The sequence below is a fragment of the Enterobacter sp. SES19 genome (assembly GCF_011765665.1).
Classification (GTDB): domain Bacteria; phylum Pseudomonadota; class Gammaproteobacteria; order Enterobacterales; family Enterobacteriaceae; genus Enterobacter; species Enterobacter pseudoroggenkampii.
In genome coordinates this window covers 593,464-916,940 of the sequence record NZ_CP050320.1, presented here as the reverse complement: position 1 = coordinate 916,940, position 323,477 = coordinate 593,464, and the positions used below count along the sequence as shown (strand labels likewise).

The 323,477-nt window shown below is 56.2% G+C and carries 298 protein-coding genes, 2 tRNA genes, 1 pseudogene, 1 riboswitch and 1 other annotated feature (1 of these 303 running past the window's edge); of the genes and pseudogenes, 137 read left to right on the top strand and 164 right to left on the bottom strand.

Annotated elements, in window-relative coordinates; all coding sequences use genetic code 11:
- Positions 1-297: 297 nt before the first annotated feature.
- Positions 298-864: a D-glycero-beta-D-manno-heptose 1,7-bisphosphate 7-phosphatase gene (gene gmhB, locus GXP72_RS04240; protein WP_090418968.1), complete on the bottom strand. Its 567-nt coding sequence runs from the start codon at positions 862-864 to the stop codon at positions 298-300.
- Positions 865-1,052: 188 nt separating this feature from the next.
- On the opposite strand from gmhB, the gene metN reads away from it, so the two are divergent.
- From metN to proS, 6 genes are all read left to right on the top strand, one after another.
- The gene (metN, locus tag GXP72_RS04235) at positions 1,053-2,084 is read left to right on the top strand and encodes a methionine ABC transporter ATP-binding protein MetN (protein ID WP_048990396.1); all 1,032 of its coding nucleotides are present in this window, start codon (positions 1,053-1,055) and stop codon (positions 2,082-2,084) included.
- A complete protein-coding gene (locus tag GXP72_RS04230; RefSeq protein ID WP_014168730.1) occupies positions 2,077-2,730 on the top strand; it encodes a methionine ABC transporter permease MetI in 654 nt (217 codons plus the stop codon). Before metN ends, GXP72_RS04230 begins: the two co-directional genes overlap by 8 nt.
- Positions 2,731-2,770: 40 nt before the next feature.
- On the top strand, positions 2,771-3,586 hold the full coding sequence (metQ, locus tag GXP72_RS04225; RefSeq protein WP_014168729.1) for a methionine ABC transporter substrate-binding lipoprotein MetQ: 816 nt from the start codon (positions 2,771-2,773) through the stop codon (positions 3,584-3,586).
- A gap of 106 nt (positions 3,587-3,692) precedes the next feature.
- Complete coding sequence (gene rcsF / locus GXP72_RS04220) at positions 3,693-4,097, top strand: Rcs stress response system protein RcsF (protein ID WP_032649711.1); 405 nt, start codon at positions 3,693-3,695, stop codon at positions 4,095-4,097.
- Positions 4,094-4,801 carry a tRNA (N6-threonylcarbamoyladenosine(37)-N6)-methyltransferase TrmO gene (tsaA, locus tag GXP72_RS04215; RefSeq protein ID WP_090418971.1) on the top strand — a complete coding sequence of 236 codons (708 nt, stop codon included), beginning with the start codon at positions 4,094-4,096 and terminating at the stop codon, positions 4,799-4,801. The genes rcsF and tsaA overlap by 4 nt, the downstream gene beginning before the upstream one ends.
- A 112-nt stretch (positions 4,802-4,913) precedes the next feature.
- The gene (gene proS, locus GXP72_RS04210; RefSeq protein WP_090418973.1) at positions 4,914-6,632 is read left to right on the top strand and encodes a proline--tRNA ligase; all 1,719 of its coding nucleotides are present in this window, start codon (positions 4,914-4,916) and stop codon (positions 6,630-6,632) included.
- A 47-nt stretch (positions 6,633-6,679) separates the two neighbouring features.
- Here the strand turns inward: proS and nlpE are convergent, their stop codons facing one another.
- From nlpE to GXP72_RS04195, 3 genes are read right to left on the bottom strand one after another with little or no spacing between them, the layout of a single operon-like run.
- Positions 6,680-7,378, bottom strand: a complete 699-nt coding sequence (gene nlpE, locus GXP72_RS04205; protein WP_090418976.1) for an envelope stress response activation lipoprotein NlpE — start codon at positions 7,376-7,378, stop codon at positions 6,680-6,682.
- 34 nt (positions 7,379-7,412) lie between these two features.
- Positions 7,413-7,835 carry an alternative ribosome rescue aminoacyl-tRNA hydrolase ArfB gene (gene arfB, locus GXP72_RS04200; RefSeq protein ID WP_024907534.1) on the bottom strand — a complete coding sequence of 141 codons (423 nt, stop codon included), beginning with the start codon at positions 7,833-7,835 and terminating at the stop codon, positions 7,413-7,415.
- Positions 7,832-8,377 carry a YaeQ family protein gene (locus tag GXP72_RS04195; RefSeq protein ID WP_061715939.1) on the bottom strand — a complete coding sequence of 182 codons (546 nt, stop codon included), beginning with the start codon at positions 8,375-8,377 and terminating at the stop codon, positions 7,832-7,834. The genes arfB and GXP72_RS04195 overlap by 4 nt, the downstream gene beginning before the upstream one ends.
- A 196-nt stretch (positions 8,378-8,573) precedes the next feature.
- Between GXP72_RS04195 and GXP72_RS04190 the strand changes: the two genes are divergently transcribed.
- Both GXP72_RS04190 and rof read left to right on the top strand, forming a co-directional pair.
- A complete protein-coding gene (locus GXP72_RS04190) occupies positions 8,574-8,774 on the top strand; it encodes a YaeP family protein (RefSeq protein ID WP_008501889.1) in 201 nt (66 codons plus the stop codon).
- Positions 8,761-9,021 (top strand): Rho-binding antiterminator, encoded by a 261-nt coding sequence (gene rof, locus GXP72_RS04185; RefSeq protein WP_024907532.1) that lies wholly within the window; start codon positions 8,761-8,763, stop codon positions 9,019-9,021. Before GXP72_RS04190 ends, rof begins: the two co-directional genes overlap by 14 nt.
- Before the next feature lie 28 nt (positions 9,022-9,049).
- Here rof and tilS read toward each other — a convergent pair whose 3' ends face one another.
- From tilS to rpsB, 20 genes are all read right to left on the bottom strand, one after another.
- Positions 9,050-10,339, bottom strand: a complete 1,290-nt coding sequence (gene tilS / locus GXP72_RS04180) for a tRNA lysidine(34) synthetase TilS (RefSeq protein WP_090418979.1) — start codon at positions 10,337-10,339, stop codon at positions 9,050-9,052.
- Between the two features lie 58 nt (positions 10,340-10,397).
- A complete protein-coding gene (locus tag GXP72_RS04175; RefSeq protein ID WP_023334583.1) occupies positions 10,398-10,787 on the bottom strand; it encodes a VOC family protein in 390 nt (129 codons plus the stop codon).
- Positions 10,788-10,852: 65 nt separating this feature from the next.
- Positions 10,853-12,985, bottom strand: a complete 2,133-nt coding sequence (locus GXP72_RS04170) for a lysine decarboxylase LdcC (protein WP_208763513.1) — start codon at positions 12,983-12,985, stop codon at positions 10,853-10,855.
- 100 nt (positions 12,986-13,085) lie between these two features.
- Positions 13,086-14,045: an acetyl-CoA carboxylase carboxyl transferase subunit alpha gene (gene accA / locus GXP72_RS04165; RefSeq protein WP_008501895.1), complete on the bottom strand. Its 960-nt coding sequence runs from the start codon at positions 14,043-14,045 to the stop codon at positions 13,086-13,088.
- A 12-nt stretch (positions 14,046-14,057) separates the two neighbouring features.
- Positions 14,058-17,540: a DNA polymerase III subunit alpha gene (gene dnaE, locus GXP72_RS04160; RefSeq protein ID WP_024907529.1), complete on the bottom strand. Its 3,483-nt coding sequence runs from the start codon at positions 17,538-17,540 to the stop codon at positions 14,058-14,060.
- Between the two features lie 38 nt (positions 17,541-17,578).
- Positions 17,579-18,175 (bottom strand): ribonuclease HII, encoded by a 597-nt coding sequence (gene rnhB, locus GXP72_RS04155; RefSeq protein WP_049123388.1) that lies wholly within the window; start codon positions 18,173-18,175, stop codon positions 17,579-17,581.
- Positions 18,172-19,320, bottom strand: a complete 1,149-nt coding sequence (gene lpxB / locus GXP72_RS04150) for a lipid-A-disaccharide synthase (RefSeq protein ID WP_024907527.1) — start codon at positions 19,318-19,320, stop codon at positions 18,172-18,174. Before lpxB ends, rnhB begins: the two co-directional genes overlap by 4 nt.
- Complete coding sequence (gene lpxA / locus GXP72_RS04145; RefSeq protein WP_023310462.1) at positions 19,320-20,108, bottom strand: acyl-ACP--UDP-N-acetylglucosamine O-acyltransferase; 789 nt, start codon at positions 20,106-20,108, stop codon at positions 19,320-19,322. Before lpxA ends, lpxB begins: the two co-directional genes overlap by 1 nt.
- 3 nt (positions 20,109-20,111) lie before the next feature.
- Positions 20,112-20,567 (bottom strand): 3-hydroxyacyl-ACP dehydratase FabZ, encoded by a 456-nt coding sequence (fabZ, locus tag GXP72_RS04140; protein ID WP_010426706.1) that lies wholly within the window; start codon positions 20,565-20,567, stop codon positions 20,112-20,114.
- A gap of 102 nt (positions 20,568-20,669) precedes the next feature.
- Entirely contained in the window at positions 20,670-21,695 is a 1,026-nt protein-coding gene (gene lpxD / locus GXP72_RS04135; RefSeq protein ID WP_032644136.1) for a UDP-3-O-(3-hydroxymyristoyl)glucosamine N-acyltransferase, read from the bottom strand.
- A gap of 3 nt (positions 21,696-21,698) precedes the next feature.
- Positions 21,699-22,193 (bottom strand): molecular chaperone Skp, encoded by a 495-nt coding sequence (gene skp, locus GXP72_RS04130; RefSeq protein WP_008501902.1) that lies wholly within the window; start codon positions 22,191-22,193, stop codon positions 21,699-21,701.
- Positions 22,194-22,315: 122 nt separating this feature from the next.
- Complete coding sequence (bamA, locus tag GXP72_RS04125) at positions 22,316-24,733, bottom strand: outer membrane protein assembly factor BamA (RefSeq protein ID WP_024907525.1); 2,418 nt, start codon at positions 24,731-24,733, stop codon at positions 22,316-22,318.
- 29 nt (positions 24,734-24,762) lie between these two features.
- Complete coding sequence (gene rseP, locus GXP72_RS04120; protein ID WP_024907524.1) at positions 24,763-26,115, bottom strand: sigma E protease regulator RseP; 1,353 nt, start codon at positions 26,113-26,115, stop codon at positions 24,763-24,765.
- An 11-nt stretch (positions 26,116-26,126) separates the two neighbouring features.
- A complete protein-coding gene (cdsA, locus tag GXP72_RS04115) occupies positions 26,127-26,984 on the bottom strand; it encodes a phosphatidate cytidylyltransferase (RefSeq protein ID WP_024907523.1) in 858 nt (285 codons plus the stop codon).
- A 12-nt stretch (positions 26,985-26,996) separates the two neighbouring features.
- Complete coding sequence (ispU, locus tag GXP72_RS04110; protein ID WP_024907522.1) at positions 26,997-27,755, bottom strand: (2E,6E)-farnesyl-diphosphate-specific ditrans,polycis-undecaprenyl-diphosphate synthase; 759 nt, start codon at positions 27,753-27,755, stop codon at positions 26,997-26,999.
- A gap of 186 nt (positions 27,756-27,941) precedes the next feature.
- Complete coding sequence (gene ispC / locus GXP72_RS04105) at positions 27,942-29,141, bottom strand: 1-deoxy-D-xylulose-5-phosphate reductoisomerase (protein ID WP_048990262.1); 1,200 nt, start codon at positions 29,139-29,141, stop codon at positions 27,942-27,944.
- Positions 29,142-29,236: 95 nt separating this feature from the next.
- Positions 29,237-29,794 carry a ribosome recycling factor gene (gene frr, locus GXP72_RS04100; RefSeq protein WP_014882629.1) on the bottom strand — a complete coding sequence of 186 codons (558 nt, stop codon included), beginning with the start codon at positions 29,792-29,794 and terminating at the stop codon, positions 29,237-29,239.
- Positions 29,795-29,961: 167 nt separating this feature from the next.
- Positions 29,962-30,687: a UMP kinase gene (gene pyrH / locus GXP72_RS04095; RefSeq protein WP_008501910.1), complete on the bottom strand. Its 726-nt coding sequence runs from the start codon at positions 30,685-30,687 to the stop codon at positions 29,962-29,964.
- A 150-nt stretch (positions 30,688-30,837) separates the two neighbouring features.
- Entirely contained in the window at positions 30,838-31,689 is an 852-nt protein-coding gene (gene tsf / locus GXP72_RS04090) for a translation elongation factor Ts (RefSeq protein ID WP_014830708.1), read from the bottom strand.
- A gap of 117 nt (positions 31,690-31,806) precedes the next feature.
- Positions 31,807-32,532 carry a 30S ribosomal protein S2 gene (gene rpsB, locus GXP72_RS04085; protein WP_003856207.1) on the bottom strand — a complete coding sequence of 242 codons (726 nt, stop codon included), beginning with the start codon at positions 32,530-32,532 and terminating at the stop codon, positions 31,807-31,809.
- A 321-nt stretch (positions 32,533-32,853) separates the two neighbouring features.
- On the opposite strand from rpsB, the gene map reads away from it, so the two are divergent.
- The 4 genes from map to GXP72_RS04065 all read left to right on the top strand — a co-directional run bounded on the left by map (position 32,854) and on the right by GXP72_RS04065 (position 37,745).
- Positions 32,854-33,648 carry a type I methionyl aminopeptidase gene (gene map / locus GXP72_RS04080; RefSeq protein ID WP_023310454.1) on the top strand — a complete coding sequence of 265 codons (795 nt, stop codon included), beginning with the start codon at positions 32,854-32,856 and terminating at the stop codon, positions 33,646-33,648.
- A gap of 63 nt (positions 33,649-33,711) precedes the next feature.
- Positions 33,712-36,387, top strand: a complete 2,676-nt coding sequence (glnD, locus tag GXP72_RS04075) for a bifunctional uridylyltransferase/uridylyl-removing protein GlnD (RefSeq protein WP_208763512.1) — start codon at positions 33,712-33,714, stop codon at positions 36,385-36,387.
- Positions 36,388-36,419: 32 nt separating this feature from the next.
- A complete protein-coding gene (dapD, locus tag GXP72_RS04070) occupies positions 36,420-37,244 on the top strand; it encodes a 2,3,4,5-tetrahydropyridine-2,6-dicarboxylate N-succinyltransferase (RefSeq protein ID WP_008501915.1) in 825 nt (274 codons plus the stop codon).
- A gap of 111 nt (positions 37,245-37,355) precedes the next feature.
- The gene (locus tag GXP72_RS04065) at positions 37,356-37,745 is read left to right on the top strand and encodes a DUF3461 family protein (protein WP_008501916.1); all 390 of its coding nucleotides are present in this window, start codon (positions 37,356-37,358) and stop codon (positions 37,743-37,745) included.
- A gap of 59 nt (positions 37,746-37,804) precedes the next feature.
- Here the strand turns inward: GXP72_RS04065 and cdaR are convergent, their stop codons facing one another.
- The 3 genes from cdaR to dgt all read right to left on the bottom strand — a co-directional run bounded on the left by cdaR (position 37,805) and on the right by dgt (position 42,191).
- Positions 37,805-38,962: a DNA-binding transcriptional regulator CdaR gene (gene cdaR, locus GXP72_RS04060; RefSeq protein ID WP_045327810.1), complete on the bottom strand. Its 1,158-nt coding sequence runs from the start codon at positions 38,960-38,962 to the stop codon at positions 37,805-37,807.
- 146 nt (positions 38,963-39,108) lie between these two features.
- A complete protein-coding gene (gene degP, locus GXP72_RS04055) occupies positions 39,109-40,545 on the bottom strand; it encodes a serine endoprotease DegP (RefSeq protein ID WP_090418991.1) in 1,437 nt (478 codons plus the stop codon).
- Positions 40,546-40,676: 131 nt separating this feature from the next.
- Complete coding sequence (gene dgt / locus GXP72_RS04050; RefSeq protein ID WP_024907517.1) at positions 40,677-42,191, bottom strand: dGTPase; 1,515 nt, start codon at positions 42,189-42,191, stop codon at positions 40,677-40,679.
- An 82-nt stretch (positions 42,192-42,273) separates the two neighbouring features.
- Here dgt and mtnN point away from each other — a divergent pair, with 82 nt between their 5' ends.
- Genes mtnN through GXP72_RS04035 form a run of 3 tightly spaced genes read left to right on the top strand, consistent with a single transcriptional unit; the run spans position 42,274 to position 44,410 of the window.
- A complete protein-coding gene (mtnN, locus tag GXP72_RS04045; RefSeq protein ID WP_024907516.1) occupies positions 42,274-42,972 on the top strand; it encodes a 5'-methylthioadenosine/S-adenosylhomocysteine nucleosidase in 699 nt (232 codons plus the stop codon).
- Positions 42,965-43,765: a vitamin B12 ABC transporter substrate-binding protein BtuF gene (btuF, locus tag GXP72_RS04040; protein WP_024907515.1), complete on the top strand. Its 801-nt coding sequence runs from the start codon at positions 42,965-42,967 to the stop codon at positions 43,763-43,765. The genes mtnN and btuF overlap by 8 nt, the downstream gene beginning before the upstream one ends.
- 27 nt (positions 43,766-43,792) lie before the next feature.
- Entirely contained in the window at positions 43,793-44,410 is a 618-nt protein-coding gene (locus GXP72_RS04035) for a TRIC cation channel family protein (protein WP_024907514.1), read from the top strand.
- Between the two features lie 93 nt (positions 44,411-44,503).
- Here GXP72_RS04035 and erpA read toward each other — a convergent pair whose 3' ends face one another.
- Both erpA and clcA read right to left on the bottom strand, forming a co-directional pair.
- Positions 44,504-44,848 (bottom strand): iron-sulfur cluster insertion protein ErpA, encoded by a 345-nt coding sequence (gene erpA, locus GXP72_RS04030; protein ID WP_013095643.1) that lies wholly within the window; start codon positions 44,846-44,848, stop codon positions 44,504-44,506.
- 85 nt (positions 44,849-44,933) lie between these two features.
- The gene (gene clcA, locus GXP72_RS04025) at positions 44,934-46,334 is read right to left on the bottom strand and encodes a H(+)/Cl(-) exchange transporter ClcA (protein WP_048990258.1); all 1,401 of its coding nucleotides are present in this window, start codon (positions 46,332-46,334) and stop codon (positions 44,934-44,936) included.
- A 177-nt stretch (positions 46,335-46,511) separates the two neighbouring features.
- On the opposite strand from clcA, the gene hemL reads away from it, so the two are divergent.
- Positions 46,512-47,792, top strand: coding sequence for a glutamate-1-semialdehyde 2,1-aminomutase (gene hemL, locus GXP72_RS04020; RefSeq protein ID WP_032649736.1), 1,281 nt, complete (start codon positions 46,512-46,514; stop codon positions 47,790-47,792).
- A gap of 96 nt (positions 47,793-47,888) precedes the next feature.
- On the opposite strand, the gene fhuB is transcribed toward hemL, so the two are convergent.
- From fhuB to hrpB, 10 genes are all read right to left on the bottom strand, one after another.
- On the bottom strand, positions 47,889-49,871 hold the full coding sequence (fhuB, locus tag GXP72_RS04015; RefSeq protein ID WP_090418994.1) for a Fe(3+)-hydroxamate ABC transporter permease FhuB: 1,983 nt from the start codon (positions 49,869-49,871) through the stop codon (positions 47,889-47,891).
- The gene (gene fhuD, locus GXP72_RS04010; protein ID WP_045907824.1) at positions 49,868-50,758 is read right to left on the bottom strand and encodes a Fe(3+)-hydroxamate ABC transporter substrate-binding protein FhuD; all 891 of its coding nucleotides are present in this window, start codon (positions 50,756-50,758) and stop codon (positions 49,868-49,870) included. Before fhuD ends, fhuB begins: the two co-directional genes overlap by 4 nt.
- Positions 50,758-51,555, bottom strand: a complete 798-nt coding sequence (gene fhuC, locus GXP72_RS04005) for a Fe3+-hydroxamate ABC transporter ATP-binding protein FhuC (RefSeq protein ID WP_090418997.1) — start codon at positions 51,553-51,555, stop codon at positions 50,758-50,760. The genes fhuD and fhuC overlap by 1 nt, the downstream gene beginning before the upstream one ends.
- Positions 51,556-51,605: 50 nt before the next feature.
- The gene (gene fhuA, locus GXP72_RS04000) at positions 51,606-53,816 is read right to left on the bottom strand and encodes a ferrichrome porin FhuA (RefSeq protein WP_048990251.1); all 2,211 of its coding nucleotides are present in this window, start codon (positions 53,814-53,816) and stop codon (positions 51,606-51,608) included.
- Positions 53,817-54,021: 205 nt separating this feature from the next.
- Positions 54,022-55,026 (bottom strand): fimbrial protein, encoded by a 1,005-nt coding sequence (locus GXP72_RS03995; RefSeq protein ID WP_090419000.1) that lies wholly within the window; start codon positions 55,024-55,026, stop codon positions 54,022-54,024.
- Positions 55,027-55,038: 12 nt separating this feature from the next.
- Positions 55,039-57,516 carry a fimbria/pilus outer membrane usher protein gene (locus GXP72_RS03990; protein ID WP_024907506.1) on the bottom strand — a complete coding sequence of 826 codons (2,478 nt, stop codon included), beginning with the start codon at positions 57,514-57,516 and terminating at the stop codon, positions 55,039-55,041.
- Positions 57,517-57,536: 20 nt separating this feature from the next.
- Complete coding sequence (locus tag GXP72_RS03985) at positions 57,537-58,250, bottom strand: molecular chaperone (RefSeq protein WP_090419003.1); 714 nt, start codon at positions 58,248-58,250, stop codon at positions 57,537-57,539.
- A gap of 42 nt (positions 58,251-58,292) precedes the next feature.
- On the bottom strand, positions 58,293-58,865 hold the full coding sequence (locus GXP72_RS03980) for a fimbrial protein (RefSeq protein ID WP_175557801.1): 573 nt from the start codon (positions 58,863-58,865) through the stop codon (positions 58,293-58,295).
- A 346-nt stretch (positions 58,866-59,211) separates the two neighbouring features.
- Positions 59,212-61,737 (bottom strand): bifunctional glycosyl transferase/transpeptidase, encoded by a 2,526-nt coding sequence (gene mrcB / locus GXP72_RS03975; protein WP_024907503.1) that lies wholly within the window; start codon positions 61,735-61,737, stop codon positions 59,212-59,214.
- 144 nt (positions 61,738-61,881) lie between these two features.
- Positions 61,882-64,311 (bottom strand): ATP-dependent helicase HrpB, encoded by a 2,430-nt coding sequence (gene hrpB, locus GXP72_RS03970; protein ID WP_090419008.1) that lies wholly within the window; start codon positions 64,309-64,311, stop codon positions 61,882-61,884.
- A gap of 73 nt (positions 64,312-64,384) precedes the next feature.
- Here hrpB and thpR point away from each other — a divergent pair, with 73 nt between their 5' ends.
- The 16 genes from thpR (at position 64,385) to GXP72_RS03890 (ending at position 78,678) form a co-directional block, all read left to right on the top strand.
- Entirely contained in the window at positions 64,385-64,939 is a 555-nt protein-coding gene (gene thpR / locus GXP72_RS03965) for an RNA 2',3'-cyclic phosphodiesterase (RefSeq protein WP_090419011.1), read from the top strand.
- A complete protein-coding gene (gene sfsA, locus GXP72_RS03960) occupies positions 64,929-65,633 on the top strand; it encodes a DNA/RNA nuclease SfsA (protein ID WP_024907500.1) in 705 nt (234 codons plus the stop codon). Before thpR ends, sfsA begins: the two co-directional genes overlap by 11 nt.
- Positions 65,634-65,809: 176 nt before the next feature.
- Positions 65,810-66,265 carry an RNA polymerase-binding protein DksA gene (gene dksA / locus GXP72_RS03955; protein ID WP_001155232.1) on the top strand — a complete coding sequence of 152 codons (456 nt, stop codon included), beginning with the start codon at positions 65,810-65,812 and terminating at the stop codon, positions 66,263-66,265.
- A gap of 59 nt (positions 66,266-66,324) precedes the next feature.
- Positions 66,325-67,215: a tRNA glutamyl-Q(34) synthetase GluQRS gene (gluQRS, locus tag GXP72_RS03950; RefSeq protein WP_090419014.1), complete on the top strand. Its 891-nt coding sequence runs from the start codon at positions 66,325-66,327 to the stop codon at positions 67,213-67,215.
- 42 nt (positions 67,216-67,257) lie between these two features.
- Positions 67,258-68,655, top strand: a complete 1,398-nt coding sequence (gene pcnB / locus GXP72_RS03945; protein ID WP_073961632.1) for a polynucleotide adenylyltransferase PcnB — start codon at positions 67,258-67,260, stop codon at positions 68,653-68,655.
- Entirely contained in the window at positions 68,652-69,131 is a 480-nt protein-coding gene (gene folK / locus GXP72_RS03940) for a 2-amino-4-hydroxy-6-hydroxymethyldihydropteridine diphosphokinase (RefSeq protein ID WP_090419018.1), read from the top strand. Before pcnB ends, folK begins: the two co-directional genes overlap by 4 nt.
- Before the next feature lie 123 nt (positions 69,132-69,254).
- Positions 69,255-70,046, top strand: coding sequence for a 3-methyl-2-oxobutanoate hydroxymethyltransferase (gene panB / locus GXP72_RS03935; protein WP_008501941.1), 792 nt, complete (start codon positions 69,255-69,257; stop codon positions 70,044-70,046).
- Between the two features lie 11 nt (positions 70,047-70,057).
- Positions 70,058-70,909, top strand: coding sequence for a pantoate--beta-alanine ligase (gene panC, locus GXP72_RS03930; protein ID WP_024907496.1), 852 nt, complete (start codon positions 70,058-70,060; stop codon positions 70,907-70,909).
- A 31-nt stretch (positions 70,910-70,940) separates the two neighbouring features.
- Positions 70,941-71,321, top strand: a complete 381-nt coding sequence (panD, locus tag GXP72_RS03925) for an aspartate 1-decarboxylase (RefSeq protein ID WP_003856284.1) — start codon at positions 70,941-70,943, stop codon at positions 71,319-71,321.
- 401 nt (positions 71,322-71,722) lie between these two features.
- A complete protein-coding gene (locus GXP72_RS03920; RefSeq protein ID WP_048990228.1) occupies positions 71,723-72,307 on the top strand; it encodes a fimbrial protein in 585 nt (194 codons plus the stop codon).
- A gap of 67 nt (positions 72,308-72,374) precedes the next feature.
- Positions 72,375-73,094, top strand: a complete 720-nt coding sequence (locus GXP72_RS03915) for a fimbrial chaperone (RefSeq protein WP_061715954.1) — start codon at positions 72,375-72,377, stop codon at positions 73,092-73,094.
- 54 nt (positions 73,095-73,148) lie between these two features.
- Positions 73,149-75,752: an outer membrane usher protein gene (locus GXP72_RS03910; RefSeq protein WP_061715955.1), complete on the top strand. Its 2,604-nt coding sequence runs from the start codon at positions 73,149-73,151 to the stop codon at positions 75,750-75,752.
- Between the two features lie 27 nt (positions 75,753-75,779).
- A complete protein-coding gene (locus GXP72_RS03905; protein WP_231103404.1) occupies positions 75,780-76,343 on the top strand; it encodes a fimbrial protein in 564 nt (187 codons plus the stop codon).
- Between the two features lie 18 nt (positions 76,344-76,361).
- A complete protein-coding gene (locus GXP72_RS03900) occupies positions 76,362-76,928 on the top strand; it encodes a fimbrial protein (protein ID WP_048990222.1) in 567 nt (188 codons plus the stop codon).
- 23 nt (positions 76,929-76,951) lie between these two features.
- Positions 76,952-77,554, top strand: coding sequence for a fimbrial-like protein (locus GXP72_RS03895; protein ID WP_073961633.1), 603 nt, complete (start codon positions 76,952-76,954; stop codon positions 77,552-77,554).
- Positions 77,555-77,577: 23 nt separating this feature from the next.
- Positions 77,578-78,678, top strand: coding sequence for a fimbrial protein (locus tag GXP72_RS03890; RefSeq protein ID WP_048990218.1), 1,101 nt, complete (start codon positions 77,578-77,580; stop codon positions 78,676-78,678).
- A 1-nt stretch (position 78,679) separates the two neighbouring features.
- Here GXP72_RS03890 and GXP72_RS03885 read toward each other — a convergent pair whose 3' ends face one another.
- The 4 genes from GXP72_RS03885 to GXP72_RS03870 form a co-directional block, all read right to left on the bottom strand.
- Entirely contained in the window at positions 78,680-79,927 is a 1,248-nt protein-coding gene (locus GXP72_RS03885) for a polysaccharide deacetylase family protein (RefSeq protein ID WP_090419023.1), read from the bottom strand.
- Between the two features lie 64 nt (positions 79,928-79,991).
- On the bottom strand, positions 79,992-80,432 hold the full coding sequence (locus tag GXP72_RS03880) for a PTS sugar transporter subunit IIA (protein ID WP_024907487.1): 441 nt from the start codon (positions 80,430-80,432) through the stop codon (positions 79,992-79,994).
- A 104-nt stretch (positions 80,433-80,536) separates the two neighbouring features.
- Positions 80,537-81,307 (bottom strand): ABC transporter permease, encoded by a 771-nt coding sequence (locus tag GXP72_RS03875; protein WP_023334536.1) that lies wholly within the window; start codon positions 81,305-81,307, stop codon positions 80,537-80,539.
- A complete protein-coding gene (locus GXP72_RS03870) occupies positions 81,304-82,230 on the bottom strand; it encodes an ABC transporter ATP-binding protein (protein WP_047071003.1) in 927 nt (308 codons plus the stop codon). The genes GXP72_RS03875 and GXP72_RS03870 overlap by 4 nt, the downstream gene beginning before the upstream one ends.
- 107 nt (positions 82,231-82,337) lie before the next feature.
- Between GXP72_RS03870 and can the strand changes: the two genes are divergently transcribed.
- Positions 82,338-83,000, top strand: a complete 663-nt coding sequence (can, locus tag GXP72_RS03865) for a carbonate dehydratase (protein WP_008501947.1) — start codon at positions 82,338-82,340, stop codon at positions 82,998-83,000.
- A 61-nt stretch (positions 83,001-83,061) separates the two neighbouring features.
- Here the strand turns inward: can and hpt are convergent, their stop codons facing one another.
- On the bottom strand, positions 83,062-83,598 hold the full coding sequence (gene hpt / locus GXP72_RS03860; protein WP_008501948.1) for a hypoxanthine phosphoribosyltransferase: 537 nt from the start codon (positions 83,596-83,598) through the stop codon (positions 83,062-83,064).
- Between the two features lie 208 nt (positions 83,599-83,806).
- Here hpt and GXP72_RS03855 point away from each other — a divergent pair, with 208 nt between their 5' ends.
- Positions 83,807-86,197 carry a glucose/quinate/shikimate family membrane-bound PQQ-dependent dehydrogenase gene (locus tag GXP72_RS03855; RefSeq protein ID WP_090419026.1) on the top strand — a complete coding sequence of 797 codons (2,391 nt, stop codon included), beginning with the start codon at positions 83,807-83,809 and terminating at the stop codon, positions 86,195-86,197.
- Positions 86,198-86,347: 150 nt separating this feature from the next.
- Here GXP72_RS03855 and cueO read toward each other — a convergent pair whose 3' ends face one another.
- Entirely contained in the window at positions 86,348-87,916 is a 1,569-nt protein-coding gene (gene cueO / locus GXP72_RS03850) for a multicopper oxidase CueO (RefSeq protein ID WP_208763511.1), read from the bottom strand.
- Positions 87,917-88,061: 145 nt separating this feature from the next.
- Between cueO and GXP72_RS03845 the strand changes: the two genes are divergently transcribed.
- From GXP72_RS03845 to speD, 3 genes are all read left to right on the top strand, one after another.
- Positions 88,062-88,409, top strand: a complete 348-nt coding sequence (locus GXP72_RS03845) for a YacC family pilotin-like protein (RefSeq protein WP_014882582.1) — start codon at positions 88,062-88,064, stop codon at positions 88,407-88,409.
- 113 nt (positions 88,410-88,522) lie between these two features.
- Entirely contained in the window at positions 88,523-89,392 is an 870-nt protein-coding gene (gene speE, locus GXP72_RS03840) for a polyamine aminopropyltransferase (protein WP_208763510.1), read from the top strand.
- Complete coding sequence (gene speD, locus GXP72_RS03835; protein WP_008501953.1) at positions 89,393-90,187, top strand: adenosylmethionine decarboxylase; 795 nt, start codon at positions 89,393-89,395, stop codon at positions 90,185-90,187.
- Positions 90,188-90,218: 31 nt separating this feature from the next.
- Here speD and yacL read toward each other — a convergent pair whose 3' ends face one another.
- Together yacL and acnB are read right to left on the bottom strand one after the other, a co-directional pair.
- Entirely contained in the window at positions 90,219-90,581 is a 363-nt protein-coding gene (yacL, locus tag GXP72_RS03830) for a protein YacL (RefSeq protein ID WP_032649783.1), read from the bottom strand.
- Positions 90,582-90,771: 190 nt separating this feature from the next.
- Positions 90,772-93,369 carry a bifunctional aconitate hydratase 2/2-methylisocitrate dehydratase gene (gene acnB / locus GXP72_RS03825; RefSeq protein WP_032645211.1) on the bottom strand — a complete coding sequence of 866 codons (2,598 nt, stop codon included), beginning with the start codon at positions 93,367-93,369 and terminating at the stop codon, positions 90,772-90,774.
- An 891-nt stretch (positions 93,370-94,260) separates the two neighbouring features.
- Here acnB and GXP72_RS03820 point away from each other — a divergent pair.
- The gene (locus GXP72_RS03820) at positions 94,261-95,826 is read left to right on the top strand and encodes a DUF3300 domain-containing protein (protein WP_090419039.1); all 1,566 of its coding nucleotides are present in this window, start codon (positions 94,261-94,263) and stop codon (positions 95,824-95,826) included.
- A 10-nt stretch (positions 95,827-95,836) separates the two neighbouring features.
- A complete protein-coding gene (locus GXP72_RS03815) occupies positions 95,837-96,628 on the top strand; it encodes a DUF2950 family protein (RefSeq protein ID WP_090419421.1) in 792 nt (263 codons plus the stop codon).
- A gap of 52 nt (positions 96,629-96,680) precedes the next feature.
- On the opposite strand, the gene lpdA is transcribed toward GXP72_RS03815, so the two are convergent.
- The 4 genes from lpdA to pdhR all read right to left on the bottom strand — a co-directional run bounded on the left by lpdA (position 96,681) and on the right by pdhR (position 103,742).
- Positions 96,681-98,105, bottom strand: coding sequence for a dihydrolipoyl dehydrogenase (gene lpdA / locus GXP72_RS03810; protein WP_003856313.1), 1,425 nt, complete (start codon positions 98,103-98,105; stop codon positions 96,681-96,683).
- Positions 98,106-98,280: 175 nt separating this feature from the next.
- Positions 98,281-100,176, bottom strand: coding sequence for a pyruvate dehydrogenase complex dihydrolipoyllysine-residue acetyltransferase (gene aceF / locus GXP72_RS03805; RefSeq protein WP_090419042.1), 1,896 nt, complete (start codon positions 100,174-100,176; stop codon positions 98,281-98,283).
- A 14-nt stretch (positions 100,177-100,190) separates the two neighbouring features.
- A complete protein-coding gene (gene aceE / locus GXP72_RS03800; RefSeq protein ID WP_048989635.1) occupies positions 100,191-102,854 on the bottom strand; it encodes a pyruvate dehydrogenase (acetyl-transferring), homodimeric type in 2,664 nt (887 codons plus the stop codon).
- 123 nt (positions 102,855-102,977) lie between these two features.
- Complete coding sequence (gene pdhR / locus GXP72_RS03795) at positions 102,978-103,742, bottom strand: pyruvate dehydrogenase complex transcriptional repressor PdhR (protein WP_014882565.1); 765 nt, start codon at positions 103,740-103,742, stop codon at positions 102,978-102,980.
- A gap of 263 nt (positions 103,743-104,005) precedes the next feature.
- Between pdhR and GXP72_RS03790 the strand changes: the two genes are divergently transcribed.
- From GXP72_RS03790 to GXP72_RS03775, 4 genes are all read left to right on the top strand, one after another.
- On the top strand, positions 104,006-104,233 hold the full coding sequence (locus GXP72_RS03790) for a hypothetical protein (protein WP_081112054.1): 228 nt from the start codon (positions 104,006-104,008) through the stop codon (positions 104,231-104,233).
- 46 nt (positions 104,234-104,279) lie between these two features.
- Positions 104,280-105,650 (top strand): aromatic amino acid transporter AroP, encoded by a 1,371-nt coding sequence (aroP, locus tag GXP72_RS03785; RefSeq protein WP_024907477.1) that lies wholly within the window; start codon positions 104,280-104,282, stop codon positions 105,648-105,650.
- A gap of 164 nt (positions 105,651-105,814) precedes the next feature.
- The gene (locus GXP72_RS03780) at positions 105,815-107,212 is read left to right on the top strand and encodes an MFS transporter (RefSeq protein WP_061715960.1); all 1,398 of its coding nucleotides are present in this window, start codon (positions 105,815-105,817) and stop codon (positions 107,210-107,212) included.
- 10 nt (positions 107,213-107,222) lie between these two features.
- The gene (locus GXP72_RS03775) at positions 107,223-108,173 is read left to right on the top strand and encodes a family 43 glycosylhydrolase (protein ID WP_090419046.1); all 951 of its coding nucleotides are present in this window, start codon (positions 107,223-107,225) and stop codon (positions 108,171-108,173) included.
- 18 nt (positions 108,174-108,191) lie between these two features.
- Here GXP72_RS03775 and ampE read toward each other — a convergent pair whose 3' ends face one another.
- Both ampE and ampD read right to left on the bottom strand, forming a co-directional pair.
- Positions 108,192-109,046 carry a beta-lactamase regulator AmpE gene (gene ampE, locus GXP72_RS03770; RefSeq protein ID WP_090419051.1) on the bottom strand — a complete coding sequence of 285 codons (855 nt, stop codon included), beginning with the start codon at positions 109,044-109,046 and terminating at the stop codon, positions 108,192-108,194.
- Positions 109,047-109,055: 9 nt separating this feature from the next.
- Entirely contained in the window at positions 109,056-109,607 is a 552-nt protein-coding gene (gene ampD / locus GXP72_RS03765) for a 1,6-anhydro-N-acetylmuramyl-L-alanine amidase AmpD (RefSeq protein ID WP_024907473.1), read from the bottom strand.
- 87 nt (positions 109,608-109,694) lie between these two features.
- On the opposite strand from ampD, the gene nadC reads away from it, so the two are divergent.
- The 4 genes from nadC (at position 109,695) to hofC (ending at position 113,767) form a co-directional block, all read left to right on the top strand.
- Positions 109,695-110,588 carry a carboxylating nicotinate-nucleotide diphosphorylase gene (gene nadC, locus GXP72_RS03760; protein WP_024907472.1) on the top strand — a complete coding sequence of 298 codons (894 nt, stop codon included), beginning with the start codon at positions 109,695-109,697 and terminating at the stop codon, positions 110,586-110,588.
- A gap of 174 nt (positions 110,589-110,762) precedes the next feature.
- A complete protein-coding gene (gene ppdD, locus GXP72_RS03755; protein ID WP_024907471.1) occupies positions 110,763-111,200 on the top strand; it encodes a prepilin peptidase-dependent pilin in 438 nt (145 codons plus the stop codon).
- Between the two features lie 10 nt (positions 111,201-111,210).
- Positions 111,211-112,593, top strand: coding sequence for a type II secretion system protein GspE (gene gspE / locus GXP72_RS03750; protein WP_208763509.1), 1,383 nt, complete (start codon positions 111,211-111,213; stop codon positions 112,591-112,593).
- The gene (hofC, locus tag GXP72_RS03745; protein WP_090419056.1) at positions 112,583-113,767 is read left to right on the top strand and encodes a protein transport protein HofC; all 1,185 of its coding nucleotides are present in this window, start codon (positions 112,583-112,585) and stop codon (positions 113,765-113,767) included. Before gspE ends, hofC begins: the two co-directional genes overlap by 11 nt.
- Before the next feature lie 41 nt (positions 113,768-113,808).
- Here hofC and GXP72_RS03740 read toward each other — a convergent pair whose 3' ends face one another.
- On the bottom strand, positions 113,809-114,852 hold the full coding sequence (locus GXP72_RS03740) for a GMP reductase (RefSeq protein WP_023310407.1): 1,044 nt from the start codon (positions 114,850-114,852) through the stop codon (positions 113,809-113,811).
- 228 nt (positions 114,853-115,080) lie between these two features.
- On the opposite strand from GXP72_RS03740, the gene coaE reads away from it, so the two are divergent.
- The 3 genes from coaE to yacG are packed head-to-tail and all read left to right on the top strand — an operon-like array spanning position 115,081 to position 116,648.
- Positions 115,081-115,701, top strand: coding sequence for a dephospho-CoA kinase (gene coaE, locus GXP72_RS03735; RefSeq protein WP_024907467.1), 621 nt, complete (start codon positions 115,081-115,083; stop codon positions 115,699-115,701).
- Complete coding sequence (gene zapD / locus GXP72_RS03730; protein ID WP_024907466.1) at positions 115,701-116,444, top strand: cell division protein ZapD; 744 nt, start codon at positions 115,701-115,703, stop codon at positions 116,442-116,444. Before coaE ends, zapD begins: the two co-directional genes overlap by 1 nt.
- A gap of 9 nt (positions 116,445-116,453) precedes the next feature.
- Positions 116,454-116,648, top strand: a complete 195-nt coding sequence (gene yacG, locus GXP72_RS03725) for a DNA gyrase inhibitor YacG (RefSeq protein WP_024907465.1) — start codon at positions 116,454-116,456, stop codon at positions 116,646-116,648.
- A gap of 34 nt (positions 116,649-116,682) precedes the next feature.
- Here yacG and mutT read toward each other — a convergent pair whose 3' ends face one another.
- From mutT to leuO, 23 genes are all read right to left on the bottom strand, one after another.
- Positions 116,683-117,075: an 8-oxo-dGTP diphosphatase MutT gene (gene mutT, locus GXP72_RS03720; protein ID WP_024907464.1), complete on the bottom strand. Its 393-nt coding sequence runs from the start codon at positions 117,073-117,075 to the stop codon at positions 116,683-116,685.
- Positions 117,076-117,131: 56 nt separating this feature from the next.
- Positions 117,132-119,837 (bottom strand): preprotein translocase subunit SecA, encoded by a 2,706-nt coding sequence (gene secA / locus GXP72_RS03715; protein WP_024907463.1) that lies wholly within the window; start codon positions 119,835-119,837, stop codon positions 117,132-117,134.
- 58 nt (positions 119,838-119,895) lie between these two features.
- Positions 119,896-120,399, bottom strand: coding sequence for a secA translation cis-regulator SecM (gene secM, locus GXP72_RS03710; RefSeq protein ID WP_073961640.1), 504 nt, complete (start codon positions 120,397-120,399; stop codon positions 119,896-119,898).
- Positions 120,400-120,678: 279 nt separating this feature from the next.
- A complete protein-coding gene (gene lpxC / locus GXP72_RS03705) occupies positions 120,679-121,596 on the bottom strand; it encodes a UDP-3-O-acyl-N-acetylglucosamine deacetylase (RefSeq protein ID WP_008501977.1) in 918 nt (305 codons plus the stop codon).
- A gap of 101 nt (positions 121,597-121,697) precedes the next feature.
- Positions 121,698-122,849 carry a cell division protein FtsZ gene (gene ftsZ, locus GXP72_RS03700; RefSeq protein WP_008501978.1) on the bottom strand — a complete coding sequence of 384 codons (1,152 nt, stop codon included), beginning with the start codon at positions 122,847-122,849 and terminating at the stop codon, positions 121,698-121,700.
- A gap of 63 nt (positions 122,850-122,912) precedes the next feature.
- Positions 122,913-124,169, bottom strand: a complete 1,257-nt coding sequence (gene ftsA / locus GXP72_RS03695) for a cell division protein FtsA (RefSeq protein WP_023334508.1) — start codon at positions 124,167-124,169, stop codon at positions 122,913-122,915.
- On the bottom strand, positions 124,166-125,008 hold the full coding sequence (gene ftsQ, locus GXP72_RS03690; protein WP_024907461.1) for a cell division protein FtsQ: 843 nt from the start codon (positions 125,006-125,008) through the stop codon (positions 124,166-124,168). The genes ftsA and ftsQ overlap by 4 nt, the downstream gene beginning before the upstream one ends.
- A gap of 1 nt (position 125,009) precedes the next feature.
- Positions 125,010-125,930, bottom strand: a complete 921-nt coding sequence (locus tag GXP72_RS03685; protein WP_032649808.1) for a D-alanine--D-alanine ligase — start codon at positions 125,928-125,930, stop codon at positions 125,010-125,012.
- Positions 125,923-127,398 (bottom strand): UDP-N-acetylmuramate--L-alanine ligase, encoded by a 1,476-nt coding sequence (murC, locus tag GXP72_RS03680; protein ID WP_032649810.1) that lies wholly within the window; start codon positions 127,396-127,398, stop codon positions 125,923-125,925. The genes GXP72_RS03685 and murC overlap by 8 nt, the downstream gene beginning before the upstream one ends.
- A 56-nt stretch (positions 127,399-127,454) precedes the next feature.
- The gene (gene murG, locus GXP72_RS03675; RefSeq protein ID WP_023334504.1) at positions 127,455-128,519 is read right to left on the bottom strand and encodes an undecaprenyldiphospho-muramoylpentapeptide beta-N-acetylglucosaminyltransferase; all 1,065 of its coding nucleotides are present in this window, start codon (positions 128,517-128,519) and stop codon (positions 127,455-127,457) included.
- Complete coding sequence (gene ftsW / locus GXP72_RS03670; protein ID WP_048989648.1) at positions 128,516-129,760, bottom strand: cell division protein FtsW; 1,245 nt, start codon at positions 129,758-129,760, stop codon at positions 128,516-128,518. Before ftsW ends, murG begins: the two co-directional genes overlap by 4 nt.
- Positions 129,760-131,076 carry a UDP-N-acetylmuramoyl-L-alanine--D-glutamate ligase gene (gene murD, locus GXP72_RS03665; protein WP_024907457.1) on the bottom strand — a complete coding sequence of 439 codons (1,317 nt, stop codon included), beginning with the start codon at positions 131,074-131,076 and terminating at the stop codon, positions 129,760-129,762. The genes ftsW and murD overlap by 1 nt, the downstream gene beginning before the upstream one ends.
- Positions 131,077-131,078: 2 nt before the next feature.
- Positions 131,079-132,161: a phospho-N-acetylmuramoyl-pentapeptide-transferase gene (gene mraY / locus GXP72_RS03660; RefSeq protein WP_008501985.1), complete on the bottom strand. Its 1,083-nt coding sequence runs from the start codon at positions 132,159-132,161 to the stop codon at positions 131,079-131,081.
- Positions 132,155-133,513, bottom strand: a complete 1,359-nt coding sequence (gene murF, locus GXP72_RS03655; protein WP_061715971.1) for a UDP-N-acetylmuramoyl-tripeptide--D-alanyl-D-alanine ligase — start codon at positions 133,511-133,513, stop codon at positions 132,155-132,157. Before murF ends, mraY begins: the two co-directional genes overlap by 7 nt.
- On the bottom strand, positions 133,510-134,997 hold the full coding sequence (gene murE / locus GXP72_RS03650; protein WP_032649816.1) for a UDP-N-acetylmuramoyl-L-alanyl-D-glutamate--2,6-diaminopimelate ligase: 1,488 nt from the start codon (positions 134,995-134,997) through the stop codon (positions 133,510-133,512). The genes murF and murE overlap by 4 nt, the downstream gene beginning before the upstream one ends.
- Complete coding sequence (locus GXP72_RS03645; RefSeq protein ID WP_024907454.1) at positions 134,984-136,750, bottom strand: peptidoglycan glycosyltransferase FtsI; 1,767 nt, start codon at positions 136,748-136,750, stop codon at positions 134,984-134,986. The genes murE and GXP72_RS03645 overlap by 14 nt, the downstream gene beginning before the upstream one ends.
- Positions 136,751-136,765: 15 nt before the next feature.
- On the bottom strand, positions 136,766-137,131 hold the full coding sequence (gene ftsL, locus GXP72_RS03640; protein WP_008501989.1) for a cell division protein FtsL: 366 nt from the start codon (positions 137,129-137,131) through the stop codon (positions 136,766-136,768).
- Positions 137,128-138,069, bottom strand: a complete 942-nt coding sequence (gene rsmH / locus GXP72_RS03635) for a 16S rRNA (cytosine(1402)-N(4))-methyltransferase RsmH (protein WP_021240527.1) — start codon at positions 138,067-138,069, stop codon at positions 137,128-137,130. Before rsmH ends, ftsL begins: the two co-directional genes overlap by 4 nt.
- 2 nt (positions 138,070-138,071) lie before the next feature.
- Positions 138,072-138,530: a division/cell wall cluster transcriptional repressor MraZ gene (gene mraZ, locus GXP72_RS03630; protein WP_021240528.1), complete on the bottom strand. Its 459-nt coding sequence runs from the start codon at positions 138,528-138,530 to the stop codon at positions 138,072-138,074.
- Positions 138,531-139,129: 599 nt separating this feature from the next.
- The gene (gene cra, locus GXP72_RS03625) at positions 139,130-140,137 is read right to left on the bottom strand and encodes a catabolite repressor/activator (protein ID WP_008501993.1); all 1,008 of its coding nucleotides are present in this window, start codon (positions 140,135-140,137) and stop codon (positions 139,130-139,132) included.
- Positions 140,138-140,316: 179 nt separating this feature from the next.
- Entirely contained in the window at positions 140,317-140,808 is a 492-nt protein-coding gene (gene ilvN / locus GXP72_RS03620; RefSeq protein WP_008501994.1) for an acetolactate synthase small subunit, read from the bottom strand.
- Position 140,809: 1 nt separating this feature from the next.
- A complete protein-coding gene (ilvI, locus tag GXP72_RS03615; protein ID WP_090419059.1) occupies positions 140,810-142,534 on the bottom strand; it encodes an acetolactate synthase 3 large subunit in 1,725 nt (574 codons plus the stop codon).
- A gap of 380 nt (positions 142,535-142,914) precedes the next feature.
- On the bottom strand, positions 142,915-143,859 hold the full coding sequence (gene leuO / locus GXP72_RS03610) for a transcriptional regulator LeuO (protein WP_050597746.1): 945 nt from the start codon (positions 143,857-143,859) through the stop codon (positions 142,915-142,917).
- 784 nt (positions 143,860-144,643) lie between these two features.
- Here leuO and leuA point away from each other — a divergent pair.
- The 6 genes from leuA to GXP72_RS03575 all read left to right on the top strand — a co-directional run bounded on the left by leuA (position 144,644) and on the right by GXP72_RS03575 (position 151,067).
- Positions 144,644-146,215, top strand: a complete 1,572-nt coding sequence (gene leuA / locus GXP72_RS03600; RefSeq protein ID WP_090419062.1) for a 2-isopropylmalate synthase — start codon at positions 144,644-144,646, stop codon at positions 146,213-146,215.
- On the top strand, positions 146,215-147,306 hold the full coding sequence (gene leuB / locus GXP72_RS03595) for a 3-isopropylmalate dehydrogenase (protein WP_090419065.1): 1,092 nt from the start codon (positions 146,215-146,217) through the stop codon (positions 147,304-147,306). The genes leuA and leuB overlap by 1 nt, the downstream gene beginning before the upstream one ends.
- Before the next feature lie 2 nt (positions 147,307-147,308).
- Positions 147,309-148,709, top strand: a complete 1,401-nt coding sequence (gene leuC, locus GXP72_RS03590; RefSeq protein ID WP_032649821.1) for a 3-isopropylmalate dehydratase large subunit — start codon at positions 147,309-147,311, stop codon at positions 148,707-148,709.
- A gap of 10 nt (positions 148,710-148,719) precedes the next feature.
- On the top strand, positions 148,720-149,325 hold the full coding sequence (gene leuD, locus GXP72_RS03585; protein WP_048989656.1) for a 3-isopropylmalate dehydratase small subunit: 606 nt from the start codon (positions 148,720-148,722) through the stop codon (positions 149,323-149,325).
- 163 nt (positions 149,326-149,488) lie between these two features.
- Positions 149,489-150,379 carry a cation diffusion facilitator family transporter gene (locus GXP72_RS03580; protein WP_090419068.1) on the top strand — a complete coding sequence of 297 codons (891 nt, stop codon included), beginning with the start codon at positions 149,489-149,491 and terminating at the stop codon, positions 150,377-150,379.
- A 106-nt stretch (positions 150,380-150,485) separates the two neighbouring features.
- Complete coding sequence (locus GXP72_RS03575) at positions 150,486-151,067, top strand: cytochrome b/b6 domain-containing protein (RefSeq protein ID WP_090419071.1); 582 nt, start codon at positions 150,486-150,488, stop codon at positions 151,065-151,067.
- A 48-nt stretch (positions 151,068-151,115) separates the two neighbouring features.
- Here the strand turns inward: GXP72_RS03575 and GXP72_RS03570 are convergent, their stop codons facing one another.
- Both GXP72_RS03570 and sgrT read right to left on the bottom strand, forming a co-directional pair.
- Positions 151,116-152,294, bottom strand: a complete 1,179-nt coding sequence (locus GXP72_RS03570) for a sugar efflux transporter (protein ID WP_090419074.1) — start codon at positions 152,292-152,294, stop codon at positions 151,116-151,118.
- A 120-nt stretch (positions 152,295-152,414) separates the two neighbouring features.
- Entirely contained in the window at positions 152,415-152,567 is a 153-nt protein-coding gene (gene sgrT, locus GXP72_RS03565; protein ID WP_032644049.1) for a glucose uptake inhibitor SgrT, read from the bottom strand.
- 88 nt (positions 152,568-152,655) lie between these two features.
- On the opposite strand from sgrT, the gene sgrR reads away from it, so the two are divergent.
- The 4 genes from sgrR to thiQ all read left to right on the top strand — a co-directional run bounded on the left by sgrR (position 152,656) and on the right by thiQ (position 157,734).
- Positions 152,656-154,311, top strand: coding sequence for an HTH-type transcriptional regulator SgrR (gene sgrR, locus GXP72_RS03560; RefSeq protein ID WP_024907445.1), 1,656 nt, complete (start codon positions 152,656-152,658; stop codon positions 154,309-154,311).
- A 36-nt stretch (positions 154,312-154,347) separates the two neighbouring features.
- A riboswitch (TPP riboswitch) is annotated at positions 154,348-154,448 on the top strand.
- Between the two features lie 31 nt (positions 154,449-154,479).
- Positions 154,480-155,463, top strand: coding sequence for a thiamine ABC transporter substrate binding subunit (thiB, locus tag GXP72_RS03555; RefSeq protein ID WP_090419077.1), 984 nt, complete (start codon positions 154,480-154,482; stop codon positions 155,461-155,463).
- Positions 155,439-157,049, top strand: coding sequence for a thiamine/thiamine pyrophosphate ABC transporter permease ThiP (gene thiP, locus GXP72_RS03550; RefSeq protein WP_090419080.1), 1,611 nt, complete (start codon positions 155,439-155,441; stop codon positions 157,047-157,049). The genes thiB and thiP overlap by 25 nt, the downstream gene beginning before the upstream one ends.
- Positions 157,033-157,734, top strand: a complete 702-nt coding sequence (thiQ, locus tag GXP72_RS03545) for a thiamine ABC transporter ATP-binding protein ThiQ (RefSeq protein WP_024907442.1) — start codon at positions 157,033-157,035, stop codon at positions 157,732-157,734. The genes thiP and thiQ overlap by 17 nt, the downstream gene beginning before the upstream one ends.
- A gap of 32 nt (positions 157,735-157,766) precedes the next feature.
- On the opposite strand, the gene GXP72_RS03540 is transcribed toward thiQ, so the two are convergent.
- Positions 157,767-158,534 (bottom strand): DedA family protein, encoded by a 768-nt coding sequence (locus GXP72_RS03540; protein ID WP_024907441.1) that lies wholly within the window; start codon positions 158,532-158,534, stop codon positions 157,767-157,769.
- A 128-nt stretch (positions 158,535-158,662) separates the two neighbouring features.
- Entirely contained in the window at positions 158,663-159,508 is an 846-nt protein-coding gene (gene araC, locus GXP72_RS03535) for an arabinose operon transcriptional regulator AraC (RefSeq protein WP_023310373.1), read from the bottom strand.
- Between the two features lie 337 nt (positions 159,509-159,845).
- On the opposite strand from araC, the gene araB reads away from it, so the two are divergent.
- The 6 genes from araB to rluA all read left to right on the top strand — a co-directional run bounded on the left by araB (position 159,846) and on the right by rluA (position 169,989).
- Positions 159,846-161,555 (top strand): ribulokinase, encoded by a 1,710-nt coding sequence (araB, locus tag GXP72_RS03530; RefSeq protein ID WP_208763508.1) that lies wholly within the window; start codon positions 159,846-159,848, stop codon positions 161,553-161,555.
- A gap of 10 nt (positions 161,556-161,565) precedes the next feature.
- Positions 161,566-163,068: an L-arabinose isomerase gene (gene araA, locus GXP72_RS03525; protein ID WP_032649842.1), complete on the top strand. Its 1,503-nt coding sequence runs from the start codon at positions 161,566-161,568 to the stop codon at positions 163,066-163,068.
- Between the two features lie 86 nt (positions 163,069-163,154).
- The gene (gene araD / locus GXP72_RS03520; RefSeq protein WP_208763507.1) at positions 163,155-163,850 is read left to right on the top strand and encodes an L-ribulose-5-phosphate 4-epimerase; all 696 of its coding nucleotides are present in this window, start codon (positions 163,155-163,157) and stop codon (positions 163,848-163,850) included.
- Positions 163,851-163,924: 74 nt separating this feature from the next.
- Positions 163,925-166,282, top strand: coding sequence for a DNA polymerase II (gene polB / locus GXP72_RS03515; protein ID WP_208763506.1), 2,358 nt, complete (start codon positions 163,925-163,927; stop codon positions 166,280-166,282).
- A 128-nt stretch (positions 166,283-166,410) separates the two neighbouring features.
- Positions 166,411-169,317: an RNA polymerase-associated protein RapA gene (rapA, locus tag GXP72_RS03510; RefSeq protein WP_208763505.1), complete on the top strand. Its 2,907-nt coding sequence runs from the start codon at positions 166,411-166,413 to the stop codon at positions 169,315-169,317.
- A gap of 12 nt (positions 169,318-169,329) precedes the next feature.
- Positions 169,330-169,989 carry a bifunctional tRNA pseudouridine(32) synthase/23S rRNA pseudouridine(746) synthase RluA gene (rluA, locus tag GXP72_RS03505; RefSeq protein ID WP_008502014.1) on the top strand — a complete coding sequence of 220 codons (660 nt, stop codon included), beginning with the start codon at positions 169,330-169,332 and terminating at the stop codon, positions 169,987-169,989.
- 29 nt (positions 169,990-170,018) lie between these two features.
- On the opposite strand, the gene djlA is transcribed toward rluA, so the two are convergent.
- Entirely contained in the window at positions 170,019-170,834 is an 816-nt protein-coding gene (gene djlA, locus GXP72_RS03500) for a co-chaperone DjlA (RefSeq protein WP_008502016.1), read from the bottom strand.
- Between the two features lie 239 nt (positions 170,835-171,073).
- Between djlA and lptD the strand changes: the two genes are divergently transcribed.
- From lptD to apaH, 6 genes are read left to right on the top strand one after another with little or no spacing between them, the layout of a single operon-like run.
- Positions 171,074-173,431, top strand: a complete 2,358-nt coding sequence (lptD, locus tag GXP72_RS03495) for an LPS assembly protein LptD (protein ID WP_024907434.1) — start codon at positions 171,074-171,076, stop codon at positions 173,429-173,431.
- Positions 173,432-173,484: 53 nt separating this feature from the next.
- A complete protein-coding gene (gene surA / locus GXP72_RS03490) occupies positions 173,485-174,771 on the top strand; it encodes a peptidylprolyl isomerase SurA (RefSeq protein ID WP_024907433.1) in 1,287 nt (428 codons plus the stop codon).
- A complete protein-coding gene (pdxA, locus tag GXP72_RS03485) occupies positions 174,771-175,757 on the top strand; it encodes a 4-hydroxythreonine-4-phosphate dehydrogenase PdxA (protein WP_024907432.1) in 987 nt (328 codons plus the stop codon). Before surA ends, pdxA begins: the two co-directional genes overlap by 1 nt.
- A complete protein-coding gene (rsmA, locus tag GXP72_RS03480; RefSeq protein WP_023310362.1) occupies positions 175,754-176,575 on the top strand; it encodes a 16S rRNA (adenine(1518)-N(6)/adenine(1519)-N(6))-dimethyltransferase RsmA in 822 nt (273 codons plus the stop codon). The genes pdxA and rsmA overlap by 4 nt, the downstream gene beginning before the upstream one ends.
- 3 nt (positions 176,576-176,578) lie before the next feature.
- Positions 176,579-176,956 carry a Co2+/Mg2+ efflux protein ApaG gene (gene apaG, locus GXP72_RS03475; RefSeq protein WP_024907431.1) on the top strand — a complete coding sequence of 126 codons (378 nt, stop codon included), beginning with the start codon at positions 176,579-176,581 and terminating at the stop codon, positions 176,954-176,956.
- Positions 176,957-176,960: 4 nt separating this feature from the next.
- Positions 176,961-177,809 (top strand): bis(5'-nucleosyl)-tetraphosphatase (symmetrical) ApaH, encoded by an 849-nt coding sequence (gene apaH, locus GXP72_RS03470; protein ID WP_023310360.1) that lies wholly within the window; start codon positions 176,961-176,963, stop codon positions 177,807-177,809.
- 38 nt (positions 177,810-177,847) lie between these two features.
- Here apaH and folA read toward each other — a convergent pair whose 3' ends face one another.
- From folA to GXP72_RS22540, 13 genes and pseudogenes are all read right to left on the bottom strand, one after another.
- Positions 177,848-178,327, bottom strand: a complete 480-nt coding sequence (folA, locus tag GXP72_RS03465) for a type 3 dihydrofolate reductase (protein WP_008502023.1) — start codon at positions 178,325-178,327, stop codon at positions 177,848-177,850.
- Between the two features lie 114 nt (positions 178,328-178,441).
- On the bottom strand, positions 178,442-180,307 hold the full coding sequence (gene kefC / locus GXP72_RS03460) for a glutathione-regulated potassium-efflux system protein KefC (RefSeq protein WP_090419102.1): 1,866 nt from the start codon (positions 180,305-180,307) through the stop codon (positions 178,442-178,444).
- Entirely contained in the window at positions 180,300-180,830 is a 531-nt protein-coding gene (kefF, locus tag GXP72_RS03455; RefSeq protein ID WP_024907429.1) for a glutathione-regulated potassium-efflux system oxidoreductase KefF, read from the bottom strand. Before kefF ends, kefC begins: the two co-directional genes overlap by 8 nt.
- A gap of 103 nt (positions 180,831-180,933) precedes the next feature.
- Positions 180,934-181,167: a YgdI/YgdR family lipoprotein gene (locus GXP72_RS03450; protein WP_023310357.1), complete on the bottom strand. Its 234-nt coding sequence runs from the start codon at positions 181,165-181,167 to the stop codon at positions 180,934-180,936.
- A 139-nt stretch (positions 181,168-181,306) separates the two neighbouring features.
- A complete protein-coding gene (gene carB, locus GXP72_RS03445; RefSeq protein WP_024907428.1) occupies positions 181,307-184,531 on the bottom strand; it encodes a carbamoyl-phosphate synthase large subunit in 3,225 nt (1,074 codons plus the stop codon).
- Positions 184,532-184,549: 18 nt separating this feature from the next.
- On the bottom strand, positions 184,550-185,698 hold the full coding sequence (carA, locus tag GXP72_RS03440) for a glutamine-hydrolyzing carbamoyl-phosphate synthase small subunit (protein WP_024907427.1): 1,149 nt from the start codon (positions 185,696-185,698) through the stop codon (positions 184,550-184,552).
- Between the two features lie 455 nt (positions 185,699-186,153).
- The gene (gene dapB, locus GXP72_RS03435; protein ID WP_024907426.1) at positions 186,154-186,975 is read right to left on the bottom strand and encodes a 4-hydroxy-tetrahydrodipicolinate reductase; all 822 of its coding nucleotides are present in this window, start codon (positions 186,973-186,975) and stop codon (positions 186,154-186,156) included.
- A 205-nt stretch (positions 186,976-187,180) separates the two neighbouring features.
- The gene (gene ispH / locus GXP72_RS03430; protein ID WP_024907425.1) at positions 187,181-188,131 is read right to left on the bottom strand and encodes a 4-hydroxy-3-methylbut-2-enyl diphosphate reductase; all 951 of its coding nucleotides are present in this window, start codon (positions 188,129-188,131) and stop codon (positions 187,181-187,183) included.
- A 1-nt stretch (position 188,132) separates the two neighbouring features.
- Positions 188,133-188,582 (bottom strand): FKBP-type peptidyl-prolyl cis-trans isomerase, encoded by a 450-nt coding sequence (fkpB, locus tag GXP72_RS03425; RefSeq protein WP_003856450.1) that lies wholly within the window; start codon positions 188,580-188,582, stop codon positions 188,133-188,135.
- Between the two features lie 93 nt (positions 188,583-188,675).
- Positions 188,676-189,176: a signal peptidase II gene (gene lspA / locus GXP72_RS03420; RefSeq protein ID WP_008502034.1), complete on the bottom strand. Its 501-nt coding sequence runs from the start codon at positions 189,174-189,176 to the stop codon at positions 188,676-188,678.
- Entirely contained in the window at positions 189,176-191,992 is a 2,817-nt protein-coding gene (gene ileS / locus GXP72_RS03415; RefSeq protein ID WP_208763504.1) for an isoleucine--tRNA ligase, read from the bottom strand. The genes lspA and ileS overlap by 1 nt, the downstream gene beginning before the upstream one ends.
- Before the next feature lie 45 nt (positions 191,993-192,037).
- Entirely contained in the window at positions 192,038-192,964 is a 927-nt protein-coding gene (ribF, locus tag GXP72_RS03410; RefSeq protein WP_045907763.1) for a bifunctional riboflavin kinase/FAD synthetase, read from the bottom strand.
- A gap of 7 nt (positions 192,965-192,971) precedes the next feature.
- Positions 192,972-193,178: pseudogene (locus GXP72_RS22540) on the bottom strand (DUF2575 domain-containing protein); the annotation flags it as partial.
- A gap of 115 nt (positions 193,179-193,293) precedes the next feature.
- On the opposite strand from GXP72_RS22540, the gene rpsT reads away from it, so the two are divergent.
- The gene (gene rpsT, locus GXP72_RS03405) at positions 193,294-193,557 is read left to right on the top strand and encodes a 30S ribosomal protein S20 (protein ID WP_003856458.1); all 264 of its coding nucleotides are present in this window, start codon (positions 193,294-193,296) and stop codon (positions 193,555-193,557) included.
- A gap of 59 nt (positions 193,558-193,616) precedes the next feature.
- Here the strand turns inward: rpsT and nhaR are convergent, their stop codons facing one another.
- The 4 genes from nhaR to dnaK form a co-directional block, all read right to left on the bottom strand.
- The gene (gene nhaR / locus GXP72_RS03400) at positions 193,617-194,516 is read right to left on the bottom strand and encodes a transcriptional activator NhaR (RefSeq protein WP_048225603.1); all 900 of its coding nucleotides are present in this window, start codon (positions 194,514-194,516) and stop codon (positions 193,617-193,619) included.
- A gap of 58 nt (positions 194,517-194,574) precedes the next feature.
- Positions 194,575-195,750, bottom strand: a complete 1,176-nt coding sequence (nhaA, locus tag GXP72_RS03395; RefSeq protein ID WP_063620739.1) for a Na+/H+ antiporter NhaA — start codon at positions 195,748-195,750, stop codon at positions 194,575-194,577.
- 172 nt (positions 195,751-195,922) lie between these two features.
- Complete coding sequence (gene dnaJ / locus GXP72_RS03390) at positions 195,923-197,068, bottom strand: molecular chaperone DnaJ (RefSeq protein ID WP_014830600.1); 1,146 nt, start codon at positions 197,066-197,068, stop codon at positions 195,923-195,925.
- A gap of 87 nt (positions 197,069-197,155) precedes the next feature.
- Positions 197,156-199,069, bottom strand: a complete 1,914-nt coding sequence (dnaK, locus tag GXP72_RS03385) for a molecular chaperone DnaK (protein ID WP_024907421.1) — start codon at positions 199,067-199,069, stop codon at positions 197,156-197,158.
- Between the two features lie 296 nt (positions 199,070-199,365).
- Here dnaK and satP point away from each other — a divergent pair, with 296 nt between their 5' ends.
- Positions 199,366-199,932 carry an acetate uptake transporter gene (gene satP, locus GXP72_RS03380; protein WP_008502042.1) on the top strand — a complete coding sequence of 189 codons (567 nt, stop codon included), beginning with the start codon at positions 199,366-199,368 and terminating at the stop codon, positions 199,930-199,932.
- On the opposite strand, the gene GXP72_RS03375 is transcribed toward satP, so the two are convergent.
- The 3 genes from GXP72_RS03375 to tal form a co-directional block, all read right to left on the bottom strand.
- Positions 199,909-201,231 carry an MFS transporter gene (locus tag GXP72_RS03375; protein ID WP_024907420.1) on the bottom strand — a complete coding sequence of 441 codons (1,323 nt, stop codon included), beginning with the start codon at positions 201,229-201,231 and terminating at the stop codon, positions 199,909-199,911. The two genes, satP and GXP72_RS03375, sit on opposite strands and share 24 nt — an antisense overlap.
- A 122-nt stretch (positions 201,232-201,353) precedes the next feature.
- The gene (gene mog / locus GXP72_RS03370; RefSeq protein WP_024907419.1) at positions 201,354-201,941 is read right to left on the bottom strand and encodes a molybdopterin adenylyltransferase; all 588 of its coding nucleotides are present in this window, start codon (positions 201,939-201,941) and stop codon (positions 201,354-201,356) included.
- Positions 201,942-202,051: 110 nt separating this feature from the next.
- Positions 202,052-203,005: a transaldolase gene (tal, locus tag GXP72_RS03365; protein ID WP_208763503.1), complete on the bottom strand. Its 954-nt coding sequence runs from the start codon at positions 203,003-203,005 to the stop codon at positions 202,052-202,054.
- Between the two features lie 262 nt (positions 203,006-203,267).
- Between tal and GXP72_RS03360 the strand changes: the two genes are divergently transcribed.
- Together GXP72_RS03360 and yaaA are read left to right on the top strand one after the other, a co-directional pair.
- A complete protein-coding gene (locus GXP72_RS03360) occupies positions 203,268-204,698 on the top strand; it encodes a sodium:alanine symporter family protein (protein WP_208763502.1) in 1,431 nt (476 codons plus the stop codon).
- A gap of 66 nt (positions 204,699-204,764) precedes the next feature.
- Positions 204,765-205,538 (top strand): peroxide stress protein YaaA, encoded by a 774-nt coding sequence (yaaA, locus tag GXP72_RS03355; protein ID WP_008502047.1) that lies wholly within the window; start codon positions 204,765-204,767, stop codon positions 205,536-205,538.
- A 32-nt stretch (positions 205,539-205,570) separates the two neighbouring features.
- On the opposite strand, the gene GXP72_RS03350 is transcribed toward yaaA, so the two are convergent.
- The 7 genes from GXP72_RS03350 to yjjY form a co-directional block, all read right to left on the bottom strand.
- Complete coding sequence (locus GXP72_RS03350) at positions 205,571-205,873, bottom strand: DUF2502 domain-containing protein (RefSeq protein WP_045327616.1); 303 nt, start codon at positions 205,871-205,873, stop codon at positions 205,571-205,573.
- Positions 205,874-206,118: 245 nt separating this feature from the next.
- Positions 206,119-207,405 (bottom strand): threonine synthase, encoded by a 1,287-nt coding sequence (gene thrC / locus GXP72_RS03345; protein WP_208763501.1) that lies wholly within the window; start codon positions 207,403-207,405, stop codon positions 206,119-206,121.
- Between the two features lie 3 nt (positions 207,406-207,408).
- On the bottom strand, positions 207,409-208,338 hold the full coding sequence (gene thrB / locus GXP72_RS03340) for a homoserine kinase (RefSeq protein ID WP_032660770.1): 930 nt from the start codon (positions 208,336-208,338) through the stop codon (positions 207,409-207,411).
- 1 nt (position 208,339) lies between these two features.
- Positions 208,340-210,802 carry a bifunctional aspartate kinase/homoserine dehydrogenase I gene (gene thrA, locus GXP72_RS03335; protein WP_032649870.1) on the bottom strand — a complete coding sequence of 821 codons (2,463 nt, stop codon included), beginning with the start codon at positions 210,800-210,802 and terminating at the stop codon, positions 208,340-208,342.
- Between the two features lie 24 nt (positions 210,803-210,826).
- Positions 210,827-210,944 (bottom strand) — a sequence feature (Thr leader region).
- Positions 210,883-210,951: a thr operon leader peptide gene (gene thrL, locus GXP72_RS03330; RefSeq protein WP_015572623.1), complete on the bottom strand. Its 69-nt coding sequence runs from the start codon at positions 210,949-210,951 to the stop codon at positions 210,883-210,885. It overlaps the preceding feature by 62 nt.
- Before the next feature lie 211 nt (positions 210,952-211,162).
- Positions 211,163-211,849 carry a tRNA/rRNA methyltransferase gene (locus GXP72_RS03325; RefSeq protein WP_024907411.1) on the bottom strand — a complete coding sequence of 229 codons (687 nt, stop codon included), beginning with the start codon at positions 211,847-211,849 and terminating at the stop codon, positions 211,163-211,165.
- A 399-nt stretch (positions 211,850-212,248) separates the two neighbouring features.
- Positions 212,249-212,389 carry a protein YjjY gene (gene yjjY / locus GXP72_RS03320; RefSeq protein ID WP_085928893.1) on the bottom strand — a complete coding sequence of 47 codons (141 nt, stop codon included), beginning with the start codon at positions 212,387-212,389 and terminating at the stop codon, positions 212,249-212,251.
- 95 nt (positions 212,390-212,484) lie between these two features.
- Here yjjY and arcA point away from each other — a divergent pair, with 95 nt between their 5' ends.
- Positions 212,485-213,201 carry a two-component system response regulator ArcA gene (gene arcA, locus GXP72_RS03315; RefSeq protein ID WP_003856501.1) on the top strand — a complete coding sequence of 239 codons (717 nt, stop codon included), beginning with the start codon at positions 212,485-212,487 and terminating at the stop codon, positions 213,199-213,201.
- Between the two features lie 45 nt (positions 213,202-213,246).
- On the opposite strand, the gene creD is transcribed toward arcA, so the two are convergent.
- Genes creD through creA form a run of 4 tightly spaced genes read right to left on the bottom strand, consistent with a single transcriptional unit; the run spans position 213,247 to position 217,254 of the window.
- Positions 213,247-214,599: a cell envelope integrity protein CreD gene (gene creD / locus GXP72_RS03310; protein WP_208763500.1), complete on the bottom strand. Its 1,353-nt coding sequence runs from the start codon at positions 214,597-214,599 to the stop codon at positions 213,247-213,249.
- Between the two features lie 56 nt (positions 214,600-214,655).
- A complete protein-coding gene (creC, locus tag GXP72_RS03305) occupies positions 214,656-216,080 on the bottom strand; it encodes a two-component system sensor histidine kinase CreC (protein ID WP_148769071.1) in 1,425 nt (474 codons plus the stop codon).
- The gene (gene creB, locus GXP72_RS03300; RefSeq protein WP_024907408.1) at positions 216,080-216,769 is read right to left on the bottom strand and encodes a two-component system response regulator CreB; all 690 of its coding nucleotides are present in this window, start codon (positions 216,767-216,769) and stop codon (positions 216,080-216,082) included. Before creB ends, creC begins: the two co-directional genes overlap by 1 nt.
- 14 nt (positions 216,770-216,783) lie before the next feature.
- Positions 216,784-217,254, bottom strand: coding sequence for a protein CreA (creA, locus tag GXP72_RS03295; RefSeq protein ID WP_024907407.1), 471 nt, complete (start codon positions 217,252-217,254; stop codon positions 216,784-216,786).
- A 211-nt stretch (positions 217,255-217,465) separates the two neighbouring features.
- Here creA and robA point away from each other — a divergent pair, with 211 nt between their 5' ends.
- Positions 217,466-218,335 (top strand): MDR efflux pump AcrAB transcriptional activator RobA, encoded by an 870-nt coding sequence (gene robA, locus GXP72_RS03290; protein WP_024907406.1) that lies wholly within the window; start codon positions 217,466-217,468, stop codon positions 218,333-218,335.
- Here robA and gpmB read toward each other — a convergent pair.
- Positions 218,332-218,979: a 2,3-diphosphoglycerate-dependent phosphoglycerate mutase GpmB gene (gene gpmB / locus GXP72_RS03285; RefSeq protein WP_008502057.1), complete on the bottom strand. Its 648-nt coding sequence runs from the start codon at positions 218,977-218,979 to the stop codon at positions 218,332-218,334. The two genes, robA and gpmB, sit on opposite strands and share 4 nt — an antisense overlap.
- Before the next feature lie 50 nt (positions 218,980-219,029).
- On the opposite strand from gpmB, the gene yjjX reads away from it, so the two are divergent.
- Entirely contained in the window at positions 219,030-219,545 is a 516-nt protein-coding gene (gene yjjX / locus GXP72_RS03280) for an inosine/xanthosine triphosphatase (RefSeq protein ID WP_024907405.1), read from the top strand.
- Here yjjX and trpR read toward each other — a convergent pair.
- Together trpR and sltY are read right to left on the bottom strand one after the other, a co-directional pair.
- The gene (trpR, locus tag GXP72_RS03275; protein ID WP_024907404.1) at positions 219,536-219,865 is read right to left on the bottom strand and encodes a trp operon repressor; all 330 of its coding nucleotides are present in this window, start codon (positions 219,863-219,865) and stop codon (positions 219,536-219,538) included. The genes yjjX and trpR overlap by 10 nt on opposite strands.
- A gap of 55 nt (positions 219,866-219,920) precedes the next feature.
- Entirely contained in the window at positions 219,921-221,858 is a 1,938-nt protein-coding gene (sltY, locus tag GXP72_RS03270; RefSeq protein WP_208763499.1) for a murein transglycosylase, read from the bottom strand.
- Positions 221,859-222,085: 227 nt separating this feature from the next.
- Between sltY and ettA the strand changes: the two genes are divergently transcribed.
- Complete coding sequence (ettA, locus tag GXP72_RS03265) at positions 222,086-223,753, top strand: energy-dependent translational throttle protein EttA (RefSeq protein WP_032660788.1); 1,668 nt, start codon at positions 222,086-222,088, stop codon at positions 223,751-223,753.
- Between the two features lie 91 nt (positions 223,754-223,844).
- Here the strand turns inward: ettA and GXP72_RS03260 are convergent, their stop codons facing one another.
- A complete protein-coding gene (locus tag GXP72_RS03260; protein WP_024907402.1) occupies positions 223,845-224,744 on the bottom strand; it encodes a LysR family transcriptional regulator in 900 nt (299 codons plus the stop codon).
- Positions 224,745-224,852: 108 nt separating this feature from the next.
- On the opposite strand from GXP72_RS03260, the gene GXP72_RS03255 reads away from it, so the two are divergent.
- Positions 224,853-225,854, top strand: a complete 1,002-nt coding sequence (locus GXP72_RS03255; RefSeq protein WP_208763498.1) for a zinc-binding alcohol dehydrogenase family protein — start codon at positions 224,853-224,855, stop codon at positions 225,852-225,854.
- A gap of 54 nt (positions 225,855-225,908) precedes the next feature.
- Here GXP72_RS03255 and nadR read toward each other — a convergent pair whose 3' ends face one another.
- The 3 genes from nadR to serB all read right to left on the bottom strand — a co-directional run bounded on the left by nadR (position 225,909) and on the right by serB (position 229,605).
- Entirely contained in the window at positions 225,909-227,141 is a 1,233-nt protein-coding gene (nadR, locus tag GXP72_RS03250; protein ID WP_024907400.1) for a multifunctional transcriptional regulator/nicotinamide-nucleotide adenylyltransferase/ribosylnicotinamide kinase NadR, read from the bottom strand.
- 35 nt (positions 227,142-227,176) lie between these two features.
- On the bottom strand, positions 227,177-228,562 hold the full coding sequence (radA, locus tag GXP72_RS03245) for a DNA repair protein RadA (protein ID WP_014068810.1): 1,386 nt from the start codon (positions 228,560-228,562) through the stop codon (positions 227,177-227,179).
- A 74-nt stretch (positions 228,563-228,636) separates the two neighbouring features.
- Entirely contained in the window at positions 228,637-229,605 is a 969-nt protein-coding gene (serB, locus tag GXP72_RS03240; RefSeq protein ID WP_208763497.1) for a phosphoserine phosphatase, read from the bottom strand.
- 117 nt (positions 229,606-229,722) lie between these two features.
- Here serB and GXP72_RS03235 point away from each other — a divergent pair, with 117 nt between their 5' ends.
- Both GXP72_RS03235 and lplA read left to right on the top strand, forming a co-directional pair.
- Entirely contained in the window at positions 229,723-230,367 is a 645-nt protein-coding gene (locus GXP72_RS03235) for a YtjB family periplasmic protein (RefSeq protein WP_024907398.1), read from the top strand.
- A gap of 39 nt (positions 230,368-230,406) precedes the next feature.
- Positions 230,407-231,423 (top strand): lipoate--protein ligase LplA, encoded by a 1,017-nt coding sequence (lplA, locus tag GXP72_RS03230; RefSeq protein ID WP_061715994.1) that lies wholly within the window; start codon positions 230,407-230,409, stop codon positions 231,421-231,423.
- A 61-nt stretch (positions 231,424-231,484) separates the two neighbouring features.
- Here lplA and deoD read toward each other — a convergent pair whose 3' ends face one another.
- The 4 genes from deoD to deoC form a co-directional block, all read right to left on the bottom strand.
- The gene (deoD, locus tag GXP72_RS03225; RefSeq protein WP_032649888.1) at positions 231,485-232,207 is read right to left on the bottom strand and encodes a purine-nucleoside phosphorylase; all 723 of its coding nucleotides are present in this window, start codon (positions 232,205-232,207) and stop codon (positions 231,485-231,487) included.
- Positions 232,208-232,296: 89 nt separating this feature from the next.
- Complete coding sequence (gene deoB, locus GXP72_RS03220; protein WP_024908262.1) at positions 232,297-233,520, bottom strand: phosphopentomutase; 1,224 nt, start codon at positions 233,518-233,520, stop codon at positions 232,297-232,299.
- 53 nt (positions 233,521-233,573) lie between these two features.
- Positions 233,574-234,896 (bottom strand): thymidine phosphorylase, encoded by a 1,323-nt coding sequence (gene deoA, locus GXP72_RS03215; RefSeq protein WP_024908263.1) that lies wholly within the window; start codon positions 234,894-234,896, stop codon positions 233,574-233,576.
- Between the two features lie 109 nt (positions 234,897-235,005).
- Complete coding sequence (deoC, locus tag GXP72_RS03210; protein ID WP_003856543.1) at positions 235,006-235,785, bottom strand: deoxyribose-phosphate aldolase; 780 nt, start codon at positions 235,783-235,785, stop codon at positions 235,006-235,008.
- Between the two features lie 262 nt (positions 235,786-236,047).
- Here deoC and GXP72_RS03205 point away from each other — a divergent pair, with 262 nt between their 5' ends.
- Entirely contained in the window at positions 236,048-237,595 is a 1,548-nt protein-coding gene (locus tag GXP72_RS03205; protein ID WP_090419149.1) for a YjjI family glycine radical enzyme, read from the top strand.
- Entirely contained in the window at positions 237,570-238,430 is an 861-nt protein-coding gene (locus GXP72_RS03200; RefSeq protein WP_090419153.1) for a YjjW family glycine radical enzyme activase, read from the top strand. The genes GXP72_RS03205 and GXP72_RS03200 overlap by 26 nt, the downstream gene beginning before the upstream one ends.
- Here GXP72_RS03200 and GXP72_RS03195 read toward each other — a convergent pair.
- The 8 genes from GXP72_RS03195 to GXP72_RS03160 form a co-directional block, all read right to left on the bottom strand.
- On the bottom strand, positions 238,425-239,207 hold the full coding sequence (locus tag GXP72_RS03195) for a TatD family hydrolase (RefSeq protein WP_024908267.1): 783 nt from the start codon (positions 239,205-239,207) through the stop codon (positions 238,425-238,427). The genes GXP72_RS03200 and GXP72_RS03195 overlap by 6 nt on opposite strands.
- Positions 239,204-240,256, bottom strand: a complete 1,053-nt coding sequence (locus GXP72_RS03190) for a patatin family protein (protein WP_024908268.1) — start codon at positions 240,254-240,256, stop codon at positions 239,204-239,206. The genes GXP72_RS03195 and GXP72_RS03190 overlap by 4 nt, the downstream gene beginning before the upstream one ends.
- Positions 240,257-240,376: 120 nt before the next feature.
- A complete protein-coding gene (locus tag GXP72_RS03185) occupies positions 240,377-240,538 on the bottom strand; it encodes a DUF1328 domain-containing protein (RefSeq protein ID WP_003856556.1) in 162 nt (53 codons plus the stop codon).
- 127 nt (positions 240,539-240,665) lie between these two features.
- On the bottom strand, positions 240,666-241,283 hold the full coding sequence (gene osmY / locus GXP72_RS03180) for a molecular chaperone OsmY (protein WP_039260909.1): 618 nt from the start codon (positions 241,281-241,283) through the stop codon (positions 240,666-240,668).
- A gap of 299 nt (positions 241,284-241,582) precedes the next feature.
- The gene (prfC, locus tag GXP72_RS03175; RefSeq protein ID WP_024908269.1) at positions 241,583-243,172 is read right to left on the bottom strand and encodes a peptide chain release factor 3; all 1,590 of its coding nucleotides are present in this window, start codon (positions 243,170-243,172) and stop codon (positions 241,583-241,585) included.
- Positions 243,173-243,263: 91 nt separating this feature from the next.
- On the bottom strand, positions 243,264-243,941 hold the full coding sequence (gene yjjG / locus GXP72_RS03170; RefSeq protein ID WP_008502077.1) for a pyrimidine 5'-nucleotidase: 678 nt from the start codon (positions 243,939-243,941) through the stop codon (positions 243,264-243,266).
- Between the two features lie 20 nt (positions 243,942-243,961).
- Complete coding sequence (gene rimI / locus GXP72_RS03165; protein ID WP_023334424.1) at positions 243,962-244,405, bottom strand: ribosomal protein S18-alanine N-acetyltransferase; 444 nt, start codon at positions 244,403-244,405, stop codon at positions 243,962-243,964.
- A complete protein-coding gene (locus tag GXP72_RS03160; protein ID WP_032649897.1) occupies positions 244,374-244,787 on the bottom strand; it encodes a DNA polymerase III subunit psi in 414 nt (137 codons plus the stop codon). Before GXP72_RS03160 ends, rimI begins: the two co-directional genes overlap by 32 nt.
- 102 nt (positions 244,788-244,889) lie before the next feature.
- Between GXP72_RS03160 and rsmC the strand changes: the two genes are divergently transcribed.
- From rsmC to GXP72_RS03145, 3 genes are all read left to right on the top strand, one after another.
- A complete protein-coding gene (gene rsmC / locus GXP72_RS03155; protein WP_024908271.1) occupies positions 244,890-245,918 on the top strand; it encodes a 16S rRNA (guanine(1207)-N(2))-methyltransferase RsmC in 1,029 nt (342 codons plus the stop codon).
- A 171-nt stretch (positions 245,919-246,089) separates the two neighbouring features.
- A tRNA-Leu gene (locus tag GXP72_RS03150) sits at positions 246,090-246,176 on the top strand.
- Positions 246,177-246,223: 47 nt separating this feature from the next.
- Positions 246,224-246,309: transfer RNA gene (locus tag GXP72_RS03145), tRNA-Leu, on the top strand.
- Positions 246,310-246,347: 38 nt separating this feature from the next.
- Here the strand turns inward: GXP72_RS03145 and GXP72_RS03140 are convergent.
- Positions 246,348-246,617, bottom strand: a complete 270-nt coding sequence (locus GXP72_RS03140) for a DUF1435 domain-containing protein (protein WP_048991757.1) — start codon at positions 246,615-246,617, stop codon at positions 246,348-246,350.
- A 215-nt stretch (positions 246,618-246,832) separates the two neighbouring features.
- Between GXP72_RS03140 and GXP72_RS03135 the strand changes: the two genes are divergently transcribed.
- Positions 246,833-247,897 carry a GGDEF domain-containing protein gene (locus tag GXP72_RS03135; RefSeq protein WP_032649902.1) on the top strand — a complete coding sequence of 355 codons (1,065 nt, stop codon included), beginning with the start codon at positions 246,833-246,835 and terminating at the stop codon, positions 247,895-247,897.
- Positions 247,898-247,992: 95 nt separating this feature from the next.
- Positions 247,993-248,781: a siderophore-iron reductase FhuF gene (gene fhuF / locus GXP72_RS03130; protein ID WP_208763496.1), complete on the top strand. Its 789-nt coding sequence runs from the start codon at positions 247,993-247,995 to the stop codon at positions 248,779-248,781.
- Between the two features lie 537 nt (positions 248,782-249,318).
- Here the strand turns inward: fhuF and GXP72_RS03125 are convergent.
- Positions 249,319-250,665, bottom strand: a complete 1,347-nt coding sequence (locus GXP72_RS03125; RefSeq protein ID WP_208763495.1) for a PTS sugar transporter subunit IIC — start codon at positions 250,663-250,665, stop codon at positions 249,319-249,321.
- 328 nt (positions 250,666-250,993) lie between these two features.
- Between GXP72_RS03125 and GXP72_RS03120 the strand changes: the two genes are divergently transcribed.
- Entirely contained in the window at positions 250,994-251,452 is a 459-nt protein-coding gene (locus GXP72_RS03120) for a YbaK/EbsC family protein (RefSeq protein WP_059445755.1), read from the top strand.
- 38 nt (positions 251,453-251,490) lie between these two features.
- Here the strand turns inward: GXP72_RS03120 and bglJ are convergent, their stop codons facing one another.
- Both bglJ and GXP72_RS03110 read right to left on the bottom strand, forming a co-directional pair.
- On the bottom strand, positions 251,491-252,126 hold the full coding sequence (gene bglJ, locus GXP72_RS03115; protein WP_032649905.1) for a DNA-binding transcriptional activator BglJ: 636 nt from the start codon (positions 252,124-252,126) through the stop codon (positions 251,491-251,493).
- Positions 252,123-252,860, bottom strand: a complete 738-nt coding sequence (locus GXP72_RS03110) for a LuxR C-terminal-related transcriptional regulator (protein WP_048991753.1) — start codon at positions 252,858-252,860, stop codon at positions 252,123-252,125. The genes bglJ and GXP72_RS03110 overlap by 4 nt, the downstream gene beginning before the upstream one ends.
- Positions 252,861-253,271: 411 nt before the next feature.
- Here GXP72_RS03110 and GXP72_RS03105 point away from each other — a divergent pair, with 411 nt between their 5' ends.
- The 10 genes from GXP72_RS03105 (at position 253,272) to GXP72_RS03060 (ending at position 261,284) form a co-directional block, all read left to right on the top strand.
- Positions 253,272-254,048, top strand: a complete 777-nt coding sequence (locus GXP72_RS03105) for a threonine/serine exporter ThrE family protein (protein ID WP_024908278.1) — start codon at positions 253,272-253,274, stop codon at positions 254,046-254,048.
- Positions 254,039-254,512, top strand: coding sequence for a threonine/serine exporter (locus tag GXP72_RS03100; protein WP_024908279.1), 474 nt, complete (start codon positions 254,039-254,041; stop codon positions 254,510-254,512). The genes GXP72_RS03105 and GXP72_RS03100 overlap by 10 nt, the downstream gene beginning before the upstream one ends.
- Positions 254,513-254,579: 67 nt before the next feature.
- On the top strand, positions 254,580-255,221 hold the full coding sequence (locus tag GXP72_RS03095; RefSeq protein WP_024908280.1) for a TetR family transcriptional regulator: 642 nt from the start codon (positions 254,580-254,582) through the stop codon (positions 255,219-255,221).
- A 41-nt stretch (positions 255,222-255,262) separates the two neighbouring features.
- The gene (locus GXP72_RS03090; protein ID WP_208763494.1) at positions 255,263-255,715 is read left to right on the top strand and encodes a MarR family transcriptional regulator; all 453 of its coding nucleotides are present in this window, start codon (positions 255,263-255,265) and stop codon (positions 255,713-255,715) included.
- Positions 255,716-255,797: 82 nt separating this feature from the next.
- Complete coding sequence (locus GXP72_RS03085) at positions 255,798-256,226, top strand: organic hydroperoxide resistance protein (protein WP_008502092.1); 429 nt, start codon at positions 255,798-255,800, stop codon at positions 256,224-256,226.
- Positions 256,227-256,361: 135 nt separating this feature from the next.
- A complete protein-coding gene (dnaT, locus tag GXP72_RS03080; RefSeq protein WP_208763493.1) occupies positions 256,362-256,907 on the top strand; it encodes a primosomal protein DnaT in 546 nt (181 codons plus the stop codon).
- The gene (dnaC, locus tag GXP72_RS03075; RefSeq protein WP_013095461.1) at positions 256,904-257,641 is read left to right on the top strand and encodes a DNA replication protein DnaC; all 738 of its coding nucleotides are present in this window, start codon (positions 256,904-256,906) and stop codon (positions 257,639-257,641) included. The genes dnaT and dnaC overlap by 4 nt, the downstream gene beginning before the upstream one ends.
- Positions 257,642-257,724: 83 nt before the next feature.
- Positions 257,725-258,207: a DUF2501 domain-containing protein gene (locus tag GXP72_RS03070; protein WP_081758204.1), complete on the top strand. Its 483-nt coding sequence runs from the start codon at positions 257,725-257,727 to the stop codon at positions 258,205-258,207.
- Between the two features lie 270 nt (positions 258,208-258,477).
- Positions 258,478-260,769 carry a phosphatidylglycerol--membrane-oligosaccharide glycerophosphotransferase gene (gene opgB / locus GXP72_RS03065; RefSeq protein ID WP_208763492.1) on the top strand — a complete coding sequence of 764 codons (2,292 nt, stop codon included), beginning with the start codon at positions 258,478-258,480 and terminating at the stop codon, positions 260,767-260,769.
- Complete coding sequence (locus GXP72_RS03060) at positions 260,769-261,284, top strand: GNAT family N-acetyltransferase (RefSeq protein ID WP_090419156.1); 516 nt, start codon at positions 260,769-260,771, stop codon at positions 261,282-261,284. Before opgB ends, GXP72_RS03060 begins: the two co-directional genes overlap by 1 nt.
- 92 nt (positions 261,285-261,376) lie before the next feature.
- Here GXP72_RS03060 and tsr read toward each other — a convergent pair whose 3' ends face one another.
- Together tsr and hpaR are read right to left on the bottom strand one after the other, a co-directional pair.
- A complete protein-coding gene (gene tsr / locus GXP72_RS03055) occupies positions 261,377-263,041 on the bottom strand; it encodes a methyl-accepting chemotaxis protein (RefSeq protein ID WP_048991744.1) in 1,665 nt (554 codons plus the stop codon).
- Positions 263,042-263,124: 83 nt separating this feature from the next.
- Complete coding sequence (gene hpaR, locus GXP72_RS03050) at positions 263,125-263,565, bottom strand: homoprotocatechuate degradation operon regulator HpaR (RefSeq protein ID WP_023334396.1); 441 nt, start codon at positions 263,563-263,565, stop codon at positions 263,125-263,127.
- Between the two features lie 270 nt (positions 263,566-263,835).
- Here hpaR and hpaG point away from each other — a divergent pair, with 270 nt between their 5' ends.
- The 14 genes from hpaG to yjiA all read left to right on the top strand — a co-directional run bounded on the left by hpaG (position 263,836) and on the right by yjiA (position 278,694).
- Complete coding sequence (gene hpaG, locus GXP72_RS03045; protein WP_208763491.1) at positions 263,836-265,113, top strand: 4-hydroxyphenylacetate degradation bifunctional isomerase/decarboxylase; 1,278 nt, start codon at positions 263,836-263,838, stop codon at positions 265,111-265,113.
- The gene (gene hpaE, locus GXP72_RS03040) at positions 265,110-266,576 is read left to right on the top strand and encodes a 5-carboxymethyl-2-hydroxymuconate semialdehyde dehydrogenase (protein ID WP_061716007.1); all 1,467 of its coding nucleotides are present in this window, start codon (positions 265,110-265,112) and stop codon (positions 266,574-266,576) included. The genes hpaG and hpaE overlap by 4 nt, the downstream gene beginning before the upstream one ends.
- A 2-nt stretch (positions 266,577-266,578) precedes the next feature.
- Entirely contained in the window at positions 266,579-267,430 is an 852-nt protein-coding gene (hpaD, locus tag GXP72_RS03035; protein ID WP_061716008.1) for a 3,4-dihydroxyphenylacetate 2,3-dioxygenase, read from the top strand.
- A 9-nt stretch (positions 267,431-267,439) separates the two neighbouring features.
- A complete protein-coding gene (locus tag GXP72_RS03030) occupies positions 267,440-267,820 on the top strand; it encodes a 5-carboxymethyl-2-hydroxymuconate Delta-isomerase (protein WP_024908289.1) in 381 nt (126 codons plus the stop codon).
- A gap of 64 nt (positions 267,821-267,884) precedes the next feature.
- Complete coding sequence (gene hpaH, locus GXP72_RS03025; protein WP_024908290.1) at positions 267,885-268,688, top strand: 2-oxo-hept-4-ene-1,7-dioate hydratase; 804 nt, start codon at positions 267,885-267,887, stop codon at positions 268,686-268,688.
- 9 nt (positions 268,689-268,697) lie between these two features.
- Positions 268,698-269,495: a 4-hydroxy-2-oxoheptanedioate aldolase gene (hpaI, locus tag GXP72_RS03020; RefSeq protein WP_061716009.1), complete on the top strand. Its 798-nt coding sequence runs from the start codon at positions 268,698-268,700 to the stop codon at positions 269,493-269,495.
- 21 nt (positions 269,496-269,516) lie between these two features.
- Positions 269,517-270,869, top strand: a complete 1,353-nt coding sequence (gene hpaX / locus GXP72_RS03015; RefSeq protein WP_208763490.1) for a 4-hydroxyphenylacetate permease — start codon at positions 269,517-269,519, stop codon at positions 270,867-270,869.
- Positions 270,841-271,731 carry a 4-hydroxyphenylacetate catabolism regulatory protein HpaA gene (hpaA, locus tag GXP72_RS03010; RefSeq protein WP_024908293.1) on the top strand — a complete coding sequence of 297 codons (891 nt, stop codon included), beginning with the start codon at positions 270,841-270,843 and terminating at the stop codon, positions 271,729-271,731. The genes hpaX and hpaA overlap by 29 nt, the downstream gene beginning before the upstream one ends.
- 196 nt (positions 271,732-271,927) lie before the next feature.
- Entirely contained in the window at positions 271,928-273,490 is a 1,563-nt protein-coding gene (gene hpaB / locus GXP72_RS03005) for a 4-hydroxyphenylacetate 3-monooxygenase, oxygenase component (protein ID WP_008501307.1), read from the top strand.
- A 17-nt stretch (positions 273,491-273,507) separates the two neighbouring features.
- On the top strand, positions 273,508-274,020 hold the full coding sequence (locus tag GXP72_RS03000; RefSeq protein ID WP_024908295.1) for a 4-hydroxyphenylacetate 3-monooxygenase reductase subunit: 513 nt from the start codon (positions 273,508-273,510) through the stop codon (positions 274,018-274,020).
- Positions 274,021-274,198: 178 nt separating this feature from the next.
- On the top strand, positions 274,199-275,116 hold the full coding sequence (locus GXP72_RS02995; RefSeq protein WP_024908296.1) for a WYL domain-containing protein: 918 nt from the start codon (positions 274,199-274,201) through the stop codon (positions 275,114-275,116).
- A 191-nt stretch (positions 275,117-275,307) separates the two neighbouring features.
- Entirely contained in the window at positions 275,308-277,461 is a 2,154-nt protein-coding gene (locus GXP72_RS02990) for a carbon starvation CstA family protein (protein ID WP_024908297.1), read from the top strand.
- 65 nt (positions 277,462-277,526) lie between these two features.
- A complete protein-coding gene (locus GXP72_RS02985) occupies positions 277,527-277,730 on the top strand; it encodes a YbdD/YjiX family protein (protein ID WP_003856610.1) in 204 nt (67 codons plus the stop codon).
- Between the two features lie 10 nt (positions 277,731-277,740).
- Positions 277,741-278,694: a GTPase gene (gene yjiA / locus GXP72_RS02980; RefSeq protein ID WP_208763489.1), complete on the top strand. Its 954-nt coding sequence runs from the start codon at positions 277,741-277,743 to the stop codon at positions 278,692-278,694.
- Between the two features lie 68 nt (positions 278,695-278,762).
- Here yjiA and GXP72_RS02975 read toward each other — a convergent pair whose 3' ends face one another.
- Complete coding sequence (locus GXP72_RS02975) at positions 278,763-280,121, bottom strand: esterase-like activity of phytase family protein (RefSeq protein WP_208763488.1); 1,359 nt, start codon at positions 280,119-280,121, stop codon at positions 278,763-278,765.
- Positions 280,122-280,532: 411 nt separating this feature from the next.
- On the opposite strand from GXP72_RS02975, the gene GXP72_RS02970 reads away from it, so the two are divergent.
- Positions 280,533-281,078, top strand: coding sequence for a YfaZ family outer membrane protein (locus GXP72_RS02970; RefSeq protein WP_047746519.1), 546 nt, complete (start codon positions 280,533-280,535; stop codon positions 281,076-281,078).
- On the top strand, positions 281,078-281,398 hold the full coding sequence (locus GXP72_RS02965) for a hypothetical protein (protein WP_048992924.1): 321 nt from the start codon (positions 281,078-281,080) through the stop codon (positions 281,396-281,398). Before GXP72_RS02970 ends, GXP72_RS02965 begins: the two co-directional genes overlap by 1 nt.
- A 45-nt stretch (positions 281,399-281,443) precedes the next feature.
- Here the strand turns inward: GXP72_RS02965 and GXP72_RS02960 are convergent, their stop codons facing one another.
- Positions 281,444-282,814 (bottom strand): NAD-dependent succinate-semialdehyde dehydrogenase, encoded by a 1,371-nt coding sequence (locus tag GXP72_RS02960; protein WP_208763487.1) that lies wholly within the window; start codon positions 282,812-282,814, stop codon positions 281,444-281,446.
- A 151-nt stretch (positions 282,815-282,965) separates the two neighbouring features.
- Here GXP72_RS02960 and GXP72_RS02955 point away from each other — a divergent pair, with 151 nt between their 5' ends.
- Positions 282,966-283,709: an AraC family transcriptional regulator gene (locus GXP72_RS02955; RefSeq protein ID WP_208763486.1), complete on the top strand. Its 744-nt coding sequence runs from the start codon at positions 282,966-282,968 to the stop codon at positions 283,707-283,709.
- 47 nt (positions 283,710-283,756) lie between these two features.
- Positions 283,757-284,383, top strand: coding sequence for a LysE family translocator (locus GXP72_RS02950; protein ID WP_208763485.1), 627 nt, complete (start codon positions 283,757-283,759; stop codon positions 284,381-284,383).
- A gap of 21 nt (positions 284,384-284,404) precedes the next feature.
- Here the strand turns inward: GXP72_RS02950 and tssD (GXP72_RS02945) are convergent, their stop codons facing one another.
- The 3 genes from tssD (GXP72_RS02945) to GXP72_RS02935 are packed head-to-tail and all read right to left on the bottom strand — an operon-like array spanning position 284,405 to position 285,771.
- The gene (gene tssD, locus GXP72_RS02945) at positions 284,405-284,896 is read right to left on the bottom strand and encodes a type VI secretion system tube protein TssD (protein WP_024908304.1); all 492 of its coding nucleotides are present in this window, start codon (positions 284,894-284,896) and stop codon (positions 284,405-284,407) included.
- Positions 284,897-285,409 (bottom strand): hypothetical protein, encoded by a 513-nt coding sequence (locus GXP72_RS02940; protein ID WP_024908305.1) that lies wholly within the window; start codon positions 285,407-285,409, stop codon positions 284,897-284,899.
- Complete coding sequence (locus tag GXP72_RS02935) at positions 285,409-285,771, bottom strand: tlde1 domain-containing protein (RefSeq protein WP_208763484.1); 363 nt, start codon at positions 285,769-285,771, stop codon at positions 285,409-285,411. The genes GXP72_RS02940 and GXP72_RS02935 overlap by 1 nt, the downstream gene beginning before the upstream one ends.
- 242 nt (positions 285,772-286,013) lie before the next feature.
- On the opposite strand from GXP72_RS02935, the gene GXP72_RS02930 reads away from it, so the two are divergent.
- Positions 286,014-287,282, top strand: coding sequence for a DUF445 domain-containing protein (locus GXP72_RS02930; RefSeq protein ID WP_090419192.1), 1,269 nt, complete (start codon positions 286,014-286,016; stop codon positions 287,280-287,282).
- Here GXP72_RS02930 and GXP72_RS02925 read toward each other — a convergent pair.
- Positions 287,272-288,135 (bottom strand): LysR substrate-binding domain-containing protein, encoded by an 864-nt coding sequence (locus GXP72_RS02925; protein WP_208763483.1) that lies wholly within the window; start codon positions 288,133-288,135, stop codon positions 287,272-287,274. The genes GXP72_RS02930 and GXP72_RS02925 overlap by 11 nt on opposite strands.
- 97 nt (positions 288,136-288,232) lie before the next feature.
- Between GXP72_RS02925 and GXP72_RS02920 the strand changes: the two genes are divergently transcribed.
- Both GXP72_RS02920 and GXP72_RS02915 read left to right on the top strand, forming a co-directional pair.
- Positions 288,233-288,541: a carboxymuconolactone decarboxylase family protein gene (locus GXP72_RS02920; protein WP_024908308.1), complete on the top strand. Its 309-nt coding sequence runs from the start codon at positions 288,233-288,235 to the stop codon at positions 288,539-288,541.
- Positions 288,541-288,921 (top strand): tautomerase family protein, encoded by a 381-nt coding sequence (locus GXP72_RS02915; protein WP_148768522.1) that lies wholly within the window; start codon positions 288,541-288,543, stop codon positions 288,919-288,921. Before GXP72_RS02920 ends, GXP72_RS02915 begins: the two co-directional genes overlap by 1 nt.
- Here GXP72_RS02915 and GXP72_RS02910 read toward each other — a convergent pair.
- From GXP72_RS02910 to GXP72_RS02880, 7 genes are all read right to left on the bottom strand, one after another.
- Positions 288,912-289,976 carry a DUF2955 domain-containing protein gene (locus tag GXP72_RS02910; RefSeq protein WP_048992913.1) on the bottom strand — a complete coding sequence of 355 codons (1,065 nt, stop codon included), beginning with the start codon at positions 289,974-289,976 and terminating at the stop codon, positions 288,912-288,914. The genes GXP72_RS02915 and GXP72_RS02910 overlap by 10 nt on opposite strands.
- On the bottom strand, positions 289,966-291,033 hold the full coding sequence (locus GXP72_RS02905; RefSeq protein ID WP_090419205.1) for an HlyD family secretion protein: 1,068 nt from the start codon (positions 291,031-291,033) through the stop codon (positions 289,966-289,968). Before GXP72_RS02905 ends, GXP72_RS02910 begins: the two co-directional genes overlap by 11 nt.
- Positions 291,030-291,500 carry a MarR family transcriptional regulator gene (locus GXP72_RS02900; protein WP_024908312.1) on the bottom strand — a complete coding sequence of 157 codons (471 nt, stop codon included), beginning with the start codon at positions 291,498-291,500 and terminating at the stop codon, positions 291,030-291,032. Before GXP72_RS02900 ends, GXP72_RS02905 begins: the two co-directional genes overlap by 4 nt.
- A gap of 150 nt (positions 291,501-291,650) precedes the next feature.
- Entirely contained in the window at positions 291,651-292,346 is a 696-nt protein-coding gene (locus tag GXP72_RS02895) for a winged helix-turn-helix domain-containing protein (protein ID WP_208763482.1), read from the bottom strand.
- On the bottom strand, positions 292,339-292,716 hold the full coding sequence (locus GXP72_RS02890; RefSeq protein ID WP_208763481.1) for an amino acid-binding protein: 378 nt from the start codon (positions 292,714-292,716) through the stop codon (positions 292,339-292,341). The genes GXP72_RS02895 and GXP72_RS02890 overlap by 8 nt, the downstream gene beginning before the upstream one ends.
- Positions 292,709-293,032, bottom strand: a complete 324-nt coding sequence (locus tag GXP72_RS02885; protein ID WP_023618387.1) for an antibiotic biosynthesis monooxygenase — start codon at positions 293,030-293,032, stop codon at positions 292,709-292,711. Before GXP72_RS02885 ends, GXP72_RS02890 begins: the two co-directional genes overlap by 8 nt.
- A gap of 75 nt (positions 293,033-293,107) precedes the next feature.
- Positions 293,108-294,523 (bottom strand): aldehyde dehydrogenase family protein, encoded by a 1,416-nt coding sequence (locus GXP72_RS02880; protein WP_208763480.1) that lies wholly within the window; start codon positions 294,521-294,523, stop codon positions 293,108-293,110.
- A gap of 100 nt (positions 294,524-294,623) precedes the next feature.
- On the opposite strand from GXP72_RS02880, the gene GXP72_RS02875 reads away from it, so the two are divergent.
- A complete protein-coding gene (locus GXP72_RS02875; RefSeq protein ID WP_048992906.1) occupies positions 294,624-295,526 on the top strand; it encodes a LysR family transcriptional regulator in 903 nt (300 codons plus the stop codon).
- On the opposite strand, the gene GXP72_RS02870 is transcribed toward GXP72_RS02875, so the two are convergent.
- Positions 295,513-295,992, bottom strand: coding sequence for a carboxymuconolactone decarboxylase family protein (locus GXP72_RS02870; RefSeq protein ID WP_208763479.1), 480 nt, complete (start codon positions 295,990-295,992; stop codon positions 295,513-295,515). The genes GXP72_RS02875 and GXP72_RS02870 overlap by 14 nt on opposite strands.
- A gap of 101 nt (positions 295,993-296,093) precedes the next feature.
- Between GXP72_RS02870 and GXP72_RS02865 the strand changes: the two genes are divergently transcribed.
- Positions 296,094-297,482, top strand: a complete 1,389-nt coding sequence (locus tag GXP72_RS02865; protein ID WP_208763478.1) for a PLP-dependent aminotransferase family protein — start codon at positions 296,094-296,096, stop codon at positions 297,480-297,482.
- Positions 297,483-297,522: 40 nt separating this feature from the next.
- Here GXP72_RS02865 and GXP72_RS02860 read toward each other — a convergent pair whose 3' ends face one another.
- Positions 297,523-297,684 (bottom strand): DUF1127 domain-containing protein, encoded by a 162-nt coding sequence (locus tag GXP72_RS02860; protein ID WP_032645487.1) that lies wholly within the window; start codon positions 297,682-297,684, stop codon positions 297,523-297,525.
- A 176-nt stretch (positions 297,685-297,860) separates the two neighbouring features.
- Between GXP72_RS02860 and GXP72_RS02855 the strand changes: the two genes are divergently transcribed.
- Entirely contained in the window at positions 297,861-299,279 is a 1,419-nt protein-coding gene (locus GXP72_RS02855; protein WP_024909502.1) for a PLP-dependent aminotransferase family protein, read from the top strand.
- Positions 299,280-299,340: 61 nt separating this feature from the next.
- On the opposite strand, the gene GXP72_RS02850 is transcribed toward GXP72_RS02855, so the two are convergent.
- On the bottom strand, positions 299,341-300,462 hold the full coding sequence (locus GXP72_RS02850; RefSeq protein ID WP_208763477.1) for a cupin domain-containing protein: 1,122 nt from the start codon (positions 300,460-300,462) through the stop codon (positions 299,341-299,343).
- 135 nt (positions 300,463-300,597) lie between these two features.
- Complete coding sequence (locus GXP72_RS02845; protein ID WP_024909504.1) at positions 300,598-301,200, bottom strand: ATP-dependent Clp protease proteolytic subunit; 603 nt, start codon at positions 301,198-301,200, stop codon at positions 300,598-300,600.
- Between the two features lie 284 nt (positions 301,201-301,484).
- Between GXP72_RS02845 and GXP72_RS02840 the strand changes: the two genes are divergently transcribed.
- Positions 301,485-302,102: a response regulator gene (locus tag GXP72_RS02840; RefSeq protein ID WP_048028672.1), complete on the top strand. Its 618-nt coding sequence runs from the start codon at positions 301,485-301,487 to the stop codon at positions 302,100-302,102.
- 3 nt (positions 302,103-302,105) lie between these two features.
- Here GXP72_RS02840 and GXP72_RS02835 read toward each other — a convergent pair whose 3' ends face one another.
- The 5 genes from GXP72_RS02835 to GXP72_RS02815 form a co-directional block, all read right to left on the bottom strand.
- Positions 302,106-307,688 carry an AAA family ATPase gene (locus GXP72_RS02835; protein ID WP_208763476.1) on the bottom strand — a complete coding sequence of 1,861 codons (5,583 nt, stop codon included), beginning with the start codon at positions 307,686-307,688 and terminating at the stop codon, positions 302,106-302,108.
- Between the two features lie 9 nt (positions 307,689-307,697).
- Positions 307,698-308,078: a response regulator gene (locus GXP72_RS02830; protein ID WP_008501346.1), complete on the bottom strand. Its 381-nt coding sequence runs from the start codon at positions 308,076-308,078 to the stop codon at positions 307,698-307,700.
- A gap of 20 nt (positions 308,079-308,098) precedes the next feature.
- Positions 308,099-308,362 carry a XapX domain-containing protein gene (locus GXP72_RS02825; protein WP_024909507.1) on the bottom strand — a complete coding sequence of 88 codons (264 nt, stop codon included), beginning with the start codon at positions 308,360-308,362 and terminating at the stop codon, positions 308,099-308,101.
- Positions 308,359-308,580, bottom strand: coding sequence for a DUF1427 family protein (locus GXP72_RS02820; protein ID WP_024909508.1), 222 nt, complete (start codon positions 308,578-308,580; stop codon positions 308,359-308,361). Before GXP72_RS02820 ends, GXP72_RS02825 begins: the two co-directional genes overlap by 4 nt.
- Before the next feature lie 61 nt (positions 308,581-308,641).
- Positions 308,642-309,328, bottom strand: a complete 687-nt coding sequence (locus GXP72_RS02815) for a hydrolase (RefSeq protein WP_208763475.1) — start codon at positions 309,326-309,328, stop codon at positions 308,642-308,644.
- A gap of 218 nt (positions 309,329-309,546) precedes the next feature.
- Between GXP72_RS02815 and GXP72_RS02810 the strand changes: the two genes are divergently transcribed.
- Genes GXP72_RS02810 through GXP72_RS02795 form a run of 4 tightly spaced genes read left to right on the top strand, consistent with a single transcriptional unit; the run spans position 309,547 to position 314,293 of the window.
- The gene (locus GXP72_RS02810; RefSeq protein WP_208763474.1) at positions 309,547-311,418 is read left to right on the top strand and encodes an amidohydrolase; all 1,872 of its coding nucleotides are present in this window, start codon (positions 309,547-309,549) and stop codon (positions 311,416-311,418) included.
- A complete protein-coding gene (locus GXP72_RS02805; RefSeq protein ID WP_048990674.1) occupies positions 311,418-311,825 on the top strand; it encodes a DoxX family protein in 408 nt (135 codons plus the stop codon). Before GXP72_RS02810 ends, GXP72_RS02805 begins: the two co-directional genes overlap by 1 nt.
- Positions 311,822-313,441: an MFS transporter gene (locus tag GXP72_RS02800; RefSeq protein WP_024909511.1), complete on the top strand. Its 1,620-nt coding sequence runs from the start codon at positions 311,822-311,824 to the stop codon at positions 313,439-313,441. The genes GXP72_RS02805 and GXP72_RS02800 overlap by 4 nt, the downstream gene beginning before the upstream one ends.
- Before the next feature lie 30 nt (positions 313,442-313,471).
- Positions 313,472-314,293 (top strand): alpha/beta hydrolase, encoded by an 822-nt coding sequence (locus GXP72_RS02795; protein ID WP_181367880.1) that lies wholly within the window; start codon positions 313,472-313,474, stop codon positions 314,291-314,293.
- Here the strand turns inward: GXP72_RS02795 and GXP72_RS02790 are convergent.
- Together GXP72_RS02790 and GXP72_RS02785 are read right to left on the bottom strand one after the other, a co-directional pair.
- A complete protein-coding gene (locus GXP72_RS02790; protein ID WP_208763473.1) occupies positions 314,256-315,677 on the bottom strand; it encodes an MFS transporter in 1,422 nt (473 codons plus the stop codon). The genes GXP72_RS02795 and GXP72_RS02790 overlap by 38 nt on opposite strands.
- Positions 315,678-315,727: 50 nt before the next feature.
- Positions 315,728-316,816 (bottom strand): cellulase family glycosylhydrolase, encoded by a 1,089-nt coding sequence (locus tag GXP72_RS02785; RefSeq protein ID WP_208763472.1) that lies wholly within the window; start codon positions 316,814-316,816, stop codon positions 315,728-315,730.
- Positions 316,817-317,001: 185 nt separating this feature from the next.
- Here GXP72_RS02785 and GXP72_RS02780 point away from each other — a divergent pair, with 185 nt between their 5' ends.
- Positions 317,002-318,009: a LacI family DNA-binding transcriptional regulator gene (locus tag GXP72_RS02780; protein WP_208763471.1), complete on the top strand. Its 1,008-nt coding sequence runs from the start codon at positions 317,002-317,004 to the stop codon at positions 318,007-318,009.
- On the opposite strand, the gene fosA is transcribed toward GXP72_RS02780, so the two are convergent.
- Positions 317,995-318,420, bottom strand: coding sequence for a FosA/FosA2 family fosfomycin resistance glutathione transferase (gene fosA / locus GXP72_RS02775; RefSeq protein WP_208763470.1), 426 nt, complete (start codon positions 318,418-318,420; stop codon positions 317,995-317,997). The two genes, GXP72_RS02780 and fosA, sit on opposite strands and share 15 nt — an antisense overlap.
- Before the next feature lie 199 nt (positions 318,421-318,619).
- Here fosA and trpS point away from each other — a divergent pair, with 199 nt between their 5' ends.
- The 5 genes from trpS to GXP72_RS02750 all read left to right on the top strand — a co-directional run bounded on the left by trpS (position 318,620) and on the right by GXP72_RS02750 (position 321,789).
- Entirely contained in the window at positions 318,620-319,624 is a 1,005-nt protein-coding gene (trpS, locus tag GXP72_RS02770) for a tryptophan--tRNA ligase (protein WP_208763469.1), read from the top strand.
- Between the two features lie 172 nt (positions 319,625-319,796).
- Complete coding sequence (locus tag GXP72_RS02765; RefSeq protein WP_208763468.1) at positions 319,797-320,480, top strand: hypothetical protein; 684 nt, start codon at positions 319,797-319,799, stop codon at positions 320,478-320,480.
- Positions 320,473-320,820, top strand: coding sequence for a hypothetical protein (locus tag GXP72_RS02760; protein WP_047072507.1), 348 nt, complete (start codon positions 320,473-320,475; stop codon positions 320,818-320,820). Before GXP72_RS02765 ends, GXP72_RS02760 begins: the two co-directional genes overlap by 8 nt.
- A 2-nt stretch (positions 320,821-320,822) precedes the next feature.
- Positions 320,823-321,302, top strand: coding sequence for a type VI secretion system tube protein TssD (gene tssD, locus GXP72_RS02755; RefSeq protein ID WP_208763467.1), 480 nt, complete (start codon positions 320,823-320,825; stop codon positions 321,300-321,302).
- Positions 321,303-321,417: 115 nt separating this feature from the next.
- Positions 321,418-321,789, top strand: a complete 372-nt coding sequence (locus GXP72_RS02750) for a hypothetical protein (RefSeq protein ID WP_100397469.1) — start codon at positions 321,418-321,420, stop codon at positions 321,787-321,789.
- Positions 321,790-321,863: 74 nt separating this feature from the next.
- Here GXP72_RS02750 and GXP72_RS02745 read toward each other — a convergent pair whose 3' ends face one another.
- Positions 321,864-322,337, bottom strand: a complete 474-nt coding sequence (locus tag GXP72_RS02745; RefSeq protein ID WP_100397468.1) for a SymE family type I addiction module toxin — start codon at positions 322,335-322,337, stop codon at positions 321,864-321,866.
- Positions 322,338-322,638: 301 nt separating this feature from the next.
- Between GXP72_RS02745 and GXP72_RS02740 the strand changes: the two genes are divergently transcribed.
- Positions 322,639-323,477, top strand: partial view of a phosphorothioated DNA-binding restriction endonuclease gene (locus GXP72_RS02740; RefSeq protein WP_208763466.1) — the 5' portion only. The gene runs 31 nt beyond the window's last position; the window shows 839 of its 870 coding nt (coding positions 1-839); the start codon lies at positions 322,639-322,641; its stop codon lies beyond the right edge, outside the window.

The following is a 323,477-nucleotide window of genomic DNA, read 5'->3' as shown; positions in this document are numbered from 1 at the left end:
TTGTCCGAAGACATTAAGAATCCATGTCACTTTGAGTGCCCACACAGATTGTCTGATAAATTGTTAAAGAGCAGTGCAACGCGGCTTTCGCTCACCGTTGCGAGGTGGCGTATATTACGCTTTCCTCTTTCAGAGTCAACCCGTTATTTCAGGATTTTTTCTCTTCAACCGACCGGGTTGTTTGTGAAGTGATTCACATCCGCCGTGTCGATGGAGGCGCATTATAGGGGGCCGCCGAGGAATGACAAGCGGAAAAATGCATTTTTATTTCAACCGCTCATCTTTTCGCCAAAAAGGCTATTTATGGTGCTTTTTAATCTCTTTTGGCAGATCGGCCAGACTATTAATCACCCAATCCGCTGCATTTTCTGCTTCTGGCGTTACTGGCTTACCGGTGCGGACTAATATTTTGGTCCCTACACCCGCTGCTGCTGCTGCCTGCATATCTTCCAGTTTATCGCCCACCATATAAGAAGCAGACATATCAATGTGCAGGAACTCCTGCGCAGAGATGAACATCCCCGGATGCGGCTTACGGCAGTCGCAGGTCTGGCGATACGCTTCTACCGTTCCCTGCGGGTGGTGCGGACAATAATAGATGCCGTCGAGATCCACGCCGCGGTCGGCCAGCGACCAGTCCATCCATTCCGTCAGCGTCTCGAACTGCGCTTCGGTGAATTTACCGCGTGCAATACCGGACTGGTTCGTTACAACTACCAGCGCATAGCCCATCTCTTTCAGCTGGCGCATGGCATCTATTACGCCCTCGATAAACTCGAACTCATCAATCTCATGGACATAACCGTGATCCACATTAATAGTGCCGTCACGATCGAGAAAAATTGCGGGTACTGATTTTGCCACCGGTTTGCTCCTGAAAAAGGCATGTTCGACTAGTATCTCATGAATCGCAGCGCAATAAAGTGCTCATCATACAGAGTTGGATTGATTTAGACGTCTGGATGCCTTAACATCCGTTTTGTTTACGGTCATCACCCGTATCTGGCAGAAGAAAATGCCACGGCTAACTTACATACGATAAAAATAATCTAATGATTAAACTTTCCAATATCACCAAAGTGTTCCAGCAGGGGAACCGAACCATTCAGGCGCTGAACAACGTCAGTCTGCATGTTCCTGCTGGTCAAATTTATGGCGTCATTGGCGCATCGGGTGCAGGTAAAAGCACGCTGATCCGTTGTGTTAACCTGCTTGAGCGCCCAACCCAGGGCAGCGTAGAAGTTGGCGGCCAGGAACTTACCGCCCTTTCAGAAAAAGAACTCACCAAAGCGCGTCGTCAGATTGGCATGATTTTCCAGCACTTTAACCTGCTGGCCTCCCGCACCGTGTTCGGCAATGTTGCCTTACCGCTTGAGCTGGATAACACGCCGAAAGAAGAAGTGAAGCGTCGCGTCACCGAGCTGCTCGACCTCGTGGGTCTGGGCGATAAACATGATAGCTACCCGGCAAATCTGTCCGGTGGGCAAAAACAGCGTGTGGCCATTGCCCGCGCGCTGGCAAGCAATCCTAAGGTACTGCTGTGTGATGAAGCCACCAGCGCACTGGATCCGGCCACCACGCGTTCGATTCTGGAACTGCTGAAAGACATTAACCGTCGCCTGGGCCTGACGATCCTCCTTATTACGCACGAGATGGACGTGGTGAAACGCATCTGCGACTGCGTGGCGGTCATCAGCAATGGTGAACTGATCGAGCAGGACACAGTAAGTGAAGTGTTCTCGCATCCGAAGACGCCGCTGGCACAGCAGTTCATCCAGTCCACCCTGCATCTCGATATTCCGGAAGACTATCTGGAGCGTTTGAAAACCGAATCCACCGCAGACAGCGTCCCGATGCTGCGCATGGAGTTCACCGGTCAGTCCGTTGACGCTCCCCTGCTTTCCGAAACCGCGCGTCGCTTTAACGTGAACAACAACATCATCAGCGCGCAGATGGATTACGCCGGTGGCGTGAAGTTCGGCATCATGCTGACAGAAATGCACGGCACACAAGAAGAAACCCAGGCCGCGATTGCCTGGCTGCAAGAACACCATGTAAAAGTAGAGGTACTGGGTTATGTCTGAGCCGATGATGTGGCTGCTGGTTCGCGGCGTTTGGGAAACGCTGGCAATGACCTTTGTCTCTGGCTTCTTTGGTTTTGTGATTGGCCTGCCGGTCGGCGTATTGCTGTACGTAACGCGTCCGGGTCAAATCATTGAGAACGCGAAACTGTACCGTACGCTCTCTGCGCTGGTGAACATCTTCCGTTCTATCCCCTTCATTATTCTGCTGGTGTGGATGATTCCGTTTACCCGCGTGATCGTCGGAACGTCTATCGGTCTGCAGGCAGCGATCGTTCCGCTGACCGTAGGGGCTGCGCCGTTTATCGCCCGTATGGTGGAAAACGCCCTGCTGGAAATTCCAACCGGTTTGATCGAAGCTTCCCGCGCGATGGGCGCAACACCGATGCAGATCGTGCGCAAAGTCCTGCTCCCGGAAGCACTGCCAGGCCTGGTGAATGCGGCAACCATCACGCTCATCACCCTGGTCGGTTATTCGGCAATGGGTGGTGCAGTTGGCGCGGGCGGTTTAGGTCAGATTGGTTACCAGTACGGCTATATTGGATATAACGCTACCGTGATGAATACCGTTCTGGTATTGCTGGTTGTTCTGGTTTACTTAATCCAGTTCTCTGGCGATCGCATCGTCCGGACCGTTACTCACAAATAACGTTACACACAACACAAACTCTACGAGTTAAGGATAAAACATGGCGTTTAAATTAAAGACCTTTGCAGCAGTAGGCGCGCTGATCGGCTCTCTGGCACTGGTGGGTTGCGGTCAGGACGAAAAGGATCCAAACCACATTAAAGTGGGCGTTATCGTGGGTGCAGAACAGCAGGTTGCTGAAGTTGCTCAGAAAGTGGCAAAAGAGAAATATGGCCTGGACGTTGAGCTGGTGACCTTCAACGATTACGTTCTGCCGAACGAAGCGCTGAGCAAAGGCGATATCGACGCGAACGCCTTCCAGCATAAGCCATACCTGGACCAGCAGATCAAAGATCGTGGCTATAAACTAGTGGGTGTCGGTAACACCTTCGTTTATCCAATTGCCGGTTACTCTAAGAAAATTAAATCGCTGGACGAACTGCAGCCGGGCTCTCAGGTAGCCGTGCCTAACGACCCAACCAACCTTGGTCGTTCCCTGCTGCTGCTGCAGAAAGTGGGTCTGATCAAACTGAAAGACGGTGTTGGCCTGCTGCCAACCGTTCTGGATGTCACCGAGAACCCGAAAAATCTGAAAATTGTTGAACTGGAAGCGCCTCAGCTGCCACGTTCTCTGGACGATGCCCAAATTGCCCTGGCCGTTATCAACACCACTTACGCCAGCCAGATTGGCCTGACGCCAGCCAAAGACGGTATCTTCGTTGAAGATAAAGATTCCCCGTACGTTAACCTGATCGTGACTCGCGAAGACAATAAAGACGCGGAAAACGTGAAGAAATTCGTTCAGGCTTATCAGTCTGATGAAGTTTACCAGGAAGCCAACAAAGTGTTTAACGGTGGCGCTGTTAAAGGCTGGTAATCTCACCTCAGTGTAATATCATCAGGACGGGCTTATGCCCGTCTTGTCATTTGTGCAGTCAACTGATTCAATATCTGACGTTTTGATTATCCATTGAGGAAATATTATGCGTGCTTTACCGATCTGTCTTTTAGCACTCATGCTGAGCGGCTGTTCAATGCTAAGCAGATCTCCCGTTGAACCCGTTCAAAGCACGGCAACCCCGCCAAAAACAGAGCCTGCGAAACCAAAAGTGGTTCGCCCTGCGCCAGTTCGCATTATCACGAAAGCGGACGAACTCGTCGGTAAACCGTTCCGTGAACTGGGCGAAGTAAGCGGCGATTCCTGTCAGGCGACCAATCAGGACTCACCACCGAATATTCCGACAGCGCGTAAACGCATGCAGATCAATGCCGCAAAAATGAAAGCTAACGCGGTCCTGCTGCACAGCTGCGAAGTCACCAGCGGCACGCCGGGTTGCTACCGTCAGGCGGTTTGCATCGGTTCTGCGTTGAACATCACGGCGAAATGAGTGCATTTCAGTTCGAGCAGATAGGCGTTATCCACTCTCCCTATAAAGAGAAGTTCGCCGTCCCCCGCCAGCCCGGTCTTGTCACCAGCGGACGCGGTGAGCTTCACCTGATTGCGCCTTACAATCTGGCCGATGCGGTACGCGGGCTCGAGGCTTTCAGCCATTTATGGGTGGTGTTCGTGTTTCACCAGACGATGGAAGGCGGCTGGCGTCCTACCGTGCGCCCTCCTCGTCTTGGCGGAAATGCGCGAATGGGCGTGTTTGCAACGCGCTCGACCTTCCGCCCAAATCCGGTTGGCATGTCGCTGGTTGAACTGAAAGGCATACGCTGCCAGAAAGATCGGGTGATACTGGAGTTAGGTAGCCTGGATCTGGTCGACGGCACGCCGGTTATCGACATCAAACCCTATTTGCCCTTCGCCGAAGCCCTCCCGGACGCGCGTGCAAGTTATGCTCAGGACGCACCGCAGGCGGACATGCCTGTTTATTTTACGCCTGAGATAACCGCGCAGCTCGGTCAACTGGAGAAACGCTATCCTCGCTTACGGGATTTCATCACCGAAGTTCTGGCACAGGACCCGCGGCCGGCCTACCGTAAAGAAGAGGAAGCAGGAAAATCATACGCCGTCTGGCTGCTGGATTTTAACGTTCGCTGGCGCGTCACTGGGGCAGGTTTTGAAGTGTTTGCCCTTGAACCCAGGTAATTTTGTTCTCCTCTCTTTTGGCATCTTTGCCACACTGGTAAACTAAACCACTTTTTTTGTGTCAGGCTGGTGTTTCAGCCTGTTCCAATCGTCGAAATGGAACCGTAACAACATGCGTACTAGCCAATATCTGCTCTCCACTCTGAAGGAGACGCCTGCCGACGCCGAAGTGATCAGCCATCAGCTGATGCTGCGCGCCGGGATGATCCGCAAGCTGGCCTCTGGGTTATACACCTGGCTGCCGACCGGCGTGCGCGTCCTGAAAAAAGTCGAAAACATCGTGCGTGAAGAGATGAACAACGCCGGTGCTATCGAGGTGTCCATGCCTGTGGTTCAGCCCGCTGACCTGTGGCAGGAGAGTGGCCGTTGGGAACAATATGGCCCAGAACTGCTGCGCTTCGTCGATCGCGGCGAGCGTCCGTTCGTTCTCGGCCCAACGCATGAAGAAGTCATTACCGACCTGATTCGTAATGAGCTGAGCTCTTACAAACAGCTGCCGCTGAACTTCTTCCAGATCCAGACCAAGTTTCGTGACGAAGTTCGCCCACGCTTCGGCGTCATGCGCTCTCGCGAATTCCTGATGAAAGATGCCTACTCTTTCCATACCTCTCAGGAATCACTGCAAGAGACGTACGACGCAATGTACGCGGCATACAGCAAAATCTTCTCCCGCATGGGCCTGGATTTCCGTGCTGTGCAGGCTGATACCGGCTCCATCGGCGGTAGCGCATCCCATGAGTTCCAGGTACTGGCGCAGAGCGGTGAAGACGATGTGATCTTCTCTGACTCTTCAGACTACGCGGCGAACATCGAATTTGCAGAGGCGCTGGCGCCAAAAGAACCACGTGCTGCTGCAACGCAAGAGATGACGCTGGTTGACACGCCAAACGCGAAAACCATCGCCGAGCTGGTTGAGCAGTTCAACCTGCCAGTTGAAAAAACCGTTAAGACCCTGCTGGTGAAATCCACCGAAGGGAGCGCTTACCCGCTGGTTGCCCTGCTGGTGCGTGGCGATCACGAGCTGAACGAAGTGAAAGCCGAGAAGCTGCCGCAGGTCGCCAGCCCGCTGACATTCGCGACGGAAGCGGAAATCCGCGCCGTGGTGAATGCGGGTCCAGGTTCACTGGGTCCAGTCAATCTGCCGGTTCCGGTTGTTATTGACCGCACGGTAGCCGCGATGAGCGACTTCTCCGCCGGTGCGAACATCGACGGTAAACACTACTTCGGCATCAACTGGGATCGCGATGTGGCGACGCCGGAAGTGGCTGACATCCGCAACGTGGTAGCAGGCGATCCAAGCCCGGACGGCCAGGGTACCCTGATGATCAAGCGCGGTATCGAAGTGGGTCACATCTTCCAGCTGGGCGATAAATACTCGCGCGCGCTGAACGCCGCCGTTCAGGGTGAAGATGGCCGTAACCAGATCCTGACCATGGGTTGCTACGGGATCGGGGTGACGCGCGTGGTAGCTGCCGCCATTGAGCAGAACTACGACGAGCGCGGCATCGTCTGGCCGGACAACATCGCGCCGTTCCAGGTTGCTATTCTGCCAATGAACATGCACAAGTCTTACCGCGTGCAGGAGCTGGCCGAGAAGCTGTATGCCGAGCTGCGCGCTCAGGGTATCGAAGTGCTGATGGATGACCGTAAAGAGCGTCCGGGCGTGATGTTTGCCGATATGGAACTGATCGGTATCCCACACACCGTCGTGATCGGCGACCGTAACCTCGACAGCGACGAGATTGAATACAAATACCGTCGCAGCGGCGAAAAACAGATGATCAAGACCGGCGACATTCTTGATTACCTGGTGAAAGCCATCAAAGGCTAAACAAAAAACCCCGCTCAGGCGGGGTTTTTTAATGGCGCTACGTCAGCTTACTTGCTGTTACAGTCTTTGCCCGCAATAAATTTCGCGTCTTTGTCCGCCACCAGCGTTTTCACCATCTCTCCGCTATCCGGGTTTGGCTCCAGCGTAAAGTGACCGTCCACCGTCAGCAATACCGGCTTGCTGTCATTGCCGCGCGCCACAGCGTAATCGCGTTCAAGCTGGGCATTGTTTGCCACGCTAACCTTCTTGCCGGTTGCGCAGTCGGTAAAGATCGCCGCATCCGCCATATAGAAGTACATCCCCCGCATTGCCATCGGCGTTGCAGGCAGGGCCGCTTTCACCGGCGCCAGCGTGTAGTTTAACTGGGATTGAATAGGGTTACCTTCGCGGTCGAGCATCTCCATGCTGTCACCTTTAGGACGGAACCAGGTTTTCTCACCGGTGGTATCGGTCAGGACCAGCTTCTCCGCCGTACGCGCCCATGTTCCATAAGTCGCAAAAGAAGAAGGCTCTTTCGCCCCCTGATAGCGCTGGTTCATTACCCAGGTGCCGTCTTTTTGCAGGAACAGGGACGTTTCAATGCCTTCACAGTCCGAGCAAGGCAATACGCCACGCCAGCTCTGCTGCATCGGTTTTAATTCTTCCGTTTGCGTGGGTTGTAAAACCTGCGTTTCGGAGCGGTTGTTACACCCGAAAAGCGCAAACAGCGTACTCACTGCCAGCGCTGACCATAATGCTTTTTTCACAATGAATTCCTTATGAAAAGTGTGTTCCCTTTCGTCACTCTGTCGGGCGACGAACTTTACCGCGTAGTGCTTTCACTGTGGATTTTTGGGCCTTCGAGGACAAACGACGCTCTTTCGATGCGCGGGTTGGCCGCGTTGCCCGGCGGCTTTTTTGTACTGCCGTTAACTCTTTGATGACCGCCACCAGCCTGGCTATCGCCGCTTCCCGGTTGAGCTCCTGGCTACGGTACTCCTGGGCTTTAATCACAATCACACCATCGCTGGTGATCAGGTGGTGGCTGGCGGCAAGCAGACTTTCTTTATAATACTCTGGCAGGCTTGAGGCCCGAATGTCAAAACGCAAATGGATAGCCGTCGACGCCTTGTTGACGTGCTGCCCACCGGCCCCCTGTGCACGGATGGCGGTGATCTCCAGCTCGTTGTCAGGAATGCTGACGCTTCGGGACAAGACGATCATGAGGCCGGTTGCCACGCCGTCAAATGAATTTCCAGATTATTCTGAGAATCAGAAAGCCAGATTGCACCGTCCTGAATCGTCGCCTGCAATACCATGGTCCGGCTGGCAAACTCGCTCAGCTGCGCCAGCTGCTCATCATCCAGATACCAGACCGTAAGATTTTTAAACTGTCCGCACTTGCTCTTGTTTTGCTGCCACCAGATCTCCGCAGCGCGCTGATTATACGCGAATAAGGCCACTTCAGCGGACTGGGTGCAGGCCTTCTTAATTCGGCGCTCGTCCGGCAGTCCGAGTTCGATCCACAAATCGATACCCAGATGATCGTTGCGCAGCCAGGCTTCAGGCTCGTCTTCTGCGCTTAACCCACGGGTAAACTGCAGACGCTCGTCGGCATACTTCATCCACGCCAGCAGGCGCAGCATCATACGCTCCTGGGTTTCGGAGGGGTGGCGTGCCAGCGTCAGCGAGGCGTCCAGGAACTGGTTGCGATCCAGATCGGCCACATTGACCACTGCTTTATAAATTGTCGCTTTCAGCGCCATGAGAGAACTCCATTCGAATCAGGCGCCCATTGTAGCGAAAACCGCGGCAAAAGGCTGTTACGGGGTAATAAATACACCGCTATCAAGGCGCTGATATTGCTTAAATGAGTATGGTATAGTCACCTTGCTAAACCGAGTTTATCTTCGTAGGCTTAATGATATCTCACAGTAAGTCAGTGCGCTGGCGGGAGGGGATGTGAATAATTATTGTGAGTTAATTCGCAAACGGTATGCGGAAATCGCCAGCGGAGATCTGGGGTATGTCCCGGACGCGTTGGGCTGTGTATTGAAAGTGCTTAATGAAGTGGCCTCTGATGAGAGCCTTTCGGAGTCGGTCAGGGAAAAAGCAGCGTATGCTGCGGCGAATTTACTGGTGAGCGATTATGTCGATGAATGATACTTATCAACCCATCAATTGTGATGACTATGACAACCTCGAACTCGCCTGCCAGCATCATTTATTACTGACGCTGGAGCTAAAAGATGGCGAAGTGTTGAAGGCGAAAGCCAACGATCTGGTTTCACGTAAGAACGTGGAATACCTGATAGTGGAAGATGCCGGTGCGACGCGTGAGCTGCGTCTGGATAAAATAGCCAGCTTCAGCCACCCGCAAATCGGCACCGTCGTGGTGAGCGAATCCTGATGACACTAACGGGCAGCCTGGCTGCCCGTTACGCTTTCTGCCACTCAAACCTGACCCCGTCTTCCGCCCATCCCGCTTCCGTGACGAAAACCCCTGCCGCAGCAATTAACGTTTCACCATAGAACAGCAGTGGCGTGGTGTCGCGCAGCCACGGCGGTACGTTGCACTCCTGCCATATTTTCTTCAGCTTCCGCCCCCCGTTGCGCCCGACGATGTGCAGCATGCCGCCAGCCTTAAAGCGCACGGTGACCGGTTCACCGGGCTCCGGCAGCCGCACATGACCAGACGGCAGGAGAGAGACGCGTCCTGCCTCACAGGGCAATACCAGCGGTGCGTCAGGTGAAAGCCAGTAGAGCACCACATCGGTCAGTGAGGGCGTGGATTTTATCCACCAGAGTTCCCCTTTATAGCGTCTTACGTCAAAACCGTTCAGGTGGACGCACGGGGAAGCATCATCCCGCGCCAGCGCGACTTCGTCCCAGATGCGGCTCAGCATCGCCCGCGACGGCATCGCAGCGTGATGACAGGCCAGCCAGCGTCGTATCAGTGCGGCGCGACGCACCGGACTCATCGCTGTCAGCGGTGCAATGGCCAGCGCTCCGTCTTTAGAAATCAGTTCAGCCAGCTCGTCGCTCAACAGCTCGTCCAGCAGCGATTCCTGTTCGGCGCACAGCATGGCGCTTCTTGCCGTCGCGTCGGCGAAATGCGGCCAGCGCTCGCTCAATAGCGGGAGGACGCGCAGACGTAGAAAGTTACGGTCATAGCCGTCATCCTGGTTGCTCTCATCTTCAATCCACCTCAGCTGATGTTCTCGCGCCCAGCCCTCAAGCGAGGCACGCGTCTCGCCAAGCAGCGGACGCAGTAACGTTGTGCCGGCAAATGCAGAACGCGCCGGCATGGCTGACAGCCCCGCCGGTCCGCTGCCCCGCTTAAGCGCCAGCAGAAAGGTTTCACACTGATCGTCCAGATGCTGGGCCGTGACCAGCGCTTCTCCAGGACGTAATGCCCCGGCAAACGCGGCATATCGGGCTTTACGCGCCTGCGCCTCGATGCCCAGCCCTTCCTCCGCAAGCGTGACGCGCTCGACGATGAGCGGGATCGCCCACGCCGCACACAAGGCTTCGCAGTGCGCCACCCACTCCTCCGCGTGAGGACTTAATCCGTGGTGAATATGCATCGCCCGAAGCTGGACGTCAGGCTCCCGGTCGCGCCAGCGTTTAAGACGATGGAGCAGAACGGTGGAATCCAGGCCACCGCTAAACCCCACCAGCAGCTGGCGGTACGGTGAAACGGCGTGTGCGATAGCGGGTAAGGTCATAGGGAATTACACATAAAAAATGCCCGAACTGAGCGGGCATTATCACACAGGACGAAGATTACTGCTGATAAAGCTCCAGCGGCAGGCCGTCCGGGTCGTTGAAAAAGGTAAAGCGCTTGTCGGTGAACGGATCGACGCGGATCGCTTCACACGTCACGCCGTGCGCTTCCAGATGTTTTACTGCGCTATCAAGATCATCGACGCTGAAGGCAAGATGGCGCAGGCCACAGGCCTCCGGACGAGACGGACGCGCAGGCGGAAAAGGGAAAGAGAACAGCTCAATCACATACTGCCCGTTTAACGCCAGATCGCCCTTCCAGGAGTCGCGCTCTTCACGGTAGGCCTCGCTCATGAGCGTAAAGCCCAGGATGTCGCAGTAGAAGGCCTTACTTTTCGCGTAATCGGTCGCAATGATCGCAATATGATGAACAGCTTTTAAACCCAGCATAGCTTCTCCTTTTTATGATGCCTGAACGTTACAACCGAAAACCCGCACCTTGCAAGCGGTCACCCTTATTTTAGGACTCGCACCCAGTAAACGCCGTTCTCATCGCGCTTCGCACCGTGAATATCCGTCTCAAAACCGGGATAGTGACGCCCTACTGAACAGAGCATCAGCAGGAAATCGAGCACGGCCCGACTATCCTCGGTAATCATCTCTCCTGGCATCAGGAGCGGAACGCCCGGCGGGTAAGGCAGGATCATATTGGCCGATACGCGCCCAACCAGATTTTCCAGCTCGACGGTTTCGACCTCCCCTTTCACCTGGCGCTGCCAAGCCTTGTGCGGGGTTAATTTCATCTCAGGTAACACATCGAACGCCTGAAGCATCAGACGCGGCAGATCGTGCTGGCGGATCAATCTGTGGATCCCCTGGGCCAGATCCTGAATACGCATATTGCGATAGAAGTCAGGATCTTCCGCGTAGAGATCCGGCAGCATGTTCTTCACCCGCAGGTTAAGATCGTAGGCGCGCTTAAACTCCATCAGACCGCGCAACAACCCCATCGCCCGCGTTTTATCAATACCAATACTGAACAGGAACAGCAGGTTATAGGGGCCGGTTTTTTCCACCACCACGCCACGTTCATCAAGGAATTTCGCCACCAGCGCGGCCGGAATACCTTCTTCACTCATCTTGCCCTGCTCATCCATGCCCGGTGTCAGGATCGTCACTTTTACCGGGTCGAGGAACATATGGTCGCTATCTGCATCCCGGAAGCCATGCCAGTCTTCGCCGGGCGAGACGGGCCAGCACTCCGCCTCATCAATCTCTTCCGGCTGCCAGATATCAAAGAACCAGCCGTCGGCTTCATCTTTCAGCCGCTGAACCTCTTTGCGGAAATGCAGCGCGCGCTCCACCGAACGGTTGATGAGACGTTTGCCCGGGTTGCCGCGCAGCATCGCCGCGGCCGTTTCAATGGAGGCCACCAGCGGATAGCTCGGTGAGGTGGTAGTGTGCATCATAAAGGCTTCGTTGAACGTGTCTTCGTCGTACTCACCTTTGATGTGGATAAGCGAAGCCTGGGAAAATGCTGCCAGCATTTTGTGCGTCGACTGCGTTTCGAAGAATACTTTACCCGGCACGCGTTCACCGCTCATGCCGCTTTTACCCGCGTATATCGGGTGGAAGTTGGTGTATGGCACCCATGCGGAATCGAAGTGGATCGACGGCACGTCCAGCGCCTTTTTGATCCAGTCTGTATTGTACAGCAGACCGTCATAGGTCGAGTTGGTGATCACCGCATGGACAGGCCAGTTCGCGCCTGGCACTGACGCGACCTTGCTTTCAATGGCTTCATGCGTGAACTCCCGGCGCGGAATGCCGCCAAGGATACCGAGCGCGTTACGCGTGGGTGACAGCCAGAGCGGTACGACGTCGCTCATCATCAGCAGGTGCGCCAGCGATTTATGGCAGTTACGGTCAATCAGCAGGGTGCTGCCCGCCGGCGCGGCGTACATACCGACGATTTTGTTCGAAGTCGAGGTGCCGTTGGTCACCATATAGCTCTGCTCTGCACCAAAGGTGCGGGCGATATACTCTTCGGCTTCCAGATGCGGGCCGGTGTGATCCAGCAGAGAGCCTAATTCGGTGACTGAAATCGACACGTCCGCTTTCAGCGTGTTGCCACCAAAGAAATCATAGAACAGGCAGCCCACCGGGCTTTTTTGATAAGCCGTACCCGCCATATGACCCGGCGTACAGAAGGTATATTTCCCCTCCTTTACGTAGGTGAAAAGCGCCCGGGTAAACGGTGGCGTAATGTTATCGAGATATTCATTCGTGTATTGTTGAATGCGGGTCGCAATATCGTCCGCCACGCCGAGGGAATATTCAAAGAACCACAGCGCCATACGCATATCATTGGCGCTGACGTCCATGGTGGAGTGGGTATTAATAAACGCATACAGCGGGAGGTATTCGTTCAGCTTGTTGATGTCGCTGCACAGTTCGAGATCATATTCATCCCAGTCGAAGATCACGCCGCAGATACGCGGGTTATGCTCGATGAACTTCAGCAGGTCGGCGCTGTTGTGCGGCCAGATTAGCTGATACCCGCGCGACTGCAGGGATTGCTCCAGCTCCTTAATCGGCTCATCTTTATAAAAGACGCCGTGCGGCCCCATAATGGCAATGATATTCATGGGCTTCCTCCTTAAAAAACATTAGCTAAGCATAGTCCGGCTAAACCGCAGGTATAAAAAAAGCCGCAACAGTGTGCGGCTTTTCAGATAATTGTGAAGCTTACGCGTAACCGTAGGTCATCAGACGCTGGTAACGGCGGTTGAGCAGATCCTCTTTGCTCAGCACGTCCAGATCCGCCAGGTCAGCCAGCAGCTGCGCTTTCAGAGAAGCCGCCATCACTTCCGGCTTACGATGTGCACCACCCAGCGGTTCCGGGATGATGGAATCGATCAGCTTAAGCTCTTTCAGGCGTGGCGCAATGATGCCCATTGCTTCTGCAGCCAGCGGCGCTTTGTCGGCGCTTTTCCACAGAATGGACGCGCAGCCTTCCGGGGAGATAACGGAATAGGTGCTGTACTGCAGCATATTCACTTTATCGCCCACGCCAATCGCCAGCGCACCGCCGGAACCACCCTCGCCGATAACGGTACAGATGACCGGCACCTTCAGACGAGACATCTCGCGCAGGTTGCGCGCGATGGCTTCAGACTGACCGCGCTCTTCCGCGCCCACGCCAGGGTATGCACCCGGGGTATCGATGAAGGTGATGATTGGCATGTTGAAACGCTCAGCCATCTCCATCAGACGCAGGGCTTTGCGGTAGCCTTCTGGTGCTGGCATACCAAAGTTACGACGGATTTTCTCTTTGGTTTCACGGCCTTTCTGATGACCAATGATCATCACCGGGCGTCCGTCCAGACGCGCGATACCGCCAACGATAGCTTTATCGTCAGCGTATGCGCGATCGCCTGCCAGTTCGTCAAATTCGTCAAACGCCAGGCGGACATAATCCAGGGTGTACGGACGCTGTGGATGGCGAGCCAGCTGGGCCACCTGCCATGCGCCGAGATCGGCAAAGATTTTGCGCGTCAGCTCTACGCTTTTCTCGCGCAGACGATGCACTTCTTCGTCGATGTTAATATCCAGTTTTTCATCCTGACGGCTTACCGCTGTCAGAGAATCGATTTTCGCTTCCAGCTCAGCAATCGGCTGTTCGAAATCAAGGAAATTCAGACTCATAGTATTCCTGTATTAGTCAAACTCCAGTTCCACCTGCTCCGAACCAATGAGGCCACGGAGATCGTTCAGTAAACGATCGCTCGGAGAGACACGCCACGTTGCACCAAAGCGCAACCGCGCACGTGCATCCGCCCTCTGATAGTAGAGATGTACTGGAATTGTCCCCGAGCGGTGGGGTTCCAGAGACTGACGGAGTCGGTTTAAAAGCTGGTCATCAATTTGCCTGTCCGTCAGCGAGATAGCAAGCCCGCGAGCATATTTTTCCCGGGCTTCGTCAATGTCCATCACTTCGCGGGCGGTCATTTTAAGCCCCCCACTGAAGTCATCAAAGCTGACCTGTCCGCTGACGATAAGTATGCGGTCTTTTTCCAGCAATTGCTGGTATTTATCCAGCGCGTCGGTGAACAACATCACCTCCAGACGCCCGGAACGGTCATCCAACGTACAGATGCCGATACGATTGCCGCGCTTGGTGACCATAACCCTTGCAGCAATCACGAGCCCCGCAGCCGTGGTGATTTTACCACGTTCTGTCGGATGCATGTCTTTAAGCCTGTGGCCGCCGACATAGCGCTCAATTTCTTTGATGTACTGGTTGATCGGGTGCCCCGTCAGGTACAAGCCTAACGTCTCACGCTCCCCATCCAGTACCACCTGTTCAGGCCACGGCTGGCAGTTGGAGTAAGATTGCTCGATCTGCTCCGGCTCTTCCGCCAGCACCCCGAACATATCCGCCTGACCAATGGCTTCCGCTTTTGCATGCTGATCCGCCGCTTTCAGCGCATCGCCGAGGGAATTCATCAGCGCGGCGCGGTGCGGCCCCAGCCGGTCAAACGCGCCGGACATGATCAGTTTTTCCAGCACGCGACGGTTCAGTTTTTTGGTATCGGTGCGGGCGCAAAGATCGAACAGCTCGCGGAAATACCCGCCGTTGTTACGCGCTTCGATGATCGCCTCGATCGGACCTTCACCCACGCCTTTGATCGCGCCGATCCCGTAAACGATCTCCCCGTCGTCATTGACGTGGAAGTGGTAGAGCCCTGAGTTAATGTCCGGCGGCAGGATCTTAAGCCCCATGCGCCAGCACTCGTCCACCAGGCCCACCACCTTCTCGGTGTTATCCATATCGGCCGTCATTACCGCCGCCATAAATTCAGCAGGATAGTGCGCTTTCAGCCACAGCGTTTGGTACGACACCAAAGCATAGGCGGCGGAGTGGGATTTGTTAAATCCGTACCCGGCGAATTTCTCAACCAGGTCAAAGATCTTAATCGCCAGTTCACCATCAACGCCGTTTTTTCTCGCGCCTTCTTCGAAAGTGCCTCGCTGCTTGGCCATCTCTTCCGGCTTTTTCTTACCCATCGCACGACGCAGCATGTCCGCGCCGCCGAGGGTATAGCCGGAAAGCACCTGGGCGATCTGCATAACCTGTTCCTGGTACAGGATGATGCCGTAGGTGGGCTCCAGCACCGGCTTCAGGCTTTCATGCTGCCACTGAACGTCCGGGTAGGAAATCTCTTCGCGCCCGTGCTTACGGTCGATAAAGTTATCTACCATCCCTGACTGTAGCGGGCCCGGACGGAACAGGGCTACCAGCGCGATCATATCTTCGAAGCAGTCGGGCTGCAGGCGCTTAATCAGATCTTTCATGCCGCGCGATTCCAGCTGGAAGACGGCGGTGGTCTCCGAGCGCTGGAGCATGTCGAAACTTTTCTTGTCATCCAGCGGGATGGCCGCGATATCCAACGGCGGCTCGCCGTTCTTCTCGCGGCGGGCGTTGATCATCTCCAGCGCCCAGTTAATGATGGTCAACGTACGCAGACCAAGGAAGTCGAACTTCACCAGCCCGGCGTATTCTACGTCGTTCTTATCGAACTGGGTAACCGGGTGCTGACCCGCTTCGTCGCAGTAGAGCGGCGCAAAGTCGGTAATTTTGGTCGGGGCGATAACTACGCCCCCCGCATGCTTACCGGCGTTACGCGTGACGCCTTCCAGCTTGCGCGCCATGTCGATCAGCGCTTTGACTTCTTCGTCCGCTTCGTAGATTTCCGGCAGCTGTGGTTCAGCCTCAAAGGCTTTTGCCAGCGTCATGCCCGGATCGGGCGGTACCAGTTTAGAGATGCGATCGACAAACCCGTACGGGTGGCCCAGCACGCGGCCGACGTCACGGATAACCGCTTTCGCCGCCATCGTACCGAACGTAATAATCTGCGATACCGCATCACGGCCGTACATATCGGCGACGTGCTCGATCACCTGGTCACGTTTCTCCATGCAGAAGTCGACGTCAAAGTCGGGCATGGAAACACGTTCCGGGTTGAGGAAACGTTCGAACAGCAGGTCGAATTCCAGCGGATCGAGGTCGGTAATTTTAAGCGCATAGGCCACAAGCGACCCAGCACCGGAGCCTCGGCCCGGTCCGACCGGTACGCCGTTATCCTTCGACCACTGGATAAACTCCATGACGATCAGGAAGTAGCCCGGGAAGCCCATCTGGTTGATCACCTGGAGTTCAATGTCCAGGCGTTCATCGTACGGCGGCCGCTTCTCTTTGCGAACGGCCTCATCCGGGAACAGGAACTCCAGACGCTCTTCCAGACCTTCTTTTGATTTTGCGACCAGGAAATCTTCCGTGGTCATGTCTCCTGTCGGGAACTGCGGCAGGAAATACTCGCCAAGGCGGACGGTAACGTTACAGCGCTTTGCAATCTCTACGCTGTTTTCCAGCGCTTCCGGGATATCGGAGAAGAGCTCACACATCTCCTCTTCGCTGCGCATGTACTGCTGCGATGAGTAGTTGCGCGGTCGTTTAGGATCGTCCAGCGTGAAGCCATCGTGGATCGCCACGCGAATTTCGTGCGCGTCAAAATCCCCCGGCTCAAGGAACCGCACGTCGTTGGTAGCCACCACGGGCAACCCACGCTCTTCTGCAAGTGCCACAGCGGCATGAAGATAGTTCTCTTCGTCCTGACGGCCGGTGCGGATCAGCTCCAGATAATAACGATCCGGGAAATACTCTTCATAGAACGAGAGGCATTGATCCACCAGCGCGCTATTACCGCGCAGCAGGCATTTGCCGACATCGCCCATACGGCCGCCGGAGATCAGCAGCAGCCCTTCGTTCAGCTCAGCCAGCCAGTCACGGTCGATCCACGGCCCCAGCGCACCGTATCCACGCTGGTAGGCTTTTGAGATAAGCAGAGTGAGGTTTTGATAGCCCGTGTTGTTCATCGCCAGCACGGAGATTTGCGTCATTTCATCGCCGATGAGATCGCTCTGCACATGAAAATCTGCGCCAACGATAGGCTTCATCCCCGCGCCATGCGCCGTTCCGTAGAACTTCACCAGGCCACACAGGTTGGTAAAATCGGTGATCGCCAGCGCGGGCATGCCAAGGGAGGCCGCCTTTTTTACCAGCGGCCCGGTCTTCGCCAGCCCATCGATCATGGAGTAGTCGCTATGCACCCGCAGGTGTACGAAACGTGGTTCAGCCATCTTCAGATTCCGCGTTACTTAATTGCTTGCGTATTGATTCAGGACACCCGTCCCAGGGCGCGTTTCACCGGGCCAAAGCTGCGACGGTGGTGTTCGGTTGCGCCATGTTCAGCCAGCCTTTCCAGATGGAAAGGTGTGGGATACCCCTTATGCTGGGCGAAACCATACTGAGGGTAAGTGAGGTCCAGCGCGGCCATTTCAGCGTCGCGCGTCACTTTGGCAATAATAGAAGCTGCGCTGATTTCTGCGACCCGGCTATCGCCTTTGACGACCGCCATTGAAGGCATGGGTAGTGCCGGACAGCGGTTGCCGTCAATCAGGACATATTCCGGGGAAATGTTAAGACCCGCTACCGCACGCTGCATCGCCAGCATCGTGGCATGCAAAATATTCAGTTCGTCTATTTCATGCGGTTCAGCGCGCCCCAGGCTCCAGGCCAGCGCCTTCTCCTGAATCTCACTAAACAGCGCCAGCCGGCGCTTTTCAGACAATTTTTTTGAGTCGTTCAGCCCGATAATCGGGCGAGCCGGATCGAGGATCACCGCGGCGGTCACCACGGCCCCCACTAGCGGACCACGACCCACTTCGTCCACGCCCGCCACAAGGCGAGTGTGAGGATAAACAAATTCCATCATTTTGCTAGCTCCAGCACCGCATCAGCCGCTTGCTCATCAGCATTACAGCGGATCAGTTGATGCAGTTCGCGGAAGGTGTCGTGCATCTGGTGGCTGGTCTTGCCGTTTGCCAGCAGCGGCAGCAGTGCATCGGCAAGCGCCTGCGGCTGACACTCATCCTGCAACAGCTCTTTCACCAGCTCGCGACCGGCAAGCAGGTTTGGCAGGGAGACATAATCCGTTTTCACCAGACGTTTTGCCAGCCAGAAGGTGAACGGCTTCATGCGGTAACCGACCACCATCGGGCATTTCGCCAGCATACATTCCAGCGCCGCCGTGCCGGAGGCCAACAGCGCGGCATCGCTCGCATACATCGCTTCTCGCCCTTTCCCGTCCAGAAGACGGACGTGGAGATCCGGGGCGACTTCCGCTTTGATGCGCTCAAACTGCTCGCGGCGTTTGGCATTCACCAGCGGAACAACCACTTCAAGGTCGGGATAGCTCTGGCGAAGAATTTGCGCTGTTTTGAGGAAATCGGCGCTCAGCATCTCCACTTCTGCACCACGGCTGCCAGGCAGCAGTGCCAGACAGTGCACATCATGGGGGATGCCCAGCACGTCGCGCGCCGCGTTTTTATCCGGATCCAATGGCATCGCATCCGCCATGGTATGACCGATAAAACGGCACGGAACATTAAATCTGTCGTAAAACGCTTTTTCGAAAGGCAGAAAAGCCAGCACCAGGTTGGTGGACCGTCCAATTTTGAAAACGCGTTTCTGTCGCCACGCCCAGACGGACGGACTGACGTAGTGAATGGTTTTTATGCCCTGCTTTTTCAGATTCCCTTCGAGGGTAATGTTGAAATCAGGTGCATCGATACCGACAAACACATCGGGTTTGAGTTCGGTAAAACGGCGGGTGAGATCGGCACGAATGTGCAGCAAACGGCGGAGCCGTCCCAGCACCTCAACGATGCCCATCACGGCCAGCTCTTCCATTTCATACCAGGCTTCACAGCCTTCGGCCTGCATCAGCGGGCCAGCAACGCCGACAAAGCGAGCGTTGGGTACACGCGCCTTAAGCGCGCGGATGAGACCTGCACCAAGAATATCGCCGGAGGTTTCTCCGGCGACCAGGGCTATCGTAAGCGGACGACTGTCGACCATTAACGAATCAGACCCCTTGTTGAACGGTCAAAGAATTCCATGAACGCGTTCACTTCCGGGTGCTTATTCGCCAGCTCGGCAATTTCCGGCTTCGCCTCTTCCAGCGTTTTACCGCTACGGTACAGCAGTTTGTACGCGTTGCGAATGGCAGTAATCGCTTCGCGGCTAAAACCACGACGCTTGAGGCCTTCGATGTTCACGCCAAACGGCGTGGCATGGTTGCCCTGCGCAATCACATACGGTGGGACGTCCTGCGCCACACCGGAGCAGCCGCCAACCATCACGTGTGCACCAATGATGCAGAACTGATGGACTGCGGTCATGCCGCCAATAATTGCGAAGTCATCAACCGATACGTGTCCTGCCAGCGTTGCGTTGTTGGCAAGAATACAGCGGTCACCCACGGTACAGTCGTGCGCGATATGCGCATTAACCATAAACAGGTTATCGCTGCCCACCTTCGTCAACCCACCACCCTGTACTGTTCCACGATGAATGGTGACGCTTTCGCGAATACGGTTACGATCGCCAATTTCCAGACGGGTCGACTCACCAGCATATTTCAGATCCTGGTTAACTTCGCCGATGGAGGCGAACTGATAGATCTCGTTATTGCAGCCAATGGTCGTATGACCATTCACGACAACGTGAGATTTCAGTACTGTACCCTCACCAATTTCGACATGGGGTCCAACAATACAAAACGGGCCAATGTGGACGTTAGCACCAATGATGGCACCGGTTTCCACAATCGCGGTAGGATGAATAAAGGCGGATTTATCAATCACGTATCAGGACTCCCGGCTACGAGCACACATCATCGTCGCTTCGCAAACAACTTTGCCGTCAACCAGTGCTACGCCTTTGAAGCGAGTCAGGCCACGACGCGTTTTTTCAAAAGTGACTTCCATGATCATCTGATCACCAGGCACGACAGGGCGCTTAAAGCGCGCTTCATCAATACCCGCGAAGTAATACAGCTCACCTGGCTCCAGTTTACCGACGCTTTTAAACGCCAGAATACCGGTAGCCTGAGCCATCGCTTCCAGAATCAACACACCCGGGAAGATAGGCTTACCAGGGAAGTGCCCCTGGAAGAACGGCTCGTTCACGGAAACATTTTTCACTGCGCGCAGAAAACGACCTTCTTCAAAATCCAGCACGCGGTCTACCAGCAGAAACGGGTAGCGGTGCGGCAGAAGTTCTAAAATCTCTTCAATATGCAGAGTATGAGTGTCAGTAGTCAAAATACTCTTCCTGTCAAAATGTACTGATAACAATAATAACACGGCCTGCCGGTTTATTAGAAAGCCGACAGGCCGGGAAAAATAGCGTTAAACGGATGACGCTTAGTCTTGTTGATCGATCTTACGCTCAAGAGACTTGAGGCGCTTGCTCATATCATCAATGTTCATCACCAGAGCTGCTGTTTTACGCCATACCTTGTTGGGCTGTAGCGGAATGCCAGAGGAATAAACGCCAGGTTCAGTGATAGGACGCATTACCATGCCCATTCCCGTCACGGTCACCTTGTCGCAGATTTCCATATGGCCATTAATCACGCTCGCACCGCCAATCATGCAATAACGGCCAATTTTCAGGCTGCCCGCCATGATGACGCCACCCGCAACCGCGGTATTGTCGCCAATCACAACGTTATGCGCAATCTGGCACTGGTTATCGATGATAACACCATTGCCAATGATCGTGTCGTCAAGCGCGCCACGGTCAATGGTGGTACAGGCGCCGATCTCCACGCGATCGCCAATAATAACGCGACCAAGCTGTGGGATCTTCACCCAGTTACCGCGATCGTTAGCGTAACCAAAGCCATCAGAACCAATCACGGTGCTGGACTGGACGAGGCAGTTTTCGCCAATTTCAACGTCATGATAAACGGACACATTGGCCCACAAACGGGTCCCTGCGCCGATTTTCGTATTTTTCCCAACGAAGCAGCCTGGGCCAATGACGACGTTATCGCCCAGCACAACGCCGGATTCGATAACCGCATTCGCCCCAACGGCGACGTTGTTACCCAGCCTGGCCGTCGCATCAATCGCTGCGCTGGCAGCAATGTTCTGGGCCGGTTGCGGCGTGGTATCAAGAATTTGAGCCATGCGTGCATACGTCAGGTAGGGGTTTTTCACTACCAGCGCGCTTACAGTGGCAAATGGAAGATCGTCCTGCGTCAGTACAACAGCTGACGCCTGGCATTGAGCCAGTTGCTCACGGTACTTAGGGCTTACCATGAAGGTAATCGTGCCAGCTTTAGCAGATTGCATGGACGCAACAGCGGTGATGACGATATCGCCATCACCGTGTAATTCTGCATCCAACTGCTGAGCTAAATCAGCCAGTCGAATTGAAGGCATTACTTATTTAACCTGTTTCAGAACATCAGCAGTGATGTCTTTAACATCTTTGCTGTTGAAAGCGACGGCGTTCGCATCAACAACCAGATCGATGCTCTGATCGGCAGCCACTGCTTTAACAGCGGTCTGAATGCGAGTCACCAGCTTGCCGCGTTCTTCGTTAGAACGACGCTGACGATCCTGCTCGAAAGCCTGCGCTTTCTGAGAGAACGCCTGGCGCTGAGCCATTACGTCTTTTTCCAGCTTGCTGCGGTCGCTTGCCTTCATGGTAGAACCATCACGCTGCAGACGCTGCATTTTGGACTGAAGATCGTTTTCCATACCCTGCAGTTCGCTTGCACGGCCTTTGAATTCGTTTTCCAGAGTCGCAGAAACACCTGTTTTCTGTGCAACCTGCTGGAACAAATTACCCATGTTGACGATTGCAATTTTGTCTGCTGCCTGAGCAGAAGTTGCCATCGCTAAACCGAGACCTGCAGCTAATAACCACTTTTTCACAATTAACTCCTTACCATCCCATTGGCACCAGAAGGTACCGTTCTTTGCGTGGCAAGGCGACCGTGTTACCGATCGCCAGTTGTCAGCGCTACACTGCCAACGCATTCCTTTGCAGCGGATTATTACCAGGTTTTACCAATGTTAAACTGGAATTGCTCCGACTTATCTCCATCATATTTCTTAAACGGCTGGGCGTAAGAGAAGACCAACGGTCCCAGCGGTGACATCCATTGTAATGCGATACCGGCAGACATGCGAATATTGCTCGGATCGCTGTAGTCAGGAATGCCTTCTGCGCGCATCTGGGCAGTATTCTGCCAGTTGGTATCCCATACGGTACCGGCATCCCAGAAGAAGGACGTACGGACCGAGTTCGCATATTTATCGCTGATAAACGGCGTTGGCGTGATGAACTCCAGGCTGGCAACGGCCATGGCGTTACCGCCCACCGCATCATTAGAGCTACAGACTTCCGAAGAGGAAGACTTATCACAGTTATCTTTGTCGTTCCCGCCGTAGTAAACCGCTTTCGGACCAATGTTGTTGGACTGGAAGCCACGAACGGTACTGGAACCACCGGCATAGAAGTTTTCATAGAACGGCAGTTCTTTGCCGCCTAAACCGTCGCCGTAGCCCCAGCGGGTACGACCCAGAACCACCCACTTATGATCGTCATCGATCGGGAAGTAGGACGCGGTATCCAGCGTGACCTTATAGAACTCGTTATCGGAGCCCGGCACGGTCACTTTACCGTTCAGGTTGACGCGAGAACCTTCCGTTGGGAAGTAACCACGGTCAAGACGGTTGTAGGTCCAGCCGTAGTTAAAGGTGAAGTCATCCGCAGCGAAGCCATTGTCATGACCAGTTTTGCTGGTTGACTGACCAATGGAGTCCAGGTAACGCCACATCGCCACCTGCGGTTGCATATTGGACAGGTCGTTATGCACGTAACCTAAGCCCGCACGCAGGGTGTTGTATTCGTTAACCGGGAAGCCAAGCGTACCGTCCACACCGTAACTCTTGTTGGTGTAAGAAGACAGATCCGCATCGTCTGCTTTAAAGTCGTTATAGAAGATACGACCGCCCAGGCTCACACCGTCAACGGTGAAGTATGGGTTCGTTACAGAGAACTCAGAGTAGGTCTGGTAGTCGTTTTTGGTGCCGTTAATCCCGACAGAGTAACCCGTACCCAGCCAGTTATCCTGCTGCACGCCGACCTGGAAGCTGACGCCGCTCTCGGTACCGTAGCCCACACCGAAGTTGAAGCTACCGGTGTTGCGCTCTTTCACTTTATAAACGACATCAACCTGATCCGGGCTGCCCGGTACGCGCTGGGTATCGGTATCCACCGTTTCAAAATAGCCCAGACGGTTCAGACGCTCTTTACCCTGATCAACGAGGTCGCTACCCAACCATGCGCCTTCCATCTGACGCATTTCGCGACGCAGAACGGAATCTTTGGAGGTGTCGTTACCGACGAAGCGGATCTTACGCACGTAGAAACGGTTGCCCGCGTCAACATTCACGTGCAGCTTAACGGTTTTATCCGCGTCATTGATTTCAGGCTGAGTCTGTACGCGCGGATAGGCATAACCATAGCGGCCGAGCAGCTTCTTAATGCTGTCTTCCATTTTGGTTACCTTGGAACCGCTATACAGGTCGCCTGGCTGAATTTTGGTCAGCGATTCGATTTCAGCAGAATGCCCGGCCAGGTTACCACTCACCTCAACACCCGAAAGCTTGTACTGCTCGCCTTCAGTGATGTTGACCGTGATGTAGATCCCTTTCTTGTCCGGCGTCAGGCTTACCTGAGTCGAGTCGATGTTGAAACGCGCATAGCCACGATCGAGATAGTAGCTGCGCAGAGTTTCAAGGTCGCCCGCCAGTTTCTGTTTCTGGTATTTGCGATCGCCTACCACGTTCCACCATGGCACTTCATCGCGCAGCTGGAAGGTGGAGATCAGTTCGTCGGTGCTGAACGCGTGGTTGCCGACAATGTTGATCTGCTGGATCTTCGCAGAAACACCTTCCTGGAAGACCAGCTTCAGGTCAACACGGTTGCGCGGCAGCGGAGTGACAACCGCTTTCACGCTGGCACTGTATTTACCGACGCTGTAGTAGAAGTCTTCCAGACCTTTTTCAATATCTGAAAGGGTTGTGCGGTCCAGGGATTCCCCCACACGAACACCGGATGCTTCAAGGTTTTGCTTGAGCATGTCATCTTTCACCGACTTGTTACCGGAGAAAGTGATACTGGCGATCGTTGGACGTTCTTTTACCTGTACCAGCAGCGTATCACCATCGCGCAGGACGCGGACATCCTCAAAGTTGCCGGTGGCAAACAGAGCACGGATGGTGTTACTGATATCATCATCATTAACCGTATCGCCGGGGCGTACAGGCATACTGAGGAGGGCCGCACCAACGGCGACACGCTGGAGGCCTTCGAAATGAATGTCTTTCACTACGAACCCGTCAGCACCGTATACGGTGGCGCTGCTAAACAGCAGCGACGCTATGAGCAACTTTTTCATCGCCATCGTTATTATGCGTTCTTCCTAACACTCTCTTACAACCGAGAGAAATCATTGAAAAGTGCAAGCCCCATTAACAGCACCAGCAAAATCGAGCCAATGCGATAACTAAAGTCTTGAACTCGCTCGGATACCGGTCCGCCTTTTAGCTTTTCAATCGCTAAAAACAGCAGATGACCCCCGTCTAAAACGGGAAGCGGGAACAGGTTGATTATCCCAAGGTTCACGCTAATGAGCGCGAGGAACATGAGATAGTAAATCACCCCGAACTCCGCTGACATCCCAGCCCCCTGAGCAATTGAAATTGGCCCACTGAGGTTGTTCAGTTTCACATCACCGGTTATCAATTTCCCCAACATGTTGACCGTCAGCTTCATCAGTTGCCATGTTTTATCCGTGGCTTCAAGGATGGCGCTGAACGGCCCATACTGGCGTATTGTCTTGTACTCATCTGGCAGCGGGATCACTTTTGGCACAACGCCTGCAAACCCTTCTGCCTTTTTGCCGACCGACTTCGTGTCCGGGATCAGCGTCAGCGAAAGCGGACTGCCTTGCCTTTCAACTTCCAGCGCGAGAGACGTTCCCGGATTATCGCGCACCAGAGTAACAAAGGTCATCCACTCTGTTAATGGTTGACCATCGACTTTAACGATCCTGTCGCCCGCTTGCAAACCCGCTTTGCTCGCCGCCGAATTTGCCTGTACTTCGGCTAATACCGGCTCGATCTGCGCACCGCGTGGACGAATACCCAGCGCAGCGACGGGATCTTCTTTGTCTGGCTCGAAACGCCAGTGACGTAAATCGAGCACTTTGTCCTGACGCGCATCGGAACCAAACGGCGATACGCTGATGGTGGTCTGCGGATCGCCAATTTTGGCAACCAGCTGCAGTCGCACGGCATCCCAATCAGGGGTTTCGATGCCATCAATCGCTTTAAGTTCCATCCCGGATGTAATTTGCGCACTCGCCGCGATGGAGTTGGGAGCAATTTCCCCCACCACCGGACGCACGCCCGGGACGCCGATGATAAACACCAGCCAGTAAGCGAAAATCGCAAAGATGAAGTTGGCTACCGGTCCGGCAGCAATGATGGCGGCGCGTTGTCCAACGGTTTTATTGTTGAAAGCGCTGTGTCGCAGCTCAGGTGCGACAGGCTCGACGCGTTCGTCGAGCATTTTGACGTAGCCGCCCAGCGGGATAAGGGCGATGACAAATTCCGTGCCGTGGCGGTCGGTGCGCGTCCAGAGTGATTTGCCAAAACCGATGGAAAACCGCTCTACGCGCACGCCACAGCGGCGAGCAACCCAGAAATGGCCAAATTCATGCACGGTAATCAGTACACCCAGTGCAACAATGAACGCCGCCAGATTCCAGAGAATGCTCAGCATAAAACCTTCCGTTAAATCGTCCCGAATACCAGTAAAAGCAAACATGCAAACACTGGAACAGCCGCTGTCAGGCTATCAATGCGATCCAGTATACCGCCATGCCCTGGAATCAGGTGTCCGCTGTCCTTAATCCCTGCTTCACGCTTAAACATACTTTCGGTTAAATCACCGAGCACGGAGGCAAGCGCAGCAAAAATCGAGCACACCAGCAGTATTGACGGTGCCACTTCAAGATTCGCCCAGACGCCGTAGCCCCAGGAGATGATCGCTGCCGTAAACAGGCCGCCGATGAATCCTTGCCAGGTTTTACCCGGGGAGACCTTCGGTGCCAGCTTATGTTTGCCAAACAGTTTACCAAACATATAGGCCCCGGAGTCAGCCCCCCAGACCAGAATCATCACATAAAGCAGCCAGATCGCACCGCTGTAGTGGTTTTCGTCGTAGTGCCAGGCGCGCAGCGCAACCATACCCCAGAAAAAAGGAATAATGGTGAGCAAACCAAAAATCAGTCGTAGCACTTTTGAATTACGCCATAATGCCGCGGAACCTGGATAAAAAAGGACCAGCAACAGCGCGGCAACCCACCAGACCAACGATATCCACAAGGAGCCGGCAACCAGGGGCTGATGAATATCATGGTGATATTCAGGCAACGTAAACAGCATTATGGCCAGGATAAAGCCACAAAGTACCGCGAGCCATACCCGCTGAGTGCGCGAGGTAAAGCCGCTAAACTGTCCCCATTCCCACGCGGCGAGCATGCACACCACCAGCGTGACAATAGCGAATCCCACCGGGGGCAGTAAAAACAGCGCCGCAATGACAATGGGTATTAATACAAAAGCGGAAATCAGGCGATACTTCAGCAAAAGCTACCCCCATCAGGCTTTGTCGCCACCAGGCTCGGTGCCGCCGAAACGACGCTCTCGATTGGCAAAGGCATGCAGCGCACCTTCAAAGTCTTGTTCATCAAAATCGGGCCAAAGAACATCCGTAAAGTAAAGTTCGGCATAGGCAATTTGCCATATCAAAAAGTTACTTATGCGATGTTCCCCCCCTGTCCTAATTACCAAATCCACAGGCGCCTGTTCATTCATGCAGATTTGCTTGCTCAGCGCCTCTTCATCAATTTGGTCGGGTCTCAACAGCCCTTCCTGAACCTGTTCGGCCAGATGCCGAACGCCCTGGATAATATCCCAGCGTCCGCCGTAATTCGCCGCAATATTCAGCGTCAGACCGGTATTATTTTCCGTCAGCGCTTCTGCTTTACGAATCCGTTCCTGCAAACGTGAGTTAAAACGACTGGTATCGCCAATGATACGCAGGCGGACGTTGTGGCGGTGCAGGCTTTTTACTTCGCTGTCTAGCGCCCACACAAACAATTCCATCAACGCAGTCACTTCCTGCAGAGGTCGATTCCAGTTTTCACTGCTAAAAGCATAGAGCGTTAACGCATCAATGCCGTTGTTGGCGGCAAAAGAAACGGCGCGACGAACGGATTTCGCCCCCGCTTTATGCCCAAAGGCTCGTATCTTCCCTTGTCTTTTCGCCCAGCGGCCATTGCCATCCATAATGATTGCTACATGACGGCAGCCATGAGCTGGCAAATTTTCGCTTATTGGTTGATTCGCAGACAACATAACGCGTTTTTTGTCCCTGAAAAGGATTTAACGGTACTCAGGAATACTGAAGCCTATACATAAAAAAGCCGTGTCAAACCACGGCTCACCTGACCACATTAAGTCAAATACCTGCGATCAGGTGGCGCAGACTATATCACTGAAGCCCAACGCTAACAAATAGCACGACGACTAGTGGTTGCTTTATCACCAGCTTGCGAGACGTGTCACCTGTTGACGCGCAATATTACGCGCAGCTGCATCCACCGCCAGCACCTCTTCCACGCTTTGTGGTTCGCGCAAATCCATCATCTCCAGTACCGATAAATTTAACGACGCGATATCGGTAAAACGAATTTGCTGATTCAGAAATGCCTCAACGGTAATTTCATTGGCTGCATTAAGTGCCGTCGTCGCCGCCTGCCCCTGGTCAAAGGCAGTCATCGCAAGCTTCAGACAAGGATAGCGGTCATAGTCCGGTTCACTGAACGTCAGGGAACTTAGCTTGCAGAAATCAAGCGGCTTCACGCCGGATTTCACTCGATTTGGCCACGCCATGGAATGGGCAATCGGCGTACGCATGTCCGGCTCGCCCAGCTGTGCCAGCACGCTGCCATCCTGATAACGCACCATCGAGTGAATCACCGATTGCGGGTGAATCAGTACTTCCATCTGTTTCGCTGACGCATTAAACAGCCAGCGCGCTTCAATGTATTCCAGACCTTTGTTCATCATGGTGGCAGAGTCAACGGAGATTTTACGCCCCATCGACCAGTTCGGATGACGGCACGCCTGATCCGGCGTCATGGCGCGCAGTTCAGACAGTGGCGTTTCACGGAACGGGCCACCAGACCCGGTAAGCAGAATAGACACCACGCCATTCTGCTCCAGGTCAGCGTACCCCAGGTTCTGTTGAAAAGGTTGCGGTAAACTCTGAAAAATCGCGTTGTGCTCGCTGTCGACCGGCAAAAGACGCGCGCCGCGCTGCTTCACCGCATCCATAAACAGGCGTCCACAGGTGACCAGCGACTCTTTATTGGCCAGCAGAACATCCTTCCCGGCATCAATCGCGGCAAGCGTGGGCAATAACCCTGCCGCCCCGACGATGGCCGCCATCACCTGATCCACCTCATCCAGCGCCGCCATCTCGCAGGCCGCCTGTTGGCCACTCAGCACCTCGGTTCGACAGCCCTGTTCAAGCAGCTGTGCTTTCAGCAGACGTGCGCTCTCTTCGTCATCCATCACCGCATAGCGGGGCGCAAACTCCAGGCACTGCTCGACCATTCGCTGCACATTCTTACCGGCCACCAGCGCTGTCACGGTGTAGAGTTCAGGATTATGGCGAACGACGTCGAGAGTGCTGCAACCGATAGAGCCGGTTGAGCCAAGGAGTGTTAAATGCTTCATGAGATGCCCGAAAAAAGTTAGACCAGATAAAAGCAAAACGCCGCCAGCAAGACCCGAAGTCCCTCTGAACGGCGTTTATCAGTGTACGACAGAAATCAGAACTGCATCAGTTCCGCTTCTTTATCTGCCAGCGCCGCATCAATTTTCTTGATTGCAGCGTCGGTCATTTTCTGAATGTCGTCCTGAGAACGACGATCGTCATCTTCACTGATCTCTTTTTCTTTCAGCAGCGCTTTTACTTTATCGTTCGCATCGCGACGGACGTTACGCACGGATACACGACCCTGCTCAGCTTCGCCACGAACCACTTTGATCAGATCTTTACGACGCTCTTCCGTCAGTGGAGGCAGTGGAACGCGGATGTCAGAACCCGCAGAGCTTGGGTTCAGTCCGAGGTCAGAGGCCATGATCGCTTTCTCAACGGCCGGGCTCATAGAACGATCGAACACGTTGATTTTCAGCGTACGGGTATCTTCTACCGTGACGCTCGCCAGCTGACGCAGAGGGGTTGGCGTACCGTAGTATTCTACGATGATGCCATCCAGCAGGCTTGGGGAAGCACGGCCAGTACGGATTTTGCTGATTTGGGTTTTGAACGCTTCTACGCATTTTTCCATGCGTACTTCAGCATCTTTTCTGATGTCGTTAATCACGTTACGAATCCTTGAAAACTTGTCTCAGGCAGACTATCCGCCAGCACAGCGCTACAGGTGTGCTAAGTATAGTCGCGTTTAATTCATGACAACGCCAAAGGCGCGCCCGGGTAAGATACCACTACAAAATAAAGCGGAATCTTACCTGTATTTATCGTCAACGGAAATTATTCCGTGATCAAAGTGCCTTCTTTTTCGCCCATGACCACGCGACGCAGTGCGCCAGGCTTGTTCATGTTGAAGACACGGATCGGCAGTTTGTGGTCGCGAGCCAGCGTGAAGGCGGCAAGATCCATCACTTTCAGCTCTTTATCCAGCACTTCGCTGTAGCTCAGCTGATCGTACATGGTGGCAGAAGGATCTTTTGCCGGGTCGGCAGTAAACACGCCGTCTACTTTGGTCGCTTTCAGTACCACATCGGCTTCGATCTCGATACCGCGCAGGCAGGCAGCGGAATCGGTTGTAAAGAACGGGTTACCCGTACCGGCGGAGAGGATCACCACGCGGTTATTGCGCAGCAGGCTGATAGCTTCTGCCCAGCTGTAATTATCGCAAACGCCATTCAGGGGAATCGCGGACATCAGGCGGGCATTCACATAGGCGCGATGGAGCGCATCACGCATTGCCAGGCCATTCATCACGGTTGCCAGCATACCCATGTGGTCGCCCACTACGCGGTTCATCCCCGCTTTCGCCAGACCAGCACCACGGAAAAGGTTGCCACCGCCAATGACCACGCCAACCTGGATACCCAGTTCGACCAGTTCTTTGATTTCCTGTGCCATGCGATCAAGGATGCTTGCGTCAATACCGAAGCCTTCCGATCCCTGCAGCGCTTCGCCACTCAGCTTAAGCAGAATGCGTTTGTACACGGGTTTTGCATTGGTAGCCATGTTTCTTTCCTGAGACTGTCAACGATTAAGATGGGGGTTAATTCTGGCGACATGATATGCCGCAAATCAGCACAGCGATACTGGAGCCTGTCTGATTTCCTGTGACGGGTGACAAAAAGAAGCCGCCCTCAGGCGGCTCCTTTTCAATCATTAAGACTGCTTGGACATTGCAGCAACTTCTGCTGCGAAGTCAGTCTCAACTTTCTCGATGCCTTCGCCCACTTCGAAGCGGATGAAGCCAGTTACGTCAGCGTTGTGCTCTTTCAGCAGCTGCGCAACAGACTTGCTTGGATCCATAACGAATGGCTGGCCAGTCAGAGAAACTTCGCCGGTGAATTTCTTCATGCGGCCTTCAACCATTTTCTCTGCGATTTCTTTTGGTTTACCAGACTGCATCGCGATGTCCAGCTGAACCTGGTACTCTTTTTCTACCACTTCAGCAGACACGTCTTCTGGCTTAACGAATTCTGGTTTGCTTGCAGCGATGTGCATAGCCAGCTGTTTAACCAGCTCTTCGTCAGCGCCTTTAGCCGCAACCAGAACACCGATACGTGCACCGTGCTGGTAAGAGCCCAGAACGTCGCCTTCCAGAGAAGCAACGCGACGGATGTTGATGTTCTCACCGATTTTAGCAACCAGCGCAACACGTTCTTCTTCGAACTGTGCTTTCAGAACTTCAACGTCAGTGATTTTGCCAGCAACAGCTGCGTCCAGAACTTTGTTAGCAAATGCCTGGAAACCACCATCTTTAGCAACGAAGTCAGTCTGGCAGTTAACTTCCAGAATGATGCCGTAGGTGCCGTCGATTTTAGTGATGATCACGCCGTCAGCAGCAACGTTGCCTGCTTTTTTAGCTGCTTTGATCGCACCGGATTTACGCATGTTTTCGATTGCCAGCTCGATGTCGCCGTTCGCTTCAGTCAGCGCTTTTTTGCAATCCATCATGCCTGCGCCAGTACGCTCGCGCAGCTCTTTTACCAGGGATGCGGTAATTTCAGCCATTCTTAAATCCTCGGGAGATGTGAACTGCCCGGCCGGGGGCCAAACAGTGTAAATTGAAAAAAGGGGCCGGTAATGGGCCCCTATTCATACACGGTACTAATAAGGGGTAAAACCTTATTATTCAGCTTCTACGAAGCTTTCTTCCGCCTGAGAAGCCAGATCCTGGGAACGGCCTTCACGAACGGTAGCAGCTACAGCGCTCAGGTACAGGCTAACAGCACGGATTGCGTCGTCGTTACCCGGGATAACGAAGTCAACACCGTCCGGATCGGAGTTGGTATCAACGATAGCGAATACCGGGATACCCAGGTTGTTAGCTTCTTTGATTGCGATGTGCTCGTGGTCTGCATCGATTACGAACAGCGCGTCTGGCAGGCCGCCCATATCTTTGATACCGCCCAGGCTGTTTTCCAGCTTGTCCAGTTCACGAGTGCGCATCAGCGCTTCTTTCTTAGTCAGCTTGTCGAAAGTACCGTCCTGAGACTGGGTTTCCAGATCTTTCAGGCGTTTGATGGACTGACGAACAGTTTTCCAGTTGGTCAGCATGCCGCCCAACCAGCGATGGTTCACGAAGAACTGGTCGCAGCTGTTAGCAGCATCTTTCACAGCTTCGCTTGCAGCGCGCTTAGTACCAACGAACAGAATCTTACCTTTACGGGAAGAGATCTTGTTCAGCTCAGCCAGGGCTTCGTTGAACATTGGTACAGTTTTCTCAAGGTTGATGATGTGAACTTTGTTACGCGCGCCGAAGATGAAAGGCTTCATTTTCGGGTTCCAGTAACGGGTCTGGTGACCAAAGTGAACACCAGCCTTGAGCATGTCGCGCATGGAAACAGTTGCCATGTTTAAAACCTCTATATTGAAAGTTGGGGTTATGCCTCCACGTATCCCATATTACCGACCCCAAAGGGCACCCCGGAATATGTGCCGATACGTGTGTGTTGTTACACAAAGTGAGATTTGTCGCTTCCGTCCAGCCTGTGTATCTGAGATGGATCGGAAGTCCGGCGCGCTTTATACCACAAAACACGACCAGAAACCAACAGTTGTTGGCGGAGTGTGCTGTTAATGATTCTCAATTTGGCACGGGGTGTGCCTGACTGATACCATTGACGACACTTAGACTAGTATTGTCGAAAAAATCGACACCGATGGACAGAATACATGGCTATCTCTATTAAGACACCTGAAGAAATTGAAAAGATGCGCGTCGCCGGTCGTCTGGCCGCGGAAGTGCTGGAAATGATCGAGCCGTTCGTAAAGCCGGGCGTCAGCACCGGTGAACTGGACCGTATCTGTAACGACTATATCGTGAACGAGCAGCACGCGGTTTCGGCCTGCCTCGGCTACCACGGTTTCCCGAAATCCGTCTGCATCTCTATTAATGAAGTGGTGTGTCACGGCATTCCGGACGATGAAAAACTGCTGAAAGATGGCGACATCGTCAACATTGACGTGACCGTCATTAAAGACGAGTACCACGGTGACACCTCAAAAATGTTCATCGTTGGCAAGCCGACTATTCTTGGCGAGCGTCTGTGCAAAGTGACGCAAGAGAGCCTCTACCTGGCGCTGAAAATGGTTAAACCGGGTATTCGCCTGCGTACCATCGGTGCGGCAATCCAGAAGTTTGTGGAAGCAGAAGGTTTCTCCGTGGTGCGCGAGTACTGCGGTCACGGCATTGGTCGCGTCTTCCATGAAGAACCGCAGGTTCTGCACTATGATGCAGATGACGGCGGCGTGGTGCTGCAAAAAGGCATGACCTTTACCATTGAGCCGATGGTCAACGCGGGTGACTACCGCATCCGTACCATGAAAGACGGCTGGACGGTGAAAACCAAAGACAGAAGCTTGTCTGCGCAGTACGAGCATACTATTGTGGTAACAGACAACGGCTGCGAAATTATGACGTTGCGCAAGGATGACACCATCCCGGCGATACTGACGCACGACGAATGATAAAAAAGCCGGCAAATGCCGGCTTTTTTAATGGCTATAGTTTTTTCTTATGGGTGGCGCACGATGAGTAATCTTTTACCCGAACAGTATGCTAACACAGCACTTCCCACCCTTCCCGACCAGCCCGATAACCCGGGCGTCTGGCCGTCGCACGAGCTGACCTGCGCGCATATTAAAGCCCACATGGATGTTTTCCATCGCTGGCTGGGCAGCGCGTTCGACGCAGGCGTGTCGGCCGAGCAGCTCATTGAAGCGCGCACCGAATTTATCGACCAGCTTCTGCAGCGCCTGTGGATCGATTACGGGTTTGGGCAAATCAGTGATGTTGCGCTGGTTGCCGTCGGGGGCTATGGCCGCGGTGAGCTGCATCCGCTTTCCGATATCGATCTCCTGATCTTAAGCCGCAAAAAGCTGCCGGACGAACAGGCGCAAAAAATTGGCGAACTGCTGACGCTCCTCTGGGACGTGAAGCTGGAGGTCGGCCACAGCGTGCGCACCCTGGAAGAGTGTCTGCTGGAAGGGTTATCCGACCTGACCGTCGCCACCAACCTGATTGAAACCCGTCTGCTGATTGGCGACGTCGCGCTGTTTCTGGAGCTGCAAAAGCACATCTTCAGCGACGGCTTCTGGCCGTCAGAAAAGTTCTTCGCCGCGAAGGTCGAGGAGCAAAACCAGCGTCACCAGCGCTACCACGGCACCAGCTATAATCTTGAGCCCGATATTAAAAGCAGCCCCGGCGGCCTGCGCGACATCCATACCCTGCAGTGGGTCGCTCGCCGCCATTTTGGCGCCACCTCGATGGACGAGATGGTCGGCTTCGGCTTCTTAACCGAGGCAGAGCGTAACGAGCTGAACGAGTGCCTGCACCTGCTGTGGCGCATTCGATTTGCCCTGCATCTGGAAGTCACCCGCTACGATAACCGTCTGCTGTTTGACCGCCAGCTCAGCGTGGCGCAGCGCCTGAATTATCAGGGCGAAGGCAACGAGCCGGTTGAGCACATGATGAAGGATTTCTTCCGCGTCACCCGCCGGGTGACCGAGCTGAACCAGATGCTGCTGCAGCTGTTCGACGAGGCCATTCTGGCCCTGACGGCGGATGAGAAACCGCGCCCGATTGATGACGAATTCCAGCTGCGCGGCACGCTTATCGATCTGCGCGACGAAACGCTGTTCATCCGCGAGCCGGAAGCGATTCTGCGGATGTTCTATACCATGGTGCGCAACAGCACCATCACCGGGATCTACTCCACCACCCTGCGCCATCTGCGCCATGCGCGCCGTCATCTGACGGAGCCGCTGTGCTATATCCCGGAAGCGCGCTCGCTGTTCCTGAGCATGCTCCGCCACCCGGGCGCCGTCAGTCGTGGGCTGCTGCCGATGCACCGCCACAGCGTGCTGTGGGCCTATATGCCGCAGTGGTCGCACATTGTCGGGCAAATGCAGTTCGATCTGTTCCACGCCTACACGGTGGATGAACACACGATCCGCGTGATGCTCAAGCTGGAAAGCTTTGCAAAAGAAGAGACGCGCTCCCGCCATCCGCTGTGCGTGGAGCTATGGCCGCGCCTGACCCACCCGGAACTGATCCTGATTGCTGCCCTGTTCCACGATATCGCCAAAGGTCGCGGCGGCGATCATTCGGTGCTGGGCGCACAGGACGTACTGAAATTTGCCGAGCTGCACGGCCTGAACTCACGTGAAACGCAGCTGGTGGCCTGGCTGGTACGCCATCATCTTCTGATGTCGGTTACCGCGCAGCGTCGTGACATTCAGGATCCTGAGGTGATCAAGCAGTTCGCGGAAGCGGTTCAGACGGAAAACCGTCTGCGCTATCTGGTCTGCCTGACGGTGGCCGATATCTGCGCCACCAACGAAACGCTGTGGAACAGCTGGAAGCAGAGCCTGCTGCGCGAGCTGCACTTCGCTACCGAAAAACAGCTGCGTCGCGGGATGCAAAACACCCCGGACATGCGCGAGCGCGTGCGCCATCACCAGCTGCAGGCGCTGGCGCTGCTGCGGATGGATAACATTGATGAAGAGGCGCTACACCAGATATGGGCCCGCTGCCGTGCCAACTATTTTGTCCGCCACAGCCCAAACCAGCTTGCGTGGCACGCGCGGCACCTGCTGAAGCACGACCTGTCCCAGCCAATGATTCTGCTGAGCCCTCAGGCTACCCGAGGCGGAACGGAGATTTTCATCTGGAGCCCGGACCGACCTTATCTGTTTGCTGCGGTCTGTGCCGAGCTGGACAGGCGAAACCTGAGCGTTCACGACGCGCAGATTTTCACCACCCGCGACGGCATGGCAATGGACACCTTTATCGTGCTGGAGCCGGACGGCAGCCCGCTGTCATCGGACAGGCATGAAGGGATACGTTTTGGTCTGGAACAGGCGATTACCCAGCGCAGCTGGCAGCCCCCGCAGCCGCGTCGCCAGCCAGCGAAATTGCGCCACTTTACCGTCGATACCGAGGTCAACTTCCTGCCGACCCACACCGACCGTAAATCGTTCCTGGAGCTGATCGCGCTCGACCAGCCGGGGCTGCTCGCCCGCGTCGGCCAGGTTTTTGCCGATCTGGGAATTTCGCTCCATGGCGCCCGAATTACAACGATTGGCGAGCGAGTAGAAGATTTATTTATAATCGCGACAGCGGACCGGCGTGCCCTTAATAATGACCTGCAGCTTGAAGTGCAACAACGGTTGACAGCAGCCCTCAATCCAAACGATAAAGGGTGATATGTTTTTTAGTGAAATGGAAAGAGTAAACAATGCAGCAGTTACAGAACGTTATTGAGTCCGCTTTTGAGCGTCGTGCCGAGATTACCCCGGCAAATGTGGATACCGTGACCCGTGAAGCGGTAAACCAGGTGATTTCCCTGCTGGATTCCGGCGCGCTGCGCGTGGCAGAAAAAATCGACGGTCAGTGGGTCACTCATCAATGGCTGAAGAAAGCCGTTCTGCTCTCTTTCCGTATCAACGATAACCAGGTTATCGACGGAGCTGAAAGCCGCTACTTCGATAAAGTCCCTATGAAATTCGCTGACTACGACGAAGCGCGTTTCCAGAAAGAAGGCTTCCGCGTGGTGCCACCTGCGGCAGTGCGTCAGGGCGCTTTCATTGCACGCAACACCGTCCTGATGCCATCCTACGTGAACATCGGTGCCTACGTTGACGAAGGCACCATGGTTGACACCTGGGCGACGGTCGGCTCATGCGCGCAGATCGGTAAAAACGTTCACCTGTCCGGCGGCGTAGGCATCGGTGGTGTTCTGGAGCCACTGCAGGCTAACCCGACCATCATCGAAGACAACTGCTTCATCGGCGCGCGCTCTGAAGTGGTTGAAGGCGTGATCGTTGAAGAAGGCTCCGTGATCTCCATGGGCGTTTACATTGGTCAGAGCACCCGTATTTATGACCGTGAAACCGGCGAAGTTCACTACGGTCGCGTTCCGGCGGGCTCCGTGGTGGTTTCCGGCAACCTGCCGTCTAAAGATGGCAAATACAGCCTGTACTGTGCGGTTATCGTGAAGAAAGTGGATGCGAAAACGCGCGGTAAAGTGGGCATCAACGAGTTGCTGCGCACCATCGATTAATCGGGTATAACAAAAAGCGGGGGCAACCCCGCTTTTTTTGTATCTGAGGGTGGCGAAAATAGATTTTTTCGTTAATTATTCAAAGGTTATGTTGAGATCAAGGGTACCGCTATGTACGATAATCTGAAAAGTCTGGGCATTACCAATCCTGATGAAATTGATCGTTACAGCCTCCGTCAGGAAGCCAATAACGATATTCTGAAAATCTATTTTCACAAGGACAAAGGAGAGTTTTTCGCCAAAAGCGTGAAGTTTAAATATCCACGCCAGCGTAAGACCGTTGTTGCTGACGGTGTAGGACAGGGATACAAAGAAGTACAGGAAATCAGCCCTAACCTGCGCTATGTGATCGATGAACTCGATCAGATCTGCCAGCGCGACCGCACCGAAGTCGATCTCAAGCGTAAGATCCTTGACGATCTGCGTCACCTTGAAAGCGTTGTGACCAATAAGATCAGCGAGATTGAAGCGGATCTTGAGAAGTTAACCCGCAACAAATAAGTTAAGTGCGGCCTGATGCCCTCACCCCGACCCTCTCCCACAGGGAGAGGGTGAAACCCTTATCGCTGTTCATCCAGCTGCAGCGCCACATACAGCAGCAGCCTGTCGTCGAAATTCCCCAGATCCAGCCCCGTCAGCTCTGAAATTCGGTTTAACCGATACTCCAGGGTATTGCGGTGAATAAACAGCGCTTTTGACGTCGCCAGCGGCTGCACGTTATGACGGAACCATGCCTGCAATGTGCGGCGCAGCAGGCCGTTATTGTCCATGGCTTTCAGACGCGCTAATGGCCGCGCCAGCTCATTGGCCTGCCAGCCCCCGCGCAGGCTGTCGAGCAGCACCGGCAGCATCAGGTCCTGATAGAAATAACTGCGGCTCTCCGGCATCCGCTGCTTGCCCACCATCATGGTGGTGCGCGCGGTACGCCAGGAGCGGGCGATGCTGCCCGGCCCGGTAAAGTAGTTGCCCAGCGCAACGCGAAAACGCAGCTGACCATTCTCCTTCATCCGGGAGATCAGCAGCTCCACGCGACGACGATGATCGTCCGCATCCCAGCGGCCGAACGCGTTGAGCGCTGGTTTGAGTACCACCATTTCCGTCAGAGAAACGATCGCCACCAGGTTGTCGCGCTCCGGCGTCGCCAGCGCATTTTGCAGCTGCTGCAGCTCGGCCATCGCGCTGTCTACGCCAAGCTGGCCGCTATCGACCTCAATCACCGCCACCACGCGCGGCTGGTTCAGATCGATCCCCAGACGCTGCGCCCATTCGCTGAGCGCGGGCGTGTGCTCTTCCGCCTGGATAAGGTTCATCACCAGCTCTTCACGCAGGCGGCTGTCCTGGGCAAGCAGGTGCATCAGGCGCGACTGCTCCAGCATCATCTCTGCCGTCATACAGACCAGCTCACCGTATTTTCGCAGTGACTCGGGCTCGCCGGTCAGGCCGATGACCCCCACAATCTCGCCTTCAAGACGCAGCGGTAAATTGATGCCCTGACGGACGCCGTGCAGGTGTTTCGCTACCGCATCGTCGATATCCACGACCCGCCCCTGGGAAAGCACCAGCAGCGCGCCTTCGTGCAATTCCCCAATACGCTCGCGATCGCCGCTGCCAATAATGCGCCCGCGGGCATCCATCACGTTGATATTGGTATCAATGATGCGCATGGTGCGCGCCACGATATCCTGCGCCATTTTGGTATCAAGATGCCAGCCAGCCATAGAACCCTCCAGTGAGCAGAGCTCAAGCATAGGGAAGTTCAGCGGCGGCTGCATTGTGCGAATGCACAAAGAGAGAGGGAGATGTATGGAGTTGTGGCAAGAATCACAGAAACGAAAAAGCCCCTGTGAACAGGGGCTTCAGAGGATTACTGCATCAGCAGATAAAGCGAAGTATCACCACGCTGGATATTCAGCGCCAGCACGGAAGGCTTGCTGTCGAGGATCTTGCGCAGTTCAGCGATGTTTTTCACCGGCTGCTGGTTAGCGCCCATGATCACATCGCCTTTTTTCAGGCCGATACGGGCTGCCGGTGAATTCGCTTTCACGTTGTTCACCACCACGCCTTTGTCTGCGCCTTTATTGCTCATCTCGGCACCTTCAATACCGCTAAAGATGGTGCTGGAATCCACCTGATTCTGGCTGCTCTGCTGCAGCTCCAGGCTCACGTTAACCGGCTTACCGTCGCGCAGCAGGCCGAGGGTCACTTTGCTGCCAATCGGCATTGAGCCCACTTCGGCACGCAGGGCGGCAAAGCTGCTGATCGGCTTACCGTTCAGGGAGGTGATGACATCACCCGCTTTAATACCCGCTTTCGCCGCGGAGGAGTTCGGCATCACCTGGCTGACAAATGCCCCGCGCTGGGCGTCAACTTTCATCGCCTTAGCCAGTTCGGAGTTCAGCTCGGTCCCGAGGATACCCAGCTCGCCGCGTTTCACCTGGCCATACTGCACCATCTGCGCGGTCAGGTTTTTCACCATGTTGCTTGGGATAGCAAAGCCGATCCCGATGTTGCCGCCGTCCGGTGCCAGAATCGCGGTGTTGATACCGATCAGCTCACCGTTCAGGTTCACCAGCGCACCGCCGGAGTTACCGCGGTTGATCGCCGCATCCGTCTGGATGAAGTTTTCGTAGTTTTCCGCGTTCAGGCCGCTACGACCCAGCGCAGAGACGATACCGGATGTCACGGTTTCACCCAGACCGAACGGGTTACCGATCGCCACGGTATAGTCGCCCACGCGCAGCGCGTCAGAGTCGGCAATTTTAATCGCCGTCAGGTTTTTCGGATCCTGGATCTGGATCAGCGCGATATCGGAGCGCGGGTCTTTACCCACCACTTTGGCGTCGAACTTACGGCCATCGCTCAGCTGAACCTTAATGCTGTTCGCGTTATCAACAACGTGGTTGTTTGTGACGACATAGCCTTTCGCTGCATCAATGATTACCCCCGAGCCAAGCGCCATGAATTTCTGCTGCTGGGCGCCGCCCTGGCTGTCATCCCCTGCGCCACCGCCCTGGCAGAACGGAGAGCTCTGGAATGGCGAACCGTCCTGGCAGAACGGCGAGTTGTCACCGAAGAACTGCTGGAAGTTACGCGGCATACGCGGCGTATTGACGGTCGTACTGCCCTCAACGTTAATACTCACCACCGATGGCATCACTTTTTCGAGCATCGGTGCCAGGCTTGGCATCTGCTGCGCGGTTGCTGCCGACGACGCGGTCTCGGCTGCAGTAGCAGTCAGAGGAGACAGCGCTAAACCTAAACTCAGAGCCAGTGCACTCATTGCTAATGTGGTTTTTTTCATGTTTCTCAATCTCGATTTACAGGTAACGCAAAATTGCTGTGTAACTCAGATTCGTTTTATACCGCTTAGTTCCGGCGATAAGTTTATGGAAAAGGTAAAAATTTATTGGCCGTCTTTACAAAACTCCGGGATTATTCCACCGCCATCAGCTTGCGGTATTCATCCCAGGCATACAAATCCGTCATGCCGCTGATATAGTCCTGGATTAGACGGCTGCGATAATAATATTCCATCACCGGCCATTGGGAAGAGTGGCGATCCAGCTTGCCAATCGCTTCGACATACGCCAGACGATGCCGGGTAGAAAGTTTCTGATAAAGACGCGATTCGATAGGTATTCTGCGCACGCGCTCGTGTTCCACCAGCTCGCTGAACTCGTCGACCGACAGCTGGAGCAACGGGGAATAAATTTCCAGTAACCCACTGATTACCCGATAACCCTGCAGCTCTAACTGCTCGACATCCGGATGGCTAAATACATGCCGCATCGCCACATGTTTATAAAGCTCGAGGAGCTGGCTGAAACTGCTGTCATCTTCCAGCAGCGCGTGGTTGAATTCCCCGCTGAAGATAAGCGGTAAATTATCAATAAAGCGCGACGCCGCATACGGCACCAGTTTATTTAATGTATTGACCCGCAAATACATAAAGAACTGGTCTTCTGTACTACGGCTTAATGTATTTGAGCGCGATTTTTCCCAGGCATTTTCGACAACCTGCGCAAACAGCGAGCCTTTTTCATGGGTACCCCAGGCCGCATAAAGATGCTGATAAAGCTCCTCAACGCTGAAGATTCTTTTCTCAACGGCATCTTCCAGATCGGCCACGCAATAGGAAATATCATCGGCGGCTTCCATAATCCAGGTCAATGGAAAGCGGCCGTTTGGCGTCAATGAAAGTTCTTTACGTAGCCGTTCAATATAGGCCTCTTCGGAAAGGTAATAGCCCGGTTTTTTCATTAAATAGCTGTGGGACGCGGGCGTATCTCCCATCCACCACGCGGGGCGGGTATATTTCAGAATGCAGCCGACCTGTGCCCAGGTCAGGTTCATGCGCATCAGGGAGTGGACCAGCCGGATCCCCTGCGCGTTGCCCTCAAAGTGACACAAATCCTGGCGCACTTTGCGTCGCAGATCGTTCAGCCCCTCTTCGCCTTCACGCAGGCGTAAATCGCGTACGATACAGCGGTCGTCGCTCAGCGGCTGGCTTACCGCATCCGAAGGGTAAAGCCGTTGTTTAAACCAGTCATTGATCGCCGCCTCACCAAAGTGGCCGAAAGGCGGGTTGCCGATGTCATGCATCAGGCAGGCCATCTCAACGATGCTCTCAAAAGGCCCCGTCAGCTCGTCCAGACCATAGGTTTCCAGTAAACGCTGCTCTTTGAGACGGCTTAAAATCTCTTTAGCAATGTAGCGCCCGACCTGCTGCACCTCCATGGAGTGGGTTAAGCGCGTGCGCACCGCGGCGTTACGCTCAAGCGGAAAGACCTGGGTCTTTTGCTGCAGACGGCGGATGGCTGGCGAGTTAATGATCCGCCCGCGATCGCTTTCGAAGATACGCAGGATCTCATGTTCGCTCTTGTCGCCCTGCGGCGAACGGAAACGTCGGTGCCAGTTAATTTTGGTGCGAAAATCGATTGGTGCCATGTGCTCCCCCGCGTGAGAATGCGTTTCCCCTTAACCGCATGATAGACTATGCATCTTAACAAGGCACATCGCGAGTAAATCTATGAAAATCGGCATTATTGGTGCAATGGAAGAAGAAGTTACGCTGCTGCGTGACAAAATTGAGAACCGTCAGACCCTCTCTCTTGGTGGTTGTGAGATCTACACCGGCCAGCTGAACGGTGTTGACGTGGCTCTGCTGAAATCAGGCATCGGTAAAGTGGCAGCTGCGCTGGGTGCAACCCTGCTGCTTGAGCGCTGCAAGCCGGATGTGATCGTGAATACCGGCTCTGCGGGCGGCCTGGCGCCGACGCTGAAGGTGGGTGATATCGTTGTCTCCGACGAAGCGCGTTACCACGATGCTGACGTCACCGCGTTCGGTTACGAGTACGGTCAGCTCCCGGGCTGCCCTGCTGCTTTTAAAGCTGACGACAAACTGATTGCGGCGGCGGAGACCTGCATCGCAGAACTCAACCTCAACGCGGTACGCGGTCTGATTGTCAGCGGTGATGCGTTCATCAACGGCTCCGTTGGGCTGGCGAAAATCCGTCATAACTTTCCTCAGGCGGTTGCCGTTGAGATGGAAGCGACCGCGATTGCGCACGTTTGCCATAACTTCAGCGTACCGTTCGTGGTGGTTCGCGCCATCTCTGACGTGGCAGACCAGCAGTCCCACATCAGCTTCGACGAGTTCCTGACCGTTGCGGCAAAACAGTCCACCGTGATGGTGGAACGCCTGGTGCAGAATCTGGCACGTGGCTAAACATACCGTCAGGGCGCTGGCCGCCCTGCTTCTTCTCGCACCGCTGTGGCTCTATGCTGTACCGCGCGTGATTACACTCTCTCCCGCAAATACGGAACTGGCGTTTGCCGCCGGGATCACGCCCGTTGGCGTGAGTAGCTATTCGGATTATCCGCCGCAGGCCGCGGGAATTGAACAAGTCGCCACCTGGCAAGGGATGAACCTTGAGCGCATCGTGGCGCTTAAACCGGATCTCGTGCTGGCCTGGCGCGGCGGTAACGCCGAGCGGCAGGTCAACCAGCTCACCTCACTTGGCATAAAAGTGATGTGGATTGATGCCGTCAGCATTGAGCAAGTCGCTCAGGCGCTACGCGCCCTGGCACCCTATAGCCCTACGCCCAAAAAAGCCGAGGCGGCGGCGAAACAGATGCTGAGCGACTATGCCGCGCTGAAATCCCGATACGATACCCCTGTTAAAAAGCGCATCTTCCTGCAGTTTGGCAGCCAGCCGCTGTTCACCACCGGAAAAGGGTCGATTCAGAACCAGGTGCTGGAAGTCTGTGGCGGTGAAAACATCTTTGCAGCCAGCCGGGTGCCGTGGCCCCAGGTTAGCCGTGAACAGGTCCTGGCGCGCCAGCCGCAGGCTATCGTCGTGGTCGGAAATGCGAGCGAAATTCCCAAAATTGAACAATTCTGGCAACGGCAGCTAAAAATACCGGTAATTCCCCTTAACAGCGACTGGTTTGAACGCGCCAGCCCGCGTATTATCCTCGCCGCAAAACAGCTCTGTGCCGCGCTGGCAGAGAGTCACTAACATAAGACCCTTTTCGAGGATTTAACGATGCTCGTTTATTGGCTGGATATTCTTGGCACAGCCGTTTTTGCTATCTCCGGCGTCCTGCTCGCCGGAAAACTACGCATGGATCCTTTTGGCGTGCTGGTGCTTGGGGTCGTGACCGCCGTCGGTGGCGGGACAATCCGCGATATGGCGCTGGCGAATGGCCCGGTGTTTTGGGTGAAAGATCCTACCGATCTGGTGGTCGCGATGGTCACCTGTCTGTTAACCATTGTGCTGGTTCGCCAGCCCCGCAGATTACCCAAATGGATATTGCCGGTACTGGATGCCGTCGGCCTGGCCGTGTTTGTCGGTATTGGCGTCAATAAGGCGTTTAATGCGGGTACCGGTCCAATGGTGGCAATCTGTATGGGCGTATTAACCGGCGTGGGCGGTGGGATCATTCGCGACATTCTGGCGCGTGAAGTACCGATGATCCTGCGTACTGAAATTTACGCAACGGCCTGTATCGCGGGGGGCATTGTCCACGCGACCGCGTACTACACGTTTGCACTTCCGCTGGAAAACGCCGCGATGCTGGGGATGGTCGTGACGCTGGTGATACGTTTAGCGGCGATACGCTGGCACCTGAAGCTGCCGACGTTTGCGCTGGATGACCGGTAAAAGCAAAACGGTAACCTGACGGTTACCGTTTTTAGTCTTTTCTCCCTCTCCCTGTGGGAGAGGGCCGGGGTGAGGGCAACAGCCCGCACCCTCTTAAATACTGAACGAAGAACCACACCCGCAGGTGCTTGTTGCGTTCGGGTTGGTCACCACAAAGCGCGAACCTTCCAGACCTTCGGTGTAATCCACCGAACCGCCCACCAGATATTGCAGGCTCATCGGGTCAACCACCAGCGCAACGCCCTGTTTCTCGATAGTCATATCGCCATCGTTAACCTGATCGTCAAAGGTAAAACCATACTGGAAGCCGCTGCAGCCGCCACCGGTAATATAGACGCGCAGTTTCAGATCCGGATTGTCTTCGTCTGCAATCAGGGTTTTCACTTTGTTGGCTGCTGCTTCGGTAAATTCCAGCGGCAACGCTACATCATCACTCATCATTTGCTCCCATGAATACTGCTACTGCGATTGGGTAAAATTCACCCAATTCTTTGTGTCATTATCTAATACCCTGGTAATTCATTCAAGTATTCTGCGCTGCGGCCCGTTCAGCCTCTTGTTTTGCCAGAGTACGCGCTAGGATGGTGGAGTATAGCGGCTTTCCACCCAGGAACTGGGCTAATAGTGTCGCGCCGAGACAGGTAATGATCATTGGCAAAATGAGCTGGTAATTGTCCGTCATCTCCAGCACCAGCACGATCCCGGTCAACGGCGCACGCAGGGATGCGGCCAGCAGCGCTCCCATTCCGGCGATGGCAAAGGTCCCGGCGTCAAGATGATAGGCGGGAAAACCCACTTCAGCCGCCATACCAAACGCGGTGCCCAGCAAGGTCCCCAGCGCCAGCATCGGGGCAAATATCCCGCCGGGCGCGCCGGAGGAAAAACAGAGTACCGTCGTGATGACGCGGGAGATAAACATAAACAGCAGCAGACCCACGCTGAAATTCCCCGCCGCCGCAATGGGAATCAGCCCGAACCCGCCGCCTGCGGCATTCGGCTCGATAAACCCGAGCACGCCACACATTCCGCCCAGCAGACCGCCCATCAGCACCCATTTCGTGGTGTTCCCGCCGTGAATGCGCTGGAACATATCCTGAGCGCGCAGGATAAAGGTGTTAAACAGCGGCCCCACCACGCCAAAAATCATGCCGAGGATTAGGTAAAGCCACAGGGTGTTGACCGGCGCGTTGGTCAGTTTACCCACCTCAATGACCGCCCCTTCGCCGTTAAAGAGGCGAAAGACGATGCTCGACATAATGACGCCGGTAAACACCGCTTTAATGGAGATCAGGTTGTAGCGAAACTGCGCGCGCATCTCTTCGATAATGAACAAAATGCCCGCCAGCGGCGCGTTAAACGCCGCCGACAGCCCCGCCGCCGCACCGGTAGCCAGCAGCGTATGGCGCGCTTCGGCGCTTCGCATCCGAAACAGATCGCCCACCATGCGGCCGACGTTCCCCCCCAGCTGTACCGTGGGCCCTTCCCGGCCAAGTACCATGCCTGCGCCCAGCGTACCCATGCCGCCGATGAATTTAACCGGAATCACCCGCCACCAGCGCACCGGACGCAGCTCCTCCAGCGCACCTTCAATTTCCGGGATGCCCGACCCACCCGCCTCCGGCGCGAATTTACGCACCAGAAAATACCCCACCATGGCAAACAGCGCAGACAGCCCAAATGCCCAAACCCAGACCAGCCATTCGCTATCGGCGAAACCGGCCACGGTGCCCACTCGCCAGTTGAGTACGGCATTAACCGCTTTTTCAAACGCCACGCCAATCAGCCCCGCGAGAGTCCCCACCACGGCAGCGGCCAGCAGGATCGCCAGCGGCGTTTTATCGCGATTGAGCAGCCGCCGAATACTGACCCGGTGCCGGGCGCGCGTAAACTGTTGTTCTTCAAAAGACGGAGAATCTGATTTCATGTCCTGTTCTTATTCGTCATACAAAAAGCCGCGGGGATTTTACCAGAGACTGCCCCACCGTCTCCTGAAAATTACTTAACAAATCTTAAAGCATTACCCGGCTAAAAATTTCATAACCTTCCCCGAATCACTTAGAATAGTGGGCTTAATCATTTTATACGAACCAGGAACGACGCCATGAGCAAGTCTGAAAACCTCTACAGTGCAGCCCGCGAGCTTATTCCGGGTGGCGTGAACTCACCTGTGCGCGCCTTCACCGGCGTGGGCGGTACGCCGCTGTTTATCGAACGTGCTGACGGCGCGTATCTGTATGATGTCGATGGCAAAGCCTATATCGATTATGTCGGCTCCTGGGGCCCGATGGTGCTGGGGCACAACCACCCGGCTATTCGTAATGCGGTGATTGAAGCCGCTCAGCGCGGCCTGAGTTTCGGCGCGCCAACCGAAATGGAAGTGAAAATGGCGGAGCTGGTGACCGAACTGGTGCCGACCATGGACATGGTGCGTATGGTGAACTCCGGTACCGAAGCCACTATGAGCGCCATCCGCCTGGCGCGCGGTTTTACCGGTCGCGATAAAATCATCAAGTTTGAAGGCTGCTACCACGGCCATGCGGACTGCCTGCTGGTGAAAGCCGGTTCCGGCGCGCTGACGCTCGGCCAGCCGAACTCGCCGGGCGTACCAGCAGATTTCGCGAAGCACACCCTGACCTGCACCTACAACGATCTTGCTACCGTTCGCGCGGCGTTCGAACAATATCCGCAGGAGATCGCCTGCATCATCGTTGAGCCGGTTGCGGGCAACATGAACTGCATCCCACCGCAGCCTGAGTTCCTGCCGGGCCTGCGCGCCCTGTGCGACGAGTTCGGCGCGCTGCTTATCATCGATGAAGTCATGACCGGCTTCCGCGTAGCGCTGGCGGGTGCCCAGTCTTACTACGGCGTTGAGCCGGACCTCACCTGCCTCGGTAAAATCATCGGCGGCGGCATGCCGGTCGGCGCATTCGGTGGTCGTAAGGACGTGATGGAAGCCCTGGCGCCAACCGGCCCGGTTTACCAGGCGGGCACGCTCTCCGGTAACCCCATAGCCATGGCCGCGGGCTTTGCCTGCCTGACCGAAGTGGCCCAGCCTGGCATTCACGAGACCCTGACCGACCTGACGACGCAGCTGGCAAACGGACTGCTTGAAGCGGCAGAGGAAGCCGGTATTCCGCTGGTGGTTAACCACGTGGGCGGCATGTTCGGGATCTTCTTCACCGATGCGAAAACCGTGACCTGCTATCAGGACGTGGTGAAGTGCGACGTTGAGCGCTTCAAGCGCTTCTTCCACCTGATGCTGGAAGAAGGCGTGTACCTGGCACCGTCAGCGTTCGAAGCGGGCTTTATGTCCGTGGCGCACAGCGAAGAAGATATCAATAACACCATCGACGCGGCGCGTAAGGTGTTTGCGAAGCTCTAAGGTCATTGCCGGGTGGCGCTAACGCTTACCCGGCCTACGATGTTCTCCCTCTCCCTGTGGGAGAGGGCTGGGGTGAGGGCATCAGGCCGCACCTGACTACCGACTCTGCTTTCTCAACAGATAAATAAAATACGGCGCACCGATAAAGGTCGACAGCAGACCCGCCGGGATCTGGTACGGGAACAGCACCATTCTTCCGCACCAGTCTGCGAACACCAGCATCACCCCGCCCGTCAGGGCCGACATGACGATATGCGGCATCGTCCTGCGGAAGCCCATCATTCTGGCAATGTGCGGCGCCATTAACCCCACAAAACTCAGCGGTCCAATCGTCAGGGTTGCCGTCGCCGTCAGGCACGCCGCCAACAGCAGCAGCGCGACACGCGCTGGGGTCAGCGCCATTCCCACCGCACGCGCGGTTTCCCCGCCGAGCGGCAGAATGGTCATCCAGCGGCGGCACAGCGGCACCATCGCCAGCAGCACGAGCATCACCATCCCGGACCAGACCACCTGGCTGCCGGTGGCGTTGTAGGTCGAGCCGGAAATCCAGGTCAGTATCTTCGCCATACGCGGATCGCCGCTTGCCTGCAGCATCATCAGCAGCATCGTAAACGCGGTACTGAGCGCCATCCCGGCCAGCAGCATGCGGTGCGGTGAAAACCCACCGCGACCGGCGGCTATCAGGATAATCATCAGCGTAACCGCCGCGCCGATACTGCCGGCAGGCATCAGCCAGCCAAACGCATTGCCCGGCACAAAGAAGAGCATCAGCACCACGCCAAAGGCGGCGCCAGAGCTGATCCCAAGCACTTCCGGGCTCGCCATCGGGTTGCCGGTCAGACGCTGAATGATGCACCCCGCCACCGCCAGCATCACCCCGGCGATCAGCGCAGCGACGATACGCGGCCAGCGCCACTGTAGCAGTTCATTGAGCAAATCACCCGTTGCCCAGTGCCAGCCCGCGGCATCGCGTCCAAATGAGAGCGCCGCGAACGAGGCGATAATCAGCACCGCCAGACCGGCAAGGCTAAACCAAAGCACCGACCGACGTTCAGCGTAGACTTTATCGCCCGCGTCCATCGCCGGTGCACTCATGCTGCGCAGCCGCGGGAGCAGCCACAGCAGCAGCGGCGCCCCGATAAGCGCGGTCACAGAGCCGGTGGAGACTTCCCGCCAGACCTGCGCCAGCCAGAGAATAAGCTGATCGGAAAGCCAGAGGATCAGCGCCCCAATCAGCGGCGCCAGCATCAGACGCGTCAGTAAACGACGCGCCCCAAGCATTTTCGCCAGCAGCGGCGCAAACAGGCCGATAAACCCGATGATGCCGACCGCGTTCACCAGCAGGGCGCTCAATACAATTGCCAGCGTCAGCGCCGCCAGGCGAGCCAGCGACAGCGCCAGCCCCAGGTTACGCGCCACGCCATCATCCAGCCCCATGAGCGTAAGAGGACGCAGGAGCAGCAGCGTCAGCACAACACCGCCAGCCAGCTGCGGCCAGAGGCGCTGCACCACGCTCCAGTCGGTCTGGGTCAGCGTTCCGGTACTCCACATGAACATGCTTTGCAGCTGATCGTGGTGGAACAGGACCAGCAGCTGGTTGATCGCCCCACAGTACAGGCTGACCACCAGCCCGGCCAGAATCAGCGTCACCGGGGAAAGGCGTTTACCCCAGGCCACGCCAAAGACCAGCGCGCCCACCGCACACGCTCCGGCAAGTGCCGCAAACTGCGAGGCTAACGCCCCCGGCAGCGTCCACAGCGTGGTGATGGTGATCCCTAGCTGAGCGCCGGTCGCGACGCCGAGTGTGGTGGGTTCCGCCAGCGGGTTACGCAAAACCTGCTGGAACAGCACCCCCACCAGCCCTAAACCGGCACCAACCAGCAGGGAGACTGCCAGACGCGGCAGCAGGCTGTAGTGGAACAGCATCTGCTGAATATTGTCGATATCCGGCGAGGCCAGCGCGGCCCCCCACTGCGTGCGCGGTAATGCGGCCGAGAGGTTGACCCCGGTTAACGCCAGCGCGGCAAGAAAAATCAATACCAGCAGAAGCGCCGGGAAGCGGGCAATACGTGAACTCATGCTTTACCTCCCAGCGCGTTATCCAGCACGCGGGCAAAATGCATGGCCGACAGCGTCGCGCCGTAGAACCAGACCGCCGGGGCGCGCTGGAAGCGTTGCTCACGGACAAACGGCATCGCCTGCCAGAGCGGCGTCGCCATCAGGGTTTGCATGGCGCGCTCGTTGCCGTGATCGAAGCACAGCACATCCACGTCGCGAAACGCCGCGAGACGATCGATACCCACAGCGGTACTGCCCCAGAACGTCATCTCCCCTTCCCAGGCATTACGAATACCAAAACTGTCGAGGACTTCCTGGAACAGGCAGTTTTTACCGAAAACCAGCATATGGCGGGCATCCAGCAGCGTCACCATCAGCAGCGGACGATCGCCACGGTGAGCAAAACGCGGCTTCAGAGCGTCAATCAGGGCATCGAATTCGTCGAGATGTTTTTTAGCCTCCGCTTCCCGGTTGAGGAAATGCGCCATCTCGTTAACCGACTTTTTCGCCATCGCCAGTGGTTTTTTACCGTCGCTGAAAGCGAATCCACGTCCGGGCGCAATGCGCGCCATGGTCTCTTCTGACGGACCGTAGCCCGCGGACCAGAACAGGAACGACGGTTTCATCTGGGTGAGCAGCTCGAGGTTTGGCTCCGTCCGCAGGCCGACGTCGATTACCGAGTCCGGCAGCTTCGGCTCGTTCACCCAGAGGTTATAGTTAGGAATGTCCGCCACGCCGTAGGGCGTGACGCCGAGCGCCATCATCAGCTCGACCGGCAGCCACTCCAGCGCCACTATGCGGTGCGGATCGACGGCGGCGGCACGCGCCGTATTCATTTTTAACAGCAGCGGTGAGAGGGCCATCGCCGTCAGCAGGCGACGGCGGCTAATGCGCATGTTGTCGAGCATCAGTAGACGAAGCTCACCGGTGCAGCCCCGGCCGGGTGAGGCAGAATACCCATCGGAATACCATAAATATGTTCCAGCGTTTCGCTGCGCATCAGCTCGGAGGGCGTTCCCTGCGCAATCATTTCGCCGCCGCGCAGCGCAACAAGGTAGTCGCAATAGCGCGCCGCCATGTTGATGTCATGCAGCACCGCAATCACCGTCAGACCACGCTGCTGGCTTAAGCGGTGCACCAGCGCCAGGACATCGACCTGATGGGCGATATCGAGCGCGGAGGTGGGTTCATCAAGGAGCAGGCAGCGGCTGTCCTGGGCCACCAGCATCGCAATCCACGCGCGCTGGCGTTCACCGCCGGACAGGCTATCCACCAGACGGTGCGCCAGCGGCTTCAGCCCGACCAGCGCAATCGCCTCTTCCACTTTCTCTCTGTCGGCCACGCCGAAGCGTCCAAGCGCGCCATGCCACGGATAACGCCCAATCGCCACCAGCTCTCGCACCGTCATCCCCTCCGCCTGCGGCAGCTGCTGCGGCAGATACGCCACTTTGCGGGCAAACGCTTTACTGCTCCAGCTCTCCAGCGGTTGGTCATCCAGCAGGATGTCGCCTTCTGACGGCGGCTGATGGCGTCCCAGCATCTTAAGCAGCGTGGACTTACCGGAACCGTTGTGACCAATCAGGCCAGTGACTTTACCTACGGGGAACGTCAAAGAGAGCGGATGCAGCAAGGTGCGCCCGGGTACGCGAAAGGAGAGATGGTTGAGCGTAAAGGTGGTGTCGGGTTGCGTTTGATTATCCTGCATATCAGCCAACTTAAATAAAAAGGGCACGGCGAACCGTGCCCGGACAGAGATTAGAAGCGGAAGGTCGCGGTGGCAACAACCTGACGTCCTGCGCCCCAGTAGCATGCATATTCGCTGTAGCAGCTGGAGACGTATTCACGATCGAAGATGTTGTTCACGTTGACGCCGACGGATGAGCCCGGCAGTCCAAAGCGTGCCAGGTCGTATTTCACGGTCGCGTCAGCCAGTGCGTAGCCCGCGACGTTGAACGACTGGTAGGCTTTTGGCGACGAGGCAGAGTAGTAGGACACGGTGTTACCGATGTAACGGGTGCCTGCCCCTACTGTCAGACCGCTCAACGCCGTCTCGTGGAAGGTGTAATCTGCCCACAGAGACGCCATGTTACGCGGCACTTCCGCCGGACGACGGCCTTCATACCAGGTATCGTGCGTGTATTCCGCATCAGTAAAGCTATAGGACGCCGTCACGTTCACGTTGGCAGACACTGCCGCTTTCGCTTCCAGTTCGAAACCGCGAGAGCGAATTTCACCGCCCTGTACGCTAAAGCCGCTGGTCGGGTTCGCAGGATCGGCCGTCAGGTTGTTGTTTTTGGTCAGCTGATACACAGCAGCGGTGACCACAACAGGCAGATCTTTCGGTACATACTTCACGCCCGCTTCATACTGCTTGCCGCGAGCCGGATCGAACGGTTTGCCGCCCTGGGTTGCGCCGGAAATAGGCTCGAAGGATTCGCTATAGCTGAAGTACGGCGTAATACCGTTATCAAACAGGTAGTTGATCCCGCCGCGCCAGGTGAACGCCCGATCGTTGATTTCAGCCGTCGTGTCGGAGGAACGCGTCAGTGTGGACGTTTTGGCAAAATCATAGCGTCCACCCAGGGTCAGTACCCACTTATCCCACTCAGCCTGATCCTGCGCGTACAGGCCCGTTTGCTCCTGACGATTGAGCACGGCATACGGGAAGTTCACGTTGATATTGGCATTGTTGTGCTGCGGATTCGTCATGCTGATAGGGTCAGCGCTGCCGTAATCTGCATCAATATCGTTACGCATGCGCAGGTAATCGACGCCCGTTAACAGAGTATGATCCACTGCACCGGTCGCAAATTTGGACTGCAGCTGGGTATCGACCGTGAACGAGTTGAGGTCCTCATCAGAGCGCACGTACGCGCGGCTGATCTGAGCCGGTGCAATATAGCCGTTACCGTAAACGGAACGGTAAAGCGTATTGATTTTGGTGTAGCGCAGGTTTTGACGCACGGTAAAGGTGTCATCAAACTGATGGGAGAAGCTGTAGCCCACCATTTTCTGGCGACGGGAGATCTTGTTGTCTTCGTCACCTTCGTTGAAATCGGTCGGCAGCTTGTGCGCGTTGCCGTTGGCGTCGTAGTAAGGCACAACGGTACCTTCCCGCGGCAGCCAGCCGTAATAGCCTGCATCCGGATCGCTCTGGAAGTTGCTCAGGAAAGTAAAATCGGTTTTATCGTCAGGACGCCAGCTGAAAGCAGGCGCAATGGCGTAGCGGGTGGACTTAACCATTTCCTGCTGCGCATTTTCGCTGCGCCCCAGACCGGTCAGACGGTATGACCACACGCCGTCATCATCAATCGCATCGCTGAAATCAAACCCAGTCTGCCACAGGTTATCGGTACCCATTTTGAACTGAATTTCTTTCAGTGGCTCGGTGGTTGGCCGCTTGCTGACCATGCTGACCACGCCGCCCGGGTGACTTTTACCGTACAAAACGGACGTAGGGCCGCGCAGCAGCTCGACGCGCTCAAGGAAATACGGATCCATGGACGCTTCAGAATAGTTATCACCCTGCAGCTTCATCCCGTCCAGATACTGGTTGGTATTCACGGTACTGGAGGTGGTGAACCCACGAATAGAAACAACATCATACGTTGTTGACGCACCGCGTGTTGCGAACACGCTCGGCGTATAGGCCAGCGCCTGTTTAACCGTCCCCGGCTGCTTCATGTCCATCTCTTCACGGGTGACGACAGAAATAGACTGCGGGGTTTTCTCAATCGGGGTATCGGTCTTGGTCGCGGTGGCGGTGCGTTTAGCCGCAATCGTGGGTGCCGGTCCCCAGGCACTTTCCTGTGCCGCAGGTGCTGCGGTTACCGTGATAGTTTCTTCTTTTTTCGGGGTTTCGGCCGCATGAGCATACGCGGACACGCCGGCAACCGCTGTGGCGACGACGACCGCGAGTTTACGCAGCGACGTGTTCATTGGCTGAGCAGTATTGGAAAGCGCCATGATGTTTCTCTGATGGAAAAGTGAATGATAACGTAAACGAGAATTATTATTATGAGCGCCAGAATAATATGCGAAACGCGGGTTGCATAGCAAGCAGTAAGCAGCCCTACAAGATTTAAGGGTTTAAGAATTAACCAGATGAAAAGAGTGGGTTAATAAGGATAGCGAAATGATCGCTAAAGCCCGCCAAAACGGGCAGAGAGGGTTAACGGTAAAATACCTCGAACGTGGCGACGGAATCGACTTTGCCCGCTTTAACCTCCCCCGTTTTGATGTAGCGCGCCTTGAGAGGGATTTCAACGGGGATCTTGTCCTGCGTACTGGTTATCGCCGTGTAGTTCTGATCAAACTGCAGCACCGTATTATTCTTATCAAGAATTTGGATGCCGACACCCGCGGCGGCGGAATCTCCGGCAGCGATGCCGAGGATATTGCCGTTCTTCACGCCCGTTGAGCCCGCGCTGGTGAACTGATAATCGATCTTTGTCCCCGCAGAACAGTCGGTGATTTCAATCTTAAAACTGCTGTCGGTAAGTATCTCTGAGTATTGCCCGTCAAAATCCTGAACGTTGACCGTTTTAAGAGGCACATAAATGTTACGGTCGACCAGGTTACAGGTGTTGGTTGTAATGCGAACGCTGGCAGGAGAAAAGCGCATTTCACCGATCACCACGTTCCCCAGGATATCCATTGAGGTTAATCGTGAGGTATCGAGATATCCTTCCTGAATATCGCCCGTTATCACCAGCTGCGCAGTGGCGCGAAAGGTAGATACTCCATGCGAATAGCCATGTGTTGAGCCAATATAGTGCATTGGCCTGACAAGATCCTCGTCATTATAGTTTGGTAACTGCTCATTCGAGGAAGCGGCCCGAATTCCAATCCCCGGGACATTAGTTTGATAAACGCCAGGCATAACATCTTCACGCGCATCGCTTTCCGTCAAGGAGAGATAGCCTCGCCGTATTTGCGCTTCACCAGTGCAGTCTATGGCCACTTCTTTACTTTCAACGCTGTCATCGTAAATGATTGTGCCTTTCGGGGTATCAGGAGCAACAATAATCACCGGCGGAAGTTGAAACGTCACCACAGCATCCACGCCAGAGCTGCCGTTAAAAGTACAGTCTGCTCGAGCTGAATGGAAAAAGGCGGTCGCCAGCAACATCAGCACGGGTAAGAAAAACGTTTTCATGGAAAAGTGTAGATTCATGAAATACCTCTTTTAATGACAGTTGACCGTGGCTTTCACGATCCCTGCTGAGCCCTGGGAGGGAAGATCCAGCTCTCCATGACACTGATGAACGTGTTCTTCCCCCCACTGCACGCTAAACGTTGTTTTGCCGGACAGCCCCGTGAGGTAAACCTCACCGTCATCCCCGACGATGGCGGTGGTACTCTCCAGCGCTACCACAGCCCCAAACGGAACGGGCTTACCTGCGTAGAGCAAGGTCACCAGCGCGCGTCGTCCAACGCGAGCATCGAAGGTCGCGTGCAGAGCCGCCCCTTTCGTCGGCACGAGATCGAGCGTTGCCGCATCGATATCAATATCTTCCCGATCCTGTGTATTTACGGTGATGACGTTGTGCCGATAGGCCGTCATAGAGGGCACTATGGCGTTACCAAAACGGTCTGTAGAGATGCCGCGCCCGTTTTGCACTTTGATGTTATCGCCATCCTTAATGTGCACAATGGCAAAAGCGTCGCGTACGGGTTGCCCCAGCGTCACGCCATGCTCGTGGGCAACGATCGACCCCTGCGCGCTGTAGTTCCACTGTCTATTATCACCGCTGTAGCTGTAGCTCATCCCGACCTCACCGGAAGCGCCACGGTAACGCCCGGACAGGCTGCCGCCGTAGCCGGTATTCTGATTGGCATAGCTCTGCTGGAGGTTGTAGCTCAGCTTATTGTCCTCCAGCGCGGTGCCGCCGAGCCCGACCTGATGTGAAACAAACCCACCGCTGGCGGTGTTAGCGCTGTAGGTTGCCCAGGAGTCAGGCAGCCACTTTGAGAACGGAATGTTGACCGTCAACGCCATCTGCCGGTCGGTATTGGCGTCCGGGGTGCGGGTCAGGTTGTAGCTTATCGACCAGGTGATATTGCGCCAGCTGGAGCTCAGCCCCGCGCTGACGCTGCGCTCATGGCCGTCCATATCCCAGTAATCCTGCTGATAGCCGTTGAGATAAGCCGAGCCCCAGTCTGAAATACGCTGGGAAAGGTTTAGCTGCATGCGGCTACGGCGGTTGTTGGTTCTGCGATAGGTATAAATGCCGTCATCGATCTCGCCGTCACGCCGATCGATAGCTTCCTGAAAGGTATAAAACCCCGAGGTAGAGTAGCGGTAGCTGGCAAGCGTGACGGTCGTATCCGTGTCAGGGATATCTTTGGAGTACTGGGCCCGCCACGATAAACCGCTGGCATCGTCAAGCCCGTCATCAAACGCGGTACGCGCGGCGGTGAAGTCGACAGATGCGGAGCCGAAGTGCCCCAGGTCGGCACCAAGCCCCAGCAGCAGCGCATGATACAGTGACGCCCCCAGCGCGCCGGTATAGGCCGTGACGCCGTAAGGCAGACCATAGATAGCCGTACCTTGCGCAAAGATGGGTTCATCTTCACCTTCATTACCGCGATAGCGCCCTGCTGCCAGCGAGTACTTAAAACCGCCTTCTCGCTGTAACACCGGCACCGACGCGCTGGCCTGAATGAAGCTATGCTCGCTGCCATCCGCCTCTTCGACGGTCACTTCCAGATCGGCTCCGGAAGTCACCTGGCTCAAGTCGCGGATCTCAAAAGGCCCTGGCGAGACGTTTGTCTGATAGATGGTATAGCCGTTTTGCTTGATGGTGACTTTCGCGTCGCTATTCGCAATACCTCGCACAACGGGCGCAAAGCCTTGCTGGCTGACGGGCAGCATAGCGGTGTCCGTTTCCAGCTTCACGCCGGTCATCTGGACGCTGTCAAAAAGCTCGCCATTGGTATACGTCTGCCCCATCTCAAGCTGGCTTTTCAACGCTTTGATGTCACGCTGTAAAGTGCTGGCGATAGCCTCCCAGCCGGAAGCATCGCTCCAGGTGCTGTTATTACGCAGTCGCCACGCGCCAAGATTCATCCCCGACTCCAGACCCAGCCAGGTTGAAGAGGCTTTGCCCGAACTATAGTGTTGCTGAGAGCCGCTGAGCTGATAGCTTGTCCAGGCGGCAGGCGCGCCGTCATCCCAGAATTTCGGGTTAATCGCTCCGGCGGCGGCGCGATCGCGATAGATCTGCGGAATGACCAGCTTCAGGGTCTGGTTATCCTGATCGTAATCGTAGCGTGCATTTTCAATGAAATGAGAGATGTCCCGAACGTAAGCCTCGTCGTCCAGACCCTTTAAGTCAGGGATCGTGTCAACTTTCACGCCGTATTCGCGCAGGTCCGCTTTGGTCAGCTCCGGCAGCAGATGCTGTTTGTCGTCAGAAAGCACATAGGTGAGCGTACGTGTATCCAGCACGTCCCGATCCCACATAATCGTCGTGGGGTAGCTCCCCGCAAGTAAGCCATTATCATTGATGAATTTTTTGAGCGTGGAGGTATTTTCGAGAGGGGTATCCAGTTCAAGGATCCGCAGGTTGAATTCGTCATCCGCACTTGCAGGCTGGATCGCGGCGAGCAGCGCCAGCGCGATCCCGGACAGTACCTGTTTGTGAAGTAAAGATGACGACATAACTTACCAACATGATCGATTTAAAGAGCCTGCTTGCGTAGAGGAGTCTGGGCGCCGAAATCATTAATAGCCGTCCAGGTCACCGCGCCATTTGCCGCTTTTGGTAGCGCGAAACTCTGCTTGCTAAACGGTGCAACCATCATTGAAATGGCACCCGGCGTGGTTTTGGTCTCTTTCACCGGTACATTTTTCCCGCCAACGGCCAGTTCGCCAAAAGAGACGTAAAAAGGGGTGGGGTTGTTTGCAATTAGCGTCTCACCCTGACGATGGAACGTGATTTTTTCATAGGCTCCCAGGGCATCGGTTTCCTTCAGTTGAGCAGGACGCCAGAAAAGCTTCAGGCGCGTTTTCATCGCGAACTGCAGCGTGTTTTTCTCTTTCAGATCGCGCGACAGAGCAGAGACGGATTTCACATTCGCCAGAAAAAGTGATTCGCGGTCTGCCGGCAGGCTGTTTTTATCGCCGGTAAAAATAACGTGTAATAGCGTCTGACGATTTTCCTGCAACTTATAGACAGGCGGCGTAATAATAAAGGGAGCCTTTGCATCATTGGGATAACTGACCCAGCTTTGCACCAGATAACGCGTATGAGGATCTTTATTTTTAAGTGCGATTTGTACTTCAGATTTATTCGATGGATAAATAATTCGCGTACCACCGAGAACAACGCTTGCCTGCACTGAAAAGCAAGAGATAATTAAACAACCACATAACAATTTAAATAACGTCTTCATACAGCGTTCCAGGAGGCAGCCGTTCAGGCTGCCAATAATTGCTTAGCGATAGACAACCTCAAATGTGGCTGAGGAGGAGTAATGACCCGCGGTTGGCGCGGCATCACCGACCTGAATCACTTTCGCGGTGTAGTTAAAGACAGAAGCCGCTGCGCCGGTCGGATCGTTAGCCACGTCGGTGCCCGCATCCGGTACTGAACCGTCGAAGACCACATCGCCTTTGGAGCCGTTGTCGTTGCTGACAATGATGCCAACGTTAGTGGCGTTGCCTGCGCCGGAGAGATCGTTCTTCAAACGCTTGTACGCGGCGTCTGTCGTTGTGCCGCTGAACTTGAGGTTCAGTTTGGCGACCAGCGGGTCACATTTTTTTACTTCAATCTTAAAAGCTTTAGACGTCCCGACCTGACCGTCGATGCCAAAGTCTGAAGGATAAGTATCTGCGAATGTGACGGTGGATTCATTGGTCCCCGTACCATCAACATTGATCTCGCAGGTATCCGCCACAATTTTTCCGGCGAAATTTACCGTACCTGAATCATTCGCTGCAAAGACCGGCAGCGACAAAGCCGCCATAATGCTTCCGGCCAATAAAGAAGAAATAATTATCTTATTCATAACAACATCCTTATATATGTTTATAATGGAATCCATTCCTGGGAAAAATACTTTTCGCCAGAATGCCATTTAAAATTGGACGTCACTTAGCCCCGAAAAACCATTAATAAGAACATCCCATGAGGAAAGTGAAATTCACGAACTTAATTACATCAGATTAATCTTTACCGTGTCCAGCAGGATGGCGAATAAAATAGTTTAAAGTGATACCAACGCACTGATTAAAAAAAGAAAAATCACGCATTAATAATTCTTAATTAGACATTTACTAAAATTAAAATAAGAATAAATGTTAAGACAAAAAAAGCCGCTTATCACTAAGCGGCTTTTTTATTCAGGAAACTAATCAGTTTCCGCCAAACATGTCCTTAATCCAGCCGGCTACGCCATCGCTGTCTTTCTTCTCATTCTGCTGCTGCGGCTGTTGCTGCTGCGGCTGCTGTGGCTGAGAAGACTGATCGAACGGGTTGCCCGTCGGCTGTTCAGGCTGGCTCTGCTGGCACAGGGAATCCGGGTTGGTTGTCCAGACCGGCAGGGTACGCATTCCGCCACCGCAGACAAAGTTACCGGAGCTGTCCACGCCCATATCCACGATATCTTCCGGTGCAACGAGGTTCAGCGGCACCGGTGACTGATTGGCCAGATAGCGCTGGTAAATCGACATCGCCCCGCTCGCCCCGTACAGTTTGGTCGGCTGGTTGTTGTCGCGGCCTACCCAGGTGATCACCACTTCGCGGCCATCAATACCGGCAAACCAGGTATCAACGTTGTTGTTGGTGGTCCCGGTTTTACCCGCCAGATGCAGACCCGGATACTTCGCCCCCAGCTGACGCCCGGTACCACGCTGCACCACCTGCTGCATGGTCCACAGCGTCATGTAGGCGGCCTGAGCAGGAACGGCACGCTCTGCCTGCGGGAAGCTCTGATACAGCACGGAGCCATCTTCGGCAATCACCGAACGCAGGGCAGACAGCGGTGCGCGGTTACCCCCGCTGGCAATGGTCTGGAAAGCCTGGGCGACTTCGATCGGCGTCAGGTTAAGCGCGCCGAGGATCATTGCCGGCACCGGGTGCAGCTGATCTTTCGATACGCCCAGTTTTTGCCAGGTGTCGACAATCGCTGGCAGTCCCAGCGACATGCCCAGGTTAACGGTTGGTACGTTCATGGAACGCGTTAACGCATCCACCAGCATCACCTGACCGCTGAACTGTTTATCATCGTTCTGCGGTGACCACACCTGGCCGTTAGGCTGGCGCAGGGAGATAGGCGCATCCGCAATCCAGGTATTCAGACGATACTGGTTTGGCTGACTCAGGGCAGTGAGATAGGTCGCCGGTTTTGCCAGAGAACCGATCGAGCGACGCGCCTGCATGGCACGGTTGTAGCCTGCAAACTGCGGCTCGGCACCGCCCACCATCGCACGCACTTCGCCGGAGTTGCGATCAACCACTACCATCGCGGTTTCAAGATCGGAGAGCTTACGCTGTTTCTTCAGCGCAGGAATGCCTTCCACCGCCGCTTTTTCTGCCGCATCCTGCGCCACGGAGTCAAAGGTGGTGAAGATCTTCACGCCGGAGAGATCTTTGACCTTATCGCCAAGCTTGCTTTGCAGCTCCTGACGCACCAGCTGCATAAACGCAGGCTGAGGCGAAATCACACCGCCGCGCGGCTGAACGCCAAGCGGACGTGCGCTCAGCATGTCGTACAGCTCCTGATCAATCACCTGCTGTTGTTGCAGCAGACGCAGCACCAGGTTACGACGCTCCAGCGCCAGTTTCGGGTTACGCCACGGGTTATAGATGGACGCCCCTTTCACCATGCCCACCAGCAGCGCCTGCTGATCCAGGCTCAGCTCCTCCACCGGACGACCAAAGTAGTACAGGCTCGCCAGCGGGAAGCCGCGGATTTCGTTATCGCCGCTCTGACCGAGATACACCTCGTTCATGTACAGCTCAAGGATGCGATCCTTGCTGTAGCGCGCATCCATCAGCACGGCCATGTAGGCTTCGTTCGCTTTACGCCAGTAAGAACGTTCGCTGGAGAGGAACAGGTTCTTCACCAGCTGCTGGGTCAGCGTACTCGCGCCCTGTACGGTACGGCCGGCAGTCAGGTTAGCCAACACCGCACGACCAATCGAGTAGAGGCTGATGCCATCATGCTCGTAGAAGTGGCGGTCTTCGGTTGCCAGCAGGGTATCGACCAGCAGATCCGGGAAGCCGTTACGCGCCACGAACAGGCGCTGCTCGCCGTTTGCTGACGAAAGCATGGTGATCAGACGCGGATCGAGACGGAAGAAACCAAACTGACGGTTGTTATCCATGTTCTCGATGGTATCCAGACGATCGCCGTCAAAGGTCAGACGCGCGCGCACCTGCCCCTCTTTGCTGTCCGGGAAATCAAACGGACGACGGATCATCTCAATGCTGTTGGACTGCACGGTAAATTCGCCAGGCCGCGTCATTTTTGACACCTGACGATACTGGGTGGCTTCGAGCAGTTTAACCATCTCGTTCTTCGTGATGGACATATCTGGCTCAAGGTTCACCATACGGCCATATACTGCCGCAGGTAACTGCCAGACTTTACCGTCGATACGGCTGCGGATCTTCTGATCCAGATACACGCCGTAAATCGCCATCAGGACGACAAAAACAATGAACAGCTTCAGCAGCAGCCAGAACCAGCCGCGCTTGCCCCGAGGCTTACGCCCTTTGCCTTTTCCATTACGCGGCATCGGTTCTTCATCCTCATAATCGTCTTCATAGTCATCGTCATAGTCCTCATCTCTGAGGCGACGACGGCTTACCTTTTCTTTCGCCGGACGCGTTGGTTTTCCCTTACGTCCTATTGGCTCGCGGTCATTCCCCGCCATGCTTTTTCTCCGCAACTTTCAGGCGCAAAGGCCAGATTTTCTTTTCTTTCACAGGCCTGTGAAAGAAGAAATCTCTCAAAATTTGTTTTCTCCCTCTCCCTGTGGGAGAGAGTTGGGGTGAGGGCATCAGGCCGCACATCCCTTTCAGGAATATTTCTTCGTCCGCCTCGTCGGCGCCGTATTCGCCGGATCGTCCGGCCAGACATGTTTGGGGTATCGCCCCTTCATCTCTTTTTGCACTTCACGGTAGCTTCCCGCCCAGAACGCCCCCAAATCTCGAGTGATTTGTAATGGACGATGCGCAGGCGACAGCAGCTCAAGCACTAACGGCACACGCCCTTCCGCAATGGACGGCGTGGTGGCCTCACCAAACATCTCCTGCATCCGAACCGCCAGCGCCGGCGGATTATCCTCATGATAACGGATGGCAATCCGGCTTCCGGTGGGCACAGTGTAATGCCCTGGCAGTTCACTATCCAGACGTTGACGTAATGACCAGTCCAGTAAATTCTGTAACGCGACCTTAACATCAAGGGCTTTCAGCGCCCGAAGCGAGTGAACACCGTGCATTTGCGGCAGCAGCCAGCGCTCCAGAGAGCCCAGCAATGTCTCATCATCGACTGCGGGCCAGTCATACTCCGGCAGCCAACGTGCAGCACAATGCAGGCGAAGACGATACTGTTCAGCCTCTGGTGACCAGTTCAGCCCGCCTAATCCTTTTTCCCGAATGCCGTTCAGCATAGCCTGATGAAGCTCTTCTTCCGACGGCTTCGCCAACGGCTTCGTCCCGAGGGTCAGTTTACCAATCTGGCTACGCCGAAACGCCTTCAGCGTACCCTGGGCATCATCCCACTCAACGATGTCCGATTGCTGAAGCAGCTGCGGACAGGTACGGGTCAGGGCGTCAATATCTATGGCTATCGCCTGCAGGATACGCGCATCCGGGGAGTGACTCCCCTGCAGCAGGAGCGGCGCAATCAGCCACTCGTGACGCGTCAGGGCATCATCACTGTCCAGCATCGCTCCCATGCCGTTTGCCAGCTGGTAGCGACCGTCCAGCCCGCGCCGACGCGCAATCCTGTCCGGGAAGGCCTGCGCCAGCAGCCGGGGAATGCTCTCACTGTCCGGTACGCCGCCGCGGCTGTTAAGCCGTTTACCGAGCTGCTGCGCCCGCTGCTGCCAGTTCCCCTGACTGCGCGAAAACGCCTGCCCCAGATCGCTGCTGCCACCGCGCGGCGGCTCCTCAAGAATAGCCGCCAGTTTGGCCGCCGTGGCAATTTCATCGTCCCCCTGCGCGGCCGCCAGCATCGCGGCCAGACGCGGATCGTTGCCCAGTGCCGCCATTTTCTGGCCGCGCGCCGTCAGACGTTCGCCTTCCAGCGCGCAAAGCTGGGTCAGCAGATTGCGCGCAGCGGCGAGATTCACGGCAGGCGGAGAATCAAGCCAGGTAAGCTGTCCAGGATCCGGACAGCCCCACTGAAGCAGATCCATCACCAGGCCCGACAAATCACTTTGTAAAATTTCCGGCGTGCTTTGCTGTGCAGCGCGTTCAGCCTGTTCCGCGCTGGTCAAATGCAGGCAGATACCCGGCTCAAGACGCCCCGCGCGGCCCGCGCGCTGCATCATCGACGCCTGGCTAATGCGTTGCGTCAGAAGTTTAGTCAGCCCGGTACGCGGGTCAAAGCTTGCCACCCTCTCCTGGGCGCTATCCACCACCAGGCGAATCCCTTCAATGGTCAAACTGGTTTCAGCAATGTTGGTTGCCAGCACCACCTTGCGCTGCCCCACCGGGGCCGGAAGGATGGCTTTACGCTGATCCTGGAGCGACAGCGCGCCGTAGAGCGGGCAAAGCAGCACATCACCGGCTACGCGGGTAGAAAGCTGTTCCTGCACGCGCTGGATCTCACCGACACCCGGCAAAAACAGCAGCAGGGAACCGGGCTCCTGGCGCAGCAGCTCAGCGGTGGCAATGGCGACCGCCTCGTCAAAACGCTGGTGGGAGGGAAGCGGTTGATAGCGGCGTTCTACCGGAAACGCCCGCCCTTCAGAGCTGATGACCGGTGCATCGGGTAGCGCCTGCCGTAGCCGCTCGTTATCCAGCGTGGCCGACATAATCAGCAGCCGGAGATCGTCACGCAGTCCCTGCTGAACGTCCAGCAACAGCGCGAGGGCCAGATCCGCCTGCAGGCTACGCTCGTGGAATTCATCCAGGATCACCAGCCCGACGCCGGTGAGCTCCGGATCGTTTTGCAGCATGCGGGTGAGAATACCCTCGGTGACCACTTCGAGGCGCGTGCTCGGCCCCACGCAGGTCTCGGCGCGCATCCGGTAACCTACCGTTTCGCCCGGTTTTTCATTCAGCAGTTCCGCCAGACGCTGCGCCACGTTGCGCGCGGCCAGCCTGCGCGGCTCCAGCAGGATAATTTTCCCGCTGATGTTCCCGTCTTTCAGAATCTGCAGCGGCAGCCAGGTGGACTTCCCCGCACCCGTCGGGGCATTCAGCAAAACCTGCGGGGCATGATGTAAGGCAGCGAGAAGCTCAGGAAGAACGACGGCGACCGGCAATGAGGACACTAACAGCTCCAGAGGGTTAACATTAGTCGGCGTACATTGTAGCATCGGCGCATATCATTACCGAGTCCTCCGTATGCCTGAGTCCAAACGGCTGTTTTTTGCCATTGAATTGCCCACCGCGATACAGCGTCAAATTGTTCGCTGGCGCGCCGAACGCTTCCCGCCGGAAGCCGGTCGCCCTGTCGCGGCGGCTAACCTGCACCTGACGCTGGCCTTTTTGGGCGACGTCAGTGCCGAAAAGCAGCGGGCGTTAGCCGCAATGGCCGGGCGTATTGCCCAGCCGGAATTTACGCTGCACCTCGACGATGCGGGTCAGTGGCTGCGTTCGCGCGTGGTCTGGCTGGGCACGCGCCAGCCACCGCGCGGATTATTGCAGCTTGCGAACATGCTGCGCGCGCAGGCGGCGCGCAGCGGCTGTTATCAGAGCCCGCAGCCGTTTCATCCACATATCACGCTGCTGCGCGATGCCGGTCAGGCCGTTGCCATCCCGCCGCCGGGTTTTCACTGGGCTTTTCCGGTCAACGGATTCGCGCTTTACGAATCCGTCTTTGCACAGGGACGCACCCGCTATACGCCGCTACAGCGCTGGACGCTGGGCAACACCGAAAGGAATTCTGATGAAGTTTAGTCCTCCCCTGCAGCACGCTACGCTTATCCAACGCTACAAACGCTTCCTCGCCGACGTGATCACCCCCGAAGGGATACAGCTCACCCTGCACTGTCCCAATACCGGTGCCATGACGGGCTGTGCGACGCCGGGTGACAGGGTCTGGTATTCCACATCAGAAAATACTAAACGCAAATATGCCCATACCTGGGAAATGACCGAAACCCAAAATGGGGCATTTATTTGCGTTAACACCCTGCGCGCAAATCAACTGGTTAAGGAAGCGCTGACCCATGGCACCATTCCTGAACTGGTCGGTTATGGTACGCATAAAAGTGAAGTGAAATATGGCGATGAAAGCAGCAGAATTGACTTCATGTTACAGGCGGAAGACAGGCCGGAGTGCTATATTGAAGTGAAATCAGTGACGTTAGCGGAGCAGGAAAATGGCTACTTCCCGGATGCGGTAACGCTACGTGGCCAGAAGCATCTGCGAGAGCTAATGAGTGTTGCGGCGGCGGGCAAACGCGCCGTATTGCTGTTTGCGGTGTTGCATTCAGCCATTGAACGTTTCTCCCCTGCCCGCCATATTGATCCTAAATACGCGCAATTGTTGAATGAGGCACAAAAGCAGGGGGTAGAGGTTTTCGCTTATAAAGCGGAACTTTCTGCCGATAATATGACTCTGAGATCCTCTCTTCCCATTGTCTTATAAGGGATTAGACGATTGACGATTAAGTGTTCTGGCCGCGTGCGCAAATACGCTTTTCCTCACAGGCTTGTCAAGTGTTACGTTTAGATAATTGCCATCCGGAAAAGCATCTGCTATTTATAGCGACCTGATTTTTCCCCCAACACGGGGATCGATAGTGCGTGTTAAGGAGAAGCAACATGCAAGAAGGGCAAAACCGTAAAACATCGTCCCTGAGTATTCTCGCCATCGCTGGGGTGGAGCCGTATCAAGAGAAGCCGGGCGAAGAGTATATGAACGAAGCCCAGCTGTCGCACTTCAAGCGTATTCTTGAAGCATGGCGTAATCAACTCAGGGATGAAGTCGATCGCACCGTTACTCATATGCAGGATGAAGCTGCTAACTTCCCGGATCCGGTAGACCGTGCCGCTCAGGAAGAAGAGTTCAGCCTCGAACTGCGTAACCGTGACCGCGAACGCAAACTGATCAAAAAGATCGAGAAAACGCTGAAAAAAGTCGAAGACGAAGATTTTGGCTACTGCGAATCCTGCGGTGTTGAAATCGGTATTCGTCGCCTGGAAGCGCGTCCAACCGCCGATCTGTGCATCGACTGTAAAACGCTGGCCGAAATCCGCGAAAAACAGATGGCCGGTTAATACCAGCGCTGTTTACACACTCTAAAGGCGGGAGTCTCTCCCGCCTTGTTACTGTTGATATGTCTGAATCACACTATATTGGGCGCTTCGCGCCATCTCCTTCCGGTGAATTACACTTCGGCTCATTAATTGCCGCGCTCGGCAGCTACCTGCAGGCTCACGCCCGCCAGGGAAAATGGCTCGTCCGCATTGAAGATATTGACCCTCCGCGTGAAGTTCCCGGTGCTGCAGAGACGATTCTGCGTCAGCTGGAACATTACGGTCTTCACTGGGATGACGAGGTGCTGTGGCAGTCAAAACGTCACGGGGCGTATCGGGAACGTCTGGCCTGGCTTCGCGCACAGGGACTTTCCTATAACTGCACCTGCACCCGCGCGCGTATCCAGAGCGCAGGCGGCGTCTATGACGGCCACTGCCGCACGCTTAATCTTCCTCCGGAAAATGCCGCCGTGCGTATCAGTCAGCGCTCCCCGGTGACGCGCTTTACCGATTTACTCTCCGGTGAGATTCATGCCGATGAACGTCTGGCGCGTGAGGATTTTATTATTCACCGTCGCGATGGCCTGTTCGCCTATAACCTGGCCGTGGTGGTGGACGATCATTTCCAGGGCGTGACGGAAATTGTGCGCGGGGCGGATCTGGTCGAGCCGACCGTTCGACAAATCTCGCTGTATCACCAGTTTGGCTGGACGGCGCCGGACTACATTCATCTGCCGCTGGCGGTCAATGCGCAGGGCTTTAAATTGTCAAAGCAGAACCACGCCCCGGCCCTGCCAGACGGCGATCCGCGTCCTGTTTTGATCGACGCGCTGCGATTTCTCAACCAGAATGTAACCAACGAATGGCAGGATCTGCGTATTGACGAACTGCTGAAAATGGCCGTTGCCAACTGGACGCTCGCGGCAGTGCCAAAAATCCAGCATTCTCAAATGCGTTGCGCTGAGCTATGATTAGCCGCTTTTTTCATAACAAAACACACTACGAGGTGTACCATTTTTACCCGAGTCGCTAATTTTTGCCGTAAAGTGCTAAGCCGCGAAGAGAGCATGGCGAACGATGCTATTGCACAGCCACACATGTCGGTTATTCCGCGTGAGCAGCACACTATTTCCCGCAAAGATATCAGTGAAAATGCCCTCAAGGTGCTCTATCGACTGAATAAAGCGGGCTACGAGGCCTATCTCGTGGGCGGTGGAGTGCGTGATTTACTGCTGGGCAAAAAACCAAAAGATTTCGACGTGACGACCAGCGCCACGCCTGAGCAGGTGCGCAAATTATTCCGTAACTGTCGTCTCGTTGGCCGCCGTTTCCGTCTGGCTCACGTGATGTTTGGGCCGGAAATTATCGAAGTGGCGACCTTCCGCGGCCACCACGAAGCGGGCGCGTCCGATCGCACTACGTCACAGCGCGGCCAGAACGGTATGCTGCTGCGCGACAATATCTTCGGATCCATCGAAGAAGATGCCCAGCGTCGCGACTTCACCATCAATAGCCTTTATTACAGCGTGGCGGATTTCACCGTGCGCGATTACGTCGGCGGCATGCAGGACCTGAAAGAAGGTCTGATCCGTCTGATCGGCACGCCGGAAACGCGCTACCGTGAAGATCCCGTGCGTATGCTGCGCGCCGTGCGTTTCGCCGCCAAGCTGGATATGCGCATCAGCCCGGAAACGGCAGAGCCGATCCCGCGGCTGGCAACGCTGATTAACGACGTGCCGCCTGCTCGCCTGTTTGAAGAGGCTCTGAAGCTGCTGCAGGCCGGCCACGGCTTTGAAACCTATAATCTGCTGCGCGAATACAACCTGTTCCAGCCGCTGTTCCCGACCATTACCCGCTACTTCACCGAAAACGGTGACAGCCCAATGGAGCGGATGATTGCGCAGGTGCTGAAAAATACCGATACCCGCATTCGCAACGACATGCGCGTGAACCCGGCGTTCCTGTTTGCCGCAATGTTCTGGTATCCGCTGCTGGAAACGGCACAGCGTATTACCCAGGAGAGCGGGCTCGCCTATTACGATGCGTTCGCGCTGGCTGCCAACGACGTGCTGGACGAAGGCTGCCGCACACTCGCCATTCCGAAACGTATTACCACCCTGGTGCGCGACATCTGGCAGCTTCAGCTGCGCATGTCCCGTCGTCAGGGCAAACGCGCCTGGAAGCTGATGGAGCATCCTAAATTCCGCGCTGCCTTCGATCTCCTGTCGCTGCGTGCGGAAATTGAACGCAACCAGGAGCTGCAGCGTCTGGCGCAGTGGTGGGCTGAATTCCAGGTCTCCGCCCCGCCGGAGCAGAAAGATATGCTTACCGGGCTGGATGAAGAGCCGGAACCGCGTCGCCGTCATCGTCGTCCGCGCAAACGCGCGCCGCGTCGTGAAGGGACAGCATGACCCTCGCGTATATCGCCATCGGCAGCAATTTAGCCTCTCCGCTGGAGCAGGTGAATGCTGCCGTACAGGCGCTGGGCGAGATTCCGCAAAGCAAGATCGTGGCGGTCTCCTCGTTCTACCGCACGCCGCCGCTGGGGCCGCAGGATCAGCCCGATTACCTCAACGCCGCCGTGGTACTTGAAACTGCCCTTGATGCCGAAACACTGCTGGACAATACCCAGCGCATCGAACTGCAGCAGGGCCGCGTACGCAAAGCCGAACGCTGGGGACCGCGCACGCTGGACCTCGACATTATGCTGTTTGGTCACGAGACGATTAACACTGAACGTCTCACCGTTCCGCATTACGATATGAAAAATCGCGGGTTTATGCTCTGGCCGCTCTATGAAGTCGCCCCCAATCTCATCTTCCCGGATGGCACCTCACTTAAGTCCATTCTGGACAACCTCAACGCGGAAAAACCCGCTCGCTGGTGATCGGGTTCCCCTGTCAGTTAGCCTCAAAATAATTGTGGCTAATCGTTTACCTAAAATCATTGTTCCCTCGAATGTTACTGTTAGAATGCGCAAAGATTCGCTTTTGGGCTATCAGGAAACAGTATGAAACCAACCACCATCTCCTTACTGCAGAAATGCAAACAGGAAAAAAAACGCTTCGCCACCATCACCGCGTATGACTACAGCTTCGCCAAACTGTTTGCCGAAGAGGGGATCAACGTCATGCTGGTCGGAGATTCGTTAGGGATGACGGTACAAGGACATGATTCCACCCTGCCGGTGACGGTTGAGGATATCGCTTACCATACCCGCGCCGTGCGCCGTGGCGCCCCAGCCTGCCTGCTGCTTTCCGATCTGCCGTTTATGGCCTATGCCACGCCGGAACAGGCATTCGAAAACGCGGCGGCAGTGATGCGCGCCGGTGCCAATATGGTCAAAATTGAAGGCGGCGCCTGGCTGGTTGATACGGTGAAGATGCTCACCGAGCGCGCCGTGCCGGTCTGCGGCCATTTAGGCCTGACGCCGCAGTCCGTGAATATCTTCGGCGGCTATAAGGTGCAGGGCCGCGGCGATGCAGCCCAGACGCTGCTGGATGATGCCCTGGCGCTGGAAGCCGCAGGTGCCCAGCTGCTGGTGCTGGAGTGCGTGCCGGTTGAGCTGGCGAAACGCATCACCGACGCGCTGTCCATTCCGGTGATTGGTATTGGTGCAGGCAACGTCACCGACGGCCAGATTCTGGTGATGCACGACGCCTTCGGTATCACCGGCGGACACATCCCGAAATTTGCTAAAAATTTCCTCGCCGAAGCGGGCGACATGCGCGCTGCGGTCAGGCAGTATATTGCCGACGTTGAATCCGGTGTTTACCCGGGTGAAGAACACAGTTTCCATTAAGGAGTCTCGTTGTGCTAATCATTGAAACCCTGCCGCTGCTGCGCCAGCATATCCGCCGCGCGCGTCAGGAAGGTAAACGTATCGCACTGGTCCCAACCATGGGCAATCTGCATGACGGCCACATGAAGCTCGTCGACGAAGCCCGCGCGCGGGCAGATATCGTGGTGGTCAGTATCTTCGTGAACCCCATGCAGTTTGACCGCGCCGACGATCTGGCGCGCTATCCGCGCACCCTGCAGGAAGATTGCGAGAAGCTCAAAAAACGCCATGCGGATATCGTCTTCTCACCTGCACCGGCGGATGTTTACCCGCAGGGTACTGAAGAGGCAACCTACGTTGACGTCCCGGGGATTTCCACCATGCTCGAAGGTGCCAGCCGCCCGGGCCATTTCCGCGGCGTTTCCACCATCGTCAGCAAGCTGTTCAACCTGGTACAGCCGGACGTTGCCTGCTTCGGTGAGAAAGATTTCCAGCAGCTGGCGCTGATCCGCAAAATGGTCGCGGATATGGGTTACGATATCGAGATTGTCGGCGTACCGATTGTACGTGCCAAAGACGGTCTGGCGCTCAGTTCGCGAAATGGCTACCTGACCGCTGAACAGCGTAAAATCGCGCCGGGCTTAAGCAAGGTCATGAACACCATGGCGGAGCAGGTTCTGGCAAAAGAGTTGACCGTCGAAGAGATCGTCGCCCTCGCCGAACAGGCGCTGAACGATAAAGGTCTTCGCGCTGACGACGTACAAATTCGTGATGCTGATACGCTGCTGGAATTTACGGAAACCAGCAAACGTGCGGTGATCCTGGTAGCGGCATGGCTTGGCCAGGCTCGTCTGATTGATAATAAAGTGGTTGAGCTGGCGTAGTTCTCGCCCTTGATAATTAAAGGTAAACGTAATGATTCGCAAAATGCTGCAAGGTAAGCTTCACCGTGTGAAAGTCACCCAGGCCGACCTGCACTATGAAGGCTCCTGCGCCATTGACCAGGATTTCCTCGATGCTGCGGGGATCCTTGAAAACGAAGCGATCGATATCTGGAACGTGAATAACGGTAAACGCTTCTCTACCTACGCGATTGCCGCCGAGCGCGGTTCTAAAATCATCTCCGTTAACGGCGCAGCCGCGCACTGTGCAGACGTGGGCGACATTGTGATTATCGCCAGCTTCGTGATGATGTCTGACGAAGAAGCCCGGCGCTGGCAGCCTAAAGTGGCCTACTTCGAAGGCGACAATGAAATGAAGCGCACCGCAAAGGCGATTCCGGTTCAGGTTGCCTGACCTATTCACAGGACTGTTATATTCAGGACAGTCCTGCTCTTTATTTCGCTGTTATCGCGTTTATAATGAAACAGATACATCACCCCCAGCAATAATAAGACTAAATAAACATGAAGAAATATAAGATTTATTATATACAAACATTCATTTTTGTTAGTATTCCTACTATTACGTTCTAATTTTTCTGCTTTTTGGTCATTCCTTTCCACAATATTCATCACCCCTCATCACTCACCTCCTTGATTTTCAATAAAAAAACAGCTCAATTTAATTAACCTAAATTCACTCTAAAGTTCTTTTAAATACCAACCCTCAGAAAACAATATTATATTCATTTCGCTTTATGGGAGAAAACCATAATTATCTTGAATAACTTTATTTAATAAATGGATATTGTAAATATGTTTAAGAAAACTGTGTTGGCTGCATCTGTAGCTGTTATGGCAATGGGTTCTGTTTCCGCAATGGCTGCCGATGTTGGCCTGATCACTTTTGACGGTGCTGTTTCTGATACCACTTGCGTTATCACTACGAATAACGGTGTTGATGCAAACAACGTGACCATAACTCTGCCTGTTGTTAAAAAAGCTGACCTCGAAAAAACCACTGTTGATGCTGGCATCGGTTCCAAAGAGTTCGAACTGCATATGAGCCAGTGCCCGGATACACTAACCTCTGCATCCGCAATCTTTACCTCTCAGCAGTTCGCTGATCTGTCTAACGGCACCCTGAAAGCAGACCCAACTGTTGCGGGTCATGCTGACAACGTTGGTCTGGCTCTGTTTAACAACACCAGCGCAAACACCGATCGTATCATGATTGGCCAGCCTGCGAACAATACCCAGGTTGCGACGCTGACTGCTGGTGAAGGCACTCTGGCTTACCGTGTTGCATACGTTCCAGGCGCTGCATGGGTTAAAGGTACTAACGACATCACATCTGGTAAGGTGAGCAGCAACGTAACCTTCACCATGAGCTACGAATAAGAGTTTATCTCTGATATATGCGCTCACGGATGAGGTGGGCGCATTTTTATTTTAAAGGATTAAAATTATGCGCCCGATTAAAACCTGTCTTACCGCACTGATGTTAAGTGCTGTTTTTTCAGTTTCACATTCAGCATTTGCCGATATTGTTATCTCTGGCACGCGAGTCATTTACCCTGAATCGGCCAAAGATGTGACCGTAAATATGGAAAACCGTGGTAATAAACCACTATTAGTTCAGTCCTGGCTTGATGATGGTCGCGATACTACTAACCCACAAGAGTTAAAGCTGCCGTTTATCGTCACTCCTCCTGTTTCACGTGTTGATCCCGCAAAGGGGCAGACCGTCCGTATTACATGGCTAGGACAGGCAATGGCAAAAGACAGAGAGACCATGTACTGGTTTAACGTACTGGAAGTGCCGCCCAAAGCGAAAGAGGCGGATAGTCAGAACATGCTGCAGTTGGCTTTCCGTACGCGTATCAAGATGTTTTTCCGCCCAGATGGTCTGAAAGGCGACCCGACAACGGCAGCTGCCCAGTTGCAATGGTCTCAGCAGTCTAATGCTTTAATCGCGCGCAATGATTCACCATTCTATGTATCTATTGCCAAAATTGAAACGACCGTGGGCGGTAAGAAAATTGAATTAGAACCTCACGTTGTTGCGCCATTTGCCAGCCAGTCTTATGACCTGAAAACCGCGGTTTCGGCAAAGATTAGTAAAATCACCTTTACGTCAATCAATGATTTTGGCGGTGCAGATAAGCGCGACGCAATCGTCAATTGATTAAAAATAATTATTTGTTCTTTATTATTAGCAGCTAACGGATTAGTAATAGCAATGTTATTTCGCCGCTCATTTCTTTGTATTGCCATATGCACAGCGTTCCAGTCAGCATCTTTTGCCGCTGACAAAACGCCTGCGCCATCTTCTGGTAGTGAAGAGGTCGAATTCAACGATCAGTTCCTGTTTAATACAGGAGCCAATATTGACGTTAGCCGCTTTTCTCGCGGGAATCCCGTTATTCCAGGAACATTTAAAACACAACTCGTTTTGAACGGGCAAAAAAAAATACTCACTGACTTCACGTTTAAAGAAAACGGAACCCCGCGAGCAACGCCTTGTTTTACACCTAAGTTATTGATGCAGATCGGTATTAAAGCCGACGCGCTCAAAAATGTGTTAGGTGATCAGGATTTCGAAGAGGGTAAAGAAGTCTGTATCAATATTAGTGAGGCCTTAACAGGGGCTTCCTGGGACTTCAATGCCGCGACGCAGGAATTAAGCCTGGTCGTACCGCAGGTTTTTGTTGAACGTCGCCCGAATGGTTATGTTGACCCGTCTCTGTGGGAAGATGGTATTACCGCCGGAATGCTCTCTTACGATCTCAACGCGTGGCATTCAGACAGCACCGACGGTGCACGTGATACCGCGTATGCCGGCCTCAAATATGGCCTCAACATGGGCCCGTGGCGTTTGCGCTCACGCGGTACGCTCAACTGGAGCCAGGATGATGGTTCGGATTACTCCAGCCAGGATATTTACCTGCAACGTGATATTACGCCGTTACGCGCCCAGTTATTGTTAGGTGACTCTTTTACCCGCGGCGATACCTTTAACTCCTTCAGCCTGCGTGGCGTGAGAATGTATAACGACGATCGCATGCTGCCAGGGGGGATCTCCACCTACGCCCCGACCATCCGTGGCGTCGCAAAAAGTAACGCCAAAGTGACCGTGACACAAAGCGGGAACAAGATATTCGAATCAACCGTTCCACCGGGAGCTTTTGAACTCAACGATCTCAGCACAACCGGTTACGGGAGTGATTTGGTTGTTACCATCGAAGAATCGGACGGAAGTACTCGCACATTTTCCGTGCCCTACTCTTCCGTAAGTCAAATGCTTCGCCCGGGCTATAGCCGCTGGGATATCGGCGTCGGCGAACTTAACGATGACAGTCTTCGCGATAAGCCGCGTCTGGGTTATGCCACAGGCTATTACGGGATAAACAACACCTTTACCGGCTACACTGGCTTCCAGTATATGGACACGGGTTACTTATCTGGATTGATCGGGATCGCCATGAACACCCCGATCGGAGCCTTTGCACTGGATGTCACCCATTCTGATGCTAATATCGACGGTCTCGATAACCTGAGCGGCCAGAGTTATCGCGTCTCCTGGAGCAAACTGCTTACCGATACCAACACCTCGTTTAACGTGGCGGCCTATCGCTTCTCAACGCAGAACTATCTGACGCTGAATGACGCGGCATCACTGGCGGATGACGTGAAATATCGCGATAAATCACGTAACCCCGACCATACGAACGAAGATGTGTACAACAGCTTCCAGCGTATGAAAAACCAGGTGCAGGTCAACATCAGCCAACCTTTGTCATCCGGCAAGGAGAACTACGGCTCGTTATATATCACCGGCAGCTGGCAGGATTACTGGACTGATTCCAGCTCAACATCTCAGTATTCGGTGGGTTACAACAGCTCATTCTGGCTGGGTAGTTATAGCGTCTCATTACAGCGCAGCTACGATGCATATGGCGCAAAAGATGACAGCGTCTACGTGAACCTCAGTATCCCTCTGGAAAACCTGTTTGGTCACGGCAAACATCCAGGCGGTTTCTCCAGCGTGAACATGAGCGTGAACTCAGATTTCAAAGACAGTTCGGCGTTTAACACCAGCGCAAATGGCAACTCCGACGATTACCGTTTCAGCTACAGCGTCAATACCAGTACCAGCCATGCCGACAGCGGCGATCTCAACCAAATAGGCGGCTATGGCAGTTACAGCAGCCCATATGGTCCCTTGAGCTTATCTGCCTCTGCCTCTGATGACAGCAGCCAGCAGTACTCTCTGAGCTACAGCGGAGGAATGCTGGTGCACTCAGGCGGCATTACATTGGCTCCAGGCAGCATTGGCGACACCGATACACTGGCGCTGGTAAGCGCGCCTGGGGCGAAAGGGGCCCAGCTGACGGTAGGGGACGGCGTTATTGGAAGTTCAGGTTATGCAATCATGCCTTATCTGTCGGCTTACCGTGAGAACACCGTCGGGATTGATATTGCCAGACTGGAATCAGACGTGGAAGTCAAAAACACCAGCACAGTTGCCGTGCCGCGCAGCGGCGCCATTGTTCGCGTGGATTTCGAAACCGACCAGGGACGCTCAATGCTGCTGGACCTGCATCGTTCTGACAACGGTTTTATTCCGCTGGGGGCAGATGTCCAGAACGATAAAGGCCAGTCCGTCGGTTCCGTTGGCCAGGCAGGCCAAGCATATGTGCGTGGTATCGACGATCGCGGCACGTTACGTGTTGTATGGGGAAGCGAGGCAAACAGCACCTGTACTGTGACCTATAACACCACCTCATCTACCCGGAAAGTGGGTCTGACAACCATGCTGGATAACCAGTCCTGTCAGATGTAATCGTTTTATAACATGGAGTTATTTTTAATGAAGAAAACAAGCCTTTGCGCAGTAGTTCTGCTGGCCTTAAGCGCGCAAGCCATGGCTGGCAGCACCAGTCTGGACGTGACCTTCACCGCCACGCTGCGTGAAACGACCTGCGATATGGCCATTGAAGGCGGAACGGGTGATGGTCAAAAAAACACCATTCCGATTGGTGCCGCAGGTAAAACGTCGCTGGCTGATATTAGCAGCGGAGCAGATACAGCGAGCACCACATTCAAGCTGAAAATCATTGAATGTCCATCCAGCCTTGCAGGATTGAAAACCACCATTGCGGGCAGCCAGTCCGCCAATATGGTTACAGCGATTGCAAACACAGCGTCTGTAACACCTGCTGCCAACATGGGGGTTTCTATTGCTCGCGTCTCTGCACCAACAGCACCGTTTACCATCAACTCAACAGTAGATGCAGAACGTCTGGTATGGACAGGAGGAGAGATCAGCGGCCAGGAAGTTCCCCTGATAGCGCGTCTGGTTGAAACAAAAGCAGGCGAGGCAACAACCGGCAGCTTCAGTGCAATTGCCACATTTAACTTTGAATATCAATAAGCGGAAGGAAACGCGACAATGAACAAAAAATCTTCCACTCTGATTGCGCTGGCCGTTTCCACCGGTCTGTTTAGCGTTGCAGCAAGTGCAATCACCGGCACCACAAACGTGCAGGCGACGTTTACCTCTACCATTGAAGCCGGTACCTGTTCGGCACAAATCCAGAATGCTGGCGGTCAGCCGATCAGCACCCTGGCCTTTGGCGATGTCTTCAAGTCAGACCTTGTTGCCCAGACCCGCAGCGAGCCGTTTAAAATTGCCTTCAGCGGTTGCGCTGGTGTGAAATCGGCAACCATAACCGCGACGCCAGGTACAGGGGGAGGATGTTCCGGCGGAAATGCGGATGGCGATTCTTTCGCTGCCGGTCACTCCACTGGCTTTGAAGTCTGGAAAGGTAATGTAGATAACGGCACGTTGATGATCTGTGATAACGCCAGAAGGATGCCTCAGACGGTTACAATCAGCAGTTCAACGACGAATGTTGATATGACGGCTCGAATCGTCCTGGCCAAGGGCAAAACTATCAGCCAGGTAACGCCAGGTGAAGCCAGCGCACCCGTTACTTTTCTCGTGACCTATCAGTAATTAAGTACAGGGGCAGTACCGCGATGACCAAAATAACGAACAATCATGTCCTGGGAAGTCTCCTGGTGATAGCAGGACTCATGAGCGTAAGCTGGTCTGCCCCATGTCTGTCTGAAGAGACAGGCATGGACATTACGCTCAGTGCCAATATCATTGAAACCACCTGTCAGGTGTCGATTCCCGAGGATGGACAAGTCCATCTGCCAACGGTGGGCAAAAGCTGGTTTTACAACACAGATGGAAGTTCACGTCTGCAGCCAACAGATGCGGATTCCGGCACGGCATTCACGGTAAAAATTGACAGCTGTCTGGGTGCCGGAACCAGTGTGAATACCCTTAACTTCAGCTTTCAACCTCAGAGCAAGCAGTTTCCTGCCGGCAGCCGGCAGGTATTCATCAACGAAACCAGCCCTGCCGAAGGCGGCGCTGGCAACACCGGTATTGTTATCTTTTCAAAAGAGCTCAATACCAACGTGCTGAATTCTGATGGCAGTTCCAGCGTCGCGCTAACTGCCAAATCAGAGTGGGCAACAGAATATGATTTCTATGCCCGTTTGCAAAATACCGGTCCGGTAACCGCAGGGACAGTGGCCAGCCGAGTCGTCGTGAATGCGACATATAATTAAATGGAACAGGCAAAGTTATCACTATGAAATTAAATGGATTTTCAGCAAAAGCAATCCTGATAAAAATCGCTGTTATAGCCTTGCTGTTGGTACAGGGCTATGCGAGGGCCGAATGTCACTTTGGCGCGCGTGGCGAGGGAGGCTCATCCACTATCGTGAATACAATAGCCGGTTCACCAGTCTACTTTAGTCCTGTACCCCAGGGACAATTCCCCAGTGGTGGGTATGAAATAGGCGGCCCTTACAATGCCAGCCTCACCCCTGCACTATGGTCTGACTGTGACAGTGGTAATGATGGCGATCAGATGTCTAACATCGTCTATGATGCCATTGGTGGTGTAGACGGTGATATGTGGCCAACCAATGTTACGGGTATTTACTACGCGGTCAGGATCTACTCTGATAATAACCCGGGTTCCTATTTTCAGGCCACAATGAATGGCCAATGGCAAGATTTGCCCGTGCACGCTGGCGCGGCAAGTCACGACTGGAAAGCACAAATTAAGCTGATTCAAACCAGCGAGTATCTCGGTAACCCTACGGGCATAACCATGATTACACCTAAGGAAGCGAAAAGAATCGGCGGCATGTCAATTGGTGGCCATACAGACTCGGATAACCAACCCTGGTGGTTTGATGTCACTCCCGCAACGTTCAGTATCCCTATTGCTGCGTCAACGTGCCAAACGGCCGTCGTTAACAACGGTACAAATAATGTCGATTTCGGTGAAATCATGTTTTCAACAATGAGAGACGGGTACTACCCATCTCAGACTTTTAATTTACAGCTCAGGGGCTGTAATAATGTAGTCGCAATAAATTATCGGGTTTCATCTTCCAAAGTCACAGGTACTACCCCTGGACAGATCTTGATAAATACATTGTCAGGTCCAGATGTCGCTGCCGGGATTGGCGTATCTATTGCTCAGAAATTTTCTGCAAACCCAAGCGGTCATGGCGAACCCTTTATCAATGACCCAAACTATATTTACGTGCCGTTACCCGAAGTCGGCTCTAGTGCCAGTAACGATCTTCCTTTCCAGGCATCGTTAAGAAAAGACGGAGCAGAGCTTAGACCTGGTAACTTTGTTGCCCTCGCTACCTTTACGATTAATTATCTGTAAACTACCCCTGCGGCTGATTGCTGATCAGCCGCGACATCGTCTCCAGCGAATCCGTTCTTAAGATATACAGGCGCTTCAGTAAGAACGGATTATCCCCCGGCTTGACCTTCCCGCGTACCGTCGTCACCGCCAGATGAAACCCGGCGTCATTCGCGGCTTTAATCGCCTTATCGTCGTAGCCGCCGAACGGATACGAGAGGTAAAGCACGTGCGGGTTAAACTGCGCCAGGTCCCTGCGCGAGCGCTTAAAATCAAACAAAATATTGTGATAGCTGCGGCTCAGTAGAATGGGCTGATGGTTGTCGTCGACGCGGTGCAGGAAGTGCGTGTGGGACTGATAGTCGAACACGTCATGCATCTGCTCCAGCTCCGACACGCTCATAAACTGCAGGGATTTCGGCGCCCATTTTTGCGGGTGGCGCTTGATGCGCGAGGAGATAATAAACTCCGTCGCCTTAAAGCCATACGCTTTGAGGATCGGGTAAGCATAGCGGTTAACGGACTTCAGGCCGTCGTCGAAGGTGATCACCACCGATTTCGCCGGCAGGTTCATTTTGTTACGCACGTATCCTTCCAGCTGGTACATCGTCAGGGTGGTATAGCCCTGGTCGCGCAGCCAGGTCATCTGGTTACTGAACGCCCGCACGCTGGTGGTCGTGGAGGTATGGCGGAAGCGGGTGTTCTCCTCGTCGCGCAAAATATGGTGGTAGGTAATGACCGGAATGCCATTATCTTCCTGCGCGTCCAGGCTGCTGATCCACGCCAGGCGGTTGCCGATGCGGATCTGGAACCAGGTCTGATTGAGGCGATCTTTGAGTTTATTCAGGATCGGATAGCGAAGATTAGCGCTTAAGGTGCCGAAGGGTGCGCTACCGTTGTTCGGGGCATTATAAACGGGCGTGTCTTTCCACGTTATCAGGTTTTGATTGCTCAGCGGTTTATTCAGATCTCCCAGCCCATCCTCGACGCGCTGTTTACCCTGCACCGGCTCCAGATGTCCCTTGTCGATAAAGCCCGTGCCAAATCCGAAGCGAAATTCATAGTAGTCCGCCGCCGCAGGCACCACCGCGAGGATCTGCCCTGCCCGCACGTTGCCGACGTTAATAACGCTGTTGCCGACCTGCGCCCAAATCGCCGCATCTTCGGTGGTTTGCATATATTGGGCAGGCAGTCTTTGCTGACTTAATAAACTGGCAGAAGAAGTGCCGGACACGAACATCAATAACAGGAAAACAATACGCGTGAACATGAGGGTCTTATTCGAAGCGGAAATACTTATGCCATTGTAGCAAAAGCGACATCAATACCAACGTTTAATTCTTATACAGATCATGGAGCAGGACGAAAGGAGGATTTTTTTGCTGCTGATGCCACAAGCTGCTGACGTCCGGTGTACCCTGCGCGACGATAGCGTTTCGGAACCCGGCGCTGGTTAACGTTTCACGTTGCGGATACATCGCTTCAAGTAATGGAAGGCTGATGCCCGAGATCACCTCACAGCAATCATGCTTATGGCTCAGCAAAGCGGCTGCGCGGTAAGGCGCCGCGCCCGATTTATCGGTCAAAAAAATCACGCCATCACCGGTGTCCGTTTCATGCAGGGCATCGCACATCATGCGACTCAGCATATTGGTGCTCAACCCGCGCCAGTAATTTACCGCCCGGCACTGTGCCAGCGGGCCAAATCTGGCTTCAAGCTTGTCCAGCATGTCCTGCGCCCGTTCATCGTGGCAGGTGATAACCCATCCCAGCATAACTCTCTCCTTAGCAGGCAAGTAGTTTAGCGGAGTGAAGGTTAGCTTTCGGTGATAACTGTCAAAGAAAGTGCCCGGCAAACAGAATGTCGCCGGGCAAAAGATTAGCTGCGCAGACCGCGTCCGCGCTGGATCAGATACCAGCACAGCAGGTAGAAGGCGATGATGAACACCACCAGCACCGCCACCGTGGTAAACAGCGGCACGTCAGTGATACCGAGGAAGCCAAAGCGGAAACCGCTGATCATGTAGACAATCGGGTTCAGGTGCGACAGCGCCTGCCAGAACGGCGGCAGCAGCGTCAGGGAGTAGAACACCCCGCCGAGATAGGTTAGCGGCGTCAGCACGAAGGTCGGGATCAGGCTGATATCGTCAAACGTTTTGGCGAATACGGCGTTCAGCAGACCGGCCAGCGAGAACAGGATCGCCGTCAGGAGCAGCGTCAGCGCCACAAACAGCCACGAGTGCACCTGGAACGGCACGAAGAACAGCGAAATCGCCGTGACCAGGATCCCCACGCACAGCCCGCGCGCCACGCCGCCGCCGACATAGCCGGCGATAATAACGTGCGTCGGTACCGGCGCGACCAGCAGCTCTTCGATGTTGCGCTGGAACTTGGCGCTGAAGAATGACGACGCCACGTTGGCATAGGCGTTGGTGATCACCGCCATCATAATCAGGCCCGGCACGATAAACTGCATATAGGTAAAGCCGTGCATCTCACCAATCCGGGAACCTATCAGGTTACCGAAAATAATGAAGTACAGAGTCATCGTAATGACTGGCGGCACCAGGGTTTGCACCCAGATGCGCATGAAGCGGTTAATCTCTTTCGCCCAGATACTTTTCAGCGCGACCCAGTAAAGATGCGTCATGCCTTGTCTCCTTGTTTATCCTGCACCAGAGAGACAAACAGCTCTTCCAGTCGATTCGCTTTGTTACGCATGCTTAAGACCTGAATACCCTGCGCGCTCAGCTGCGAGAACACGCTGTTAATCCCCTGCTCGCGCAGCACTTCCACTTCCAGCGTCGAGGTATCCACCAGACGATAGTTATAACCTTCAAGTTTTGGCAGCGCGCTTTTAGCCGCCAGATCGAGAATGAAGGTTTCTGATTTCAGCTTGGAGAGCAGGTTCTTCATCGAGGTGTTTTCCACCAGCTCGCCGTGCTGAATGATGCCGATGTTGCGGCACAGCATTTCAGCCTCTTCAAGGTAGTGGGTGGTCAGAATAATGGTGGTGCCTTTGTCGTTGAGATCCTTGAGGAAGCCCCACATGGAACGACGCAGTTCAATATCGACGCCCGCCGTCGGCTCATCAAGGATCAGCAGCTTTGGCTCGTGCATCAGCGCGCGGGCAATCATCAGGCGGCGCTTCATCCCGCCGGACAACATCCGCGCACGTTCGTTACGCTTTTCCCACAGATCGAGCTGCTTGAGGTATTTTTCGCTCCGCTCCAGGGCCTCTTTACGCTCGACGCCGTAATAACCCGCCTGGTTAACAACGATCTGCTGCACCGTCTCAAACGGGTTGAAGTTGAACTCCTGCGGCACCAGACCCAGCTGGCGCTTGGCGTTCACCACATCTTTTTGCAGGTCGTAACCAAAGACGCTCACCCGGCCGGAGGTTTTATTGACCAGCGAACTGATGATCCCAATGGTGGTCGATTTCCCCGCCCCGTTCGGCCCCAGAAGCGCATAAAAATCACCGGCCTCTACTTTTAGATCTATTCCGCGCAGCGCCTGAACGCCGCCCGGATAGGTTTTTTTAAGCTGCTCAAGCTCCAGTGCAATTGCCATGAAATTAACTTACCTTCCGTTCTGACACACGTTGTGTGGTTTCATTAAAAGTCGGGTTACCCTATAGTAGCGCAACGCAATTACTCGGTTACAGGTCGCTAACCTCCATGAACAACATAGATACACTCATCAGCAACAATGCACTATGGTCAAAAATGCTGGTGGAGGAAGACCCCGGATTTTTTGGAAAACTCGCGCAGGCGCAAAACCCACGCTTTCTCTGGATTGGATGCTCCGACAGCCGCGTACCGGCGGAGCGCCTGACCGGCCTCGAGCCCGGCGAACTGTTTGTTCACCGCAACGTTGCCAACCTGGTGATTCACACCGATCTCAACTGTCTTTCTGTTGTTCAGTATGCCGTTGACGTTCTGCAAGTCGAGCACATCATCATTTGCGGCCACTACGGCTGCGGCGGCGTGCAGGCGGCGGTTGAAAACACGGAACTGGGGCTCATTGATAACTGGCTGCTGCACATCCGCGATATCTGGTTCAAACATAGCTCACTGCTGGGCGAAATGCCGCAGGAGCGTCGCATGGATACCCTGTGCGAACTCAACGTGATGGAGCAGGTGTATAACCTGGGCCACTCAACGATCATGCAATCGGCGTGGAAACGCGGGCAGAAGGTCTCGATCCACGGCTGGGCGTACGGCATTCACGACGGTCTGCTGCGCAATCTGGAAGTGACCGCCACCAACCGGGAAACGCTGGAGCAGCGTTACCGTTCGGGAATTGCCAACCTTCAGCTTAAGCATGTGAACCATAAATAAAGCCGGGGATTTTCTCCCTCTCCCTGTGGGAGAGGGCCGGGGTGAGGGCATCAGCCCGCAATTACTCGTCCAGCAATACCACTTTCCCAACATACGGCAGATGGCGATAGCGCTGCGCGTAGTCAATGCCGTAACCGACGACGAACTCGTCCGGGATAGAGAAACCGACAAACTCTACCGGCACCTGCACTTCACGGCGGTCAGGCTTATCCAGCAGGGTGCAAATCGCCAGCGATTTTGGCTCACGCAGGCTCAGGATCTCGCGCACTTTTGACAGCGTGTTGCCGGAGTCGATGATATCCTCAACGATCAACACATCTTTGCCACGAATATCTTCATCCAGATCTTTCAGGATTTTCACATCACGGGTGGTGGACATGCCGCTGCCGTAGCTGGAGGCGGTCATAAAATCGACCTCATGGGGCACATGCACTTCACGGCACAGGTCCGCCATGAACATGAAAGAGCCGCGCAACAGACCGACCAGCACCATTTCACTGCCGCTGTCCTTGTAATGTTCGGTGATTTGACGACCCAGTTCGGCGATACGCGCTTTGATCTCGGCTTCCGGGATCATCACTTCAACAGTATGTTTCATATTACTAACCAAATGATTTTGATGAAAATCTCTCAATACGGATGAGTTAATATCCAGCACTGATACGCAAGCCAGCCATTATATCAGCAAATGGATAACCCTGGCGTATGAGTTATAAAAAGCAAATATTGTGATTCCGATCACACTTGTTAATACCTATAATTAGTTGCTAGCAAATTATTAACAAAAACTGACGAGTACACTTTCTATGGCTGAAACAAACTCTAAACAGCCGCGTCTACTGGTAACATTAACAGCGGCGTTCGCAGCCTTCTGCGCGCTGTATCTGTTAATCGGTGGCGTCTGGCTGGTCGCGATCGGCGGCTCCTGGTACTACCCGATTGCGGGCCTGGTTATGCTTGGCGTAACCGTCCTGCTCTGGCGTAGAAAACAATCTGCACTGTGGCTGTATGCCGCACTCCTTCTTGCCACCATGATCTGGGGCGTCTGGGAAGTCGGCTTTGACTTCTGGGCGCTGACGCCGCGCAGCGACATCCTGGTCTTCTTCGGTATCTGGCTGATCCTGCCGTTCGTGTGGCGTCGCCTGATTGTGCCTTCCAGCGGTGCTGTGGCGGGCCTGGTTGTTGCCCTGCTGATTACCGGCGGCATTCTGACCTGGGCCGGTTTTAACGACCCGCAGGAGATCAACGGTACGCTGAACGCAGAATCGACGCCTGCGGCGGCTATCTCGCAGGTGGCGGACGGCGACTGGCCTGCCTATGGTCGTAATCAGGAAGGTCAACGCTACTCTCCGCTGAAGCAGATCAACGCGGACAACGTTAAGAACCTGAAAGAAGCCTGGGTATTCCGTACCGGCGACCTGAAGATGCCGAACGATCCGGGCGAGCTGACCAACGAAGTGACGCCAATTAAAGTCGGCGATATGCTTTATCTGTGTACGGCGCACCAGCGTCTGTTCGCGCTCGACGCGGCCACCGGTAAAGAGAAATGGCACTTCGATCCGCAGCTGAACTCCAACCCGTCCTTCCAGCACGTCACCTGCCGTGGCGTCTCATACCACGAGGCGCGCGCCGACAATGCGAGCCCGGAAGTGGTAGCCGACTGTCCGCGCCGCATCATGCTGCCGGTCAACGATGGCCGTCTGTTCGCCATCAATGCCGAAACGGGCAAGCTGTGCGAAACCTTTGCCAACAAAGGTATCCTGAATCTGCAGACCAACATGCCGGACACCACGCCGGGTCTGTATGAGCCAACTTCGCCGCCGATCATCACCGATAAAACCATCGTGATTGCCGGTTCGGTAACGGATAACTTCTCCACGCGCGAAACCTCCGGCGTTATCCGCGGTTTCGACGTGAATACCGGTAAACTGCTGTGGGCCTTCGACCCGGGTGCGAAAGATCCGAATGCGATCCCGTCGGACGAGCACACCTTTACCTTTAACTCGCCAAACTCCTGGGCCCCGGCTGCGTATGACGCGAAGCTGGACCTGGTCTACCTGCCGATGGGCGTTACTACGCCAGATATCTGGGGCGGTAACCGCACGCCGGAGCAGGAACGTTATGCCAGCGCTATCGTGGCGCTGAACGCGACCACCGGTAAGCTGGCGTGGAGCTATCAGACAGTACACCACGATCTGTGGGATATGGATATGCCGTCCCAGCCGACGCTGGCGGACATTACCGTTGACGGCAAAACCGTTCCGGTGATTTACGCCCCGGCCAAGACCGGCAACATCTTCGTTCTGGATCGCAGCAACGGCAAGCTGGTTGTGCCGGCACCGGAAAAACCGGTTCCGCAGGGTGCGGCGAAAGGCGATTACGTCAGCAAAACCCAGCCGTTCTCTGACCTGAGCTTCCGTCCGAAGAAAGACCTCAGCGGGGCAGACATGTGGGGTGCCACCATGTTTGACCAGCTGGTGTGCCGCGTGATGTTCCATCAGCTGCGCTATGAAGGCATCTTCACGCCGCCTTCTGAGCAGGGCACGCTGGTCTTCCCGGGTAACCTGGGGATGTTCGAGTGGGGCGGGATCTCCGTTGACCCGAACCGTCAGGTCGCGATTGCCAACCCAATGGCGCTGCCGTTCGTTTCCCGTCTGATCCCACGCGGTCCGGGCAACCCAATGGAGCAGCCGAAAGACGCGAAAGGCAGCGGTACCGAAGCCGGTATTCAGCCGCAGTATGGCGTACCGTTCGGCGTAACGCTGAACCCGTTCCTGTCGCCGTTTGGCCTGCCGTGTAAACAGCCTGCCTGGGGTTATATCTCCGGCCTGGATCTGAAAACCAATCAGATCGTGTGGAAAAAACGTATTGGTACCCCGCAGGACAGCATGCCGTTCCCGATGCCGGTTCCGGTGCCGTTTAATATGGGTATGCCGATGCTGGGTGGCCCAATTTCCACCGCCGGTAACGTGCTGTTCATCGCGGCAACCGCAGATAACTACCTGCGCGCGTACAACATGACCAACGGTGAAAAACTGTGGCAAGGCCGTCTGCCGGCTGGCGGACAGGCTACGCCGATGACCTATGAAGTAAATGGCAAGCAGTACGTTGTCATCTCTGCAGGTGGTCACGGTTCGTTTGGCACGAAGATGGGCGACTATATCGTCGCGTATGCGCTGCCTGATGAAAGTAAGTAACTGAAAAGCCGGGTGGCGGCTACGCCTTACCCGGCCTACGGAAAAATGCAAAACGGCAACTTCGGTTGCCGTTTTTGTGTTTGTTCCCTCTCCCGGTGGGAGAGGGTCAGGGTGAGGGCATCAGGCCGCACCTGCGACCATCCGGCTTTTTTATACGGTAAAGCCGAGCATCATCCCCGTATCTTCATGCTCCAGCAGATGGCAGTGCGCCATATAGGCAAACTCCTTCGGCGCGTCGTGGTCAAACTTCGCCAGCACCTCGCTGACGCCGCCTTCCACTCTCACCGTATCTTTCCAGCCCGCGCGATGCGCATCCGGCGCTTTGCCGTTCTCAGAAAGAATGCGGAACTGGGTACCGTGGATATGGAACGGATGCAGCATCATGTCCCCTTCACCTGAAATCACCCAGCGCTCAAACTGCCCTTTTGTCGCTGCAAACATCGGCGTGTTCATGTCGAACGCTTTACCGTTGATCATATTGGCGTTATGGAAATCAAAGCCATGGTCGCCGTGCTCCATGTTCCCCATGCCGCCCATTTTGCCGTGGTCCATATTCATATGACCCATCATCTGCCCGTGATGCATCCCCGCCATCGCCTTATCGCCATATTTCGCCATCAGCGCCTGCATGCCCATCATATCGAGCATCGGGTTCATGGAGAGCTGCAGCTTACGCTGCGTAAGCCCATCAAGCGACGGGAGTGCTGGCAGAGTGGTTAACAAATCAGGCAGCGTGCCGGAAGCGGTCACCAGTAACGGCTGAATACGCAGCACCGGATGCGGCTTATCAAACGGTGCGACCGCCATCCCCATCTGGCTAACCGGCAGGGTCACAAGATCAAACGCTTTGCCGTCGCTGATATCCACCAGCACCTCAAAGCGCTCCCCCATCAGCATCGGCAGTTCGCTCACTTTCACCGGCTCCGGCAGCAGGCCGCCGTCGCTGGCGACCACATACAGAGGACGCTTATCGCTGGTGGCGAAGTTGAGTGAACGCGCGTTACAGCCATTGAGCAGACGCAGGCGCAGCCAGCCTTTGGGTGCGGCGTGCTGAGGATAAATGGCGCCGTTGGTCAACAGCGTGTCGCCAAACCAGCCTACCGCCGCGCTCATCACGTCCAGCTGGTAGTCAATTTGCCCGTCCGCGGTGAATTTCTTGTCCTGCACAATCACCGGCACGTCGTCGATGCCCCACTGTTTCGGCAGGCGCAGCAGACGGCTTTCGTCGTCTTCAATCAGCACCAGCCCCGCTAGCCCCATCGCCACCTGATGGCCCGTTTTGCCATGCTGATGCGGATGGAACCAGCAGGTTGCCGCGCGCTGGTCGGGCGTAAAGGTGACGCTGCGCGTGCCGCCCGCTTTGATGACGCCCTGCGGCCCGCCGTCTACCTCGCCCGGCACTTCCAGCCCGTGCCAGTGCAGCGTCGTCTCTTCGGCAAGCGTGTTGTGGATATCCACCGTCACCGCTTTCCCTTTGCGCAGCTGTAGCGCCGGGCCGAGCAGATTGCCGTTATAGCCCCAGGTCGTCGCGTTGTGCGCACCGAACAGCGTGTTGCCGGACTGAACAACAAGCTTGATACGGCTACGGGCATCCGCGGTCAGCAAGTCAGGGATGGGTAAGGCAGGCCTGTCAGCCGCGAAAACCGCGCGGCTCCAGAGAGGCAATGCGCTGGCAGCACCCAGCGCCACGGAATATTTTAAAAAATCACGACGTTGCATGTTCATTTCCTTATTTCCAGCAGGCGATCTTTTGAGCATAAACCCTCCCCTTACCGGAAGGTCAAGTCAAGCGGCAATAATAAAGATCGTCGCACTGGCATCAAGTATGCTAACGTTAATTTTCCGTGAAGAAGTGGTAGAAGCAATGAAGACGTTTTTCAGGACAATTTTGTTCGGTAGCCTGATGGCAATGTGTGCGAACAGCTATGCGCTAAGTGAAAATGAAGCGGAAGATATGGCCGATTTAACGGCGGTTTTTGTATTCCTGAAAAATGATTGTGGCTACCAGAATTTACCCAACGGGCAAATTCGCCGCGCGCTGGTCTTTTTTGCCCAGCAGAACCAGTGGGATCTCAGCAACTACGACAGCTTCGACATGAAGGCGCTCGGTGAAGACAGCTACCGCGACCTAAGCGGTATTGGTATTCCCACTGCCAAAAAATGCAAAGCGCTGGCTCGCGACTCACTCAGCCTGCTCGCCTACGTCAAATAACCTTCCCGAAGCCCCCTGTTGAACCTCTGACCGTGCAACCGCGGTTAGAGTTAGCTATCATGTTTCGCTCATTTTTGTGAGCGTAACGGATGTTTACACAGGAGGAGTTCGCTATGGCCGACCACACGTTGTGGCATGAAACCTTGCATGACCAGTTTGGTCAGTACTTTGCCGTTGATAACGTGCTCTATCATGAGAAAACCGATCACCAGGATCTGATCATCTTCGAGAATGCTGCCTTTGGCCGCGTGATGGCGCTGGACGGCGTCGTGCAAACCACCGAGCGAGATGAGTTTATCTATCATGAGATGATGACCCACGTCCCGCTGCTGGCGCACGGCCACGCGAAGCATGTCCTGATTATCGGCGGTGGCGACGGCGCAATGCTGCGTGAAGTTTCCCGCCATCGTTCCATTGAAACCATCACCATGGTGGAAATCGATGCGGGCGTCGTCTCTTTCTGCCGCCAGTACCTGCCCAACCACAATGCCGGCAGCTACGACGATCCGCGCTTTAGCCTGGTGATTGACGACGGCGTTAACTTCGTTAACCAGACCTCGCAGACCTTTGACGTGATCATCTCAGACTGCACCGACCCTATCGGCCCCGGCGCGTCGCTGTTTACCTCCTCCTTCTACGAGGGCTGCAAGCGCTGCCTGACCCCGGGCGGGATCTTCGTCGCCCAAAATGGCGTCTGCTTCCTGCAGCAGGATGAAGCGCTGGATAGCCATCGTAAGCTCAGCACCTATTTCGATGATGTCAGCTTCTATCAGGCGGCAATTCCAACCTACTACGGCGGGATCATGACCTTTGCCTGGGCGACGGATAACGACGTATTACGTCATCTTTCCACCGAAATTATTCAGGCCCGCTTCCATCAGGCCGGTCTTCAGTGCCGATATTACAATCCGGCTATTCATACCGCAGCGTTTGCTCTGCCGCAGTACCTGCAAGACGCATTATCCACTAAGGGGGTGAGCTAATTGAAAAAGCTTAAACTGCATGGCTTTAACAACCTGACGAAAAGCCTGAGTTTTTGTATTTACGATATCTGCTATGCCAAAACAGCGGAAGAACGCGATGGTTACATCGCCTATATCGACGAACTCTACAACGCCAACCGTCTGACCGAGATCCTGTCAGAAACCTGTTCCATTATCGGCGCCAACATCCTGAACATCGCCCGACAGGATTATGAACCCCAGGGCGCCAGCGTGACCATCCTGGTCAGCGAAGAGCCGGTCGATCCTAAGCTTATCGACAAAACGGAACATCCGGGCCCGCTGCCGGAAGTGGTTGTTGCCCACCTGGATAAAAGCCATATCTGCGTCCATACCTACCCGGAGAGTCACCCGGAAGGTGGGCTGTGTACGTTCCGCGCCGACATTGAAGTGTCGACCTGCGGCGTGATTTCCCCGCTGAACGCGCTGAACTATCTCATCCATCAGCTGGAATCAGATATCGTCACGATTGATTACCGCGTGCGCGGTTTTACCCGTGACGTCAACGGCATGAAGCACTTCATCGACCACGAGATCAACTCTATTCAGAACTTTATGTCCGAGGACATGAAATCACTGTATGACATGATGGACGTGAACGTGTATCAGGAAAACATCTTCCATACCAAGATGTTACTTAAGGAATTCGACCTTAAGCACTATATGTTCCACACGAAGCCGGAAGATTTGAGCGAAGAAGAGCGTAAGGCGATTACCGACCTGCTCTGGAAAGAGATGCGCGAGATTTACTACGGCCGTAATATTCCGGCCGTGTAAGTGTTGCCCGGAGCAGGGACGCTTCGGGAAGTTACCGCTGTTTCATGAACTCGCGGTAGGCATTCACCACCTGAAGGAAGTCTTCTACGCCGCACATCGACAGGCTCTCTTCGTCGTAGTAGCTCATCCCCTCTTCCATCTCGTCACCTGAAAACTCGAGCTGGTTGGCGCGCACCATGACCTCTTCACCGTCCATCCACAGCGTGTATTCATGACCGGCGCGCTGCCAGGAGCGTTCACTGCCTTTCACCGTATTTGCCGCCTGTTCAACCTCATCAAGAAGTGCGAGATTTTCTTTCACCTCTTCGTTAAACCAGTGTCCAACGGCTTCGTGGCCCATCGACATACGCACTTTCACCACTCCGGTGATGTCGCGCAGAAATTCGTAATCCATAGTGTTTTCCTCTGCAAAGCCATTAATGTAATTATCGCAGCAGCGAGGAAGAAAAAAAGCGTGAGAGGTGGGAGGAATGAAAATAAAAAGGTGAGAGCAAGACCCTGCGGCCTGATGCCCTCACCCCGTCCCTCTCCCACGGGAGAGGGTGCAAACACTAAAAACCGTCTCGTGGAGACGGTTTTGCTGTTTATACCGCCGTCTGGAAGATAACCCCGTCGGCCTTCTCGGTGTACTGAGAGAGCTGGTCGAAGTTCAGATAGCGATAGGTATCCACCGCGGTCTTATCCACCTGAGCCACAAAGGTCTGGTACTCTTCCGGCGTTGGCAGTTTACCAATCAGCGCCGCAACCGCCGCCAGCTCCGCAGAGGCCAGGAAGACGTTCGCACCGGTACCTAAACGGTTCGGGAAGTTACGGGTAGAGGTGGAGACCACCGTCGCGCCGTCGGCTACGCGCGCCTGGTTGCCCATGCACAGGGAACAGCCAGGAATTTCAATACGCGCCCCGCTCTTACCAAACACGCTGTAGTAGCCCTCTTCGGTCAGCTGAGCCGCGTCCATACGGGTTGGCGGCGCCACCCACAGACGGGTTGGCAACTGGCCTTTGTGGGTATCCAGAAGCTTACCGGCCGCACGGAAGTGACCGATGTTGGTCATGCAGGATCCGATGAACACTTCGTCGATCTTCTCGCCCTGAACTTCGGACAGCGGACGCGCGTCGTCCGGATCGTTCGGTGCACACAGGATTGGCTCTTTGATATCCGCCAGATCGATGTCGATCACCGCCGCGTACTCTGCGTCAGCATCAGCTTCCAGCAGTTGCGGATCGGCCAGCCATTTCTCCATGCCCTGGATACGACGCTCCAGCGTACGACGGTCGCCGTAGCCTTCTGCGATCATCCACTTCAGCAGCACGATGTTAGAGTTCAGATACTCAATAATCGGCTCTTTGTTCAGCTTGATGGTACAGCCCGCAGCTGAACGCTCAGCGGAGGCATCGGTCAGCTCGAACGCCTGCTCAACCTTCAGATCCGGCAGACCTTCGATTTCCAGGATACGGCCAGAGAAGATGTTTTTCTTCCCTTTCTTCTCAACGGTCAGCAGACCCTGTTTAATCGCATACAGCGGGATCGCGTGAACCAGGTCGCGCAGGGTGATACCCGGCTGCATTTTACCTTTGAAGCGCACCAGCACCGATTCCGGCATATCCAGCGGCATCACGCCCGTCGCCGCAGCAAACGCCACCAGACCGGAGCCCGCCGGGAAGGAGATACCGATTGGGAAACGGGTATGGGAGTCACCGCCGGTACCCACGGTATCCGGCAGCAGCATGCGGTTCAGCCAGGAGTGAATTACGCCGTCGCCCGGACGCAGGGAAACACCGCCGCGGTTCATGATGAAGTCTGGCAGCGTGTGGTGCGTGGTTACGTCAACCGGCTTCGGATATGCCGCAGTGTGGCAGAAGGACTGCATCACCAGGTCAGAAGAGAAGCCCAGGCACGCCAGGTCTTTCAGTTCGTCACGGGTCATTGGACCGGTAGTGTCCTGAGAGCCTACGGAGGTCATCTTCGGCTCACAGTATGCGCCAGGACGAACACCAGCGACGCCGCAGGCGCGACCGACCATTTTCTGCGCCAGAGAGTAACCGCGATTGCTTTCCGCTACGTCTTTCGCGTGACGGAATACATCACTGTGCGGCAGACCCAGCGCTTCACGCGCTTTGGTGGTCAGGCCACGGCCGATGATCAGCGGAATACGGCCACCGGCACGCACTTCGTCGATCAGCACGTCGGTTTTCAGCTCAAAGCTCGCCAGCAGCTCGTTGGTTTCGTGGTTACGCACTTCACCTTTGTACGGGTAAACGTCAATCACGTCGCCCATATTCAGGTTAGAAACATCCACTTCGATCGGCAGGGCGCCCGCATCTTCCATGGTGTTGAAGAAGATCGGTGCAATTTTGCCGCCAAGGCACAGGCCGCCGCCGCGTTTGTTTGGCACGTGAGGGATGTCATCACCCATGAACCACAGCACGGAGTTGGTGGCGGACTTACGGGAAGAACCGGTACCTACAACGTCACCCACGTAGGCCAGCGGGAACCCTTTTTTCTGCAGGGCTTCGATCTGTTTGATCGGGCCAACGCTGCCAGGCTGATCCGGCTCAATGCCTTCACGGGCGTTTTTCAGCATCGCCAGGGCGTGCAGAGGGATATCCGGGCGAGACCACGCGTCCGGTGCCGGAGAGAGGTCATCGGTGTTGGTTTCACCGGTCACTTTGAAGACGGTAACGGTGATTTTTTCAGCCAGCGCAGGACGGTTCAGGAACCATTCGGCATCCGCCCAGGACTGCATCACCTGCTTCGCATAGACGTTGCCTGCTTTGGCTTTTTCTTCTACATCGTAGAAGTTATCGAACATCAGCAGCGTGGAAGAGAGCGCTTTAGCGGCAATCGGCGCCAGCTTGTCGTTATCCAGCGCGTCAATCAGCGGATGAATGTTGTAACCACCCTGCATGGTGCCGAGCAGTTCAATGGCTTTTTCAGGAGTAACCAGTGGGGAGGTGGCTTCGCCTTTGGCGATAGCAGCAAGGAATCCGGCTTTTACGTAGGCAGCTTCATCTACGCCAGGCGGTACGCGGTTGATCAGCAGATCTAACAGGAATTCTTCTTCGCCCTTAGGCGGGTTCTTCAGCAGCTCGACGAGCGCGGCCATTTGGGTTGCATCTAAAGGTTTGGGTACAATTCCCTCGGCGGCACGTTCTGCTACGTGCTTACGGTATTCTTCTAGCACGACGGTTCTCCTCGCTCTCATTGTCATATGCGGCGGGCGTTCTCTTCACGCTCCTGTGAGACAGCAGTTTGTAGGGTAAATGCCCGATACCGCGTCGGGCAGCATAGCAGGATTTCTGCACAGTGTTAATCCGTTTACAAAAAAGCAACATTAAAAAATTTGCTGAATCGTTAAGCATGGTGTAGCGGGGAGACAAGACGAATTTTGGGTACAAAAAAACCGCCTGATAGCGGTTTATTTGTTGCCTTGCGATGGTAGCACACCGTGTTGGCAGATTTGCGGCAACCCCAACGCAATGAATTTTGCATCACGCCCCGCTGGCTTGCAAGCCATTATGTCAATTTTGCGTAGCGCCTTCCTGTTTCGAATGAAAATTCGTTTCACTTCATTTTTCGCCTTCAGAATGACTACTGAGTCGATTACTCTTCCTCTCGGCCTGCTTCGCTGGTGTAGCAACCAGTCACCGGGCCCGGGAGCAGTTCCGTAACCTACGCGGCAATCCCAACTTGCCTGGTTCTGCCTTTCCCGGTGAAGAATGAACCCGCGTAGCCTGTACAGGAACGCACGCAATGGAGATGCGAATCACTGCGCTGATCGTTGTGACCGGTTTACTGCTAACCGCGCTGCACGGTGGCTGGAACATATCCGACATCACGGTGCTGTTTGTCGTCAACCTCGGCAACTAGCTGCTGGCCGCTCGTAAGAGCGGCCTTCTGAATTCCCTTCGGTTTTTCCCGCATCGCATATAATTGTGTAATAAATACTCACAATCTTTATCCGGACGTACCGGACGCTTCCCAATAAAAGTCAAAACAGTAAAAGACGGGTGAATAATACTCACGCCAACCGTAACGCCTCACGGCACAGCGCTTGTCTCGTTGGAGTCATTTTATGAAGTTGCCCTTTAAGCCACATCTGCTCGTCCTTCTGTGCAGTGCCGGGCTGCTTGCCGCCTCAGGCGTCATGTTTGTCAAAAGTCGTGCAACGGAACCCGTTGCGCCGGCCCCCGTCGCACAACAACCAGCGGCACCGGCGGTACCGGTAGCACCAACGCCCGCCCCTGTCGCCGCACCAACCTATACTGCCGCGCAAATCGATCAGTGGGTTGCCCCCATCGCGCTCTACCCGGATGCCCTGCTGTCGCAAATCCTGATGGCCTCGACTTACCCGGCCAACGTGATCCAGGCGGCGCAGTGGTCAAAAGACAACCCTAAAATGGAAGGGGACGCCGCGATTCAGGCCGTTGCCAGCCAGCCCTGGGATCCCAGCGTAAAATCGCTGGTCGCGTTTCCTCAGCTCATGTCCCTGATGGGTGAAAACCCGCCGTGGGTACAAAATCTGGGCGATGCGTTTCTCGCGCAGCCGAAGGACGTAATGGATTCCGTTCAACGCCTGCGCGCGCTGGCACAGAAGACCGGCGCTTTACAATCCACGCCTCAGCAGACGGTCACCACCGTGACAAAACCGGCACCAGCGAAAACCAGCACCACCGAGACAACGACAACCACAGCAGCAACGCCCGCGCCGGCCCCAACGGTAATCAAAATTGAATCTGCCGATCCGCAGGTTGTTTACGTCCCCACCTATAACCCCAATACGGTTTACGGGACCTGGCCAAACACCGCCTATCCACCTACCTATCTCCCGCCTACACCCGGGGAGCAGTTTGGCAACAGCTTCGTCAACGGCTTAGGCTTCAGCCTGGGCGTCGCCACAACCTATGCCATCTTCAGCAACATCGACTGGGATGATGACGATGACTGGGATCATCACCATGACGACTGGGATAATCACGGCGGCTATAACCGCAACGGTGATAACAACATCAATATCAACGTTGAGAACTTCAATAAAATCAGCGGGCAGCGTCTGACGGACGCCAACCGTACCTGGCAGCATAACCCAGCCTATCGTGAAGGCGTGCCTTATCCGACTAACCAGCTCAACAACCGTTTCCACTCCACCAGCACGGCTACCGGACTAAGCTCAACGCAGCAAAAACCGGTTAACCGGGACAGCCAGCGTCAGGCTGCCCTGAGCCAGATGGAGAAGTCCACGGGTAAAACCTTCCCCCAAACGGCGCGTCCCGGCACGAAAGATGTGCAGCGTCAGGCCTCAAGTGAACAGCTGAAGCAGATTTCGCAGCGCAATAACTACCGTGGCTACGACACCAAACCGCAGACGACGAAGCGAACCACCACGCAGCAGCGAGAAAATCGCCAGACCACCGCGCAGAGACAAGAGAAACGGGGTTCGCAGCCGGCGCAGCAACGCGCTCTCCAGCAGCGAAACAGCCAGCCCAGGGCCAATGCGCTGAGCGGCAACGACAGCCGCTCCGCGAACTGGCAGGCGCAGCAGCAGCGCGGTGCGCAAAGCAGACAGCTTGCGGCTCGCCAGCAGCAGCCACGTCAGGCGTCTGGTGGACGCGCTGAACGCCGTGAAATTCGACATCGCTAAGGGAACCGACATGAAAAGTAAACTACTCAGTGGAATGGTGTTGTTCATGCTTTCGGCCTCGGCGATGGCGCAGCAGTCTTTCAGCACGCCCGATCAGGCGACCGATGCGCTGGCCAACGCCATTGGTGAGCATAATGAGCGCGCGATGAGCAATCTGCTTGGAGAGAACTGGCGCGATTTTCTGCCCCCTGAAGGCGTTGATCCGGATGCCGTCGATCGTTTCCTGCGCGACTGGAAAGTCCGTCATAACACCGTTGTCGAAGGGGATACGGCGCATCTTGTTGTCGGCGATAACAGCTGGCAGCTTCCCATCCCGGTGATCAAAACCGCCACCGGTTGGCAATTCGATATCAAAGAAGGGGCGGAAGAGATCCTGACCCGCGAAATCGGGCGTAATGAACTTGCCGCCATTGAAGCCTTACATGCCTATGTTGATGCGCAGCAAAGCTACTTTGCGATGAACCAGAAATACGCGCAGAAGATTGTCAGCTCGAAGGGCAAAAAAGACGGTTTGTACTGGCCCGCCTCTCCCGGCGAAGCGCCCAGTCCGCTCGGACCAGCATTTAGCCCAAAAGAGCCGGGTATCGGCTATCACGGCTATCGCTTCCGGATCCTGCCGGATAATAACGGTTTCGCGATGGTGGCCTGGCCAGTCAGCTATGGTCAGACGGGCGTCATGAGCTTTGTGATAAATCAGGATGATAAGGTGTATCAGACCGATCTCGGCAGCGATTCTGAGCAGAAAGCCCGGGCGTTAACCACCTATAGTCCTGATAAAACCTGGCAGCCTGTGGCCCCCTGAACGCAGCGCATAAAAAAAGCGGCCTGAGGCCGCTTTTTTCATCTGAAGAAACTTATTTCTTCTTCGCTTTCGCGTTTGGCAGGTCGGTGATGCTACCTTCAAACACTTCTGCCGCCAGGCCCACGGACTCGTGCAGAGTCGGGTGAGCGTGGATGGTCAGCGCGATGTCTTCAGCGTCACAGCCCATTTCGATAGCCAGACCGATTTCACCCAGCAGCTCGCCGCCGTTGGTACCGACAATCGCACCACCGATTACACGGTGAGTCTCTTTGTCGAAGATCAGTTTGGTCATACCGTCTGCGCAGTCGGAAGCGATAGCACGGCCAGAAGCAGCCCACGGGAAGGTGGCGGTTTCGTAGCTGATGCCTTTCTCTTTCGCTTCTTTCTCGGTCAGACCCACCCATGCCACTTCTGGCTCGGTGTACGCGATAGATGGGATGACTTTCGGATCGAAGTAGTGCTTCATGCCGGCGATAACTTCAGCGGCAACGTGACCTTCGTGAACACCTTTGTGTGCCAGCATTGGCTGGCCGACGATATCGCCGATTGCAAAGATGTGCGGCACGTTAGTGCGCAGCTGCTTGTCAACGCGGATAAAGCCACGGTCGTCCACTTCCACGCCAGCTTTGCCCGCGTCGAGGTTTTTACCGTTCGGCACACGGCCGATAGCCACCAGCACGGCGTCGTAACGCTGTGGTTCGGATGGGGCTTTTTTGCCTTCCATGGAAACGTAAATACCGTCTTCTTTCGCTTCAACGGCAGTCACTTTGGTTTCCAGCATCAGGTTAAATTTCTTGCTGATACGTTTGGTGAAGACCTTAACGATGTCTTTGTCGGCAGCCGGGATAACTTGGTCGAACATTTCAACCACGTCGATCTCTGAACCCAGCGCATGGTACACGGTACCCATTTCCAGACCGATGATACCGCCGCCCATAACCAGCAGACGCTTAGGAACGGTTTTCAGCTCCAGCGCATCGGTGGAATCCCACACGCGTGGATCTTCATGCGGAATGAATGGCAGTTCGATTGGGCGAGAGCCTGCCGCGATGATCGCGTTGTCGAAGTTGATCACGGTTTTGCCGTTTTCGCCTTCCACTTCCAGGGTGTTCGCACCGGTGAATTTACCCAGACCGTTTACCACTTTCACTTTACGGCCTTTGGCCATACCCGCCAGACCGCCGGTCAGCTGAGTGATAACTTTCTCTTTCCAGGTACGAATTTTGTCGATATCGGTTTTCGGCTCGCCGAAGACGATACCGTGTTCAGCCAGCGCTTTGGCTTCTTCGATAACTTTCGCTACGTGCAGCAGCGCTTTAGAAGGGATACAGCCGACGTTCAGACAAACACCGCCGAGGGTGCTGTAACGCTCTACGATGACGGTTTCCAGACCTAAATCCGCGGCGCGGAATGCTGCGGAGTAACCTGCCGGGCCTGCCCCAAGTACTACGACCTGAGTTTTGATTTCTGTGCTCATCATGACCTCTTAATTTATACCCGTCGTCCACCGGGTCGTTCTATCCGCCCGCAGTTTACAAAATTGTTAACAATTTTGAAACAACAAACGGCTCACGAATTGTCGCTTTCGCCAATAACCTCACAAACCCCATGAGATTATCAGAAAAAAGCCGGCCGACTGGCCGGCTTTTCGATTACATCACCAGGCGGCGAATGTCGCTCAGCATGTTGTTGATGATGGTGATGAAACGCGCACCATCAGCACCGTCGATCACGCGGTGGTCGAAGGACAGAGAGATTGGCATCATCAGACGCGGTACGAACTCTTTGCCATTCCACACCGGCTCCATCGCGGACTTGGACACACCGAGGATAGCCACTTCCGGCGCGTTCACAATCGGCGCGAAGTGGGTAGTACCCAGGCCGCCGATGCTGGAGATAGTGAAGCAGCCGCCCTGCATTTCGCCGGCAGTCAGCTTACCATCACGCGCTTTCTTGGAGATCACGGTCAGTTCACGGGACAGCTCGGTAATGCTCTTCTTGTTCACGTCTTTGAAGACCGGAACAACCAGACCATTTGGCGTATCAACCGCAACACCGATGTTGATGTATTTCTTCAGCGTCAGCTTCTGACCGTCTTCGGACAGGGAGCTGTTGAAGCGTGGCATCTGTTCCAGAGCCGCAGCAACCGCTTTCATGATGAAGACCACTGGGGTGAATTTCACGTCCAGTTTGCGCTTCTCGGCTTCGGCGTTCTGCTGTTTACGGAACGCTTCCAGATCGGTGATATCGGTCTTATCGAAGTGCGTAACGTGCGGGATCATCACCCAGTTACGGCTCAGGTTCGCACCAGAGATTTTCTGGATACGGCCCAGCTCCACTTCTTCGATTTCGCCGAACTTGCTGAAGTCCACTTTCGGCCATGGCAGCATGCCCGGGATACCGCCGCCAGCGGCTGCAGCTGGTGCAGCTTCGGCGCGTTTCACCGCGTCTTTCACATAGGTCTGAACGTCTTCGCGCAGGATACGACCCTTACGGCCGGTCCCTTTCACTTTCGCCAGGTTCACACCGAATTCGCGCGCCAGGCGACGAATCAGCGGGGTAGCGTGGACGTAAGCGTCGTTTTCAGCGAACTCAGATTTTTCTGCTTTAGCAGCAGGAGCAGCGGCTGGTTTAGCAGCCTGAGCCGGCGCAGCAGCAGGTGCTGGAGCAGCCGCGGTAGCCGGAGCTGCGGCAGGCGCAGCGCCTTCCACTTCGAAGACCATGATCAGAGAGCCGGTAGACACTTTGTCGCCGGTGCTGATTTTGATCTCTTTAACCGTACCCGCGAACGGCGCAGGGACTTCCATAGAAGCCTTGTCGCCTTCAACGGTGATCAGTGACTGTTCAGCGGCAACTTTGTCGCCCACTTTCACCATCACTTCGGTGACTTCAACTTCGTCACCGCCGATGTCCGGTACGTTAACGTCTTTCGCGCCGCCAGCAGCGGCTGGTGCTGCGGCTGGAGCCGGAGCAGCGGCCTGTGCAGGCGCGGCAGCGCCTTCTGCACCCGCCACTTCGAAGACCATAATCAGGGAGCCAGTAGACACTTTGTCACCGGTGTTGATCTTGATCTCTTTAACGGTACCGGCGAACGGCGCTGGCACTTCCATAGAGGCTTTGTCGCCTTCTACGGTGATCAGTGACTGCTCGGCCGCAACGGTGTCGCCCACTTTCACCAGGATTTCAGTGACTTCAACTTCGTCACCGCCGATGTCAGGCACGTTCACTTCTTTCGCGCTCGCGGCAGCGGCTGGAGCAGCGGCGGCCGGAGCGGCTTTCTTCTCTTCCTGCGCAGGTGCAGCAGCTGCTGCACCGTCGGCGGAATCGAAAATCATGATCAGTTTGCCAGTCTCGGTTTTATCGCCAACAGAGACTTTGATCTCTTTAACGATGCCAGCCTGAGGAGACGGGACTTCCATAGAGGCTTTGTCGCCTTCTACGGTGATCAGCGACTGTTCAGCTTCTACTTTGTCGCCAACTTTGACCAGGATCTCGGTGATTTCAACTTCATCAGCCCCGATGTCCGGTACATTGATTTCGATAGCCATTATTCTTTTACCTCTTACGCCAGACGCGGGTTAACTTTTTCTGCATCGATGTTGAATTTGGTGATTGCGTCTGCAACCACTTTCTTATCGATTTCGCCACGTTTAGCCAGTTCGCCCAGTGCTGCTACAACCACGTAAGAAGCATCAACTTCGAAGTGGTGACGCAGGTTTTCGCGGCTGTCAGAACGACCGAAGCCGTCAGTACCCAGAACGCGATAATCATCAGCTGGAACGTAAGTACGAACCTGCTCAGCGAACAGTTTCATATAGTCAGTAGACGCCACCGCTGGCGCGTCGTTCATCACCTGAGCGATGTACGGAACGCGTGGGGTTTCCATTGGGTGCAGCATGTTCCAGCGCTCACAATCCTGGCCATCACGCGCCAGCTCAGTGAAGGAGGTCACAGAGTACACATCGGAACCGACACCGTAGTCTTTCGCCAGGATCTGCGCTGCTTCACGTACGTGACGCAGGATAGAACCGGAGCCCAGCAGCTGAACTTTACCTTTGCTACCTTCAATGGTTTCGAGTTTGTAGATACCTTTACGGATACCTTCCTCGGCACCTGCTGGCATTGCCGGCATGTGGTAGTTTTCGTTCAGGGTGGTGATGTAGTAGTAAATGTTCTCTTGCGCTTCACCGTACATGCGCTGCAGACCGTCATGCATGATGACTGCCACTTCGTATGCGTAAGACGGGTCGTAAGAGATACAGTTAGGGATAGTCAGAGACTGAATGTGGCTGTGGCCATCTTCGTGCTGCAGACCTTCACCGTTCAGGGTCGTACGACCGGAAGTACCACCGATCAGGAAGCCGCGAGCCTGCTGGTCGCCTGCCTGCCAGCACAGGTCACCGATACGCTGGAACCCGAACATGGAGTAGTAAATGTAGAACGGGATCATCGGCAGGTTGTTGGTGCTGTAAGAAGTCGCAGCAGCCAGCCAGGATGCGCCTGCGCCCAGCTCGTTGATACCTTCCTGCAGGATCTGACCTTTCTCGTCTTCTTTGTAGTAGGCAACCTGCTCACGGTCCTGCGGGGTGTACTGCTGGCCGTTCGGGCTGTAGATACCGATCTGACGGAACAGACCTTCCATACCGAAAGTACGCGCTTCGTCGGCGATGATTGGAACCAGACGATCTTTGATCGACTTGTTCTTCAGCATCACGTTCAGGGCACGAACGAAAGCGATAGTGGTAGAGATCTCTTTGTTCTGCTCTTCCAGCAGCTGAGAGAAGTCTTCCAGCGCTGGCAGTTCCAGCTTCTCGGTGAAGTTTGGCTGACGAGCTGGCAGGTAGCCTTTCAGCGCCTGACGACGTTCGTGCAGGTACTTGTGCTCTTCAGACCCTTCCGGGAAGGTGATGTAAGACAGGTTTTCTACCTGCTCATCGGTCACTGGAACGTTGAAACGGTCGCGGATATAACGCACGCCGTCCATGTTCATTTTCTTAACCTGGTGAGCGATGTTTTTACCTTCTGCGGTATCACCCATGCCGTAACCTTTGATGGTATGGGCCAGGATTACAGTCGCTTTACCTTTGGTTTCACGCGCTTTTTTCAGTGCAGCGTAGACTTTCTTCGGATCGTGACCACCGCGGTTCAGAGCCCAGATCTGCTCATCAGTCCAGTCTGCAACCAGGGCTGCGGTTTCAGGGTATTTGCCGAAGAAGTGCTCACGAACGTAGGCACCGTCTTTGGATTTGAAGGTCTGGTAGTCACCGTCAACGGTTTCGTTCATCAGCTGGATCAGTTTACCGCTGGTGTCTTTACGCAGCAGCTCATCCCAACGACCGCCCCACATAACTTTGATCACGTTCCAGCCAGCACCCGCGAAGATGCCTTCCAGTTCGTTGATGATCTTGCCGTTGCCGGTTACCGGACCATCCAGACGCTGCAGGTTACAGTTGATGATGAAGCACAGGTTGTCCAGCTTCTCACGGGTAGCGATGGTGATCGCACCTTTAGATTCTGGCTCATCCATTTCGCCGTCGCCCAGGAAGGCGTAAACGGTCTGCTCAGAGGTGTCTTTCAGACCACGGTGTTCCAGATACTTCAGGAATTTAGCCTGGTAGATCGCACCGATTGGGCCCAGGCCCATAGATACGGTCGGGAACTGCCAGAATTCAGGCATCAGTTTAGGGTGCGGGTAAGAAGACAGACCTTTACCGTGAACTTCCTGACGGAAGTTGTTCATCTGCTCTTCAGTCAGACGACCTTCCAGGAAGGCACGTGCATAGATGCCCGGAGAGATGTGGCCCTGGAAGTACACCAGGTCGCCGCCGTCTTTCTCGTTCGCTGCACGGAAGAAGTGGTTGAAGCACACTTCGTAAACGGTCGCAGAAGACTGGAAGGACGCCATGTGGCCACCCAGCTCCAGGTCTTTCTTGGAGGCGCGCAGAACGGTCATGATGGCGTTCCAGCGGATTGCAGAACGGATACGACGTTCCAGATCCAGATTGCCCGGGTATTCCGGTTCGTCTTCGACGGCAATCGTGTTTACGTAGTTGCTAGCCCCTGCACCTGAAGCAACCTTCACACCGCCTTTGCGGGCTTCAGAAAGCAGCTGATCAATCAGATACTGAGCGCGCTCAACACCTTCTTCACGGATGACCGATTCGATCGCCTGTAGCCAGTCGCGAGTTTCGATCGGATCCACGTCATTTTGGAGACGTTCTGACATGGGGGTATTCCTTATCTATCTAATACGTTGATTTGTCTGGAACCTGTCCCATTGTGCTCATGGGCAAGAACACAATAAGACAGGTTCTGCGTTTAGTTGCCGCGCTCTAAAAGTACCTGGCGCTTAATCCTTTCGTTGCTGTATGCGGCGTAATGAACGTTCGCGTCGCGATTGTTCACGGCTGCGGTCCAGCAAGATTTCCTCAATGAAAGCCAGATGGCGGTGCGACGCTTCACGCGCCTGCTCCGGTTCCCCGGCCATTATCGCCTCGAATATTCGGGTGCGATGGTTGCTTACCAGTGGGAGCATCTCCCGACGGGCATACAACAATTCAAAATTCTGACGAACGTTCTGGGCCAGCATCGGCTCCATGCAGCGTAGCAGATGGAGGAGCACCACATTGTGTGCCGCTTCGGTGACGGCGATTTGATACTGGACGACGGCGCTGGACTCGGCGTCTAAATCGCCGGACTGCTGTGCCCGTTCAATGGCCTGATGCAGTTCGCGGATACGCACGCGATCTTCATCAGTGCTGCGAAGGGCGGCGTAATAGGCCGCAATCCCTTCAAGCGCGTGACGGGTCTCAAGCAGGTCAAACTGGGATTCTGGGTGGTCAGAGAGAAGTTCTACCAGCGGATCGCTGAAGCTCTGCCACAGGCTGTTTTGCACAAAGGTTCCGCCGCCCTGGCGACGAAGCAGCAAGCCCTTTGCTTCGAGACGTTGAATCGCCTCACGCAGAGAGGGACGTGAAACGTCGAACTGTTTTGCCAGCTCGCGTTCTGGTGGAAGTTTCTCACCCGGGCGCAGAGTCCCTTCGAGGATTAAAAACTCCAGCTGCTGCTCAATCACATCAGATAGTTTTGGTTGGCGAATTTTGCTGTAGGCCATATTCCCTGTCTTACGCCTTTTTGCCCGGAGTCAATTGGTCTTACCAATTTCTATTTCGTATCGCTAAAGTAACAAAGTATTCACCTTCTGTCCATATTGGTTTTGATTGAAATCAGTAAACCCTGCACATTTTAACAACCTTACAGAAATAACGTTTCAGAAATGTAACTTTGCACAAATGAGTTGATTACTCCTAAAGAGGGAGTTTTAACCATAATGAAACGAGGGTTTTTGCAATCTGAAGCGATTCAACAAGGCAAATAATGAAAATTCGCCCACTTACGGCGCATTTCTATTCTATAGGTTGGGTTAGGAACAACGAGCGGGCCGATTTACAAATGCTTTCTTTTTATTCAAGTCGTCATCACCCCTTCATAAAGCAGGTGCATTCGCAGGCGCTTACCACTATTCTTGCGCTTACGGAAGTCATCTCCGCTTTTTTCGGTCTCGTTAACCGTAAAGAAATAAATACAGAATATGGATTTTCATAATTACACACGCACAGCGTGAACATAACAACCACACACGAGGTTTCAAATGGAAGCTCAACAGCACGGCGATCAGCTAAAGCGCGGGCTTAAAAACCGCCATATTCAGCTCATCGCACTGGGCGGTGCGATAGGTACCGGCCTGTTTCTGGGCAGCGCATCCGTTATCCAGTCTGCCGGTCCGGGTATTATTTTGGGTTACGCGATTGCGGGTTTCATTGCTTTTCTGATCATGCGCCAGCTGGGCGAAATGGTCGTTGAAGAGCCGGTCGCGGGCTCCTTCAGCCACTTTGCCTATAAATACTGGGGCAGCTTTGCCGGTTTCGCCTCGGGCTGGAACTACTGGGTGCTGTACGTTCTGGTTGCCATGGCTGAGCTTACCGCCGTCGGAAAATACATTCAGTTCTGGTATCCCGAAATCCCAACCTGGGCTTCTGCTGCGGCCTTCTTTGTCATTATTAACGCCATTAACCTGACCAACGTAAAAGTGTTCGGTGAGATGGAGTTCTGGTTCGCCATCATCAAAGTCATTGCCGTGGTGGCGATGATTATCTTTGGCGGCTGGCTGCTGTTCAGCGGCAACGGCGGACCGCAGGCCACCGTGCGCAACCTCTGGGAACAGGGTGGCTTCCTGCCTCACGGCATGACAGGTCTGGTGATGATGATGGCCATCATTATGTTCTCCTTTGGCGGTCTGGAGCTGGTGGGTATCACCGCCGCTGAAGCCGACAACCCGGAGCAGAGCATTCCAAAAGCCACTAACCAGGTTATCTACCGTATTCTGATCTTCTATGTGGGCTCGCTGGCCGTGCTGCTCTCCCTGCTGCCATGGACGCGCGTCACCGCTGACACCAGCCCGTTTGTGCTGATCTTCCACGAGCTGGGCGACACCTTTGTCGCCAACGCCCTGAACATCGTGGTACTGACCGCAGCGCTCTCCGTATACAACAGCTGCGTATACTGCAATAGCCGTATGCTGTTCGGCCTCGCCCAACAGGGCAACGCGCCGAAGATGCTGCTTAACGTTGATAAACGCGGCGTGCCGGTGAATACCATCATTGTTTCCGCCATCGTGACCGCCCTGTGCGTGCTCATTAACTACATGGCACCGGAATCGGCTTTTGGCCTGCTGATGGCGCTGGTGGTCTCTGCCCTGGTCATCAACTGGGCGATGATCAGCCTGGCACACATCAAGTTCCGCCGCGCGAAACAGCAGCAGGGCGTCACCACGCGCTTCCCTGCCCTGCTCTATCCGCTGGGTAACTGGATCTGCCTGCTGTTTATGGCGGCCGTGCTGGTGATCATGCTGATCACGCCGGGTATGGCGATTTCCGTCTACCTGATCCCGGTCTGGATTGCGATCCTGGGCGTGGGCTATCTCTTCAGTCAGAAAAGCCGTAATGCCATGAAGGCGCACTAAGCCTCCCTCCGCGGTACCTGCTTTTACGGGTACCGCGCGTTGTTACCTCCCTCACACTTTCGCGCCCACAGCGCATTTATCCATATCACCGCCCTGATACTGCAACGCATATATCCCTTCGCCAGCGAATAATTCTCTCCATACCGTAAACCGGAGAGCTGTCGATGGATAACAACACACTGTCAGTAAAAGAAAAGATCGGCTATGGGATGGGCGACGCCGGATGCAACATTATCTTTGGCGCCATCATGCTGTTTGTTAACTATTTTTATACGGATATTTTTGGCCTCGCGCCTGCGCTGGTCGGCGTGCTGCTGCTGTCCGTCCGCGTAATTGACGCCGTAACGGACCCGATCATGGGCGCGATTGCCGACCGTACCCGCAGTAAATATGGCCGGTTTCGTCCATGGCTGCTGTGGATCGCCTTCCCCTACGCGCTGTTCAGCATCCTGATGTTCACCACGCCGGAGTGGAGCTATAACAGCAAAGTTATCTATGCGTTTGTCACCTACTTCCTGCTCTCTTTGACCTATACGGCAATCAACATCCCCTACTGCTCCTTAGGAGGGGTAATCACCAACGATCCAAAAGAACGCGTGGCCTGCCAGTCGTATCGCTTCGTGCTGGTCGGCATCGCCACGCTGCTGCTCTCATTAACGCTGCTGCCGATGGCCGACTGGTTTGGCGGGGACAACAAAGCCAAAGGCTACCAGATGGCGATGACCGTGCTGGCGCTGATTGGCACCTGCATGTTCCTGTTCTGCTTCGCCACCGTGCGCGAGCGCGTGCGCCCGGCGGTACAGACCAACGACGAGTTGAAAAACGATTTGAAAGACGTGTGGAAGAACGACCAGTGGGTACGCATTCTGCTGCTGACGCTCTGCAACGTCTGCCCGGGCTTCATCCGTATGGCGGCCACCATGTATTACGTCACCTGGGTGATGGGCCAGAGCACCCACTTCGCTACGCTGTTTATCAGCCTGGGCGTGGTCGGCATGATGCTCGGCAGCGTGCTGGCAAAAGTGCTGACCGACCGCTGGTGTAAGCTGAAGGTCTTCTTCTGGACCAACATCGTGCTGGCGATTTTCTCCTGCGCCTTCTACTTCTTCGACCCGAAAGCCACCGTCACCATTGTGGTGCTCTACTTCCTGCTGAACATCCTGCACCAGATCCCGTCTCCGCTGCACTGGTCGCTGATGGCCGACGTGGACGACTACGGCGAGTGGAAGACCGGGAAGCGCATCACGGGCATCAGCTTCTCCGGCAACATCTTCTTCCTCAAGCTGGGGCTGGCAATTGCCGGGGCGATGGTCGGCTTCCTGCTCTCCTGGTACGGTTATGACGCGGGCGCGAAAGCGCAGAGCGCGGACGCCATTAACGGGATCGTGCTGCTCTTTACCGTTATTCCCGGCATTGGATACTTAATTACCGCGGGCGTGGTACGTCTGCTGAAGGTGGACCGTGAAACGATGAAACGCATTCAGGAAGACCTGGAAAAACGTCGCACCAATTACCGTGAACTGAGCGACTATCAGGAACTGAAAGCCGCAGAGACAAAATAAGGAGAGCCAAATGCATCAGTGGCCAAACCCGTTTATCGAACAACGCGCCGACCCGTACATTTTACACCATGAGGGGGAATACTATTTTATCGCCTCCGTGCCGCAGTACGACAGGCTGGCGATCCGCCGCGCAGCGTCGCTGGAAGGCTTACGCCATGCTGAAGAAGTTGTGGTCTGGCGCAAACCCGAGACCGGACCCATGAGCCAGCTGATCTGGGCGCCGGAACTGCACCACATTGACGGGAAGTGGTACATCTACTTTGCCGCGACGCACACCCAGGCGCTCGACGCGCTCGGGATGTTCCAGCACCGGATGTTCGCCATTGAATGTGCTGACGACGATCCGCTTACCGGCGCGTGGGTGGAAAAAGGGCAGATCAAAACGCCTTTCGACACCTTCGCCCTGGACGCCACCACCTTTGTGCATCAGGGAAAACGCTGGTATCTGTGGGCGCAAAAAGCGCCGGATATCACCGGAAACTCCAACCTTTACCTGTGCGAAATGGCGAACCCGTGGACGCTAAAAGGCGAGCCGGTGATGCTCAGCAAGCCGGAGTATGACTGGGAATGTCGCGGGTTCTGGGTTAACGAAGGCCCGGCGGTACTGATTCACGGCGATAAGCTGTTTATCAGCTATTCCGCCAGCGCCACCGACGAGAACTACTGTATGGGGCTACTGTGGATAGACCTGAATGCCGATCCGCAAAACCCGGCAAACTGGCACAAATCCCCGCGTCCAGTGTTCGTTACCAGCTATGAAAACCGCCAGTTCGGCCCGGGACACAACAGCTTTACGCAAACGCCGGAAGGGGAAGACGTGCTGGTGTATCACGCGCGTAACTACACCGAAATTGAGGGCGACCCGCTGTACGATCCGAACCGGCATACCCGCCTGAAGCTCGTCCGCTGGAATGAAAACGGGATGCCTGATTTCGGCATCCCGCCCGCGGATACGCTGTAGTCTTTGCGGCGCGCTGGCTTACACCAGCGTGCCGTAAATAGTCAGCAGCGCCACGATCACCACCACCACAAACGACGTTTTCTTCGCCATGGAGACAGCGGCTTTTGGTGTTTCAATCTTGTCGGTATGCGGCTCACGCGCCAGCGAGAACTGCGCCAGACGCGTTAACACCTGGTACTGCGACGTATGGCGATCGGCAAGAGACGCAAACCAAGCGGGCAGCGCTTTTTCACCGTGACCAATTAACGCGTACACCACGCCCACCAGACGCACCGGAAGCCAGTCGAGCACGTGCAGGATGGCATCGATGCCGGACAGCAAACGTTCATGCGGCGTCAGATAGCGGGCAAGCCAGGTCTGCCAGGCGCGCAGGAACGCATACCCCATCAGCAGTACCGGTCCCCACGGGCCGCCCACCACGAACCAGAACAGCGGTGCCAGGTAGTAGCGGAAGTTAATCCACAGCAGCGCGTTCTGCAGCTCGCGCAGAAATTCGCGCTCGTCGCAGTCCGGCGGCACGCCGTGGATCATCGTCAGCTCGCTCGCCATGGCATTGCGCGCATGGGCATCGTCACGGGAGGCGGCTTTCAGGTAGGCGTGATAGTGCAAACGCACCTTGCCCGCACCAATGCACAGCACCCCAAGCAGGATCCACACCACCAGCAGCGGTACGTTGAAAAAGAGTCCGTGCAGCGAGCGCAGGAGCAGGAACGTAATGACCATCACGCCCGCCATCATCAGCAGCGTGCGCAGCATGGAAAAGTGCTTAATCCGGCGGAAAAACACCTCCAGCCGGTGATCCAGATGCCAGTGCTCGCCGAGCTTGAACAGGCGTTCAGCGATGATAACCAGCAGCATGGTAAACAACGTCATGGTATCTCCTTATTCTGACGACGCGGTGAGCATGGCGCGAAACCGGGGCCAGTCAAAGGCCGGGCCGGGATCGGTTTTTCTCTCCGGGGCAATATCACTGTGCCCCGTGATATTGTCGGCGATAGCCGGGTAGAGTCCGATAAGCGTGCGGGTCACGGCCGCTAGCTGTTGATACTGTGAATCGGTATAAGGCGTCGTATCCGTGCCTTCCAGTTCGATCCCGATAGAAAAATCGTTGCACCGTTCGCGCCCGTGATACATCGACACCCCGGCATGCCAGGCGCGCTTATCAAAGGGAACATACTGAACCACTTCACCATCGCGACGAATCAGGCAGTGAGCCGATACGCGCAGATGCGCAATTTCAGCAAAAAAGGGATGAGCATCGGGATCAATCGTTCCCGTGAATAACGCATCGATCCACGGGCCGCCAAATTCACCCGGCGGGAGACTAATATTATGAACCACCAGCAGTGTGGGCTTTTCATCCTCCGGGCGGCAATCGTGGTGCGGCGAGGGCACATGCCGCGCATCCACCAGCCATCCGTTTTCTAACAACATGCTGGAACTCCTTCTGTATGGTGCAATGACTCGGTTCAGAGTAGCATGTTTCAATATTATGATTCGTTACCAATTTGGAGTTTTATCATGCCGCCTCGCCGCTACAACCCCGACCACCGACGTGAAGCGCTTCTGGAACGTATTAATATGGATATTCCGGCAAGCGTCTCCCATGCTTTGAAAGAAGATCTGGGCGGTGACGTTAATGCTGAAAAGGATATTACCGCACAATTATTGCCAAAAGAGACGCGCTCCCACGCGGTCATCATCACCCGTGAAGACGGTGTTTTTTGCGGCAAGCGTTGGGTTGAAGAGGTCTTTACTCAACTGGCAGGCGACGATGTGCAGGTAACATGGCACGTGGAAGACGGCGATGCAGTCAAGGCCAACCAGCCGCTGTTCGAACTGGACGGACCTTCCCGCGTCTTGCTGACCGGCGAACGTACCGCGCTCAATTTTGTACAAACGCTCTCTGGCGTTGCCAGCGAAGTGCGTCGCTACGTTGACCTGCTGGCCGGTACCCGCACTCAGCTGCTGGATACCCGCAAAACGCTGCCGGGCCTGCGCACCGCGCTGAAATATGCGGTGCTCTGCGGCGGGGGCGCAAACCATCGTCTGGGCCTGTCCGACGCCTTCCTGATTAAAGAGAACCACATTATTGCCTCTGGCTCCGTGCGTCAGGCGGTGGAGAAAGCCTTCTGGCTGCACCCGGATGTGCCGGTTGAAGTGGAAGTGGAAAACCTGGACGAGCTGGAGCAGGCGATTAAGGCCGGGGCCGATATCATCATGCTCGATAACTTCGAAACAGAGCAGATGCGCGAGGCGGTAAAACTGACAAACGGCCGGGCTCAGCTTGAAGTATCCGGGAACGTCACTTTCGAAACGATCCGTGAATTCGCCGAAACCGGCGTGGATTACATCTCCGTCGGTGCGCTAACCAAACACGTTCGCGCTCTCGACCTCTCAATGCGCTTTAAATAACGCATTCTCCCCTCTCCACCCGGAGAGGGGAATTTCTGCCCCGCTCGCAGATCCGCTGTTCTTCCCTGCAATACTGAATAAATTCTCTGAAGCCCCCTTCCCGTTCCCTTTTTTGCCCCTCGTTTCTGTTCTTTCCCGCTGACAAAGTAGCGCCACTTTGCATAAGGAGCAGATATGGACAGACAACAAGGCTTCACACTCATTGAGCTGATGGTGGTCATTGGCATTATTGCGATTCTGAGCGCCATCGGCGTCCCCGCCTATCAGAATTACCTGCGCAAGGCGGCGCTGACCGATATGCTGCAAACCTTCGTTCCCTACCGCACCGCCATCGAGCTTTGCGCGCTGGATCACGGTGGTGTGGAAAGCTGCGATGCCGGCAGCAACGGCATCCCTTCCCCCACCACGACACGCTACGTTTCAGGAATGAGCGTAGCGAAAGGGGTCGTGACCTTAACAGGACAGGAGAGTCTTAACGGGCTGACGGTAACCATGACGCCACGGTGGAGCGACGGCAACGGTATGACGGGCTGGACGCGTGACTGCAGCATCAGTGCTGACAGCGCCCTGAAGCAGGCCTGCGAAGACGTTTTCCGCTTCGACAATAACTGAGGAGCGGAAAATGAATACCGATCAACTCGTGGCGCTTTGCCTGCGCCATCACGCTCTGCTGCTCAACAGCGACAGTGACATGGTCAGCATCGCCGTTGTAGGCAACCCCGCGGCTGAACTGATGGAGGCGCTGCGTTTCGCCACCCAGAAACGAATTGATATTGAGTGCTGGAGCGCTGAGCGCATGGAAAAACAGCGACAGCTAACGTCACAATCCCATCTGCCCGTTGTTTCGCTAACGCACTCAACGGTAGATATCCTCAACCACACGCTGCAGCAGGCAATCAACCAGCGCGCCTCTGATATTCATATCGAACCGATGGAGCACGCGTGCCAGATCCGTTTACGCATCGACGGGGTTCTTTGCCCCCAGCCTCCGCTTTCCGCCTCGCTGGCAAGCCAGTTCAGCGCGCGTTTAAAAGTGCTGGGTAACCTGGATATTGCAGAGCGTCGTTTGCCACAGGACGGTCAGTTTACGATTGAGCTGGCGAACGCGCCGGTCTCGTTTCGGATCGCGACGCTTCCCTGCAGCGGCGGCGAGAAAATTGTGCTGCGTCTCCTGCATCAGGTTCAGCAGGCCCTTGAGCCAAAAGCGCTTGGCATGAGTGCTGAACAACTGGCCTGTTTTAATGAGGCCCTCCACCAGCCGCAGGGGCTAATTCTGGTTACCGGCCCTACCGGCAGCGGCAAAACCGTGACGCTGTATAGCGCGCTGCAGGCGCGTAACACCCCTGACGTCAACATCTGTAGCGTGGAGGATCCCATTGAAATCCCCCTTACGGGATTAAACCAGACGCAGATTAATCCCCGGGCGGGTTTAACATTCCAGAGCGTGCTGCGGGCGCTGCTACGCCAGGATCCAGACATCATTATGGTCGGCGAAATTCGTGACGGTGAAACGGCAGGGATTGCCATTAATGCTGCCCAGACCGGGCACCTGGTGCTATCAACGCTGCACACCAACTCGACGACGGAAGCCCTGACTCGCCTGGAGCAGATGGGCGTGGCGCGCTGGATGATATCTTCCGCGCTGTCGATGGTGATTGCCCAGCGGCTGGTCCGGCGTCTGTGCCCGCACTGTCGCCGGGAAGCCAGCGAGCATCCTGAATTACCGCGCGCCGTATGGTCCAGACCGCTTCCACGCTGGCAGCCCATCGGCTGTGAGCGTTGTTATCACGGTTTTTATGGCCGTGTGGCCATTTTTGAAGTACTCACGATCGACAATGCCCTGCGGCAGGCCATTGCCAGCGGGGCGGGAACAGAAGTGATAGAGGCGAGCGCCCGGCAGGCGGGAATGATTTCTCTTTTCGAGCACGGCTGCATGGCCGTCGAACAGGGGATGACCACGATCGAAGAGCTGGTGCGCATCCTGGGCATGCCGGATGGCTGCTAATCAGCTCTGGCGCTGGCGAGCGCTCACCCAGGAAGGAGAACCCCGAAGCGGGACTCTCTGGGCCACAGACCGCAATGCCGCCTTCACCAGGCTGATGCACAGCGGCCTCCATCCTCTGACGCTGACCCGATGCGCTCAGAGACACCGCTGGCGGCCACACCACTGCTACGAGATGTTTCGCCAGCTCGCAACGCTTCTGCAGGCCGGGCTGACATTGTCCCACAGCCTGCAGATGCTGGCAGAACAACATCCGTTAAAACCGTGGCAGGCGCTGCTGCAAAGCATTGCCGATGAGCTTAGTGAGGGAGCCCCCTTTTCTGAGTCGCTAAAAAAGTGGCCAGCCGTTTTTAGCCCACTGCATGTCTCGATGGTGAAAACCGGTGAACTCACAGGGAAGCTGGAGGAGTGCTGTCGCCAGCTCGCGCAGCAGCAAAAAGCGCAGCAGCAGCTCAGTGCGAAAGTGAAAAAGGCGCTGCGCTACCCGGCGATCGTCCTGACCCTGGCCGTACTCGTGGTGCTGGCGATGGTCATCCTGGTCTTGCCCGAGTTTGCCGCGATCTACAAAACGTTTAACACTCCGCTTCCGCTGCTGACGCAAATGGTCATGGGGATGGCCGCATTTATGCGGTCATATGCCCTTGCGTTGTTCGCCGCGTTACTCGCGCCCTTAGCCACCGCCTGGACTCTGCGGCAGAACCCTCGCTGGCAGCGCATCCTGATGCTAACTCCCGTGTTGGGCGCACTGGCAAAAGGTCAAAAACTGGGACATATCTTTACCGTGCTGTCACTCACGCAACAGGCGGGCATCCCCTTTTTACAGGGCCTGGCGAGTGCAGAGGAAACTGTTGAGAGCCGGTACTGGCAGGGAATACTTCGCGGCGTGCGAGAGGACATTGAAAAAGGCCTCCCCGTCTGCTCATCCTTTCAGAAAGCGGCCATCTTTACCCCGCTGTGCATTCAGCTTTTACGAACCGGCGAAATGTCAGGTGCGCTGGACATCATGCTGGCAAACCTCGCCCGACATCACACGGAACAGACCTTTCAACGGGCAGATAGCCTGGCGGCACTTCTCGAGCCAGTGCTTCTGATTGTGACGGGGGTCATTATCGGCACGCTGGTGATGGCCATGTACCTGCCGATATTCCACCTGGGAGATGCGATGAGCGCGGGATAGTAAAATAGGGCTGGCGCACGAGCATGCGCCAGCGAAAACCATTACAGGCTATTGAATACGCGGTTTTCCTGTTCCTGAACGCGAATAAACGTTGTACGTTTTGTCAGCTCTTTCAGGCGGGATGCCCCAACGTAGGTGCAGGCCGAGCGCAGGCCGCCAAGGATATCGCGCGCGGTGTATTCAACCGGGCCGCGCAGAGGCAGCTTCACTGTTTTACCTTCTGCCGCACGGTATTTTGCCACGCCACCGACGTGACGGGTCATCGCGGATTCAGAGCTCATGCCGTAGAACAGCATAAATTTCTCGCCGTTCTCTTCAACCACGGTACCACCGCTCTCTTCGTGACCTGCCAGCATACCGCCGAGCATCACGAAGTCCGCACCGCCACCGAAGGCTTTCGCAACATCACCCGGCATGGTGCAACCGCCGTCGCTGATGATCTGGCCGCCGAGCCCGTGCGCCGCGTCGGCACATTCAATGACGGCGGAGAGCTGCGGATAACCGACGCCGGTTTTGACGCGTGTGGTGCATACGGAGCCCGGGCCAATACCTACTTTCACGATATCTGCACCGGAGAGGATCAGCTCTTCACACATTTCACCGGTCACCACGTTGCCCGCGATGATGGTTTTCGTCGGCCAGGCCTCACGCGCCTTGCTGACGAACTGCACGAAGTGCTCGGAGTAACCATTCGCCACATCAATACAAACGAAGTTCAGCGCCGGGTTAGCATTCAGGATCTGTTTGGTCTTCTCGAAATCCGCATCGGAGGTACCGGTAGAGACCATCACATGCTTCACCACGTCAGCAGACGCGGACGCAACGAACGCATTCCACTCTTCAGGGCTGTAATGTTTGTGCACGGCGGTGAGAATGTCGAACTGTGCCAGGGCGGTTGCCATCTCAAAGGTTCCCACAGTATCCATGTTGGCAGCGATGATCGGCACGCCAGACCAGGTCTGACCGGAATGCTTAAAGGTGAATTGACGTTCGAGTTCAACGTCTGAGCGACTTTTCAGTGTAGAGCGTTTAGGGCGGATAAGAACGTCTTTGAAACCTAACTTCAGATCTTCTTCGATACGCATGTGCGGATTCCTGGGGTTAGAGGCAAATATGTTAAAAGCACAACTCCAGTGACGTTATCATACGCACTAATACCTGCTCCGCAAGACTGCGAAATTCTCTTTTTTTACGCTACAATCCTATAAATTTACCTGGTAAAAAGCCGGTAAACGGGGCTAAACAGTGGCTGGCGCACGTAAGAATTTTAATCAACTGATTTTAAAAATGAATAATTCCCAGGATTTGATTTAATGGGGTATATCGTCGCATTAACCGGCGGCATCGGTAGTGGCAAAAGTACCGTTGCTGACGCTTTCTCTCGTTTGGGTGTCACGATTATCGATGCCGATATCATTGCCCGCCAGGTGGTAGAGCCCAATACACCCGCGCTAAAGGCCATCGCAGAACATTTTGGTCAGGCCATCATCAATGCCGATGGCACACTGAATCGCCGTCAGCTTCGTGAATGCATTTTTTCCGATTCCGCGGAAAAAGCCTGGCTTAATAGCCTTCTCCACCCCATCATCCACCTGGAAACTCAGCGTCAGATCGCCGCGGCCCGCTCGCCCTATGTCTTATGGGTGGTTCCGCTACTGGTTGAAAATCAGCTGCAGAAGAAAGCCGATCGGGTGCTGGTGATTGATGTCTCTCCCGAAACGCAAATCCAGAGAACCATGACGCGCGACCATGTCTCGCGGGAGCATGCTGAACACATTCTTGCCGCTCAGGCTACGCGCGCTCAGCGCCTTGCCGTGGCGGATGATGTCATTGATAATAACGGCGCACCAGATGCCATTGCATCGGATGTTGCCCGTCTGCACGCGCAGTATCTGACGTTTGCCGCGCAGGCCGTTGCACAGGAAAAACCATAATGTCGACACACATCCTTTTTGAGCATCCGCTCAACGAAAAAATGCGCACCTGGCTGCGCATCGAATTCCTCATTCAGCAGCTTTCACAACATCTGCCGGTTAACGATCACGCTACGGCGCTGCACTTCTTCCGCAACGTAGGCGATCTGCTGGATGTGATTGAACGCGGCGATGTCCGCACAGAATTACTCAAAGAGCTGGAGCGCCAGCAGCGTAAATTACAGGCATGGGCTGAGGTTCCGGGGGTGGATGTAAGCCGTATCGATTCCCTTCGTCAGCAGCTTAAAACCAGCAGCAGCATCCTGATGGCCGCGCCGCGCGTCGGGCAGTTTTTGCGTGAAGACCGCCTGATTGGCCTGGTCCGCCAGCGTCTGAGCATCCCTGGCGGCTGCTGTAGCTTCGACCTGCCGACGCTGCATATGTGGCTACATATGCCACAGGCGCAGCGTGACGCGCAGGTGAACAGCTGGCTGGCAAGCCTGGAGCCGATGCACCAGACGCTGTCGCTGATCCTCGATCTGATTCGTAACTCTGCACCGTTCCGCAAGCAAACCAGCCTGAATGGTTTCTTCCAGGATAACGGTGATGATGCCGATCTTCTGCGTCTCAATCTGTCTCTTGGCGAACAGCTTTACCCACAGATTTCCGGGCATAAGAGCCGCTTTGCGATTCGCTTTATGCCGCTGGACAGTGAAAATGGCACCGTGCCGGAACGTCTCGATTTTGAACTGGCCTGTTGTTAAGGAGTGCCGATGTCTGATGTCACCACCGTAAACTGCCCTACCTGTGGCAAAACCGTTGTCTGGGGCGAAGTGAGTCCGTTCCGCCCATTCTGCTGCAAACGCTGCCAGCTTATTGACCTGGGCGAATGGGCGGCGGAAGAGAAACGCATTCCGAGTAAAGGCGATCTCTCCGACAGCGACGACTGGAGTGAAACCCAGCAGTAATCTGTAAAGCCTGCTGGCGCGTCGCTCAGCAGGCCTACGGTTGTGCGACTAACCGCAGGATCACAGGTTCATTAGCTGGCGGGAATTTTTCGGCATCACTTGCCTGAAGCGCCACCCAGTTACCCGGCTGCCCCTCTTTTCCCCAGGGTTCACCTTCCCAGTTTTCCACTAGCCAGAACCACAGCGTGATGTGCCTGTCCGGAAACTGGTACTCAAGCTTATCAAACAGCGTAGCGCCAAGCGGAGTGATCCCCACCTCTTCCTGAAGTTCCCGAACCAGCGCCTCTTCCGGTGTTTCACCTGACTCGATTTTACCGCCCGGAAACTCCCACTTGTTCGCCATATGGGCGTCGGCAGCACGCTGGGTGATGAAGATTTGGTTTTGCGGGTTGCGAATAATCCCGACGGCAATTTGCAGTATTTTCATATTGTTACTTCCATAAAAAAGGCGCAGATGTCTGCGCCTTTTTGTTTTTTATGAACTTAGCTCAGACGGCCGTGGCACGCCTTGTACTTTTTACCGGAACCACACGGGCACGGATCGTTACGACCCACTTTACGATCGCCGGTCTGCGCGGCGATCGCCGCTGCGGCTTCGCTGTCGTCGGTCTGATGACTCAGCTGTTGCATTTGTGCCAGACGCTCGGCTTCTTCACGACGCTGCTGCTCCATCGCTTCCACTTCTTCCGGCATACGCACCTGAACCTTGCTCAGGGTGCTGATCACTTCGTACTTCAGTGACTCCAGCATAGACGCAAACATGGAGAAGGATTCACGCTTGTATTCCTGCTTCGGATCTTTCTGCGCATAGCCACGCAGGTGGATACCCTGACGCAGGTAGTCCATCGCCGCCAGGTGCTCTTTCCACAGGGAGTCCAGAGTCTGCAGCATCACGCCTTTTTCGAAGTGACGCATCATTTCAGCGCCAACAACCTCTTCCTTACGCTTGTAAACGTCCAGCGCGGTTTCAAAGATACGTTCACGCAGGGTCTCTTCGTGCAGCTCAGGCTCTTTGTCCAGCCACTCTTTGATTGGCAGTTCGAGGTCAAAGTCATTTTTCAGACGTTCCTGCAGGCCTTCAATATCCCACATCTCTTCCAGAGACTGCGGTGGAATATGCGCGTCGATGGTGGCTTTGAACACATCTTCACGAATGCTGTTGATGGTTTCGCTCACATCGGACACGTCCAGCAGTTCGTTACGCTGGGTGTAGATCGCACGGCGCTGATCGTTAGCCACGTCATCATATTCCAGCAGCTGCTTACGAATATCGAAGTTACGGCTTTCCACTTTGCGCTGTGCGTTAGCGATCGCTTTGGTGACCCACGGGTGCTCAATAGCTTCGCCAGGTTTCATCCCCAGCTTACGCATCATGCCGGACACGCGGTCGGAGGCAAAAATACGCATCAGCGCATCTTCCATAGACAGGTAGAACCGGGATGAACCGGCATCACCCTGACGACCCGCACGACCACGCAGCTGGTTATCGATACGACGGGATTCATGACGTTCTGTACCGATGATGTGCAGACCGCCGGACGCCAGAACGGCGTCATGACGAACCTGCCAGTCGGCTTTGATCTGGGCAATCTGTTCTGGCGTTGGGTTTTCCAGCTCCGCCACTTCAGCCTGCCAGCTACCGCCCAGCATAATGTCGGTACCACGACCCGCCATGTTGGTGGCGATGGTTACGGCAGCCGGATAACCCGCCTGCGCAACGATGTCCGCTTCTTTGGCGTGGAATTTGGCGTTAAGAACGTTGTGTTGGATACCCGCTTTCGTCAGCTCATGCGAAACCACTTCGGATTTCTCGATGGAGATGGTCCCCACCAGAACCGGCTGGCCATTGGCAGTACGGTCGCGAATATCTTCGATGATCGCCTGAATTTTTTCCGCTTCGGTCATGTACACCAGGTCCGGCATATCCTTACGGATCATCGGACGGTTGGTTGGAACGACCACGGTATCCAGCTTGTAGATAGAGCTGAATTCAAACGCTTCGGTATCGGCAGTACCGGTCATCCCCGCCAGCTTCTCGTACAGACGGAAGTAGTTCTGGAAGGTGATAGACGCCAGCGTCTGGTTTTCATTCTGAATATCCACGCCTTCTTTGGCTTCCACAGCCTGGTGCAGACCGTCAGACCAGCGACGTCCCTGCATGGTACGGCCGGTGTGCTCATCGACGATGATCACTTCGCCGTCTTTTACGATGTAGTCGACGTCGCGGGTGAACAGCGCGTGGGCACGCAGCGCGGCGGTCACGTGGTGCATCAGCATAATGTTGCTCGGGGAGTACAGAGACTCGCCCTCTTCCATAATGCCTTCAGCGACCAGCAGCTCTTCAATTTTCACCAGACCACGTTCGGTCAGGTTCACCTGGCGCGCTTTTTCATCAACGGAGAAGTGGCCTTCACCCTGGAAGGTATCCGAGTCCTCTTTCTCCTGACGCAGCAGGTGTGGAATGATTTTGTCGACCTTACGGTACATCTCGGAGCTGTCTTCAGCCGGGCCGGAGATGATAAGCGGAGTACGCGCTTCATCGATCAGGATGGAGTCCACCTCATCCACCAGCGCATAGTGCAGTTTACGCTGTACGCGTTCTTCCGGGCTGAACGCCATGTTGTCACGCAGGTAGTCGAAGCCGTATTCGTTGTTGGTGCCGTAGGTGATGTCCGCGTTATACGCTTCACGCTTGGCTGGCGCAGGCAGGCCGGACATGTTGATGCCGACGGTCATACCGAGGAATTCGAACAGTGGACGGTTGTTTTCGGCGTCACGCTGCGCCAGATAGTCGTTGACGGTTACCACGTGAACGCCTTTACCGGTCAGCGCGTTCAGGTAAGCCGGCAGCGTTGCGGTCAGGGTTTTACCTTCACCGGTACGCATTTCCGCGATGCAGCGCTCGTTAAGCACCATACCGCCCAGCAGCTGAACGTCGAAGTGACGCATGCCGAATACGCGCTTACTCGCTTCACGCACAACAGCAAACGCTTCTGGGATCAGGCTTTCTAAGGTTTCGCCTTTTTCCAGACGCGCACGGAATTCCGCCGTTTTCGCTTTCAGCTCATCATCAGAGAGCTTCTCCATCGCCGGTTCCATACCGTTGATGACGGCAACAGCTTTGCGCATACGGCGCAGGGTACGATCGTTACGACTACCAAAAACTTTAGTTAACAATTTGATTAGCATAATAAATTCTCAAACGCCCCATCGTGGGCAGATAAATTAAGGTATTGAAAAAGTTAATTTAGCTGAGGCGTTGCGGCCCGGCACGAATGCCGTGAGTCTGGCTAATCCAGGTTGAAACAGAGAATGAGACAGGCGGAACGAGCGCGAGCTGCGTCGTCTGGCGAACCATAACCGGCGGCTGGCTGTCCTGCGTGAGCAGCGCGTTGAGCGTGTCCAGCAGCGCAAGATGCTGTGCCTGCACCGGAAGCGTCTCTTCCGCAACAGGCATGGCCTGTGGTGCCATCGCGAAGGAGAGATGACGGATAACCGTGCGGATAGCGTGCTGGTGCCAGTAATCAACGGAGAAATTCGGGCGGCGGCTGGCTTCAAGCCACGCGAGGTTTGTAAAGTTAACCCGCGTGTTGAGATCGTGTTTGGTGGTAGAGGTTTTCGCGGGCGTCGCCGCTTCTGCACTGTTGCTGAGCGCAGGCAAGCCGAAACTCGCCGCGACCATCCCTAATAAGAGATGCGGCCAGAAGTAACGTCTGCCAAATTGTCGCCAGCGCGTCAGTATTCCGCTCACCTGCTCCACCCAATAAGCCAGCCTTGCAGAGGCTGAGTTCAGTTATTCTTTTTAGCGCCCAGATAGTACCACTAAAGCTAATGTACATCAGCAGGAATGAGGTGCCGCCGCGGGGAAAAACGGTCAAGAATGCAGCTAACGCACACATTTTCTGCGTAAGACAAACGAGAGATAACGCCGGGGCAAACGAAGAAGGGTAAAAATAAAAACGACTGGTCTTCCTGGTCGGAGAGAGTACCAGGTTAACCAGTCGATTTTTTTACGAAACGGTTTGAACCGTTACGCCAGAACCATGCTTGGTGCTTTGAAAGCCAGCGGCAGTTCAGCTTCGTCTTCGAAGGTCACATATTCCCAGGCTTCCTGTTTTGCCAGGACGGCCTGCAACAGTTTGTTGTTCAGCGCATGACCGGATTTGAACGCGGTAAATGCACCAATGATGTTGTGACCACACATGAACAGGTCGCCGATAGCATCCAGCATTTTGTGACGAACGAATTCATCTTCGAAACGCAGGCCGTCTTCGTTCAGTACGCGATAATCGTCAACAACGATGGCACAATCGAAGCTGCCGCCCAGGCACAGGCCGCGGGACTGCAGATATTCGATATCACGCATGAAGCCAAATGTACGGGCTCGGCTGATCTGGCGCATAAACGCATCAGCAGAGAAGTTCATCGCATAGCGTTGGGTGCTGGAGTCAATCGCCGGATGGTTAAAGTCGATGGTAAAGTCCAACGAGAAACCATTGTACGGTTTGAATTCAGCCCACTTGTCGCCATCTTCGACGCGAACGGTCTCTTTGATGCGTACAAATTTCTTCGCGCAGTTCAGTTCTTCGATGCCGGCATCCAGCAACAGATAGACGAACGGTGCAGCACTGCCATCCATAATCGGGATTTCTGGCGCATCGACTTCAACAATAATGTTGTCGATACCCAGACCCGCCAGGGCGGCGTTCAGGTGCTCTACGGTAGAAATCCGCACGTCATGCTCGTTCACCAGACAAGTACAGAGCATAGTATCACGCACAGATTTGGCATCGGCCGGAAAATCTACCGGTGGATTCAAGTCGGTGCGACGATAGATGACCCCGGTATTGGCCGGCGCAGGGCGTAACGTCAGCGTGACTTTCTTGCCGGTATGTAAACCGACACCAGTCGCCTGAACGATACGTTTAAGTGTCCTTTGTTTGATCATCGTATAATCTCGCCAAATTAACTATCCAACCGAGAGTGTATATCACTAACGGTGGGCCAGTTTAGCACAAAGAGCGCAAATCCCCTAATTCCAGCCAATTCTTAGTCAGCTTGCTTACGCAGGAACGCCGGGATATCCAGATAATCTGGCTCTTTCGCCGTTTGCGGCGTTGGGTCATTCACCACTTTCGCGGCCGGTTTCTGCTCCTGAGTCAGAGGAGACATACCGTGCTGCTGGTAACGATCCATTACCGGTTGCTGAGTCTGCTTGTTGGTCACTAAGGTGATCTCAGGACGTTTGTCCATACCGATACCGGTCGCAACAACGGTAACACGCAGCTCGTCGTTCATTTCAGGGTCAAGGGAAGTACCGATTACCACGGTAGCGTTGTCAGAGGCGAACGCACGGATAGTGTTACCCACGGTTTCGAACTCATCCAGACGCAGGTCGAAGCCAGCGGTAATGTTGACCAGCACGCCGCGCGCACCAGACAGATCGATATCTTCCAGCAGTGGAGAAGAGATAGCCATTTCAGCCGCTTCTTCTGCACGGTCTTCACCGCTCGCCACGCCAGAGCCCATCATCGCGTAGCCCATTTCGGACATCACGGTGCGAACGTCTGCAAAGTCAACGTTCATCAGGCCAGGACGGGTAATCAGTTCAGCGATACCCTGAACCGCACCTTTCAGCACGTCGTTTGCTGCACCGAATGCGTCCAGCAGGGAGATACCGCGACCCAGAACTTTCAACAGTTTATCGTTCGGGATGGTGATCAGCGAGTCCACATGCTTGGACAGCTCGGTGATCCCCTGCTCCGCGAAAGCCATACGCTTCTTGCCTTCAAAGTTGAAAGGCTTGGTCACGACAGCAACGGTCAGGATACCTAAATCTTTTGCCACTTCAGCCACAACAGGTGCTGCGCCGGTACCGGTACCGCCACCCATACCTGCTGCGATGAAGACCATGTCCGCACCTTCCAGTGCAGCGCGCAGGGCTTCACGATCTTCTTCAGCCGCATTGCGACCCACTTCCGGGTTAGCCCCTGCTCCCAGCCCTTTGGTGATACCACCGCCGATCTGGATAGTCTGGCCTACAGCCGTTTTACGCAGTGCCTGTGCATCGGTGTTAACTGCGAAGAACTCAACACCCTCAATGCGTTCACGCACCATATGCTCTACGGCGTTACCGCCGCCGCCACCGACGCCGATGACTTTAATCACCGCGTCGTTGGTCAGTTCCATAGGTTCAAACATAATTTCTCTCTCCGTTGTGCCTGTCGCCCGAGACCGCTAATTCTCTCCGGTCTCTTAAAAAAATTAAAACTCTTTTCGCAACCAGTTGTTCAGTCGTTTGACCCACGACCCCACTGAGACGCGTTTTTCCACTTCTGCTTCACCACTGAGATGAGATTCCTTCCCGTAGTGGAGCAGGCCCACAGCCGTTGAATAATACGGCTCCTGAGCATAATCCGTTAAACCGGTGATATTCAGCGGCGCACCAATACGCACCTGCGTATGGAACACGCGCTGAGCACAGGCCGCAAGACCTTCAATTTGCGCTGCACCGCCGGTTAATACAATCCCCGCAGCAAGATGATGTTTAACGCCCTGCTGACGAAGCTGTTCCTGTAACTGTAAAATCTCTTCGTTGACCAGGTTGAGCAGCTCGGTATAGCGCGGCTCAATCACCTCTGCCAACGTCTGGCGCTGCAGGCTACGCGGTGGACGACCACCAACGCTCGGCACTTCAACGCTCTCATCTTTGCCAACAATAGACCCCAGCGCACAGCCGTGGCGCACTTTAATCGCTTCTGCATCGCTCGGCGGCGTACCAAAAGCGTAAGCAATATCGCTGGTCACGACGTTCCCTGCGTACGGGATCACTTTGGTGTGGCGCAACGCACCGCCGGTATATACGGCGATATCCATTGTACCACCACCAATATCGACCACACAGACACCCAGTTCACGTTCATCTTCGGTCAGCACGGAATAACTTGCCGCCAGACCCGCGAAAATAAGTTGGTCAACTTTCAGGCCACAACGTTCAACGGCTTTTACAATGTTCTTCGCCATATCGTTGTGACATGTGATCAGGTGCACTTTTGCCTGCATACGTACGCCAGAAAGACCGACCGGGTTCTTGATCCCTTCCTGGTAGTCAATCGCATATTCCTGCGGGATGACATGCAGCACGCGATGCTCATCGCGGACGCGCACGGACTTCGCCGTGTGCACGACGTTTTCAACGTCTTCCTGCGTCACTTCTTCTTCGGAAATCGGCACCATACCGATTTCGTTCTGGCAGCTAATGTGCTTACCAGAAAGGGCCAGATAGACAGAAGAAATCTGGCAATCTGCCATCAATTCAGCCTGATCGATGGCGCGCTGAACGCATTTCACCACCGATTCAAGATCGTTTACCCCACCTTTATCCATACCACGGGACGGGCAACTGCCTACGCCAATGATATTGACCATACCGTCGGGCAGAACTTCCCCTACTAAAGCGGCAACCTTCGCGGTGCCAATCTCCAGTCCAACTACCAGTTTTCTGTCCGTCGCCTTGATCATTGTTGTTCTGCCTGTACCTGTGCCTGATTCTGTTGCTGATTAGGTTCCTCGACCGGAGCCGGTACCCAACCGACTGCTGCGCCTGAGTCATAGCGCAAATCAACGTAGCTTATCCGTTTGCCGTCAGTCTGTGCCTGCTGCTGTAAAACCGGGTAAAGTTCGACAAAACGCGCCAGACGCTTCATTGTGTCTCCGCGTCCCAGGTTGAGCTTAATGCCGTTCGTTAACGTCAGCTGCCAGGAACGGCGCGCCGTCATGGCAGCATCTTTTAACGTAAACCTGTCCTTCGCCAGCACCTGACCCATCTCGCGAAAACCCTGTAACACTTCGTTTTCGCTGCCTTCAGGGCCATACAACATCGGTAAATTTTGCTTGTTGACACGATCGGTCGGGACGCTGAAGGAATTTCCGTCTACGTCAACCATGTGCTGATCATTCCAACGCGCAATGGGCACATATTCAACCAGATGAATCTTCAATTCATCAGGCCATTGCTTTCTTACGCTCGCCTGTTTTATCCATGGCAGACGTTCTATCTGGCTCTGGATAATATTGACGTCCTGCGTCATAAAGGTGCCAGGCGAGCCCAGCGCCAGTATTGACTGACGAATATCGTCGTTACGCGTGTAGTGGCGCTCGCCGGTGACCACCAGCTTAGAGAGCGGCAACCGCTGCGCATCTTCCATCCAGCCCAGGACCATCCAGCCGCTGATAAACACAGTGCACAACACCCCGAGCAGGAAAATGATGCCTGCAAGACGCGTTCCATTACTGCGGCGTGAAGAGGTGTATTCGTCCTCGTCATCGCGGTTGCGCGTGTTCAATGCAGCCTGAGACATATCAGCCCGCCTGGTCCAGAATGCGTACGACTAACTGCGAGAAACTCATCCCCGCCTGACGCGCAGCCATCGGCACAAGGCTGTGACTGGTCATTCCCGGAGAGGTATTGGCTTCCAGCAAATAAAATTGCCCATCACTGTCCTGCATCACGTCGATGCGTCCCCAGCCTCGGCAACCCAGAACATGCCAGGCTTTAAGCACCAGGGACTGTAAATCTGCTTCACGCTCGGCTTCAAGACCACAAGGGCAGAAATATTGCGTCTCATCAGAGAGATACTTCGCCTCATAATCATAGAAGACTCCAGCGGGTTGGATGCGGATTGACGGTAAAATTTCTTCGCCAAGCATCGCGACGGTAAATTCTGGCCCGCTGAGCCATTTTTCAATCAGAACTTCTTCATCATGTTGAAATGCCAGTGCTAAAGCGGACGAAAGATCTTCAGCTTTGTCGACTTTGGACATTCCCACACTGGAGCCTTCCCGGCTGGGCTTTACAATAACCGGTAAGCCCAGTTCAGCAATGCGTGTATTAACGCTATCCGGCAGGCCCAATTCAAATTCGCGACGCGTCAGCGCAACCCATGGCGCAACGGGTAACCCCGCGCCCTGCCACAGGAGTTTGCTGCGCAGTTTATCCATAGAGATAGCGGAGGCCATCACGCCGCTGCCGGTGTACGGCATGCCGATCAAATCCAGAAGCCCCTGCAGGGTGCCATCTTCACCGCCGCGACCATGCAAAGCGATAAAGACTTTATCGAAGCCCATGGCTTTTAATTGCGTCACGTCGACCTCTTTTGGGTCGACCAGGTGCGCATTGACGCCCCCTTCACGCAGGCCCGCGAGCACAGCCGCGCCGGAATTCAGGGAAACCTCACGCTCGGCGGAGGTGCCGCCAGACAGGACAGCAATCTTATCAGCCATGATGCTCATCCTCCTGAGTTTGCGGCTTCAGTTTGATTTCAGCTAAGGTACGGGCGATTTTGCCGATATTTCCCGCGCCCTGAATCAGAATCAAATCGTTACCTGTCAGGACCGGAGCCAGAATTTCCGCCACCTGTGCAGGGTCAGAAACCAGAATAGGGTCAACTTTACCGCGTCCACGGATGGTGCGACATAAAGAACGACTGTCTGCGCCCGGAATCGGAGTTTCACCCGCTGAATAAACATCCAGCATTAACAGTGTATCGACCTGTGAAAGGACGCTGGCGAAATCGTCGTACAGATCGCGCGTACGCGTGAAGCGGTGCGGCTGGAAGATCATCACCAGATTCTTGTCAGGCCAGCCTGCACGTGCGGCTTTAATGGTGGCGTCCACTTCGGTCGGATGGTGGCCGTAGTCGTCCACCAGCATCGCTGTGCCGGCTTTACCGTTCACGGCGTCCAGCGGGAATTCACCGAGGAAGTCGAAACGACGGCCGGTGCCCTGGAAGCTTTCCAGCGCGCGCAGAATCGCATCATCATCAATGCCTTCTTCGGTCGCGACGGCCACTGCCGCTGCGGCATTGAGGGCGTTATGGCGACCTGGCGCATTCAGCGTGACGTGCAGCAGTTCTTTGTCCTGACGCGCCAGCGTGAAATGCCCCTGCGCACCAATCTGTTTGTACTCTTCCACGCGAACGTCAGCGTCTTCGCTGAAGCCGTAAGTGGTGATTTGACGACCCACGCGCGGCAGCAGCTCGCGGATCACCGGATCGTCTACGCACATCACCGCGCGTCCATAGAACGGCAGGTTGTGCAGGAAGTTGATGAAGGTCTGCTTTAGGTTTTCGAAGTCGCCCTGGTAGGTATCCATATGGTCAGCTTCGATGTTAGTGACAATCGCCACCATCGGCTGCAGGTGCAGGAACGACGCGTCGCTCTCATCCGCTTCGGCAATCAGATAACGGCTGTGGCCCAGACGCGCATGTACGCCTGCGGCTTTGACCAGACCGCCGTTGACGAAGGTCGGATCGAGGCCCGCTTCCGCATAAATACTGGAGACCATCGCCGTGGTCGTGGTTTTACCGTGGGTCCCGGCAATAGCGATGCCGTGACGGAAACGCATCAGTTCCGCCAGCATTTCTGCACGGCGGATCACCGGAATGCGCGCTTCATGCGCGGCAACGATTTCCGGATTGTCAGAGGAGATGGCGCTTGAGACCACCACCACGCTCGCATCGCGCACGTTTTCCGGACGATGGTTGAAATAGATAGTCGCCCCAAGCGACGCCAGCTGCTGCGTAACAGGGTTTGGCGCCAGGTCAGACCCGCTGATCTGATAGCCTTCGTTAGCTAACACTTCGGCAATACCGCCCATGCCAGCACCACCGATGCCAACAAAGTGAATGTGCCGGACGCGACGCATCTCGGGCACGATTGAACGCAGTTTTGCCAGTTGTTGTGTATTCATTCTCTAAACGCCATCGACTACTTAAAATTCGTGCCGCGCTTCACGCGCTGCGAGGGTTAAGCCTGGGCTGCCAGGCTCACTTCTTTTGCCACCCGTTCCGTCGCATCAGGGATAGCGGCCGCGCGCGCGCGTTGCGCCATCTCCAGCAGTGCGTCTCTGTTCCAGCCCGCCAGGGTGGTGGCGACCGCGTCGGCGGTAAATTGTGGCTGTTCAAAAATTTTCGCCGCGCCAGCTTTCTCAAGCGGCAACGCATTCCAGTACTGCTGTCGGTCTTTGTGCTGGAACGGCACAAACAGGGCAGGCAGACCGGCGGCGGCGATCTCGCTCACCGTCAGGGCGCCTGAACGACAGACCACGACATCGGCCCAGGCATACGCTGCCGCCATGTCGTCGATAAACTCGGTGACTTTATGCTGCGGCTGACCTTCGTCTGCATAAGCCTGCTCAACGGTCTGCTGAGCACCTTTTCCGCTCTGGTGCCAGATCGTCACGGCATCCCCCAGCTTTGCGGCAACCTGCGGCATCGTCTGGTTTAAGATACGCGCGCCCTGAGAGCCGCCGACGACCAGTACACGCACCGGCCCTTCACGGCCCGTCAGGCGAGCGTCCGGCAGCGGCAGCGCCAGCACGTCCACACGCACCGGGTTACCTACCACGTCCGCTTTCGGGAACGCGCCGGGAAACGCCTGCATAACTTTGGTGGCGATTTTCGCCAGCCACTTGTTGGTCAGACCGGCAATACCGTTCTGCTCATGCAGCACAACGGGAATACCTAACGACCACGCCGCCAGCCCGCCAGGACCCGAGACATAGCCGCCCATGCCCAGCACCACATCCGGCTTAAAGCGCTTCATGATGGTGCGCGCCTGACGCCAGGCGTTAAAAATACGCACCGGTGCCAGCAGCATTGCCTTGAGGCCTTTGCCCCGAAGGCCGGAAATACGAATAAAGTCGATCTCGATACCGTGCTTCGGTACCAGATCGGCTTCCATGCGGTCTGCGGTTCCCAGCCAGCGTACCTGCCAGCCCTGATCCATTAAATGGTGCGCAACCGCCAGTCCCGGGAACACGTGTCCGCCGGTACCGCCTGCCATCACCATTAACCGCTTCGGTTGATTCATCGTGAACCTCGTGTAAACGCCTGGGCTTTTTCCAGACGCGTCTCATAATCTATACGCAACAAAAACATGATGGCCGTCGACATAATCAACAGACTGGAACCACCATAACTGATCAACGGCAACGTCAGACCTTTGGTCGGCAGCATACCCGCTGCGGCCCCGACGTTAACCAATGCCTGGAAGCTAAACCAGATACCAATTGAACAGGCTAAGAATCCTGAGAAGCGGTGATCGATCTCCAGCGCTTTCCGGCCGATGGACATGGCGCGGAAAGCGACGAAGAATACCATTAATAGCGCTAATACCACACCGATATAACCCAGTTCTTCCGCAATAATGGAGAAGATGAAGTCAGTGTGCGCTTCCGGTAAATACTCCAGTTTCTGTACCGAGTTACCCAGACCCTGTCCCCAGACTTCACCGCGACCAAAGGCCATCAGCGACTGAGTCAGCTGATAACCGCTGCCGAACGGATCTTCCCACGGGTTCCAGAACGAGGTTACACGGCGAATACGGTAAGGCTCGGCGAGGATCAGCAGCACAACCGCCGAAATCCCCATTCCGATGATAGCGATGAACTGCCACAGCTTCGCGCCCGCCAGGAACAGCATCGCCAGGGTGGTAACGAACAGCACGACAACGGTACCGAGGTCAGGCTGCGCCAGCAGTAATACCGCCAGCACCAGAATCACGCCCATCGGTTTTAAGAAGCCGCGCAGGTTGTTACGCACTTCATCTACCTTACGCACCAGGTAGTTAGCCAGGTAGCAGAATAGGGAGAGCTTGGTAAATTCCGCAGGTTGAATACGCAGCGGGCCAAAGGCGATCCAGCGCGATGCCCCGTTAACAGAGCTCCCCACCACCAGTACGATCAGCAGCATAATAATCGAGGCGATCAGCATCGCCGTACTGTGCCGCTGCCAGAACTCCATTGGCAGACGCAAGGTCACCAGCGCCAGGCAAAACGCCAGGATGATGTACAGACCATCACGCTTGGCAAACAGGAAAGGATCGTTCGCCAGACGCTGCCCGACAGGCATTGAGGCTGACGTCACCATAATAAAGCCGACCGCTGCCAGCCCCATCGTGAGCCAGAACAGCGTGCGATCGTACATGACCAGGCTATCGTTATCTTTTTGACGAGAGCCCATCACCCAGCCTTTGAGTGCCGCAAACAACCACACCAGGATCCCAAATCCTGGCAGGCGCGGCATTTTCAGGCGAGGGAGAGATAAACGCATCAGCCTAACTCCTTCGCCAGGCGGGTAAAGACATCACCACGCTGTTCGAAATTCTTGAATTGATCGAGGCTGGCGCAGGCCGGAGAGAGCAGCACCATATCGCCTGGCTTCACGCGAGGAGCAATCAGCCGCATCGCCTGTTCCATGGTTTCGGTTTGCTCGGCGACCTCAGGGCGCAGTGCAGCCAGCTCGCTGCCGTCACGGCCGAAGCAGTACAGACGGACGTTATCACCGGAAAGATACGGTTTCAGGGAGGAGAAATCCGCTGATTTACCGTCGCCGCCCAGCAGCAAATGCAGCGTGCCGTCAACGTGCAGGCCGTTCAGCGCGGCCTCCGTGCTGCCCACGTTGGTGGCTTTAGAATCGTTGATCCAGCGTACGCCGTTGTGCTCCAGCGCCAGCTGGAAACGGTGTGCCAGCCCAGAAAACGTGGTTAATGCTTTCAGGCTGGAGGAGCGTGGCAACCCTACTGCATCTGCCAGCGCCAGCGCCGCCAGGGCATTGGTATAGTTGTGCTGACCAGTGAGCTTCATCTCTTTCACGTTCAGCACTTTCTCACCCTTCACGCGCAGCCAGGTTTCGCCCAGCTGGCGGTTCAGGTGGTAATCCCCCATCGTAATACCGAAGCTGATGCAGCGATCGTCTGCGCCACGCACCGGCATGGTCAGCGCATCATCGGCATTCACTACGCAGACTTTGGCATTCTCATAAACGCGCAGCTTGGCGGCACGGTACTGCTGCAGACCAAATGGATATCTGTCCATGTGATCTTCAGTCACGTTGAGGATTGTCGCAGCCGCAGCGTGCAGGCTGGAGGTTGTTTCCAGCTGGAAGCTGGAAAGCTCGAGAACATACAGCTCACAGCCTTTGTCCAGCAGCATCAGAGCGGGTAAACCAATGTTACCGCCAACGCCGACGTTCATGCCCGCCGCTTTCGCCATTTCACCCACCAGGGTAGTGACGGTGCTTTTACCGTTAGAACCGGTAATGGCGATAACGGGCGCCTGCGCTTCGCGGCAGAACAGCTCAATATCGCCGATAATCTCAACGCCCGCATCCGCGGCAGCGCTCAGTGAAGGATGCGCCAGCGCCATTCCCGGGCTGGCGACAATCAGATCGGCTGCCAGCAGCCAGTCATCATTCAGACCACCAAGGTGGCGTTCAACCTGTTCAGGCAGTTTGTCCAGACCCGGCGGAGAGACACGCGTATCCATCACGCGCGGCGTCACGCCACGCGCGAGGAAAAAGTCCACGCAGGAGAGTCCCGTAAGACCCAACCCGATGATAACGACTTTTTTGCCCTGGTAATCTGCCATGATTAACGTACCTTCAGCGTTGCCAGGCCAATCAGCACCAGCATCAGCGAAATAATCCAGAAGCGCACAATCACGCGCGGCTCCGGCCAGCCTTTCAGTTCATAGTGGTGGTGAATCGGCGCCATACGGAAGATGCGCTGACCGCGCAGCTTGAAGGAACCGACCTGCAAAATCACCGACAGGGTTTCAACCACAAACACACCGCCCATGATCACCAGCAGGAACTCCTGACGCAGCAGTACGGCGATAATGCCGAGCGCACCGCCCAAAGCCAGAGAACCGACGTCCCCCATAAAGACCTGCGCCGGATAAGTGTTGAACCACAGGAAGCCCAGCCCCGCGCCGACAATCGCCGTACAGACGATCACCAGCTCACCCGCGTGGCGCAGATAAGGGATGTGCAGGTAGTTCGCAAAGTTCATGTTACCGGTCGCCCATGCCACCAGCGCAAAACCGGCGGCGACAAAGACGGTTGGCATAATGGCCAGGCCATCCAGACCGTCGGTCAGGTTTACGGCGTTGCCGGTACCGACAATCACAAAGTAGGCCAGCAGGATGTAGAACAGCCCCAGTTGTGGCATCACGTCCTTAAAGAACGGCACGACCAGCTCGGTGGCTGGCGTATCTTTCCCGGCCAGATACAGCGCGAAGGCCACGCCCAGCGCAATCACCGACATCCAGAAATATTTCCAGCGGGCAATCAGGCCTTTGGTGTCTTTACGAACAACTTTGCGGTAATCATCCACAAAACCGATGATCCCGTAACCCACCAGTACCGTCAGAACGCACCAGACGTACGGGTTGGAGGGATAGGCCCACAGCAGCACGGAAACGACGATGGCGGTCAGGATCATGATCCCGCCCATGGTCGGCGTGCCGCGTTTGCTGAAGTGCGATTCCGGACCGTCGTTACGTACAACCTGACCGAAAGAGAGTTTTTGCAGACGGGCAATCATGCGCGGGCCCATCCACAACGAGATGAACAGCGCAGTCAGCAGGCTGACGATGGCGCGAAACGTCAGATATGAAAAGACGTTAAAGCCTGAATAATATTTGACCAAATGTTCGGCCAGCCAAACTAACATGTCCCGTTCTCCTGTAATGCGTGCACAACCTCTTCCATGGCGGCACTACGTGAACCTTTCACTAACACAGTCACAATTTGTTTTTCTGCAATCAACGCTTTGAGGCGCTCTATCAACGCGGCTTTGTCAGCAAAATGCTCGCCAACGCCGCTGGCATAGCTAATCGCCTGGCTCAGTTTTCCTGCGCTCAGCACACAGTCCAGCCCCGCCGCTTTCGCCGCTTCACCGACCTGGGTATGACAGGCTTCGCTTTCGTCGCCCAGCTCTGCCATATCGCCAACTACCATGATGCGATAGCCCGGCATTTCAGATAACACCTGCACTGCCGCCGTCATCGAGCCAACGTTCGCGTTGTAGGAGTCATCCAGCAGCAGCTTATTTTCCGAAAGCTGAATCGGGAACAGACGTCCCGGCACGGCTTTCAGGTTCGCCAGCCCGGTTTTAATCGCTTCATGCGACGCGCCCACCGCCGTCGACAACGCCGCCGCCGCAAGCGCATTGGCGATGTTATGGCGCCCCGGCAGCGGCAGCAGCACATCGACACCACCCGTTGGGGTGGTGAGGGTGAATTCTGTGCCGTGCGACGTCACGTGGATATTGGTCGCGGTAAAATCACTGTTGACCGCATTCGGCGAGAAGCGCCAGGTTTTACGCGAACCAATAATGCTCTGCCAGTTCAGCCAGTCGTTGTTATCGGCGTTCAGGATGGCGATACCGTCATCCGGCAGGCCGGTGTAAATCTCACCTTTGGCTTTTGCTACGCCTTCCAGCGAGCCAAAGCCTTCCAGATGCGCAGCCGCGAGGTTATTCACCAGTGCGGCTTCCGGGCGAGTCAGGCTCACGGTCCAGGCGATTTCGCCCTGGTGGTTTGCCCCTAACTCGATCACCGCAAATTCATGTTCTTTGGTCAGGCGGAGTAATGTCATCGGCACGCCGATGTCATTATTGAGGTTGCCCGCGGTATAAAGCGTATTCCCGCACTGGCTGAGGATCGCCGCCGTCATCTCTTTCACCGACGTCTTGCCTGATGATCCCGTCAGGGCGACAACGCGCGCAGGGACCTGCTGACGGACCCAGGCGGCCAGCTCACCGAACGCGAGACGCGTATCTTTCACCACAATTTGCGGCAGATCGATATCCAGCTTGCGGCTGACCAGCAGCGCACCGGCGCCGTTCTCTTTGGCCTGTTCAGCAAAATCATGCGCGTCAAAACGCTCGCCTTTCAGCGCCACAAACAGACAGCCTGCGGAGATTTTGCGGGTGTCCGTCGTGACGGCATCAATCGTCAGGTCTTGCCCGTGCAGGTCGCCCTGCAGAATGGCAGCGGCCTGGCTTAACGTGATGCTAATCATGCCACGACTCCCAGCAGACGTGCTGCCGTTACGCGGTCCGAGTAGTCCAGACGGCGATTGCCAACGATCTGATAATCTTCATGGCCTTTACCCGCCAGCAGGACAACATCATTCTCCCGCGCCTGCATGATGGTGTTAGTCACGGCTTCCGCACGGCCTTCCACCACGCGAGCGCGGCCCGCGTCCAGCATGCCCGCCAGAATGTCATTGATGATGGCGCGCGGCTCTTCCGTACGCGGGTTGTCATCGGTGACTACCGGAATATCTGCAAACTGCTCGGCAATAGCCCCCATCAGCGGGCGTTTGCCTTTGTCGCGATCGCCGCCGCAGCCAAACACGCACCAGAGCTTCCCTGTGCAGTGCAGGCGCGCCGCTTCCAGCGCTTTTTCCAGCGCGTCCGGCGTGTGGGCATAATCAACCACAACGGTCGGTTTGCCCGGCGCGCTGAACACTTCCATACGGCCGCAAACCGGCTGCAGCCGCGCTGAGGTTTTCAGCAGCTCAGCCATTGGATACCCCAGCGCGAGCAGCGTCGCCAGCGCCAGCAGCAGGTTGCTGACGTTAAACGCGCCCATCAGGCGGCTTTCAATTTCGCCTTCACCCCAGGAAGAGGCAAAGCGGATTGTCGCCCCACTGTCGTGGTAATTCACTTCAACCGCCTTCAGCCAGCGGCCGTGGCAGTTTGGATTGATATGGTCTTCCATCGACACTGCAACCGCATCCGGCAGCTTCGCCAGCCAGCGGCGGCCCACTTCGTCGTCGGCGTTGATGATGGCTTGTCCGTAATGGTGAGTAGAGAACAGCAGCCATTTCGCGGCTTCGTAATGCTCCATATCACCATGATAATCAAGATGATCGCGGCTCAGATTGGTAAACACGGAAGCGGCAAATTTCAGCGCCGCGACGCGGTGCTGTACCAGACCGTGCGAAGAGACTTCCATCGCAGCAAAGGTTGCCCCCTGCCCTGCCAGACCGGCAAGCACATGCTGTACGTCTACCGCGGAACCGGTGGTGTTTTCCGTCGGGCTCACTTTGCCCAGCAGGCCATTACCCACGGTCCCCATCACCGCACCGGTTTCACCCAGCAGCTGGGCCCACTGCGCCATCAGCTGCGTGGTGGTGGTTTTACCGTTGGTACCCGTCACGCCAACCAGGCGCAGCTGGTCGGAAGGTTCGTGATAAAAACGCCCCGCCAGTGCGGAAAGACGCTCGTTTAACTGGCTGAGATAGATAACCGGCACCCCGTGCATTTCACGGATCTCACCGTCGGTTGCCTCATCTTTAGCCTCAGCAATAATGGCAGCCACACCTTGCGCAATCGCCTGCGGGATATAACGACGCCCGTCCGCCTGATGACCGACCACCGCCACAAAAAGATCGCCAGAAGCAGCCACGCGGCTGTCCAGTATCATCTCTCGCAGTGCTCGCTCCGGTGCATTTGGCACCCACGGAGCGAGAAGGTCGCGCAAATTACGATCTGCCACCTGTACCCTCGCCTTGATTAATTACAAATTCACTTTTTTCGCCCGTCGCCAGCGCATCCGGTTCAATGTTCATGGTACGTAACACGCCGCCCATGATAGCCCCGAACACAGGCGCGGAGACGGCGCCGCCGTAGTATTTACCCGCCTGTGGATCGTTAATCACGACCACCAGCGCAAAACGCGGATTGCTTGCAGGCGCAACGCCTGCGGTATAGGCAATGTATTTGTTGATATAGCGGCCATCAGGCCCCACTTTTTTCGCCGTACCGGTCTTGATAGCGATGCGATAACCTTTGATTGCCGCCTTCACGCCGCCGCCGCCGGGCAGCGCCACGCTTTCCATCATATGAACAACAGTACGGACGGTCGATTCCGGGAAGATACGTTCACCGGGAACCGGTGGATCAACTTTGGTAATCGACAGCGGACGATAAACGCCATAGCTGCCGATCGTTGCGTAGACTCGCGCTAACTGTAACGGTGTCACCATTAGCCCGTAGCCGAAAGAGAAGGTGGCCCTCTCTATGTCAGACCACCGTTGTTTTTGAGGATATAAGCCACTGCGTTCTCCGACCAACCCCAAATTGGTCGCCTTTCCAAGCCCAAAACGTGAGTAAGTCTCTACTAACGCTGAGGACGGCATCGCTAACGCCAGCTTTGAAACACCGACGTTACTCGACTTCTGTAACACCCCGGTCAGGGTCAATTCGCTGTAGCGCGCCACATCTTTGATTTCGTGACCGTTAATTCGGTAAGGAATGGTATTCAGTACGGTATTTTCATTAACGATACCGCGCTGAAGTGCAGTCATGACGACCATCGGCTTAACGGTCGAACCCGGTTCGAACACGTCGGTGATGGTACGGTTACGCATAATATCCTTTTGCGTACCGGTAAGATTGTTAGGGTTGTAGGACGGGCTATTGGCCATCGCCAGCACTTCACCCGTGTTGACATCAACTAACACGGCACTGCCCGATTCCGCTTTGTTAAAGGCCACGGCGTTGTTCAGCTCGCGGTAAACCAGCGCCTGTAACCGCTCATCGATACTCAGCGCAAGGTTGTGTGCTGCCTGGCTGTCCGTTGAGGAAATATCCTCGATCACGCGACCATAGCGGTCTTTACGCACAATGCGCTCACCGGGCTGGCCGGTCAGCCATTTATCAAAGCTTTTTTCAACGCCCTCAATCCCCTGGCTATCAACGTTAGTAAAGCCAATGAGGTGAGCAGTCACTTCGCCGGAGGGATAGTACCGGCGGGATTCTTCGCGCAGATGGATCCCCGGCAGCTTCAATTTTTTGATGTAGTCTGCCATGTCAGGATTCACCTGACGCGCCAGATAGATAAAGCGCCCTCTCGGGTTGGTATTCACGCGTGAAGATAACTGGTCCAGCGGCATCTTCAGCGCATCCGCAAGGGCCTTCCATCGGTTATCAAGCGTGATGCCGCCAGCATCATGCAGTTCTTTCGGATCGGCCCAGATAGCCTTCACCGGCACGCTCACCGCCAGCGGACGACCCGAGCGGTCGGTGATCATCCCACGGGATGTCGACACTTCCTGGACGCGCAGAGAGCGCATATCGCCCTGGCGTACCAGCATGTCAGGGGCGACGATTTGTAGCCAGGCCACGCGTCCGAGCAGGAAACCCAGCGCCAGTAAAATGCAGCCGCAAAGCAACGCAAAACGCCAACTGACAAAGTTGGCCTGTTCTTCCTGACGTTTTGGTTTTAGCGTTTTTGCCGCTGCTTTCATGCGTCGCGTTTTCCCTTATTTTTGTACTACGATATTTTCCTGCGAAGGATCAACATGCTGCAGCTGCAGCTTTTCCGTTGCGATCCGTTCAACCCGGCTATGATCGCCGAGCGCGTTTTCTTCAAGGATCAGATTTCGCCATTCAATATCCAGCGCATCGCGTTCCAGTACCATCTGCTCGCGTTGCGCAGTCAATAAACGTGTATGGTGGGCGGTGGTCACCACCGTAACTGCCGTGACAATGATGCAAATGAACAGACAGAGTGGCAGTTTCCCAAACCGCAAAAGATCGTCGCCGATCACGCCAGGCAAGGCATGGCGCTCGTTGCTTCCTAACGAATCCTTAACTTTGCTTAGGGTCTCTGTCACTCTGCCGATCATGCGTTCGTCCTCTCTGCAACACGCAGCACTGAACTACGGGCGCGTGGATTCTCTGCCACTTCTTCTTCGCCCGGCATCAACTTGCCTAATGCTCGCAACTGACGGCCACCCAGCTTCCTGAGTTGTTCTTCCGTCATCGGCAGCCCCGCTGGCACCTGCGGACCGCGGCTTTGTTCACGCATGAAGCGTTTCACAATACGGTCTTCCAGCGAATGGAAGCTGATGATGGATAACCGCCCACCCGGGGCCAGCACGTCGAGCGAGCTTTTTAGCGCCAGCTCTATTTCCTCCAGTTCACTGTTTACCCAGATGCGAACCGCCTGGAAGGTACGGGTCGCGGGATGTTTGTGCTTATCCTTCACCGGTGTCGCCGCCGCGATCACTTCGGCCAACTCTTTAGTGCGGGTCATTGGCTCAATGCGATTGCGCTCGACGATGGCGCGCGCAATACGTTTGCCAAAGCGCTCTTCGCCGAACGTTTTGATGACCCATGCAATATCGGCTTCGTCAGCGGTCTGTAGCCACTCAGCGGCAGACTGACCGCGCGTCGGGTCCATCCGCATGTCCAGCGGACCATCACGCATAAAGGAGAAACCACGTTCAGCATCATCAAGTTGGGGTGAAGAGACGCCAAGATCGAGAAGAATCCCGTCGATCTTGCCCGTCAGGCCGCGTTCAGCGACATAATCCGCGAGCGCAGAGAAAGGTCCATGCACGATGGAAAAGCGTGGGTCATTGATGGTCTGTGCAACGGCAATAGCCTGCGGATCGCGATCGATTGCCAGCAGACGTCCTTCCTCTCCAAGCTGGGAGAGAATCAAACGTGAGTGACCACCGCGACCAAACGTGCCATCAATGTAGATGCCATCCGGACGAATATTCAGGCCGTTTACGGCCTCGTCCAGTAACACCGTTTTATGTTTATAATTTTCCATCATATTTATAGAGACAAGTCCTGCAGCCGTTCCGATAATGTCGCGGAATCAGACTGCTCAGCGTCGATATCTTCCTTGACCTGTTGATACCAGGTCGTTTCATCCCACAGTTCAAACTTGTTGAACTGCCCGACCAGCATCACTTCTTTGGTCAGACCGGCATGTTGCCGCAACACAGGGGCAATCAGTAATCGCCCTGCGTTATCCATCTGACATTCACTGGCATGTCCCAATAACAGCCGCTGTACGCGGCGTTCCTGCGGGTTCATGCTCGACAGTCGCGACAGCTTTTGCTCAATAATTTCCCATTCAGGCAAGGGGTAAAGCAGCAGGCAGGGGGAGTTAATGTCAATGGTGCAAACCATTTGACCCGCAGCGTTCTCAATCAGCTGGTCGCGGTATCGGGTTGGTACCGATAAACGCCCTTTGCTGTCGAGATTGACTAACGTAGCTCCACGGAACATGCCAGTCTCACCCCTCCTCACCACTTTAACCCACAAATTCCCACCTAAAGGAGTTTACGGAGCGAGGGAAAAGCTTGTCAAGCCAGGACTCTCCATATAAGGACTCGGAAGCCCTCTATTTACAGAGATAAACAGTCCTGGTTAATAACTGCACAACTGGCGAGGCAAAATTAACGTTATGAATATTTGTAAGAAAAAAACCGAATATGCACACTAGCGTTAAAGCTCACTCAATATCATCGCAGATAAATATAAAGTGTCAGTTTGCGACGCGGGCAGCATTTTATGACAGATTCTCAGGGGATAACAGCGCCAGATTCACCCAGGCACCCGGTAAGCGCAGCGGTTGCCACGTAAGCTGGCAAAGGAGGAGGAAAAACGTCTGATTATTCATCGACCGAAAAGGGTTTGTAACAAAATAATACAAAGAATGCCGTTTAAAATCGACCGGACGTTCTTAAAAAGACAATTTAAAAGCCAGAATGAATTAAGAAAAATAGGTGATTAGGATCCCTCAAGAATTATCCTAATTTCTCTCCGGGAATTATCTGCACGAATTATCGCAACAAAAGGGGGCAGATTTCGCCGCCCCGGTCATTTCATTTTTGGCGGCTTAAAATTCCGCGATGGTAGAGATTACGTTTGATACGCGTCAGGCCCGGTTTCGGCTTGCGCGGCTCATCCAGGCTTGCCAGCACAATCTCCAGCACGCGTTCAGCCACATCGCGGTGACGCTGTGCTACCGCCAGCACCGGGCACTGGAGGAAGTCGAGCAGCTCGTTATCCCCGAACGTGGCAATCGCCAGGTCGGAGGGCAGTTTACCTTCCCGGCGTAAGGTCACGTCCATGACGCCCTGCAACAGCGCAAACGACGTGGTGAACAGCGCCTGAGGCATCGGATGCGTTTCCAGCCATTTCTCGAACAGCTGCGCGGCGGCTTCACGCTCGTAGCTGTTGGCATAGAGGTAGTGAACCTCGCGCGGATCGTCTTTCCAGGCGGTTCTGAATCCCTGCTCACGCAGGAAGCTCACAGAAAGCTCGGGCAACGCGCCAAGATACAGCACCGTTTCAGCGGGGAACGTTCTCAACTCTGCGGCCAGCATTTCTGCATCATCCTGATCCGCACCCACGACGCTGGTGAAATGCTCGCGATCGAGCGCGCGATCCAGCGCCACAATTGGGAACGGGTCATTCGCCCAGCGCTGGTAGAACGGATGCTCTGGCGGCAAGGAGGTTGACACGATAATGGCATCCACCTGACGCTGGAGCAGATGCTCAATGCAGCGCATCTCGTTATCGGGCTGGTCTTCTGAGCAGGCAATCAGCAACTGATAGCCGCGCTGACGCGCCTGACGTTCAAGATAGTTGGCGATACGGGTATAGCTGGTGTTTTCCAGGTCAGGGATCACCAGACCAATAGAGCGGGTACGCCCGGCACGCAGACCGGCTGCGACAGCATTCGGATGGTAGTTATGCTCACGAACCACCGCCATAACTTTTTCAACGGTCTTGTCGCTAACACGGTACTGCTTTGCTTTACCGTTAATCACATAGCTGGCCGTTGTTCGTGACACGCCGGCTAGCCGGGCGATTTCATCCAGTTTCACAATTGCCCCTTAAAAAAAGAAAAGAGTCCATGGCCCTGTCAAGGTTATGGTTAAATCTTTTAACATCTAAACGCAGAAAAGCCTTCGCGGCAACCGCTTTTATCTGCGTTGTCGGCTGATTACGCAAAAAAAAGCCCGGCTTTGGTGACCGGGCAGAAAGAGGCGAACCTTTTTGACAACTAACGCATGATTTTCTCGCCGCGTGACAGACCGACTACACCCGATCTCGCGACCTCGACAATTTTTGCGACATCCCGCACTGACGCCAGGAAAGCATCCAGCTTGTCGCTTGTCCCAACCAGCTGAACCGTATAAAGAGAAGGGGTGACGTCAATAATCTGTCCGCGGAAAATATCCGCATTGCGTTTAACTTCTTCACGCCCGTAGCCGCTGGCCTGGATTTTCACCAGCATGACCTCTCGTTCAACGTAGGCCCCCTGCCCCAGCTCGCTCACGCGCAGCACATCAACCAGCTTATGCAGCTGTTTCTCAATCTGCTCAAGCACTTTGGCATCGCCGACGGTTTGGATCGTCATGCGCGACAGCGTCGGGTCTTCCGTCGGGGCAACGGTCAGGCTTTCAATGTTATAGCCGCGCTGCGCAAAAAGACCAATGACGCGCGACAGTGCGCCAGACTCGTTTTCCAGTAAAACAGATAATATCCGGCGCATATCAGGTTCTCTCCGTTTTGCTTAACCACATTTCATCCATACCACCACCACGAATATGCATCGGATAAACGTGTTCGGTCCCATCAACAATCACATCCATAAAGACGAGGCGGTTGTTTTTAACGTGCTCAAGCGCTTGCGCGAGCTTCGCTTCCAGATCAGCCGGATCGGTCACCCGCATGCCTACATGGCCGTAAGCTTCAGCAAGACGAACAAAGTCCGGCAGCGATTTCATGTATGACTGAGAATGACGGCCAGAGTAGATCATATCCTGCCACTGCTTCACCATACCGAGATACCCGTTATTCAGGTTCAGCACCAGTACCGGCAGTTCATATTGCAGCGCGGTAGACAGCTCCTGAATGTTCATCTGAATACTGCCATCACCGGTCACGCAGACGACGGTTTCATTCGGCAACGCCAGCTTCACGCCCAGCGCGGCAGGCAGACCAAAGCCCATGGTTCCTAAACCACCGGAGTTGATCCAGTGTCGCGGTTTATCAAACGGGTAATACAGGGCGGCAAACATCTGGTGCTGCCCTACGTCTGAGGTTACGTACGCTTCACCTTTCGTCAGTCGCCACATCGCTTCGATGACCGCCTGCGGCTTAATGCTTTCGCTTTGAGTGTCATATTTCAGGCACTGACGCGCGCGCCACTGTTCAATCTGCTGCCACCAGTCGCGGATCTCATCCAGCGGCTGGGTTGCACTCTCCTGGGTCAGCAGGTCCAGCATTTGCTCCAGAACCTGACGAGCATCACCGACGATCGGCACATCAGCCGCCACTGTTTTTGAAATTGACGTAGGATCGATATCAATGTGCAGCACGATGGCGTTCGGGCAATACTTTGCCAGGTTGTTGGTGGTGCGATCGTCAAAGCGCACGCCGACGGCAAAGATGACATCGGAATGATGCATCGTCATGTTGGCTTCATAGGTACCGTGCATACCCAGCATCCCCAGCGCCTGACGATGGGTGGCAGGGAATGCCCCCAGCCCCATCAATGACGATGCAACTGGCAGGTTAAGTTTTTCAATCAGTTCACGGAGCTGGACTTCGCAGGCAGAGTTGATCGCCCCGCCACCGACATAGACCACCGGTTTTTTGGCTGCCAGCAGCGTTTGCAATGCCCGCTTGATCTGACCTTTATGCCCCTGCGTTGTTGGGTTATAAGAGCGCATGCTGACCGATTCCGGCCAGACATAAGGCAGCTTGTTTGCCGGGTTCAGGATATCTTTAGGCAGATCGACCACCACCGGTCCCGGGCGTCCGCTTGCTGCCAGCCAGAAGGCTTTTTTCAGTACGCCGGGAATGTCTTCTGTTTGCTTGACCAGGAAGCTGTGCTTCACAACGGGACGCGAAATCCCGACCATGTCGCACTCCTGAAAAGCATCGTAGCCAATCAGTGAGGTTGCCACCTGCCCGGAGAGGATCACCAGCGGGATAGAGTCCATATAGGCCGTCGCAATGCCGGTAATGGCGTTTGTCGCGCCGGGGCCGGACGTGACTAACACCACGCCCACTTCACCCGTCGCACGCGCCAGGCCGTCAGCCATGTGCACCGCCGCCTGCTCGTGACGTACCAGAACATGGTCAATGCCCCCTACCGTATGCAGCGCATCATAAATATCGAGGACCGCACCGCCAGGGTAGCCGAACACTTGCTTTACGCCCTGATCGATCAGCGACCGAACGACCATTTCCGCGCCAGACAACATCTCCATGCTTTGCCTCCAGGCATTTTGTTATAGACGGACTGCCGAATTCATTTCCGCACCGTCTTACGATTGGGATAAACCAATCTTATATTTTGCAGAGTGTTCTTTACCTTAACCGCTCGTTATGAGGCAGGCAATTAGCAAACCCGGGTAGATAAACGGCGCGTAAAGCAGAAAAAGCAGGCGTTAACAGGAGATATGGTTAATTCCTCTGGGAATAGAGGATGGGGTGATAAATCATCGCTGAAAAGCGCGACAATGCAGGAAATCATCTATTTTTGCGTGCCGGAGAGCAGCCCGAAAAAAAGCACCACAGAATAAAATATCAATTATCTAAAAGAACTCAGGATAAATCACATAAACCGATGCGATTTATCCTGATGCGCTTACCGGCGACAGATGCCAACCAGCAACTCTTCCATCCACTGATGCCCTTTATCCCGACCCGCCGCTTCATGCCAGGAAAGATAACAGGTACGGCTATTTAGCTTGAGCGGCAGAGGTAAAATTTGCAGGTTTAACGGGTCAGAAAACTCTTCTGCCAGCCAGCGCGGCGCAATCGCCACCAGTTGCGTCTGGGAGACCACGTTTAATACGCTAACCATGGCCATGCCCTGATACGCCACGCTCGCCTGTTTATCCGCAGTGTCATACCACGGCAGGCTAAAGGAAGCATATCTGTCGAGTGCAACAACGGCGTGCTGCTCGTTATAAACATCGCTTTCTAGCAGCGGAGAATTCAGGCGCGGATGTTTTTTACTGGCGACGAGAACCATTTCATCTTTAAACAGCGGCACACAGGAAAATTCTGGACGACGGAACTCTTCATACCCCAGAACGAATTCAATCTCCTGATAGCGTAACTGATGTTCCGTGTTTTGATTCAGGGATGATTTAAAAACCAGGTTGATATTTGGTGCGATCTCTTCAACTTTATTATAAATAATCGACGTTAAATAATTATCTAATGGGCTACAGACGCAAAGATGGAATACGCGCTCGCTGCTTAAGGGTTCAAAGCCCGAGCCCGGCAGCTCGTTTTGTACCAACTGCAACGCCTGGCGGATGGAGCCGAACAGCTGGAATGCGCGCGCCGTAGGCTGGATCCCTCTCCCGTAACGAACAAACAATTCGTCGTTAAACATGACCTTAAGCCTGGCAACGGCATTACTCACAGCAGGTTGTGACATCCCTAACGCCTGGGCCGCGCGGGTGATATTCTGTTCCTGCATGACAGCATCAAACACCGTCAGAAGATTAAGATCCACCGTGCGTAACTGCGGTTTAATCCCATCAGTAGCTTGAGGTTGTTTAATATTATTTTCTGACACTTCTGACTCCACTGTCACGCTACACTCCCTTTGCTCACGTACGGTAATCATCTCGAAAATATGATTTACCATGCAAATACGATCAGCAAAAGAGAATTATTTAAAATTCGGAATATATAAAGACTCTATAATAACGAAAATTAATGAGCGCAAATGATATGTTTGACTTTAGGATTTGAATGAAACCATAAACCAAACAAATATACAATTGCCATCAGGTTAATGATGACTTAAGTATTATTAAACTGTTATTGCTATCGCCCTACAGTTAGTTAACAACCTGTTATATCTGTTCGCTTTTCAGCATTATGGAACAGATTCACTGCATTTATAACTTAATGATATTAAAACCTTTTAATCACAACGCATTCTCTTCAGGACATTTCACTCATTTTTAAACAATTATATTTATTTGTTTCTGCAACTCTTTTCTTAAGTCCAAAATTAGACAATTAGTCGGGTCGCGAAAGCTAAAACCAGCACAATTAGCTAAAGTGAATACCCTGCTGATTCCGTCTGTCGGGCCCGTTTTCATCGTCAGGGGTTGACATGAACGGCCGTATCCAGTACCACTAAAAGCATATTGAATTTAACGGAGCACGATTCATGATTCGCACCATTCGTTTCACCGGTCTACTACTACTAAACGCATTCACTGTGCGCGGTAGACTGGCGGGCGAAATTCAGCGTTGAATCGTCACCAGTAAGACTAAAAACCCGCGCCACTGCGCGGGTTTTTTTATGCTCGTAGCAAGGCGCCCTAAGACTGACAAGGACCTAACCCATGAGCCAGCAAGTCATTATTTTCGATACTACTTTACGTGACGGTGAACAGGCATTACAGGCAAGCCTGAGTGTAAAAGAGAAACTGCAGATCGCGCTGGCTCTCGAACGTATGGGTGTCGACGTGATGGAGGTGGGTTTCCCGGTCTCGTCTCCGGGTGATTTCGAATCCGTCCAGACCATCGCCCGCACCATTAAAAACAGCCGCGTATGTGGTCTGGCGCGCTGTGTGGAAAAAGATATCGACGTTGCAGCCGAGTCACTGAAAGTGGCCGAAGCGTTCCGTATCCACACCTTTATTGCCACCTCACCGATGCACATCGCGACCAAGCTGCGCAGCACGCTGGATGAAGTGATTGAGCGCGCGGTGTATATGGTGAAACGCGCACGCAACTACACCGATGACGTTGAATTCTCCTGTGAAGATGCGGGCCGTACGCCAATCGAAGACCTGGCGCGCGTCGTGGAAGCCGCCATCAACGCGGGTGCGAAAACCATCAACATCCCTGACACCGTCGGCTACACCATGCCGTTTGAGTTCTCCAACATCATTACCGGACTGTACGACCGCGTACCCAATATTGATAAGGCAATTATCTCCGTCCACACCCACGATGATTTGGGTCTGGCCGTGGGTAATGCCATCGCCGCCGTCCACGCCGGTGCGCGTCAGGTAGAAGGTGCGATGAACGGTATCGGCGAACGCGCGGGCAACTGTTCGCTGGAAGAAGTGATCATGGCGATCAAAGTGCGCAAAGACATCATGGACGTGCACACCCGCATCAATCACAACGAAATCTGGCGCACCAGCCAGACCGTCAGCCAGATTTGCAACATGCCCATTCCGGCTAACAAAGCGATTGTCGGCACTGGCGCCTTCGCACACTCCTCCGGTATTCACCAGGATGGCGTCCTGAAGAACCGTGAAAACTACGAAATCATGACCCCGGAATCCATCGGCCTGAACCAGGTGCAGTTGAACCTGACCTCCCGTTCCGGTCGCGCGGCGGTTAAACACCGTATGGAAGAGATGGGCTATAAGGACAGCGATTACAATATGGATCAGCTGTACGACGCGTTCCTGAAGCTGGCCGACAAAAAAGGTCAGGTGTTCGACTACGACCTGGAAGCGCTGGCCTTTATTAACAAGCAGCAGGAAGAGCCAGAGCACTTCCGTCTGGATTACTTCAACGTGCAGTCCGGCTCCAGCAACATCGCCACCGCCTCGGTCAAACTGGCCTGTGGTGATGAAATTAAAGCAGAGGCCGCGAACGGTAACGGCCCTGTCGATGCCATCTACCAGGCGATTAACCGCGTCACCGAGTACGACGTTGAGCTGGTGAAGTATGACCTGACGGCCAAGGGCCACGGCAAAGATGCACTGGGTCAGGTCGACATTGTTGTTACCCACAATGGCCGCCGCTTCCACGGCGTGGGCCTGGCGACCGATATCGTTGAATCCTCCGCGAAAGCGATGGTGCATGTTCTGAACAACATCTGGCGCGCCGCCGAAGTCGAAAAAGAGTTGCAACGCAAAGCTCAGAATAAAGAGAACAACAAGGAAACCGTGTAATGTCGAAGAATTACCATATTGCTGTGTTACCGGGCGACGGTATTGGTCCGGAAGTAATGGCACAGGCGCTGAAAGTACTGGAAGCCGTTCGCGCGCGTTTTGCGATGAAAATCACCACCAGCCACTACGACGTGGGCGGTATTGCGATTGATAACCACGGTACGCCACTGCCGAAAGCGACCGTGGAAGGCTGCGAAAATGCCGATGCCGTGCTGTTTGGTTCCGTCGGTGGCCCAAAATGGGAACACCTGCCGCCAGCAGAGCAGCCAGAGCGCGGCGCGCTGCTGCCGCTGCGTAAACATTTCAAGCTGTTCAGCAACCTGCGTCCGGCGAAGCTGTATCAGGGTCTGGAAGAGTTCTGCCCGCTGCGCGCGGATATCGCCGCCAACGGTTTCGACATTCTCTGCGTGCGTGAACTGACCGGCGGGATCTACTTTGGTCAGCCAAAAGGGCGCGAAGGCAGCGGACAACACGAGAAAGCGTTCGACACCGAGGTGTATCACCGTTTCGAAATCGAACGTATCGCCCACATCGCGTTCGAGTCGGCGCGCAAACGCCGCCATAAGGTGACCTCCATTGATAAAGCGAACGTGCTGCAGTCCTCCATTTTGTGGCGCGAGATTGTGAGTGAAGTCGCTAAGCAGTACCCGGACGTTGCGCTGTCGCACATGTACATCGACAACGCGACCATGCAGCTGATTAAGGATCCGTCCCAGTTTGACGTGCTGCTGTGCTCCAACCTGTTCGGCGATATTCTCTCTGACGAGTGCGCGATGATCACCGGCTCGATGGGCATGCTGCCATCCGCAAGCCTGAATGAAGAAGGCTTTGGCCTGTACGAGCCTGCGGGCGGTTCCGCGCCGGATATCGCAGGCAAAAACATTGCCAACCCGATTGCGCAGATCCTCTCCCTGGCCCTGCTGCTGCGCTACAGCCTGGATGCAGGCGATGCGGCAACCGCAATTGAAAACGCCATTAACCGGGCGTTAGAGAAAGGCGTCCGTACCGGTGATTTGGCACGCGGCACGGCGGCAGTCAGTACCGATGAAATGGGCGACATCATTGCCCGCTATGTCGCTGAAGGGGTGTAATCATGGCTAAGACGTTATATGAAAAGTTGTTCGATGCGCACGTTGTTTACGAGGCGCCAAACGAAACCCCGCTGCTGTACATTGACCGTCATCTGGTACACGAAGTGACCTCACCTCAGGCATTTGACGGCCTGCGCGCGCACAAGCGTCCGGTACGTCAGCCGGGTAAAACCTTCGCGACGATGGATCACAACGTTTCCACCCAGACCAAAGACATTAACGCCTCGGGTGAGATGGCCCGTATCCAGATGCAGGAGCTGATTAAGAACTGCAATGAATTTGGCGTTGAGCTGTACGACCTGAACCATCCGTATCAGGGCATCGTCCACGTGATGGGGCCTGAGCAAGGGATCACCCTGCCGGGCATGACCATCGTCTGCGGTGACTCCCATACCGCGACCCACGGCGCGTTTGGCGCTCTGGCATTCGGGATTGGCACGTCCGAAGTGGAACATGTGCTGGCAACGCAGACCCTGAAGCAGGGCCGTGCCAAAACCATGAAGATTGAGGTGAAGGGTAAAGCGGCACCTGGCATTACCGCGAAAGACATCGTGCTGGCCATCATCGGTAAAACCGGCAGCGCAGGCGGTACCGGCCACGTCGTTGAGTTCTGCGGCGACGCTATTCAGGCACTGAGTATGGAAGGTCGCATGACCCTGTGCAACATGGCCATTGAGATGGGCGCAAAAGCCGGGCTGGTCGCGCCGGACGAAACCACCTTCAACTATGTGAAGGGCCGTCTGCACGCGCCGAAAGGTCAGGATTTTGACGACGCGGTAGCCTACTGGAAAACCCTGACAACCGACGATGGGGCAACGTTTGATACCGTTGTCACGCTGCAGGCAGAAGAGATTGCGCCTCAGGTGACCTGGGGCACCAACCCGGGTCAGGTGATTTCCGTCAACGACAGCATCCCTGACCCGGCCTCCTTCGCCGATCCGGTCGAGCGCGCCAGTGCGGAAAAAGCGCTGGCCTATATGGGGCTGAAGCCCGGCGTGCCGTTGACCGATGTCGCCATTGATAAAGTGTTTATCGGCTCCTGCACCAACTCCCGTATCGAAGATTTGCGTGCCGCCGCCGAAATTGCCAAAGGCCGTAAAGTGGCACCAGGCGTGCAGGCGCTGGTGGTTCCTGGCTCCGGTCCGGTGAAGGCCCAGGCGGAAGCCGAAGGTCTGGATAAGATCTTTATCGAAGCGGGCTTCGAGTGGCGTCTGCCTGGCTGCTCCATGTGTCTGGCGATGAACAATGACCGCCTGAATCCGGGTGAGCGCTGCGCCTCCACCAGTAACCGTAACTTTGAAGGCCGTCAGGGCCGCGGTGGTCGCACCCATCTGGTCAGCCCGGCAATGGCCGCCGCTGCGGCAGTCACCGGCCATTTCGCCGATATTCGCAGCCTGAAATAAGGAGACAATCATGGCAGAGAAATTTACCCAACATACGGGCCGGGTTGTCCCGCTGGACGCCGCTAACGTCGATACTGACGCTATTATTCCAAAACAATTTCTGCAAAAGGTGACGCGTACCGGTTTTGGCGCGCACCTGTTTAACGACTGGCGTTTCCTGGACGATAAGGGCGAAGTGCCTAATCCGGAATTCGTGTTGAACTTCCCGGAATATAAAGGCGCCTCCATTTTGCTGGCGCGGGAAAACTTTGGCTGCGGCTCATCCCGTGAACACGCGCCGTGGGCGCTCACCGACTACGGCTTTAAGGTGGTCATTGCCCCAAGCTTCGCGGATATCTTCTACGGCAACAGCTTCAACAACCAGCTTCTGCCGGTGACGCTGAGCGATGAACAGGTCGACGAATTGTTCGCGCTGGTTAAGGCGAATCCGGGCATTTCGTTTGAAGTGGATCTGGAAGCCGAAGTGGTGAAAGCCGGGGATAAGACCTACAGCTTCAGCATTGATGCCTTCCGCCGTCACTGCATGCTGAACGGTCTGGACAGCATTGGTTTAACTCTCCAGCACGAAGCGGCGATTGCCACTTACGAACAAAAACAACCCGCATTTATGAAATAATCCTCCGGCCTGCAGTGTACTCTGCAGGCTGTGTTTTATCCCAATGCCCATCTTCCTTCTGTAAATACTTCGCAAACCCAGCCAATAATGACGTTATATTTAATGTCAATTTAATGTTCCCTGCGCAGAATAATCGTTCAATCAGCTGGCAGCGGAAATTATCATGAAAAAGAAAAATAGCAATGAGTCTCATCTCCGTTCTCATGAAATACAAAAATGCACAATAGTGAGCGTGATAACAAATAGTTATCTCACCGGCTTTCAGATAGTTGCAGGAATATTCTCCGGATCACAGGGATTAATTGCTGATGGGATTCATTCTCTTTCCGATTTATCCTCTGACTTTGTCGTTCTGATTGCAAATAAAAAGAGTCAGAAAGCCTCTGATATCGATCATCATTACGGTCATCTGCGTTTCGAAAACGGTGCAAAGCTCATTATTGGCGCTATTCTGCTGCTTGTGGGAGTCGGGATGCTCTGGTCCGCAGGGAATAAACTGCTTCACCCCGAGACGCATCAGCTGGTGAAAGGGGCCGCTCTGTGGGTGGCGATACTGGCGCTGGTGGTGAAGGAAAGCCTGTTCAGATACATGTATGCCGCGGGAAAACGTATTCAGTCCTCGCTGCTGATAGCCAATGCCTGGCATGCCCGCTCTGACGCAGCCTCGTCAGTGGTTGTCGCCATCGGTATTGTCGGGAATTTAGTGGGTTTTCACGCGATGGACCTGATTGCGGCCCTGATTGTTGGGATATTTATCGCCCATATGGGTTACAAATTCTCTGCCGATGCCCTGCACGACCTGATGGACCGTTCGCTTGAACCCGAGCTGGAGCACGACATCAAAACGTGTCTTCTCTCAACCGAGGGTGTCACCGGACTCCATGATTTAAAAACCCGCAAGATGGGCGATTTAGCCCTTGTCGATGTCCATCTGGAAGTTAACGGCGAATTAAGCGTAAAAGAAGGGCATCAGATTGCCGTCAATGCCAGAAACAATGTGATGCAAAAATTCAATGTGCTGAACGTGATGACGCATATTGATCCTGCTCGCTAATCGGAACGCATAAATACAGTGTGACGCAACCCACCGTTAAGGTTTCGTTAATTAATTTGCGTCACACTGCATCGCATCAGCTCTCTCATTATTGAGGTAAAAAGCGATGAACCCAACGCTATGCAATACGCTTCCCCATAAAGAAACACCCTTTCTTCGCGTACTGCACATTCTTGTGGCCGTTCTGGTGCTGGTCCAGATCATCAATTCTAATTTCACCGAAAGTGAAGCCCTCCACGACTCCGGGCTGAACGGAATTGTCACCTGGATGCATATTATTTCCGGGTTTGGTTTAATTTTTTGTGGCATTGCCATGATGGCATGGATGTTAACCCAGCGCGGATTTAAATATTACTTCGCCTGGCTGGCGCTGGATTTTCGCGGAGTCGTTGACGATATTCGCACCCTCACGCAGCGCCAGCTTCCTGAGGCGCATGCCGGCGGTATGGCGGCAACGGTGCAAGGTTTGGGCGTGCTGGCGCTGCTGGGCGTTGCACTCTGCGGCGCGGCCTGGTTCGTGCTGAACGCCACGCTCGGACCCGTTTCGTCCGTCACAGAATCCGCCTTAAATTTGCATAAATTTCTGACGGTCTTTGTTGAGACATATTTCTGGGCACACGGTTTCATGGGCCTCGTTCATATGTACCTGACGCTACGCGCGCAGCGTAAATATCAGTGTTCAGAATAAAACGGTTCGCAGAGCCCGGCGTTCCCGGGCTCCGTTTCATTCATCCGATCACACGTCTTTTACGCGGCAGGTCAGCAGAAGCGTCACGACAGAAAGCGCCGCAATCATCCAGTAGACAGACGCATGCCCATAGCTTTGCGCCAGCGCCCCCTGAATCACGCCTGCCAGAATCACCCCGGTTGAAATACTGTTGGTAAAAAGCGTTGTCGCCGAGCCGGCACGACCGGGCATTAAATCCTGGAACCAGAGCATGCCGATCCCGGCAACGATGCCAATAAACACAGCATTAAACAGCTGCAGCGCAAGCAGCGCTTCACGCGAATGGAAAAGGATCAGTCCCGCGTAAAACAGCACCCCGGCCGCCACGGCGACGATCATCATCCGACGCTTCCCAAAGCGCTTAACGTAATAGCCCGCCAGAATCATCGCCGGAATTTCCAGCCCGGCAGCGGTGCCCATTAAGATCCCCGCGAGCTTGTCCGGTAAGCCCAGATCGCTGCTGATCCACAGCGGCATGTCGATGATGTACATGGTGTTGCAGGTCCACATCAGCGTGGAGGCAATAAACAGCATGCGGACGTTTTTGTCCTGCCAGCCGCTCACCTGGGTGAGCGGTTTATCCGCTGTCTGTTCGACGCGCGCCACGGACGGCAGCGCGAAGGCAATCAATGCCAGGCTGATGACAAAAATCCCGGCGGCGATGGAGAACATGGTGGTAAAGCCGTAGTTCAACGCCAGCATGAAGGCCAGCGGCGGGCCAATGACCCACGCCAGCGAGAGCTGGGCACGCATCACCGAGCTGAACATCACCACTTCCCGCGCCGAGTTATCCGCATATTCACGGGCCAGCGCGAACAGCTGCGGCATGGCGGTGTTCGCCAGTGACGCCAGCAGCACGCCGCAGGTAATGAGCGTCAGATAATGACGGTTAAAGGCGAAGAGCAGCGCGTTGCCCACCGCCATGGTGCAGCAAAAGAGGATCAGCCTGCGGCGATCGCCCTGGCTGTCCGATCGTTTCGCCAGCGCGAGGCTGACCAGGATCCCGGCAATGGCGTTAACGGTATAAAACAGGCCGACCCAAAACGGCTGTGCCCCCACCTCGCGGCTGAGAAACAGGCTCAGCGTCGGCGCCTGCAGCGCCCCCGCCACGCCCATCATAAAGGCCACCAGCATAAAAGCGGCATACACGCCGTTCAGGCGTCGCCCCATCGTCATCAACCACAGCATGCGCAAGTCCTTGTGAAAGCGAATCAAAATCGGGTGAAAGAATAAACGAAAAAAGCCAGCAAAAACATTTTGCTGGCGGGTGATAAGCACCAATACTCAGTCACACATGATCGAGGCGAGTTAGCGGGAAGAGGTCGGTGTTGTAACGTCCCACTGCATCAATTCTTCTAACGTTTTCAGCCGTTGCTCTGCACACTGGCGGGCCAGCCAGGACGATCCTTTTGTCGCTGAAAAGTACTGCTGATAAAACTGACGTGCGGTAGACCTCTTCATAATTTACCTCCTCACTTCATCGAGGAGAATTATTGGCCTAATATAGGGATAAATAAATTGCTGGTTTTTTGTCAGGAGTTCCCCTTTTATGCCTTCCGGTCGTCTGCAACAACAGTTTATCCGCCTCTGGCAGTGCTGCGAGGGGCAATCGCAGGAGACCACGCTCAACGAGCTGGCTGACCTGCTTAGCTGTTCCCGCCGTCATATGCGTACGCTGCTCAACACCATGCAGCAGCAGGGTTGGTTAAGTTGGGAAGCTGAGGCGGGACGCGGCAAACGTTCGCGGTTGACCTTTCTCTATACCGGGCTGGCGTTGCAGCAGCAGCGCGCGGAAGACCTGCTCGAGCAGGACCGCATCGATCAGCTGGTTCAGCTGGTGGGCGACAAAGCCGCCGTGCGCCAGATGCTGGTTTCCCATCTCGGACGCAGTTTTCGTCAGGGACGACACATCCTGCGGGTGCTCTACTATCGCCCAATGAAAAATCTGCTGCCCGGCACGGCCTTACGTCGCTCAGAAACCCATATGGCCCGGCAAATTTTCAGCGGTCTGACGCGGATAAATGAGGAAAACGGGGAACTGGAAGCGGATATCGCGCACCACTGGCAGCAACTTTCTCCGCTTCACTGGCGCTTCTTTTTACGCCCCGGCATTCACTTTCACCATGGTCGCGAGCTGGAGATGCACGACGTCATCGCCTCTCTGGAACGCGTCCGAAGGCTGCCGCTCTACTCGCATATTTCGCGTATCCACTCCCCCACGGCCTGGACGCTGGACATCGAGCTGTCGCAGCAGGATAAGTGGCTTCCCTGGCTGCTGGGCTACGTGCCGTCGATGATTTTGCCCGGCGAGTGGGAATCGATGAACAATTTTGCCAGCCTGCCGATTGGCACCGGGCCCTACTCCGTGTCCCGCAATAACAGCAACCAGCTGAAAATCCGCGCGTTCGATGACTACTTTGGCTATCGGGCGCTGATCGACGAAGTCAACGTGTGGGTATTGCCGGATCTCAATGAAGACCTGAGCTGCGGGCTGACGCTTGAAGGCCCCACCACGGGAGAAAAAGCCGTGGAGAGTCGCCTGGAGGAGGGATGCTACTATCTCCTCTTTGATCGCCGCACCCACCGCGGGGCAAACCAGGCCGTCCGCAAGTGGATCAGCCACGTGTTGTCCCCTGCCAATCTGATCTACCATGCGGAAGCGCAGTACCAGACATACTGGTTCCCGGCGTACGGCCTGCTTCCGCGCTGGCACCACGCCCGCCCGTCGCACTGCGACAAGCCCGCAGGGCTGGAGTCCATCACCTTGACCTACTACCGCGAGCACGTGGAGCATCGTTTTATCGCGAGGATCATGACCCGACTACTGGCAGCCGAAGGAGTAACGCTGGAGGTCAGGGAAGTTGACTATGACGAATGGCACCAGGGGGATATCACCAGTGATATCTGGCTTAACAGCGCCAACTTCACCCTGCCGCTCGATTTCTCGCTCTTCTCGCACCTGTATGAAGTCCCGCTGATCCAGCACTGCATCGACCGTGACTGGCAGCAGGATGCCGCCCAGTGGCGCGCGGGCGAGATGAATCTTGCCGTGTGGTGCCAGCAGCTACTGGCCGAACAGACCATCGTCCCGTTGATCCACCACTGGCTGATGATCCAGGGTCAGCGCAGCATGCGCGGCCTGCGGATGAATACCCTGGGCTGGTTTGATTTTAAATCCGCCTGGTTTGCGCCCCCGGAGCCATAACGCTTTCGTAATATTCACCAAATCATTACAATAGCGCCGTTCTCAACGGGGTGCTGCATCACAGATGTGCGCTGAGATAATACCCGTCGAACCTGATCCGGATAACGCCGGCGAAGGGATTTGAGGCTGTCGCTCAAAATCCTTTGCCACTCAACTTTGAGGTGCAAAGTGTTAAAAAAAGTTCTCCCCCTGCTGGCGCTTTTTGCGCTGCCTGCTTTTGCGAAGCCCGTCCTGACGGTCTACACCTATGACTCCTTCTCTGCCGACTGGGGCCCGGGCCCGGTGGTCAAAAAAGCCTTTGAAGCCGACTGCAACTGCGAGCTGAAGTTCGTGGCGCTGGAAGATGGCGTTTCGCTGCTCAACCGTCTGCGCATGGAAGGGAAAAACAGCAAGGCTGACGTGGTGCTCGGGCTGGATAACAACCTGCTGGAAGCCGCCTCGCAGACCAAACTGTTTGCCAAAAGCGGCGTCGCGTCGGATGCCGTTAACGTGCCTGGCGGCTGGAAGAACGACACCTTTGTGCCGTTCGATTACGGCTACTTTGCTTTTGTTTATGACAAAAATAAGCTGAAAAACCCGCCGAAGAGTCTGAAAGAGCTGGTGGAAAGTGACCAGAAATGGCGCGTGATTTATGAAGATCCGCGGACCAGCACGCCGGGCCTCGGTCTGCTGCTGTGGATGCAAAAGGTCTACGGGGATAAAGCACCGGAAGCGTGGCAGAAGCTGGCCGCCAAAACCGTCACCGTGACCAAGGGCTGGAGCGAAGCCTATGGTCTGTTCCTGAAAGGTGAAAGCGACCTGGTGCTGAGCTACACCACCTCTCCGGCCTACCACATCATCGCCGAGAAGAAAGACAACTACGCTGCGGCGAATTTCGCTGAAGGGCACTATCTGCAGGTGGAAGTGGCCGCGCGTACCGCCGCCAGCAAACAGCCGGAGCTGGCCGAGAAGTTCCTGAAGTTCATGGTTTCACCGGCGTTCCAGAATGCGATTCCCGCAGGCAACTGGATGTATCCGGTCACTAACGTTGCGCTGCCAGCAGGTTTTGAGCAGCTGACCAAACCAACAACCTCGCTGGAGTTTACGCCGCAGCAGGTCGCCGCGCAGCGTGCCGCATGGGTAAGTGAATGGCAACGCGCCGTCAGCCGTTGATTCCCGGCTGGCTACTTCCCGGGCTGCTCGCCGCCATAGTGATGGTGGTGGTCAGCCTGGGGGCTTTTCTTGCACTGTGGTTCAACGCGCCAGAGAGCGATCTGCTCGCCCTCTGGCACGACAGTTACCTCTGGCACGTAATCCGGTTCTCCTTCTGGCAGGCGTTTCTTTCTGCCCTGCTCTCGGTGATCCCGGCCATTTTTCTGGCGCGCGCCCTGTATCGGCGGCGTTTTCCCGGCAGGCAGGCCCTGCTGCGCCTGTGCGCCATGACGCTGATACTGCCCGTGCTGGTGGCGGTATTCGGCATTTTGAGCGTTTACGGTCGCCAGGGCTGGCTGGCATCGCTGTTCGGCCAGCTTGGTCTGGAATGGTCATTCTCGCCTTACGGACTGCAGGGCATCCTGCTGGCACACGTCTTTTTCAATATGCCGATGGCAACGCGCCTCTTCTTGCAGGCGCTGGAGAACATTCCCGGCGAGCAGCGCCAGGTTGCCGCCCAGCTCGGCATGCGCGGCGTGTCGTTCTTCCGCTTTGTCGAATGGCCGTGGCTGCGCCGCCAGATCCCGCCCGTGGCGGCATTAATCTTCATGCTCTGCTTTGCCAGCTTTGCCACCGTGCTGTCGCTCGGCGGCGGGCCGCAGGCCACCACCATTGAGCTGGCGATTTACCAGGCGCTGAGTTACGACTACGATCCCGGTCGCGCCGCGCTGCTGGCGATAGTCCAGATGACATGCTGCCTTGCCCTGGTCCTGTTGAGCCAGCGGCTGAGTAAAGCCATTCCTGCAGGCAGTCACCAAATAACCGGCTGGCGCGATCCGCAGGACAGCCTGCACAGCCGCGTCAGCGATTTTATCCTGATCGGGCTGGCACTCCTGCTTCTGTTGCCGCCGCTGCTGGCCGTTATCGTTGACGGACTGAACCTCAATCTCCTGTCTGTCCTGCAACAGCCCGTCCTCTGGCAGGCCACCTGGACCTCGCTGCGTATCGCGCTGGCTGCCGGATTACTGTGCGTCATCCTGACCATGATGCTGCTGTGGAGCAGCCGTGAGCTTTACGCCCGCCAGGCGCAAAAAGCCGGACAAATGCTGGAGCTGACGGGCATGCTGATTCTGGCGATGCCGGGGATCGTGCTGGCGACGGGCTTCTTTTTGCTGTTCAACAGCACCATCGGCCTGCCGGAAAGCGCCGACGGCATCGTGATCTTTACCAACGCCTTAATGGCCATCCCTTATGCGCTCAAGGTGCTGGAAAACCCGATGCGCGACGTCAACAGCCGCTACAGTTTGCTGTGCCAGTCGCTGGGCATGCAGGGCTGGCAGCGGCTGAAGGTGGTCGAACTGCGCGCGCTAAAACGTCCGCTGGCACAGGCGCTGGCGTTTGCCTGCGTGCTCTCTATTGGAGACTTTGGGGTCGTGGCGCTGTTCGGCAATGACGATTTCCGCACGCTGCCCTACTGGCTCTATCAGCAAATCGGCTCTTACCGCAGTCAGGACGGCGCGGTCACCGCGCTGTTACTGCTGCTGCTGTGCTTTGCCTTATTTACCGTTATCGAGAAACTTCCGGGGCGTGATGTTAAAACTGACTGATGTAACCTGGCTTTATCAGCATCTGCCGATGCGCTTCACGCTCTCCGTGCGCCAGGGAGAGATGATCGCCGTGCTTGGCCCAAGCGGCGCAGGAAAAAGCACGCTGCTTAATCTCGTTGCAGGTTTTCTGCAGCCGGCAAGTGGCTCGATCGTCATAGATAACCGGGATCATACCCACACGCCGCCCGCAAAACGTCCTGTCTCAATGCTGTTTCAGGAAAACAACCTTTTTACCCACCTGACGGTGCGGCAAAACATCGCGCTGGGAATGCACCCGGGACTCAGGCTGAACGATGACCAGCGCCATAAGCTGGAGATCATTGCCGCACAGATGGGGATCACCGGGTTTATCGACAGGCTGCCGGGCGAGCTCTCCGGCGGCCAGCGTCAGCGCGTGGCGCTGGCACGTTGTCTGGTGCGCGAACAGCCGATACTGCTGCTGGATGAGCCGTTCTCGGCGCTCGATCCCGCGCTGCGTCAGGAGATGCTGGCCCTGGTGCAGGAGGTCTGTCAGCGCCAGCAACTGACGATGCTGATGGTTTCGCACAGTATTGAGGATGCCGCACGGATTGCGCCGCGATCGGTGGTCGTTGCTGAGGGGCGAATTGCGTGGGATGGGAAGACGGAAGAGCTGCTCAGTGGTCAAGCGGGGGCGTCTTCACTGTTGGGCATTCGCGCGGTCTGATGCCCTCTCCCACGGGGAGAGGGAAATAGTCCTTAACGACTGACCACTTTCAATAAAATCTCACCGTACACCGGCATCAGCGGGTGACGAATCAGCGCAACCAGCGCCACCGCCGCCACGCCCAGCGTCAGCGGGGCAAGCCAGAGCAGGCGAGTACGCGGGAGGTAGCGCGTCAGGCGATCGATATTCGCTTTCCCGCTGCGCCACAGCCGCCAGCAGAGCCATGCCGCCAGCCACAGTAGCACAGCCGTGCCCAGCAGCAGCCACTTAAACTCACCGCTTTGCATACCGTCAGGAATATCAATGGCAGCACCCGCGAGGATCCCCGGCAGGAAGTAGAACGGCGGCCAGAAGACACAGCCGATAATGTTCGGCACCACGAATTTCGCGACGGGCAGATCCAGCATCCCCGCTACCATCGGCACCAGCGGACGCGTTGGCCCAACGAAGCGGCCGACGAGGATGGTAAACATGCTGTGCTGGTGCAGCGCATGCTCGGTCTTATCCAGCAAGGCTTTGTTCTTTTTCATAAACGACCAGCGGTGCAGCGGCTTCTTAAAGCGCCAGCCCAGCCAGAAGGAGATCCAGTCACCCAGCAGGCAGCCGATAATCCCGGCCAGCCACGCCTGCCAGAAATTGACCTCGCCGCTGCCGATCAGCGCGCCAAGCCCCGCCATCATCACGGTGCCGGGCAGGATCAGCCCAACCAGCGCCAGCGACTCCAGAAACGCCACCAGCGCCACGGCGATGAGTGAGTACATAACGGACTGGGTAATAAAATGTTCCAGCAATGCCTGCATAACTATTCCGGTCAGAAAACGAATCAGCGATTCTGCTTAGCGCCCCGCACCGCGTCAAGGCAACAATTGTCTGAATAGTTTACAGGTTGCTTCCCGCATTCACCTGTTTGTTTATCTTTTTTTACCGTTTATTCACATCCCGCGCGGAATTCACTCGGGCTGGCACCGGTACATTTTTTAAATACCCGGGAGAAATAGAGCTGATCCTCAAAGCCCACGTTGCGCCCCACGGTGGCGATGGGCATCCGGGTGGTGCTGAGCAGCAGCTTCGCCTGGCTGATCCGCTGGTCCTCGCGCCAGCTCAACACGCTGACGCCCAGCTGCTGGCGAAACAGATGCGACAGACGCGACGGCGAAAGGCAGACGTGCTGGGCAACGCTGGCGATATCAAACTGGCTGTCAGCAAGGTGGTCGCTGATGTACTGGCAGGCGTCGCGCACGCGGTTATCCAGCGGGGGATTAAGCGACTCGTTAATCGCTTCCATGCGGCGCAGCAGCAGCTGTTCGAGCAGGTTAATGGCCAGCAGTTCAGCGTAACGACCACCGGCCTGTCCCGCCTCGATAATCTGCGCAAAAAGCTCGCGAAACTGCGCCAGATGAACCTCATCCGGGCGATAAAAACCGGTGTGCGCAAAAATAGCCGGCCAGGAAAGCCACTCCTGCCAGTAGGCGCGCGGACGGAAATAGACCCACTGGTGATACCACTCTTTGGCATCCGGATGACGGCCATAGTGGTGGATCTCCCCCGGGGGGAACAGCAGGATATCGCCGGGACGGCAGACAAACTGCTGGTCACCGTTCTTGATGATCCCTTCCCCTCGCACGGTCAGGTTGAGGATATATCCTTTCATCCCAAGCGGTCGGTCGACGTAAAAGTCGAGATATCCCTCAGCCTCGATAGGGGTCAGTCCCGCCACAAGGTGCGCGTTAAACGAGTATCCCGGCAGCAGTGGATCGTTTTGCGTTTCGGCCATAGATTCAGTTCTCCCAAGGGTCCTGAAGGAAACCAATTGTCCATATCATTAAAAGCAGCTTAAAAATGGCCCGCGAAAAGATCCAAAAAGCATCACGCCGCTTTTACGTCCGCCATGTTTCAGCCTTTCCCCCTGATTTCTCCGCCTGAGCAGGCAGATAAGCAGTAACAAAAGTGTCTATAAGTGCGGCAGAAATGTCCACATTGAATATTTGCACGGCGTCACACTTTCCGTTGTAACAGCAATTTAGTCCATAAGATTAGCGGATCCTGCCTGACGACTTTTGTCCCCAGTCTCTAATGTTCTTCCATACCTCTTTTTTCGATGGAGCAACACCATGGCAATTGCGATTGGCCTCGATTTTGGCAGCGACTCGGTTCGCGCGCTGGCAGTGGACTGTACGTCCGGCCAGGAGATAGCAACCAGCGTTGAGTGGTACCCGCGCTGGCAAGAGGGGCGCTACTGCGATGCGCCAAACAACCAGTTCCGCCACCACCCGCGTGACTACATTGAGTCGATGGAAGCGGCGATCAAAACCGTCCTGGCTGAACTGTCGGACGCCCAGCGGGCTGAGATTGTCGGCATTGGCGTCGACAGCACCGGCTCCACGCCGGCCCCTGTGGATGCCGAAGGCCGCGTGCTGGCGCTGCGTCCTGAGTTTGCCGACAACCCGAACGCCATGTTCGTGCTGTGGAAAGACCATACCGCCGTGGAAGAGGCCGAAGCCATTACCCGCCTGTGCCATCAGCCGGGCAAAACGGACTACTCGCGCTACATCGGCGGGATTTATTCCAGCGAATGGTTCTGGGCCAAGATCCTCCACGTCACCCGTGCCGACGCAACCGTTGCGCAGGCTGCAGCGTCATGGGTTGAGCTATGCGACTGGGTGCCTGCCCTGCTCTCCGGCACCACGCGTCCACAGGATATCCGCCGCGGTCGCTGCAGCGCCGGGCATAAATCCCTGTGGCATGAAAGCTGGGGCGGCCTGCCTCCGGTCGCGTTCTTCGATGAGCTCGACCCGATCATCAACAAGAGCCTGACATACCCGCTGTTTACCGACACCTTTACCGCCGATATTCCCGTTGGCACCCTCTGTGAGGAGTGGGCGACGCGTCTCGGTCTGCCGCAAAACGTGGCGATCTCCGGCGGCGCGTTTGACTGCCATATGGGCGCCGTGGGCGCGGGCGCGCAGCCAAACACGCTGGTCAAAGTCATCGGGACCTCCACCTGCGACATCCTGACGGCGGATAAAGCCACCGTCGGCGACCGCGCGGTAAAAGGCATCTGCGGCCAGGTGGACGGCAGCGTGGTGCCGGACTTCATCGGTCTGGAGGCCGGTCAGTCCGCGTTTGGCGATATCTACGCCTGGTTTGGCCGCGTGCTGGGCTGGCCGCTGGATCGGCTGGCGGCGGCGCATCCTGAACTGAAAACCCAGATAGCCGAGAGCAAAAAGCAGCTTCTGCCGCAGCTCACCGAAGCCTGGGCCAAAAATCCGTCTCTCGAACATTTGCCGGTGGTGCTGGACTGGTTTAACGGCCGCCGCACGCCGTTTGCCAACCAGCGTCTGAAAGGGGTGATCGCGGATCTCAATCTGGCGACCGACGCGCCTGCGCTGTTCGGCGGACTGATTGCCGCCACCGCCTTTGGTGCCCGCGCCATTATGGAGTGCTTCACCGAGCAGGGCATCGACGTGAACAACGTGATGGCGCTGGGCGGCATCGCCCGTAAAAACCCGGTGATCATGCAGGCCTGCTGCGACGTGCTGAACCGTCCGCTGCAGATTGTGGCCTCCGATCAGTGCTGCGCGCTGGGCGCGGCGATTTTCGCCGCCGTGGCCGCAGGCGTTCATGCGGATATCCCGACCGCGCAGCAGCACATGGCGAGCGCCGTCGAAAGCACACTCCAGCCGCGTACTCAACAGGCACAACGCTTTGAACAGCTTTATCAGCGCTACCAGCAGTGGGCAAAAAGCGCCGAACTTCACTATCTCCCTGTCGCCGCCCCGGCCAAAAGCACCGCGGACACTACGGCAACCCTGACCCATTAAGGACACGATGATGACCATTTTTAATAATTATGAAGTGTGGTTTGTAATTGGCAGCCAGCATCTGTACGGACCGGAAGCGCTGCAGCAGGTGACGAAACATGCGGAGCACGTCGTTAACGCGCTGAACGCGGAAGCCAAACTGCCGTGCAAACTGGTGCTGAAACCGCTGGGCACGACGCCGGATGAAATTACCCACATCTGCCGCGACGCCAACTACGACGATAAATGCGCCGGCCTGGTGGTGTGGCTGCACACCTTCTCACCCGCCAAAATGTGGATCAACGGCCTGTCTATCCTCAACAAACCGCTGCTGCAGTTCCATACCCAGTTCAACGCCTCCCTGCCGTGGGACAGCATCGACATGGACTTTATGAACCTGAACCAGACCGCGCACGGCGGCCGCGAGTTCGGCTTCATCGGCGCGCGTATGCGTCAGCAGCACGCGGTGGTCACCGGCCACTGGCAGGATGGCAAGGCGCAACAGCGTATCGGCTCCTGGATGCGTCAGGCGGTTTCGAAGCAGGATACCCGCCACCTGAAAGTGGTGCGTTTCGGGGACAACATGCGTGAAGTGGCGGTCACCGACGGCGACAAAGTGGCCGCACAGATCAAGTTCGGCTTCTCCGTGAATACCTGGGCCGTGGGTGACCTGGTGCAGGTGGTGAATGAAATCAGCGACGGCGACGTGAGCGCGCTGGTGGACGAGTACGAAAGCAGCTACCGCCTGACGCCTGCGGCACAAATCAACGGCGACAAGCGTCAGAACGTGCTGGACGCGGCGCGCATCGAGCTGGGCATGAAGCGCTTCCTGGAACAGGGCGGCTTCCACGCTTTTACCACCACCTTTGAAGATCTCCACGGCCTGAAACAGCTGCCGGGTCTGGCGGTCCAACGTCTGATGCAGCAGGGCTACGGCTTTGCGGGCGAAGGCGACTGGAAAACTGCCGCTCTGCTTCGCATCATGAAGGTGATGTCGACCGGTCTGCAGGGCGGCACCTCCTTTATGGAGGACTACACCTACCACTTCGAAAACGGCAACGACCTGGTGCTCGGCTCGCACATGCTGGAAGTGTGTCCTTCCATCGCGGTAGAGGAAAAACCGATCCTCGACGTGCAGTACCTCGGCATCGGCGGTAAAGCCGATCCGGCGCGCCTGATCTTCAATACCCGCACCGGCCCGGCCATCAACGCCAGCCTGATCGACCTTGGCGATCGTTTCCGCCTGCTGGTGAACTGCGTCGATGCGGTTGAAACGCCACATTCTCTGCCGAAACTGCCGGTCGCCAACGCCCTGTGGAAAGCACAGCCTGACCTGCCAACCGCCTCAGAGGCCTGGATCCTGGCCGGTGGCGCGCACCACACGGTGTTCAGCCACGCGCTGGATCTGAACGACATGCGTCAGTTCGCCGAGCTGCACGACATCGAGCTTACCGTGATTGATAACGATACCCGCCTGCCTGCCTTCAAAGACGCGCTGCGCTGGAATGAAGTCTATTACGGTTCAAAACGCTAAGCCCTGAATGCCCGGTGGCACTGCGTTAACCGGGCCTACGGTTTCGTAGGCCCGATAAGCGAAGCGCCATCCGGCAGGAGACAACTATGTTAGACGATCTCAAACGTCAGGTGCTCGAAGCCAACCTGGCGCTGCCGAAACATAATCTGGTGACCCTGACCTGGGGCAACGTCAGCGCCGTTGATCGGGAAAAAGGCGTGTTCGTGATTAAGCCTTCCGGCGTGGATTACACGGTGATGACCGCAGACGATATGGTCGTTGTCAGCCTCGAGACCGGCGAAGTGGTGGAAGGTAAGAAAAAACCGTCCTCCGATACGCCCACTCACCGCCTGCTCTATCGGTCATTCCCGACCATCGGCGGCATCGTGCATACCCATTCGCGCCATGCGACCATCTGGGCGCAGGCGGGCCAGTCCATCCCGGCGACCGGTACCACCCACGCGGACTACTTTTACGGCACTATTCCCTGCACGCGTCTGATGACCGATGCAGAAATCAACGGAGAGTATGAGTGGGAAACCGGCAACGTGATTGTCGAAACCTTCGAAAAACAGGGGATCGACGCGGCGCAGATGCCCGGCGTGCTGGTGCACTCCCACGGCCCGTTTGCCTGGGGGAAAAACGCGGAGGACGCGGTGCATAACGCCATCGTGCTCGAAGAGATCGCCTATATGGGGATCTTCTGTCGCCAGCTGGTACCGCAGCTGCCGGATATGCAGCAAACCCTGCTGGATAAGCATTACCTGCGCAAGCACGGTGCGAAGGCCTACTACGGGCAGTAAGCTGTATATAAACCCAGCATTAAAATCTTAACCAGGCTATAATCAGGCCTGGTTTTGTTTTCTGGGATAACGGCGTGGCGCAGGCGCAAGAAGGTTTTTTACTGACCCGACACTGGCGGGATACCCCGCAGGGCACCGAGGTCGCGTTCTGGCTGGCGACGGACAACGGCCCGCTGCAGGTGACGCTGCCCCCGCAGGAATCCGTGGCCTTTATTCCTGAAGCCCACGTCGAAAACGTGAAACAGCTGCTGCGCGGCGAAAACGGCTGGCGCATAACCCCGCTTGAACTGAAAGATTTCCACCGCCAGCCGGTTTACGGCCTCTACTGTCGCGCCCATCGTCAGCTGATGCGCTATGAAAAACTGCTCCGCGAGGCGGGCGTGACGCTCTACGAAGCCGATATCCGCCCGCCGGAACGCTTTCTGATGGAGCGGTTCATTACCGCCCCCGTCTGGGTTGATGGCATCGAACAAAACGGCGGCGTCGTTAACGCGCGCCTGAAGCCGAACCCGCACTACCGCCCACCGCTGAAGTGGGTCTCCCTGGATATCGAAACCACCCGTCACGGCGAACTGTACTGCATTGGCCTGGAAGGCTGTGGCGATCGGGTTGTCTATATGCTTGGGCCGCCAAATGGTGATGCCTCCGCGCTGGATTTCAGGCTTGAGTACGTCAACAGCCGCCCGCAGCTGCTGGAGAAGCTTAACCAGTGGTTTGCCGACTACGATCCCGATGTTCTGATCGGCTGGAACGTGGTGCAGTTTGACCTGCGCGTGCTGCAAAAACACGCCGAGCGCTACCGCATCCCGCTGATGCTCGGGCGCGGCAACAGCGAGCTGGAATGGCGCGAACACGGTTTTAAGAACGGCGTTTTCTTCGCACAGGCGAACGGCCGCCTGATTATCGACGGCATCGAGGCGCTCAAATCCGCCTTCTGGAGCTTCTCTTCCTTCTCCCTTGAAGCCGTCGCGCAGGAGCTGCTTGGCGAAGGTAAATCCATCGATAACCCCTGGGACAGGATGGACGAGATCGACCGGCGCTTTAACAAAGACAAGCCCGCGCTCGCCACCTATAACCTGAAAGACTGCGAGCTGGTCACGCAGATATTCCACAAAACCGAGATTATGCCGTTCCTGCTGGAGCGCGCGACGGTTAACGGCCTTGCGGTCGACAGGCACGGTGGATCGGTTGCCGCCTTTAGCCACCTCTATTTTCCCCGAATGCACCGGGCAGGATATGTCGCCCCTAACCTCGGGGAGGTGCCGCCGCAGGCCAGCCCCGGCGGATACGTCATGGACTCCCGGCCAGGATTGTATGACTCCGTTCTGGTCCTGGATTACAAAAGCCTGTACCCGTCGATCATCCGCACCTTCCTGATCGATCCCGTCGGGCTGGTTGAGGGCATGGCCCAGCCGGATGATGAGCACAGCACCGAAGGCTTCCTCGGCGCACGCTTCTCGCGGGAAAAACACTGTCTGCCTGACATCGTGGGAAACATCTGGAACGGCCGCGACGAGGCCAAGCGCCACGGTAACAAGCCGCTATCACAGGCGCTGAAAATCATCATGAACGCCTTTTACGGCGTGCTGGGCACCAGCGCCTGCCGCTTCTTTGATCCGCGCCTGGCCTCCTCGATCACCATGCGCGGGCACGAGATCATGCGCCAGACCAAAGCGCTGATTGAATCCCGGGGCTATGACGTCATCTACGGCGACACCGACTCCACCTTTGTGTGGCTTAAGGGCGCGCATTCAGAAGACGACGCCGCGCAAATCGGTAAAGCGCTGGTCGCCTTCGTGAACGACTGGTGGCAGGAACATCTGCAGAAAGCGCGGTTAACCAGCGCGCTGGAGCTGGAATTTGAAACCCATTTCGCCCGCTTTTTAATGCCCACCATTCGCGGTACCGATCAGGGCAGCAAGAAGCGCTACGCCGGGCTGATTCAGGAAGGCGATGCGCAGCGGATGGTATTTAAAGGGCTCGAGACAGTGCGTACCGACTGGACGCCTCTGGCGCAGCAGTTCCAGCAGACGCTCTATCTTCGCGTGTTCCGCAATGAGCCCTATCAGGACTATGTGCGCGAGACGATAGCCAGCCTGATGGCGGGCGAACTTGACGCGCAGCTGGTGTACCGCAAGCGCCTGCGCCGCCCGCTGGCGGAGTACCAGCGTAACGTTCCTCCGCACGTACGCGCCGCGCGTCTCGCGGATGAAGAAAACGTACGCCGCGGCCGCGCGCCGCAGTACCAAAACAGGGGGACCATCAAATACGTCTGGACCATTAGCGGCCCGGAACCCGTGGATTATCAGCATTCTCCGCTGGATTACGAACACTATCTGACGCGTCAGCTTCAGCCGGTTGCCGACGGAATTTTGCCCTTCATCGACGATGATTTTGCTACACTAGTGACAGGGCAACTTGGCCTATTTTGACGCGTGACGAAATGGCTGCCATCCAGTACCATAGCGCCCTTTCCATTCCCGGACCCATTTTTCGATGACCGTCTTTTTTGACGGGGGTCGAACTATTGCCTGCAATTAAAGATTAGAGCCGAACAACTATGCCTTTTACACTTGGTCAACGCTGGATCAGCGATACAGAAAGCGAACTTGGATTAGGAACCGTCGTAGCAATCGATACGCGTATGGTTACCCTCCTCTTCCCAGCCACCGGTGAAAACCGTCTGTACGCTCGCAATGACTCCCCTGTCACCCGCGTGATGTTTAATCCGGGTGACACCGTGACCAGCCATGACGGCTGGCAGCTCAAGATTGAAGACGTAAAAGAAGAGAATGGACTGCTCGCTTACATTGGGACTCGCCTGGACACCGACGAGGCCAATGTCATCCTGCGCGAAGTGCTGCTCGACAGCAAGCTGGTGTTCAGCAAGCCGCAGGACCGCCTGTTTGCCGGGCAAATCGACCGTATGGATCGCTTCTCCCTGCGCTATCGCGCGCGTAAGTTCCAGAGTGAACAGTACCGCATGCCGTGGAGCGGCCTGCGTGGCCAGCGCACCAGCCTGATCCCCCACCAGCTGAACATCGCCCATGACGTGGGCCGTCGCCACGCGCCGCGCGTGCTGCTGGCAGATGAAGTGGGTCTGGGTAAAACCATCGAAGCGGGCATGATCCTGCATCAACAGCTGCTTTCCGGCGCTGCCGAACGCGTGCTGATTGTGGTGCCAGAAACCCTGCAGCACCAGTGGCTGGTTGAGATGCTGCGCCGCTTTAACCTGCGTTTCTCGCTGTTCGACGACGAACGCTACGCCGAAGCGCAGCACGATACCGACAACCCGTTTGAAACCGAACAGCTGGTGATTTGCTCTCTGGACTTCGTGCGCCGCAGCAAGCAGCGTCTTGAGCATCTGTGCGATGCCGAATGGGATCTGATGGTGGTCGATGAAGCGCACCATCTGGTCTGGAGCGAAGATGCGCCGAGCCGCGAATATATGGCTATCGAGCAGCTTGCCGAGCGCGTGCCTGGCGTCCTGCTGCTGACCGCAACGCCGGAACAGCTGGGGCTGGAAAGCCACTTCGCCCGCCTGCGCCTGCTCGATCCAAACCGTTTCCACGACTTTGCGCAGTTCGTGGAAGAACAGAATAACTACCGTCCGGTGGCGGATGCCGTCGCCATGCTGCTGGCGGGCAAGCGTCTCTCTAATGACGAACTCAACACCCTGAGCGATCTGATTGGCGAGCAGGATATTGAGCCGCTTTTGCAGGCCGCGAACAGCGAGAGCGACAACGCGGAATCCGCGCGTAAAGAGCTGATCGACATGCTGATGGACCGCCACGGCACCAGCCGCGTGCTGTTCCGAAACACCCGTAACGGCGTCAAAGGCTTCCCGAAACGCGAACTGCACACCATCAAGCTTCCGCTGCCGACGCAGTACCAGACGGCGATTAAAGTCTCCGGCATTATGGGCGCGCGCAAAACCCAGGAAGAGCGCGCCCGCGACATGCTTTATCCGGAACAAATCTACCAGGAATTTGAAGGCGATACCGGCACCTGGTGGAACTTCGATCCGCGCGTGGAGTGGCTGATGGGCTACCTGACCGCGCACCGCTCCCAGAAAGTGCTGGTGATCTGCGCCAAAGCGGCCACCGCGCTGCAACTGGAGCAGGTCCTGCGCGAGCGCGAAGGTATTCGTGCCGCCGTGTTCCACGAAGGCATGTCCATCGTCGAGCGCGACCGCGCCGCGGCGTGGTTCGGCGAAGAGGACAGCGGCGCGCAGGTTCTGCTGTGCTCGGAAATCGGCTCTGAAGGCCGTAACTTCCAGTTCGCCAGCAACCTGGTGATGTTCGATCTGCCGTTTAACCCGGATCTGCTGGAGCAGCGTATCGGCCGTCTGGACCGTATTGGTCAGGCGCATGATATTCAGATCCACGTGCCGTATCTGGAAAAAACCGCGCAGTCCGTGCTGGTACGCTGGTTCCACGAAGGTCTGGACGCGTTTGAACATACCTGCCCGACGGGCCGCACCATTTACGATCAGGTTCATGGCGATCTGATCGGCTACCTGGCCGCGCCGGAAAACACCGACGGCTTTGACGATCTGATTAAGTCCTGCCGCGAGAAGCACGACGCGCTGAAAGCGCAGCTGGAACAGGGTCGCGATCGCCTGCTGGAGATCCATTCCAACGGCGGTGAAAAAGCGCAGGCGCTTGCTGAGAGTATTGAAGAGCAAGATGATGACACCAGTCTGATCAGCTTCTCCATGAACTTGTTCGACATTGTCGGCATCAACCAGGACGACCGTGGCGAGAACCTGATTGTCCTGACCCCGTCCGATCACATGCTGGTTCCGGATTTCCCGGGCCTGCCGGAAGATGGCTGTACCATCACCTTCGAGCGTGACGTGGCGCTGTCCCGCGAAGATGCCCAGTTTATCACCTGGGAACACCCGCTGATCCGCAACGGTCTGGACCTGATCCTCTCCGGCGATACCGGCAGCAGTACCATCTCCCTGTTGAAAAACAAGGCGCTGCCGGTGGGCACCCTGCTGGTAGAGCTGATCTACGTTGTGGAAGCGCAGGCGCCTAAACAGCTGCAGCTCACCCGCTTCCTGCCGCCAACGCCGGTCCGCCTGCTGCTGGACAAAAACGGCACGAACCTGGCCGGACAGGTCGAGTTCGAAAGCTTCAACCGACAGCTGAGCGCGGTGAACCGCCATACCGGCAGCAAGCTGGTTAACGCGGTCCAGCAGGACGTGCACGCTATTCTGCAACTGGGCGAAACCCAGATTGAGAAAGCGGCCAGAGCGCTGATTGACGCTGCGCGTAGTGAAGCCGATGAGAAACTGTCTGCGGAGCTGTCGCGTCTGGAAGCGTTAAAAGCCGTCAACCCGAACATTCGTGACGACGAGCTGGCGGCGATTGAAAGTAACCGTCAGCAGGTGCTGGAAAGCCTGAATCAGGCGAGCTGGCGTCTGGATGCCCTGCGTCTTATCGTTGTGACGCATCAGTAAACGGAGCGCAAGATGGTGATGGAGCCTTACAATCCGCCGCAGGATCCCTGGCTGGTCATTCTGTATCAGGATGAACACATTATGGTGGTCAACAAGCCCAGCGGCCTGTTGTCCGTGCCGGGGCGTCTGGATGAGCACAAAGACAGCGTGATGACGCGCATTCAGCGCGATTATCCGCAGGCGGAGTCTGTCCATCGCCTGGACATGGCCACCAGCGGCGTGATTGTGGTGGCGTTAAATAAGGCGGCGGAACGCGAGTTAAAACGTCAGTTCCGCGAGCGCGAGCCGAAAAAGCAGTATGTCGCCCGCGTCTGGGGCCACCCCGCGCAGGCGGAAGGGCTGGTGGATTTACCGCTGATCTGCGACTGGCCGAACCGGCCAAAGCAGAAGGTGTGCTACGAAACCGGCAAGGCCGCGCAGACCGAGTATGAAGTGCTGGAGTATGCGCCGGATAATACCGCGCGCGTCCTGCTTAAACCGATTACCGGACGTTCACACCAGCTGCGCGTGCATATGCTTGCTCTGGGTCATCCGATTCTGGGCGACCGCTTCTACGCGCCGCCTGAAGCGCTGGCCTTAGCGCCACGTCTGCAGCTGCACGCGCAGACGCTCACCATCACCCATCCGGCCTTCGGTAACGCGATGACGTTTAAAGCCCCGGTGGACTTCTAAAAAAAAGCCCGACACCGTCGGGCTTTTTCTTATTTGAAACCTTTCTTCTCTTTAATGAGCTCGTACGCCTTCTGGATTTCCTGCGCTTTTTGCTTCGCCATCTCCATCATTTCTGGCGGCAGGCCTTTCGCGACCAGTTTGTCCGGATGATGCTCGCTCATGAGCTTACGATAGGCACGTTTAATCGTGGTCTGATCGTCAGAGGGCTTTACGCCAAGCACGTTGCAGGCATCTTCCAGCGTCGGTCCACGCTGCGCCTGCTGCCAGGCACCGCCGGACGACTGCTGGTGATAGCCGCCGCCAAACTGCGCCCCACCCTGCATCATGCGCAGGAACTGGTCAAACTGCATACGGGAGATGCCCAGCTCTTCCGCAATGACGTACAGCACATCACGTTCATTAGGGTGAAGTGAACCGTCGGCGAAGGCCGCCTGGATTTGAATTTCCAGAAACATCCGAATTAAATCAAAACGTCCGAAGCAGATGCTGCGGAACTGACGCATTTTTTCGCGAAGCGGATAGTTATCCGATTTACCGATGCGAAACGCATTTTGCGCTTCCAGACGGGAATCGCCATGCAGGTTCATACGATCCATAAAAACGCTGGCAATCTGAATATCGGCTTCTGTGACACGCCCTTTGGATTTGGTTAAGTGCCCCATCACCTCAAAGGTGGTGGAGAAAAAGAGTGACTGACGCTCGCGCTGATTGGCAAACCAGGCCATTTTGCGGCTGCGCGCCTTATCAAACATATGGCCGATAATAAGTCCAAGCACAATCCCCCAGAACCCGGCCCCCATGATGATGGCGAACGCAACGCCGATTATTTTACCCCAATACTGCATATACTCCCCGGATAGTCATATTCCTGGCCGACGCAACGTCATCATCACTGTGTTCAAGTCACGGTCAATTGAAGGACATCGCCTATAATTTGCTTTATCATACTCGTCATTCGATAGCGAGCCTAACACTCTGGCACGCAAACGGGCAGGATTAACGCTGGTACTGCGCAGATGAGTAAGATAGTCTCTGAGCGTTTGTAAGCCGTAGCCACTGATGACGGAACAATAAAATACAACGTATGAAAAAACGTATCCCCACCCTTCTGGCCACAATGATTGGCTCCGCCCTGTATAGTCAACAGGGGCTGGCGGCCGATCTCGCCTCGCAGTGTATGCTTGGCGTCCCAAGTTATAATCGCCCACTGGTGAGTGGCGATACAAATAGCTTGCCGGTAACCATTACTGCCGACAGTTCGAAAGGGACTTACCCTGACAATGCCACGTTTACGGGCAATGTGGATATTAACCAGGGTAATAGCCGCCTGCAGGCAGATGAAGTGCAATTGCACCAGAAGCAGCCGGAAGGTGCGGCCGAGCCGGTACGAACGGTGGATGCGCTGGGTAATGTGCACTATGACGACAATCAGGTCATCCTGAAAGGTCCGAAAGCCTGGTCAAACCTGAATACTAAAGATACTAACGTCTGGGAAGGTGATTACCAGATGGTGGGTCGCCAGGGGCGCGGTGACGCAGACCTGATGAAACAGCGCGGCGAAAACCGCTATACGATCCTGGAAAATGGTACATTCACGTCGTGTCTGCCGGGTTCAAATACCTGGAGCGTGGTCGGAAGCGAGGTTATCCATGACCGCGAAGAACAGGTCGCAGAGATCTGGAACGCCCGCTTCAAACTGGGTCCAGTGCCCATATTCTACAGCCCTTATCTGCAGCTTCCCGTGGGTGACAAACGTCGCTCCGGCTTCCTGATCCCAAATGCCAAATACAGCACCACGAACTACTTTGAGTTCTACCTGCCGTATTACTGGAACATCGCGCCAAACATGGATGCGACGATCACGCCGCACTATATCCACAAGCGCGGCAACATCATGTGGGAGAACGAGTTCCGCTATCTGACACACGCCGGTGCGGGTCTTATGGAGCTGGATTACCTGCCGTCGGATAAAGTCTTCCAGGATGAGCATCCGACCGAAGGTAATAAACACCGCTGGATGTATTTCTGGCAACATTCCGGTGTGATGGATCAGGTCTGGCGTTTCAACGTCAACTACACCAAGGTGAGTGATCCGAACTACTTCAACGATTTCTCGTCAAAATACGGTTCGAGTACTGACGGTTATGCCACGCAGATCTTCAGCGCAGGCTATGCGGTGCAGAACTTTGATGCGACAGTAACAAGCAAGCAGTTCCAGGTATTTGATAGCCAAACGGCGAGTACCTATGGCGCTGAGCCACAACTGGACGTTAACTGGTACCAGAATGACGTGGGTCCATTCGACACCCGTATTTATGGTCAGGCGGTGCATTTTGTAAATACAAATTCCAATATGCCGGAAGCCACCCGCGTTCACCTGGAGCCCGTAATCAACCTGCCATGGTCAAATGACTGGGCAAGTCTGAACACGGAAGCTAAGCTGATGGCGACACACTATCAGCAGAAAAATATCGATGATTACAACGCGAATCCAAACAATACCGGTCACCTGGAAGAATCCGTAAACCGTACGCTTCCGCAGTTCAAAATGGACGGCAAGCTGATCTTCGAACGCAATATGGGTCTACTGGCGGATGGCTATACCCAGACGCTGGAGCCACGTATGCAGTATTTGTACGTGCCTTATCGCGATCAGAGCAATATTAATAACTACGACTCCTCATTACTGCAGTCTGACTATAGCGGCCTGTTCCGCGACCGTACCTACGGTGGCCTTGACCGCATCGCCTCGGCAAACCAGGTAACGACCGGGGTCACATCGCGCGTTTATGATGATGCTGCCGTTGAACGTTTTAACGTTTCTGTTGGTCAAATCTACTATTTCACCGAGTCTCGCACGGGCGATGACAATATTAAGTGGGAGAAAGATAACAAGACAGGTTCGCTGATTTGGGCTGGTGACACCTACTGGCGTATGACCGACCGTTGGGGTCTGCGCGGTGGCGTGCAATATGACACCCGTCTCGACAATATCGCCAACAGTACAGCGGCCATTGAGTATCGCCGGGATGAAGATCGTATGGTGCAGTTGACCTATCGTTATGCCAGCCCGGAATATATTCAGGCCACATTGCCAAACTACGGCAATGGGGAACAGTATAAAGACGGTATCTCGCAGGTCGGTGGTGCAGCAAGCTGGCCAATCGCCGATCGCTGGTCAGTCGTTGGCGCTTACTACTTTGACACCAACACTCATAAAGCAGCTGACCAGATGGTGGGTCTGCAATATAACTCCTGCTGCTACGCGCTGCGTGTCGGTTACGAACGTAAGCTTAACGGCTGGGATACTAACAACAATCAGAGCAAATACGATAACGTGATTGGCTTTAACTTCGAGCTACGCGGCCTGAGTTCCAACTACGGTCTGGGTACGCAGAAAATGCTGCGCTCGAATATTCTGCCATACCGTACTTCCTTGTAATGTGCTTGATTTGCAACGTAATCCGCTTTGCGGTTAATTGAAATGGAAAAAGTATGAAGAACTGGAAAACGCTGCTGCTCGGTGTCGCTATGGTTGCGAATACCAGCTTCGCGGCCCCCCAGGTTGTTGATAAAGTCGCTGCTGTGGTTAACAACGGCGTCGTGCTTGAAAGTGACGTTGACGGTCTGATGAAATCGGTGAAGCTCAATTCGGGCGAAGCCGGTCAACAGCTTCCGGATGACGCCACGCTGCGCCACCAGATCCTGGAGCGTCTGATCATGGATCAGATCGTTCTGCAGATGGGGCAGAAAATGGGTGTGAAAGTCACTGACGAGCAGCTCGATCAGGCGATCGCTAACATCGCGAAGCAAAACAATATGTCTTTAGATCAGATGCGCAGCCGTCTGGCCTATGACGGCATCAGCTACGCCACCTACCGTAATCAGATCCGTAAAGAGATGCTGATTTCGGAAGTACGTAACAACGAAGTGCGTCGCCGCGTCACTATCCTGCCTCAGGAAGTGGAGGCGCTGGCAAAACAGGTGGGTAACCAGAACGATGCGAGCACAGAGCTGAATCTGAGCCACATTTTGATTCCACTGCCAGAGAACCCAACGTCCGATCAGGCTGCGGAAGCAGAAAGCCAGGCGCGTTCTATTGTTGAACAGGCGCGTAACGGCGGCGACTTTGGCAAGCTGGCCATCACCTACTCCGCTGACCAACAGGCGCTGAAAGGCGGCCAGATGGGCTGGGGACGTATTCAGGAGCTGCCATCCATCTTTGCCCAGGCGCTGAGCACGGCGAAGAAAGGGGATATCGTCGGTCCTATCCGTTCAGGCGTGGGCTTCCACATTCTGAAGGTGAACGATCTGCGCGGCCAGAGCCAAAATATCTCCGTCACCGAAGTTCACGCTCGCCACATTCTGCTGAAACCGTCACCGGTCATGACTGACGATCAGGCGCGTGCGAAGCTGGAACAGATCGCAGCAGACATTAAGAGCGGTAAAACCTCGTTTGCGAAGGCCGCAAAAGAGTTCTCTCAGGATCCAGGCTCTGCTAACCAGGGCGGCGATCTGGGCTGGGCGGCTGCGGATATTTACGATCCTGCCTTCCGTGACGCGTTGATGAAGCTGAACAAAGGCCAGATGAGCACGCCGGTCCACTCTTCGTTTGGCTGGCATCTGATCGAGCTGATGGACACCCGTAACGTTGATAAAACGGATGCGGCACAGAAAGACAGAGCCTACCGTATGCTGTTTAACCGTAAGTTCTCTGAAGAAGCAGCCACCTGGATGCAGGAACAACGCGCCAGTGCTTACGTGAAAGTGCTGAGCAACTAATGAAACAGCATCGTGTTGTTATCACGCCCGGCGAACCCGCCGGGATTGGGCCTGACCTCGTTGTCCAGCTCGCCCAGCTCAGCTGGCCGGTAGAACTGGTTGTCTGCGCCGATGCAACACTGTTACAAGACCGGGCAACACTGCTCGGTCTGCCTTTAACGCTCATCCCTTACGTTGAAGGCCAACAGCCTGCACCACAGCAAGCCGGTACGCTTACCCTTCTCTCTGTTCCCCTTCGAACGCCGGTCATTCCGGGTCAGCTCAGCACGGAAAACGGCCACTATGTCGTTGAAACCCTTGCGCGCGCCTGCGACGGTTGCCTGAAGGGCGAATTTGCCGCTCTGATTACCGGCCCCGTTCACAAAGGCGTGATCAACGAAGCGGGCATACCGTTTACCGGGCATACGGAGTTCTTCGAAGAGCGCTCGCACAGTCCGAAAGTGGTGATGATGCTAGCGACCGAAGCGATGCGCGTTGCCCTGGTGACCACCCATCTGCCGATCAAAGCGATTCCGGATGCGATCACCCCCGATCTCCTGCGTGAGATCATCGGGATTTTGCATCACGATCTGCAGACAAAATTTGGGATCCCGCAGCCGCATGTGCTGGTTTGCGGCCTGAATCCGCACGCGGGCGAAGGCGGGCACATGGGCACCGAAGAGATCGATACCATCATTCCGGTACTCAACGAAATGCGGGCGAAGGGAATGAACCTCAGCGGTCCGCTGCCTGCTGATACCCTTTTCCAGCCGAAATACCTGGATAATGCCGACGCCGTGCTTGCGATGTACCACGATCAGGGCCTGCCCGTGCTAAAATACCAGGGCTTTGGCCGCGGGGTGAATATCACCCTCGGTTTACCTTTTATTCGAACGTCCGTTGACCACGGTACTGCGCTGGATCTGGCAGGCCAGGGGAAAGCGGATGTCGGCAGTTTTATTACGGCGCTTAATCTCGCCATCAAAATGATTGTTAATACTCAATGACTAATCGAGTCCATCAGGGCCACTTAGCCCGTAAACGTTTCGGGCAAAACTTCCTTAACGATCAGTTCGTGATCGAAAGCATTGTCTCGGCTATTAATCCGCAAAAAGGCCAGGCGATGGTCGAAATCGGCCCGGGCCTTGCTGCACTGACCGAACCGGTAGGCGAACGCCTCGACGAACTGACCGTCATCGAACTGGACCGCGATCTGGCCGCACGCCTGCAAACGCACCCGTTCCTCGGGCCGAAGCTGACCATCTATCAGCAGGATGCCATGACCATGAACTTTGGCGAACTGTCGGAAAAAATGGGCCAGCCGCTGCGCGTTTTCGGCAACCTGCCGTACAACATCTCTACGCCGCTCATGTTCCACCTCTTTAGCTATACTGATGCCATTGCCGACATGCACTTCATGTTGCAAAAAGAGGTTGTTAACCGTCTGGTTGCAGGCCCGAACAGTAAAGCGTATGGTCGTTTAAGCGTGATGGCACAATATTACTGCAACGTGATCCCGGTACTCGAAGTACCGCCGTCAGCGTTCACACCACCACCGAAAGTGGATTCAGCGGTTGTGCGCCTTGTGCCGCACAAGACGAAACCGTATCCGGTTAAAGATCTGCGCGTACTGAGCCGCATTACCACAGAAGCCTTTAACCAGCGCCGTAAAACGATCCGTAACAGCCTGAGCAATTCGTTTACCGTAGAGGTGTTAGCCGAGCTGGGGATCGACCCGGCAATGCGTGCGGAGAATATTTCCGTAGAGCAGTACTGCAAGCTGGCTAATTACATCAGCGATAATGCGCCGCCGAAGGAGAGTTAAGCCATGATTGATTCGCCCCGCGTATGTGTCCATGTACAAAGCGTCTATGTTGAATCACAGTCCTCTCCGGACGAAGATCGTTTTGTTTTCGCTTATACCGTGACCATTCGTAATCTGGGGCGGATGCCCGTGCAGCTGCGCGGGCGCTACTGGCTAATCACTAACGGCAATGGCCGCGAAATTGAAGTTCAGGGCGAAGGTGTGGTCGGTGAACAGCCCCACATCGCCCCTGGCGAAGAGTACCAGTACACCAGCGGCGCGGTAATTGAAACGCCGATGGGTACCATGCAAGGCCATTATGAAATGGTCGACGTCGATGGCAACGGATTCCGCGTTGCCATTCCTGTGTTCCGTCTCGCCGTTACTACACTCATTCATTAATCTAATGTCTACATATCTGATTGGCGACGTTCACGGTTGCTACGATGAACTGATCGCATTGTTAAAACAGGTCGACTTTACGCCAGGACAGGACACGCTCTGGCTGACGGGCGATTTAGTCGCGCGTGGCCCCGGCTCCCTTGAAGTATTACGTTTCGTCAAATCGCTGGGCGACAGCGTGCGCATGGTGCTGGGTAATCACGATCTGCATCTGCTGGCGGTTTTCGCCGGGATCAGCCGCAACAAGCCTAAAGATCGCCTCACACCACTGCTGGATGCGCCGGACGCGGACGATCTGATTAACTGGCTGCGCCGTCAGCCCCTGCTGCAGATCGACGAAGAGAAAAAGCTGGTCATGGCGCATGCCGGGATCACGCCACAATGGGATCTTGAGACGGCGAAAACCTGCGCGCGTGACGTTGAGGCGGTGCTGGCGAGCGACTCGTATCCTTTCTTCCTTGATGCCATGTACGGCGATATGCCGAACCACTGGAGCGAGGATCTCAGCGGTCTGGCTCGCCTGCGCTTTATCACCAACGCGTTCACCCGCATGCGTTTCTGCTTCCCGAACGGGCAGCTGGATATGTATTCCAAAGAAACGCCGGAAAGCGCGCCCGCCCCGCTGAAACCGTGGTTTGCCATTCCGGGACCGGTGACCAGCGAGTACAGCGTGGTATTTGGTCACTGGGCAGCACTGGAAGGAAAAGGAACGCCGGAAGGGATTTACGGTCTGGATACCGGATGCTGCTGGGGTGGGGAGTTAACCTGCTTACGCTGGGAAGATAAAGCTTACTTTGTGCAGCCGTCCAACCGACAGCTGGACTTAGGAGAAAGTGAGGCCGTTGCCTCCTGATAATGATTCCCTCTCCCGGCCGGGAGAGGGAAAATTACTTAACGACGTTCCAGAATCTCGAAGCAGTAGCTGTGGGAGTTCTGTGCATCCGCGTCGTGGAATTCGCTGAATACCGATTCCCACTCGTCCGGATCGTAGTCCGGGAAATGGGTATCCCCTTCCACTTCTGCATCAATGTGGGTCAGATACAGCTTCTGCGCTTTTGGCAGGAACTGCTCGTACACACGCCCACCGCCAATCACCATAATCTCTTCGGCATTGCCGCATGCAGCAATCGCCTCGTCTACTGATTTTACCCATTCGACGCGATCGTCAGTGCCTGGCTGGCTGCTGATAACGATATTCTTACGGCCCGGCAATGGACGACCAATCGACTCCCAGGTCAGGCGGCCCATCACTACCGGCTTGTTTAACGTAGTACGTTTAAACCATGCGAGATCGGCAGGCAGGTTCCACGGCATGGCATTTTCCATACCGATAACGCGGTCCACCGCCAGCGCTGCAATCAGACTGATCATTGAAAATTTCCCGGATGCAAAAAATTGCCGCCACTATACGGAAAGCTTAATCTTTCGTCGACTGGCGGCAGGGTAAAGATAAAGAAATTTTTTAATATTGCTGGCAACTCCACTTCACGCGGAAGGTTTACTCTCGGGCTCGTCAGCCGGATCGCCGGTATGCTTGCCCTCTTCCGTGCCCTGCCAGCCGTGGCGCTGGATCAGCGACAGGTGGTTACGGTCCTCGTTAATGATTTCCGTCAGCATCGCGCTGGTGCGTTTAAACACTGCCGCGCGCTCGGTAGCCGTACTGCCCGCCATCGCCGCCATCTCTTCAACCATATCGGTATTAAAGCGACGGAACAGGTCCGCCCGTTCGCGCGCTTCGTACGCGCCAAGCCCCAGGTTTTCCAGCGCCATACGGCCAGACTTCAGCGCACCTTCGAACGTTTCACGCTCCGGTGCGTCTACGCCCGCCTGTCGCAGCCTGATGTAGTGATCCACATCGCGCGCGCGGGAGATAATGGTCAGTGCCGGGAAATGCTCTTTAACCAGTTCCACCATCTGCATGCTGGTCTCCGGATCGTCAATGGCGTTAATCAATACCTCGGCTTTTGCCGCCCCGGCGGATTCCAGCAGATCGACGCGGGTGGCATCCCCGTAAAACACCTTCATATCAAATTTACGCAGAGTATCGACATGGTCGGGATCGTGATCGAGGATGACCATCTTCACGCCGCTGGAGAGTAATAAACGCCCGACGATCTGCCCGTAGCGACCAAATCCGGCGATGATGACGCGCGGCTGCTCCTCGTCAATCTCATCGGCTTCGCGCTCCTGCTCGCTGTCCGATTTTTCCAGACGCGTCAGCACCACCAGCAGCACAGGCGTCGCCGCCATCGACAGTGCGACCGCCAGCGTCAGCGCTTTCGCCCACTCGGGATCGAGCACGTTTGCCATCTGCGCGGCGCCAAAGACCACGAACGCAAATTCACTCCCCTGCCCCAGCAGCACGGCAAACCAGCGGCGCTGCCTGGTCGGCACGTTTAATGGACGCGCAATCAGCCACAGCATCACCATTTTAATGATCAGGAAGCCGACGAGCAGGATGACGATCCGCAGCGGGTGCGTCACCAGCGTGCCGAAGTCGACGGACATCCCCACACCAATGAAAAACAGCCCCAGCAGCAACCCTTTGAACGGCTCGATATCGCTTTCCAGCGCGTGACGGTATTCAGAACTCGCCAGCAGAACGCCTGCGAGGAACGCCCCCATCGCCATCGACAGCCCGGCCTCTTCCAGCAGCAGACCGAAGCCAAACACCAGGAACAGCGCCACGGCGCTGAACACTTCGCGCAGGCCCGAGCGGGCAACAAACCGCAGCAGCGGACGGGTGACGTAGCGACCAAGCAGCACCACCAGCGCCAGCGCGCCCGCCACCTTCAGTGCCGACAGCGCGAAAGCGCCCAGCGTGGTAGAGGAACCGCTGGCCGCCAGCAGCGGGATCATCGCCACCAGCGGGATAGCGGCAATATCCTGGAACAGCAGCACCGAGAACGCGCTACGTCCCATCTGGGATACCGTCAGATTTCGTTCGTTCATCGCCTGCATGGCAATGGCCGTTGAGGAGAGCGCCAGGGTCATGCCGATGAGCTCTGCCACTTTCCAGTCCATGCCCAGCAGGATGCAGAACCCGCCCAGCAGTAGGCCGCAGGCCACCATCTGCAGTGCCCCACCGCCAAATACCGATGCGCGAAGCTTCCACAACCGCTGCGGGTCGAGCTCCAGGCCAATCACAAAGAGCATCAGCACCACGCCGATTTCAGCGAAATGAAGGATCGCCTCTGCATCCGTCACCAGTCGAAAGCCCCACGGTCCAATGACGCAGCCCGCAATCAGGTAGCCGAGAACAGAGCCCAGCCCCAGGCGTACCGCCACGGGCACAATCAGCGCCGCTGCGCCAAGGTATATCAGCGCCTGTATCAGCGTATGGCTATCCATGGTGCGCCTCCTGCCACTCAAGTAAGCGTTGTTTATAATGGCGAGCCTGCGCCTGCAGCGTTTCATCGTCGCAGACAAACGTGCAGTGCATCGCAAACGGCGGGAGCCAGTTCAGACCGCAATACAGCGCAGTCGCCTGCAGCGGCTGTGCCAGGACGTCAAAACCCGGGAAGGAACCGATATCAAAGTGGCTTTCCCCGCCGCCGGTGGTGACCGCCCACATCAGGCTTTTCCCTTTTAGCGCATTGCCGTTGTGGCCATACGCCCAGCCGTGGGAGAAGACTTTATCAATCCACAGCTTCAGGAGCGGGGGCGTGCTATACCACTGCATGGGATGCTGCCAGATAATCAGATCGGCACGGGAAAGCGCCTCCTGTTCGGCGGCGATATCGATATTAAAATCGGGATAGAGTTGATAGAGGGAACGTATCTCTACGTTATCAAGCGTCCTTACCTGCTCAAGCATCCGCTTATTCGCATGCGAGTGCTGCGGATAAGGATGGGCATAAATTATCAGAATCATTGATTAGCCTGTTGTTACTGCTTTCTTTTAACAAAAGAGTGTAGTCAGTAATTCAACAGGCTAATAGTGAATATTATTGACGGGCTTACGTCAGAATTCTGAATTAGTTATCCAGCTCGCCCATCGATTTCACCTGGTCACGGTTGATCTGCTCGGTTTGACCGGTTTCGGCGTTTTTGTACGACACCAGACCGGTATCGTCATCCACCTGCGGTTTTCCGTCGGTAACAATGGTTTTGCCATCGGTGGTTTTTACGGCCTGATTGGACGAACAGCCCGCAACGGTAAACATTGTCGTGGCAGCCAGAACGGAAGCGATCAGTAATTTATTTTGCATGGTGTTTTCCCCTGCTCTCAGTTGAATTTCGTTATCGACCTAATGATTTTAGGCTAACTGACTGAAAGCGGATGAAAAACCAGAAGGTTCTGAAGATGGGGAGAATGCCCGGCAGCCGAACGGCACCGGGCATTTTTACTTACTTGCTAATCTGCGCGTGCATTTCCTGCACTGAAATCACCTTCTCGGTAGCATCCGCGTTCAGCGCCATGGCCGTTGCGAAACCGCCGTTCAGGGTGGTGTCGTAGTGCACTTTGTACTGCAGCGCGCTGCGGCGAATCAGCTTGGAGTCTTCGATCGCCTGGCGGCCTGCGGTGGTGTTGATGATGTAGGTGTATTCGCCATTCTTGATACGATCCTGAATGTGCGGACGACCTTCATGCACCTTGTTCACCAGACGCGGGTTGATGCCGGCTTCGCCCAGCACAATCGCCGTACCGTGGGTTGCATCCAGCTCGAAGCCCTGTTTCAGCAGCTTGGCGGCCAGGTCAACCACGCGCTCTTTGTCGCCTTCACGAACGGAGAGCAGCGCACGGCCTGATTTTCTCATGGTGGAGCTACTGCCCAGCTGTGCCTTCGCGAACGCTTCAGCGAAGGTGCGGCCTACGCCCATCACTTCCCCGGTAGAGCGCATTTCTGGCCCTAACAGCGGGTCAACGCCCGGGAATTTGTTGAACGGCAGCACCACTTCTTTCACCGAGTAGTACGGTGGAATGATCTCTTTGGTCACGCCCTGCTGCGCCAGCGTCTGGCCCGCCATCACGCGCGCCGCCACTTTCGCCAGCGGTACGCCGGTGGCTTTGGAGACGAACGGTACGGTACGTGCCGCACGCGGGTTCACTTCAATCAGGTAGACTTCGTTGTCTTTCACCGCGAACTGGACGTTCATCAGACCGCGAACCTGCAGCTCGAAGGCCAGCTTCTGCACCTGCTGGCGCATCACGTCCTGAATCTCCTGACTCAGCGTGTAGGCTGGCAGAGAACAGGCTGAGTCACCGGAGTGTACGCCTGCCTGCTCGATGTGCTCCATGATGCCGCCAATCAGCACCATTTCGCCGTCGCAGATGGCGTCCACGTCCACTTCAACCGCGTCGTCGAGGAAGCGGTCGAGCAGCACTGGCGCATCGTTGGACACGCTTACCGCGGTCTGGAAGTAGCGGCGCAGGTCGGCTTCGTCATACACGATTTCCATCGCGCGGCCGCCCAGTACGTACGAAGGACGCACCACCAGCGGGTAGCCAATCTCTTTCGCCTTCTCAACGGCCATCTCAATGGCGGTGACGGTGGCGTTCGCCGGCTGTTTCAGCTTCAGACGGTCAACCGCCTGCTGGAAACGCTCACGGTCTTCCGCACGGTCAATCGCATCCGGGCTGGTACCAATAACCGGCACGCCTGCAGCTTCCAGCGCGCGCGCCAGCTTCAGCGGGGTCTGGCCGCCGTACTGCACGATAACGCCTTTTGGCTTCTCGATGCGCACGATTTCCAGCACGTCTTCCAGGGTTACCGGCTCGAAGTAGAGGCGGTCAGAGGTGTCGTAGTCGGTCGATACGGTTTCCGGGTTACAGTTGACCATGATGGTCTCGTAACCGTCTTCACGCAGCGCCAGGGAGGCGTGCACGCAGCAGTAGTCGAACTCAATACCCTGGCCGATACGGTTTGGACCGCCGCCCAGCACCATAATCTTGTCGCGGTCGACGGACGGGTTCGCTTCGCACTCGTCTTCATAGGTGGAGTACATGTAGGCGGTGTCGGTCGAGAATTCTGCCGCGCAGGTGTCCACGCGCTTGTAGACCGGGTGCAGGTCATACTGGTCGCGCAGCTTGCGGATTTCCGCTTCACGCACGCCCGCCAGCTTAGCCAGACGCGCATCGGCGAAGCCTTTACGCTTCAGCACGCGCAGGAAGTCAGCGTCCAGGCCGGTGATGCCCAGCTCAGCCACCTGCTCTTCCAGACGCACCAGCTCTTCAATCTGCACCAGGAACCAGCGGTCGATGTTGGTCAGGTTGAACACGCCGTCGACGGACAGCCCCGCACGGAAGGCATCGGCGATGTACCAGATACGCTCTGCGCCCGCGTCCTTCAGCTCGCGGCGGATTTTCGTCAGCGCTTCCGGGTCGTCCAGGCTCACTTTCGGGTCGAAGCCGGTCGCGCCCACTTCGAGACCGCGCAGCGCTTTCTGCAGGGATTCCTGCTGCGTGCGGCCAATCGCCATCACTTCACCGACAGATTTCATCTGGGTGGTCAGACGGTCGTTCGCGCCTGCAAATTTCTCGAAGTTGAAGCGTGGAATTTTGGTGACAACGTAGTCGATGGACGGCTCGAAGGACGCAGGGGTGCGGCCACCGGTGATGTCGTTCATCAGCTCGTCGAGGGTGTAGCCCACCGCCAGTTTCGCCGCCACTTTCGCAATCGGGAAGCCGGTCGCTTTAGAGGCCAGCGCGGAGGAACGGGACACGCGCGGGTTCATTTCGATAACAATCAGACGGCCGGTTTTCGGGTTAACGGAGAACTGCACGTTAGAACCGCCGGTTTCCACGCCGATTTCACGCAGTACCGCCATCGAGGCGTTACGCATGATTTGATACTCTTTGTCGGTCAGGGTCTGAGCTGGCGCAACGGTGATGGAGTCACCGGTGTGGATACCCATCGCATCGAAGTTTTCGATAGAGCAGACGATGATGCAGTTGTCGTTTTTATCACGCACCACTTCCATCTCGTACTCTTTCCAGCCAATCAGCGATTCATCAATCAGCAGCTCTTTGGTTGGGGAGAGATCCAGACCGCGTTCGCAAATCTCTTCGAACTCTTCGCGGTTGTAGGCGATGCCGCCGCCGGTGCCGCCCATGGTGAACGATGGACGGATGATGCACGGATAGCCCACGTCAGCCGCAACGGCCAGCGCTTCTTCCATATTGTGTGCGATACCGGAGCGCGCGGTGTCGAGGCCGATTTTCTTCATCGCCACGTCGAAGCGGCGACGGTCTTCTGCTTTATCAATCGCGTCGGCGGTCGCACCAATCATGGTCACGCCGAACTCGGCCAGCACGCCCTGACGCTCCAGCTCCAGCGCACAGTTCAGCGCCGTCTGGCCGCCCATGGTTGGCAGCACCGCGTCCGGACGCTCTTTCTCGATGATTTTACGCACCACTTCCCAGTGAATCGGCTCGATGTAGGTTGCATCAGCCATTTCCGGGTCGGTCATGATGGTTGCCGGGTTGGAGTTCACCAGGATAACGCGGTAACCCTCTTCGCGCAGGGCTTTACACGCCTGCGCGCCGGAGTAGTCGAATTCACAGGCCTGGCCGATCACGATCGGGCCAGCGCCAAGGATCAGGATGCTTTTTATGTCTGTACGTTTTGGCATTGTCTTCTCGGCTCCTGATTATTTAGCGGTCTTACGGTATTGCTCGATAAGTTCGATGAAGTGATCGAACAGCGGCGCGGCGTCGTGTGGGCCCGGGCTGGCTTCCGGGTGGCCCTGGAAGCTGAACGCTGGCTTATCGGTACGGTGGATGCCCTGCAGGGTGCCATCGAACAGCGACTTGTGGGTCACGCGCAGGTTAGCCGGCATTGAGGCTTCATCGACGGCAAAGCCGTGGTTCTGCGCGGTGATCATCACCGTGTTGTTATCGATGTCTTTCACCGGGTGGTTACCACCGTGGTGGCCGAACTTCATCTTAACGGTGTTCGCACCGCTCGCCAGGGCCAGCAGCTGATGGCCGAGACAGATGCCGAATACCGGGATGTCGGTTTCCAGGAAGGACTTAATGGCGGCGATAGCGTAATCGCACGGCGCCGGGTCGCCAGGGCCGTTGGACAGGAAAATACCGTCCGGATTCATCTTCAGCACGTCTTCGGCAGACGTTTGTGCCGGCACCACCGTCAGGCGGCAGCCGCGGTCAACCAGCATGCGCAGGATGTTGCGCTTGGCGCCGAAATCGTAGGCCACCACGTGGAACGGCAGCTCGCTCTCTTTTTTCGCTTCCGGCAGGTCGCCTGAAAGCGTCCAGCTCCCCTGAGTCCAGCTGTAGGCTTCAGCGGTAGTCACTTCTTTCGCCAGGTCCATGCCGTTCAGGCCCGGGAAGGCTTTCGCTTTTTCCAGCGCCAGCGTCGCATCGAGGTTATCACCCGCGATAATGCAGCCGTTCTGTGCACCCTTCTCGCGCAGCAGACGCGTTAACTTACGGGTATCGATATCGGCAATCGCCACGATGTTATGGCGCTTCAGGTAAGAAGAGAGGTCTTCGGTATTGCGGAAATTGCTGGCAATCAGCGGCAGGTCGCGAATGACCAGGCCTTGCGCATGTACCTGAGAAGATTCTTCGTCAGCAGCATTGGTGCCGACATTGCCGATATGAGGATAAGTAAGAGTAACGATTTGGCGAGAATAGGAAGGATCAGTGAGGATTTCTTGATAACCGGTCATTGAAGTATTGAAAACGACTTCCCCAACCGCCGAACCCGTTGCCCCTATGGCCCGACCGATAAACTGGGTTCCGTCTTCCAGAACCAATAGCGCTGACTTAATCAAAACACCCTCCAGAGAATATTCACTCACTTTATTTGCATATTAATTCATAACCATGTCATGGATCAATGCAAATGTGTTGCCAGCGGATTTTTGGCAAACGGCGGCATTCTGGGGATTTGGTGGGTAAAAGTCAACTTAAAACGGATATTTTGTTTAGTCTTTTGCAGGCCTGGCGAGAGGAATGAGGCTTAAGCGACAAAAAGATCAGGTAAATCACTGCGGAAAACGCTTGCGCGCTTGGTTTAATAAAAAATCAGCGGATGGAGCATCATAAAGTGGACCAAATGGTCAAAATTTACATTTCAGCAACGTTAAAACGCAGCAATAGATAGTTTTTTATAGGCCTATAGCCTGATTCACATTGAAACAGTCAAAAATAAAAGGGCAATAAAATATTGCCCTATGCAATCAAACAATTACGACTGCAATAACCACATCACGATGGGTAATAATGCTTACAAATTGTTGAGATCAAGCACATCTCGCATATCAAAAAGGCCATCTTTTTTATTTTTCAGCCACAAAGCGGAGCGTACGGCGCCGTTAGCAAATGTCATTCGGCTGGAGGCTTTATGCGTAATCTCGACACGTTCACCAATATCGGCGAACATCGCCGTGTGTTCGCCGACAATGTCACCCGCTCGCACGGTGGCGAAACCAATGGTGCCCGGTACGCGTTCGCCGGTGTGACCTTCGCGGGTATAGACCGCGCACTCTTTTAAATCTTTATCGAGTGCATGCGCAATCGCTTCGCCCATCGCCAGCGCCGTACCTGATGGCGCATCAACTTTGTAACGGTGGTGAGCTTCTACGATCTCAATATCGGTATAGTTGCCCATCACCTTCGCGGCCTTCTCCAGCAGCTTCAGCATGACGTTAACGCCCACGCTGAAGTTTGCGGCGAAGACAATCGCAATCTCTTTTGATGCATCCTGGATAGCCTGCTTACCCGCGTCGTCAAAACCGGTGGTGCCGATCACCATCCCCTTGCCGTGCTGACGGCAAAACGCCAGATGCGTGAGCGTCCCTTCCGGGCGGGTAAAATCGATGAAGACATCGAAGTCCTCTTTTACCGCCTCCAGGCTGCTTTGCACGGTAACGCCCGTGTGGCCTGCGCCCGCCAGCTCACCGGCATCGGTCCCCAGAAGTGAAGAACCTTCACGCTCCAGGGCCGCGCCAAGCGCGACGCCATCCATCTGAAGAGCCGCCTGAATAAGCTGACGGCCCATACGTCCACCCGCGCCCGCAATGGCGACACGGATCTGTGCATCATGCATAGTTATTCTCTTACGTTAAAATGATGTAAACCGTTTTCAGATTAACCAGCCTTGAGAAGCACTGCCAACTGAAAACACCGATAATTAGAATTTAACGTGAAACCGACTTAAATATCAGTAAAAGACATGATTTTGTCGTCACGATAAAGTAACGGTTAAAAAAAAGGCCAGCACAGGAGGTGCTGGCCTTTCATCAGAAAAGGGACTATTCTACTTCGCGGGCATCAATGCGCAGTTCTTTCGGGACTTCGAAAACGATGTTCTCCTCACGTCCTTCCAGCGGCACCGCTTCGCCACCGCCCAGCTCCTGCAAACGGGAAATGACGTTCTGAACCAGAATATCTGGCGCAGACGCCCCGGCCGTCACGCCGACACAGGCCGCATGCTTAACCCACGCTTCCTGAATATCCGACGCGTCATCAATCAGGAACGCTGCCTTCCCCATGCGCTGCGCCAGTTCGGCCAGGCGATTGGAGTTAGACGAGTTTTTGGAGCCGACCACCAGCACCACATCCGCCTGTTCAGCCAGTGCGCGCACCGCTTCCTGACGGTTAGTGGTCGCATAGCAGATATCATCTTTACGCGGACCGACGATTTTCGGGAAGCGCTGACGCAGGGCGTCAATCACGTCTGAGGTATCGTCTACGGAGAGCGTCGTCTGGGTCATAAACGACAGACGGGCTTCATTTTTCACGTTCAGCGTCAGGACATCTTCAGGCGACTCAACCAGATACATCCCCCCTTCCGGGTTGCTGTACTGGCCCATGGTGCCTTCAACTTCCGGATGACCGGCATGGCCAATCAGAATCGACTCTTCACCACGACGGCTGGCGCGCGCCACTTCCATATGCACCTTGGTCACCAGTGGACAGGTGGCATCGAATACGGTCAGATCGCGGCTTTTCGCTTCGTTACGTACCGCCTGGGAGACGCCGTGCGCGGAGAAGATCAGGATCGCACCGTCCGGCACTTCGCTGATCTGCTCGATAAATATGGCGCCGCGCTCGCGCAGGCTGTCAACCACGTAGCGGTTATGCACCACTTCGTGACGTACATAAATCGGCGCGCCGTAAATCTCCAGCGCGTTTTCAACAATGCTGATAGCGCGGTCTACACCGGCGCAAAAGCCGCGCGGGTTAGCCAACAGGATCTGCATTTCAGGCCTCCAGTGCAGGATCGATTTCCAGCACTTCAACATCAAAATGAACGGTACGCCCGGCAAGCGGATGGTTGAAATCAACGGTAATCGAATCGCCGTTGATTTCGCGGATCACGCCAGGCATTTCGCTGCCGTCCATAGCGGTAAAGAGCATAATCGCCCCGATTTCCGGTTCGCCCGCGTCCATGAACTCACGGCGCGAGAAATACTGGATCAGATCGGGACTTGGCACGCCAAACGCGGCATCCGGCTCCAGCGAAAAGGCTTTTTTCTCACCCTCTTTCAGACCGAGAAGCTGCTGCTCAAGACCTTCAGACAGGGAAGTATCGCCAAGACGAAACAGGGCCGGTTTGCCGTTATTGCGGGTGGATTCGGCCGTGGAGCCGTCATCCAGCTTCAGCGTGAAGTGAACGAGAACCGCGCTGTTGCTCTGTACGGATTTAGACATGCAAATTGCTCGCTTGTTTTGCCCGGTGGCGCTGCGCTTGCCGGGCCTACATTAACCGTAGGCCGGGTAAGCGCAGCGCCCCCCGGCTGGTTTTTACGCCTGCTCTTTCGCGGCGGGTTTCGGCAAGAAGCCTTCCAGCACGATTAACGCCGCACCGATGCAAATAGCGCTATCGGCGAGGTTAAAGGTCGCGAAGTGCCAGTCGCCGACGTAGAAGTCGATCATATCGACCACAAAACCGTGCCACAGGCGGTCAAACAGGTTGCCCAGCGCGCCGCCAATGATCAGCGCGTAGGCGATGTTATTCAGCTTTTGCGTGGCCTTCGAGCGGTACATCAGCACCGCCAGGATCACGCAGATACCGAGAGCGATACCCGCAAAGAACCAGCGCTGCCAGCCACCGCTATCGGCAAGGAAACTGAACGCTGCGCCGTAGTTACGTGCGTAGTGCAGGTTAAGTGACGGGAACAGCGGAACCGTCTCCCCCAGAGCAAAATTCTGGAGGATCAGGAACTTGCTGCCCAGATCGATAATCAGCACCACCACAACCAGCCACAGCCAGCGCAGTCCTGTTGAACAGAGAGTTTTACTCATCAGGCAAACTTACGTTTTTCGCCGTCACCGGCGACGTTGCTTACACAGCGTCCGCAGATGTCTGCGTGTTCCGCCACCTGACCGACATCGGTGGTGTAATGCCAGCAGCGCGGGCATTTCTCACCGTCGGCTTTGCTCAGCGCGACTTTCAGTCCTTTGAGCAGTTCGCTCTGCTGAGCATCAGCAGAAGCCTCGGCATAATCCGCAACTTTCGCACCGGAGGTCAACAGGACAAATCGTAATTCATCGCCCAGCGCCGTCAGCTTCGCCGCCAGCTCCGGTTCAGCGTACAGCGTGACTGCTGCTTCCAGAGAGCCGCCGACTTTCTTGTCTGCACGCGCCTGCTCGATAACCTTGTTCACTTCGCCACGCACTTTCAGCAGCTCGTCCCAGAAGGCATCGTTCATCGCTTCGGTGCTGGAGAGGTCGAACAGATCTTCGTACCACTCGCCGGTGAAGACATACTTCTCACGATCGCCCGGCAGGTAACCCCAGATTTCATCCGCGGTGAAGGACATGATCGGCGCCATCCAGCGTACCAGCGCTTCTGCGATATGGAACAGCGCGGTCTGGCAGCTACGACGCGCCACGCTATCCGCTTTCGCGGTGTACTGGCGGTCTTTGATGATGTCGAGGTAGAACGAGCCCATCTCAATGGAGCAGAAGCGCATCAGGCGCTGCACAACTTCATGGAAGTCATAAGACTCATAGGCCTTCAGGATATCTTCCTGCGCCGCTTTCGCGCAGCCTACCGCCCAGCGGTCCAGCACGACCATCTCTTCCGGTTTCACCATGTCTTTTGCCGGATCGAACCCGTTCAGGTTCGCCAGCAGGAAGCGCGCGGTGTTACGGATACGACGATAGCTGTCGGCAGCGCGTTTCAGGATCTCGTCAGACACCGCCATTTCGCCGGTGTAGTCGGTCGATGCCACCCACAGACGCAGAATGTCTGCGCCCAGTTTGTTCATCACATCCTGCGGAGAAACGGTGTTACCGATAGATTTGGACATCTTACGGCCCTGACCATCCACGGTGAAGCCGTGAGTCAGTACCTGACGGTAAGGCGCTTTACCCTTCATGGCGGTAGAGATCATCAGAGATGACATGAACCAGCCGCGGTGTTGGTCAGACCCTTCCAGATACATATCGGCCGCGTGACCGGCAAACTCCGGACGCACGTCAACCACGGAGGAGTGGGTAGACCCGGAATCGAACCAAACGTCCAGGGTATCCGGCACTTTCTCGTAGTTATCCGCATCAGCGCCCAGGATGTCGCGGGCGTCGAGATCCCACCACGCCTGGATGCCGTCAACTTCGACGCGCTTCGCCACTTCTTCCATCAGTTCCAGGGTGTTCGGGTGCAGCTCATGCGTCTCTTTATGCACGAACAGCGACATCGGCACGCCCCAGGTACGCTGACGGGAGATACACCAGTCAGGACGGTTAGCCACCATGGATTCGATACGCGCCTGGCCCCAGTCAGGGATCCACTGCACGCCTTTGATCTCTTTCAGAGACTGCTCGCGCAGGCCCTTCTGATCCATGCTGACGAACCACTGCGGGGTCGCACGGAAGATGATCGGGGTCTTGTGACGCCAGCAGCACGGATAGCTGTGCTGCATTTTTTCAACGTGCAGCAGCGCGCCGCTGGTACGCAGCATGTCGACGATAATGTCGTTCGCTTTGAAGACGTTGATACCGTCCAGCGCCGGGTAGGTGCCAGGCAGGTAAGAACCATCCGGACCAACCGGGTTAGCGATTTCCAGACCGTACTTCAGGCTGATGTTGTAGTCGTCAGGACCGTGGCCACCGGCGGTATGTACCGCACCGGTACCCGCTTCCAGCGTCACGTGGTCGCCGAGGATAGCCGGAACGTCGAAGTCCAGGAACGGGTGTTTGAAGCGCATCAGCTCCAGGGCGTCACCTTTCACGGTGCCCAGCACGGTGTAGTCAGTGATATGCGCGCGCTTCAGCACGCTCTCAACCAGATCTTTCGCCAGGATAACCGCCTGACCGTCAATCTGCACCAGCGCGTATTCGAACTCACCGGACAGGGAGATCGCACGGTTGGCTGGCAGGGTCCACGGGGTGGTGGTCCAAATCACCAGAGAGATCGGGCCGTTTACCGAGGCGACGCCAAATTTGGCTTTTACCGCATCCTGATCCACCGCGTGGAAGGCCACGTCGATAGACGGAGAGGTTTTGTCGTAATACTCCACTTCCGCTTCTGCCAGCGCAGAACGGCAGTCCACGCACCAGTGCACCGGCTTAGCGCCTTTGTGCAGGTGGCCATTACCGATGATTTTGCCCAGCGCACGGATAATGTTGGCTTCTGTTTTGAAGTCCATGGTCAGGTACGGGTGCGACCAGTCGCCCAGTACACCCAGACGGATGAAGTCAGCACGCTGACCGTCAACCTGCGTGGCTGCGTATTCGCGGCACTTCGCACGGAACTCGGCGGCGGTGAACTTCTCACCTGGCTTGCCGAACTCTTGCTCGACTTTCAGCTCGATTGGCAGACCGTGGCAGTCCCAGCCCGGAACGTAAGGCGAGTCATAGCCCGCGAGTCCTTTGGACTTCACGATAATGTCTTTCAGAATCTTGTTAACCGAGTGACCAATATGAATGCTGCCATTCGCATAGGGAGGGCCATCATGCAGAATGAAGGTTTTTTTGCCTTTTTTGGCTGCACGAATGATGCCGTACAGGCCATCATCGGTCCAACGCGCCAGCATTCCCGGTTCGCGCTTGGCGAGATCGCCGCGCATCGGGAACCCTGTTTCCGGCAAATTCAGGGTTGATTTATAGTCACTCATCAGATTCTCGGTTCCGTATTTATCACGTAGGCAGTTAAGCCGGTTCTAAAGCCCAAAAAACTCGCGGGCCGTCAATTCATCTCGCGCAATTTGCGCTTTGAGTTCATCCAGCGAACCAAATCGCTGCTCATTGCGTATTTTTTTACGCAGTATTACATCTATATGGCGACCATACAGGTCCATTACAACGTCCAGCAGGTGCACTTCTAGCTGTTGACGCACACCGGCGACGGTCGGACGCGTGCCAATATTGGCGACGCCGTAGAACGGCTTATCGCCCAGTCCTGCCACTTCTACCGCATAGACCCCTTTAACCGGGGAAACCTGACGACGCAGCGGTATATTCGCCGTCGGGAAACCTATCGTGCGGCCCAGCGCATCGCCATGGACCACGCGGCCAGAGATGGTGAACGGATGCCCCAGCAGGGTTTCTGCCGTATCCAGTTCATCATCGGCCAGTGCCCGGCGTACCGCCGTGCTGCTGACGCGAACGCCGCCTTCACAGAAGGTCATCGCGCTGGTGACGTCAAAACCGTACTCCAGACCAGCCTTCTGTAATAGCAAGAAATCGCCCTGACGACCAGCGCCAAAGCGGAAATCATCGCCCACGGCAAGAAACTGCACGCCAAGACGCTTAACCAGCAGGTCGCTGACGAAATTTTGTGCTGTCAGCGCGGCAAAGCGGCGATCGAAACGTACGCACAATACGTAGTCCACGCCGGACTCAGCCAGATAGCGCAACTTCTCGCGCAGGCGTGTAAGACGGGCGGGAGATTTATCGCCCGCGAACAGCTCCAGCGGCTGCGGTTCGAAAATCATCACTACAACGGGCAGGCCGCGGGCCTCCCCTTCTTTACGCAATCCCTGCAACAGCGCCTGATGACCACGATGCACGCCGTCGAAATTACCAATGGTCAGCACGCACCCGTGCGGGGCTCTGCTGAGATTATGTATGCCGCGTATCAGCTTCATGTCTGGCTCAAAACAGTGAAAATCGCCAAAGTATACCTTGTACAGCGGTTAAGGTTAACCGGCGATTGTTCGTGCAAAACAGAAAGCCGTAATGATTTCATCAGGCTGACCTTTCGCAGCGAAAAAATCTGCTCGCGAACTGCGATTTTTATGCCGAAAAGCTGTATTCACGAACAACAAGCTGGTAGAATCCTGCGCCATCACTACGTAACGTAGCGTCGCCACATTAACGGCGCTTATTTGCACAAATCCATTGACAAAAGAAGGTATAGAGGGCATATTCCTCGGCCTTTGAATTGTCCACATAGATCATATTTGGGAGTTGGACCTTGGCTAATATCAAATCAGCTAAGAAACGTGCCGTACAGTCTGAGAAGGCTCGTAAGCACAACGCAAGCCGTCGCTCTATGATGCGTACCTTCATCAAGAAAGTATACGCAGCTATCGAAGCTGGCGACAAAGCTGCTGCGCAGAACGCATTTAACGAAATGCAACCAATCGTGGATCGTCAGGCTGCTAAAGGTCTGATCCACAAAAACAAAGCAGCGCGTCATAAAGCAAACCTGACCGCGCAGATCAACAAACTGGCTTAATCGCCGCTTGTTGTTGCTTGTTTTAAAAGAACCCGCTTAACGCGGGTTTTTTTATGTCTTCAGATTACCGGTGGCGTAAACAGCGCCGAGTAGTCACGGTTACAGATTCGCTGTACCGCGGGGTGCTGAATCATTCTTTCGGCAAATATGGCGTGATACTCCTCCATCACGTTATCCACTCTGCCTATCTCCGTAATCTTGTCATCCGAATAGAGATCGTGCGCGTAGAGCGTCGGCGCAACAAAGATGGCGTTGTGCGCTTCACCAAAGGCTTTCATCAGCGCCGCATCGTCGAACTCACCGAGGATTTCCACCTTCAGCCCCTGGGAATTAAACCAGTTCAGCAGCTTGCGTCCGAGCATGGAACGCCTTCCCGGCACCAGCAGGCGACGCTCTTCCAGGCAGGCCGGGAAGGGTTTCTCCGGCGGCGGATTAATGCACCAGAAGCTCACGCCGCATTCACCAATCTTCACCGAGAACAAGCCTTCCTGCTGCGTGGAGTCAATCGGGCAGTCCGAGATAATCATGTCCAGCTTGTGCTGGCTTAGCTGTTCCAGCAGCATCTCGTGAGTGGATTCAAAGCAGCGAAGATGAATTTGTTCATCTTCAACCACCGCCGCATCCAGCACGCCGCTCACCAGCCGTTTGGACAGCGCATCCGCCACGCCAACATCAAAGAGCAGGTTCGACTCTTTGCGGTAGTTGACGATATCCAGCATCTCCTGGCTCAGGGTGAACATCTTGTCCGCGTAGCGGAAAACCAGTTCACCCAGTTCGCTGGGTTCAATCCCGCGCCCCTTACGCTTGAACAGCTTGCCCTGCAAACGCTCTTCCAGCGCCTTAATTTGCCCGGTGATGGTTTGCGGCGTCAGGTAGAGCGCCTCTGCTGCCCCGACCACCGATCCCTGTTTATAGACGTGCCAGAAGTAGTAAAGATGGTTGTAATTCAAATGAGACATCGCGTCTTCTCTCCCTGAGTGTGTATCAGGAGAAGGCTCGCCTCCTCCCGGTGTTCCGTTATGCCTGGACGGCCTGTCCGGACAATTTTACCTTCAGCAAGGTATAACCGATTACCGCGGCCAGTAATGACCCGATAAGAATGCCGAGTTTCGCCCAGACGATCAGCTCAGGCGCATGCGCGCCAAACGCCAGCGTCGAGATAAAGATCGACATCGTAAACCCGATACCACACAGCACGCCGACGGCCATAATCTGCTTAAACGTGGTGCCGTGCGGCAATGACGCCAGCTTCAGTTTCGTCGCCAGCCAGCAGAAGAGACTAATACCCAGCGGCTTGCCGATAAACAGCCCGGCAATAATGCCCAGCGGCAGCACGGACGTTAGCCCGTCCAGCGTCACCCCGCCGAGGGAAACGCCCGCGTTGGCAAACGCAAACAGCGGCAGGATCATAAAGGCGACCCACGGGTGCAGCACATGCTCCAGCTGTTTGGCAGGCGACTTGCCGTCCTGCGGCTTCAGCGGCACGAAGAAGCCGACGATCACCCCAGCCAGCGTGGCATGCACGCCTGATTTCAGCACCGCCGTCCACAGCACCATCCCCACGAGGATGTAGATACCGATGCGGCGCACATTAAAGATGTTCAGCAGCGCCAGCACCGCAATCGCCCCGGCAGCCACGCTCAGGGACAGGATCGACAGATCGCTGGTGTAGAACAACGCGATAATCACAATGGCGCCAAGGTCATCAATAATCGCCAGCGCCATCAGGAAGATTTTCAGGGCTACCGGCACGCGGCTTCCCAGCAAGGCCAGCACCCCGAGCGCAAAAGCGATATCCGTCGCAGCCGGGATTGCCCAGCCGTGACGTGCGATCGGATCCTGCCAGGTGAACGCCAGAAAGAGCAGCGCCGGCACCACCATCCCGCCGAGCGCAGCAATGACCGGGAATGCCGCACGCTGGCGGCTGGCAAGCGAACCCAGCACCAGCTCACGCTTAACCTCAAGCCCCACAAGCAGGAAGAACACCGCCATCAGCGCATCGTTGATCCACAGCAGCATGTTCTTGTTGATTTCCAGCGCCCCGACCTTCAGTTCAACGGGCGTTTCCAGAAAAGCATGATACAGATCGCGGGTCATTCCGACGTTGGCCAGTACCATCGCGGCCGCAGCAGCCGTAATCAGGATCACGCCGCCGGATGCCTCACTGCTAAAGAAACGGTGTAGTAATTTCACTTTAGTTCTCTCTTTTACAACAATACCTCGATAAAACCATAATACCAAGCCAGATAGCTCGGCAAAAACAGATTAATATTGAGTATAGGTTCAGTTTAACCGAGCAATACCGATAAAAAGAAAAAGCCCGGAATCGCTTCCGGGCTTTTGCGGATAAAAACCAGCTAGTCGATTAGCGGGTCAAATCATCGAAGAATTTTTTAACGCCATCGAAGAAGCTTTTGGAGCGCGGGCTGTTTTTCTCACCCGTCGGGCCACCGAAGCTCTCCTGCAACTCTTTCAGCAGCTGTTTCTGCTTGTCGTTCAGGCCAACCGGCGTTTCCACGACGACGCGGCACAGCAGGTCGCCCTGCGCACCGCCACGAACGGATTTAACGCCTTTACCGCGCATGCGGAACAGCTTACCGGTCTGGGTCTCGCCCGGGATCTTCAGATTGACGCGGCCATCCAGCGTCGGTACTTCAATTTCGCCACCGAGTGCCGCCATCGCGAAGTTGATCGGCACTTCACAGTACAGGTTGTTCCCTTCGCGCTCGAAGATAGCGTGCTGTTTCACCTGCACCTGAACGTACAGATCGCCTGCCGGTGCGCCGTGTTCGCCTGCTTCACCTTCACCCGCCAGACGGATGCGGTCGCCCGTATCGACGCCAGCTGGGATCTTAACGGACAGGGTCTTGGTTTTTTCAACGCGACCGTGGCCGTGGCACTTGGTGCACGGATCTTTAATCAGCGTACCGCGACCGTGACAGTGCGGACAGGCCTGCTGTACCGCGAAGAAGCCCTGACGCATCTGCACCTGGCCGGAACCGTGACAGGTTGGACAGGTCTGCGGCTGCGTACCCGCTTTCGCACCGCTGCCGTGGCAAACGTCACACTCTTCCAGCGTCGGAATACGGATCTCTTTGGTGACACCGCGAACGGCCTCTTCCAGCGTCAGCTCCATGTTGTAGCGCAGGTCCGCGCCGCGCGCCGCGCGCTGACGACCACGGCCACCGCCGAAGATGTCGCCAAACACATCGCCAAAGATATCGCTGAAGTCAGCGCCGCCGCCAAAGCCGCCGCCACCGAATCCACCGCCGCCCATGCCGCCCTGTTCAAAGGCTGCGTGACCGTACTGGTCATAGGCCGCACGTTTTTGTGCATCGGTCAGGACTTCGTAGGCTTCTTTGATCTCTTTAAATTTGGCTTCAGCCTCTTTATCACCCTGGTTACGGTCCGGGTGGAATTTCATGGCCAGGCGCTTATACGCCTTTTTGATTTCACGCTCTTCCGCAGTTTTCGGAACGCCTAAAATCTCGTAATAGTCTTGCTTTGCCATTGGTTTTTTTAAGCCCCTTAACATGCGAGCACGGGCGTGGAGAGTTCTCCTACGCCCGTGCCGATTAATTACCCTGCATCAGGGCGATTATTTTTTATCTTTAACTTCTTCGAACTCAGCGTCGACAACGTCGTCGTCTTTCGCGTTGTTCGCCGAAGCGTCAGCGCCCGCCTGCTGTTGAGCGTGCTGCTGCTGAGCGATTTCCATCAGCTTCTGAGAAGCCTGCGCCAGTTCCTGCATCTTCGCTTCGATGTCCGCTTTGTCTTCACCTTTCAGTGAGGATTCCAGCGCACTCAGTGCAGCTTCGATAGCAGTCTTGTCTTCCGCTGGCAGTTTATCGCCTGCTTCTTCAACCTGCTTACGGGTGCTGTGCAGCAGATGGTCACCCTGGTTACGGGTCTGAACCAGCTCTTCGAACTTACGGTCGGATTCCGCGTTAGCTTCGGCATCGCGAACCATTTTTTCGATTTCCGCTTCGTTCAGGCCAGAAGATGCCTTGATGGTGATCTTCTGCTCTTTACCGCTGTTTTTGTCTTTCGCAGACACGTGCAGGATACCGTCAGCATCGATGTCGAAGGTCACTTCGATCTGCGGCATGCCGCGCGGTGCCGGGTTAATACCGTCCAGGTTGAACTGACCCAGAGATTTGTTATCCGCCGCACGCTTACGCTCACCCTGAATCACATGGATGGTTACCGCAGACTGGTTGTCTTCAGCGGTAGAGAACACCTGGCTGTGTTTCGTCGGGATGGTGGTGTTTTTGTTGATGAGCGCAGTCATCACACCGCCCATGGTTTCGATACCCAGAGACAGCGGGGTAACGTCCAGCAGCAGTACGTCTTTAACTTCACCGGTCAGTACGCCACCCTGAACCGCAGCACCGATTGCAACTGCTTCGTCCGGGTTAACGTCTTTACGTGGCTCTTTACCAAAGAACTCAGCCACTTTCTTCTGAACCATTGGCATACGGGTCTGACCACCGACCAGGATAACGTCCTGGATATCGGATACGGACAGGCCAGCATCCTGCAGAGCAACTTTCAGCGGCTCGATAGAACGGTTCACCAGGTCTTCTACCAGGCTTTCCAGTTTCGCACGGGTCACTTTGATGTTCATGTGTTTAGGACCGGTCGCGTCTGCGGTGATGTACGGCAGGTTCACGTCGGTCTGCTGAGCGGAAGACAGCTCGATCTTCGCTTTCTCAGCGGCTTCTTTCAGGCGCTGCATAGCCAGCGGGTCGTTACGCAGGTCAATGCCCTGATCTTTCTTGAACTCGTCAACGAGGTAGTTGATCAGACGGGTATCGAAGTCTTCACCACCCAGGTGGGTATCACCGTTGGTTGCCAGAACTTCGAAGGTTTTTTCGCCGTCAACTTCGTCGATTTCGATAATAGAGATATCGAAGGTACCACCACCCAGGTCGTAAACCGCGATAGTACGGTTGCCAACTTCTTTATCCAGACCGTAAGCCAGTGCAGCCGCGGTTGGTTCGTTGATGATACGTTTTACTTCCAGACCTGCGATACGGCCAGCATCTTTGGTTGCCTGACGCTGAGCATCGTTGAAGTAGGCAGGTACGGTGATAACAGCTTCAGTTACCGGCTCACCCAGGTAATCTTCAGCGGTTTTCTTCATTTTCTTCAGCACTTCAGCAGAAATCTGCGGTGGTGCAGTTTTAGCGCCTTTCACATCAAGCCATGCATCGCCGTTATCTGCCGCGATGATTTTGTAAGGCATGATGGAAACGTCACGCTGAACTTCTTCGTCCTGGAAGCGGCGACCGATCAGGCGTTTAATCGCAAACAGGGTGTTTTGCGGGTTTGTCACTGCCTGACGTTTAGCCGGCTGACCAACCAGAGTTTCACCATCCTGGGTATAAGCAATGATAGAAGGCGTGGTGCGATCGCCCTCGGCGTTCTCCAGCACGCGTGCAGTAGTGCCATCCATAATCGCTACACAAGAGTTGGTAGTACCCAGGTCGATACCAATAATTTTACCCATCTAAACGTCTCCACTAAAAATTCAGTCAACATGTGGTTGTGTACCTGTAATAAGGGCAGAACGTGCTTTTTCAACTGCCCAGATTTGATTTTTTTCAGGTCCACACACTGCGGTTGACTACAAGATGGGGTCGCGACGGCATCCATCAAGGGGGAATGATAAAAAAAATTTTAATTTCACCCTGATGAGATCATAGACGCCATCGATTGCGCCCATTATGATGCCGCGCCCAGTCAGGGAGAACTGACGCGGGTTTAACCATTTCACCATATTAATGATGATTTTTTTGAGGACTTATGGGCAACACTAAGTTGGCTAATCCGGCTCCGCTGGGCCTGATGGGTTTTGGCATGACCACTATCCTGCTGAACCTGCACAATATCGGGATGTTCCCGATGGATGGCATCATCCTGGCGATGGGCATTTTTTACGGCGGTATCGCGCAAATCTTCGCGGGCCTGCTGGAATATAAGAAAGGCAATACCTTCGGCTTAACCGCATTCACCTCTTACGGTTCTTTCTGGCTGACCCTGGTTGCCATTCTGCTACTGCCTAAAATGGGCATGGCTGACGCGGCAAACGCCCACTTCCTGGGCGTTTACCTGGGCCTGTGGGGCGTCTTCACCCTGTTCATGTTCTTCGGTACCCTGAAAGGCAACCGCATGCTGCAGTTCGTCTTCCTGAGCCTGACCGTCCTGTTCGCCCTGCTGGCGATTGGTCACCTGGTGGATAACGAAGGCATCGTTCATGTTGCAGGCTGGATTGGTCTGGTTTGCGGCGCAAGCGCTATCTACCTGGCAATGGGTGAAGTGCTGAACGAGCAGTTTGACCGCACCGTTTTACCGATTGGTGAAAAACACTGATCCCTCTGTCGTGCCCGCCTCGCGGGCACGACATTCCCCCGCCTGACGAAGCCAAAATCCTAATACCAGCCCCATCACCGACAGCGCCAGCACGTACCAGGCCGGAGCCAGGGGAGACACGCCCATCAGCACGGTGACCGCAATCGGCGTCAGCCCGCCGAAAATGGCATACGACACGTTGTAAGAGAACGAGATCCCGGTGAAACGAACTTCCGGTGGGAATGCTCGCACCATGACGTAAGGCACAGCCCCCACTACGCCCACGCACAGCCCTACCACGCCGTACAGCAGGAACAGCTGTTCAGGATGGCTGCCCGCCAGATGGTAAAACGCCCAGCTTGATGCGGCCAGTAGCAGGCTACCGATGATAAAGGTAACGCTGGCACCAAAACGATCCGCCGCCAGCCCGGCGGCCAGACAGCCAAAGCAGAGCATGATTGTCGCGATACTGTTCGCCTGTAGCGTCACGGCAGGGGCGAAGCCGTACTGCTTTTGCAGCCAGACCGGAGACATCAATATCACCACCACAATGCCCGCCGAGAGCAGCCAGGTCAGCAGCATCGATACCACCACCGCTTTTTTATGGCGTACCACAACCGCCTTCACCGGCAGCTCCTGCGCCAGCGCTTTGCGCTGCTGCATCTCGAGGAAAATCGGCGTCTCCTGCAGCCAGCGGCGCAGGTACATCGCGACCAGACCAAACGCTCCGCCCAGCAGGAACGGAATACGCCAGCCCCAGTCGTGCACGGCCTGCTGCGTCATGCTGGTATTCACAATTGTTGCGACCACCGAGCCGAGCAGGATCCCGACCGTCAGCCCCGCCGTTAAGGTTCCGCAGGCGATACCAATGCGGCGCACGGGAACATGTTCCGCGACAAACACCCACGCGCCCGGCACTTCACCGCCAATCGCCGCCCCCTGCAGGACGCGCATCAGCAACAGCAGCAACGGCGCGAGAATGCCCATCGAGGCATAGGTAGGTAGCAAACCAATGGCCAGCGTCGGCACGGCCATCAGCAGGATGCTAAGGGTAAACATCTTCTTACGGCCGACCAGATCGCCAAAGTGGGCCATGATAATGCCGCCCAGCGGACGCGCCAGATACCCGGCGGCAAAAATGCCGAAGGTTTGCACCTGACGCAGCCATTCCGGGATATCCGCCGGGAAGAAGAGTTCTCCCACCACGGCGGCGAAGAAAACGAAGATGATAAAGTCGTAAAACTCCAGCGCGCCGCCTAAGGCCGCGAGCGTGAGGGTTTTGTAGTCCTGTCGATTCAGAGGTCGGGTGTTATGTGACATAGCGAACCATTGTGCGTGTGTTGTGGATTTATTTTTACAGCATTCGTAAAGAAAAAATTACTATACCGTAAAAGCTTCACCACGCTATCGCCGCTTCAGCTAATGTCACATATTGGTTAATTTCAGGAGATTGTTTCGCGACGTGCGTTTTTCGGGCGAAAAGCTGCTACCACTTTCTCATCGGTTTCCACATAGGGACCGTCAAGCAGCTGTATACAATACGGTACACTTGCAAAGATGCCATGAACCAGGACGCTGCCATCTTCTGCTTTCAGCCCTTCCAGCGTCTCTTTAATCGACTTCGGCTGGCCCGGCAGGTTCAGGATCAACGCCTGCTTGCGGATCACCCCCACCTGGCGGGAAAGAATGGCCGTCGGAACAAAGTGTAGACTGATCTGGCGCATCTGTTCGCCGAAGCCAGGCATTTCACGATCGGCAATCGCCAGCGTCGCGTCCGGCGTCACGTCGCGGCGCGCGGGGCCGGTTCCGCCCGTCGTCAGAACAAGGTGGCAGCTCATCTCATCCACCAGCTCGCAAAGCGTCTGCTCGATGATCGGCTGTTCGTCAGGGATCAGGCGGGTCTGAATGTCAAAGGGGGTGGTCAGCGCGCTGCTCAACCACGCTTCCAGAGCGGGGATGCCTTTATCCTGGTAAACACCGCTGGAGGCGCGGTCAGAAATCGACACTAAGCCGATGCGTAAGGTATTCATATCCATTCCATTCAAAGAGTACTGATTAAAGGGAATGATACACGCAGAGAGGAGATTCAGACAGGGGACGAAAGAAGTCGCGTGACCGGGAGCCCGGTCACGCAGAATGATTACAGCAGGTCGCCGATCATTTTTTCCAGTTTGCCCTGGTCAACAGCAAACTTACGGATACCGTCCGCCAGTTTGTCTACCGCCATTGGATCCTGGTTGTGCTGCCACAGGAACTCGGATTCCGTGATGCGCTCTGGGCGTGCTTTCACTTCACCGGTGTAGGACAGTTTACGCTCCAGGGTACCTTCGCTTTCTGCCAGCTCTTTCAGCAGCGCAGGCGCGATGGTCAGGCGGTCACAGCCAGCCAGCTCGATGATTTCACCGACGTTACGGAAGCTTGCGCCCATAACCACAGTCTCATAGCCATGCTGCTTGTAGTATTCGTAGATTTCAGTCACAGAAATCACGCCTGGATCTTCAGCCGGTGCGTACTCTTTCTTATCGGTATTGGCTTTGTACCAGTCCAGAATACGGCCCACGAACGGAGAAATCAGGTATACGCCTGCTTCTGCACATGCACGCGCCTGCGCGAAGGAGAACAGCAGGGTCAGGTTACAGTTGATACCGTCTTTTTCCAGCTGCTCTGCCGCGCGAATACCCTGCCAGGTAGAAGCCAGTTTGATCAGGATACGGTCGTTGCTGATGCCCGCGTCGTTGTACATTTTGATCAGACGTTTCGCTTTGGCGATAGACGCTTCGGTGTCGTAGGAGAGACGCGCATCCACTTCGGTAGAGATACGGCCAGGAACCAGTTTCAGGATCTCCAGACCGATGTTCACTGCCAGTTTGTCGGTGGCATCCACAACCTGCTGCGCGCGGTCGTTGCTCTGCTCTTTCGCCCAGGTCACTGCGTCGTCAATCAGTTTGCGATACTCAGGGATCTGTGCGGCGTTAAGGATCAGAGAAGGGTTGGTTGTGGCATCCTGCGGCTGGTACAGCTTCATTGCCGCGATATCTCCGGTGTCAGCTACGACAGTGGTGAACTGACGAAGGGAGGTCAATTTATCCGTCATGATAGTGTTTCTCTTTTAACGTGCCCTGGATAATTCACGCTACCGACAGCATGCCTGCAGCGGAAAAATGACAGGTTTACTTGTTAGGGGGATGTAACCGGTCTGCCCTGATGATAACACGACGGAGGGGTAGCGCAACCGCAGACAGTGCGCTTAGGCAGAGTATGGTAAACTCGGAAGATTAACAGGCTGCTAAGCAACAGCATGCCCAATCAGTGGTAGCGCTTACATATTCACATTGGCATCAACAAGAGGGACGTTAATGCCTGATTTCTTTTTCTTTATTAACGAAGTCCTCTGGGGTTCGATAATGATTTACCTGCTTCTGGGAGCAGGTATTTGGTTTACGCTACGCAGTGGGTTTATCCAGTTTCGCTATATTCGCAAGTTTGGCAGAAGTCTGAAAAACAGCGTCACGCCCCAGCCGGGTGGATTAACGTCGTTCCAGGCGCTCTGTACCAGCCTGGCGGCGCGTCTCGGCAGCGGCAATCTGGCGGGCGTTGCGCTGGCCATCAGCGCCGGTGGGCCAGGCGCGGTCTTCTGGATGTGGGTGACGGCGCTACTCGGAATGGCCACCTCCTTTGCCGAAAGTTCGCTTGCACAACTCTACAAAGAGAAAGATAAGCACGGCCAGTTTCGCGGTGGTCCTGCCTGGTACATGGCGCGTGGCCTGGGGATGCGCTGGATGGGCGTCCTGTTCTCGGTTTTTTTACTGCTCGCGTACGGCCTCATTTTTAATACCGTCCAGGCAAATTCTGTCGCCAATGCCCTGAGCTACGCCTTCTCCTGCCCGGAGTGGGTCGCCGGTATTGCTTTAGCCCTCGTCGTTCTGCTCACCATTTCTGCCGGTCTTAAGGGCATTGCTCGCCTGATGCAGTGGCTGGTGCCCATTATGGCGTTGCTCTGGGTTGCCGCGAGCCTGTTCGTTGCCGCACTGCATCTCGACCAGGTGCCGGGCGTGATTGCCACCATCGTCAAAAGCGCCTTTGGCTGGCGCGAGGTGGCCTCCGGGGCGCTGGGCTACACCTTCAGCCAGGCGCTGATGGCGGGCTTTCAGCGGGGAATGTTCTCCAATGAAGCCGGTATGGGGTCAACCCCCAACGCGGCCGCCGCCGCCTCTTCCTGGCCACCGCACCCGGCCGCACAAGGCATTGTGCAGATGATTGGCGTCTTTACCGATACCATTATCATCTGTTCCGCCAGCGCCATGATTTTGCTGCTGGCAGGCCCCGTCCCGCATTCCTCAGGAACCGCCGGGATACAGCTTCTCCAGCAGGCGCTGGTGAACCTGACCGGCGACTGGGGTGCAGGGTTTGTCTCGCTCATCCTGATCTTGTTTGCCTTCAGCTCGATAGTGGTGAATTACCTCTACGCCGAAAATAACCTTATTTTCCTGAAGCTCGACTCCCGCGCTGCAATTGGAACCCTGCGTCTCGGGGTCATCCTGATGGTGATAGCAGGCTCCCTGCTCAGTATGCCGCTGGTCTGGCAGTTGGCCGATATCATTATGGCGCTGATGGCGATCACTAATCTCACGGCAATCCTGCTGCTCTCGCCCGTGGTGACCCTGATTGCCAGAGACTATCTTCGTCAGCGCAAACTGGGTGTTCCGCCGGTATTTGATCCCGCCCGCTATCCCGATATTAAGACCCAGCTTGCCCCCGGCTCGTGGGATGATTTGCCGCGGCAATAACAGCTATCGATCAATTCGGGGCGATTTTTTGCTAAAGTCGCTCTAAATTTCCTGCAAGGACTGGATATGCTGATTCTGATTTCACCTGCAAAAACGCTCGACTACCAGAGCCCACTCGCCACCGAGCGCTATACTCAGCCTGAACTGCTGGACTATTCGCAACAGCTGATCCGCGAAGCGCGCAAGCTCTCTGCACCGCAAATCGCCTCGCTGATGAGCATCAGCGACAAGCTGGCAGACCTTAACGCGACCCGCTTTCACGAGTGGCACCCGGATTTCACCCCGGCTAACGCTCGCCAGGCGATTCTGGCCTTTAAAGGCGATGTCTATACCGGCCTGCAGGCGGAAGATTTTAGCGAAGCCGATTTCGATTTTGCCCAGCAGCATCTGCGCATGCTGTCGGGTCTGTACGGCGTACTGCGCCCGCTGGATCTGATGCAGCCCTATCGTCTGGAGATGGGGATTCGTCTGGAGAATGCCAAAGGCAAAGACCTGTACCATTTCTGGGGCGATATCATCACCGATAAGCTGAACGCGGCACTGCGCGCTCAGGGCGATAACGTGGTGATTAACCTGGCATCCGATGAATACTACAAGTCGGTGAAGCCGAAAAAGCTGGATGCCGACATCATCAAGCCGGTATTCCTTGACGAGAAGAACGGCAAGTTCAAAGTGATCAGCTTCTACGCCAAGAAAGCGCGTGGCCTGATGAGCCGCTACATCATCCAGAACCGTCTGACGAAGCCGGAGCAGCTGACCGCCTTCAACAGCGAAGGCTATTTCTTTGACGAGGCGTCGTCAGGGAAAGGCGAGCTGGTGTTTAAGCGCCACGAGCAGTAAAAACAAACCCCGCCAGCTGGCGGGGTTTTGCATTAATGGTGTTTCCAGTCAGGGCCGCGATCGTCGCGGTGGTCATCGTGGTGATGGTCGTCATGGCGATCGTCATGTTTACGATGCTCATCATGCGGACGCCAGTGGTTATCGCGCCAGTCATAATGCGCTTTCCACCAGTCGTGGTCGCGCCAGCGGCCGCCGTCCCAGTAGTGACCGTTATTATCCTGGTCGCCAATCTGCAGTTTGACCGCAGGCACAAGGGTGATTTCGGATGCCTGTACCGCCATGGGAGCGACCAGCATCAGTGAAAGCGCAATCAGCACAGGTTTCAGTGTAGACATCGGTGACTCCTTATTATCTTTGCCCAACGTGGGCCGATGTAAGGAGAGTACGCGAGGGGAACGGGGGATGTTATTCTCTGCAATCCTAAACGCTAAGTGACCGCATTTATTGGGAATTTCTGCTTTTTCCCTGCTATTTTTCTCCTTAATTTCTTCACAAAAAAGCCGGGTGGCGGCTTCGCCTTACCCGGCCTACTTTCTGAGCCGTTGTAGGTCGGGTAAGGCGTAGCCGCACCCGACAAAAATTATGCTCGGGTCATCATCAGCTTACGCAGCGCGGTAAAGTCTGCCGGCAGCTCATGTGACAGCAGCGGCAGGTCGGCACGCTCGGCCAGCTCTTTCGGCAGCGGCAGCGTTTCGCCCAGGATCGCTTCCACGCTCTCTTTAAACTTCGCCGGATGCGCGGTGCCCAGGAACAGGCCATATTCACCCGGGTTAAGCTGGTCGCGCAGCGCGCGGTAAGCAATCGCCGCATGCGGTTCAGAGGTATACCCCACCGCCTTCAGCTCGCGCATGGTCGCTTTGGTGGTTTCATCCGTCACCGCGGCGTAGCCCAGATCGCCCAGACGCCAGATCTTACGGCGGAACAGCTCTTCCACGCGTGGCCAGTTGTTCGGCTGGCTCACGTCCATGGCGTTAGAGAGCGTTGCCTGCGTGGCATTCGGCGCCCACTTCCCGTCTTTCAGGAAGCGCGGCACGGTGTCGTTAGCGTTGGTGGCGGCGATAAAGCGTTTCACCGGCAGACCCAGGGATTTCGCCAGCAGGCCAGCCGTCAGGTCACCAAAGTTACCGCTCGGCACGGAGATCACCAGCTGGTTACGCGCTTCCTGCGGCAGCTGCGCCACCGCTTCGAAGTAGTAGCAGATCTGCGCCAGCAGACGGCTGATGTTGATAGAGTTGGCAGAGTTCAGACCCAGGGCCACCTTCAGCTCTTCGTCGTCGAAGGCCTGCTTGACCAGCGCCTGACAGGCATCGAAATCACCGTCAATTGCCACGGTTTCAATGTTGCCGCCGAGCGTACAGAACAGTTTTTCCTGCAGCGGGCTGATTTTGCCTTTCGGATAGAGGATCACCACGCGGACGTTTTTCAGGCCGTAGAACGCATGCGCCACCGCCGCACCGGTATCCCCGGAGGTCGCGGTCAGGATGGTCACCGGCTTGTCGCCGCTGATGTGGGTCAGCATCTGCGCCATAAAGCGGCCGCCGAAGTCTTTGAACGCCAGGGTCGGGCCGTGGAACAGCTCCAGGCAGCCAACGTCAGGCTCCACCTGCTTCACCGGTGCCGGGAAAGCGAACGCCGCACGCACGCGCTCTTCCAGCAGCTCCTGCGGGATTTCGTCGCCGATAAACGCCGAGAGAATTTTAGTGCTGCGGGTGACAAAGTCCTGCTTCAGCAGTTCGTCGATGTCGGTCAGGTGGAATTCCGGCAGGTCATGCGGGAAGAACAGCCCCTGGTTTTTGCCCAGCCCCTGAGTGACCGCCTGCGCGAAGCTGACCTGCTCGTTATGATCTTTAAGGTTATAGAGTTTCATTGATTATCCCAGTACTCGTGCGCCAGCCGTGTCCAGACGGCAAATATGAACAAAGCCTTCCTGATTTTGCAGGTAGTGTTTAGAGAGCCAGTCCGCCACGCGCTGCGCGGTATCAGGCTTGTCGCACAGGGCGAACAGCGTCGGGCCGGAGCCGGAGATGCCGCACGCCTGCGCGCCGATATCCATCGATGCCTGTCGCGCCTCGTTAAAGCCGGGCAGCAGCTTCGTGCGGTACGGCTCGGCAATGACGTCCTTCATCAGTTTGGCCGCCAGCTGCGGCTGACGGGTGTAGCAGGCGTGGATAAAGCCCGCCAGATGACGCCCGTGGGCAATACAGTCCTGACGACGATACTGCGCGGGCAGGATCGCACGCGCTTCCGCGGTTGAAACCTTGATACCCGGATAGGCCAGCACCCACAGCCACTCATCAAACCCTGGCACCTGCTGGCTGATGATGCCATTTTCTTCGATCATCAGCTGCATGCCGCCGAGGAAGCACGGCGCCACGTTGTCATAGTGAATGCTGCCGGAGATGCGCCCTTCCAGCTCGCCCATCAGCCCCAGCAGGCGGTTGTTGTTCAGCGGCTTGCCGCAGTGCTCGTTCATCGCCACCAGCGCGGCGACCACCGAGCAGGCGCTGGAGCCCAGGCCCGAGCCGATCGGCATACTTTTTTCCAGCGTCATGGCGACCGGCACGTTTTTGCCGATCTCCTGACAGAAGCGTTCCCAGCACTGATAGACGATATTTTCGCGCGGCTCAGACGGCAGTTTGCTGGCGAAGCGGCCCACGTTGTTCAGGCTGAAGCTGTCTGCCGCTTCCACCGTAACCGTATCGCCCAGCAGCGAACCATCCACCGGCGTCACCGCCGCACCCAACACGTCAAATCCGACGCTCATATTCGCGCTGGAAGCCGGGGCATAAACTTTGACCATGTTAAACTCCTAACTTCCATGACAGGGTACGCAGCAGATCGGCAAACACACCCGCCGCCGTAACATCGTTCCCTGCGCCATAGCCGCGAAGCACCAGCGGCAGTGGCTGATAATAGTGGCTGTAAAACGCGAGGGCGTTTTCGCCGTTTTTGACTTTGTACAGCGGGTCGTTGCCATCCACTTCGGCAATCTTCACCCGGCACACGCCATCTTCTTCAATGTTGCCAACATAGCGCAATACCTTACCTTCATCACGGGCTTTTGCAACGCGCGCGGCAAACGCGTCGTCAAGCTGCGGCAAACTGGCCATAAAGGCAGCGACATCACCGCTGCTGTCAAATTCTGCCGGCAGGACAGGCTCAATCACGATATCCGAAAGCTCAAGCTCGCGGCCCGTTTCACGCGCGAGGATCAGCAGCTTGCGCGCCACGTCCATACCGGAAAGGTCGTCACGCGGATCCGGCTCGGTATAGCCCAGCTCGCGCGCGGCGCGGGTGGCTTCCGAGAGGCTCATCCCCTCATCCAGCTTGCCGAAGATAAACGACAGCGAGCCGGAGAGAATGCCGGAGAAACGCTGCAGTTCGTCGCCCGCGTTAAGCAGGTTCTGCAGGTTCTCGATAACCGGCAGGCCTGCCCCAACGTTAGTGTCGTACAGGAACTTGCGGCGCGACTTGCTCGCCGCCAGACGCAGCTGGTGATAGTAATCCATCGACGAGGTGTTGGCCTTTTTGTTCGGCGTCACCACGTGGAAACCTTCGCGCAGGAAATCCGCGTACTGATCGGCCACCGCCTGGTTCGAGGTACAGTCGACGATGACCGGGTTAAGCAGGTGATACTCTTTTACCAGACGGATCAGGCGGCCCAGGTTGAACGGCTCTTTTGCCTCCTTCATCTCGGCCTGCCAGTTTTCCAGGTTCAGGCCGTGGACGTTGGTCAGCAGCGCTTTGGAATTCGCAATCCCGCAGACGCGCAGGTCGATGTGTTTCTTCTTCAGCCATTCCTGCTGACGCTTAACCTGCTCCAGCAGCGCGCCGCCGACGCCGCCGACGCCAATCAGGAACAGCTCGATAACCTGATCGGTGTTGAACAGCATCTGGTGAACCACGCGTACGCCGGTGGTCGCGTCATCGTTGTCCACGACAACAGAAATTGAACGCTCAGACGAGCCCTGGGCAATCGCCACGATATTGATATTGGCGCGCGCCAGTGCGGCAAAGAACTTGGCGGAGATACCGCGCAGGGTACGCATACCGTCGCCCACCACGGAGATGATCGCCAGACGCTCCTGAATCGCGAGCGGCTCCAGCAGCTCTTCTTTCAGCTCCAGATAGAACTCTTCCTCCAGCGCGCGGCGGGCGCGCAGGCAGTCGGCCTGCGGCACGCAGAAGCTGATGCTGTATTCGGAAGAGGACTGGGTGATCAGCACAACAGAGATACCGTTGCGGGACATGGCAGCAAACACGCGCGCCGCCATGCCGACCATCCCCTTCATCCCCGGACCGGAGACGCTGAACATCGCCATGTTGTTGAGGTTGGAGATGCCTTTCACCGGCAGACCGTCCTCATCGGTGCTCGCGCCAATCAGCGTACCCGGCGCCTGCGGGTTACCGGTATTTTTAATCAGGCAAGGGATCTGGAACTGGGCAATCGGGGAGATGGTACGCGGGTGAAGCACTTTGGCGCCGAAGTAGGAAAGTTCCATTGCTTCCTGGTACGACATCGACTTCAGCAGCCTGGCGTCCGGTACCTGGCGCGGGTCGCAGGTATAGACGCCGTCGACGTCAGTCCAGATCTCACAACAGTCCGCGCGTAAACAGGCGGCCAGCACGGCGGCGGAATAGTCGGAGCCGTTACGGCCCAGCACCACCAGCTCGCCCTTCTCGTTACCGGCGGTGAAGCCAGCCATCAGGATCATATGGTCAGACGGAATTTTGCTGGCGGCGATACGGCGGGTTGATTCGGCAATATCAACGGTGGATTCGAGGTAGTGGCCCACCGCCAGCAGTTTTTCAACGGGATCGATCACGGTCACGCTATGGCCGCGCGCTTCCAGCACGCCGGCCATGATGGCGATAGAAAGTTTTTCACCGCGACAAATCAGCGCCGCGTTGATGCTGTCCGGACACTGGCCGAGAAGGCTGATGCCGTGCAGGACGTGTTTGATTTGCGCGAATTCCTGCTCAACGAAAGACTTCAGCTGAGCGTGCGGGAAGCCAGGCAGCGCCTCTGCCAGCCCTTGCAGCAGGTCAGCGAAGATACGCTCTGCGTCGCTGATGTTCGGGAGTGCATCCTGGCCACCGATGGTTTTTTCAATCATCGCCACCAGATGGTTCGTGATTTTTGCCGGGGCAGAGAGCACGGTCGCAACCTGCCCCTGCCTGGCGTTGCTTTCCAGGATATCGGCAACACGCAGAAAACGTTCTGCATTTGCCACTGATGTACCGCCGAACTTCAACACTCGCATGGTTCTACCTCGTTTCCTTTAGCCGAAAAAAAAGCCCGCACTGTCTAGGTGCGGGCTTTTTTTTGTTTTTCCTGTACGCGTCAGCCCGCATCGTTACCTGTGGTAATGATGATGGTTGTGGTAATGGTGGTGATGCTGATGCGTTTCATGGATGTTGTGTACTCTGTCATTATTATCTGTCTGTGCTGTATTCTTTTAGGGTTAAAGGATCGGGCACCTTAAGTCAACGAATTTTTAATTTGATCACAATTCGGGAGACTCTCACGTCCCGCTGCCGTCGGATTTATTTTCATCCGAATACCCCAAAAGCAACCCTTAGCATCAGATGATTACACCATAATAAAAATTTATGACAGCACTTTACTCGGCCAATTTTTTTTCAATATCGTGCAGCAAACGGTGCAGCATTGCCGTGTCGCGTTGCTCAAGACGGCCCAAACGCTGCTGTAACCAGTCGACCATTTTTTGATCGTCAGCCACACCCAGCTGCATGAGCAGGTTTTCCACGCGCGCGCGAAGTGCAGCCAGTTGGTTTTCATCGGTACCTGTAACAGGCGACTGCGGAATTTGTATTAAGGATGCTAATTGATAGCAATAGACCATCACCGCCTGGCCTAAATTGAGAGAAGGGTAATCTGCAACCATCGGCGCGCCTGTCAGCACATCCGCCAGTTCCAGTTCTTCATTGGTCAGCCCAGAATCTTCACGCCCAAACACCAGCGCCGCTTTCTCCAGCCACTGGCTTTTCTCGCTCAGCATCGGCACCAGCTCCGCTGGCGTGGCATAGTAGTGAAACTTCGCCCGGCTGCGCGCCGTGGTTGCGACGGTAAACGAAATATCATGCAGCGCGTCGGCAAGCGTAGCGTAAGTGGTTATATTATCTAGAATATCCCCCGATCCGTGCGCCACCCAACGGGCGGCTGGCTCCAGGTGCGCCGTGCTGTCCACGATACGCAAATCGGTAAAACCCATGGTCTTCATAGCACGCGCCGCTGCGCCTATATTTTCTGCTCTGGCTGGGGCAACCAGTACAATCGACAGATGCATTTATGCTCTCTTTTTAATCAGTTAGCCGGTAAAAATGTGATGCACTTCAACATATTACGCAGCGCGAATTTACAAAATTGCAACACAAATCACCGAAATAGCGTTTCATAACAAATTAAAAACGCTAAACTATTCTGTGTCTGAACAATCAGTTAGAATGTTAACAGAACACTATTATCCTTATGTTTTATAATGATAATAGCGACATGAATACCCTATTCTGATTGGATTCGCTTCGTTTATAAATCAATGTCCGCAACTAGTTGGTTTATTGAAAAATTGTGACAAAGGCTAGCATTCGGCTACGATGATTTCATCAAACTGTTAACGTGCTACAATTGAACTTGATATATGTCAACGAAGCGTAGTTTTATTGGGTGTCTGGTGTCACTTAGCCTGTTATGTTGCTGTTAAAATGGTTAGGATGACAGCCGTTTTTGACACTGTCGGGTCCAAAGGGAAAGTACCCAAGACCAAGCTAATGATGTTGTTGACGTTGATGGAAAGTGCATCAAGAACGCAATTACGTACTTTAGTCACGTTAAGCCGATCATGTTAATTTGCGACATGCATCAGGCAGGTCAGGGACTTTTGTACTTCCTGTTTCGATTTAGTTGGCAATTTAGGTAGCAAACATGCAGACCCCGCACATTCTTATCGTTGAAGACGAGTTGGTAACACGCAACACGTTAAAGAGCATTTTCGAAGCAGAAGGCTACGATGTCTTTGAAGCGACCGATGGCGCAGAGATGCATCAGATCCTTTCTGAAAATGATATCAACCTGGTGATCATGGATATTAACCTGCCGGGCAAAAACGGTCTTCTACTGGCGCGCGAACTGCGCGAGCAGGCGAACGTCGCGTTAATGTTCCTGACGGGCCGTGATAACGAAGTTGATAAAATTCTTGGCCTGGAAATCGGTGCGGATGACTACATCACCAAGCCGTTCAATCCTCGCGAGTTAACCATTCGTGCACGCAACCTGCTGTCCCGCACCATGAACCTGGGTACGGTCAGCGAAGAGCGTCGTAGCGTAGATAGCTACAAATTCAACGGCTGGGAACTTGATATCAATAGCCGTTCACTGATTAGCCCGAACGGTGAGCAGTATAAACTGCCGCGCAGTGAATTCCGCGCGATGCTGCACTTCTGCGAAAACCCGGGCAAAATTCAGTCCCGTGCAGAGCTGCTGAAGAAAATGACCGGCCGTGAGCTGAAACCGCACGACCGTACCGTAGACGTGACCATCCGTCGTATTCGTAAGCACTTCGAATCTACGCCAGATACGCCGGAAATCATCGCCACGATCCACGGCGAAGGGTACCGTTTCTGCGGTGACCTGCAGGAATAATCCCGCAGTTAACGCATTAAAAAACGGCGCATTTGCGCCGTTTTTTTATTTCCAGATCCGCATCGTGTCGTTATCAGGCTCTGCGGGTGGCTCAGGTCGCTTCGGCTGAGAGAGCGAGTACCAGTCGAAATGTCGAGTCAGGTACATCACGGCGAACAGCGCCAGCGCGAGAACCGCTGACCCCAACAGCAGCGCGCTGTCCTCCGAGCGCAGCAGGAACCACATCACGACATCCAGCCCGAGCAGTCCTAGTACAAACAGCCCACTGCGTTTCCAGCTTTTCAGCACGGCCTGCAGGTACATTCCGTTCATCGCTGCGCCCACCAGGCTTGCAACAACCCAGGCTGGCGTAAACCCGACGTGTTCAGACAGCGCCAGCAGCACCAGATAGAACAGGACCAGCGACAGCCCCACCAGCAGATACTGCATCGGGTGAAGGCGTAATCCGGTTAAGGTTTCGAAGACAAAGAAGGCCATAAACGTCAGCGCAATCAGCAAAATAGCGTACTTGATCGCACGGTCAGTCAGCTGATACTGATCGGCGGGCGTGGCTACCGTGACGCTAAAGGCCGGGAGCGCCTCCCACTCCGGCGACTCCTTGTCGTAGAACCAGCTCTCAAGGTTATTTGCAAACCAGCTGCTCTGCCAGTTCGCCTGGAAACCAGACTCGCCAATCTGATGCTTAACAGGGAGATAATCGCCCATAAAACCCGGATGCGGCCAGTTGCTGGTGAGCGTCATTTCGCTATTACGCCCTACCGGTACCACCGCAAAACTGCCGGTTCCCGCCAGACTGAGGGACATCTCAAGCGTAAACGTTTTGGCTTCCAGCGCTTTGTCGGTCAGCGGGATGTGGATCCCCGCAAGCGCCCCGTAGACGCCTGAACCGGGTTCCACGCTTAGCGTCTCACCGTTGATTTTAGAGATACTGACCGTGCCAATGCCCCGCGCGTCGCCAACGCCCGTCACGATAAACGGCTGCCCTGTCGCGATCGTTTCCCCTTTCAGCTGCTTCAGCTCGTCGGTATTAAACTGCGCTTTGATCTTCAGGTCAGTGTTCCAGATTTGCCCGTCATAGATGCCAATATTGCGGGACTCTACGCGCTGGTTCCCTTCCACAACCAGAGATTCCGGCAGAATGAAGTGCATATAGCTTTTCTTGTACTCGACCTTCTTCTCGTCCTCTATCTTGTAAAAGATCTCCGTCATCGGAATCGCAATCATCGGACCGACCAGCTTTTGCGGTCCGCTGGTACTCTGGCGAAGCGTATTTTCGACATCGTTGCGGTAGCTCTCCCGCTCTGATATCAGGTTACTGACCATAAAAAGCGGGACTAACAGCAGCAGGATGCACCCCAGCAGGGTGCTGACTTTCCAGAACAGGGGGGATTTCATCATTACGTCTCCTTTGTGATGAGGAGAGCGTAACCAGGCTGTGTGGGGTCAGTTTGAAGTTATGTGAAGGGACGGTGAAGTGTCAGCGTGGCCATCACGCCGCCTTCATCACGATTACGCAATGTAATCTCTCCCTGATGCAGACGCGCCACCTCCTGGACAAACGCCAGCCCGAGCCCGCTGCTCTTCAACCCGTTCTCGCGCGGCAGGGAATAAAAACGCTCAAAAATTCGCTCCAGCGCGTAATCCGGGATCCCGCTTCCGCTGTCGGTGACGAGAAGCTGTATCTGCCCGTGCTCCTCCCGGGCCGCCAGTTCAATGGCACCGCCCTGCGGGGTAAAATCGATAGCGTTATCCAGCAAATTGCCGAGCGCCTGCTCGAGCAGGTCGGGATCGCCTTCAACATGAAGCGAAGCGGGCTGGAGGGTCAGCGCAATCTCTTTTGCCGCCAGCACCGCCGAGCGCGCATCAGCAAGCCGCGTAAACAGTAGGTCGACGCGGACGGTCTGAGGCGTAATCTCGACCCGATTTTCAAGCCGCGCCTGAGTGAGCAGTTTTTCAACCAGCGACTGCATGCGCGCGTTTTGCACCAGAATATTATCGATAAACCTCGCGGCCACCTGCGGCGGCGGCTGCTCGGAGAGAATTTCCGCCGCGCCGCGTATGGCGGCGATGGGGCTTTTCAGCTCGTGGGTCAGCGCATGGACATAGCGTTCAATGTAGTTTTTCCCTTCAAGGCGAATGCGCATATTCTCCAGCGCCTGGGCCAGCTTGTGCAGTTCGCTGCTGCCAGGATTAGGCAGCGGGAGAGGTGTATCCGTGGTCACCGAGTCGGCATAGCGCGATAACGTACCGATAGATCGATTGATCCACCATGCCACGACGAGGCCAATCAGCAGGGCAATGCCGAGCAGCGCCCCGCCAGCCCACAGTATCCGTCGCTCGCTGCGGTGAATCACAGGAGCCATCGCGCTGTTCGGTTTCCCCACCGACAGCACGCCGATAATCTTGCCCTGATCCACAACCGGCGCGGCAACATACATCACCGTGCTCTCCGGATCGTCGGGATGGCTCTGGGTACTGCGCGCGCCGTATTCGCCGCGAAGCGTCAGCCAGACATCGTTCCAGCGCGAGTAATCTTGCCCCACGGCCAGACCGGCGGAATCAAACACGACTCGGCCCTGCGCATCGGTCATGTAGACGTGATACTCGTTACGCACTTTATGGATCCCGCCGATATTGGCGCGGAAGGGGCGCTGATGAAGCTGAGAAAAGGCCTGTGCCAGCTTGCCCTGCTGCGCATGACCCGAAAGCAAATCATCACGTCCAATTTCAGCCAGCAGGGTCGCGGTATCGATTAACGTGCCCTCGGTTGCCCTACGCACGCCGGGCTTTACTTCCTGGACAAAGATCGACAGCACAAACCACGCGGCGATGGCCACGATCAGGAAGTATCCCAGCAATAGCCGCATCCCAATGCGCATCAGTAAAGGCCCAGACTGTAGCCCATACCGCGATGGGTGCTGATGGGTGACAGTTCTTCGTTCACCGCACGCAGCTTGGCGCGCAGGGTTTTGATGTGGGTGTCCACGGTACGATCGAAGCTGTCGCCGTCTTCACCCCATACCTTGTCCATGAGCTGCTGACGCGAAAAGACCCGCCCGGGTGCCTGCAACAAGGTTTTGAGCAGCAAGAACTCGTAGCGGGTCAGGGGCAGTGCTTCCCCGCACCAGCTGATTCGCGCGGCAGGCTCGTTCAGTTCAAACTGCCCGATACGTAACGTTTCTGACGGTGCGGCGGATTTTTGCATGCGCCGTAAAATCGTCCGCACCCGGGCGCAGACTTCACGAGGGGAGAAAGGTTTCGCAACGTAGTCATCAGCGCCCATTTCCAGACCAAGCAGCTTGTCTACCTCATCACTGCGCGCCGTCAGAAACAGCACGGGCAGTGAGGGATGCTGCGCCAGTAGCTGGCGACAAAGCTCAAATCCACTGATGTCCGGTAGCCCGACATCCAGAATGGCAAGCGCCGGAACCTGCCGCCGAGCCTCCTCCAGCACGGGTAAACCGCGTTCAAACGCCTTTACCGCGAATCCTTCCTGCTGAAGCATGTAGATCAGCGTATCGGCGATACTGGTTTCGTCTTCAACCAGCCAGACCACAGGTTGTTGCATGATTCGTCCCTGAATTACTGCCAAGGCATAATTGGCACCGCGCTGATCGCGTTTTTCGGTGAGCCTTCCACCACTTTATCGGAATAGGCGAGGTAAGCCAGCGTATTGCGTTTGGCATCATAAAAACGCACCACCTGCAGCTTTTTAAACACCAGCGAGGTCCGTTTCTGGAATACCACGTCGCCCTGCGCTTTGCCGTTTTTAATTTTATCGCTTAGCTCAACCGGCCCCACCTGCTGACACGAAATCGCCGCATCGGAGGTGTCTTCCGCCAGTCCCAGCCCGCCTTTGATACCGCCCGTTTTCGCGCGGCTGACGTAGCAGGTGACGTTTTTCACGTCCGGATCGTCAAACGCCTCCACCACGATTTTGTGGTCCGGGCCAAACATTTTGAACACGGTATCGACGGAGCCAATCTGCTCAGCCTGCGCCGCGCGCCCGACCATCAGCATCAACGCGGTGAAGATCAAAGTCTTGTATTTCATATTGTTACCATTCTTTAAAATTACATTGAGCAATTATTCAACACTTTAGGTAAAAATGTAGCAAGATCACAGGATTAGAATATATCTGCCTGTAATGTGCTCTAAAAAGCATGAATGCGCAAAAAAAACACTGAATGCTAAAACATCAAAAAATGCTATTATCCGCTAACCTGTTATCAGGCACCTGCTGTTTTAAGGATGAGGATAGTATATGGATCAGGCTGGAATTATTCGCGACCTGCTCACCTGGCTGGAAGGTCATCTCGACCAGCCTTTGTCACTGGATAATGTGGCGGCTAAAGCAGGCTATTCCAAGTGGCATCTGCAAAGGATGTTCAAGGATGTCACCGGTCATGCTATCGGGGCCTATATTCGCGCGCGTCGTTTATCAAAATCTGCTGTGGCACTGCGCCTGACGGCGCGGCCGATTCTGGATATTGCCCTGCAATATCGTTTCGATTCGCAGCAGACCTTCACCCGCGCCTTTAAAAAACAGTTCTCGTTGACGCCAGCGCTTTATCGTCGCTCGCCTGACTGGAGCTCGTTTGGCATGCGTCCGCCGCTGCGTCTGGGCGAATTCGCGATGCCGAAATATGAAATTATTACCCTGCCGGAAACCCATCTGATCGGCACAACGCAGAGCTACTCCTGTTCACTGGAGCAGATTTCCGAGTTCCGTCATCAGATGCGCGTCCAGTTCTGGCGCGACTTCCTGAGCCACGCGCCGGCGATCCCGCCAATTCTGTATGGTCTCAACGAAACGCACCCGAGCCAGGAAAAAGACGACGAGCAGGAGGTGTTCTACACCACCGCGCTGACGCCGGATATGGCCAATGGCTACATTCAGGGTTCTAAGCCTGTCGTGCTGGAAGGCGGCGAATACGTGATGTTCGCCTATGAAGGGCTGGGAACGGGAGTTCAGGAGTTCATCCTGACCGTTTACGGAACCTGCATGCCGATGCTGAATCTGAATCGCCGTAAAGGTCAGGACATTGAGCGCTACTACCCGGCGCAGGATGCCAAACCGGAAGAAGGCCCAATCAATCTGCGTATGGAATTCTTGATTCCGATACGCCGTTAACGCTGCAGTTCGTCAAGCGCAGGGGCATCGAGATGCGAAATGTCCCCTGCCATCTCCACGACCCAACCTGACGCCAGCCACGCGCTTTCCTGATAATCAATCCGGGAAATGGAGCAGTTGCGCAGACGCAAACGGCGCTCGGCGTAAGCCGGTAACCCCAGAATGGTGCTCACCAGGCAACCCAACGCAATCCCGTGACTCACCAGCAGCGGACGGCTTCCTGCCGGGAGCTTCAGGCATTCCGCCAGTGCGGCATGCATACGTACGCTGAGCTCCTGCATGGATTCGCCCTCAGGAATACGGCCATCTTCGGTACCGTTCACCAGCGTGCGGCGCCAGCCCTCTTCCGTTTCCGTCAGCGTATCGATATGGCGTTTTTCCAGCACGCCCATATCCAGTTCGCGCAGGCGCGGCTCAAGCATGACGTCACAGCCGCAGGCGTCCGCGATGATGCGCGCCGTCTGCTGTGTGCGACCTAAATCGCTGGTAATCACGTGGGTTATGCCCAGCGTTCTGGCGCGTTCCGCCACCTGCCACGCTTGCTGCACACCCTTCTCAGTGAGAGGACTGTCTGACTGGCCTTGAATACGTCGCTCGGCGTTCCACTGCGTTTCACCGTGGCGAACAAGGTATACCTGTAACATGCTTTTTTTCCGTTATACTGCGATGAGTTTTTTTTGAATCGAGCTTAATTATGCACCATGTTGTCTCTGCTACCACTAATCCTGCCAAAATTCAGGCAATTCTAAGGGCATTTGACGAGATCTTCGGCGCAGGATCCTGCCATATTGAGGCCATCGGCGTCGAGAGTGGCGTGCCTGAACAGCCGTTTGGCAGCGAGGAAACGCGCGCTGGCGCACGAAATCGCGTGGCAAACGCTAAGGCCGCGGCACCGAATGCAGACTTTTGGGTAGCGATTGAAGCCGGTATCGACGAAGGCGCAACTTTTAGCTGGGTGGTGATCGAAAGCCGTGAACAGCGCGGTGAAGCGCGTTCGGCCACCCTGCCGCTGCCGGAGATCATTCTGGAAAAAGTCCGTGCGGGTGAAGCGCTCGGGCCGGTAATGTCGCAGTACACCGGCATCGATGAAATTGGCCGTAAAGAAGGGGCGATTGGCGTCTTTACCGCAGGCGTGCTGACGCGTTCAGGCGTTTACCACCAGGCGGTGATCCTGGCGTTAAGCCCGTTCCATAACGCGATTTATCGCTGATCGCTTAGTAAGACTGACTCGAGCCATTGGCGCAGCTCAACCGGCGCCGACTTCAGGCTGTTCGAGCCGCGGGTAATCGTTGCAATGCCCGCGCCGAGCTCATTCTTCAGCTCGCGCTGGCTCATCTCGCCGCGCAGCAGCTCTTCAATGATCCGCACGCGCGTGCCCAGCGCCTCGCGCTCGTCCGGCGTGAGCATCAGCTGCATCAGGGGTAAATGCAGATCCTGTTCGTAAGACTGGCGAAGCAGCTCCACAAAACGAAGCCACTCCTGATGACGTTGTTCGGCCATTGCCGAGGAATACGGGGAATGCTGGGTCATGTTATGCTGCCTCTTGTACTCATTAGCGAGTACAGCATAACACAACCCACGCCGATCAGTAACGTCTCTGCCACTCGGCATCGCTCATCAGGGTATCTTTCTGCCCCATGAAGTAGCGATAGTAGGCGTCATAGGCCAGCACGTTCTTCACGTAGCCGCGCGTTTCCGAGAACGGGATGCTCTCGACAAACGCCACGGCGTCGATGCGCCCGGCGCTGTTGCCGAGCCAGGTGCGCACGCGTCCAGGCCCCGCGTTATACGCCGCCGACGAGAAGATGCGGTTATTGCCGAACTGCTGGTACACATACTGCAGGTAGCTGGTACCGATGTTGATGTTGGTATCCGGATCGAGAAGCTGTGACGGGCTGCTGTACCCAGGGATATTAAACATCTTCACCGTGTGCGTCGCCGTGCCCGGCATAATCTGCATCAGGCCGCTGGCACCCACCGGGGAACGGACTTTCGGGTTCCATGCGCTCTCCTGACGGGCAATCGCCATCGCGTAGCTTTGCGGGATATCTTTGCCGCTGGTATAGCGATCGAATAGATCTTTGTACGCCAGCGGGAAACGCTCTTCCAGATGATCCCAGAGCTTGCCGGCGATCGTCGCCTGCACGCTGAGATCCCACCAGTGATTATCAAACGCATAGCGGGCAAGCTGGGCTTTTTCGTCGGTGGTGCGGCTGGTCACCAGATTCGCCCACTCGCTGCGCGCGGTGTTATCCATATTCCAGTACATCAGCTCGCGAACGCGCGCCATTTCTGGCCCCTGCGTCAGCGCCGGGTTCGCGTTGGCGGGCGCTTTATCAATGCGGAAGGTGTACTCCTCGCCCAGGCGCTGCGCGGCCGCCATCGGGTAGAACCCGCGCTGCTGCATCAGCGTATGGAGGATATCTTTTGCTTCATCATCACGACCGCGCTCCAACAGCAGATCGGCCTGCCAGTAGCGCCATTCGTCTTTCTCTTTAGCCTCCATTGGCAACCGCGCGAGCCAGGTATTCAGCCCACGGCGATCGCCCGTGCCCAGCGCCATCCGCACGCGGCGTTCCACCAGCGACGTGGAGTTCGAACGCATAATGGCATCGTCACGCCAGCGCGCCTGTTCGTCGGTCACATCGGTGCCCATCAGTCGCCACGCCACGATATCGCGCAGCTCCTGGGTTTGCTCCTCATTAAGCTGCTGCGCCTGCACCAGCTGCGGGATCATCAGCCGCGCGTTTTCTACGTCGTCACGCGCCACGCTGGCAAAGGCCACCGCCGCCATCTGGCGGGTAAAATCGGTCGCGCCCGTAGTGCGGGCAAAGGTCAGCACGCTGTTCGGATCGTTCGCCAGCGAGATAACCGCGGTGGAGATCGTCTGGTAATCGGACGGCATCTGCCCCGCCAGCGTGGTCACCAGACGCGTGTTACCGGCTTTCATCGCCAGACGGATGCGCTCAAGGTAGGACAGCGGATCCTGTTTACCGGAAGCGCGCCATGCGCCAAACAGGGAATCACAGGCGTTCGGCTGGTTTTTCCCGGTCAGCCAGAGCTCTTTCGCCCCGGCCCAGGCCTCTTCCTGCTGGCCAGTCGCCCATTTCGCGTAGTAGTAGTTACACTGGGCTTCGGTGGCGTTCGGCTTTTCAGGACTAAACGCCAGCAGTCCGCGCCAGTCTTCGCGACGCGCCAGCTCATTCACAAAACGAGACTGGAGATTTCGGGCTGGCGGCAGGGTCGGGTTCGCCTGAATGAAGTTATTCACGGTGACGGTAGGCTGGTTCATCAGATCGTCCGTAATCTGGCGATACTCCAGATACGGATACAGCGGATAATCCTTTAGCGTCGGCATCAGCGCCTGCACGGTATCCATCTGCTTGTTGTCCCACGCCTGTTTAATCTGGGCGTAGCGGTTACGTTGTTCATCCAGTGAATCGGCATGCACCGCCTGGCTTACCGCCATTACGCATACGCTGGCAGCCAGCAGACGCCAGACCACCCGTTTGGCTTTTTCCACAAGCTCTTCCTCATTGTTTTTTCGTCAATTGCAGCGTCTTGCCACGTCAAAGTCTAATTAACTTATGCTAACCAGGCATCCTTCAACGCGCCACGTCATGGACACTTTTTTACCTTTCTTGCGCGTTTTAACACTCCCGACGTTCCTGGCTGGGATTAGGCCGTGAAAAAGGCTACACTTCGAGGCTGAAATTCCTTCTCATTACGATAAAAGAGGCGAAGTCCAACGTGGCTCAATTCGTTTATACCATGCATCGTGTCGGCAAAGTTGTCCCGCCGAAACGTCATATTCTTAAAAATATCTCGCTGAGCTTCTTCCCGGGCGCAAAAATCGGTGTTCTGGGTCTCAACGGTGCCGGTAAGTCCACCCTGCTGCGCATCATGGCCGGCATTGATACAGACATCGAAGGTGAAGCCCGTCCGCAGCCTGGCATCAAGATCGGCTACCTGCCGCAGGAACCTCAGCTGAATCCGGAACACACCGTGCGTGAGTCCGTTGAAGAAGCGGTTTCCGAAGTGGTTAACGCCCTGAAAGGTCTGGATGAAGTGTATGCCAAATACGCCGAGCCGGATGCGGACTTCGACAAGCTGGCCGCGCAGCAGGGCAAGTATGAAGAGATTATCCAGGCTCACGACGGTCACAACCTGAACGTGCAGCTGGAGCGCGCGGCTGATGCCCTGCGTCTGCCGGACTGGGATGCGAAAATCGCGAACCTCTCCGGTGGTGAACGCCGCCGCGTGGCGCTGTGCCGCCTGCTGCTGGAAAAACCAGACATGCTGCTGCTCGACGAACCAACCAACCACCTGGATGCGGAATCCGTGGCGTGGCTGGAGCGCTTCCTGCACGACTTCGAAGGCACCGTTGTGGCGATCACCCACGACCGTTACTTCCTCGACAACGTCGCCGGCTGGATCCTGGAGCTGGACCGCGGCGAAGGTATTCCGTGGGAAGGCAACTACTCCTCCTGGCTGGAGCAGAAAGATCAGCGTCTGGCTCAGGAAGCGTCTCAGGAAGCGGCCCGTCGTAAGTCTATCGAGAAAGAGCTGGAGTGGGTGCGTCAGGGCGCGAAAGGCCGTCAGTCTAAGGGCAAAGCCCGTCTGGCACGCTTCGAAGAGCTGAACAACACCGAATACCAGAAACGTAACGAAACCAACGAACTGTTTATTCCACCTGGAGCACGTCTGGGGGATAAAGTGGTTGAAGTCAGCAACCTGCGTAAGTCTTACGGCGACCGCCTGCTGATCGACGACCTGAGCTTCTCCGTACCGAAAGGCGCTATCGTCGGCATCATCGGTCCGAACGGCGCGGGTAAATCAACCCTGTTCCGCATGATGTCCGGTCAGGAACAGCCTGATAGCGGCTCAATCACCCTGGGTGAAACCGTGAAGCTGGCCTCCGTTGACCAGTTCCGTGACGCGATGGATAACAGCAAAACCGTGTGGGAAGAAGTCTCCGGCGGTCTGGATATCATGCGTATCGGCAACACCGAGATGCCAAGCCGCGCCTACGTTGGTCGCTTTAACTTTAAAGGCACCGATCAGGGCAAACGCGTGGGCGAGCTGTCCGGCGGTGAGCGCGGTCGTCTGCACCTGGCGAAGCTGCTGCAGGTGGGCGGGAACGTTCTGCTGCTCGATGAACCAACAAACGACCTGGATATCGAAACCCTGCGCGCGCTGGAAAACGCCCTGCTGGAGTTCCCGGGCTGCGCGATGGTTATCTCGCACGACCGCTGGTTCCTGGACCGTATCGCGACCCACATCCTGGACTACCAGGACGAAGGTAAAGTGGAGTTCTTCGAAGGTAACTTCACCGAATACGAAGAGTACAAGAAACGCACGCTGGGCGCCGACGCGCTGGAGCCGAAGCGTATTAAGTACAAGCGTATTGCGAAATAAAAGCAAAACGGCAACTTCGGTTGCCGTTTTTTATGTTTGTACCCTCTCCCCGTGGGAGAGGGCCAGGGTGAGGGCATCAGGCCGCACAAAATCACCCACCCACGTAATACCGCTTCACCTCATCAAACTGCATTGCAAAGTCGATATAGCTCATCAGCGCGGGTGAGTTGAGCTTACGGCTAGGATAGGCCAGCCACAGGTCGTTTCCTTCAACGTTCCACTCCGGCAGTACCTGCACCAGCGCCCCTTTCTCGACCTTATCTTCCAGCAAAAAAGCCGGAAGGAGCGTAATCCCCGCACCGGCAATCGCGCATTCGCGGGCGTATACCAGGTTATCGGTCATGTGCGCGTTATCCGGCAGGTAGCGGTAATCCTCGCTCTCGCTTCGCAGAAGCCACTCTGACCACGCCCGATGCGTAATGCTGCGATGCTCCACCAGCTGACGGGGATGCGTCAGCGGCGCCCGGCGCGCCAGATAGTCCGGCGAAGCCAGCATGTAGCGCGGGCAGTGCCCGATCATGCGGCCAATCAGGGAGGAGTCCTGCGGCTTGCCGGTACGCAGCGCCACGTCAAACCCGGCCTCGACCAGGTCCACCACGTCATCAGAGATCGACACGTCCAGCGAAACCTCAGGATAGCGAAGCTGGAACTCGGCATTCATATGCGCCAGCAGCGTCGCCCCAATCCCAGCCGGACAGGTGATCCGCAGCCGCCCGCTCGGGTTTTCGCGCAGGCGCTGAATGGCGTACTCCGCCCGCTCGCTGGCCGCCAGCATTTCGCGGCAGTGCACCAGATAGTGCTCGCCCGCAAACGTGAGGCTGATCCTGCGCGTGGTGCGGTTGAGCAGGCGGATACCCACCTGCTGCTCCAGCTGGCTAATACGCTGGCTGACGCTGGATTTCGGCAGTTCCGCCTTCTGCGCCGCCGCGGTAAAGCTGCCCATCTCCGCCACCAGCGCGAACAGCGCCATATCCTGCAGCTGCTTAAACATGATTGTTCATCCTGTACGAACGCTGAGTTCTTGATTGTCCATCTTATCATGCAGCTGGCCACTTAATAGACTAGCCTCAACAAAACGCATGCCATTGAGGAGCACACCATGTCAGTGAAAGCCATCGCCGTTAACCCTGAAAATCCCTCTACCTTCATTGAAATCACCCCGCCGATGCCGCAGCCCGGCGAGCACGATCTGCTGGTGGAGGTGAAGGCCGTCTCCGTTAACCCGGTCGATACCAAAGTCCACGCGGGCATTGCCAGGAACGGGCTGAACGCGCCGCGCATTCTCGGGTGGGATGCCAGCGGGATCGTCAAAGCCGTTGGGACGGGCGTGACCGGATTCAAGCCGGGAGATGAAGTGTGGTACGCGGGCGACATCACCCGTCCGGGCAGCAACACCACACACCAGCTGATCGATGCGCGCATTGTCGGGCACAAGCCTGCCAGCCTCGGCTGGGCGGCTGCCGCTGCGCTACCGTTGACCGCACTCACCGCGTGGGAAGGACTGTTTGAACGGCTGAACATTCAGGATGCCGGTGCGGACAAGACCCTGCTGATCATCGGCGGTGCAGGCGGGGTGGGATCGCTGGCGATCCCGTTCGCGAAGCACAACAGCAAGGTGAAAATCATCGCAACCGCGTCGCGCGAAGATTCCGCTCAGTGGTGCCGCGACCGCGGTGCAGATGTGGTGGTGAACTACCGCGATCTGAAAGGCGAACTGGCGAAACACGGGCTGACCTTTGTGGATTATATTTTCATCCTCAACGATACCGACGGGCACTGGGATGCGGTCAGCGAACTGATTGCGCCTCAGGGGCATATCTGTTCTATCGTCGAGAATGAACGTCCGCTGAACCAGGACAAGCTGAAGTCGAAATCCGCCGCGCTGCACTGGGAATTTATGTACACCCGCAGCATGTACCAGACCGCTGATATGGCGCGTCAGGGTGAGATCCTCAATGAGGTGGCGAAGCTGGTGGATAACGGCGTGGTGGAAAGCTCGCTGAGTGAAACGCTGCACGGGCTGAGCGTGGAAAGCATTACCGAGGCGCACCGTAAGGTGCTGGACGGGCATATGCGCGGGAAAGTGGTGGTTGAGTATTGAGTGGCCTGATGCCCTCACCCCGGCCCTCTCCCACAGGGAGAGGGAGGTTAACGCTTACCCCTGCTCCCCCATCATCTCCTTCACCAGCTCGACGCAGCGCAGGAAACGGGAGTCGTAGTCCGACTCTTCCACGTGCACAAACTCAACGTTGTTTTCGTTGAGCATCTCCACCAGCATGGACTGGAACTCCCGCCGGTCCACGGAGCTGCCGAGGCTGCGCATGCCGTCAGCGACCCACGGGGTGTTGTTCTCCAGCAGGATCACCAGGTCAAAGCGGTATTCGTCAATCAGCGCCTGCACGAACGGGTGCTCGCGCCCTTCGTATTTTTTACAGAACGCCTGCGTGGTGACGAAATCGGTATCGATAAACGCCACCTTGTTGGCGTATTTCACCGCGAAATCAATGTACTGGGCATGACCGAGCGCGATTTTATCGTAGTCGGAATACTGCAGCGCCATCTCATCACCGCCCAGATGGGAGAAGACATAGTCGCGTCCGTACTCCCACGCGCTGGTGGTATTGAAGATGTTCGCCAGCTTGTTGACCAGCGTTGATTTCCCGCTCGACTCGCCGCCCAGGATCGCGACGGTGCGCACAAAGAACGGCTTCACCTCGGTCGGGATGTAATCCCAGTAGCGGAACGGGTTTTCGCGGATCTGCGCTCCGCTGATGTTCATGAAGGTGCGCTTCGGATCGATCAGCACCGTCTCGATGCCCAAATGCTCGCGGAACTGCGGCGCATCGGACTCTTCAGAGGTGTAGATCCAGTTCGGCGCAATGCCCTTCTCTTCCATAAACGCTTTGATGCCGTTGCTCCACACGTCCCAGCCGTGCGGGTACGGCTCCATACCTTCTTCGTTGAAGGCATGAATACGAATGTTTTTCTGGTACTTGAAGGTCTGAAGCAGCCAGCGCAGGCGGTCCGGCACGGTCGGCTGCTGCGACATGGCGCTCTCTTCAAACAGCTGACGGTCGCGGGTTTCGTCATAGCCCATGATGATGTGCAGCTCGTCCACCTGGCTACAGGCGCGCTGGATCAGATAGATATGCCCGGTATGCAGCGGGTAAAATTTGCCGAACACCACGCCGATGTTCTTTTGCATACGCGGGAATTCCAGCCCCAGAAAGCGGTGCAGCGCTTCGAGCTTCTGCGCGCTGGGGCTTTTGATTTTGGCGTTCAGCAGTTGGCTCAGGTAGCCTTTGGTCATGCCGCTGGCGTCTGCCACCTGCTGCAGCGTGCAGCCCTTCTGGCGGATAGCGGTCTTGATGTAGTCAAATGATGACATAAATTACGGTGCCTCCTGCAAAATCGAATACGTAATTATAAGTCGTCAAAGACATTTAACGCATCTGCGAGTTTCTTCACGCCAAAAACCTGCATCCCTTCCGGGATTTTTTTCGGCACGTTGGCGGCGGGAACGATCGCGCGACGGAAACCGTGTTTTGCCGCCTCGGAGATACGCTCCTGGCCGCTGGGTACCGGACGGATTTCCCCGGCAAGGCCCACTTCGCCGAAGACGACCAGATCCTGCGGCAGCGGTCTGTCGCGCAGGCTGGAGACCATCGCCAGCAGCAGCGCCAGGTCTGCGCTGGTCTCAGTGACTTTGACGCCGCCGACCACGTTCACAAAGACGTCCTGATCCGCCATCTGCAGCCCGCCGTGACGGTGCAGCACCGCCAGCAGGATCGCCAGACGGTTCTGTTCCAGACCAACCGCCACGCGCCGCGGGTTGCCCATCATCGACACGTCCACCAGCGCCTGAATTTCGACAAGCAGCGGGCGCGTCCCTTCCCATAGCACCATCACCGAGCTGCCGGAGGTGATCTCATCGCCACGGCTCAGGAAGATGGCCGACGGGTTGCTGACTTCGCGCAGCCCCTGCTCGGTCATGGCAAACACGCCCAGTTCGTTCACCGCCCCAAAGCGGTTTTTATGGCTGCGCAGGGTACGGAAGCGGGAGTCCGCGTCGCCGTCGAGCATCACGGAGCAGTCGATACAGTGTTCAAGCACCTTCGGCCCGGCCAGCGAGCCGTCTTTGGTCACATGACCCACCATCACAATCGCCACGCCACGCGTTTTGGCAAAGCGCGTCAGGTAGGCCGCGGTTTCACGCACCTGCGCGACGCTGCCCGGCGAGGACTGGATGTCCGCCATGTGCATCACCTGGATGGAGTCGATCACCATCAGCTTCGGCTGCTCTTCTTCGGCGATCATGCAGATCTGCTCGATGCTGGTTTCCGACAGCATGTTCAGATTACCGGTCGGCAGGCCCAGACGGTGCGCGCGCATCGCCACCTGCTGCAGGGACTCTTCCCCCGTGACGTACAGGGTTTTCATCTGTTCGGCGAGCTTGCAGAGCGTTTGCAGCAGCAGGGTTGACTTGCCCGCGCCCGGGTTACCGCCGATAAGAATCGCGCTGCCCGGCACTACGCCGCCTCCGAGCACGCGGTCAAACTCTTTGAACCCGGTGGAGAAGCGCGGCAGCTCTTCGAGGCTGATGTCCGAGAGCTTCTGGACTTTCGCTACGCCCGCATTGCCCGCGTAGCCGCTCAGGCGTTCATTGCGCGCCACGCTCGGCGAAGCCGCCACACCACGCACTTCGGTGATGGTGTTCCAGGCATGGCAGGCGCTGCATTGCCCCTGCCAGCGCGGATAATCCGCACCACATTCATTACAGACAAATGCGCGTTTTGGAGCTTTCGCCACGGTTTACCTCGTTATTTCTGTGCGGCCTGCGAGCCGGGTGGCGCTTACGCTTACCCGGCCTACAAAGCAGACCGTTATTTCTGATTAAGGCTGCCGGAGAGAATGCAGAACACCCCCATCAGGTCAGCGTGACGGATAGTCACTTCCGTCTTTTCATTCACTTTTGGCTTGGCATGGTAGGCAATGCCCAGGCCGGCCGCTTTGATCATCGGCAGGTCGTTCGCGCCGTCCCCGATAGCGACGGTCTGGACAACCGGAATTTCATATTTTTCCGCCAGACGCGTCAGCGTATTGGCTTTGTACTGGGCATCCACAATATCGCCAATCACCTGGCCGGTCAGCTTGCCGTCCATGATCTCCAGCTCGTTGGCCACCACGGTGGTCAGATGCAGTTTTTCCCGCAGGTAATCCGCGAAGAAGGTGAAGCCACCGGAGGCGATCGCCACTTTCCAGCCCAGCGACTGCAGCTTCAGCACCAGCTGCGTCAGCCCTGGCATCAGCGGCAGCATGTCGCGCACCTGGCGCAGAATGTTGGCATCAGCCCCTTTCAGGGTCGCCACGCGCTGTCTCAGGCTGGCGGTGAAGTCCAGCTCGCCGCGCATCGCACGCTCGGTCACTTCCGCCACCAGCTCGCCGCTGCCCGCCAGCTTCGCAATTTCGTCGATACACTCGATCTGAATGGCGGTAGAGTCCATGTCCATCACCAGCAGGCCCGGCGTTTTCAGATGCGGAATTTTACCCAGCGGCGCGACGTCCAGCCCGGCGTCATGCGCCAGACGCGTTGCGCGCTGCGTCAAAGAGCCCGCCAGGCGAATAACCTGGTAGTCTTCCACGCACCAGGCGGCGACGATGACCATCGCCGCCCCCAGCTTGCTTTGATACTGGGTCAGGCGTTGCTTATCCAGACCGCGTCCGTAGAGGAGCCAGCCGCTACGACCGGCGTGGTAATCCAGAGGCATCACCTCATCGCCACTTAAAGAGAGCGGCAATCCTGGCCATAAAGAGACATCCGTTGGCAGGTCACACCAGGTAATGTTCGGCATTAAAGCTCCTGTAGTTTCGTTCGCGCCGGAAGGTTGCAGAGGGAAAATAACGCATGAGGCTACCCTGTAACCATCACTTCTGGCAACATTAAGCCGTAAATTTTCAGCAGGTGGAATATGGCTCGCGCAAAACTGAAATTCCGGCTCCATCGCGCCGTGATTGTCCTCTCCTGTCTCGCACTGTTAGTGGTGCTGATGCAAGGGGCATCCTGGTTTAGCCAGAACCATCAACGGCAACGCAACCCGCAGTTTGAAGAGCTGGCCCGCACGCTGGCACGCCAGGTGACGCTCAACGTCGCGCCGTCCATGCGGACTGAAACGCCGGACGATAAGCGGATAGGCCAGGTTTTACGCCAGCTCACGGAGAACAGCCGCATTCTTGATGCCGGCGTCTATGATGAGCAAGGCAACCTGATTGCCCGCGCGGGCGAGCACGTCGACGTGCGCGACAGGCTGGCGCTGGACGGTAAAAAAGCAGGAGGCTACTTTAACCAGCAGATTGTCGAACCTATTCAGGGAAAAAATGGCCCGCTGGGCTATCTGCGCCTGACTCTCGATACCCACACCCTGCCCACTGAAGCCAAACAGGTCGATAATACCACCAATATTCTGCGCCTGATGCTGCTGCTTTCACTCGCCATCGGCGTGGTGCTGGCGCGCACCCTGCTTCGCGGCAAACGCACGCGCTGGCAGCAATCCCCGTTCCTGCTGACCGCCAGCAAATCCGTCCCTGAAGACGAAGAGAGTGAGAAGAAAGAATAGTGATAAAGTAGGCGAACGATTCGGAAAAGGAACTTTGCCATGACGACGTTACGCCTGCTTATCTCTGACTCTTACGATCCCTGGTTTAATCTCGCGGTAGAAGAGTGCATCTTCCGCCAGATGCCCGCTACCCAGCGCGTACTGTTTCTCTGGCGTAACGCCGATACTGTGGTCATTGGTCGTGCGCAAAACCCATGGAAAGAGTGCAACACCCGGCGTATGGAAGAGGACAACGTCCGCCTGGCGCGCCGGAGCAGCGGCGGCGGCGCGGTGTTCCACGATCTGGGCAATACCTGCTTTACCTTTATGGCAGGAAAACCGGAGTACGACAAAACCATCTCTACTTCCATTGTCCTCAATGCGCTGAATTCACTCGGCGTGAAGGCTGAAGCTTCCGGACGTAACGATCTGGTGGTCAAAACCCCGGAGGGCGACCGGAAGGTCTCCGGCTCCGCCTACCGCGAAACGATGGATCGCGGGTTCCACCACGGCACCCTGTTGCTGAATGCCGATCTGAGCCGTCTGGCGAACTACCTGAATCCGGACAAGAAAAAGCTCCAGGCTAAGGGGATTACCTCCGTGCGCGGGCGCGTGGCGAATCTGGTGGAGCTGCTGCCGGGGATTACGCACGAGCAGATTTGCGATGCGATCCGTGACGCGTTCTTTGAACATTACGGCGAGCGCGTGAAAGCCGAAGTGATCTCTCCTGACAAAACCCCGGACCTGCCCAACTTTGCCGAAACCTTCGCCCGCCAGAGCAGCTGGGAGTGGAACTTCGGCCAGGCTCCTGCGTTTTCCCACCTGCTGGATGAGCGTTTTACCTGGGGCGGCGTGGAGCTGCATTTTGATGTGGAGAAAGGCCATATCACCCGCACGCAGGTGTTTACCGATAGCCTGAATCCGGCACCGTTAGAGGCGCTGGCGGCACGTTTGCAGGGCTGTTTGTACCGGGCGGATATGCTGCAGCAGGAATGCGACGCGTTGATTGGGGATTTCCCGGAGCAGGAAAAAGAGTTGAGGGATTTGTCAGCATGGATTGCGCAGGCCGTACGTTAAGTGCGGTTTGGTGCCCTCACCCCGGCCCTCTCCCACAGGGAGAGGGAGGGAAGAGACAGAATTACTCTTTATCGCCCAGCAGAACGGATTCCAGCGCGATTTTGATCATGTCGTTGAAGGTCGTCTGACGCTCGGCAGCGGTGGTCTGCTCGTGGGTACGGATATGGTCGGATACGGTGCAGATGGTGAGCGCTTTCGCACCAAACTCCGCCGCAACGCCGTAGATGCCCGCCGCTTCCATTTCCACGCCCAGGATGCCGTATTTTTCCATCACGTCGAACATCTCACCGCCGTCCGGTGCATAGAACAGGTCAGCAGAGAAGAGGTTACCCACGCGCGCGTCAACGCCCAGCGCTTTTGCCGCGTCAACCGCGTCACGCACCATGCCGAAGTCTGCAATTGCCGCGAAGTCATGGTCTTTGAAACGCATGCGGTTAACTTTGGAATCGGTGCAGGCACCCATACCAATAACGATGTCGCGCAGCTTAACGTCCATACGCACCGCGCCGCAGGAGCCAACGCGGATGATTTTCTTCACGCCGAAGTCGGTGATCAGCTCTTTGGTGTAGATAGAGCAGGATGGGATACCCATACCGTGGCCCATGACGGAGATTTTGCGGCCTTTATAGGTACCGGTGAAGCCCAGCATGCCGCGAACGTTGTTCACTTCACGCACGTCTTCCAGGAAAGTTTCTGCAATGTGCTTCGCGCGCAGCGGGTCGCCCGGCATCAATACGACGTCAGCGAAATCACCCATTTCTGCATTAATGTGAGGAGTTGCCATCTTCAGTTCCTTTTACATTGTTTATTCTTTTCACCCTCTCCCTGTGGGAGAGGGCCGGGGTGAGGGCATCAGACCGCACCCTACATGATTCAGAACATGGCCTTGCCATATTCCATGTCAGACGTACCAAAGTATTTCGCAATAGTCTGGCCGATGTCCGCGAAGGTTTCACGGTGACCGAGCGAGCCCGGCTTCACTTTCGGGCCGTACACCAGCACCGGAATGTGCTCACGGGTGTGGTCGGTACCGGTCCAGGTTGGGTCACAGCCGTGGTCCGCGGTCAGGATCAGAATGTCATCTTCACCCACCAGCTCCATCAGCTCCGGCAGACGGCGGTCGAACAGCTCAAGACCCGCAGCATAACCCGCGACGTCGCGACGGTGCCCCCAGGAGGAGTCGAAGTCCACGAAGTTGGTGAAGACAATGGTCTTGTCGCCCGCTTCTTTCATCTCTTTGATGGTGGCATCGAACAGCGCATCAAGACCGGTGGCTTTCACTTTTTTGGTGATGCCGCAGTTGGCGTAGATGTCCGCGATTTTACCCACGGACACCACGTGACCGTCTTTCTCATCGACCAGCTTCTGCAGCACTGTCGGTGCCGGTGGCTCAACGGCCAGGTCATGACGGTTACCGGTACGCTGGAAGTTACCCGCTTTGTCGCCGATAAACGGACGCGCGATCACGCGGCCAATGTTGTAGCCGCCTTCGGTCAGCTCTTCGCGTGCGATTTCGCACAGCTCGTAGAGTTTATCCAGGCCAAACGTCTCTTCGTGGCAGGCAATCTGGAACACGGAGTCAGCAGAGGTGTAGAAAATCGGCTTGCCGGTTTTCATATGCTCTTCGCCGAGCTGGTCCAGAATCACGGTACCGGAAGAGTGGCAGTTACCGAGGTAGCCCGGCAGGTTGGCACGCTTAACCAGCTTGTCCAGCAGCTCCTGCGGGAAGCTATTCTCGTGATCGGAGAAATATCCCCAGTCAAACAGTACCGGCACACCGGCGATTTCCCAGTGTCCAGACGGGGTATCTTTACCGGAAGAGAGTTCGTGAGCCCAGCCGTAGGCGCCCACCACTTCCGCGTTGCCGTCCATACCGGCTGCGATTTTACCGGTAGAACCTTCATGTGCTTTCACCAGACCGAGGCGGGTCAGGTTAGGTAGAGTCAGAGGGCCTTTACGACCGTTGTCCGCTTCGCCTTTCGCACAGGCTTCCGCGATGTGACCCATGGTATCGGAACCCACGTCACCAAAACGTTCTGCATCTTCGGTTGCGCCGATGCCGAATGAGTCCAGCACCATAATAAATGCACGTTTCATAATTGTTCTCCGTACGTAGTGCTTCAAAAATTATCGATCAGATCAGTATACCGCTATTCGGTGATACGGCGATAGACAGTCGGTGTGGTTTCCGGTGCTTTATCGTCAAGCGTGATGGCCGCCTTCACCGCTTTCGCCGCTTCCTGCCAGCTGGCTTCGTCTTTGGCGTGGATCACCGCCAGCGGACGTTGGCCGTCAACGCTGTCGCCCAGACGGGCCATATCGGTAAAGCCGACGCTGTAATCAATGGTGTCTGACGCCTGACGACGGCCGCCGCCCATCGAGACCACCGCCATGCCGAGGGCACGGGTGTCCATCGCAGAAACAAACCCTTCGCTATCGGCATACACCGCTTTGCTGAGCGTCGCGGTTGGCAGGTATTTCGCGTAGTTTTCGACGAAGTCGGTCGGGCCTTTTTGCGCCGCGACCATGCGGCCGAAGATCTCCGCCGCTTTGCCGTTGTCCAGCACCGCCTGCAGCTTCGCGCGGGCGTCGGCGTCGTCTTTGGCGAGCTTGCCGGAGATTAACATCTCAACGCACAGCGCCATGGTGACGTCGAACAGGCGCGGGTTACGGTATTCGCCGGTGAGGAACTGTACCGCCTCACGCACTTCGACGGCGTTACCGGCGCTGGAAGCCAGCACCTGGTTCATATCGGTGAGCAGTGCGGTGGTGCGCACGCCCGCGCCGTTGGAGACGCCAACGATCGCTTCGGCCAGCGCCTCGGAGAGTTCATAGGTTGGCATAAACGCGCCGCTGCCCACCTTCACGTCCATCACCAACGCGTCCAGCCCTTCTGCCAGCTTCTTCGCCAGGATAGAGGCGGTGATCAGCGGGATGGAGTCAACGGTGGCGGTGATGTCGCGGGTAGCGTAGAAACGCTTGTCTGCCGGAGCAAGAGAGCTGGTCTGGCCGATAATCGCCACACCAACGTCTTTAATAATGTCGCGGAAGCGGTTGTCATCCGGGAAGATATCGAAGCCCGGAATGGCTTCCAGTTTGTCGAGCGTACCGCCAGTGTGGCCCAGGCCGCGTCCGGAGATCATCGGGATGTAACCGCCACAGGCTGCCACCATTGGGCCGAGCATCAGAGACGTTACGTCGCCCACGCCGCCGGTGGAGTGTTTATCCACAATCGGGCCGTTAAGGTTGAGGCTTTTCCAGTCCAGAACGGTTCCTGAATCTCGCATCGCCATGGTCAGCGACACGCGCTCAGGCATCGACATATCGTGGAAGAAAATGGTCATCGCCAGAGCCGCAATCTGCCCTTCTGAGACGGTGTTATCACGAATGCCGTTAATGAAGAAGCGGATCTCTTCGTCGCTTAATGCATGACCATCACGTTTTTTACGAATAATTTCTTGTGCGAGAAACACGGTAACCTCCATGCGGAATCGGGGGAGTTGTGGCGGGTGGCGCTACGCTTACCCGCCCTACGATCCTGTAGGCCGGATAAGCGAAGCGTCATCCGGCGTTGTCTGGCAATCAGTAGCTGCTTGCGCTCTTACCGTCGCCGTGACCCAGCGCCTTCAGCAGGCTAGCCAGCAGGCTGGACGCACCGAAACGGTAGTGACGGGAATCGGCCCAGTCGGCGCCGAACAGTTCGTCAGCAATCGCCAGGAACTGCTGCGCGTCTTCGGCGGTACGCACGCCGCCCGCAGGTTTGAAACCAACGGTTTTGGACACGCCCATGTCGCGGATCACTTCCATCATGATGCGCGCGCTTTCCGGGGTGGCGTTAACCGGCACTTTACCGGTAGAGGTTTTAATGAAATCCGCACCGGCTTTGATGGAGATTTCAGATGCCTTACGAATCAGCGCCTCTTCTTTCAGCTCGCCGGTTTCGATGATCACTTTAAGCAGCACGTTTGCCGCCGCACACGCGTCTTTACAGGCCTTCACCAGGTCAAAACCGACCTGCTCGTTGCCGGCGATCAGCGCGCGGTATGGGAACACCACGTCAACTTCGTCTGCACCGTAAGCAATCGCCGCGCGGGTTTCTGCCAGCGCAATCTCGATATCGTCGTTGCCGTGCGGGAAGTTAGTCACGGTTGCAATGCGCACGTCCGGCGTGCCCTGCTCTTTCAGCGTCTTACGGGCAATCGGGATAAAGCGCGGGTAGATACAAACGGCTGCGGTGTTACCCACTGGCGTTTTCGCCTGATGGCACAGGGCGATGACTTTCTCATTGGTGTCGTCATCGTTCAGGGTAGTCAGGTCCATCAGTTTCAACGCGCGCAGGCTGCTTGCAGTTAAATCGGTCATAACAATCTCCAACGGCAGTGCCGTATAAATTTTACCTTGCAGGTCTGTGAGTATTCTAACATCCACCCGCATCCACACTTCGACATTCATCACAGTTAATGAAAACTGCGTACAAATTTGCATTACTGTAATGAGATCTTCTTCAAACTTTAGTGCGCAAATTGCCGACTAAAGCAGCAATACCCCCTGTGGGATCAAAAGCGCCAACAGGCAGGCTTTCTACAATCCGTTCATCATCCGCAGAACATTCAAGGAAGCGAATATGCCCCACTCCAGCCCCGACGCCCTGCAGCAACGTTGCCAGCAGATTGTGACAAGCCCGGTGTTATCCCCGGAACAAAAACGTCATTTTCTGGCGCTGGAAGCGGAAAACAACCTGCCGTATCCGGCACTTCCTGAAGCTGCGCGCGCCGCGCTGGACGAGGGGTTTATCTGCGACATGTTCGAAGGCCATGCGCCTTACAAACCCCGTTACGTTCTGCCGGATTACGCAAAATTTCTGGCTAACGGTTCAGAATGGCTGGAGCTGGAAGGGGCAAAAGATCTCGACGATGCCCTCTCGCTGCTAACCATCCTTTATCACCATGTTCCGTCCGTCACATCGATGCCGGTCTATCTCGGCCAGCTTGATGCGCTGCTGCAACCATATGTTAGAATTCTAACACAAGAAGAAATCAATAGCCGAATAAAACGTTTCTGGCGCTATCTTGACCGTACGCTGCCGGATGCCTTTATGCATGCCAATATCGGGCCGGAAGATACGCCCATCACCCGTGCCATTCTGCGTGCCGATGCAGAGCTGAAGCAGGTCGCGCCGAACCTGACCTTTATTTATGATCCAGAGACCACCCCGGACGATTTGCTGCTTGAGGTAGCAAAAAACATATGTGAATGCAGTAAACCGCATATTTCTAATGGCCCGGTGAATGATAAAATTTTCACAAAAGGTCGTTATGGCGTGGTGAGCTGTTACAACTCCCTGCCTCTGGCTGGCGGTGGCAGCACCCTGGTGCGCCTTAACCTCAAAGCCATTGCTGAATGCAGCACGTCCATTGAAGACTTCTTCACCCGCACGCTCCCGCACTATTGCCAGCAGCAAATGGCCATCATCGATGCACGCTGTGGTTTCCTGTACGAGCAATCTGGCTTCTTTGAGAATAGCTTCCTGGTAAAAGAGGGGCTGATTGATGCCGATCGGTTTGTGCCGATGTTTGGCATGTACGGACTGGCGGAAGCGGTAAACGTGCTCTGTGAGAAAGCTGGCATCGCGGGGCGTTACGGCAAAGATGAGCAGGCCAACGCGCTGGGCTATCGCATCAGCGAACAGCTTGCGGTGTTTGTCGAAAACACGCCGGTGAAGCACGGCTGGAAGCAGCGCGCGATGCTTCACGCGCAGTCGGGGATCAGCTCCGACTCCGGCACCACGCCGGGCGCGCGCCTGCCCTACGGCGACGAGCCGGATCCCATCAGCCACCTGCTGGCGGTAGCTCCCCATCACAAGCACTACTCTTCCGGGATAAGCGATATCCTGACGCTGGATGAGACGGTAAAACGCAACCCGCAGGCGGTGGTTCAGCTGTGCCTGGGCGCGTTCAGGGCGGGTATGCGCGAGTTTACCGCCAACGTGGCGGGTAACGATCTGGTGCGCGTCACCGGGTATATGGTGCGGCTATCGGATCTGGAGAAATACCGGGAAGCAGGGTCGAGAACGAACACCACGTGGCTGGGGGAAGAAGCCGCACGCAATACCCGCATTCTGGAACGTCAGCCGCGCGTGATTAGCCATGAACAGCAGATGCGCTTTAGTTAGTCAGGTCATTCCTTTTTCCTGCGTGGACGGGCCGGGCAGCCGCCTGGCCCTGTTCCTGCAGGGCTGCAACCTGCGCTGTAAAACCTGCCACAACCCGTGGACGATTGGCCGCTGCAACGACTGCGGGGACTGCGTGCCCCACTGTCCGTACGACGCGCTGACCATTCAGGCCGGGCGCGTCTGGTGGCAGGAGAGCGACTGCCAGCAGTGCGACACCTGTCTGCACCTGTGTCAGCAGCAGGCAACGCCTATGGCGCACCGCTTCAGCGTGGAAGAGATCCTCGCTCAGGTCCGCAAATCCGCACCGTTTATCGAAGGGATCACCGTCAGCGGCGGTGAAGCCACAACGCAATTACCGTTTTTGATCGCCCTGTTCACCGCGATCAAAGCCGATCCTGCCCTGCGCCACCTCACCTGTCTGGTCGACAGCAACGGTCTGTTAAGCGAAACCGGCTGGGAAAAGCTGCTGCCGGTACTGGATGGCGCGATGCTGGATCTGAAGGCGTGGGACAATGAGCATCACCGTTTTCTGACCGGGCGCGAAAACCCGCAGATTAAACAGAGTATTCGCTGGCTGGCACAGCATCAACGGCTGACTGAATTGAGGCTCCTGGTGATCCCAGAGCAATGTGATTATCTGGAACATCTGAAACCGCTGACAACGTTTATCCACGGGCTGGGGAATATTCCGGTGCGTATTAACGCGTTTCATGCGCATGGCGTGTACGGTGAGGCGGCGTCATGGCGCAGCGCCACGCCGGAAGACGTTGAACCGCTGGCACTGGCGCTGGAAAAACAGAAGATAACGGTGATCCGCCCGGCGCTTTACCTATAGCGTGATACCAAATACCGACCGCGTATTTTCCAGCAGCGCATCGGCAATCACCTCTTCAGGCTCTTTTCGCAGTTCACACAGGGTGGCAAACACGCGCGCCGCCTGTTCCGGGCGATTCGGCTGACCCTGAAAACCATTCAGCGGCATATCCGGCGCGTCGGTTTCCAGCAGCAGCGCCGACAGCGGCAGCTGTGCCATCACGTCCCGGGTTTTACTGGCGCGCGGATAGGTGATGGTGCCACCGACGCCGATTTTATAGCCCAGCTCAATAAAACGCTGCGCCTGCTGCAGGCTGCCGGAGAAACCGTGCACGACGCCCCTGCGCGGCAGATCGATGCGTTTCAGGTGCATCGCCAGCTTATCGTGCGTGCGTCTTGAATGGAGGATCACCGGCAGATCGTGACGCTTCGCCAGCCTGAGCTGCGCGTCGAGGATCGTCTGCTGGCGCTCAAACTGCGGGTTCTCGCGATAAAGATCGAGGCCGATCTCCCCGATGGCGACAAGCTTGTCGCCTGCGGTCTGCACTATCTCATCAAGTCTCTCTATGTGCTCATCACGATGCCGCTCAATCACGATCGGATGCAGGCCGAGCGCCGCATAGAGCGCGGGGTGCCGTGCAGAAAGATCCAGCACGCGGGAAAAGTACGCCGCTTCCACTGACGGCACAATGATGGCCTGAACGCCTGCGTCAGCGGCTTTCGCAATGCTTTGCGCTTCCTCCCCCGTAAACGGCGGGAAATCAAAGTGGCAGTGGGTATCGACAAAGCGGTGCGTCACGCCAGATCCTCGTTATCCAGTAAAGCGTCATTCGCCTGCGGAATATCCACCAGCGGCATCGTCAGGGCATCGTTAGCGACAATCGCAGGCGGCGTAATAATGCGTTTATGGCGATGAAGCGGCGGTTGCTCCGCCAGCATTTTCCCCACCGTTGCCAGGAAGTAGCGCCCGCACAGCCGTCCCGTTTTGTAATCCATGCGCAGCGCAGGGACGCGGCTGCCCAAGGCCATGCTCAGCAGCGGCTTAGGCGGATAGATTTCAAAAATACGCAGCTTACCCGGCGGTTTTTCAATGAAGCGCTGCATCGCGCCGTAGGTGGTTTCATGCTGCTTCGCGATGTTCACCAGCGGCTGCAGGCTGCTGTCGCCCAACCAGCGCTCCATCCGTTTAAACCACTGCGGCGTGTAATACATTTGCGACGGTACGGTACGGATCACCACAATGGTTTTCGCCCCGCGACGGGCGGCTTCCTGCACCGGTACCGCGTCACTGATCCCCCCGTCCAGATAGCTAATGCCGTCCAGCAGCGCACCGGTACGATAAAAACCGGGGATCGCGCTGGAGGCACGGATGATGTCCAGCCAGTTCTCTTTCTGAGGCGAAAAATAGCCCGGCGAATAGTCATCCCCCCGGCTGGCGCACATCCAGAATTCTTTGCCGCTATCAAACAGACGGGCCGCGGTGTCCATGGCCAGCGGCATCTGGCTGGAGGTCGACTCCAGCAGCCAGTCGAGATCGATCAGGTTACCGCCGCGCACAAAGCGCACCGGATTAAAAAACTCTTTCGCCGTGGTATAGCGCATGATGACCTTTCGCGCGTAGCCGGGCTGGTTGCAGACATAGGCAGAAAGGTTCTGCGCCCCGGCAGACGTGCCGAAGTAGAGGTCAAACGGGTTGAACTGCGCGCGCATAAATTCGTCCAGCACGCCGGCGGTGAAAATGCCGCGCTGTCCTCCACCTTCGCAGACCAGCGCGAGTTGACCTGCGCGAAACGGTTTTAACGTCAGCGGCGCAATATTGCCGAGCGTAACGGGAATTCGTTGCCCCACCTCTGCTTTCCTGTTTTGATTATTTTATAACACCACAGTAACGCACCCGACCTGTTACGCAAATAAGAAAAAGCCAGTCACTGCGACTGGCTTTTTTTTGTTGAAGGAATATTGCGTTTGCTACGGACGTCTACGACCCGTAAACAGGCTGACCAGGAACAGAATAATACCCACAACGAAGACAATTTTAGCTGCCCATGCCGCTGTACCTGCCAGTCCACCAAAGCCCAATGCGGCGGCAATTAACGCGATAACCAGAAATATAATGCCCCAACGAAACATAAGCTTCTCCTTTACCATAGTTAATATCGGCCGCTAAACGTGAGCGCTCAGGTCACTCACCGGCGTTTTTCCAGAGTCGTTCTTATATCGCCCGCAGGTGTTAGCCAGGCGGGCGAATGGTCCAGATTTACTTCGTTTTCAGATCGTTTTTAACGCTTTTAACACCATCTATCGCTTTCGCAATGGACTCGGCACGTTCACTTTGCGCCTGCGAATCTACCGTACCGGAAAGCTGAACCACACCATCGGTGGTTTCTACTTTCACCTTACGGGACGGCACGATGTCATCTGCTAAAAGTTTAGCTTTGATTTCGCTGGTGGTGGCGGCATCACCGGCGTAACCTTTCACCGACGCGTTTTTGCCGTCACGTACGTGCAGCTTATCGCTGACGGAGGCAACACCTTCGACGCCTTTCGCGACTTTCACCGCCTGTTCTGCCTGAGCCTGGCTTTCAACAAAGCCGCTCAGCGTGACCACTTTCTTGTCGGTCTTAACGGAAATATCGGTGCTCTTAATGGCTTCATCATCCACCAGTGCGGCTTTCACTTTTGCTGTGATTGAGCTGTCATCCATGAAGTTGCCGACTTTATTCATAGAGCTATCGATTTTTTGCCCTGCGTTATCGGCCGTGGATTGTGCTTTATCCATGGTGCTGCTTTCCGCGAGGGCGGAGCCGCTCACCAGAACGCTACCCAGGGTTACAGCCAGCAGAGTTTTAGAAATCTTCAGTCTTGTCATATTCATCGATCTATTCCTGTGTTGACCCGTTATTCGGGCTACGCACTTCCTTAGTAGTGATATATATTGCGAATAAACACACGGGCAAAATGGATAACCTAAAGTCATGCATTGAACAGTTAATTTATCCACGCCCGGTGTTAAACACTGAGTTAAATATAGATCACTCTCACAGAGCCGCTTTCAGAATTGGGTAAAAAACGCGCGAATAGCGTGAAATTGCGTTGAATTAAGAACATTCCGCAAGGGATTAATAAGACAGGAATTAAAGAAGAGCACGGCGGCAGCCGTGCTCTGAGAGGGGATTAGTGCTCGCGGGTTTTACGGAATTGAACGTCAGGATAACGTTCCTGCGTCAGGTTCAGGTTCACCATGGTTGGCGCGATATAGGTCAGGTTATCGCCACCATCCAGCGCAAGCTGAACTTCATTCTTACGCTTAAATTCTTCGAATTTCTTCACGTCAGAACACTCGACCCAGCGCGCGGTCGCGACGTTCACCGACTCGTAAATCGCTTCCACGTTGTATTCGCTCTTCAGACGCGCGACAACCACGTCAAACTGCAGCACGCCGACCGCACCAACGATCAGATCGTTGTTCGCAATCGGGCGGAAGACCTGCACGGCGCCCTCTTCGGAGAGCTGAACCAGGCCTTTCAGCAGCTGTTTCTGCTTCAGCGGATCGCGCAGACGGATACGACGGAACAGCTCTGGTGCGAAGTTCGGAATACCGGTGAACTTCATCATTTCACCCTGCGTGAAGGTGTCGCCGATCTGGATGGTGCCGTGGTTGTGCAGACCGATGATGTCGCCCGGATAGGCTTCTTCAACGTGCGAACGGTCACCCGCCATAAAGGTCAGCGCGTCGGAGATGACAACGTCTTTCCCGGTACGCACCTGGCGCAGCTTCATGCCCTTTTCATACTTACCGGACACCACGCGCATAAAGGCCACGCGGTCGCGGTGTTTCGGGTCCATGTTGGCCTGAATTTTGAACACGAAGCCGGTAAATTTCTCTTCCTGCGCTTCCACTTCACGGGTATCGGTTTTACGCGGCATCGGACGCGGCGCCCACTCCACCAGACCGTCCAGCATGTGGTCAACGCCGAAGTTACCCAGTGCGGTACCGAAGAAGACCGGAGTGATTTCACCGCTCAGGAACAGCTCTTTGTCGAACTCGTGAGACGCGCCCTTCACCAGCTCCAGCTCGTCGCGCAGCTGCGCGGCCAGCTCTTCGCCAACCGCCGCGTCCAGATCCGGGTTGTCCAGACCTTTCACGATGCGCACTTCCTGAATGGTGTGGCCTTTACCGGTCTGATACAGGTAAGTTTCGTCTTTATAGAGGTGATAAACCCCTTTGAACAGCTTACCGCAGCCGATTGGCCAGGTGATTGGCGCACAGGCGATCTTCAGCTCGTTTTCCACTTCATCCATCACTTCCATCGGATCGCGGATGTCACGGTCGAGTTTGTTCATAAAGGTGAGGATCGGCGTATCGCGCAGACGGGTGACTTCCATCAGCTTACGGGTCCTGTCTTCTACACCTTTCGCGGCGTCGATCACCATCAGACAGCAGTCCACCGCCGTCAGGGTACGGTAGGTATCTTCGGAGAAGTCTTCGTGACCCGGGGTGTCCAGCAGGTTCACCAGGCAGTCGTGATACGGGAACTGCATCACGGAGGTGGTAATCGAAATACCACGCTGCTTTTCCATCTCCATCCAGTCAGATTTTGCATGCTGGCTGGAGCCGCGGCCTTTAACGGTACCCGCAGTCTGGATCGCCTGTCCGAACAGCAACACCTTCTCAGTGATGGTCGTTTTACCGGCATCCGGGTGCGAGATAATGGCAAAAGTGCGGCGCTTGGCCACCTCTTGCAGATAAGGAGACAACGTCATAATTAAATCTTCTTTTATAAGCGCGGCAGCACGCCACGCATCATGGAATACAAAATTGCGGCTATTTTACCCATCAACGGGGGGCAGGCAATCATTGTTTACACAGGAGTTGCTCCAGTTCGTTCAACGACGTCACGGTCCAGGTCGGCTCGATGCCTTCAGGCTTCACGCGGCCATGCGCGTTGAGCCAGACGGTCGACAGACCGGCCTTCATACCGCCCAGAATATCTGACTCTGCCGTATCACCCACCATCAGGACGCGATCGCGGTCGGGATTACCGGCCTGCGCCAGCGCATAATCGAAAATTCGCGGATCCGGTTTAGGTACACCCACCTCTTCCGAGATCACCAGCGCGTCGAAATGATCGCGCAGGCCGGTGCGCTCGAGGCGGATCTGCTGCAGGGCGGTAAAACCGTTGGTGATGATCCCCAGTTTTACCTTACCTTTCAACGCATTCAGCAGGGAAACCGCGCCCGGCAGTGGCGCGCAGATATCCGCCATCGCGTTCAGAAACGCCTCGTTCAGCGTCCCCGGACTGACCTTTAAACGTTCCGCCCAGACGTCAAAGCGCTGGTGCTGAAGCTGTAACGCGGTGATGGCACCGTTCTGGTAATCCACCCACAGCGGCTTGTTTACCGCCTGATAGTCCTGAAAATCTTCAGCGGTGAAGGTCACGCTATAGTCGAGAAACATCCGCTGCAGGCCGCCGAACGAATCGAACGTAAATAGCGTTTCGTCGGCATCAAAGAAAATCCAGTCCCATTTCATCGTTACAACCTTATTTTTTATTATCCAATCGGCAGAGCCATTATGATGGCGTCTTCACGTCCCTCTGCGGTGGGGTAGTAGTTACGGCGGATTGTCGCCTCGTTAAAGCCTAAGCTTTCATAGAGCGCGATGGCGGCGACATTCGACGCGCGCACCTCCAGCCACAGGGTGAAAACGTCACGGGTTTCGAGCTCACGGATGAGGTGCTCAAGCAGTTCTCTTCCCAGCCCACGGCGCTGAAACGCGGGATCAACCGCGATATTAAACAGCGTCGCCTCATCAAGAACAACCTGCGTGATCGCGAAAGCGGCCATGGTGCCGTCAACGTCCAGGCGGTAGTTCAGATACCGTTCGCCCTGATTGCTGGCGAAGGTTTTTTCGCTCCACGGAAACGCGTGGGCGCGTGTTTCAATCGCAAACGCTGTGGTCAGGTCAGGCGTCGTGAGGGAAGAAATCGTGTTCATATTCGCAGATTTGTTGCCATAGCGCGCTGCGCGCTTTTGGGTTGGCTTTCAGTTCGTCCAGCGCTGGCGAGCAGATCTGGCTCCCCTGGAGGGGGATCTCGTTTGTCTCTCCGATACGCCAGCTGTTACAGCGGCTATCAGGAGGCAGCATCGCGACACGCTCTGGCGTCAGCGGTAAAACCTGGTCGGCCGTCAGCTTCAGGCTGCGAAGGACATCATCGATCAGGGGTTCATTCAGGGCAGGCAGTTCTTCCGCCACCATCACCAGCCGAACGTGCGCCGGGATGGAGATAGCGATTTCGCCCTGAAACGCCGTCGGGCGACGCAAAGCCCACTGGGTGATGCCCAGCTGCTGCAACTGCCAGTCTCGTCGGGATGTCATAGGGAAAACTCCTGTCTCTCAGGCGCGCAAATATAGCAAATGTGTCGAAAGTGCGCCATCTACCTACTATAATCCCCGCCTGAGTTTATTGAGGAACAATTCATGTCTGCATTTACCCCGGCAAGTGAAGTCTTGCTGCGTCACAGTGATGATTTCGAAGAAAGCCGTATTCTGTTTGCCGGAGATATGCAGGATGACCTGCCCGCGCGTTTCGACTGTGCTGAAAGCCGTGCCCACACCCAATATTACCACCACTGGCAGGTGCTGAGCCGTCAGATGGGCGAGCGCGCGCGCTTTAGCCTGGTGGCGGAGCAGAGCGATATCGCCGACTGCGATACGCTGATTTACTACTGGCCGAAGAATAAACCGGAAGCCCAGTTCCAGCTGATGAACCTGCTCTCCCTGCTTCCGGTCGGCTGCGATATTTTCGTGGTAGGAGAGAACCGCAGCGGCGTGCGTAGCGCTGAACAGATGCTGGAAGACTACGCGCCGCTGAATAAAGTCGACAGCGCTCGCCGCTGTGGTCTGTACCACGGACGACTGGAAAAACAGACAACGTTTGATGCGCAGGCTTACTGGGATGAATACCAGCTTGACGGCCTGACCATCAAAACCCTGCCGGGCGTGTTCAGCCGTGACGCGCTGGATACGGGCAGCAAGCTGCTGCTCTCCACTCTGACGCCGCACACCAAAGGCAAAGTGCTGGACGTAGGCTGCGGCGCGGGCGTGCTCTCTACCGTGCTCGCCAGCCATTCGCCAAAGGTGCGCTTAACCCTGTGTGACGTGAGCGCCCCGGCGGTTGAAGCCAGCCGCGCAACGCTTGCCGCAAACGGCATTGAAGGCGAGGTGATTGCCAGCAACGTCTTCTCTGACGTCACCGGTCGCTTCGACATGATCATCTCTAACCCGCCGTTCCACGACGGTATGGAAACCAGCCTTGAAGCGGCACAAACGCTGATCCGTGGCGCAACCCGTCACCTTAACAGCGGCGGCGAGCTGCGTATCGTTGCGAACGCCTTCCTGGCGTACCCGAAAGTGCTGGACGAAACCTTTGGCTTCCACGAAGTGATCGCCCAGACCGGCCGCTTTAAGGTCTATCGTACCGTGATGACGCGCCAGGCCAAAAAGTAATCTCACTCCTGCAGGCCGGATAAGCGCAATCACTATCCGGCAAGCAGGCGTCTCAGTTCCGGCCATTTTTGCAGCAATCAATAAAAGGTGCGCACTTTTCAGTTGACGTAAAGCTGAAAACATCTAGAATGCGCCTCCGTGGTTACGATACTTTTACAGTATCGATGGTATGCGAAGGTGGCGGAATTGGTAGACGCGCTAGCTTCAGGTGTTAGTGTCCTTACGGATGTGGGGGTTCGAGTCCCCCCCCTCGCACCAACGAGGCGATATCAACATAGTAATGATGTAAATAGTAAGATGACTGTGCGAAGGTGGCGGAATTGGTAGACGCGCTAGCTTCAGGTGTTAGTGTCCTTAGGATGTGGGGGTTCGAGTCCCCCCCCTCGCACCAATTATCTTACAACCCCTCTGAATATCTTCTTTTCCCTGTTATTTCAAACTCATCAGTATCACCAGAATTCCACTGACCAGTGCTACGCAGGATGGCAGTAAAACAAAGTGACGTAGTTGCTTATGCCAGATCATGCCTGACGTGACTAACAGTCCTGATACAATGATGGCTTTCCAGGTATCGAGAGAGAGATCGGCAAACGTCAAACCGCAGAGAATGGCTCCCGGTAGCAATACCCCCCAACAACTTCCCAGCGCCCTGTTCAACATGATCTGCCCTCTCACAACGATAATGATAACCAATATCATATGACAGGAATTATCATTTGTCAGCTGAATGAATCAAAATCCATCGACCTTTACCTTTCCCGTAATGACAGGAATTGCCTAAGGTGATAAATTGCGCACCTGTTAACAACGTCTAAAGATTTTCTGATAATTACTCTTTGAGCTTTTTGCATATTTAATTGCGAAACGACATCTATTTATTTGTTTTAATTAAATTTTAATAAAAATACACGACTATGACATCACAATCCTGGCGGTCTTTGGTTCACAGAAAATATCAATTATCGTTACGTTTATTTTTATTTCTGAACGCAACATCGGCAGTGTTCTCGGTAACAAACCCGCTCAATTCTGTACGACTGTTTTCCGCCCCTCTGATTGCTATATTCTCCATCAGTACCGGCCTGTTCGTCTGGCACTGGAGAAAGCGCGCGCGGAAGATAAATATTCCTGTCGTTTCAGGGATCTTCGGTATTTTGTGGGCCTGGCAAATTGTCTCCAAATTCGCCTTAATTACCCACGATCATGCGACGTATCTGTTAATCGCCCTTTTAACGGTGCTTTTTATCGGCACGCTGGCGTTCGCCAGTAATATCAAAGCCTTTACGCTACATTCATTGCCCACCTTTATTGTCTGCCTGTGGTTAAGCGATCACGATATATGGCTGCGAATGACCTATTCTTTCGCACTTCCTGTGGTGGCAATTGCTATTCATAACATTTTGCAAAGACGCAACGACCGTTTTGCTCAGGAGCTCCTTTCTCGCCTTCTGGAGGAACGGGAAACCCTTACCGATCTCAGCATGATGGACCCGCTTACCGGGCTCTATAATCGTCGCGGTCTGCAAAGCCGTCTGGAGAATTTGCCCACGGTAGAGAATGGTGAGCACTTTGTCCTGCTGATGGATATCGACCACTTCAAAGCCTATAACGACCATTACGGCCATATGATGGGCGACCAGGCGCTGAAGCGCGTCTCTGCGGCAATCCGCGATGCCGTGCGTTCTCGCGATATTGTGGCGCGTTTTGGTGGGGAAGAGTTTATGGTGCTGCTGACCAACATTTCACTCGAACATGCTCGTCAGACGGCCGAGCGGATCCGTCAGAAAGTCTACGATTTGAAAATCCCGCATCTGTTTAACGAAAGCGTCGCGACAAACGTCACCATCAGCATTGGTATTGCCATTTTCGAGGATGAAGACGTGGAAGGCGCGCTGGAAAAAGCGGACAAAGCCCTCTACGAAGCAAAGCATATGGGCCGCAATAACATTCTGTTGAGTGAAGAGATTCAGACGGCGTAAACATCACGGCGATGTCACCAGGACAAAAGTCTTGCCATTGGTATGAGCAATAGTTAGGATTGGCAATCATTATCATTTAGATTTCTATCTATACTATGGCCACGCATACCGCACACATCGTCGAACCCCTCCTCTGGCGAGCGCCCCTCACCAGCGGGAATGCTTCGCTTGCGGATGCCATACGGGATAAGATTGCGGAAACGCGCGCCCACCTGCTGGACTTTATCCGGCTTGATGAAGCACCCCCGAACCACGCCATGACGCTCTCAGAGTGGCGCCAACCGGCAAAACTGCAATCGCTGCTGGCCACCTATTCCGACCATATCTATCGCAATCAGCCCACCCTTACGCGGGAAAATAAACCCCTGCTCTCACTCTGGGCACAGTGGTATATCGGGCTGATGGTGCCTCCCCTCATGCTGGCGCTCTTAACACAGAAGAGCATGCTGGAACTCTCGCCGGATAATTTTCACGTCGAGTTTCACGAAACCGGGCGTGCAGCCTGCTTCTGGATTGATCTTCACGAAGACCAGAATGCGGAACGCCTGACGGCTCAGGAGCGTATGGAACAGCTGGTCACTCAGGCCCTGATCCCGGTGGTAGAAGCGCTTGAAGCGACAGGAGAGATTAACGGGAAGCTTATCTGGAGCAATACGGGCTATTTAATCCACTGGTATTTAACGGAAATGAAGCCGCTTCTCGGTTATGAGAACGTTGACGCCCTGCGTCAGTCCTGTTTCTTTGCAAAACAGCTTTCCGATGGCCGTGACAACCCGTTGTTCCGAACCGTCGTGCTCCGTGATGGGCTTCTGGTTCGTCGCACCTGCTGCCAGCGCTATCGCCTGCCGGACGTTAAGCAATGCGGGGATTGCACGCTGAAGTAGAGCAGTGAATTGCCCGGCCTGATGCCCTCACCCTGACCCTCTCCCACAGGACTGAGGAATCCCCAGTAATTTTTTTACCTGAAGCGATGAACGTTGCTTCAAAAAAATTAATAACTTACAGCGACGCCCTGGTCCGGCTGTAAATCGCCGAAGCGTTTCCGTAAGGCCGGGGCGAGGCGCAGGGATGCGCCGAGAGGGCGTGGCCTGCAGGGATGCAGGCTCATGCCCGACCCGATAGCCTGAAGGAATAAGCTGAGGGGACCGCGAAGCGGCGATTTACCGCCGGGAGCCCGGGTCGCCAGGGCGGCGGCGATTGAGCCGCCATGGCACGTTCACCGGTCATGTCCTTACAGAGTAGCAAGAAACATAAAGTGAACGGAATGACCACCACAGCCGTATGTTCCCCCTCACCCCAGCCCTCTCCCTCAAGGGAGAGGGGGTCGTCCGTGCAGGCATTATTTTGTGGGGATTCCTCAGCCCACGGGGAGAGGGAACAAACACAAAAAACGGCAACCTGCGTTGCCGTTTTGCTTTTACCTAAGCCACCTGCTGATTGTCCTCTTCAGCATTACGCTGCGCTTCTTCCGCTTCCTGCTCCAGCAGCTGCTTCTCATACACTTTGAAGAACGGGAAGTAGATGATCGCCGATACGCAGGCCAGAATCACAACCAGAATAGCCGCGCGGAAGTCCCAGCCCAGAGCCCACGCTGCGCCTATCGGCGCCGGTGCCGTCCAGGGAACGACCGAGATGACGCGCCCAATCAAATCAAACGTCATCGCCGCCCACGCCAGCACGGCGTTAACCATCGGTGCCAGCAGGAACGGAATAAAGAACACCGGGTTCATCACGATTGGTGTACCGAAAATGACAGGTTCGTTGATGTTAAAGAAGCTGGGCACCACGCTCAAACGCCCGATAGAGCGTAAATGCGCTGAACGGCTACGCAGATAGCAAATCACCAGCCCCATCGTCGCGCCCGATCCGCCAATCACGATAAAGAACGTCCAGAACGCCTCCATAAAAATATGCGGCAGAGGCTGGCTGGCGGCCAGCGCGGTCTGGTTAGCGCCCAGGTTAGTCAGCCAGAACATCTGCAACATCCCGGAGACGATGGCGGCGCCGTGGATCCCGGCAAACCACAGCAGATGACCAATCAACACCGCCAGCAGGATCGCAGGCAGTGAATCCGCCGCGGAAACCAGCGGTTTAAAGACCGACATAATGGCCTGCGGGATCAGCATGCCAAACTGAGACTGAATGACCAGGCTCAGAGGATAGAGCGTTAACACCACCACCAGCACCGGGATCAGCAGATCAAAAGAGTTTTTGATCATCGGAGGAACCTGGTCTGGCAGGCGAATACCGATGTTATGCGCCTTGAGGAAACGCATCATCTCAACGCAGTAGATCGCCACCAGAATCGCGGTAAAAATCCCCGTTCCCCCCAGGCTGTCGACAGGAAGCGTGCCTTTGGTTTTCGGTGCCGCGACCAGCAGAAACGCCATCAGCGACAGCATGGCGCACATGAACGGGTCTAACTGGTGCGATTTGACATAGTGTTTGCCAAGGTTATAGGCAATGGCCGCACAGATATAAATGGACATAATGCCCATCGTCATATCAAACGGCGTCAGGATTTGGCCTTCAAACTGCTTCGCCATATCCAGCCAGGCGCGGGCGAAACCCCACGTGGTATCAGGCGAAAAAGGTGGGTAAGCGAACACTAACAAAAATGAACCCACAATCATAAATGGCATCGCGGAGATGAACCCATCACGAATAGCCATGACATGACGCTGGGAAGAGATCCGCCCGGCAATCGGGCTCACGTAATTTTCAACGAAACGGAATATCAGGTTAAAAGCAGCATGGTTGGCAGACATGGCAGATCTCCTGTCAGACGTTTGTTACGGGCACTTTCGCGCCGCACGTTGTTCCATAAATCAGCTTCACAACCTTGCTGGCTTGTGTACCAGTGGTACTGCTCAGACGAAATGGTTTCATATTTGGCTCTTATTATTGGATACAGGGGACGTTACGTACTCAGTATTAATCGACGCATCACGCTCTGCAACCGGTTACTGTAACCGGTTTCTGTGAATGTGAAGAGGATCCAGAAATCAGCCGTTCGGGATATTTGTTACTTAAGAGATATTTACAGAGCATAAATTCTTATGACAGATTACGCAGGATATTTGTCAGGAGGAAACAATGAGTTTGCAGTCTGTACAGCAGTTTTTTGCCGACAACGCGCCGGATATAGACGTAATTGAACTTAGCCAGAGTACCGCTACCGTTGCGTTGGCTGCTGCCGCCCATCGTGTTGAACCGGGACAAATCGCCAAGACCTTGTCACTCAAGGTGAAAAATGAGGTGATTCTGGTGGTGGCGAAAGGCGATGCGCGCCTGGATAACAAAAAGCTGAAAGACACGTTTGGTGCGAAAGCGCGCATGCTCAGCAGTGATGAAGTGGTGACCATCACCGGTCATCCCGTTGGCGGCGTGTGCCCGTTCGGGCTGGAAAATCCGCTCGCGGTTTACTGCGATATCTCATTAAAGCAGTACACCGAAGTCCTGCCCGCCGCAGGCGCAATTCATAGTGCCGTGCGTATTTCACCTGACAGAATGGCAGAGCTGACTTCCGCAAAGTGGGTTGACGTTTGCATCTGATTGATGCGCCAGAGCCTGTCTGGCGCGCAGCGGGCTGGCTATAAAAAGGTCGGCTTGCTGAGTGCCGAACTTCGCGGTTCTCTTGCCGGAAGGTGAGTAATAATATCCGCCGCATCGAGCAACCCGACGTCAGAGCTCACCCCCAGCTTCACCATCGCATTAAACTTATGCGCCCGAATGGTCTTAATATTGCGTTCAAGCTGTGCCGCAATTTGAGGAATAGAATAGCCGCAAGACATATAACGCAGTATTGCCCGTTCCGTTGGGCTTAACATTCTGTTTTGACTCCGGTACCAGTGATTCATCATATTGTCATTGATGCGCAGCGTTTCACTCAACAACACCATAAGTTCCTGCTGCAGGTGCTCAAGCGTCAGCGATTTACTGACCACACCGTGAAGGCGTGACGGTGAAAGATGGCTAACTAACCGTGCTTCCGTCTCATCAGCGACCAGGATAATGCGCTGGATATGACCATGCGTAAACGCGAGTTCCCGCAGGTGCGCCAGGCAGTTACGGCGCTCCTCTCGTGCATCGGAAAGTGAATAGATCAGCGAGAAAAAATTGACGTGCTGAAGTGCTTTCTTGAAGCTGTCAAATTCGCTAAACAGATGCAGCTGATAGTGATTCAGGCCGGGCATCGCAAATAAATGCTGTAGCCCAACAGCACTCATCGTGCAATTTTCGACGATGGCGATATGTCGTGTTGAATCGGTTTTTTCCATTCCTCAAACTCTCCATAGGCTGACATCAAATTCAGCTCTCTCATTCCCTGCGTACTGTTGATCCAGGCGTACATATCGGCATTACTACGTAAAGATAGCCGCCGCATCGCACTGTTTTTCTGCGCACTGATGGTTTTATTGCTCTTCTTCAGCAATGTGGCGATTTGGTTAATCCCCCATCCTTTACCTAACAGACGCAGTACCTTACGTTCGGAGTGCGTGAGTGCGATAACGTGTTCGTCTTCATCCTCCGTACTTTGAGGCTCCGGGGTTAATAACGTCTGGCTTATCCGCTCTGCCCGCTCGCTACCTGCCCGAATCGCGTTAACCACGCCTTCAATGGGCTCCATATCAGACAGCAACGTGCTTTCCGGGCGCATAAGCAACTCAACCGCAATAGGGTAAAGCGGCCGCGAGACTAAAAAGATCCAGTGAATGTCCCGGTATTGGTTCAATAAACCGTAATACTCTTCGAGGGTTCCCCGAGGATTTCTATATTCACCTGAAATATCGGCAATAATGACATCTGCGCGGCGTAGCTGGAGCAGTGTTAACTCCTGCAATGAGCGACAATAGGTCAATTCAAAATTCGGGAAATGGCGTGCCATCACGCCCCCTAACCCGTTTTGCATCACGGGCATCCGGCTAATGACAACGCCATACTTACCATGCAATGACAACATAGACCCTCCGTGTCCATTCTTCATTTGATGAGTAACGTTAAAACGCACCAATGTATGAGTATTTTCGTCCCTGAGTGTAAAACTGATTAATACAAGCAGAAGATGAGATATGTTCTTAGTATAAGAAATGCCTAAAACAACGGTAATATCTCATAAAGCGAAAATAAATTTAATTGTGGAGCCATTAAAATAACGACAATATAAAATTAGAATAACTAAATACAAATATTCTATATTTTTATATTTATAATTCACCGCATTGATAAATTAATCCAACTCCCCTTTCGTGATACGGGCTGAAACTGTTTGCACAAACCTTGATCTGGCCCACAGCAAGAGGGACTGCACTTTGTGCTAAAAGTACTCACTACGGGCTAACCGGCAACCTATCCATCTTTTTCAGGACAATACATGCAGGCAGATCGGTCAACGCAGCGTGCTATCACGCGGCTATGTATAAAGTGCGGTCTTTTTCTGCTCCAGCACGGCGCGGAAAGCGCGCTGGTTGAGGAGCTTTCAACCCGGCTGGGGGTGGCGCTGGGTATGGATAGCGTTGAAAGCGCGATCTCATCTAACGCCATTGTGCTGACCACGATCAAAGACGGTCAGTGCCTGACCTCCACCCGCAAAAACCATGACCGCGGTATTAACATGCACGTCGTGACCGAAGTGCAGCACATCGTCATCCTTGCTGAACACAAGCTTCTCGATCTCCATGAAATTGAAAAACGGTTCAACCAGATCAAGCCATTACGTTATCCGCGCTGGCTCGTTGTGTTAATGGTAGGGCTCTCTTGCGCCTGCTTTTGTAAGCTCAATAAAGGCGGCTGGGACGGCGCGCTCGTCACCTTTTTTGCCAGCAGTATCGCCATGTATGTTCGCCAGCTGCTCACGCACCGGCAGCTGCACCCGCAAATTAACTTCTGCATTACCGCGTTTGTCGCCACCACGGTTTCCGGCCTGCTTCTGCGCCTGCCGCAGTTTGCCAACACCCCAACCGTTGCCATGGCCGCCAGCGTGCTTCTGCTGGTCCCGGGCTTTCCGCTGATCAACGCCGTCGCCGACATGTTTAAAGGGCACATCAATACCGGTCTGGCACGCTGGGCTATCGCCAGCCTGCTGACGCTGGCGACCTGCATCGGCGTGGTCATGGCCATGACTCTCTGGGGGTTACGCGGATGGGCGTGATAGATTTTCTGCTGGCGCTGGCACAGGACATGCTTCTGGCCGCCATTCCTGCCGTCGGCTTTGCGATGGTATTTAACGTACCGCAACGCGCGCTGCCGTGGTGCGCGCTGCTGGGTGCTATTGGCCATGGCTCGCGAATGGTGATGATGACCGCGGGTTTTAACATCGAATGGTCAACATTCATCGCTTCCATGCTGGTCGGCAGTATCGGCATCCAGTGGTCGCGCTGGTATCTGGCGCATCCCAAAGTGTTCACCGTTGCCGCGGTGATCCCGATGTTCCCAGGCATATCTGCGTATACAGCGATGATTTCCGCAGTGAAAATCAGCCATTTTGGCTACACCGAGCCTCAGATGATCCTCCTCCTGAGCAACTTTCTTAAGGCGTCATCCATCGTCGGCGCGCTCTCCATCGGGCTGTCTATCCCCGGACTGTGGCTGTACCGCAAACGCCCACGCGTTTGATATTTGTATTATTTCGCTGCCGTGGAGATAATTCTTCTGGTCCGTTTGGTGAAAATAAGGAAAGGATGTGGCTAACCCTGGCAGCGAACACCCCGAGCACAGTGAAGAATCCAGCCTGAAAGAGAAAATCTTTCAGAGCGCCATCGCGCTTTTTGCCGAGTATGGATTGAACGGTGCACGGATGGAGCAGATCGCAGAGAAAGCGGGCACCACCAAACGCATGGTGGTTTACCATTTCAAGAATAAAGAGAACCTCTATCTCCTGGTTCTGGAACATGTTTACACCCAGATTCGCGCCGGTGAAAAAGCGCTAAGCCTGACGGGAATGCCCCCGGTCGAAGCGCTGGTCAATCTGGTTGAAGCCACCTTTGACTACCATGCCGACCACCCTGACTACATCCGGATTATCTGCATGGAAAACATGCAGCGCGGCCGCTTTATGCAGCAGTCGAGCTATCTCCGCCAGGTCAACCGAAGCGCGCTCGACCTGCTGGAGGAGATCCTGCGCCGGGGCAAAGAAAAACAGCTCTTCAGTGAGACGGTAGACGCCCGCGATCTTCATCGTCTGATAAGCAGCTTCAGCTTTCACTACGTTGCCAACAGCTACACCTTTACGCTGTTGTTTGAAGAAGGCGCAGACGAGCAGGCTCAGCGTCAGCACTACCGCAAAATGGCCGTTCAGGTGGCGCTCCGCTATACTTGCCCATAAAATTGCTTGCAATTAAATCGTGCACTATCTATATTCATTTCATGAACGCGAAAACGAACGACGCAACCGCTGCGCTCAAGCTGGATAACCAGCTCTGCTTTGCCCTCTATTCGGCAAACCTGGCGCTTAACAAGCTGTACCGGCAGCTGCTGGCACCGCTGAACCTGACCTACCCGCAATATCTGGTGATGCTGGTGCTGTGGGAGCAGGATGATATGACGGTGTCGGACATCGGTGAACGGCTGTTTCTGGACTCTGCAACCCTGACGCCGCTGTTGAAGCGGCTGGAAAGCGCCGGGCTCATCAACCGCCACCGTTCACGCAAAGATGAACGCCAGGTCGCCGTCACCCTGAGTGAAGCGGGACGTGAACTGCAGCAGCAGGCATTGGGTATCCCCGATGCGGTGGGGTGCGCAGCGCAGTGTGATACCGACACCCTGCTGGCGCTCAAACAGCAGCTCGAACTTTTGCGACAACAGCTACACCGCGCGTAAAGCTATACTTTACGCGTGATTATTACCCATATATATCGCACGCTATTTAATAGCGCACATTAAACAAGATGAGGAACCTGCCATGTCTTTAGAAAAAGTCGTTTATACCGCCAAAGCCAAAGCCACCGGAGGCCGTGACGGCCGAGCCACCTCTTCCGACGGCGTACTGGACGTAAAACTGGGCGTGCCAAAAGAGATGGGCGGCATGGGGGGAGACGTGACCAACCCTGAGCAGCTGTTTGCTGCCGGCTACTCTGCCTGTTTCCTGGGCGCGATGAAATTCGTGGCCGCACGCGACAAATTTACCCTGCCTAAAGATGCTTTTATTGAAGGCGAAGTGGGTATTGGCCCCCTGCCAACCGGTTTTGGTATCGAAGCGAAACTGAACATCCACGTTGAAGGTATGGATCCTGCGGAAGCCAAAAAGCTGGTCGATGCGGCGCACATTGTTTGCCCGTACTCTAACGCGACCCGCGGCAACATTGACGTGACGCTGAACATCATCGCGTAATCCCTTCTGTTCCCTCTCCCTGTGGGAGAGGGTCAGGGTGAGGCATCAGCCCGCACTTTACCCCTCCTTTCCTTTCCCCTCTCTGTGCTACCATAAGTCCATATCACGCCCGTAGTAATCAGTAGAGTAAGCGTTATGTCCTCCAGACTTCTGACCACCAGCATTGCTGGCATTGATGCCTTTATGCGCGACCCACGCGGTGTGTTGACTCACGCCGAAGGCGGCACGGTTGCGGTTTTTGCCGACAACGCGCCGGCGTTTTACGCAATCACACCGGAACGTCTGGCACAGCTTCTGGAGATCGAAGCACAAGTGTCACGCCCGGCGAGCGATGTCACGCTGGACAACCAGTTCTTTGATGAACCGGTTAACGTTCCCATGACCGTTCCGATGGGCAAATTTGCCCTCTATGCGGGCTGGCAACCGGATGCAGATTTCCAGCGGCAGGCCGCGCTGTGGGGCATTGCGTTAACCCAACCCGCCACCGCGGAAGAGCTCGCCGCGTTTACCGCCTGGTGGCAGGCAGAAGGGAAAGTGTTCACCCACATTCAGTGGCAGCAAAAGCTCGCGCGTCATCTCCAGATTACCCGCGCCGGCAACAACGGCCAGCCAAAACGTGATATCAATGCGTTTTCAGAACCGGATAAACAGATCCCCAGCGGATTCCGAGGTGCGAAATGAAGAACGTCGGCGACCTGATGAAACGTCTGCAAAAAATGATGCCTGCCAACGTGAAGCCCGCTTTCACCACCGGTGAAGAGCTGCTGGCATGGCAAAAAGAGCAAGGTGAGATCCGCGCCGCCGCGCTCGCCAGGGAAAACCGGGCGATGAAAATGCAGCGCACTTTTAACCGTTCCGGTATCCGTCCCCTGCACCAGAACTGCTCGTTCGATAACTATAAAATCGAGACCAACGGGCAGATGAACGCGCTGGCCGCCGCACGGCAGTACGTGGATGAATTCGACGGCAATATCGCCAGCTTCATCTTTAGCGGCAAGCCGGGCACCGGAAAAAACCACCTTGCTGCCGCCATCTGCAACGAGCTGCTTCTGCGCGGTAAATCGGTTCTTATCATCACCGTGGCCGATATCATGTCTGCGATGAAAGACACCTTCAGCAACCGCGAAACCAGCGAAGAACAGCTGCTTAACGATCTGAGTAATGTCGACCTGCTGGTCATCGACGAGATTGGCGTTCAGACGGAATCGCGCTATGAAAAAGTGATCATCAACCAGATTGTCGATCGCCGCTCCTCGTCCAAGCGCCCCACCGGCATGCTGACGAACCACAATATTGACGAGATGACCCGCCTGCTGGGGGAACGCGTCATGGACCGCATGAAGCTGGGTAACAGCCTGTATGTCATCTTCGACTGGGAAAGTTACCGCAGCCGCGTCACCGGCAAAGAGTATTAAGACAGTTCCAGGAATCGCCGACAGGTCGCAGGTATATACTGGAACCCCTTCGGCCCAAAACGGACCTTTTTGAGAGAGCCATGATGAAAAAACAGATTATTGTCAGCACCTTTTTAGGCGCGCTGCTGGTGACCGGTGCAGCGCAGGCGGCGTCCTGGCAGGAGTCCCTGTCAAGCGCAGCAAACGAGCTGACCAAAGAGAGCAGCAGCACGCAGGGCGGACTCTCCGCCTCTTCCCTCACCAGCCTGCTGGGCAATAGCGCCCAGAGCCTGAGCGCGGGCACGATGAACAACGCGGCGGGGATTCTGGAATATTGTGCGAAGCAAAAGCTGGCCTCCGTGACCGACGCGCAAAACGTGAAAAATCAGGTGCTGGGTAAACTGGGTCTGGATACCCAGGAGCAGAAAGCTGACACCAACTATATGGACGGCATTCAGGGCCTGCTTAACGCGCAGAACGGTCAGCAGCTTAACCTGAGCACCCTCGGCAACTCCTCTCTGGCCAAACAGGTGAAAACCAAAGCCTGCGATCTGGTGCTGAAACAAGGCGTTAATTTCATCTCCTGATCCACCCCATTTTCTGCCACAACACGCCGCGTTTAATGCGATAGTCTTGCAGCGCGGCGCTAAATGAGCGTTTTTCCCACCTGCCACCGTCTCAGCGTCCGTTTGTCAGGATGTGCACACCTTCATAAAAACGATTTTCTAAACCAAATCCTAACAACAGCACACTTTCGTGACACTAAAATTGCAGCTTAACGACATCGCAATTACATTGTATGACCCAAAAAATAAACAGTTAGCCAGCGAAGCATCTGGCGTCACGAGGATATGCTGTTGTCTGAATTCATGTCTCTTATCCTTTTTCTGGCTTCTGTCGGCGTTTACGCCTGCAAAGCCGGCCGTCACACCTGGTGGTTTATCGCCACGCTGGTTGTGCTCGGCATTTTTATTATTTTAAACATTACCTTATACGCCAGTGATTACTTTACCGGTGACGGCATTAACGATGCGGTGCTCTACACGCTGACAAATAGCCTGACGGGCGCGGGTGTCAGCAAGTACATTCTTCCGGGGCTCGGCCTTGTCGTCGCGCTGGTCACCATTTTTGGCGCGCTGGCCTGGGTGCTGCGTCGACGTCGCCATCATCCACACCATCATGGCTACAGCCTGCTGGCGTTATTCCTGGCGCTGGCCTCCGTCGACGCCAGTCCGGCGTTCCATCAGATCACCGAACTGGTGAAATCCCAGTCGCGCGACGGCGATCCGGATTTCACGGCTTACTACAAAGAGCCGTCGAAAACGATCGCCAACCCGACGCTCAATCTGGTCTATATCTACGGAGAAAGTCTGGAGCGCACGTACTTTGATAACGATGCCTTCCCGGACCTGACGCCAGATCTGGGTGCGCTGAAAAATGAAGGTCTCGATTTCAGCCACACCATGCAGTTGCCCGGTACGGATTACACGATTGCCGGGATGGTTGCCTCCCAGTGCGGTATCCCGCTGTTCGCGCCTTTTGAAGGTAACGCCTCAGCCTCCATGTCGACCTTCTTCCCACAGAATATTTGCCTCGGCGATATCCTGAAAAACTCCGGTTACGAAAACTATTTTGTGCAGGGGGCAAACCTGCGCTTCGCCGGAAAAGATGTGTTCCTGAAATCCCACGGTTTTGATCACCTGTATGGCTCAGAAGAGTTAAAAACGACGGTTGCCGACCCAAACTACCGCAACGACTGGGGCTTCTATGACGATACGGTACTCGACGAAACCTGGAAGAAATTCGAGGAACTGTCCCGCGCGGGCAAGCGTTTCTCTCTCTTTGCGCTGACGGTAGACACTCACCATCCTGACGGGTTCGTCTCGCGCAGCTGTAAACGCAAAAGCTATAACGTTGATGGCAAAAACAACAAGTCTTTCAGCGCCGTCACCTGCAGTCAGGAGCACATTGCCGCGCTGGTCGAGAAAATCAAAGCCTCGCCCTGGTTTAAAAACACCGTCATCGTCGTTTCGTCTGACCATCTGGCGATGAAAAACAGCGCCTGGGATCAGCTCAACAAGCAGGATCGCAGCAATCTGTTCTTCGTCCTGCGCGGCGACCAGCCGCAGCAGGAGGAGATTGCCACCAAACGCAACTCCATGGATAACGGCGCCACCGTGCTGGACATCCTGGGCGGCGACAACTTTATTGGCCTGGGCCGCAGCACGCTGTCGGGGCAATCCCTGTCGGAAGTGTTCCTCAACATGAAGGAAAAAATCCTCGCCTGGAAGCCCGACATCATCCGCCTGTGGAACTTCCCGAAAGAGATGAAGGACTTCACCGTCGATCGGGATAAAAACACGATTGCCTTCTCGGGCAGCAACTTCCGTCTGCCGCTGCTGGTGCGCGTGTCGGAGGGACGCGTTGAGCCGCTGCCGGAAAGCGAATATTCCGCGCCGCTGCGCTATCAGCTGGCCGATTTTGCGCCACGCGATAATTTCGTCTGGGTCGACAGATGTTACAAGATGGGCCAGCTCTGGTCGCAGCCGCTGGCGCTCTCTACCGACTGGTGCGTCTCTCAGGGTCAGCTTGGCGGGGAGCAAATCGTGCAGCACGTGGATAAAGCCCAGTGGAAAGGCAAAACCGCGTTTAAAGATACGGTAATTGATACGGCGCGCTATCAGCACAACATCGACATGCTGAAAATCAGCGACAACGATATTCGCTACAAAGCGGACAGCTTTATCTTTAACGTGGCCGGCGCGCCGGAAGAAGTGAAGCAGTTTAGCGGCATCTCGCGGCCGGAGTCCTGGGGACGCTGGTCAAACGCGCAGCTGGGCAATGAGGTGAAAATTGAGTACACCCATCCGCTGCCGGAACAATTCGACCTGGTGATCACCGCCAGAGCGTATGGCCCTAACGCTAACAAGCCCGTACCGGTGCGCGTGGGCGATCGGGAACAGATGCTGACGCTCGGGAACGACGTGAGCACGCATACGCTGCATTTTGAGAATCCTTCGCGCAGCAATACCCTGGTGATCGTCCCGCCGGATCCGCAGTCCACCAATGAAGGGAATATTCTTGGCCATTCACCGCGCGAGCTCGGAATTGGCATGGTCGAAATTAAAATTGTGAGTCGAGCAGGCTAATGGTCGACCTTAACATCACCCTTCGACCCACACGTCCCGGCGACGTTGCCGCCCTGCCCGCCATTGAACGCGCGGCGGGCGAGCGCTTTCGTGAAGACCCGGAGCTCGCCTGGCTTGCCGACGGTGAAGTCATTTCTGCTGAGAAGCACCTTGAGTATGTCGAACGTGGGCTAAGCTGGCTGGCGCGGGTGAACGACCGCCCCGTGGGGTTTATCCTCACCGAAGCGCACTCTTCGTCGCTGTTTATCGTGGAGCTTTCGGTCGATCTGAACTGGCAGGGAAAAGGGATTGGCCGGCAGCTTATCGCCTGTGCGGCTGACCATGCCCGCACGCTGGGGCTGACGTCGCTGACGTTGACGACGTTCCGGGACGTACCGTGGAACGCGCCGTTCTATGCAAAGCTAGGGTTTAAAAAAATGACGACGCTGACGCCTGAACTGCGTCAGAAAAGGGAAGAAGAGACAGCGCACGGTTTCGCGTATGAAACGCGCTGCGCCATGCGCCTGCCTCTGTAATATCGCCCGGTGGCACTGCGCTTACCGGGCCTACAAAACCCTGAACCGTAGGCCGGGTAAGGCGCAGCCGTCACCCGGCACAACGCACAGAGTTAGAACGTTTCCCAGTTATCGCCTGAATCGACCGTCGCGGTTTTACGCGCCATCACCGGCGTGGAAACCGCTTTAGCCGCAGCGAATTCGCGCGCTTTCATCTGCTCCTGCTGAATGCGGAACACCGCCACGGCCTGAGTCAGGCGGCTCGCCTGCTCTTCCAGTGCGGCCGCAGCCGCGGCAGACTCTTCAACCAGCGAGGCGTTCTGCTGGGTCACGCGATCCATCTCAGCTACCGCCAGACCCACCTGGTCGATACCGCGGCTCTGCTCGTCAGACGCAGAGGCGATTTCACCCATGATGTCCGTTACGCGGGTCACCGCGTTCACGATCTCACCCATGGTTTCACCGGCGCTTTCTACCAGCGTTGAACCCACTTCCACGCGACCCACGGAGTCTTCAATCAGGCTCTTGATTTCACGAGCCGCCTGGGCACTGCGCTGGGCCAGGTTACGCACTTCACCGGCCACCACCGCAAAGCCACGGCCCTGCTCGCCCGCACGCGCCGCTTCTACCGCCGCGTTCAGTGCCAGGATGTTGGTCTGGAAAGCAATGCCGTCGATCACGCTGATAATGTCGGCAATTTTCTGCGAGCTGCCCGCGATATCGCGCATGGTCTGCACCACGTTATCCACCACTTTGCCGCCTTTCTGCGCGGTTTCGGAGGCGCTCAGGGCAAGATGGCTCGCCTGACGGGCGTTCTCGGCGTTCTGCTTAACGGTCGCCGTCAGCTGCTCCATGCTGGCAGCGGTCTCTTCCAGGGAAGCGGCCTGCTGTTCAGTACGGGAGGAGAGGTCGTTATTGCCCATCGCGATTTCACTCGCGCCGCTGTAGATCGCGTTCGCGCCGTTACGCACGTCGCCAACGGTACGCACCAGCTCACCCTGCATATGACGCAGCGAGTCGGCCAGTTCACCCATTTCGTTGGTGCCCTGAACCTCAATACGCTTCACCAGGTCGCCGCTGGCGATATGGCGAATGTTGTCGATCAGACGATTCAGCGGGGAGATCAGCGTCTGCTTGATGTTGAGCCAGACGGCCACGATCACCACCAGCACGGCAATCAGGACGCTAATCAGCACCCAGATAGCCTGGCTGAAGGAGCTGTTGCTGTCTTCGACCGCCATCTGGTACAGCTTGTCGTTCTGCTGCAGGTAGCTCACGTACTGCTTCTCAAAACCGTCCTGATAGCTCTGGGTCGGCTGGTCGAAGAAGGCGTTGATTTTGCCCGCGCCCAGCAGCTGGATCAGCTCCGCCAGCGCGCCGTGGTAAATATCATAGTTACGCTTGATCTCCATCGCTTCAGCGTCGTTTTGACGCGGATCGCGCGGCAGGGCTTCGTAGGCAGCCCAGTTTTTTTCCGCCTGTTTCAGAGACGTAGACGCGATTTGCATCAAATCGTTAACGGTCGCGCCGCTGCCGATATTGCTCTGATCCATCATGTAGCGGATACCCGCGCGGTTCAGGGTATTACGGGTTTGCAGCAACGCTACCCAGCTGGCGTTCAGCGTGGACTGTTGCTGGCGAATGGTTTGCAGGACGGTGAAATTCTCTTTGTCATTCTTCAGAGCATTAAAGAAAAGACCACCGGACGTGAGTTGTAAAAGGCCAAATATCGCTAAAACCAGCATTAAGCTGGTGACAATCTTGATACGGTTTAACATGTTTTCTCTTTCCTCAGGCAGATACAGAATTTTCGGCCTGGAAAGGGAAAACTTTACGAAAATCATCCTGGAATTTGGGGTTTTTACTCTTCTTCCCGCGCTGCGTTATGCCGGTTTCCGAGTTCAATAAACTCTTCCAGCAGCGCCGTCAGCTGTTTCATCTTCTCCGGCGTATATTCCGCCTCAATCTGCTGATACGCCTCTTCGACCTGCGCCTGAGCGTGTTCATACAGCGCATTCCCCTCTTTGGTCAGCGACACGTACAGCTTGCGCTGGTCGTTCACCGGCTTTAGGCGCAGCACCAGGCCGTCACGCTCCATGCGCGTCAGAATACCGGTCAGGCTCGGGCGCAGGATGCAGGTGCGAAACGCCAGATCGTGAAAATCCATCGACGGATGTTCAGCCAGCACGCGCACAATACGCCACTGCTGCTCGGTCAGATTATGGCGCTTCACGATCGGGCGGAAGTAGGACATCGCCGCTTCCCGCGCCTGCAGCAGCGCGATGGTTAATGAATCATGCATAGCCTCTTCCCTTCACATCATTAACAAGTAAACAATCACTAAAAGATGTTTTTATAAACAACACGTTTTCCCTCAAAAAGTCTAACAGAAACCCATCAATTTTATTAAGTCACTGATTTTAATACACATAAAACTCAATATGTAAATTTATTGTTATTCATATCACAAATTTTTCACTTCTGATTGCGAAATGAGCAGCAAAAGCATAAAACCAGATCATTAACATATTAATGAAATCCAAACAGGACATCCGGCCTGAGGAGTATGTGAATGAAAGGTACCGTTTTTGCCGTCGCCCTCAACCATCAAAGCCAGCGTGAAGCCTGGCGTGAGGCATTTGAAAAAGCCCCCTACAACACGCCGCCGAAAACAGCCGTGTGGTTTATCAAACCCCATAACACCGTGATTCGTGCGGGCGAACCCATTCCGTTCCCGCAGGGGGAAAAGGTGCTCAGCGGCGCGACGGTGGCGCTGGTGATCGGTAAAACCGCCAGCAAGGTACGCGTGGAGGACGCTGCGGAGCACATCGCGGGGTATGCGCTGGCCAACGAGGTGAGCCTGCCGGAAGAGAGCTTCTATCGCCCGGCCATCAAGGCCAAATGTCGTGACGGATTCTGCCCGATCGGCGAACTTGTCGCCGTCGATAACGTAGATAACCTGACCATCATCACCGAGATCAACGGCCGCGAAGCGGACCACTGGAACACCGCCGATCTTCAGCGTAACGCTGCCGAACTGCTGAGCGCCCTGAGCGAGTTCGCCACCCTCAATCCCGGCGATGCGATCCTGCTCGGTACCCCTCACAGCCGCGTTGAGATCCGCCCGGGCGATCGCGTGCGTATTCTGGCGGAAGGCTTTCCGCCGCTGGAAAATCCGGTGGTGGATGAACGCGACGTCGCTAACACACACCGCACGCCGCCGCACGCCACGCTGTTTGCCCTCGGTCTGAACTATGCCGATCACGCCAGCGAGCTGGACTTCAAGCCGCCCACCGAACCATTGGTCTTTATCAAAGCGCCGAACACCTTCAACGGCGACAACCAGACGTCGGTGCGCCCGAACAACGTCGATTACATGCACTATGAAGCGGAGCTGGTGGTGGTCATCGGCAAAACCGCCCGTAAGGTCAGCGAAGCCGAGGCGATGGACTATGTTGCGGGCTACACGGTCTGCAACGACTACGCCATCCGCGACTATCTGGAAAACTACTACCGCCCGAACCTGCGGGTGAAAAGCCGCGACGGGCTGACCCCCATTTCCCCAAACATCGTGCCAAAAGCAGCCATTCCCGACCCGCACAACCTCGCCCTGCGCACCTTCGTTAACGGCGAGCTGCGTCAGGAAGGCACCACGGCGGATCTGATCTTCAGTATCCCGTACCTGATTGCGTACCTGAGCGACTTTATGACCCTGCAGCCGGGCGACATGATTGCCACCGGCACGCCGAAGGGGCTCTCCGACGTGGTGCCGGGCGATGAGGTGGTGGTGGAAGTGGAAGGCGTGGGACGCCTGGTGAACCGAATTGTGAGTGAGGAGACGGCAAAATGAAAAAGATTAACCACTGGATCAACGGTAAAAACGTCGCGGGCAGCGACTACTTCCACACCACTAACCCGGCCTCCGGCGAGGTCCTGGCAGAAGTGGCAGCCGGCGGCGAAGCCGAAATTCACCAGGCCGTTGCCGCCGCCAAAGAGGCGTTCCCGAAGTGGGCCAACCTGCCGATGAAGGAGCGCGCGCGCCTGATGCGTCGTCTGGGTGACCTGATCGACCAGAACGTGCCCGAGATTGCCGCCATGGAAACCGCCGACACCGGCCTGCCGATCCACCAGACCAAAAACGTGCTCATTCCGCGCGCCTCGCACAACTTCGAGTTCTTCGCCGAGGTGTGCCAGCAGATGAACGGCAAAACCTACCCGGTTGACGACAAGATGCTCAACTACACCCTGGTACAGCCGGTGGGCGTCTGCGCGCTGGTGTCGCCGTGGAACGTGCCGTTTATGACCGCCACCTGGAAGGTCGCGCCCTGTCTGGCCTTAGGTAATACCGCCGTGCTGAAGATGTCCGAACTCTCCCCGCTGACCGCCGACCGTCTGGGCGAGCTGGCCCTCGAAGCGGGGATTCCGGCAGGCGTGCTGAACGTGGTGCAGGGCTACGGCGCGACGGCAGGCGACGCGCTGGTGCGTCATCACGACGTGCGCGCGGTCTCCTTCACCGGCGGCACCGCCACCGGGCGCAACATCATGAAAAACGCCGGGCTGAAGAAATACTCCATGGAGCTGGGCGGCAAATCCCCGGTACTGATTTTTGAGGATGCCGACATTGAGCGCGCGCTGGACGCCGCCCTGTTCACCATCTTCTCCATCAACGGCGAGCGCTGCACCGCGGGCTCGCGCATCTTTATCCAGCAGAGCATCTACCCGGAATTCGTGAAGCGCTTTGCCGAGCGAGCCAACCGCCTGCGCGTGGGCGACCCGACCGATCCAAATACCCAGATTGGCGCGCTGATTAGCCAGCAGCACTGGGAGAAAGTCTCCGGCTATATCCGCCTCGGCATCGAGGAAGGCGCAACCCTGCTGGCGGGCGGCCCGGACAAACCGACCGACCTGCCTGCATACCTGAAAGGCGGCAACTTCCTGCGCCCGACCGTGCTGGCGGACGTCGACAACCGCATGCGCGTGGCGCAGGAGGAGATCTTCGGGCCGGTGGCCTGCCTGCTGCCGTTCAAGGACGAAGCGGAAGGGCTGCGCCTGGCCAACGACGTGGAGTACGGCCTGGCGTCGTATATCTGGACCCAGGACGTCAGCAAGGTGCTGCGCCTGGCGCGCAATATCGAAGCGGGCATGGTGTTCGTCAACACCCAGAACGTGCGCGACCTGCGCCAGCCGTTTGGCGGCGTGAAGGCCTCCGGCACCGGCCGCGAGGGCGGCGAGTACAGCTTCGAGGTGTTCGCGGAGATGAAGAACGTCTGCATCTCCATGGGCGACCATCCGATTCCAAAATGGGGGATCTGAAAATGGGTAAATTAGCGTTAGCAGCGAAAATCACCCACGTGCCGTCGATGTACCTTTCGGAGTTGCCGGGCAAAAACCACGGCTGCCGCCAGGGCGCTATCGACGGGCATAAAGAGATCAGCAAGCGCTGCCGCGAACTGGGCGTGGACACCATCATCGTGTTCGATACCCACTGGCTGGTGAATAGCGCCTACCACATCAACTGTGCGGACCATTTTTCAGGCGTCTACACCAGCAACGAGCTGCCGCACTTTATCCGCGACATGACCTACGACTACGACGGCAACCCGGCACTCGGCCAGCTGATTGCCGACGAGGCGGTGAAGCTCGGCGTGCGTGCCAAAGCGCACAACATCCCGAGCCTCAAGCTGGAGTACGGCACGCTGGTGCCGATGCGCTACATGAACGCGGATAAGCACTTCAAAGTGATCTCCATCTCGGCGTTCTGCACGGTTCACGACTTCGCCGACAGCCGCAGGCTGGGCGAAGCCATCGTCAGCGCCATTGAAAAATACGACGGCACCGTGGCGGTGCTCGCCAGCGGCTCGCTGTCGCACCGCTTTATCGACGACCAGCGCGCGGAAGAAGGGATGAACAGCTATACCCGCGAGTTCGACCGCCAGATGGACGAGCGCGTGGTGAAGCTGTGGCGCGAGGGTCAGTTTAAGGAGTTTTGCAGCATGCTGCCGGAGTACGCCGACTACTGCTACGGCGAGGGCAACATGCACGACACGGTGATGCTGCTGGGCATGCTCGGCTGGGACAAATACGACGGCAAGGTTGAATTTCTCACCGAACTGTTCGCCAGCTCCGGCACCGGCCAGGTCAACGCCGTTTTCCCGCTGCCCGCATAAGGAGCCACCATGCCGCACTTTATTGCTGAATGTACCGACAACATCCGCCAGCAGGCCGACCTGCCGGGGCTGTTCGCCAAAGTGAACGAGGCGCTCGCCGCCACGGGCATCTTCCCGCTCGGCGGTATCCGCAGCCGCGCCCACTGGCTGGACACCTGGCAGATGGCCGACGGCAAGCATGATTACGCCTTTGTCCATATGACGCTGAAGATTGGCGCGGGGCGCAGCCTGGAGAGCCGGGAAGCCGTGGGGGAGATGCTGTTTGGGCTGATCAAAGCGCACTTTGCGGAACTGATGGCGAGCCGCTATCTGGCGCTGTCGTTTGAGCTCGACGAACTGCACCCGACGCTCAATTACAAACAGAACAACGTGCACGCGTTGTTTAAGTAATACCGCACGGTCTGTCCCCTCTCCCACAGGGAGAGGGAGAAAAAACATAAAACAGGATATCGCCATGCTCGATAAACATACCCATACCCTGATCGCCCATCGTCTGCATCAGGCGGAACAGTCCCGGGAGCAGATCCGCGCGATCTCGCTGGACTATCCGGAGATTACGATTGAAGACGCCTACGCCGTCCAGCGCGAATGGGTGAGCCTGAAGATCGCCGAAGGCCGCGTGCTGAAGGGCCACAAGATCGGCCTCACCTCCAAAGCGATGCAGGCCAGCTCGCAGATCAGCGAGCCGGACTACGGCGCACTGCTGGACGACATGTTCTTCCACGACGGCAGCGACATTCCCGTCGATCGCTTTATCGTCCCGCGCATTGAAGTGGAGCTGGCGTTCGTGCTGGCAAAACCGCTGCGCGGCCCGAACTGCACGATCTTCGACGTCTATAACGCCACGGATTACGTCATCCCCGCGCTGGAGCTGATCGACGCCCGCTGCCACAACGTCGACCCGGAGACCCAGCGTCCGCGCAAGGTCTTCGACACCATCTCCGATAACGCCGCCAACGCGGGCGTGATCCTCGGCGGCCGTCCGATTAAGCCCGACGAGCTGGACCTGCGCTGGATCTCCGCCCTGCTCTACCGCAACGGCGTCATCGAAGAGACCGGCGTGGCCGCAGGCGTCCTGAACCACCCGGCCAACGGCGTGGCGTGGCTGGCCAACAAACTTGCGCCGTACGACGTGCAGCTTGAGCCTGGCCAGATCATTCTCGGCGGCTCGTTTACCCGCCCGGTGCCCGCCAGCAGAGGCGACACCTTCCACGTCGATTACGGCAACATGGGCTCCATCAGCTGCCGCTTTGTCTAGGAGAGCACGATGCAAAACGCATTTAAAGCGGCGCTGAAAGCAGGCCGTCCGCAAATTGGGTTATGGCTGGGGCTGACCAGCAGCTACAGCGCCGAGCTGCTGGCCGGAGCAGGCTTCGACTGGCTGCTGATCGACGGCGAACACGCGCCGAACAGCGTGCAGACCGTCTTAACCCAGCTGCAGGCTATCGCCCCTTATCCCAGCCAGCCGGTGGTCCGCCCGTCGTGGAACGACCCGGTGCAAATCAAACAGCTGCTGGACGTGGGTGCGCAAACCCTGCTGGTACCGATGGTGCAAAACGCCGACGAAGCGCGGCTGGCAGTACGTGCCACCCGCTACCCGCCTGCGGGCATTCGCGGCGTCGGCAGCGCCCTGGCGCGGGCGTCGCGCTGGAACCGCATCCCGGACTACCTGCAGCAGGCCAACGAAGCCATGTGCGTGCTGGTGCAGATTGAAACCCGCGAGGCGCTGAAAAACCTGCCGCAGATCCTGGACGTGGAAGGCGTCGACGGCGTGTTTATCGGCCCGGCGGATCTGAGCGCCGACATGGGCTTTGCCGGCAATCCGCAGCACCCGGAGGTGCAGGCCGCCATCGAGCAGGCGATCGCGCAGATACGCGCCGCCGGTAAAGCCCCCGGCATCCTGATGGCGAACGAGCAGCTGGCTAAACGCTACCTTGAACTCGGCGCACGGTTTGTCGCCGTCGGCGTCGACACCACCCTGCTCGCCCGCGGCGCGGAAGCGCTGGCGGCACGTTTTATCGAACAACCGGTTACGTCAGTTAATAACAATAAATCCGTCTACTAAACGTAAGATCTGGAGCGCACCATGACGACCTCTACCCTGCAAACTCATGATAATAAAGCTGTTGAACACCGCGTCATTCACAAGCTGTTCCGGCGTCTGATCGTCTTTCTCTTTATCCTGTTTGTCTTCTCGTTCCTCGATCGTATCAACATCGGCTTCGCCGGGCTGACGATGGGTAAAGATCTGGGCCTCACGTCAACCATGTTTGGTCTGGCCGCGACGCTGTTTTACGTCACCTACGTGCTGTGCGGCATCCCGAGCAACATCATGCTGGCGAAGATCGGCGCGCGACGCTGGATCGCCGGGATCATGGTGGTGTGGGGTGTTGCCTCCACCTGCACCATGTTCGCCACCAGCCCTGAAACGCTCTACGTCCTGCGCATGCTGGTGGGCATTGCCGAAGCCGGCTTCCTGCCGGGGATCCTGGTCTATCTCACCTGGTGGTTCCCGGCGTATCACCGCGCCCGCGCCAACGCGCTGTTTATGATTGCCATGCCGGTGACCATGATGCTCGGTTCGATCCTCTCCGGGTACATTCTGGCGATGGACGGGCTGTGGAACCTCAAGGGCTGGCAGTGGCTGTTCCTGCTGGAGGGGCTACCGTCGGTGGTGCTCGGCGTGGTGACCTGGTTTTACCTCAACGACACGCCGGACCAGGCCACCTGGCTGGATGACGACGAAAAGCAGGCGCTGAAAACGATGATCGCCCGCGAGCAGGAGGTCGCCATTGCCCAATCCGTCACGCCGCGTTCGACGCTACGCGAGGTGCTGACCCCGGCGGTGCTGCTCTACACGCTGGCCTACTTCTGCCTGACCAACACGCTGAGCGCGATCAACATCTGGACGCCGCAGATCCTGCAAAGCTTCAACACGGGAAGCAGCAACATCGTCATCGGCCTGCTGGCGGCGATCCCGCAGTTCTGCACCATCCTCGGGATGATCTGGTGGAGCCGCCGCTCCGACAGGCTGAAAGAGCGAAAAAAGCACACCATCCTGCCGTACCTGTTCGCGGCGGCGGGATGGATGCTGGCCTCGGCCACCGATCACAGCCTGATCCAGCTGCTTGGCATCATCATGGCCTCAACCGGATCGTTTACCGCCATGGCGATATTCTGGACCACGCCGGATCGGGTTATTAGCCTGCAGTCCCGCGCGGTGGCGCTGGCGGTGATCAACGCCATCGGCAACGTCGGATCCGCCGTCAGCCCATTGCTGATTGGGATCCTGCGCGACGCGACCGGCAGCTTCAGCTCGGGGCTGTGGTTCGTGGCCGGGCTGCTGGTGGTCGGCGCGCTGGTGCTGACGCGCATTCCGATGACGCAGCGGGATCAACAGAGGAACGCTCATGTGCCAGAGCCCTATCGCCAACATTGATATCAGCAAGGAGTACGACGAAAGTCTGGGCACCGACGATGTGCACTACCAGTCGTTCGCCCGCATGGCGGCCTTTTTTGGCCGCGACATGCAGGCGCATCGTCACGACCAGTACTTTCAGATGCACTTTCTCGATACCGGGCAGATTGAGCTCCAGCTCGACGATCACCGCTACTCGGTGCAGGCCCCGCTGTTCGTCCTCACGCCGCCGTCGGTGCCGCACGCGTTTATCACCGAATCCGACAGCGACGGGCACGTGCTGACGGTGCGTGAGGATCTGATCTGGCCGCTGCTGGAGGTGCTTTACCCCGGCACGCGGGAGGCGTTCGGCCTGCCGGGGATCTGCCTTTCGCTTTCCGACAGGCCGGACGAGCTGGCGGCGCTGAAGCACTACTGGCAGCTGATTGCCCGGGAATCCACGGAGCAGCTGCCCGGGCGCGAGCATACCCTGGTCCTGCTGGCGCAGGCGGTGTTTACCCTGCTGCTGCGCAACGCGAAGCTCGACGACCACGCCTCAGGCGGCATGCGCGGCGAGCTGAAGCTGTTCCAGCGCTTTACCCAGCTGATCGACACCCACTACCACCAGCACTGGACGGTGCCGGAATACGCCAGCGAGCTGCACCTGACCGAATCCCGCCTGACCGATATCTGTCGCCGCTTCGCCAACCGCCCGCCAAAACGCCTGATCTTCGACCGCCAGCTGCGGGAGGCCAGGCGCTTGCTGCTCTTCTCCGACAGCACCGTCAGCGAGATTGCCTGGCAGCTGGGGTTCAAAGATCCGGCCTATTTCGCCCGCTTTTTTAACCGCTTAGTGGGGTGCTCGCCCAGCGCGTATCGGGCGCAGAAAGTACCGGTTTCCTGAACGCATCACGGTTCGTAGGGCGGGTAAGCGCAGCGCCACCCGCCGAAAAGCCGCACAGATCACAAAATCCAATCCCGCCCGAAAAGTACCCGCCGTTGTCCCAATCGTCCCTTCACGTTACGTCCCTCTCAGGCTTCAATTAAACAACAAAAACAAAACATAAATTTAACAACCCTATTCCGATACGAGGTCCCCTATGAAGCCTGAAGAGTTCCGCGCTGATGCCAAACGCCCGTTAACCGGCGAAGAGTATTTAAAAAGCCTGCAGGACGGTCGTGAGATTTATATCTACGGCGAGCGCGTCAAAGACGTCACCACCCATCCGGCGTTTCGCAATGCGGCGGCCTCCATCGCGCAGATGTACGACGCGCTGCACAAGCCGGACATGCAGGACACGCTCTGCTGGGGCACCGACACCGGAAGCGGCGGCTATACCCACAAGTTCTTCCGCGTGGCGAAAAGCGCCGACGACCTGCGCCAGCAGCGCGATGCCATCGCCGAGTGGTCGCGCCTGAGCTACGGCTGGATGGGCCGCACGCCGGACTACAAAGCCGCGTTCGGCTGCGCGCTGGGCGCCAACCCGGCCTTCTACGGCCAGTTCGAGCAGAACGCCCGGAACTGGTACACCCGCATTCAGGAAACCGGCCTGTACTTTAACCACGCCATCGTTAACCCGCCGATCGACCGCCACAAGCCAGCGGACGAGGTAAAAGACGTCTACATCAAGCTGGAGAAGGAGACCGACGCCGGGATTATCGTCAGCGGTGCGAAAGTGGTGGCGACCAACTCGGCGCTGACCCACTACAACATGATCGGCTTCGGTTCCGCGCAGGTGATGGGCGAAAACCCGGACTTCGCGCTGATGTTCGTCGCGCCGATGGATGCCGAGGGCGTGAAGCTGATCTCCCGCGCCTCCTACGAGATGGTGGCAGGCGCAACCGGATCCCCGTACGACTATCCGCTCTCCAGCCGCTTCGACGAGAACGACGCCATCCTGGTGATGGATCACGTGCTGATCCCGTGGGAAAACGTGCTGATCTACCGCGATTTCGACCGCTGCCGTCGCTGGACGATGGAAGGCGGTTTCGCCCGCATGTACCCGCTGCAGGCCTGCGTGCGTCTGGCGGTGAAGCTCGACTTCATCACCGCCCTGCTGAAGAAATCCCTGGAGTGCACCGGCACCCTGGAGTTCCGCGGCGTGCAGGCGGATCTCGGCGAAGTGGTGGCCTGGCGCAACATGTTCTGGGCGCTGAGCGACTCCATGTGTTCCGAAGCCACACCGTGGGTCAACGGTGCGTATCTGCCGGATCACGCCGCCCTGCAGACCTACCGCGTGATGGCCCCGATGGCCTACGCCAAGATCAAGAACATCATCGAGCGTAACGTCACCTCCGGGCTGATCTACCTGCCGTCCAGCGCCCGGGATCTGAACAACCCGCAGATCGACCAGTATCTGGCGAAATACGTGCGCGGCTCCAACGGCATGGATCACGTCGAACGCATCAAGATTTTGAAACTGATGTGGGATGCCATCGGCAGCGAGTTTGGCGGTCGTCACGAGCTGTACGAAATTAACTACTCCGGCAGCCAGGATGAGATCCGCCTGCAGTGTCTGCGCCAGGCGCAGAGCTCCGGCAACATGGACAAGATGATGGCGATGGTCGACCGCTGTATGTCCGAATACGACCAGCACGGCTGGACCGTACCGCACCTGCACAACAACAGCGATATCAACATGCTCGACAAGCTGCTGAAATAGCGCAGCGGGAGGTTGCAATGCATTCAGATGAACAACGCCTGCGTTTTCGCGACGCAATGAGTAGCCTGTCGGCGGCGGTCAATGTGATCACCACCGAGGGTGAGGCCGGACGCTGCGGCATCACCGCTACCGCCGTCTGCTCGGTGACCGACACCCCGCCGTCAGTGATGGTGTGTATCAACGCCAACAGCGCCATGAATCCGGTATTTCAGGGTAACGGCAGGCTGTGCGTTAACGTGCTGAACCACGAGCAGGAGATCATGGCTCGCCATTTCGCCGGGATGACCGGAATAACGATGGAGGAGCGCTTTGCCCTCTCCTGCTGGCAAAAAGGCCCGCTGGCGCAGCCGGTACTCAAGGGCGCGCTGGCCAGCCTTGAAGGCGAGATTAGCCAGGTGCAAACCATCGGCACGCATCTTGTCTACCTTGTTGAAATTAAAAACATCATCCTGAGTGACGCAGGACACGGCCTGATCTACTTCAGGCGCCGTTTCCACCCGGTTATGCTGGAGGCGGAAGCCGCCTTATAATCCCCCTCGCGCTGGCCTTTTTTTCCGGCCAGCGCCGCTTTCTACAAAAACTCCTAAGGTTTCCGCTAAATCACGCCGTTATATAACCATAAGAGAAATTTTCTATGCCTGAAAACTGACATTTTGTGTCAGTGCACCCGCATCATTCAGCGCATACCTAAATATACAGGATGACCTTATGGCTAAAACGACGCGGAGCCGCTCGGCTGAACGTCTGGTCGATATTCTGGTTGAGCTACATTTAAACGGTGTGGTAAACCGCAGTGCGTTAATGGAGAAATTCAAAATTACCGAGCGCACCGTCTACCGGGATTTAAATGCCCTCTCTCCCATTGTTGAACATACCGGTAACGGGCTATATCGACTGATCCATTCGGCACAATCGCCCGGTGGACAAGGCTTACATCACACTCTTGCTAACTTCCTGAATGCTGATAGCTTTTTCCCTGAAAGAAATACGGAATTCTGGCAGAATCTTGAAACGCGCGTTGACGAAAACCATATTCTTATTCTTGCGAATGAAGCCGAACATACGGTACAACGTGATATTCGACGTCATTTAACGAAAATCGAGAGATCGATTAAAAACCATAATGTTTGTCAGATTGTTTATAAGGGGAAAACCCGTCTGATTAATCCCTATAAACTCATTAACAAAAAAAATATATGGTATTTACAAGCCACCGAAAATAGCCGCCTGAAATCCTTCTCATTGAGTCAGATTAGCTGGTTTGATATTCAGAAAACGACCTTCACCCCGGAAGAAAATGTCCTTGCGCTACTGGAAAAAAGCCTCGACCCCTGGGTCTCTGAAAATACTTTCGCGGTGAAAATATTCATCAAAGATAATATTTCACATTACTTCCTGCGACGCGATCTTCTGCCAGAACAAGAGCTGCTGGCGGAGCAACAGGGCGGCGTCACGCTGCGCTGCCAGGCGGCCCACGAGAACCAGATCCTGCCGCTGCTGTTCTACTGGCTGCCTCATATTCAGATTCTGGAGCCGAACTGGCTGAAGGAAAAACTGCTCGGAACGCTGGAGCACTATCTGGCGGTGGAGCGCAACCCGAATAATCAAGTGATCTCAATCACATAATTTCGCCCCCTGGCGGCGAGCCGGAACCGCTCGTCGCCGCCTTTGACCGCTCACCTGTCACTTTCAACCACTCATTCATTTACCGTCCTTTACACGCGCGAGGATCTGGCACGATCGCTCCAGCATTAATCAATACCTCCTCACAACGAACCCTGACCCTTTTTTCTTTACATAAAAAACCAGGTCTTACTATGGATACTAAAAAACTACTGAAGCACGTGCCCTGGGCCTTACTCGGGATCCTCGGCGCTTTTTGTCTGGCGGTTGTCGCATTACGCCGGGGCGAACACGTAAGCGCCCTGTGGATCGTGGTCGCGTCCGTTTCCGTCTATCTTGTTGCTTATCGCTACTACAGCTTGTACATCGCGCAGAAGGTCATGAAGCTCGACCCGACGCGCGCCACTCCGGCGGTCATTAACAATGACGGCCTGAACTACGTGCCAACCAACCGCTACGTGCTGTTTGGTCACCACTTTGCCGCTATCGCCGGTGCAGGCCCGCTGGTGGGCCCGGTGCTGGCCGCGCAGATGGGCTACCTGCCGGGTACCCTGTGGCTGCTCGCTGGCGTAGTGCTGGCGGGTGCGGTGCAGGACTTTATGGTGCTGTTTATCTCTTCTCGCCGTAACGGCGCCTCTCTGGGTGAGATGGTCAAAGAAGAGATGGGCCGCGTGCCGGGGACTATCGCCCTGTTCGGCTGCTTCCTGATTATGATCATCATCCTCGCGGTGCTGGCCCTGATCGTGGTGAAAGCGCTGGCCGAAAGCCCGTGGGGTGTCTTCACCGTCTGCTCAACCGTGCCGATTGCGCTGTTCATGGGTATCTACATGCGCTTCCTGAGACCGGGACGCGTGGGTGAAGTGTCGGTGATTGGTATCGTGCTGCTGGTGGCCTCCATCTACTTCGGCGGCGTGATTGCGCACGACCCGTACTGGGGTCCGGCGCTGACCTTCAAGGACACCACCATTACCTTCGCGCTGATTGGCTATGCGTTTATCTCCGCGCTGCTGCCGGTCTGGCTGATTCTGGCCCCGCGTGACTACCTGGCCACCTTCCTTAAAATCGGCGTTATCGTCGGTCTGGCGATCGGCATCCTGCTGATCAACCCGGATCTGAAAATGCCGGCGGTAACGCAGTACATCGACGGTACCGGCCCGCTGTGGAAAGGCGCCCTGTTCCCGTTCCTGTTCATCACCATTGCCTGCGGTGCGGTCTCCGGCTTCCACGCCCTGATCTCCTCCGGTACTACGCCTAAGCTGCTGGCGAACGAGAAAGACGCGCGTCTGATCGGCTACGGCGCGATGCTGATGGAGTCCTTCGTGGCGATCATGGCGCTGGTTGCCGCGTCCATCATCGAACCGGGTCTGTACTTCGCGATGAACACCCCGCCGGCGGGTCTCGGCATCACCATGCCAAACCTGCACGAGATGGGCGGTGACAACGCGGCGCTGATTATGGCGCAGCTGAAAGACGCCAGCGCACACGCGGCGGCGACCGTCAGCTCCTGGGGCTTCGTGATTTCGCCTGAGCAGATCATGCAGACCGCGAAGGACATCGGCGAACCGTCCGTGCTGAACCGCGCAGGTGGCGCTCCTACACTGGCTGTCGGTATCGCACACGTGTTCCACAAAGTGCTGCCGTGGGCGGACATGGGCTTCTGGTACCACTTCGGTATTCTGTTCGAAGCGCTGTTCATCCTGACCGCGCTGGACGCCGGTACCCGTGCAGGCCGCTTCATGCTGCAGGATTTGCTCGGTAACTTCGTGCCGTTCCTGAAGAAAACCGACTCTCTGGTAGCGGGCATCCTGGGTACGGCGGGCTGCGTCGGCCTGTGGGGCTACCTGCTGTATCAGGGCGTTGTCGACCCACTGGGCGGCGTGAAGAGCCTGTGGCCGCTGTTCGGTATCTCTAACCAGATGCTGGCTGCCGTGGCGCTGGTGCTCGGTACCGTGGTACTGGTGAAGATGAAGCGCACTAAATACATCTGGGTCACCGTGGTTCCTGCGCTGTGGCTGCTGCTCTGCACCACCTGGGCGCTTGGCCTGAAGCTGTTCAGCGCCAACCCGCAGCTGGAAGGCTTCTTCTTCATGGCTAACCAGTACAAAGAGAAGATTGCCGCAGGCGGCGCGGATCTGACCGCGCAACAGATTGCCAACATGAACCATATCGTGGTGAACAACTACACCAACGCGGGTCTGAGCATTCTGTTCCTGGTGGTGGTGTACAGCATTATCTTCTACGGCATCAAAACCTGGTTGAAAGTGCGTAACGCTGAAGGCCGTACGGATAAAGAAACCCCGTACGTGCCGGTGCCGGAAGGCGGCGTGAAGACCTCTTCACACCATTAATCCAGCATGTAACTGTAGGCCCGGATCGCTGCGCGCCACCGGGCTTTTTCTTATCAGGACAGGTTATGTTTGGTAACTTAGGCGAAGCAAAAAAATACCTCGGTCAGGCGGCGAAAATGCTGATTGGCATTCCGGACTATGACAACTACGTTGAGCATATGAAGACCAACCATCCGGATAAGCCGTACATGACCTACACCGAATTCTTCCGCGAGCGTCAGGAAGCGCGCTACGGCGGAAGTGGAGAAGGCGGCGTCCGCTGCTGCTAAAGGAGAGACCATGACCCCGATTGCCGTTACCCTGCTGACCGGTTTCCTCGGCGCCGGTAAAACCACCCTGCTGCGCCACATCCTGAATGAACAGCACGGTTTTAAAATCGCCGTCATCGAAAACGAATTTGGCGAAGTCTCCGTAGACGACCAGCTGATTGGCGATCGCGCCACGCAGATCAAAACCCTGACCAACGGCTGTATCTGCTGCACCCGCTCTAACGAGCTGGAAGACGCCCTGCTGGACCTGCTCGACAGCCGCGATCGCGGTGAAATCGACTTTGACCGCCTGGTGATCGAGTGCACCGGCATGGCCGACCCCGGCCCGATTATTCAGACCTTTTTCTCTCATGAGATCCTTTGCCAGCGCTATCTGCTGGACGGCGTCATTGCCCTGGTCGATGCGGTCCACGCCGATGAGCAGATGAATCAGTTCACCATCGCCCAGTCTCAGGTGGGCTACGCCGACCGCATCCTGCTGACCAAAACCGACGTGACGGGCGAAAGCGTTAAGCTTCGCGAGCGCCTGACGCGCATCAACTCCCGCGCGCCAATTTACACGGTGACGCACGGTGATATCGACCTGTCTCAGCTGTTCAACACCAACGGCTTTATGCTGGAGGAGAACGTCACCGCAAAACCGCGCTTCCACTTTATGGGAGACAAGCAAAACGACGTGGCGTCGATTGTGGTGGAACTGGACTACCCGGTGGACATCAGCGAGGTTTCGCGCGTGATGGAGAACCTGCTGCTGTCGTTTGCCGACAAGCTGCTGCGCTACAAGGGGATGCTGTGGATTGACGGCGAGCCCAACCGCCTGCTGTTCCAGGGCGTGCAGCGCCTGTACAGCGCCGACTGGGACCGACCGTGGGGCGATGAACCGCCGCACAGCGTGATGGTGTTTATAGGCATCCAACTGCCGGAAGAGGAGATTCGGGCGGCGTTTGCGGGTCTGAAGAAATAGCCTCCCCGCTTAACTATGCGCTCCGAACAATCCCCTCTCCCCTGTGGGGAGAGGGGTGAGCGGTAAACTTATTTCACCGCCTCCGGCAGCGTCACAATCCACAGCTCGCTGTCGGACTCCGGCTTCTTCAGCGGCTTCACGCTGAGCGTGGTTTCCACCGGTTTATCATCCAGCGTCAGCTTGCCTTCCGCGTTTACCCGGTAATCCTTGAGCTTCTTGCCCTCGACCGGGTTTTGCATCGCGACCTTCACGCCAAAATCGTTATCGTTCGCCACCGCAAGCGTTTTGCTGTCAATCAGCGCCAGTCCTTCAGCCTTCTCCTGCTGCCAGCCCAGCGCGCGGAGGTCGACCACCTGCGTTTTTGCTGCAAGCGTAATGCCGCGCTGCGCCAGGGTTTTCTCATCATCAAACTCCGGGTACTCGCCCGGCTTGTCAAAGGCGGAAAGATCGCTCGCCTTACTGAGATCCACCTTGTAAATCAGGTTACGCATTCCGTCGTTTTTATCGCTTCCCTGCTCAATCAGCAGGATGTGCTGATTATCGAGCGCCACGATGTCGCCGATTTTGGCGTCGCTGTTTTTGTCGTAGGCCGCGCTGTCGATAGGGTAACCGTACATCGCGGTTTTGCCGGTCGCCGGGTCAAAGCTCACCAGACGGGTGAACAGCGCCTGCTTTTTGCTCTTACCGTCGATGTCCAGCGTGCTTTGCACCGCGGCGATAATCCGTCCGTCCGGCATCCGGGTCAGGCCTTCAAAGCCCCGGTTGGGCTGGCGCCATTTGATGATGTTTGGCAGACCGCCCGCGATGGATTTTTCCCCTTCCGCGGCCTGCGGCCCGTGGATCGCGAGGATCTTGCCTTTGCTGTCGACGTTAATCAGGAACGGGCCGTACTCGTCGCACAGCCAGTAGCCGCCTTTGCCGTCCGGCGTGATGCCTTCCGTATCCAGTCCGCGGTTGTCACCCTTGAGCGTCTTTAAGGTATCGCTGAACGCCACTTCATTGGTGGAACCAATCACGCCGCTTTGCAGCGGCAGACCGTTAATCTCGCCTTTATCGTCATGCAGCGGGCGGGCATCAACCGCCTCCGCTTTGCCATTCTGGACGCGGATGGTCATCAGCAGCGGCGCGAAATCTGGCGTGACAAATATTTTGGCTTCGTTTTTACCCATTTTGGGCGCATCGGCGTTGGGGCCGCGATCGGTTACGGTCGCAAACGTCAGGGCGTCGCCCTGCTTGCCCGTAAACAGCAGGCCAGAGCCAATCCCTACCGGGAGCCCGTTCGGGAACGCATCGGCAAACGCGCCGCTGTATTTCACATGCGAGCCGTCAGGGAAGCTGACGACATAGCGCTCAGCGGTAGGCTGTGCCGCCAGGCCAGAGAAAGAGAGCGCACAACCGATAAGCACAGGAATAATTTTTCTTTTCATATTGTTAGCATCCAGTTAGTGAAGCCAACAACGTAAAGAATAAACGTGTCAGAAAAATGACATGGAAAGGCAACCGGCATGGGCGAGTGAACGTATATTCATTGCCCGGAAATGTAAGGTTGTGTTGTATTGTGTGACAACTGAAATACTTTTGGAAATTATTAGAAACTCAATTAATTCACCTCTAATCACTATCCCTTCTTCGTTCAGTTTATGTTTAGTCAAAAAATTAAACGGTTCCTAAACACCAAAACATCACCCGTTGACACCCCGGCGATCAAACAGCATTGCAACAACTTCTATAAAAAACTTAACAATATCAGCATAAAACAGCGATTTTTATCACATTTGCAGTCATAAACATCGCTTGTTAAGGTGCCCCCAGATGAATTTAATGACGAGGCATAAAACATGAAAAAACTGAATATCCTTCTTCTTTCTGCTCTGACCGCCCTCTCGGGTTCCGCTCTGGCAATGGGCGGCAGCATTGAGCAGGGTAAAAACTTTACCAACCTCAACCTGGAAATGGGGAAATCCTCATCCGGTCTGTATGCCGAAAGCAACTGGCTTAAAAACACCGATGACGGTACCCAGACCGGCGGCGTGGGCGCAGGCTACAACCTGGAAGTGGGCCCGGTGATGCTGAACGCAGGTGCGAAAGCTATCTACATCGGCCCGAAAAAAGGCGATAACGGCGTGGCGTTCCCAATCGGTGGCGGCGTAAACGTAGCCCTGACCGACAGCATCCACGTGTACGGTGAAGGCTACGTGGCGCCAGAAGGGCTGAACAACAGCGTGAAAAACTACGTGGAAGCCAACGGCGGCGTAAGCTGGACGCCGATCGCGCCGGTGACCCTGAAAGTGGGCTACCGCCACGTGAGCGTTGATGGCAAAGACGGTCGTCCGAACCATACGCTGATTGACGGCGCATATGTTGGCGGTGGAGTCACCTTCTGATGAAACACCGCATGACCGCGCTTTGCGTTCTGAGCCTCACGCTGATGCTCACCGGCTGCGTCCAGTACAAATGGGTGAAACCGGGCGTCAGCGACGTGGAAATGAATAAAAAGCTCACGGAATGCGAAGCGCAGGCACTGATCGACCTTCCCCCGGATAACGTGGTGACCGGTTCGAGCTCGGAAAAAACGGACAAATCGAAAAAGAAAAAGGATATTTCCACGAGCTACACGGTTGAAGACGCGAATGAATATCGCCGGGATACGCTGGTTGACAGCTGCATGTTTAAAAGCGGCTGGGACAAGATCGAAGTGCAATAATCCCCTTAAAAAAACCTGCCGGCTGGCAGGTTTTTTTATGACCTCTTACTTACGCACCACCACCAGCTTCTGGTTCACAAACTCTTTGATCCCCAGATCCGACAGCTCGCGTCCGTAACCGGAGCGCTTCACGCCGCCGAACGGCAGCTCTGGCGCGGTATCGGTAAGCCAGTTGATGTACACCATCCCGGTCTCGATCCGGGACGCCATTTTCTTCGCGCGCTCGATATCCTGGCTGAATACCGCCCCGCCCAGGCCGTAGTGGGAGTCGTTCGCCAGCGCGACCGCCTCGTCGTCGTTTTTCACCACGTATATCTGCGCCACCGGGCCGAAGAACTCTTCGAAGTACGCCGGGTTGTCGCGCGAGATGTTCGTCAGGATCGTCGGCTCGAAGAAGCTCCCGTCGCGCTGCACCGGCTTGCCGCCATAGTGCAGCGTCGCGCCGTTTTTCACCGCCTCGTTAACCTGTTTGGTCAGTGTTTCAAGCGCATCTTTCGACGACAGCGGCCCCAGCGTGGTGCTTTCGTCCAGCGGATCGCCAATCTTCACCTGCTTAAACGCCTCGGTGAATTTGCTCAGGAAGGCATCCGCAATCTTTTCATGCAGGATAAAGCGCTTCGCCGCGGTGCAGACCTGCCCGGCGTTGTTGAGGCGTGCATTCACACCAATCTTCACGGCTTTGTCCAGGTCCGCATCGTCCAGCACCACGAAGACGTCGTTACCGCCCAGCTCCAGCGTGGATTTCTTAATGTGCTTCGCCGCCTGTGCGGCCACCACGCTGCCGGCTTTTTCGGAGCCGGTCAGCGCCGCCCCCAGCACGCGATCGTCGGCAATGATGTTCGCCACCTGCTCGGACGAAATAAACAGGTTAGTCCATGCCCCTTCCGGCGCGCCCGCCTCGCGAACCAGATGGGCAAAGGTCTCGGCGCAGTGCGGCACGATGCTGGCATGCTTGGCGATCACCGGGTTGCCCGCCGCCAGGTTTGGTGCCAGGACGCGCATCAGCTGGTAATACGGGAAGTTCCACGGCTCAACGGCCATCAGCACGCCGATGGGGTGATGCTCCACCCACGCTTCCCCAAGCTCAGAGTCGTACTTCACCGAGGCCAGGAACTGCTTCGCATTGTCGCCGTAATAGCGGGCGATCTGCGCGCACAGCTTCACCTCGCCGCGGCTCTGTTCGATAAGCTTGCCCATCTCCTGGCTGGCGATTTTCGCCAGATCCTCGGTGCGCTCGTCGATCAGGTCGGCAAGCTTATGCAGCACCGGCAGGCGCTGGCTGATGTCGCCTTTAGCCCAGTCCGAATGGTAAAGCGCATCGGCCGCCTTCAGGGCCGCTTCGATATCCGCGTCGGTATGTGAGGGGTATTCTTTGATGAGCTGGTTAGTGGCAGGATTTACTGTCTGATAAGCCATGTCGAATCTCCTTGTTTTACCGCTTAGGGTATTAAGGGTAGTCAACATGACTGGCTGTGGACGTAAAGTTGGGTATATCCGGAAGGTTCTTAATGAAGCGCTGCCAGACGGTTCGCTGACGTGGTATAAAAAACGTCCAGAAGGAGTTCATATGACCGATACCCGACATATCCGGCAGACTTTTCACCGCGCCTCAGGCCTTGAGCTGCGCAGCACGTGGCAGAGCACGCAGGCGTATAAACGTCATTGTCACCCGCAGCTCTCCATCGGCGCGATTGTGGAAGGCCAGACCTGCTGCGTGTGTCATGACAGAGAATACATCCTTAACCCCGGGGACCTCATTGTGATCCCGGCCTCTGCGCCGCACAGCTGCAACCCCGTCGCCGGGCAACCGCGCAGCTACCATATGCTCTATATCGACACCGATCTTCCTCTGGCGCTCCAGGTGATTCGCGACCGTACGCTCTTTAAGCGCTACCTTGAGATTGTTGAGACGATGTCGCCTGCCTCCGTGGACACGCTGCTTTCAGCCCTGCCCCGCCGCCTGGAAAACGCAGATGCACTTCGCTCAACCAGTCAGCACGTGCGGCAGGCGTTTCTTGCCGACCTGGCCGCACCGCCTTCGCTTGACGAACTTGCCCAACGATTCTCGCTGCGCAAAGAGACGCTGATCCGCACCTTCCGGCAGGACACCGGCCTGACGCCGGGCAGCTTCCTCAACATCTCCCGCGTGGAGTTCGCCAAAGCGCGGCTACGTGCCGGGGACGACATCGCTGACGTGGGCTACCAGAGCGGCTTTGCCGACCAGAGCCATTTTCATAAGACCTTCGTCAGCTATACCGCCGCCACGCCGCGCCAATACGCCACGGGCCGATCAATATCCGACAATAAATAACGTTGGCATCACCGTAGTCTGACCTCAGATTGTTAACCGAGGTTGCTATGGAACTGTTCTTCCCTTCCGCTTTTCTCGCCCTGGCGCTGGCGCATTTTGTCGCCCTGTTAAGCCCGGGTCCGGACTTCTTCCTGCTGGTGGGCTACGCGGCGCGCTACCGACTGCGCGGCAGCGCCGGATTGTGCGTCGGCATCGCCGCGGGCAACGGGCTGTATATCTTACTGGTGATTATCGGCTGGAACGCGCTGCGCCAGTTTGCCTGGCTGTTTACGCTGATAGAGCTTTGCGGCGCGCTGTACCTGCTGTGGATCGGCTCGCATCTGGTACGCAGCCAACCGCAGGCGCTGAGGCTGAATGAAACCCGTCAGCGCTGCCCTTCGCTGCGAAAGCAGATCCTGCTGGGGCTCGGCTCGGCGCTGCTTAATCCGAAGAACGCGTTGTTCTATCTTGCCCTGATGACGGCATTGCTGGGGCCGGACGTGACGCTGCTTCAGCAGGCAACGTGCGGCGTCTGGATGGTGATGGTGGTGCTGGCGTGGGATCTGGCGCTGGTGTCGCTGATGGGGCTATCGGCGGTGCAACAGAAGCTCAGCCGTGCGCTGTGGCTGATAGAGCGCACGGCGGGGGTGGTGCTGATGGGGTTTGGCGGGTGGGTGCTGTGGCGGGTGATATGAAAGAATCTTATCAGCCGTTTTCTATGCCCCTAACCGATAATCCCAGTCATCCGAGTGAATAACGTTACCGTCACGGTAATGCCAGGTAATCTTTTTATAACGAAGCAAAACAAGCTCAAGATGACCCTGTTTTTCATGGTAAGTCTCTTTCACGTCATGCATTAATGAAAACACCGTGACGACCTTCACCGCTTCCAGCGTTATCGTGAAATAGATTTCTTCCTGACCGGCATCATTGATTCTGTACAGGTCGATAGTCGCTTTCCTGAACGTACCGCCCGTGCTGAGTGCTTTATAGAGAAAAACACTGGAGGCATCTATTTCTTTCTCAATAAGAAAGGGACGATGCTGGCGTTTGCTCAATGCTCTGCCATTATGCAGGTCATAATTATAGCTTACGTTATGATAGAGCCCTAAAACCTCAATCTGGTTTTCACGGTCTTTAACTTTCACGCTGCCTTTTATGTTATTACCCGCATCGTCAGTTAATGACATATATCCCGGAATGGCCATTTACATATCCTTATCGAATGGAACAGAGTGTTCAACAGTTGAGATCATAACGGCGAGACATCTTTTACCCTGCGGGCTTTTTATTTTGAACATCTCCCTGATTGAATCCACAAAAAGCTTATTACTTTCTGCCTCCGTTTCGGGGAAATTAGCAAACGCGCAAATTTGTTCAACAGTGAGTAACGGTTTATCGTCTTTTAAGATTGCTAAGACACCTTCAGGGTTATGTGGGATGGCTTCAGAAAGCGCCGCCTTTAAATCTTCAGCCTTACTGGCGTCCACTCCGGGTTCAAGGGCACTCGCCACGGCTAACCATGCCTGAGTTCCTTTACTTATCTCTGGTATGACATGATTCCACCATTCCGACTCACCCGTATCATTTGAATCCAGCTCCGCTACAACAGACATGGCGCCTTTGCCGTTTATCATTTGCAGGATCTGTTCAGGAGTGTGGTTTTTGGCAAATAAACCCATCGGTAAGCACAAGAAGAATAGCACCATAATATACTTCATTATCGCACCACCAGTATTGTATCTCCCGAATCATAAATCATATGACGCTTGTCCTGACCATTCATAATGATACAACCTGCTGATGCAGAGCCTGGTGGCTGACCTTTTTTATCACCATGAATTTGAAAATGATCCCTACCAAAGGTATTGGTCCCCGCTATAGGCTCAAGAATAATGGCCTCAGCACTTTTATGATTATTCCACCCGGCAATAAAATAAATACCTCTGGGAATGGGGCCTCTGTTTCGTTGACTTTCACACTCTGGCTTATCTTTCGATTCACCCACACCGCTGTAGCAGTTAGCGACAAACACACCATTATGGCTCAATACCCCCGTCGAAACTTTATACTCCCATGTCATCGATACCATCTCATTTCATAAATAGTCCTTTATCTTATGGCTAACAGGAGCGTTAAAATGACTACGACGGTCACAAAACATTACGTCCGAAAATAAATAAGCACAAAAAATATAGAAAAATTAATAATAGATAATTTAGATGTATCTATTTTTTATATAGACGACATTTGTTCACACTGAGAATGCGTCTCCCCCTTACACCAGTTTTGCACTTTTGGTTCACTTGCCTCTATCCTTAACCCATGGAAAAAATAGCTGAACTCAAACGCGCCAAGCTGCTGGCGCTGTCGCTGCTGCTGGTTGCCGCCGCGGCCTTTATCACCACCCTGTTCCTGCCGCAGACCTTCTGGGTGCGCGGCGTCAAGGCCATTGCCGAGGCGGCAATGGTCGGCGCGCTGGCTGACTGGTTTGCGGTCGTCGCGCTGTTCCGCCGGGTACCGATTCCCTTTATCTCCCGCCATACGGCGATCATCCCGCGCAATAAAGACCGGATCGGCGACAATCTCGGCCAGTTTGTGCAGGAGAAGTTTCTCGATACCCAGTCGCTGGTGGCGTTGATCCGCCGCTATGAGCCCGCGCAGATGATTGGTGCCTGGTTCAGCAAGCCCGACAACGCCCAGCGCGTCGGGCTGCATCTGATGCAGGTGATGAGCGGTTTTCTCGAACTCACCGACGACGGGCGCATTCAGCGCCTGCTCAAACGCGCGGTGCATAAGGCCATCGACAAGGTCGACTTCACTGAAACCAGCGCCGTGATGCTGGAGAGCATGACCAAAAACAACCGCCATCAGGTGCTGCTGGACGCCATCATCAATCGCCTGATTACCCTGATTCAGCGGGAAAGCACGCGGGACTTTATCGCCGACCAGATCGTCCACTGGCTCAAGACCGAGCATCCGCGCAAGGCGATGGTGCTGCCCACCGAGTGGCTGGGCGATCAAAGCGCGGAGATGGTGTCAAACGCGGTGAACACGCTGCTGGACGATATCAGCCACGACCGCACGCACCAGATCCGCCAGGCGTTTGACCGCGCCACGCTGAAGCTTATCGACAACCTGAAAAACGATCCTGAGATGGCGGCAAAAGCCGACAACATCAAGCACTACCTGAAAAACGATGAGGCGTTTAACCGCTATCTGGGCGAGATGTGGGCCGATCTGCGCCAGTGGCTGAAGGCGGATATGCAGAGTGAGGACTCGCGCGTGAAGCAGCGCATCGCCAACGCCGGGCTGTGGTTTGGTGAAACGCTGACGAACGATGCGAACCTGCAGGCCTCGCTGAACGAGCATCTGGAGCAGGCCGCGCACCGCCTCGCGCCGGATTTTGCCGCGTTCCTGACACGCCATATCAGCGACACGGTGAAAAGCTGGGATGCCAAAGACATGTCCCGCCAGATTGAGCTGAACATTGGCAAGGATCTGCAGTTTATCCGCGTCAACGGCACCCTGGTGGGCGGGACGATTGGCCTGATTCTGTTTTTACTCTCGCAAATCCCGACGCTTATCCATTGAGCGTCCTGAGGATCAGCGCCTTCATGCTGGAAATAGCGGCATTGGCGGAGGCGCTTCCCTGATGCAGCGCTATTCCCAACTCTCCTGTATCTGGCAGCTGGCGGCTGTCGACCTGTAACGTCTCGGGCAGGCCAATACGCGTGCGGAGCGTGATACCCAGCCCCGCGCTGACGCCCGCCCACAGTCCGCTCAGGCTATAGCTGGTAAAAGCGATACGCCAGGGAATACCTGCGGCATCCAGCGATGCGATAGCCCGGCTTCGCAAGAGGCAGGGGGCGTCAAACATTACCAGCGGCAGCGGCTCACCTCGGTGCAGAAGTACCTCAATGTCCTCGCTGGACCGGCAAATCCACTTTAGCGGCTCGCTTCGCACATAGTCGCCTTCTCGTCCTTCCTGCCAGACCAGCGCCAGATCGAGTTCGTTTGCCGCCACGCCCCGCAGCAGCGGCGGGTTGCGATCGACGCGCGCGATCATGCGGAGCTCAGGGTGTTGTCTGTGAAAATCGCCGATAACCTGCGGCATCACGGACTCCCCAAAGTCCTCCTGCATACCCAGACGCACCTCGCCCTGCAGCAACTCCCCCCTGATAGCCCGGAGCGCTTCATCATTTAATGCCAGCATGCGTCGGGCGTAGCTCAGCAGAATTTCACCCTCCCGGGTCAGAGCCAGCGTACGCCCCTGCTTCACGGTGAGCGCCACGCCGCACTGCTGCTCCAGCTTTTTTAGCTGGGCGCTGACCGCAGAGGTGGACCGACACAGCCTGTACGCCGCCTCGGCAAAGCTGGTGGATTGAATACCCTCCACAAAGCTGCGCAGCGCGTCCAGGTCTAATGCTGAAAAGCGTTTATCCATATCATCCTCATTTTCAGGACATTTGGTCCTGAACATTGTGATTTTATTTATGGTGGCAGCCTGCGAGAGTGATTTCCAGACAACAGGAGGAATAAAAATGAGCACAACACTGAATCGCGACACGCTTGCGCAGGTCTCCCCTAAGCTGGCGGAACTCAGCCAGCAGGTGCTGTTTGGCGATATCTGGCAGCGTCCGCAGCTGGCCCCGCGGGATCGCAGCCTGATCACGCTTGCCGCCCTGGCCGCCCTGGGGCGTACCGCGCAGCTTCCCTGGCATATCGACTTTGCCCGACAAAACGGCGTGACGGACGACGAGATTGCCGAAGCGTTTACTCATCTGGCGTTTTACGCAGGCTGGCCGGCAGCCGTCAGCGCCCTGACCTGCCTGGCAGAGGAGAAACAATAATGCCGTTTGTTCGCATCATGACGGGTGGCCGCTATAGCGAGATGCAGAAAAAACAGATTTCGGACATTCTGCACCAGGCGCTGACGGAAACCTTCGCCGTTCCCGCGCAGGACCGGTTTCATTTTTTTGAATGCTTCGCTGCCGGGGATCGATACGTTGATCGGCACTATCTCAGCCCGGGCAGAACGGAGGGGGCGATACTGTTCAATATCGTGGCCGGTAAGCCGAGGAGCGAAGAACAAAAAGCGGCGCTCTACCGCCAGTTGGCTGCGCAGCTGAATGAGAAGATGGGCATCAATGGTGGGGACGTGATGGTCGTTATCCAGTTTACTGCCGCTGAAGACTGGAGCTTCAGCGGCGGCATACGCTATCAGCCCTGAATGACGTAGCGCGTCGCCTCGAAGCGGTTCAGGATCAGGTGCACCAGAAAGACCATCGTCAGCGTCGCCACCAGCGAAAAAGTGACGGAGGTGATGCGGTACAGATCGCTGAACACCAGGTCAGTGTCCGGGTGCATGTTCTGCCCGAACATTATCCCGATGGTGGTGATGCTGGAGAACCCTACGCCTGCGCCCACCTTCTCCATCACGTGGAGTCGCGCCCCAAACGCCAGCCCGAGGCCGATCAGCGGCATCATCAATAGCATATGGCTGCTGTGATCGTAGAGGATCAGCTGCACCACCAGAATATAGAGGCAGCCCAGCACCACGCCGACCACGCGCCAGATGGAGCTCATCACCGAACCGCGATAGTGCATCGGGAACAGGATTAAAATCCCCGCCATCAGCGCCGAAAGCGAATCGCTTAAGTCGCTGATCTGAAAAACGACGAATATCAGCGTCGCGACGGTACCGGAGAGCAGCGACTCGTGGCGCACGCGGGCGTCGTCTTTCTCAATCAGCGGCGGCGGCTTGCGGGGCTCCACGTCCGGCAGGAGGTAGTTCATCAGCGCGCTCAGGCACACCGCCATCACGCTGGCTTCGATGTTGGAAAACAGCAGCGTGTGCCAGTTGGTGGTGGGGTAGCTCATAAAGTTGAGCATCACGCTCTGGCACACCACGCCCATGGACCCGAACAAAAACAGCGGCCCTTTACTCATAAAGCGAAAGCGCATCACGTACAGGGCGAAGACCACCAGCGTCATGATGACCGGCCATTGCGCCAGATAGCCGATGATGAAGACCATTTCGACGCAGTTTAGCGCGGCGCTGAAGATAAACTGCTTCGCCACGTGGCGGTTAAACACCGGCACCAGCGACAGCAGCATGATCGGGTAGACCACGAAAAATACGCCATAGCTGGTGTTGTAGAAGCTGGAGATGCTGAGCGCAATCATCCCGGCAAAGACGATGCGCAGGGTCTGGCGAAAGTCGTTTGCCGTATAGACGATGTTGCCGTGCGGGGTAAAGACCCGCGCCAGGGTGCTAATAGACATAGTGAAGCAGGCTCACCAGGTGGATCTGCATCCCGGAGAAGAAGCGCGCAAACGGCCCTTCGCTGTTGTAAAGCTGCACGGTCGCGCGGGCGCCGGTCGGCAGATGCTTCGGCAACGCCTCGTCCAGCGTCACGTGAATGCGCATGCGCTGAGCGTCGCGCACCCAGCGGTTAGAGGTTTCCGGCTCGGAAAGCTGGCCGTTAACGGCCTCCTGACCTGCCAGGATCCCCGCGTCGCTGCTGGTGACGTGGGCGCGGAAAACGTGTCCCGGAAAGGCGTCAAACACCACGGCCGCATCGGTGCCCTGACGAGTATGGCGCAGGCTCTTCTCGCGGAAATCGGCCACGATGTCGGTCTGGTTGTTCACCAGCGCCAGCGCGGCTGAGCCCGAGGAGGCGTAAAAGCCCGGGCTTAACTGCAGGTTACTGACCGTGCCGTCCGCCTGGGCGTAAACCTTCGTCCAGCCGAGATTGAGTTCCGCTTCATCCAGCGCGTTGCGGTATTTTTGCAGCGTCACGTTGCGGTGCTCGTCCCGCTCGCCGCGCTGGATGCGCAGGTTATGGATGTTGGCCTGAATTGAGCTGACGGACTGTTCGCTGCTCTGCCAGGTCGTGCGGACTTTATCCAGATCCGCCTGCGAGACGTTCTGCAGGGTGCTCAGCTTCTGGTAGCGATCAAAGGTTACTTTGTCGTTACGCGCGGTCAGCACGGCGGTTTTCAGGCTGGCCTGCGCGGCGGCGATCTGCGCATCCAGCTGTTCGTTGGACAGGCGTGCCTGCTCGAGCGCGATTTGCGCCGCTTCCACCTTATTGCGAAACGGCGTGTCATCGAGCTCAAACAGCAGATCGCCTCTCTTCACCTGGCTGTTGTTGTGGACATGTACCGCCGCCACGTAACCGGAGACGCGCGGAGACACCGGCGTCACCACGCGCATCACGGTGGAGTCCGGCGTCAGCGGGATCCAGATATCCGCGACGATAAAGTAGACAAACATCAGCAGGAAAGAGGCAATACTCACCCTTACCCAGCGGGCAAACTTTTGTTCAGGGGTCATTATTTTTCGGTCTTGTTATCTTCTTCGCGGATTGTCCGCAAATTGCAGGCGATTTGATTCAACGTGGCGCTGAAAATGTCGAGATGTTCCGGCGCGATGTTTTGCGATACGCGCGCCTGATACGTCTCAATCACCTGAGTGAGCCTTTGTAACAGGGCTTTTCCCTCAGGCGTCAGCGTCAGAAGCCGGATGCGCTTGTCATAAGGCGATACGGCGCGCAGCAGGTATCCCTGCTTTTCCAGCTGTGTCAGGGTGCGCATCAGCGGCGGCAGTTCAATGCCCTGCACCTCCGCCAGCTCACTCATTGAGACGTTATCCCCGAGCTGATGAAGCTGCATCATCACCGTCCAGCTCGACTGGGTTAACCCGGTATCGAGAATGGCCTCGTCGATGACGGCACGCCACTGGCGCACGATCATCGCCATCCGCATGCCCATCGGCCTGCGGCAGAACAGTTCTTCTTCACTCATGGGGAAACCTCTCGTCACACGCGGTCAAGATAATAGTTATCAGGGTAAGTATCAAGAAACGAGAGGCGAAAGCGCAGGAATTGCGAAAAGGGTGTTCTCCCTCTCCCTGTGGGAGAGGGTCGGGGTGAGGGCATCAGCCCGCAGCGGCGTTTAGCGGCTAAAATGCTTCCTGAAGGCGGCCTTCCCCGACGCCGTCACCACCACCTCCCGATACCCCGCCACCCGCTGGATCCAGCCTTTATTTTCCAGATGGTCGAGCAGCAACGCGCCGGCTTCTCCGCCCAGGTGAAACCGCCGCTCGCTCCAGTCCAGGCAGGCGCAGCAGGCCTTCCGGCGCGGATGCGCGCTTAACGAAATGCCGAGCGTCAGGAACTGCTCCCGGCCATAGAGTGTCAACGCTGAACCGTCAGCCTCCAGCCAGCCTTCCGCCTGCATGAAATCATAGATCTGCACCGCCACCGCGCCTGCGAGATGGTCATAGCAGGTCCGCGCTTCGCGCATGGCTTTCGGCGCGCTGGTTTCCGGTGGGGTAATGCGGCTCCACGAAAGCCCCATCATCTGCTCCACCAGCGCCGCCACGTCGTGCCCGGCAAGGCGATAATAGCGATGCCGCCCTTGCGACAGGCAGGTAATCAGTTGCCCTTCAAGCAGCCGGGCGAGATGCCCGCTGGCGGTCGACGGCGCAACGCCTGCCGCCGCGCTCAGTTCGGTAGCCGTCCACGCCCGTCCGTCCATTAGCGCACAGAGCATCTTCACGCGCGACGGATCGGCCATTGCCGCCGCCACCGCGGCAATCGCCTTTTCCAGCAACGCGCTGTTGTCAGGGGGTAAACTCGTCTTAAGCATGGGCCGCCCAGGGTTCGGTGATCTCAGCGGCCAGCTTATCATTATCCGTCAGCAGAATAAGGTGATTCGCATGGTCGCTGTACTGAGCCAGGATAGACACACCGCGTGCCGCCAGCGCCGCCGCTATCTCGCCCAGCTCGCCAGGGCGCTCTTGCTTAAGCTTTCTGATCACCGGCTTTCGCACCGCCTGCACGATAAACCCGGCGTCGAGCAGCACGCGTCGCGCTTTTTCCCCGTCTTCCATCAGGAAATGGGCATCTGTACCAAAAACGCCACCGCCCTCCAGCCCCACGCCGTTGCGGCCCAGCAGCTGTCCAAAGCGCGCCAGCTCACCCGGGATATCGCGAAAAATGACATGAACGTCATACATCGGCATGCCCTCCGGTTTCAGAGGTATATTCCCGCACGACCTGCGCCACCCGAATGCGGTAGTACGCAAAAATCGACTCCCGCCCTTCGGCCTGCGCCGCCTGATGAAAGACGTTCTGCTTCCAGCGGCGGACGGCCTCTTCATCCCGCCACCAGGAAAGGGAGAGGATTTTGCCGTCGGTCGTCAGGCTCTGGAACCGCTCGATATCAATAAAACCGTCAATGTCCGCCAGCAAAGGCTTAAGCTCTGCGGCAAGCTGAAGATAGCGCGCCTGATGGGCAGGCGCGGCTTTGGCTTCGAAAAGGACTGCGATCATGGTTTTCTCTCCGTTGTGATGTTGAGGAGAGAATGCAGGATGGAAAAGCACGATGCTTCGGTAAATAACGAAGTTTTATCCCACAATCGACCGCGGCTCCATAAACGCCCGGATCCCCCACTCGCCCATCTCGCGCCCCAAACCGGAGTGCTTAAACCCGCCGAACGGCGCTTTCGGTTCATGGGCCAGGGTGTTCACCAGCACGCGACCGGAAACAATCTGCTGCGCCACGCGTCGTGCGCGGTCCACATCGCCGCCCAGCACCATCGCGCTCAGGCCGTAGTCGGTGTCGTTGGCAATGGCGATCGCCTCCGCCTCGTCCTGATAAGGGATTACGCACAGCACCGGGCCGAAGATCTCGTCGCGGGCAACGGTCATCCGGTTGTTCACGTCGGCAAACAGCGTCGGACGCACAAACCAGCCGTCCTGCGTGCCTTCCGGCCGCCCTTCACCGCCCGCCAGCAGGCGTGCCCCCTCTTCGAGGCCTTTACGGATATAGCCCTGCACCCGCTGCCACTGCCTTTCGCTGACCATCGGGCCGACGTCAGTCGCACTGTTGCGCGGGTCGCCGGAGTTCACCGCCGCCACGGCCTGCGCCAGCCCGGTTTCGATCTCCGCCTTGAGCGAGTAAGGCACCAGAATGCGCGTCCCGGCCACGCACGCCTGCCCGCTGTTCATAAACCCGGCCTGAATCACCAGCGGGATCGCCTGCGCCAGATCCACATCATCCAGCAGGATCGTCGGCGATTTACCGCCCAACTCCAGCGTTACGCGCTTAAAGCTTTCCGCCGCGTTGCGCAGGATCGCCTTGCCGGTATTCGTGGAGCCGGTGAACGAGATTTTTGCCACGTCCGGATGGCAGCTAATCGTTTCGCCGACCGTCTCGCCGCGCCCGGTGACGATGTTAAATACGCCCGGCGGCAGAGCCGCATCGCGCAGCGCTTCAGTGACAATCTGCGTTTGCAGGGCACTCATTTCGCTCGGCTTGATCACCGCCGTGCAGCCCGCGGCGAGCGCGGCCGCCAGTTTGCCGCAGATAAACCCGGCATCGCTGTTCCACGGCGTAATCAGCCCGGCCACGCCGAGCGGCGTCATCTGCACCGTTGCGGCACCTGCGGGGGTGACAAACTCAAACGCCTCAAGCGCCTCGATGGCCTGCGCAATCACCTCTGCCGGATAGCTGGCCATCCACGCCGAGCGCGAGGCGGGCGCGCCGTACTCTTCAATGACCGCTTCCAGCAGATCGTCGTGGCGAGCGGCCACGGCGGCGTGCATACGTTTTAGCGCCGCGATGCGTTCCTGCTTTGTGGTCTGCGACCACGCCGGAAACGCCGCTTTTGCCGCCGCAACGGCGCGCGCTGCGTCAACCTCATCCGCCAGGCGTACCTGCCCGATGACCCGCGCCGTCGCCGGGTTGTACAAATCAAACCACTCGGTGCCGTGCGGGGTAACAAATTCGCCGTTAATAAAGATCTGTTCGATGGTGTGCATATAAACCTCCTCAGGCTGTGTGAGCACAGTCTGGCACGGCTTCTCCGTTGCGATAATCCACGCTATGCTGCAAGGGTTGTTTCGATTTTCAGGATAATCTATGCATCGTTCAGGTCTGACAGAGCTGGAAGTGGTAATGGCGGTGGTGCGGCGCGGCAGCTTTCGCGCCGCGGCGCAGGAGCTGGGGATGTCCGCCACGGCGGTCAGCAACGCCATCGCCGGACTGGAGAGCCGCCTTGAGACGCGGCTTTTCAACCGCACCACCCGCAGCGTGGCGCTCACCGACGCCGGGCAGCGCTACGTGGCGCGTATCGGCCCGGCCCTGCAGGAGATCCGTCTCGCCGGGGAAGAGATCCACAGCGACACCGGAGAACCCGCCGGCACGCTGCGTCTGAACGTGCCGAACCATATCGGCACCCTGTTTCTGGACCAGCTGCTGATCGACTTTATGATCCGCTACCCGAAGATGCGCGTAGAGACCGTCAGCGAAGCGCGAATGATCGACATCGTCGCGGAAGGCTATGACGCGGGGATCCGCCTTGAGGAGTCTGTGCCGCAGGACATGATCGCCGTGCCGCTGACCGGGGAGATCCGCCAACTGGTCACCGCCACGCCGGACTATTTTGCACGTCACGGCATTCCGCAGACGCCGGACGATCTGCTTTCACATCAGGGGATCGGCATGCGGATGGCCCACGGCGGGATCTACCGCTGGGAGCTGGCGCGTCGGGGTGAAACGTACGCCCTTGCCGTACCGCCGCGTTTTGCGACGTCCGATCTTTTTGCCTCGATCCGCGCCGTGAAAGCGGGGTTAGGGGTGGGATTTTTACCGGAACTGTATATCCGTGAAGAGCTTGAACGTGGAGAACTGATGAGCGTCCTAAACGACTGGGCGCAGCCGTTTGCCGGGCTGCGCCTGTACTACCCCGGCCATCGCCACGTCCCGCCGGGACTGCGGGCGCTGGTGGCGATGGTTCGCGAGCGCGGGATTATTCCAGGTTAGCCTTATTCAGCCCGTAAGCCGCGTCCAGCGCGCCGGGTTCCATGCGGGAGGTGATCCCCAGACGGTTCCAGGCGTTGATCGCCACGATGGCGAAGTTTAGCTCTGAAATCTCCACGTCCGAGAAGTGCTCCGCCACGCTGCGGTAGAGCGCATCACTGACACCGTGAACGCCAATCTGGGTCAGCGCTTCGGTGAAGGCCAGCGCGGCTTTCTCGCGGGCGCTGAACAGCGGGGACTCGCGCCAGGCCGCCAGATGGTACAGGCGCAGCTCGCGCTCGCCGGCGATTTTAGCCTCTTTTGAGTGCATATCCAGACAGAAGGTGCAGCCGTTCAGCTGCGACACGCGAATGTCGATCAGGTGCTTCAGCATCGGGTCGATGGAGGTTTTTGCCACCTCCATGCTCAGGGCAGACAGCGCGTTGGCGAGGGCAGGTGTAACTTTATGGTGGTTAACGCGAGTGCTCATTGTCTTTCCTCTTTTTGTGCGGCATGTGTCATGCGATGGGGCAAATCTACGCCGTTCATGACATAGTAAAAAGATACAAAAAGCGTGAAATGAGGTAGGACATGAAGCCGGGCTATCACGAGATTTATTCCCGCTATCGCGACAACATCACGCGCGGCGTGCTGAAGCCGGGCGACAGGGTGCCAGCCATCCGCGTGCTGGCGGAAGAGCTGAAGGTGGCGCGTAAAACCGTCGAAACGGCGTACGCCATTCTGACGGGTGAAGGGTATCTGGTGAGCCAGGGCGCGCGCGGCACGCGGGTTAACCCGGACTTACTGCTGCCGGATAAGACTGCCCCTGCGGAACAGACCACCGGCACGCTTCCGGCATCGCTCATCAGCCAGCGCGAGCGGGCCGGGTTTCTGCGCCCCGGCATCCCCGCCCTCGACAGCTTCCCGTATAAAAAGTGGCTGCTGCTGGCGGGTCAGGCGACGCGGGCTATGCGACAGGAGGAGATGCTCAACCCGCCCGTTCTGGGCTGGTATCCGCTGCGCCAGGCCATTGCCAGCTACCTCAACATCTCGCGCGGGCTGTCCTGCAGCGCCGAACAGGTGCTGATCACCAGCGGCTACAGCGGTAGCCTGCGGCTGATCCTCGACACCCTCGCCAGCCGCAGCGACAAGGTGGTGTTTGAAGATCCGGGCTATTTTATGGGCCAGCAGCTGCTCAAGCGGATCGTGCCGCGCCTGCACACGGTGCCGGTCGATCGCTGCGGCATCGACACGGACTACCTGCTGCGTCACCATCGCGACGCCCGATTTGCCATCGTCACCCCGTCGCACCAGAGCCCGCTGGCGGTCACGCTCTCCCTGCCGCGTAAACAGCAGCTGCTCGACTGGGCCAGCCAGAACGAGGCGTGGATTATCGAAGACGATTACGACGGGGAGTTTCACTACACCCGCAAGGTGCTGCCGTCGCTGAAAAGCCTCGACCATCACGACCGGGTGATTTTTATGGGCACCTTCAGTAAAACCATCATGCCGTCGCTGCGCATGGGCTACGTGGTGATGCCCGCCAGCACCGTCGGAGCCTTTACCGACTGCGCGGACATCACCACCAGCGGCCAGCCGGTGTTGACGCAAAAGATCCTCACCGCGTTTCTCAACGAAGGGCATTTTTTCCGTCATTTGAAAAAGATGCGCGCGCTGTATCAGACCCGCCGCGACTGGATGATTGCCGCCCTGCGCGAGGTGTATGGCGATCTGTTTTTCACCGAGCAAAACGACGGCGGGATGCATATCGTGGCGTTCCTGACCAAAGGAAGCCGTGACCGGGAAGTGGCGCGCTGCTGGCAGGAACAGCAGCTGCAGGTCAATGCGCTTTCGGAGTGGTATCGCGGTTCCGGGAAGCGCTACGGGCTGGTGATGGGCTATAACAACGTGCGGTCGTACGAAGAGGCGGTGGCGCTGCTGGAAAGGCCGAAGCGGCAGACGTTTGCGCTGTTGCGCTGAACATCGCCGGGTGGCGGCTTCGCCTTACCCGGCCTACGGTTTAAATATCATTGCGCGACAACCCAACGTCCTTGAGCTGCTCGTCGCTCATCTGGCTCAATATGCGGCGGGTACGGTTGATGCGATACCAGTTGCAGATCGTTTTCCCGATCCAGACGAACACAATAAACGGACGTTTTGAACGATTCTCGTAGAATTCCATGATGCTCTCCTCACTGTGTCAGTGGGGTTATCATCCCGGAAATCCACCCGTGCAATACAGATGCAAAAACACCTTTTGTTTAACATACAGATCCGCTAAAACAGTATCTGCATGGCAATTTTCGCAGCAATCTGTACTGGTTTTATAATCTGTATGGTGAAAACAAAGGATACAGCATGACACGCTACCAACATCTGGCCAATCTTCTGGCTGAACGCATTGAGCAAGGGCTGTATCGCAGCGGCGAACGTCTGCCGTCGGTGCGCACGCTGAGCCAGGAGCACGGCGTGAGCATCAGCACCATACAGCAGGCCTACCAGATCCTCGAAAACCTCCAGCTGATCACGCCTCAGCCGCGCTCCGGCTATTTTGTCTCACCGCGAAAAGCCCAGCCGCCCGTCCCGGCGATGACGCGCCCGGTGCAGCGCCCTGTGGACGTTACCCAGTGGGATGAGGTGATGATGCTGCTGGACGCCCGCGCCGACAAAGAGATGATCTCCTTTGGCGGCGGTTCGCCGGACATTAACCAGCCGAGCCTGAAGCCCCTGTGGCGCGAGATGAGCCGCATTGCGCAGCATAATCCCGGCGAGATGCTGAGCTATGACGTGCTCGACGGGCGCCTGGAGCTGCGTGAGCAGATCGCCCGCCTGATGCTCGACGGCGGCTCCACCGTCTCGGCAAGCGACATTGTGATCACCAACGGCTGCCACGGCGCGCTGTCGATCGCTCTGCTGTCGGTATGCAAACCGGGGGATATCGTGGCGGTGGAATCGCCGTCGTTTCACGGCACCATGCAGATGCTGCGCGGGTTTGACATCAAGGCAATTGAAATTCCTACCGATCCCGAGACCGGGATCAGCATCGAAGCGTTAGAGCTGGCAATGGAGCAGTGGCCGATCAAGGCGGTGATCCTGGTGCCCAACTGCAATAATCCGCTCGGATTTATCATGCCGGAAGCGCGGAAAAAGCAGGTGCTGGCCCTCGCCCAGCGGCACGATATCGTGATTGTCGAGGATGACATTTACGGCGAGCTGGCGGCGGAGTATCCGCGCCCGCGCACCATTCATTCGATGGATATCGACGGCCGCGTGATCCTCTGCAGCTCGTTTACCAAAACCGTGGCGCCAGGCCTGCGCGTCGGCTGGATTGTGCCGGGACGCTACTACGACCGGGTGATGCACATGAAATACGCCGCGGGCGGGTTTAACGTGCCGGGCACGCAGATGGCGGTGGCGGCGTTTATTCGCGACGGTCATTACCATCGCCACGTGCGCCGTATGCGCCAGATTTATCAGCAGAATATGGAAACCTACACCTGCTGGGTGCGGCAGTATTTTCCGGCAGAGATTTGCGTCACGCGCCCGCAGGGGAGCTTCCTGCTGTGGATTGAGCTGCCGGAGAAGGTCGACATGGTATGCGTCAGCAAGCAGCTATGTCGGCTGAAGATCCAGGCCGCGGCCGGGTCGCTGTTTTCCGCCTCCGGGAAGTACCGCAACTGCCTGCGGATCAACGTGGCGCTGCCGCCGACGGACAAAAATCGCGAGGCGCTGAAGAAGCTGGGCGAAGCGATTGTGATTGCGATGGAGGAGGGCTAGTGCGGCCTGATGCCCTCACCCCGACCCTCTCCCACAGGGAGAGGGAGAAAACCGTGCCGCACTACTCGTCGAAGTACCAGTACCCCTGGTTAATCAGCCCGGTGAGCTCCTCGACAAACGCCGGGTTTTTCAGCGCATCGCCCAGCTCGGCCTGACCGAGTTCGGTGAAGCGGCACAGCGCATCCGCCGCCTTCGCGTCAACCGTCTCCAGCTGTTCGCTGTTGATGAAGAAGCTGCCGTTGATGTTCAGCACGCGCAGGCCGCTCAGGCGAGACAGCGTTTCGCCGCCCTGCAGCGCGTCCAGCACCTCTTCCGGCGCGTACGGCGGCTCGGCGGCGGCGATATCCAGCTCGTGGCGCGGCGTGGAGACAAAGCTGCCGAACCATTTTGTGAAATCATCCGGCTTGCTAATCATGTCGATCATCATCTGACGAATGCGATCGAGCTCGTACTGCTCGACGCGGCCAGGATGTTCACGACAGGTCAGATCCGGATCGCTGTAGTGCTCACCGCCCAGATCGTTTTCCAGCGCGTAATCGGCGAAGCTGCTGATCAGATCGCGACCGTTCGGCCCGCGGAAGCCGACGGAGTAGTTAAGCGCCGTTTCATGGGTAAAACCGTCGTGCGGGAAGCCAGGTGGAATGTAGAGGATATCGCCCGGGGCCAGGTCTTCGTCAATGATCGGCTCGAACGGATCCACGTGCAGCAGCGCCGGATGCGGGCAGAACTGACGCATCGGCAGCTTGTCACCCACGCGCCAGCGGCGGCTGCCCATCCCCTGAATGATAAACACGTCGTACTGATCGATATGCGGACCCACGCCGCCGCCCGGCACGGAGAAGGAGATCATCAGGTCATCCAGACGCCAGTCCGGCAGAACGCGGAACGGACGCACCAGTTCCGCCGCGGGCATATGCCAGTGGTTCACCGCCTGCGCCAGCAGCGACCAGCCGGTTTCGCCCAGATCGTCAAAGTGCTCAAACGGGCCGTTGCTGGCCTGCCATTTGCCGTTGAAATGGCTCACCAGACGGCTATCGACCTCCGGCTCCATCGCCAGCCCCGCCAGCTCGTCCGGGGTAATCGGGTCGACAAAGTTCGGGAAGGCATTTTTCAGCACGACGGGTTGTTTTTGCCAGTATTTCTCAAGAAATTCCGGCCATTTCAGGTTCAGTTGATACGCCATGGGTAGCACCAGTGAGAAGGGAAACAGGCGCGATTATAGGCAAGAAGGCAGAGGGGGAACTTGTCATGGGTCAAACCCGCACGTGTAGGTCGGGTAAGGCGAAGCCGCCACCCGACACAAACACGCCGCGAAAACTTAATCCAGCTTCAGCTCGTCATAGTGGGTAATCAGTTTACCCACGATGCCGTAGTCCAGCGCTTCCGCCGGGGACATCCAGAAGTTGCGGTCGGTGTCTTTTTTCACTTTTTCCAGCGGCTGGCCGGTAGCGTCGGCGATCAGCTTGTTCACGCGATCCAGCATGCGGATGATCTCGCGCGCTTCGATCTCAATATCGGTCGCCTGACCGCGCACGCCGCCCAGCGGCTGGTGGATCATGAAGCGGGTATTTGGCAGCGAGTAGCGGTGCTCTTTTTTCGCGGCCAGGAAGATGGTGATCCCGGCGCTCGCGACCCAGCCGGTGCCGATCACGTGCACTTCCGGGCGAATGAATTTGATGAAGTCGTGGATGGTGTCGCCCGCTTCCACGTGACCGCCCTGGCTGTTGATGTACAGCTTGATCGGATCGTTGCTGACGCTTTGCAGCAGGATCATCTGGGTGATCACTTTCTGCGCCAGCTCCTGGTTGATCTCACCGGAAATCACAATCGAACGAGACTCCAGCAGTTTTTGCTGCAGAGCGCCCGCGCCGTTTGACCCTTCCGCCTTTTCCTTGTCGCTTTCTTTCAGTGTGTAGTGCATTGTTATGTCCTCAGCATTTAGCGCTCAAAACCAGAGTGTAGCCTGTTTTACCGATCAAAGTCCTCACCGGCAAATCACGAGGGAGCTCATGCACATTGCCCATGTTGCACGCGTTTCGTTCCTTCACCGCCCCCGCCCGGATCGCTATACTTCATATGATTATCATATTGTTAAATGATAATCATATTTAATGTGTTAAGATGAAAGTCAGCATAAACAGTCCCTTACGTCACTCCTGGGGGCTGTTTGCATCCTCGACATGTAAAACAGCACCGGGGCGGTGAATGGAACACATTGTGTATGTGGTTGATGACGATGACGCAGTCAGACAGTCCGTGATCGGGCTGCTGGAATCCGCAGACTTAAACGCCATCGGCTTTTCATCGGCAGAAGCGTTTCTTCAGCACCGCTTTGAAGAGCTCCCTTCGTGCGTGGTCCTCGATATGCAGATGCCCACCATCTCCGGTTTTGAGGTAGCAGATGCCCTCAAGGACAGCGGGCGCGAGATCCCGATTATCTTTCTCACCGGCCACGGCACCATCCCGATGTCGGTGCGCGCCATTAAAGGCGGCGCTTACGAATTTCTCACCAAACCCGTCGAATCCACCGCGCTTATCGACGCCATTGAGTCCGCGCTGCAGCTGGCGGAAAACAACGCCGAGCGCAATAAAGAGCACTACGCCCTGAAGCAGCGCCATCTCTCCCTCACGCCGCGAGAACACGAGGTGCTCACGCTGGCGATAAGCGGCATGCTGAACAAGCAGATTGCCGCCGAGCTGGGCGTCAGCGAGATCACGGTGAAAGTGCACCGCCGCCGCGTAATGGAGAAAATGCAGGTGCGCTCCGTGGCAGAGCTGGTCAGGGCCGTTGAGCGCCTGACCAAAAGCCAGCCTGCGGAGTAATGTTTACCCTTCCTGTACCGCCAGCGGCAGCGCAAAGGCAAACACCGTGCCGTAAGGCTCCCGGCGGCGCGCGCTCAGCTTCCCGCAGTGGCGCTCAATGATGCTGGCGCTGATGGTCAGCCCCATCCCCATCCCCTGTGGCTTGGTGGAGTAGAACGAGTCAAAAATCTGCTCCAGCCGCTCGGGCTCAATGCCGCTCCCGGTATCGGCGATCTCAACGATCGCTTTTCCGTCCGCGTTGCTGGTGCTGAGGGTGATAGTGCAGGCGCGATCCTTCACCTCGGCCATCGCCTCAACGGCGTTCATCACCAGGTTAAGCAGCACCTGCTGGATCTGCACGCTATCGCCGGTGATAAAGCTGTCCTGCGCCTTCAACAGGTAATCAACGCTAATGTGTCGCTGCTCCAGCTCGCTGCGGGAGAGCGCGATGATATGGTGGATCAGATAGTGCAGATCGATGCGCGAGAAGGTGGGATCCTGCTTGCGCGTCAGGGACTGGATGCTGCGAATGATCTCCCCCGCCCGCGCGCCTTCCGCGGCGATCTCTTCCAGCCCTTCCCGCACTTTATCCAGCCGGGCCGGCTCCCGGCTGAGCCAGCGCAGGCTCGCTCCGGCGTTAGAGACGATCGACATCAGCGGCTGGTTGACCTCGTGGGCGATGGAGGAGGTCAGCTGCCCGACGGTGGTGGCGCGGGACACCCTCGCCAGATCCGCCTGCGCCACCCGCATGGCATCCTCCGCGGCGCGCTGGCTGGTGATATCGGTGATGATGCCGTAATACTCGTTCACCTCTCTGCCCACGCCCACCGGATCGCCAATCCCGAGGATATAGCGCGTTGAACCGTCGGTACGCTTGACCCGAAACTCCGCGCGCATGGAGAGCCCTTCGCGCACGCTCTGCGTGACGATGGCGCTGATGCGGGCGTAGTCGTCTTCATGAACGAAGGTCAAAAACTCCGCCATGGAGATCATCTTTTGCCGCTCGGGCAGGCCGAGGATGCGGGCGTACTCCTCCGAGACAAACATCAGATCCTGCTCCAGCTCCCAGCGCCAGCTGCCGGTGTGGCTGATCTGCTCGCCCAGCATCAGCGAGGTCTGGCTGGCGCGCAGCTCTTTTTCCACCCGACGGCGCTGGATGTTCTCCCCCAGCAGCTCGGCGTACAGCCGCGCCGTCTCCAGGGACACCGCAGCCTGCGCCCCCAGCAGGCTCACCACGCGAGAATGCTCGGCGGTGAAAACCTCCGGCATCAGGCGGTTTTCCAGGTAGAGCACGCCTACCAGCCGCGCCTGTTTGAACATCGGGACGCACATGACGGCCGCCCCCGAGGTCACCAGATAGGGATCCTGGCTGAAGGGGTGAAACTCCTCCGGCTTACCGGTGCGGATCTCCTGCCCGGTGCGGATCACCGCCGCCAGCACCGACAGGGGCATGTCGGTCGCCGTCGGCACGTCTTTCAGGATCCGCACCCGCACGCCTTCGGTGCTGGTCCAGGCGCTGGCCTCGATCTCCGGGATCAGGCTATCGCTCACGCGAAGCAGCAGGCCGCGCTGCGCCCCGGCGCGTTCAAGGAGGATCGTCATCAGGTTTTCGATTAAGCGCTCGAGATTGATCTCTTCCGACAGCGCGCGGGAGGCTTTGATGACGCTCTGCAGATCGCGGATGGTCTCGTTCTGGGCGAACGCCACCGTGTCATAGGCGCTCGCCTGCCCGGAGGCCAGCAGATGCGGGAAATCCTGCTCCAGCTGGCGCACCTTGGCCTGCGCGCCCGCCCGGCCCCAGGCGGCAATTGCGCCGCGGAAGTGTGCGTCCGAGGCGGTCGGGTAGCCGCAGGCCAGCGCAAAGCGACCCGCCAGCTCGTGGGCCAGGGCATTAATCGGATTAAATCCGCCCTCGCGGGAGAGCCGGACCGCCTTCTCATACTGCTCGAGCGCAATGCTGTTCATCCCGTCCAGCCGCACGATTTCGGCGTAGATCAGCGCCTCTTTATCCGCGAACGTGCCGGGATTAATGCGCGCCCAGAGAGCGATTTTGTCGTAGTGGGCGTGAATGCTGCGACGGTGGTTCGCCGAGAAGGTCTCCGGCGTCAGCTGACGGGAAAGCGCCAGGGCGCTGTAAAGATGGTAATCCAGCAGATGGATGTGCCCCGGCGCAGACCACGCGTACCACCCCGCCATCTCCAGATCCGCCTGCGCGTCGGCATACTCGCCGCAGGTAAAGTGGGCCATGCCGCGGTAGAGCCAGTACCAGAACAGCATGGTGGAGGTCTGCTCCGGCGCCTGCTCCGGCGACGCGGGCAGCAGCGCCTCCGGCAGCACCTGCGATGCGGTCCAGGTGCCGATAACCGGCGTGCGCAGGAACTCAACGTAGCCGCGCTGGACCATCAAGATGGTCTCCACGTCCTGGAAGTGGGTTTTACGCACGAACGCCAGGCCGCGATCGATGCTGGTCAGCACCCCGTCCAGATGATCGCCCCGGGAGAGGAAGTTAATGACCTGGTGGCAGGCCGCAAAGCAGGCCATCGTCATATCCCCGTGGGTCACCGCCGAGGTAAAGCAGGCCTTCGCGCACTCGATGGTAAACGATAAAGGCTGGGTCCAGACGCTGAGCTGGTCAAGCGGCAGCAGGGTTTTGGCTTCGAACGCGTCGTAGCCGTGGCGATTCACCAGCTCGCGGGCCAGGGTGCCGTACAGGAAGCCGAGGCGATACTCGGCGTAGCGGTGGCCCATCAGCACGCCAAACCAGGCCATCGCCGTGGTGGAGGCGCCGGTAATACCGTGGTCGAGCGTCAGGTGCATCATGCGGCAAAGCAGTAAAAAGTGCAGGCGCGGACAGATGAAGCTGGCGCAAATGCTGGCGCTGTAGAGCAGGTTCATCACCGCTTCGGTTTCCGGGTTATCCATCCGCGAGAGCGGGGCAAACAGGGTTTGCGGCGCGTCGCCCGCGCGGTTACAGAAGTGTTCCCAGGCCTCGTCGCAGTCGGCATCTTCCGGATAGCGGCCGATCTGAATACCAAAGACCCCCAGCCAGCAGAGCGCCGCCTCCAGCGCCAGACGGCTGTCCGACTGGCGAATGTACACTTCCACCAGCAGATTGGCCGCCAGCGCCTTTTCGGTCAGCCCGCCGGGGCACCCGAGGATCGCGTCACACAGTTCGCGGGTGCGCTCCAGGTGCCCCAGCGCAAACTCGCAGCCCGCCTCTTCGATATCGAGCATAAAGTCAGACACCGTCCCGGCGTTGCCCAGCGCTCGGGCAGTCTGGATATAGCTCAGCGCCGAAAGGTAATCCCCCGAACGCTTCGCGCGTCGCGCGGCCAGCAGGCTCAGCTCGCGGAACATCTGGCGCTGCGGGGCGGGCTGGATGCTGTCCAGCGCGGCCGTGACGTGATGTACGGCGCGGAACAGCAGCTCGTTCCCCGCCGCCTGCCGCGCGGCGTCGGCCAGCAGGCTGGCGGTAGTCAGATGAAGATGGCTTTTCTCATGCCGATCCAGCAGCGCAAAGGCGGCCTCCTGCACCCGGTCGTGGGTGAAGGAGTACGCTTTTTCCGTCAGCACGATCAGCTGCGCCATGACCGCCGGATGCAGCGCGTAGCGCATTTCCGCCATCGATATACCGACCACGCGGCAGATCATCTCCATTTCGCCCGTGCCGCCGAGGCAGGCAAGGCTACCCAGCAGGCGACGCGTCTCGTCGGGCAACTCTTCCAGCTTCTCCAGCACCAGGGTGACGACGTTTTCGGTGTAATGCCGGGCGCGGATGGCCTGCAGATCGTAGTGCCACTTGTCCTGATATTTGTTGTGCACCACCAGCCCGTCATCGACGATGCGGCGGAAAAACTCGTGTACAAAGAGTGGGTTGCCCCCGGTCTTTTCATGGATCAGCGTGGCGAGGTCGGTCGTCGCCGTGCTGCGGGTGCGAAATACCGTCCCCAGCCAGCGGGACACGGCTTTGACCGACAGCGCCTGCGGGACAATTTCGCTCGCGTGATGCGCCGCCTCCGGCAGGCTCGCCAGCTGCTGTTGCAGCGTGGGTTCGGACAGCGAACCGATATCGCGGTGAGCGACCACCACCAGCAGCGGGATCGCGCCGCAGTTCACCAGCAGGTAGTTGAGCGTATGCAGGCTGGCGGCGTCGCTCCACTGGAGATCGTCGAGCACCAGCACCAGCGGGCAGCCCTGCGAGGCAAAGGTTTTCACCAGCGCCAGCACCATATGGCTGAAGCGCGCCCGGGCATCAATGGAAAACGTATCCGCCGGGAAGCGCGGCTTGCGCTCAAGCAGCAGGCCCAGCTCGGGCACGAGGCTGACGGCCAGCGCCTCGTGTCCTTCCAGGGCGCGAGAAAGACGGATTTTCCACTTCGCCACCTCGTCCGCCGGCAGGCCCAGCAGGTGCAGGGTCAGGGGGCGGAATGCGGAGCTTAATACGCCGTAGGGCAATGACGGTGAAAACTGATCCACTTTGCCCACCGCCAGCAGCACCGTACGCTGCTGGAGCGTTTTTAACGCCGTCGCAATGATAGAGGATTTGCCGATCCCCGACGGCCCGCCGATGGTCACCAGCTCCGGCACGCGGTTCTGCCCCACCCGCTCAAACGCGGCAATGACGTCATTCGCCTGCGGATGCGTCGCGAACAGCGAGTCCGCCAGAAGAATCGCCGGGGTGCGGTCCTGCTGGCCGGGGGTAAAGGCAACGATCTCGCCCTCACCGGTCAACGTCGCCTGGCAGCGGCGGAGGTCGGCAATCAGCCCGTCAACCGTCTGGTAGCGGTTATCGGGGTGCTTCTCCAGCAGCTTCAGGATGATGGTCGACAGCATTCCCGGCACGTCCGGGCGTATCGCATCCGGGGCCAGCGGCGCCGAGGCAATATGGTAGTGCGCCCAGTTGGTCCGATCGTCCTCCCCCCGTTCAAACGGCAGGCGTCCGGTCAGGAGTTCATACAGCACCACGCCGAGGCTGTAGAGATCGCTGCGGCCATCGACGGGGCGCTGGGTGCGGGAGGTGTGCTCCGGGGACATATACGCCGGCGTGCCGCCTGAAACGGCAAGCCGGGTCTGCGCGAAGGCGCCGGAGAGGCTGCATGAAAGGCCAAAGCTGCCCAGACGGCAGGTGGCATCGTGATGAACAAAAATATTGCCGGGCTTGATATCACCGTGGATCAGGTTTTGCAGATGCATCTGGCGCAGAGGAACGCAGATCTGGATCGCCAGCTCGATAAAGCGCGCGATCCCCGAGATCGCCCTGCCCGCGCGCCGCGCCAGCAGCTCAAACGAAAACGGGGCGTACACCAGCGCGAAGCGTCCCCGGTACTGGGTGGACGCGACGGCGCGAATGGCCCAGCTATCCTGCAGCGCGTCACGCAGCGCAAACTCGTTTTTCAGCAGCCGGGTGGCCCGCTCTTCCTCTTCATCACTGACCGCGGTGGCGATAATGAACGAGCCGCCGGAATGAGGATGTCGCGCGTGCATCCAGGCGATTCCGCCCTCCTGCGCCAGCACGGTAAAAATCACATCCTCTTTAAGGACAAAAACCCGCCCCTGGTGAAGATTTCCCTGGGCGGGCCAGAATGCAGGCTGCTCGTGTTCGTTCATCCGCGATCCTTATTGTCGGCGGGCCAGCTCCCGCTGAATATGATCCAGCAGAATATCGATGTTAATCGGCTTACGCAAAAAAGCAGCGGCGCCCAGACCGAGAGCGTACCGCTGCATATTTTCATCAGCATGACCGGAGATAAAAAGCACGGGCGGAGGCGGTACGGCCAGCAGCCGCAGCTTGTCAAACAGCTCAAGGCCACTCATGCCCCGGAGCTTGATATCGGTGATCACCAGCGCCGCGCCGGACAGGGCAAGCGGATGGCTCAGAAATACCTCTGCCGAATCAAACGTGTCGGTTGAATAGCCTTCCGACTCCAGGAGATTACTCAACCCGCTGCGGACGGAACGTTCGTCATCAATGATGGCAATGCGCCACGGCAGCGTCATGCTGTTATTCCTCTAACCAGTCATTTAACGTCGCGAGGGTCCTTCGCGGGCGCAGGGGGCGCCGTGCCGCTGATTTTCGGTACGCATTCGTGACGAAACCAGGCGAGGGTGAGCGGTTCGCGACTCAGTAAACGTCGTCCCACCGGGATGAGCTGTTCACCCACCAGCATGCCGAACAGGCCAAGCAGGGCGACAACCGGCGGTGCCGGGGAATGGACGTCGAGCAGAGCGTAAATTACCCCAGCAACCACGCCGCACACCAGCGAAATTATCCATGCTTTCATGATGACGCTCCCGTCTGCGATGCCGCCTGCGGAACGGTCACCTGAGGAGGTGGGGCGCCGTCGCGGGATAAGAGATGGCGCGTCGCCTGTTCACCCGCCAGCATCCCCAGCAGACCAATCAGCGCCAGCGCGGGCGGCGCGGGGGAGCGCACCTTCAGCACGGCATACATCAGGCCAATCAACACGCCTGCCGCAAGGGATATCAGCCCAGTACTCATCGTGAACTCCAGAGAAAGAGGCAGCGGCGAGCCGGATGAGGGACCAGCCCGCCGACGGGACTTAGCGAGCCGGGACCGGCGCTAAGGTGCGGTGCTCGCTCTTCTGGCGAGACGGCGCTTTGTGCACCATGGTGTAGGCGTAATCCACGCCCATGCCGTATGCGCCGGAATGCTCGCGCACGATGTCCATCACCGCGGTGTAGGTCTCTTTACGCGCCCAGTCGCGCTGCCACTCCAGCATCACCTGCTGCCAGGTTACCGGGATCACGCCCGCCTGGATCATGCGCTGCATCGCATAGTCGTGGGCTTCTTTGGAGGTGCCGCCGGACGCGTCTGCCACCATATAAATTTCGTAGTCGCCTTCCAGCATCGCGCACAGGGCAAAGCTGTTGTTGCACACTTCGGTCCACAGACCGGCCACCACGACCTTCTTCTTGCCGCTGGCCTTCAGCGCGTCGCGCACTTTCTGGTCGTCCCAGGAGTTCATGGAGGTACGCTCCAGAATGTCCTGGCCCGGGAACACGTCCAGCAGCTCAGGATAGGTGTTACCGGAGAAGCTTTCGGTCTCAACGGTGGTGATGATGGTCGGGATGTTGAACACCTTAGCCGCTTTCGCCAGCGCCACGGTGTTGTTTTTCAGCACCTGGCGGTCAATCGACTGCACGCCAAACGCCATCTGAGGCTGGTGATCGATAAAGATGATCTGACAGTTCGCAGGGGTTAACACTTCGAGCTTTGAAGAGGTCATAGCATTTTCCAGTGGTTAAGGGTAGAAATCGCCGCGAGCGCCGCGACGATAAAGTCACCCTCATCCTGCGGTTTTCCTTCTCCGCGCGTAATTATCTCTTCGTATAGTTAACCTTAGGTATAGTTATACTTTGGTATACCTATCCTATTGTATAACTGGATCTTTGCCGAAACCGGTTCCCATAATCCTGACCATTCCCCTCTCAGTCAGGAGCAGTTATGGATACCCCAGGTAAAGCCGATCTCATTCTGGTTAACGGCCAGTTTCACACCGTCGATCGCGAGAATCCTGTCGCGGAAGCCGTTGCCGTGCGCGACGGAAAATTTCTGGAAGTGGGTACCGTCGCCGAGGTGATGCAGCACCACGGCGACGGCACCAAAGTGGTCGACTTAAAAGGCCACACCGCCATCCCCGGCCTCAACGACTCGCACCTGCACCTGATCCGCGGCGGGCTGAACTACAACCTCGAGCTGCGCTGGGAAGGCGTGCCCTCCCTGGCCGACGCCCTGCGGATGCTGAAAGAGCAGGCGCTGCGAACGCCGTCGCCGCAGTGGGTGCGCGTAGTGGGCGGCTGGACCGAGTTCCAGTTTGCCGAGCGCCGCATGCCAACCCTGGACGAAATTAACGACGCCGCGCCGGATACCCCGGTCTTCATCCTGCACCTGTACGACCGCGCCCTGCTCAACCGCGCCGCGCTGAAGGTGGTCGGCTACACCAAAGACACGCCAAACCCGCCGGGCGGGGAGATCCAGCGCGACGCCAACGGCAACCCGACCGGGATGCTGATTGCCCGTCCGAACGCCATGATCCTCTACGCCACGCTGGCCAAAGGGCCGAAGCTGCCGCTGGAGCAGCAGGTCAACTCCACCCGCCAGTTCATGCGCGAGCTCAACCGTCTGGGGCTGACCAGCGCCATCGACGCGGGCGGCGGCTTCCAGAACTACCCGGAAGATTACGAGGTGATTGCCGAGCTGCACGAGAAAAAGCAGATGACCATCCGCATCGCCTACAACCTCTTTACCCAGCGTCCGGGCCACGAGCTGGAAGACTTTGAAAAATGGACCGACATGCTCACGCCGGGCCAGGGCAGCGACTTCTTCCGCCACAACGGCGCGGGCGAGATGCTGGTCTTCTCCGCCGCCGATTTTGAAGATTTCCTCGAGCCGCGCCCGGACCTCGCGCCGGGCATGGAGGACGAGCTGGAGCGCGTGGTGCGCCATCTGGTGGAGCACCGCTGGCCGTTCCGCCTGCACGCCACCTATAACGAATCCATCAGCCGCATGCTGGACGTGTTCGAGAAGGTGAACCGCGATATTCCGTTCAACGGCCTGCACTGGTTCTTCGACCACGCGGAAACCGTGTCACAGGCCAACATCGACCGCATCAAAGCCCTCGGCGGCGGCATTGCCGTCCAGCACCGCATGGCCTTCCAGGGCGAGTACTTTGCCGAGCGTTACGGCATCGAAGCCACCCGCCACACGCCGCCGGTGGCGAAAATGCTCGAGACCGGCGTGCCGGTGGGCCTGGGAACGGACGCCACCCGCGTGGCGAGCTACAACCCGTGGACCGCGCTCTACTGGCTAGTCTCCGGCCGCACCGTCGGCGGGATGCAGATGTACGATCACAGCGCCCGTCTGGACCGCGATACGGCCCTGATGCTCTGGACCCAGGGCAGCGCGTGGTTCTCCAGCGAGCAGAACCAGAAGGGGCAGATCAAGGTCGGCCAGCTCGCCGACCTGGCGGTGCTGAGCAAAGACTATTTCCGCGTGCCGGAAGAGGAGATCAAGGGCATCGAGTCCGTTCTCACGGTGGTCAACGGCGACATCGTCTACGCCGCGGGCAGCTTTGGCCCGCTCGCGCCGCCGGCCATCCCGGTTCTGCCCGAGTGGTCCCCGGTGGTCAAGGTGCCGGGCCACTACCGCAGCGCGCCGCCGCAGGCCGCACGCGTCGGCTTGAGCCCTATCCACCACTGCAGCGGCCCGTGCGGGGTTCACAGCCACCAGCACGATTTCGCCCGCACGTCAGCGATGCCGGTGTCCGACGATAACGCTTTCTGGGGGGCGCTGGGCTGCAGCTGCTTTGCATTCTGATGAAAAACACCACTATGTCGCCCCGGATCGACCTGGGGCTGTTCTTCCTGCGCCTGACCGGCAGCCTGCTGCTGCTCTACGTGCACGGCCTGCCGAAGGTGCTGCACTTCAGCGAAGAGCTGACGCGCATTGAAGATCCGTTCGGCTTCGGGCCTTACGCGAGCCTGATCCCGGCGATTGTCGCCGAGGTGATCTGCCCGCTGTTGATCATTGCGGGCGTCTACACCCGCCTGGCGTGCCTGCCGATTATCGCCGTGCTGCTGGTGGCGATGCTGGCGGTCCACCCGAACTGGTCGATTGCCGAAGGGCAGTTTGGCTGGCTGCTGCTGATTATCTTCACCACTCTCGCCCTCACCGGGCCGGGCCAGTGGCGGCTGCAGCGTAAGGCAACGGAGAGGTTCGCATGACCCAGGTTAACGACGTTCGCGACGCACACGTCGAGACGACGCCCGCACCGACGGTTTCACCCTGGCAGCCGCTGAGCCAGCCGGTGTTCCGCATGCTGTGGATCGCCACGGTGGTCTCTAACGTCGGCTCATGGATGAGCGACGTCGGCATCAACTGGAGCATGCTGACGCTCAGCGCCGATCCTTTAGATATCGCGCTGGTGCAGGCGGCGAGCAGCCTGCCAATGTTCCTCTTCGCCCTGCCGTCCGGGGTGATGGCGGACATCGTTGACCGGCGTAAATACCTGCTCTTCTCCCAGCTGTGGGTGTTCATCGCCGCCGCCGGGCTGACGGCGCTCTCCTTCACCGGACACGTCACCCCCACCGTGCTGCTGGTGGCGACGTTTCTGCTGAGCGTAGGGGCGGCGATGAGCTCGCCGCCGTTCCAGGCCGTGGTGCCCGATCTGGTGAGCAAGCCGGAGCTGGGCGCCGCCGTGGCGCTGAACTCGCTCGGGGTGAACATCAGCCGGGCGATTGGCCCCGCGCTGGGCGGTTTCCTGCTGTCGCTCGCCGGGCCGTGGATGGTGTTTGCCCTGAACGCGCTGTCCGTGGTGGGCGTGGCGTGGGTACTGTGGCGCTGGCGTCCGGCCCCGTCCATTCAGCGTCTGCCGCCGGAGCACTTCTTCTCAGCGGTGCGCACAGGCATCCGCTACGTGCACGCCGCCCCGGTGCTGCGCAACGTGCTGGTGCGTACGGTGGCCTTCTTCGTTTTCGGCAGCGCGGGCTGGGCGCTGCTGCCGCTGGTGGCGCGCCGCGAGCTGGGCCTGGGCCCGGCGGGCTACGGCGTGATGCTGGCGTGCATTGGCCTGGGAGCGATTGCCGGGGCCATCCTGCTGCCGCGCCTGCGCCAGCGGCTGAACGCCGACCGCCTGATGGTGGCCGCGAGCCTGGTCTTTGCCCTCACCATGCTGGCGCTGGCGTTTGTGCGCCACGTCTGGCTGCTCAACCTGTTTGAGTTCTTCACCGGCTTCGCGTGGATTGCGGTGCTCTCGACGCTGAACCTCGGCGCCCAGCGCAGCGCCGCCCGCTGGGTGAAGGCCCGCGCGCTGGCGGTCTACCTGACGGTGTTCTTCGGCTCGATGACCACGGGCAGCGCCATCTGGGGGCAGATTGCCTCCCGGTTCGGCACCCCGACCGCGCTGGTTGTTGCCACGCTGGGGATGGTGCTGGCAAGCGCCACCGTGTTCCGCTGGAAGTTGGAGAAAGACCCGGAATTGAACCTCGACCTGAGCGGCCAGCCGCTGGACGGCGTGGAGATCGACCTGCCGAACGAGCGCGGCCCGGTGCTGGTCTCGCACGAGTACATCATCGACCCGCACAACGCAAAAGCCTTCCTGGAGGCGGTACACGAGCTGCGCCGGGTGCGACGCCGCGCCGGGGCGATGAGCTGGGCGGTATACGAAGATATTGAGCGCCCCGGCCTGTTTATCGAGACCTTCCTGATGGGCTCCTGGATTGAGCATCTGCGCCAGCAGGAGCGCCACACCATGAATGACCTCCTGCTGCAGAGCCGCGTTCTGGCTTTTCATCAGGGCACAACATCACCGGCAATTCGTTATCTGGTCGCGCCGGTATAACCATAACCATCACCTGCACAGGAACACACTATGGCAACGTTTAAGGCAAAAGACGGCACGCAGATTTACTACAAAGAAGGCGGCGCGGGCAAACCGGTTCTCTTCAGCCACGGCTGGCCGCTGGACGGCGACATGTGGGACAGCCAGCTGAACTACCTGGCCGAGCGCGGCTTCCGCGCCATCGCCTTTGACCGCCGCGGCTTTGGCCGTTCGGATCAGCCGTGGAACGGTTACGACTACGACACCTTTGCGTCCGACATCAACGACCTGATCACCACCCTTGACCTGCAGGACGTGACGCTGGTGGGCTTCTCCATGGGCGGCGGCGATGTGACCCGCTACATCAACAACTACGGCAGCGCGCGCGTCGCCGGTCTGGCGCTGCTGGGCGCGGTGACGCCAATCTTCGGCAAATCCGACTCCTTCCCGAAGGGTGTGGATCAGAGCGTGTTCGACGGCATTCGCGACGGACTGCGTAAAGATCGCGCCCAGTTCATCAGCGACTTCGCCACCCCGTTCTACGGCACCAACGCCGGGCAGACCGTTTCTGCCGGTGCCCTGACCCAGACGCTGAATATCGCCCTGCTGGCCTCCCTGAAGGGCACCATCGACTGCGTGACCGCGTTCGGCGAAACCGACTTCCGCCCGGATATGGCGAAAATCGACGTGCCGACGCTGGTGATCCACGGCAGCAACGACCAGATCGTGCCGTTTGAAAGCACCGGCAAGCTGGCGGCAGAGATGATCAAAAACGCCACGCTGAAGGTGTACGACAACGCGCCGCACGGCTTCGCGCTGACCCACCAGGACCAGCTTAACGAAGATCTGCTGGCGTTTGTGAAGTCGCTGTAATTTTCTGTAGGCCGGGTAAGGCGCAGCCGCCACCCGGCGCTTTCGCAGACGCGTTGCGCTCCGCCAGCAGCCGACAAATCTCCGCGTGCTTCTCCTCGGTAAAGGTAAAGCGCGACATAAAGCCCATTCGGATCAGCGACCCTATTGCCGGCAGCAGGCAAATCCCGAAGAACAGCCCCGACAGCACGCTCTCACTCTGAATTTGCGCCTGCGGCACGTAGCCGATCATCGTCAGAAACACGCCGATTAACCCGCCGCCTACCGCCACCGACATCTTGCCGGTGAAGGTCTGCCCGGAGAAGGTGATCGCCGCGCAGCGCTTGTGTGTGTGGTACTCCGCGTACTCGATGGTGTCGGCAATCATCGACGAGGTGAGGATGTTGGTCATCATCACGAACAGCGTGCTCAGGCCGAGCAGAATAAACAGCATCGTCACCTGCTGATAGCCGACAAACCACATCACCACGCGCACCGCCACGTCCAGCCCGCAGAGGATCATAAACAGCTTCCGCTTCTGCATCCGGCGCGTCAGCATCGGGGCGACCAGGCACAGCACCGCCGCGACAATCCCCATCACGCCAATCGCCATCTGCAGGCTGCCGTCGCCCAGGTTGTTGATAAAGAAGTAGATATACAGCCCGCCCGCCACGTTGTGGAACACGCAGAAAAAGAACGACAGCAGGACGATAAACAGCGGCTTGTTCTGGCGCAGGTTGTGGAAGGTGTCGCGGATGGTCACCTTTTCCGGGCTCGGCGGCACGCGCTCTTTGATCTGCATAAAGCCGTTGAGCATCAGCGGCAGGCCCACCAGCATCATCACCAGCGCCGCCATAAAGTAGCCTTTGTCATTGCTGTACTGGGCGAAATAGGACGCCAGCTTCGGGAAGAAGATGTTGGCGCAGGCAATCCCGGCGTTCACCCCGAGCATCGCCGCCGTCACCGCGCGGGTGCGCTGCCCGGAGTCGTTGGTCATTACCGACGACATCGACCAGAACGGGATATCGGAGATGGCGTACAGCGTCCCCCACAGAATGTAGGTCACCCCGGCGTAGAGGATTTTGGTGGTCATGTCCGCTTCGATTTTATAGAACGACAGCAGCGTGACGCCGGTGATCAGCAGCGGGGCGATAAGCAAAAAGTGGCGAAACTTGCCGAACCGGCTGTTAATGGTATCCATAATGCTGGCAAACAGCGGATCGTGAACCGCGTCCCACGCGCGGGCAATCAGGAAGATGGTGCTCGCCGCCAGTGCCGAGATCCCCAGCACGTCGGTGTAAAAATAGTTAATAAACGAACCCACTAAACCAAAGCTAAAACACTGACCTAAACCATAACCAAAATAAGACCACAGCTCGCGAGACGGTATTTTCATTGTCGTTGCCATTGTTATATGCCTGCCTGGTTGCCCGGCGGTGGTCCGCCGGGTCGATATTATTAGCCCTGAACTTTCGGGGCGATCTTGCGCAGCTGCTGCATTAATGCGATTTCACGGCGTGAGAACGGAATGCCGTTCTCCTCAAACACGTCGTGGAACCAGAGGCGGCAGTAGTCCGTGGACTCCTTCATCACCACCGGCCACGGCAGCCACGTCTGGGTTTTACCGCGCACCAGCCCCCACTGGTATGGCGCGACCTTCGCCGCGTACATCAGCGGAAGCTGCTCTTCCATCGTGCTGCCCACGTGCCGCGCCAGCCATTCGGTGCAGAACAGCGGGCGACCGAGCGCCTGCAGCTGCTGAATAATCGCCGTCATGCGCCCGGTGTGGGTGTAGGCGTGGAAGCTCACCACGTCCGAAAGCGCCAGCGCGGTCTGGTCCAGCGGATGCTGGAAGAACGTCTCACCCTCCTCTTCCGGCGGCAGACGCCAGGCGCAGACGGTGAGCGGCTGGGTAGGGTCTTCTTCACGCACCCACTGGAATGCGAGCTTCATCAGCGCGTGGGCGCAGGTCTCCAGCTTCGCGTCGTACTGCACCTCCTGCGTGCCCGTCGCGAAAATGCCGCGGTTACCCGGCTCGTTGTAGAGATCCCACAGCAGCACGCGCTTATCCTCGCGGAACTGGCGGACAACGTCGCGGATATAGCGCTCAATGTCTGCCCAGCAGTCCGGATCGCACACCTTGTCGCGCCCCGGGCTCGCCGCCGCCTGGCTGTTGTGCTTGCCCGGCACCGGCGGCTTTTGCGGGCCGAGGTACGGCTCGTCGCCCGAGAAGCCGCAGTCGTCCATCAGGGTCAGCATGGTGCTGAACCCGTGGCCGTCGGCAATCGTCAAAAAGCGGTCGATGCGCGCCATCAGCCCGTCGCGGTCGTGCTCCCAGACGATAAACGGCAGGTTGATACGCAGAGTGTTGTAGCCCGCCTCCGCCGCCCAGCCAAGCTCGCGCTCGATGGTGGCGGCATCGAAGGTCTCCGCCTGCCAGATATCGGTCCAGTTCACCGCCGTCGACGGCAGATAGTTAAACCCGCACAGCCAGCCCTTTTGCTGATACCACGCCTGTGCCTGCTCCCTGCTCCACTGCTCTTTCATTACGCGTCCTCTTACTGATAATATTTAGCTAATAAATATTAGTTGCGGGATAAATGCGCAATTTATCGCACGAAGAAAAGCGATGCCCCTCACAAAGTTCACGCTTCGATGAATGAGAAACGTGATCGACGGCGCTAAAGCGTGCGGTTAGGGTATGATGCGAAGTCGCGAAAGGGAGAGGACGGATGAAGCGAAAAACGAAAGTGACGATGAACGATATTGCGCGGGCGGCAGGGGTATCGCAGGCAACGGTATCGCTGGTACTTAACCAGTCCCGCAACATCAAGCTCAGCGACGACACCCGTCATAGGGTGATTAGCGTCGCCACCGAGCTCGGCTACGACCGCCTCCCCGCCGTTCACGCCCCGCGCAACCAGGAAGAGATCGCCCTGCTGGTCAGCTCGCTGCAGAGCTTTGACCCGTTTATCGACGCCATCAGCCAGGCGCGGGAAGCCGCGTGGCGCAACGAGACTCTGCTCACCGTCTACGACTACGGCGACGACATCGAGCTGGCGCTGAACATCATCCGCCAGCTGGAGAAGCGCAACTGCATCGGGATTGTCCTCGCCTCACCGGTCACCACGCTGGTGGACATGACGGCCTTCCAGGACTGCACCCGCATCCCGCTGGTGCTGCTCAACCAGCGCGACCCTGGCTCGCCGCTGCTGCCGTCGTTTATCCCGGACGACTACGCCAACGCCTTCCAGGTGACGAAACACCTCATCGCCTGCGGGGCCACGCGCATCGCCCACATCACCGGCGAGAGCTGGATGGAGGCCTCGCGCCAGCGTCTGGCGGGCTACCAGGCCGCGCTGCAGCAGGCTGGACTCGCGTGCGACGACGGCCTGGTGCGCCAGACCAACTGGCAGTTCAGCGAGTCCTTTACCGCGACAGCTTCGCTGCTTGAACTGGCCGAGCGCCCGGACGCCATCTTCTGCGCCAGCGACTGGCTGGCGATTGGCTGCTATCAGGCGCTGGCGGTGAACGGCGTGCGCGTCCCGCAGGATATGCTGCTGGCGGGCTACGACGACCAGAAGATCTCCGAGCAGCTCACCCCGCCGCTGACCAGTATCCAGCTGCCCTACAGCGAGCTGGGACGGCTGGCGGTGGAGTACCTGTGCAATCAGGAAGATGCCGCCACGCACGTGACGCTGGCGGGCAGGCTGAAGGTGCGCGCCTCAAGCCCCGTCTGAGGTAAACACCATGCCCGCATAGGGCTTCTCGCGACACGCCGCCAGCCGCGCGGCGAGGCTGCCCACGTGCAGCTCCAGCTTGTGCCCGTCCGGGTCGAGAAAATAGAACGACGCCCCCTCGCTTTTGTTCTGCTTCCAGACGGTGACGCCCGCCTGCTCCAGCCTGTGCGAGAACGGTTCAAAATCTTCTTCCGCCACGGTAAATGCGTAGTGGGTGTAATCGCTCTCCTGCGGCGGGACATACTGGCGCGCCTCGTCGTACGACAGGCAGACCCACAGTTCGCCGCAGGTGAGATAGGCCCCGGTATTCCAGCGGGCATGCAGCGCTAGCCCCAGCAGCTCGTGCCAGAAGGTAACGCTTTTTTGCAGGTCGCTGACCGCGAGGGTCAGGTGGTTGAGTGATTGCAGCATGACGTGCCCTTTTGTTTTTCGCGCCGGACGTGATACGGTAAAAGCATGAACATAAACCACGCCGTCCTCACCGTAAACCGCTGGTGGCTGCCTTCTTAAAGGCGGCACGGAGTTGTTTTCCCCATTTTCAGATAGCCGCCGAAAGGCGGCTTTCACATTTCTAAGACCCCTTTCGGCAACTGCACATTAAGGAGTCTTTATGAACAAGCAAACCATCCTCACCGGCGATCGCCCAACCGGCCCGCTGCACCTCGGCCACTTCGTCGGATCGCTGCGCCAGCGCGTGGCGCTCCAGCAGACGCACAGCCAGTTTGTGCTGATTGCCGACCTGCAGGGGCTGACCGACAACGGCAGCAACCCGCAGAAAATCCGCGACAACATCCCCGAAGTGCTGGCCGACTACCTCGCCGCCGGTATCGACCCGAACCTGACCACCATCTGCCTGCAGTCCGCCCTGCCCGCCCTCGCCGAGCTGACGATGCTGTATATGAACATCGTCACCGTCGCCCGCGTGGAGCGTAACCCGACGGTGAAGAACGAGATTGCGCAGAAGGGCTTTGCCCGCTCGCTGCCGGTCGGGTTTATGGCCTACCCCATCAGCCAGGCGGCGGACATCACTGCGTTCAAGGCCGAGTGCGTGCCCGTCGGCGACGACCAGCTGCCGATGATTGAGCAGACCAACGAGATTGTGCACAAGATGAATAGCCTGCTGCCTGCTCCGGTGCTGCGCCACTGCAAGGCGATGCTGAGCGACACCAGCCGCCTGCCCGGCATTGACGGCAGCGCCAAGATGTCGAAATCGCTGGGCAACACGCTGCACCTTTCGGCCAGCGAAGAGACCATTCACCGTGCGGTCAGCGCCATGTACACCGACCCGAACCACCTGAAGGTGAGCGACCCGGGGCAGATTGAGGGGAACGTGGTGTTTACCTACCTCGACGCGTTTCACCCGGACAAAGAGAAAGTGGCGGCGATGAAGGCGCACTATCAGGCGGGTGGGCTGGGCGACCGGGTTTGCAAGAACGAGCTGGAGGGGTGTTTGCAGGAGCTGATTGCGCCGATGCGGGAGCGGAGGGCGATATACATGCAGGATAAGGGAGAGTTGATGGCGATGCTGAAGCGCGGGACCGAACGGGCGCAGGGGGTGACGCAGGCGACGTTGAGGGAGGTGAAGGTGGGACTGGGGGTGCCGGTGTTTAGTTAAAGTCAATTTAGCGGTGGAATGCGGGGGGTTAGCATGAAGCCGCTAATTATCTCATTAAAGATAAAATTGATACCTATAACAATTCTTAATTTCTTGTTTAGATAAAATAAATTGCTTCAGTCACATTAATATTACATTGATAAATCCTTTATTGCGCATTTAAAGGATTATTATGGCCGATGTAGAAGATATAGCCCGGAGATTATGCAACATAATAGCTTCTCCTGATACAGTTACTGGGCTTATAAATGGAGGGCTATCTGTACCGCTAGATTATGGATATCTGATTTATGGTATCTTTGACACGGATACCAGGTATGCTCGTGAAACTCAACGAATACGAATGCTCACTGCCATAAAAAACGACATTTTGAATTACGAGAACATTGTCAATGCAGTTAAAGCCATATTCGAAGCGTTCAACAGATATTTAACTGAGGCGGAGCAGGATAAAATATACAGATCTGTAATGACTTCAATCGCAGGTAGAGTATCAACCAATATTATTGCATCTACTATCGCGAAACATGTTATTGAAAGAACGTCCTTCACGTTTCATGTTTTTAAAGGGAAAGGCAACCCAATCACGGCACTGAGCACGCTCCTTTTGTTTGGGGGAATGGCTGAACGATCAATCAGAACATCTGACAGACTCAAAGCCGAAGCCCCAGAGGTATATCAACTACTAAGACCCAGAGACTACGACCTACTTTATTTTCTGTTCGCTGATGCCGTACAGCCTTTCGTAGATGCTATCCATGTAGGTTATTCAGAAGGAAAATCTGTATTTAATCAGATCATGAAGAAAGTTAATGAAAAACTAACTGCACACACTACGGCAGGCGCGTATGAGTAAGTTTATCATCCCCATTATAAACCTGCTTCTTTGCTCATATTTAGTTTTAGCCTATATCCTTAGCTGGGTTGAATTCGAAACCTGGCATGATAAAACAATCGCCTTTTGCATCATTACCCTAAGCGCTTACATTATTTCATTAGTAATGAATAAATTACTGCCAGGAAAGATACGTATTTTTGGCGGGATCCTGGATGTGTTATCAGGTCCCTTACTGATCATCGGTGCATTTGCTTGTATAGCTGTCCTTGAACCATGGCCGCTGAAAATTATTGGCTTATTCATATGGGTCGTGGCGATGTTGCACCTACCTTCTTTTGTAAATATAGATGAGGAATAACCATGTCAAATCCAGCATATCTTTGGTTAACCGATACTAATGGCTCACCCGTCGCAGGAGGTTCCATGGTGTCCGGTCGGTTTGGTGCTATTGAATTAAAGGCAGTCGCTCATCACCTCACCATTCCTGTGAGTGAAAATACAGGCCGACTAACAGGTACCCGCGTACATACACCGATTGCCGTTCAGAAAGAGTTTGATAAAACGACACCGGTTCTCATCAGGGCACTGTGTGAAAACCAAACACTGAAATCGGCTACGATAAAAATGTACCAAATTGATGATGCAGGAATCGAGAGAGAATATTTCAACATTATCCTGGAGAATGTAAAAATCACGGGTATCACGCCAAATCTGTTCCCGGGTTCTGGAACAGGAACGCATACAGAGACGATCGAGCTAAGATATGAGGCAATCACCTGGAAACACTGTGACGGGAATATCGTTTACAGAGATGCCTGGAATCATATGGCGATAGCCTGAACCGACTTTAACATTTCTCGGGCCGAGGTAACGTTGTGCTTGTCGGTCCGACCAAGCGGAGCGCCGCCGGGAAGCGCTGGCGATTATTTCTACCGCCTTAAAGGAGAGCATCATTATGGAACCCACACTCTCTCAAGTCATTGAGGTTGTTCGAAACTCCTCAGGTGAGCATCGTAAACCTATCGATAGCAATACGTTGATTGAGGCCGATTTGCATATTTGCGGTATCGACGGCGAAGACCTACTGGAAGACTGCGAAGAAGCGTTTGGCGTTAAACTTGCCACGGAAGAAGATGGCTACAGGAAAACATTCTCTCTCGCAGAGAATGAGTATCTGTTTACGGGTGAAGGCATAGACTTTTTTGGCATCTGTCGGTTTATCCGCTGGATACGTGGCATACCCGAACCTGTTATATGTGATTTAACCGTCGGCAAACTTCACGCTGCGCTGGTTAAGGCGGTGAAAGCGCAGGTTAAGCACGATTGATTTTTACTTAAAACGGGCATGAGATGACATGCCCGTTTTATTGCTTCACGGATTACATTGGATGGGAAGCACAGTTACTCCAATACCGCCTGCCCTGTTCCACGCTTAACAACCGGTATATCGCCGGTATCATTCAACGCGCCCGGAAACGTCTTCAACCACTGCGCCACTTTCTTTTTATTTATATTCACCACGCTCATACCTTCCAGGCATCCCCATAATTCTCTTGTATGCTGTGGCGTAATCACAATGCAGTCTTTCATGGCGCGGATTTTTACGGGCATGCCGTCGATAAAGCCCGCACGGGTTAACCACTCGCCGCCCAGCAGAAGGTATTTCATATCTATGCGGGAATAAAGCTCGCAGCAAGCGGCACTGTCCTGCGGCGTCTCCGCGCGGGGATGGACGGGCGCCGCATTGAGCTGGTTGCCGTGAAGTCGGCGGGCGCTGTTTTTGCGCACCAGCTCGCGGTTTTCAATCATGCCGGTGAAAGCGTCTGATTCTGTTTTGAAAACAGTAAACTCTGGCTTAAAATTCGTCGCAGCCATTTTCAACTCCTCGATAGTTGTTTGTGGTTAGCGGTATGGGGGTGTTGCAGCACCTTCATATCGCGAATTCTCTCTTTAAATATTCCTTGATACTTCCTTCGCCGTTCGGCGTAATTTCTGGTGGCTATTATACAGGGCTGAATATAAATACAGCGGTTTTGGGTGGGGAAAATTTGGAATTTGCGAGGGGGATTCAGGAAATAGTGTTGTGTGCGGTAAGGTCATGTTTTTGTTAGTTGCGGGTTGATTGGTCTGAGTTTTGCGAGCATCATCGCAATTATTTACTTTCTTCCGTAACGCGATGGCTTCCAGCAAAACTCTCGAACAGGCAATTGCCGACATCACCATCTGGCGCAAAGGCGAACAGCGTGCACCGCATAAGCCTTTATTGCTTCTGTACGTGCTGGCGAAGTATCAGCAGGGGCATGCGCGACTGTTTGATTATGGAACCGAAGTCCACGAACAGTTGCTTAGCCTGTTAGAACGCTTTGGTCCACAGAGGAAGGCGCATTACCCGAATATGCCTTTCTGGCGGCTCAAAGGGGATGGATTTTGGGATCTTCAGAATACTGAGTTCTGTTCGACTACTGGCAGTAAGCAACCGCCCGTTAAAGAACTTGTGGAACATAACGTCGCAGGCGGGTTTGATGAAGAGCACTTTGCGCTTCTGATTAAGAACAAAAACCTGATCGGCTCGCTGGCGCAGCAGATCCTTGAAGCGCATTTTCCTGAAAGCATTCAGGAAGAGATCGCGGATGAGATGGGTTTTGATATCCGGCAGATCCTTAAGGTTCGAGATCCGCTGTTCCGCCAGCAGGTGCTGCGAGCTTATAACTATGAGTGTGCAATCTGCGGGTTTAACATGCGACATGATAACGCCTCTGTTGGACTTGAAGCTGCGCATATTAAGTGGAAGCAGTTTGGCGGACCGTGTGAGATCCCGAACGGACTAGCGCTGTGCGCGATTCATCATAAGGCGTTTGATAAGGGATCGATAGGGTTGGATGAGAGTATGCGGGTGCTCGTGTCTGAGGCGGTGAATGGGGGTGGGATTGTTGAGCGGCTTTTCTGGGATTTTGCCGGGAAGCAGATTGCGTTGCCCATGGTGAAAGGGAACTATCCAAAGGAAGGGTATGTGGA

Coding starts and splice junctions, on each gene's coding strand:
- dapB (WP_024907426.1), bottom strand. CDS start 186,975: ATGCATGATGCACAGATCCGTGTCGCCATTGCGGGCGCGGGTGGACGT.
- creD (WP_208763500.1), bottom strand. CDS start 214,599: ATGATGAAATCCCCCCTGTTCTGGAAAGTCAGCACCCTGCTGGGGTGC.
- GXP72_RS03915 (WP_061715954.1), top strand. CDS start 72,375: ATGCGCCCGATTAAAACCTGTCTTACCGCACTGATGTTAAGTGCTGTT.
- GXP72_RS03090 (WP_208763494.1), top strand. CDS start 255,263: ATGAACGCGAAAACGAACGACGCAACCGCTGCGCTCAAGCTGGATAAC.
- GXP72_RS03845 (WP_014882582.1), top strand. CDS start 88,062: ATGAAGACGTTTTTCAGGACAATTTTGTTCGGTAGCCTGATGGCAATG.
- thpR (WP_090419011.1), top strand. CDS start 64,385: ATGCCTGAGTCCAAACGGCTGTTTTTTGCCATTGAATTGCCCACCGCG.
- hpaR (WP_023334396.1), bottom strand. CDS start 263,565: ATGCATGATTCATTAACCATCGCGCTGCTGCAGGCGCGGGAAGCGGCG.
- GXP72_RS03790 (WP_081112054.1), top strand. CDS start 104,006: ATGAAAATTCGCCCACTTACGGCGCATTTCTATTCTATAGGTTGGGTT.
- GXP72_RS03100 (WP_024908279.1), top strand. CDS start 254,039: ATGGGCGTGATAGATTTTCTGCTGGCGCTGGCACAGGACATGCTTCTG.
- aceF (WP_090419042.1), bottom strand. CDS start 100,176: ATGGCTATCGAAATCAATGTACCGGACATCGGGGCTGATGAAGTTGAA.
- ftsW (WP_048989648.1), bottom strand. CDS start 129,760: ATGCGTTTATCTCTCCCTCGCCTGAAAATGCCGCGCCTGCCAGGATTT.
- GXP72_RS03135 (WP_032649902.1), top strand. CDS start 246,833: ATGACATCACAATCCTGGCGGTCTTTGGTTCACAGAAAATATCAATTA.
- GXP72_RS04230 (WP_014168730.1), top strand. CDS start 2,077: ATGTCTGAGCCGATGATGTGGCTGCTGGTTCGCGGCGTTTGGGAAACG.
- GXP72_RS02820 (WP_024909508.1), bottom strand. CDS start 308,580: ATGAGTACTGGGCTGATATCCCTTGCGGCAGGCGTGTTGATTGGCCTG.
- kefF (WP_024907429.1), bottom strand. CDS start 180,830: ATGATTCTGATAATTTATGCCCATCCTTATCCGCAGCACTCGCATGCG.
- fhuB (WP_090418994.1), bottom strand. CDS start 49,871: ATGAGTTCACGTATTGCCCGCTTCCCGGCGCTTCTGCTGGTATTGATT.
- dnaK (WP_024907421.1), bottom strand. CDS start 199,069: ATGGGTAAAATTATTGGTATCGACCTGGGTACTACCAACTCTTGTGTA.
- GXP72_RS04035 (WP_024907514.1), top strand. CDS start 43,793: ATGCTCGTTTATTGGCTGGATATTCTTGGCACAGCCGTTTTTGCTATC.
- GXP72_RS02875 (WP_048992906.1), top strand. CDS start 294,624: ATGCATCGTTCAGGTCTGACAGAGCTGGAAGTGGTAATGGCGGTGGTG.
- gluQRS (WP_090419014.1), top strand. CDS start 66,325: ATGTCTGAATCACACTATATTGGGCGCTTCGCGCCATCTCCTTCCGGT.
- hpt (WP_008501948.1), bottom strand. CDS start 83,598: ATGAAACATACTGTTGAAGTGATGATCCCGGAAGCCGAGATCAAAGCG.
- carB (WP_024907428.1), bottom strand. CDS start 184,531: ATGCCAAAACGTACAGACATAAAAAGCATCCTGATCCTTGGCGCTGGC.
- erpA (WP_013095643.1), bottom strand. CDS start 44,848: ATGAGTGATGATGTAGCGTTGCCGCTGGAATTTACCGAAGCAGCAGCC.
- rsmH (WP_021240527.1), bottom strand. CDS start 138,069: ATGATGGAAAATTATAAACATAAAACGGTGTTACTGGACGAGGCCGTA.
- GXP72_RS02795 (WP_181367880.1), top strand. CDS start 313,472: ATGGCAACGTTTAAGGCAAAAGACGGCACGCAGATTTACTACAAAGAA.
- proS (WP_090418973.1), top strand. CDS start 4,914: ATGCGTACTAGCCAATATCTGCTCTCCACTCTGAAGGAGACGCCTGCC.
- GXP72_RS03120 (WP_059445755.1), top strand. CDS start 250,994: ATGAGTTTGCAGTCTGTACAGCAGTTTTTTGCCGACAACGCGCCGGAT.
- dnaJ (WP_014830600.1), bottom strand. CDS start 197,068: ATGGCAAAGCAAGACTATTACGAGATTTTAGGCGTTCCGAAAACTGCG.
- GXP72_RS03260 (WP_024907402.1), bottom strand. CDS start 224,744: ATGTTTAAGCAGCTGCAGGATATGGCGCTGTTCGCGCTGGTGGCGGAG.
- GXP72_RS03820 (WP_090419039.1), top strand. CDS start 94,261: ATGAAGTTGCCCTTTAAGCCACATCTGCTCGTCCTTCTGTGCAGTGCC.
- ftsZ (WP_008501978.1), bottom strand. CDS start 122,849: ATGTTTGAACCTATGGAACTGACCAACGACGCGGTGATTAAAGTCATC.
- tsr (WP_048991744.1), bottom strand. CDS start 263,041: ATGTTAAACCGTATCAAGATTGTCACCAGCTTAATGCTGGTTTTAGCG.
- dnaC (WP_013095461.1), top strand. CDS start 256,904: ATGAAGAACGTCGGCGACCTGATGAAACGTCTGCAAAAAATGATGCCT.
- GXP72_RS03360 (WP_208763502.1), top strand. CDS start 203,268: ATGCCTGATTTCTTTTTCTTTATTAACGAAGTCCTCTGGGGTTCGATA.
- thrC (WP_208763501.1), bottom strand. CDS start 207,405: ATGAAACTCTATAACCTTAAAGATCATAACGAGCAGGTCAGCTTCGCG.
- yjjG (WP_008502077.1), bottom strand. CDS start 243,941: ATGAAATGGGACTGGATTTTCTTTGATGCCGACGAAACGCTATTTACG.
- GXP72_RS02760 (WP_047072507.1), top strand. CDS start 320,473: ATGAGTAAGTTTATCATCCCCATTATAAACCTGCTTCTTTGCTCATAT.
- GXP72_RS02935 (WP_208763484.1), bottom strand. CDS start 285,771: ATGACATGGGAGTATAAAGTTTCGACGGGGGTATTGAGCCATAATGGT.
- GXP72_RS02865 (WP_208763478.1), top strand. CDS start 296,094: ATGAAGCCGGGCTATCACGAGATTTATTCCCGCTATCGCGACAACATC.
- creA (WP_024907407.1), bottom strand. CDS start 217,254: ATGAAATACAAGACTTTGATCTTCACCGCGTTGATGCTGATGGTCGGG.
- GXP72_RS03140 (WP_048991757.1), bottom strand. CDS start 246,617: ATGATATTGGTTATCATTATCGTTGTGAGAGGGCAGATCATGTTGAAC.
- GXP72_RS03110 (WP_048991753.1), bottom strand. CDS start 252,860: ATGTTGTCATTGCATGGTAAGTATGGCGTTGTCATTAGCCGGATGCCC.
- GXP72_RS03985 (WP_090419003.1), bottom strand. CDS start 58,250: ATGAAGACGTTATTTAAATTGTTATGTGGTTGTTTAATTATCTCTTGC.
- metN (WP_048990396.1), top strand. CDS start 1,053: ATGATTAAACTTTCCAATATCACCAAAGTGTTCCAGCAGGGGAACCGA.
- ampE (WP_090419051.1), bottom strand. CDS start 109,046: ATGACGTTGTTTACCATGCTGCTGGTTATCATCGCTGAACGCCTGTTC.
- sfsA (WP_024907500.1), top strand. CDS start 64,929: ATGAAGTTTAGTCCTCCCCTGCAGCACGCTACGCTTATCCAACGCTAC.
- araC (WP_023310373.1), bottom strand. CDS start 159,508: ATGGCCGAAACGCAAAACGATCCACTGCTGCCGGGATACTCGTTTAAC.
- dnaE (WP_024907529.1), bottom strand. CDS start 17,540: ATGGCTGAACCACGTTTCGTACACCTGCGGGTGCATAGCGACTACTCC.
- gpmB (WP_008502057.1), bottom strand. CDS start 218,979: ATGTTACAGGTATACCTTGTTCGCCACGGTGAAACGCAGTGGAACGCC.
- lpxC (WP_008501977.1), bottom strand. CDS start 121,596: ATGATCAAACAAAGGACACTTAAACGTATCGTTCAGGCGACTGGTGTC.
- hpaX (WP_208763490.1), top strand. CDS start 269,517: ATGACGACCTCTACCCTGCAAACTCATGATAATAAAGCTGTTGAACAC.
- hpaB (WP_008501307.1), top strand. CDS start 271,928: ATGAAGCCTGAAGAGTTCCGCGCTGATGCCAAACGCCCGTTAACCGGC.
- hemL (WP_032649736.1), top strand. CDS start 46,512: ATGAGCAAGTCTGAAAACCTCTACAGTGCAGCCCGCGAGCTTATTCCG.
- fhuC (WP_090418997.1), bottom strand. CDS start 51,555: ATGCAGGATAATCAAACGCAACCCGACACCACCTTTACGCTCAACCAT.
- murG (WP_023334504.1), bottom strand. CDS start 128,519: ATGAATCAACCGAAGCGGTTAATGGTGATGGCAGGCGGTACCGGCGGA.
- cueO (WP_208763511.1), bottom strand. CDS start 87,916: ATGCAACGTCGTGATTTTTTAAAATATTCCGTGGCGCTGGGTGCTGCC.
- GXP72_RS02960 (WP_208763487.1), bottom strand. CDS start 282,814: ATGGCTTATCAGACAGTAAATCCTGCCACTAACCAGCTCATCAAAGAA.
- kefC (WP_090419102.1), bottom strand. CDS start 180,307: ATGGATAGCCATACGCTGATACAGGCGCTGATATACCTTGGCGCAGCG.
- ispH (WP_024907425.1), bottom strand. CDS start 188,131: ATGCAGATCCTGTTGGCTAACCCGCGCGGCTTTTGCGCCGGTGTAGAC.
- GXP72_RS02805 (WP_048990674.1), top strand. CDS start 311,418: ATGAAAAACACCACTATGTCGCCCCGGATCGACCTGGGGCTGTTCTTC.
- satP (WP_008502042.1), top strand. CDS start 199,366: ATGGGCAACACTAAGTTGGCTAATCCGGCTCCGCTGGGCCTGATGGGT.
- map (WP_023310454.1), top strand. CDS start 32,854: ATGGCTATCTCTATTAAGACACCTGAAGAAATTGAAAAGATGCGCGTC.
- dksA (WP_001155232.1), top strand. CDS start 65,810: ATGCAAGAAGGGCAAAACCGTAAAACATCGTCCCTGAGTATTCTCGCC.
- arcA (WP_003856501.1), top strand. CDS start 212,485: ATGCAGACCCCGCACATTCTTATCGTTGAAGACGAGTTGGTAACACGC.
- apaG (WP_024907431.1), top strand. CDS start 176,579: ATGATTGATTCGCCCCGCGTATGTGTCCATGTACAAAGCGTCTATGTT.
- rsmA (WP_023310362.1), top strand. CDS start 175,754: ATGACTAATCGAGTCCATCAGGGCCACTTAGCCCGTAAACGTTTCGGG.
- ispU (WP_024907522.1), bottom strand. CDS start 27,755: ATGTTGTCTGCGAATCAACCAATAAGCGAAAATTTGCCAGCTCATGGC.
- tilS (WP_090418979.1), bottom strand. CDS start 10,339: ATGACCTTACCCGCTATCGCACACGCCGTTTCACCGTACCGCCAGCTG.
- GXP72_RS03775 (WP_090419046.1), top strand. CDS start 107,223: ATGCATCAGTGGCCAAACCCGTTTATCGAACAACGCGCCGACCCGTAC.
- zapD (WP_024907466.1), top strand. CDS start 115,701: ATGTCGACACACATCCTTTTTGAGCATCCGCTCAACGAAAAAATGCGC.
- GXP72_RS02790 (WP_208763473.1), bottom strand. CDS start 315,677: ATGGCAACGACAATGAAAATACCGTCTCGCGAGCTGTGGTCTTATTTT.
- leuB (WP_090419065.1), top strand. CDS start 146,215: ATGTCGAAGAATTACCATATTGCTGTGTTACCGGGCGACGGTATTGGT.
- GXP72_RS02920 (WP_024908308.1), top strand. CDS start 288,233: ATGAGCACAACACTGAATCGCGACACGCTTGCGCAGGTCTCCCCTAAG.
- metQ (WP_014168729.1), top strand. CDS start 2,771: ATGGCGTTTAAATTAAAGACCTTTGCAGCAGTAGGCGCGCTGATCGGC.
- hpaA (WP_024908293.1), top strand. CDS start 270,841: ATGTGCCAGAGCCCTATCGCCAACATTGATATCAGCAAGGAGTACGAC.
- ribF (WP_045907763.1), bottom strand. CDS start 192,964: ATGAAGCTGATACGCGGCATACATAATCTCAGCAGAGCCCCGCACGGG.
- GXP72_RS02860 (WP_032645487.1), bottom strand. CDS start 297,684: ATGGAATTCTACGAGAATCGTTCAAAACGTCCGTTTATTGTGTTCGTC.
- GXP72_RS03890 (WP_048990218.1), top strand. CDS start 77,578: ATGAAATTAAATGGATTTTCAGCAAAAGCAATCCTGATAAAAATCGCT.
- deoD (WP_032649888.1), bottom strand. CDS start 232,207: ATGGCAACTCCTCACATTAATGCAGAAATGGGTGATTTCGCTGACGTC.
- GXP72_RS03060 (WP_090419156.1), top strand. CDS start 260,769: ATGGTCGACCTTAACATCACCCTTCGACCCACACGTCCCGGCGACGTT.
- GXP72_RS03885 (WP_090419023.1), bottom strand. CDS start 79,927: ATGTTCACGCGTATTGTTTTCCTGTTATTGATGTTCGTGTCCGGCACT.
- fkpB (WP_003856450.1), bottom strand. CDS start 188,582: ATGTCTAAATCCGTACAGAGCAACAGCGCGGTTCTCGTTCACTTCACG.
- GXP72_RS03895 (WP_073961633.1), top strand. CDS start 76,952: ATGACCAAAATAACGAACAATCATGTCCTGGGAAGTCTCCTGGTGATA.
- serB (WP_208763497.1), bottom strand. CDS start 229,605: ATGCCGAACATTACCTGGTGTGACCTGCCAACGGATGTCTCTTTATGG.
- sgrT (WP_032644049.1), bottom strand. CDS start 152,567: ATGAAGAGGTCTACCGCACGTCAGTTTTATCAGCAGTACTTTTCAGCG.
- GXP72_RS02870 (WP_208763479.1), bottom strand. CDS start 295,992: ATGAGCACTCGCGTTAACCACCATAAAGTTACACCTGCCCTCGCCAAC.
- GXP72_RS03855 (WP_090419026.1), top strand. CDS start 83,807: ATGGCTGAAACAAACTCTAAACAGCCGCGTCTACTGGTAACATTAACA.
- pdxA (WP_024907432.1), top strand. CDS start 174,771: ATGAAACAGCATCGTGTTGTTATCACGCCCGGCGAACCCGCCGGGATT.
- rimI (WP_023334424.1), bottom strand. CDS start 244,405: ATGAACACGATTTCTTCCCTCACGACGCCTGACCTGACCACAGCGTTT.
- GXP72_RS02975 (WP_208763488.1), bottom strand. CDS start 280,121: ATGAAAAGAAAAATTATTCCTGTGCTTATCGGTTGTGCGCTCTCTTTC.
- GXP72_RS03070 (WP_081758204.1), top strand. CDS start 257,725: ATGAAAAAACAGATTATTGTCAGCACCTTTTTAGGCGCGCTGCTGGTG.
- GXP72_RS04195 (WP_061715939.1), bottom strand. CDS start 8,377: ATGGCGCTGAAAGCGACAATTTATAAAGCAGTGGTCAATGTGGCCGAT.
- GXP72_RS02925 (WP_208763483.1), bottom strand. CDS start 288,135: ATGGATAAACGCTTTTCAGCATTAGACCTGGACGCGCTGCGCAGCTTT.
- yacL (WP_032649783.1), bottom strand. CDS start 90,581: ATGGATTACGAATTTCTGCGCGACATCACCGGAGTGGTGAAAGTGCGT.
- GXP72_RS02815 (WP_208763475.1), bottom strand. CDS start 309,328: ATGACCTCTTCAAAGCTCGAAGTGTTAACCCCTGCGAACTGTCAGATC.
- tssD (WP_024908304.1), bottom strand. CDS start 284,896: ATGGCCATTCCGGGATATATGTCATTAACTGACGATGCGGGTAATAAC.
- degP (WP_090418991.1), bottom strand. CDS start 40,545: ATGAAAAAAACCACATTAGCAATGAGTGCACTGGCTCTGAGTTTAGGT.
- GXP72_RS02995 (WP_024908296.1), top strand. CDS start 274,199: ATGGCTAAAACGACGCGGAGCCGCTCGGCTGAACGTCTGGTCGATATT.
- mrcB (WP_024907503.1), bottom strand. CDS start 61,737: ATGGCGGGGAATGACCGCGAGCCAATAGGACGTAAGGGAAAACCAACG.
- panB (WP_008501941.1), top strand. CDS start 69,255: ATGAAACCAACCACCATCTCCTTACTGCAGAAATGCAAACAGGAAAAA.
- yjiA (WP_208763489.1), top strand. CDS start 277,741: ATGACCCCGATTGCCGTTACCCTGCTGACCGGTTTCCTCGGCGCCGGT.
- GXP72_RS03815 (WP_090419421.1), top strand. CDS start 95,837: ATGAAAAGTAAACTACTCAGTGGAATGGTGTTGTTCATGCTTTCGGCC.
- dnaT (WP_208763493.1), top strand. CDS start 256,362: ATGTCCTCCAGACTTCTGACCACCAGCATTGCTGGCATTGATGCCTTT.
- rluA (WP_008502014.1), top strand. CDS start 169,330: ATGGTGATGGAGCCTTACAATCCGCCGCAGGATCCCTGGCTGGTCATT.
- GXP72_RS04065 (WP_008501916.1), top strand. CDS start 37,356: ATGTACGATAATCTGAAAAGTCTGGGCATTACCAATCCTGATGAAATT.
- djlA (WP_008502016.1), bottom strand. CDS start 170,834: ATGCAGTATTGGGGTAAAATAATCGGCGTTGCGTTCGCCATCATCATG.
- GXP72_RS03540 (WP_024907441.1), bottom strand. CDS start 158,534: ATGCAGGCATTGCTGGAACATTTTATTACCCAGTCCGTTATGTACTCA.
- lptD (WP_024907434.1), top strand. CDS start 171,074: ATGAAAAAACGTATCCCCACCCTTCTGGCCACAATGATTGGCTCCGCC.
- bglJ (WP_032649905.1), bottom strand. CDS start 252,126: ATGAGTGCTGTTGGGCTACAGCATTTATTTGCGATGCCCGGCCTGAAT.
- GXP72_RS03900 (WP_048990222.1), top strand. CDS start 76,362: ATGAACAAAAAATCTTCCACTCTGATTGCGCTGGCCGTTTCCACCGGT.
- GXP72_RS03125 (WP_208763495.1), bottom strand. CDS start 250,665: ATGTCTGCCAACCATGCTGCTTTTAACCTGATATTCCGTTTCGTTGAA.
- tal (WP_208763503.1), bottom strand. CDS start 203,005: ATGACGGATAAATTGACCTCCCTTCGTCAGTTCACCACTGTCGTAGCT.
- lplA (WP_061715994.1), top strand. CDS start 230,407: ATGACGACGTTACGCCTGCTTATCTCTGACTCTTACGATCCCTGGTTT.
- aroP (WP_024907477.1), top strand. CDS start 104,280: ATGGAAGCTCAACAGCACGGCGATCAGCTAAAGCGCGGGCTTAAAAAC.
- mraZ (WP_021240528.1), bottom strand. CDS start 138,530: ATGTTCCGTGGAGCTACGTTAGTCAATCTCGACAGCAAAGGGCGTTTA.
- glnD (WP_208763512.1), top strand. CDS start 33,712: ATGAGTAATCTTTTACCCGAACAGTATGCTAACACAGCACTTCCCACC.
- ftsQ (WP_024907461.1), bottom strand. CDS start 125,008: ATGTCTCAGGCTGCATTGAACACGCGCAACCGCGATGACGAGGACGAA.
- GXP72_RS03990 (WP_024907506.1), bottom strand. CDS start 57,516: ATGTCGTCATCTTTACTTCACAAACAGGTACTGTCCGGGATCGCGCTG.
- GXP72_RS02885 (WP_023618387.1), bottom strand. CDS start 293,032: ATGATCGCAGTCCTTTTCGAAGCCAAAGCCGCGCCTGCCCATCAGGCG.
- yaaA (WP_008502047.1), top strand. CDS start 204,765: ATGCTGATTCTGATTTCACCTGCAAAAACGCTCGACTACCAGAGCCCA.
- GXP72_RS03375 (WP_024907420.1), bottom strand. CDS start 201,231: ATGTCACATAACACCCGACCTCTGAATCGACAGGACTACAAAACCCTC.
- accA (WP_008501895.1), bottom strand. CDS start 14,045: ATGAGTCTGAATTTCCTTGATTTCGAACAGCCGATTGCTGAGCTGGAA.
- GXP72_RS02765 (WP_208763468.1), top strand. CDS start 319,797: ATGGCCGATGTAGAAGATATAGCCCGGAGATTATGCAACATAATAGCT.
- aceE (WP_048989635.1), bottom strand. CDS start 102,854: ATGTCAGAACGTCTCCAAAATGACGTGGATCCGATCGAAACTCGCGAC.
- tsaA (WP_090418971.1), top strand. CDS start 4,094: ATGAGTGCATTTCAGTTCGAGCAGATAGGCGTTATCCACTCTCCCTAT.
- mog (WP_024907419.1), bottom strand. CDS start 201,941: ATGAATACCTTACGCATCGGCTTAGTGTCGATTTCTGACCGCGCCTCC.
- rnhB (WP_049123388.1), bottom strand. CDS start 18,175: ATGATGGAATTTGTTTATCCTCACACTCGCCTTGTGGCGGGCGTGGAC.
- GXP72_RS02835 (WP_208763476.1), bottom strand. CDS start 307,688: ATGAACGAACACGAGCAGCCTGCATTCTGGCCCGCCCAGGGAAATCTT.
- GXP72_RS02750 (WP_100397469.1), top strand. CDS start 321,418: ATGGAACCCACACTCTCTCAAGTCATTGAGGTTGTTCGAAACTCCTCA.
- nhaR (WP_048225603.1), bottom strand. CDS start 194,516: ATGTCTCATTTGAATTACAACCATCTTTACTACTTCTGGCACGTCTAT.
- GXP72_RS03910 (WP_061715955.1), top strand. CDS start 73,149: ATGTTATTTCGCCGCTCATTTCTTTGTATTGCCATATGCACAGCGTTC.
- arfB (WP_024907534.1), bottom strand. CDS start 7,835: ATGATCGTCTTGTCCCGAAGCGTCAGCATTCCTGACAACGAGCTGGAG.
- GXP72_RS03000 (WP_024908295.1), top strand. CDS start 273,508: ATGCATTCAGATGAACAACGCCTGCGTTTTCGCGACGCAATGAGTAGC.
- araA (WP_032649842.1), top strand. CDS start 161,566: ATGACCATTTTTAATAATTATGAAGTGTGGTTTGTAATTGGCAGCCAG.
- GXP72_RS02910 (WP_048992913.1), bottom strand. CDS start 289,976: ATGTCTATTAGCACCCTGGCGCGGGTCTTTACCCCGCACGGCAACATC.
- ileS (WP_208763504.1), bottom strand. CDS start 191,992: ATGAGTGACTATAAATCAACCCTGAATTTGCCGGAAACAGGGTTCCCG.
- GXP72_RS02895 (WP_208763482.1), bottom strand. CDS start 292,346: ATGCTTAAGACGAGTTTACCCCCTGACAACAGCGCGTTGCTGGAAAAG.
- ampD (WP_024907473.1), bottom strand. CDS start 109,607: ATGTTGTTAGAAAACGGATGGCTGGTGGATGCGCGGCATGTGCCCTCG.
- gspE (WP_208763509.1), top strand. CDS start 111,211: ATGAATACCGATCAACTCGTGGCGCTTTGCCTGCGCCATCACGCTCTG.
- tssD (WP_208763467.1), top strand. CDS start 320,823: ATGTCAAATCCAGCATATCTTTGGTTAACCGATACTAATGGCTCACCC.
- thrA (WP_032649870.1), bottom strand. CDS start 210,802: ATGCGAGTGTTGAAGTTCGGCGGTACATCAGTGGCAAATGCAGAACGT.
- dgt (WP_024907517.1), bottom strand. CDS start 42,191: ATGGCACCAATCGATTTTCGCACCAAAATTAACTGGCACCGACGTTTC.
- GXP72_RS02810 (WP_208763474.1), top strand. CDS start 309,547: ATGGATACCCCAGGTAAAGCCGATCTCATTCTGGTTAACGGCCAGTTT.
- hpaE (WP_061716007.1), top strand. CDS start 265,110: ATGAAAAAGATTAACCACTGGATCAACGGTAAAAACGTCGCGGGCAGC.
- GXP72_RS03645 (WP_024907454.1), bottom strand. CDS start 136,750: ATGAAAGCAGCGGCAAAAACGCTAAAACCAAAACGTCAGGAAGAACAG.
- GXP72_RS03920 (WP_048990228.1), top strand. CDS start 71,723: ATGTTTAAGAAAACTGTGTTGGCTGCATCTGTAGCTGTTATGGCAATG.
- GXP72_RS03160 (WP_032649897.1), bottom strand. CDS start 244,787: ATGACATCCCGACGAGACTGGCAGTTGCAGCAGCTGGGCATCACCCAG.
- GXP72_RS03200 (WP_090419153.1), top strand. CDS start 237,570: ATGAACAGCAGATGCGCTTTAGTTAGTCAGGTCATTCCTTTTTCCTGC.
- creC (WP_148769071.1), bottom strand. CDS start 216,080: ATGCGCATTGGGATGCGGCTATTGCTGGGATACTTCCTGATCGTGGCC.
- yacG (WP_024907465.1), top strand. CDS start 116,454: ATGTCTGATGTCACCACCGTAAACTGCCCTACCTGTGGCAAAACCGTT.
- yjjX (WP_024907405.1), top strand. CDS start 219,030: ATGCACCATGTTGTCTCTGCTACCACTAATCCTGCCAAAATTCAGGCA.
- GXP72_RS03870 (WP_047071003.1), bottom strand. CDS start 82,230: ATGGCAATTGCACTGGAGCTTGAGCAGCTTAAAAAAACCTATCCGGGC.
- coaE (WP_024907467.1), top strand. CDS start 115,081: ATGGGGTATATCGTCGCATTAACCGGCGGCATCGGTAGTGGCAAAAGT.
- GXP72_RS02845 (WP_024909504.1), bottom strand. CDS start 301,200: ATGCACTACACACTGAAAGAAAGCGACAAGGAAAAGGCGGAAGGGTCA.
- GXP72_RS03085 (WP_008502092.1), top strand. CDS start 255,798: ATGTCTTTAGAAAAAGTCGTTTATACCGCCAAAGCCAAAGCCACCGGA.
- nadC (WP_024907472.1), top strand. CDS start 109,695: ATGCCGCCTCGCCGCTACAACCCCGACCACCGACGTGAAGCGCTTCTG.
- GXP72_RS03995 (WP_090419000.1), bottom strand. CDS start 55,026: ATGAATCTACACTTTTCCATGAAAACGTTTTTCTTACCCGTGCTGATG.
- GXP72_RS02850 (WP_208763477.1), bottom strand. CDS start 300,462: ATGGCGTATCAACTGAACCTGAAATGGCCGGAATTTCTTGAGAAATAC.
- GXP72_RS03740 (WP_023310407.1), bottom strand. CDS start 114,852: ATGCGTATCGAAGAAGATCTGAAGTTAGGTTTCAAAGACGTTCTTATC.
- GXP72_RS03030 (WP_024908289.1), top strand. CDS start 267,440: ATGCCGCACTTTATTGCTGAATGTACCGACAACATCCGCCAGCAGGCC.
- GXP72_RS02990 (WP_024908297.1), top strand. CDS start 275,308: ATGGATACTAAAAAACTACTGAAGCACGTGCCCTGGGCCTTACTCGGG.
- creB (WP_024907408.1), bottom strand. CDS start 216,769: ATGCAACAACCTGTGGTCTGGCTGGTTGAAGACGAAACCAGTATCGCC.
- GXP72_RS03205 (WP_090419149.1), top strand. CDS start 236,048: ATGCCCCACTCCAGCCCCGACGCCCTGCAGCAACGTTGCCAGCAGATT.
- leuA (WP_090419062.1), top strand. CDS start 144,644: ATGAGCCAGCAAGTCATTATTTTCGATACTACTTTACGTGACGGTGAA.
- GXP72_RS02825 (WP_024909507.1), bottom strand. CDS start 308,362: ATGAAAGCATGGATAATTTCGCTGGTGTGCGGCGTGGTTGCTGGGGTA.
- lpxB (WP_024907527.1), bottom strand. CDS start 19,320: ATGGTCGACAGTCGTCCGCTTACGATAGCCCTGGTCGCCGGAGAAACC.
- GXP72_RS03450 (WP_023310357.1), bottom strand. CDS start 181,167: ATGCAAAATAAATTACTGATCGCTTCCGTTCTGGCTGCCACGACAATG.
- rcsF (WP_032649711.1), top strand. CDS start 3,693: ATGCGTGCTTTACCGATCTGTCTTTTAGCACTCATGCTGAGCGGCTGT.
- hpaI (WP_061716009.1), top strand. CDS start 268,698: ATGCAAAACGCATTTAAAGCGGCGCTGAAAGCAGGCCGTCCGCAAATT.
- apaH (WP_023310360.1), top strand. CDS start 176,961: ATGTCTACATATCTGATTGGCGACGTTCACGGTTGCTACGATGAACTG.
- GXP72_RS03255 (WP_208763498.1), top strand. CDS start 224,853: ATGTCAGTGAAAGCCATCGCCGTTAACCCTGAAAATCCCTCTACCTTC.
- GXP72_RS02955 (WP_208763486.1), top strand. CDS start 282,966: ATGACCGATACCCGACATATCCGGCAGACTTTTCACCGCGCCTCAGGC.
- mraY (WP_008501985.1), bottom strand. CDS start 132,161: ATGTTAGTTTGGCTGGCCGAACATTTGGTCAAATATTATTCAGGCTTT.
- thiP (WP_090419080.1), top strand. CDS start 155,439: ATGGCAACGCGCCGTCAGCCGTTGATTCCCGGCTGGCTACTTCCCGGG.
- sgrR (WP_024907445.1), top strand. CDS start 152,656: ATGCCTTCCGGTCGTCTGCAACAACAGTTTATCCGCCTCTGGCAGTGC.
- GXP72_RS03105 (WP_024908278.1), top strand. CDS start 253,272: ATGCAGGCAGATCGGTCAACGCAGCGTGCTATCACGCGGCTATGTATA.
- ispC (WP_048990262.1), bottom strand. CDS start 29,141: ATGAAGCATTTAACACTCCTTGGCTCAACCGGCTCTATCGGTTGCAGC.
- GXP72_RS04175 (WP_023334583.1), bottom strand. CDS start 10,787: ATGCTGGGTTTAAAAGCTGTTCATCATATTGCGATCATTGCGACCGAT.
- clcA (WP_048990258.1), bottom strand. CDS start 46,334: ATGAAATCAGATTCTCCGTCTTTTGAAGAACAACAGTTTACGCGCGCC.
- pdhR (WP_014882565.1), bottom strand. CDS start 103,742: ATGGCCTACAGCAAAATTCGCCAACCAAAACTATCTGATGTGATTGAG.
- fhuA (WP_048990251.1), bottom strand. CDS start 53,816: ATGGCGCTTTCCAATACTGCTCAGCCAATGAACACGTCGCTGCGTAAA.
- secA (WP_024907463.1), bottom strand. CDS start 119,837: ATGCTAATCAAATTGTTAACTAAAGTTTTTGGTAGTCGTAACGATCGT.
- leuC (WP_032649821.1), top strand. CDS start 147,309: ATGGCTAAGACGTTATATGAAAAGTTGTTCGATGCGCACGTTGTTTAC.
- GXP72_RS03575 (WP_090419071.1), top strand. CDS start 150,486: ATGAACCCAACGCTATGCAATACGCTTCCCCATAAAGAAACACCCTTT.
- rseP (WP_024907524.1), bottom strand. CDS start 26,115: ATGCTGAGCATTCTCTGGAATCTGGCGGCGTTCATTGTTGCACTGGGT.
- GXP72_RS03880 (WP_024907487.1), bottom strand. CDS start 80,432: ATGCTGGGATGGGTTATCACCTGCCACGATGAACGGGCGCAGGACATG.
- GXP72_RS02915 (WP_148768522.1), top strand. CDS start 288,541: ATGCCGTTTGTTCGCATCATGACGGGTGGCCGCTATAGCGAGATGCAG.
- prfC (WP_024908269.1), bottom strand. CDS start 243,172: ATGACGTTGTCTCCTTATCTGCAAGAGGTGGCCAAGCGCCGCACTTTT.
- thrB (WP_032660770.1), bottom strand. CDS start 208,338: ATGGTCAAAGTTTATGCCCCGGCTTCCAGCGCGAATATGAGCGTCGGA.
- murC (WP_032649810.1), bottom strand. CDS start 127,398: ATGAATACACAACAACTGGCAAAACTGCGTTCAATCGTGCCCGAGATG.
- GXP72_RS03905 (WP_231103404.1), top strand. CDS start 75,780: ATGAAGAAAACAAGCCTTTGCGCAGTAGTTCTGCTGGCCTTAAGCGCG.
- GXP72_RS03185 (WP_003856556.1), bottom strand. CDS start 240,538: ATGTTTCGTTGGGGCATTATATTTCTGGTTATCGCGTTAATTGCCGCC.
- GXP72_RS02880 (WP_208763480.1), bottom strand. CDS start 294,523: ATGCACACCATCGAACAGATCTTTATTAACGGCGAATTTGTTACCCCG.
- GXP72_RS02780 (WP_208763471.1), top strand. CDS start 317,002: ATGAAGCGAAAAACGAAAGTGACGATGAACGATATTGCGCGGGCGGCA.
- GXP72_RS02840 (WP_048028672.1), top strand. CDS start 301,485: ATGGAACACATTGTGTATGTGGTTGATGACGATGACGCAGTCAGACAG.
- mutT (WP_024907464.1), bottom strand. CDS start 117,075: ATGAAAATACTGCAAATTGCCGTCGGGATTATTCGCAACCCGCAAAAC.
- GXP72_RS03570 (WP_090419074.1), bottom strand. CDS start 152,294: ATGCTGTGGTTGATGACGATGGGGCGACGCCTGAACGGCGTGTATGCC.
- GXP72_RS03325 (WP_024907411.1), bottom strand. CDS start 211,849: ATGCATCTGTCGATTGTACTGGTTGCCCCAGCCAGAGCAGAAAATATA.
- deoB (WP_024908262.1), bottom strand. CDS start 233,520: ATGAAACGTGCATTTATTATGGTGCTGGACTCATTCGGCATCGGCGCA.
- GXP72_RS03350 (WP_045327616.1), bottom strand. CDS start 205,873: ATGTCTACACTGAAACCTGTGCTGATTGCGCTTTCACTGATGCTGGTC.
- rpsB (WP_003856207.1), bottom strand. CDS start 32,532: ATGGCAACTGTTTCCATGCGCGACATGCTCAAGGCTGGTGTTCACTTT.
- GXP72_RS02890 (WP_208763481.1), bottom strand. CDS start 292,716: ATGTATGACGTTCATGTCATTTTTCGCGATATCCCGGGTGAGCTGGCG.
- hpaG (WP_208763491.1), top strand. CDS start 263,836: ATGAAAGGTACCGTTTTTGCCGTCGCCCTCAACCATCAAAGCCAGCGT.
- GXP72_RS04170 (WP_208763513.1), bottom strand. CDS start 12,985: ATGAATATCATTGCCATTATGGGGCCGCACGGCGTCTTTTATAAAGAT.
- rof (WP_024907532.1), top strand. CDS start 8,761: ATGTCGATGAATGATACTTATCAACCCATCAATTGTGATGACTATGAC.
- araB (WP_208763508.1), top strand. CDS start 159,846: ATGGCAATTGCGATTGGCCTCGATTTTGGCAGCGACTCGGTTCGCGCG.
- GXP72_RS02745 (WP_100397468.1), bottom strand. CDS start 322,337: ATGGCTGCGACGAATTTTAAGCCAGAGTTTACTGTTTTCAAAACAGAA.
- rapA (WP_208763505.1), top strand. CDS start 166,411: ATGCCTTTTACACTTGGTCAACGCTGGATCAGCGATACAGAAAGCGAA.
- ftsA (WP_023334508.1), bottom strand. CDS start 124,169: ATGATCAAGGCGACGGACAGAAAACTGGTAGTTGGACTGGAGATTGGC.
- lpxD (WP_032644136.1), bottom strand. CDS start 21,695: ATGCCTTCAATTCGACTGGCTGATTTAGCTCAGCAGTTGGATGCAGAA.
- GXP72_RS02800 (WP_024909511.1), top strand. CDS start 311,822: ATGACCCAGGTTAACGACGTTCGCGACGCACACGTCGAGACGACGCCC.
- lpdA (WP_003856313.1), bottom strand. CDS start 98,105: ATGAGCACAGAAATCAAAACTCAGGTCGTAGTACTTGGGGCAGGCCCG.
- trpR (WP_024907404.1), bottom strand. CDS start 219,865: ATGACCCAGCATTCCCCGTATTCCTCGGCAATGGCCGAACAACGTCAT.
- pyrH (WP_008501910.1), bottom strand. CDS start 30,687: ATGGCTACCAATGCAAAACCCGTGTACAAACGCATTCTGCTTAAGCTG.
- hofC (WP_090419056.1), top strand. CDS start 112,583: ATGGCTGCTAATCAGCTCTGGCGCTGGCGAGCGCTCACCCAGGAAGGA.
- GXP72_RS03685 (WP_032649808.1), bottom strand. CDS start 125,930: ATGGCTGATAAGATTGCTGTCCTGTCTGGCGGCACCTCCGCCGAGCGT.
- folA (WP_008502023.1), bottom strand. CDS start 178,327: ATGATCAGTCTGATTGCAGCGCTGGCGGTGGACCGCGTTATCGGTATG.
- GXP72_RS02930 (WP_090419192.1), top strand. CDS start 286,014: ATGGAAAAAATAGCTGAACTCAAACGCGCCAAGCTGCTGGCGCTGTCG.
- GXP72_RS03980 (WP_175557801.1), bottom strand. CDS start 58,865: ATGAATAAGATAATTATTTCTTCTTTATTGGCCGGAAGCATTATGGCG.
- GXP72_RS02940 (WP_024908305.1), bottom strand. CDS start 285,409: ATGAAGTATATTATGGTGCTATTCTTCTTGTGCTTACCGATGGGTTTA.
- ppdD (WP_024907471.1), top strand. CDS start 110,763: ATGGACAGACAACAAGGCTTCACACTCATTGAGCTGATGGTGGTCATT.
- fhuD (WP_045907824.1), bottom strand. CDS start 50,758: ATGCTCGACAACATGCGCATTAGCCGCCGTCGCCTGCTGACGGCGATG.
- dapD (WP_008501915.1), top strand. CDS start 36,420: ATGCAGCAGTTACAGAACGTTATTGAGTCCGCTTTTGAGCGTCGTGCC.
- tsf (WP_014830708.1), bottom strand. CDS start 31,689: ATGGCTGAAATTACCGCATCCCTGGTAAAAGAGCTGCGCGAGCGTACT.
- nadR (WP_024907400.1), bottom strand. CDS start 227,141: ATGTCATCATTTGACTACATCAAGACCGCTATCCGCCAGAAGGGCTGC.
- GXP72_RS03875 (WP_023334536.1), bottom strand. CDS start 81,307: ATGACGCATCTTTACTGGGTCGCGCTGAAAAGTATCTGGGCGAAAGAG.
- osmY (WP_039260909.1), bottom strand. CDS start 241,283: ATGAATATGACAAGACTGAAGATTTCTAAAACTCTGCTGGCTGTAACC.
- robA (WP_024907406.1), top strand. CDS start 217,466: ATGGATCAGGCTGGAATTATTCGCGACCTGCTCACCTGGCTGGAAGGT.
- surA (WP_024907433.1), top strand. CDS start 173,485: ATGAAGAACTGGAAAACGCTGCTGCTCGGTGTCGCTATGGTTGCGAAT.
- GXP72_RS02900 (WP_024908312.1), bottom strand. CDS start 291,500: ATGAGTGAAGAAGAACTGTTCTGCCGCAGGCCGATGGGCATGCGGATG.
- ftsL (WP_008501989.1), bottom strand. CDS start 137,131: ATGATCGGCAGAGTGACAGAGACCCTAAGCAAAGTTAAGGATTCGTTA.
- murF (WP_061715971.1), bottom strand. CDS start 133,513: ATGATTAGCATCACGTTAAGCCAGGCCGCTGCCATTCTGCAGGGCGAC.
- speE (WP_208763510.1), top strand. CDS start 88,523: ATGGCCGACCACACGTTGTGGCATGAAACCTTGCATGACCAGTTTGGT.
- cdaR (WP_045327810.1), bottom strand. CDS start 38,962: ATGGCTGGCTGGCATCTTGATACCAAAATGGCGCAGGATATCGTGGCG.
- hpaH (WP_024908290.1), top strand. CDS start 267,885: ATGCTCGATAAACATACCCATACCCTGATCGCCCATCGTCTGCATCAG.
- trpS (WP_208763469.1), top strand. CDS start 318,620: ATGAACAAGCAAACCATCCTCACCGGCGATCGCCCAACCGGCCCGCTG.
- hpaD (WP_061716008.1), top strand. CDS start 266,579: ATGGGTAAATTAGCGTTAGCAGCGAAAATCACCCACGTGCCGTCGATG.
- GXP72_RS02985 (WP_003856610.1), top strand. CDS start 277,527: ATGTTTGGTAACTTAGGCGAAGCAAAAAAATACCTCGGTCAGGCGGCG.
- GXP72_RS02970 (WP_047746519.1), top strand. CDS start 280,533: ATGAAAAAACTGAATATCCTTCTTCTTTCTGCTCTGACCGCCCTCTCG.
- GXP72_RS03235 (WP_024907398.1), top strand. CDS start 229,723: ATGGCTCGCGCAAAACTGAAATTCCGGCTCCATCGCGCCGTGATTGTC.
- GXP72_RS02785 (WP_208763472.1), bottom strand. CDS start 316,816: ATGAAAGAGCAGTGGAGCAGGGAGCAGGCACAGGCGTGGTATCAGCAA.
- ilvI (WP_090419059.1), bottom strand. CDS start 142,534: ATGGAGATGTTGTCTGGCGCGGAAATGGTCGTTCGGTCGCTGATCGAT.
- araD (WP_208763507.1), top strand. CDS start 163,155: ATGTTAGACGATCTCAAACGTCAGGTGCTCGAAGCCAACCTGGCGCTG.
- panD (WP_003856284.1), top strand. CDS start 70,941: ATGATTCGCAAAATGCTGCAAGGTAAGCTTCACCGTGTGAAAGTCACC.
- GXP72_RS02965 (WP_048992924.1), top strand. CDS start 281,078: ATGAAACACCGCATGACCGCGCTTTGCGTTCTGAGCCTCACGCTGATG.
- mtnN (WP_024907516.1), top strand. CDS start 42,274: ATGAAAATCGGCATTATTGGTGCAATGGAAGAAGAAGTTACGCTGCTG.
- can (WP_008501947.1), top strand. CDS start 82,338: ATGAACAACATAGATACACTCATCAGCAACAATGCACTATGGTCAAAA.
- deoC (WP_003856543.1), bottom strand. CDS start 235,785: ATGACCGATTTAACTGCAAGCAGCCTGCGCGCGTTGAAACTGATGGAC.
- GXP72_RS02950 (WP_208763485.1), top strand. CDS start 283,757: ATGGAACTGTTCTTCCCTTCCGCTTTTCTCGCCCTGGCGCTGGCGCAT.
- folK (WP_090419018.1), top strand. CDS start 68,652: ATGACCCTCGCGTATATCGCCATCGGCAGCAATTTAGCCTCTCCGCTG.
- GXP72_RS03580 (WP_090419068.1), top strand. CDS start 149,489: ATGAAAAAGAAAAATAGCAATGAGTCTCATCTCCGTTCTCATGAAATA.
- fhuF (WP_208763496.1), top strand. CDS start 247,993: ATGGCCACGCATACCGCACACATCGTCGAACCCCTCCTCTGGCGAGCG.
- murD (WP_024907457.1), bottom strand. CDS start 131,076: ATGGCAGATTACCAGGGCAAAAAAGTCGTTATCATCGGGTTGGGTCTT.
- GXP72_RS02830 (WP_008501346.1), bottom strand. CDS start 308,078: ATGACGCTGCCGTGGCGCATTGCCATCATTGATGACGAACGTTCCGTC.
- GXP72_RS03780 (WP_061715960.1), top strand. CDS start 105,815: ATGGATAACAACACACTGTCAGTAAAAGAAAAGATCGGCTATGGGATG.
- lspA (WP_008502034.1), bottom strand. CDS start 189,176: ATGAGTAAAACTCTCTGTTCAACAGGACTGCGCTGGCTGTGGCTGGTT.
- ilvN (WP_008501994.1), bottom strand. CDS start 140,808: ATGCGCCGGATATTATCTGTTTTACTGGAAAACGAGTCTGGCGCACTG.
- fosA (WP_208763470.1), bottom strand. CDS start 318,420: ATGCTGCAATCACTCAACCACCTGACCCTCGCGGTCAGCGACCTGCAA.
- bamA (WP_024907525.1), bottom strand. CDS start 24,733: ATGGCGATGAAAAAGTTGCTCATAGCGTCGCTGCTGTTTAGCAGCGCC.
- GXP72_RS02855 (WP_024909502.1), top strand. CDS start 297,861: ATGACACGCTACCAACATCTGGCCAATCTTCTGGCTGAACGCATTGAG.
- rsmC (WP_024908271.1), top strand. CDS start 244,890: ATGTCTGCATTTACCCCGGCAAGTGAAGTCTTGCTGCGTCACAGTGAT.
- thiQ (WP_024907442.1), top strand. CDS start 157,033: ATGTTAAAACTGACTGATGTAACCTGGCTTTATCAGCATCTGCCGATG.
- leuD (WP_048989656.1), top strand. CDS start 148,720: ATGGCAGAGAAATTTACCCAACATACGGGCCGGGTTGTCCCGCTGGAC.